General features: G+C 67.8%; 433 protein-coding genes, 1 tRNA gene and 4 pseudogenes (1 of these 438 cut by a window edge). 232 read left to right on the top strand and 206 right to left on the bottom strand.

The features are described from left to right. Positions 1-786, top strand: the 3' portion of a protein-coding gene (locus tag ACWEVR_RS11815) for an IS481 family transposase (RefSeq protein ID WP_452466896.1). It extends 216 nt beyond the left edge of the window; only the last 786 of its 1002 coding nucleotides appear in the window; its start codon lies beyond the left edge, outside the window; the stop codon is at positions 784-786. On the opposite strand, the gene ACWEVR_RS11810 is transcribed toward ACWEVR_RS11815, so the two are convergent. Genes ACWEVR_RS11810 through ACWEVR_RS11780 form a run of 7 tightly spaced genes read right to left on the bottom strand, consistent with a single transcriptional unit; the run spans position 783 to position 8850 of the window. Next, the gene (locus ACWEVR_RS11810) at positions 783-929 is read right to left on the bottom strand and encodes a hypothetical protein (protein WP_166655799.1); all 147 of its coding nucleotides are present in this window, start codon (positions 927-929) and stop codon (positions 783-785) included. The two genes, ACWEVR_RS11815 and ACWEVR_RS11810, sit on opposite strands and share 4 nt — an antisense overlap. Then, positions 922-3003 carry an MMPL family transporter gene (locus ACWEVR_RS11805; RefSeq protein ID WP_452466895.1) on the bottom strand — a complete coding sequence of 694 codons (2082 nt, stop codon included), beginning with the start codon at positions 3001-3003 and terminating at the stop codon, positions 922-924. The genes ACWEVR_RS11810 and ACWEVR_RS11805 overlap by 8 nt, the downstream gene beginning before the upstream one ends. Next, positions 3000-4166, bottom strand: coding sequence for a peptide synthetase (locus ACWEVR_RS11800; RefSeq protein WP_452466894.1), 1167 nt, complete (start codon positions 4164-4166; stop codon positions 3000-3002). The genes ACWEVR_RS11805 and ACWEVR_RS11800 overlap by 4 nt, the downstream gene beginning before the upstream one ends. 46 nt (positions 4167-4212) lie before the next feature. Next, the gene (locus tag ACWEVR_RS11795) at positions 4213-5256 is read right to left on the bottom strand and encodes an NAD-dependent epimerase/dehydratase family protein (protein WP_452466893.1); all 1044 of its coding nucleotides are present in this window, start codon (positions 5254-5256) and stop codon (positions 4213-4215) included. Further along, entirely contained in the window at positions 5253-6899 is a 1647-nt protein-coding gene (locus tag ACWEVR_RS11790) for a fatty acid CoA ligase family protein (RefSeq protein ID WP_452466892.1), read from the bottom strand. The genes ACWEVR_RS11795 and ACWEVR_RS11790 overlap by 4 nt, the downstream gene beginning before the upstream one ends. Then, positions 6896-7792 carry a hypothetical protein gene (locus tag ACWEVR_RS11785; RefSeq protein ID WP_452466891.1) on the bottom strand — a complete coding sequence of 299 codons (897 nt, stop codon included), beginning with the start codon at positions 7790-7792 and terminating at the stop codon, positions 6896-6898. Before ACWEVR_RS11785 ends, ACWEVR_RS11790 begins: the two co-directional genes overlap by 4 nt. Before the next feature lie 8 nt (positions 7793-7800). Beyond that, on the bottom strand, positions 7801-8850 hold the full coding sequence (locus tag ACWEVR_RS11780; protein ID WP_452466890.1) for a 3-oxoacyl-ACP synthase III family protein: 1050 nt from the start codon (positions 8848-8850) through the stop codon (positions 7801-7803). 614 nt (positions 8851-9464) lie between these two features. Here ACWEVR_RS11780 and ACWEVR_RS11775 point away from each other — a divergent pair. Next, positions 9465-9893 (top strand): DUF779 domain-containing protein, encoded by a 429-nt coding sequence (locus tag ACWEVR_RS11775; protein WP_452466889.1) that lies wholly within the window; start codon positions 9465-9467, stop codon positions 9891-9893. 11 nt (positions 9894-9904) lie between these two features. Here the strand turns inward: ACWEVR_RS11775 and ACWEVR_RS11770 are convergent, their stop codons facing one another. From ACWEVR_RS11770 to ACWEVR_RS11745, 6 genes are all read right to left on the bottom strand, one after another. Then, positions 9905-11284 carry a hypothetical protein gene (locus ACWEVR_RS11770; RefSeq protein ID WP_452466888.1) on the bottom strand — a complete coding sequence of 460 codons (1380 nt, stop codon included), beginning with the start codon at positions 11282-11284 and terminating at the stop codon, positions 9905-9907. 15 nt (positions 11285-11299) lie between these two features. After that, positions 11300-12118, bottom strand: coding sequence for an ABC transporter permease (locus ACWEVR_RS11765; RefSeq protein WP_067638803.1), 819 nt, complete (start codon positions 12116-12118; stop codon positions 11300-11302). 23 nt (positions 12119-12141) lie between these two features. Next, the gene (locus tag ACWEVR_RS11760; RefSeq protein ID WP_452466887.1) at positions 12142-13095 is read right to left on the bottom strand and encodes an ATP-binding cassette domain-containing protein; all 954 of its coding nucleotides are present in this window, start codon (positions 13093-13095) and stop codon (positions 12142-12144) included. Next, complete coding sequence (locus tag ACWEVR_RS11755) at positions 13092-14348, bottom strand: glycosyltransferase (protein WP_452466886.1); 1257 nt, start codon at positions 14346-14348, stop codon at positions 13092-13094. The genes ACWEVR_RS11760 and ACWEVR_RS11755 overlap by 4 nt, the downstream gene beginning before the upstream one ends. A gap of 2 nt (positions 14349-14350) precedes the next feature. Continuing rightward, on the bottom strand, positions 14351-15769 hold the full coding sequence (locus ACWEVR_RS11750; RefSeq protein WP_452466885.1) for a condensation domain-containing protein: 1419 nt from the start codon (positions 15767-15769) through the stop codon (positions 14351-14353). Positions 15770-15984: 215 nt separating this feature from the next. Beyond that, entirely contained in the window at positions 15985-16674 is a 690-nt protein-coding gene (locus ACWEVR_RS11745) for a TVP38/TMEM64 family protein (RefSeq protein WP_452466884.1), read from the bottom strand. Positions 16675-16793: 119 nt separating this feature from the next. Between ACWEVR_RS11745 and ACWEVR_RS11740 the strand changes: the two genes are divergently transcribed. The 6 genes from ACWEVR_RS11740 to ACWEVR_RS11715 all read left to right on the top strand — a co-directional run bounded on the left by ACWEVR_RS11740 (position 16794) and on the right by ACWEVR_RS11715 (position 23590). Continuing rightward, positions 16794-18665 (top strand): methylmalonyl-CoA mutase family protein, encoded by a 1872-nt coding sequence (locus ACWEVR_RS11740; RefSeq protein ID WP_452466883.1) that lies wholly within the window; start codon positions 16794-16796, stop codon positions 18663-18665. Beyond that, positions 18665-20929, top strand: coding sequence for a methylmalonyl-CoA mutase (gene scpA, locus ACWEVR_RS11735; protein WP_452466882.1), 2265 nt, complete (start codon positions 18665-18667; stop codon positions 20927-20929). The genes ACWEVR_RS11740 and scpA overlap by 1 nt, the downstream gene beginning before the upstream one ends. A gap of 175 nt (positions 20930-21104) precedes the next feature. After that, positions 21105-22154, top strand: a complete 1050-nt coding sequence (meaB, locus tag ACWEVR_RS11730; RefSeq protein ID WP_452467026.1) for a methylmalonyl Co-A mutase-associated GTPase MeaB — start codon at positions 21105-21107, stop codon at positions 22152-22154. A 189-nt stretch (positions 22155-22343) separates the two neighbouring features. Continuing rightward, the gene (locus ACWEVR_RS11725) at positions 22344-22658 is read left to right on the top strand and encodes a hypothetical protein (protein WP_357143724.1); all 315 of its coding nucleotides are present in this window, start codon (positions 22344-22346) and stop codon (positions 22656-22658) included. A 102-nt stretch (positions 22659-22760) separates the two neighbouring features. Beyond that, complete coding sequence (locus ACWEVR_RS11720) at positions 22761-23126, top strand: ArsR/SmtB family transcription factor (protein ID WP_452466881.1); 366 nt, start codon at positions 22761-22763, stop codon at positions 23124-23126. Then, positions 23123-23590 (top strand): SRPBCC domain-containing protein, encoded by a 468-nt coding sequence (locus ACWEVR_RS11715; RefSeq protein ID WP_452466880.1) that lies wholly within the window; start codon positions 23123-23125, stop codon positions 23588-23590. The genes ACWEVR_RS11720 and ACWEVR_RS11715 overlap by 4 nt, the downstream gene beginning before the upstream one ends. Before the next feature lie 4 nt (positions 23591-23594). Here the strand turns inward: ACWEVR_RS11715 and ACWEVR_RS11710 are convergent, their stop codons facing one another. After that, complete coding sequence (locus ACWEVR_RS11710) at positions 23595-25091, bottom strand: multicopper oxidase family protein (protein WP_452466879.1); 1497 nt, start codon at positions 25089-25091, stop codon at positions 23595-23597. Between the two features lie 420 nt (positions 25092-25511). On the opposite strand from ACWEVR_RS11710, the gene ACWEVR_RS11705 reads away from it, so the two are divergent. The 3 genes from ACWEVR_RS11705 (at position 25512) to ACWEVR_RS11695 (ending at position 28007) form a co-directional block, all read left to right on the top strand. Further along, positions 25512-26654: a sensor histidine kinase gene (locus tag ACWEVR_RS11705; RefSeq protein WP_452466878.1), complete on the top strand. Its 1143-nt coding sequence runs from the start codon at positions 25512-25514 to the stop codon at positions 26652-26654. Further along, complete coding sequence (locus ACWEVR_RS11700) at positions 26651-27280, top strand: response regulator (RefSeq protein ID WP_452466877.1); 630 nt, start codon at positions 26651-26653, stop codon at positions 27278-27280. Before ACWEVR_RS11705 ends, ACWEVR_RS11700 begins: the two co-directional genes overlap by 4 nt. 94 nt (positions 27281-27374) lie before the next feature. Further along, a complete protein-coding gene (locus tag ACWEVR_RS11695; RefSeq protein ID WP_452466876.1) occupies positions 27375-28007 on the top strand; it encodes an NAD(P)-dependent oxidoreductase in 633 nt (210 codons plus the stop codon). Positions 28008-28043: 36 nt separating this feature from the next. On the opposite strand, the gene ACWEVR_RS11690 is transcribed toward ACWEVR_RS11695, so the two are convergent. From ACWEVR_RS11690 to ACWEVR_RS11680, 3 genes are read right to left on the bottom strand one after another with little or no spacing between them, the layout of a single operon-like run. Continuing rightward, positions 28044-28931, bottom strand: a complete 888-nt coding sequence (locus ACWEVR_RS11690; RefSeq protein ID WP_452466875.1) for an amidohydrolase family protein — start codon at positions 28929-28931, stop codon at positions 28044-28046. Then, a complete protein-coding gene (locus tag ACWEVR_RS11685; RefSeq protein WP_452466874.1) occupies positions 28928-29968 on the bottom strand; it encodes a nucleoside hydrolase in 1041 nt (346 codons plus the stop codon). Before ACWEVR_RS11685 ends, ACWEVR_RS11690 begins: the two co-directional genes overlap by 4 nt. Positions 29969-29995: 27 nt before the next feature. Beyond that, positions 29996-31207, bottom strand: coding sequence for an FAD-dependent monooxygenase (locus tag ACWEVR_RS11680; protein WP_452466873.1), 1212 nt, complete (start codon positions 31205-31207; stop codon positions 29996-29998). A gap of 109 nt (positions 31208-31316) precedes the next feature. Between ACWEVR_RS11680 and ACWEVR_RS11675 the strand changes: the two genes are divergently transcribed. After that, a complete protein-coding gene (locus ACWEVR_RS11675; protein ID WP_452466872.1) occupies positions 31317-31886 on the top strand; it encodes a TetR family transcriptional regulator in 570 nt (189 codons plus the stop codon). Between the two features lie 21 nt (positions 31887-31907). Then, a complete protein-coding gene (locus tag ACWEVR_RS11670; protein ID WP_452466871.1) occupies positions 31908-32654 on the top strand; it encodes a thioesterase II family protein in 747 nt (248 codons plus the stop codon). On the opposite strand, the gene ACWEVR_RS11665 is transcribed toward ACWEVR_RS11670, so the two are convergent. Continuing rightward, positions 32635-33009: a DUF2784 domain-containing protein gene (locus ACWEVR_RS11665; protein WP_067638773.1), complete on the bottom strand. Its 375-nt coding sequence runs from the start codon at positions 33007-33009 to the stop codon at positions 32635-32637. The two genes, ACWEVR_RS11670 and ACWEVR_RS11665, sit on opposite strands and share 20 nt — an antisense overlap. A 71-nt stretch (positions 33010-33080) precedes the next feature. Then, positions 33081-34511, bottom strand: coding sequence for an SDR family NAD(P)-dependent oxidoreductase (locus tag ACWEVR_RS11660; RefSeq protein ID WP_452466870.1), 1431 nt, complete (start codon positions 34509-34511; stop codon positions 33081-33083). 234 nt (positions 34512-34745) lie between these two features. On the opposite strand from ACWEVR_RS11660, the gene ACWEVR_RS11655 reads away from it, so the two are divergent. After that, entirely contained in the window at positions 34746-35291 is a 546-nt protein-coding gene (locus ACWEVR_RS11655) for a TetR/AcrR family transcriptional regulator (RefSeq protein WP_452466869.1), read from the top strand. A 126-nt stretch (positions 35292-35417) separates the two neighbouring features. Beyond that, positions 35418-36116: a hypothetical protein gene (locus ACWEVR_RS11650; RefSeq protein WP_452466868.1), complete on the top strand. Its 699-nt coding sequence runs from the start codon at positions 35418-35420 to the stop codon at positions 36114-36116. A gap of 1 nt (position 36117) precedes the next feature. On the opposite strand, the gene ligD (ACWEVR_RS11645) is transcribed toward ACWEVR_RS11650, so the two are convergent. The 3 genes from ligD (ACWEVR_RS11645) to ACWEVR_RS11635 all read right to left on the bottom strand — a co-directional run bounded on the left by ligD (ACWEVR_RS11645) (position 36118) and on the right by ACWEVR_RS11635 (position 38681). Then, positions 36118-37116, bottom strand: a complete 999-nt coding sequence (gene ligD, locus ACWEVR_RS11645; protein ID WP_452466867.1) for a non-homologous end-joining DNA ligase — start codon at positions 37114-37116, stop codon at positions 36118-36120. After that, on the bottom strand, positions 37113-38192 hold the full coding sequence (locus tag ACWEVR_RS11640; RefSeq protein ID WP_208115386.1) for an ATP-dependent DNA ligase: 1080 nt from the start codon (positions 38190-38192) through the stop codon (positions 37113-37115). The genes ligD (ACWEVR_RS11645) and ACWEVR_RS11640 overlap by 4 nt, the downstream gene beginning before the upstream one ends. A 123-nt stretch (positions 38193-38315) precedes the next feature. Then, positions 38316-38681, bottom strand: coding sequence for a cold-shock protein (locus ACWEVR_RS11635; protein ID WP_378671354.1), 366 nt, complete (start codon positions 38679-38681; stop codon positions 38316-38318). 225 nt (positions 38682-38906) lie between these two features. On the opposite strand from ACWEVR_RS11635, the gene ACWEVR_RS11630 reads away from it, so the two are divergent. After that, on the top strand, positions 38907-40397 hold the full coding sequence (locus tag ACWEVR_RS11630) for a condensation domain-containing protein (protein WP_452466866.1): 1491 nt from the start codon (positions 38907-38909) through the stop codon (positions 40395-40397). Here the strand turns inward: ACWEVR_RS11630 and ACWEVR_RS11625 are convergent, their stop codons facing one another. The 5 genes from ACWEVR_RS11625 to ACWEVR_RS11605 form a co-directional block, all read right to left on the bottom strand. Then, positions 40398-41705, bottom strand: a complete 1308-nt coding sequence (locus ACWEVR_RS11625) for a pyridoxal-phosphate dependent enzyme (protein ID WP_452466865.1) — start codon at positions 41703-41705, stop codon at positions 40398-40400. It abuts the gene before it with no gap. Beyond that, positions 41702-43093, bottom strand: coding sequence for an alanine racemase (locus tag ACWEVR_RS11620; protein ID WP_452466864.1), 1392 nt, complete (start codon positions 43091-43093; stop codon positions 41702-41704). The genes ACWEVR_RS11625 and ACWEVR_RS11620 overlap by 4 nt, the downstream gene beginning before the upstream one ends. Further along, complete coding sequence (locus ACWEVR_RS11615; RefSeq protein WP_452466863.1) at positions 43090-44319, bottom strand: heavy-metal-associated domain-containing protein; 1230 nt, start codon at positions 44317-44319, stop codon at positions 43090-43092. The genes ACWEVR_RS11620 and ACWEVR_RS11615 overlap by 4 nt, the downstream gene beginning before the upstream one ends. Positions 44320-44368: 49 nt before the next feature. After that, positions 44369-44803 (bottom strand): CBS domain-containing protein, encoded by a 435-nt coding sequence (locus ACWEVR_RS11610; protein ID WP_225279725.1) that lies wholly within the window; start codon positions 44801-44803, stop codon positions 44369-44371. An 89-nt stretch (positions 44804-44892) separates the two neighbouring features. Further along, a complete protein-coding gene (locus ACWEVR_RS11605) occupies positions 44893-45126 on the bottom strand; it encodes a hypothetical protein (protein ID WP_067638762.1) in 234 nt (77 codons plus the stop codon). 352 nt (positions 45127-45478) lie between these two features. Between ACWEVR_RS11605 and ACWEVR_RS11600 the strand changes: the two genes are divergently transcribed. After that, positions 45479-45712 carry a DUF397 domain-containing protein gene (locus tag ACWEVR_RS11600; RefSeq protein ID WP_370465698.1) on the top strand — a complete coding sequence of 78 codons (234 nt, stop codon included), beginning with the start codon at positions 45479-45481 and terminating at the stop codon, positions 45710-45712. 18 nt (positions 45713-45730) lie between these two features. Beyond that, positions 45731-46615, top strand: a complete 885-nt coding sequence (locus tag ACWEVR_RS11595) for a helix-turn-helix domain-containing protein (protein WP_181697057.1) — start codon at positions 45731-45733, stop codon at positions 46613-46615. A gap of 56 nt (positions 46616-46671) precedes the next feature. On the opposite strand, the gene ACWEVR_RS11590 is transcribed toward ACWEVR_RS11595, so the two are convergent. The 4 genes from ACWEVR_RS11590 to ACWEVR_RS11575 form a co-directional block, all read right to left on the bottom strand. Further along, on the bottom strand, positions 46672-46911 hold the full coding sequence (locus tag ACWEVR_RS11590; protein ID WP_357143766.1) for a hypothetical protein: 240 nt from the start codon (positions 46909-46911) through the stop codon (positions 46672-46674). Positions 46912-47259: 348 nt separating this feature from the next. Further along, entirely contained in the window at positions 47260-47916 is a 657-nt protein-coding gene (locus tag ACWEVR_RS11585) for an SDR family oxidoreductase (protein WP_452466862.1), read from the bottom strand. A 33-nt stretch (positions 47917-47949) separates the two neighbouring features. Further along, on the bottom strand, positions 47950-48432 hold the full coding sequence (locus ACWEVR_RS11580; protein ID WP_452466861.1) for a DUF2599 domain-containing protein: 483 nt from the start codon (positions 48430-48432) through the stop codon (positions 47950-47952). A 67-nt stretch (positions 48433-48499) separates the two neighbouring features. After that, the gene (locus tag ACWEVR_RS11575; protein WP_067638753.1) at positions 48500-48751 is read right to left on the bottom strand and encodes a hypothetical protein; all 252 of its coding nucleotides are present in this window, start codon (positions 48749-48751) and stop codon (positions 48500-48502) included. A 339-nt stretch (positions 48752-49090) separates the two neighbouring features. On the opposite strand from ACWEVR_RS11575, the gene ACWEVR_RS11570 reads away from it, so the two are divergent. Both ACWEVR_RS11570 and ACWEVR_RS11565 read left to right on the top strand, forming a co-directional pair. Next, positions 49091-50434 (top strand): lipase family protein, encoded by a 1344-nt coding sequence (locus tag ACWEVR_RS11570; RefSeq protein ID WP_452466860.1) that lies wholly within the window; start codon positions 49091-49093, stop codon positions 50432-50434. Positions 50435-50741: 307 nt separating this feature from the next. After that, positions 50742-51917 carry an esterase/lipase family protein gene (locus ACWEVR_RS11565; protein ID WP_452466859.1) on the top strand — a complete coding sequence of 392 codons (1176 nt, stop codon included), beginning with the start codon at positions 50742-50744 and terminating at the stop codon, positions 51915-51917. A 59-nt stretch (positions 51918-51976) separates the two neighbouring features. Here the strand turns inward: ACWEVR_RS11565 and ACWEVR_RS11560 are convergent, their stop codons facing one another. Continuing rightward, positions 51977-53200 carry a PucR family transcriptional regulator gene (locus tag ACWEVR_RS11560; RefSeq protein ID WP_452466858.1) on the bottom strand — a complete coding sequence of 408 codons (1224 nt, stop codon included), beginning with the start codon at positions 53198-53200 and terminating at the stop codon, positions 51977-51979. Positions 53201-53412: 212 nt separating this feature from the next. On the opposite strand from ACWEVR_RS11560, the gene ACWEVR_RS11555 reads away from it, so the two are divergent. Beyond that, on the top strand, positions 53413-53889 hold the full coding sequence (locus ACWEVR_RS11555) for an HAD-IIIC family phosphatase (protein WP_452466857.1): 477 nt from the start codon (positions 53413-53415) through the stop codon (positions 53887-53889). 53 nt (positions 53890-53942) lie between these two features. Here ACWEVR_RS11555 and ACWEVR_RS11550 read toward each other — a convergent pair whose 3' ends face one another. Next, the gene (locus ACWEVR_RS11550) at positions 53943-54797 is read right to left on the bottom strand and encodes a sigma-70 family RNA polymerase sigma factor (protein WP_452466856.1); all 855 of its coding nucleotides are present in this window, start codon (positions 54795-54797) and stop codon (positions 53943-53945) included. Positions 54798-54909: 112 nt separating this feature from the next. Between ACWEVR_RS11550 and ACWEVR_RS11545 the strand changes: the two genes are divergently transcribed. After that, positions 54910-55254 (top strand): DoxX family protein, encoded by a 345-nt coding sequence (locus ACWEVR_RS11545; protein WP_067638743.1) that lies wholly within the window; start codon positions 54910-54912, stop codon positions 55252-55254. A gap of 43 nt (positions 55255-55297) precedes the next feature. Here ACWEVR_RS11545 and ACWEVR_RS11540 read toward each other — a convergent pair whose 3' ends face one another. Both ACWEVR_RS11540 and ACWEVR_RS11535 read right to left on the bottom strand, forming a co-directional pair. Then, the gene (locus ACWEVR_RS11540; RefSeq protein ID WP_452466855.1) at positions 55298-56887 is read right to left on the bottom strand and encodes a GMC family oxidoreductase; all 1590 of its coding nucleotides are present in this window, start codon (positions 56885-56887) and stop codon (positions 55298-55300) included. Positions 56888-57031: 144 nt separating this feature from the next. Then, complete coding sequence (locus ACWEVR_RS11535) at positions 57032-58519, bottom strand: FAD-dependent oxidoreductase (protein WP_452466854.1); 1488 nt, start codon at positions 58517-58519, stop codon at positions 57032-57034. A gap of 162 nt (positions 58520-58681) precedes the next feature. Here ACWEVR_RS11535 and ACWEVR_RS11530 point away from each other — a divergent pair, with 162 nt between their 5' ends. Further along, positions 58682-59173: a glutathione peroxidase gene (locus ACWEVR_RS11530; protein ID WP_245655313.1), complete on the top strand. Its 492-nt coding sequence runs from the start codon at positions 58682-58684 to the stop codon at positions 59171-59173. A 1-nt stretch (position 59174) separates the two neighbouring features. Here the strand turns inward: ACWEVR_RS11530 and ACWEVR_RS11525 are convergent, their stop codons facing one another. Then, entirely contained in the window at positions 59175-60374 is a 1200-nt protein-coding gene (locus ACWEVR_RS11525; RefSeq protein ID WP_452466853.1) for a DUF7373 family lipoprotein, read from the bottom strand. Further along, the gene (locus ACWEVR_RS11520; protein WP_452466852.1) at positions 60371-61942 is read right to left on the bottom strand and encodes a serine/threonine-protein kinase; all 1572 of its coding nucleotides are present in this window, start codon (positions 61940-61942) and stop codon (positions 60371-60373) included. The genes ACWEVR_RS11525 and ACWEVR_RS11520 overlap by 4 nt, the downstream gene beginning before the upstream one ends. A 148-nt stretch (positions 61943-62090) precedes the next feature. On the opposite strand from ACWEVR_RS11520, the gene ACWEVR_RS11515 reads away from it, so the two are divergent. Then, positions 62091-62921: an SAM-dependent methyltransferase gene (locus ACWEVR_RS11515; RefSeq protein WP_067489467.1), complete on the top strand. Its 831-nt coding sequence runs from the start codon at positions 62091-62093 to the stop codon at positions 62919-62921. Between the two features lie 173 nt (positions 62922-63094). Here the strand turns inward: ACWEVR_RS11515 and ACWEVR_RS11510 are convergent, their stop codons facing one another. Continuing rightward, entirely contained in the window at positions 63095-63331 is a 237-nt protein-coding gene (locus ACWEVR_RS11510; RefSeq protein ID WP_452466851.1) for a hypothetical protein, read from the bottom strand. A gap of 56 nt (positions 63332-63387) precedes the next feature. On the opposite strand from ACWEVR_RS11510, the gene ACWEVR_RS11505 reads away from it, so the two are divergent. Then, the gene (locus ACWEVR_RS11505; protein WP_452466850.1) at positions 63388-64392 is read left to right on the top strand and encodes a metallophosphoesterase family protein; all 1005 of its coding nucleotides are present in this window, start codon (positions 63388-63390) and stop codon (positions 64390-64392) included. Positions 64393-65529: 1137 nt separating this feature from the next. Here ACWEVR_RS11505 and ACWEVR_RS11500 read toward each other — a convergent pair. Both ACWEVR_RS11500 and ACWEVR_RS11495 read right to left on the bottom strand, forming a co-directional pair. After that, positions 65530-65997, bottom strand: coding sequence for a hypothetical protein (locus ACWEVR_RS11500; RefSeq protein WP_452466849.1), 468 nt, complete (start codon positions 65995-65997; stop codon positions 65530-65532). A 7-nt stretch (positions 65998-66004) separates the two neighbouring features. After that, positions 66005-67417 (bottom strand): hypothetical protein, encoded by a 1413-nt coding sequence (locus ACWEVR_RS11495; protein ID WP_452466848.1) that lies wholly within the window; start codon positions 67415-67417, stop codon positions 66005-66007. 423 nt (positions 67418-67840) lie between these two features. Here ACWEVR_RS11495 and ACWEVR_RS11490 point away from each other — a divergent pair, with 423 nt between their 5' ends. The 4 genes from ACWEVR_RS11490 (at position 67841) to ACWEVR_RS11475 (ending at position 71110) form a co-directional block, all read left to right on the top strand. Beyond that, complete coding sequence (locus tag ACWEVR_RS11490; protein WP_452466847.1) at positions 67841-68071, top strand: hypothetical protein; 231 nt, start codon at positions 67841-67843, stop codon at positions 68069-68071. Further along, on the top strand, positions 68068-68442 hold the full coding sequence (locus ACWEVR_RS11485) for a hypothetical protein (protein ID WP_452466846.1): 375 nt from the start codon (positions 68068-68070) through the stop codon (positions 68440-68442). The genes ACWEVR_RS11490 and ACWEVR_RS11485 overlap by 4 nt, the downstream gene beginning before the upstream one ends. A 313-nt stretch (positions 68443-68755) precedes the next feature. Continuing rightward, the gene (locus tag ACWEVR_RS11480) at positions 68756-69250 is read left to right on the top strand and encodes a hypothetical protein (RefSeq protein WP_452466845.1); all 495 of its coding nucleotides are present in this window, start codon (positions 68756-68758) and stop codon (positions 69248-69250) included. 21 nt (positions 69251-69271) lie between these two features. Continuing rightward, on the top strand, positions 69272-71110 hold the full coding sequence (locus ACWEVR_RS11475) for a hypothetical protein (protein ID WP_452466844.1): 1839 nt from the start codon (positions 69272-69274) through the stop codon (positions 71108-71110). Here the strand turns inward: ACWEVR_RS11475 and ACWEVR_RS11470 are convergent. Next, the gene (locus ACWEVR_RS11470) at positions 71048-71737 is read right to left on the bottom strand and encodes an SAM-dependent methyltransferase (protein ID WP_452466843.1); all 690 of its coding nucleotides are present in this window, start codon (positions 71735-71737) and stop codon (positions 71048-71050) included. The two genes, ACWEVR_RS11475 and ACWEVR_RS11470, sit on opposite strands and share 63 nt — an antisense overlap. A 203-nt stretch (positions 71738-71940) precedes the next feature. On the opposite strand from ACWEVR_RS11470, the gene ACWEVR_RS11465 reads away from it, so the two are divergent. The 5 genes from ACWEVR_RS11465 to ACWEVR_RS11445 all read left to right on the top strand — a co-directional run bounded on the left by ACWEVR_RS11465 (position 71941) and on the right by ACWEVR_RS11445 (position 79004). Further along, positions 71941-72306 carry a hypothetical protein gene (locus ACWEVR_RS11465; protein ID WP_452466842.1) on the top strand — a complete coding sequence of 122 codons (366 nt, stop codon included), beginning with the start codon at positions 71941-71943 and terminating at the stop codon, positions 72304-72306. A gap of 1132 nt (positions 72307-73438) precedes the next feature. Then, a complete protein-coding gene (locus ACWEVR_RS11460) occupies positions 73439-74230 on the top strand; it encodes an LppX_LprAFG lipoprotein (protein WP_439267705.1) in 792 nt (263 codons plus the stop codon). A gap of 214 nt (positions 74231-74444) precedes the next feature. Continuing rightward, positions 74445-75911, top strand: a complete 1467-nt coding sequence (locus ACWEVR_RS11455) for a fatty acid desaturase (RefSeq protein ID WP_452466841.1) — start codon at positions 74445-74447, stop codon at positions 75909-75911. 69 nt (positions 75912-75980) lie between these two features. Further along, positions 75981-77150 carry a type III polyketide synthase gene (locus tag ACWEVR_RS11450; RefSeq protein ID WP_452467025.1) on the top strand — a complete coding sequence of 390 codons (1170 nt, stop codon included), beginning with the start codon at positions 75981-75983 and terminating at the stop codon, positions 77148-77150. Between the two features lie 9 nt (positions 77151-77159). Further along, complete coding sequence (locus ACWEVR_RS11445) at positions 77160-79004, top strand: ATP-binding cassette domain-containing protein (RefSeq protein WP_452466840.1); 1845 nt, start codon at positions 77160-77162, stop codon at positions 79002-79004. 50 nt (positions 79005-79054) lie between these two features. Here the strand turns inward: ACWEVR_RS11445 and ACWEVR_RS11440 are convergent, their stop codons facing one another. Continuing rightward, on the bottom strand, positions 79055-79936 hold the full coding sequence (locus tag ACWEVR_RS11440; RefSeq protein WP_452466839.1) for a glucosyl-3-phosphoglycerate synthase: 882 nt from the start codon (positions 79934-79936) through the stop codon (positions 79055-79057). Between the two features lie 176 nt (positions 79937-80112). Here ACWEVR_RS11440 and ACWEVR_RS11435 point away from each other — a divergent pair, with 176 nt between their 5' ends. The 3 genes from ACWEVR_RS11435 (at position 80113) to ACWEVR_RS11425 (ending at position 83486) form a co-directional block, all read left to right on the top strand. Further along, a complete protein-coding gene (locus ACWEVR_RS11435; protein ID WP_452466838.1) occupies positions 80113-81423 on the top strand; it encodes a TerD family protein in 1311 nt (436 codons plus the stop codon). A 78-nt stretch (positions 81424-81501) separates the two neighbouring features. Continuing rightward, a complete protein-coding gene (gene ilvD, locus ACWEVR_RS11430; RefSeq protein ID WP_452466837.1) occupies positions 81502-83193 on the top strand; it encodes a dihydroxy-acid dehydratase in 1692 nt (563 codons plus the stop codon). Beyond that, entirely contained in the window at positions 83190-83486 is a 297-nt protein-coding gene (locus ACWEVR_RS11425; RefSeq protein WP_452466836.1) for an MmcQ/YjbR family DNA-binding protein, read from the top strand. The genes ilvD and ACWEVR_RS11425 overlap by 4 nt, the downstream gene beginning before the upstream one ends. A gap of 29 nt (positions 83487-83515) precedes the next feature. On the opposite strand, the gene ACWEVR_RS11420 is transcribed toward ACWEVR_RS11425, so the two are convergent. Next, positions 83516-84109, bottom strand: coding sequence for a TetR family transcriptional regulator (locus tag ACWEVR_RS11420; protein ID WP_452466835.1), 594 nt, complete (start codon positions 84107-84109; stop codon positions 83516-83518). Between the two features lie 184 nt (positions 84110-84293). Between ACWEVR_RS11420 and ACWEVR_RS11415 the strand changes: the two genes are divergently transcribed. The 4 genes from ACWEVR_RS11415 (at position 84294) to ACWEVR_RS11400 (ending at position 86885) form a co-directional block, all read left to right on the top strand. Continuing rightward, positions 84294-84449, top strand: a complete 156-nt coding sequence (locus ACWEVR_RS11415) for a hypothetical protein (protein ID WP_452466834.1) — start codon at positions 84294-84296, stop codon at positions 84447-84449. Positions 84450-84494: 45 nt separating this feature from the next. Then, the gene (locus tag ACWEVR_RS11410) at positions 84495-85037 is read left to right on the top strand and encodes a hypothetical protein (protein ID WP_452466833.1); all 543 of its coding nucleotides are present in this window, start codon (positions 84495-84497) and stop codon (positions 85035-85037) included. Between the two features lie 67 nt (positions 85038-85104). Further along, entirely contained in the window at positions 85105-85485 is a 381-nt protein-coding gene (locus ACWEVR_RS11405) for a DUF4440 domain-containing protein (protein WP_452467024.1), read from the top strand. A gap of 86 nt (positions 85486-85571) precedes the next feature. After that, on the top strand, positions 85572-86885 hold the full coding sequence (locus ACWEVR_RS11400; protein WP_452466832.1) for a Dyp-type peroxidase: 1314 nt from the start codon (positions 85572-85574) through the stop codon (positions 86883-86885). A 9-nt stretch (positions 86886-86894) separates the two neighbouring features. Here ACWEVR_RS11400 and ACWEVR_RS11395 read toward each other — a convergent pair whose 3' ends face one another. Beyond that, the gene (locus ACWEVR_RS11395; protein ID WP_452466831.1) at positions 86895-87632 is read right to left on the bottom strand and encodes an HD domain-containing protein; all 738 of its coding nucleotides are present in this window, start codon (positions 87630-87632) and stop codon (positions 86895-86897) included. Positions 87633-87852: 220 nt separating this feature from the next. Here ACWEVR_RS11395 and ACWEVR_RS11390 point away from each other — a divergent pair, with 220 nt between their 5' ends. Continuing rightward, on the top strand, positions 87853-88641 hold the full coding sequence (locus tag ACWEVR_RS11390; protein ID WP_452466830.1) for an SDR family NAD(P)-dependent oxidoreductase: 789 nt from the start codon (positions 87853-87855) through the stop codon (positions 88639-88641). Here ACWEVR_RS11390 and ACWEVR_RS11385 read toward each other — a convergent pair. From ACWEVR_RS11385 to ACWEVR_RS11365, 5 genes are all read right to left on the bottom strand, one after another. After that, positions 88617-89009, bottom strand: a complete 393-nt coding sequence (locus ACWEVR_RS11385; RefSeq protein WP_452466829.1) for a hypothetical protein — start codon at positions 89007-89009, stop codon at positions 88617-88619. The genes ACWEVR_RS11390 and ACWEVR_RS11385 overlap by 25 nt on opposite strands. A gap of 215 nt (positions 89010-89224) precedes the next feature. After that, positions 89225-90115: an RNA polymerase sigma-70 factor gene (locus ACWEVR_RS11380; protein ID WP_452466828.1), complete on the bottom strand. Its 891-nt coding sequence runs from the start codon at positions 90113-90115 to the stop codon at positions 89225-89227. A gap of 22 nt (positions 90116-90137) precedes the next feature. Then, complete coding sequence (locus ACWEVR_RS11375) at positions 90138-91319, bottom strand: NAD(P)/FAD-dependent oxidoreductase (RefSeq protein ID WP_452466827.1); 1182 nt, start codon at positions 91317-91319, stop codon at positions 90138-90140. Between the two features lie 87 nt (positions 91320-91406). Beyond that, entirely contained in the window at positions 91407-92345 is a 939-nt protein-coding gene (locus tag ACWEVR_RS11370) for a sigma-70 family RNA polymerase sigma factor (protein ID WP_452466826.1), read from the bottom strand. Positions 92346-92355: 10 nt separating this feature from the next. After that, positions 92356-93534: an NAD(P)/FAD-dependent oxidoreductase gene (locus tag ACWEVR_RS11365; protein WP_452466825.1), complete on the bottom strand. Its 1179-nt coding sequence runs from the start codon at positions 93532-93534 to the stop codon at positions 92356-92358. 111 nt (positions 93535-93645) lie between these two features. Here ACWEVR_RS11365 and ACWEVR_RS11360 point away from each other — a divergent pair, with 111 nt between their 5' ends. The 5 genes from ACWEVR_RS11360 to ACWEVR_RS11340 all read left to right on the top strand — a co-directional run bounded on the left by ACWEVR_RS11360 (position 93646) and on the right by ACWEVR_RS11340 (position 98310). Next, positions 93646-94731, top strand: a complete 1086-nt coding sequence (locus tag ACWEVR_RS11360; RefSeq protein ID WP_452466824.1) for a saccharopine dehydrogenase family protein — start codon at positions 93646-93648, stop codon at positions 94729-94731. Between the two features lie 60 nt (positions 94732-94791). Continuing rightward, positions 94792-95019, top strand: a complete 228-nt coding sequence (locus ACWEVR_RS11355) for a DUF6480 family protein (RefSeq protein WP_067489558.1) — start codon at positions 94792-94794, stop codon at positions 95017-95019. 75 nt (positions 95020-95094) lie between these two features. Beyond that, on the top strand, positions 95095-95991 hold the full coding sequence (locus ACWEVR_RS11350; RefSeq protein ID WP_452466823.1) for a D-alanyl-D-alanine carboxypeptidase family protein: 897 nt from the start codon (positions 95095-95097) through the stop codon (positions 95989-95991). Positions 95992-96041: 50 nt separating this feature from the next. After that, a complete protein-coding gene (locus tag ACWEVR_RS11345) occupies positions 96042-97586 on the top strand; it encodes an MFS transporter (RefSeq protein ID WP_452466822.1) in 1545 nt (514 codons plus the stop codon). 121 nt (positions 97587-97707) lie between these two features. Beyond that, the gene (locus tag ACWEVR_RS11340) at positions 97708-98310 is read left to right on the top strand and encodes a hypothetical protein (RefSeq protein ID WP_452466821.1); all 603 of its coding nucleotides are present in this window, start codon (positions 97708-97710) and stop codon (positions 98308-98310) included. A gap of 4 nt (positions 98311-98314) precedes the next feature. On the opposite strand, the gene ACWEVR_RS11335 is transcribed toward ACWEVR_RS11340, so the two are convergent. Both ACWEVR_RS11335 and ACWEVR_RS11330 read right to left on the bottom strand, forming a co-directional pair. Beyond that, the gene (locus ACWEVR_RS11335) at positions 98315-99586 is read right to left on the bottom strand and encodes a tetratricopeptide repeat protein (protein ID WP_452466820.1); all 1272 of its coding nucleotides are present in this window, start codon (positions 99584-99586) and stop codon (positions 98315-98317) included. A 47-nt stretch (positions 99587-99633) separates the two neighbouring features. Continuing rightward, positions 99634-100818 (bottom strand): glycoside hydrolase family 76 protein, encoded by a 1185-nt coding sequence (locus ACWEVR_RS11330; RefSeq protein WP_452466819.1) that lies wholly within the window; start codon positions 100816-100818, stop codon positions 99634-99636. Between the two features lie 214 nt (positions 100819-101032). Between ACWEVR_RS11330 and ACWEVR_RS11325 the strand changes: the two genes are divergently transcribed. The 3 genes from ACWEVR_RS11325 (at position 101033) to ACWEVR_RS11315 (ending at position 102448) form a co-directional block, all read left to right on the top strand. Further along, on the top strand, positions 101033-101176 hold the full coding sequence (locus ACWEVR_RS11325) for a hypothetical protein (RefSeq protein ID WP_157104663.1): 144 nt from the start codon (positions 101033-101035) through the stop codon (positions 101174-101176). Between the two features lie 170 nt (positions 101177-101346). Continuing rightward, positions 101347-101685, top strand: a complete 339-nt coding sequence (locus tag ACWEVR_RS11320; protein WP_067489573.1) for an LGFP repeat-containing protein — start codon at positions 101347-101349, stop codon at positions 101683-101685. Positions 101686-101827: 142 nt separating this feature from the next. Then, positions 101828-102448 (top strand): hypothetical protein, encoded by a 621-nt coding sequence (locus ACWEVR_RS11315; RefSeq protein ID WP_452466818.1) that lies wholly within the window; start codon positions 101828-101830, stop codon positions 102446-102448. A gap of 4 nt (positions 102449-102452) precedes the next feature. Here the strand turns inward: ACWEVR_RS11315 and ACWEVR_RS11310 are convergent, their stop codons facing one another. Beyond that, a complete protein-coding gene (locus ACWEVR_RS11310) occupies positions 102453-102713 on the bottom strand; it encodes a hypothetical protein (RefSeq protein ID WP_452466817.1) in 261 nt (86 codons plus the stop codon). Between the two features lie 209 nt (positions 102714-102922). Between ACWEVR_RS11310 and ACWEVR_RS11305 the strand changes: the two genes are divergently transcribed. The 4 genes from ACWEVR_RS11305 (at position 102923) to ACWEVR_RS11290 (ending at position 108451) form a co-directional block, all read left to right on the top strand. Then, on the top strand, positions 102923-104149 hold the full coding sequence (locus ACWEVR_RS11305) for a glycosyltransferase (RefSeq protein ID WP_452466816.1): 1227 nt from the start codon (positions 102923-102925) through the stop codon (positions 104147-104149). Beyond that, positions 104146-106170: a glycosyltransferase family 39 protein gene (locus ACWEVR_RS11300; protein ID WP_452466815.1), complete on the top strand. Its 2025-nt coding sequence runs from the start codon at positions 104146-104148 to the stop codon at positions 106168-106170. Before ACWEVR_RS11305 ends, ACWEVR_RS11300 begins: the two co-directional genes overlap by 4 nt. Positions 106171-106274: 104 nt before the next feature. Then, complete coding sequence (locus ACWEVR_RS11295; protein WP_452466814.1) at positions 106275-106976, top strand: response regulator transcription factor; 702 nt, start codon at positions 106275-106277, stop codon at positions 106974-106976. 5 nt (positions 106977-106981) lie between these two features. Further along, the gene (locus ACWEVR_RS11290) at positions 106982-108451 is read left to right on the top strand and encodes a sensor histidine kinase (protein ID WP_452466813.1); all 1470 of its coding nucleotides are present in this window, start codon (positions 106982-106984) and stop codon (positions 108449-108451) included. Here the strand turns inward: ACWEVR_RS11290 and ACWEVR_RS11285 are convergent, their stop codons facing one another. Further along, positions 108452-109336, bottom strand: a complete 885-nt coding sequence (locus ACWEVR_RS11285) for a bile acid:sodium symporter family protein (RefSeq protein ID WP_452466812.1) — start codon at positions 109334-109336, stop codon at positions 108452-108454. 124 nt (positions 109337-109460) lie between these two features. Then, on the bottom strand, positions 109461-110825 hold the full coding sequence (locus tag ACWEVR_RS11280; RefSeq protein WP_452466811.1) for an MFS transporter: 1365 nt from the start codon (positions 110823-110825) through the stop codon (positions 109461-109463). 119 nt (positions 110826-110944) lie between these two features. Between ACWEVR_RS11280 and ACWEVR_RS11275 the strand changes: the two genes are divergently transcribed. The 8 genes from ACWEVR_RS11275 to ACWEVR_RS11240 all read left to right on the top strand — a co-directional run bounded on the left by ACWEVR_RS11275 (position 110945) and on the right by ACWEVR_RS11240 (position 124949). Next, entirely contained in the window at positions 110945-111625 is a 681-nt protein-coding gene (locus tag ACWEVR_RS11275) for a PAS and ANTAR domain-containing protein (protein WP_452467023.1), read from the top strand. Between the two features lie 132 nt (positions 111626-111757). Continuing rightward, on the top strand, positions 111758-112333 hold the full coding sequence (locus tag ACWEVR_RS11270) for a TerD family protein (RefSeq protein ID WP_452466810.1): 576 nt from the start codon (positions 111758-111760) through the stop codon (positions 112331-112333). Between the two features lie 98 nt (positions 112334-112431). Then, positions 112432-113211 (top strand): M12 family metallopeptidase, encoded by a 780-nt coding sequence (locus ACWEVR_RS11265; RefSeq protein WP_452466809.1) that lies wholly within the window; start codon positions 112432-112434, stop codon positions 113209-113211. Between the two features lie 104 nt (positions 113212-113315). Continuing rightward, positions 113316-115283: a trypsin-like serine peptidase gene (locus ACWEVR_RS11260; RefSeq protein WP_452466808.1), complete on the top strand. Its 1968-nt coding sequence runs from the start codon at positions 113316-113318 to the stop codon at positions 115281-115283. Positions 115284-115305: 22 nt separating this feature from the next. Continuing rightward, positions 115306-116529 carry a peptidoglycan DD-metalloendopeptidase family protein gene (locus ACWEVR_RS11255; RefSeq protein ID WP_452466807.1) on the top strand — a complete coding sequence of 408 codons (1224 nt, stop codon included), beginning with the start codon at positions 115306-115308 and terminating at the stop codon, positions 116527-116529. Between the two features lie 26 nt (positions 116530-116555). After that, entirely contained in the window at positions 116556-119429 is a 2874-nt protein-coding gene (locus tag ACWEVR_RS11250) for a hypothetical protein (RefSeq protein WP_452466806.1), read from the top strand. Next, positions 119426-121513, top strand: a complete 2088-nt coding sequence (locus tag ACWEVR_RS11245) for a WD40 repeat domain-containing protein (protein WP_452466805.1) — start codon at positions 119426-119428, stop codon at positions 121511-121513. The genes ACWEVR_RS11250 and ACWEVR_RS11245 overlap by 4 nt, the downstream gene beginning before the upstream one ends. Next, positions 121506-124949, top strand: a complete 3444-nt coding sequence (locus ACWEVR_RS11240) for a hypothetical protein (RefSeq protein WP_452466804.1) — start codon at positions 121506-121508, stop codon at positions 124947-124949. Before ACWEVR_RS11245 ends, ACWEVR_RS11240 begins: the two co-directional genes overlap by 8 nt. A 33-nt stretch (positions 124950-124982) precedes the next feature. Here the strand turns inward: ACWEVR_RS11240 and ACWEVR_RS11235 are convergent, their stop codons facing one another. After that, the gene (locus ACWEVR_RS11235; protein ID WP_452466803.1) at positions 124983-125846 is read right to left on the bottom strand and encodes a caspase family protein; all 864 of its coding nucleotides are present in this window, start codon (positions 125844-125846) and stop codon (positions 124983-124985) included. Between the two features lie 209 nt (positions 125847-126055). On the opposite strand from ACWEVR_RS11235, the gene ACWEVR_RS11230 reads away from it, so the two are divergent. Next, entirely contained in the window at positions 126056-126460 is a 405-nt protein-coding gene (locus ACWEVR_RS11230) for a hypothetical protein (RefSeq protein ID WP_452466802.1), read from the top strand. A 137-nt stretch (positions 126461-126597) separates the two neighbouring features. On the opposite strand, the gene ACWEVR_RS11225 is transcribed toward ACWEVR_RS11230, so the two are convergent. After that, positions 126598-127341, bottom strand: coding sequence for a hypothetical protein (locus tag ACWEVR_RS11225; RefSeq protein WP_452466801.1), 744 nt, complete (start codon positions 127339-127341; stop codon positions 126598-126600). Positions 127342-127560: 219 nt separating this feature from the next. On the opposite strand from ACWEVR_RS11225, the gene ACWEVR_RS11220 reads away from it, so the two are divergent. From ACWEVR_RS11220 to ACWEVR_RS11210, 3 genes are all read left to right on the top strand, one after another. Further along, positions 127561-129372, top strand: coding sequence for a peroxidase family protein (locus ACWEVR_RS11220; protein ID WP_452466800.1), 1812 nt, complete (start codon positions 127561-127563; stop codon positions 129370-129372). Next, positions 129369-130466: a catalase family protein gene (locus tag ACWEVR_RS11215; RefSeq protein WP_452466799.1), complete on the top strand. Its 1098-nt coding sequence runs from the start codon at positions 129369-129371 to the stop codon at positions 130464-130466. Before ACWEVR_RS11220 ends, ACWEVR_RS11215 begins: the two co-directional genes overlap by 4 nt. Positions 130467-130549: 83 nt before the next feature. Continuing rightward, positions 130550-133141 carry a LuxR C-terminal-related transcriptional regulator gene (locus tag ACWEVR_RS11210; RefSeq protein ID WP_452466798.1) on the top strand — a complete coding sequence of 864 codons (2592 nt, stop codon included), beginning with the start codon at positions 130550-130552 and terminating at the stop codon, positions 133139-133141. 32 nt (positions 133142-133173) lie between these two features. Here ACWEVR_RS11210 and ACWEVR_RS11205 read toward each other — a convergent pair whose 3' ends face one another. Both ACWEVR_RS11205 and ACWEVR_RS11200 read right to left on the bottom strand, forming a co-directional pair. Further along, positions 133174-133641, bottom strand: a complete 468-nt coding sequence (locus ACWEVR_RS11205) for a hypothetical protein (RefSeq protein WP_452466797.1) — start codon at positions 133639-133641, stop codon at positions 133174-133176. 103 nt (positions 133642-133744) lie between these two features. After that, complete coding sequence (locus ACWEVR_RS11200; RefSeq protein WP_452466796.1) at positions 133745-134446, bottom strand: TetR family transcriptional regulator; 702 nt, start codon at positions 134444-134446, stop codon at positions 133745-133747. A gap of 78 nt (positions 134447-134524) precedes the next feature. On the opposite strand from ACWEVR_RS11200, the gene ACWEVR_RS11195 reads away from it, so the two are divergent. Together ACWEVR_RS11195 and ACWEVR_RS11190 are read left to right on the top strand one after the other, a co-directional pair. Next, the gene (locus ACWEVR_RS11195; protein WP_452466795.1) at positions 134525-135412 is read left to right on the top strand and encodes an alpha/beta hydrolase; all 888 of its coding nucleotides are present in this window, start codon (positions 134525-134527) and stop codon (positions 135410-135412) included. Positions 135413-135481: 69 nt separating this feature from the next. Then, positions 135482-135763, top strand: a complete 282-nt coding sequence (locus ACWEVR_RS11190; protein ID WP_370465704.1) for a hypothetical protein — start codon at positions 135482-135484, stop codon at positions 135761-135763. A gap of 5 nt (positions 135764-135768) precedes the next feature. On the opposite strand, the gene ACWEVR_RS11185 is transcribed toward ACWEVR_RS11190, so the two are convergent. Next, on the bottom strand, positions 135769-137415 hold the full coding sequence (locus ACWEVR_RS11185; protein WP_452466794.1) for a bifunctional 3'-5' exonuclease/DNA polymerase: 1647 nt from the start codon (positions 137413-137415) through the stop codon (positions 135769-135771). Between the two features lie 99 nt (positions 137416-137514). On the opposite strand from ACWEVR_RS11185, the gene ACWEVR_RS11180 reads away from it, so the two are divergent. Genes ACWEVR_RS11180 through ACWEVR_RS11165 form a run of 4 tightly spaced genes read left to right on the top strand, consistent with a single transcriptional unit; the run spans position 137515 to position 140351 of the window. Continuing rightward, positions 137515-137931, top strand: coding sequence for a phage holin family protein (locus ACWEVR_RS11180; protein ID WP_452466793.1), 417 nt, complete (start codon positions 137515-137517; stop codon positions 137929-137931). Continuing rightward, a complete protein-coding gene (locus ACWEVR_RS11175) occupies positions 137928-138299 on the top strand; it encodes a DUF3618 domain-containing protein (protein WP_452466792.1) in 372 nt (123 codons plus the stop codon). The genes ACWEVR_RS11180 and ACWEVR_RS11175 overlap by 4 nt, the downstream gene beginning before the upstream one ends. Continuing rightward, complete coding sequence (locus ACWEVR_RS11170; RefSeq protein WP_067489661.1) at positions 138296-138553, top strand: DUF4235 domain-containing protein; 258 nt, start codon at positions 138296-138298, stop codon at positions 138551-138553. Before ACWEVR_RS11175 ends, ACWEVR_RS11170 begins: the two co-directional genes overlap by 4 nt. 16 nt (positions 138554-138569) lie before the next feature. Further along, positions 138570-140351 carry a thiamine pyrophosphate-requiring protein gene (locus tag ACWEVR_RS11165; RefSeq protein WP_452466791.1) on the top strand — a complete coding sequence of 594 codons (1782 nt, stop codon included), beginning with the start codon at positions 138570-138572 and terminating at the stop codon, positions 140349-140351. Between the two features lie 39 nt (positions 140352-140390). Here ACWEVR_RS11165 and ACWEVR_RS11160 read toward each other — a convergent pair whose 3' ends face one another. After that, positions 140391-140936, bottom strand: a complete 546-nt coding sequence (locus ACWEVR_RS11160; RefSeq protein ID WP_452466790.1) for a hypothetical protein — start codon at positions 140934-140936, stop codon at positions 140391-140393. A 259-nt stretch (positions 140937-141195) separates the two neighbouring features. Here ACWEVR_RS11160 and ACWEVR_RS11155 point away from each other — a divergent pair, with 259 nt between their 5' ends. After that, positions 141196-142011 carry an SDR family oxidoreductase gene (locus ACWEVR_RS11155; RefSeq protein WP_452466789.1) on the top strand — a complete coding sequence of 272 codons (816 nt, stop codon included), beginning with the start codon at positions 141196-141198 and terminating at the stop codon, positions 142009-142011. A gap of 43 nt (positions 142012-142054) precedes the next feature. Here the strand turns inward: ACWEVR_RS11155 and pepN are convergent, their stop codons facing one another. Then, positions 142055-144529: an aminopeptidase N gene (gene pepN / locus ACWEVR_RS11150; RefSeq protein WP_452466788.1), complete on the bottom strand. Its 2475-nt coding sequence runs from the start codon at positions 144527-144529 to the stop codon at positions 142055-142057. A gap of 357 nt (positions 144530-144886) precedes the next feature. On the opposite strand from pepN, the gene ACWEVR_RS11145 reads away from it, so the two are divergent. From ACWEVR_RS11145 to ACWEVR_RS11125, 5 genes are all read left to right on the top strand, one after another. Next, a complete protein-coding gene (locus tag ACWEVR_RS11145) occupies positions 144887-145801 on the top strand; it encodes a TauD/TfdA dioxygenase family protein (protein ID WP_452466787.1) in 915 nt (304 codons plus the stop codon). Positions 145802-145900: 99 nt separating this feature from the next. Continuing rightward, on the top strand, positions 145901-146545 hold the full coding sequence (locus ACWEVR_RS11140; RefSeq protein WP_067489676.1) for an ABC transporter permease: 645 nt from the start codon (positions 145901-145903) through the stop codon (positions 146543-146545). Beyond that, on the top strand, positions 146542-147801 hold the full coding sequence (locus tag ACWEVR_RS11135; RefSeq protein ID WP_452466786.1) for an ATP-binding cassette domain-containing protein: 1260 nt from the start codon (positions 146542-146544) through the stop codon (positions 147799-147801). Before ACWEVR_RS11140 ends, ACWEVR_RS11135 begins: the two co-directional genes overlap by 4 nt. Then, positions 147798-148535: an ABC transporter permease gene (locus ACWEVR_RS11130; RefSeq protein ID WP_452466785.1), complete on the top strand. Its 738-nt coding sequence runs from the start codon at positions 147798-147800 to the stop codon at positions 148533-148535. Before ACWEVR_RS11135 ends, ACWEVR_RS11130 begins: the two co-directional genes overlap by 4 nt. Continuing rightward, the gene (locus tag ACWEVR_RS11125) at positions 148532-149497 is read left to right on the top strand and encodes a glycine betaine ABC transporter substrate-binding protein (RefSeq protein WP_452466784.1); all 966 of its coding nucleotides are present in this window, start codon (positions 148532-148534) and stop codon (positions 149495-149497) included. Before ACWEVR_RS11130 ends, ACWEVR_RS11125 begins: the two co-directional genes overlap by 4 nt. Before the next feature lie 9 nt (positions 149498-149506). On the opposite strand, the gene ACWEVR_RS11120 is transcribed toward ACWEVR_RS11125, so the two are convergent. Then, positions 149507-149695: a hypothetical protein gene (locus ACWEVR_RS11120; protein ID WP_452466783.1), complete on the bottom strand. Its 189-nt coding sequence runs from the start codon at positions 149693-149695 to the stop codon at positions 149507-149509. A gap of 116 nt (positions 149696-149811) precedes the next feature. Here ACWEVR_RS11120 and ACWEVR_RS11115 point away from each other — a divergent pair, with 116 nt between their 5' ends. Together ACWEVR_RS11115 and ACWEVR_RS11110 are read left to right on the top strand one after the other, a co-directional pair. Next, on the top strand, positions 149812-150234 hold the full coding sequence (locus ACWEVR_RS11115; protein WP_067489684.1) for a ChaB family protein: 423 nt from the start codon (positions 149812-149814) through the stop codon (positions 150232-150234). A gap of 46 nt (positions 150235-150280) precedes the next feature. Beyond that, the gene (locus ACWEVR_RS11110) at positions 150281-150586 is read left to right on the top strand and encodes a hypothetical protein (protein ID WP_452466782.1); all 306 of its coding nucleotides are present in this window, start codon (positions 150281-150283) and stop codon (positions 150584-150586) included. 50 nt (positions 150587-150636) lie between these two features. Here ACWEVR_RS11110 and ACWEVR_RS11105 read toward each other — a convergent pair whose 3' ends face one another. The 13 genes from ACWEVR_RS11105 to ACWEVR_RS11045 all read right to left on the bottom strand — a co-directional run bounded on the left by ACWEVR_RS11105 (position 150637) and on the right by ACWEVR_RS11045 (position 161073). After that, complete coding sequence (locus ACWEVR_RS11105; RefSeq protein WP_452466781.1) at positions 150637-150819, bottom strand: hypothetical protein; 183 nt, start codon at positions 150817-150819, stop codon at positions 150637-150639. A 34-nt stretch (positions 150820-150853) separates the two neighbouring features. After that, positions 150854-151339: an anti-sigma factor antagonist gene (locus tag ACWEVR_RS11100; protein WP_452466780.1), complete on the bottom strand. Its 486-nt coding sequence runs from the start codon at positions 151337-151339 to the stop codon at positions 150854-150856. Between the two features lie 440 nt (positions 151340-151779). Then, entirely contained in the window at positions 151780-152334 is a 555-nt protein-coding gene (locus ACWEVR_RS11095; RefSeq protein WP_067638597.1) for a type 1 glutamine amidotransferase domain-containing protein, read from the bottom strand. Continuing rightward, complete coding sequence (locus ACWEVR_RS11090) at positions 152316-153647, bottom strand: aldehyde dehydrogenase family protein (protein ID WP_452466779.1); 1332 nt, start codon at positions 153645-153647, stop codon at positions 152316-152318. Before ACWEVR_RS11090 ends, ACWEVR_RS11095 begins: the two co-directional genes overlap by 19 nt. 38 nt (positions 153648-153685) lie before the next feature. Then, complete coding sequence (locus tag ACWEVR_RS11085) at positions 153686-154399, bottom strand: phosphodiesterase (RefSeq protein ID WP_452466778.1); 714 nt, start codon at positions 154397-154399, stop codon at positions 153686-153688. After that, entirely contained in the window at positions 154396-154857 is a 462-nt protein-coding gene (locus ACWEVR_RS11080) for a DUF4383 domain-containing protein (protein WP_452466777.1), read from the bottom strand. The genes ACWEVR_RS11085 and ACWEVR_RS11080 overlap by 4 nt, the downstream gene beginning before the upstream one ends. Positions 154858-154969: 112 nt before the next feature. Next, complete coding sequence (locus ACWEVR_RS11075; RefSeq protein WP_452466776.1) at positions 154970-155935, bottom strand: PfkB family carbohydrate kinase; 966 nt, start codon at positions 155933-155935, stop codon at positions 154970-154972. Further along, positions 155932-156543 (bottom strand): D-sedoheptulose-7-phosphate isomerase, encoded by a 612-nt coding sequence (locus ACWEVR_RS11070; protein ID WP_452466775.1) that lies wholly within the window; start codon positions 156541-156543, stop codon positions 155932-155934. The genes ACWEVR_RS11075 and ACWEVR_RS11070 overlap by 4 nt, the downstream gene beginning before the upstream one ends. Beyond that, positions 156540-157073 (bottom strand): HAD-IIIA family hydrolase, encoded by a 534-nt coding sequence (locus ACWEVR_RS11065; protein WP_452466774.1) that lies wholly within the window; start codon positions 157071-157073, stop codon positions 156540-156542. The genes ACWEVR_RS11070 and ACWEVR_RS11065 overlap by 4 nt, the downstream gene beginning before the upstream one ends. Positions 157074-157150: 77 nt before the next feature. Then, complete coding sequence (locus tag ACWEVR_RS11060; protein ID WP_452466773.1) at positions 157151-158167, bottom strand: glycosyltransferase family 9 protein; 1017 nt, start codon at positions 158165-158167, stop codon at positions 157151-157153. Further along, a complete protein-coding gene (locus tag ACWEVR_RS11055; RefSeq protein ID WP_452466772.1) occupies positions 158164-159141 on the bottom strand; it encodes a glycosyltransferase in 978 nt (325 codons plus the stop codon). Before ACWEVR_RS11055 ends, ACWEVR_RS11060 begins: the two co-directional genes overlap by 4 nt. Further along, positions 159138-159845 carry an SDR family oxidoreductase gene (locus ACWEVR_RS11050; protein WP_452467022.1) on the bottom strand — a complete coding sequence of 236 codons (708 nt, stop codon included), beginning with the start codon at positions 159843-159845 and terminating at the stop codon, positions 159138-159140. The genes ACWEVR_RS11055 and ACWEVR_RS11050 overlap by 4 nt, the downstream gene beginning before the upstream one ends. A gap of 19 nt (positions 159846-159864) precedes the next feature. Beyond that, positions 159865-161073 carry a glycosyltransferase gene (locus ACWEVR_RS11045; RefSeq protein ID WP_452466771.1) on the bottom strand — a complete coding sequence of 403 codons (1209 nt, stop codon included), beginning with the start codon at positions 161071-161073 and terminating at the stop codon, positions 159865-159867. A gap of 204 nt (positions 161074-161277) precedes the next feature. On the opposite strand from ACWEVR_RS11045, the gene ACWEVR_RS11040 reads away from it, so the two are divergent. After that, positions 161278-162438, top strand: a complete 1161-nt coding sequence (locus ACWEVR_RS11040) for a glycosyltransferase family 9 protein (protein WP_452466770.1) — start codon at positions 161278-161280, stop codon at positions 162436-162438. Positions 162439-162483: 45 nt separating this feature from the next. Here the strand turns inward: ACWEVR_RS11040 and rfaE2 are convergent, their stop codons facing one another. Then, complete coding sequence (rfaE2, locus tag ACWEVR_RS11035; protein ID WP_452466769.1) at positions 162484-163968, bottom strand: D-glycero-beta-D-manno-heptose 1-phosphate adenylyltransferase; 1485 nt, start codon at positions 163966-163968, stop codon at positions 162484-162486. Between the two features lie 137 nt (positions 163969-164105). Here rfaE2 and ACWEVR_RS11030 point away from each other — a divergent pair, with 137 nt between their 5' ends. Both ACWEVR_RS11030 and ACWEVR_RS11025 read left to right on the top strand, forming a co-directional pair. Beyond that, on the top strand, positions 164106-164567 hold the full coding sequence (locus ACWEVR_RS11030) for an NAD-dependent epimerase/dehydratase family protein (protein ID WP_452466768.1): 462 nt from the start codon (positions 164106-164108) through the stop codon (positions 164565-164567). After that, positions 164564-164800 carry a hypothetical protein gene (locus ACWEVR_RS11025; protein WP_452466767.1) on the top strand — a complete coding sequence of 79 codons (237 nt, stop codon included), beginning with the start codon at positions 164564-164566 and terminating at the stop codon, positions 164798-164800. The genes ACWEVR_RS11030 and ACWEVR_RS11025 overlap by 4 nt, the downstream gene beginning before the upstream one ends. 3 nt (positions 164801-164803) lie before the next feature. Here ACWEVR_RS11025 and ACWEVR_RS11020 read toward each other — a convergent pair whose 3' ends face one another. The 5 genes from ACWEVR_RS11020 to ACWEVR_RS11000 all read right to left on the bottom strand — a co-directional run bounded on the left by ACWEVR_RS11020 (position 164804) and on the right by ACWEVR_RS11000 (position 168569). Then, complete coding sequence (locus ACWEVR_RS11020) at positions 164804-165973, bottom strand: zinc-dependent alcohol dehydrogenase (RefSeq protein WP_452466766.1); 1170 nt, start codon at positions 165971-165973, stop codon at positions 164804-164806. Beyond that, positions 165973-166467, bottom strand: a complete 495-nt coding sequence (locus ACWEVR_RS11015; RefSeq protein WP_452466765.1) for a hypothetical protein — start codon at positions 166465-166467, stop codon at positions 165973-165975. Before ACWEVR_RS11015 ends, ACWEVR_RS11020 begins: the two co-directional genes overlap by 1 nt. Then, on the bottom strand, positions 166464-166643 hold the full coding sequence (locus ACWEVR_RS11010) for a hypothetical protein (RefSeq protein ID WP_452467034.1): 180 nt from the start codon (positions 166641-166643) through the stop codon (positions 166464-166466). The genes ACWEVR_RS11015 and ACWEVR_RS11010 overlap by 4 nt, the downstream gene beginning before the upstream one ends. Before the next feature lie 18 nt (positions 166644-166661). Further along, on the bottom strand, positions 166662-167702 hold the full coding sequence (locus ACWEVR_RS11005) for an Rv2629 family ribosome hibernation factor (RefSeq protein WP_452466764.1): 1041 nt from the start codon (positions 167700-167702) through the stop codon (positions 166662-166664). Between the two features lie 117 nt (positions 167703-167819). After that, entirely contained in the window at positions 167820-168569 is a 750-nt protein-coding gene (locus ACWEVR_RS11000) for a uracil-DNA glycosylase (RefSeq protein WP_452466763.1), read from the bottom strand. A gap of 86 nt (positions 168570-168655) precedes the next feature. Between ACWEVR_RS11000 and ACWEVR_RS10995 the strand changes: the two are divergent. Both ACWEVR_RS10995 and car read left to right on the top strand, forming a co-directional pair. Continuing rightward, a pseudogene (locus ACWEVR_RS10995) lies at positions 168656-170187 on the top strand (carboxylesterase/lipase family protein). Then, positions 170184-173606 (top strand): carboxylic acid reductase, encoded by a 3423-nt coding sequence (car, locus tag ACWEVR_RS10990; protein WP_452466762.1) that lies wholly within the window; start codon positions 170184-170186, stop codon positions 173604-173606. The pseudogene ACWEVR_RS10995 and the gene car overlap by 4 nt, the downstream one beginning before the upstream one ends. Here car and ACWEVR_RS10985 read toward each other — a convergent pair. Next, positions 173567-174544 carry an oxygenase MpaB family protein gene (locus tag ACWEVR_RS10985; protein ID WP_452466761.1) on the bottom strand — a complete coding sequence of 326 codons (978 nt, stop codon included), beginning with the start codon at positions 174542-174544 and terminating at the stop codon, positions 173567-173569. The genes car and ACWEVR_RS10985 overlap by 40 nt on opposite strands. A 119-nt stretch (positions 174545-174663) precedes the next feature. On the opposite strand from ACWEVR_RS10985, the gene ACWEVR_RS10980 reads away from it, so the two are divergent. Beyond that, positions 174664-175305, top strand: a complete 642-nt coding sequence (locus ACWEVR_RS10980) for a TetR family transcriptional regulator (RefSeq protein WP_452466760.1) — start codon at positions 174664-174666, stop codon at positions 175303-175305. On the opposite strand, the gene ACWEVR_RS10975 is transcribed toward ACWEVR_RS10980, so the two are convergent. Beyond that, complete coding sequence (locus ACWEVR_RS10975) at positions 175302-175853, bottom strand: TetR family transcriptional regulator (RefSeq protein ID WP_067489761.1); 552 nt, start codon at positions 175851-175853, stop codon at positions 175302-175304. The genes ACWEVR_RS10980 and ACWEVR_RS10975 overlap by 4 nt on opposite strands. Before the next feature lie 93 nt (positions 175854-175946). On the opposite strand from ACWEVR_RS10975, the gene ACWEVR_RS10970 reads away from it, so the two are divergent. From ACWEVR_RS10970 to ACWEVR_RS10960, 3 genes are read left to right on the top strand one after another with little or no spacing between them, the layout of a single operon-like run. Then, entirely contained in the window at positions 175947-176414 is a 468-nt protein-coding gene (locus ACWEVR_RS10970) for a DUF4334 domain-containing protein (protein WP_067489764.1), read from the top strand. Then, positions 176414-177502, top strand: coding sequence for an NAD(P)-dependent alcohol dehydrogenase (locus ACWEVR_RS10965; protein ID WP_452466759.1), 1089 nt, complete (start codon positions 176414-176416; stop codon positions 177500-177502). The genes ACWEVR_RS10970 and ACWEVR_RS10965 overlap by 1 nt, the downstream gene beginning before the upstream one ends. A 31-nt stretch (positions 177503-177533) precedes the next feature. Continuing rightward, the gene (locus tag ACWEVR_RS10960; RefSeq protein WP_181697180.1) at positions 177534-178187 is read left to right on the top strand and encodes a TetR/AcrR family transcriptional regulator; all 654 of its coding nucleotides are present in this window, start codon (positions 177534-177536) and stop codon (positions 178185-178187) included. Here the strand turns inward: ACWEVR_RS10960 and ACWEVR_RS10955 are convergent. Beyond that, complete coding sequence (locus tag ACWEVR_RS10955) at positions 178176-178841, bottom strand: TetR/AcrR family transcriptional regulator (RefSeq protein ID WP_452466758.1); 666 nt, start codon at positions 178839-178841, stop codon at positions 178176-178178. The genes ACWEVR_RS10960 and ACWEVR_RS10955 overlap by 12 nt on opposite strands. A 152-nt stretch (positions 178842-178993) precedes the next feature. Here ACWEVR_RS10955 and ACWEVR_RS10950 point away from each other — a divergent pair, with 152 nt between their 5' ends. The 4 genes from ACWEVR_RS10950 to ACWEVR_RS10935 are packed head-to-tail and all read left to right on the top strand — an operon-like array spanning position 178994 to position 183439. After that, entirely contained in the window at positions 178994-179788 is a 795-nt protein-coding gene (locus ACWEVR_RS10950) for an alpha/beta fold hydrolase (RefSeq protein WP_452466757.1), read from the top strand. Further along, positions 179785-181233, top strand: coding sequence for a flavin-containing monooxygenase (locus tag ACWEVR_RS10945; protein WP_452466756.1), 1449 nt, complete (start codon positions 179785-179787; stop codon positions 181231-181233). The genes ACWEVR_RS10950 and ACWEVR_RS10945 overlap by 4 nt, the downstream gene beginning before the upstream one ends. Beyond that, positions 181230-182894, top strand: a complete 1665-nt coding sequence (locus ACWEVR_RS10940; protein ID WP_067638552.1) for a GMC oxidoreductase — start codon at positions 181230-181232, stop codon at positions 182892-182894. Before ACWEVR_RS10945 ends, ACWEVR_RS10940 begins: the two co-directional genes overlap by 4 nt. An 11-nt stretch (positions 182895-182905) precedes the next feature. Beyond that, entirely contained in the window at positions 182906-183439 is a 534-nt protein-coding gene (locus ACWEVR_RS10935; RefSeq protein WP_452466755.1) for a DUF4334 domain-containing protein, read from the top strand. Between the two features lie 9 nt (positions 183440-183448). On the opposite strand, the gene ACWEVR_RS10930 is transcribed toward ACWEVR_RS10935, so the two are convergent. Further along, positions 183449-184066 carry a LysE family translocator gene (locus ACWEVR_RS10930; protein WP_452466754.1) on the bottom strand — a complete coding sequence of 206 codons (618 nt, stop codon included), beginning with the start codon at positions 184064-184066 and terminating at the stop codon, positions 183449-183451. 118 nt (positions 184067-184184) lie between these two features. Here ACWEVR_RS10930 and ACWEVR_RS10925 point away from each other — a divergent pair, with 118 nt between their 5' ends. Next, positions 184185-184532 (top strand): DUF6766 family protein, encoded by a 348-nt coding sequence (locus ACWEVR_RS10925; protein ID WP_452466753.1) that lies wholly within the window; start codon positions 184185-184187, stop codon positions 184530-184532. A 43-nt stretch (positions 184533-184575) separates the two neighbouring features. Here the strand turns inward: ACWEVR_RS10925 and ACWEVR_RS10920 are convergent, their stop codons facing one another. Next, positions 184576-186726, bottom strand: a complete 2151-nt coding sequence (locus ACWEVR_RS10920; protein ID WP_452466752.1) for a catalase — start codon at positions 186724-186726, stop codon at positions 184576-184578. 155 nt (positions 186727-186881) lie between these two features. Between ACWEVR_RS10920 and ACWEVR_RS10915 the strand changes: the two genes are divergently transcribed. After that, on the top strand, positions 186882-187184 hold the full coding sequence (locus ACWEVR_RS10915) for a hypothetical protein (RefSeq protein ID WP_067638542.1): 303 nt from the start codon (positions 186882-186884) through the stop codon (positions 187182-187184). Positions 187185-187253: 69 nt separating this feature from the next. After that, positions 187254-188093 (top strand): glucose 1-dehydrogenase, encoded by an 840-nt coding sequence (locus tag ACWEVR_RS10910; protein WP_067638540.1) that lies wholly within the window; start codon positions 187254-187256, stop codon positions 188091-188093. Between the two features lie 23 nt (positions 188094-188116). Here ACWEVR_RS10910 and ACWEVR_RS10905 read toward each other — a convergent pair whose 3' ends face one another. Together ACWEVR_RS10905 and ACWEVR_RS10900 are read right to left on the bottom strand one after the other, a co-directional pair. After that, a complete protein-coding gene (locus tag ACWEVR_RS10905; protein WP_452466751.1) occupies positions 188117-188734 on the bottom strand; it encodes a flavodoxin family protein in 618 nt (205 codons plus the stop codon). Between the two features lie 25 nt (positions 188735-188759). Continuing rightward, the gene (locus tag ACWEVR_RS10900) at positions 188760-190223 is read right to left on the bottom strand and encodes an aminotransferase class I/II-fold pyridoxal phosphate-dependent enzyme (RefSeq protein ID WP_452466750.1); all 1464 of its coding nucleotides are present in this window, start codon (positions 190221-190223) and stop codon (positions 188760-188762) included. Between the two features lie 435 nt (positions 190224-190658). Here ACWEVR_RS10900 and ACWEVR_RS10895 point away from each other — a divergent pair, with 435 nt between their 5' ends. The 5 genes from ACWEVR_RS10895 to ACWEVR_RS10875 all read left to right on the top strand — a co-directional run bounded on the left by ACWEVR_RS10895 (position 190659) and on the right by ACWEVR_RS10875 (position 193843). Beyond that, complete coding sequence (locus ACWEVR_RS10895; protein ID WP_452466749.1) at positions 190659-191357, top strand: PAS and ANTAR domain-containing protein; 699 nt, start codon at positions 190659-190661, stop codon at positions 191355-191357. Between the two features lie 54 nt (positions 191358-191411). Then, a complete protein-coding gene (locus ACWEVR_RS10890; RefSeq protein WP_452466748.1) occupies positions 191412-191849 on the top strand; it encodes an anti-sigma factor in 438 nt (145 codons plus the stop codon). A 92-nt stretch (positions 191850-191941) separates the two neighbouring features. Continuing rightward, complete coding sequence (locus ACWEVR_RS10885) at positions 191942-192778, top strand: RNA polymerase sigma factor SigF (RefSeq protein WP_452466747.1); 837 nt, start codon at positions 191942-191944, stop codon at positions 192776-192778. 136 nt (positions 192779-192914) lie between these two features. Beyond that, the gene (locus tag ACWEVR_RS10880) at positions 192915-193331 is read left to right on the top strand and encodes an STAS domain-containing protein (protein ID WP_084456895.1); all 417 of its coding nucleotides are present in this window, start codon (positions 192915-192917) and stop codon (positions 193329-193331) included. 74 nt (positions 193332-193405) lie between these two features. Continuing rightward, complete coding sequence (locus ACWEVR_RS10875) at positions 193406-193843, top strand: ATP-binding protein (RefSeq protein WP_452466746.1); 438 nt, start codon at positions 193406-193408, stop codon at positions 193841-193843. Here the strand turns inward: ACWEVR_RS10875 and ACWEVR_RS10870 are convergent. From ACWEVR_RS10870 to ACWEVR_RS10850, 5 genes are all read right to left on the bottom strand, one after another. Further along, positions 193809-194816, bottom strand: coding sequence for an iron-containing redox enzyme family protein (locus ACWEVR_RS10870; RefSeq protein WP_452466745.1), 1008 nt, complete (start codon positions 194814-194816; stop codon positions 193809-193811). The two genes, ACWEVR_RS10875 and ACWEVR_RS10870, sit on opposite strands and share 35 nt — an antisense overlap. Continuing rightward, entirely contained in the window at positions 194816-194935 is a 120-nt protein-coding gene (locus tag ACWEVR_RS10865; RefSeq protein ID WP_439264816.1) for a CDGSH iron-sulfur domain-containing protein, read from the bottom strand. Before ACWEVR_RS10865 ends, ACWEVR_RS10870 begins: the two co-directional genes overlap by 1 nt. Positions 194936-195011: 76 nt before the next feature. Continuing rightward, positions 195012-195686, bottom strand: coding sequence for a HemK2/MTQ2 family protein methyltransferase (locus ACWEVR_RS10860; protein WP_452466744.1), 675 nt, complete (start codon positions 195684-195686; stop codon positions 195012-195014). Then, on the bottom strand, positions 195683-195943 hold the full coding sequence (locus tag ACWEVR_RS10855) for a hypothetical protein (RefSeq protein WP_452466743.1): 261 nt from the start codon (positions 195941-195943) through the stop codon (positions 195683-195685). Before ACWEVR_RS10855 ends, ACWEVR_RS10860 begins: the two co-directional genes overlap by 4 nt. Before the next feature lie 112 nt (positions 195944-196055). After that, positions 196056-196634, bottom strand: a complete 579-nt coding sequence (locus ACWEVR_RS10850) for a dihydrofolate reductase family protein (RefSeq protein WP_452466742.1) — start codon at positions 196632-196634, stop codon at positions 196056-196058. 141 nt (positions 196635-196775) lie between these two features. Here ACWEVR_RS10850 and ACWEVR_RS10845 point away from each other — a divergent pair, with 141 nt between their 5' ends. Further along, positions 196776-197507, top strand: a complete 732-nt coding sequence (locus ACWEVR_RS10845; protein ID WP_452466741.1) for an SCO6745 family protein — start codon at positions 196776-196778, stop codon at positions 197505-197507. Positions 197508-197590: 83 nt separating this feature from the next. Here ACWEVR_RS10845 and ACWEVR_RS10840 read toward each other — a convergent pair whose 3' ends face one another. Continuing rightward, positions 197591-198175 carry a TetR/AcrR family transcriptional regulator gene (locus tag ACWEVR_RS10840; RefSeq protein ID WP_452466740.1) on the bottom strand — a complete coding sequence of 195 codons (585 nt, stop codon included), beginning with the start codon at positions 198173-198175 and terminating at the stop codon, positions 197591-197593. 108 nt (positions 198176-198283) lie between these two features. Between ACWEVR_RS10840 and ACWEVR_RS10835 the strand changes: the two genes are divergently transcribed. Together ACWEVR_RS10835 and ACWEVR_RS10830 are read left to right on the top strand one after the other, a co-directional pair. After that, positions 198284-199303 carry an aldo/keto reductase gene (locus ACWEVR_RS10835; RefSeq protein WP_452466739.1) on the top strand — a complete coding sequence of 340 codons (1020 nt, stop codon included), beginning with the start codon at positions 198284-198286 and terminating at the stop codon, positions 199301-199303. Between the two features lie 71 nt (positions 199304-199374). Continuing rightward, positions 199375-199989, top strand: a complete 615-nt coding sequence (locus tag ACWEVR_RS10830) for a transglutaminase-like domain-containing protein (RefSeq protein ID WP_452466738.1) — start codon at positions 199375-199377, stop codon at positions 199987-199989. Between the two features lie 71 nt (positions 199990-200060). On the opposite strand, the gene ACWEVR_RS10825 is transcribed toward ACWEVR_RS10830, so the two are convergent. From ACWEVR_RS10825 to ACWEVR_RS10815, 3 genes are read right to left on the bottom strand one after another with little or no spacing between them, the layout of a single operon-like run. Then, positions 200061-200648 (bottom strand): GNAT family N-acetyltransferase, encoded by a 588-nt coding sequence (locus tag ACWEVR_RS10825; RefSeq protein WP_452466737.1) that lies wholly within the window; start codon positions 200646-200648, stop codon positions 200061-200063. A gap of 10 nt (positions 200649-200658) precedes the next feature. After that, entirely contained in the window at positions 200659-201633 is a 975-nt protein-coding gene (locus ACWEVR_RS10820; RefSeq protein WP_452466736.1) for a hypothetical protein, read from the bottom strand. 1 nt (position 201634) lies between these two features. Beyond that, positions 201635-202300 carry a hypothetical protein gene (locus tag ACWEVR_RS10815; protein ID WP_452466735.1) on the bottom strand — a complete coding sequence of 222 codons (666 nt, stop codon included), beginning with the start codon at positions 202298-202300 and terminating at the stop codon, positions 201635-201637. A 174-nt stretch (positions 202301-202474) separates the two neighbouring features. On the opposite strand from ACWEVR_RS10815, the gene ACWEVR_RS10810 reads away from it, so the two are divergent. Next, positions 202475-203038 (top strand): hemerythrin domain-containing protein, encoded by a 564-nt coding sequence (locus ACWEVR_RS10810; RefSeq protein ID WP_452466734.1) that lies wholly within the window; start codon positions 202475-202477, stop codon positions 203036-203038. A 12-nt stretch (positions 203039-203050) separates the two neighbouring features. On the opposite strand, the gene ACWEVR_RS10805 is transcribed toward ACWEVR_RS10810, so the two are convergent. The 5 genes from ACWEVR_RS10805 to ACWEVR_RS10785 all read right to left on the bottom strand — a co-directional run bounded on the left by ACWEVR_RS10805 (position 203051) and on the right by ACWEVR_RS10785 (position 206559). Beyond that, positions 203051-203920: an alpha/beta fold hydrolase gene (locus tag ACWEVR_RS10805; protein ID WP_452466733.1), complete on the bottom strand. Its 870-nt coding sequence runs from the start codon at positions 203918-203920 to the stop codon at positions 203051-203053. A 45-nt stretch (positions 203921-203965) separates the two neighbouring features. Beyond that, positions 203966-204715 carry a ferritin-like domain-containing protein gene (locus ACWEVR_RS10800; RefSeq protein ID WP_452466732.1) on the bottom strand — a complete coding sequence of 250 codons (750 nt, stop codon included), beginning with the start codon at positions 204713-204715 and terminating at the stop codon, positions 203966-203968. A 205-nt stretch (positions 204716-204920) separates the two neighbouring features. Then, positions 204921-205589: a pyridoxamine 5'-phosphate oxidase family protein gene (locus ACWEVR_RS10795; protein WP_452466731.1), complete on the bottom strand. Its 669-nt coding sequence runs from the start codon at positions 205587-205589 to the stop codon at positions 204921-204923. A 14-nt stretch (positions 205590-205603) separates the two neighbouring features. Beyond that, positions 205604-205960 carry a DoxX family protein gene (locus ACWEVR_RS10790; protein WP_452466730.1) on the bottom strand — a complete coding sequence of 119 codons (357 nt, stop codon included), beginning with the start codon at positions 205958-205960 and terminating at the stop codon, positions 205604-205606. Continuing rightward, the gene (locus tag ACWEVR_RS10785; protein ID WP_452466729.1) at positions 205957-206559 is read right to left on the bottom strand and encodes a TetR/AcrR family transcriptional regulator; all 603 of its coding nucleotides are present in this window, start codon (positions 206557-206559) and stop codon (positions 205957-205959) included. The genes ACWEVR_RS10790 and ACWEVR_RS10785 overlap by 4 nt, the downstream gene beginning before the upstream one ends. 506 nt (positions 206560-207065) lie before the next feature. Between ACWEVR_RS10785 and ACWEVR_RS10780 the strand changes: the two genes are divergently transcribed. Further along, entirely contained in the window at positions 207066-208049 is a 984-nt protein-coding gene (locus ACWEVR_RS10780) for a hypothetical protein (RefSeq protein WP_452466728.1), read from the top strand. Between the two features lie 11 nt (positions 208050-208060). After that, positions 208061-208246 carry a hypothetical protein gene (locus ACWEVR_RS10775; RefSeq protein WP_067489870.1) on the top strand — a complete coding sequence of 62 codons (186 nt, stop codon included), beginning with the start codon at positions 208061-208063 and terminating at the stop codon, positions 208244-208246. A gap of 23 nt (positions 208247-208269) precedes the next feature. Here ACWEVR_RS10775 and ACWEVR_RS10770 read toward each other — a convergent pair whose 3' ends face one another. Together ACWEVR_RS10770 and ACWEVR_RS10765 are read right to left on the bottom strand one after the other, a co-directional pair. Further along, positions 208270-209322 carry an N-acetylmuramoyl-L-alanine amidase gene (locus ACWEVR_RS10770; protein WP_452467021.1) on the bottom strand — a complete coding sequence of 351 codons (1053 nt, stop codon included), beginning with the start codon at positions 209320-209322 and terminating at the stop codon, positions 208270-208272. Between the two features lie 3 nt (positions 209323-209325). Next, positions 209326-209994: pseudogene (locus ACWEVR_RS10765) on the bottom strand (DUF1906 domain-containing protein); the annotation flags it as partial. Positions 209995-210227: 233 nt separating this feature from the next. Between ACWEVR_RS10765 and ACWEVR_RS10760 the strand changes: the two are divergent. The 7 genes from ACWEVR_RS10760 (at position 210228) to ACWEVR_RS10730 (ending at position 216581) form a co-directional block, all read left to right on the top strand. Next, positions 210228-210983, top strand: coding sequence for a prolipoprotein diacylglyceryl transferase (locus ACWEVR_RS10760; protein WP_452466727.1), 756 nt, complete (start codon positions 210228-210230; stop codon positions 210981-210983). Then, the gene (locus tag ACWEVR_RS10755) at positions 210980-211360 is read left to right on the top strand and encodes a hypothetical protein (protein ID WP_067489876.1); all 381 of its coding nucleotides are present in this window, start codon (positions 210980-210982) and stop codon (positions 211358-211360) included. The genes ACWEVR_RS10760 and ACWEVR_RS10755 overlap by 4 nt, the downstream gene beginning before the upstream one ends. A 5-nt stretch (positions 211361-211365) precedes the next feature. Further along, the gene (locus ACWEVR_RS10750; protein WP_452467020.1) at positions 211366-212907 is read left to right on the top strand and encodes a radical SAM protein; all 1542 of its coding nucleotides are present in this window, start codon (positions 211366-211368) and stop codon (positions 212905-212907) included. Continuing rightward, positions 212904-213179: a hypothetical protein gene (locus ACWEVR_RS10745; protein WP_452466726.1), complete on the top strand. Its 276-nt coding sequence runs from the start codon at positions 212904-212906 to the stop codon at positions 213177-213179. The genes ACWEVR_RS10750 and ACWEVR_RS10745 overlap by 4 nt, the downstream gene beginning before the upstream one ends. A 70-nt stretch (positions 213180-213249) precedes the next feature. Then, entirely contained in the window at positions 213250-214692 is a 1443-nt protein-coding gene (locus ACWEVR_RS10740; RefSeq protein ID WP_452466725.1) for a S8 family serine peptidase, read from the top strand. 8 nt (positions 214693-214700) lie between these two features. Then, positions 214701-215345 (top strand): maltokinase N-terminal cap-like domain-containing protein, encoded by a 645-nt coding sequence (locus tag ACWEVR_RS10735; RefSeq protein ID WP_452466724.1) that lies wholly within the window; start codon positions 214701-214703, stop codon positions 215343-215345. Positions 215346-215375: 30 nt separating this feature from the next. Next, positions 215376-216581: a GNAT family N-acetyltransferase gene (locus ACWEVR_RS10730; RefSeq protein ID WP_452466723.1), complete on the top strand. Its 1206-nt coding sequence runs from the start codon at positions 215376-215378 to the stop codon at positions 216579-216581. A gap of 5 nt (positions 216582-216586) precedes the next feature. Here the strand turns inward: ACWEVR_RS10730 and ACWEVR_RS10725 are convergent, their stop codons facing one another. Further along, positions 216587-217048 carry a DUF6640 family protein gene (locus tag ACWEVR_RS10725; RefSeq protein ID WP_452466722.1) on the bottom strand — a complete coding sequence of 154 codons (462 nt, stop codon included), beginning with the start codon at positions 217046-217048 and terminating at the stop codon, positions 216587-216589. Then, positions 217045-217638, bottom strand: a complete 594-nt coding sequence (locus tag ACWEVR_RS10720; RefSeq protein WP_452466721.1) for a TetR/AcrR family transcriptional regulator — start codon at positions 217636-217638, stop codon at positions 217045-217047. The genes ACWEVR_RS10725 and ACWEVR_RS10720 overlap by 4 nt, the downstream gene beginning before the upstream one ends. Before the next feature lie 194 nt (positions 217639-217832). Between ACWEVR_RS10720 and ACWEVR_RS10715 the strand changes: the two genes are divergently transcribed. The 3 genes and pseudogenes from ACWEVR_RS10715 to ACWEVR_RS10705 all read left to right on the top strand — a co-directional run bounded on the left by ACWEVR_RS10715 (position 217833) and on the right by ACWEVR_RS10705 (position 219626). Next, the gene (locus tag ACWEVR_RS10715; RefSeq protein ID WP_452466720.1) at positions 217833-218465 is read left to right on the top strand and encodes a TetR/AcrR family transcriptional regulator; all 633 of its coding nucleotides are present in this window, start codon (positions 217833-217835) and stop codon (positions 218463-218465) included. Between the two features lie 11 nt (positions 218466-218476). Next, positions 218477-219124 carry an enoyl-CoA hydratase-related protein gene (locus ACWEVR_RS10710; protein ID WP_452466719.1) on the top strand — a complete coding sequence of 216 codons (648 nt, stop codon included), beginning with the start codon at positions 218477-218479 and terminating at the stop codon, positions 219122-219124. 14 nt (positions 219125-219138) lie between these two features. Continuing rightward, positions 219139-219626, top strand: a pseudogene (locus ACWEVR_RS10705) (hotdog fold domain-containing protein). A 1-nt stretch (position 219627) separates the two neighbouring features. Here ACWEVR_RS10705 and ACWEVR_RS10700 read toward each other — a convergent pair. Next, positions 219628-220185, bottom strand: a complete 558-nt coding sequence (locus tag ACWEVR_RS10700; protein WP_452466718.1) for a TetR/AcrR family transcriptional regulator — start codon at positions 220183-220185, stop codon at positions 219628-219630. A gap of 95 nt (positions 220186-220280) precedes the next feature. Between ACWEVR_RS10700 and ACWEVR_RS10695 the strand changes: the two genes are divergently transcribed. The 7 genes from ACWEVR_RS10695 to ACWEVR_RS10665 all read left to right on the top strand — a co-directional run bounded on the left by ACWEVR_RS10695 (position 220281) and on the right by ACWEVR_RS10665 (position 226477). Beyond that, positions 220281-220928, top strand: coding sequence for a lysophospholipid acyltransferase family protein (locus ACWEVR_RS10695; RefSeq protein ID WP_452467019.1), 648 nt, complete (start codon positions 220281-220283; stop codon positions 220926-220928). A gap of 63 nt (positions 220929-220991) precedes the next feature. Continuing rightward, positions 220992-221585, top strand: a complete 594-nt coding sequence (locus ACWEVR_RS10690) for a DUF308 domain-containing protein (protein WP_452466717.1) — start codon at positions 220992-220994, stop codon at positions 221583-221585. A gap of 213 nt (positions 221586-221798) precedes the next feature. Then, the gene (locus ACWEVR_RS10685) at positions 221799-223220 is read left to right on the top strand and encodes a three-helix bundle dimerization domain-containing protein (protein ID WP_452466716.1); all 1422 of its coding nucleotides are present in this window, start codon (positions 221799-221801) and stop codon (positions 223218-223220) included. Positions 223221-223341: 121 nt separating this feature from the next. After that, the gene (locus ACWEVR_RS10680; protein ID WP_452466715.1) at positions 223342-224169 is read left to right on the top strand and encodes an alpha/beta fold hydrolase; all 828 of its coding nucleotides are present in this window, start codon (positions 223342-223344) and stop codon (positions 224167-224169) included. Between the two features lie 368 nt (positions 224170-224537). After that, complete coding sequence (locus ACWEVR_RS10675; protein WP_452466714.1) at positions 224538-225656, top strand: serine hydrolase domain-containing protein; 1119 nt, start codon at positions 224538-224540, stop codon at positions 225654-225656. Between the two features lie 64 nt (positions 225657-225720). Beyond that, on the top strand, positions 225721-226065 hold the full coding sequence (locus ACWEVR_RS10670) for a hypothetical protein (protein ID WP_452466713.1): 345 nt from the start codon (positions 225721-225723) through the stop codon (positions 226063-226065). A gap of 76 nt (positions 226066-226141) precedes the next feature. After that, a complete protein-coding gene (locus ACWEVR_RS10665; protein WP_452466712.1) occupies positions 226142-226477 on the top strand; it encodes a YnfA family protein in 336 nt (111 codons plus the stop codon). Positions 226478-226480: 3 nt separating this feature from the next. Here ACWEVR_RS10665 and nuoN read toward each other — a convergent pair whose 3' ends face one another. The 15 genes from nuoN to acpM form a co-directional block, all read right to left on the bottom strand. Then, positions 226481-228103: an NADH-quinone oxidoreductase subunit NuoN gene (nuoN, locus tag ACWEVR_RS10660; protein WP_452466711.1), complete on the bottom strand. Its 1623-nt coding sequence runs from the start codon at positions 228101-228103 to the stop codon at positions 226481-226483. After that, positions 228100-229704, bottom strand: coding sequence for an NADH-quinone oxidoreductase subunit M (locus tag ACWEVR_RS10655; protein WP_452466710.1), 1605 nt, complete (start codon positions 229702-229704; stop codon positions 228100-228102). Before ACWEVR_RS10655 ends, nuoN begins: the two co-directional genes overlap by 4 nt. After that, positions 229701-231587 carry an NADH-quinone oxidoreductase subunit L gene (gene nuoL / locus ACWEVR_RS10650; RefSeq protein ID WP_452466709.1) on the bottom strand — a complete coding sequence of 629 codons (1887 nt, stop codon included), beginning with the start codon at positions 231585-231587 and terminating at the stop codon, positions 229701-229703. The genes ACWEVR_RS10655 and nuoL overlap by 4 nt, the downstream gene beginning before the upstream one ends. A 1-nt stretch (position 231588) precedes the next feature. Next, a complete protein-coding gene (nuoK, locus tag ACWEVR_RS10645) occupies positions 231589-231888 on the bottom strand; it encodes an NADH-quinone oxidoreductase subunit NuoK (RefSeq protein ID WP_067489925.1) in 300 nt (99 codons plus the stop codon). Then, positions 231885-232700: an NADH-quinone oxidoreductase subunit J gene (locus ACWEVR_RS10640; protein WP_067638458.1), complete on the bottom strand. Its 816-nt coding sequence runs from the start codon at positions 232698-232700 to the stop codon at positions 231885-231887. Before ACWEVR_RS10640 ends, nuoK begins: the two co-directional genes overlap by 4 nt. Next, positions 232697-234484 (bottom strand): NADH-quinone oxidoreductase subunit NuoH, encoded by a 1788-nt coding sequence (nuoH, locus tag ACWEVR_RS10635; RefSeq protein WP_452466708.1) that lies wholly within the window; start codon positions 234482-234484, stop codon positions 232697-232699. The genes ACWEVR_RS10640 and nuoH overlap by 4 nt, the downstream gene beginning before the upstream one ends. Continuing rightward, entirely contained in the window at positions 234477-236939 is a 2463-nt protein-coding gene (locus ACWEVR_RS10630) for an NADH-quinone oxidoreductase subunit G (RefSeq protein WP_452466707.1), read from the bottom strand. The genes nuoH and ACWEVR_RS10630 overlap by 8 nt, the downstream gene beginning before the upstream one ends. Then, entirely contained in the window at positions 236936-238258 is a 1323-nt protein-coding gene (gene nuoF, locus ACWEVR_RS10625; protein WP_452466706.1) for an NADH-quinone oxidoreductase subunit NuoF, read from the bottom strand. Before nuoF ends, ACWEVR_RS10630 begins: the two co-directional genes overlap by 4 nt. Further along, a complete protein-coding gene (gene nuoE, locus ACWEVR_RS10620; protein WP_452466705.1) occupies positions 238255-239004 on the bottom strand; it encodes an NADH-quinone oxidoreductase subunit NuoE in 750 nt (249 codons plus the stop codon). Before nuoE ends, nuoF begins: the two co-directional genes overlap by 4 nt. Further along, positions 239001-240314 (bottom strand): NADH dehydrogenase (quinone) subunit D, encoded by a 1314-nt coding sequence (nuoD, locus tag ACWEVR_RS10615; protein ID WP_067489941.1) that lies wholly within the window; start codon positions 240312-240314, stop codon positions 239001-239003. Before nuoD ends, nuoE begins: the two co-directional genes overlap by 4 nt. Then, on the bottom strand, positions 240314-241069 hold the full coding sequence (locus tag ACWEVR_RS10610) for an NADH-quinone oxidoreductase subunit C (RefSeq protein ID WP_452466704.1): 756 nt from the start codon (positions 241067-241069) through the stop codon (positions 240314-240316). Before ACWEVR_RS10610 ends, nuoD begins: the two co-directional genes overlap by 1 nt. Continuing rightward, positions 241066-241620: a NuoB/complex I 20 kDa subunit family protein gene (locus ACWEVR_RS10605; RefSeq protein WP_067489943.1), complete on the bottom strand. Its 555-nt coding sequence runs from the start codon at positions 241618-241620 to the stop codon at positions 241066-241068. The genes ACWEVR_RS10610 and ACWEVR_RS10605 overlap by 4 nt, the downstream gene beginning before the upstream one ends. Positions 241621-241630: 10 nt before the next feature. Then, positions 241631-242011, bottom strand: coding sequence for an NADH-quinone oxidoreductase subunit A (locus ACWEVR_RS10600; RefSeq protein WP_067638450.1), 381 nt, complete (start codon positions 242009-242011; stop codon positions 241631-241633). 357 nt (positions 242012-242368) lie between these two features. Further along, positions 242369-242770 (bottom strand): Rv3143 family two-component system response regulator, encoded by a 402-nt coding sequence (locus ACWEVR_RS10595; protein WP_452466703.1) that lies wholly within the window; start codon positions 242768-242770, stop codon positions 242369-242371. A gap of 100 nt (positions 242771-242870) precedes the next feature. Then, positions 242871-243176, bottom strand: a complete 306-nt coding sequence (gene acpM / locus ACWEVR_RS10590; RefSeq protein WP_452466702.1) for a meromycolate extension acyl carrier protein AcpM — start codon at positions 243174-243176, stop codon at positions 242871-242873. Between the two features lie 76 nt (positions 243177-243252). Between acpM and ACWEVR_RS10585 the strand changes: the two genes are divergently transcribed. Continuing rightward, entirely contained in the window at positions 243253-244173 is a 921-nt protein-coding gene (locus ACWEVR_RS10585) for a MerR family transcriptional regulator (protein ID WP_452466701.1), read from the top strand. Between the two features lie 224 nt (positions 244174-244397). On the opposite strand, the gene ACWEVR_RS10580 is transcribed toward ACWEVR_RS10585, so the two are convergent. Together ACWEVR_RS10580 and ACWEVR_RS10575 are read right to left on the bottom strand one after the other, a co-directional pair. Beyond that, positions 244398-245339 (bottom strand): hypothetical protein, encoded by a 942-nt coding sequence (locus ACWEVR_RS10580; protein ID WP_452466700.1) that lies wholly within the window; start codon positions 245337-245339, stop codon positions 244398-244400. Positions 245340-245430: 91 nt separating this feature from the next. After that, positions 245431-246288, bottom strand: a complete 858-nt coding sequence (locus ACWEVR_RS10575) for a LysR family transcriptional regulator (protein WP_067490379.1) — start codon at positions 246286-246288, stop codon at positions 245431-245433. A gap of 146 nt (positions 246289-246434) precedes the next feature. Here ACWEVR_RS10575 and ACWEVR_RS10570 point away from each other — a divergent pair, with 146 nt between their 5' ends. The 5 genes from ACWEVR_RS10570 to ACWEVR_RS10550 are packed head-to-tail and all read left to right on the top strand — an operon-like array spanning position 246435 to position 251261. Continuing rightward, on the top strand, positions 246435-247877 hold the full coding sequence (locus ACWEVR_RS10570; RefSeq protein ID WP_067489955.1) for a form I ribulose bisphosphate carboxylase large subunit: 1443 nt from the start codon (positions 246435-246437) through the stop codon (positions 247875-247877). 11 nt (positions 247878-247888) lie between these two features. Then, on the top strand, positions 247889-248311 hold the full coding sequence (locus tag ACWEVR_RS10565) for a ribulose bisphosphate carboxylase small subunit (RefSeq protein WP_067489958.1): 423 nt from the start codon (positions 247889-247891) through the stop codon (positions 248309-248311). Continuing rightward, positions 248301-249305 (top strand): AAA family ATPase, encoded by a 1005-nt coding sequence (locus ACWEVR_RS10560; RefSeq protein ID WP_452466699.1) that lies wholly within the window; start codon positions 248301-248303, stop codon positions 249303-249305. Before ACWEVR_RS10565 ends, ACWEVR_RS10560 begins: the two co-directional genes overlap by 11 nt. Then, complete coding sequence (locus ACWEVR_RS10555; RefSeq protein WP_452466698.1) at positions 249290-250372, top strand: class 1 fructose-bisphosphatase; 1083 nt, start codon at positions 249290-249292, stop codon at positions 250370-250372. Before ACWEVR_RS10560 ends, ACWEVR_RS10555 begins: the two co-directional genes overlap by 16 nt. Before the next feature lie 10 nt (positions 250373-250382). Beyond that, entirely contained in the window at positions 250383-251261 is an 879-nt protein-coding gene (locus ACWEVR_RS10550) for a phosphoribulokinase (protein WP_452466697.1), read from the top strand. Here ACWEVR_RS10550 and ACWEVR_RS10545 read toward each other — a convergent pair whose 3' ends face one another. After that, a complete protein-coding gene (locus ACWEVR_RS10545) occupies positions 251262-251612 on the bottom strand; it encodes a PLD nuclease N-terminal domain-containing protein (protein ID WP_067489970.1) in 351 nt (116 codons plus the stop codon). A 92-nt stretch (positions 251613-251704) separates the two neighbouring features. After that, entirely contained in the window at positions 251705-252940 is a 1236-nt protein-coding gene (dinB, locus tag ACWEVR_RS10540; protein ID WP_452466696.1) for a DNA polymerase IV, read from the bottom strand. A 405-nt stretch (positions 252941-253345) separates the two neighbouring features. On the opposite strand from dinB, the gene ACWEVR_RS10535 reads away from it, so the two are divergent. The 7 genes from ACWEVR_RS10535 (at position 253346) to ACWEVR_RS10505 (ending at position 258578) form a co-directional block, all read left to right on the top strand. Further along, positions 253346-254359, top strand: coding sequence for a winged helix DNA-binding domain-containing protein (locus tag ACWEVR_RS10535; RefSeq protein ID WP_452466695.1), 1014 nt, complete (start codon positions 253346-253348; stop codon positions 254357-254359). A gap of 86 nt (positions 254360-254445) precedes the next feature. Continuing rightward, positions 254446-255525 (top strand): NAD(P)H-dependent amine dehydrogenase family protein, encoded by a 1080-nt coding sequence (locus ACWEVR_RS10530; protein ID WP_452466694.1) that lies wholly within the window; start codon positions 254446-254448, stop codon positions 255523-255525. Next, the gene (locus tag ACWEVR_RS10525) at positions 255522-256001 is read left to right on the top strand and encodes a carboxymuconolactone decarboxylase family protein (protein WP_452466693.1); all 480 of its coding nucleotides are present in this window, start codon (positions 255522-255524) and stop codon (positions 255999-256001) included. The genes ACWEVR_RS10530 and ACWEVR_RS10525 overlap by 4 nt, the downstream gene beginning before the upstream one ends. Positions 256002-256049: 48 nt before the next feature. Next, positions 256050-256460 (top strand): NUDIX hydrolase, encoded by a 411-nt coding sequence (locus ACWEVR_RS10520; protein WP_452466692.1) that lies wholly within the window; start codon positions 256050-256052, stop codon positions 256458-256460. Further along, positions 256457-256948 carry a hypothetical protein gene (locus tag ACWEVR_RS10515; protein ID WP_067489985.1) on the top strand — a complete coding sequence of 164 codons (492 nt, stop codon included), beginning with the start codon at positions 256457-256459 and terminating at the stop codon, positions 256946-256948. Before ACWEVR_RS10520 ends, ACWEVR_RS10515 begins: the two co-directional genes overlap by 4 nt. Positions 256949-257215: 267 nt before the next feature. Beyond that, a complete protein-coding gene (locus tag ACWEVR_RS10510; protein WP_452466691.1) occupies positions 257216-257734 on the top strand; it encodes an EF-hand domain-containing protein in 519 nt (172 codons plus the stop codon). 73 nt (positions 257735-257807) lie between these two features. Then, the gene (locus tag ACWEVR_RS10505) at positions 257808-258578 is read left to right on the top strand and encodes a hypothetical protein (RefSeq protein ID WP_452466690.1); all 771 of its coding nucleotides are present in this window, start codon (positions 257808-257810) and stop codon (positions 258576-258578) included. A gap of 209 nt (positions 258579-258787) precedes the next feature. On the opposite strand, the gene ACWEVR_RS10500 is transcribed toward ACWEVR_RS10505, so the two are convergent. After that, positions 258788-275248, bottom strand: coding sequence for an amino acid adenylation domain-containing protein (locus ACWEVR_RS10500; protein ID WP_452466689.1), 16461 nt, complete (start codon positions 275246-275248; stop codon positions 258788-258790). A 237-nt stretch (positions 275249-275485) separates the two neighbouring features. Between ACWEVR_RS10500 and ACWEVR_RS10495 the strand changes: the two genes are divergently transcribed. The 3 genes from ACWEVR_RS10495 (at position 275486) to ACWEVR_RS10485 (ending at position 296783) form a co-directional block, all read left to right on the top strand. Next, the gene (locus ACWEVR_RS10495) at positions 275486-276718 is read left to right on the top strand and encodes a PucR family transcriptional regulator (RefSeq protein WP_452466688.1); all 1233 of its coding nucleotides are present in this window, start codon (positions 275486-275488) and stop codon (positions 276716-276718) included. Positions 276719-277561: 843 nt separating this feature from the next. Further along, entirely contained in the window at positions 277562-295600 is an 18039-nt protein-coding gene (locus ACWEVR_RS10490; RefSeq protein WP_452466687.1) for an amino acid adenylation domain-containing protein, read from the top strand. A 25-nt stretch (positions 295601-295625) separates the two neighbouring features. Next, positions 295626-296783 (top strand): epoxide hydrolase family protein, encoded by a 1158-nt coding sequence (locus ACWEVR_RS10485; protein WP_452466686.1) that lies wholly within the window; start codon positions 295626-295628, stop codon positions 296781-296783. 20 nt (positions 296784-296803) lie between these two features. On the opposite strand, the gene ACWEVR_RS10480 is transcribed toward ACWEVR_RS10485, so the two are convergent. Next, on the bottom strand, positions 296804-297406 hold the full coding sequence (locus ACWEVR_RS10480) for a TetR/AcrR family transcriptional regulator (protein ID WP_452466685.1): 603 nt from the start codon (positions 297404-297406) through the stop codon (positions 296804-296806). A 62-nt stretch (positions 297407-297468) separates the two neighbouring features. On the opposite strand from ACWEVR_RS10480, the gene ACWEVR_RS10475 reads away from it, so the two are divergent. Both ACWEVR_RS10475 and ACWEVR_RS10470 read left to right on the top strand, forming a co-directional pair. After that, positions 297469-297705 carry a DUF1272 domain-containing protein gene (locus tag ACWEVR_RS10475; RefSeq protein WP_452466684.1) on the top strand — a complete coding sequence of 79 codons (237 nt, stop codon included), beginning with the start codon at positions 297469-297471 and terminating at the stop codon, positions 297703-297705. Beyond that, positions 297702-298526 (top strand): alpha/beta hydrolase family protein, encoded by an 825-nt coding sequence (locus ACWEVR_RS10470; RefSeq protein WP_452466683.1) that lies wholly within the window; start codon positions 297702-297704, stop codon positions 298524-298526. Before ACWEVR_RS10475 ends, ACWEVR_RS10470 begins: the two co-directional genes overlap by 4 nt. A 428-nt stretch (positions 298527-298954) precedes the next feature. On the opposite strand, the gene ACWEVR_RS10465 is transcribed toward ACWEVR_RS10470, so the two are convergent. Beyond that, entirely contained in the window at positions 298955-300733 is a 1779-nt protein-coding gene (locus ACWEVR_RS10465; protein WP_452466682.1) for an AMP-dependent synthetase/ligase, read from the bottom strand. Next, positions 300733-302046, bottom strand: coding sequence for a DUF3533 domain-containing protein (locus tag ACWEVR_RS10460; RefSeq protein WP_452466681.1), 1314 nt, complete (start codon positions 302044-302046; stop codon positions 300733-300735). The genes ACWEVR_RS10465 and ACWEVR_RS10460 overlap by 1 nt, the downstream gene beginning before the upstream one ends. Before the next feature lie 79 nt (positions 302047-302125). Between ACWEVR_RS10460 and ACWEVR_RS10455 the strand changes: the two genes are divergently transcribed. Further along, on the top strand, positions 302126-302734 hold the full coding sequence (locus tag ACWEVR_RS10455; RefSeq protein ID WP_452466680.1) for a TetR/AcrR family transcriptional regulator: 609 nt from the start codon (positions 302126-302128) through the stop codon (positions 302732-302734). 82 nt (positions 302735-302816) lie between these two features. Beyond that, a complete protein-coding gene (locus ACWEVR_RS10450; RefSeq protein WP_452466679.1) occupies positions 302817-303197 on the top strand; it encodes a DUF4234 domain-containing protein in 381 nt (126 codons plus the stop codon). A 53-nt stretch (positions 303198-303250) separates the two neighbouring features. On the opposite strand, the gene ACWEVR_RS10445 is transcribed toward ACWEVR_RS10450, so the two are convergent. From ACWEVR_RS10445 to ACWEVR_RS10420, 6 genes are read right to left on the bottom strand one after another with little or no spacing between them, the layout of a single operon-like run. Next, complete coding sequence (locus ACWEVR_RS10445; protein ID WP_452466678.1) at positions 303251-305620, bottom strand: ATP-binding cassette domain-containing protein; 2370 nt, start codon at positions 305618-305620, stop codon at positions 303251-303253. A 49-nt stretch (positions 305621-305669) separates the two neighbouring features. Further along, positions 305670-306080, bottom strand: a complete 411-nt coding sequence (locus ACWEVR_RS10440) for a VOC family protein (RefSeq protein WP_357144211.1) — start codon at positions 306078-306080, stop codon at positions 305670-305672. Between the two features lie 10 nt (positions 306081-306090). After that, complete coding sequence (locus ACWEVR_RS10435; RefSeq protein WP_357144214.1) at positions 306091-306525, bottom strand: helix-turn-helix transcriptional regulator; 435 nt, start codon at positions 306523-306525, stop codon at positions 306091-306093. A 24-nt stretch (positions 306526-306549) separates the two neighbouring features. After that, the gene (locus ACWEVR_RS10430) at positions 306550-306939 is read right to left on the bottom strand and encodes a MerR family transcriptional regulator (RefSeq protein ID WP_452466677.1); all 390 of its coding nucleotides are present in this window, start codon (positions 306937-306939) and stop codon (positions 306550-306552) included. 9 nt (positions 306940-306948) lie between these two features. Then, a complete protein-coding gene (locus tag ACWEVR_RS10425; protein ID WP_452466676.1) occupies positions 306949-307485 on the bottom strand; it encodes a class I SAM-dependent methyltransferase in 537 nt (178 codons plus the stop codon). Between the two features lie 43 nt (positions 307486-307528). Continuing rightward, a complete protein-coding gene (locus ACWEVR_RS10420; protein WP_452466675.1) occupies positions 307529-308341 on the bottom strand; it encodes an N-acetylmuramoyl-L-alanine amidase-like domain-containing protein in 813 nt (270 codons plus the stop codon). Positions 308342-308523: 182 nt separating this feature from the next. Here ACWEVR_RS10420 and ACWEVR_RS10415 point away from each other — a divergent pair, with 182 nt between their 5' ends. Next, a complete protein-coding gene (locus tag ACWEVR_RS10415) occupies positions 308524-309582 on the top strand; it encodes a glucose 1-dehydrogenase (RefSeq protein WP_452466674.1) in 1059 nt (352 codons plus the stop codon). Here ACWEVR_RS10415 and ACWEVR_RS10410 read toward each other — a convergent pair. Beyond that, positions 309579-310286: a DsbA family oxidoreductase gene (locus ACWEVR_RS10410; protein ID WP_452466673.1), complete on the bottom strand. Its 708-nt coding sequence runs from the start codon at positions 310284-310286 to the stop codon at positions 309579-309581. The two genes, ACWEVR_RS10415 and ACWEVR_RS10410, sit on opposite strands and share 4 nt — an antisense overlap. 128 nt (positions 310287-310414) lie before the next feature. Here ACWEVR_RS10410 and ACWEVR_RS10405 point away from each other — a divergent pair, with 128 nt between their 5' ends. Genes ACWEVR_RS10405 through ACWEVR_RS10390 form a run of 4 tightly spaced genes read left to right on the top strand, consistent with a single transcriptional unit; the run spans position 310415 to position 314020 of the window. Then, positions 310415-311170, top strand: coding sequence for a histidine phosphatase family protein (locus ACWEVR_RS10405; RefSeq protein ID WP_452466672.1), 756 nt, complete (start codon positions 310415-310417; stop codon positions 311168-311170). A 52-nt stretch (positions 311171-311222) separates the two neighbouring features. After that, complete coding sequence (locus ACWEVR_RS10400; protein WP_452466671.1) at positions 311223-311813, top strand: threonine/serine exporter family protein; 591 nt, start codon at positions 311223-311225, stop codon at positions 311811-311813. Beyond that, positions 311810-312148: a hypothetical protein gene (locus ACWEVR_RS10395; protein WP_452466670.1), complete on the top strand. Its 339-nt coding sequence runs from the start codon at positions 311810-311812 to the stop codon at positions 312146-312148. The genes ACWEVR_RS10400 and ACWEVR_RS10395 overlap by 4 nt, the downstream gene beginning before the upstream one ends. Positions 312149-312169: 21 nt before the next feature. After that, on the top strand, positions 312170-314020 hold the full coding sequence (locus ACWEVR_RS10390; protein ID WP_452466669.1) for a Na+/H+ antiporter: 1851 nt from the start codon (positions 312170-312172) through the stop codon (positions 314018-314020). Here the strand turns inward: ACWEVR_RS10390 and ACWEVR_RS10385 are convergent. Then, the gene (locus ACWEVR_RS10385; RefSeq protein ID WP_067490032.1) at positions 314017-314562 is read right to left on the bottom strand and encodes a TetR/AcrR family transcriptional regulator; all 546 of its coding nucleotides are present in this window, start codon (positions 314560-314562) and stop codon (positions 314017-314019) included. The two genes, ACWEVR_RS10390 and ACWEVR_RS10385, sit on opposite strands and share 4 nt — an antisense overlap. 391 nt (positions 314563-314953) lie before the next feature. Between ACWEVR_RS10385 and ACWEVR_RS10380 the strand changes: the two genes are divergently transcribed. Next, positions 314954-315604, top strand: coding sequence for an enoyl-CoA hydratase/isomerase family protein (locus tag ACWEVR_RS10380; RefSeq protein WP_452466668.1), 651 nt, complete (start codon positions 314954-314956; stop codon positions 315602-315604). On the opposite strand, the gene ACWEVR_RS10375 is transcribed toward ACWEVR_RS10380, so the two are convergent. The 4 genes from ACWEVR_RS10375 to mshC all read right to left on the bottom strand — a co-directional run bounded on the left by ACWEVR_RS10375 (position 315605) and on the right by mshC (position 320164). After that, positions 315605-316426, bottom strand: a complete 822-nt coding sequence (locus ACWEVR_RS10375; protein WP_452466667.1) for an Abi-alpha family protein — start codon at positions 316424-316426, stop codon at positions 315605-315607. It lies immediately after the preceding gene. Positions 316427-316428: 2 nt separating this feature from the next. Then, positions 316429-317847, bottom strand: a complete 1419-nt coding sequence (locus ACWEVR_RS10370) for a hypothetical protein (protein ID WP_452466666.1) — start codon at positions 317845-317847, stop codon at positions 316429-316431. A gap of 166 nt (positions 317848-318013) precedes the next feature. Then, the gene (locus ACWEVR_RS10365) at positions 318014-318838 is read right to left on the bottom strand and encodes a universal stress protein (protein ID WP_067638380.1); all 825 of its coding nucleotides are present in this window, start codon (positions 318836-318838) and stop codon (positions 318014-318016) included. Positions 318839-318925: 87 nt separating this feature from the next. Beyond that, positions 318926-320164, bottom strand: a complete 1239-nt coding sequence (gene mshC, locus ACWEVR_RS10360) for a cysteine--1-D-myo-inosityl 2-amino-2-deoxy-alpha-D-glucopyranoside ligase (RefSeq protein ID WP_452466665.1) — start codon at positions 320162-320164, stop codon at positions 318926-318928. 295 nt (positions 320165-320459) lie between these two features. Here mshC and ACWEVR_RS10355 point away from each other — a divergent pair, with 295 nt between their 5' ends. After that, positions 320460-320882 carry a helix-turn-helix domain-containing protein gene (locus tag ACWEVR_RS10355; protein WP_452466664.1) on the top strand — a complete coding sequence of 141 codons (423 nt, stop codon included), beginning with the start codon at positions 320460-320462 and terminating at the stop codon, positions 320880-320882. Then, positions 320879-321718, top strand: coding sequence for an alpha/beta fold hydrolase (locus tag ACWEVR_RS10350; protein ID WP_452466663.1), 840 nt, complete (start codon positions 320879-320881; stop codon positions 321716-321718). The genes ACWEVR_RS10355 and ACWEVR_RS10350 overlap by 4 nt, the downstream gene beginning before the upstream one ends. A 44-nt stretch (positions 321719-321762) precedes the next feature. On the opposite strand, the gene ACWEVR_RS10345 is transcribed toward ACWEVR_RS10350, so the two are convergent. Continuing rightward, positions 321763-322020: a hypothetical protein gene (locus ACWEVR_RS10345; RefSeq protein WP_067638374.1), complete on the bottom strand. Its 258-nt coding sequence runs from the start codon at positions 322018-322020 to the stop codon at positions 321763-321765. An 88-nt stretch (positions 322021-322108) separates the two neighbouring features. Then, positions 322109-322669, bottom strand: coding sequence for a helix-turn-helix domain-containing protein (locus ACWEVR_RS10340; RefSeq protein ID WP_067638372.1), 561 nt, complete (start codon positions 322667-322669; stop codon positions 322109-322111). A 67-nt stretch (positions 322670-322736) separates the two neighbouring features. On the opposite strand from ACWEVR_RS10340, the gene ACWEVR_RS10335 reads away from it, so the two are divergent. Then, positions 322737-324149 (top strand): MFS transporter, encoded by a 1413-nt coding sequence (locus ACWEVR_RS10335; RefSeq protein ID WP_452466662.1) that lies wholly within the window; start codon positions 322737-322739, stop codon positions 324147-324149. Here ACWEVR_RS10335 and ACWEVR_RS10330 read toward each other — a convergent pair. From ACWEVR_RS10330 to ACWEVR_RS10315, 4 genes are read right to left on the bottom strand one after another with little or no spacing between them, the layout of a single operon-like run. Continuing rightward, complete coding sequence (locus tag ACWEVR_RS10330; RefSeq protein WP_067490059.1) at positions 324108-324905, bottom strand: SCO1664 family protein; 798 nt, start codon at positions 324903-324905, stop codon at positions 324108-324110. The genes ACWEVR_RS10335 and ACWEVR_RS10330 overlap by 42 nt on opposite strands. A gap of 3 nt (positions 324906-324908) precedes the next feature. After that, positions 324909-325496: a DUF3090 domain-containing protein gene (locus ACWEVR_RS10325; RefSeq protein WP_067490390.1), complete on the bottom strand. Its 588-nt coding sequence runs from the start codon at positions 325494-325496 to the stop codon at positions 324909-324911. Between the two features lie 51 nt (positions 325497-325547). Further along, a complete protein-coding gene (locus tag ACWEVR_RS10320) occupies positions 325548-326264 on the bottom strand; it encodes a histidine phosphatase family protein (protein WP_452466661.1) in 717 nt (238 codons plus the stop codon). Between the two features lie 32 nt (positions 326265-326296). Further along, a complete protein-coding gene (locus ACWEVR_RS10315) occupies positions 326297-327226 on the bottom strand; it encodes an undecaprenyl-diphosphate phosphatase (RefSeq protein ID WP_067639935.1) in 930 nt (309 codons plus the stop codon). 233 nt (positions 327227-327459) lie between these two features. On the opposite strand from ACWEVR_RS10315, the gene ACWEVR_RS10310 reads away from it, so the two are divergent. The 4 genes from ACWEVR_RS10310 (at position 327460) to ACWEVR_RS10295 (ending at position 331718) form a co-directional block, all read left to right on the top strand. Then, positions 327460-328437: an aldo/keto reductase gene (locus tag ACWEVR_RS10310; RefSeq protein WP_452466660.1), complete on the top strand. Its 978-nt coding sequence runs from the start codon at positions 327460-327462 to the stop codon at positions 328435-328437. A 17-nt stretch (positions 328438-328454) separates the two neighbouring features. Further along, positions 328455-329468 (top strand): heme/hemin ABC transporter substrate-binding protein, encoded by a 1014-nt coding sequence (locus ACWEVR_RS10305; protein WP_452466659.1) that lies wholly within the window; start codon positions 328455-328457, stop codon positions 329466-329468. A 214-nt stretch (positions 329469-329682) separates the two neighbouring features. Beyond that, positions 329683-330804: a FecCD family ABC transporter permease gene (locus ACWEVR_RS10300; protein ID WP_357144268.1), complete on the top strand. Its 1122-nt coding sequence runs from the start codon at positions 329683-329685 to the stop codon at positions 330802-330804. Further along, positions 330801-331718 (top strand): heme ABC transporter ATP-binding protein, encoded by a 918-nt coding sequence (locus ACWEVR_RS10295; RefSeq protein ID WP_452466658.1) that lies wholly within the window; start codon positions 330801-330803, stop codon positions 331716-331718. The genes ACWEVR_RS10300 and ACWEVR_RS10295 overlap by 4 nt, the downstream gene beginning before the upstream one ends. A 106-nt stretch (positions 331719-331824) precedes the next feature. Here the strand turns inward: ACWEVR_RS10295 and ACWEVR_RS10290 are convergent, their stop codons facing one another. From ACWEVR_RS10290 to ACWEVR_RS10275, 4 genes are all read right to left on the bottom strand, one after another. After that, positions 331825-332739, bottom strand: a complete 915-nt coding sequence (locus ACWEVR_RS10290) for a hypothetical protein (RefSeq protein WP_452466657.1) — start codon at positions 332737-332739, stop codon at positions 331825-331827. A gap of 133 nt (positions 332740-332872) precedes the next feature. Continuing rightward, the gene (locus ACWEVR_RS10285) at positions 332873-334912 is read right to left on the bottom strand and encodes an MMPL family transporter (protein WP_452466656.1); all 2040 of its coding nucleotides are present in this window, start codon (positions 334910-334912) and stop codon (positions 332873-332875) included. Between the two features lie 58 nt (positions 334913-334970). Continuing rightward, positions 334971-335501 (bottom strand): hypothetical protein, encoded by a 531-nt coding sequence (locus tag ACWEVR_RS10280; RefSeq protein WP_452466655.1) that lies wholly within the window; start codon positions 335499-335501, stop codon positions 334971-334973. A 6-nt stretch (positions 335502-335507) separates the two neighbouring features. Next, positions 335508-335852 (bottom strand): hypothetical protein, encoded by a 345-nt coding sequence (locus ACWEVR_RS10275; RefSeq protein ID WP_067638354.1) that lies wholly within the window; start codon positions 335850-335852, stop codon positions 335508-335510. A 166-nt stretch (positions 335853-336018) separates the two neighbouring features. Between ACWEVR_RS10275 and ACWEVR_RS10270 the strand changes: the two genes are divergently transcribed. Genes ACWEVR_RS10270 through ACWEVR_RS10260 form a run of 3 tightly spaced genes read left to right on the top strand, consistent with a single transcriptional unit; the run spans position 336019 to position 338329 of the window. Beyond that, positions 336019-337014 (top strand): YncE family protein, encoded by a 996-nt coding sequence (locus tag ACWEVR_RS10270; RefSeq protein WP_452466654.1) that lies wholly within the window; start codon positions 336019-336021, stop codon positions 337012-337014. Further along, a complete protein-coding gene (locus tag ACWEVR_RS10265; RefSeq protein ID WP_067638350.1) occupies positions 337014-337241 on the top strand; it encodes a DUF5703 family protein in 228 nt (75 codons plus the stop codon). The genes ACWEVR_RS10270 and ACWEVR_RS10265 overlap by 1 nt, the downstream gene beginning before the upstream one ends. 8 nt (positions 337242-337249) lie before the next feature. Next, entirely contained in the window at positions 337250-338329 is a 1080-nt protein-coding gene (locus ACWEVR_RS10260; protein ID WP_067638349.1) for a quinone-dependent dihydroorotate dehydrogenase, read from the top strand. A gap of 3 nt (positions 338330-338332) precedes the next feature. Here ACWEVR_RS10260 and ACWEVR_RS10255 read toward each other — a convergent pair whose 3' ends face one another. Further along, the gene (locus ACWEVR_RS10255; RefSeq protein WP_439264620.1) at positions 338333-338719 is read right to left on the bottom strand and encodes a hypothetical protein; all 387 of its coding nucleotides are present in this window, start codon (positions 338717-338719) and stop codon (positions 338333-338335) included. Positions 338720-338934: 215 nt separating this feature from the next. Between ACWEVR_RS10255 and ACWEVR_RS10250 the strand changes: the two genes are divergently transcribed. The 3 genes from ACWEVR_RS10250 (at position 338935) to ACWEVR_RS10240 (ending at position 343106) form a co-directional block, all read left to right on the top strand. Then, positions 338935-340416, top strand: coding sequence for a PfkB family carbohydrate kinase (locus tag ACWEVR_RS10250; protein ID WP_452466653.1), 1482 nt, complete (start codon positions 338935-338937; stop codon positions 340414-340416). Positions 340417-340470: 54 nt separating this feature from the next. Next, positions 340471-341148: a GTP cyclohydrolase II gene (locus ACWEVR_RS10245; protein ID WP_452466652.1), complete on the top strand. Its 678-nt coding sequence runs from the start codon at positions 340471-340473 to the stop codon at positions 341146-341148. Positions 341149-341279: 131 nt separating this feature from the next. Further along, positions 341280-343106, top strand: a complete 1827-nt coding sequence (locus ACWEVR_RS10240) for an AMP-dependent synthetase/ligase (protein WP_452466651.1) — start codon at positions 341280-341282, stop codon at positions 343104-343106. 48 nt (positions 343107-343154) lie between these two features. On the opposite strand, the gene ACWEVR_RS10235 is transcribed toward ACWEVR_RS10240, so the two are convergent. Beyond that, a complete protein-coding gene (locus ACWEVR_RS10235) occupies positions 343155-343682 on the bottom strand; it encodes a YbhB/YbcL family Raf kinase inhibitor-like protein (protein WP_452466650.1) in 528 nt (175 codons plus the stop codon). Between the two features lie 39 nt (positions 343683-343721). Continuing rightward, positions 343722-345083 carry a M20/M25/M40 family metallo-hydrolase gene (locus ACWEVR_RS10230; RefSeq protein WP_452466649.1) on the bottom strand — a complete coding sequence of 454 codons (1362 nt, stop codon included), beginning with the start codon at positions 345081-345083 and terminating at the stop codon, positions 343722-343724. Positions 345084-345183: 100 nt separating this feature from the next. Here ACWEVR_RS10230 and ACWEVR_RS10225 point away from each other — a divergent pair, with 100 nt between their 5' ends. Beyond that, the gene (locus ACWEVR_RS10225) at positions 345184-345513 is read left to right on the top strand and encodes an ArsR/SmtB family transcription factor (RefSeq protein ID WP_181695986.1); all 330 of its coding nucleotides are present in this window, start codon (positions 345184-345186) and stop codon (positions 345511-345513) included. An 11-nt stretch (positions 345514-345524) separates the two neighbouring features. Continuing rightward, positions 345525-346133 carry an SRPBCC family protein gene (locus ACWEVR_RS10220; protein ID WP_452466648.1) on the top strand — a complete coding sequence of 203 codons (609 nt, stop codon included), beginning with the start codon at positions 345525-345527 and terminating at the stop codon, positions 346131-346133. A 20-nt stretch (positions 346134-346153) separates the two neighbouring features. Here ACWEVR_RS10220 and ACWEVR_RS10215 read toward each other — a convergent pair whose 3' ends face one another. After that, positions 346154-347380 (bottom strand): alpha/beta fold hydrolase, encoded by a 1227-nt coding sequence (locus ACWEVR_RS10215; protein WP_452466647.1) that lies wholly within the window; start codon positions 347378-347380, stop codon positions 346154-346156. A gap of 82 nt (positions 347381-347462) precedes the next feature. Here ACWEVR_RS10215 and ACWEVR_RS10210 point away from each other — a divergent pair, with 82 nt between their 5' ends. Then, entirely contained in the window at positions 347463-348077 is a 615-nt protein-coding gene (locus ACWEVR_RS10210) for a TetR/AcrR family transcriptional regulator (RefSeq protein WP_452466646.1), read from the top strand. On the opposite strand, the gene ACWEVR_RS10205 is transcribed toward ACWEVR_RS10210, so the two are convergent. Beyond that, a complete protein-coding gene (locus ACWEVR_RS10205; RefSeq protein ID WP_452466645.1) occupies positions 348059-348979 on the bottom strand; it encodes a zinc-binding dehydrogenase in 921 nt (306 codons plus the stop codon). The two genes, ACWEVR_RS10210 and ACWEVR_RS10205, sit on opposite strands and share 19 nt — an antisense overlap. A gap of 95 nt (positions 348980-349074) precedes the next feature. Next, a complete protein-coding gene (locus tag ACWEVR_RS10200) occupies positions 349075-352485 on the bottom strand; it encodes a BTAD domain-containing putative transcriptional regulator (protein ID WP_452466644.1) in 3411 nt (1136 codons plus the stop codon). 115 nt (positions 352486-352600) lie between these two features. On the opposite strand from ACWEVR_RS10200, the gene ACWEVR_RS10195 reads away from it, so the two are divergent. Beyond that, positions 352601-353044, top strand: a complete 444-nt coding sequence (locus ACWEVR_RS10195; protein WP_452466643.1) for a DUF4267 domain-containing protein — start codon at positions 352601-352603, stop codon at positions 353042-353044. 34 nt (positions 353045-353078) lie between these two features. Here the strand turns inward: ACWEVR_RS10195 and ACWEVR_RS10190 are convergent, their stop codons facing one another. Next, positions 353079-353600 carry a YybH family protein gene (locus ACWEVR_RS10190; RefSeq protein ID WP_452466642.1) on the bottom strand — a complete coding sequence of 174 codons (522 nt, stop codon included), beginning with the start codon at positions 353598-353600 and terminating at the stop codon, positions 353079-353081. 123 nt (positions 353601-353723) lie between these two features. Between ACWEVR_RS10190 and ACWEVR_RS10185 the strand changes: the two genes are divergently transcribed. After that, positions 353724-354677, top strand: a complete 954-nt coding sequence (locus ACWEVR_RS10185) for an endonuclease/exonuclease/phosphatase family protein (protein WP_452466641.1) — start codon at positions 353724-353726, stop codon at positions 354675-354677. Between the two features lie 3 nt (positions 354678-354680). On the opposite strand, the gene ACWEVR_RS10180 is transcribed toward ACWEVR_RS10185, so the two are convergent. Continuing rightward, the gene (locus ACWEVR_RS10180; RefSeq protein ID WP_452466640.1) at positions 354681-355265 is read right to left on the bottom strand and encodes a TetR/AcrR family transcriptional regulator; all 585 of its coding nucleotides are present in this window, start codon (positions 355263-355265) and stop codon (positions 354681-354683) included. Positions 355266-355330: 65 nt separating this feature from the next. Between ACWEVR_RS10180 and ACWEVR_RS10175 the strand changes: the two genes are divergently transcribed. Next, positions 355331-356185, top strand: a complete 855-nt coding sequence (locus ACWEVR_RS10175; RefSeq protein ID WP_452466639.1) for an alpha/beta fold hydrolase — start codon at positions 355331-355333, stop codon at positions 356183-356185. 1 nt (position 356186) lies between these two features. Here the strand turns inward: ACWEVR_RS10175 and ACWEVR_RS10170 are convergent, their stop codons facing one another. The 5 genes from ACWEVR_RS10170 to ACWEVR_RS10150 form a co-directional block, all read right to left on the bottom strand. Further along, positions 356187-356699 carry an OsmC family protein gene (locus ACWEVR_RS10170; protein ID WP_452466638.1) on the bottom strand — a complete coding sequence of 171 codons (513 nt, stop codon included), beginning with the start codon at positions 356697-356699 and terminating at the stop codon, positions 356187-356189. A gap of 66 nt (positions 356700-356765) precedes the next feature. Next, positions 356766-357377: a class I SAM-dependent methyltransferase gene (locus tag ACWEVR_RS10165; protein ID WP_452466637.1), complete on the bottom strand. Its 612-nt coding sequence runs from the start codon at positions 357375-357377 to the stop codon at positions 356766-356768. Positions 357378-357462: 85 nt separating this feature from the next. Then, a complete protein-coding gene (locus tag ACWEVR_RS10160; RefSeq protein WP_452466636.1) occupies positions 357463-358548 on the bottom strand; it encodes a metallophosphoesterase in 1086 nt (361 codons plus the stop codon). A 136-nt stretch (positions 358549-358684) separates the two neighbouring features. Further along, positions 358685-359329 (bottom strand): methyltransferase domain-containing protein, encoded by a 645-nt coding sequence (locus ACWEVR_RS10155; RefSeq protein WP_452466635.1) that lies wholly within the window; start codon positions 359327-359329, stop codon positions 358685-358687. 484 nt (positions 359330-359813) lie between these two features. Next, positions 359814-360929, bottom strand: a complete 1116-nt coding sequence (locus ACWEVR_RS10150) for an acyl-CoA dehydrogenase family protein (RefSeq protein ID WP_452466634.1) — start codon at positions 360927-360929, stop codon at positions 359814-359816. A gap of 91 nt (positions 360930-361020) precedes the next feature. Between ACWEVR_RS10150 and ACWEVR_RS10145 the strand changes: the two genes are divergently transcribed. The 3 genes from ACWEVR_RS10145 to ACWEVR_RS10135 all read left to right on the top strand — a co-directional run bounded on the left by ACWEVR_RS10145 (position 361021) and on the right by ACWEVR_RS10135 (position 363298). Beyond that, the gene (locus tag ACWEVR_RS10145; RefSeq protein WP_452466633.1) at positions 361021-361710 is read left to right on the top strand and encodes a winged helix-turn-helix transcriptional regulator; all 690 of its coding nucleotides are present in this window, start codon (positions 361021-361023) and stop codon (positions 361708-361710) included. 100 nt (positions 361711-361810) lie between these two features. Then, the gene (locus tag ACWEVR_RS10140; RefSeq protein ID WP_452466632.1) at positions 361811-362044 is read left to right on the top strand and encodes a hypothetical protein; all 234 of its coding nucleotides are present in this window, start codon (positions 361811-361813) and stop codon (positions 362042-362044) included. Positions 362045-362104: 60 nt separating this feature from the next. Then, the gene (locus ACWEVR_RS10135; RefSeq protein WP_452466631.1) at positions 362105-363298 is read left to right on the top strand and encodes a site-specific integrase; all 1194 of its coding nucleotides are present in this window, start codon (positions 362105-362107) and stop codon (positions 363296-363298) included. A 62-nt stretch (positions 363299-363360) separates the two neighbouring features. Here ACWEVR_RS10135 and ACWEVR_RS10130 read toward each other — a convergent pair whose 3' ends face one another. From ACWEVR_RS10130 to ACWEVR_RS10115, 4 genes are all read right to left on the bottom strand, one after another. After that, the gene (locus ACWEVR_RS10130; RefSeq protein ID WP_452466630.1) at positions 363361-363720 is read right to left on the bottom strand and encodes a DUF3703 domain-containing protein; all 360 of its coding nucleotides are present in this window, start codon (positions 363718-363720) and stop codon (positions 363361-363363) included. A 71-nt stretch (positions 363721-363791) separates the two neighbouring features. Continuing rightward, positions 363792-364523 carry a helix-turn-helix transcriptional regulator gene (locus ACWEVR_RS10125; RefSeq protein ID WP_452466629.1) on the bottom strand — a complete coding sequence of 244 codons (732 nt, stop codon included), beginning with the start codon at positions 364521-364523 and terminating at the stop codon, positions 363792-363794. Between the two features lie 288 nt (positions 364524-364811). Continuing rightward, positions 364812-365696: a haloalkane dehalogenase gene (locus ACWEVR_RS10120; RefSeq protein WP_452466628.1), complete on the bottom strand. Its 885-nt coding sequence runs from the start codon at positions 365694-365696 to the stop codon at positions 364812-364814. 162 nt (positions 365697-365858) lie between these two features. Next, positions 365859-367220 carry an aminotransferase-like domain-containing protein gene (locus tag ACWEVR_RS10115; protein ID WP_452466627.1) on the bottom strand — a complete coding sequence of 454 codons (1362 nt, stop codon included), beginning with the start codon at positions 367218-367220 and terminating at the stop codon, positions 365859-365861. Between the two features lie 121 nt (positions 367221-367341). Between ACWEVR_RS10115 and ACWEVR_RS10110 the strand changes: the two genes are divergently transcribed. The 6 genes from ACWEVR_RS10110 to ACWEVR_RS10085 are packed head-to-tail and all read left to right on the top strand — an operon-like array spanning position 367342 to position 374948. Further along, positions 367342-368184: a nitrilase-related carbon-nitrogen hydrolase gene (locus ACWEVR_RS10110; RefSeq protein WP_174550327.1), complete on the top strand. Its 843-nt coding sequence runs from the start codon at positions 367342-367344 to the stop codon at positions 368182-368184. A 16-nt stretch (positions 368185-368200) separates the two neighbouring features. Beyond that, positions 368201-369622, top strand: a complete 1422-nt coding sequence (gene hydA / locus ACWEVR_RS10105; RefSeq protein WP_452466626.1) for a dihydropyrimidinase — start codon at positions 368201-368203, stop codon at positions 369620-369622. Positions 369623-369631: 9 nt separating this feature from the next. Beyond that, entirely contained in the window at positions 369632-370657 is a 1026-nt protein-coding gene (locus ACWEVR_RS10100; protein WP_452466625.1) for a TIGR03842 family LLM class F420-dependent oxidoreductase, read from the top strand. Next, the gene (locus ACWEVR_RS10095) at positions 370654-371970 is read left to right on the top strand and encodes an aminotransferase class III-fold pyridoxal phosphate-dependent enzyme (protein ID WP_452466624.1); all 1317 of its coding nucleotides are present in this window, start codon (positions 370654-370656) and stop codon (positions 371968-371970) included. The genes ACWEVR_RS10100 and ACWEVR_RS10095 overlap by 4 nt, the downstream gene beginning before the upstream one ends. A 17-nt stretch (positions 371971-371987) precedes the next feature. Further along, positions 371988-373481, top strand: coding sequence for a CoA-acylating methylmalonate-semialdehyde dehydrogenase (locus ACWEVR_RS10090; protein ID WP_452466623.1), 1494 nt, complete (start codon positions 371988-371990; stop codon positions 373479-373481). A 24-nt stretch (positions 373482-373505) separates the two neighbouring features. After that, the gene (locus ACWEVR_RS10085) at positions 373506-374948 is read left to right on the top strand and encodes an NCS1 family nucleobase:cation symporter-1 (protein WP_452466622.1); all 1443 of its coding nucleotides are present in this window, start codon (positions 373506-373508) and stop codon (positions 374946-374948) included. A gap of 48 nt (positions 374949-374996) precedes the next feature. Here ACWEVR_RS10085 and ACWEVR_RS10080 read toward each other — a convergent pair whose 3' ends face one another. Continuing rightward, complete coding sequence (locus tag ACWEVR_RS10080; RefSeq protein ID WP_452466621.1) at positions 374997-375479, bottom strand: nitroreductase family deazaflavin-dependent oxidoreductase; 483 nt, start codon at positions 375477-375479, stop codon at positions 374997-374999. A 279-nt stretch (positions 375480-375758) separates the two neighbouring features. Between ACWEVR_RS10080 and ACWEVR_RS10075 the strand changes: the two genes are divergently transcribed. Beyond that, the gene (locus ACWEVR_RS10075) at positions 375759-377078 is read left to right on the top strand and encodes a family 1 glycosylhydrolase (protein WP_452466620.1); all 1320 of its coding nucleotides are present in this window, start codon (positions 375759-375761) and stop codon (positions 377076-377078) included. Between the two features lie 37 nt (positions 377079-377115). Beyond that, positions 377116-377841, top strand: coding sequence for a TetR/AcrR family transcriptional regulator (locus ACWEVR_RS10070; protein WP_452466619.1), 726 nt, complete (start codon positions 377116-377118; stop codon positions 377839-377841). A gap of 7 nt (positions 377842-377848) precedes the next feature. On the opposite strand, the gene ACWEVR_RS10065 is transcribed toward ACWEVR_RS10070, so the two are convergent. From ACWEVR_RS10065 to ACWEVR_RS10045, 5 genes are all read right to left on the bottom strand, one after another. Further along, a complete protein-coding gene (locus tag ACWEVR_RS10065) occupies positions 377849-378847 on the bottom strand; it encodes an AurF N-oxygenase family protein (RefSeq protein WP_452466618.1) in 999 nt (332 codons plus the stop codon). Between the two features lie 139 nt (positions 378848-378986). Further along, the gene (locus ACWEVR_RS10060; protein WP_452466617.1) at positions 378987-379199 is read right to left on the bottom strand and encodes a hypothetical protein; all 213 of its coding nucleotides are present in this window, start codon (positions 379197-379199) and stop codon (positions 378987-378989) included. A gap of 100 nt (positions 379200-379299) precedes the next feature. Continuing rightward, positions 379300-380394, bottom strand: coding sequence for an oxygenase MpaB family protein (locus ACWEVR_RS10055; protein WP_452466616.1), 1095 nt, complete (start codon positions 380392-380394; stop codon positions 379300-379302). A gap of 214 nt (positions 380395-380608) precedes the next feature. Further along, positions 380609-381262, bottom strand: coding sequence for an MBL fold metallo-hydrolase (locus ACWEVR_RS10050; protein WP_452466615.1), 654 nt, complete (start codon positions 381260-381262; stop codon positions 380609-380611). A 54-nt stretch (positions 381263-381316) separates the two neighbouring features. Further along, on the bottom strand, positions 381317-382003 hold the full coding sequence (locus tag ACWEVR_RS10045) for an NAD(P)-dependent oxidoreductase (protein WP_452466614.1): 687 nt from the start codon (positions 382001-382003) through the stop codon (positions 381317-381319). A gap of 282 nt (positions 382004-382285) precedes the next feature. Here ACWEVR_RS10045 and ACWEVR_RS10040 point away from each other — a divergent pair, with 282 nt between their 5' ends. Further along, complete coding sequence (locus ACWEVR_RS10040) at positions 382286-382744, top strand: Ig-like domain-containing protein (protein WP_452466613.1); 459 nt, start codon at positions 382286-382288, stop codon at positions 382742-382744. Positions 382745-382784: 40 nt separating this feature from the next. After that, complete coding sequence (locus ACWEVR_RS10035) at positions 382785-383711, top strand: trypsin-like serine peptidase (protein ID WP_452466612.1); 927 nt, start codon at positions 382785-382787, stop codon at positions 383709-383711. A 215-nt stretch (positions 383712-383926) separates the two neighbouring features. Here the strand turns inward: ACWEVR_RS10035 and ACWEVR_RS10030 are convergent, their stop codons facing one another. Both ACWEVR_RS10030 and ACWEVR_RS10025 read right to left on the bottom strand, forming a co-directional pair. After that, positions 383927-384517, bottom strand: coding sequence for a hypothetical protein (locus ACWEVR_RS10030; protein WP_452466611.1), 591 nt, complete (start codon positions 384515-384517; stop codon positions 383927-383929). A gap of 148 nt (positions 384518-384665) precedes the next feature. Continuing rightward, entirely contained in the window at positions 384666-385373 is a 708-nt protein-coding gene (locus ACWEVR_RS10025; protein WP_452466610.1) for a MerR family transcriptional regulator, read from the bottom strand. Positions 385374-385474: 101 nt separating this feature from the next. On the opposite strand from ACWEVR_RS10025, the gene ACWEVR_RS10020 reads away from it, so the two are divergent. Further along, positions 385475-387199 (top strand): GMC oxidoreductase, encoded by a 1725-nt coding sequence (locus ACWEVR_RS10020; RefSeq protein ID WP_452466609.1) that lies wholly within the window; start codon positions 385475-385477, stop codon positions 387197-387199. A 59-nt stretch (positions 387200-387258) separates the two neighbouring features. Here ACWEVR_RS10020 and ACWEVR_RS10015 read toward each other — a convergent pair whose 3' ends face one another. From ACWEVR_RS10015 to ACWEVR_RS10005, 3 genes are all read right to left on the bottom strand, one after another. Next, positions 387259-388146 (bottom strand): DUF5995 family protein, encoded by an 888-nt coding sequence (locus tag ACWEVR_RS10015; protein ID WP_452466608.1) that lies wholly within the window; start codon positions 388144-388146, stop codon positions 387259-387261. Positions 388147-388295: 149 nt separating this feature from the next. Next, positions 388296-389057, bottom strand: a complete 762-nt coding sequence (locus ACWEVR_RS10010; protein WP_452466607.1) for a hypothetical protein — start codon at positions 389055-389057, stop codon at positions 388296-388298. Between the two features lie 756 nt (positions 389058-389813). Further along, positions 389814-390737: an IclR family transcriptional regulator gene (locus ACWEVR_RS10005; RefSeq protein WP_452466606.1), complete on the bottom strand. Its 924-nt coding sequence runs from the start codon at positions 390735-390737 to the stop codon at positions 389814-389816. A 69-nt stretch (positions 390738-390806) separates the two neighbouring features. Between ACWEVR_RS10005 and cysD the strand changes: the two genes are divergently transcribed. From cysD to ACWEVR_RS09980, 5 genes are read left to right on the top strand one after another with little or no spacing between them, the layout of a single operon-like run. Continuing rightward, complete coding sequence (cysD, locus tag ACWEVR_RS10000) at positions 390807-391712, top strand: sulfate adenylyltransferase subunit CysD (RefSeq protein ID WP_174550314.1); 906 nt, start codon at positions 390807-390809, stop codon at positions 391710-391712. Continuing rightward, entirely contained in the window at positions 391712-393571 is a 1860-nt protein-coding gene (gene cysC, locus ACWEVR_RS09995; RefSeq protein WP_452466605.1) for an adenylyl-sulfate kinase, read from the top strand. Before cysD ends, cysC begins: the two co-directional genes overlap by 1 nt. Beyond that, complete coding sequence (locus ACWEVR_RS09990; RefSeq protein ID WP_452466604.1) at positions 393568-394782, top strand: hypothetical protein; 1215 nt, start codon at positions 393568-393570, stop codon at positions 394780-394782. Before cysC ends, ACWEVR_RS09990 begins: the two co-directional genes overlap by 4 nt. Beyond that, a complete protein-coding gene (locus ACWEVR_RS09985; protein WP_452466603.1) occupies positions 394779-395549 on the top strand; it encodes an SDR family oxidoreductase in 771 nt (256 codons plus the stop codon). The genes ACWEVR_RS09990 and ACWEVR_RS09985 overlap by 4 nt, the downstream gene beginning before the upstream one ends. Before the next feature lie 16 nt (positions 395550-395565). After that, on the top strand, positions 395566-396699 hold the full coding sequence (locus ACWEVR_RS09980) for a sulfotransferase family protein (protein ID WP_452466602.1): 1134 nt from the start codon (positions 395566-395568) through the stop codon (positions 396697-396699). Between the two features lie 18 nt (positions 396700-396717). Here ACWEVR_RS09980 and ACWEVR_RS09975 read toward each other — a convergent pair whose 3' ends face one another. Both ACWEVR_RS09975 and ACWEVR_RS09970 read right to left on the bottom strand, forming a co-directional pair. Further along, the gene (locus tag ACWEVR_RS09975) at positions 396718-397464 is read right to left on the bottom strand and encodes a 3-hydroxybutyrate dehydrogenase (protein ID WP_452466601.1); all 747 of its coding nucleotides are present in this window, start codon (positions 397462-397464) and stop codon (positions 396718-396720) included. Continuing rightward, a complete protein-coding gene (locus ACWEVR_RS09970) occupies positions 397461-398834 on the bottom strand; it encodes an MFS transporter (protein WP_452466600.1) in 1374 nt (457 codons plus the stop codon). Before ACWEVR_RS09970 ends, ACWEVR_RS09975 begins: the two co-directional genes overlap by 4 nt. A gap of 116 nt (positions 398835-398950) precedes the next feature. Between ACWEVR_RS09970 and ACWEVR_RS09965 the strand changes: the two genes are divergently transcribed. Beyond that, on the top strand, positions 398951-399877 hold the full coding sequence (locus ACWEVR_RS09965; protein ID WP_452466599.1) for a LysR family transcriptional regulator: 927 nt from the start codon (positions 398951-398953) through the stop codon (positions 399875-399877). A 128-nt stretch (positions 399878-400005) separates the two neighbouring features. Here ACWEVR_RS09965 and ACWEVR_RS09960 read toward each other — a convergent pair whose 3' ends face one another. Further along, positions 400006-403356: a WD40 repeat domain-containing protein gene (locus ACWEVR_RS09960; RefSeq protein WP_452466598.1), complete on the bottom strand. Its 3351-nt coding sequence runs from the start codon at positions 403354-403356 to the stop codon at positions 400006-400008. A 62-nt stretch (positions 403357-403418) separates the two neighbouring features. Between ACWEVR_RS09960 and ACWEVR_RS09955 the strand changes: the two genes are divergently transcribed. The 3 genes from ACWEVR_RS09955 to ACWEVR_RS09945 all read left to right on the top strand — a co-directional run bounded on the left by ACWEVR_RS09955 (position 403419) and on the right by ACWEVR_RS09945 (position 405539). Continuing rightward, positions 403419-403940: a hypothetical protein gene (locus ACWEVR_RS09955; RefSeq protein ID WP_452466597.1), complete on the top strand. Its 522-nt coding sequence runs from the start codon at positions 403419-403421 to the stop codon at positions 403938-403940. Positions 403941-404217: 277 nt separating this feature from the next. Next, a complete protein-coding gene (locus tag ACWEVR_RS09950; protein ID WP_452466596.1) occupies positions 404218-404874 on the top strand; it encodes a hypothetical protein in 657 nt (218 codons plus the stop codon). Then, positions 404871-405539 (top strand): hypothetical protein, encoded by a 669-nt coding sequence (locus ACWEVR_RS09945; RefSeq protein ID WP_452466595.1) that lies wholly within the window; start codon positions 404871-404873, stop codon positions 405537-405539. Before ACWEVR_RS09950 ends, ACWEVR_RS09945 begins: the two co-directional genes overlap by 4 nt. 213 nt (positions 405540-405752) lie before the next feature. On the opposite strand, the gene ACWEVR_RS09940 is transcribed toward ACWEVR_RS09945, so the two are convergent. After that, a complete protein-coding gene (locus ACWEVR_RS09940) occupies positions 405753-406046 on the bottom strand; it encodes a hypothetical protein (protein ID WP_452466594.1) in 294 nt (97 codons plus the stop codon). Between the two features lie 200 nt (positions 406047-406246). Here ACWEVR_RS09940 and ACWEVR_RS09935 point away from each other — a divergent pair, with 200 nt between their 5' ends. Together ACWEVR_RS09935 and ACWEVR_RS09930 are read left to right on the top strand one after the other, a co-directional pair. Next, positions 406247-407848: an FAD-binding protein gene (locus ACWEVR_RS09935; RefSeq protein ID WP_452467018.1), complete on the top strand. Its 1602-nt coding sequence runs from the start codon at positions 406247-406249 to the stop codon at positions 407846-407848. Between the two features lie 195 nt (positions 407849-408043). Next, positions 408044-408131 (top strand) — tRNA-Leu (locus ACWEVR_RS09930). Positions 408132-408907: 776 nt separating this feature from the next. On the opposite strand, the gene ACWEVR_RS09925 is transcribed toward ACWEVR_RS09930, so the two are convergent. Next, positions 408908-410584: a recombinase family protein gene (locus tag ACWEVR_RS09925; RefSeq protein WP_452466593.1), complete on the bottom strand. Its 1677-nt coding sequence runs from the start codon at positions 410582-410584 to the stop codon at positions 408908-408910. 1438 nt (positions 410585-412022) lie between these two features. Further along, the gene (locus tag ACWEVR_RS09920) at positions 412023-412388 is read right to left on the bottom strand and encodes a hypothetical protein (protein ID WP_452466592.1); all 366 of its coding nucleotides are present in this window, start codon (positions 412386-412388) and stop codon (positions 412023-412025) included. A gap of 525 nt (positions 412389-412913) precedes the next feature. Here ACWEVR_RS09920 and ACWEVR_RS09915 point away from each other — a divergent pair. The 11 genes from ACWEVR_RS09915 (at position 412914) to ACWEVR_RS09865 (ending at position 421957) form a co-directional block, all read left to right on the top strand. Beyond that, the gene (locus ACWEVR_RS09915; RefSeq protein ID WP_452466591.1) at positions 412914-413777 is read left to right on the top strand and encodes a DUF2637 domain-containing protein; all 864 of its coding nucleotides are present in this window, start codon (positions 412914-412916) and stop codon (positions 413775-413777) included. Between the two features lie 307 nt (positions 413778-414084). Then, positions 414085-414636, top strand: coding sequence for a hypothetical protein (locus ACWEVR_RS09910; protein WP_452466590.1), 552 nt, complete (start codon positions 414085-414087; stop codon positions 414634-414636). Between the two features lie 742 nt (positions 414637-415378). Further along, complete coding sequence (locus tag ACWEVR_RS09905) at positions 415379-415954, top strand: hypothetical protein (protein WP_452466589.1); 576 nt, start codon at positions 415379-415381, stop codon at positions 415952-415954. 227 nt (positions 415955-416181) lie between these two features. After that, positions 416182-417273: a hypothetical protein gene (locus ACWEVR_RS09900; protein WP_452466588.1), complete on the top strand. Its 1092-nt coding sequence runs from the start codon at positions 416182-416184 to the stop codon at positions 417271-417273. Further along, positions 417261-418052: a hypothetical protein gene (locus ACWEVR_RS09895; protein WP_452466587.1), complete on the top strand. Its 792-nt coding sequence runs from the start codon at positions 417261-417263 to the stop codon at positions 418050-418052. Before ACWEVR_RS09900 ends, ACWEVR_RS09895 begins: the two co-directional genes overlap by 13 nt. A 90-nt stretch (positions 418053-418142) precedes the next feature. Continuing rightward, positions 418143-419393, top strand: a complete 1251-nt coding sequence (locus ACWEVR_RS09890) for an amidoligase family protein (protein WP_452466586.1) — start codon at positions 418143-418145, stop codon at positions 419391-419393. Beyond that, positions 419381-420151: a class II glutamine amidotransferase gene (locus ACWEVR_RS09885; RefSeq protein WP_452466585.1), complete on the top strand. Its 771-nt coding sequence runs from the start codon at positions 419381-419383 to the stop codon at positions 420149-420151. The genes ACWEVR_RS09890 and ACWEVR_RS09885 overlap by 13 nt, the downstream gene beginning before the upstream one ends. A 52-nt stretch (positions 420152-420203) precedes the next feature. Continuing rightward, positions 420204-420539 (top strand): hypothetical protein, encoded by a 336-nt coding sequence (locus ACWEVR_RS09880; protein WP_452466584.1) that lies wholly within the window; start codon positions 420204-420206, stop codon positions 420537-420539. Further along, a complete protein-coding gene (locus ACWEVR_RS09875) occupies positions 420536-421015 on the top strand; it encodes a hypothetical protein (protein ID WP_452466583.1) in 480 nt (159 codons plus the stop codon). Before ACWEVR_RS09880 ends, ACWEVR_RS09875 begins: the two co-directional genes overlap by 4 nt. Continuing rightward, positions 421012-421347: a hypothetical protein gene (locus ACWEVR_RS09870; protein WP_452466582.1), complete on the top strand. Its 336-nt coding sequence runs from the start codon at positions 421012-421014 to the stop codon at positions 421345-421347. The genes ACWEVR_RS09875 and ACWEVR_RS09870 overlap by 4 nt, the downstream gene beginning before the upstream one ends. Positions 421348-421513: 166 nt before the next feature. After that, positions 421514-421957 carry a hypothetical protein gene (locus tag ACWEVR_RS09865; RefSeq protein WP_452466581.1) on the top strand — a complete coding sequence of 148 codons (444 nt, stop codon included), beginning with the start codon at positions 421514-421516 and terminating at the stop codon, positions 421955-421957. Between the two features lie 147 nt (positions 421958-422104). Here ACWEVR_RS09865 and ACWEVR_RS09860 read toward each other — a convergent pair whose 3' ends face one another. Next, positions 422105-422584, bottom strand: coding sequence for a hypothetical protein (locus ACWEVR_RS09860; RefSeq protein WP_452466580.1), 480 nt, complete (start codon positions 422582-422584; stop codon positions 422105-422107). A 332-nt stretch (positions 422585-422916) separates the two neighbouring features. On the opposite strand from ACWEVR_RS09860, the gene ACWEVR_RS09855 reads away from it, so the two are divergent. Further along, a complete protein-coding gene (locus tag ACWEVR_RS09855) occupies positions 422917-424134 on the top strand; it encodes a hypothetical protein (RefSeq protein WP_452466579.1) in 1218 nt (405 codons plus the stop codon). A gap of 105 nt (positions 424135-424239) precedes the next feature. On the opposite strand, the gene ACWEVR_RS09850 is transcribed toward ACWEVR_RS09855, so the two are convergent. Then, positions 424240-424431, bottom strand: a complete 192-nt coding sequence (locus tag ACWEVR_RS09850) for a YegP family protein (protein ID WP_452466578.1) — start codon at positions 424429-424431, stop codon at positions 424240-424242. Between the two features lie 229 nt (positions 424432-424660). On the opposite strand from ACWEVR_RS09850, the gene ACWEVR_RS09845 reads away from it, so the two are divergent. The 4 genes from ACWEVR_RS09845 to ACWEVR_RS09830 all read left to right on the top strand — a co-directional run bounded on the left by ACWEVR_RS09845 (position 424661) and on the right by ACWEVR_RS09830 (position 426329). Then, complete coding sequence (locus ACWEVR_RS09845) at positions 424661-424804, top strand: hypothetical protein (protein WP_452466577.1); 144 nt, start codon at positions 424661-424663, stop codon at positions 424802-424804. 42 nt (positions 424805-424846) lie between these two features. Then, positions 424847-425086 carry a DUF6374 family protein gene (locus ACWEVR_RS09840; protein WP_452466576.1) on the top strand — a complete coding sequence of 80 codons (240 nt, stop codon included), beginning with the start codon at positions 424847-424849 and terminating at the stop codon, positions 425084-425086. Beyond that, entirely contained in the window at positions 425083-425424 is a 342-nt protein-coding gene (locus ACWEVR_RS09835) for a hypothetical protein (RefSeq protein ID WP_452466575.1), read from the top strand. Before ACWEVR_RS09840 ends, ACWEVR_RS09835 begins: the two co-directional genes overlap by 4 nt. A gap of 131 nt (positions 425425-425555) precedes the next feature. Then, entirely contained in the window at positions 425556-426329 is a 774-nt protein-coding gene (locus tag ACWEVR_RS09830; RefSeq protein WP_452466574.1) for a DUF5984 family protein, read from the top strand. 86 nt (positions 426330-426415) lie between these two features. Here the strand turns inward: ACWEVR_RS09830 and ACWEVR_RS09825 are convergent, their stop codons facing one another. The 4 genes from ACWEVR_RS09825 to ACWEVR_RS09810 form a co-directional block, all read right to left on the bottom strand. Continuing rightward, the gene (locus ACWEVR_RS09825) at positions 426416-426772 is read right to left on the bottom strand and encodes a VOC family protein (RefSeq protein ID WP_452467017.1); all 357 of its coding nucleotides are present in this window, start codon (positions 426770-426772) and stop codon (positions 426416-426418) included. Between the two features lie 51 nt (positions 426773-426823). Then, positions 426824-427072, bottom strand: a complete 249-nt coding sequence (locus ACWEVR_RS09820; RefSeq protein WP_452466573.1) for a hypothetical protein — start codon at positions 427070-427072, stop codon at positions 426824-426826. Between the two features lie 171 nt (positions 427073-427243). Next, a complete protein-coding gene (locus tag ACWEVR_RS09815; protein ID WP_452466572.1) occupies positions 427244-428143 on the bottom strand; it encodes an SDR family oxidoreductase in 900 nt (299 codons plus the stop codon). A gap of 228 nt (positions 428144-428371) precedes the next feature. Beyond that, complete coding sequence (locus tag ACWEVR_RS09810; protein ID WP_452466571.1) at positions 428372-428623, bottom strand: hypothetical protein; 252 nt, start codon at positions 428621-428623, stop codon at positions 428372-428374. A gap of 108 nt (positions 428624-428731) precedes the next feature. On the opposite strand from ACWEVR_RS09810, the gene ACWEVR_RS09805 reads away from it, so the two are divergent. After that, positions 428732-429127 (top strand): VOC family protein, encoded by a 396-nt coding sequence (locus ACWEVR_RS09805; protein WP_452466570.1) that lies wholly within the window; start codon positions 428732-428734, stop codon positions 429125-429127. 683 nt (positions 429128-429810) lie between these two features. Here ACWEVR_RS09805 and ACWEVR_RS09800 read toward each other — a convergent pair. Next, entirely contained in the window at positions 429811-430569 is a 759-nt protein-coding gene (locus tag ACWEVR_RS09800) for an SDR family NAD(P)-dependent oxidoreductase (protein WP_452466569.1), read from the bottom strand. A gap of 148 nt (positions 430570-430717) precedes the next feature. Between ACWEVR_RS09800 and ACWEVR_RS09795 the strand changes: the two genes are divergently transcribed. Further along, positions 430718-431353, top strand: coding sequence for a TetR/AcrR family transcriptional regulator (locus ACWEVR_RS09795; protein WP_452466568.1), 636 nt, complete (start codon positions 430718-430720; stop codon positions 431351-431353). 44 nt (positions 431354-431397) lie between these two features. On the opposite strand, the gene ACWEVR_RS09790 is transcribed toward ACWEVR_RS09795, so the two are convergent. After that, a complete protein-coding gene (locus tag ACWEVR_RS09790; protein WP_452466567.1) occupies positions 431398-431997 on the bottom strand; it encodes a TetR/AcrR family transcriptional regulator in 600 nt (199 codons plus the stop codon). A gap of 65 nt (positions 431998-432062) precedes the next feature. Between ACWEVR_RS09790 and ACWEVR_RS09785 the strand changes: the two genes are divergently transcribed. From ACWEVR_RS09785 to ACWEVR_RS09770, 4 genes are all read left to right on the top strand, one after another. Continuing rightward, on the top strand, positions 432063-433127 hold the full coding sequence (locus ACWEVR_RS09785) for a zinc-binding dehydrogenase (RefSeq protein WP_452466566.1): 1065 nt from the start codon (positions 432063-432065) through the stop codon (positions 433125-433127). Continuing rightward, positions 433124-433726 carry an NADPH-dependent F420 reductase gene (locus ACWEVR_RS09780; protein ID WP_452466565.1) on the top strand — a complete coding sequence of 201 codons (603 nt, stop codon included), beginning with the start codon at positions 433124-433126 and terminating at the stop codon, positions 433724-433726. The genes ACWEVR_RS09785 and ACWEVR_RS09780 overlap by 4 nt, the downstream gene beginning before the upstream one ends. A 65-nt stretch (positions 433727-433791) precedes the next feature. After that, positions 433792-434901 carry an alkene reductase gene (locus tag ACWEVR_RS09775; RefSeq protein WP_452466564.1) on the top strand — a complete coding sequence of 370 codons (1110 nt, stop codon included), beginning with the start codon at positions 433792-433794 and terminating at the stop codon, positions 434899-434901. Positions 434902-434967: 66 nt separating this feature from the next. After that, positions 434968-435129 carry a hypothetical protein gene (locus tag ACWEVR_RS09770; protein WP_452466563.1) on the top strand — a complete coding sequence of 54 codons (162 nt, stop codon included), beginning with the start codon at positions 434968-434970 and terminating at the stop codon, positions 435127-435129. A 157-nt stretch (positions 435130-435286) separates the two neighbouring features. On the opposite strand, the gene pip is transcribed toward ACWEVR_RS09770, so the two are convergent. Further along, positions 435287-436255 (bottom strand): prolyl aminopeptidase, encoded by a 969-nt coding sequence (gene pip / locus ACWEVR_RS09765; protein ID WP_452466562.1) that lies wholly within the window; start codon positions 436253-436255, stop codon positions 435287-435289. 202 nt (positions 436256-436457) lie between these two features. On the opposite strand from pip, the pseudogene ACWEVR_RS09760 reads away from it, so the two are divergent. Beyond that, positions 436458-437207, top strand: a pseudogene (locus ACWEVR_RS09760) (ISL3 family transposase); the annotation flags it as partial. Positions 437208-437556: 349 nt separating this feature from the next. On the opposite strand, the gene ACWEVR_RS09755 reads toward ACWEVR_RS09760, so the two are convergent. From ACWEVR_RS09755 to ACWEVR_RS09740, 4 genes are all read right to left on the bottom strand, one after another. Then, positions 437557-437937 carry a hypothetical protein gene (locus ACWEVR_RS09755; RefSeq protein ID WP_452467033.1) on the bottom strand — a complete coding sequence of 127 codons (381 nt, stop codon included), beginning with the start codon at positions 437935-437937 and terminating at the stop codon, positions 437557-437559. 245 nt (positions 437938-438182) lie between these two features. Beyond that, complete coding sequence (locus tag ACWEVR_RS09750) at positions 438183-438722, bottom strand: hypothetical protein (RefSeq protein WP_452466561.1); 540 nt, start codon at positions 438720-438722, stop codon at positions 438183-438185. Positions 438723-439082: 360 nt separating this feature from the next. After that, a complete protein-coding gene (locus ACWEVR_RS09745; protein ID WP_452466560.1) occupies positions 439083-439916 on the bottom strand; it encodes a phosphotransferase family protein in 834 nt (277 codons plus the stop codon). Positions 439917-440349: 433 nt separating this feature from the next. After that, positions 440350-441036 (bottom strand): DUF6461 domain-containing protein, encoded by a 687-nt coding sequence (locus ACWEVR_RS09740; protein WP_452466559.1) that lies wholly within the window; start codon positions 441034-441036, stop codon positions 440350-440352. A gap of 428 nt (positions 441037-441464) precedes the next feature. Here ACWEVR_RS09740 and ACWEVR_RS09735 point away from each other — a divergent pair, with 428 nt between their 5' ends. Together ACWEVR_RS09735 and ACWEVR_RS09730 are read left to right on the top strand one after the other, a co-directional pair. Then, positions 441465-441998, top strand: a complete 534-nt coding sequence (locus tag ACWEVR_RS09735; RefSeq protein ID WP_452466558.1) for a contact-dependent growth inhibition system immunity protein — start codon at positions 441465-441467, stop codon at positions 441996-441998. Between the two features lie 121 nt (positions 441999-442119). Beyond that, on the top strand, positions 442120-442344 hold the full coding sequence (locus ACWEVR_RS09730) for a hypothetical protein (protein ID WP_452466557.1): 225 nt from the start codon (positions 442120-442122) through the stop codon (positions 442342-442344). Positions 442345-442520: 176 nt separating this feature from the next. Here ACWEVR_RS09730 and ACWEVR_RS09725 read toward each other — a convergent pair whose 3' ends face one another. The 5 genes from ACWEVR_RS09725 to ACWEVR_RS09705 form a co-directional block, all read right to left on the bottom strand. After that, a complete protein-coding gene (locus ACWEVR_RS09725) occupies positions 442521-442721 on the bottom strand; it encodes a hypothetical protein (RefSeq protein ID WP_181697150.1) in 201 nt (66 codons plus the stop codon). Between the two features lie 385 nt (positions 442722-443106). Beyond that, positions 443107-443697 (bottom strand): DUF6301 family protein, encoded by a 591-nt coding sequence (locus ACWEVR_RS09720; protein WP_452466556.1) that lies wholly within the window; start codon positions 443695-443697, stop codon positions 443107-443109. A gap of 23 nt (positions 443698-443720) precedes the next feature. Continuing rightward, positions 443721-444089 (bottom strand): hypothetical protein, encoded by a 369-nt coding sequence (locus ACWEVR_RS09715; RefSeq protein WP_452466555.1) that lies wholly within the window; start codon positions 444087-444089, stop codon positions 443721-443723. 235 nt (positions 444090-444324) lie between these two features. Beyond that, positions 444325-444831, bottom strand: a complete 507-nt coding sequence (locus ACWEVR_RS09710; RefSeq protein ID WP_452466554.1) for an SRPBCC family protein — start codon at positions 444829-444831, stop codon at positions 444325-444327. Beyond that, a complete protein-coding gene (locus tag ACWEVR_RS09705) occupies positions 444828-445193 on the bottom strand; it encodes a metalloregulator ArsR/SmtB family transcription factor (RefSeq protein WP_452466553.1) in 366 nt (121 codons plus the stop codon). The genes ACWEVR_RS09710 and ACWEVR_RS09705 overlap by 4 nt, the downstream gene beginning before the upstream one ends. Positions 445194-445264: 71 nt before the next feature. Here ACWEVR_RS09705 and ACWEVR_RS09700 point away from each other — a divergent pair, with 71 nt between their 5' ends. Together ACWEVR_RS09700 and ACWEVR_RS09695 are read left to right on the top strand one after the other, a co-directional pair. Continuing rightward, positions 445265-445585: a ParA family protein gene (locus tag ACWEVR_RS09700; RefSeq protein WP_452466552.1), complete on the top strand. Its 321-nt coding sequence runs from the start codon at positions 445265-445267 to the stop codon at positions 445583-445585. A 769-nt stretch (positions 445586-446354) separates the two neighbouring features. Then, entirely contained in the window at positions 446355-446810 is a 456-nt protein-coding gene (locus ACWEVR_RS09695) for a DUF3085 domain-containing protein (RefSeq protein ID WP_452466551.1), read from the top strand. 94 nt (positions 446811-446904) lie between these two features. Here the strand turns inward: ACWEVR_RS09695 and ACWEVR_RS09690 are convergent, their stop codons facing one another. Next, positions 446905-447432, bottom strand: coding sequence for a hypothetical protein (locus ACWEVR_RS09690; protein WP_452466550.1), 528 nt, complete (start codon positions 447430-447432; stop codon positions 446905-446907). Positions 447433-447873: 441 nt separating this feature from the next. Here ACWEVR_RS09690 and ACWEVR_RS09685 point away from each other — a divergent pair, with 441 nt between their 5' ends. From ACWEVR_RS09685 to ACWEVR_RS09670, 4 genes are read left to right on the top strand one after another with little or no spacing between them, the layout of a single operon-like run. Then, positions 447874-448035 (top strand): hypothetical protein, encoded by a 162-nt coding sequence (locus ACWEVR_RS09685; RefSeq protein ID WP_452466549.1) that lies wholly within the window; start codon positions 447874-447876, stop codon positions 448033-448035. Positions 448036-448086: 51 nt separating this feature from the next. After that, complete coding sequence (locus ACWEVR_RS09680; RefSeq protein WP_452466548.1) at positions 448087-448482, top strand: DUF732 domain-containing protein; 396 nt, start codon at positions 448087-448089, stop codon at positions 448480-448482. A gap of 11 nt (positions 448483-448493) precedes the next feature. Then, positions 448494-448658 (top strand): hypothetical protein, encoded by a 165-nt coding sequence (locus ACWEVR_RS09675; RefSeq protein WP_452466547.1) that lies wholly within the window; start codon positions 448494-448496, stop codon positions 448656-448658. 52 nt (positions 448659-448710) lie between these two features. Then, positions 448711-448932, top strand: a complete 222-nt coding sequence (locus tag ACWEVR_RS09670) for a hypothetical protein (protein WP_452466546.1) — start codon at positions 448711-448713, stop codon at positions 448930-448932. A gap of 176 nt (positions 448933-449108) precedes the next feature. Here the strand turns inward: ACWEVR_RS09670 and ligD (ACWEVR_RS09665) are convergent, their stop codons facing one another. Continuing rightward, complete coding sequence (ligD, locus tag ACWEVR_RS09665; RefSeq protein WP_452466545.1) at positions 449109-450062, bottom strand: non-homologous end-joining DNA ligase; 954 nt, start codon at positions 450060-450062, stop codon at positions 449109-449111. Positions 450063-450200: 138 nt separating this feature from the next. Here ligD (ACWEVR_RS09665) and ACWEVR_RS09660 point away from each other — a divergent pair, with 138 nt between their 5' ends. The 7 genes from ACWEVR_RS09660 to ACWEVR_RS09630 form a co-directional block, all read left to right on the top strand. Further along, the gene (locus ACWEVR_RS09660) at positions 450201-450449 is read left to right on the top strand and encodes a hypothetical protein (RefSeq protein WP_452466544.1); all 249 of its coding nucleotides are present in this window, start codon (positions 450201-450203) and stop codon (positions 450447-450449) included. Between the two features lie 76 nt (positions 450450-450525). Continuing rightward, positions 450526-452331 (top strand): ParB/RepB/Spo0J family partition protein, encoded by a 1806-nt coding sequence (locus ACWEVR_RS09655; RefSeq protein ID WP_452466543.1) that lies wholly within the window; start codon positions 450526-450528, stop codon positions 452329-452331. A 167-nt stretch (positions 452332-452498) separates the two neighbouring features. After that, a complete protein-coding gene (locus ACWEVR_RS09650) occupies positions 452499-453062 on the top strand; it encodes a DUF4192 family protein (protein WP_452466542.1) in 564 nt (187 codons plus the stop codon). Positions 453063-453153: 91 nt separating this feature from the next. After that, on the top strand, positions 453154-453891 hold the full coding sequence (locus ACWEVR_RS09645; protein WP_452466541.1) for a hypothetical protein: 738 nt from the start codon (positions 453154-453156) through the stop codon (positions 453889-453891). Beyond that, a complete protein-coding gene (locus ACWEVR_RS09640) occupies positions 453875-454306 on the top strand; it encodes a hypothetical protein (RefSeq protein WP_452466540.1) in 432 nt (143 codons plus the stop codon). Before ACWEVR_RS09645 ends, ACWEVR_RS09640 begins: the two co-directional genes overlap by 17 nt. Positions 454307-454415: 109 nt before the next feature. Then, positions 454416-454778 (top strand): hypothetical protein, encoded by a 363-nt coding sequence (locus ACWEVR_RS09635; RefSeq protein ID WP_452466539.1) that lies wholly within the window; start codon positions 454416-454418, stop codon positions 454776-454778. A gap of 71 nt (positions 454779-454849) precedes the next feature. After that, a partial coding sequence (locus ACWEVR_RS09630; RefSeq protein ID WP_452466538.1) for a single-stranded DNA-binding protein occupies positions 454850-455158 on the top strand: 309 nt, incomplete at its 3' end.

Below are 455158 nucleotides of genomic sequence, written 5' to 3'. Positions count from 1 at the left end.
GTGAAGCAGATCGAGTCAATGCGACGAGAACATAAGTGGCCAGCGTCCCGTATCGCATTCGAGCTCGAGCAAGCAGGAACACCGGTCAGTCTTCGCACCATCACCCGGCTCCTCGCACAGCTGGGCCTGAACCGGCGCAAGTTTATTGACCCCAACGGCGAGATGAACCGGGAACCGCAACGCATCACCACCAAACGTCCCGGCCACATGGTGCACCTGGACGTTAAGAAGGTCGGTCGCATCCCTGATGGCGGCGGGTGGCGTGTGCACGGCAAAGGCAGCGAGAAAGCCAAAGCTGTCGCACGTAAGAAGACCCGAGGAACTAAGACTGGGTACGTCTACCTGCATTCGGCCATCGACGGGCACACCCGACTCGCGTACACCGAAGCGTTGCCGGACGAGAAAGCCGTCACTGCAGTCGCGTTCCTCGGGCGTGCAAGAGCTTGGTTCGCCGAGCACGGCATCGCCGGGATCGAGCGTGTCGTGACCGACAACGGTTCCTGCTACCGATCCGCGGCTTTCCGCGACGCAGTCGGGAACAGCCGACACCAGCGCATCACCCCATACACTCCCCGACACAACGGCAAAGTCGAGCGCTACAACCGGATCCTCGCCGAGGAGTTTCTTTACGCTCGCACCTGGCGCTCAGAAGACGAACGCGCTGCCGCGCTCGAAGTGTGGAACCGGCACTACAACTATCACCGTCCCCACGGCGCTCACCTCGGGCAACCGCCCGCCTCTGCGACACCGACACGAGTCAGCAACGTCATGGCCTCATACAGCTAGTCCTCGGTCGGCTCGGCCTCGGGTGCCGTCAGACGGACGACACCGGCGTCGAGGTCGAGATCGAGGTGGGGTTCGCGGGCCTGGCCGTCGCTGTCACCGCTGCCTTCGTGCTGCAGCTTCTTGCCAGGAAACATTTCACCCATGATGCCCACGTCTCCACGATAGTCGCGGTAACCACCAGTTCGCCGGTCCCATGAGCTGGACCAGGGCGGGAACCAGCAGCATGCGCACCAGGGTGGCATCCAGGATCAGGGCGATGATCATGCCGATGCCCAGCAAGCGCATGGGCGAGAGCGGTGACAGCGCGAACGCGCCGGTGACCAGCACGAGCAACACGGCAGCGGCGGTGATGACCCGGGCCGTCCGCACGGTCCCGACGCGCACCGCCGTCGCCGTGTCCGCGCCCGCGCGGTGCGCCTCGGCCATCCGTGACAGCAGGAACACCTCGTAATCGGTGGACAACCCGAAGACCACCGCGATGATGAGCACCGTCATGCCCGCCGGCAGCGGCCCGTGACTGATGCCGAGCAGGCTCGCACCGTGACCGCCGACGAAGATCCAGGTGAGCACCCCGAAAGTGGCGGCCAAGCTGAGAAACGCCATGGCCACGGCTTTGAGCGGCAGGATCACCGAGCGGAATGCCACGGTGAGCAGCACCATCGTGACCAGCACCATCACGGCGATCATCAGCGGCAGCCGATCCAGCGTCGCGTCCACACTGTCCAGGGTGGCCGCGGTGTCACCGCCCACCGCGACCGTGGTGGCGCCCGGTGCTTGCAACTCGCGGATAGCGCGGACGGCGGCGGTGGCCTCCTCACTGCGGTCGGCGTGGGTGAGGAAGGCGTGCAGAACGACGAAGTCGTCGTCGCGTCCCACCTGGACGACATCGTCGACACCCGCGACGTCGCCGATCGCGTCGGTCGCGCCCGCCACGGCTGCCGATTGTGGTGGGCCGTCCAGACCCCGCAGCAGCACCGTCGCCCCGCTCGCCGCCGCGGGGAATTGTGCGGTCAGCTCCTCGACCGTGTGACGCATGGGGCTGTCGGCGGGCAAGGCGCGGTGGTCGATCTCGCCGAGACGGATACCGGCCAGCGGTGCGGCGAGGATGAGCAGGACCGCGCCGACGGCGATCGTCACCGTTCCCGGCCTGCGCAGCACCGCGTCGACCACCCGACCCCAGAAGTGCTCGGTGCGTGTGGTCGGTTTCGCGCGCCCGATGCGGGCGCCGAAGAGCACGAGCAACGCCGGCAGCACCGTGAGCGACAGGGCCGCCGCCAATGCGACCGCCGCTACCGCGCCGATACCGAGCGAGCGGAGCACGGCTTGCGGGAAGACGAAGGTGCCCGCGAACGCGCAGATCAGCAGCGCCGCCGACACAGCGACCGTGCGACCGGCACTGGCCATCGTCCGGCCGACCGCGGCGCCGATATCCCCGCCCGCACCGTATTCCTCGCGGAACCGGTTCACCAGGAACAGCCCGTAGTCGATGGCCATACCGAGCCCGAGGAGGGACGCGATATTGACCGCGAAAGTGGTGACCTCGGTGACTTCGGTCAGCAATCGGATGGCACCGAGCGCACCACCGACGGCGAGCATGCCGACCACCACCGGCAATGCGCCCGCCGCGATGCCGCCGAACACCAGCACCAGCACCAGCAGTGTCAACGGCAGCGAAATCGACTCGGCCACAACGAGATCACGCTGGGACCGGTCGATGATCTCGGCATTGAGCGCGCTGTAGCCCGACAGCCGGGTTTCGACACCGGGCACCCGCAGGGTCTCGGCGACAGCGGGATAGGCGGCGATGCGGGCGGTGTCGTCACCGGCGGTGTACACCACGGCCACCGCGTGCCTGCGATCCTCGGAGACCAGGAAGTTCTTGCGCGGCACCACTGCCGACCAGTAACTCTCCACGGGCCGGGCGAGTAGCGCCGGGTCGATGCGGTCGACGGCGGTGCGCACCTGCGGGCCGATCTCGTCGATCGTTCGTCCCTCGGGTGCGGTGTAGAGCGCGACCACATCGGGGCTCTGCGGGCCGAGCTGTTCGGTGACGAAGCGGTCGACCAGGGCGGATTCGCTGCCGCCGTCGATGAACCCGCCCGCACTGAGGCGTTCGGTCACCGTCGCACCGTATGCGGCGCACAACCCGATGAATACCACGACCACGGCGAGGACGGTGCGCGGCCGGGCCGTGACGAACCGGGCGAGTGTGGTCACCGCGCCGAATCCACCACGGGTAGTTCGGCTTCCAGCATCGCGACGATCCGGTCGAGCAGGGCTTCCAGCCGTGCTTCGATCCCGGCACCGTTGCGGGCCGACACGGTGAGCTCGGTGTGGCCGTCGAATTCGGTGAGGCCGAACAGCAACGGCATGGCGACGCTGTGCTGGGGGAGCACGAACAGGCCGGTGGGCCGGAAATCGGGGACCGCGAGGTCGTCGGAGGTGAATCGGCCCATGTGGGAGACGGTGGCCGAGGCCAGGTTGCGGCCCAGCCGCGCGCCGAGCCAGTTCGTCGTCCGCAGCACTCCCCGATTGACCGGGCCAGGGACCAGGGTGATGCGGGTGTTGGCCAGCTGATTCAGTTCCCGCCGCTGCGCGAGCCCGGCTTTGATGTCGTCTTTGACCTGCGCCCAGTCCTGGCCCGGTGCGATGTCGAGGAACAGTGGCAGCGCGAGATTGGCGGTCGAGCGCAGCGCCGGATCGTGACGGCGCAGGTCGACGGGCATCATGATCCGGGAAGTTCCCGGGGTCTCGGCGGCCAGCAGGGCGCAGACACGAGCCAGCGCACCGGGTCCGGCGGCCTGTACGCGCCGGTGCCGCAGCAGATGCCGGGCGGTGCCGCGCCGCTGCCTGCCGCGCCCCACAGCGCTGCGGTAGCGCGGAATCATCGGGGTCGGCTTGCCCGGGGCACCGACCCGGTCGACGAGTTGCTTATCGGCCACCGGGTCCGGTTGCGGAACAGGGTCGGCGCCACGCAGCGCGCGCAGCACATTGGTCGCCCACAGCACCATGCCCATACCGTCCATCACGCCGTGGAACACGCGAAATACCAGGGTCGGTGTGGTCGCGGTGAGCAGCAGCACCTCGACGGTGGCATCCGGGGTCGGCCCGATGTCGCTGGTCAGTACCGGATCGGATTCCAGTGCGGGATAACCGAACTCGTGGTCGTCCACCACCCGGACCGCGGGGGCGATGCCGCTGTCCACCCAGGTATCGCCCTGCCTGCGCAGCCGCGCGCCCGGTGTCACGTCCGCCGCCGCAGCAACTGCCTGGCGCAAGCGCCGCGGGTCGATCGTGCCCTCACCCGGCACGACGAGCTGCATGAGGAAGGGCGGGGCGAGGGTGCGCATGGGGAAGTACATGCGTTCGGTGGTCGTCACGGGTCGACGGAAGACGGTGTCGCCGTTCATGATTGCCTTTCGGGTGTTACCGCAGGTGCCCGGCGAGCGACTCGATGCCGCCCTGGTCGTCGAGCCAGGCCGAGAAGGTGGACAGGCCGGTGGCACGGTCGACGACCGGGCGGTAACCGAGGTCGGCACGGGCCGCGCCGGTGTCGTAGGTGGCGGTGCGGGTCATCAGGGCGACGGCGTAGCGCGACAGCGGCGGCGACCAGCGCCGCGCCACGGCCGGAATCCGCCACACCGCCTCGATGGCCGCGACAACGGCGGCGAGGACACGCGGATTCGGCCTGCGCGTCGGCCGCTGGAGGCCGAGCCCTTCAGCGACCTCACCGAGGAACCCCCACACATCGGTCTTCTCGGCATCGGCGATGAAATACGCCTTGCCACCGATGTTCTGGGCGCTCAGCGCGAGCAGGCAGGCATGAACGATATTGTCCACATGGCACAGCGACGCCTCGATCGTCCGGCCGTACGACAGGTCGGGCAGGGCACCGTCGGCGGTGCGGGCGAGCAGCCGCACGATCGGGCCCGACCGGTCTCCGGCACCCCAGATCGCGCGCGGACGCAAGGCCACGGTGCTGAATCCGGCGGTGTTCGCGGCGAGCACAGCCTGTTCGGCCGTCGCCTTCGTCTCGGAGTAGTGGTTGAGGTAGCGGCGCGGATAGGGCAGCGACTCGTCGACGTCGATCTGGTCGCCGCCGTCACGGTCCATCAGGGCACTCGGACTGGAGATGAACACGAACCGGTGCGCACCGCCGCGGCGGGCGGCGTCGAGCAACAGTTCGGTGGCGCGCACGTTCTCCACCCAGAACTGGGCTCGGGTGCCGCGTTCGTCGACGCGGGCCGCGCTGTGGATGACGGCGTCCACACCGTCGGCGGCGCGGCGCAGCGAGTCGGCGTCGGTCAGGTCGCCTTCGACGATCGTGACGGCGTCGCGGGCGGTGCCGAGGTCGTCGAGCACACTGGTGCGCCGCACCAGGATCGACACGTCGTGCGTGCCGTCGGCCACCAGGGCCCGCACGATGGCGCCGCCGAGGAATCCGGACGCGCCGGTGACGAGGATCTTCATGAGTTCAGCTTCTTCGTTGCCCAACGGGCGAGTTCTTCGCGGCCGATCTTGGCGTTGTGCCGGATGTCGACCGGGAAACCGGGGTGGATGAGGAAATCGGTGATCGGTGCGGCGGTGTCGAACGCGGCGGCACGGTCGCGCAGGCGCATATCGACGGCCACCGCATCGGCACCCGGCTCCAGTTCTACACACAGCACCGGCCGGTGCGCACCGGGTCGGCCGACACCGACCAGCGCCGTACGCGACACACCACGTACCGCGTTGAACACCTGCTCGACCTGCACGGTGAACATCGGCCCCGCGGTGGTGCTCAACCGCTGACTCTTGCGACCGCAGAACCACACGCGGCCCTGCTCGTCGATCCAGCCCAGGTCACCGGTGCGGTGCCAGACCCGGTCACCATCGGCGATCTTGCCGAGGGCGTTGGCCTCGGCGGGCCAGTAGTAGCGGGTGCTCACATTCGGTCCGGCGACGACGATCTCGCCGATCGGGCCGGCGGGTTCGGCGTCGGCGAGATTCGCGATCGGGGCGTCCGTGACGGCGACGAGGCGCACCTCGACATTGTCGGTGGGGCGTCCGATGCAGGTGCCCTCACCGTTCGCGGCCCGTTCGACCAGGCCGTCGAGCAATTCCCGCGATTCGATCGTCGTCATCGGCAGCGCCTCGGTGGAACCGTAGCCCGCGAAGATCTCGACATCGGGGCGCAAGACCTCGCGCAGCCCGGCGATGCACCACGCGGGCACCGGCGCGCCTCCGGAGAAGATGCTGACCAGGGAGTCGAGTTCGACGGGATGCGCCCGCAGGTGGGCGAGCAGCGGGATCAACACGGCCGGTGACGCGAACATCGTGCGCACCCCGAATTTGGTGATCGCGTCGACCACGTGCGCCGGATCGGTGGAACCGACCTTGCTGGGAATCAGCGGCGGCAGCACACACCGGGAACCGAGCAGCAAGTCGAGCACGCCCACCAGCGGCAGGGTGACCAGCGAGGACTCCGGGGGCATGTGCCCGCGGGCGGCGTGCACCTGCTCGACCATGGCGGCGAGATTGCCGTGGGTGAGTTCGACCGCCTTGGCCGGGCCGGTGCTTCCGGTGGTGAAACCGATGATGAGCAGGTCGTCCTCGGCGGCGGGCGCACGGTCGGGCAGCAGACCCGCCGGGGTGCGGCCCCACGATTGCAGGGTGGGTCCGCCCCAGAACCAGCGGCGTCCGACGGTCAGGGTGGTGCGCACCCGGCGGAAGCTGCGCGGGAACAGCACCCGCAGCGCGTGTGCCTGCGGGATCCCGATGAACGCCTCGGCCTCGACCGCGCGCAGGCAGTGCACCATGCGCCGCACCCCCATGCCCGGGTCGATGACCACCGGCACCGCGCCGATCTTCAACAGCGCGAACAGGATCGCGTACAGCTCCGGGCTCGGCAGTACCAGCACGATGGTGCGGGTCCCGCTACCGACACCGGAACTCGTCAGGTGTTCGGCGATGGCGTCGGACCACCGGTCGAGATCGCGGTAGGTGACCCGCCGGTAGTCGGGCATGCCGTCGGCGGTGGTGCCGTCGGGGTAGATCACCGCCGGGCGATCGGGTTCGGTGCGGGCGAATTCGCGGAAGCGGTCGATCGTGGCCCAGTAGGTCGCGGTGGTCACGCGAGGTGCTCCTCGGGCAGCCGGTAGAGGGTGGCCGCGGCCGACGGACCGGCACCGGCACCGACGAACAGAATGTGGGTGAACCCACCGAGAGAGGCATCCTCGATGGCGCGCGCGTAGGCCAGAGGCAGCGCGGCGGTGTGCGGGTCGCCGTCGGTGAGATCCGGTGTGCGCACGGCATTCTGGTCCAGGCCGAGGGCGTCGGCGAGGCGCTTGGGGAAGTGCGCGCTCGGGGTGGAGGCGATGAGCGCGACCCGAGCGTCCGGCGCCTCGACCAGCGCCGCGCGACCGGCCTCGGCCGCCACCGCCATGACCCGGTCCTCGAAGTCGGGTTCGCGTTCCACCGTCATGAGGCTGCGCCCGACGGTGCCCATCGTCGCGGTGTCGACGTAGGCCTGTCCGGCCGGCGTGCCGGGTGCGGTGACAGTGTGCACGGGTCCGAAGCCCTCCGCGCCCTCGACGTACTCGAGCAGCAACGCGGCACCGGCTGTGGCATAGGGGAATTCGGCGTCGGCGCGCGAGCGAGTGAGCGAGGGATGGGTGTCGCCCGCGACGATCAGCACGTGCTCGGTCCCCGTCGCCAGGATGGCGCCCGCGACCTGCACCGCGTTGACCACGCCGGTCGCGCCGTTCATCAGGTCGAAGGAGAAGGTGCGCGGGTCGTTCTTGCCGTAGTCCAGGCCGATCCCCGCGGCCTTCTGGATCATCGCGGCGACGGCGGGTTCCACGGTGTTGGAATCGCGGAAGATGCCGGTGTTGATGAGCACACCGACCTGGTCGGGCCGGATTCCGGCCTGTTCGAGGCAGTTACGGGCCGCGCGCCCGCTGTGCTCGATGATGCTGTGGGTGTCGGTCGACCGACTGGTACCGGTGGCTCGGATACGCACGCCCATGACGAACCTCAGACCTTCAGGGAGGAGATGGTGGTGGACAGGAAACCCGCGACGACGCCGGAGGCGGCCGGGACCATGAGAACCTTCGCGCCTGCCTCGATGCCGTCCTGGGCGAGCTGATCGTGCAGCACGATGAAATGCGAAGTGGTCGAGGTGTTTCCGTACTTCTCGATCACGTTGAGGTCCGGCGGGATGGGCGCGCCGAACTCGCGGGCGGCGACCGCGTTGAGGACAGGAACGGCCGCGGCGCCGAACTGGTGGTGGATGATGTAGTCGAATTCCTCGTCGGCGAAGGTGCGGTCCTGCGCGGCGAGGAACTCGCCCTGGGCGTCGGGCCACAGCAGGAACCTGGCCTCGTTGTGCATCTTGCGGTTGTCGGTGTAGAGCGCGACACCCGAGGACTTGTCGCTCGGCATGCCGAGGCACAGGTGGGAATGCTCTGCGGCCGTGAGCAATTCGATGTAGTGGATCTTGTCGGCATCGTCGACGGCCTGGTCGAGCACGACCGCGCATCCGGAGTCGCCGACCGAGAGCGACGCGAACTGCAGGTCGTACTTCTCGGAGATCTCGTTGACCGCGGTCTCCGCGATCGGGGTGATGGACTCCCCGCTGACCACCATGCCGTTGCGTACCACGCCCGCCCGAATCATCCGGTCGAGCAGGTAGGTGCCGGTGAGCATGCCCGCGCAGGCATTGGACACGTCGAAGGTGATGGCCCGCTCGGCGCCGAGCTTTTTGGCGATGGTCGAGGCGAAGGAGGGCTCCATGTACATGCGGGTGCCCTCGTTGCTGCGGGTGATCGAGCAGGAGATGATCACCTCGAGCTCGCCCGCCCCGTAGCGTGAGCGCTCGAGACAGTCGCGGGCCGCGTTCACGGCGAGCGTGAAGGAGTCCTCGAGGCTGTCGGGCCGGGTGTCGCGGAACCGGCGCTCCTTGATGCCGGTGATCTTTTCGAGGTCGAAAGCGGGCGGCGTGGCGAGCCGGGAAAGTAATTCCTCGGTCGAGACGATATTCGACGGAAGATACGCACCGATGGATTCGAAACGCGAATGCGACACGAAAACTCCTGACAGTCGAAAAGGGTCGCCGGTGACCGTGGTGGGGGCCGATGCGAGCGGACACTACCGGAAAGTAACCGGGTTTCGCGGGGCGGCGTCGGCGGTCGCGGAGGGTTGGCTCGCGGCGCGATCCGGGCTGGATCCCATCCAGACATCTGCCGGTGGCAATGGTGAAGTTACACAGCAAATGCACCGAGACTGCCGATATTCCTCAATCTTTCGACATCGGAGACTCTGCGCAGGTGCTCGTCGGCAAGTTTGCAGCTATCGATCGGGCGGTGTGGAAGCCCACGATCAGGGGCACCCGGACTGGCAGGTGTGGCGTGAGGGACTTCACGTCGGTGCGGGTGACGGAATGAGCCGCTGTTGTTTCGGAAGTTGTTTCTCGCGCCGAAAACATCGGAGGCGATTTGGTTTCGCGAACATCGCCCGAATATCGCTGCGCGGAATGGTCGCGGAAGAAGGGCATGCACTGATGAAATCGGCGAAATCGCGGGTGGGCGGCCGGAGGTGAGGGCAGTCGTTCGGCAAGGTTCGGGGCGTACCAACGTTGGACCAACCTCGCGCACCGATAGTGTGCACCGAACACCGTCGAGACATGCAAGGAGCGCACCATGGGTAACCGTGCCGGGTCCGTACACCGCGACCGAGATCTCCACGCCCACTGGGGAAGTCACCGTCATCGCGCGATCGAGGCCACCGGCGAAGCGAGTGACGTGCTCGCTCTGCTCACCGAGATGCACGGCCCGGTTGTCCTCTATCTGGCCCCCGGCACCGACGGCCGCAGCCCGATCTGCGTGCGCCGCACCGAATTCTGTCCCAGCGCAGACGATGTCATGGCCGGTCGCACCGCCGCGCACACCGAGTTCTGGATGGCGGGCGACTTCTACGCCGGATTCGAGGACCTCGATGTCGGCATCGAGGTGCGCAGTGCGGTGCGAACCGGACGACAATCCGGCTCGCTCGAATCCGACTGCGGTTTCCGCTTCACGCTGCGGATCAGCAAGCCCGAAGCCGCGGAACTGGTCGACGAGGCTTCCTGAACCCTTCGGGCTCACCAGAAGCGGGGTGTCAACGACCAATCGGCGAATTCGGCGGTGAGCAGCTCGCGCAGCGCGGCCCGGTTCGGGAAACGGTCCGGGTCGGCACCGGTGACCACCAGGGTGACGGTGTCGTCGTCGCAGGAGAACGCCAGGTTCACGCCGACCTCCACCTGGCGGAACAACTCCACCGGGCCGGGATTCACCACCGGGCGCATGATCACGTCGCGGGCACGATGACCGTCGAGCACCGCGATGTTCTGCGCGGTGCGACCCATGTTGGTGCACAGGCATTCCGGTGCCTTGGCGGTGCGGGCGAACTTGTGCAGCACCACCTTCGGCAGCAGCATCTGCACCGGCTGCAGGTGTTGGATCGGCGGAATCGTCGCCGGATCCCGGTAGGCGAGGGCGGCGGCCTTGAGCGACGCGCGCACCTCGGGCAGGTCTGTGCGGGTGCCTGCGCGGTAGGCGACGCTGATCGGCAGGCCGGTGGTCGCGTTGGCGCGGGGGTCGTCGGCCTCCCGCATCGAGTGCGGAATGTCCACGCGCACTTCGGCTCCGTCGGCGATGCGGCCACTGCGACCGAGCAGACCGACGGCGACGCCGATCAGCAGACCGTTGGTTGTGCCGCCGTGCGCCGCGGCGACGGCGTCCCACTCGGCCAGGTCGAGCTGCACGATCGCGTCGGCGGCCTGCCAGGTGTCGGCATGCGGCAGCCGGGGCTGGGCCGGACGCGGATTGCGGGCCGGTTCGCTCACGCCGCGCGCCCGTCGCGCCGCGCGCACACCGCGTGTCACCGCGCGCAGCTGGGCGCGTGCGTCGGCGAGGTCGGCGGCCAACCGGCCACGCCCGGCGACCGGCCCGACCAGTCTGCCCGCGCTCGCGTCGCGGTCGGGCTGCTCACCGCGCCCGAGGCGGTCGAGCGAGTCGACGATCGCGTGTATCATGCCGCCGCCGTCGCAGGCGACATGGGAGGCGACGAGGGTGACCACCGTGCCACCGGATTCGGTCGGGGCACCGGCCAGTTGCCACACCAGCCCTCGGGCCGGGTCGAATTCCACCGCGGCCTGCTCGAGGAACCAGTCGAGTACGGCGTCGTCGGGGATCGGGGTGTCCGACCATCGCAGCGGTAGCGACTCGGTGGCGGGTTCCCAGTGGGCGCGCGCGATCGGGAAACGGGTGGTGCGCACGCGGCGGGCGATGAAACCCGTGGCCAGATGAGCGTGCCAGCGCTGCAACGACTCCCGGCCGACGGCGGTGTCGAATCGGTAGGCCAGCTGGTTGACCAGGGCGTTGGGGTAGAGGCTGTGGAGTTTGAAGAACAAATCGTCGTCGGCGGTGATCCGGTTGAGGCCGGTGGTGGCGACCGGGACGACGGGCGAGGTGACGGTCATCGGGAAATCTCCTGATCAGCGGGAACGCAGGGTGCGCACGGTGAGCGGCGCGAAGACGGCGACCACGACCACCGAGGCCACCAGGGACCACCAGGCGTCGGCGCCGATCGTGCCCTCTGCGGCCAGCGTCCGCACCGCCGACACCAGGTAGGACACCGGGTTCAGGTCCGAGACGTGGCGCATCCAGGTGGGCATCGCCTCCTCGGGCACCAGCGCGTTGGACGCGAAACCGAGGAAGGTGAGCACGAGCATGCACATGCCCTGTACGGCGGCCGGGCGGGCGATGGTCGCGCCGATGAAGGCGAACAACCAGCTGATGGCGGTGGTGGCGAAGACGACGAGCACCGCGCCCGCGAGGAAACCGGCCGTGTGCTCGGGCCGGTAGCCCATGGCGAAGCCCACGACCACGACCGTCGTCGCGGCCAGCAGGTAGCGCACCATGCCCGCCAGCAATGCGCCAGCAACCGGTGCCGAGCGGGCGATCGGCATGGCGACGAACCGGTCGAACACCCCCGAATGGATGTCTTCGGACAGCTGCACACCCGTGGCCACCGAGGAGGTGAGCACGATCTGCACCAGCACACCCGGGATCATGATCGGCAGATACGCCGCCATGCTGCCCGCGATGGCGGTGCCGAAGATATTGCCGAACAGCACCGGCCCGACGATCGGCAACAGCAGTGCGTCGTAGAGCAATTGGGGGCTGTGCCGGAAGGTGAGCAGCCCACGCCACGCCATCATCAGCGAATGCTGCAGCGCGGCGAACGGACTCACCCGGGTGACGCGCGGCGCGCGCACGACCTGGGTGGTCGTCTTCTCGGTGGTGAGAGTCATTGCGGTGCTTTCACGAAGGGCGGTCATGCCGCGTCGGCGGAGGTCGTGTGGCCGGTCAACGACAGGAACACCTCGTTGAGGTCGGGACGGTCGACGGCGAATCCCCGCAGCTCGATGCCCGCGGCGCGGCAGGCGGCGACGATGTCGGCGCCCGTCCCCACCTCCGGCAGGGCGACGGTGAGCGTGCCGGCGGACGATCCCTCGGGCACCTCGCCGGTGAGCTCGCAGATCAACGCCTCGGCCCGGCGCAGGTCGGCGGTGTCGGGGATGTCGAGACGCAGTACCTGCTCGCCGATGGACGACTTCAGTTCGGCCGCAGTGCCCTCCGCGACGAGGCTGCCGCGATCGATCACCGCGATCCGGTCGGCCAGCGCGTCGGCCTCCTCCAGGTACTGGGTGGTGAGCAGGACGGTCGCGCCGCGCTCGACGAGTCCGCGCACGATGCCCCACATGCGGTCACGGGTGTGCGGGTCCAGGCCGGTGGTCGGTTCGTCGAGGAAGATCAGCGGCGGCACGGTGATGAGCGTGGCCGCCAGATCCAGGCGTCGGCGCATGCCACCGGAGAACGCGCTGACGCTGCGCCGCGCCACCGCCGACAACTCGAATTCCTCGAGCAACTCGTCGGCCCGAGCGGCGGCGGCCCGCCGCGACAATCCGAGCAGCCGGCCGAACAGACGCAGATTCTCGGTGGCGGTGAGGGTTTCGTCGACGGAGGCGTACTGGCCGGTGAGCCCGATCATCGACCGGACGGCCGTGGCATCGCGCACCACGTCGTAGCCGAACACTTCGGCGCTGCCACGATCGGGATGCAACAGGGTGGCCAGCATGCGCACCGTGGTGGTCTTGCCTGCCCCGTTGGGGCCGAGCATGGCGAACACCGAGCCGGCCGCGATGCTGAGATCGATGGCGCCCACGGCGGTGAAATCGCCGTAGGACTTGCCGAGACCGCTGGTGCGGACGGCGATGTCGGTGCTCACTGCGGCCTCCCGGCGTGGTCGAACTGGGGTATCGGAAGAGACAGGGGGACAAGGGCTTCCACCTCGTCGGCGGCGCGGGCAAGTCCGTCGTCACGGAAGCCGACGGCGTAGGCGGCGGCCCGGGCCACCACCTGAGGGTCGGCGACCGCGTCGAGGAGCGCGTCGAGGCGATCGGCGTCCAGTGCGACGGCGCGGGTCGTCGCGGCGAGGCCGAGCCGCGACAGCGCCGTGCCCCAGTACGGCTGATCGGCTTGGATCGCGCAGATGATTTGCGGCACACCGGCTCTCAGAGCGGCCGCGGTCGTCCCGGCGCCACCGTGGTGCACGGCTGCCAGGCAGCGCGGGAACACCGTCGCGTGGTCGACCTGCTCGACGACGGCAACCTCGGGCGAGAGCTCCGGCTCGATCCCGGCCCACCCCGCCGCGAGCAGCAGTCGCCGCCCGCGCCGCGCGCACACGGTGCGCAGCATCTGGACCAGAGCGGCGGGATCATCGACGGTCATCGACCCGAAACCGACATAGATCGGGGCGGGTCCCGCCACCAGCCAGGCCGCCAGCGCGGGATCGGCTGGGGCACCGAGGAATCCGTCGCTGTCCACGATGAAGCCGGTGACCGGATGCCGTTCGGGCAGCTCGACCGCCAGCCCGGGAAACAGGTCGGTGTCGTAGGCCTGGACCGACACCCGACCGGGCAGCGGATGTTCGACGAGCCCGGACTCGGACAGCGGCTCGGCCAGGGCGGCGTCACGCGCCCACCGCAGACCCGACCAGATCCGGCGGTTGAGCGCACCGGGCACCCGCCGCCCCCAGCCGGTCGGCACCACCGGTACCGACCGGCTGGGGTGAATCGGGAAGAAATGCACTGCCGCCAACGGCAATCCGACGTGTCGTGCCGCCTTCTCCGCCGCCTCCTCGCCCGCCATGCCGGTGACGAGCACGTCGTGCCCCGGGGCGAGCGCGAGCAGGTCATGCACCGCCTCCGCGACACCGCGTCGCTGCAGGTCCAGCACCGCGCGCATCCGCTGACGCGGACTGGCGCTACGGAAGCGCCGGTCGGCGTGCTGGGTGCGCAGCAGTTCGGCGCTGTCGCACCCGAACCCGACCGCCGCGATGCCGTGGCCGGTGGCGAACTCGACGAGATTGGGCGACAGCGCGAGCGTCACCGCGTGCCCGCGAGCGATGAGCTCGCGGGCGAGGAGGATGCCGGGCTGGGCATCGCCCCTGCTTCCGGTGAAGGCCAGCAGCGCACGCATGGTCAGCTCGCGCTCAATGCCGCCGGCACGTCGGCGACCGGGGCGGCCGCCGCGGCGATCGTGGTCACCGCGTACATGGCCCGGGCGAATTCGGTGAGGTAGCGGTCCATCACCTCGGCGGGCAGACCCGCCGGATACCGGGTGGAGACATAGAGGCCCTCGGGGCCGCGCACCACCCAGAAGTACACCTCCTCGGTCGAGTACGACACCGCGCGCAGGGTCCGTCCGCGTAGGTCGGCGACGAGTTCGTAGTCGGGCAGCATCCGGATGTCGAGGAACGACGCGCCGAAGGTCGGGCCTTCCATCGCACCGACCATGGCCAGCGAACGACCCCACGAGGCGTCGTTGCAGATATGGCCGCGTTTGAGCGAGGCCCGGGTGGCGGTGAGCGCGGCGGCCATGTCGGCGCCCGAGGGCAGGGTGATGTCGACGGGTACGACATTGACGAACCAGCCCATCGACTCGAGCCAGGTCAGGTCGGGCCTGGTCGCGATCGGCATCACCGTGCGGAACCGGTCCTGGCCGAACACCTCTCGCCAGGCCACGGCCAGCGCGGCGAACACCGTGACCGACAGCCGGTGCTTGAGCTGATCGAGCCGAGCCTCCACCTCCTCGAGTTCGGCGATGGTCAGCAGGGTGCGCGACACGCTCGGCTGGGCGTGCTCACCGTCGAGTTCGGCCACCATGCCCGCGCCGAAACGGGGCATCGGGGAACCGGGGGCACCGAGAAAATCCCGCCACACCGCCACGGCGGGGGAGTCGGGGGTGAGTTCCTCGGCGGCGGCGCGCTCGACGGCGGCGAAATCGGCGGGGCTGCCGAACGTCGAGGAGTCGCGGATCTCGCCGCCGGTGGTGACGGCGGTGTAGAGAGTGCGCAGTTCCAGGATCAGCACGGCCTGGGAGTAGGCGTCGAGTACGGAGTGGTCGGCGCCGACCAGCACGGTGAAGTCGTCGGTATCGTGGGCGACCGTCGCGACGAGCAGGTGCGGCCACACCAGGGCCGAGAGCCGCAATTCCAGGACATCGCAGAGGAATTCGTTGATCTGTTCACCGTCGGTGAGATCGGCGACCGGGGCCGAGGCGACGCGCACGGTGCCGGGCGCGGTGGTGATGCGGTGGTAGTCGCCGTCACCGGTGGGCGCGACCGTGGTGCGGAAACCCTCGTGACGGTCGTGCCACAACTCGAGGGTCCGTGCCCAGGCTCGCTCGTCGAGCGGGGCGTCCATCTCGAAGATGGTGCCGATCCAGCGGCCACGGCCGGGCTGCGGGTCGTCGGGGTCGAGGAAACCGAGGTACTGGGCGTGGACGCTGGCCAGCGGTCGTTCGTCGTCGTGCCAGGAGTCGGGCGAGATCAGCTCAGGGGTCCAGATCGACAGAGCGCCGGATCGGATGCGGAAATCGGAGAGATGGGTGTATTCCATGCCGGGTCACCTCATGGTGGAAGAACGTGCCGAGAACGGCGGTGAATGGAAGCGGTGAAGACGGGACGCGACACCGGGTGTTGCTCTGGATCCCGCACCGGATGTAGCTGGCGAACCCTGGGCTATCCGGAGTCTATAACTCTGTGAGAATTCTGAAAGACGGCTTAGTCACAACTTCCAGATGTGAAGAAGATCACTTTCTCAATTGTGATCGATCACCGGCGCGACACCATGCCCCTGGAGTAGGGGGCATCGGTTTCCGGGGCAACGACCGGCATCCGGGCATCGACGATCAGACCGAGCAACCCGAAGGCGAGACACACCAGCGACACCGCGATCGCGGCCGGATGCGTGCCGCCGGTCAACGCGTCGGCCAGCACGACCGTCGCGATGGTCCCCGGCGCCGAGCCGACCACCGTCGCGAGCAGGTACGGGGTGAAGCGCACCGACGACAACCCGCAGCAGTAGTTCACGACCGAGAACGGCGCGAACGCGATGAGCCGCAGCGCGGCCACCGCGAGCCAGCCGCGCTGCGCCAGCCGCAGGTCGACCGCCCGCACCGCCGGATGGGTGAGGTGCTCGGCGACTCGCGCCCGGCCGATCGCCCGCACCCCGAGCAGGGCGAGACCGGCGCTCACGCCCGTCGCCCCGAGGGCGATGACCGACCCGAGCAGCGGACCGAACAGCACCCCACTGGTGACTGTCAGGACGGTGCGCGGTACCGGCGCGACCGCGACGAGAGAGTAGAAGAGGAAGAACAGCAGGGGAAGCAGCGGTCCCACGCCGCCTGCCCAGTCCCTGACCTGCTGTGGGCCGGGAAGGGGAACCAGCATCGCCGCCACGAACAGGGCCGCCAACCCGGCCAGGGTCAGCAGCAGTCGGGGGGAGCGGATCAGCTGGAGCACCGCGACAGCGTACCGGTCGGTAGGGGATGGCCCCAGTGGGTGGACACGATGTCACAGATAGCATCGGAGGCGAACCGGACACATCCCGGTTCGCCGTGACGGAGGAGAGAACAGCAGCTATGCCGATTGGTTCAGAGGCAGGGGCAGGTCTCGCACCGGATCCGGTGCCCGAGTACGCCGCCTGGCGCAAGGGTGTGGCAGGCGTGCTGGCCAAGGCGCGACGGGTCGATATCGCCGAGCTGCCCACCGAGCCCGAGCATCTGCTCGACGAGACCACCTATGACGGGCTCACCATCGCCCCGCTCTACACCCGCCGCGACGAGCTGCCCGAGCAGCCGCTGCCCGGCACGTTCCCGTTCGTGCGCGGCAGCGACGCCGCCCGCGACCCGCAGCGCGGCTGGTTCGTCGGCGCCTTCGCCGGTTCGGCCGACGCCGCGAGCACCAACCGCGCCATCCTCACCGGGCTCGAGAACGGCGTCAGCGCGGTCTCGCTCGGGGTCGGCGCCCACGGCGTGCCGGTGACGCAGATCGCGACCGCCCTGTCCGGGGTGCTGTTCGAACTCGCGCCGCTGTCGCTGGTCGCGGGTGCCGAGGTGAGCGCGGCCGCCGAGCAGGTGTTCGAGGTGCTCGACGGCTACCAGCTCGAGGACCGCTCCCAGATCCGGGTCGGCCTGGGCGCCGCGCCGCTCACCGACGCCTTCGCCGGTCACGCCGACCTCGATGTCGAGCAGGCCGTCGCCCTGGCTCGTCGCGCGATCGCCCGTCCCGAAGCGGTGCGCGCGATCACCGTCGACGGCACCGCCTTCCACAACGCCGGTGCCGCCGACGCCCAGGAGCTCGGCGCCGCGATCGCCGCCGGCCTGGCCTATCTGCGGGCACTGACGAGTGCGGGCGTGGATATCGCCGACGCGTTCGGTCAGCTCGAATTCCGCTACGCCGCCACCGACGACCAGTTCGCCACCATCGTGAAGTTCCGCGCCGCCCGCCGTCTCTGGGCGCGCGTGGCCCAGGTGTGCGGTGCGCCCGCTTTCGGTGCCGCCCCGCAGCACGCGGTCACCTCCTCGGCCATGATGACCCAGCGCGATCCGTGGGTGAACCTGCTCCGCACAACCCTCGCCGCCTTCGGTGCCGGCGTCGGCGGGGCCGATTCGGTCACCGTGCAGCCGTTCGACTCCGCCCTGCCCGCGGGCGAACTCGGTGTGTCACAGTCGTTCTCGGAGCGCATGGCCCGCAATATCCAGCTGCTGCTGCTCGAGGAATCCCACCTGGGTCACGTGCAGGATCCCGGTGCCGGTTCGTGGTACGTCGAGTCGCTCACCGACGAACTCGCCGCCAAGGCCTGGGAATTCATGCAGGAGATCGAGGCCGCCGGTGGTTACCCCGCCGCGCTCGACACCGGCCTGATCGCGGCGCGCGTCGCCGAGACCGCCGCCGCGCGCGCTGCTGACATCGCGCATCGCAAGACCGCCGTCACCGGTGTCAACGAGTTCCCGAACCTCGCCGAGGCGCCGCTGTCGGAGCAGGCGCGCGAACAGGCGTCGCTGGTGCGCTACGGTGCCGCGTTCGAGGCCCTGCGCAACCGCTCGGACGCCTACCTCGCGGTGAACGGTGAGCGGCCCAAGGCACTGATCGTGGCACTCGGTCCGGTGGCCGAACACAACGCACGCACCATCTTCACCGCGAACGTGCTTGCCTCCGGCGGCATCGAGTCGGTGAACCCCGGGCCGCTCGCCGTCGAGGGAATCGCCGCCGCCGCAACCGGTTCCGGTGCGCGCATCGCGGTGCTGTGTGGTGCGGACAAGCGCTACGGCGAGGAAGCGGGCGCGGCGGTCGAGGCGCTGCGCGGCGCCGGGGTAGAGACGGTGTTGCTGGCCGGGCCGGAGAAGGCCGTCGAGCAGTACAGCGGGACGCAGCGTCCCGACGGATTCCTGAGTCTGCGCATCGACGCGGTCGCGGTCCTGTCGCAGCTGCTGGAGAAGGTGGGAGCCTGATGACCACATCCGATATCGAGCACCGCATCGGCAGTTTCGCCGAGGTGCCGCTCACCGAGCGGGCGCCCGAGCCCGCCGCCGTGGACGCGGATCAGGTGCGGGAGTTCGTGGCCGGGGCGGCCGCGGCCAACCACACCACCGCCGACCAGCTCACCTGGGCCACCCCGGAGGGCATCGACGTGCCGCCGGTGTTCACCAAGGCCGACCGTGATGCCGTTGTCGCAGAGGGCTATCCGCTCGACACGGTGCCCGGCGTCGCGCCGTTCCTGCGTGGCCCCTACCCGACGATGTACGTGAACCAGCCGTGGACGATCCGCCAGTACGCGGGCTTCTCCACGGCCGCGGATTCCAACGCCTTCTACCGCCGCAACCTGCAGGCGGGTCAGAAGGGTCTGTCGGTGGCCTTCGACCTGGCCACCCACCGTGGGTACGACTCCGACCACCCGCGCGTCCAAGGTGACGTCGGCATGGCCGGTGTGGCGATCGACTCGATCCTGGACATGCGCCAGCTCTTCGACCAGATCCCCCTCGACCAGGTGTCGGTGTCGATGACCATGAACGGCGCGGTGCTGCCGATCCTGGCGCTCTACGTCGTCGCCGCCGAGGAACAGGGCGTCACGCCCGAGCAGCTGGCCGGAACCATTCAGAACGACATTCTGAAAGAGTTCATGGTCCGCAACACCTACATCTACCCACCCAAGCCCTCGATGCGGATCATCTCCGATATCTTCGCCTTCACCAGCGCGAAGATGCCGAAGTTCAACTCGATCTCCATCTCCGGCTACCACATCCAAGAGGCCGGTGCGACAGCCGATCTGGAGCTGGCCTACACCCTGGCCGACGGCGTGGAGTACATCCGCGCGGGCATCGCCGCGGGCATGGACGTCGACAAGTTCGCCCCGCGCCTGTCGTTCTTCTGGGCCATCGGCATGAACTTCTTCATGGAGGTCGCCAAGCTGCGCGCAGGGCGCCTGCTGTGGAGTGAGCTGGTCTCGAAGTTCGAGCCCAAGAGCGCGAAATCGCTGTCGTTGCGCACCCATTCGCAGACCTCCGGTTGGTCGCTGACCGCCCAGGACGCCTACAACAATGTGGCGCGCACCTGCATCGAGGCGATGGCCGCGACCCAGGGCCACACCCAGTCGCTGCACACCAACGCCCTCGACGAGGCCCTGGCGCTGCCGACGGACTTCTCCGCCCGCATCGCCCGCAACACCCAGCTGCTGATCCAGCAGGAGTCCAACACCACCCGCCCGATCGACCCGTGGGGCGGCTCGTACTACGTCGAGTGGCTCACCCACCAGCTCGCCGAGCGGGCCCGCGCCCACATCGCCGAGGTGGAAGCGCACGGCGGCATGGCGCAGGCGATTTCGGAAGGCATTCCGAAGCTGCGCATCGAAGAGGCCGCCGCCCGCACCCAGGCGCGGATCGACACCGGGCAGCAGCCGGTGATCGGCGTCAACAAGTACCAGGTCGAAGAGGACCACGAGGTCGAGGTCCTCAAGGTCGAGAACTCGCGGGTGCGTGCCGAGCAGATCGAGAAGCTGGAACGTCTTCGCGCCGAACGTGACCCGGTCGCGGTCGAGCAGGCGCTGGCCGAATTGACCCGTGCGGCAGCCTCTTCCGAGGGCGGCATGGAGAACAACCTCCTGGCGCTGGCCATCGATGCGGCCCGCGCCAAGGCCACCGTCGGTGAGATCTCCGACGCGCTGGAGAAGGTGTACGGCCGCCATCAGGCCGAGATCCGTACCCTGTCCGGTGTGTACCGTGACGAAGCAGGCAAGGCATCCAACATCGGTGCCGCCATCGCGCTGGTCGAGGAGTTCGCCGAGGCCGAGGGCCGTCGCCCCCGCATCCTGGTCGCCAAGATGGGTCAGGACGGGCACGACCGCGGCCAGAAGGTGATCGCGACCGCCTTCGCCGACCTCGGCATGGACGTCGATGTGGGCCCGCTGTTCCAGACCCCCGAAGAGGTGGCGCGCCAGGCGGCCGACAACGACGTGCACATCGTCGGTGTCTCCTCGCTGGCCGCGGGTCACCTCACGCTGGTGCCCGCCCTGCGGCAGGCACTGGCCTCGGTCGGTCGCCCCGACATCATGGTCATCGTCGGCGGCGTCATCCCGCCCGGTGACTTCGACGAGCTCTACGAAGCGGGCGCGGCGGCGATCTTCCCGCCCGGCACCGTGATCGCCGACGCGGCGATCGACCTGCTGCGCAAGCTCGGCGCCTCGCTCGGCCACGAGCTCGGGGGCGACACCCCGGCATGATGTGGTCGGCCCGCTGCGCCACGGACGAATGTGCCTGCGGCGCAGCGGGTTCGGGCCTGCCTGTGGGGGTGGGTGACGGGCACACGGTGGAGGCACCGGGTCGGCGGCAGCGCGGACCGGTGCCGGTCGGAGGGACACGGACATGAACGAGGCCGCACAGGGCGGGCATCCCCGCCTGGGCACCACGGCGGGTGTCGGGGCGCCCCGCAACGGCGGACGAGCCGTGGCGCGGACACCGCGCACCATCGACGTCGACGGGCTCGCCGACGGTATCCGCGCCGGTCAGCGGGCCGCGCTGGCCCGGGCGATCACGCTGGTCGAGTCGACCAGGTCCGATCACCGCGAACTCGCCCAGCAGCTGCTGCTGCGGGTGAGCGGGGAACCCGGTGCGGTGGTGTCGAACCGGGTCGGCATCACCGGCGTTCCGGGCGTCGGCAAGTCGACGTTCATCGACGCGCTCGGCATGTACCTGCTCGGCAAGGGGCATCGGGTCGCGGTCCTGGCCGTCGACCCGTCCTCGACGCGCACCGGTGGGTCGATCCTCGGTGACAAGACCCGGATGGCGCGGCTGTCGCTGGAAGCCGACGCGTTCATCCGGCCCTCGCCCACGGCGGGCACGCTCGGCGGCGTCGCCAAGGCCACCCGCGAGACCATCGTGCTGCTCGAGGCGGCCGGATACGACGTGATCCTGGTGGAAACCGTCGGCGTCGGGCAGTCCGAGGTGACCGTCGCCAATATGGTCGACGTGTTCTGCTTCCTCACCCTGGCCCGCACCGGAGATCAGTTGCAGGGCATCAAGAAGGGTGTGCTCGAGCTGGCCGAGGTGGTCGCGGTCAACAAGGCCGACGGCAAGCACGAGATGGAAGCCAAGAGCGCCGCCCGCGAATTGTCGGGCGCGCTGCGGCTGATCCACCCGCACGATGCCCTGTGGAAACCGCCGGTGCTCACCATGAGTGGGCTGGAAGGTCTCGGCCTGGACAAGTTCTGGGACACCGTGCTCGAACATCGGCGGGTGCTCACCGAGGCGGGGGAGTTCGCCGAGAAGCGCCGCCGTCAGCAGGTCGACTGGACCTGGACCATGGTGCACGACCAGATCCTGCGCCGTCTGACCGAGAATCCGCGCGTGAAAGAGGTTCGCGCGCAGGTGGAGTCGGCTGTGCGCGCCGGGGAGCTCACCCCCGCTCTCGCCGCCGAGGAGATTCTCGCGGCATTCGACCGGAGTTGACGATCGCCCCGCAATAGCTGGCAATGGTAAGGCTTGCCTATCGGGGCGGTGTCCGCTGGGATTCATGGGGTTTCACCTCGAAGTTCGCGGATGATATTCCGTTGCCACTCCATTCGCCAGCTGTTGTCTGCGTCGATTTCCGTGGATGCTGGAAGGTAGACGCCGCAAGCGACTGCCGAGGAGGTAGTGATGGCGATCTACCGCACGAATCGGATCATGGGTAGCGACAAGACCCCCGAGCAGGCGGTTCTCGGGGGAGACGGCCGGTGGCGGCTCACCTGGTTGCCGGAATTCGGTCTCACGACTGATCAGGCGATTTCCGGACTGCGCCTTGATGAAATTCTCAGTGACCCGGACCTGGTGTACGACCGGATGGCGCTGGCAGAGGCCACCACTTGCGCCGATCGCATCGGCATCATCCTCGAGCTCGCGATGGTGCGCTTGTGGAAGCGGCTGAACAGCGCGATCGCACTCTGTGGGCTCTTCATGGCCCGACTCGCCTGACCTGGCTCGACAAGGGTCTTCCGGAACCCGCCGCGCAGACCGCGGTGGGTTTTTCTTGTCCAGGGGTTGCGCGAGGGGGTCTCCATATGAATACTTAGGTATGTGCCTAAATATTCGAGCGGTGAAGCGGACGGGAGACTCGACGATGTCTTCCGGGCGCTCATGGATCCGACTCGGCGGGCGATCGTCGAACGGCTGACGCGGGGACCCGCGTCGGTCTCAGAACTCGCGGCGCCTTTCGACGTCGCGATGCCGACGATCGTGCAGCACCTCAAAGCCCTGGAAGCGGGGCGGATCGTCGCCTCGGCCAAGGTGGGGCGCGTGCGCACCTATCAGTTGGTTCCCGGTGCCTTCGGGCCCGCGATCGACTGGCTGGGGCGCCAGCGTCCACCCGCCGAACGGCAGTTCGACCGGCTGACCGCATTGCTCACCGAAACAGCGAAATCCTCAGAAGGAGAACAACAATGAACACCGTGACCCGTTCCGTCGAGCACGCCCAGTTCACCATCGAGCGGGAGGTGCCCGTCGCGCCGTCCGTCGCCTTCCAGGCCTTCGCCGACCCCGCGATCAAGAGCCGCTGGTTCGGTGGCGAGGAAGGCTGGGAGCAGGGTGAGGTCTCCCTGGACTTCCGTGTCGGCGGCCAGGAGGTCAACGAGGGCACCTTCGAAGGGAAGATGACCTCCCGCTTCGTCGCCACCTACACCGACATCGTCGACGACGAACGCCTCGTCTACACCTACGACATGTGGATCAACGGCGACCACATCTCCACCTCGGTCGTCACCTGGGAATTCGAACCGACCAGCACCGGCACCAAGCTCACCCTCGTCGAATTCGGCGCCCACCTGGACGGATTCGACACCGGCGCCCAGCGTGAAGAGGGCACCCGCGAACTGGTCGACGCCCTGGTGCGCTACCTCAGCGCCGCGTGATCGGTCAGCCGTGACCCATGGCGCCCATGTCCATGCGCATCGGCGCCGGCCGCTGTCCCGGGGCGAGGATCAGGAATTGACCCATCATCCCCTGATCCTCGTGATGGAGCAGGTGGCAGTGGAACATGTAGGGGTAGGTGGGGTCGGTGTGGTCGGCGAAGCGCATGGCCAGGGTGTAGGTCGAGCCGGAGCTGGTGTAGACGGTGTCCTTCCAGCCGGACAGCGCTGGGGGCGGGGTGTTTCCGTCGACGGTGAGGATCTGGAACTGCACATCGTGGACGTGGAAGTTGTGCGGCCAGTTGTCCTTGTTGCGCACCGACCAGACCTCGGTGGTGTCCACGGGGATGGTCATGTCGATGCGGTTCATGTCCATGCGCTTGTTGTTGATCATGAACCACTGCAGGTCGAAAGACCGTGTCGCCGGGGTCGTCGCAGCGGCGAGTGCGGTCATAGGGATCAACGACGCGGGTAGTGGCGCGCTGGGGCGCAGTGTTTCGGCGGCCTGGAGGGTGAGGATGTCGAAGGTGTCGTCGAAGCCGAACTCGGCGGCACGGTCGATGCCCGCGCGGTCGGTGATCGGCAGCGACCGCAGCGTGGTGTTCTCGCCGGGTCGCAGCGCGATCACGATCTCGGCGCGCTCGCCGGGGCTGAGCTGGAGCTGTTCGAGCGCAACGGGTTTGGGCAGCAGGCCGCCGTCCGTGCCGATCAGGTGGAAGGCCCGGCCGTCGGCGAGGGCGAGGTTGTAGAGGCGGCCCGAGGAGCCGTTGAGGACGCGCAAACGCACCCGCTCGGTGGTGACCCGCAGGTGCGCGCCCGCGATGCCGTTGGTGACGATGGTGTCGCCCAGCAGGCCCACATCGGTGGGATCGGACTCGTCCACCGCGCCGTCGGCGGTGAACCGGCGGTCCTGGATCACCAGCGGAATATCGTCCACCCCATACTCTTTCGGTAGGGGCAGGGCATCGGCGGCATCGTCATCGATGAGGAAGAAGCCGGACAGGCCACGGTGCACATGCTTTTCCGTCGCACCGTGCGGATGTGGGTGATACCAGAGGGTCGCGGCCTGCTGCTGCACCGTCCAGCTCGGCGTCCACACCGCGCCCGGCGCGATCATCTGATGCGGTCCACCGTCGAACTTCGCGGGCAGGTGCATGCCGTGCCAATGCACCGACGTCGCCTCGGACAAGGCATTGCTGATCGCGAACTCGACCCGCTCACCCCGCCGCGCCCGCACCGTCGGGCCGAGCACCGATGCGCTGTAGCCCCAGGTAGGGGTCGAGACCCCGTGCAACATCTCGGTCGAGCCCGCCTGGGCGCGCAGGCTGAACCGCCGGACACCGTCGGCACCGACGGACGACGGCGCGAGCGGCGGGATCGGCAGCGGACGAGTGCCGTTCGCGGCCGAAACGGATGGCCGAACCGAACACCCGGCCACATACACGACCGGGGCAAGAGCCAAGCCGGCGAGGAAGCCTCGTCGCGAAACCACAGGTAACTCCATCTCTGAGGGGAACCTCCAGCTTTGCCCGGTTCCTCCGTGCCCGACTCAGCCCACCGGCCCGACTGCCGTCCGGAAATTCCGCCCGCCCGACCCTTGCGCACCTTCCTGCGGTCTGCTACGCGTGTCGAGGAAGATCCTCGCTGTTTGTAGGGGCGATGCCGCCCGCTCGAGGAGCCGCTCGCAGCCGAATCCCGGCGGCGCGAAGTCCGCGGCGTCTGACCACCGCACCGCCGAGAATGTCGCGAGCTCCCGCTGGGTCGGAATTTCGGAAAAGGCGGACGAACGTCGCAGCGCCACTCCTGGTGCTCGGCATCGACGGCCCGTCACGCCACGGTCGCGCAAGCCTGCAGCGGCGGACGCTCCGGTGTGTCGGGGTTGCGGGCGGTCGGGCCTTCCGCGGTCGACGCATACGGTGGGAGCGTGATCGATGTGCGTGCTCGCCCTGACCTGCGCCGCCTGCTGCGGTGGTTGCCGGTGGCTGTGGTCCCGGTGCTGCTGGCGGCCAGTACGTACCCGGGTCAGTTCCGGGTGCCTGTGCACTATTGGGTGCTCGCGATGAGCGCCGCGGTGGTGTTCGCTGTGGGGCGTCGGTGGCCGTTGGCGGTGTCGCTCGTGCTGTCAGCTATGGCGGTCCCCATGTTTCGGACCGAGGCGTGGGGTGTCGCCGGTCTGGTGCCGTACCTCGGGGCCGTGGCGTTGGTCGATGTCGTCGCCCGGACCGACCGGTGCCTGACGGTCGTACTCGCGACCGGCGGGTGGGCGGCAGCGGTAGTCCTCGGGTGGATCGGGCTGCACGACACCTCCATCGGTCGCGCTTCCACCCTCGTCGAAGGCGTCGCCTACGTAGGGTTGCCGCTGCTGCTGGGGTTGTACCTGCGTGGGCAACGCGAACTGGCCGACAATCTGCGCCTACGCGCCGCCGACGCCGAGGCACGCACCCGTCTCGACGAGCGAGCGGCGATGGCCAGGGAACTCCACGACGTCGTCGCCCACCACATGGCCTCGATCATCCTGCGGATCTCGGTGGCCGGTCACGTTGTCCGGCAAGCGGATCCGCGGATCACGGCGGTCCTCGACGATGTCCGGGCCACCGCGACCGACGCGTTGGGCGACATCCGCAGATTGCTCGCGGTCCTCCGTGATCCCGCGCTGGGGGAGGTGGCGCTGGTCGAGCCCGACGCCGTCGGTGCGGAGATCGACGCCGCCGTCGCACGCGTACGAGCCGCCGGATTCACTGTCGAGTCGACAGTCGGTGACCTGGATGGGCTCGACGCCATCCGCAGGCTCACCCTGCTCCGCCTGGTACAGGAATCGCTCACCAATGTGATGAAGCACGCGAATCACGCTGTACCGGTGCGGTTCACGATCGACCGCGACGACAACGGCATCATAGTGACGGTCGTCAGCGGCGCCGACGATGCCGCGACAACGCCCGGCCACGGCATCGTCGGCATGCGTGAGCGCACCGAACTCGCCGGCGGCACACTGACCGCCACCGCCGAGGACCACCGCTGGGTGGTGCGTGCCCACCTTCCGGATCGGCCTCGAGGAGGACACGAGTGATCCGCGTACTACTCGCCGACGACCAACGACTGATCCGAGCCGGGCTGCGCATGCTCATCGAGGACACCGACGACATCACCGTCGCCGGTGAGGCCGCCGACGGCGTCGAAGCGGTCCGCCTGCACACCGAACTACGTCCCGACCTGGTGATCATGGACCTGCGCATGCCAGGCCTCGACGGCATCGGTGCCACGCGGCAGATCCTCGCCACCGACGCCCGGGCGAAGGTCCTGGTACTGACCACCTTCGACGACGACGAACACCTGTTTCCCGCCCTGTCCGCGGGCGCCACAGGCTATTTCGTGAAAGACACCGACCCCACTGTCCTCCTCGACGCCATCCGCCGCACCGTCGAAGGCGACCTCCTCTTCTCACCCGCCCTGCTCCGCAGACTCGTCACCCGGGCACTGACAACCCCACCCGAAATACCGGCGCCCCCAGCCGATCTCACTCCTCGCGAACGCGACGTCCTGCGTCTGGTAGCCGAGGGCCACGGCAACCAGGAGATCGCCGACCGCCTCCACCTCGGCGTGAGCACCGTCAAGACCCACATCACCAACCTGCTCGACAAAACCGGCACCGACAACCGCGTCCGCCTCGCGGTCTACGCCTCCAAGTTGCCTTGATATCTCAATGGTGAGATACCTCATCATTGATTAGCTCAACATTGAGATATATTCCTGTGTCAGGCAGACGAGTTGTCACACAGGAGGTTTGATCATGCGTATCACGGTGTTCGGGGCGGGCGGAGCGGTCGGTGGCCGGGTGGTGTCCGAGGCGATCGCACGTGGACACGACGTCACCGCGGTCGTGCGCCGGGCCGTGGATCTGCCCGACGGTGTGCGGGTGCGTATCGGCGATGCCGCGAACGCGGACGAGGTCGAAGCGCTCAGCACCGGGCAAGACGTCGTGGTCGCCGCGACTCGTCCCGCTCCGGGGCATGAACCGGAACTGCCGGTCGTCGCCGCGGCCGTGCTCGACGGCGTCGCGCGTAGGGGTGTCCGGCTGCTTGTCGTCGGCGGCGCGGCAACGCTGCTGATCCCAGGCGCGGGCACCACGTTGCACGAGACACCGGGATTCCCCGCGGAATTGGCAGCCATCGCGCAGGCGTGCGCGGAGCAACTGGCGGCTTGCCGCGCGCACACGACTGCCGACTGGACCTATCTGAGCCCACCGGCCGAACTGAATCCGGGCGTGCGCACGGGCAACTACCGGGTCGGCGCCGACGACCTTCTGGTCGACGCCGACGGCCGATCCTGGATTTCGATGGAGGACTTCGCGGTGGCACTGCTCGACGAAGCCGAGCGTCCCGCCCACCGTCGCACTCGGTTCACAGTGGCCGCGGGTGGATAGCAGCGATCGCCTGGGCGAGTGCTCGACACGGAAGGCCTAGGACGCGTCGAGGTCGAACAGGTGGACGGCGTTGTCGTGGCACACCTTTCGGAGCCAGTCGGGGCCGAGGTCGAGGCGTTCTAGAGCGGCGACGGCCTCGGCGTAGGGGTAAGGGATGTTGGGGAAGTCGCTGCCGAAGAGGATGCGGTGGCCGAAGTCGGGGAGGCGATCTCGTTGGTCGGTGGGGAAGCGGGCGCCTGCTTCGGTGAAGTCGGTCCAGACCATGGTGGTGTCGAGGTAGAGCTGGGGGTACCGCTCGGCCAGGTCGAGGAATTCGCGGTATTCGGGAGTGCCCATGTGGGCGATGATCAGGCGCAGGGTGGGGAAGCGGCGCAGGAGTTCGGCGATGGGGGCGGGGCCGGTGAACTCGCCGGGGGCGGGGCCCGAACCACAGTGGATGAGGACGGGGACGCCGGTGTCGGCGAGGATCGCCCACACCGGGTCGAGCAGTGGGTCGAGCGGGGAGAACGCGCCGACCTGAATGTGTACCTTGAAGATTCGCGCACCGCGCTCGATCGCCTCGGCCACATACCGTGGCGCATCGGGTTCGGGGTAGAAGGTGGCAGTGTGCAGGCAGTCGGGGGTGCGGGCGGCGAACTCGGCGGTCCACTCGTTGAGCCACTCGCCCATTCGCGGTTTGTGCGGGTACACCAGCGACGTGAATGCCCGAACACCGAAGTCGCGCAACGTTTTCAGACGCACCTGCTCGTCGTCGCGATAGGTGATCGGCCAGGGGCGGCCGGTGAGGGGGCCCGCCGTGTCGAAGTAGGCCCACACCTTGCGCATCACCTGATCGGGCATGAAATGGGTGTGCACGTCGACGATCGCGGGCAACTCCAGCCTGCGGCGGAAATCGGCGAGGTAGGTGACGGTATCGATGGTCATGAGTGCTCCGGGTACAGGCGTCGCGCGAACGCTCCGACGCGGGTCACGAGACGGTCGAAGAACACGGCCGCGTCGGTGTCGATCACGATGTCGGCGTTGGGTTCCCGACCCCACATGCCCGCCCAGTCGGCCACGGTCGTGGCCCGGGTGATGGTGCCCGCCAGCTCGACGTCGACGGTCGCCGGCCGGGTGGTCGCCAGGGTGTGATCGAGCGCGACGGCGGCGGCGAACGGGTCGTGCATGTGCGCGAGGTACCCCAGGTCGTACTGGTGGTGGAAGTCGAAATAGAAACGCACCGCGTCGGTGAGGTACCGCACGATCGGATTGGTCGCGGCCGAACGCCATTCGACCGGATGGTCCGCCGCGACCAGATCCGGCGAGGTACTGCCCGCCGCCTCGGCCAGCAGGACGAGATGCTCGGGCCGCATCTCGATTCTCTCGGTGATGTCGAGCGCGCACACCAGCGGGCGACGATCCGGCGGCGCGGCGGAGAAGGCGTCGAACACCTCCTTGGCCGCTTCCGGATCGACGTGGATGTTCCACTCGTTGGTCGGCGTCGTATTGCCGGGGTGATTGAACGCCCCACCCATCACGACCAATCTGCGCAACAGTCGGGGAAGCTCGGGTTCCATCCGCAAGGCCAGCGCCAGATTGGTGAGCGGGCCGGTGCACAACCCGATCGCCGCACCCGGATTCGCGCGCGCCAGCTCCACCCACATCCGCGCCGCCGACCGCTCCGAAACCTCGCGTGGCGACAGCGGTAGTACCGCGTACCCCAGCCCTTGCGGACCGTGCGTGTCCTCGGTGGTGCGCAGCGGTATCGCCAGCGGTTCGGCCGCCCCCAGCGCCACCTCGATCTCGGGTGCCCGGCCGAGATCCAGTACGGCGAGCGTATTGGCCGCCACCTGCGCGGCAGGCACATTGCCCGCCGTGGCGGCGATCCCGAGGATCTCGGCCTCCGGTGAAGCGAGCAGATAGAGCATGGCCAGGGAGTCATCGATCCCGGTATCGACGTCGAGGATGATCGGCTGCGCCACGTCTCGAGAGTAACCAGGCGCCCATACTCAGTAGCGCGGCAGGGCGAAGTCCTCGTTGTCGGCGAAGAACAGCTTCGCGGTGATCGGCCGCATCGCCCGCGATGTCAGCAGCCGCACACTGACCCGCATCATCCGGGTCATCACGGCACTGCGCGGCACCATCATGTCGATGCCGCCACCGGGAATCTCCTTGGCCTTGGCCAGGAACGGGGTGATCGTGTCCTGGTAGCGGCGCAAGGCGGCGGGTAGATCGTGCGGAGTGGCGGCGATCTCGGCGGCCAGCACGTACCCGCCGACGATCGCCATCGCGGTACCCATGCCCGTCAGCGGAGAACCGCAATACCCCGCGTCGCCGACCAGTGTGACCCGGCCGACCGCCAGTTCGGGCACGTCGACGCGGGCGAGGTCGTCGAAGTAGAAGTCCGGCGTGGTCTCCATCGCGGCCAGGATCTCCGGGGCTCGCCAGCCCGTGTCACGGAGAGCTTCGCGGAGCAGTGAACGTTGGGCTTCGGGGTCGCGGCGCAGGGCGGGATCGATACCGGTGCGCACCATGATGATGGCTTTCGCGGTGGCCGGGTCGCCGTCGGGCCGGATGCCGACCATCGTGCCGGGCAGCAGGCGCATGGCGAACCAGCCCGGTTCGGCGTCGGCGGGTGTCGGCATCGTGAAGAACGCGCCGTAGGCGCCGAGGTTGGTGACGAACCGGTCTTCCGGGCCGAACACCAGGCGGCGGGTCGCCGAATGCACGCCGTCGGCGCCGATCACCAGATCGAAGCGACCGGTCTCACCCGAGGCGAAGGTGACGTCGACGCCGGTGTCGTCCTGCTCGACGCGTTCGATCCAGTCGCCGTAGCGGTAGTCGAGGTGACCGTTGTCGGCTGCGGTGACCGCGTCGAGCAACACCTGATTGAGATCTCCACGGGTGATCTCGATGTCGGCGACGGCGCCCTTACCGTCGAAGTCCTCCATCGCCATGCGGGCATAGACGCGACCGTCGCCGTCGACATAGGCCATACCGCGTTCGTCGAGCTGGTACTTGCGGATGCCCTCCATCAGCCCCATGCGTTCGACGGCTTCCTTGCTCGGTCCGCGCAGATCCACCGCCTGCCCGCCGGGCCTGGGGGCCGCCGCCCGCTCCACCACCGTGGTGCGAATGCCCTTGCGCAGCAACTGGAGTGCGACCGTATTGCCCGCGATGCCGCCGCCGGCGACCAGAACGTGCAGTGCAGTGGAGGTCATAGTGTGTCCCGCCTCGAAAATTTGAACGAATGTCTTAGACCAATGTCTAACAGAGGTTTGCACGAATGTCTAGTACAAATGTCTAAGACGGTCGGGTAGTCTCGCCGTCATGGGCAACCGAGAAGATCTGCTGGCCGGGGCGCGCAAAGTGATCATGGAGCGTGGGGTGGCCAAGGCGACCGCGCGCGATATCGCCGCCGCCGCCGGAGTGAGCCTGGCCGCCATCGGCTACCACTTCGGCTCCAAGGATCGCCTGGTCACCGAGGCGCTCAGTGAGGCGCTCGGCGACGCGCTGGGCGAGGGGATGCGCGAACTCATCGAGGAGGGTGCGGGCGGCTCACCGCTGTCCGGTCTCGCCCGCCTGTGGAACGGCATGCCCGCGGTCTTCGCCGACAACCACGAGGCGATGCTGGCCAGCCTCGAGAACATCGTCCGCATCGTGCGCTCCGAAGAAGCGCGCTCCCAGCTCGGTGACCAGCTCGACGAGGCCTACCGTGATCTCGCGGCCGATCTCCGGGCCGCCCATCCCGACCTGGACGAAGCGCAGGCCGAAGCCATCGGCCGCCTGTACTTCGTCCTCGCGCAGGGCCTCGGTGTGCTGTGGCTGTTGAAGCCCGGCGAAACTCTTCTCGACGGCGACCAGCTGTCGACCGCCGTGCGCGCCCTCGCGGGCAGCTGACCGGGAAAGGGAACAGTGCGAGTGAACACTGCTGCAACGCAATGGATTCGGGCGCTACGGCTCGATGCGGCCCGGCGCAGGCAATTGGTCTGCCTCCCGCCCGGTGGTGCGTCCGCCGCCTTCTACCGCGACATCGCCCGCCACCTCGGTCCCGGCATCGAGGTCCTCGCCGCGCAGTACCCGGGGCGCCAGGACCGTCTCGGCGACCCGCTCATCACCGACCTGCACGAGCTGGCCGACCGCATCGCCGCCGATCTGCTGCGGCAGCCACCGGCTCCGCGCGCCCTGTTCGGTCACAGCATGGGCGCCACCGTCGCCTACGAGGTGGCGCGGCGGCTCGCGGCAGGCGGGCAACCGGTGCGGGAACTGATCGTCTCCGGCCGTCCCGCACCGGATTTCGTCGAGACGGGACTTCTGCACAAAGCCTCCGACGCCGACCTCATCGACAACCTGGAGCGCCTGGCCGCCGATCCGGCGCCGGTGCGATTGCTGCGCACCGAGCCGGGCCTGGCCGACCTGGTTCTGCCCGCTGTCCGCGCCGACTACCAGGCGGTCGAGACCTATCGTCACCGGCCGGGCCCGGTGCTCGATTGCCCGGTGGCCGCCTTCGTCAGCACCGAGGATCCCACCACGAGCCGAACTCAGGCCGAGCAGTGGCAGACGATCACCGATGGACCGTTCAGCCTGCACACCTTCCCCGGCGGGCACTTCTACTTCGACGACGAGCCCGGGGCGGTCGCCGAGCAGATCACGCGGTGTCTGACGTGACCGAGCGGTGGTGCAGGCGCAGGTAGCCCAGCCAGGAGACCAGGACGGCGGTCGCGGCCACCGCCCGGACCAGTCCGAGGGCGCTGTCGGGATAGATCACGCCGGTGAGGTAGTGGTCGATGAAGCCGGCTTCGGGGAGGCCGGCAACGCCCGCACGAGCGCGGGCCCAGTTCTCGGCGTAGGTCAGGGGACAGTCGAAACCGATGAGGATGGTGCCGAAACCCCAGGATGCGGCGAGCAGGTGAGCCCCGATGGTGCGCGGCCACCGCCACGCCACGAAACCGCCGGCGACCACGTACGCGATGAACGCGACGTGGGTGACGGCGATCAGATCGGCCAACACCCGGAACGGCACATATCCAGATTAAGCGGCCGCCCGCCGATCGGAATCATGATCAACATTCCGGTTCGGCATCGACCAGGTGATCACCAGGGTGACGGCCGGTAGTCCTTCAGGAAGCACCCGTAGAGGTCGACGCCGTTCTCGCCCTGCACGATCGGGTCGTAGACGCGGGCGGCGCCGTCGACCAGATCGAGGGGAGCGTGGAAGCCTTCCTCGGCCAGGCGGACCTTGGTGTAGTGCGGACGTTCGTCGGTGATCCACCCGGTGTCGACCGCGGTCATCAGGATCGAATCGGACTCGAACATCTCCAGCGCGCTGGTGCGGGTGAGCATGTTCAACGCGGCCTTGGCCATATTCGTGTGCGGGTGGCCGGGGCCCTTGTAGCCGCGGCTGAACTGGCCCTCCATCGCCGACACGTTCACCACGTACTTGCGCCTGCCCGGCGCTGCCGCCATCGACGGACGCAGCCGCGACACCAGGATGAACGGCGCCACCGAATTGCACAGCTGCACCTCGAGCAGTTCGGTGGCGTCCACCTCGCCGACGGTCTGCACCCAGCTGTTGGTGTGGGCCAGATCGGGCACGAGCCCACCGGCGTCGATGGCCACGCCTGCCGCGATCCGCTCCGGCGTCGCCGAGCCCGCGACCAGGGCCAGTTCGGCCACGTCCACGGCGGACAGCGACGGCGTGAGCGAGGCGGTGAGCGCGGTCGGATGCGCCTGCATCGTCTTGCCGAACGTGACCATCTCCGGCAGCATGCCGACGGGCAGCGGCGCGGACTCGGCCTCGACGAGCGCGCTGTAGGCGCCGGCCGAACGGCGAACGGTCTGGGCGGCGTTGTTGATCAGGATGTCGAGCGGGCCCTGGGCCGCGACATCATCGGCGAGGGCGACCACCTGGGCCGGGTCACGCAGGTCGATCCCGACGATGCGCAGCCGGTGCAGCCAGTCGGCGCTGTCCTCCATCGCGGCGAAACGGCGGATCGCGTCGTTGGGGAACCGGGTGGTGATGGTGGTGTGGGCGCCGTCGCGCAGCAGTCGCAGCGCGATGTACATGCCGATCTTGGCGCGGCCACCGGTGAGCAGCGCACGCTTGCCGGACAGGTCGGTGCGGGCGTCGCGTTTGGCGTGGCTCGACGCCGCGCACTCGGGGCACAGCTGGTGATAGAAGGCGTCGACCTGGGTGTAGCGCTGCTTGCAGATGTAGCAGGGGCGTGCCCGCACGAGCGTTCCCGCGGTTTCGCCGTCGGCGGCGGACTTGATCGGGATGCCCGCGGTCTCGTCGTCGATGCGCTGCGGCGAACCGGTCGCGGTCGCGGCGATCACCGCCCGGTCGGCTTCGGCGACCTGCTGTCGTGCCTCGATCCGGCGGCGCTGCTTGAGCTTTTTGAACATGTGGCCCACCGCGCGCTGCACCGCGATCGAATCGGGGTGTTCCTTTTCCAGCTGCCCGGCTTGTTCGAGTACCCGCAGGCAGGTTGCCAACTCGTCCGGATCGATCGTCTTCTCGGTCATCGGGGAGTGCGGCATTCCTTCGTGCGGGAGCGGTGGTCGGAAATATTGTCTCATTAGCCGTGCGACGGACCCGCTGGGTATCGTTGTGCACCGCCTCCGCAACCCTGCGGCGGCCGCAGAACCCGACGGAGCACCCCGATTTCCCCGTTCGACACCGACACAGCAGACCCGCCGCGCAGGCGCCGGCTCGAACCCGACGAGCGTCGGGCGCAAATTTTGGCATGTGCCATCGAGATGTTCGGTGAACGCCCGTACGCGGCGGTGTCGACCGCGGAACTCGCCCAGCGTGCCGGGGTCGCGCGCGGGCTCATCAACCACTACTTCGGCAACAAGCGCGACCTCTACCTGGCCGTTGTCCGGCGGATGGTGACGTTGCCCCGCCTCGAGAAGGTGTCCATCCCGCAGGGCACCCCGGTCGAACGAGTCGATGCGATCGTGTCGTGGTTGCTCGACACCATCGCCGAGCACGGCAGCACCTGGGTGAAGGTGACCAGCCACGAAGGCGTGGGCGACGACCCGGAGGTCCAGCAGATCCTCGACGAGGCCGACGACGCAGCCGCCGAACGCATGCTGCTGATGATCGGCCGCTCCGATATGGCAGACGATGCACAATTGCGCGCACTGGTCGTTTCCTATGCGGGCATGGTGAAAGTGGCCGGGCGAGAATGGCTTACCCGTGGCACACTCACCCGCCCCCAGGTGCACCGACTGCTCACCGACACCCTGCTCACCCTCATCGATCGCACGATCCCCCATGTAAAGTCGTCCCCGGCCGATTAGGAGTTAGCCCACTCTTTCCCCGTTGCGCTACCCGGCGGCCCACGAGTCCCTATCCTCTTCGCGTAACCCCGCGCCGCACGCTGTTTCGTTTCCGCGGCCGGGGAGATCGAGAGGGACCCGGGGTTGATGGCACGATACGAGCAGTGGAACGACGACCCCGATGAGGAGTTCGAGGACCGGCGCTGGAACGGTCAGCGCTGGCCGCACGCCACCCCGGAGGACTCCGCGCGCGACGACCAGCCACGGGTGAATCCCTACGCGATGGTGGCGCTGGCCGCGGCCCTCGTCCTGCTGTTCCCGATCGCCATCGTCTTCGCGCTGCTGTCGTACGGGCATCCGCGTGGGCGGGGGATCGCGATGCTCGCGCTGCTGCTCGGCATCGCCGAGGTCGCCGCGGTGGCGGTGGCCGGAATGGTGCTCTTCGGCGGGCTGGAACTCGAGATGCCCGCGTTGGCGAGCAAGGCGGCAACGACACCGGTCGCGGTGACCACCACCGAGGCGGTGCCGTCGGTCGGTGCCCCGCCTTCGGTCGGATCCACCCCGGTCCTGAGCCAGCCCGCGGCGAGTGTGGTGCAAAAAGGCACACCCTGCCAGGCCGAACAAGTCGGCCTGCTCGGCGTCGCCGCCGACGGCGCCACCCTGCTGTGCCTGCGCTCCGACAACGGCCACACCTGGTCCGGCCCGCACCGCGTAGCAGGCTCCTACTACACCGAAGGCGAGCCCTGCGACCCGTCGGTCGACAAAACCGGCCGTACCACCGACAACCACGCCCTGGTCTGCGAAGGCAAAGCGGGCACCGGCAGCTGGGTCCCCTGGACCGAGTAGGTCAGTCCTTCTTCGCTCGGCTCGGCTGGACGCGGGGTGGTTCGTTGGGCATTTTCGGGTATTGAGGTGGCCAGGGGGCGTCCATCAGGCCTGCGGCCATGTCCTTGTCCGACATGGTGAGGAGCGGTTCGATCGACTGCGGGGTGCGGTCGGCCCAGGGGTCGCCGCGTTCGCTCAGTCGGGTGGGGACGGTGGCGAGGGTGAGTTCGTCGGGGACCACGGTGTCGAGTTCGTCCCAGGCGATCGGAGTGGACACCTGACCACCCACCTTGGGGCGCACGGACCAGGCGCCGAACACGGTTTTGTGTGGTGCGTTCTGGTTGTAGTCGACGAAGACCCGGCTGCCGCGTTCCTCCTTCCACCACTGGGCGGTGATCTCCTCGGGGAAGCGGCGCTCGAGTTCGCGTGCCAGGGCCACGGCCGCGGCCCGCACCTGGTAACCGTCCCAGCGGGGTTCGAGCATCGCGTAGATGTGCAGGCCGCGTGAGCCGGATGTCTTGACGAGGGCGTCGATACCGAGTTCGGCGAGCAGTTCACGGGTGCGCACGGCGGCGCCGCGCAGATCATCGAAGGTGATGCCGGGCGAGGGGTCGAGGTCGATGCGGAGTTCGTCGGCGATCCGCAGGTCGGCAACGTGGTTGGGCCAGACGTGGAACCCGAGACAGCCCTGGTTCACCGCCCACAGCACGTGCGCCAGGTCGTGGGCGACCAGCGCGTCGCTCGTGGTGCCGTTCGGTGTGGTGACCTCGACGGTCTGCAACCAGTCCGGCGCGGTCTTGGGGACCCGCTTCTGGAACCACGATTTGCCGGAGGCACCGTCGGGATAGCGTTCGAGCAGCAGCGGCCGGTCACCGATGACGCCGAGCAGGGGTTCGGCCACGGCCTGGTAGTAGCGCACCAGGTCGAGCTTCGTCTCACCGCGTTTGCTGAAGTACACCTTGTCGGGATGACTGATGGTCAGCGTGCGACCGTCGACCTCGATCTCGACTCCCGCGCTCATGACCGCACCCCGAAGATCGCGTCGAGTTCGGCCGGGGCCACCTCGTCGAGCTGGGCGTATGTGCACGATTCGGGCGTGCGGTCGGGCCGGAACCGGACCAGCCGCCCGCCGTGCCGGAACCGCCCCGACTGCACGTGTTCGTAGCGCACCTCGGCGACCAGTTCGGGCCGCAACGGTTCCCACGACAGGTCCTTGCCGCCGGTCCACCGGCTCACCCCGCCGGGCATCTTGCCGTCGGCATTGGCCTGGGCCACCGCGTCGGCCCAGTCGCGCCACGGATGGTCCACCAGCGCGTTCTCGCGTAACGGCGCCAGCTCACCGAGCAATTCGCGGCGCCGGGCGGCGGTGAAACTCGATGCGACACCCACGTGGTGCAGGTTGCCCTTGTCGTCGAAGAGTCCGAGAAGCAGCGAGCCGACCCCTTCGCCGTCCTTGTGCATCCGGTATCCGGCGACCACGCAATCGGCGGTGCGTTCGTGTTTGATCTTGAGCATCACCCGTTTGTCCTGCATGTACGCCAGGTCGTCGGCCTTGGCCATCACTCCGTCGAAACCCGCGCCCTCGAACCGGGTGAACCAGTCCTGAGCCGTGTCCGGGTCCTGGGTGATGGGGGTGAGATGAATGCGGCCGGGAGCGGCTTGCAGCAGCGTCTCCAGTTCCCGGCGGCGTTCGGAGAACGGTTCACAGGTGAGATCGCGATCGCCGTTGGCGAGCAGGTCGAAGGCGACGAAACTGGCCGGGGTCTCGACGGCGAGCTTGTTCACCCGCGACGCTGCCGGATGCAGGCGCTGCTGCAGTGTGTCGAAATCCAATCCGTTCTCGGTGACCACCACGATCTCGCCGTCGATCACACACCGTTGGGGCAGTGCCGCTTTGAGCAGATCGACCAATTCGGGGAAATATCGGGTGAGCGGACGATCATTGCGCGAACCCAGTTCGAGTTCGTCGCCGTCGCGGAAGACGATGCAGCGGAAGCCGTCCCATTTGGGTTCGTAGCTCAGCCCGGGTTCGCGGGGCAGCGACGGTGTGGACTTGGCCAGCATCGGGCGCACTGGCGGCATCACCGGTAGATCCATCCGATCCTCCTCGCGGGTTCCTGTCACCCGTATCGACGTCGCGAGCGCACGCGATTAATCGCTGCCTTGCGATCGTAGGCCGGGGGACCGACACACACGCGGAGCGTGATCAGCGCGTTCGGATCAGCTGTCGAGCCAGCCGTGTTCGTCGGCGAAGGTGGTGAACCGGTCGCGAATGGTGATGATCTCGGCGGCGGTGAGGGCGGGCGACGCCTCGAGCAGGAGTTCGGTGATCTGCCTGCGCATTTCCTCGGAACCGAGTCGTTCGCCGCCGCCCTTGCGGCTGCGGCCGGTCGGGGCACTGTGCCCGGCGGCGGTCAGGTTGACGGCTTTGGGACCGCGATCGCCCTCGGTGACCTCGAATTCGAAAAGCCTGCCCTGGCGCAGTTCGTCCTCGTCGAGACCGATGTCGTTGACGTGGACGAACACATCGGGCCCACCGTCTTCGGGGCGGATGAAACCGAAACCCCGCGAACCATCGAAAGACACCAATTTCCCGACAGACACCGACCAGCTCCTCGCTCCGCTTTCCCGTCGCCCACTCTAACGCGGCTTTTGGGTGTTTTCTCCGGAAAGTGGATAGTCGGCGACGGCCCGGTGCGGGGTGGCCCAGGCCCGGTCACGATGCGGTAACTGTTTGTTCACATCGGCTCGTTAGCGTCCCACATCTGTTTCGAGACGGGTGGAGGTTGGCGGTCTGTGGTGGATCCCGGTGTGGGGATCAGGTCGGGGGGTTTCGGTCGCGGTGTCGCGGTGGCGACGACGCGGGCCGAGGCGGTGTGTTGCCCGGCGCCGCCCGTGGTGACGCTCGAACCACGCCGCCGGCCCGCGCACGTGCCGCTGGCGCCCGCGCAGGAGCGCATGTGGCATGCGGCGGGACAGGGATGTTCGGCGGACTGGAATGTGGCGCGCGCCTTGCGCATTCGTGGCGCCGATATCGATGTGGATGCGCTGCGCGACGCCCTCGAGCTGCTGGTCGCGCGGCACGAACCGTTGCGGACCCGGTACCCGGTGACCGAGCACGGACCGGCTCAGCAGGTGCTCGACCCGGCCGAGGTCGTGCTCGACATCGCGGTGCGACACGTCGGCGAGGATGCCCTCGGTGCCGCGATCGCCGATCTGGCGGCGTGGCCGTTCGACCTGGCCCGCGATCTGCCCCTGCGGGCCCGGCTGTTCGTCCTCGCGCCCGACGACGTCGTCCTGGCCCTTGTGGTGCACCACATTTCGGTCGACGGACGGTCGATGGCCCCGCTGACCCGCGACCTCGTGAGCGCTTACCTAGCTTGTCGCACCGGCACGGCCCCGCGCTGGGAGCCGCTGCCGGTCACCTACACCGACTACACGCTGTGGAAACACGCCCAGCTCGGCGAGTTCACCGACGAGTGGAGCCGGGCCACCCACGAATTGCGATACTGGGCCAATGCTTTGGCGGGCAGGCCCGCATTGCTCGAATTCCCGGCGCGGCCACAGTCGGCGCCGGCTGGCGACCCCGCCTCCGGCGCGCTGATTCCCCTCGCCTTCGACGCCACCACCCACGCGGGTCTGTTGCGGCTGGCCCAGGATCGGCGGGCGAGCCTGTTCATGGTGCTGCAGGCGGCGTTCGCGGTGACCGTCGGGGCGTTCGCGAGGTGTGCCGATGTGACTGTCGCGACGGCGGTTTCGGGCCGCGACCACCGACTGCTCGACGACCTCGTCGGCAACTTCTCCGACGACGTGCTGATGCGGGTGCGCCTGGACCGGGCGGCCGACGTCGACGAACTCATCGACCAGGTCCGCCGGGTAGCGCTGGCCGCCTACGCCCACCCCGACACCCCGAATCCGCGACTGAAGCGATGCCTGCCGCAGGACGCCGCGCTGCCACTGTTCCAGGCGACGCTCATCCTGCAGAAGTCGACGCGAACGGAACCGGCTGCCGCGCAGTCCTTCTCGATCACGGACGTGCCGACCGGGGTGGTGCGCGCCAAGCACGATCTCGAGTTCGGCCTGACCGCGCACTACGAAGCCCATGGCGCGCCGGCCGGGATCGACGGGTCCTTTCTGTATCCCCTCGCTCGCTTCGACCCCGCCGTCGCCGCACGTTTCGTCGACCGGTTCCGCGCGGTGGTCGCGCTGCTCGCCGACGGCTACCGTGGCCCGTTGCCGCCGCTGCTGGCGACCACCGGCCGGGCACCGTCGCCACGACGGGCCACGCGGGCGCTGGTCTGATCAGCCGCGTTCGAGCGGCAGCCCCGCATCGCGCCAGGCGACCACCCCGCCCGACAGGCTGAAGGCTTCATATCCGGCCTGCCGGGTCAGGGCCGCGAAACGCAGCGACGCTTCTCCGACCGGACAGACGAACACGACCGGCCGTGAGCGTGGGAAGGGCATCCCCTGGCCGAGCATGTCGTCGAGCTGATCGTCGCGCAGGTTGATCGCGCCCGGTATGTGGCCGACCCGGTAGGCCATCGCGCCGCGAGTGTCGACGACCGTCGGGCGGCCGGTGCGGTCGAGCTCGGCCAGCTCCGCAGGCGTCAGTGTCGGTGCGGAGTCGGCGTCCGGTGGCGGTGGGGCCTCGGGCGCGCCGAACAGGTCGGGTCGGCGCTTGGCGAAATACGACAGATACGGTTCGAGCCGGTCGCAGACGATGAGCACGGCGACCAGCGGGCGGTCCACGGGGCGTGGAGCGTCGGCGAGCGTGCGCAGGGCGGCGGCATAGCCCGCACCGCTGGTCGGACCCGCGAGCACACCGTATCCGCGCACCAGATCGAGGGTGGCGTCGATGGCGGTGGCGGAGTCGACGGTGACGATGTCGTGGTAGAAATCCGGGCGGAACAGGCCGACGTCCCACATCTCGCGTTCGGAGCGGATGCCGGGGATGAAATCGAACCGGTCCGACACCACGCCGATCGTGCGCAGCGTCGGATGGGTGTCCAGCAGGGCGGTGGCGGTGCCACGGGTGGACCCGGTGGTGCCGAGCCCACCCACGAGGTAGTCGAGGTGTTCGATGCCCGTCGCGGCCAGGTCGGCGGCGATCTCGGCGCCCGTACCGTCGCGGTGGGCCTCGACATTGCGCTCGTTGGTGTACTGGGACGGGTGGAACCAGCGCTCGGGCGCCTGCCCGGTGGTGTGCTCGATGACCGCCGAAACATCGTCGGCCGCATGCGGATCCGGGCACTCGGACAGGCCGGGTAGCTCCACGATGTCGGTGCCGAGCAACTGCAGCAACTGGCGTACCTCGGTGACCCGGATGCGGTTGGTGACCGCGCGCAACGGAACCCCGTGCAGCGCGCCGAGCACCCGCAGCGCCTTGGCGGTATTGCCGCTGGATGCCTCGATGAACGACTGCCCGCCTGCCGCCACCGCCTCGATGTCGTCGCGGATCATGGACCAGGCGATGCGGTCCTTCACCGACCCGAACGGATTGTGCGACTCCAGTTTCGCGTACAGCTCGACTCCCGCCAGCCCGTGCACGCGCGGGTCGAGGCGGAGCAGGGGAGTGTTGCCGATCAGCTCGGTGATGTGGGAGTAGATCATCGCCACACCTCGTCGTCGCACAGCTCGAATCGGCTGTCACGATGCAGCACAGCCACTTTCGGTGGTGTCGGATGCATGGCGGCGTTGGCTGCCGACAGATCCATGTGGTAGGCCCCGGTATTGGGGAACACCACCGGGTCGCCGGGGTCTGGAATCCGCGTCACCCGCACCTGCCGCTGGGTCACCAGGTCACGTTCCAAGCACAGATGACCGGCGAAGAACACTCCGGCGGGCGCGGATTCGCCGGGCTCGGACAGCACGAGGGGATCGATGAGCACCTCCTGGTCGGCCGCGGTGACGGTGTCGCGGCTCAGATCCAGGTGTACCAGCGTCGCCCCGGTCCCCGCCCGCTTCACGAATTCGACCCGGGCCACGGTGATCCCCGCGCGATCGGCCAATGCCTTGCCGGGTTCGAGCCACAGATCGAGGAGATTGTCCGCCAGTACCGCGCTCAGCGCCCGGCCACCATGCTCCGGCAGGGGTGCGTCGAGGAGTTCGGTCAGGATGTCGGTGGCCGAGTCGGTATTGGCGTACTTGTGGAAGACCGGCGTGCCGTGTGCGACTCCGTCGGCGACGTGATAGCCGAAACTGCCCGTGCCCCAGTGCAGAGCGGGCTCGTGGCCGAGCAATCCGGCCCGCAGAGCCTGATCGTAGGCGTCGTAGGCGGCCGGGTCGGCCACGAAGACCTGACGTAGCCCACCGCCGATATCGAGCACCGACGGCGTGAATCCGCGCGCGTAGGCCCGCTCGATCACTGTCAGGCATTCGCCGACGGCCCGTATCCGTTCCTGCGTGGACGCGGTATCGAGGTGGAAGGCCACCCCGAGCAATGCCAGCCGATCGGGGTGCCGGGCGAGCAGATCGAACGCCTCGCCCACTTCGCCGAGATCGATGCCGAACCGGCTCGGCGCACTCCCCGGGAAACCCGAAAGACGTAGCAGCACCGGCACTTGCGCGTCGGCGAGTTCGGCGATACGCGCCAGCTCCCACAGATTGTCGACATTGATCGTCACTCCCGCCGCCACGGCCGCCCGCAACAGTGACGATCCCTTGGGTCCGGTGATCTCGACACGGTCGGGTGCGAAGCCCGCCTCCAGCGCCGACCGCAACTCCGCCCCGGACGCGACATCGATACCGATCCCCGCCCGTGCGGCCGAGCGGACGAAGGCCGCGGATCGGTTCACCTTGTGCGCGTAGTAGATCCGCGACCTACACCGTGCCCTGTCCAGCACTCCGGTGAGCGCGGCGAGGTTGTCGTCGAACACCTGCGGGAACACCAGGTGCAGCGGTGATCCGAACCGCTCCAGCGCCGCGTGCACCGCCGCCCGGTCCGCCATGAACGCCGCCACGACCGGATGCAGGGCAGCGGGAACAGCAGGCGGGGTCATTCCACCGGTGTGCCGGGCGAGGGCACCTCGTCGACCGGGTTGTACCCGCCGTCGCGCAATGCCTCGAACACCCGTAACCGATGGCGCGGGCTGCGGATCCGGGCGATCACCCGTTTGGTGGCCAGATCGATCTCGAGCACGGGAACATCCATCGACTCGAGCAGGGCGCCGATGGTCCGCACACAGTGACGGCAACTCATGTCCGGTACCGAGAACACGCTGTCGTCGGCGAGCGGTTCGCCACCGGCCGCTACCTCGGTGACGTCCTCGACGACCTCCACGAGCTCCGAGAGCGCCACGAATGTCTCGACGAACTGATTCGCGACTGCGGCGAGCACCGACGACCCGTCCGCGCCCGGTGGCGCCGCGAGACACGTCGGCCCGGTTCCGGGCGGCAGCAGCGCGTACTGCCGCGAGATCAGGTCGAGGTCGTCGTGGTACTTGGCCACCGCCTGTTCGACATTAAGACCCTCCTCGGTGGTCGCCTTGCGCATCACCGCGTGCGCGTCGGCAATGGTGGCCTCCTTCATCGCCCGCAGTACCGCCACCGACTCGGGCGTGTACCGCACGGTGCCATCGGGCGAGGTGGTGAAGCGGACCGGGATCATGCCGCGCCGATAGGTGGAGGCCTGCAACTCCCAGAACCACCGCGTCGCCACCGCCGCGAAGATCCCCGAATCGCGCATCCCGCAGGCGAATTCGGCGATACCGCGATACGGGGTGTCGGCGGCGAGGAGGCCGTGCTGGACCAGGGCCCGCCCGGTGGCTTCGATGCCGACCCGGAAGATCTCGTGCGGTTCGTGGTCGGTGGTGGTCGCCGCCAGCACCGACCGTTCGTGCTCGCTCAGATCGGCGGCCCGCTCCGGCAGACCCGATCGCGCCAATGAATCCCACAGTGCCAGTACGGTTTCCCTGGCGACCACAGCCAGCTCGGGTCCGGCGCCGTCCCGGCGGTAGTACGCAGTATTGGGAATGCCCGCGCTGTCGGTCCAGGTGATGCGATGCGTCGCGCTGGTCACCTGCTCCGGGCGGCACGGTCGCATGAAGCGCTCGAGATACATCCGCTGCGACTGGGTGAGCCGCCCGCCCGGCTCGGGCTGTAAAGCCCGCGTGCGGAAGGCGATCCGGGTCGGCGCGGTCTCGATGCCCGCGAACACGCCGGGCGCGGCGAGCCGGGCGAGGACCTGCGAAGCGACACGGCGGTCGTACTGCTGCGCGGGGTGCACCTCGTCAACGATACGCGCGGACAACGCTTTTCGGCCGCGAGCGCGACGATCAGTACCTGCCCTGCAGGTAGTCGACGAGCTGCTCGCGTTCGGTGGCCAGTTCCGTGATCTCGCTCTTGACCACGTCCCCGATGCTCACGATGCCGATCAACCGGTCCTCGCTCACCACCGGCATGTGCCGGATGCGGTGCTCGGTCATCACGTCGCGCAGCGAGGACACGTGGTCGTCGGGACCGCAGGTGCGTACCCGGGCGGTCATGATCTCGGCGACCGGACGATCGAGCAGTTCGGCGCCGTGCACGGCCAGGCGGCGAACCACGTCGCGTTCGGACACGATTCCCTCGATCGTCGCGCCGTCGGGGGAGACGACCACGGCACCGATATTGCGGTCGGCCAGCACCGTCAGCAGCGCGCGCACGGTGGTGTCCGGTGGCACCGTGGCTACCGCTGTGCCTTTGCTTCGCAGAATCTCCGCAATCCGCATACGCCGCCACCTGTGCTCGCGCCGACCGTCCGTCTCCAAGCATGCCCCGCTTTTACCGCTGTGACCAGCACGAAGACGTTACGACCGCGCTATTCGTCGTCCAGGCCCGCAGACAGATAGGCCGCCGCGGCCAGCCATTGGCGGCACTGCGGGCCGTGGATGTCGTGTTGACGCAGCATCTCGCGAGCCTGCCGATAGGTGAGCCCGTAGGGCTCGTCGCTACACGCGGAAACCGGCGCTACCTCTGCCGCGAGGCTGCGCGGGAGCTCGAGCCCGGCGGTGCCGGCCGAGACCCGGCGGGGTGGTCGATACGGAATGCTCATCGCAGGCCCCTCGTGTCCGGTGGGCCCGGGCCTGCCCCAGCTCTTGACGAGCGGGCCCCGGGGGTTGATCTTGCCCCGAGTCTATGGGTGCGGTGATTGCAGATGCAAGCACATCGGAGATCTCATTCGGGGCGTTTCGGCGGCCGATGGCTCTGTGGCCCTTGCGAATTCAGGGGACTGGACGTCACTTTGCGAACGCCACCCGCCCCCTGGGCGCGAGTACGTACCGACCGGTGCGCAACCGCGGGCTGCGTGTTAATGTCCGCATCGCGCAAAGCGGATGCAAGAACGTTTGTGCGTGCATCTGCAACTTTCACTCCGATGGACATCACACGAGAACAGGGAGTAATGCATGTCCGCAATGCACCATGATCAGCGCGAACGGCCCGCCGACCACGCCTGGCGTAAGAGCACGTACAGCAACGCCAGCGGCAATTGCGTTGAGGTTGCCGCCGTGTCCGACGGGTCGGTAGCTGTGCGCAACTCGCGCGACCCGCGCGGCGCGGTCATCTACTACACACGCCCGGAGATCGATGCATTCATCCGCGGCGCCAAGGCCGGAGAGTTCGACGACTTGACCTGCTGATCGGTAAGATCGCGAGTCATGACGGCTGAACCCCACGAGATCGGTCGTGTACAACCGATCGTCGACCGTGGTCCCACTGTGCTGCGCATCGCGCTGGGTGGGCAACTGCGTAGGTTGCGGGAGAGCAAGGGCATCACCCGCGAGGCCGCGGGGGAGGCGATCCGCGGCTCCCACGCCAAGATCAGCCGACTCGAGCTGGGCCGCACCGGTTTCAAGGAACGCGATATCCGTGATCTGCTCACGCTCTACGGAGTCACCGACCCCGTAGATCGTGAGGCGTTCTTCGATCTGGCCAGGCAGGCCAACGAACCGGGCTGGTGGCACCGCTACAGCGATCTGCTGCCGTCGTGGTTCAGCACCTATCTGGGGCTCGAACAGGCCGCGAGCCAAATCCGTACCTATGAGACCCAATTGGTGCCCGGTCTGCTGCAGACCCCGGAGTACACCCGGGCGATCGTCACCGTCGGTCTCGACGATGCCGAGACCGAGCGGCGCGTGCAGGTTCGTCAGCTGCGCCAGGACGTGCTGCGCCGCGTCGACCCGCCGGTGGTGTGGGCGGTCATCGACGAGGCCGTGCTACACCGGCCGGTGGGTGGGCGCGAGGTGCACCGGAATCAGTTGCGTCATCTGATCGAACTGTCTCTGCTGCCGAACGTCACCGTGCAGGTGCTGCCGTACTCGGCGGGCGGGCACGCGGCGGCGGGCAGTTCGTTCAGCATTCTCCGCTTCGCCGAGCCGGAGTTGCCCGACATCGTGTACCTGGAGCAACTCACCAGCGCGCTCTATCTGGAGCGCAGGCAGGATCTCGCGCTGTATCTGTCGGTGATGGACCAGCTCAGCGTGCAGGCCGCGCACCCCGACCGCTCACGCGAGATTTTGCGGGAGTACGCCGAGCGGGCCTGACCCCCGGGCGGGCCGCAGTGCCGCTTCCGTTCGCCGGAAGCGGCAGGCTGTCCGGATCAGTAGCGGATGCAGCCGGATGCGATCCGCCAGAACGTGTCCGGCGTCAGCACCTGCAGGTCCCAGTCGTCGGCCAGTTCGTGGGCCGTGGTGACGATGCGCTCGATATCGAAATCGTTGCGGGTCGCGGCGCCGGTGGATTCGACGGCGTCGATGACGAAAGCGACCGCGGTTTCCCTCGAGGGGTGGGTGACCGCCGCGCGATCAGCGAGGCCGAAACGGCCGGTGGTGTGGTTCATGTGAACGCCCCTGTGTCTAGGCAGTGGCAAACCCGAGGCAACTATAGCCCCAGGTGTGCCGCTCGCGGCCTCCCCTGACTATCCCCTGAATTGTGTTGCGGCCCTGAGTTTAGGACGGAGCCACTTTCAGATGCAAGCACATCTGCACGATCGATTAGGTCTCGATTCGGTGCTCACCCCGGCTTCTGGGCGGCGAATCCGGCTCGGCGCCACCGGATTCGCACACCGTCCGCGCCGAACAGTGGTGTGACCGGCGCTTCGGCGGCGTACCGGTGGATGTCAGCCGGTGCCCGGCACCCTGCCGGCACGCCGATCGGCCTCAAAAGTATTGGCCTGGTTAATTTTCGGCTATCGAATCGCGGCGACGGCCGACTCGATCGGGTCGTGTCCCGAGACCACCTCGAGGGTGCGTCGAAAAGTATTGTCGGCGACCAAGATCGACGCGAGCGTCGCGGCGACATCGGCGCGCGGCACATCGGCGCGCCCGACCGGCGGTGGTCCCAGCGTGATCAGACCGTTGCCCTCGGCGTCGGTGAGCCTGCCCGGCCGTACGACGGTCCAGTCCAGCGCGCGGGCCCGCAGATCGTCCTCGGCCTTGGTCTTGGCATCGATGTAGGCGGCCCACACCTCGTCGGTGCCCGGTGCGGGCGGCTGACCGGCGCCCATCGTCGAGATCTGCACGAACCGTCGTACCCCGGCCCGGTCGGCCGCGTCGGCCAGCTGGACCGAGCCGCCCAGGTCGACGGTGTACTTGCGGTCCACGCCGCTGCCCGGGCCCGCACCCGCGGCGAAGACCACCGCGTCCGACCCGGCGACCGCGGTGACGAGGTCGGCCGGGTCGTCACGTTCCATGTCGTGGATCACGGGCACACCGCCGGTCGCGGTGATGTCGGCGGCTTGGGCGGGATCGCGGATGAGGGCGTGCACCTGATGGCCGTCCCTGGTGAGCAGCCCGGCCAGTAGCAGGGCGATCTTGCCGTGTCCGCCTGCGATGACAACGCGCATAACCTGTGCTCCTTTCGCCGCGCGGCGCGGACCTCAGCGTTCCGGGCCGCCGGGATTGCAGTTCGCCGAGACCGTGGCCGAATAGCCGACGGCCGGTCGCCACGGTTCGAGGTTCCAGCTCGTCTTGTCCGGCGCAACCATCCTCGCCCACACCCAGTGGCACAGGAACTGGTCGCGCATGCCCGGCGAGTCGGCGGTGGGGTCGAGGGCGAGAACTTCCCGCCAGGCCGCCTCGTCGGTACCGGGCGCGGCGGTCTTGCGACCCGCCACGGTGGGGAACACCAGCAGGCGGGCGCCGTCGACATTGCTCGTCCAGCGGACCTCGTCGATGAGCGGCAGGCCCGCGTACGGGTCGACGGTGGTGGTCGACGGTGCCAGGGTGACGGCGGTGCGCTGAGCAGTCGTGGTCGGTGCGACGGTGGTCGGCGCGGCCTGCTCGGCCTCCTGCGAGCCGCAGCCGGCCACGGCGAGTGCCGCGAACACGGCCACGGCGACCGGGTACTGCCACCGTGTCACGCGCACCTCCTGTGTCCCCGCGATCGGGACACGACCGCCGCACCAGCCTAGTGCGGCGGTGTGAGGCTCAGTGCCACAGCGAACGGCACGGCAACCGGCGCAGGCCGGGCTCCACTCGTCCGTCGACGGTCACCAGCAGGCCCGCGTGCACGGCGGCGGTGGTGAATTCCCATGCCTCGGACTGGGTTGCGGCGTATTCGAGGACCATCGCGTCCTGTGGGGTGGGTCCGTCGAAGTAGACGGTGATCCGCCGCGTCGGTATGTCGGTGTGGTCGAGGGGGTGACCGGCGGCGGCAATGTTCGCGTCGATGGGAATCATGGCGTGCTCCTTCTGCCCCGGCGCTGGTAGGCGCCTTGCTACTCGACGGTAGGGCGCGCGACCATGAAGGAGAACATGTTCTGTACTCGGCTGGAGAATTCACAAACCGCCTGGTCCGGCGCCGGTACTTTCTCCGAAGCATCGAACATGCCTGGTTGTTGCGATCCGGACGCGGGGCGTGCACGAGTCGGGAACGACGGCCGTGCGCCGATGCGGTGGGACGTACCGTGAGAACACTGACGACGGCGCACAGGGGAGGTTTCGCCGCGGCCCTCGAGTACCGCATCGCCGGGTGTCAGGTCACGAGTCCGATGTGCCACCCGAAGGCGTGTGAGTGCCATGAGATCTGTGCGTGTCCTGCTCTGTTCGCTACTGCTGTTGTGTCCGCTCGCCGTCGGCACCGCAACCGCCGAACCCCTGCCCCCGGCCGCCCCCGGAATCCTGCCCGATCTGCAACGCTGGATCGACCAGGTGCTGCCCTCGCCGATCCCGTCCGGCGCGGACCCCGACCCCGACGCCGAGCTCGCCGCGCTGCGAGCGGCCGTAATGCCCTCTCCCGTAGGCGATCCCACCTTCGATCACTGGCCCGAGGGCCTGGCCGAGCTGGCACCGGGTGACCTCGTCGAGGTGCGCGACGTCACCGCCGTCGCGGGCCCGCTGACCCTGGTTCCGGTACGGTCCGCGCATCTGCTCAAGTTCCGCACCTCCGACGCCCACGGCGCCCCGTCGTTCGCGACCGCGACGCTGATCGTGCCCGCCACCGAGTGGACCGGTCCCGGCGACCGGCCGGTGCTGGTGAACAACCTGCCCATCGACGCGCTCGGCCTGTCCTGCACGCCCGGTTACACGTTCACACACGGGCTTTCGCCGAAATCGAGCGCCACCGAGTTCCTGCCGCCGACCACCCAGCTGGCGGTGCTACGCGGATACGCGGTCCTGATCCCCGACCATCAGGGCCCCCGAATGGCCTACGCCGAACCGTATGTCGCCGGACACGCCGTTCTCGACGCGATCCGGGCAACCAGGAATGTCGAGCCGCAGACCTACGGCGCCAGCCCGTTCGCGATGACGGGATACTCCGGCGGCGCCATCGCCACGCACGGCGCGGCGAAGCTGATCGCCTCCTACGCACCGGAATTGGCCGAGGTGATCGTCGGTGCCGCCCTCGGCGGCGTACCCGCCGACTTCGAGATCCTCGCCCGCAGCATGAACGCCAATCTGGCGTCGGGCATCTTCATGGCCGCGACCCTCGCGGTCGGGCGCGAGCGGCCCGAAATCCTGGCCGCCATGAACAATCTCGGCCGCTGGGTGGCGACCTCGGCGATGAAGGACCAGTGCGTGAGCATCTTCGCGCTGCCCGGCATCCTGCACCTGCCCATCGATGTCGGCGCCAATATCGCCGACCCCCTGCGCTCGGACCTGGCCGCCCGGATCTACGAGGTCACCCGGATGGAGGGAATGCGTTCGGCCACACCGCTCTACGTCTACAACGGGGAGCAGGAGTTCTGGATCCCGGCCGAGGGTGCGCGCAATCTCTATCAGGAACAGTGCGAACTCGGCGCGACCGCGGTGTATCGCGGGGTACTCGGCGAGCACATCGTCGGTGCGGTGACCGGATATCCGGAGGCGATGCTGTGGCTCGACGAGCGGCTACGAGGGATTCCCGCGCACAGCGAATGCTGAGCCCCCTTTTTCCGGCCGAAATGTTGATGTTTCAGTGCTTGGTCAGTGTGAACGGGCGAATGTTCTGGGAAGTATCACTATTTCTCCCGATCAGTGTCCCGACCTGCGGGATCGCCGTGGGGAAAAGTTCCTGTGTGCCGTCATGGGGCCCGTCGTCGACCGGTGGTGAACTACCCAGAACCCCACGGAGAAACGAAATGTCGTGAATTCGCGGGCTTATGTTCGGTGCGGTTTCGACAAGCCATTCGTATTCCCGATCGAAAAAGGGGACACGAATTATCGAATCGCACAGGAAGATACGCCAACGATGAAATCTCCCAGTCGCCGACGCGCGCTGCAGACAGCGATGCTCACCGGCGTCAGCGCGCTCGCCGTGGCGCTCACCGGCCCAGGGGCAGGCGCGGCCCCCAACGACGCGCCGACCGAGCAGGCTCTCGCCGAGATCATCGCCGCGGGCCGGTCGGTGGCCGGCCCCAGCGGCTCGGCCTGCAACTCCGGTAGCGGCACCGGCTCGGGCAACGGCTCCGGCGACTGCTATGGCGGCTCGGGCTCCAGCTCGGGCTCGTCGGGCGGCTACTCCAGCGACACCGTCGGCGTCGGCCCGGCCCAGACCTCGTTCCTCGCGGCCTTCGCCTACGGCCTGGCCAACGGCGACGCGGCGCCTCCCGGCGCCAACGACTGGAACTGCAAGCCCGCCGACGGCGACCGTCCGCTGGTCATGGTGCACGGCACCTGGATGAACGCTTACAACGGCTACGCGTTCATGGGCCCGGAGTTCAAGAACGCCGGGCTGTGCACCTTCACCTTCAACTACGGTCGCTCCAACCTGATCGAAGGCGGCGGTCTGGGCTCGGTGCTGCCCGGCGTGATGGGCACCGGCTACATCCAGGACTCGGCCGATCAGCTGGCCCTGTTCGTCGACCGGGTCCTCGCGGCCACGGGCGCCGACGAAGTCGACATCGTCGCCCACTCGCAGGGTGGATCGATGTCGAACTGGTACACCAAGTTCGACGGCGGCGCCGACAAGGTGAAGAACCTGATCACCTACGGCGCCACCCACCACGGCACCAGCCTCGACGGCATCGGCGCCCTGGGCCGCATGATCAACAACCTGGGCATCGACATCCTCGGCTTCATCGAGATCTTCGTCGGGCACGCCGGTATCCAGCAGACCATCGGTTCGGACTTCGTCAACCAGCTCAACGCCAACGGCGACACCGTCCCCGGCATCGACTACACCATCGTCGGCACCCGGTACGACGAGGTCACCAACCCCTACGATCTGACCTTCCTGAAGCAGGGCCCGGGCTCCACCGTCCGCAACATCACCCTGCAGGAAGGCTGTGAGCAGGACGTCTCCGACCATCTCACGATGATGTACTCGCCGCGCGCCCTGTCGATCGCGCTCAACGCCATCGATCCCGGTCAGCAGATCGTGTGCACCTTCAACCCCTGGCTGGTCGGCGGTGGCGGCAGCCTCTGACCCCGAGTGAAACGGGCGCTGCCCGGGGAATCATCCCCGGGCAGCGCCTTTTTCGTGGATCAGACGGTGGTGCGATAGCTGCGGGCGACCAATGCCGAACGCAGGTACCACAGTCCCGACGGCTGGGTGGGGTCGAAACCGGTGAGCTGACCGATGCGCTTGAGCCGGTAGTCGACGGTGTTGGTGTGCACGTGCAGCACCCGCGCGGTGCGCTGCCGGTTGAGGTTGTTGGCGATGTGGCGCTGCAGAGTTTCCAGCAGTTCGGGGAACTGGTCGAGCGGATCGAGCAGCGAGCCGAGGAATTCGCGTCCGGGTCCCGGCCGGGTGAGCTGGTACTCGAGCGCGAGTTCGTCGAAGCGGTACAGACCCGAGGTGACCTCGAGGCGCTGGACCATGTCGAGCAGCTCGTGGGCCTGATCGGCGGCGTCGGGAACGCCGGTGGTGCTCGCTTCGACCAGCGCGGCCGTGATGCCGACCTGCGCGGCCTGGGAGAGCTGGGCGACCAGGGCGGTGAGGCCGTCGCGGTCGAAGGTCTCGGCGGGGATGAGCACGGTGCCGCCGTCGACGCTGAGCAGCGACAGCGCCGTATCACCGCAGCGCTTGGCCAGCTCGGCCTGCACGCGGCGCAGCTTGCGCCGGGCCACCACCTTCTGATCGAGCGCCGGATTGGCCTCCTCGCGGTGCGGCGGAATCGACAGCGCGAGCACGGCGTACTGCTCGGCGATGGCGATGCCGCATTCGCGGGCCATGGTCGAGGTGCTGTGCCCGCCGAGCAGCGCGGAGGTGAGGGTGTGCACCGCCGTGTGATGTTCGCTGACCACGCCGCGCAATTCGCGCACATAGGCCAGCGAGACCTGGCAGGTGATGGTGTCGAGCATTTCCATCACCATCTTCACGCCGTCGACGAGGTTGTCGTAGTCCTTCACCGACGCGCTCGCGACCACCAGGTCCAAGCCCATCTTGAAGCCCTCGGCGATGGAGTGGTGGATGGTGTCGATCGGCACGCCCTCGCGGGCCCAGCCGCTGGCGGCGTCCTGCAGACGCTGCAAGGTGCTGGGGATATCGCGGCCGTCGAGCATGCTGACCGCGAATTCCAGGCAGATGCGGGTGATGGTGGTGACGTCCCCCGTGATGGCGTCGCCCGGCAGCGTGCCGCACGGCGCGACGTTCTCGACGAAATGTCCTACCATCTGCCGTGACAACGCCCGGACGTCTTTGAGGGGAGACGACATCGGCCGCCCCGAGATCGTGAGCGATTGCCGTGGTGGATTGTGTACGGACATCTGAAGTTCCCTTCGCCTGATTTCGGCTGTCCCCCCGCTGTCCAGCCTGTTCACCCTAGCCAAGGCAGGCAAGATCCGGAATGAAACGCCGGGTTCTGGGTGACGTTCGCGTGTCCACCGCCCGATCTTGGTGGGCCGTCACAAGGGTGGTCCCGGTGGCATCACAGGTTGTAGAGTTCAGCGCGCCGGAACGAACCGATAGGGGCACCACCATGCGACCTGCCGTCCGTTGTCTGGTCTGGGAACTGGACGAAACCCTGTGGGACGGTGTGGTCCACGACGGGACCAGCGCCGCGCCGCGCCCACCAGCGCTGCGCACGTTGACGATGTTGAGCGACCGCGGCGTGCTGCATGCCGTCGCGGCCCGAGGCGACCGCGCGCGCACCATGCGCACGCTCTATCGGCACGGGCTGCACGACATGTTCTCGGCGGTCGAGATCGGCTGGGGACGCAAGTCGGCCGCGATCGTGCGGATCGCGGGCACCCTCGGGCTCGGGCTCGAGGGCATGGCGTTCATCGATGCCGAACCCGTGGAGCGCGCCGAGGTCTCGTGTGCGTTGCCGATGGTGCGCTGCTACGCGGCACGCAATGTCGACATGCTGCCGCTGCTTCCCGACTTCCGCCACGACCTGCGTTCGGGTCCGATGCCGACTCCGCCACTCGGGTTCGCGCGGGTTCCGGCCTTCTGACCTGCGGTATTCCGGTCGATGCATCGACGGCGAAGTTGCATCGACTGCCGAATTCATGAGCTGAGCAGCGACAGCGTGAACCGCTCCGGAGTCGCGGACACGTCGTAGGCGGCGATCCGGCCCTCGCGCACCTGGAAGGTCAGCACGAAGATCGGCCTGCCCGCCCGGGTCAGCACCAGGCCAAGCCTGCCGTCGACGAGAACCATGACCGCCTCGCGCGAGCGTTGCCGCAGCGCGACCGCGCCCTCGGCCACCGCCCGCGCACCACGGACCACCGCGGCCATCCCCGGCGTGAGCGCCGCCGGATCGGCGGTGCGGACCACATCGGGCGCGAGAACCTCGAGCAGCGCGACGAGGTCACCGCCGCGCGCGGCCCGCAGGAACGCGGCAACGGCCGCGCGCTGCTCGACGAGGTCGGCCGTGCTCATCGTGGCCGGCGCGTTTACTCGCTGCCTGGCCCGGCTGGCGAGCTTCTTGGTCGTCGCGGGTGTGCGCCCGAGTACCGGTGCGATGTCGGCGAACGGCACAGCGAACAGGTCGTGCAGCACGAACGCCACCCGTTCCTCCGGACCCAGCGCGTCGAGCACCACCAGCACCGCACGCTCCACCGAATCAGTGTGCAGTGCTTCGGCTTCCGGACCGGCATCGGTGGTCGGGAGGTCGACCTCGTCGGCATGGGTTTCGGGGCGCCGCGCGCGGGCCCGCAACAGATCCAGGCACAGCCGGGACACGACGGTGGTGAGCCAGCCGTCCAGGTCGGCGATCACCGCGTCGGTCCTGGCCAGGCGCAACCACGCCTCCTGCACCACGTCCTCGGCCTCGGCGGTGGCACCGAGCATCCGGTGCGCGAGACGACGCAGCCGGTCCCGGCGCTGTTCGAACATCAGCGCGAGCGAATCCGCGCGCATCGGTCACCTTTCGTGGTCGCCGGTCGTCACCGGGAAAGACGGCACTCCGCCGTCGTCGCCTTGCTGTCTCCACTGTGGCAGAGGCGTTCGTCCGCCGAAAACGGAGGAATCAATGAACACCGCATACGTCGTCGTCACCGTGCTCGCCGCACTGGCCGCCCTGATCGCCTCGGGAATCGACGTGTTCCGCGCCGACTGGGTGCGCGAGAACATGCGCGAATACGGGCTGCCCACCTGGGCGCTGCCACCGCTGGCCGTCATCAAGGCCGCAGGCGGGATCGGTTTGCTCGCGGGCCTGGCGTACCGGCCGCTGGCCGTGGCCGCCGCGGCCGGATTGGTGCTGTACTTCATCGGCGCCGAGATCACCGTGCTACTCACCCGCTGCTACTCGCACGTGGCCTATCCGCTGCCTTATCTGCTGCTCGCGGGCGCCTCGCTGACGCTGGCCGTGGCGTGAGACCGGTGGTGGCGTGCCGCGTCGGCGCGCCACCACCGTCGGCTCAGGCGCTCGCCAGGATGAAGTCGGCGGCCTGCTCGCCGATGAAGATCGCCGGCGCGTTGGTGTGCCCACGGATGATCAACGGCATCACCGAGGCGTCGGCCACGCGCAGACCCTCGACACCGCGCACCTTCAGATCCGGGCCGACGACACTGGCCGCGTCGGTGCCCATCCGGCAGGTGCCGACCGGGTGGTACAGGGTGTGCGAGAACTTCTCGATGGTCAGCGCGATCGTCGCCTCGAGATCATCGGGTGCCTGCGGCGGGTAGATCAGCGGTCCGAGTGTGCTCTTGAGCGCCGGCTGGCCCGCGAGCCCGGCGCACACCCGCAGACCGGCGGTCAGCGCGGTCAGGTCGGCGCCGTCGGGGTCGGACAGGTAGCGCGGATCGATCACCGGCTTGGCGGTCGGATCGGCCGAGGCCAGACCGATCCGGCCACGGCTACGCGGACGCAACAGGATGGATCCGAGCACCACACCGTGCTCGGTCGCCTCGACCAGGCCCTCGTGATAGAAGGGCGCCGGCGCGTAGATCAGCTCGAGGTCGGGGTGCTCGAGCTCGGGTTCACTGCGCACGAAGCCGTACGCCTCACCCACATTGGAGGTGAGCATGCCCCGGTGCCGCACCAGATAGTTCAGTAGTTCCAGCGGCTTCTCCGCCGTGTACAGCGAATCGGACTCCACGCTGTAGCCGAGTGCGGCGATCAGATGGTCCTGCAGATTGGCGCCGACCTCGGGGGAGTGGGCGACCACATCGATGCCGTGTCCGGTGAGCTGTTCGCGGTCACCGATGCCCGAAAGCTGCAGCAGCTGTGGGCTGTTCACCGCGCCGCCACACAGGATGACCTCCTTGGCGGCGGTCACCACGTGGGTCTGCCCGTCGTGCAGGAACTCGACGCCGGTCGCCTTGGTTCCCTCGAACAGCACCCGGGTGGCCAGTGCCTCGGCCCGCACGGTGAGGTTGGCGCGCTTCATCGCGGGCCGCAGGTAGGCGTCGGCGGTGCTCCAGCGCCTGCCGTCGCGCTGGGTCACCATGGTCTGGGTGAAACCTTCGGGCGCCGGACGATTCGCGGCCTCGAGTTTGTGGCCCGCCTGCCGCGCCGCCTCGAGGAAGGCATGGGTGGAGGCGCGTGGGCTGCGCTGGCGCTGCACGTGCAGCGGCCCCTTCGCGCCCTCGTCGGGGAACTGCGCGTCCTGCACGTTCTCGATCTTGCGGAACTGTTCGACGGCCGAGGCGAAGTTCCACTTCTCGCCCGCCAGCAGTCCCCATTCCTCGTAGTCGGCGCGGAAACCGCGCACCCACATCATCGCGTTCATCGATGACGAGCCGCCGAAGGTCTTGCCGCGCGGCCAGTAGATCCGGCGGTCACCGAGCGCGGGCTGCGGTTCGGTGGAGTAGTCCCAATCCCGTTCGCTGCGGAACAGTTTCGAGAACGCCGCCGGAATATGGGCGAACTTGTCGTCGTCGGCGGGCCCCGCCTCCAACAGTACGACCGTGGTGCCCGCGTCGGCGCTGAGCCTGTTCGCGAGCACCGCCCCCGCTGACCCGGAGCCGACGATCACGTAATCCGCGGACGTCCCACCTGCTTGCACTGTCCAACTCCGATCCTGCACTGCATCTGTCGTAGCCAACACGGATACACCCGAGGCCCGCGTGAAAACACCGCGAGCACAGCCTGACTCGGCGTCGGGCCGGGTGCTGCAAGCAGCGTACTGACAGTCGGCGTCCGGTGGGACTCAGTAGGTCCCGGCGGCCGCGGCGCGACCCGCGCGGCGACCGTAGAAGCTGCCGTCACCGAGCGATGCCCCGCTGACATAACCGCCCGCGCACAGCCCTGAGGTGCACCGACCGGCGGCGAACAGCCCGGGAATCGGTTCCCCGCTCACGTGCAGCACCCGCGAATCCAGATCGGTGCGCAGCCCGCCGAGGGTGAATCCGGCGGTGAAACCGCGCAGATCGAACCCGGCCAGCGAGCCCTCGATCGGGCGCACCCACTCGGGCTTCTTGCCGAGCAGGGGATCGCTGCCGTTGGCGGCGTGCCGGTTGTAGGTGGCGACCGTCGTCTGCAGCGCCTGCTCGGGCAGACCCATCTCGGCCTCGAGTTCGGCGACCGTCTCGGCGACCCACTTGGGCGGGAACCGGAAGAACGGGGTCGAACTCTCGGTGGCGAGGGCCTCCTCGAGGGATCGTTCGTCGAGGATGAGGAAGGCCTGGTTCTCCTGCCGCAACAGGGTGGCCTGGCCGATCCGGCCGGGGTAGGTGTCCTCGGCGATGTAGCGCTGTCCGCGCCCGTTGACGAGGATGCCGCGCGCCATCATCTGCGGGTCACCGAAGATCGCGACCTCGCTGGCGTCCATGTGGGCCAGTTCGGCGCCCAGCGCCTGCGCCAACCGGATGCCGATGCCGTCGTGCTCTTCGATGGCCGCGCCGGGGCGGCCGCTCAGCTGCGGGGTGTAGCGATCGATCATCTCGGTGTCGTACGCGAAACTGCCCGTCGCCAGGACCACGCCGCGGGCAGCCCGAACCGTGACCGGCTTACCGAACCGGGTCGCGACCAGGCCGACCACCCGATCGTCGGCGTCGACGATCAGCCGCCGGATGCGGGTGTCGTATTCGACGGCGACACCGAGCTCGGCGACGGTGTCGGCCAGTGGCTTCATCAGCATGTATCCGCCGCTGCGTTCGCCGATCTTCTTGTCCGCCAGCTGCGGAACGTGCCCGCGCGGTGCGGGTTTGGCGATATCGAGGAACGGCGCCGCGTTCTCGCCGCCGGAATACATCAGGCCCTCGTCGTGCGGCGGCTCCCAGCCCGGCTCGCCCCAGAACTCCTCCTTGAACGGCACACCGCAGTCCACGAGCCAGTCGTAGTGTTCGACACTGCCCGCGCAGTAGTCGGCGATCTTGGCGGCATCGACACCGGGGCCGAGCGCGGCCGTCAGGAAGGTGGCCATGTTCTCGGGGGTGTCGTCGAAGCCGAGCACACGCTGCAGCGCCGTCCCGCCGCCGAGGTAGACGAAGCCGCCCGCGAGTGCGGCGGCCCCACCCCAGCCGCCGGTGCGTTCCAGGATCAGGACCTTCGCGCCCGCGCGCGCGGCTTCGATGGCGGCACACACTCCCGCGATGCCGTAGCCGGCGACGACCACGTCGACCTCGAAATCCCACTGGTCGACGGTGTTCTCGCGCAGGGGCCGGACGGTGTCGGTACGCGGGCTGTTGTCGGTCACGGCTGCCTCCGGTGGTGGGTGTGTACCGAAATGGTGCCGCGTGGAGGCCGACAAAACAAGAACGTGTTACAGAATTCCCGTCCAGCGGGACACGGATTTCGGTTCGCGGCTCCGGTACGGTGGCGATCGAACCCACGTCGAGAAGAATCTGGTGGTGCACACGTGAGCGCGAACATTCGGGACATCGCGGTAGAGACCCTGGCCGGCGAGCCGACCACGCTGGGCGAACTGGCGGGCGACAAGGCCGTGCTGCTGGTGAACGTGGCCTCGAAATGCGGGCTGACCCCGCAGTACAGCGGCCTGGTCGACCTGCAGAAGAACTACGGCGAGCGCGGTTTCACCGTGATCGGTGTGCCGTGCAACCAGTTCATGGGCCAGGAACCCGGCAGTGCCGAGGAGATCCAGGAATTCTGCTCGGTCACCTACGGTGTCGACTTCCCGCTGCTGGCGAAGACCTCGGTGAACGGCGACGACCGGCACCCGCTGTATCAGGTGCTCACCGAGACCCCCGACGCCGAGGGCGCGGCCGGTGACGTGCAGTGGAACTTCGAGAAGTTCCTCATCGCCCGCGACGGCGCGGTGGCCGCGCGGTTCCGTCCGCGCACCACCCCGGACGACCCGGAGGTCGTGCGGGCCGTCGAAGCCCAGCTCTGAGCTACTGCGCGTTGGCGAGCAGCGCGTACTGCGCTGCTGCCTGCTTGCGCACGGCCCCCGCTTCCGGCCCGCTCACGAACCCGCCGTAGTTCCGGTAACTCACGTAGCAGCGGGCCACCGCCGGTGTGTTGCCGGACGCCCGGCGTTCGGCGCAATACGCACCGGGCACCGCGTCCGGCCCCGGGATTTCGCGCGCCGCGTCGCTGAGTGTGTCGCGCCAGGTCGTGCCGAAGGCGTTCGCGCCCGCCTGGTCGCGGAAGCGGAACAGGGTGGTGGTGTAGGAGTGGGCGACGCTGTCGACACCGCCCCGATCCCATGCGGCGGCCAGTTCGGCCGGTTCGCTCGCCCGGTAGTGCCTGCTCGCGCGGCCGGTCCACGCCGCGTATTCGCGTGAGGAGATGGCGATGCGCTGGTTCGGCGGACCGGGAATCAGGGTGCGGCGCAACAGGTCGTCGGGGTCGCGGGGCAGGTCGGCGAGTTGCTCGGGGGCGGTCGGGGTGAACTGATCGAGCAGCGGCACCTGCGCGTCGAGGACCTGGGCGACCCGGCGGGCCAGCGCGTCCACATCAGGGCTCGGGTGCTGCAAAAACAGGCTGACCACGATCTCACCGTGCGCGAAGAGCGCGCCGATCGTCTTGATGCCCGGCCGCCAATGTGCGTGTGCGCCGGGGTATCCCGGAATCGGCACCGGCCGGTTGTCCGGGCTCACCCCGAAATCGGTCGCGGCCAGATCGCGTGCGGCATCGGCGGCCGTGCTCTGCCCCGGGAACCGCATCAGGACCACCCGGGTCACCTTCGCGTCGGTGTCGATGGCGGGGACGTTCTTGTCGAAGGCCCGGCTGCCCTGGGCGATGTCGAACGCGACGATCATCCGATGCCGTTCCAGCGTGGGCAGATTGACGTTCGAGGCGGCCGAGGTGTCGACGACGCGGCGCGGGGTGTCGAGCACGTCGGTGCCCCAGTTGTAGGTGAGCGCCGGATCGAGATCCTGGGGAAACACCACCGCGCCGCCCATCCGCAACCCTTCGAGGATCGGGCCGTCCGCCGCGGTGCGGCCGATCTCCACGTCGGCGGGCGCGGTCGTGTAGCTGCCCACGTCGAGGCCGCGCACGTCGAGCTCGCCGGGTGTCGCGGTGCCGGAGACGGTCGCGCAGCCGGCGAGCAGGGTGGCGAGCGCGCCGAGGGCGACGCGTGTTGTCACAGTGGTGCGGTGGCGAGCCATTGCTCGATCATCTCCTGATGGGTGTGCCCTGGCCAGTACACCTGCAACAACACGCTCGAATGGGGTGCGGCGTCGAACTGCACCAGCAACCACGGCCCGTCGGACCCGTTGAACTTCCGCACGGTCACCGGCCTGCCGTACCGCGACCGCACCTGTTCGTTCGCGCCGCTCGGCAGCGAGGCGACATACCGGTCCGCCGTCGCGGCGTCGGGGTAGGCGAGTACCTGCACCTCCAGTTTATCCCGGTCGGTGCAGTTGAACCCGTTGTCCCACAAGGCATCCGGATTCTTCGTCGCGAAACTGCACCGCAGGTCCCGATATCCGGTGCTGTCCGGACCGGCCGGGAGCAGATCGGGGAACAGGGCGATGATGGGGCGACCTGCCGCCCAGGAGTCCGTCGTGGTCGTCGTCGGCGCGGCGGTGGTGGTGCTGGGAGGTGTGGTGGTGCCGGTGGTGTCGCGGGATGACCAGAGGATTCCGGCGACGACGGCGGCGATCACTGCGAACGCGGCGGCGGACCATCCGACGAGCGCTCGCCTGGATGGGCCGGGAGACGCGCTCGAGCCGGTCGGCGGGGGGAAGTGCTGTGCGTCGACAAACGGGAAGGGTGCGGTGGGCACGGGGAGATGGGGTGCGGCATTTTCGCCGATTGGTGTACCGCTGAAACGGAAATGCTTTTGTGCACTGGGATCGGTTGACGGGGCGACACCACGGCTGAGTGCTGCTTGTGCGGCGTCGACCATCTCGGTACAGGTGGCGAACCGCTGTCCAGGATCCTTGGCCAGCGCCCTGGCGAAGACGAAATCCACCGCAGGTGGCAGGTCCGGCGCCCGTTCGGTAACCCTCGGCACCGGCTGCATGAGGTGCGCGCCGATGAGTGCGCCCGCCGTGGTCGCGGTGTAGGGCGGTTGTCCGGTGAGCAGGTGGAACATCGTGCAGGCGAGGGAATATTGGTCCGCGCGTGGACCGGCCTGTCGCCCGTCGAGGTGCTCGGGTGCGGCGTACCGCAGGGTCGCTACCACCGCACCGGTCTGGGTGAGCGCGGTGGCCTCGTCGACCGCCTTGGCGATCCCGAAGTCCGTGAGCAACACCTGCTGCGTTCCCGGAATGCCTTCGCGCAGCAGGATATTCGCCGGTTTCACATCGCGGTGCAGCAATCCCGCCGCGTGCGCGTAGTCGAGTGCCGCCGCCGTCGACCGCGCGATGTGCAGCGCGTGCTCCGGCGCCACCGGCCCCGCCCGCAACACGGTCTCGGCGTCGGACCCCGCCACGTACTGCATCGCGATCCACAACCGCCCACCGTCGCTGCCCCGATCGTGCACGGCGACGATATTCGGATGGTCGAGCCGCCCCGCGAGCTCCGCCTCCCGCTCGAACCGCCCCCGGAACACCGGATCCGCCGCGAACGAGGAATGCAGCAGCTTCAGCGCAACCAGGCGCGGCAACCGGGGATGCCCGGCCGCGTACACACTGCCCATCCCGCCCGACCCGAGCACCCGCTCGATCCGATAACCGGCGAACATGTCCCCGGCCCTGAGCTCGTGCATGCCTGCAAACCTAGCTCAGGGACTGCCGCCCTGGAGCTCGTCACCCAGCCCCCGATTGCCGCGCCGTCGAGATACGTTCCCTACCAAGCGAATAGATCATCTAGGCTGATTCCGGAAAGGCACCCGTCCGAAATCACGGAGGAATCCGATGTCGCACGCTTCTGCCGCTTACCCCAGCTCCGTGCCCGTCGGAGTCGATACGACTCGGGCGAGTATCGCTCGCGTGTACGACGCCGCCCTCAACGGCAAGGACAACTACGAGGTCGACCGCGCCGTGCTGGCCCAGGTCCGCACCGTCGCGCCGCAGGTCAACGATCTGGCCTGGGCCAACCGCGATTTCCTCATCCGCGTGTGCCGCTTCCTCGCCAGAATGGGAATCGACCAATACCTCGATCTCGGATCGGGATTACCCACGGCGGAAAACACCCATCAGGTCGTGCAGCGGGTGAATCCCGAATCGCGCGTGGTCTACGTCGACAACGACCCGTCGGTGCTGGCGCACGGGAAAGCGCTGCTGGCGAGCAACAGCCGCACCCACATCGCCGAGGCCGACATCTTCGCGCCCCTCGACGTTCTCGGCAACGAGATCGTGCGCACCGAGTTCGACTTCACCCGCCCGATCGCCCTGTTCCAGATCGGCACCCTGCACCACTACCTCGGCGAAGACGCTCCCACCCTGATGCAGACCTACATCGACGCCCTCCCAGCCGGCTCCTTCATCGCCATCGCCCACTTCCACGACCCCGAAACCCCCGACTACAGCGAACTGGCCAAGAAGATGGAAGAAAAATTCATCCACAGCCCCATGGGCAGCGGCCGCTTCCGCACCCGCACCGAAATCCAGGCCATGTTCGGCACCACCACCCTGATCGAACCCGGCCTCGTCCGCTGCGACGACTGGTGGCCCGACGGCCCCCACCTCACCCCCCTCTCCGACGTTCGCCACTGCATCCTCGGCGGGGTCGGCCAGAAGCGCTAGCGAGTGTCGCGAGTCGGACTCGCCTATCCAGGTACGAGTGTGACCTGGATCCTTGGATGCTGTTTTCCTGCAGCACTTTTGCATGTTGCTCCTCGAGCAGGAGTGTCCAGACGAACCCCTGGCACTGATCGACGATTGCCCCGTGACAGCAGGAGGCATGACATGGGAGCTGTTCATGCCTGCGCGTCGGGCTGCTCGGCAACTGCGGCCACACCGTGCAGGCGGTCGAGGAGTTGCTGCTTCATCCGGAAGTCGGGGAACCGGAGGGCGCAGCGTCTCTGTCCGACTTGCCGATCTCGGTCGGGCGGCTCGACGAGGGGATTGCGGTAGTGGAACCGAGTTTTCGTCTCGGCAGCAACGTCGATGTGGGCGTCGGCCGGCGAACGCACTCCCTGCCGAATGCCGCGCATTCACAACGGCGATATTCTCTTGCTCGCCGAACGGGTCTGCGTCTACGGTCCTCTGGGTGCAGCGCACTGTCATCATCGGCGACATCCATGGATGCTTCGAAGAACTCGTCGAGCTACTCGAAAAGATCGAACTCGCTGAGGACGACCTGCTTGTCAGCGTCGGCGATCTGGTCGATCGCGGCCCGAAGCCCTACCAAGTCGTCAACTTCTTCCGCGAACGCCCGAACTCGGTAGCGATCATGGGCAACCATGAACGCAAACACGTCCGCGGGATCTTTTCCTACGCCCAGGAAATCACGCGATTGCAGGCAGGCGATAGTTACGCCGACATGGTCGACTGGATGCGGACACTTCCCTACTACTTCGAGAACGATCATGTCCGCGTCGTCCACGCCGGTATGGTGCCCGGCATCCCGCTCGCCGACCAACGTGAGGAGATCCTCTGTGGCTCCACACGCGGTGAGCGTGAGCTCCAGGCACTGTTCCCTGGCACCTTCTGGCACGACCATTACACCGATGCCAAGCCCATCGTGTTCGGTCACCACGTCACCGGCCGCGTGCCACTTGCGCGCGGGAACCGAATTCTCGGCTTGGACACCGGGGCGTGCCACGGCGGGGCGTTGAGCGCACTCAGCCTGCCGGACTTCGTAGTTCACTTGTTGCCAGCGCGTGTCGATCACTGGTCACAAGTCAGAAACGAATGGCAGTTGGCGGTCCTGAAAACCAAGCCGTGGGCCGATTACACCTGGTCGGAACTGAGCCAGGCAATCGTACGGTTCTCCTCCACCGCCGATCCCTCGACCAGCGCTTGGCTGAGTGCGGTCGAGGGATGGGCAGCTGCGCTGCGTTCAGCGTTTCCAGCACTTGTAGCCGCTGCCTACAGAACCGCAGACGGACTCGATACCGATCAGTTGCGGCAGCATCCCGCTGCGTTGTTCCTGTTCCAAGCCCGACATAACAGACTAGACCCGCTGAGCTTGGCCAGGCAATGCGTCAATCCCCGCAGAACAATCGATCTTGCCACCGCATTGGACCTCGACGTGTCCGAATTTCCTGAGTAGCCGAGGCCTCAGGACCATCTCAACGCCCGGGGTGGTGGCAAACAAAGTTTGGACACGCCGCTGATCAGCTGCGTACGCTCCCACTCGTGACCGAGCGAGAGCCGAACACCAGATACCTCGAAGATTCGAAAGTGCTTGCCGCGATTGGAAAATGGATCGCCCCTCGGGTTCAGCTGGTCTTCCGTTCGTTTGCCCCTCGAGTTGGCCGAGGCAGCCGTGGCCGCCTGGAATCGAGACGAAACCGGCGAGATCGGCGAGGAAACCCCCGACCAATACGCCTTACGAGACCGCGCTGCGGAGCTTGCCCTGATCGGGTTGGCAGTCTCCGAACGTGGCCGCTGCGACGGCAAAGACGTGGTGGTCGATCTCCATGCCTCATCCGTCGCAGCCGCGATACGCGCAGCGCTGTCCCCAGACCATCGGTGATGGCGCACGGAGGCGCCGGGCCAAGACCGTAATCGTCGTAGGTTTGGCAGGCGCTGCACGGCGGCATGTAGCACGTCGAACATCCGCTGTCGCCGCCACCCGCGCGTTCCCGACGGTAGCGGCACCAGCCGATGAACGCGCTCAACTGCCGATGCGTGCGCTGCCTCGACGCGCGGCCGGTGGCGTTGTTTCGGACAGGACCGCGACCGCCACGACCATGCTCGCCAACAGACCGGCCTTGTCATCGGGATCGGCTCATGCCCGACACCGCTGTCCGATGATGCACGGATAGACGCGGCGCCCCACAGAACAGTTCCCGGCAATTCGGGCTGATCTCGACACACTCCGTTCGTGTCAGAGTTGGACGACCTGATCCCGCCGAATCCGAGCGTCCACTGCCCGAGCATCTACACGATATGCCGTATTGAGTCGTAGCATTCGAACATGCGTTCGATGTTGTGGCGATTGGGGCGTACCCGTCGGGCTCAATCCCGACCGGCTGTACGCGGTGCGCGGAGGTTGGGCACGCCCGGCTCCTGCCGCCTGCCCCAGCGGGCACCCCCTCGGGCCGGACCAAGTCCTCGTCGGCACCGTGGCCTGCATAGCCGTTCCCGACCAGCTGCACCGCACCTGGGCGTGCCAACAATGCGACGCCGTCATCTACTGGCCGCCGATCAGCGCAGCATGTGACCACGCCCGGACGGCGTGGCACTAGCCTCGTTCGGCACCACTCGGCCACACGATGTCCACCGGCACACCGAGCTGTCGTGCAAGGGCGACCACTGTGCCGGTCCCCGCACGCTGTGCGTCTTGCCCGTCCCATACTGCGATCATTCGATCAGCCTCCAGTAGAGCGGCATTCGCCGCCTCGTACGCTTCGTGGCCCGCAGTGTCGAAATCCATCACCCGCACGTTCGTTGCACGCGCAATCAACGCGTCGAACTGTTCGGCGTGATCGGGCTGCACCTTCGTCTGGCGATAGTCCCGCGACGGCAATATCACTTCCAGTTGCCCGCCGGCGTCGAGGACCGCAGTTGCGAACACACTGTCGGCGCCGCGCGCGATGCAGGACATGCCAACCAGATCCGGTGTGTCCGTGATCAACTCTGCGATAGCAGTGCGTACGAGCTCGCCCGTAGCTGGAGTGATGTTCATGTGTCCAGTGACGCTGATCCTCATGTCCTCATCATGCCGGGGACTGCAAGAGTGGGTGCAGCACGTCGAGCAGTTCTCTGGCAGGGCGGCTGGCGCTAGATTCCTCGGCCCGTCGGTAAACCTCAGCGACCTTTGCTTGCACGCGATGCGAGCTGGTTTTGCCGACGTCGTTGACGGCGGCCTCACCAAGGCGTTTCGCTTCTGCGTATTCGCCTTGGATAAGGCGGGCTTCAGCGATGCCGAGTCGGTCGAGCGCGCTTGAGCGCCAGCGCTCGGGGCGGCGTTGGGAGATGGCGGCGGTAATCGCTTCGGCAGCTTCGTCGGCGAAAGCGGATTCGGTTCGGGCAAGTTCGAGAAGGCGCCCGCCGAGGGTTCCAGACAGTTCGGCGGCGTCGAAGTACTGCAACCAGTAAGGGTCGTCGACGGGGCGGGCATCGGTGAACGCGGCGCGGGCGTTGTCGGCGGCTCGATGGAACGCGGTTGGGCGGCCGAGTTTGGCGTAAGCCCATGCTTCCCGGGTGTGCAGGAGCGCACGGGTAGTTGGTGTGATCGAGCCGCCCACAAGATCCTGCGCAAGACGGACCAGCTCCAGGGCGTCATTCGCGCGGGCATGCGTGTAGGTGATTCGGTCGACGCCGTGGCCTTCGGGTTCGAGCGTGAGCATTTGACGGGCGAGCCCAGCCAACCCGTTGGCGAAGAGGGCTGCATCGCCAGCTTCTCGTGCGGATCGGATTGACAGCATGTAATAGCCCTGCGCGGTGTGCTGGTCACCGGAGTCCCAGGACATGGTGGCTGCGGTTTCGGCGAGCAGTGCCCGAATGTGGCCGAGGCGTTGACGAACTGCCTGGTTGGTGGACGCGGCGATCATGTCGTTCACTTCCGAGAGCTGGCCGACGACAGCTTTGCGACGCAGCCCGCCACCGAACTTGTCGTCCCATTCCCGGAACAGGCGGGCGGCGTTTTCGAGTTCGTCGAGTTCTTGAGTTCCGCTGCCGGTGATGATCGGCGGGGGAGTGTTGGTGCCGCGTTGTCGCCCCAACCAGCGTTCGAGTGGTTCGAGCAGGTAGGTGCCGACGACGACCCCGAACAGGGTTGTCGTGGCTTCGCGGCGATCCACGAGGAGGTCCTTCCGTGCGAGGTCGTCGGCGATGTCCTCGCACGACGACTTCCAGATCGCCGGATCAGCGTCGACCTCGAGTGCGCCTGGCGCGACCGCCCGCCGGGTTTGTAGTTCGTTGAACAGTGCCCGCTCTGCTGGGGTCGCGGAGGCAAGCGCAACGTTCATCTGGTCAGCGTGTTCAGGGCTGAGCGTTATCGTTTCGCCGCGTTTGCACCACTTTTTGGCGGTATTGATGTGGATGCGCGCGCGGACAGCGAACCGTTCATGTGACAGGTCCAATGCGGTGCGTAGATCGGCCGCGTCGGCTCCGGTCCACTTCTTCATAGTCGACTCCTGCACCTGAGGAAAAGGGTTCATGTACCAGCGTGTACCGAGCGTGTACCGGAACAGGTTCCGCGTGTACTTACGTGGACTTCCGGGTGGACTCGTGTCACGCCAGGGTTGGAAGTGCAGGCGACGTCAGTTCGACCCTCATCACTGACGTCGCCCGCGTTCCAATCTGCTACCTCTCACTCTAGGTGGTCCAATGCTGGCCGACCGCATAACTTTTCGTTCAAGTTCAGATCCGTCACTGCTTATTTGCACGGTCGATCCTGGCGAGTTGACTGCCGCACAGGCTCATCGTGCGATGCAGGTGCATTTGGAATGCGATGTAGCGACGTGTCGGTGCCGTCGCCGTGCCCGCACCACCCTGGTCGAACTGAAGCGCATGGTGTTGGATGCTCGCGCCCACCAGGTCGTGACGTGATGACGTTGACCCGGTGTCAGGACTGGATATTGCAGAGCCTGTGCACGGCAGCGGGCACGAAACCGGTGACTGCCGCTGACCTCGCTGGACGGTTGGGGCACAACACGGCACGCACCGAGGAGTACCTCGGGCAGCTCGCCGACATGGGTCTCGCCTGTGCGCAACCGGGCGCCGCGGGTACGAGGTGGCGGCCGTCGAAGGCTGGGCAGGCGATCGGCACTGTGCTGTGACCAGTGAGGCCGTGCCCGACGGCATCGCGATCGGCTACCTCCGTGCTGATGTATCGGGCGACTCGTTCGACCTGCATAAGGCGGCGATCGAGCGCCTGGCCCGCCAGTGGGGGTACGCCCTGAAGGAGATCGTTCCGGCTGACGAGCACACCGCCGAACCCATCGAATACCTGAAAGCCATCGCTCGCGTCTCCAAGGCGGACGCAGTGTTCACCCTGTCCGCCCGCCATTTCGTCGGTTGCACCGTCCCGGCTGACCTGATCGCGGTTTGCGACGTCATCACGGTTGCAGACAAACAAACGTTCGCGCGACAAATCCCGTCGCCGTTCGGCGCCCGAAGCGGCACCACACTACACAAGGAGACGAAGTGACTAGGTCCCTCGCACAGTGCGGCAACTGCAATGCCAGCCGCGGTGCCCAGTTTCAGGGTTTCGAGGGTTTGTACGGCAAGAGCCCCCGTGATAGCGGGCTGCACGCCGTGAACGGCTCGGGCGACGCGCAGTAGCCCGTCCCGCAGCTCCCTCGGTGCTTCCATCACACGAATGCCGGGGTGATAGTGGCCCCCGAGACCTATCCCACCCCTGCTCTCGGGGGATGCTGCCTCTATCCCCCAAACACGATCCCGGTGGATACGATGATCCCAGCACGAACCGACCTCGCCACCACTCGCGAAAGGTTCACCCCGTGGGCGAAGACCGACCCTACTCAGAAATCGAACTACGCCGCCTGGCGAAACAACAGCGTTCGCCGGAGTTCCGGGCGTGGCTGGACCGAGAGCCGGAAGATCTCGCCCAGCTCGTCACCTTGGTCCCGGCCCTGGCCGAACTGGACGACCCGTGGACGGTGCCCGGTCTCGCCGCGATCGAAGACGCCGCGATGGCCCGCTTCCCGAACCCTGGCCCCACCGCCACCGACGAGGAGATGGCGTACCTCGCACTGTGCGCCCGCGGCATCGGGCACACCTACCTACACAGTTTCGGCCCAGGTAAGTGGGTGTGGGTCAAAATCCTCGAGGGCAACCCGATCGGGCCTGCTCTGGAACTGCCAGGCCACGAGTTCTGGTTCGATCCCGGAGAGTCCATCCGCGACATCATCTTTGACCGGCGACCCGGCTGGTTGGCTGAGCAATCGAGGATTCTCGCGGACTGGACCCGCACCCACACCGTGCTCACCGGTTAAACCTGCTCGTTGGGGTCGGTCGTGACCGGCCCCAACGCTGCGGATGACGGGCGTGACATTGTCCCCCGCACGGACCGAGGTCTGACCGAGGCTGGTGACGCGGGGCACCGCGCCTACGTCGAGGCCAAACTTGCCGAAGCCGCGACGCAGATCAGCCAGATCCGTTCGCCGCAGCATTGGCAGCGTCAAGTCGAGCAATTCGGTGACCAGAAGCTGTTGCACGACATGCTCGCCTACGGGTACCAGAAGCTTCAGGGCCGCACCACGGAAGCTGGTTGGCGGCACGAGGTTGAGCGCCCGACTCCGCTGGGGTTACGTCGACACGACGCTGCGATGGTCAGTGAGCGTGTTGGCCAGCAACTCGTTCGCACGACGACCGAGTTCAAGGCCGGTTCGGTCAACCAGAAGGACGGCCTGAAACAGCTCGCCAAAGAACGCTATCTGTTGGCGAGCGGGCGGACGAAGGACCGCAGCGAGTACGTCATTCGCGCCGAGCGGCCTCCGCACCCAGAGGTGATGAAGGAGGCGCGGCGGCTCGAGAAGGATTTTCCCGGCCGGTTTGTGGTTGTGGAGTTGTCGGAGCCGCAGTTCGAGCGGGCGGTGGAAGCTGGGCGGCCGGTTGTCGAGAAGCAGTTGACGCTCAAGCTCGGCCATTTGGTCGAGAAGCTCCGCAACGCACCGGAATTGAAGACAGCGCCGCGCGCGCTCGAGGGTTTCGTCCGGGAGATAGAGAAGGCGAAGGAGCAGGGCCGGCCGATTGACCTGGAAGTCCTCGCGGGCGCACAGATCGAGCTGGCGTCGCTGATCGAGGTCGACAAGCAGGTCACCCGTGAGCAGGACAAGATCGCCCGCGAAGCCGCCCAATTGCGCCTGAAAGAGGCGCAAATCGTTGAACGAGTTCAAGCTCAGCAACGCGCGGAGCGTGAGCAGCAGTTGTTGAAGCTCCTCGAGAAGGTCGACCGGGAAGTCGTGATCGCCGCGGTGAAGGAAGCCCGCACCTTGGCGCCGCCGGCGAAGGGGTTGGGTCTCGCTGTGGAGCCGGGGATGGATCCGGAGCTGGCGGCCATGATGCAGCAGATGCATGGTGTGATCGCGAGCCAGGGATTGGAGGCGAAACAGATTGAGATGCTGGAGTATCTGCCGATGCCAACACCCCGGCATCGTGAGCTGGCGGGGTTGGTGCTGGCTCAGCAGGCCGAGCAACCGGGGAGGTCGGTAGCGGAGGCTGTTGCGGCAGCGGAGGAGAAGCTGCAGGAACGCGAGGCGAAGGAGCTTGAGCAGGCGAAAGCGGTTGAGGCGCGGCAGGTTCGAGAGCGTGAAAACCGTGAGTTGATGGCCCGCATGGTCGAAGCCCACAACCAACGGTTGGAGCAGGTCGCGCTTGAGCAGGGGCAACGGGTCACGGGCGACCGGTTACAGGATTCGAACTACAGAGACAACGTGAAGTCGGCTGCGGAGTCGATGCGGTTGGATGCGCAGCGCCTTCTCGAGACCGGTGTGGATCCGAAAGTGGTTGACGCCATCGCCCGCGGGATGGTCCGTGCCGACGAAAAGGCTCATGCGCTCGTCGTCGAGATCGACGGAGAGCAGCGGTGGGTGGACCAGCACAGCCAAGAGGCTGCCGTCGCAAAACAGCTCCGCGGGGTGTTCGACGGCAAGGAACTGACCGCACTCCAAGCCATCCAATTGACCTTCAAGGGGCAACCTGATCTCGGCGTGCAGCGATCGAAGGAAGCGTTGCGAGAGCAGACCGAGAAACAGAAGGAGTTGGCTCGTGAGCTGGAGCTAGAACCGAAGTCACGGTCCCGGGAGAGTCCATCGAAGGGGCTCGAACGGGGCATCGAAGGCCCCGGACTGTGATCGAGCGCGATGGGCCGTTGTACGGTTCACGAGTGGTAAGCGATCCCGACTGCGCGTAGGGCCTGCGCGGCCGAGGTGATGTCGTGGCCGAAAAACATCGGCGGTGATGTGGGGGAGCACCAGCCATGTCGGGGGCGGTAGCGCGTGGGTCAACGTCGCGATCATCGACGGCGCGTGATTGATGAGTTCGGCAGTGCCGGACAGTATCAACGCTATCGGCGCCGACATGTCGAAGGTCGCGGCAACGGCCTCGGCGACGGTGTCGGTGAGGTCGACTTCGGCCGTGCGGGCGCGGTGCCCCGTCATCAGGACGCGGGCGTGGAGAACCGCGAGCTGGTCGTTGTCGATGTAGAGCGTGCGCGCGCTGCTGGTGTGCTCTTCTGCGATGTCGTGGATATTCGGGGTGTGTGGGAACCCGCACCCGAGTTCGGCGAACTGGGCGATCTGGTGGTGGTTCAGGAGATGGGAGACGGCGCGGCGGGCGAATCGCCGGGATTCGGTGATCGCGGGCGTGATCTTGTGGCCTGCAAGTCTTCCGGCGATCACGTCATCGACGGGGTAGTAGTCCTTGCCGCCGAGCAGGGCAGAGTGAATGCGAGCGCTGTTGGGGATGGACTGGTCCAACATGACGCGTGTGGAGAAAGGGAACGGAACCCGCAATTGAGTAGCTGGGAATCGCCAAACCGTTCCTGGTGCTGGGCTCGTCGTCGGTCCATTCGTGGTCCGGTATCCGCTGATCCCCTGAGCCGTTGGCCCCCGCCAGCTCGATCCAGATGGCGGGGCGTACGGCACGATGGGTCCATCACCCGACCAGATCAAGGACCCCGACCATGTCCACCACCGACAAAACCGTCCCACGGCGACCGTTGAGCGCGTGGTGGGGTGTCGGTGCAGGATTCGTGATCGCGGTGTTCGTGCTCGTCCCGGCTGTCATTTGCCTCCGGCGATACCTCGACGTCCCCGAACTTTCGGCTGTCCCGAGCCACCTACGAGAACGCCCACCGGACGTGCATCCCGCCTACTGGCTGACCTGGAAGTTCGTCTTCACCACCATGCTCGTCCCCGGACCGATGCTGGCGTTGTGGTCGACCACTCGCCGTACTGGGATCGGTTACGCGATCACCGCAGCAGTGATTGGCGGGTCGCTCATGGCAATGACCATGAGTTTCGAACTGGGCGGCTTCGCATCCAGCTGACCGGCCGTATGCAGCAGACATCCGTGCTGGGCATGTCCCGGCGTGGTCGCTTCCGTCGTGTGTGTCACCAATCGATGCCGAGCTCGGTGTCGCGTCCTGGCGTCGTCGGGAGTGGTCGGGTGTCGGCGGCGTGGGTGAGTTGGTGTTCGATGTCGAGGCCGGCGCGGGCGGCGCGTCGACGTTGGTGGCGATGATGGGTCAGGTGGGGCGAATATGTTGCTGCCGGACATCGACGGACCCTGGACTCAGGTCGTCACACCGGCGGACACGGAATCGGAGGCGAAACTGTCCGTGCTGCTGGCAACGCCGGAAGGGGAACGCGGGCGACGGCTCGACACCCGCCGGGGGAGCTGTGCGGGGTAATGCGCCGACGTGCGGAAACACGTGCCTTGTTCGAGACGCGAGCGCGAGCTTGCCATCGTGACGAGGTAGGCTCGGGGCGTCGCCGGTGAGGGATGCGGGCGATGTGCCGCGGGTGAGCGGCTGCGTCGGAAGTAGGAAGATGTGAAGGGCACCGAGGGCAACTCCGGTTCGAGCGAACGCGAGGCGGCGAAAGTTGTCCGGCTGCCCAGACGGCCGCGACACAGTCCGCAGGATGTCAACGATCCGCGCCGGCGGCCCTGGTACTCACCGCCCGTCTATGACCCGGCGCCCACCCGCCCGGTCACCCGCGCGGAGTTACAAGCCGAGACCGGAACGTGGTCGGCCGAGGTAGAGCCGCAGCATCCGAGCGACGGTAGCTCCGCGCACGAGGCCGATGTCATCGACCTCGCGGCGTCGCGGCGGAAGCGGGGCGGTGATTCGCCTCGCGGCATCCGGCCGAAGATGATGCCACGTCGCGTCGGGTCCGGCGAGCGAAAGCAAACCGTCGCCGACACCTCACCGCTGCCGAGAACTGATCGGTAACAGACCGCAGGAGTATTCGGGTTCCGCCTGGTGCTCCAGTGATGCTTCGCCGGCCCGAAATCGTTAGCACAACTAGATAACTCACGAAAATGCAATCCTCGGGTACGATCACCGCGGGGGAGCGCGAGATGTCCGATGGTCTGCTTAGTATGTCGCAGGCGACGGCAGCTTCGGCTGCCTCACCAAGCGAATTACGACCATCTCCAGGGGATGAACCTTGATCGACATCACACCGCACCGCACCCCGCGTCGCCGGTCCGCCGTGACCGCGGTCGTCGCGGCCGCCGCACTGTGCGCCGCCCTCGTCACCGGCTGCTCGACCGACGACTCGACCACCACCGCGGCTCCGCCGACCGGCGCACTGCCCGACGGCGCGCAGATCGTGAAGGAGTCGGCCAAGACCACCCAGACCCTGCGCACCGTCCACCTGAACATCGACGTGAAGAACCTGCCCGACCTGCCGGTGGAAACCGTCTCGGCCGACGTCACCAACGAGACCCAGGGCACGGGCGCCGCCATGGGTGAGGCGAAGGTCAAGATCAAGCCGGAAGACCCGTTCACCGAGGCGAAATTCCTTGTGGTGGACAAGGTTCTCTACACCGAGGTCAGCGGTCGCTACGTGCCCGCCGGTCCGGCGGAGAAGGTCTACGATCCGGGCGTCATCCTGGACAAGGACAAGGGCATCGCGAACGTGATCGCCAACATCCAGAACCCCAAGGCCGAGGCCCGCGAGGTCATCGACGGCATCAACACCGTCAAGGTCAGCGGCACCATCGACGCCGCGGTGATCGACCCGATCGTGCCCCGCATCGGCCAGAACGCCGGCACCATGCCGATCACCGTGTGGATCCAGGACGTCGCCCCGCCCGCCTCGGATTCGACCAAGCCGTCGGAGGCCGCCTCCACCGGTGATGGCCCGAATCTCGTTCGAGCCGTGGTGAAGAAGGACCAGGGCGAGGTCACCGTCGGCCTGTCCAACTGGGCCAAGCCGGTGAACATCGTCAAGCCCGCGGGCTGATCCTCACCCGCACACGCACCCGACAGCCCACACCGGTCCGGGATCGCGGAATCCGGCACATCGTGCCGCTCCGCCGACCCGGACCGGTGTGTCGTTGGGTCGGCCGATAAGAGAACTTTCAGCGAGATGCAAGGCGCCGCAAGGACTATACGTGTCGGGACGCTGGTCGGCAGGCACACGCATCGACCGCCGTTCGGACACGAAGGAAGCACTGATGACGATCGATGATCGACCTGATGAACAGGAGCGCGAGCTCCCGCCACCACCCGGCCCCGGAGGGCGACCGCCCGTCAACAACGTGTGGGTGTATAACGGCAAAGCCTACGACCTGAGCGAGTGGATCTCCAAGCATCCGGGCGGTGAATTCTTCATCGGCCGAACGAAAAACCGCGACATCACCTCGATCATCGGTTCCTACCATCGTGATCCGGAAAAAATCGCGCGGATGATCGAGCGTTACAGCCTCAGTCGTAATGCCACGCCCGAGGACATCCACCCGAAGAACAATGCCCCGGATTTCCTCTTCAAAGAGGGTTTCAACAGCTGGGACGACACCCCGAAGTACAAGTTCGACGACAAGAACGACCTGCTGCACGCGGTGAAGGCCCGGATCAAGGAACCGGAGCTGGCCGCGCGGTTGAAGCGCATGGATCGCCTGTTCGACATCGTGGTCGCGTTCCTGATCTTCGCCTACTTCGCGGTGCAGGGTCTGCGGCTCTACGACACCAGCTGGATGCCGTTGCCGGTCTTCGTGATCGCGATGGTGCTGCTGCGCAGTTCGCTGGCCGGCTTCGGCCACTACGCGATCCACCGCGCGCAGAAGGGCTGGAACAAGTACGCGGTGAACGCCTTCGACATGAACTATGTCGCACTGTCGTTCGTCACCGCCGACGGCCACGCCCTGCTGCACCACCCGCACACCCAGAGTGAAGTCGACATCAAGAAGAACGTCTTCACCATGATGATGCAGGTCCCGCGCCTGTACCGGGTGCCGATCCACACCGTGCACAAGTTCGGGCATCTGTTGACGGGCATGATCATTCGCCTACTGGATGTCTGCCGGCTCACCCGCAAGGTCGGCATCAAGGACATGTATGGCACCTGGCGTGGTGCGTTGCCGCACTTCATCGGCTCGTTCGGCATGCGGTTCCTGCTGGTCGCCGAGTTCGTGGCCTTCGCCGTCGCGGGCGACCTGCTCGCCTGGGCACTGCAATTCGTGATCACCCTGTGGATCAGCACCTTCATGGTCGTCGCGAGCCACGACTTCGAAGTGCCGACCGAGGAGCTGCACACCGAGACCGAGGACTGGGGTGTCAACCAGCTCGAGCAGGCCTACGACCTGACCGTGGTGGGCAACAAGTACGTCGACTGCTTCCTGTCGGCGGGCTTGAGCTCGCACCGCGTCCATCACGTTCTTCCGTTCCAGCGCAGCGGTTTCGCCAATATCGCCACCGAGGGCGTGGTGCGTGAGGAAGCCGCGAAGTTCGGAGTGGAATGGCTGCCCGCGAAGAGCTTCTTCGGTGATCGACTTCCCAAGCTGTGCCGGACCTACCTGCTCGCGCCCTCGGACGAGGCCAAGCAGAACCGGTGGGGACTGGTGCGTGAACACTGCGCACCCACAGCGCTGAAGACCTGCGTCACCTACACGGTGCAGGGCTTCACCGGCATCGGAACCGTCTGACCCGGCCGCTGCCACGTCTTCTCTGTCTCGAAAGGAATTGTGCCCGTGTCTGTTTCCATTGATGAAGGTGTGCGTCGACCACACGGTCCGCTGAAGACGGCCGACGTCGATCGCGGGCACGATCTGCTACCGCCGACGCCGCCCACGACCGTCGGTGTGATCGAGGCCGTGGCGACGGGCTCGCCGCAGCGAGTGGTCGAGCAGGCCGTCAACGCCGGACGCGTGGCCGAACTGTTCTCCGATCCCGTTCAGCGGCAGCGTATTCCACGAATCTACGAGAAGACCAGGATCGACACCCGACATCTGGCCATCGATCCACTCGCACCCGATTTCCTCGAATTCAGCAGGCGCCCCGGCACCATCCGGGAGCGGATGAATCTGTTCTTCGAGCACGCCGCGCCGCTCGCGGTGGACGTGGCCCGCCGGGCGGTGGCCGGTTTGGCGAACCCGGCCGAGGAGATCGGTCAGCTGATCTTCGTGACCAGCACCGGATTCATCGCCCCGGGCGTGGACGTCGCGGTCGTCAAGGAACTCGGCCTCTCGCCGACGGTCAACCGGATGATCGTGAACTTCATGGGCTGCGCCGCCGCGATGAACGGCATCCGGACCGCCGTGGACTTCGTGCGGGCGCATCCGGACAAGAAGTCGATGGTGCTGTGCCTCGAATTGAGCTCGGTGAACGCCGTTTTCGACGACGACGTCAACGACGTGATCACCCACAGCCTCTTCGGCGACGGGTGCGGTGCGGTGGTGATCGGCGCCAACCAGGTGCACCAGCCGCTGGCGCCCGGCAGTGTCGTGATCCGCGACAGCTTCAGCCACCTGTTCGACGACGCCGAGGACGGCATCGTGCTCGGCGTGAAGGACGCGGGCATCACCTGTGAGCTCGCGGCGAGCCTGCCCGACTACATCTACCGCGGTGTCGACCCGGTGGTCACGCAGGTGCTGGCGCGCAACGGTCTCGACAAGGGCGATGTCGACCTGTGGGCGATCCACCCCGGTGGCCCGCGCATCATCGAGGAATCGGCCCGGTCGCTGGGGATCGCGCCCGAGTCGGCCGCGCCGAGCTGGGCTGTGCTCGCCGAGCACGGCAACATGCTGAGTGTGTCGCTGATCTTCGTGCTCGAACGCATGATCCGCGAATCCGATTCGGCGGCACCTATTTCCACCGGGGTGGCGTTCTCGTTCGCGCCCGGTGTCACCCTCGAGGGCATCGTGTTCGATGTCATCCGCAGCTGAGAGTCCATCATGCAATTGCTCCGTTTTCTCGCCGCGCTGTCGCCGGCCAGGATCGCGGCCGTGGTGGTCGCGGGTCTGATCTGCGGCGCCGCCAACACCTATCTGGTGACGTTGATCAACGCGGCGGTCTCGCCGAAACCGCCGCCGGACGACCTGATCACCCGGTTCGTGCTGACCGGCCTGGTGATCCTGGTCAGCGGTGTGCTCTCGCAGGTGCTGCTGATCCGGTTGTCGCAGGACGCCATCTACCGGTTGCGCAGCGATCTGAGCTCCGGGATCGTCGCCGCTCCATTGGAACACCTGGAACGGCTCGGTATGCATCGCCTGATGGCGACGCTCACCGAGGACGTGCGTTCGCTGTCGCAGGCGGTCACCGCGATTCCGGCGATCTGCGTCGACGTGGCGACCATCGTGGGTTGCTTCGTGTTCCTGGCAGTGGTGTCGGGGCCGATCTTCGCGGTCACCGTGGCCGGTACGCTGGTCGGGATCGCCTGTGTCGAAATGGTTCTCAAGCGGGTGCGCGGGATCTACCGTGAGGCTCGGGAGAACGAGGACGCGCTGCTGCGCTCCTTCCAGGCCGTCACGCTCGGCATCAAGGAACTCAAACTGCACCGTGGCCGCCGGCGCGACTTCATGGACCGGCATCTGCTCGGTTCGGCGGGCACCCTGCGCGACCAGAACACCGACGCCGGGTCGAAGTTCTCCTACGCACAGGGTTTCGGTCAGGCGTTGCAGCTGGCCACCATGGCGCTGATCCTGTTCGTCCTCGCCGCAGCGCTGGACCTGCCGCGCGAGACGATGTTCGGGTACGTGCTGGTGACCACGTTCCTGGCGATGCCGATGCAGAACTTCATGCACCGTATCCCCGATCTGCTGCGCGGTGACGTGGCGCTGGCCAAGATCCGGGCGATGAACCTGTCGATGACGACGATGCACAACGAGGACGAACTGCCCTACGTCGAGCGTCCGCCGGTGGGACAGGCCAAGCTCGAACTGTCGGACGTGACCTACGTGTACCGCTCCGAGGCGCCGTCGCCGGTGCCACCGCCGCCCGGCACTCACCCGGGCGGGATGCCTGCGCATCCGCCGCGTCCCGGTGTTCCGCCGCGCGGGGGCAACGGGCATCCCGGTGGTCCGCATCCGGCGCATCCCGGCGCGCGGCCCTCGGCCGGTCCCGATGTGAACGGCAAGAACTGGGTCGACCACGGCGCAACCGATGTGCGGCCGGTGCCCTTGGGTCCGCCGCCCGAGCTCGACGAGTCCGGTGAGGGCGGGTTCCGGCTCGGGCCCATCGACCTGGTCTTCGAACCGGGCCAGATCACCTTCATCGTCGGCGGTAACGGCAGCGGGAAGTCGACGCTGGCCAAGATCATCACCGGTCTGTATGTGCCGCGCACGGGGTCGTTGTCGCTCAACGGGGAGAGGATCGACCACGACAACATCGAATGGTTCCGGCAGAACTCGTCCGCGGTGTTCACCGATTTCCATCTGTTCGAGGACTACCTGGGCTTCGACCGGCCGGGGATCGACGCCGAGGTGCGGCGGTATCTCGAGGAGCTGCAGATCGCGCACAAGGTGAGTGTGGAGGGCGGGCGCCTGTCGACCGTCGACCTGTCCCAGGGGCAGCGCAAACGCCTCGCCCTGCTCACCGCGCTGCTCGAGGACCGGCAGATCTATGTGTTCGACGAGTGGGCCGCCGATCAGGAGCCGAGGTTCCGTGAGGTGTTCTACCGGGAGATCCTCACCGATCTGAAACAGCGCGGGAAGACCGTCATCGTGATCACCCACGACGACCGGTACTTCGACTGTGCCGATCAGCTGGTGAAGCTCGACTTCGGGTCGGTCGCGGCGTAATCGCCTGTGCCCCGGTCGATTCGTCGATCGGGGCACAGGTGTGTCCGGGTTCAGGCGATCTCGCGGTGCGCGGTGACGACCCGTCGCATGGGCGGGCGGTCGACCAGGCTGACCTCCGAAGGTGTTCGGCGCCAACCGGTTTCGCAGGGCAGGAACTGGACCAGGCCGATGCCGGAATCGCGGATGCCGAGGCGGTCGAGCAAGGTGGCGACCACCTGACGGCTCATCACCGCCAGTTCGTGGGTCGGGCGGTTGCGGTGCACGCGGGTGCCGAGGTCGACCTGGGCGATGGCGGACAGACCGTGGCGTTGCCAGCAGTCGAGCAGGATCCCGATCTCGGCGCCGTATCCGCCCGCCAGGGGGACATCACCGAGGAAGGCGCGGGCGACGGCGTATTCGCCGCCCAGGGGTTGCACGATCTCGGCCAGCGCGGGTGCCAGCGCGGTGAGCAGCGGACGCGCGACCAGCTGGGTGACCCGGCCGCCGCCGTCGGCGTCCAGTTGCGCTCCCGTCGTGATCGGCCGCCGGTAGAAGCCCTTCACCAGCGTGATGCCGGGTTCGGTGAGCAGGGGAGTCAGCAGGGCAGGCACGAACAGCGGATCGGGTGCCACGAGGTCGGCGTCGAGGTACACCAGCAGGTCGCCGGTCGCCACCGCGAGCGACCGCCACACCACCTCGCCTTTACCGGGCCTGGGTGGCACTCCCGGCATCGCCTCTTCGAGGGTGTAGGCAGCCGCGCCCGCCGCCCGCGCCCGGGCGACGGTGCGGTCGGTCGAGCCGGCGTCGAGCACGATCAGTTCGTCGATCAGACCACCGAGCAGTGGTCGCACCGACGCCACGACCCCGGCCACGGTGTCCTCGTCGTCCAGGGCGGGGACAACCACCGAGACCCGGCGACCCGACTTGCGGTCGATGAGCTCACGGACGTCCATATCGATCAGTGAACGTCAGCGACCGCGCGCCTGCCAGCGATGCGGCGACATCTTGTGACCGGAGCCAACGGCGAGGTCGGAGTAGCTGGTGAAACGGACAGCACGGCGCCGCGGACCGGTACGGTTGGACTGTTCGCCGTCGACGGCGACGACCGGCGAGTGGAGGAGCGGACGTCATGAGCGCGACGGTGGTCGAAGTGGCGAAGGGATCGAAGACCGATCTCACCGACGGACGCTACACCGTCCGCCTGGATCTCGACGGTCCCGCGGGCGCGGTCGACGTGTCGGCGGTCCTGGTGACCGCCGACGGGAAGGTGCGCTCCGACGCCGACTTCGTCTTCTTCAACAACCCGTCCGCCCCCGGTGTCCAGCTCGAATCGGATGCCGTTGTCTCCGTCGACCTTTCGGCGATTCCGGCCGAGATCCACCGGGTTGTCATCGCGGGAAGTACCGAGGCACAGGGCATCCGGTTCGGTGAGGTGGCGGGGCTGCGGGTGTCGGCGACCGGCAGCGGGCAGGCGCTGAGCTTCACGCCCGCCGGGCTCGATTCCGAGACCGTCCTGCAGGCGGTCGCACTGTACCGCCGGGGGAGTGGGTGGCGGCTGGACGCGATCGGCCAGGGTTACAGCGCGGGTCTCGCGGCCTTCGCGACCGAGCACGGGATCACGGTCGACGAGGAGGTAGCGGAGGAGTCGGCGCCCGCGCTCGCCTCGCCGCAACCTGTTGCGGCGCAGCAGAACCCGACCATCGATCTGCGCAAGGTCGATGTGGTGCTCACCAAGGATTCGCCGGACAAGCGGGCCACCATCGATCTTCGCAAGGGCGGTGCGGGCCATGTTCTCACCGTCGGTCTCGAATGGGACGGTCGTGGCGCGAAATACGACAGCAACGGCAAGCCGACCGAATTCGGCACCGGCGACCTTGACGTGTACTTTTTCTGCCGCAACGAACTCACCGGCGACTATGTCGTGGTCAGCGGTGAGAAGGGGCACCAGGGCGATCTGAACGTCTGGCCGCACATCCACCACCAGGGCGACAGCCGTGGCCCCGGGGCCGGTGGCCTGCCCGCCACCGAACAGGTGGTGGTCCGGCCCACCGAGAACGGTGACCTGCTGCTCAACGTGTACCAGTCCGTCGACAACGGTGCCGGAGCCATCGATACCTTCGGCCGCCCGCGAGTCCGGGTGCGCTACGGCCGCCCCGGGCCCGACGGACTGCCCGGTCCCGACGCGGATCAGATCACCGTCGTCATCGGCAACGGCAAGAACTCCTTCTGGGCGACCGTCGCCCACATCGACGTCCGCGACGGCATCCTCACCGTCGACGGAACCACCAGGTACAGCCGGGCTTTCAGCGAACGCATGCCCGTCCTCGACACCGAGGGCACCTGGGTCCGCGCCGCCAAGAACGGCCCCGTCGGCCGCAGCAAAGCCGGCAACGGCCTGGGCCTCAGCCGCTACGAAGGTCAGTGCCCCGCACCTCGCTGAGCTGTCCGGTAGTTCCGCCGGAGACTTCCACGCGGGCGGGCCGTCGGCGTTTTCGCTGGTGAGTCGTAGGCTGGGGCCATGGCAGCCGACACCGAATCATCGTTCGATATCAAGCCCCGCTCGCGCGATGTCACCGACGGGCTCGAGAAGACCGCCGCACGCGGCATGCTCCGCGCGGTCGGCATGGGGGACGAGGACTGGGTGAAGCCCCAGATCGGGGTGGCGTCGAGCTGGAACGAGATCACCCCGTGCAACCTGTCGCTCGACCGGCTGGCCGACGCCGTGAAGGAAGGTGTGCACGCGGGCGGCGGGTACCCGCTCGAGTTCGGGACCATCTCGGTGTCCGACGGTATCTCGATGGGCCACGAGGGCATGCACTTCTCGCTGGTCAGCCGCGAGATCATCGCGGACTCCGTCGAGACGGTCATGATGGCCGAACGTCTCGACGGGTCGGTGCTGCTCGCCGGGTGCGACAAGAGCCTGCCCGGCATGCTGATGGCGGCCGCCCGGCTCGACCTGGCCAGCGTGTTCCTCTACGCGGGATCGACGCTGCCGGGCAATCTCGACGGTAAGGACGTCACCATCATCGACGCCTTCGAAGCCGTCGGCGCCTGCATCAAGGGCCTCATCAGCCGCGAAGAGGTCGACCGTATCGAGCGCGCGATCTGTCCCGGCGAAGGCGCGTGCGGCGGCATGTACACGGCCAACACGATGGCCTCGGCGGCCGAAGCGCTCGGCATGAGCCTGCCGGGGTCGGCGGCGCCGCCCGCCCCCGACCGCCGCCGCGACGTCTTCGCGCACCGGTCCGGGGAGGCGGTCGTCGAGCTGCTGCGCAAGGGGATCACCGCGCGCGACATCATGACCATGCCTGCCTTCGAGAACGCCATCACCGTGGTCATGGCACTCGGCGGGTCGACCAACGCGGTGCTGCACCTGCTGGCGATCGCGCGCGAGGCCGGGGTGGGCCTCACCCTCGCCGACTTCAACCGGGTCGGTGACAAGGTGCCGCATCTGGCCGACCTGAAACCGTTCGGCCGCTACGTGATGACCGATGTGGACCGGGTCGGCGGTATCCCCGTCGTGATGAAGGCGCTGCTCGACGCGGGTCTGCTGCACGGTGATGTCATGACCGTCACCGGCAAGACCATGGCGGAGAACCTCGCCGACATCGAACTCGGTCTCGACGGCGACGTCATCCGGCCGCTCGACCGGCCCATCCACCGATCCGGCGGGCTCACCATCCTGCACGGCACGCTGGCGCCCGAAGGGGCGGTGGTGAAGAGCGCCGGCTTCGACTCCGATGTGTTCGCCGGGACGGCACGGGTGTTCGACGGGGAACGCGCCGCGATGGACGCGCTGGAGAACGGCAGCATCGTCGCCGGTGATGTGGTGGTCATTCGCAACGAAGGTCCCAAGGGTGGTCCGGGTATGCGCGAGATGCTCGCCATCACCGGGGCGATCAAGGGCGCGGGCCTCGGCAAGGATGTCCTGTTGCTCACCGACGGCCGATTCTCCGGTGGCACAACGGGTTTGTGCGTCGGCCACGTCGCACCGGAGGCGGTCGACGGCGGTCCGATCGCGTTCGTCCGCGACGGCGACCCGATCGTCCTCGATGTCGCCAACCGGCGCCTCGACGTGGAAATCGACCCGGCAGACCTCGCCGCCCGCAAGGTCGGCTGGGAACCCGCCGCACCCAAATACACCTCCGGTGTCCTCGCCAAGTACCGCAAGCTGGTGAGCTCGGCGGCCCATGGAGCCGTCACGGGATGACGCCGGACGAGGTTCGCCTGCTGGCGCTGGGATTCGAGGGCGCAACCGAGCGAGACCACCACGGTCGGCCCTCGTTTCGCAGGCGAACCATTTTCGCGACCCTGCCCGACGACGAACACCTGCGGGTGATGCTCCCCGAGGCAGGCATTCGTGAGGCGGTCGCGGAATCACCCGCCTGGTGCGCCGAGTCGTGGTGGGGCAAAAAGCTCGCCGCGGTGCAGGTGACCCTGGCGGACGCCGCACCCGAACTCGTCGCCGAAATGCTGGGTGACGCGTGGGACGCGCACGGCTGACCTGCCCTGCGATCAGCTGATGGGGAGGTTCAGTGCGCGCCGACGATGCGCAGCGCCATGTTCGCGTAGCCCTCGGCGATGTCCTCGGGGCTCCAGTCGCCGCCGTCGCGGTACCAGCGGGCGATGTCGATGCCGAGGGAGAGCAGGGCGACCGCGGCCATGCGCGTGTCGGGCACGTCGAACGCGCCGGTGGCGACTCCGCGTTCGACGAGGTCGCGGATCTCCTGGTCGATCTGGCGGCGCAGGCCGCGGATCTCCGCGTAGTGCTCGGGGGTGAGCGCGGACAGTTCGTAGTTCACGATCCGGGCCCGGGTATGGCCGCGCACATGGTGCGCCGCGAAGTCGTGGACCACGGTGCGCAGGGCAAGCGTCGGGTCCTCGGTCGACCAGATGGCGGCGCGGACCAGCTCGAGTGACTGCTCGTGCCCCGCGCGCGAGATCACGTACAGCAGTTCCTCTTTCGACTTGTGATGCACATACACCGCCGCCGGGCTCATGCCGGCGGCGGACGCGATATCGCGCGTGGTCGTACCGTTGAAGCCTTTTTCGGCGAACGCGTCGATGGCTGCCTCTAGGAGGCGTGCACGGGTGGCATCGCCTCGGGGCTCGATGGTCTCGGTCATTTCCGCGCCATTATCTCGTCTCCCAGGATCGCGGCCGGTGTCGGGCCATGTGACATGGCCGACACCATTGAGCCTGTCGTCAGGGTCGGCGCCCGAGTCGCCGAGAGTATGGCCTGGGCTGCGGTGCCCGCCCGTTTTCCCACCCTCGCACCGGGTAGGCGGTGTACGAGGAAAGGAGGACCCCATGCATGAGCCGAAGGAACCGCCCGGTGACCGCTACGACCCCACCCAGGACCCGGATGCCGACCCGGACATGATCCAGCCACCCGACCGCCTCACCCCGCAGCCCAGTCAGGCGGAAGGAGAGGACGACGAGTCACCGTCCGAACGCGGCGGATAAGCTGTCGGCCAAGAGTATTCGCGCTCAGGTTCGCGAGGGGAGATTGTGGTCGGCCGCCCCCTGCTGTATCTCGATGTGGACGGGCCCCTCAACCCATATCTGGCGAAGCCGGAGCGTCGTCCGAGGGGGTACGAGACGCACCGGATGCTGCCGCAGTCGTGGATCGCGCGGCACCGCGACATCCCCGTGCGGCGGGTGAAGCCGTTGCGGGTGTGGCTGAACCCGGTGCACGGACGGATGCTGGTGGACCTCGCCGAGCACTTCGACCTGTGGTGGGCGACGACGTGGGAGCACGACGCGAACACGCATATCGCCCCGGTGCTCGGTTTGCCCGAGTTGCCTGTCGTCGAGTGGCGATCGCCCGGATGCGAGGGCCCGGAGGGCACGTTCTGGAAGACTGCCGAGCTGGTCGAACACGCGGCAGGCCGACCGTTCGCCTGGATCGACGACGACATCACGACACCGGATCGCCGCTATATCAACACCCGGCACGACGCCCCCGCTCTCCTGCGATTCGTCCACCCGGCGGCCGGTCTTGTCGACGACGACTTCGCCGCCCTGTCGTCCTGGGCACGCACCATAGGATGATCGGAAACACCTGTCTTGCAGGTCGATTCGTGTGTGAAGCATCGCGGCGGAAGGCGAAGAGTTGAGCGTGGATCTCGAGGGTGCGATACGGGCGCTACACGATGACCTGGCCGCCTGGCTCGGGACCGAGGCGCCGGACTCGGTTTTCGACCGTTTCGCGGCGGCGCAGGACGCCTCGTTCTCCATGGTGACCACCACCGGACAGATCCTGCACCGCGACGAATTGCTGGCCGGGCTGCGAGCGGCGCGTAACGCCCAGCCGGGGTTGCGTATCACCATCAGCGAGATCGAAGTGCTGTCAGCGGACGATGCCATGACGGTGGTGCGTTTCCTCGAATCGCACGATCACGCCGGTGTGGTTTCCCGGCGTCGTGTGCTCGCGGTTCTGCGCCCGCAGCCTGACGCGGTGCGCTGGTGGACCCTCCAGGAAACCGACGTACCCAACTGACCCGTCCAGAGGTACTGCCCTCGGGCTCATCGAAGCGGACCTTCATGTAGGTTGAAGCTGTCGATCTGTTGAGCTACGCTGCGTGCATGCGAAAAACTACTACAGAGCGTAGTAATGGCGGTGCCACCATTGGTTTCTCGCGGCGAGCCCTGATCGGGGGGGCCGTCACGGTGGCCGGTGCGGCGACGGCGGGCGCGGTGATCGGGCGGGGTGCCGCGCCGGATTCCGCCGGTGTGGCGATCGAGCCCTTCCACGGCGAACACCAGGCGGGGATCGCGACGAGTCCGCAATCGCACGCACTGTTCCTTGCCTGCGATGTGGCGCGTCCGGACCGGGGCGCGCTGCGTGAACTGCTGACCGAATGGACCGCGGTCTCGGCCGCACTCACGGCGCATCGACCGATGCCCGAACCGCCACGTGCCCAACCGGATACGACCGCCGAAACCGATTTCGCGACCGGACTCGAGCCCGCCCGCCTGACGATGACCTTCGGTCTCGGCGCCGCCGTGTTCGACGAGCGGTTCGGCCTCGCCGACCGCCGTCCTCGCCACCTCGGCGCACTACCGGCCTTCGACGGCGACGCCCTGAACCCCGCCTGGTGTGGTGGTGATCTGCTGGTGCAGATCTGCGCCGACGACTCCCAGCTGGTCAGCCACGCTTTTCGGGCCTTGCGAGCGCGCATGCCCGGCCTGGCCCGGATGCGCTGGACGCAGCACGGCTTCCTCGGTCTCCCCGGCGACGGCGGTACCCCGCGCAATGCCTTCGGCTTCAAAGACGGCACCGCGAATCCCCGAACCGGCACAACCGATTTCGATACAACGGTGTGGGTCGACTCGCCCGCCGAACCCGGCTGGTTCCATGGCGGTACGTACTTGGTCTTCCGCAAGATCCGGATGAAAACCGCCGAGTGGGACCAACTTCCGGTCGCCCAGCAGAACCAGATCATCGGACGGCGGCGTGGTGACGGTGCCCCGCTCGGTGGCGCATCGGAATTCGACACCGTCGACCTGGCCGCGCGGGACGAACGCGGTGACCTCGCGATCGCGGACAACGCGCATGTGCGGATGGTGCACGGCATCCCGATGCTGCGCCGCGGCTACAACTACGACTACGGATTGCTGGTCGCCAACGCCGGCGGCTCGCCCGATCCGACACCCGCCCAACCACATTCGCACGCACCCGGTACGCCGGAACACAGTCACGGCGGCCACGGCCAACTCGACGTCGGACTGCTTTTCGCTGCCTATCAGAACAACCCGCCCGAGCAATTCGTGAAGGCACAGCGGGCCATGGTGACCGACCGGCTCAACCCGCTCGTCCAGCACACCGGCAGTGGATTCTTCGCAATGCCGCCGGGTGCGGCGCCGGGGGAGTCCGTCGCCGCGGCCCTGCTGGCGTGAGCGCTCGGGTCAGTCCTGCCAACCGCTCGAGTTCATGAGGTCGTCCCAGTTCGGCAACGCGACCTGCGGATGATGCAGACGCACGAGCTCGGCGCCCAGGCTGGCCGGAAACGCCTTCCTGGGGTCCGCGAGGATCTGCTCCTCCATGATGGCGGTGATCGCGGGGGTTCCGCCGAGCCGCGGGTAGGCGGCATGGACGACGTCGGCGTAGCCGGGCGGCAGATCCCCCGGCCCGCCACCGATATCGATGCCGATGCCCGTAACCGCGATCCAGATCTCGGCCGGCCTGCGCCTGCGGAAGACCGGTGAGTCGCTGAAACCCGAGGTGTGCGCGGCGATCGCGTCCCACACTGTCTCGACCCGGCTGTCGGTGATGCCGTGGCGCTCGAGGAACTCGGCCGCGAAATCCGCGCCGTCGACCTCGAATCGTTGATTTCCGTTGGCGATCTCGCCCAGCCCGATGTCGTGTAGTGCGCAGATCAGGTACATGGTCTCGTCGTCGTAGTCGACATCGGCCCGCAGGCCGTTCGTCGCGGCGACGGCACGGGCGAACAGATATCCACGCAGGCTGTGATTGCGCACCGGCGCCGCCACGGCGGTGTCGATCAGCTCACGCGCTGCCTGAGCGACGGGTGTGGTCGGGAAGACCAGCGCGTCGGGCCGGGCCGATGCGATCGCGTGCGACGCGGCGAGCGCTGCCCCGGTCAACGCGGCGGCACCGAGGGCGCTACGGCGAGGGATGTCCATGATTACTCCGATCCTGATAACCTTCAATGCATTTGAAGGTTATCAGGATTCCTTCAATTAGGTTGAAGGAGTGGCCGTCTGGTTCCGCCATGGACGAGCGTGGAGGACATCGGGTGCGCGGCCCCCGCCGGACCGGCCTGCGCGCTGATCCGGGCGATAGGGTGCACACAGCGTTCGTTCTTGTCGGAGTCCGGTAGGACCGTTGTGAGGAGTGATGCGCGTGCGGATCGATCTGACCGGGAAGACGGCGTTGGTGACCGGCTCCACCCAGGGCATCGGGGCGGCCATCGTGCAGGGGCTCGCCGACGCGGGCGCGCAAGTGGTGGTGAACGGACGCTCGGCCGATCGGGTGGACGCGTCGGTCGACGCCATTCGCGGCACCGGTGGGGACGCGGTCGGTGTGGCGGCCGATGTGACCACCGACGAGGGCGTCGCCCGATTGCTGCGCGAATTGCCCGGCGTGGACGTTCTCGTGAACAATCTCGGCATCTTCGAGGCGGTGCCCGCGCGGGAGATCACCGACGCGCAGTGGCGGTCGTTCTTCGAGGTGAACGTGCTGTCGGCCGTGCGGCTCATCCGGGCGTACCTGCCTGGCATGATCGAGCGCGGGTGGGGTCGTGCCCTGCAGATCGCCAGCGATTCCGCCGTGGTCACTCCCGCCGAGATGATCCACTACGGAGTATCCAAGACGGCGCTGCTCGCCGTGACCCGCGGCTTCGCCAAAGACGCCGCGGGAACCGGGGTCACGGTGAATTCGGTGATCGCCGGACCCACGCACACCGGTGGCGTCGAGGAATTCGTGTACCAGCTGGTCGACCGGTCGTTGCCGTGGGAGCAGGCGCAGCGTGAGTTCATGCGCGTACATCGCCCGCAGTCGCTGATCCAGCGGCTGATCGAACCGTCGGAAATCGCGAACATGGTCGTCTACCTGAGTTCGCCGCTGGCGTCGGCGACCACCGGCGGAGCCCTGCGCGTGGACGGTGGCTACGTCGATTCGATCCTGCCGTAACGCCCCTGCCAGGCGGCGAGCCAGCCGATCTCCATGGCCGCGTCGAGGAGGTAGGTCTTGCGGATCGTGCCCTTCGGTACGTAGATCAGGTCGATCGCCAGCAACCAGCCCGCGGTGGTGAGACCGAGCCTGCGTGCGCTCGCCAGACCGGCGGGTGTGCGCGCTGACGTCAGCTGCACCAGGCCGTTGCCGGCGAGCAGTCCGGCGACGGTGAACTGCAACCAGCGGTCGTACTTCGAGCCGAAGATCGCCTCGAAGCTGCGCCTGCTGACGAGCGGCCATACGCCGCCCACGACATTGAAAGCGCCGTGCGCGCGGGCCAGGGTCGAGGCCCGATTCGGCCCGGTCGGACGGTCGTCGGTGGACATTGCACTCCTCACCGAGAAGGGCTTGACGTGAGTCGCTTACCCCGGCCGAGCGCGCGAAAACACCTGGTGACGACACAAAACAGGCGGGCCGGCGCCAGGGAGTGGGTGGTGCGGGTAGTGCGGTGCCGGCCCGCCTGCACACTATTCGTGCGTGGGGGAGTCGTGGATGGGTGCAGCCTCCCGCACCGACCGGCGCGGCGACGCATGCGGGCGTCTCATCGCAGGGTGAGTGGGGTCGCCGCGTCGATGTGCGTCAGCTTCTGCGGGTTGCGGACGTAGTAGATGCCGGTGATCCGGTCGTCCTCGACGCGGACGGCGAGCACACCGTCGCGCTCGCCGTCGATGGACACGGCCAGCGCGGGCCCCCCGTTGACCAGCGTCGGCTCGACGACGAGGTCGACAGCGTGTTTGGTGAGGCCGCCGACGATGAAACGCGACACCTTGTCGGCGCCGACGACCGGGCGCGGGTTGGCCTGCTTGATTCCGCCCCCGTCGCTGACGGCAACCACGTCCGGTGCGAGGACATCGAGCAATCCCTGCAGATCACGGGTCTCCAGCGCCCGCTGGAACGCTTCGATCGTGGCCTCGGCCTGCTGAGCGCTCACTGTGCGCCGCGGCCTGCGTTCCTCCACGTGCCGGCGGGCGCGACTGGCGATCTGGTGCACGGCGGCAGGCGACTTGTCGACCGCCGCGGCGATCTCGGCGTAGCTGATGCCGAACGCCTCGTGCAGCACGAACACCGCGCGTTCGGTCGGGGTCAGCGTCTCGAGCACCAGCATCAATCCCATCGACACGCTGTCGGCGAGTTCGACATCGGCGGCGACGTCCGGTGCCGTGAGCAATGGTTCCGGCAACCACGAACCGACATAGGACTCCCGTCGCCGCTTGAGCGAGCGCAACCGGTTCAGCGCCTGGCGGGTGGTGATGCGCACCAGATACGCGCGCCGGTCCGCCACCTCGTCCAGGTCGGCCTTCACCCACCGCAGCCAGGTCTCCTGCAGCACGTCCTCGGCGTCGGCCGCCGAGCCGAGCATCTCGTAGGCCACCGTGAACAGCAGATTGCGATGCCGCACAAAGGTTTCCGTCGCGTCGACCGGAGTGGTCATCGTCGGTTCTCCTGTCCGTGGCTCAGGCTGTGGTGATCGCGGCGCGGCGGTCGCGCAACACCTGCGGGCGGTGTTTGCCGTCCCTGGGCCAGGAGTGCGAACCGGGCTTGTTCGCCTCGGTGACCAGATGCTTCACGCTGGCCGCACACGAGAACTCCTTGAGCGCGCGACCGGCCGGGCCGGTGAAGTAGAGGCCCATCGCGGTGTCGTCCTTGTGGCCGAGCTGGAAGATGCCCGCTCGGCGGCCGAAGCTGATGCACATCGCCTGGAAAGCCAGGTCGATCGAGGTGGGTTCGGTCCCGTCGATGCGATGCGCGATGGTGTCCGCGGCGTGTGCGCCGAGGCAACCGGCCACATAGGCGCTCATCCGGAACGGAAGGTCCGAGGGTGCCGACGAGTCACCGGCCGCGACGATCCGGTCGTCGTCGACGCTGGTCAGGGTCTCGTCGGTGAGCAGCCGCCCGGCGGCATCGGTGCGCAGGCCACTGTGTGCCGCCAGTCGCGGTATGCCGAAACCCGCTGCCCAGATGGTGATCTCGCTGGGCAGGCTGGTTCCGGTAGCCAGGTGCACCGACGTCTTCGTCACCTCGGTGACGGCCGATTCGGGACCTTCGAGCAACCCGACGCCCAGCTTCGTCAGGTACTTACGGGCGGTTCGTCGCGCTCGTGGGTGCAGGTACGGGCCGAGCGTGCCGCCGCAGACGAGGGTGACCGAACGTCCCTGTTCGGCGAGTTCGGTCGCGGTCTCGATCCCGGTGGGGCCGCCGCCGACCACGGTCACCGGCGCCGACATCGCCCGGTCGAACAGGATCGACCGCAACCGCTGCGCCGCCTCCAAAGTGGCGACCGGATAGGCGAATTCGGCGGCACCGGGCACCTGGGGTTCCGGGGTGCCGCTACCGACGGCGTAGACAAGGTAGTCGAAGTCGAGGTCGGCGCCGTCGGCGAGGGCGACGCGGCGGGCGCCCGCGTCGATCCCGGTGACGCTGTCGACGACCAGTGAGACACCCTCGGCCAGTACGTCGCGGTAGTCCACGATCGCGTCGTGGGTTCCGCCGACCAGCTGATGCAGGCGCAGCCGGGGCACGAAGACGGGGCGCGGGTTGATCACGGTGATCCGCACGTCCTGGCGCGCGCTGAGCCGATTCGCCGCCATCACCCCGGCGTATCCGCCGCCGATCACGACCACGTGGTTGGTGTTCATGGTGTCTCCTTCGCTCCGAGGGGTTCGAGCACAAGACACCGCGCGGGCGAGAATCCTGACACGATGTGACTCAGATCACCGACGGGTCTACCAGACCTCGATGAGCGGGCTGTCGTGGTCGGTGCGCTGCCACCGCTGGGCGAAACGGGCCAACCGGGCCGGGTTGGCGATGGCGCGCAGCCCCGCGATCCGGTCGTCGCGTACCTCCATGACCGCCACGCTGAGGACCTGGTCGTCGAGCGTGAAAACGAGGGCCGGGCAACCGTTGACCAGGGCGGCGTGCAAATCGGGTAGGCGACCGTCGAGGTGCCGTCTGATCGTGTCGGGCCGGAAGCCCGCCCGCATGGCGATCGCCAGCCGCGACGGGCCGAGGAAACGAACGAGCTTGCGGGCGGTGCCGCCCAAGCCGTCGGAAGTGCCGGTGGCGTCGGCGGTGAGCAGGGCGACGAGCTGTTCGGTCCGTCCCGACGACGCGGCGGCGACGAACGCCTCCACGATGCGTCGCGCCGCCACGTGATCGGTGCCGGTTCCGTTGCGGGCGGCGGTGATCCGGCGCTTGGCACGATGCGCGTGCTGCTGACTGGCCGATTCGCTGATGCCGAGAATGTCGGCGATCTCGGCATGGCTGTAGGAGAACGCTTCGCGCAGAACATAAACCGCGCGTTCCACCGGGGTGAGCTGTTCGAGCAGCATGAGCACCGCCAGCGTCACCGACTCCCGTTGTTCGGCGGTGTCGGCGGGCCCGAGCATGGGGTCGCCGTCGAGCAGCGGCTCGGGCATCCACGCACCCACCGCCCGCTCTCGACGTACCTTCGCCGAACGCAGACGGTCCAGAGCCAGGTTGGTGACGATCTTGGTGAGCCAGGCCTCTGGCACCTCGACGTGGTCGCGATCCGCGGCCTGCCACCGCAGAAAAGCGTCCTGCACCGTGTCCTCGGCATCGGCGGCCGACCCGAGCAGGCGGTACGCGAGCGAGGCCAACCGGTTGCGGTTGGCCTCGAAACGCGCGACGGTCGCGGTGTCCATGAGCACGACTCTAGGCGGCGAGAACCCCGCGCGAAGGTGCGCCCGCGGCCGCGCGGTAGTGGTGGTCGAGCTTGCCGAATGTCGGGTGGCTGATCGCCCAGCCGCTGGTCCCCACGATGGCCGACTTCACCCAGGCGGCCGGCCTGCCACACAGCGCGCCCGGCTTGGCGCGGGCATCGCCGTCGACGAACTGGAAGACAGCGTCCTTACGTCCGAGGCTCACATGGTTGCCGACGTAGCTCAGCGAGGTGCGCTTGATCGCGCGTCCGGTGAGTTCGCCGATGATCGTCGCCGTGGCCTGCTGCCCGGTGAACCCGGCCGACGCGCACGACATCGGCAGCGGACGACCGTTCCCGCCGATGACGAACCCGCTGTCGCCCGCTACGAACACATCCGGATGCGAAACCGATCGCAGCTCGCGATCCGCGGTGATCTGCCCGTTGGGCTCCACCGCGAGTCCACTGGCGGCGGCGATCGGGTGGACCGCGAATCCGGCCGCCCACACCGTCGCGTCGGAGACGAAGGCGGTGCCGTCCGCCGCGAACACCGCGTTCTGTTCGACTCGCTCGACCGTGGTGTGTTCGTGCACGGCGATGCCGAGCCGGTCGAAGGCTCGCAGCAGGTGCCTGCGCGCTTTCGGCCCGAGCCAACCGCCCACCTCGCCGCTGGTGGCGAGGGTGACCCGCAGGCCGGGACGGGCCTCGGCGATCTCCGTCGCGGCCTCGATGGCGGTGAGATTTCCGCCGACGACCAGCACGTCGCCGTGCCGGCCCAAGTCGTCGAGGCGGGCGCGGAGCCGCAGCGCCGAGGGGCGTCCGGCCACGTTGTAGGCGTGTTCGGCGACGCCGGTGACACCGTGGTCGGCGATGGTGCTGCCGAGCGTGTAGAGCAGGGTGTCGTAGCCCAGTTGGTCGCCTTCGTCGAGGGTGACCCGACGCCGGTCGACGTCGAGGGCGGTCACCCTGGCCACCCGCAACCGGATACCGGTGCCTGCGAAGACCTCGGCCAGCGGGCGATGCGGCAGGTCGTGTCCGGCGGCGAGCTGATGCAGCCGCAGCCGCTCCACGAAGTCCGGTTCGGCATTGACGACGGTGATCTCGAAGTCGTCGCCGTGCAACTGGCGGGCGAGGAAACCGGCGCTGAAGGCCCCGGCGTATCCGGCCCCGAGAACAACGATGCGGTGCTTCATGATTCGCTCCTGTCTGGTTCGCGTGCACCCTGAACGAGACAGCCCCCGAATTCCTGACAGCGCGATCGAGTGAAATGGACCACACGCTGATCGAGCGCTTAGTGTTCCCCTATGTCACACCTGAACGGCGAGCCGACTGTGCTCATCTACGGCGCCTACGGATACACCGGTGAACTCGTTGTCGCCGAAGCACTCTCGCGCGGATTGCGGCCGCTGATCTCGGGTCGCTCGGCCGAGCGGGTCGGTGAAGTCGCCGCCCGGCACGGTCTGACGGCGCGCCCGTTCGACCTCGCCGACACCGGCAATGCCGCCGCGCAACTCGCCGATGTCGACACCGTGCTGCACTGCGCCGGACCGTTCGTCCACACCTACGAGCCGATGCTCGCGGCCTGCCTGGCCAGTGGAACCAACTACCTCGACGTGACCGGCGAGACGCAGGTGTTCGCCGCGATCTACGCCCGCCACGACGACGCGGTGCGGGCCGGGATCACCGTGATCCCCGGCGTCGGGTTCGACATCGTCCCGACCGATCATCTCGTGGCCCGCCTGGTCGGTGAGGTATCCGACGCGGTCGGTGCCGACGTGGCGATGATCAGCCGTGGTGGTTTCAGCCGGGGCACGTTGCGCACGGCGGTCGACGGCATCGCCCGCGGCAACCTCGTGCGTTCCGGCGGTGAGCTGGTGGCGGTGCCGCACGCGCACCGCGCCCTGACGATCGACGTGGGCCGAGGTCGTCCGGTCGGTGTCGCCAGTACGCCCCTGGGCGATGTGTGCAGCGCGGGCCACGGCTACGGGCTCACCGAGGTGGCCACGTTCACCGCCGTGCCGTTGTCGCCGGTGGTGCGGGCCTTGAGCACGCCGCTGCGGTTCGTCACGGCCAGCGGGGCCGGTCGTGCCGTCACCGACCTGGTGATCGACCGGATTCCGGTTCCTGATCAGGCCACCCGCGACGCCACCCGCAGCACCGGTTGGGCCCGCGTCTACCGCGCCGACGGCAGCGGCCTTTCGCTCGCCGTCGACGTGTCCAATACCTACGCCTTCACCGCGCGTTCGATGGTGCATGCGGCGATCACCCTGCACGCCCGGCCCGCTCCACCCGGCGCGCACACCCCCGCGAACGCGCTCGGCGCCGACTTCCTGCTGTCGATCCCCGGTGGGGACATCAGCTGGCCCTTCCCGGAGCCACGTCCGGCCTGAACGGCGATTGAGGACGCCGACCCAGGGTAAGCGCGCCGTGTCAGGAAGGCAGGTGACCCCATGACCTCGATGGATCCCGACCCGCGCAATACTCCCGACCTCGAGCCGGGTGGGGGCGTATCGCCCGGCTCCACCCCGCCGGAATCGCCGCAGACGTCCGGTTTGTCGGCGCCGGAACCGAGCACCCGCCACCACTTCCCGCTCACCGGGATAGGCGCCGTGGTCTTCACACTGGTGCTCGTCGCCGTGTTCGCAGCCGTGATCGTCGGGGTGATCGCCGCGATGTAGACACCGCGACGCGCGGAAATCCCGCAGGTCGCGGGATTTGTGCGCCAGACTGTGCGCATGCCGACATTTGCCAGGGTGTTGCACACAGTTGTGGCCGGGGCGCTGGTCGTCGCGGCTGGTCACGGCGTCGCGGGCGCCGCACCGTCCGGGAGCGCCGAGGCGCCGTGGGCGGGCGGACCCGAGGGCGTGCAGGCCGCGGGAGCGGCGCTCGCCGACGGATTCACCGGCACAGTGCTGTGGGGGCGCGAGGCGAACACACCGGTCCCGATCGCCAGTATCGCGAAGGTGATGACCGCCGTGGTCGCGATCAGCACCGGTGACCTCGAACGACCGGTCACCGTCCCCGCTGAGGCGGGCGCCTACTGCGCCCAGCACAACGGCAGCACCGCCGGACTCACCGCGGGTGAGGTGCTCACCGCCCGCCAGCTCCTCTACGCGCTGCTGCTGCCCTCGGGGTGCGATGCCGCCTATGCCATCGCCGAGTCCTTCGGTCCCGGCCAGGCCGGTTTCATCGGCCGCATGAACGACGCCGCCCGGGTGATGGGCTTGGGCGCCACTCAGTTCACCGATCCCAGCGGCTTGCCCAACCCCACGGACGATTCCACGCACTCCACCCCGGCCGCGCTCGTCGCGCTCGGCGTGCGCGCGATGGCACTGCCCGCGTTCCGTGAGATCGTCGCCGCACGTGACCACCACGTCCCCGCCGACCACGACAATCGTGAACACCATTGGGAGACAACGAACAAGCTGCTACACGAATACCCCGGTGCCATCGGCCTGAAGACCGGCAACACCAACGCGGCCGGGCACTGCCTGCTGTTCGAGACGGTGCGCGCGGGTATCCCGCTGATCGGGGTCGTGCTGCACAGTTCCGACACGAGCAGCGCGGTCGCCCGCGAAGACGCCACCCGAATCCTGAACTGGGCCTACGACCCCGTGCTGAGTGTGTTGGAGCCCATCGGCGTGCGCTGAGGGCCGAGCGAGGGTCGGCGCGGTCGCGCGATCGCCAGTAACCTTTGCCCGTGATCACGTTGGGCAAAGGCGCGGCTCGGCCGAAGACGGCATTGGCCGCGGTCGTGGCGGTGGTGTTCGTAACCTTCCTCGATACGACGGTGGTGAGTGTCGCGCTCGGCGCGATCCGTACCGAACTCGGCACCGATGTGACACTGCTGCAATGGGTGGTCAACTCCTACACGGTGGTCTTCGCCGGGCTGATGCTCGCCGGCGGATCACTCGGTGACCGGTTCGGGCGCAAGAAGGTGATGATCGCCGGGTTGGTGATCTTCTGTGCGGGCTCGGTGGTTTCGGCGATGGCGAGCACCGTCGGGATGCTCATCGCCGGGCGGGCGATCATGGGGCTCGGTGCGGCGGCCTCGGAGCCCGGGACCCTGTCGGTGCTGCGCCATGTCTTCCCCGACGACCGGGCCCGTGCGAAGGCGATCGGTGTGTGGGCCGCGGTATCGGGTCTCGCCTTGGCGGCCGGGCCGGTGCTCGGCGGTGTGCTCGTGCACGCGTACGGGTGGCGGTCGATCTTCTGGTTCAACCTGGTGATCGGCGCGGTGGCGCTCGTCGCGGCGCTGTGGTCGGTACCGGAGAGTTCCGACCCCAGCCCCGAACCCATCGACTGGGCGGGTGCCGTGCTCGGTGCCACCGCCTTCGGTGCGGTGATCTACGCCGCCACCGTCGGTCAGGACCGTGGGTACACATCACCGTCGGTGCTGGGCTTCTTCGCGCTCGGTGCCGTGGCGCTGGTGGCGTTCGTCTTCGTCGAAACCCGTGCTCGCGCACCGATGCTCGACCTGAAGTACCTGCGGATGCCCGTGGTGCGCAGTGCGCTCGTCGTCGCGTTCGCCGTGTACTTCGGGATCTTCTCGATCTTCTTTTTCACCGCGATGTATCTGCAGGTGACGCAGTCGTATTCGGCCGCGCGCACGGCGGGGATCTTCGCGCCGATGGCCGGGACCATCGTGATCGGGTCGCTGGCCGCCGGGTACTGGGTGTCGCGCCGGGGTGCCCGCGTGCCGATGATCCTCGGCTGTGTGGTCGGTGCCGGTGGCATTCTGCTCACCCGTCAGGCGATGAGCGGAACACTGCACGATCCGACGATCGCGGCGGCAATGGCGGTGGCTGGCATCGGGTTCGGGATCGCCGTCGTGCCGTTGACGTCGGCGGTGATGACGGGCGTGCCACCGCAGCACTCGGGAATGGCTGCGGCCGTGACGAATACGATGCGCCAGGTCGGATCCGCGTTCGGGGTGGCGATCCTCGGCGCGGTCGTGAGTTCGTTCCTGTCCGCGGACCTCAAGGCCAAGATGACGGAGCTGGGCGTGCCGACCACCCTGCAGCCCGATGCCGTGCAGGCCGTGGAACGCGGCCGCCTGCCCGAGGGCGCCAACCCGTTCAAGTACCTGCCCTACATCAGGGATGTCATGGACGCGGGCAAGGTGGCCTTCCACCAAGGCCTCGACGCGGCCCTGCTCGCCTCGGCGATCCTCATCCTCGCCGCCGCGGTCTTCACCGCCGTCGACGAACGACCCCGCAAACGACAGCCCGCCGAGGTCGGCTGAGGCACACCGTCGCGGTCGGCCTGCTCGGTTCGTCGTACCGCGCGGTGAGCGGGCTGCCGCCGCCACAGGATCTCTACCGCCTCTCTACGAATTCCGCCGTTCGGCCGGATAGGTTTCCGGTGTGCGTGAGTCGAAACGGGTGTGGGTGTGGCCAGGGGTGGGTGTCGGCGTCATGGTCGCGGCGGTGGTGGTGAGCCTGCATTCTGGGTGGGTTGTGACGGCGCTGTGGATTCTGGCGTTGCCGTTGCTCGCCGCGTTCTGGTTGGCGGTGGTGGTTGTCGCGGTGATGGCTGTGTGGCGCACGGCGAGGGGTGGACGGCGATGGACACAGGTTGTCACCGGGCTCACGGCCGTCGTCAGTATCGGTGTGCCGGTGATGTTCTACTTCTGGCCGCAAGCGCGGGTGTGGACGCGGTTTCAGCTCGAGCGTCCCGCGTTCGACGCGGCGGTGGCCAGGGATCTGAGTGTGCGGGACTACTACGGGACCGACCTGCCCACGCATCTGTGCTGGGTGTCGGCCAATTGCAAGGTGGCCGTGGTGCGGACCGTCGACAATCACACGGCGCGTTTTGTGCCCGATTATGTCGGGATTCCCGACGGCGCAGTCGGTTACGCGCATCTGGACGGTGAACCACCCGCCGAGCCGTTCGAGGTGTTCGGGGATCAACTGTGTCCGAGCATCGAATTGGGCGACGGGTGGTGGTGGCTGGACCAGTGCGGATAACGGTTCAGCCGAAGTAGGAACTGCGCACGGGGCCGGGGGAGCGGACGGGGGTGCGGGGGCCGAGGAGCCAGGTGTCGGCGGTGGCGCTGACGAAGGTGGTGAAGGTGGGGTCGAAGTCGGGTGGGGTTTCGCCGTCTCCGGAGTCGGGGGTGGGGTCGGCGGCCGCGATTTCGGCGGCGATCTCCGGCTCGGGGCGGTCGTCGGCGGGGACCGGTTCGAGGCCGTTCTCGCCGATCCGCTGGGTGGGTGCCCAGGGTGCGATGACGGTCTGGTGCAGCAGGCCGCTGATGTCGGCCGTGACCGGCGGAGGCTGAGTCCAGCAGGTGGCGTGTTCGAACAGGATCTGACCAGGAGTGCGCTCGTGCAGGGTGACGATGAGGTCGGGGTCGACGGTGCGCAGGTCGTAGGCGACGACGAGGGTGTCGGGGGTGCCGGGCTCGTACTCCTGGGTGGGGAGATCGAGGACGCGGGCCGTGGCGAGACCGATAATGCGATCGGCCCGATCGGGGAGCAGCGACACCGTACGTGGCGCACGGCCGACCGCCGACAGCGCGAGACCCACGCGGTGGATGCTGTATCGGCACAGGGCGGCGCTGTCGCCCAGATAGGCCCAGCGCCCGGTCATTCCGGCGTCGAAGCCGTACGGCGACATCGTCGCTAGGTAGCCGCCGGTCAGGGTGAACTGCCAGCCGCGCAGATCCCGATCGTCCAGGGTGCTCACGCCGGCCGCACGATCGGCGCGAATCAGCATGCGGCTCACCCGATCACGGGCGAACACCCAGTCGTCGTCGGGTTCGGGCAGGTCGGCGAACTCGGCGCGGGCAGTCGCCGGATCACCCGCCAGGATCGAGTTGTACACCAGCAGATAATGTTCCGCCCATTCGCGGGGGCTAGAGGCGTACCGCCCCAAAACCTCGACGGCTTCGGCATGACGGTGTTCGTCTTCCAGCGCGGCGACCAGCTCCGCGAGCGCCTGGCGCACAGTGGAATCCACCCGCAACGCTTCGTGCAGAACCGGAACAGCGGCGAACGACAGGCCGTACTCCACACAGTCGTAGCCGAGCATCGTGAGCGCGCGTGCATCGGTGGCGTCGGGCAGAGCCGCCCGCGCGCTGGTCGCCAGCGGCTCGAGCTCGGCGGCGTCGGCCAGCTCGATCAGGAAGGTCACGAGTTCGGGGAGCGGAAGCTGCTCGGCGACCGGCCGCAGCGAACGCACGGACCCGCCGAGATCCCCCTGGGCGAGCAACTCGCGAGCTTCGTTCAATTCGATTGTCATCGCCACCATCCTGGGTGAGAAGCGGGACGGCGGCAACTGAGGAATTCTCACAACCCAGCAGCTGTCAACCGGCAATCCGCTTCCATCAGCATCCATCCGCTCAACTGGATCGAGAGGTCCTGGGGTGGTTCGACCGCCGAGTCGCCGAGCCGGCTCAGCCCGGCAGGCAGCGCGACCGGCCGGGACCAGTCCGCACCGAACAGTGGCAACCCGTCGACCTCGGCGCGATGCTCCCACGCCGCACGCGCGGACGCATGTACGATCCCCGCCGCGGTCGAATCACCGAGCGCCAGTGCGGTTTCGGTGAAATAGCGCGCGAGGATACCCATGAACAATCCGGAGTCGTCGTCGGTGGCACCGCTGATCACGCCGTTGTCGGTGAGGAGTTCGGCGACGGCACGCACCAGCGCCCGTGCTCGCTCGCGATACACGGGTTCGCCTGTCCGCAAGAACAATTCGGTGTCGAGGCCGATCGCGACACCCTGGCAGTAGGTGTGCACCGTGCGGTCCATCGAGCCGCCCGGCTCGTGCACACCGTCGAGAACCAGCCCGCTGGCGGCATCACGCAGCCGGTTGTGCAGGAACTCCGCGAGCCGCACCGCACGGGGAAGATCGCCGAGCCGAGCCAGGGCGATACCTGTCGGCCCGATCGCAGGTGTGTTGTAGAAGTCGTCGCCGGATCGCCACGGCACCGCGCCGAGCACCGGATTCCAGCCGTCGACCACCGCGGTGCGCAGGTCGGCGAGCGCGTCGTCGAACCGCACGTCGAGCAACCGTCGCGCGCGTTCGAGCGCGATCAGCAACCACGCCATGTCGTCGTAGTACCGGTTCGTCCACCCGGTTACATTGCGGGTCCGGATGCCGCGGGCCAGCGCGACCACCCGGTCGACCCGCTCGGGTGTGCGGGCGCGATGGGCGGCGTCGACCGCACAATCGACGAGGTGGGCCTGCCACCAATAGCACCAGCGGCCGAACGACTGATCGGTGAGCGACGCGGGCCAGACCAGCGTGCCGAGCTGCCGCTGCGGCAGCCCCCACAGCGACCGCACATGCCGGACGACGATCGCCTGCTCGGCCAGACCCGCCCGCCGTCCGCACTCCCCGGGCACCGCCGCGGCACCGCGCGTGATCGCCGCGGTCCTGGTCGGCTGGGCCAGGGCGGTGAGCGCCACCGCCGCGCCCGCACCCCACAGCACCCGGCGTCGGCTGATCCCGTCGCCACGCCGTTCCACTCGACTCCCTCGCTGGACATCATCTCCGGGCCCGGCACCGTATCGCCGCTGTCCGGCGTCGGCATGGCGCGCAGCTGAACCGCGCAGGTAGCGCACGGATCGATCCGTTGAACACGGTGAAAGCCCGTCTCGGGAGGCACCGATACGCGACACGAGAAATGTTCAGCCGCAAGATGTCTCACCATTTTCCCGCCCCGGCGGTTACGGTGGTGCGGTGGCAGGGACGAGATGTCCCACCGGCCCGCTGATCGTGCGGGTGCTCGAAGGCCACGGCGTCGAAGAAACATCAAGCGGTACCGAGCTCGACCATGCGGATACACCGGCGTATTCGTGCGGTTCGGCGGCGGTGGCGCGTTGATGTCGTTGGGGTAGCCAGGATGTGACGAGCACGATGCTGACAAGTAGCCGAAGGCAGCACTTTTCGTGTCGAAGTCGTGTCTTCGCACGAGTCTTCCCCAAAAATGTCCGCGATGCGGTAACTTAGCGGCTGCTTTGCCAATGATTGTCTGTGTGAAAGGAATTGGATTCATGGGATTCGAGGCCACGGGAGCGATCGGCGACCACTACAACGAGGCCGGTGGCGCGTCGAGCCCCCTCGGTGAGCCGATCTCGGCCGAACTGGACGCCCCGGGCGGCGGCAAGTACCAGGAGTTCACCGGCGGCGTCATCTACTTCAAGCTCCCCACCGGAGCCAAGACCGTCTACGGCGCGATCCGGCAGGCGTGGGAGGCTGAGGGCGGCGCGGGTGGCCGTCTCGGCTACCCGACCTCCGACGAGCAGGACATCGAGGGTGGCAAGATCAGCCACTTCGAGAACGGTTCGATCAGCTACTCGATCGCCGACGACGCGGTGACGATCAACGCCTAGCGTGTGATCCTCACAGGTGGGCACCGATCCGACGGGTCGGTGCCCATCGGCGTATCCGGGGCACTGATTGCCCGGTGCGTGCGTATTCGGTCCGGCGCGGGGTACACGCCACCCACCTCTGTTGTCGATGATGGGAGGCGTCATGGTGAATGTCGACGAGAAAGGCGCGGCCGGGCGCGGCGGTAAGCTGCACATCCCGCGCAGTCGCGGCGCGCTGGGCGGTCTGGCGGTGCTGCTGCTCGGTATCTGGGGCGCACTCATACCGTTCATCGGTCCGTACTTCGATTTCGCCTACACCCCGGACGAACCGTGGGTCTGGACGACGGCGCGCGGCTGGCTGCAGGTGCTGCCCGGTGTGGTCGCCATCGTGGGCGGCCTGCTCATGCTGATGAGCCGCAATCGGGTGGTCGCGAGCTTCGGCGCGTGGCTCGGTGTGGCGGCGGGCGCGTGGTTCGTGATCGGACCGTTCCTGGCCGCCTGGTTCCGGCTCGGGGACATGGGTGAACCCGTGGCCGGCTCGGACGTCAAGCGCGCACTGTTGCAGCTGACGTTCTTCTACGGGCTCGGCGCGCTGATCCTGTTCTTCGCCGCGAGCTCGCTGGGCAGGCTGTCGGTGCGCAGCACCCGTGACATCGCCTTCGCCGAGCGCACCCGCGTCGTCGGTGACGATAGGGCTCGCGTGGTGGAAGAAGAAGTCGCACCCACCGAGGGAGCGCACACCCGAGGGTTCGGAACGCGCGGTATCCGGCACCGCCCGGTGTGAGCGGTCAGGCGGTCTTGACCGTGACCACCGTGTCGGCGCTGGGGTAGTCGAGGACGCGCAGGCGCCCGGTGACCAGGTCGACGGTGTCGGCGACCACGCGACCGGCGCGGCGCGCGTCGTCGGCGAAGCTGGTGCTCACCACCCGGTAGCTGCGCTTGGCGGTGAGCACGATGTCACCGGCGCGCAGGTGACCGGCGGACCTGGGTGCTCCCTCGGTGTCCTCGGCCGCGCCGGTTCCCCTGATGAGCTCGATCAACTTCAGCACTGTGTTCTCCCAGTATGTGAAAACGCCGTCTGACGCCCCGCGCGCCGGGTCGGCGAGCGGTATCCAGCTCTCTGTACCCCGAATCGTGATGGTTGAACCCTCTTATTCCGGGCACTCCTCGCCATTCGGTGGGCCCACGCGCGAGGCGTCCAGGAACCTCCCAGGTCAGACGCAGGTGTGCGCCAGCTTCGCCGGTCACTGTCGGTGTCATGACCGACACAGAGACCGCCACCTGGGCGGCAACCGTGACCGAGGTGATCACCGCCCCCGGGGTGGACGTGGTCGTCCCGGTCTACAACGAGGAAAACGACCTGGCCGACTGTGTGCGCAGGCTGCACGCCTTCCTGCGTGAGGGGTTCCCGTTCAGCGCGCGCATCACCATCGCCGACAACGCTTCCACCGACAACACGCTGTTGATCGCCGAACATCTGTCCGCCGAACTCGACGGCGTGCGGGTGGTGCACCTGGACCGGAAAGGCCGGGGGCGGGCGCTGCACTCGGTGTGGAGCAGCTCCGATGCCCAGGTGGTCGCCTACATGGACGTCGACCTGTCGACCGATCTCAATGCCCTGTTGCCGCTCGTGGCGCCGCTGATGTCGGGGCATTCCGATATCGCGATCGGCTCCCGGCTCGCCACGTCGGCCCGGGTGGTGCGCGGGCCCAAACGGGAGCTGATCTCGCGCGGCTACAACCTGCTGCTGCGCACCTGCCTGCAGGTGCGGTTCTCCGACGCTCAATGCGGCTTCAAGGCGATGCGTGCCGAGGTGGCGCGCGAGCTGCTGCCATTGGTGCGCGATCGTGAGTGGTTCTTCGACACCGAGGTGCTCGTGCTGGCCGAGCGGGCGGGGCTGCGCATCCACGAGGTGCCCGTCGACTGGATCGACGATCCCGACAGCCGCGTCGACATCGTCGACACCGCCCGCAAGGACCTGCTGGGGATGTGGCGGGTCGGCCGGGAGATGGCGAGTGGGCGCCTCCCGGTGGCAGAGCTGCGGGCCGCGATCGGGCGAGAACCACTAATCCCCGGTGTGCCGGTGGGCATGGTCGGGCAGCTGGTGCGTTTCGCCGTCGTCGGAGTGCTGTCGACGCTGGCCTACGTGGTGCTGTATCTGCTGATGCAACCGACCGTCGGCGCGCAGGCGGCGAATCTGCTCGCCCTGCTGGTGACGGCGGTGGCGAACACCGCGACCAATCGCGCCTTCACCTTCGGCATCCGGGGCCCGGAAAGACGTGCGGCGCACCATGTTCAGGGACTGCTGATCTTCTTGTTCGGTCTGCTGATCACCAGTGGGTCGTTGTTCGCGCTGCATCGGTGGGCGGCGGGCGCGTCGGTGCAGCTCGAGCTGGCTGTGCTGGTCGTCGCGAATTGCGTTGCGACGCTTGCGCGTTTCGTCGGGCTCCGCTGGGTGTTCCGTGGTGCGGGTGATCGCCGATGACCGCGCTGATGACGAAGCCGGCGGCCGAACCGGTAGCCGACACCCCGCTGACCCGACCACGGTGGGAATTTCCGGCTCTGGCCGTGCTGCTGATCGGTACCGCGGTGGCCTACCTGTGCAACCTGACCGCCAACGGCTGGGCCAACTCGTTCTACGCGGCCGCCGTGCAGGCCGGCTCCGTGTCGTGGAAGGCGTTCTTCTTCGGATCGTCGGACGCGGCGAACGCGATCACGGTCGACAAGACACCCGCCGCACTGTGGCCGATGGAATTGTCGGCGCGAATATTCGGATTCAGCAGCTGGAGCATGCTGGCACCGCAGGTGCTGCTCGGTGTCGCGTCGGTGGCGCTGTTGTGGGCGACGGTTCGCCGCTACCACGGTGCGGCGGCCGGTCTGCTCGCCGGTCTCGCTCTTGCCCTGACACCGGTGGCCGCGTTGATGTTCCGCTTCAACAACCCCGACGCACTGCTGGTGTTGCTGATGATCGCCGCGGCCTGGGCCATGTTGCGGGCCACCGAATCCGGGCGTTGGCGCTGGCTGGTGCTGTGTGGGCTGTTCATGGGATTCGGCTTCCTGGCCAAACAGCTGCAGGTGTTGCTCGTCCTGCCTGCACTAGCCCTGGTGTACCTGTTCGCGGGGCCGCCGAAGCTGGGCACCCGGCTGCTGCAACTGTTGGCCGCCGGTGCGGCGATGGTGGTTGGTGCGGGTTGGTGGGTGCTGATCGCGCAGTTGTGGCCGGTCGACTCGAGACCGTACTTCGGTGGCTCCCAGAACAATTCGATCATCGAGCTGACCCTCGGCTACAACGGCCTCGGTCGTCTCAGTGGTGACGAGACGGGCAGCGTCGGCCCCGGTGGTGAACTTCCCGCCGGTGGCAACGGAATGTGGGGCCAGACCGGCATCACCCGCTTGTTCGACTCCGCGCAGGGCGGGCAGATCGCGTGGTTGCTGCCTGCCGCACTGATTCTCACCGTCGTGGCACTGGTCTTCTACGGCCGTGTACCGCGCACCGATCTGCGACGGGCATCGGTAGTGCTCTGGGGCGGTTGGCTGCTCGTGACCGGGCTGGTCTTCAGCTTCATGAAGGGGATCTTCCACCAGTACTACACGGTCGCCCTCGCGCCTGCGGTCGCCGCGCTCACCGCGATCGGCGCTGTCCTGCTCTGGCAGCACCGCGCCCGGATGACGGCTCGCCTATGCGCCGCCGCGACGATGGGCGTGACCACGGCCACGGCCTGGGTATTGCTCTCGCGCACCAGCGATTTCGTGCCCTGGCTGCGATGGGTGATCCTGATCGGCGGCCTCGGAGCGGCGTTCGCGCTGCTGTTGCCGCCCGCACCGAAACGGTCGGCGCTCGCGGCGCTGCTCGCCGGGACCGTCGCACTGAGCGGACCCGCCGCCTACACCGCCGAGACCATCGCCTCGGTCAATACAGGATCCATTCCCAGTGCGGGACCGGAAGTCCGTGGCGGACGGGGCATGCCCGGGCCCGGTGGCGAAATGCCGGACGGTAGAGGAGGAATGGGCGGTCGCGACAGTGCGCCGATGGGCGGCACCGCGCCCGCAGGCGGAGCTCCCGGCAACGGTTCTGCTCCGGGTGCTGTCCCGGGCGCGACGGCCGAGGCAACTGCGCCCGATGGGGGTGTCGGTAATGCTGTGCCGAACGGCGGCGGCTTCCTCGGCGGAGCGAGCCAGGTGAGCGACAAGATGATCGCGCTGCTCACCGACGACGCGGCCGACTACACCTGGATCGCGGCGGCCACCGGCTCGAACTCGGCCGCCACCTACCAGCTGGCCACCGAACTGCCGGTGATGTCGCTTGGCGGGTTCAACGGCAGCGACCCGTTCCCTACGCTCGCTCAGTTCGGGCAGTACGTGGCCGACGGCCGGATCCACTACTTCATCGCGGGTGGCGGCGGTGGCCCAGGAGCGCGGGGCGACGATGCGATCACCGCCTGGGTCGCGGCGAACTTCACCGCCGTGCAGGTCGACGGCGTCACCGTCTACGACCTGACCAGCTGAACGGCGGGGTACGCGACGTCCACGAGGCCGTCGCGTACCCCGTTCACAGGAAACGCCCAGTTTCCTTCCAGGTCCGTGTGCGGTGGGCCAGCCATGCTGAATCCATGACCGTCGAACCACCCGAAGCCCGCATCCTCGTCGTCGACGACGAGCCGATGATCGTCGAGCTGCTGAGCACCAGCCTGCGATTCCAGGGTTTCGAGGTGGCGACGGCCGCCGACGGTGCGGCCGCGCTCGACGCCGCGCGCCGCTTCCGCCCCGATGCCCTGGTCGTGGACGTGATGATGCCGGGCATGGACGGCTTCACCCTGCTGCGCAGGTTGCGCGCCGACGGTGTCCAGGCACCCGTGCTGTTCCTGACCGCCCGTGACCAGACCGAGGCCAAACTGACCGGTCTCGGTCTCGGCGCCGACGACTACGTGACCAAACCGTTCAGTCTCGAGGAGGTGATCGCCCGCATCCGGGTGATTTTGCGCCGTGCGGGCGCGGTCGCTCCGCAACGGAATCCCCGGTTGCGCGTCGCCGACATCGAGCTCGACGACGAGAGTCACGAAGTGTGGAAGGCGGGGGAGCCGGTGAGCTTGTCGCCGACCGAATTCACGCTCCTGCGCTATTTCATGGTGAACGCGGGCAAGGTGCTGAGCAAGCCGATGATCCTGGATCACGTGTGGCACTACGACTTCGGCGGTGACGCGAATATCGTCGAGTCGTATGTGTCGTATCTGCGGCGCAAGATCGACACCACCGACCCCAAACTCATCCATACGCTGCGCAGCGTCGGGTACGTGCTGCGGGAACCGAGGTGAGCCTTATGGCTCGGGTCGCACGGCGTTTCGCCGCTGTGCCACTGCGTGTCGGGCTGGTGCTCATGCTGCTCGCGCTCGCTACGGTGGTGCTCACCGCGGTGGGAGTGGTGGTCACCTCGGTGATGTCGAACTCACTCACCGACCGGGTCGACGAACAGCTGATCGATGCCGCGCGAACCTGGGCGCAACCGAGAGCGATGAAGCAGGTCACCGACTCGGCGGGCAACACTCACTGGGTGCCCGCCGACGCACCGGACGTCGTGCCGATGGAAGGGGAGCAGCCGCGCCGGTTCGCCGAGATCCGCACCGGGCCCGATGGTGAGGTCTATCTCGAGTCGCCCGGCGCCACCGACGGCTCGTCCGGACTGCCGGACGTCACCGGTGACGCGCGTGGCCCGCGCACGGTCGGCTCCCGCAGCGGCCCCGACACCGACTGGCGGGTGCTGACCACCACGAACGGCCATGGCTCGGTCACCGTCGGGCTGTCGCTGTCGGAAACCCGGCAGACGATCACAGGCCTGCTTCTGGTGCAGCTCGTCGCGGGCGTCGCCGCGTTGCTGCTGCTCGGCGTCGTCGGGTATCTGGTGGTGCAGTGGAGCCTTCGCCCGTTGCGCGCGGTGGAGGAGACAGCGGCCGCCATCGCCGACGGCGATCTGCACCGCCGTGTTCCGGTGCGCGGTGTCGACACCGAGGTCGACCATCTCGCCCGCTCACTGAATGTGATGCTCACCCGGATCCAGGACGGCGTCGCCGCGACCGAGGCCTCCGAGGCGGCGGCGCGGCGTTCCGAGGCGAGGATGCGTGAGTTCGTCGCCGACGCCAGCCACGAATTGCGCACCCCGCTCACCACCATCCGGGGTTTCGCCGAGCTGTACCGGCACGGGCACCGCACCGACCCCGAGACCCTGTTCGGCCGGATCGAGGCCGAGTCCATCCGGATGGGTGGCCTGGTCGGTGACCTGCTGATGCTGGCCGATCTCGACGCCAACCGGCCCCTCGAGCGGGCGCCCGTCGACCTGCTCGCCCTGGCGCGCGACGCGGTGGACGACGCCCACGCCCGCGACGCCGGACAGCCCGTCGCCCGCGCGATCGAACTGGAAGTCGCCGGTGACGGGGCCATGGTCGTGATCGGGGACGAGGCAAGACTGCGACAGGTCATGGCGAATCTGCTGGGCAATGCGCTCACGCATACTCCGCCAGGAACCCCGGTCACCGTGCGTCTGCGCCCCGGTGACGACGAGGTCGCCATCGATGTCGTCGACGAGGGGCCCGGTCTGCCGGCCGAGGCCGCGTCACGCGTGTTCGAACGGTTCTATCGCACCGACGACTCGCGCACACGGTCCAGCGGAGGCTCAGGTCTCGGGCTGTCGATCGTCGCGGCGCTGGTCGCGGCCCACGGTGGGCGCGTCGGTGTCGAGAGCACGCCCGGTCGGGGCGCCACGTTCACCGTGGTGCTGCCCCGCGACATGCGCTGACTACGCCGCGACCGGCGCAGGCTCCCGGTGCACCGCCCGGCGGCTGACGAGCGCGCCGAACAGCGTGGCCAGCGGCGTCATCAGCACGGCGTACACGGCGGCGGGCACCGCGATGCGCGCACTGTCGAGGACGGTGATCGCCAGGGTGATGGCGATCGCGCTGTTGTGCACGCCGACCTCCATCGCTGACGCGATCGCCTGCGGCGGGCTGACCCCGAACGCGAGCGGCACCAGGTAACCCGTGGTGAGGCTGACTACACAGAACACCATGGTGATCGCGCCGACATCGAGGAAGTAGCCGCCGATCGCCGCCCGGTCCGCGATCATCGTGACCGCCACGATCACCGCGAGGATCAGCACCGACGCGATGCGCACCGGCAGGTCCATCCGGGCCGCGAACCCCGGCGCCCGCCGCCGCACCTGCATGCCGATCAGGACCGGGATCAGCACGATCGCGATCACCTGCACGGTCTTGCCGAATTGCAGCCCCAACTGGCCCGTCTCGTTCTCGGCGAACTGGTGGACGGCCAGATTCGTGACCACCGGGACGGTCACCACACACAGCATCGAATTGACCGCGGTGAGCGTCACATTCAGTGCCACGTCACCACGGAACAGGTGACTGAACAGATTCGCGGTCGCCCCGCCCGGCGAGGCGGCGAGCAGCATCATCCCCACCGCGAGCAACGGCTCGAGGTCGAACAGCATCACCAACCCGAATGCCACCGCGGGCAACACGATCACCTGACACACCAGGGCCACCGCGACGGCCTTCGGCGCGCGGGCGACCCGCGTGAAATCGGCCCCGGTCAGCGACAGGCCGAGCCCGAACATGATGACTGCCAGCGCCGGCGGCAGAGCCGTGGAAAGAAACGAGGAGTTCATGCACCACCGATCGTCGCGGAAACCCCTACCTTAGGCGGCAACAGCTTTCGCCACACCGCTGTTCGAACGAACCCGGGTCCGGGCAGCGTCGGACAGCGATGTGGCGACAGTCCATGAGCAGGTCTCAGGCGGCGAGGGCGTGCGAGTCGCGCGGCCACCGTCGATGTGCTGCGTCTATGACGTAGGGATGGGTGTGCTGGTAGAGCCGGTCGGTGATGCGAACGGCATCGGCCAGGCGAGCGGGGTCGATGGTTCCGATCTCGTGCAGGTGGGTGATCTCGGCCGGGTCGTGACGGGGCCAGGACCGCAGCGCGACCGTGGTACCGATGGCGGCCAGCCCGAGCAGCACCAGCCAGGTAGTCGTGAAACCGGCTGCGGTGGTGAGCCATCCGGCGATCGGATAGGTGAGCAACCACGCCAGGTGCGACAGCGAGAACTGCGCGGCGAACAACGCGGCCCGGTCGGCGGGTTGCGAGGACCGCCGCAGAATCTGCCCGGTCGGGGTCAGGACGGCGGCAGTGCCTGCCCCGATCACGGCCCACACGGCGCCTGCCGCGATCCAGCGCCACTGTCCCGCCGCGGCGTTCGACAGCGCGACGGCCCCGCCGAGCCCGGTCATCAGGGTGGCCGCACCGCCCAGCATCACCGGCCGGGGACCGACCCGATCGAGCAACCGCGGCAACGACAGCGCAACCACCATGGTGCCGAAACCGTTGGCGGCCAGCAGGATCGCGACACCGGTCTGCGAACCGCCGAGCGTGTCACGCACATAGTTGACGGTGTTGACCATGATGACCGACCCCGCCGCCGCGACCACCAGGTTCAGCCCGAGCAGCCCACGCAGTCGAGGCGTCGCGGCGAAGATCCGCATTCCCACCGCGATCCGCTGCCGGAAACTGCCACCGGTGGTCGCCCCCGCGTCGGGGATCCTGGTGGACACCACCAGGACGGCCGAGACCACGAAGCCGATGGCGGTGCCGACGAACAGCCAGTGGAAGCTGATCAGGGTGAGCGCCGCCGCCGCGAGCATCGGGCTGAGCAGCGTCTCCATGGTCGCGGCCAGCTGGGCCGCCGACAGCGCCCGGGTGTAGTCGCGTTCGTCGGGCAGGATGTCGGGGATCACCGCCTGATACGTGGGCGTGAAGGCCGCCGAGGCGGTCTGCAGCACGGCGATGAGTACGTAGATGTGCCAGATCTGATCGATGAACGGCAACGCGAGCACCACGGCACCGCGCACCGCATTGAGCGAGACGAGGAAGAGCCTGCGCGGGAACCGATCGGCATAGGCGGCGACGATCGGGGCGACGGTCACGTACACCAGCATCTTGATGGTGAGCGCGGTGCCGAGCACGGCGCCTGCGTCGGCGCCCGCCAGTTCGTAGGCGAGCAGACCGAGTGCGACCGTGGTCAATCCGGTGCCGAACAGCGCCGTCATCTGGGCGGTGAAGAGCCGCAGATAGTCGCGGTTGGCGAACAGCGAGGTGATCATGCTCTGAAGGTACGACTTCGCGGCCGGAAAGTAAACCCCTAGGGGGTATAGGTATCGAATCCGGGGATTCGAGCCCGATAGCTCCCTGACCGGGTGCGATAGGGGATACTTCGTAGGTGATGTTGAGTGAAGAATCAGTACCGGACGCGGTCACCGCGATCAGCCAGGTGATCGGCGCCGAGGCCTGCTCGGGCATCGGTTCGTTCCAGTTCTGGTTCGCCGACGGACGCTGGGAATGGTCCGACGAGCTCGCCGAGATCTACGGCTACGGCCCCGGTGAGGTCGAGCCGACCACCGAGCTGCTGCTGTCGCACAAGCACCCCGACGACCAGCAGGATCTCGGCACCGCGATCACCTGCGCCCTCGACGCGGGCGAGCCGGTCTGCGGCAGGCACCGCATCATCGACACCCGAGGCGCCGAGCACGAGGTGATCATCGTCGGCGACCACCTCATCGACGACGACGGCACCGTGATCGGCACCACCGGCTACTACATCGACGTCACCCAGCGTCTGGAAGAGGAACGCAAGGAGACCCTCGACGAGACACTGCCCGAACTGATCGAGGCGCGCGCCGCCATCGAACAGGCCAAGGGTGTACTCGTCCTCATGTACGGCGTCGGCCCCGACCAGGCGTTCAAAGTGCTGCGCTGGCGCTCCCAGGAGACGAACACCAAACTCCGCGACCTCGCTGCCCAGTTGGTCGCGGACGCCCGCGGCCTCGAACCCCAGGTGCCGGGTTGCCGGACCCGCTTCGACCACCTGCTGCTGACCGCGCACGAGCGGGTCGGTCAGGCCTGATCCGGGAGCGGAATCCGGCTGTATACCAGACTTTTTCGGGTTCCCGGCGAGCCGTCGCCGCGTCGCCACGCAGTGCTAGTGTGCGAATCGTCGGCGCCCTCTGTGCCGCGTTGATCGATGGGAGTAATCGGTATGGGTGTCAGTTTGTCCAAGGGTGGCAACGTCTCGCTGACCAAGGCGGCGCCGAACCTCACCGCCGTGGCGGTCGGTCTCGGCTGGGATCTGCGGACCACCACCGGCACGGACTTCGACCTCGACGCCAGCGCCATCGCGCTCGGCGCCGACAAGAAGGTCGTCTCCGACAAGCACTTCGTGTTCTTCAACAACCTGAAGTCTCCCGAAGGCTCCATCGAGCACATCGGTGACAACCGCACCGGCGAGGGCGCGGGCGACGACGAGGTCGTCAACGTCGACCTGGCCAACACCCCGCCGACCATCGACTCCATCGTGTTCCCCGTCTCGATCTACGACGGCCTCACCCGCAACCAGTCCTTCGGCCAGGTCCGCAACGCCTACATCCGCGTGGTCGACCAGGCCAACGGCGAGGAACTGGCCCGCTACGACCTGTCCGAGGACGCCTCGACCGAAACCGCCATGGTCTTCGGTGAGCTGTACCGCAACGGCGCCGAATGGAAGTTCCGTGCCATCGGCCAGGGCTACGCCTCCGGTCTCGAGGGCATCGCCCGCGATTTCGGCGTCAACCTCTGATTCCGCCCGCACCGGGGCCGCGCGCCGCGGCCCCGGGCGGTTGATCGGGTAGTGCGCTACGCGCGCGAAGGCGGTGTCGCCGCCGCACGCTGAAGCGCATGACCATCGAGAACTCTTTCACCCATACCGAGGCCACCGGCGAATTCCGCTCGGGCCCCGAAGCAGGCGCCACCCCGATCGGCAGCGTCGGACACGGTGTGCGCGAACTGCGCTACGCCGCGGTCGACGAGCTGGCCGTGTTCGAGGGCGACATCGTGCTCGGCACGCTCGCCGAGATCGACGACCGCCGCAGACTCGAAGGCATCGTTGTCACCGGCGAATTCTTCCGCTGGCCGGGCGCGGTGGTGCCGTTCGAGATCGATCCGGGTCTGCCCGCCCCGCACCGCGTGCACGACGCGGTCGCGCAGTGGCACGAGCGAACCAGGATCCGCTTCGTCCCACGCACCGCCCAGCACCCGGACTTCGTACGATTCGTTCCGAGCACCGCGAGCCGGTCCGCGGTGGGCAGGCAGGGCGGTCCGCAAACGATCGAGCTCGCCGATTCCGCCCCGGTGGGCACCGTCGTGCACGAGATGGCCCACGCGCTCGGGCTCTGGCACGAACAGAGCCGACAGGACCGCGACGCCTTCGTCGAGGTGCGCCTCGCGCATGTCGACCCCGCGCACCGCCACAATTTCGCCCAGCACATCACCGACGGTGACGATGTCGGCGGCTACGACTTCGGCTCCATCATGCATTACCCCCCAACGGCTTTCAGCATAGACGGCAGCCCGACCATCGTCGCGCGCGTGCCGTTGCCACCCGGCACCGGCATGGGCCAGCGCACCGCGCTCTCATCCGGTGACGTAGCCGCCGTCCACGCCATCTATCCCGGCTGAACGGCGGGCGCGCGGAATTCGAGTGGTGCACTACTCGTGCCCGCCACCAGCTCAGGCGCCCACGCTGACAACACCAGCACACACTCCCCGGGCGAGGTGACCCCATGGATACCGAGAGCGAAGTACGTACGGACGCATGGCGCGAACAGATGGACGCCGCATCGCGGCGGTTCGCCGACACGGCCGAGCAACGCGAAGAGGTGGAACGCAGACGTGCCGCCACCGAGTCGGTTGTCGTCGACACGAAAGAGCAGATCGTCGCTCGCGCCGACCGATTGCTCGTCACCGGGGAGGTGCCCGCCACCGCGGTGATCGAGCTGGGCAGGCACGACCCGGTCGACAGCATCGGCTCCCTGGAGCGGGTGATCGGCTTCGCCAACGAGTTGCAGGCGGTGAACTTCCTGACCCGTGGTGCCCGAGCGGCGCAGGCCGTCGCCCGGATCTCGCTGAACGACAACGGCCGTCATATCCCCATCGGCACCGGGTCGATGGTGTCGCCGCAGCTGTTGCTCACCAACAACCACGTGCTGCCCACGGTGGCGGATGCCGCGTCGGTGGTGGTCGAGTTCGGGGCCGAGGTGGCGGCGAACAACGTCCCCGGCCCGACGGTGCACTACCGGCTGGCGCCCGAGGATCTGTTCGTCACGAGCGAGCACCTCGACTACACCCTGGTGCGGGTCGCGCCGAACGCCGACGGTTCGTTCCCGGGTGGGGAGTTCGGGTGGAACAAGCTGATCGCCGAGCCGGGCAAGATCGTCATCGGCGAGGCGATGAACGTGGTCGGGCATCCCTCGGGCAGGCTCAAGGAGATCTCGATCCGGGACAACCGGCTCGACCTGCAGCTCGAGCATTTCCTGCACTACCACTCCGACACCGAACCGGGCAACTCCGGTTCGCCGGTCTTCAACGACCAGTGGGAGATCGTCGCCCTGCATCACGCCGGGGTGCCGAAGAAGGACGACAAGGGCCGGGTGCTGCGCAAGGACGGCAAACTGTGGCAGCGCGGCGACGGTGACGACGCCATCGAGTGGATCGCCAACGAGGGCACCCGGGTGAGCGTGCTGCTGCGCGACCTGGGCTCGCGCAGCTTCGATCCCGCCCAGCGCGCACTCCTCGACGAGCTCGGTCCCACTGCGGCGCTGCCCGTCGTCGAGACCACGACAAGAGCTGTGCCACAGCCTGTTCCGGTACGGGAGAGCACCGTGCGTGGGCTGCGCGGACGACCGTTCGGGGCGGCCGGCCGCAGCGTGCTGTTCCTGCACGGCCGCGGTCAGCAGGGGCGTGACCCGGCCGAACTGCGCCGCACCTGGACCGCCGGGCTGAACAAGGGACTCACCCTGGCCGGTCTCGGCCCGGTCGACCCCGCCGACGTCTACTTCCCGTTCTACGGTGACCGCCTCGTCGAGAGCATGGATACCCGCGAAGCCGTCGACACCGGCCCCGCCCTCTACGAAGACCTGGTGGCCGAGGCCGCCCACCGCGCGGGAATGCCGACCGACCTGCCCGCCGACCCGCAGACGCGCGAACTGTTCGGCGGTTTCGGTGCGGTACTACTCGATCGCTTGCACGACCAGCTCGGCTGGATCGCCGCCCGCAGCGGACTCGATTCGGCTCTCATCGGCGCCATCTTCAAGGACGTCGCGGCCTACCTCGACGACGAACGGGTCCGCAAGGGCGTGCTCGACGCGGTGCTGGCCGACGTGCCGAGCGGCGGCGAGCTGGTTCTGGTGAGCCACAGCCTCGGCACCGTGGTCGCCCTCGATCTGCTCACCCAGCTGCCGCAGGAAGTGACCGTGCGCATGCTGGTCACCGCGGGCAGCCCGCTCGGTCTCGACGGGGTCTACCGCAAACTGCTCACCGGTGGGGCGAACCGGCCCGAGCGCGTCGGTGAGTGGCTCAACACCTGGTACGCGGGTGACCCCATCGCCATCGGCTGCCCGCTGAGCCAGGCGTGGGGTGCCGGGCTGCGTGAGGTCCCGGTGGAGAACCCGAAGGAACGCGCGCACGACATCGCCGAATATCTCGCGCACGCCGCCGTCGCCGCCACCATCGGTGGCGCGCTGTCCGCATAACTCTCACGAAGGCAGGTGCACCATGACACTCGAACTCGGCGACCACGTCTGGTACTGGAACGGCCGGACGTCGACGGACAAGAACATTCCGAGGGCGCAATGGTTTCCCGGCACGAACCCGCACGATCCCACCGACTACGGCGGGCACGGCAAGGAGATCTTCCACTACGTGATCCATGCCGACGAAATCGCCCGTGGCCGACCGCACATGCGCAATCACGAGGGCAGTTTCGCCTGGCTGAACAACAATCCCGGCAATATCACCGGTGTGCCGGGCGGCCCGGACTACGGTCAGTATCCCGGCAAGTTCAACTGGCACAATTTCCTGGTCTTCCCCTCGTGGGGCGCCGGCTATTTCGCGATCGCGCAGCTGCTGCGCTCGGCGTCGTATCGAGATCTGTCCATCCTCGACGGATTCGCCCGCTACGCTCCGGCCTCCGACGGCAACGACCCCGCCACCTACGCCCATGCGGTGGCGAACGCGCTCGGCATCTCCGTCGACACCCGCCTCGGCGATCTCGACGACGACCAGATGCGGGTGGTGCAGGACAAGATCCAGGAGATCGAGGGGGCGGTGCCCGGTGCCGGCCTGGCCTGGGATTCGGAAGAGGTGCCACCCGAGATCGCCGCTCAGCTGCCGGCGTTTCGCAGGGTGCGGCGTCCGCGTGCGCTCCCGCGCGGGGCGTTCACCGTCGACATCTCCGCCCCTGTGGACCCGTCCGGCTACACCCAGGCGCACGGCGGACCCCATCAGGGTGGGCATCAGGGACCGAACTGGTACATCGAGTACGGCATGGACCTCGGCGGCGTGGCAGGCACACCGGTGTTCGCCGCCTTCGACGGTCACATCACCCGCTTCACCCCGCACAACCCGGCCGCCGACAGCGGGAAGGTCTACGGCGCACAGATTTTCATGCGCGCGCTCAACGACATGATGGGTGGTTTCTACACCCACCTCACCGATGTGCCCGTGGGGCTCGGACCGGGTTCGACGGTCTCGCGCGGCGACTTCCTCGGCACGGTGCTCGGATTCGGCGGTATTCCGCCGCATCTGCATCTCGCGTTGGTGGAGATCATCGGTGGTGCGCCCGGCGGCCAGTATGTCGGCGTCGACCTGTACCAGACGTTTCTCGCGCTCGAGACTTCCGAGCCGGGGTCGGTGGTGACGGTGACCTTCGCCCAGGACGGATCGGCGCCGGGTGAGGGTATGAGGGCCGGGCCCGCCGAGTCCGTGCCGGTCGGCTAGCGCACGGGTCTGCGGAGGGACGACCGATGCGATACGTGCTGCTGATCCGTCCCGAGGATCACCTGGTGCTCGGGGTGAGCTGGACCGGATGCGTCCCCGAGGGCACCGGCATGCTCACCGCCGAGGACAACGCCCGGCTCACCGTGCTGTTCCCGCCGCAACATGTGGGGGAGGAGTGCTCGCCGCCGTTCTCGGACGCGCCGGTGACCCTGGCGGCGGGGACGACCGGAGCCCTGGTTCCCGGATGGCGGGCGGTGCTCGCCGGGCCCAGCCGGATCGTCGTGGCGGTGCCATCGGGGCAGCGAATCCCTCTGACTGTCCAGGGAATTCTGGATGCCGTGATGAACGTGCCACTGGTAGTCGACTCGGGCGCAACCGCCATCGAGATTCCCTGGCGCACGATCCTGGTGCCGGGTAGCAGGGTGGTGCGAGGGGATTCCCGCAGCCGTGCGGGCCGAATCGATGGGGCGCTACCCGGTGCGGGGCCACTGCCGGAAGCATCCGTGACCGCCTCCGACCGAGGGCCCGGCGGGCCCGACGGGCGTGGCACGCGCAGGTCCGGCGACGGATCGGTCGTCTGCCGACATACCGGTGCCACCACGCCGGACGGGGTGCGTGGGCTCTGGCGCACCAGGCTGGTCGACGCGGAAACAGCCGAGGCAGTGGCTCTTTCGGATGCGCGGCTGGCGGTGCGCGTTGTCGACCACGACATTGCGAACACCATCGACCCCGAATTCGGGCCCGACAACACCCTCGGCACTCCGCGCGCGGTACGCACCCGCCTCGTGGCCGAGACCGCGACCAGCCCGGCGACCGTGTCCCGTCTCGAATTGAGCACCCTCGGGGGCACCCTGCACGCGAAGGGCGCCTGGACGTCGTTCGAATGGGAGCAACGCGCCGTTCTCGGCCGGGACATGCTGGTGCGCTCGCGACTCGAGGGTGTGCTGTACCCGCTGGGACATCGAGCGGAATACCTCGAGGTCGTCACCAGAGAGTTCGACCCGTCGGCGGGCGGAGCGGCGGTGCTGCGGCGGATCGGGGTACTCACTGTTCTCGAACCGGTGCGCCACCCACCCGAGGACGCCGCGCTGCGCCGCCGGTTCCCACTCGGCACCGTAGAGATCGAACAGACGACGTTCACCGACCTCGATTCGCCCAACGCCGGTCCGGGTTGGCAGTTCACCGGCCTGCCCGGAGTGGGCGAGCAGGCCACGCATTTCCAGCCGACCACCACGGCCGGGGCGCCGGTGCGGTTCCCGATCCGGTGCGTCACCTCGACCGGTGTGCTGACCTTCGGGATGCCGCTGCTATTCGTCGCCGAGATCGACCTCGGCGCTGGCACCTCGCTCACCGACCCCGGTCTCGCGCAACGGCTTCGAGACGATTACGGCAGCGTCGCGGTGTCGGTCGCACCGACACCCCTGGATCTGGCGGGGGCAGGTGGCCGTGGCCGCGGCGACATCCACGAGGTCCACGGCCTGACCATCACCGGCTCGGCGCAACATGCCCTGGCCGACGGGTACCGCGCCGGACTCACCCAGCTCGACATCGCTCTACCCGCACTGCGCGTGCTGCGCGGCGACCATCGCCTCACCTCGGTTCGCCTGGCGGAGAACTACTTACGCGACGGCGCGGCCGACATACTGCTGGAAATGCTGCCCGATCAGGCCCGCGATATCGACTTCGCCGGCGACGCCGCACGCTCGGGTGGTCTGCTCGCCCCCAAGTATGTCGCCGACGCCATCTCCCGCACGCTCGGCCCGGTGAATCTGCGGGCACTGCCCAACCCGGCGACCGGATTCATCGACCCGGCCGCCCTATTCCCCTCGGATCAGGCCCAGCTGCTCGGCTTTCCGTTACGCACCCTGGTGACCCAGTTGCGACTACCACCCGAGATCACCGCTGTACCACGGGTGGGCGCACCACCGGAAGTCCACATGAACTGGCGCGATATCGCCCTGCGGTCGGTCGGCACGTTCGTCGCAGGACCGGGCACCCGGCTCGACCTGAGCATCGTCGTGGCACCCGACCGCAACGAAAACCAGTGCACGGTCAAGGAATTCACCCTCGAACTACCGCCGGGTCCCAAGCGGGTGCTGCGCCTGAGTTTCGCGGCACTGACCTTCACCCAGCGCGGCGCCGCCGCACCCGAGGTCGCCGTCGACGGCCTCCGGGTCGAGTTCGTCGGCGCCCTGAATCTGCTGAAGGAACTCCAGGATCTGGTTCAGCTCGGTGAAACCGGCAAGATGCTCGACGTCAGCGCTCGTGGCATCACCGTCCGCTACGCCATGCCGTTGCCACCGGTCACCGCCGGGGCGTTCGTGATGCGCAATATCGCCCTCACCTCTGCCGTCGACATCCCGTTCGACGGCAGACCGGTCGGGTTCACCTTCGGTTTCGCCAGCCGGGCGAACCCCTTCCAGCTCGCGGTGATGATGTTCGGTGGCGGCGGCTACCTCGAGATGCAGCTCGATCGCGACGGTCTGCGCCGCTTCGAGGCGGCGCTGGAATTCGGCGCGTTCGTCGCCGTCGACTTCGTCGTCGCCTCGGGTGAGGTGCACGCGCTCGGCGGCGTGCGGTTCACCCTCGAATCCGACGGCGCGGTGACTCTGTGCGGGTACCTGCGCATCGGCGGCTGTGTCGAGGTGCTCGGGCTGATCAGCGTCTCGATCGAACTGTGCCTGTCGCTGACCTACCGATCCGAACGTAACGCCCTCGTCGGCCGAGCGACCCTGGTGATCGAGGTCGACCTCACCCTCTGGTCGGACAGCGTGGAAATCGACAGCGGCGAATGGGTGCTCGCGGGCGGAGCCGCCCGCAGACCGGCGCTGCGCGACCGTGACACCGCACTGGCTCAGTGGCTCGAATACCGGGCCGCGTTCGCAGGAGTAGGGCAATGAACGAAGCCGAACACTTCCGGATCGTCGCCGATGTGGCACTGACCCACTCGGTGAGCCGGGTCGCGGTGAGTCACGACGGCAGGCGGGTGTTCGCGGGCACCGGGTGGTCGCTGTTCGGAAACGACGGCGGCGGCACACCGGGATCGAGCATGCTCGACGGAACCACGGGTCAGGTGCTCTGGAGCGAGACGGGCGCGAGGTGCTTCGATGTGGTCTTCACCACCGACGGCGAGTCCTTCGTGTTCACGGGCGTGAACGACGCCGAGGAGCGGTGGGTGTCACTGTTGCGCACCGCGAGCGGCGAGGAGGTGTGGTCGCACCGGGGCGGCGGGTTTCTCGAACTCAGTCCGGACGGCACCCGGCTCGCCCTCATCGGGATACTCGACGACGGTGCGGGCGGCGAGTTCGCGCAGAACATCGTGTTCGACGTGGCGAGCGGCGCGGTGCTCTACCGGCAGGGAAACTCCATGACCCGGCCCCGATTCCGGTCCGACTCGACGCTGCTGTGCACGGGCTGCCCGTCGCTGGTCGACCTGACGACGGCAACGCCGCGCTGGCAGCTGGGGGACCACACGAACATCCCGTCGGCCGCCGAATTCACCCCCGGCGGCGACGGCGTGATCTTCGCGAGCGCCACCTGGGGCACCATCACCACCTACGAACTCGAGGTCGACGCGACCGGTGCGGCTGTCGCGCGCGGCGCCGTCGACGCACCGGAACTGGCGAACATCAACACCTGGTTCGAGAGCCTGTTCTACAGCCCCGGTCGCGAAACCCTTGTGCGCGTGGGCAACAACGACATCGCTCTGCTGTCGGTCGTCGACGGGGGCGTGCGCAGGACACTGCCGGTTCCGGGGAACGGTCCGTTCGCCGGTGCCTTCCTGCCGCGCGGCGAGCGGCTCGCGGTGAACGTCGCGATCCCGCCCGCGACGGACCCGGCCGGGGTGAGCGTCATCGAGACCACCGGCGAGTCGGTCGTCTGGTCGGATCCGGGGCACACCGTATGGCACCTCGCGGTCACCGGGGACGGCGCCGGGCTCGTCACCGGCGGTGAAAGCGCCGTCCGGGTCTACGAATTGGGCACCCCGGCGCGGTCACGACGTGATTGCGGCGCCCGAATCGGCGCGGTGGCAGCCAGTGCGGGCGCGGCCGGAATCGTCGCCGCCGCGGCCGAAGCGAAACTCGTCGTCTTCCGCGCCGCGACCGGTGAGCTGATGCTCGAACGGGTGCACCCCGGTCCGATCGGTGCCGTGGCGGTGAGCCCCGACGGACACGGCGTGGTCACCGGCAGCAGTGACGGCCGGTGCAGGCACTTCGACACGCTGACCGGTGCCCGGTGGACCGCGCGCCACAACGGGGCGGTGAACGCGGTGGCCTTCAGCGACAACGGAACCCGGATCGCCACCGCGAGCGCCGACCGCACCGCCCGCTTGTTCGATCGGATACCGGGTGCCGATCCGGAGAATGTCACCGAGCTGTGGTCGCATCAGCATCCACTCGCCGTCACCCACGTGGTGATCGGTCCGGCGGCCGCCTGGGTCGCCACGGCGGCATTGGATCGCAAAGCGCGCATCCTGGCCGGGACGACCGGCACCGAAGCGCATCCACCGTTCGAACACGACGCCAAGATCCGGGGACTGTGTGCCCGCGCGAACACGCTCGTCACCGCGAGCGAGGACGGCAGCACCCTGGTGATCGATGCGTCGACCGGGGTGCGGCGCCTGCGGATCGAGCATCCGGGCCCGGTGACGGTGCTCGCGCTCGCACCCGATGCCGGGCTGCTCGCCACGGCACGCGGGCAAGTCGTCGACCTGTGGCGTATCGACGGCGAACGGGAGGTCCTCGTGCACCGGCTCACCGCGCGGGCCACCGTCAACGACCTGGTGTTCGCGGCGAACGGCACCCTGATCGTCTCCGCCGACGACCCGGTCGTCGCGGTGCTCGACCCGGCCACCGGACGGGAGATCGACCGGTTCCTGCAGCCCATGCCGATGAGCCGGCTGGCCGCGGGCGCCGACGGCCGGGTGGTCGTCGGCGCCTGTACCGACAACATCGCACGCGTGTACGAGGTGGACGATGAGTGAAATGCTCTGGGTGGCAGTGCCGTCCGGTCGTGACGGCGCCGAACTGTCGTTGCGGGTGCTGGTCGTCCCGAGGTTCGCCGAAGGCACCCTTGTCGATTTCGGGCTCGCGGACTGGCCGTCGCTGCTGAACGACCAGACGGGTTTCGAACTGCGCGTGCGCACCGACGCGGGGGAGCGGGTCGTCGCCACGGCGCCGCGCCTGGTCGCGCGGGCGCGTTCGGAGCTGTGGCACGAATTCTTCGGCGGCGAAGCGGGTTTCGTGCGCCAGTGGGAGGACCGCACGGTGCGCCCGCCCCAGGTGTCCGATACGGCGGCGACCGCGACGAAGGTCGCCGCGACCTTGCGCACCGTCACCCGCACCGGCGCCGAACGCCCACCCGAGGAGACCGAGGCGGCGGTGCGCGAGCAACTCGCCACCTGGGACGGCACCGCCACCCCACCCGTCTCCGACGACAACGAACCACCCCCGCCGGTGGTCGCCGACTTCCACCGCACGGTCGCCAACCTGCGCGAACATCCGGCGGTGCTGCTCGAACTCGGCCTCGTCTTCGAACTCCGATGTTCCGCGACCGACCTGGCCGAGGGCACCGCGCTGCTGAGTGTGCGCTGCATCGATCCGCCGTTCCTGCGCAACCTGGTCACCGCACCGTGGACCCGTTACGAACTCACCACGACCGGCTTCCGGCCCGCACCCGATCCCGCGGCGTCCTCCGGCATCCGCGCGGGCATGCTCGACCTGTCGGACTCGGTCTCGCTCACCGACCCCGCCGCTCCCGCCGCGCCGCGTCGCTGGGCCGTCGCGACGTTCGACATCGACGGTGGCGCCGACGGTTTCCGCCAGGCCGCCCACGATTTCGCCGTCAACGCCCCGGCGCATCCGGTGCTGCCACCGGTCCGTTCCAGCGGCATCACCCTGTTGCAGCCGGGTCGCGGCCGTGAGTACCGCGCGCGCAGCGGCGCCGGTGCGCGACGATCCCGCGACCTCGGTGACGCCGTGTTCACCGCCGAGGACCTCGTGCTCGGCTATCGCGTCGACATCCGGCGCGAGGGCGCCCCGTGGCTGTCGGTGTGCGCCCGCGACGCCGGCTACCGCGTGAACGGTGTCGACATCGTCGCGGGCCGGGAAGAGGGGCATGTGAAGCCGTTCGCCGCCGTTCGCGGCGCCGACGGGCAGCTGCGTGCCGACGAGGTGGTGTTGCGCTGGGACGGATGGAGCCTCGCGCTTCCGTCGCCCAACCTGCGCGGCGACACGAGCGGCCCTGCGCGTAACCCCGCGCAGCCCTTGCCTTTCGACTTCACCTGGAACTACTCGGTGCCGCCGCGCAGCATGCCCGCGCTGCGTTTCGCCGACCTGTATCAGGTGCGGGTGCGTATCGCCGATATGGCCGGTGGCGGGCTCACTGCCGCCGAACTCGACGACGCAACCGTGGCGAGTACGGCGGTGAGCTATCTGCGGCACGACCCGGTGCCGCCGCCACAGGTGCACGGTCCCGCCGCGCTCGCGCCTGGTGCGGCGGTCACCCGGCTGGTCATCCGCAGCGATGTGGACCGCGGCGTCGCCGACCTGCATGCCGAGAACCCGGACTACCCGGTTCGCGATACGCGGGTCCTGCGCGCACCCACCGCCGCGCTGTCGCTGATCGAACAGCACCGCATGCTCGACGAACGCACCGACGAGGAGTCCTTCCAGCTCGCCCAGCGGGCCATGGACACCGACGGCAGCGGCGCCGGCCTGCCCGATCCGGTCGCCAGCGGGGTGCGCGCCCAGGTGCGGGCAGGCGAGGCGGGGCTCGTCGCGCCCATCGGCGACCACAGCGCCTGGTCACCCGTATGGCCGCAGCACGCGCCCAAAGCGGTGGAACTGCACGATAATCCGGGTGTCGAACCGATCGCGGTCCGCTGGAACGGTGACGTGCTGAGTGTGGGGCTCGCGAAGGGCAAACAGGCCAGGATCGAGCTGAGCTCCACCCTGGACGGTGAACTGTCGAACCACCTGGCCATCAGCGACGCGCTCGCCGGCGGTGCGGGCGAACCGACGATCTCACCCGACAGCACCAAGCTCGGGCGCAATCCCGCCGTCACGCCACCGGTGCGGGTCGACGTGGTGCACGCGGTGAAACATCCACTGCGCGAACCTGTCTGGGAGTTACCGGAAGGCGCCGCCCATCGGGAACCCAACGACCCGACCGCGTTGCTCACCCCGCTGTTCACCGACGCGGGTCTCGATCCGCACAGCACCGGCCGGCTCGGGTTCTCCGCCGCCTGGACCGATGTCACCGACACCGGCGCCCTCGCCACCGCCGCGCACACCTCGAGGACACACTCCGACCTGCACAGTCAGGTCGTCGAGCCCGGCGAGATGCCGTCGGTGCGGTTCAGGCACGAATTCGGCGACACCCGCCACCGCACCATCACCTACACACTCGAGGCGGCGAGCCGCTACCGGCAGTACTTCGCGGCAACCGATCCCGAATCCGACTTCGCCGTCGCCCGCACGCAAGCCCCGGTCGTCATCGTCTCCAGCGCCCGGCCCACGGCACCGACGGTACTCGGGGTCGTACCCGCCCTCGCGACGCACGTCGCGAGGGCCGGAGCGGACCGACTCGAATTCAGCCGGGACAGTGGCCGCATTCGGGTCGAGGTCGCACGCCCCTGGTACGAAACGGGCGAGGGGGAGCAGTTGGCGGTGGTGCTCGCGCCGACCGCCAATCCGACCCCGACGGTGGCCGCCACCGTGAGCCGGGCCGGACGCGACCCGCTGTTCGGGACACCGGATCTGCCGTCGTTCCCGCAGGCCTCGTGGTTCCCGTCGGCCGTCGAGCCGGAGGAGGTGATCGTCCCCGAGCTCGGTGAGTTCGTCACTGTCGCACCGCATTCGGTGTCGCCGGGAGGTGACCGGTGGTTCGCCGATGTGGCGATCGCCGTGCCGGAGGAACATCAGTCCTATCACCCGTTCGTCCGGCTCGCGGTGGCCCGCTACCAGCGGCACAGCCTCGACGGCATGAGCTTGTCGCCGATCGTGGTCACCGACGCGGTGCCGTTGCTGCCCGACCGGCATGTGGTCGTCGATCGGTCGGGGAACGAATTGCGCGTCGGTGTCACGGGTACGTCACCGAATCCGCTGAACCGGCTGGAGCTGCGCCTGGAGTCCTGCCCGGCGGGCCTCACACCCGAGTCCGTCGACCTCGTCGTCGATGATCCGGCCGAACAGCAGGGCCTCGCGGTATGGCGGCCGGTCGGCGCGACGGTCGAGCGGGCCGAGGACGGCGGTATCGCGCCGCTGACGCTGCCCACGACCGCCGATCACCTGCGCCTTCGCCTGTGGGAAACCGAGAACCTCGTGGGACCGGAGTCTGCGGAACTACCCGGTGAATTGCGGATGCGCACGGTCTTCGTCGCCACGATGACGATCCCCCCGGAGTGGTACCGAGCGTGAGAGAGGTGCGGGCGTTACCCGCACCCCCACTTCTCACGGTGTGAACGGACGCTGTTCGAGGAAATCGGCACCTGCGTTGAGCGGGTACAGATTCGGCACCTGATCCGGCGGCATGATGTTCATGATCTGCCGATGGAACTGGGTGTACCCGCCCGTGAAAGCACCGTTGGCCCACACCTCGAGCAGCGACCCGGTGAACTGGCCGTTGACCGGCCCGTCGTAGGACAGCTGCGAATCCTGGCAGCCCGACAACAGCACCACACTCGCGCGCAGGTCCGAACGCGACTGCGGGCCGCTCAAGCGCTGCACGAACGAGTACAGCTGCCTGCGCCGCTTGTTGTCCTCGGACTGCACCTCACGCGGCATCGCCTTCGGGCTGCCCTGCACCACCGTCGGCGCGGCCGGTGCGTCGGCGTAGGCGCGCTCGGCCACGTTCGCGATGGCCGCGCGGCTGTCGCGCGTGAAGGCGTCGCGCACCACGGTGCCGCTGTGACAGCTGTCCGAGCACACCACCACCCGCACGCCCGCCGCGAACTGACGCCACATCTGGAACAGTTCGTCATCGACGATCTGACGGTCGAACGCCACCCAGGTCTCGTCCTGATTGTCGTCCTCCTCGCCGTCGACGTCCCACGCCTGACCGCCGTGCCCGGAATAGGTGACGAGCACGAGATCGCCCGCCTGCGCGTTGGTCGCGAGCTGACCGATCTCGCCGATGATCGCGAACGAGGTGGCCGCGCTGTCGAGCAAGGTCACCGAGGTGGCGAAGCCTTGCGCGGCGGCCAGCGCCGCCATGGAATTGGCGTCGTTCACGCAACCCGCGAGTGCGCCGTCCCAACCGCCGTAGGCGCCGGGATCGACCCGATTCAAACCGATGTGCAACGAATATCCGCTCACTGCCGTTCCTCCATCCGAGCCGGAATTATCGAAAGTCGCCGAATTGTTCGGCACTTCTCATCCTCGGGGTATGGCGCCGACGCCGATAGCGTGGCGGACTACCCGAATACGGCGGTGCGCAATGGGGTAGTGGATTACGCATTCGGTGGACCGGGTCCGCGCGCAACCATTGGAGGACAGAGATTCTCCCGCCGAGAAAGGGCAGAGAAATGTTGCAGGCAGACAGCAGTGACGCGGTCGTCGCGGCGAGCGCGGACACCGTGGAAGAAGCGGATTTCGAGTCGACCAAAGCGGGATACTCCGCCGTCGAGGCGATGGGCACCCGCGCCATCGGGGAAACGAATATCACTTCGATCTTCTGGGCGCAGAAGGGTTTGCTCACCCACGGCACCGGCGCCTGGGTATTCGGTTTCCCGAATGCGACGGTCCGCGCCGACAGCCAGGTCGCGGTGAGCCTGACCGAGCGGGACAACAACGGCACCCCGATTCTCGGCCTGGCGACCACACAGGTGCTCAATGTGGTCCCGCACGCCGACGGCACCATTTCGGTGCGATATCACGTCGGCTGGAGCAGCAATATCAGGGTGCTGTTCAACTTCATCATCGTGAATTGAACGCCCGGCAGTGTCGCGGTACGCCGGGCCGGCCCGACAGCGTGGTCGGTTCCGGTCGCCGGTGTTCTGCGGCAGTCGCGACAGCGCTCGTCGACGACAACGAGGTCGATCGCGAGCGGGCCACGACGTCCTGCCGGCTAGGAACCCGGTCGTGTTGTTCGAGCCGATGCGGCGAGAACCTGCTCGGTCTTGGTGGCGCCGGTCGCGATCTCCAGGCCGAGCCCGTGCACGGTGTCCTCGAGGGCCTGTTGCGCGGCGGCGGCGCGCAGATGCAGGTCGACGGGTGAATCCCCGGGTGCCGCAGTGATTTTCATCGCGAGCTCGAGCAGGTCGAGCTCGCTCGTCTGCCAACGTTCGACATCGGCGCACAACGCGCCAAGCGCGACACCGGTCCACCGCAGGGCGGTCACCGGGCCCCGCGCGCGCAGCCGGTCGACCGCGACACCCGGTGGCGTGCAACTGACCAGGAACTGTCGCTGCGCGGAGGCGAGGGCTTCGGTGACATCGCCCCCGCGGTCGACGAACGCACCGAGGGAACCGGCGGGCCACCCACTGATCGCCGATGCCGACAACATGCGCCGGGTACCGCACCAATCGCGTTCGATGCGGTACCGCACCCCGTCGTCGAGGAACGGGCGTGCCCAGCGGCCGGTCAACTGGGCGAGCGTACACGGTCGCAGCTTCACGGTGAGGTCGTCGTCGGCGCCGCTGCGCAACCGGATGACCATCCGGCCCGCCAGCAGGTCCGGTGAGCCGGCCAGGGTGGGTTCGGCGAACCAGATGTCGCGGACAGCGGCCGCCGCCGGATCGCAGCCGAGGTGCCGCAGCGCGACCGCGACATCGGTGTCGAGGTTGACCTTGATTTCGATCGGCGTGATCACCCGGAGCCCCTTCGGTCGCTGGTAGCGGACACGGCGCGATGTCCACGGATCAGCGTCGCCCACCCCGGCCCGGCCGCGCGCGCGTAGTCCGCTACCCCATCGCGGCGCGCTCGGCTCACCCGTGGCGCTGAAGTAGTCGACTACTCGTGACAGCCGGGGACGCGCGGCGGAAACTGGGTCGATCCGGTCCCGTACGCGTGGAGTTCGTGGAGGTTCCCGATGATCGACGCCACTCATCAGACCAGCGCGCGTGACACCGCGCCCGGCCGATCTCGCATCACGAATGCCCTGGTCACTGCGGCGGAGGTCCTCGACCGCCGGATCGGTTGGTTCCGTTTGCCGACGCCACTGGGCCTGGCCGTGCTCGTCGGGTTGCGGGCGAGACTGCGGGCTCGGAACCTCTTCGACACCGGCCCGCACCCCGACGGCCCGCTCTCACCCGGTCGGCCCGGCGAGCACCGCACGCGCACCCTGGACGGCACCTACAACACTCCTGGCGACCCGCGTGCGGGTTCGATCGGCTGCCGATTCGGCCGCAACATCCCCCTCGACCACACCCGCCCCGAGGACAGCGCCCGAATTCTCGACCCCAATCCACGCACCGTCAGCACTACGCTGCTCGCCCGCGACGAGTTCCGGCCGGCGACAACCTTGAATCTGCTTGCCGCGGCGTGGATCCAGTTCGAGGTACACGACTGGTTCAGTCACCGGCCTGCCGATGCCGAACCGTTCACGGTCACGGTGGCCGACGGCGCGTGGCCCGAACCCACGATGACGATCCCGCGCACGGCAACCGTGCCCGCACCCGATCCCGCCGACCCGCCGACCTTCGTCACCGGCGAATCGCACTGGTGGGACGCCTCACAGATCTACGGCGGCACTGCCGAAGCAGCGGGCCGTCTGCGCTCGGGCAAACTCGGTCAGGTCGTTATCGACGATCTCGGACTGCCACCGCTGGATGCGGAGAACCTGGTCGCCAGGTCGCCTGCCGCCGCCAACGCCTGGGTGGGGCTCGCGCTGCTGCATTCGCTGTTCCTGCGCGAGCACAACGCGATCTGCGAGCGCCTGGTCGCCCGTTATCCGGACCGCCGCGACGACCAGTGGCTCTACGACACCGCCCGCCTGATCAATGCCGCCCTGATCGCCAAGATCCACACCGTCGACTGGACACCGGCCGTGATCGCCCACCCCACCACCGTCGCCGCCCTGCGCGCCAACTGGTTCGGATTGCTCGGCGAACGGATAGCGCGCCGCTTCGGCAGGCTCGTAGACAACGAAGTCCTCTGCGGCATACCGGGTTCCGCGCGCGAGGACCACGGCGTCCCGTACTCGCTGACCGAGGAATTCGTCGCCGTGTACCGCATGCATCCGCTGATCCCCGACGAACTCGCCGTGCGCAGCCTCACCGACGACAGAGTGCTCGCCCGTTTTCCCTTCCCGGAGCTCGGGGTGCGCCACATCCGCCGGCGTCTGGCGGAAAACCCGATGGACACGCTGCTGTATTCCTTCGGCCGGGCCAACCCGGGCGCGCTCACCCTGCACAACTACCCCGAACACCTGCGCCGCCTCGACCGGGGCGAGGACCAGCCCCTGGACCTGGCGACCATCGACATCCTCCGCGTGCGGGAACGAGGTGTGCCGCGCTACAACGAGTTCCGCCGGCAACTGCGCCTGACGCCCGCGCGTTCGTTCGACGATCTCACCGACGACCCGCGCTGGGCGCGTGAACTCGCGCAGGTGTACGACACCGTCGAGGACGTCGACCTGCTGATCGGCCTCTACGCCGAGCCCAAACCACCCGGTTTCGGCTTCGGCGACACCGCTTTCCGGATCTTCGTGCTGATGGCCTCGCGCAGGCTTTCGGCGGACCGGTTCTTCACCACCGACTTCCGGCCCGAGATCTACACCGAGGCGGGCATGGCCTGGGTGCGCGACAACACGATGCGCACCGTGCTGCTCCGCCATTTCCCCACCCTCGCCCCGGCCCTGACCGGCGTCGCGAACCCCTTCGCCCCGTGGAGGTCCCGATGACGACCTACCTGCGCTACCGCGACGATCTCGAACAACCACGTGCCGACGAGGAGCGCGATATCGACCGGATCATCGCGGTACTGCGCACCAACAACGAACGTGCCTTCCGCAAGTACAAGCGGGGCCTGCGCGACGCGCATGCAAAAAGCCACGGCATCCTGCGCGGCGAACTCACCGTCCACGCCGGCCTGCGACCCGAACTTGCCCAGGGCATGTTCGCCCGGCCCGCGACCTATCCGGTGATCGCCCGGTTGTCGAGCACCTCCGGGGCCATCCGCAGCGACCAGTTGCGCGGCGTGCGCGGGCTGGGCATCAAGGTGCTCGGTGTGCACGGCCCGCGCGCCCTGCCCGACGACGACGCGACCACCCAGGACTTCATCATGGTCACCCATCGGGAGTTCCTCTTCGCCGACGCGCATGCCTACCTCACCAAGGGGATGCCGACGGCCTGGGCACTCGCCCGGCTGCCCGATACCGCTCTGCGGGTGGGTAGCGACCTGATGGCTGCGCTCGACACCCACGTGCTGCGCCGCGTCGGCAAGGGCGTGCCACCCAATCTCGCCGTCTTCGTCGCCCCGAACACCCATATCCTCGGCGAGACGTTCTACACCTCGGCGCCGCTGCGTCACGGCGACTACGTCGCCAAACTGCTCTATGCTCCGGTGTCGCCGGAAGTCGTTGCGCTGCAAGGCCGACCGATCGCGACGTCGGCGGGCGTGAATGCCCACCAGAACTCGGTGATCGACTTCTTCGCCAACCACGGCGCCACCTACGAACTACGCGCCCAGCTGTGCACGAACCTCACCAGCATGCCCATCGAAGACGCCACCGTCGACTGGCCCGAAACCGAATCCGCGCACGAAACTGTGGCGACCCTGCGCTTCGACCGGCAGGATCCCTACACTCCGCAACGCCGCGCCTACGGCGACGAGGTGCTCTCGTTCAACTCCTGGCGCGGCCTCGACGAACACCGGCCACTCGGCTCGATCAACCGGCTCAAGAAGCGGGTGTACGAGGCGTCGAGCAACTACCGCCACGACGTGGGCAACGCGCCACGCATCGAACCACGCGACGCCACCGAGCTGCCGCCGTGACCAGCACCGCACCCACCCGTCCAGCGCCCGCGTCCGGCGCGTTTCGTTGTGGCGTCGTCGCAGGACAACTACACTTTTCGCCCATGGGCGGACTGTGGCAGCTGCTCGATCGCCCCACCGAGTACGAAGCTGTCCACCGCGCGCTGACGAGCGGCGAAACCGGTGGCGTGGTTCTCGTCGGCGCGGCAGGCGTCGGCAAGACCACACTCGCGCGGCTCGTCACCGCAGCCCTCCCCGATCCCGTGCGCTGGGCGGCGTGCACCGCCTCCTCCCAAGCCATCCCGCTCGGTGCCTTCGCGCCCTGGATCGCCGCCTCGGCGTCGCGCGACCCGCTCGCGCTCCTGCATTCCGCACGCGAGAACCTGCTGACCGGGCCCGGCACCGTGCTCGGCGTGGACGACGCCCACCTGCTCGACACCTTGTCGGCCACCCTTGTGCACCAGATCGCCGTCGACCGGGCTGCCCGCGTTGTGGCCACGGTCCGCAGCGGCGAACCGGTACCCGACGCGGTCACCTCGCTGTGGAAGGACGGCTACCTCGAACGAATCGAGCTGGCGCCGTTCACCAAACAGCAGTGCACCGCCCTGGTGCAGTCCGTACTCGGCGGAACACTCGAAGGGCTCAGCGCCGATGTGATGTGGGAGTCCTCCGGCGGTAACCCGCTGTTCCTGCGCAATATGGTCGAGGGCGCGGTGGAGGCGAGCACCCTCACCGATGTCAACGGGGTCTGGCAGCTGCGCGGGCCGACCGCGGTGCCCTCCGGGCTCGTCGCGTTGCTCGACGAACGGCTCACCAGGGCGGGCAAACCGGTGCTCGACGTGCTGGAGATGCTGGCCGTCTACGAGCCGCTCGATATCGACATCCTCAGCGAACTGGTGGGTGTGGAGGCGGTCGACGCGGCCGAATCGACCGCGTTGATCCGGGTGTGCAGGCACAACGGGGCCGTCGATGTGCGGTTCAGCCACCCGCTGCTCGGCGAGGTGGTGCGCCGCCGCGTCGGCACCGCCGCCGCACGCGCCCGGCGCGGACGCCTCGTCGATACGCTGCGCGACCGGGATCTGACCACGCCCGCACATCGCATCCGGTTGGCCACGTTGTGTGTCGACAGCGACCGGCCCGTCGACGTCGACCTGCTCATCGACGCAGCCAAAGACGCTGTGGCACTGGCGAATCTGCCGCTCGGCGAGCAGCTCGCCCGAGCCGCCTGCGAACGCGGAGGCGGGCTGCGTGCCGCCGAACTGCACTCGCGTGCGCTGCTGTGGGAGGGCAGGCCACGCGAGGCCGACCGGATCCTGGCCCGCTTCGACCCCGACCGGCTCGACCCTCTGCAACTGGTCCAGTGGGGAGTGGTGCGGGCGAGCCTGCGCTTCTGGTCGCTCGGCGACGTCGAACACGCCCGCGAACTCGTCGACCTGCTGCGCGCCCGGGTCGAGTACCCCGCACTGCGATCGACCGTCGATGCCGCGGCGGCGGCGATGGCCGTCCACCAGAACCACATCGCCGAAGGCATCGATGCCGCGCAGCGGGTCATCGCCGATCCCGAATCACCCCGCCAGGCGGTCGATTTCGCTGCCTTCGCGCTCGGTCTCGCCTTGCCGGTCGCCGGTCGTGGCGCCGACTTCGCGCCCATCGCGGCGCGCAGCCGTGCTCAGCAGAAGGCGACCGACGGGCTCATCCGGGTGATGGTCCGCTACGGCGACGTTCTCGCCCTCACCACCATCGGCGACCTCGACCTCGCCGAACAGCGGGCCACCGAGTACCGCGAGTTCTCCTCGGCCGGGCAGTTCGCCGGCTGGGCGGTGGCCCGCATCGCCGCCGGGGTGGTCGCCACCTACCGCGGGCGGTTCCGCGACGCGATCACCGCCTTCGAACAGGCACTGGCCGCCCTCAATGCCGAGGCTTCTTTGCCGTGGAAACTACCCGCGCGATTGCTGTTGGCCCGCGCCTACGCGGCACTGGGGGAGGTGGAGAACGCCGAGCGCGTCCTCGGCGACGCCGAAGAGCACAGGGGGCCGCATATGGCCCTGCACGAACCGCAGCGGGTCATCGCCCGCGCCTGGCTCGCGGCGGCCGAACACCGACCCCACGCGGCGGTCGAGCTGGCCCGTACGGCAGCCGATATCGCCCATCGCGCAGGCCAATTCGCGTTGGAGGCCGAGGCACTGCACCACGCCGCGCGGTTCGGTGACCGGACCGTGGCGACCCGGCTCACGGCTCTCGCCGCCCGCGTCCAGGGCCCGATCGCCGGGCTCTACGCCCGGCACGCGGCGGCGCTGGCCAAGTCCGACCCCGTTGCCCTCACCGAGGTGAGCGCGGATTTCGAGGCCGCCGGCTTGTTGTTGTCGGCCGCCGACGCCGCCGCCCAAGCCGTCCCCGTCTACGATCACGCCGGACGACGCCACCCCAGCGCCGAGGCCGCCGCCCGCGCCTCGGCCCTCGCCGCCCGCTGCGACGACGCGGGAACCCCTGCCGTCACCGCCGCCGCCCGCCCACTTCCCATCACCGAACGCGAACGTGAAATCGCCGCCCTGATCGCCCGAGGCCTGTCCAACCGGGCCATCGCCGAACGCCTGTGCGTCTCCATCCGCACTGTCGAAGGCCACATCTACCGCGCCTGCATCAAACTCGACGTAGCCGACCGAGACCAACTCGCCCGCCTGATCCGCAGCCGCTGAAGGCGCGACGCATCGACCAGAGTAACTGGGGCTCAGGGCATTTCGATGGTCTCGGCGCGGGCTACCTCGTTGATGGCGCGGGTGATGCCGGCTTCGGTGGGAATCCGGGTTGCTTCGGAGAGGTGGGCGATCAGGAGGATGGCGGCGGGGTGGGGGTTCGTCGGTGGGCGGTCGGGGTGTTCGTCGATGCCGAGGGCGCCGGTGAGGGCGGTGGCTACGGCGGTCGGGTCGAGAGTGGGGAGCCAGGGGAGCGAGTCGCGCAGGACGTCGGTGAGGACGGCGCGGATGTCGTCGGCGGCGAGGCCGTCGGGATGGGCGGCCTCGAGGAGGTCACGGATGACGGCAGACAAGACGATGGTCACCTGGTCGACGGGCAAGTCGGCCAGATCGGCGGTGTGTTCGAGGAAGGCTGATTCGTCGCGGGTGCGTGCGGCGGCGACGGACGCCGCGACGGTGGTCGCGATGGCGCGGGCAGGCATCGGCCAATCGGACGGCCACATGGTGCTCCTCAGGGTGGATCGCGCACGGGTTTCGCGCGGGGCGCCGCCAGCCTAGCGAGCGGGGCACCAGCTTCTCACAGTCTCAGAATCGAGTCTCAGAATATTAGTTTTTGAGAACGCGATAGACAGTCGCTCGCGACACCCCGAAACGCCGGGCGAGTTCCTCGGCGCCGACTCCGGAATCATGCGCCGTCCGCACCTGCTCGGCCTGTTCCGCCGTGAGTGCCGCCGGTCGTCCACCGTTGCGCCCACGGGCCGGACCACGTGCCGCCGGAATGCCCGTGTCGCCGAGCAGCGCTCGCGCGCCGTCCAGGATCAGGGCACGCAGCCGTTCGATCGGTGCGTCGCGGAACAGCACCACCGGATCGGCCAGCCCGGCCACCACCTGACACGCCCGCACGCGCTGTTCCAGTCCGGCTCCCGGCCCCGCGACGAGGTCGTTGGCCAGCGCGATCGCCGCCCGGAAACGGTCGGCGATCGGCGCCTGGACCAGCAGGCTCATGTCTTTGACGAGCATGGTGAGCGTCTGCCGGTGGCGCAGATGCACATCGACATACCCCTCGATGGTCCGCCACCGCACGTCCTCGGCGTCGGTGCCGGTCTCCGCCTCGGCCAGGGTCGCTTCCAGCTCGTCCAGCAGGGGGACGGTGAGCTGGTGCAGGATCGCCTCTTTGGAGTCGAAGTGGTAGTAGAGGGCGGCCTTGGTGATGCCGACCTCGTCGGCGATGGCCTGCATCGAGGTCGCCCGGTAGCCGCGCGCGGCGAACAGGGAACGCGCGGCCGCAAGAATTCGCTCCGATGTCATCGCACCACTTACCTCGGGTCAGTTCGGACGCTACGATCACTTACCAAGAGTCAGTCTAGTGAGGCGGGAGCAAGTCCTGTGCGAACCCGAGTGTCCTTCCCATCCGGAAACAGCCGGTGCGTCGGCTACCTGGATCTCCCCGAGGGTGGGAGATCGCTGCCCTGTGTCGTCCTGTGCCACGGATTCAGTGGAACGATGGACCGCCTGTTCGACCACGCGCGACAATTCGCCGAAGCAGGCTGGGCCACACTGGTATTCGACTACCGAAGCTTCGGCGAGAGCGAGGGTGAACCGCGGCAGGTCCCCGACATCGCCGGGCAACTCGACGATCTGCGCGCCGCGGTCGCCTTCGCCCGCGCGCACGACCGCATCGACCCCGAGCGCATCCTGCTGTGGGGCAACTCGCTCGGCGGCGCCCACGCGATCACCGTCGCCGCCACCGACCCGCGCATCGCCGCGGTCGTCGCACAGATCCCGTTCAACGGATTCCCCGAGAAGGTCGAGGGCCGCTCGGCCGCCGACAACCTGGCACTGCTGGCTGCCATCATCTGGGACACTGTGCGCGGCAAACTCCGCATGCGGCCTTACTACATCCGGATGGTCGGCGCACCGGGCGAACTCGCCGTCACCGCCTCCGCCGACGCCGAGCGGCACATCGCCACCCTCACCGGCGGCGGCGAAACACTCTGGCGCAACAGCATCGCCCCGCGCGCCCTGCTGTCGATGATGCGATACCGCCCGGCCGAATCCGCCGCGCGCCTCACCTGCCCAATGCTGGTGTGCGCCGCCGCCGACGACCGGGAGACACCCCTCGACACCAGCCGCGAGCTGGCAGAACGAGCACCCGACGGCCGATTGCGCGTCTACCCTGGTACTCACTTCACCTTCTACACCGAACCGGCGCTGCGCACCCGCGTCGTCGCCGATCAGATCGAGTTCTTCCGCCACGCCTGCGATCGGGTGTGACGTGCAGGGTTGGCGCTGATCACACGGGGTATCCGCGTGGTACCCCTGAGTGGGAAGGATGCGATGACGATGCGCGGACGACGTAACCGACGTGATCGAGAAGTACGCGAAGTACGAGAAATCCAGGCCCGACCACCTCATCAAACCGTCAAGTCACTGTTCTCGCTGCTGGTTCTCGCCTGGCTGCTGGCCGGGCTGGTCGCGGCGTTCCAGCGGGACTACTTCACCGACACCCCGACCAACTGCGGCGACTGGGGAACCATCGCGCTCACCGTGGCGGCGGGTCCGCTGAACTATCTCGGCATGAACCCCAAGGTCGGCGAATGCCAACTGCCCGAACCGAGCCAATGACCTGACTATTTGGCATCCCCGTAGCACTGCACCACCGCCGTGGTGAAGGGGAACCGCACCGGTGTCTCCCCGAATGTGAGCCTGCCCGCCAGGTCGGCCGCCGCCGCGATCGCCTCGGCGACCACCGGCGCCTCCTCGGCCGGGCAGTGCACGATCACCTCGTCGTGCTGGAAGAACACCAGCTCGGCGCGCATTTGCGCGATCGCCTGCCGTAACGCCGCCAGCACAAGCAGGGCCCAGTCGGCCGCACTGCCCTGCACCACGAAATTGCGGGTGAAACGGCCCCTGGCGCGCGCCGCCGAACCGCTGCGCTCGGCAGGTGGCACATCGACCTCTTCCGGAGTGGCCGACACCGGCGGGCAGGTCCGGCCCAACCAGGTGCGTACCAGCCGACCCTCCTCGCCGGCGTAGGCCGCGTCGTCCACATAGGCCACTGCGGCCGGATATCGGCGCCGCAGACCGGCGAGATGGGTGAGCGCGTCGCCGGAGGTCTGGCCATAGATGGCGCCGAGCAGCGCGAGCTTGGCCTGGGCCCGGTCGCCACCGAAACCACGCGCCGCCAGATCCGCGTACAGGTCCTCGCCGCGACCGGCCACTTCCATCAGACCGCGATCACGGGAGATGGCGGCCAGCACGCGCGGCTCCATCTGATCGGCATCGGCCACGACCAGACACCAACCGGGATCGGCGCGGATCGCCTGCCGGATCACCTTCGGAATCTGCAGGGCGCCACCACCATTGGTCGTCCACCGCCCCGACACCGTTCCACCCGGCAGATACTCGGGCCGGAACCGGCCACCGTGCACCCACTGCTCGAGCCAGGCCCAACCGTGCGCGGTGTGCAAGCGGTAGAGCGTCTTGTACGCCAACAGAGGCGCGACGGCCGGATGATCGACGCGCTGCAATTCCCATTTGCGTGTGGACGACAGCGCGACTCCCGCCCGCGCGAACGCCCGGATGATGTCCTGGGGGAGATCGGGCCGCACACGGGTGCCGAAGGCGCGGGACACCTCGTCGGCGAGTTCTGCCATCCGCCGGGGCTCCGCCCCGCCGGGAAAACGTTCTCCGAGCATGGTGTCGAGCAGTTCTCGGTGCACATCGGCCCGCCAGGGAATGCCCGCACGCGACATCTCGGTGGCCACCAGCATGCCCGCCGATTCGGCCGCGATCAGCAAGCGCATCCGATCAGGATGTTCGGTCCGCTCGGTCCTCGCGAGCTGCCCCGCGTACACCTCGACCAGCGCGGTGAGCTCATCGGTGCCGGGCGGCAACGGCATCGGACCCGAATCGAACAGCGAGGGTTGCGTCTCGGCGCTGCGCGCGGGCGCGTCCGGTGGGACGGGCAGGTTCCGCAGCCGCGCCCAAGCCGCCGCCAACGACCGAGGCTGACCGGATTGCCCCTGCTCGTACCCGATCAGCAACGCCTCGGCCGCCTGCACGTCGTAGCAGCGTTCCACGCGCACACCCGCCGCGAGCAGCGGCCGGTAGATCTCGGCGGTGGACCGCCACACCCACCGCCCCACGTGCGGGCGTGCGCGGATCGCCTCGACCAGCGACGGCTCCGTGACAACCGGACCGGCCGGACGCCCGTCCTGGTCGAGCGGGCACAGGCGAGCGCCACCGTCACCCGTCTCCGCCACCGCCCACCGCATGCGCAGAGTCTGTCAGCAGGGTCCGACAACCACTGTTTACCGGCCCGGGTGCCGGGTAAGCGGCCCACGATCGGGAGAACCCGGACAGGAGGTAACGCGATGGCGCACACGCAGACCGGCCCGCCCACACAGCACACCCGGTCGGTCACCGAACTCGTCGACGACGCCACCAAACAGATCACCCGCCTGGTGCGCGACGAACTGCAGCTGGCACGCGTCGAAATGCAGGACCGCACAAAAGGAATCGCCCGCGGAGCCGGCATCGCCGGAGCGGGCGGACTCGTCGCGTTCTACGGCGGCATCGCGCTGACCGTCGCGGCGATCTTCGCCCTGGCGCTGGTCCTGCCCGAATGGGCGGCCGCGCTGATCGTCGGCGCCGCCTTGCTCGTGATCGGCGCGATCCTGGCGCTCGTCGGGAAGAAGAACGTCAGTTCGGCCGCACCGCCCGTACCGCGGGAAGCCGTGCACGGCATCAAGGACGACATCGACACCATCAAGGACGGGAGCAGACGATGACCGACGACCCGGAGGCCCTGCGCCGGGACCGTGACCAGGCCCGCCGGGAACTCGGCGAGACCGTCGCCGAGCTGACCGACAAATTCGACGTCCCCGCCCGCACCAAGGACAAGGTCCACGAGACCACCGAAGCGGCCAAGCACCGCGTCACCGACGCCAAATACCAGGCGCTCTACACCGCCGACAAGGCACGGGACAAAGCCGGACAGGTGGTCGGCAAGGTCGAGTCCACGGTCCCCGACCCCGTGGTCGACCGCGGCAGGCAGGCCGCGGACCTGGCCGCCCGCAAACCCCAGGTTCCGGTCGCGGCGGCCGCGGTGTTCGCCGCGCTGCTGGCCTGGTTCCTCGCCCGGCGGCGGCGCGCATGAAGACGCTGTACAAGCCGCTCGGCATGGTCGTCGGCGTGCTCGGCGGGATCGCCGCGAGCGCGGTGTTCAACCGGGTCTGGGGCGCGGTAGCCGACGGCGGCGACCCGCCGACCTCGACCACCCGCAACGCGACCTGGCGGGAAGTGCTGCTGGCCGCCGCTCTCCAGGGCGCCATCTTCGGGCTCGTGAAAGCCGCCGTCGACCGGGCGGGCGCCACGGGCTACAAGTCGCTCACCGGAACGTGGCCCGACTGACGAGGACAGGAGAACCATGTCGGAACAGGTAGGCGATTACGTGCTGCGCCGGTTGCGGGAATGGGGTGTCGAACAGGTCTTCGGATACCCCGGCGACGGCATCAACGGCCTGATCGCCGCCTTCGGACGGGCCGACAACACACCGCGTTTCGTGCAGAGCAGGCACGAGGAGATGTCGGCGTTCCAGGCGGTGGGTTATGCCAAGTTCAGCGGCCGGGTCGGCGTGTGCGCGGCGACGTCGGGCCCCGGCGCCATTCACCTGCTCAACGGTCTCTACGACGCCAAGCTCGACCACGTGCCGGTGGTGGCGATCGTCGGGCAGACCGCACGCAGTGCCATGGGCGGCAACTATCAGCAGGAAGTGGATCTGCAGGCGCTGTTCAAGGACGTGGCATCCGAATACCTGGTCGAGGTCAATGTCGCCGACCAGCTACCCAATGCCTTGGATCGAGCATTTCGCACTGCCCTCGCCCGCCGCGCGCCGACAGCGGTCATCATTCCGGCCGATCTGCAGGAGGAACCCTACGAGCCGCCCGCGCATGCCTTCAAGGAGGTGCCGTCCAGCCCGCCGAGCGCACCGCTGACCACCTCGGTGCCGGTGCGATCCGAGCTGGAACGGGCGGCGGCGGTGCTCGACGCGGGAACCAAGGTGGCCATGCTGATCGGGCAGGGTGCGCGCGACGCGGCGGACGAGGTGCTCGAGATCGCGGAACTGACCGGTGCGGGCATCGCCAAAGCCCTGCTCGGCAAAGACGTACTCAGCGACGAATTACCGTTCGTCACCGGCTCGATCGGCTTGCTCGGCACCCGCCCCAGCTACGAGCTGATGCGCGACTGCGACACCCTGCTCATCGTCGGCTCCAACTTCCCCTACAGCCAGTTCCTGCCCGAATACGAGCAGGCCCGTGCGGTGCAGATCGACCTCGACGGTGCCCTGATCGGCATGCGGTACCCGACCGAGGTGAACCTGGTCGGCGACGCGAAGGCCACACTGCGCCAACTCATTCCACTGCTCCATCGCAAGGACGACCGCTCTTGGCGCGAGACGGTCGAAGCGAATGTGGCGCAGTGGTGGCAGACCGTCGAGAACCAGTCCATGCTCGATGCCGAACCGGCCAATCCCATGCGGATCGTGTGGGAACTCTCGCAGCGCATCCCCGACGACGCGATCGTCACCGCCGACTCGGGTTCCTCCACTACCTGGTACGCCCGTTGCCTTCGCATGCGCGGCACCATGCGGGGATCGCTGTCGGGCACACTGGCGAGCATGGGCGCCGGTGTGCCGTACGCGATCGGCGCCAAATTCGCGCACCCGGACCGGCCGGTGATCGCCATCGTCGGTGACGGCGCCATGCAGATGAACGGGCTGAACGAACTGCTCACCATCCAGCGCTACCAGGACCTGTGGCCCGATCAGCGGCTGGTCGTGTGCGTGTTCCACAACAACGACCTCAATATGGTCACCTGGGAACTGCGCGCCATGGGTGGTGCGCCGAAATTCGAGGAATCGCAAACACTTCCGGACGTCTCCTACGCCGATATGGCGCGCTGCGCGGGCATGGTCGGCATCAGCGTGGACAGGTCCGAGGACATCGGCCCGGCCTGGGACCGTGCGCTGGCGGCGGATCGCCCGGTGCTGCTCGATATCCGCTGCGATCCCGAGGTGCCACCCCTGCCGCCGCACGCGACCGTCGACCAGGTCAAGGACCTGGGACGGGCTGTGCTGCAAGGTGACCCGGGCGCATGGCGGCTGCTCGTGCAGGGAGTGAAGTCGAAGGCGCAGGAATTGCGCCGCTGAGCGTGGTGGCCGGCCCGACGGCCGGCCACCACCGCCTCGCTACGGTGTCGAGTAGCCGATCAGCGCGCCGATGCCCGCACCGATCGGGATGGTCACCAGCGCACCGACGCCGCCGAGGAAGAAGCCGAGAACAGCACCGATTCCGGCGCCGATGAGCGCGCCGATCCCCGCATTGTGCTGCTTACGGGCCTGGGTCTCGGCGGCCTCGTCGACGAACTCGGCAGTATGGGCCGTGACGGCGGCCGGTGCGCCCACCGGAGTCAGGGTGAGCGAGCGGCCGTCGGCCGCGATCGCCGCTGCCAGGTCGAAGGTGCCCGCCGTCGAGGCGATTCGGGTCGGAATGGACGCGACCGCACGGCCCTCGCGATCGGTGAGGGTCACGGTGCCGCCCGTGAGGGTGAAGGTGCCGTCGACCACCGAGGTGGTGAGCCCTGCACCGTCGGCCGAGGGGCCCGCGGTGAACGCCACCCCGTTCTCGGTGCCCTGGACAACCGGGGCCGCCGACGGTGCGGCGTGAGCGTTGGTGGTGGCGGTGAGGCCGACAGCCCCGACCGCGAGGACAGCGACCGCGCAGAATTTCTTCATCTTGCCCCTCCAGTCTGCCCGCCGGAGTCCGGCGGAACATCCTCTGCCGGACCGGATCTCGGCCCGAGATCATCTTCACACTGTCCCCGCCGGATGTGAACCCACCAGCGGTCATACCGGAAAAACATCACCGAATGGACGCATTCACCGAATGAGATTGCGACACCGTAGGTTTCGCTATGCCGTCGAAATTCCTCTGTGCCGGATCCGGATTTTCTCGGCAGGATGAGTATTCAGGGAATCGAGCGGAAGGAACGTCATGACGATCCTGGTGACAGGAGCAACGGGCAGTGTCGGACGCAAGGTCGTGGACCAACTGGTCGCGCGAGGGGTCTCCGATATCCGGGCGTTGACGGTGAATCCGGACCGGGCGGCGCTGCCCGCCGGGGTGGTGCCGGTGCGCGGCAATCTGCGTAAGCCGGACAGCCTGGACGGGGTATTCGACGGCGTGGACCGGATCTATCTCGCCCCGGCACCCGAAGTCGTCGGTGCGGTGCTCGAGCGAGCGGCAGCGTCCGGCGTCCGCCACGTCGTCGATCTGTCCGGCGAACCCGACAGCTGGTGGGGGACCGTGAGCAACGCCGTCGAGGACAGTGGGCTGGCGTGGACGCACCTGTGGCCCGCCGACTTCATGGAGAACAGCGTCAGCTGGTCACAGCAGATCCGCGCTACGGGTACGGTTCGCGAACCGCGCCCCGAGACGGCCACCGCACCCGTAGCGATGGACGATATCGCCGCGGTAGCCGCTACCGCTCTGCTCGACGACGACCATTTCGGGCGTGCCTACCCGCTGGCAGGACCGGAAGTCCTCACCCGCGCCGAGCAACTCGCCCAGATCGCCGATGCCATCGGCCGCGAGCTCACCTTCCTCCGATCCGATCGGGCCGAAACCATTGCCGCCCTGGCGCCGAGCATGGGCGACAACACCGAGTGGTACGTCGACAACGTCCTGCTCGGCTACAGCCCGCCGACCGACACGCTGCCGATCACCAGCGTCCAGGACATCACCGGCCGCCCGGCGACCACCTTCCGCGACTGGGCGAAAGCCAATGCCGACCAGTTCCTCGACGGCTGATCCACATGCCTACGGCACCTCAGGGGCTCGTGGCGGTCGAGCTTCATCCGAGCGCGCGGACCCGCAGCGCGCGGGCGAGATGATCGCGTTGCTCGACCACTAGGCGGCGCAGGGCAGCGGGGGCGTCGGTGTTCGTCGCGAGCCAGTTGTCCACGACTGCCAGGGAGTCGGCGGCGGGAAAGAGGCCGATGACGATGCGGCGGGCGATCTCGATGCTGCGCTGCTCCCAGGTCGGACGCAGTCGGGTGAAGTACTCGTCGTCGTAGGAGCCGATCAGGTCGCGGCGGTCGCCTGCGCGGAAACCGTCGATCACGGCGTCGAGGTGGTCGTTGGTGAGCGCGGTGTCGTCGAAGATGCGCGTCCACGCGGCGGCTTTCACGTCCCGGTCCGGGCGGGCGGCAAGGGCATGCAGGTGAGCGGTGTGGCCCGAGGCGGTGTCGTCGCGGGTGAGTTCGGTGTCCAGCTCATCGGTGGTCGCGGCGCCGGTGGCGGCCAGTGCCGTCCAGAGGGCCCACCGTAGGTCGGGGTCAAGGGCCAGACCCTTCGGAGCCGGAGTTTCACCGAGCAACATGTCGCGGATATCGGCGGCCCGCCCCGCGTCGATGGTGGCGGCAGCAGCGGTCGCGCGGGCGAACGCCAGCTGCTCGCCGGAACCGGGCGCAGCGGAGTGCAGTGCCGTCCAGCATGATTCGAGCCATTCCTGGCGCCACCTGTCGCGCTCGGTGGTCGGCAGGTAGTGGCCGATGGCGAAGGAGGCGTTCGAGAGTACCGCCGTGAGCAGGGCCGTATTGGATTCGGCGGGAGCGAAGTCGCGGGCCATCGTCAGGTAGCGGCCGACGGCGAGTTCGCCGTCGCGCGTGGCGTTCCACAGCGCCGACCAGATCAGCCCACGGGCCAGCTGGTCGACCACGCGGTCGAGTGAGCGCTCCACGGTCGCCAGGGAATCGGCGTCGAGACGAACCTTCGCGTAGGTGAGATCGCCGTCGTTGAGCAGCCGCAGGGGAGCGGGGGAGAGGGTGATCGGGGTGCGCTCCTCGACGATGTCGACCTCCACGCGGTCACGGCGGACGAGGTCGCCGTCGGCGTCGAAGTCGTAGAGACCGACCGCGAGCCGGTGCGGGCGCGGATCGGTCTGCACGATGTGGTCGTCGTCGAGGGTTACGGTGGAGACGCCGGTGGTCTGCAACCAGGCGCGCGCCCACGCGTCGAGGTCGCGGCCGGACTCGGCGGACAACTCCGTCAGCAGGTCGCCGAGGGTCGTGTTGCCGAACGCGTGGGCCCGGAAATAGCGGCGGGCGCCCGCGAAAAACGCCTCCCGGCCGACATAGGCGACGAGCTGCTTGAGTACGCTCGCGCCCTTGGCGTAGGTGATGCCGTCGAAATTGAGCTTGGCCGCCTCGAGATCGGTGATGTCGGCGACGATCGGATGCGTCGTCGGCAACTGGTCCTGCAGGTACGCCCACGCCTTACGGCGGTTGGCGAACGCCACCCAGGCGTCGGTCCACTCGGTTGCCTCCGCACTGGCCAGCGCGCCCATGTAGTCGGCGAAGGACTCCTTGAGCCACAGGTCGTCCCACCACACCATGGTGACGAGATCGCCGAACCACATGTGCGCCATCTCGTGCAGAATCGTGTTCGCACGGCCCTCGTATTGCGCCGCCGTCGCCGCACCACGGAACACGTAGGCCTCGGTGAAGGTGACCAAGCCCGGGTTCTCCATGGCGCCGAGGTTGTATTCGGGCACGAACACCTGGTCGTACTTGCCCCAGGGGTACGGGTAGGCGAAATGCTCGGCGAAGAAGTCGAGCCCTTGGCGGGTCACCTCGAGAATCGTGTCCGCGTCCAGATGGCCGGCCAGCGAGGCGCGGCACAGGACGCCGAGCGGGATCGTCAGTTCCCCACGGCTCCAAGAGGATTCGACGCGGTGATACGGACCGGCCGCGACCGCGGTGATGTAGGTGGAAATCGGCAGGGTCGGTGAGAACTCCACCGTCTGATCCGGGCCGTCGACGGTCACGGTATCGGCGGGCCGATTCGACACCACCTCCCAGCCGTCGGGCGCCGTGACGACAAAGGTGAACGGTGCCTTCATATCGGGCTGCTCGAAGCAGGCGAATACCCGGCGCGCGTCCGCCGGCTCGTATTGGGTGTAGAGGTAGGTGCTGCCGTCGACCGGATCGAGGAACCGGTGCAGGCCCTCACCCGAGCGGCTGTACTCGCCGATCGCCCGTACAACGACGACGTTCGATGCCGACAGGCCGGTCACGGTAATCCGTGCGCCGTCGTAGTCGACCGCCACTTCCCGTCCGTTCACGCTGACCGATTCGACTGCGAGACCGAGGAAATCGAGCCACGTCTCGGTCGCCGTGGCGTCGAAGGCGACCGTCGTCGTGGTGGTGAATCCCGGGCGAGTGTGGTCGGCTGCGCCGGACAGGTCGAGTTCGACGCGGTAGTCACGCACGGTGACCGTGGCGGACCGCGCAGTGGTCTCGGAGCGGGTCAGGTTGGCGGTAGTCACGTCCCGATCCTGCCAGTCATGTGGTGGGGGAGGGGAGTGGTTATCGCGGCCCCGGATCTATTCGTCTGAAAGGCAAGGTAATTCGAGTGGCCGGGACCGACGGTCGATGTGCTTACCTGGCGCGGTGCACGCCTCGGACCAGGCTTAGGTCAGTAAATAACATGCCGATAGCGCGATATGCGCATCTACTTATGAATCCCTCTTATTCTTAAACAAAACAACCGGCTACGCCGGCCTTCATGGGACCGCAGGGGGGCAAAACCGCCTTCGGCTCAGCGTGAACAGAATGCTGTTCGCTGTATCCGCCGCCTGGTTTCGTAGGTCCTGTTCGCGCAGGTTCGATCGAAAGGCCCTCGAATGTCCGTTCCAGCCGACGCCGTGCGTGTGGTGAAGCTCGGCGCCCACATCGGTGCCCGCATCGAGGGCATCCGCCTCGGTGGTGACCTCGATGTGCGTTCGGTCGACATCATTCGCGCCGCGCTCGCCGAACACAAGGTGGTCTTCTTCCGCGGTCAGGAGCACCTGAGCGAGGACGGGCAGTACGAATTCGCCGAGCTCCTCGGTGCACCGACCACCCCGCACCCCACGGTGACCTCGGCCGGGGCGAAGAGTCTGGCGATCGACTCGCATCAGACCAGGTCGAATGTGTGGCACACCGATGTCACGTTCGTCGACCGGGTGCCGAAGGCCTCGATCCTGCGGGCGGTGACGCTGCCCGAGTACGGCGGTACGACCACCTGGGCGTCCACCGTCGCGGCGTACGACTCGCTGCCTGCCCCGCTGAAATTGCTCGCGGAGAATCTGCGCGCCAGGCACACCAATCGGTACGACTACGCGGCCGACGTGGTGGACCGAACCGATGATTTCGAACGGGCGTATCGGCGCGAATTCGAGTCGACGTATTTCGAGACCGAGCATCCGGTGGTGGAAGTGCACCCGGAAACCGGTGAGCGTGCCCTGCTGCTCGGTTGCTTCGTGAAGGAGATCGTCGGCGTCTCCAGTAGCGAATCGCGGGCGTTGTTCAGGCTTTTCCAGGATCGGGTGACGCGCCTCGAGCACACGACCCGCTGGAATTGGTCGCTCGGCGATGTCGCGATCTGGGACAACCGGGCCACCCAGCACTACGCCGTGGACGATTACGACGGCGCGCATCGCAGGCTCACCCGGATCACGCTCGGCGGACCGGTCCCGGTCGGTGTCGACGGGCGGCCGAGCACCGTGATCGCGGGCGATGCGCGCGACTATGTCACCGCGCCCCACCGTGCGGCCTGACGCGAATCCGCCGTCGAGCGAGCGGTATCGGTTAGTCTGCGACCGCAGGTATATCCGGCGATCGCGCGCGAATCGGTCCAGCCCGACGATGGGAATGCCGTGAATTTGTGGAGCTATATCCAGGGTCGGGGCGAGGTGCTGACCTTTCTCACCTATCAGCACGCGTCGCTGGCTTTCCAGACCGTGCTGGTGGGAACCGTTGTCGCGGTGCTGATCGCGGTGGCGGTGTACCGGCTGCCGCTGGCGTCGGCATTGACGCTCACGTCGAGCCGGGTGGCGTTGACGATTCCGTCGCTGGCGCTGTTGGCCCTGCTGCTCGTGCCGTTCGGGCTCGGTGTCGTTCCGTCGTTTCTGATGCTGGCGTTCTTCGCGGCGCTGCCGGTGATCGGTAATGCGATCGTCGGCCTGCGCTCGGTACCTGCCTCGGTGGTGGAGTCGGCGCGGGGGATCGGGTTGTCGCGGTGGCGGATTCTGCTCACCGTCGAGCTGCCGATCGCCTGGCCGGTGATCCTCACCGGCATCAGGGTGTCCACGCAGATGATCGTCGGCGTCGCCGCCATCGTCGCCTACGTGCTCGGTCCGGGGCTCGGGTCCCTCATCTTCAACGGGCTCTCGCGGCTCGGTGGCGCGAACGCGCTCGAAATGGCGCTCACCGGAACCATTCTCATCGTTGTCGTCGCGTTGGTGTTCGACGCGCTCCTCGTCCTGCTCGGACGACTCACCATTGCCAAGGGGCTCTCATGACCACGGTGACCACCCCGTCCGAACGCGACGTGACCGGCGCGTCCATCGTCCTCGACTCGGTCGTGAAGCGGTACAAGGGGCAGGACAAGCCGGCCGTCGAGCGGCTGGACCTCGAGATCGAGGCGGGTGAGATCGTCGCCTTCGTCGGGCCGTCGGGGTGCGGGAAGACGACGACCCTGAAGATGATCAACCGGTTGATCGAGCCGACGGAGGGCCGGATCTTCATCGGTGGACGTGATGTGACCAGGGAGGATCCGGACAAGCTCCGTCAGTCCATCGGTTACGTCATCCAGTCGGGTGGGTTGTTCCCGCACTGGTCGGTGGCCAAGAACATCGGGGCGATTCCCCGGGTGCTCGGCTGGGACAAGAAGCGCATCGCCGAGCGCACCGAATATCTGCTCGATCTGGTGGGTCTGGACTCGGCGACCTTCGCCGACCGGCTGCCCAAGGACATGTCCGGCGGCCAGCAGCAGCGCGTGGGTGTGGCGCGGGCACTCGCCGCGGATCCGCCGGTGCTGCTGATGGACGAACCGTTCGGCGCCGTCGATCCGATCACGCGGGTTCGCCTGCAGGACAGCCTGATCGCGATCCAGCACGAGCTGGGTAAGACCATCGTCGTCGTCACCCACGATTTCGAGGAGGCGACCAAGCTCGGCGACCGGGTGCTGATCCTGTCCGAGGGTGGGCATGTGGAGCAGTACGCGCGGCCCGAGGAGATCCTCACCGATCCGGCGACACCGTTCGTGGAGGAATTCGTGGGATCGGGCGCGAAACTGGCATATCTGACGGTGTCCCGGGTGGGTGATGTGGAGGTCGATCCGGTGACGACCGCGCGGATCGGTGAGCCAGCCAAAGAGGTGATCGCCCGGGCGACCCGCGCCGGCCACACCTGGGTGGTCGTGGTCGATTCGGCGGGGCGGCCCCGTTCGTGGCCGTCGCTGCGTGAGGTGTCGAGCAAGCCGGAGGTGTCGGACTATCTGGATCGGCGGCTGCCGGTGGTCGCGCAGTCCTCCACGCTCAACGACGCCCTCGATGCGATGCTCGCGGCGAGCCAGGGCGCCACGCTGGTCACCGACGGGCGGGGCAGGGTGGTCGGTTCGCTCAGTATCGGTGCGGTGACCGACGTGATCCAGACCAAGCTGGCCGAGGCGCACAACGCCGAGGGCGAGACGTCCTACGAGACCTATGTCGATGGTTCGGATCCGACGCCGACCCCGGTGGTCGCCGCGGAGCCGGGGCCGGGTGATCCGGCGTGAAGCGGCTGCGCGCGTTGCCGATCGACGTGTGGTTCGAACCGTTGATCATCGCGGTGATCGGTATCGGGTACGTGCTGTGGTACCGGGCGTCGACGTTCACCGCGACCGAGCAGGCGTCGCTGGGCTGGGCGAATCTGCAGACCACGATCGTCGAGCACGTGCGGCTCACCGTGGTGGCGACGCTGATCGTGGTCGTGGTTGCGATTCCGCTCGGCATCGCGCTGACCAGGCCCGCGTTGCGCAGGCTCGAGCCGCTGGCGGTGAACATCGCCAATATCGGGCAGGCCGCCCCGGCGGTGGGTCTGCTCGTGCTCTTCACGTTCTGGTTGGGGACCGGGTTCCGCACGGCGGTGGTCGGTTTGGTGGTCTATGCGATCCTGCCGATTTTGCAGAACACGATCGTCGGGTTGCGGCAGGTGGATCAGCGCACGATCGAGGCGTCGCGGGGGATCGGGTTCTCCGGGGTGCGAACGCTGGTGCAGGTGGAGTTGCCACTCGCGGTGCCGGTGATCCTTAACGGTGTGCGCACGGCGCTGGTGATCCTGGTCGGTACCGCGACCTTGAGCACGTTCATCGGTGCGACCAGTCTCGGGACGCTCATCACGACCGGCGTCACGTTGTTCTTGCCGAAGTTGCTCATCTCCGGTGCGGTACTCGTCGGGCTGCTCGCGTTGATCATCGACTGGCTCGGCCGGCTCGTGGAGCTGGCCGCGACCCCGCGAGGTATCTCATGAGACGGCTGGTGTGCGCGCTGGTGGCGAGTGTTTCGCTGCTCGCCGGGTGTGGGCTGGTGAGCTCGTCGGGGACATTCCACGACGCGAGCCTGCCCGGTGGCGATCGACCGCTCGAGGGCGCGAAGCTGACGGTGACGTCGAAGAGTTTCACCGAGGGCGTGCTGCTGGGCAAGATCACCGCCACGTATCTGGCCGCGGCGGGCGCGTCGATCACGGATCTGACGGGTGCGCCGGGGTCGGCGTCGTCGCGGCAGGCGCAGCTCAACGGCGACGCGGATGTGCTGTGGGAGTACACGGGTACGGGGTGGGTGAACTACCACAACGAGACCGAGACGATCGTCGACCCGCAGGAGTTGTGGCAGCGGGTGCACGATGTGGAGAAGCGTGATCACGATCTGGAGTGGTTGGCGCCCGCGAATTTCAACGACACCTACGCTTTCGCCGCCTCGACGCCGACGGCCGAACGGTTGGGGGTGCGATCGTTGTCGGAGGTCGCGCAGCTGCCGGTAGCGGAGCGCACGTTCTGTGTCGACGACGAATTCTTCAGTCGCTCGGACGGTTTCATTCCGATGCTGGCGAAGTACGGCATTCCCTACAACGATCCCAACGGGGTGCCCGCGGGCAATGTCACCAGGATGGACGCGGGGGTCGTCTACACCGCGACCGCCAAGGGTGAGCCGTGCCGGTTCGGCATGGTCTACACCACCGACGGTCGGGTGAAGAACCTGAATCTGGTTGTGCTGGAAGACGACAAGAAGTTCTTTCTGCCCTACAGCGGGACCGCTGTGGTGCGTGGTGCGGTGATCGAGGCGCATCCGCAGCTGCGTCCGCTGCTCGGCGCCATCTCCGAGCGGCTCACCGACGATCTGATGCGTGAGCTCAACGGTCGCGTGGACATCGACGGGGAGGACCCGGCCGATGTCGCCTACGAGTGGTTGAAGAGCGCGAACTTGATCGAGTAGGCGCGCGGGTCAGAGGTGGTCGAGGCCGACCATCTTGGTCGCGGCGGCCAGACCGAGCGCGCCGAGAACGGCGACGGCCAGGGATCCGGTGAGGGTCGTGAGACCGAACAAGAAGAACACGCAGGTGGCCAACATGATGCCGGTGCTGGTCAGATCCGTACTCGTCGTATTCGGTGTCCGATTACGTGAGTGGGTCATATCTTCATAGTTGCCAGGAACCGGGGTTACTAAACCGTTATTTTCGGTTCGATCTGCGGGTTTCAGCTGCTCCGGCCCGGGTAGCGCCACAGTGACCGCGAGAGAAAGGCTGTGAGATGCCGAAGACCACGAGCTCGGGCCGGGCGCGGACATCGGAGCTGCCGAGTACGTTGCAGCGTTCCAGCGCGAAGGCACAGCGGACGTTCGCCAAGGCCCACGACGCGGCGCTGGACGAATACGGCACGGAGGAACGCGCCAACCGGGTCGCCTACAGCGCTTTGAAGCACAGTTTCGAGAAGGTGGGGGATCACTGGGAGCCGAAAGGTACCAGGGGGCCGTCGGATTCGCGGGCTGCTTCCGGCGGTCGGACGCCGCGCGGTGAGAGCGCCGAAGGGGTGAACGCGAATGCGACCAAGAGTCACCTCATCGATGTCGCCGGGCGGTTGTCGATCACCGGAAGGTGGCGGATGACCAAGGAGGAACTGGTCGAGGCGATCGAGAAGGCCAACCGGCGCGCGACCGCGCGGGCGCGGTCCTGAGATGACCGCCCGCGGCGGTGGTGACGACCAGACATATGGTCGCGCCGTGCTCTACGGCGTGTGTGTGATCGGCTTCTCGGCGATCGTCTTCGCCGCAGTGAACTTCTGGGCAGCGACGCGCAAGAATTGTGCGGGCGCGCAGACTCACGTGTGCGATACCCCGGCGCAGGCTGCCATGATGATCGGTCCGTCGCTGGTGTTGCTGGCCGGTGGGATCGGTGCTTTTGTGCACACCTATCAGCGTTATCGCGACGGGCGGTCGTGGCGGGTGTGGCAGGGGGCAGGATGGTTCCTGTTCATCCTGATGACCGCGTATCTGATGATTTCCGCTGGTACCACGGTGACCGGGTGACCAGTCCGGACGGCACCGCAGGGCGGACGGGCCCTGCGGTGCCGATCGGGCTAGTTCTGCGGCAGAGGTGAGGATTTCTGGCCGCCGGTTCGGGTGCGCGGTGGCTTCACGCCCTGCATGATGTCGTTCCACCACGACTGCAGTGGGCTCGGTTCGGGCCAGCTGACAACGGTGGCGTCGGGCTCGGTGGCCGGTTCGGTGGTGTCGAAGACAGGATGATCGGAATAGCGCATTGCACAACTTCCTCGAGAGAACTGAACTGCTTCTTCACTGATGTGTTGGGGTGCCCCGGTCGGGTTCGCGGTGTGTCCACACACGCAGGCTCGGTCGGGGCGGATCGGTCGACGTCGAGATGACGTCGGCCAGGTCTGTGTGCAGGGTCAGCCACTGGGCGAGTCCGGCGGCGGTGATGATGCGGTCGACGACCGAAGGCGCGGCTTTGACCACGCTCACCCGGATGGTGTCGTGTTGCTGGGCGCGACAGGCCAGATCGATGATCGATCGGCACGACATGAAGGTGACCTCGTCGAGGTCGACGACCAACTGCCTGCAATCCGATGCTCGCTGGAAGGCGTCGTCGAGGACGCGGCGCCAGCGGGTGATGGTGTAGGCGTCGATGTCGCCGCGCACGTACAGGACGATCGCGTTCGACCGGGTCTCGAGGTCGGCACTCACGCGCGCCGACACATCCGGTGGTTCGCCGTCGAAGGCGGGTAGTTCGTATCGTCGTACGTGGCTGGAATGGGTGTTCACGAGTACTCGATTTCCTCGGCACCGGCAGGCCTCGCGCGCTGCGCCGACCGGTCCTGGATCCTCAAGATCGGCTGGTACTACCCATTTGAGCACGCCGGTACGCCGCTGTCATGGACTGTGACCGACTCGATGCCGAAATTCGGGATCCAGCCGTGACCTGCGAGGCGACGACGCGTTCGGGCGGGCGGTGAATACGGAGGGCTAGGACCGATCGGGAGGAAATGTCGGCCGACGAGCGTTTTCTTGTCGAACGGGTCGTCGGCTTGGCATAACAGTACGCACGCAGGCGGGCCAGGGCTTCGTCTGCCGACGTCGTGCCGGTCGGGGTTGTACTGGTCCCTGGGATGGTCCGGGGGTGCACCCTCCACCGAGCCCCCCGATCTCCTGATGTCTGCGCTACCGCGTTAAAGGCCCCGGCCCGGGTTCACCCTTGGTGTCGGTCAGTGTCGGCCTTCCGCGAATTCCTCGACGATCTTCGCGCAGAAGGCCGGCAAATCGTCGGGGTTGCGGCTCGAGACGAGCCCGTTGTCGGTGACGACCTCCTCGTCGACGACGGTGCCGCCCGCGTTGCGGATGTCGGTGCGCACACTGGGGTAGCCGGTGAGGGTGCGGCCGCGTACCGCGTCGGCCTCGACGAGGGTCCAGGGGCCGTGGCAGATGACGCCGATGGGTTTGCCGGTCGCCGCGAACTGCTTCACGAAGCCGACCGCCGAGGAGTCCTGGCGGAGTTTGTCGGGGTTGGTGGTGCCGCCGGGCAGGATGAGGGCGTCGTAGTCGTCGGGGCTGGCCTGGCTGACGACCTGGTCCACGGTGAAGGTGTCGCCCTTCTCGACGTCGTGGTTCATCGCCTGGATGCTGCCCGATTCCAGGGAGAGCAGGGTGGTGGTCGCGCCCGCGTCTTCGACGGCGGCGCGGGGTTGCACGAGTTCGACCTGTTCGACGCCGTCGGTGGCCAGGATGGCGACGCGCTTACCGGTCAGTGGCTGCTGGGGCATGGTGCACTCCTCACGTGGACGACTTTCACGGTGGTCATTTCGTCGAGCAGTTCGGGGCCGTAGCCGAAGCCGTTGCCGGAACGGCCGCGGGGTTGGGCGGCTCCGCCGGGGGCGCCACCGAAGACGGCGTTGATCTTCACGGTTGCGACAGGCAAAGTGCGCCAGGCTCTTTGGGCGTGGTCCATGGAACCTGTCAGGACGGTGGCGGCGAGGCCGTATTCACCGGTGGCGGCTTCGTCGAGCCCGGTGTCGAAGTCGGGGACCACCCGGACCGGGGCGACCGGGCCGAAGGTTTCCTCGCGCAGCACCCGCATCTGGGGCAGGCAGTCGGTGAGGACGGTGGCCGGGTAGGTCGCGTCGGGCCCGTCGGGGATGTGGCCGCCGACGAGGACGCGGGCGCCGTGGTCGACGGCGTCGGCGACGTGATCGTGGACGTGGGCGCGTTGGCGGGCGTCGACGAGTGGTTGCGGGTGTTCGTTCCATGCGGCGGCGCGGGCGCACAGTGCTTCGAGGAAGCGGGGGGCGACGGCGGTGTGGACGTAGATGCGTTCGACCGAGGTGCAGATCTGGCCCGCGTTGGCGAACGCGCCGAGCGCGGCCTGTTCGGCGGCCCATTCGGGGTCGACGTCGGCGTCGATGAGCAGTGGGTCGTTGCCGCCGTTCTCGAGCAGCACCTTGGCGCCGGTGCGGGCGGCCGCGGCGGCGATGCGCTGTCCGGTCTCGCTGCTGCCGACATGGGCGATGACGTCGACCTCGGGGGAGGACGCGAGCAGGGCGCCGATGTCGCCACCACCGGTGACGGTGGCGAGGACCGCGTCGGGGAAGTGGGGCGACATGATCTGTCCGAGGAGTTCGCCGGTGCGGGGACACCGTTCGCTCGGCTTGTGCAGCACCGTGTTTCCGGTGACGACGGCGGCGCCGAGCAGCCCGCAGGCGATGGCGACCGGGTCGTTCCACGGGGTGAGAGCGACGACCACACCGCGTGGTTCCGGGATCATGAAGTCGGTGGCCTCGGGGGAGCCCTGCAGCGATTTGCCGCGATGCAGGGGGCCGAGTTCGGCGTACTGGTCGAGGGTGGACGCACCCGCGAGGACGCCCTCGCGTCCGGAGGCGGCGGGGCGTCCGGTTTCGGATTCGAGGGTGGTTGCGAGGTCGTCGGCGTGGGCGCGCACGGCCGCTGCGGCGGCGCGGAGCATCCCGGCGCGGTCGGCGGGTGGGACGCTTGCCCAGCCGAGTTGGGCGGCGCGCGCGCAGCGCACCGCGTCGGCGATCTCCTCGGGGGAGGTGGTGGGGGGTGCGGCGGTTGTGGTCATGTGGTCGGCATACCCGGTGGGCGGCGGGGAAACAGGAATCATGTTGGGGGATGGTCGGTTTCGTCTGTTCGGCCGCGCCTGCTTCCGGTGTAGGCGCTTTCGCGGAACCGGTCGAGCGCGTGCGGGACCAGGGCGACACCGGACGGGCGGTTGAGGATCGGGTCGAAGAAGTCGGTGCGGTATTCGCCGGGTTCGGCGCGGCGCAGGTCGAGTTCGCCGACGGGGATCGGGTCTCCGCCGAGCGATTCGGCGGTGAGGGAGAACCGCAGGAGGTGATCGTTGTCGAGGTGGTCGCGCAGTGCTTGCAGGGAGGCGGTGCCGGGCAGGTCGTCGAGGGGTTCGGCGAACAACCAGACCGGTGCGTCGTCGCCGAAGCGGTAGGGCATCAGCGAACCGAAGCAGGCGCGGTCCCAGCCGCGTGCGGCGGTGATGACGAACCGGCCGAGGGTGCCGCGTCCGGTGGTGGCCAGGGCGAAGTCCCAGGGGTGGTCGTCGCGGTCGAGGACACGGAAGGCCAGGCCGAGTACGTCGGGGATGCCGGTCGGGGTGCCGATGCCTTTGGACAGTCTGCCGATGACGGCGCGTTCGCCCGGCCCGAACCAGGGCACGAAGTCGGCGGCGGCGTGGAAGCGTCCGGCCAGGCGCAGGCCGCGCGGATGGAACACCCGCGCGTGCCTGACCTTGGCACCGGCCTGGAAAGCGGTGCGTACCAAGGTGTTCGGAAGGTCGGTGAGGGTCGCTTTGTCGATCATCGGCGGCGGTCCACGGTAGTCGCGACGGTGCGGGGCAGCAGGGCGCCCAGGGCGATCATGCCGAGCCCGAGGCCCAGGTGCAGCCAGTTGTCGGCGTCGTTGAGCGGGACGAAGTTGGCGTCGCTGTGCTCGTCGATCAGCAATCCGTAGAGCCACAGGACGAGGTAGACGACACCGCCGCCGATCAGGAACGTCCGCGCGGTCGCGGCGCTCGCGGCGGCGAGCAGGCCGAGGATGCCGAAGACGAGGTGCACGATGTTGTGCAGCACCGACACGGCGAACACGCCGAACAGCTTCGCGTGCGATTCGTGTCCTGCCCACTGCAGGTGGTCGTAGTCGGTGGTGATGCCGGGGATGAATCCGAGGACACCGACCAGCAGGAAGACCGCGCCGACGGCCAGCGAGGCCAGCTGGATCGGTGAGCGGGCCGAACCCGTTCTGCCTACACGTGTGGACACGGCGTGCTCCTTTCGGATGGGCCGGGTGTGCCCGGCCCGCTTGCCTGGACGACGGGCGCATGCCCGCTGAGCTGGGTGGTAAACGCGCGTTCAGTGGCGCGCAGCGCCGGGATCACCGCCACCCGACCACCTCCGCCATCGCGTCGGTCACGGCTGGTTCGGGCTCGGCGAGCGAGGACGCCGCACCGTTGCACACGAATTCGGCGGCCGCGCTCACCGCGTGGCGGACCGCGGGTTCGGTCGACTCGCCTTCGGCCAGCACCACGGTGACGGCCGCGGCGAATCGGTCACCGGCCCCGCAGATATCGACGCCCTCGGGGGCACGGCGCCCCGGTGGCACCTGTATACGCATCCCGGCCGGGAATTCCGCACCGCACAGATAGGCGCCCTCGGCCCCGAGGGTGACTCCGACCGCCCGCGCCGACCACAGGCGGGCCAGGGTGCTCGTGTCGCGGATCGAGGAGGCCGAATCGAGCAATCGCAATGCCTCGCTGCGGTTGGGGGTGACGATGGCGGTGTCGGGGATCGGTAGCGAGCCCAGCGGGTGCGGGTCCCACACCACCGGGATGCGTGGGGCGAGGGTGCGCAGCAGACCACGGATCTGCGGGTGCGAGGTCATGCCGCGGCCGTAGTCGGACACCAGCACACCCGAGGCGCGGGCCAGGACGCTGTCGATATCGGTGGGGATCGGCCCCGGCGCCACCTTGCCGGTACCCGAATCGCAGCGGGCGATCACCACGGGATCCTCACCGTCGGTGCAGCGTCCGTCGGCGCGCACCCGCTGCTTGCACACCGTCGAACCGTGCAGAGGCACACCGATGACCTGCACGTACGGTTCGAGCAGTGCGCGCAACTGGTGTCCGGCGTGGTCGTTGGCGAAACCGCCCACGAGGACCACCTCGTCGGCGTCGCCCGCGGCGAGGCGGGCGGCCAGACCCGCCCCGCCGGGGCGGTAGCGGGTGGTGGTGACGTCGACGATCGGGGCGTCGTCCTGGCTGTAGCGTTCGCAGTGACCGTCGACGTCGATGTCGAGGAAGACGTCACCGAGCACGACGATCGGTCCTGGATGGGCGGTCACAGTGCCTCCAATGCGGCATCGAGGGCGGTGCACAGGGCGTGGACGAGCACGAGGTGCATTTCCTGCACGGTGGCGGTGCTGTCGGCTTCGACGGCGATCGCGTCGTCGCAGACCGAGGCGAGGGTGTTCGGTGGTGGGCCGGTCAGCGCCCAGGTGGTGATGCCCATTTCGTGGGCGGCTTTGGCGGTGGCGACGACGTTGGGGCTGCTGCCGCTGGTGGAGAGCACGACGAGGGCGTCGCCGGGGCGGCCGTGGGCGCGCAGCTGGCGGGCGAACATCTCCTCGATGCCGTAGTCGTTGACGATGGCGGTGGTCGCGGAGGTGTCGCAGTGCAGGGCGATCGCGGCCAACGGCCGGCGTTCGGTGCGGAACCGGCCGGTGAGTTCGGCGCTGAGGTGCTGGGCTTCGGCGGCGCTGCCACCGTTTCCGCAGGTGAACAGTCGCCCGTTGCGTTGGTAGATGTCGGCGAGTTGTTCGCCCCAGGACCAGATGCGGCGGATCGAGGCGGTCCGGTTGCGTTCCAGGGCGGCGCCGAGCGCACCGAAGTGGTGTTCGAGGTTCGCACCGGTCTCGGCGACCAGGTGGCGGGTGCCGGGTGGATTGTTCATGGCGCGGGCTCCTTTCGTGCGGCGCCCGTCATGGCGAGGGCGACGGCGGTCGGCAGGTCCTGGGCGACGAGGGCGGTGGCGCGCGCGTGGTCGATCTCCGCACGCCGGGTGATGGGGGTCGGCACCAGGATCGCGGCGCATCCGGCGGCCTGAGCGGCCTCGATATCGGCGCCGATATCACCGATCAGGACACAGTCGGCGGGCGCGACCCCGAGTTCTTCGGTGGCACGAAAGACCATGCCCGGGGCGGGTTTGCGGCATGTGCAGCCGTCGTCGGGACCGTGCGGGCAGATCTGCCAGGTGCCGAACGGGCCGAGTAGCTGTTCGACGGCGGCGTTGACCGCACGGACCTGGGCGTGGGTGATGAGGCCACGGGCGATGCCGGACTGGTTGCTCACCACACCGATCGGGATCCCTTCGGCGCGCAACCGGGCCAATGCGTCGGCGGCACCGGGCACGGGGCGCACCAGTGCCGGGTCGCCGAGGTAGGGGACATCGTCGATGAGCGTCGCATCACGATCGAAGAGCACGGCTGCAGGAGGGGCGGAACGCGATCGACCGTTTCGATCGAGTTTGTTCGTTCGTGTGGTGGGGAGTGAGCGAGTGTTCATGCGGGCCGCCTCGTGTCGGCGGGTCGGGCGCACAGTGTGTCCACCGCGTCGACGATCTCCTCGGAGGTGATGGTGTCGAGGCACGGGTGTCCCGGGACCGGGCAGGTGCGGGCTCTGGTGCCTTCGCACGCCGCGGGCCGGCCGAGCACCACGACCGGCACACCGTAGGGCGCCCACCGCGCGGCCGGGACGACCGGTGCGAACAGCGAGACCACGGGTGTGCCGACCGCGACGGCCAGGTGGGCGGGTCCGGTGTTGGGGGCGACGACGACGTCGGCGTCGCGCAGTATCGCAGCCAGCGTGGCGAGGTCGGTGCGGCCGCCGAGGTCGGTGGCCAGCCCGTCGGCGACGAAGGCGGTGTGCTCGTCGGGACCACCGGTGACCAGTACCCGGTACCCGGCCCGGACCAGGGCTGCCACATGGGTTCTCATCCGTTCCGATGTAGGCCGGCGGGCCGGTACGGCGGCACCGGGATGGACGACGATGTAGCCGGGTCCGCCGGTGCGGGTACCGACGTCGGGCAGCAGGTCCTCGCGGATCCGGAGCTGCTCGGAGTCACCGGGGAACCCGGCGGCTTCGGCCAGGGCAAGATCGCGGATCTGTTCGGGCCGGTCCTCGTCGCGGGTGTCGCGCAGATCGAGCAGTGAGCCCGGGTAGTCGACGCTGATGCCCGCGATACGACCGACCCCTGCCATGCGCAGCACCAGCGCCAACGGCAGGGGTGACTGGTGGAACGAGGTGAAGATGACGGCCTCGGTCGGTGCGACGGCGCGCAGGGTGTCGAGCAGTGCGTCGATGACATCTGCGGTGACCGGTGGCGCGTCGAAATCGACCCACCCGGCGTGGAATTCGACGACCTCGTCCACCCCCGGCAGCAGGCGGGCCGCTGCCGCACCGCGTGGCCCGGCGAGGAAGGTGACCTTGTCGGACCCCGCCGCGACCGCCCGGACGGCGGGCCCGGTGAGCAGCACGTCGCCCGCGCTGTCGAGCCGGGCCACCAGCACATGCCTCATCGCCGCGCACCCTCGACGGTGTCGGCGAGTAGTTCGTTCCAGCGTTCGACGAACTGTTCGATGCCGAAATTGGTCTGCGCCCACTGGCGTGCGGCTTTGCCGGCGAGCTGGGCCAGATCGGGTTCGGCCACGAAACGCTGCAGTGCTCGGCCCAGGACCGACACATCGGTGGACACCACTCCGGCCTCGGGCGGGACCGCGGCCGCCGCCTCCGTGGTGGCGACGGCGACGACCGGCATCCCGATATGCATGGCCTCGAGCACCGACAAGCCCAGCGAGGTCCAGCGCGGGGTATGCACGAACACGCGGCGGCGCGCGACTTCGGCGTGCAGGCGGTCCTGGCGCAGGTCGCCGTGCCCGCACACACGCTCTTTCGGCCGGTCGACCGCGGTGTGCACGTGGTCGGTCTCCATCCCGAACACATCGATCGGGGTGGTGTCGGAGAGTTCGGCGAGCAGATCGGTGCCGGTCACGCGCCAGCGGCGCACCGGTTCGTTGACGATGGTGGCGGCCCGCTCGAGTTCGCCGGTGTAGAGGGGGCCGGGATCGAGGACCCCGTGGGGGACGACGCGCACCCTGGTGTGCCCGTTGTCCCACATCAACCGATTGAACTCGGTGACATGAACCAGGGTGAGGTCGTCGCGGTCGGCCATGGGGTGCCGGGTGGTCGCGGCGTGCCCGGACGGGGTGTTGTGTTCGACATAGATCAGGGGGACCTCGACACCGGGGATGCGGCCGAGCCAGCGTTGGGCCAGTTCCAGTTCGCGGGGGCGTTGGGCCACAACGACATCCACGTGTTCGTCGGCGAGCGCCTCGGGGGCGATCTCCTCGGCGCCGACCGGCCACGGTCGCCCGCACCGGCCGAGCGCCCACCCGCCCCAGCGTGGGTCGTGCGGGATCAGGTAGCGGTGCGGTCCCTGGACGAACGAACTCATCCAGGACCCGTGCACATGCCAGGCGAGAATCGTCGTCATGGCCACGACGGCTCCGTCGACGGGCACACCATCAGTTCGCGCACCTGACAGCCCGGTGGTTGGGAGAGCGCGAAAACGACCGCGGCGGCGACGTCTTCGGGCCGGTTGAGTTTCGCGTCGGCCGGGGGCTGGTACTGCGGGGTGCGGTCGTCGAAGAACGCGGTGTCCATACCGCCGGGCACCAACAGGGTCACGCCGACCTCGCCCGCGGTCTCGGCGGCCAGGGCGCGGGTGAAGCCGACGACGCCGAATTTCGACGCGCAGTAGGCGGTGGCGTCGGGCAGCGCGCGCATGCCGAGGGTGGAGGCGCAGGTCACGACGGTGCCTTTGCTCGCGCGCAGGGCGGGCAGCGCCGCACGGACGACGGCGGCGGTGCCGAACAGATTCACCTTGACCACGTTTTCCCACTTCTCGGCAGACACGCTGTCGAGCGGGCCGCACGCGTCGGTGCCCGCGGCGGTGAACACCGCGTCGAGGCGACCACCGGTGCGGTCGAGTACCCGTTCGACTGCGGCCGTCGCGGCAGCGGTGTCGGCGAGATCTGTTTGTTCCCAGTCGATTCCGTCGGCGGGGGCGTTGCGGTCGAGCACCACGGGTGTGCCGCCTCCGGCGCGGATCGCGGCGACGGTCGCGGCGCCGAGACCTGAGGATCCGCCGGTGACGAGGACGGTGCCGAGCGGGCGTGTTGACGGGTTCACGAGGATGGAACTCCTTTCAGCGGGGTCATGCCGACATCGCGGCCCGGTCGACGCGGCGCGCGGATACTTTGCGGTAGGCGGTGAGGGTTCGGGTTCCGACTCGCTCCCAGGAGTAGGAGTTCTCGGCTCGACGTCGCCCGGCCGCGCCTCGGGAGGCGGCCAGGTGCGGGTTGTCGAGCAGCGGACGGATCGCGGCGGCCAGGGCCTCGGGGGAGTTCGGTGCCACCAGGGCGCCGGTGACACCGTCGACGACGGTGTCGAGCATGCCGCCGACAGCGGTGGCGACCACGGGTCGCGCGCAGCCCATCGCCTCGAGCGGCACGATGCCGAACGGCTCGTACCAGGGTGTGCAGGCCACGACATCGGCGGAGCGGATCAATTCCGGCATGGCGGTGTGCTCGACCGACCCGAGCAGGTGCACCCGGTCGCCGACGCCGATGCGTTGCGCACAATCGCGCAGCCGTCGCGCCTCGGCGTGGGTCTTGCCCTTGTCGTCGGCGCCGCCCGCGATGACGAGTTCGGTGTCGGGTAACTCGCGCAGCGCGGCGATGGCCAGGTCGTAGCCTTTGCGTGGCACCATCCGCCCGACCGACAGGATGCGGTGCGGTGCGCCGCGTTCGGCGACCGGGCCGTCGGGGGTGAACAGGTCGAGGTCCACGCCGCACGGAACCACCGACACGTGATGCGGTGGCACCCCCATCTTGGTGAGTTCGCCGACCTCGTCGGAGCAGGTGGCGACGACCCGCGCCGACCGCGACGCGACGAGGCGTTCGATGCGGATACGCGCGGGTGGGCTGGTGTCGGCGCGGCCCTGGTACCGGTGTTTGACGGTGCCGAGCGCGTGGAAGGTGACCAGGACGGGGATGCCGGTGCCGTGGGCGGCGAGTTCGGCGGCCATGCCCGACATCCAGAAGTGCGCGTGCACCACGTCCGGATGCTCGCGGGCCCAGTCGTCGCGCAGGAACGCGGCGAATTCACCCAGGTGAGGCAGGATTTCGTCCTTGGGGATGGGGCGCGGCGGGCCGGCGGGGACATGCACGACGCGGTAGCCGTCGTCGGTGTCGACCGTGCGTTCGCGGTGGGTTCCGTCGTGTCTGGTATAGACGATCACCTGGTGCCCGCGCTGGGCGAGGGTGGCCGAGAGGGCGGCGACGTGGACGTTCTGACCCCCGGCATCGGTGCCGCCGAGCGGCGCCAGCGGACTCGCGTGTTCGGAAACCATGGCGATCTTCAACGCGGACTCCGTTCGTCGGGCGAGCGGCGGCCGGGGAACACACCGCTTGCGGGGTGACCGGTTCTCGCTGGGCGCTATGCCCGGGGAGAAGTGGGTCAAACAGCGGCGTGCCGGTTTCGCCCGACTGTTTCGGGACGCGCCGGTGGGGTACTGCGGCCGGTGCCGATCACCGCCACCACAGAACATCGGGTAAGGAGTGCCGAGATGACGACCGCGTCCGGCGACAGCGTTCTCGGGCCCATCTCGCGGCCGCTCCCGGATGTCGAACGCATCGTGGTGTTGCGCGGTGGTGGTCTGGGCGACTTGCTGCTCGCCCTGCCCGCGATCGAGGCGCTGGCCGCGACCTACCCGTCGGCGCGGATCACCCTGTTCGGTTCGGCCCTGCATGCCGCGCTGCTGCGATCACGGCCGGGACCGGTGCACGACGTGCGGGTGCTCCCACCGCAGGGCTCACCCGCCGAGGACGCGCTGCTCTACGAAACCGCAAGGGAGCGGTTCGATCTGGGGGTTCAGCTGCACGGCGGTGGTGCCTGGTCGAACCGGTTCCTGCGCCGCACGGGAGCTCGGTGGACGGTCGGTTCCCGCGCCGACGGCGCCATCGAACTGACCAGGACCACCCCGTTCCGGTACTACCAGCACGAGATGATCCGTGCGCTCGAGGTGGTCGGGCTGGCCGGGGCCGCACCGGTCACTCTCGAACCGAGGATCAGCGTCACCCCCGACGACGAGGCGGCCGCCGAACGGCTCGTCGGGCAGACGACGGGCCCCGTTGTCACAGTTCACCCCTCGGCGACCGACCCCCGAAGACGCTGGCCCGTGCGCAAATTCGCGGAAGTCATCGAGCATTGTGTGCACGGTGGGGCCACCGTTCATGTGATCGGCACCCACGACGACCGTCCGCTGCTGCGCGAAATCCTGGACCGGGTCGGCGGCTGCGACACCCGCCACGTGCACTGCCTCGTCGATGCCGACATGACCGAGCTGTGCGGGTTGCTTACGCGGACAACGGTTTTCGTCGGCAACGACAGCGGGCCACGGCATCTGGCCAAAGCGCTCGGCATCCCGACGGTCGGGATCTTCTGGATCGGCAACCTCGTCAACGCCGGACCACTCAGCCGCGCCAACGACCGGGTGCTGACCGCGTGGACCACGCGCTGCCAGGTCTGCGGTGCCACCCTCACAGACGAGGGCGCCCCACGCTGCGAACACGACGACTCGATCGTCGCCTCGGTCACCGTCGAGGAGGTGTGCCGTGAGATCGACGAATTCCTCGGCTCCGCAGGCGTTGTCACCGCACTGCGGCCGGAACCGCGGTGGCACGACACCCTAGGCCTCGACGCCACGGTCGGGGACCGTCGTCGGTGACGCCAGGTGTGCCCCGCGCCGGGTGCGGATCCGTACCGGCATCGCTCATCGTTCTCCCACGCGGCCGCGGATGCGGTCGATCATCGTCGTCGTGGAGTGGTCGGCGAGGTAGTTCAGGACCCGGACCTGCCCGCCGTATCCGGTGACGACGGCGGTCTCGGGCAGCATGTCGGGGCTGTAGTCGCCGCCTTTGACATACAGCTGGGGCTCGGTGGCGCGCAGCAGCTCGGCGGGGGTGTCCTCGTCGAAGACGGTCACATGATCCACACAGCTCAGGGCGGCCAGCACGGCGCACCGGTCGCCCGCGGTGTTCACGGGCCGCTCGGGGCCCTTGAGGCGGCGCACACTGCTGTCGGAGTTCACGGCGACCACCAGGATGTCGCCCAGGCTCTTTGCCTCGTTGAGGCAGGCGATGTGACCGGCGTGCAGCACGTCGAAGCAGCCGTTGGTGAACACCACCCGTGCGCCCTCGGCGCGCTCGCGGCGCACGGTCGCGATGAACTGGTCGCGCGAGAGGACCCCGGAGCCCTCGCCGCCGAGGCGGGCACGCAGATCGGGACACCGGCACACCGAGGTACCCGGGCTGCGCAACACCACATCGGCAGCCGCCTGGGCGAATTCGACCGCGCCGGTCAGCGGCATCGCGTCGAGCACGGCGGCGGTGAGGGCGGCGACGAAGGTGTCACCGGCACCGGCCGACCGGTTCTCCGGCACGGCCACCGCCCAGGTCCGGTGCGCGGGCTTGCCGTCCACGAGCAGGACGGTGCCGTCCTTGTCGAGGGTGACCACCACCGCGGCCGCTCCGGTGCGGGCCATCAGTTCGTCGCGGTGGTCGATGAACAGTTGCGCGTGATCGGTGTGCGCCGTCGTGTCGAGCAGGGTTGCGGCCTCCTCGGCGTTGGGTGTCACCAGGTCGGGCCGCAGCGCCTGCCAGCGGGCCGGTGCGTGCGCGTCGAGTACCAGCAGCGGGAGGCTGTCGCGGCGCGCGCACAGGGCGTCGCGGATCGTGTCGTCGAGGGTGACGCCGTAATCGCAGATCAGCAGCGCGTCGGCATCGGCGAGGGCGGTGTCGAGCGCGGCGAGCAGGGCGGTGGTGTCGGTGGGCACCGGGGCACAGTCCTCGTCGTAGCGCAGCAGGATCTGCTCGTCGGCCATCACCCGCACCTTCACCTCGGTGGGTCGGGCCGGATCGGCGACCACGGTGTCGGTTCCCACTCCCGCGCGGCGCAACGCGTCGCGAAGGTCGTGGCCTGCGTCGTCGTCGCCTACCGCGGCGACCATTTGCACCCGCGCGCCGAGCGCGGCGAGGTTGACCGCTGTATTCGCCGCCGCCCCAGGCACTTTCGCGGTCTCGGCGACATCGACCACCGGCACCGGGCCCTCCCGGCACAGCCGGTGGCAGCGTCCCCATTTCCACACGTCGAGCACGGCATCACCCAGGACGACGACACGCGGGCGGCGCGCGGCGACGTGATCGACGGATTCGGGGCCTGGTCCGCGAAAGCCTGGATCGGTCTGGTCGAACGGCATGGGCGTCCTCCCTCGGGCGGTGGTCGTCGTCGAAGCGATTCCACCTGCGCGGCGGGTCAAACAGATCCGGGCGGATCGGTGTCGGCGGCACCGGCGCGGGTATGGCGAGGGTGCGAACCGAGCCGAGGAGGTGTGCGATGCGTGTGGTCGTGACGGGAGCGACAGGCAATGTCGGCACGGCGGTGGTCGACGCACTGACCACCACACCGGCGGTGACGTCGGTGCAGGGAGTGGCGCGGCGCAAACCCGACCGTGGGCTCGCGGGGGTGGACTGGGTCGGCGCCGACGTGCGTGACGCCGATCTGGTCTCGTTGTTCAGTGGCGCGGATGCGGTGGTGCACCTGGCCTGGGTGTTCCAGCCGACGCACCGACCGCTCGACACCTGGCACACCAATGTCGACGGCACCGAACGGGTACTGGCCGCCGTCGCCGAGGCAGAGGTGCCCGCGCTGATCCACGCGTCCTCGGTCGGGGCGTACGCACCGCGCGGGGACGACGAACCCGTCACCGAGAGCTGGCCGACCGAAGGCTGGCCCGCCGCCGCCTACATGGGTGGTTGCGGCTGGTCCCGGCCACGCCGGAACTGTTCGACGCGATGATGCATCTACCGCTGCTCGACACCACCCGCGCCCGCACCGAACTCGGCTGGACGCCGAGGATCAGCGCCGCCGACGCGCTCACCGAGGTGCTGCACGGATTCGGCGACGGCGCGGGCGGTGACACCCCACCGCTGGCCGCCGACGCCGGTGGCACATTGCGCTACCGCGAATTCGCCTCCGGCGTCGGCGGACACGACCCGGTCGACCAGCTCACCCGCCACGCCCACCGCTGAACGTCACGGCCGGAAGACCGCGCGCACGCAGTCGCTCTTGTCGTTCTTGAAGATGTCGTAGCCGGCGACCGCGTCCGACAGCGGCAGATCATGGGTGATCAGATACGACGGGTCGAGCTGACCGCTGGTGATGAACTCGAACATGCGGGAGACGTCGCGCTGCCCGGACTGCTGGGCGGTGCGCAGCGTCAGCCCCTTGTTGGTGAGCACACCCATCGGGAATTTGTCGGTCACGCCGTAGACCCCGAGCACCGACACCACGCCGGTCTTGCGGCACGACATGATCGCCTCGCGCAACGCGGTGGCCCGGTCGGTTTCCAGTCGCAGCAACTGTTTGGCCCGGTCGTAGAGGTGCTGCACGCCGGTGCCGTGCGCTTCCATCCCGACCGCGTCGATGCAGGCGTCGGGCCCACGCCCGCCGGTCATCTCGCGCAGGGTCGCTGGGACGCTGTCGACACTGGTGTAGTCGATGGTGTCGGCGCCCGCGTGCCTGCGCGCCAGCTCGAGGCGTTCGGGGACGCGGTCGATCACGATCACCCGGCCCGCGCCGAGCAGACGGCTGGTGTGGGCGGCCATCAATCCGACGCCGCCGCTGCCCCAGACCGCGACGGTGTCGCCGGGGGAGATGTCGCAGAAGTCGGCGCCCATGAGCCCGGTCGGCAGTGCGTCGGAACAGAACAGGGCCTGCTCGTCGGTGATCGACTCCGGAATCGGGAAACAGTTCACATCACCGAAAGGCACCCGGATGTATTCGGCGTGCGAGCCCTGATAGCCGCCGAAGGGATGGGTGTAGCCGTAGATCCCGCCGGACGGGAAACCCAGGATCGGTTGTTGCACCGCGGCATTCGGGTTGGTGGTGTCACAGGCCGAATACCGCTGCGCCCCGCAGTACCAGCACGCGCCGCACCCGATGAACGACGGCACGACCACCCGGTCGCCGACGGCGATCCGCTCCACCGCGCCGCCGACCTCGAGCACCTCGCCCATGAATTCGTGCCCGATCACGTCACCTTCGCGCATACCGGGCAGGTAGCCGTCGATGAAATGCAGATCCGAACCGCAGGTGGTACTCAACCGGACCGCCACGATCACATCGTGCGGGTTGACCAGGCGGGGATCGGGCACCGTCTCCACGGCCAGATCGTTCACGCCGTTCCAGCACAGTGCTCGCATCAGTCCTCCTGCTCGCGTCCGCTCGGATTGTGGGTCAGTGTCGGTGCCTCCCCGGTCTGCAGAATTGCGCGCGCCCGGTAGAGGGCGGTGAACGCGGCATGCCCGGTGAGCTGTTCGGGCAGCGGGCTGGTGACCCGGATGGTCACCTCTGTACCCAGGTCACCGGGGGCGTCGGCGAAGGTCAGCCGGATCTGGGACCGGCCGGCCGGGTCACGGCCGCCGACGAAGCGGATCTCGCCGGGGGCGCGCACGGTGCGGCTCACCCACTGCGCGGCGGCGGCGGTGTTTTCGACGAACGACCACGTCAACCGGTCCGGGGCGGTCGATTCCACGTGGGCGATGCCGTCCAACGCGGCGGACAGGTTCATCGGATCGAGCCAGAACTGTTCGACGTCCGCGCGGGGGCGCGCGATCGTCACCGCGTGCACGCCGGCCCTCGCCGTTGGCGCGACCTTGTGCAGCAGCTGCCCGATCCGGTCCTCGACCCAGGTCACTGTGTACGGGTGTCGGGGCGGATGCCGGTTTCGGGGTCGTCGTCGGCGGGTGGCTCCGGATCGCGCCACTCCTCGGCCCGGCTCGACCGGTTGCCCTTGATCGTGCCGTCCAGCTCGTGCGCGAGTTCCTCGTCGTGGACCGGACCGTGCTTGGTGTTGCCTCGTTCGATGACCATCGTGCCTCCTTGTGAATTTCAGCGGTGCCGGACCAGGGCGGCGACACCGTCCTCGGACGGCACACCGCCGGTGACGATGACCTCGGCACCGGTCAGGATCGCCGCGACGGGCAGTGCCTCGTCGGCGCGGCAGGACTGTCGTGGGGCGGTGCTGCCGGTCCAGCCGGCCGGGGCGTGCAGGTCGACGCTCACCTGTGCCCGGTCGGCGCCGACCAGCACGGTGCGGTCACCGAGCCGGTCCGGGTCGATGAGCAACCGGTCCACGCGCGCCATCCGCAACGCCTCGGCGGTCGCGTCGAGACCGGACACCGCCAGGCCTTCGGGGCGGGCGATCTCGGCGGCGACGGTGTCGAGGACCTCCTCGATGTCGTGGCGGGCCTGTTCGGCGACCACGCGGTGGACGGCGGCGTCGAGCTCGCCCGGGTCGCCGCCCGCGGCGCGCGCTCCCGCCTCGACCTCGACCACCGTCGGCCCGTGGTCGGGCAGTGCGTGGTGCAGGGCGTTGCGGGCGCTGACCTCACCGGCGACCACGATCACCTCGGCATGCACCTGCTCGGCCTCGGTGCGCACCTGCTCGGCGAGTTCGTCGATGGTCCGCCGGGTCGTTTCCTCGACGCGTTGCTGCATGGAACGGTGCGCCCATGCCCCGCCGCCGGTTTTGTGCACCGGATACGGGTTCTGGTCGACGCTGCGTTCGGTGACCGACCCGTTCTCGTCCACGACGGTCAGGTCGCAGCCGACCTTGTCCACCACCGCGACCACATGCGGGATCAGCTCCTCGTGGTGGCGCAGCAACGGCAGCAGATAGGGCAGCGGCGACACCCGCACCACCTCCCGAGCCGGTGGTTCGGGCAGCAGCTCGTCGGCATGGACGGTGTGATCGTCGATGATCAACACCCGTCCGGCCCGCCCACGCCCGGGCGGACCCTCGGCGACGGCCCGGTCGAACAGCGCGATCATCTCCGCGCTCGCTCCCGCTTTCCGCAGCCGACCGCTGATGGACCGTCGTCGCAGCTCCAGTTGATGCGCGGCGTCCTCGGTGTCGTGTGAGGCATCCATGTACACGACAGCGAAGGGCCCGCGCCTTTCCGCGATCTCTCGAATGCTGTTCACACCGCGCGCATACCCGACCTTCCCCACCCGAACCACCCCGACCGGATTTCGCGTCGTGGCCGGTCAGGAGCAAGCGATCGCCTTGGCCTGCCGCAGCACATCGCGCACCATGGCGGGGGTCAGCATGCCGGTGAAGGTGTTGCGCTGGCTCACGTGATAGCAGCCGAGTACCGTCACCGTTCGCCCGTCCGGGTGGGTGAGGACCACCTGGGCGCCGTGGCCGAAGCGGGGGCGCGGGCGGGGTATGGTCCAGCCGCCTTCGGCGAGAACGGTGAACAACGCCTGCCAGCCGAAGGCACCGAGGACGACGATCACCTTCAAGGTGGTGGCGAGCAGTCCCATCTCCCGGCTCAGATACGGTGCGCAGCGCAGGGTTTCGTCGCGGGTGGGTTTGTTCTGTGGCGGTGCGCAGTGCACGGGAGCGGTGACGCGCAGGTCGATCAGTTCGATGCCGTCGTCGGCGCGGACCGGGTGCGAACCGGTCGACAGGCCCACCGCGTGCAGGGCCGCGAACAGGACATTGCCGCTCTCGTCGCCGGTGAACATGCGCCCGGTCCGGTTGCCGCCGTGCGCGGCCGGTGCCAACCCGACCACCAGGATTCGGGCATCGGCGGGCCCGAAACCGGGCACCGGCCTGCCCCAGTAGTCCTCGTCGCGGAACGCGGCCCGTTTCTCCCGCGCCACCTGCTCGCGCCAGGCGACCAGACGGGGACAGGCCCGGCACGAGGACACCAGCGCATCGAGTTCGGCGAGGGTGCCCGCCTCGCCCGCCGCGAGCGGCGCCTGCTCCGGGTCGCTCGGTTCGGCGGCCATCGTCCCATCCTAGGTCGTGGGAAATCCGGTAACCCGTCGTACCGAACCACCCACGCGGTACCGGCGGTACCACGTACTGTGAAGGGATGATGCCCATCGAGATCGTGACCGCCGACGGAGTCGTGCGCGGTCGAGCGGGCCGCAGTGTCGTGCGCTGGCGCGCCCTACCGTACGCGGCTCCTCCTGTCGGCGACCTGCGCCTGCGCGCACCCCAGCCGGTGCGCCCCTGGACCGGCGTGCGCGAGGCCGACCGCTTCCGTTTCGCGGCGACCCAGCACCCCAGCGGTGCCCGGATCGGCCCGCGCACCTGGCAGCCGGTGGGCGAGGACTGCCTCACCTTGAACGTCACCGCCCCGGCGGCATCGTCGGATACACCGCGTCCGGTGATGGTGTTCATCCACGGCGGCGGATATGTCATCGGCACCTCGAGCATGTACTCCGGTGCCCGCCTCGCGGTCCGTGGCGACGTGATCGTGGTGTCGGTGAACTACCGGCTCGGCGGTCTCGGCTATGTCGACTACAGCGAATTCTCCACGCCGGAGCGCCCTTTCGACGCGAACCTCGGACTCCGCGACCAGGTGGCCGCACTGGAGTGGGTGCAGCGCAATATCGCCGCCTTCGGTGGCACCCCGGCAATGTGACGATCTTCGGCGAATCGGCGGGCGCGCACGCCGTGGTGAGCTTGATGGCCACCCCCGCCGCACGCGGCCTGTTCCACCGCGCCATCGCCCAGAGCGCCCCCGCCGACTGGACGATGACCCGCCAGGACGCGCACCGTTTCGCCCGTCGCTGCCTCGAGCGACTGGGTGCCGACCCGGCCGACGCCGTCGCCGCCCTCACCACCACCTCGGCGAGCGCGCTGTGCCGGGCCACCGACCGCGCCCTCGGCCGGGCCATGCGCGAGGAACCCGGCAGCTTCGCCTACGCCCCCGTCGCCGACGGCGAGTTCCTGCCCGAGGCGCCGCTGGACGCGATCGTCGCGGGCCGCGCCCACCGGGTACCGCTGATCGTCGGCACCAACCGCGACGAGGCGACCCTGTTCCAGCGTTTCGTGAAAGCGGTACCGCACACCGAGGACCAGCTCACCACGACCTTCGCCCGCTGCGAAGCCGGTGCCCTCGAACGTGTCGCCGCCTGCTACCCCGGCTACCCGAGCCCGGCGACCGCCGTGCGCATCGGCGGCGACTTCATGTTCCTGCGCCCCACCCTCGAGGTCCTCGAAGGACACAGCCCCCATGCGCCCACCTACGCCTACCGTTTCGACTTCGCCCCGCGCGCACTGCGACTGGCCGGTTTCGGTGCCACCCACGCCCTCGACCTGATCCCCGTCTTCGGCTGGGTGAACACTCCGGTCGGGCGCATGATGACCGCGGCGGGCGGGTACCGGGCGTTCCTCGCCGTCCAGCGCGCCATGCAGGACAACTGGCTCAGCTTCGCCCGCACCGGCAGCCCCCTGCCCGCCTGGCCCGCCTACACCACCGACCACCGCGCCACCCAGATCTTCGACCACCCGACCCGCGTCCTCATCGATCCCGACCCGGCCATCCGCCGTGCGTGGCAAGGCGTACGCATCGCCGGCCCGGCCGACGGGCAGACCAGGACGGAGAACGCCGGATGAGCCTCGACCAGGACACCGGTGCGCGGCGACTCACCGCCCTGCTCACCGAGGACCCGCAGGTCAGGGCCGCGCGCCCCTCGGACGAGGTGCACGCCACCGTCACCACACCCGGCTTGCCGCTCGGTGAGATCGTCGAGGCGGCGATGACCGGGTACGCCGACCGGCCCGCGCTCGGGTTCCGGCGCACCGAACTCGTGCCCGACGCCGGGGGAGCGGTGCGGCGGATCGTCCCCGACTTCGAGACGATCACCTATCGCACACTGTGGGACCGGGCGCGGGCGGTGGCGGCGGCCTGGTACGCCGACGGGGTGCGCGCCGGGGACTTCGTGGCGATGCTCGGATTCACCGGGGTCGATTACACGGTGCTCGACCTGGCCGTGATCCACCTCGGAGCGGTGGCCGTGCCGCTGCAGTCGGGCGCGAGCTCGACCCAGCTGCGTTCGATTCTCGACGAGACCACACCGAAGGTCCTCGCGGTCGACATCGCGTATCTCGGGACAGCTGTCGAGGTGGTTTCCCCGGGTGCCACGACACTCGTGGTCTTCGACTTCTTCGCCGACGACCACCGGCATCGCGAGCTACTCGACGAAGCGCGCCACGACTTCCCCGGAATACGCACTCTCGCCGACACTGTCGAACAGGGACTGACCGTCGAGCCCGCCCCCCGTGTGGAACCCGACGACGACGCGCTGGCCCTGCTGATCTACACCTCCGGCAGCACCGGAACACCCAAGGGTGCGATGTACACCCGCCGCCTCGTCGCCGCGGGGTGGCAGCCGGTGCGTCCGTACGCGGTCATCAACCTGAATTTCCTGCCGATGAGCCACATCGCGGCCAGGCTCACCCTCAACGCCGCCCTCGCCCGGGGTGGTACCGCCTACTTCACCGCCGCACCGGACACTTCGACACTCTTCGACGACATCGCCCTGGTGCGGCCCACCGAGATCTTCCTCGTCCCGCGCGTGTGCGAGATGATCCAGCAGCACTACCGCCGCACCCGCGAACATCACCCAGAACTCACCGACGGCCAGGTGAAAACGTCACTGCGCGAACAACTCCTGGGTGGTCGCCTGCTGACGGTGTCGTGCGGCAGCGCCCCGATCGCACCGGAGCTGCGCGCGTTCGTCGAATCGGTGCTCGAGCTGCGTCTGCACGACGGCTACGGGTCGACCGAGACCGGTGGTGGCGTCATCTTCGACACCCGGGTCATGCGCCCGCCGGTGCTGGACTACAAGCTCGTCGACGTCCCCGAACTCGGCTACTTCGGCACCGACAAGCCGTACCCGCGTGGCGAACTGCTGCTCAAGACCACCACCATGATCGCCGGCTACTACCGGCGCCCCGAGGTCACCGCCGAGGTGTTCGACGCCGACGGTTTCTGCCGCACCGGCGACATCGTCGCCGAACTTGCACCCGACCGGCTGACCTATGTCGACCGGCGCAACAACGTCATCAAGCTGTCGCAGGGTGAATTCGTGACGGTCTCGCGCCTGGAATCCGTTTTCGCCGGCGAGGACCCGATCCATCAGATCTATGTCTACGGCAGCAGCGACCGCGCGTTCCTGCTCGCCGTCGTCGTCCCGGCCCGCCCGCTACCCGCCGAACAGGCCCATGCCACGATCAGCGACGCACTGTACCGGGCTGCGGTGCGGGCACAGCTGGAACCGTACGAGATCCCGCGCGCGTTCCTCGTCGAACCCGAACCGTTCACCGTCGACAACGGCCTGCTCTCCGGAGTGGGAAAGCTGTTGCGCCCCAAGCTGAAAGAGCGCTACGGACAGCACCTGGAACAGCTCTACGACGAGCTGGCCGAACGACAGGACGACGAACTGCGCCGGCTACGTGCCGACGCCCCCGGCCTCGCCGTGTCCGAGGTCGTCGCCCGGGCCGCGGGCGCGATACTCGGCTGCGATCCCGCCGCCCTGCGCGCCGACACCCGATTCTCCGACCTGGGCGGTGATTCGCTTGCGGCGCTGTCGTATTCGACACTGCTGCGCGAACTCCTCGACGTCGACGTCCCCGTCAACGTCCTGCTCGGCCCCGACAGCACGCTGGCCGCACTCACCCGCTACATCACCGCGGGTACCGCGACCCTCGATGCCGAGACGATCCACGGTCGCGGCGCCACCGAGATCCGGGCAGCAGACCTGACCCTGGACAAATTCCTCGACACCGGCACCATCACCGCCGCCTCCGACCTGCCGAGGGCCGCGACGCCCGCGCGGACCGTGCTGCTCACCGGCGCCAACGGCTACCTCGGCCGATTCCTGCTGCTGGAACTGCTCGAACGCCTCGCCCCGCTCGGTGGCACCGTGATCTGTGTAGTGCGCGGCGTCGACGCCGATTCGGCGCGCGCCCGCCTCGACGCGGCCTACGACAGCGACCCCACCTTGACCGAGCACTTCCGGGCCCTCGCCGACCGCGCCCTCGAGGTACTGCCCGGCGACATCGGCGCACCGGAACTCGGTCTGCCCCAGCAGGTATGGCAGCGGCTGGCCCGCGACGTGGACCTGATCGTGCACTCGGCGGCGTTGGTCAACCACATGCTGCCCTACCACCAGCTGTTCGGACCCAACGTGGTCGGCACCGCCGAGATCATCCGGTTGGCCGCGACCACCTCCCGCAAGCCGGTCAGCTACCTGTCGACGGTGGCCGTCGCCGCCCAGATCCCCGACTTCACCGAGGACGGTGACGTACGGACAATGAGCCCCGTGCGCCGCCTCGACACCGGCTACGCCAACGGTTACGGCAACAGCAAATGGGCCGGTGAGGTACTGCTGCGCGAAGCCGCCGACCGGTTCGGGCTTGCTGTCGCGGTGTTCCGGTCGGACATGATCCTGGCCCACCGCCGCTACCGTGGTCAGCTCAACGTGCCCGACGTCTTCACCCGATTGCTGCTCAGTGTGCTCGTCACCGGATTGGCACCGAAGTCGTTCTACCGCACCGCCTCCGAGGGCAGGCGCCGTCGTGCGCACTACGACGGGCTGCCCGCCGACTTCGTCGCCGCCGCGATCACCGCACTGGCCCCGACCGCCGGGTACCGCACCTACGATGTCGTGAACCCCCACGACGACGGCATCTGCCTCGACGACTTCGTCGACTGGCTGATCGAGGCCGGCCACCACATCGACCGCATCGACGACTACGACGAATGGTTCGACCGCTTCACCACCGCCCTGAAAGCCCTACCCGAACCGCGACGCAAACACACCCTGCTGCCGTTGCTGCACGCCTACCGGCATCCGGCCCGCCCGCTGGCCGGCTCGGCGCTGCCCGCCGACGGCTTCCGGGCCGCCGTGCGGGCCGCCGACATCGGTGGCGCCCAGGACATTCCCCAGCTGGGACGCGACCTGATCGACAAGTACGTGCGCGACCTGGCTCAGCTCGGACTGCTCGACACCGACTCGGTCTCGGCGTAGCCGCCGGGCCGCAACGCCGGGTCGGGGGCGAACGAGGTGAGCCCGACCCGGCGGTACTTGCCTGCCAGCCGTTCGTAGCGGCGGCGGTTGCGAGCCATCGGTGAATCGGTGACGGTGGCGGGCAGCCGGTCGAACGCGGTCCGCAGCAGCGCGGTGAGTACCCGGAACTCGGTGTCGTGGCGGGCTGTCCAGGTGATCGGCATGCGGGCCCGCACCTGCGGGTGCATGATGCCGCACCCGAGCAGCATCACCACATGGCTCAGCACCGGCGAACCCACCCGCCACAGCGGACCGGTGAGCGCGGGCAGGAAATCCGGGCGCGGTGCCCGGCGCACCGACGCGGTGGCCGCCTCGAGGGCCGGGGTCACCCGCAATTCCTCGGCGGCCATCCGTTTGTAGTGGGCGACCAGTTCGCGGTAGTCCTCGATCGGGGCGTTGCGGCCGCGCAGGTGCAGTCCGATTGTCTTGCGCCGGTAGTGATCCCAGATGGCCTGGTTCTGCGCGGCCGTCGGCTCGGTGCCGGTCAGTGCGATAAAGGCGCCGCGCTGAACGAAGAATGTCGAGTACAGAATCCAGTTCCAGGCCTGCGGCTCGAGCGCCGAATAGCGTTGCCCGTCGGGACCGACACCCTTGACCGCACGGTGCAGCAGCATCAGGCGCTCGGCCTCGGCGGCCGCGTCGGCCTCGGTGCCGTGGTAGATGAGCTGGTCGGCGGCGGCGGTGCGCACCGCGCGCGCCCACGGCTCATACCTGGACCGCCCCGTCGCCTCGAGCGCCGCCGACACCGGCGGCAGCATCGGCTGGTCGAACAGCCCGACGGCGAACAGCCCGAACAGGACCGAACCGCCGACCCGCTCGAATCTCTCGACGGCAGCCGAAACATCGTGCGGCACACCATCCTCGGTAGAGGCGGGCTGATGAGACACGGGACAGGTCATCGGTGAACTCCTTTGTTCCGGCGCCGCGACCGCATGGGCACGGTCGGCACCCCTCCGCAATTCTGGTGCCAGGCGACACCAGAAACTCGTGTGGTGTCAGCGTGCACCACAATGGGGTCATGGTCAAGAGCGAGGACACCGCGACGTCCCCCCGCGCCTACGGGGGAGTGGCGGCCGACGAACGCCGCGCACGCCGGCGCGCGGCCCTGCTCGACGCCGCCCTCGACCTGCTCGCCGCCGACGGTGCCGCCGCCGTCACCAAACGCGCGGTCTGTGCTCGGGCCAAGCTCAACGACCGCTACTTCTACGAACAGTTCGCCGATCGCGACGCCGTGCTCACCACTCTCGTCGAAGAGCTCACCGCCGAGGGCATCGCCGCCGTCGTCGCTGCCACCCACGCGGCCGAACCCGACGTCCGCAGCCAGGTCCATGCCGCCGCCGATGCCGCGCTGGGCTTCCTGCTCGACGACCCACGCCGCCACGCGCTGCTGCTCAACGCCCACAGCACCGAAGCCCTCCAGCGGGCCCGGCTCGCCACCCAGCACGCCATCGCCCGCGCCATGGCCGCGGTCAGCCGCGAACTGCACCCCTCGCCGATGTCGACGCCGCTGGACACCGACATGGCCGCCTACACGGTGGTCAGCGGCACGCTCGAGCTCGTCGCGGCCTGGTTGCGCGGGGAATTCGAGACCACCCGAGCTCATCTCACCGACCTGATCGCCCGGCAATTGCTGCAGGTCGAAACCGTCCCCGGCGGCTAGGGGGCGACCATGCGCGCGGCCGCGAGCACGGTCGCCGCGCGCTGGGTCGCGACATGCTCACCACCGGCCTGAGCGGCATGGACGGCGGTGGTGCGGGCCAGGTCGGTGAGCATGCGCAGCAGCAACGCCGCCGGGATATCGGGGGTCACCAGCCCCTCGCGCTGCCCGCGCCGCAACTCGGCCAGCTTGCTCGCCACCATCTCGCGCAACGCGCGCGCCACCTCCTCCTCGGCCGGTTCCAGATCGGCCCAGGCCTGCAGGCGGGCATCGTCGGGATTGGCGAGGAAATGATCGAAGAGGCGTCCGACGTACCCGGGCAGATCCTCGGCGCGCATGGCCGTGCGGGCGGAGGCTTCGCTGGCCCAGCGTTCGGTGACGGCGGCGTAGAGATCCTTCTTGCCGGGGAAATAGGCGTAGAGGCGGTCCTTGCTGGCATGCGCGGCCTCGGCGATCCGATTGATCCGCGCCCCCGCGATGCCGAACTCGGCGAATTCCGCCTTGGCCGCGGCGAGAATTCGCTCCCTGGTTGCCTCACCTGCCGCTCGCATGCGCTGGATGTTACCCCTTGCCGAACCATCTGGTTCGGAACTATGGTCAATCCCGAACCACCTGGTTCGGGTAACCGCGAGACGAGGACACCCATGGCCGAACAGCCACGCTGGCAACAACTCCGGGCACAGAACGAGGGTGTGTCCACCGCCGAACTCGACGAGATCTGGACGCGGCTACGCCCGGCGCGCGCCGAGGACATCCTCGGGCAGTGGCGCGGCGACGCCTTCCAGACCGGTCACCGGCTGTGCAAAGCTCTGCCCGCCAGCCGCTGGTACGGCAAGACCTTCCTGGCCCTCGACGACGCCAAGCCACTGATCTGCCGCGCCGAGGACGGCACCCTGTTCTCCAATGTCGAGATGGGGCAGGGTGAGGCGACGCTGTGGAACATCGAGTTCCGCGGTGAGGTCACCGCCACGATGGTCTACGACGGGCGTCCGGTGTTCGACCACTTCAAATGGCTCGACGACAACACTCTGATGGGCATCATGAACGGCCGCCCCGAACTGGTCCTGGCGGGCGGGCAGTACTTCTACTTCCTGCTGGAACGGGACAGCTGATGCGCACCACGGCGGTGCTGTCGCGTGATCCGGCGGCGGACTTCTCCGTCGAGACGGTCGAGATCGATGAGCCGCGCGCCGGGGAGATCCTGGTCCGGATGGCCGCCACCGGCATCTGCCACACCGACCTGGCCACCCGCCGCGCCGGTGCGGCGGACCGGCCGATCCTGCTCGGGCACGAAGGTGCCGGGGTGGTGGAGGCCGTCGGGCCGGGAGTGCGCGCCGCCCGGCCGGGAGACCACGTCGTGCTCACTTTTCGCCACTGCGGCGACTGCGCCAACTGCGGCGCGGGCCGACCCGCCTACTGCCTGCACGCGACCACGCTGAACAACTTCGGGCGCCGCGCCGACGACACCCCTCGGGTACTGGTCGACGGGGCACCGGTGCTGTCCGGGTTCTTCGGGCAGTCCAGTCTGGCCGGCTACGCGCTGAGCAGCGAGGACAACACCGTGGTCGTCGACCCGGCGATCGACCCGGCGCTGGCCGCACCGTTCGGATGTGGATTCCAGACCGGAGCCGGCGCGGTCCTCAATGTGCTTCGCCCCGAACCCGGCGCCCGCCTCGTCGTCTACGGCGCGGGCGCGGTCGGCATGGCCGCCCTGCTCGCCGCACGCACGGTGCCCGACGTCGAGGTGGTCGTCGTCGAAACATCCTCCTCGCGCAGGGAACTCGCCCTCGAGCTCGGTGCCCGCGCCGCCGTCGACCCGGCCGGGGAAGCGACGGCGGCACGGGTGCGTGAGCTCACCGGCGGCGGCGCGACCCACGCGGTGGACACCACGGGAATACCGGCCGTGCTCGGCGACGCGGTCGCCGCCCTCGGCATCGGCGCCACCGTGGTCGCCGTCGGTCTCGGCCGCGGTGCCCCGCCCATCGATGTCGGCGAGATCGTCTTGCAGGGCAAGACGATTCGCGGCTGCCTCGAAGGCGACAGCGTCGCCGCCACCTTCATTCCCCACCTGCTGGACCTGCACGCGCAGGGCCGCTTCCCGGTCGATCGGCTCGTCAGCCGCTACCCCGCTTCCGACATTGCCGCCGCTGTGCACGATCAGCGCACCGGTAAGGTCATCAAGCCGGTGCTGACATGGTGAACGGCCCGACCCGCGAGACCGAGGACAACGCATGACGATTCTCCACAGCGAAGACCTCGCGACCGAACCCGCAGCGAGTGTGGACGCCGCCCGTGCCCAACGGCGCCAGGTGGTGCTCGACGCCGCCCGTGACGTGTTCGTCGCCTACGGTTACCACGGCACGAGCATGGAAGACATCGGCAGCCGCGCGGGCATGAGCAAACCGGTCCTCTACACCCACTACGCGAGCAAACTCGACCTCTACCTGGCGGTCCTGCAGCGCTACCTCGACCGCATGGTCGAAGGTGTGCGCAACGCGCTGGCAGGCACCAAGGGCGAACAGAAGGTGCGCCGCGCGGTCGGCGCCTACTTCGATTTCGTCGACGAGGACGCGGGCGGGCACACGCTGGTCTTCGAATCACCGGTGCCGAGCGAACCGTGCGTGCAGTGGCGGGTGCGTGACGCCATGAACACCTGTGCGGTCCTGGTCAGCGCCGAGCTGCGCGCCGCGGGCATGGACGACGTGCGCGCCTTCGCCTGCGCGTTCAGCCTCGTGGGCGCCAGTCACTCCACCGCACGGCACTGGCTCGACGCGGGCCGCCCGATCCCCAAGCACGAGGCCGTCGAGATGACCGTGACGCTGTGCTGGCACGGGCTGTCGTCGGTGGGTGTCGTCAACCGCGACACCAAGGGCTCAGCCCGCTGACGCGGTGAGCGGCAACGGGCTCCCGTCGAGCAGTTCCTCGCTTGGCAGCTGACCGACCAGCACCGCGAGTGCGCGTTTCCAGCGACGGACCACGGCCTCGCGTTCGCCGAGGGTGCCGGTGAGCATGGCCGTCATCGACAGGCCGGTGAGCAGGTCGATGGTGAACTCCACCAGCAGCTCCGCGCGCGGGTCGGCGGCATAGGGCTCGCCGAGCACCTCCAGGTAGAGCCTGCGCATCTCGGTGAACACCCGCTGTTCCTCGTGCACGAGCCGGTCGCGCAGTTCGGCGTCGGTGCGCGCGGCCACCCACAGGTCGAGGGCGGTGAAGAAGGCCGGGCTGTTCAGGTCGCGCCAGGCCAGATCGACCACCGACTGCAGCCGGTCGCGTCCCGGCGGGAGCAGCTCGGCCTCGCGGCGGAACTGCTCGAGCCGCTGGTCGACCACCTGGGTGGTGGCCGCGACGAGCAGCTCGGCACGGGTGGGGAAGTGGTGCTGCACGGTGCCGCGCGCCAATCCGGCGCGTTCCTGCACGGCGCTCACCGTCGTTGCCGCGTAGCCGCTTTCGAGCAGGCACTCGGCGGTACAGGCCAGAATGCGGGCCCGGGTCGAGGCGCGGCGCTGCGCCTGGGTGCGGCGGGGGCGTTGCTCGGTCACGCAAGAAATCGTACGCCCTGCCGAATAGTTGCGCGATACTGTGAGCGCGGTCTCCGGCACACCCGGCCATAACTCGCTATTGACGAGGGAGCCCCGGGCTGGTGAAATCAAGAAACCGTACGCAGTAACTGTTTCCTGCACGAAGGGCTGCGATGACGCAGATCTCCCACCACCGCCGCGGAACCGGCGCACCGATCGTGCTGGTTCACGGTCTCGGCAGCCGATGGCAGGTATTCGCCCCGATCATCGACGCGCTGGCCGCCGACCACGAGGTGATCGCGCTCGACCTGCCCGGCTTCGGCGAGTCCCCACTCGTTCGCGGGGTGGAACCTGGACCACGCGGGTACGCGACGTGGCTCGCGCAGTGGTTGTCCGACAACGAGATCGAGCGCCCCCACCTGGTGGGCAGTTCGATGGGTGGCGGGATCGCGCTGGAACTCGGTCGCACCGGTATCGCCTCGGCGGTCACCGCGTTCTCCCCGATCGGTTTCTACGACCGCGCCGGACTGCGATGGACCAAGACGCTGCTCACCGGCATGCGCGGCGCCGCGCGGGCAGCGGGCCCGGTCCTGGCTCGATCGATGGACAACCGGGCGGGACGGGTGCTGCTGCTCTCGGCCATGTTCGGCCGCCCGGCCCTGGTCACCCCGGCCGCCGCGCGCCTCGACCTGGCCGGAATCGCCGGGGCGAGCGCGTTCACCGCCGCCCGCGACGACTTCGACAACTACGTGCTGACACCGGACCAGGACTTCGGCGCGCTCACCGACATCCCGGTGACGATCGCCTGGGGCACCCGCGACGTCGTCCTCGTGCACCGCACCCAGAGCGCCCGCGCCCGCACCGTGCTGCCGTTCGCCCGGCACGTCGACCTGCCCGGCTGCGGGCACCTGCCGTTCAGCGACGCGCCGCGTGACTGCGCGCGTCTGATCCTCGAGAGGAACGCATGACACCGTCCATCGCGGTCATCGGCAGCGGTTTCGGCGGCCTGGCCGCCGTCATCGAACTGAAGAAGCGGGGCTTCGACGACATCGTCGTGTTCGAGAAGGCCGACGAGGTGGGTGGGGTCTGGCGCGACAACACCTATCCCGGTGCTGCCTGTGACGTGCCCTCGCCGTTCTACTCGTTCTCCTTCGCACCCAATCCGCGCTGGCCGCACCGGTTCTCGCGGCAACCAGCGATCCTCGACTACATCCGCGGGATCGTGGACACCTACGATGTGCGCCGCCACCTGCGCCTGGGCACCGAGGTGCTCGGCGCCGTCTACGACGACGCGACCGGCAAGTGGACGGTGTCACTGGCCGGCGGCGAGACCGTGGTCGTCGACGTCGTGGTCTCCGCTGTCGGGCAGCTCTCGCGCCCGGCCCTGCCCGACATTCCGGGACGGGAAACCTTCGCGGGCAGCAGTTTCCACTCCGCGCAGTGGAACCACGACGTGGACCTCACCGGCAAACGGGTCGCGGTGATCGGTACCGGTGCCAGTGCGATCCAATTCGTCCCCGAGATCCAGCCGCGGGTGGGCAATCTGACTGTCTTCCAGCGCACCGCGCCCTACATCATTCCGCGTCCGGACCGTGAATTCGGGCGCCTGCACCACCGGATGTTCGAGAAGGTGCCCGCCACCGAGCTGGCCGAACGCGGCACCTGGTACGGCGTCGTCGAAGGGCTCAGCCTGGCCTGGGTCTACGCCCGGCCCCTGGCCCGTGCCATCCGGGCCTGGTCGAAGTGGCACATGCGCCGCCAGACCAAGGCGGTCCCGGGACTGTTCGAGAAGGTATGGCCCGACTACGACGTCGGCTGTAAACGAATCCTGTTCTCCGACAACTACCTTCCCGCGCTCGCCGAGCCGAACGTGGAACTGTGCACCCAGACGATCAGCGAGATCACGCCCACCGGTGTCCGCACCGTCGACGGACGTGAGCACGCGGTGGACGTCATCATCTGGGGGACCGGTTTCAAGACCACCGAGTTCCTGGCGCCCATGACGATCACCGGAGCGGGCGGCCGCACGCTCGGCCAGGAATGGCAGGCGGGAGCGCGCGCCTACTACGGCGTCACCGTGCCCCGATTCCCGAATCTGTTCATCATGTACGGGCCCAACACCAACACCGGTGGCGGCTCGATCATCTACTTCCTCGAGGCACAGGCCGAATACCTCGGCCGCTACGTCGCCCATCTCGCGGCGACCGGTCGGCCCCTCGCCGTGCGTCCCGAGGTGGAGAAGGCCTACGACGCCCGCATTCAGGAACTCCTGGCAGACAGTGTGTGGAGCCGGTGTTCGTCCTGGTACCGCCAGGCCGACGGCCGCATCACCACCAACTGGCCCCTGCTGGGAGTCCAATACCGCAAACAGGCGCGGTTCGATCCCGCCGACTACGAGGTGATGGTTCCATGACCAGCTACGACTACGACGTGATCGTCGTCGGCTCCGGATTCGGCGGCAGCGTGACCGCCCTTCGCCTGACCGAGAAGGGCTACCGGGTGGGTGTGCTCGAATCCGGGCGCCGCTGGAACGCCGAGGACTACCCGAAGACGAACTGGAATGTGCCCAAAGCGATTTGGGCACCGCGTCTCGGGCTGACCGGGCCGCAGCGCATCAGCGCGCTCGGCAAGTGCCTGGTGTTCAGCGGTTCCGGTGTGGGCGGTGGTTCGCTCATCTACGGCAACACCCTCTACGAGCCGCTGCCCGAGTTCTACCGCGACCGCGCCTGGTCACACATCACCGACTGGAAATCCGAACTCGCCCCCTACTACGACCAGGCCAAACGGATGCTCGGCGTGGTCGAGAACCCGAAGCTGGGGCCCAAGGACGACGTGCTGCTGCAAGTCGCCACCGACCTCGGTGTGGCCGACACCTTCCACCGCACCCACGTGGGCGTGTTCTTCAACGAAGGCGCCGAAGGGGTCGAGGTGGAGGACCCCTACTTCGGTGGCGCCGGACCGCGCCGCGCGGGCTGCATCCACTGCTCGGAATGCTTCACCGGCTGCAAACACAACGCCAAGAACACCACCACCCTGAACTACCTGCACCTGGCCGAAAGCCAGGGCGCGCAGGTGCATCCGCTGACGACGGTCACCTCGGTGACCCCCGACGGCGCAGGCGGATACCGGGTGGAGACCGTGCGCTCCAACGGCCTGCTGCGCAAGGACCGCCGCACCTTCACCGCCGAACAGGTGGTGTTCGCGGCCGCCGCGCTCGGCACCCAGAAGCTGCTGCACACCCTGCGCCGTAACGGCACCCTGCCCGAATTGTCTTCGCGTGTCGGCGAATTGACGCGCAGCAATTCCGAGGCGATCATCGGCGTCACCAGCAAGACCCGCCGCGACTTCGCCCAGGGCGTGGCCATCACGTCCTCGATCCACCCCGAACCACAGACCCACGTGGAGGTCTGCACCTACGGCAAGGGGCAGAACGCGCTGTTCGTGCAGACGGTGCCGATGGTCGACGGCGGGGCGTTCCGGTTCCTGCGACTGCTGCTGACCATGCTGCTGCATCCGGTGCAGTTCCTGCGCTCGCAGAACGCGCGCGGCGCGTCGGAGCGATCGGTGATCCTGCTGGTGATGCAATCGCTGGACAATTCGCTCACCTCTTATCTGAAGGGGCGACGACTGGTCACCAAACAGGGTGCGGGAGAACCCAATCCGGAGTGGATCCCGCTCGCCCACGACATCGCCCGCCGTTACGCCGACAAATCCGACGCCATCACGGGCAATATCGCCACCGACATCTTCAACATCCCCGCCACCGCCCACTACATCGGCGGCTGCACCATCGGCGATTCCCGCGACACCGGTGTCATCGACCCCTACCAGCGTGTGTACGGGTACCCGGGGCTGCACATCGCCGACGGCAGCGCCATCACCGCCAACCTCGGTGTGAACCCGTCACTGACCATCACCGCCCAGGCCGAACGCGCCATGGCGTTCTGGCCCAACAAAGGTGAGCCCGACCCACGCCCCGAACTCGGGGCCGCCTACCGGCGCATCACCCCCGTCGCGCCACGCCGCCCGGCCGTCCCCGCGGACGCCCCCGGCGCCCTGCGCCTGCCCGTCTGAGAGGAGCCCCCATGTCCGCCGCCGACCGTCTGGCAGCACTCGAACCCGCCTGCCGCCGCGACGACGCGCTCGCCCTGTTCGACAGCCTCCCACCCGTCGCGCCCACCGAGCTCACCGGCCGTTGGCACGGCCGCGAACTGGCCACCGGCCACCGGCTCGACGGCCTGCTCGCTGCCTCCGGTTGGTACGGCAAACAATTCGACGGCCCAGACGACGTTCACCCGCTGCTGTTCGCGACCCCCAAGGGCGACATCTTCCCGGTCGACCCGAAACGCATCCCCCTGGGACTGGTCGACAAGATCCCCACCGCCCTCGTGGAGCAGACCCGCCGACGCCTGGACCTGCTGGCACCGACGCTGCGCACCGCCCGGCCTCGGGCCCGCCTGCGGGAGATCAACCATCGGGGCACCGTCACCACCGCGATGGTCTACGACCATCTGCCGATCATCGACACCTTCCGCCGCGTCGACCCCACCACGGTCCTGGGCATCATGGACTACCGCCGCCTCCCGGACCCGTACTTCTTCATCCTCACCCGCGACTGACCGCACAGGTCAGCGCGCGAGCGCGACACCGGCCCCGACACCGACGACCATCGCTCCACCGACACCGCCCACCGCCTCGAGCCGGCGCGGCGACCGCGCGAACCATCCCCGCGCGGTCGCCGCGACGACGGCCCACACGCCGTCGCAGGTCAGCTGGATGAGGAGGAAGATCGCGCCGAGAATCAGCATCTGCACCGGCAGCGGTCCGGCGTCGGTGGCGGTGAACTGCGGCAGGACCGCGCCGAAGAACACCGCTGTCTTCGGGTTGGTGGCGCCGACGATGAAACCTTGCCGCATCGACCGGCCACCGCCGTCGGTGCTCGCGGTGAGCACCAGCTTCTTGCGGTCACGGATCGCCGTGATACCCAGGTAGATCAGATAGAGCGCGCCGATCACCTTGACCGCCGTGAACAGGATCGTCGAGGTCATCAGCACAGCGCCGAGTCCGAGAGCGACCACGGCCAAGGGGATGACCGAACCGGCGACCGAGCCGAGGACCGACAGCAGTGCCTGCCTGCGCCCCAGCGTCAGCGCGCGCCCGATCGCGAACAGCACATTCGGGCCGGGGATCACGATGATGAGCAACGCCGCACCGGCGAAGGCGATCGCGTGGGGGATCGGCACCATCATCCGAACCTAACAGCGCGCCCTCCGCGACGGCACAGATCGGCGTGCATCGGGAACCACGCCCTGCGGGCGGACGGCCCGGTTGTGTCGCCACCGGTTTGCCGGGTATCTGCCGTTCATGGCACATTTTCGTCGCTGGGGAGCTGTCTACCTGCTGATGTTGCTGTTCATCGGCTCGTGGGGCGCGCAGTTCGTGTTCCAGCTCATCGAGTATCGCAACACTCAGCAACAGCAGGGCCAACCCTTCCAGTGGTCGGGGTATTGGCCGGAGTTCCTGGCCAGCACCTTCGAGAACTGGCAGAGCGAATGGTTCCAGCTGGTCTTCCAGGCCGTACTGCTGCTCGGGGCCAAGCACTGGATTTTCCGGGTCGATGCCGAGAACGCCGAACGGATCGAATCCAAGATCGACGATCTGCGCGCCTATCTGGTCCCGCCCGAGCGGCAGAGCGAGGTGCCAGGAGACTGACACCGGCGCGCCCGGCCCGTGGTGCGGACCGGGCGCGACAGGCTCATCCGCGCGGTTCGATCCGATCCCACGCGCGGTGCTCAGCCAGGTCGGTGACCACCTGTGTCACGGTCTGCGGCGCCTCGGCCACGGTCACACCCGGCGCGTCGGCATCGACACCGTTGCGCTGCAGCAGACTCGCCGCCGCACCGACCGCCGCGATCGCCTTCCCGTGCCGCCACATCTCGTTGACCAGCACATCCACCCGCGGATCGATCGGCGCGCCCAACGCGAGCAACGCGTCGAACTCGATCGAGCGCATCGTGGCGAACGTGCGGTCGACCTTGCGGCCCTCCACTTCGCCACCGTGCGCGGCGACCAGCAACGGCCGCACCTTGGCCTGTTCCAGATCGGCGCACACCTGCTGCACCGCTCCACCGGAACTGGTCTCGTCCACCAGTACCGCCACGGTTCGTCCGTCGACAGGGAACGCACCGCGCTTCTGCGACAGCGCCGGACTCGGCGCCAGCTCGACGGTGTTCGCCGTCGGCGCGGGCACATCGACACCGAGCTGATTGGCCACATACCCGGCCAGCTGTTCGTCCACGTTGACCAGCATCTGCACCGCGCGTTCGCGAATCGTCACCGATGTGCACTTACCCAGTTCGAACGCGAAGGCATCGGCCAGGCGGTGCTGCTCACCGTGGGTGAGGCTGCGATAGAACATGCGCGGCTGCGAGAAGTGATCGGCAAACGACACCTGCGCTTTGTCGGTGTTCGCCGAGGTGCGCAGCTTCGCCTGCGGCGGCGGAATCGGAGTCGGCGATTCGACATAGGCCTCACCGGCGAAACTCGCCGCGTACGGGCACCCGCCGTCGAGCGAATTCGGTTTGTAGGGTGCCAGGCCGGTGTGCACGGCGGTCTGGTGCATGCCGTCGCGGAACATGTCGTTGACCGCGGTGTGAGGCGTATTGATCGGCAGCTGCGCGAAATTCGGTCCGCCGAGCCGGCTGAGCTGGGTGTCGAGGTAGGAGAACAACCGGCCCTGCAACAGCGGGTCGTCGGTCACCTCGATACCGGGAACCAGATGACTCGGGCAGAACGCCACCTGTTCGGTCTCGGCGAAGAAATTCACCGGATTCGCCGTCAGCCGCAAGGTGCCGATCACCTGCACCGGAACCAATTCCTCCGGCACGAGCTTGGTCGGATCGAGCAGATCGATGTCTTCGAACACCTGCTCGGGGGTGTCGGGAAAGACCTGAACACCCAGATCCCACTCCGGGAAATACCCCGCCTCGATCGCATCCGCCAGATCGCGGCGATGGAAATCGGGATCGAATCCCGCGGTGAGCTGCGTTTCCTCCCACAGCATCGAATGCACACCCAGGCGCGGCTTCCAATGGAACTTCACCAGGCTCGTGGCACCGTCGGCGGCGACCAACCGGAAGGTGTGGACACCGAATCCCTCCATCATCCGCAGCGACCGCGGCAACGCACGGTCGGACATATTCCAGAAGGTGTGCGCGGTGGCCTCGGTATGCAGGGAGACGAAATCCCAGAACGTGTCGTGCGCGGACTGCGCCTGCGGGATCTCCCGGTCCGGATGCGGTTTGGCCGCGTGCACCACATCGGGAAACTTGATCGCCTCCTGGATGAAGAACACCGGAATGTTGTTGCCGACGAGGTCGTACACGCCTTCCTCGGTGTAGAACTTCGTCGCGAAACCGCGCGTATCGCGCACGGTGTCGGCCGAACCACGCGAACCGAGCACCGTGGAGAATCGTACGAACACCGGTGTGCGAGCGCCGGCAGCGAGGAATTTGGCCCGAGTCAGCGAGGCGGCGGCACCATTGGACTCGAAGACACCGTGCGCACCGACACCACGCGCGTGCACCGCCCGCTCCGGAATGCGTTCGTGATCGAAATGGGTGATCTTCTCGCGCAGGTGGAAATCCTGCAGCAACACCGGACCACGGGGTCCGGCTTTGAGCTGATGATCGGTATCGGCTTGACGCAACCCTTGCGGAGTGGTGAGCGCGTCGCCCTGCTGAGCCCGGATATTCGCCTCACCCGGAATGGGTGCACCGGTGGGACTGCGCAGCTCGGGGCCCTGTTGATCCGGATTCGGGCCGGGCGGCTCGCACTGCCCGCCGTCTTCGTCCGGCGGCACCGGCGGGCGCGTGAACTCCGGGGGAATGTGCTGCTGCTCTGTCATCTATGCGCAACCCTTCTGTCCTGGATCGACGTGCTCGCATCGGGAGAACACCTACTGGCGGATACCGCCTCGAGGAGTCGGCAAACCACACGATTGGGCTGTCGGATCAGGGGTACGCGCAGACCAGCGGATCCCATCGAAAGGACGGCCCGGCCATGAACGATGCCGCTCTCCCTCATCATCACAAATTTCCCGACACCGAACGCACTACCCGCTCGCATGTCGGCGAATCCATCGAAGACGCTTGGAACTGGCCCGGGCTGATCTTGATCGGCCTCGGCGTCGTGTTGCTGGCACTCACCCTCACCGCGGCCGGATACGGATTCGAAGGTTGGGCGGTGATCGCCGGAATTCTGTGCGTAGTGTGTCTGCTCGGCGGCGTGGGTATCGTGCTCGCCGAACACCGCCGGATCAAAGCCCGCGAAGGGCTGCGATTACGCGACCCGTGCGGGCACTGACCTGTTTGCCTTTGCTGGTGGGAGGTAGTCCGATCGGAGACCCCGTTCCCGGCGAGGAGGACTTCGATCATGGGATTTCCCGAACAGCAGCAGCAGGTTCCCGGCATCCAATCGAAAATGGACCCCGTGCCCGATTGCGGGGAGAACAGTTACCAGGGATCGGGCAAATTGACGGGCAAAGCCGCTGTCGTCACCGGTGCCGACAGCGGGATCGGACGCGCGGTCGCCATCGCCTACGCCCGTGAAGGCGCCGATGTCCTCATTTCCTATCTCGACGAACACGACGACGCGAAAGAAGTGGCCGACCTGGTGACCCAGGCCGGCCGCCGTGCCGTGCTGATGGCCGGTGACCTTTCCGACGCCGCGCACTGCCGTGCGGTCATCGACAAGGCCGTGGAGGAATTCGGTCGAGTCGACGTGCTGGTGAGCAATGCCGCCTTCCAGATGTCGCACGACGACATCACCGAGATCAGCGACGAGGAATTCGCCTACACCTTCGCCCTCAATGTCGGTGCCTACTTCCACCTGGTGAAGGCGGCGCTGCCCCATATGCGCCCCGGTTCGTCGATCATCGGCAGTTCGTCGGTGAACTCCGACATGCCCTCCCCGACGCTGGCGCCGTATGCGGCCACCAAGGCCGCCATCGCCAATTTCTCGGCCAGCCTGGCGCAGATGCTGGGGGAGAAGGGAATCCGGGTCAACAGCGTGGCCCCCGGCCCGATCTGGACACCGCTGATCCCGTCGACGTTCCCGACGGAGAAGGTGAGCAAGTTCGGTGACGACACCCCGCTCGGGCGGGCCGGTCAGCCCGCCGAACTGGCTCCCGCCTATGTGCTGCTCGCCGCCGACGACGGCAGCTACATCTCCGGTGCCCGTATCGCCGTCACCGGTGGACGCCCGATTCTCTGACCTCGACCCGGCCTACCGGTGGCTCACTGGTAGGCCGGGTACTGGTTCGCCCGCAACAACCGCGCCAGATGCGCGGCATTACGCGCCATCGCGGCCGTGGTCTTGCGCACCGCCTCCGGGGTGTCGGGCAGATCCTTGAAGTCGGTGCCGCCCATCGCCTCCCCGTTCCAGTAGGTGCAGCCCTGGGCCGGAATGGTGAATCCGATGTCGTCGAGAGCCTGGAAGGTGTCGGCCACGATCTTGTGCGCACCGTCCTCGTTCCCGACAACGGCCGCGATCCCGACCTTGCCCAGCATGACGGGCCTGCCCGCGTCGTCGGTATCGGACAGTTCGGCATCCAGACGTTCCAGCGCGCGCTGGGCCACCGAGGACAGATGACCCAACCAGGTGGGCGTCGCGAGCAGGACGATGTCGGCGTCGATGATGCGGCGCCGGATCTGCGGCCACTCGTCGCCCTCGCCCTCGTCGGCACTCACCCCCGGCCGCACCTCGAAATCGGCGATACGCACCGTCGACCCGGCCACATCGTGGGCGGCCAGCTCGGCCAGCACTTGGTCGGCCATGAGCTGACTGCTGGATTCGGCGGGCGACGGCTTCAATGTGCAGACCAGCGCCACTGCGCGCAACTGTTCGGCGGCCACGACAACACTTCCTCTCGCTCGACGATCAGGACTGGCGGACAACCCGGATGTTGTGCAACTGCGGATCACTGGCATCGGGCACATTCATCCCCGCCTCGACACCGGAACGCAGGTACTCCACGACCGTGTCACCGATCCGTTCACCCGGCACGATCGCGGGAATGCCCGGCGGGTACGGCGTGAGCTGTTCGGCGGCGATCCGGCCCGGCGCCTTGTCGATGGGCACCATCTCGGTGGGCGCGAAGAAGGCGTCACGCGGCAGCATCACCGAGTCGAGCTGCAGATCCCGCGGGGACGGCAGCGTGATGTGGTGTGGTGTGGGGTCCAGACCGGCTCGGCGCCACAGCGCGAGCGCGTCGATGAGGGCCTCGGCGGAGGTGTCGTCGTCGGCCGTCGACATCGTCGCCAGGACCCGCCGGTGATCGCTGAGGCCCACATCGAGATGGTGGTGTTCGCGCAGCCAGTCGGCCACCTCGTACCCGGTGGCACCCGTCTCGGAGACATCGACGAGGATTTGCAGCAGATCCAGGTCGTGGGAGGCCTCCACCCCGAGCAGCTCGTCGTGCATCACCGTCAGGCCGCTGATCCGATCGATCTCGGCGCGGGTGCGTTTGGCCAGATCGAGTGCCTGCCCGAGCAGGTCGTGCCCGAATTCGACCATCTGCCTTCGCCATCCGTCCAGCGCGGCGTAGATCAGCACGTTCGGGCTGGTCGTCATCAGCAGATCGGCGCACCGTCGCAACCGGCCCGGATCCACGAGGTCGCCCTGCAGATGGAACACCGAACCCTGTTCGAATCCCATGCCCATCTTGTGCACGCTCACCACGCACACGTCGGCACCCACATCCATTGCCCACGTGGGCAATTCGGGATGAAAGGGCAGATGCGCGCCCCACGCTTCGTCGACGATGACCGGTTTGCCGCGGGCGTGGCAGACCTCGGTGATGCCACGCAGATCCGCACAGGTGCCGTACGGGCTCGGGCACACGATCACCGCGCCCGCCGCGTCCGGGTGCTCCTGCCAGGCTTGTTCCACCTGCTCCGGTGACGGCGGATGGGAGAAGTGGCGTTCGGCGTCCCAGCGCGGGCTGATCCAATGCGGCTCGACACCGGAGAAGACCAGGCCGGCGACGATCGACTTGTGGCTGTCGCGTGCCACCAGCAAGCCGCCGTCCTTGCCACCGGCCACCGCCATCATCGCCGCCTTGACCGACAGCGAACTGCCGCAGGTGGAGAAGAACGCGGTCTCGGCGCCGACGGCGTCGGCCATCAGATCCTCGGCCTCGGTGAGGTAACCGTTGCGCGAAAGCCGGTCGTCGAGGCCGCCGTTGGCCAGCAGGTCGGCGGAGAAGGCGTCCGCACCGAGCGCCGCGAGCACCCGGTCGTCCACACCGCGACCCTGCCGGTGCCCGGGCGGGGTGAACCCGTACCGGTGTTTGTTGCGGTAGTCGGCGACCGCGGCGACGAGCGGGGCTGTGCTGTGGTCCATGCCGAGGTAATAGCCGATCGGTTGCGGACGAAACGACGGTGTGTAGCTGCTCCCACACGGGGTACCTGCCCGACGACCGCCGTTTCCGACCTGTGAGGAGGCTGCGATGACCACCCCGAGGTGGACCAGCCCGCCGATTCCCGAACCGCGAGACCCGATTCCGCCCACCCCGGACCCGGCGCCGCCGCCGGATCCCGGTCGGCCACCACCGCCACCGGAGCCGGGCCATCCGCTGCCTGGAGACCCACCACCCGGACCGGGCCCAGGGCAACCACCACCGCCGGATGTTCCCGACCCGTTTCCCCCGATTCCCACACCGGGCGAACCACTGCCCGAACCGGGCGCGGCGGCATCGTGTTGAGCGCCGCGCCGGGTGAGCGGACGCGATCGGGCACTGAGCGCGTCCACGTGTCCCGGTCGCGAGATACTTCAGTGATGAAGCAGAGTGAGGGTCTTCCGACCGGCGGCGCGCAGTCACTGCGGCGCGTGCTCGGCGAGGGCAGGGCGCAGGACGCGGGCGGATTCAAGTTCTGGTTCGCCGACCAGCGCTGGGAATGGTCCGACGAGGTCGCCCGCATCCACGGATATGAGCCGGGCACCGTCCACCCCACGACCGCACTGTTGTTGTCGCACAAGCACCCCGACGACCGCGCCCACGTCGCCACCATGATCGAGAAGTCGGTCACCGAGGGCGAACCGTTCTGCAGCACCCACCGCATCCTCGACACCACCGGCGTCGTGCACGACGTGATCGTCGTGGCCGATCAGATGGTCGACGACCACGGAACCGTCATCGGCACCACCGGCTACTACATCGATGTCACCGACACCCTCGAGCGGCGGCGCAAGGAAACCCTCGACGACGAACTGCCGAGCCTCTACGCGTCGCGCGCCGTGATCGAACAGGCCAAGGGCGCGGTGATGCTCGTCTACGGAATCAGCGCCGAGAAAGCGTTCGACGTACTCACCTGGCGCTCACAGGAAACCAACACCAAGCTCCGTGCGCTGGCCGGGCGCCTGGTCGCCGAACTCGGTTCGCTCACCGATGTGTCCGGCGCTCTGCGCACCCGCTTCGATCATCTGCTGCTCACCGTCCACGAACGGGCCGAGCAGCACGAGAAGGGCACGGACTAGACGACGTCACGGTCGGGTAACCTGCGACCACGACAGGCAACACAGGGAGGCGGCATGCGAGCGGAGGATCGCGAGACCGCGCCCCGGTCGACAACGGTCGGGTTTCAGGTACCGGCGGAGCTCGAGCAGCTCACCATGGTCCACGCGCTGGCCGAAACAGTCCTGCTGGTAGGCGGTTTCGCGCTCGACGAGGTCACTGATCTGCTGCTGGCGCTCGACGAGGTGGTGACCGCCCTCGTCCTAGCCGCCGCACCGGAGGCCTTGATCGATTGCGCGTTCACCGGTGGCGGCGGGGCACTCGGAGCACGGGTCTCGACCGTGGCGCGCACCGACGAAGCGATCGATGAGGACGCCTTCGGCTGGCATGTCGTCGCCACCCTCACCGACGCGCTGCGCACCGAATACGGCCCGTTCGACGCGGCCCGCAACGGCTATCCGACCACCGTGGAATTCGGCTGGATCCGCCGTTCGCACGGGCCGAACGGTGGATGATGCGGAGACAGGGACCGAAAGCGTAGGCTTAATCCGCATACAGATCGGGTAATCCAGAAGCATCCGACCCCACGGAATCGGAGGCACATGTGATGACGACTGCTCAAGCGACTACAGCCAACGACTCGACTGTCCGACGCTCCCACTCGAAAGGTGACAGCTACGACAACATCGAGCCATGGTTCGAGAAGCTGCAGGCACTTTCCGCGAACGACCCCCAGCGTGAACCTCTCCGCGAAGAGGTGATCAGGCTGTGCCTTCCCTTGGCAGACCACATCGCCCGCAAATTCGCCGGGCGCGGTGAACTCTTCGACGACCTCGAACAGACCGCACGCGTAGGGCTCGTGCTCGCTGTCGACCGGTACGACGTCAGCCGCGGCTCCTCGTTCCTCTCCTTCGCGATCCCGACCATCATGGGCGAGGTGCGCAGGCATTTCCGCGACCACACCTGGGCTGTGCGCGTCCCGCGCAGGCTCAAGGAGATCCAGCTGCGGATCGGTCCGGCCACCGAGGAACTGTCGCAGCGACTCGGCCGCGTGCCCAACGCCCGCGAACTCGCCGACGAACTCGAGGTCGACCTGGTCGAGGTCACCCGCGCGCTGGTCGCGGGCAACGGCTACCAGACCAACTCCATCGACGGGGTCACCCAGGACGACCGCGACAACTCCTCGCAGCCGATCACCGAGACCCTCGGCGCCGAGGAACACTGCTACGAGCTCACCGAGGATGCGATGGCGGTGCGCCCGCTGATCGCGGCCCTGCCCGAAGAAGAGCGCGACGTGCTGATCATGCGGTTCTTCGAGTGCAAGACCCAGAACCAGATCGCCGAACACCTCGGTGTGTCCCAGATGCAGGTCTCGCGCATCCTGTCGCGCACCTTGACCTCGCTGCGCGAGCAGGCACTCACGGAGCCGACACCTCTGCCGTGACACCAGCGGCCCCGCGTGCCAGAATTGCCTTAGGTTGAGACTTCCAGCCGACCCCGGTATTCGTGCTATCCACATCCGGAACGTCGGTTGGGCGGTGGCATGAAAATCCGGAATCCCCTGTCGTCCAGGAGGTTCTATGTCTGTCGTCACGGACCCGCGACGCTCGAGCAGGTTGCGTTGGTACCGCGGCTCCGCGGCGCACGACGAAGCCCTGCTCCGCGTCGATCCCGGCAGACAAGGCTGCTGGGTGTTGCGGGCGGGAAGTGAACTGGACGCGGCAAGGCAGCCGCAATTCTGTGCCCTGCTCGACCGTGCGGTGCGTTCTGGCGCCCAAGTGGTGGTGCTCGACCTGCGTGGCACCGATTTCCTCAGTATCCGGCTGGCCGCATTGCTCGGACCCGCCAAAGCCAACGCCTGGCAGCATGGGGTCGAGCTGCGGCTGCTCATCGGTAGCCTGGAGGTGGAACGCGCCTTGGAGCTGGCGGGCGTGCGCCCCCTGTTCCGTCACTACAGCTGCGTCGACGACGCCTCCGAACACCCCGTGGATGTTTGATCGGCCGACCGGCGGGTAGGCGCAGTGGGATCGACCCACCCGGAACCACCCGATATCGGTGAGGAGGCTACGTCGTGGCTTCGAGCGAGCGGACCGTCGCGGATTCGGCCCACGCGACCTCGACCCACCTGCGGATCGACGCCGACCTCGGACAACTGGTCATGGTGCGGGCGGTCGCCGAAACGGCCGCCCACCTGGCCGGCTTCACGCCCGACGAAATCGCCGATATCCGGGTCGCGGTCGACGAGGCGGCGACCAGCCTGATCTTCGCCGCCGTACCCGGCACCCGCCTGCACTGCGATGTCAACGCCGACGGTTTCCGCCTGCGGATCGCCGTGCAGGCACTGTGCGTGGAGCCCGACCCGGTCGACGAGAACGCCTTCGGCTGGAACGTGCTACACAGCATCACCGATCATCTGAGCACCGGTTCGGACCGTGATCGCGGTGAGCTCGACGGGTTCCCGGTGACGATCACCTTCACCCGGGTACGGCGGGTCCCTGCAGTTCACTGAGCAGTGAACCGCGCCCGGCGCGCCAGCACTCGAGCACCTGATCGGCGAACCGGTCCTCGAGCAGGTCGGTGGCCTGGATCCCGAAAACGATGCTCGCGGCCGAATCGGGTTCGGTGCGCAGCAATTCGGCGATGACGTCGCGCCGCATCACCTGTTCGTGCACGGCGTCGGCTTCGACGTGCTCGGTGTAGAAGCCGATACAGGCGGGGTGGGGGAGCAGGGTGCGGGCCAGCTCCGCCAGGCGAGCCGACGCCGGTGAGGAGGTGATCTCGTTGGCCGCGAAATGGCCGACCGACGCGGCGCGCAGACCACGGTGCAGACCGAATAGCGACATCATGTTCACCAGAACCAGCATGGGAGCGGGCACCTCGTCGAGATAGTGCAGGTAGCCGGGTTCCAGACCGGCACCCGCGAGCAGATCCGCGTAGAGGCGCGCGTGTACACGGTCGCCGTGGCCGCTGCCGTATTCGTCGAATTCGACAGCGACCAGCGCGGCTTTCGCCTGCCCACGCAGGCGGGGGATCACCCAGGCGTAGGGGTCGGCCTCGATGTGGTGGTAGATCGAGCGGTGCACGAAGTACTCGCGCAACTGCTCGCGCGTGCCCTGCTCGGCGAGGTAAGCCGCGATCCCGCCGGGCGCCGACGGCTCGAGCAACCGGTCGAGTTCGGCGTCCACGTCGTCACCGCCGGGCACCTCGGCCCGCATGGCGGCGAGGAAGCGCTGTTCGAGACCTCGGCGCAGGCCCAACAGCCCCGGATCCCACTCCCAGTCCTCGTCTACTCCGGCGAAGCCCTGGTAGTGAAGTTCGTAGCACGTGTGCAACGCCAGTGCGGCGTCCTCACCGTAGGGGTCGGTGCCGGGGTCGGCCGGAACAGCCGAACCCGGTGCGCGCGTGAGTGTTTCGACCAGGGCGGCCGACAGTTCGCCTCGGGGGGCGGGCAGGACGCGCCCGAGGGTGACAGTGCTGGTCATCAGGTGCTGCTTTCGTTGGTACGCCGGCGTCGGCGCCGGTGGCTGGTATCGCACAGCGGGTAGGTGGCCGAGCGCTTGCACAGGCACAACGCGACCTGGAAACGGTCACAGTGCAGCACCGTTCCCTCACGGGTCACCAGGTCGACCGGGCCTTCGATCAGGGCAGGCCCGTCGGTGAGGACAACCCGCCTGCGGTCAGGCGGGTTCCCCGACGGCGGGGCAGCAGTTTCGTTCGACACGGATCACCACCAATTCCTCGTCACGCTGGTCCTTCGTGATCAGTCCACGTGCCGCCAACCGCCGCGCCCGCGACCGCAGCACCGGTCCGAACGGCACCTTGTCCACCGCTACCACCTGTGCCTCGGCACCGCCCGCCCGCAACTGGTCCAGGCTGCGGTCGGGGTCGCTGATCGCCGAGTGCACGATCAGGCCGACCCCGTTGTCGGTGAGCAGATCGGGCAGGGTCGCACACAACCGGTCGAGCACGCTGCGTCCGGTGGGGCCCGCGTCCCAGGCCAGCGCCCGGCCGCGTCCCACCTCGCGTTCGGCGGGCACGTACGGCGGGTTCGCCAGCACCACGTCGAAGCGCGGCAATCGCGCCGCGGCGGAGAAGTCACCGTGCAGCAACTGCACGGCCACACCGCGCAAACGGCAGTTCAGCCAGGTCGAGGCCAACGCACGTCGCGACAGATCGACGGCCGTCACGCTCGCGGCCCCCGCTTTCGCCGCGGCCAACGTGACGGCACCGGTGCCCGCGCACAGTTCGAGAACCCGACCGTTGCGCAGGTGGGGCACCGCGCGCAGCGCATCGGCAAGCATCCATGTATCGGCCTGGGGTCGGTACACACCCGGCGCCCGGAGAATCATCATTTCTGCGCCTTCACCCGCCGGTGCTCGGCCACGACCAGCGCAGTCCCCGCGAGCAGGCACGCCACGCAGGCCAGGCCGCCGATGACCGCCCAACCGCCGAATCCGTAGCCGGCGGCGGTGAGGGTGATGCCGAGCAACGCCAACCCGACCCCGATCAAGATCAGGCCGGGCCAGTTCCTCGTGTCCTCGATAGATTCGCCCGCGTGCGGCCTGATCGTGCGTGATTCATCCGGGAAATCGCGGTCTGGCTGGTTCATCGAGCGCATCCTTTCGCAGGGACAACACAGTCCTGAGAGCGGAATGCCCCGTCGACGGGGAACCAATCAGCAACCGTTGAGGGCCTGCTCACACCCTGGGAAACTCTAACGTTCAGGAGTGCAGCGTCGGCGCGTAGACAAGTTCCTGGGTGTTGCCGTCGAGGGTGCGGCTCTCGAGCAGTTCGAGGTCGAAGTCGGCGGCGTTGCGGAAGATGGGTTGCTGCCCGGTCTTGCCGGTGATCACCGGGAACACTGTCACCTGCACCCGGTCGACCAAGCCCGCTGCCATCAGCGTCCGGTTCAGCGACAGGCTGCCGTGCGAGCGCAGTGGGATGTCGGATTCGGCTTTGAGCCGGGCGACGATGTCCACCGCGTCGCCCGCGACGACGTGCGCGTCGTGCCAGTCGAGAGGTTCGCGCAGCGTGCTCGACACCACGGTCAGCGGCATGTTCATCATCCGGACGACCCACGGGTCGAAGATCTCCGGGTTTTCCGACGCCCCGGCCACCAGTTCGGTGAACTCACGATAGGTGTTGGCGCCGAAGATCATCCGCTGCTCGTCGCGGTAGAGGTCGAGGCGGTGGTCGAGCAGTTCGGGGCCCTGTTTGCCCCAGTATCCGCCCCAGTCGCCGCTGGTGGAGGCGAAGCCGTCCAGGGTGGAGAACACGTCGAAGGTATAGGTGGCGCTCACGGTGGGCTCCTCGGGTCGCGTCGGCTTTATCAGTGCAGACGGCAGCCGGACGCCGAACTCATCGCGCGAAACCCCTTCCCTCTCTGACTATTGTCAACTAAAGTCTGCTGCGATCGCAGAAACAGCGGAAGGTGTCAGATCATGTCGGCAGTCAAACAACAGGTCCTCGAACTCGGTGGGGCGTTCATGATGTCGCGCGAAGCGCGGCAGTTCGGGACCGACGTCGGGGTGCCCGGATTCCACGGCCCCTACACGCGCGGCCGAGGGGGAGTGCTCGGCGAGGTCGACGCCGACGTCGTGGTCGGCGCGTTCGGCTTCTTCGAACCCGAATGTATCCGTGCCGCATGGAAATCCGTTCCCCTGCCCGCCGCCGAAGCGGCCACCGGCTATCTCGCCGCGTGCCACGAATTCGGCCGCCGGAAACTCGCCGGCTTCGATCGACCCGAACGCCTCGCGGAACTGCTCGGCAAGGTCGCCGACGCGGCCGAGCCCACCGCCGTTCCCCTGTTCGCGGGCTGGCGGGCCATGTCACTGCCCGACGACAGTCGCGCGGCGGTCCTGCAGCTCACCCACATCCTGCGTGAGCTGCGGGGCGGTCTGCATCTGGTCGCCGTCCTCGCCCAGGGCCTCACTCCGCTGCAGGCCGTGCTCATCGCCGGTTCCCCGATCGCCGACGGTCCCACCCATGCGCAGCGGCTCGGCTGGACCGAACCCTTCGAACCGATCACCGAGGACATGCGGCAGCGCTGGGCGGCGGCCGAGAAACTCACCGACGAACTGGTTTCCCCGTTCTTCGCAGTCCTCACCGAGGCCGAGAGTGCCGAACTGGCCACCCTGATGGGTATGGCGCACCGAGTCGCGTTGTCGCGCTAGTTTTTTCGAAGCCTGTGTGGGGCGCCGAATCCGGCGGCCCACACGGGCTTTGTCGTGTCTCGCGGCCGCCCGTAAATCGGGGTTCACCGGTGCAGGCGTAATCCGGCGACGAGGAGTTCGACGACGCGCCGCGCGTCATAGCGCTGGTCGCTCTCCGCACCGATGCACACATTGCCGATGCCACGCAGCAACAGGTAGGGGTCGATGTCGGTGCGGATCTCACCGGCCGCCGCGGCGGCATCGAGCAACTCGCCGCACGCGGGCAGCAGCCGGTCGAGGAAGTTGGCGTGCAGGGCCTGGAAGGTCGGGTCGTCGGACTGCAGTGCCGCGGCGAGACCGTGCTTGGTGACCAGGAAGTCGGTGAACAGGTCGATCCACCTGGTCAGCGCCTCATAGGGTTCGGTGCTGGCCAGCAGCTGCGGTGCGGCCTGTGCGCAGGCCTCGACCTGATGTCGATAGACCGCGACGATGAGGTCGGCTCGGGTCGGGAAATGCCGATAGATCGTGCCGACGCCGACACCGGCCGCCGCGGCGATCTCGCGAACCGGGGCGTCTACTCCGGAGGCGACGAAGGTCGCGGCGGCCGCGTCGAGGAGGGTTCTTTCGTTCCGCTCGGCATCGGCGCGTTTGCGCGGCGTCTTCGCCGTTCCGGGGTCCCTGGCTGCCACGTGGCGTTCCCTCCATCGGATCGCTTGAAAAACGGAACACTGTTCCGTATGTTGGTTATCGGAACAACGTTCCGTTTCATGCAGGATACCTCCGGGAGAGGAAAACCTATGCAGTACCGCACCTTGGGCCGCACCGGCGTGCAGGTCAGCACCCTGGCGCTCGGCGCAATGAACTTCGGCCGGATCGGCAACACCGGCCAGGACGAGGCCACCGCGATCGTCGATGCCGCGATCGAGGCCGGGATCAATCTGATCGACACCGCCGACGCCTACAGCGACGGCCAATCCGAGGAAATGGTCGGTAAGGCCATCGCCGGTCGCCGCGACGACCTGGTCATCGCCACCAAGGCCTATCTACCGATGGGCGAGGACCCCAACCGGCGGGGAAGCTCACGCCGCTGGCTGGTGACCGCGCTGGAAGACAGCCTGCGCCGCCTCGACGTCGATCACGTGGACCTCTATCAAATCCACCGCTGGGATCCGAACACCAGTGACGAGGAGACGCTCTCGGCACTCACCGACCTGCAGCGGGCCGGGAAGATCCGCTATTTCGGTTCATCGACCTTCCCCGCCTACCGCATCGTGCAGGCGCAATGGTCGGCCCGTGAGCATCACCTGAGCCGCTACGTCACCGAACAACCCTGCTATTCGATCCTGCAACGCGGCATCGAATCCCATGTGCTTCCGGTGACCGAGGAATACGGCCTCGGTGTGCTCGCCTGGAGCCCGCTGGCCTCGGGCTGGTTGTCGGGCGCCATCCGCGCGGGCCGCGAGATCACCACCAGCCGTTCCGGATTCATGCCCCATCGTTTCGATCTCGATGTGCCCGCCAACCGGGCCAAACTCGAGGCTGTCGAGCGGCTGGCGACGGTCGCCGACGAGGCCGGGTTGACGATGATTCAACTGGCGCTCGGATTCGTCACCGCCCACCGTGCCGTGACCAGCGCGATCATCGGCCCGCGAACCATGGCGCATCTGCATTCGCAGCTCGCCGCCGCCGATACCGTCCTGTCGGCCGAAGTCCTCGACGAGATCGACGAAATCGTTTCTCCGGGAGTCGATCTCGCGGCCGAGGAGAAGTACGACACGCCACCGTCGATCCTCGACGCCACTCTGCGGCGTCGATGACTACCCGCTCGGCGTCGCCCGGTCGCGAAATGGAGGTTCCGACAGACAGCGGCGGACAGTAGATTTCCGCTGTGACACAACAATCCTGGGTTCCTGAGGCGCAGAACCCGCAGGCGTACCTCGAGGGCGACTCCATCATCCAACTCGACGACGACGCGGTGACCGCCATCGTGCGCGACCTGCGACGAAATGCCCCCGACGAGGTGGACTTCGCCCGCGCGGCCTTCGACTGGGTCCGCGACGAAGTCGACCACTCCTACGACGTCCAGGACCCCAGGGTCACCCTGACCGCCGGGGAGGTGGCCCGTGAACGAGTCGGCCTCTGCTACGCGAAATCCCACCTCCTCACCGCCCTCCTGCGCAGCGCGGGCATTCCCACCGGGCTGTGCTACCAGAAGCTCGCGGACGACGACGGCCACGTTCTCCACGGCCTGGTCGCCGTCTATCTCGAGGGTGGTTGGCACCGTCAGGACCCGCGCGGCAACAAGGAGGGCATCACCGTCGAGTTCTCCCTCACCGAGGAACGACTGGCCTGGGCCGTCGATCCCGCAATCGGCGAGATCGACTACCCACAGGTGTTCGTCAGTCCCGCGGCATCCGTGGTGAAAACCCTCGGCGAGGCGAAGCAGGAGTCGATCCTCGACGTCACCCTGCCGACCTCTTTGGAGGATCAGCTCATTCGCTGATCCGGTGGCGGCTAGCACTGTGCGCATCGATGCATTCAGTGCAAGAAAGCCGCCACCGTCCCGGGTTGCTCTCAGAGAAGCACAATGCCGGTGTTCGTCAGCCCTGGCGGATCTACTCGGATTCGCTTCTCGAACCAGTGGTCGGCCAGGGGATCGTCGCCATAAGCCGCGATTTCGGCGTATCCGCGCCGGGCATACAGCCTGCGGGCCTCGACCAGATCTTTACGAGTGTTGAGCCGGATCCTGTGCGCGCCCAAACGGCGCGCGGAGTCCTCGGCAGCGTCGAGCAGCACCGCGGCACCACCCTCGCCGCGCGCGTCCGGCCGAACGAACATCCGCGTGAGCTCCATCGTGCGGGTATCGAGGCGCCGCAGACCGACACAACCCGCGGACTCACCACGTCGGCGTGCGAGAAGCAGCAATCCGGTCGGTGGTCGCAGGTCGTCACTGCCGTGACCCTGCGCGAGGTGCCTGTCGATCTCCCCGTCGTCGGTGGGGCGCTGGTAGTACCGCGTGATCATTTCGGCCAGAAACAGGCGAAGCAGGGCAGCCGCCTCGGGTGATCGCGGTTCGGCGGTTCCGACGGTCCACCCACCTCGGCCTGCGCGGTAGTGCTCTCGTCCGAGGAATTTCGGCTCGTCAGCGCGTTCCGCCGTCATACTGACGAGCCTAGGCGTCGTCCTGACAATCGCCTTCCCCGCAATCGCCGGGTGTGGCGTCGGTACGCCACCGTGCGCGTAGGACGCCGTCGCTGTCGGGCAGGACGGCGGCGAACAAGGGGCGTCGCCCGTCCATGTCCACGGACAGTGCGGTCGCCGCCCGTGCACGGGCGACCATGGCTGCGAGCTCGTCGAACTCGGTGTCGTCCGCGATCGTGCTGCTGATTCGTCCGTGTTCGTCCTCCCAGATCAGTTCGATCAGACCTTCTACAGGGAGGCGGGCGAGGACTTCCTCGACATTGCCGGACAGGTCCGGCCAGACGATGAGTCGAGAACGCGGGGTGAGTTCGGCGCGCACCGCATCCATCGTGTCATCGGTGAGGCGGTGCCAACGGGACGCGCCAACGACGTATCCCTCTTCGAGGATGAGAGCCTTATGCGTGGCGAGGTGCCGACCAAGCTGGGCCCAGAAAGTGTCGTCGGCCGGTCGTTGCTCGCGGGGTTGGTCGTCGAGAACCGCATCGTAGGGGGACGCCGTGAGCCGCTCGGCGAACAACCCGAGTGCGTGTGTGCGTGACAACGCCCTTTCGCATGCGTGATCGGCTCCGATATACACGTACTGGTCCCACCCGACGTGGACCGTGAACACGTCTTCCACTTCCAAGCGGCACCAGGCGCCGTTGTCGCGAAGCATGGCGCGAACCAACTCCAGGCCGACTGCTATCGGTATCTCCGCTCCATCGTGGAATCCGGCGAGGTCGGGTGGGAAGAGCCCGGCTAGACAATGGGCGTCGACAGCGCCGATCTGCGGTTCCCGGATCGCCAGCCGGTCGACGCCTGCATCGTCGGCGAAGGCGGCCACTGCCCGCAAATAGGCGGATTCGACCGCGCCGTGGTCGCTGTCGGTGTCCTCGGCGCCGAGATAGCGGCCGTGCTCGTCTCGATCGTCGGGGTCGTACTTGGTGACCCGGTAGGTGTAGAGCATGTCACCGCCCGGTCCGAATCGGCGCGGGCCCGCCGATGCCCCGACTGTCGGCAGCCGCCCTGCCGACCAGGACCAACTCGGTACCGGTCAGTGCCGCGATCATGATCGCCTCACCGACGTTGCCCAGCGGGGGACATGCCGCCCCCGCGCCGGAAGCCACGACTAGCAAGACGATGCCGATCAGAGGAAAACGCAACCGCTCGTTGCGCCACAACAGCACTGTCGCGGCGAACAGCACGGCGGAGACCACCAGCGCGGGGATCGGTATCGCCGGGTGTTCCGAGCCGTAGCGCAGGGTGTCGGCGAATGTTCGTGGCACGAGTCGCACATGGGCCAACTCACCGAGTACACCCCACACCACCAGCAATGCGGTGAGAACAAACGCGGCACGTCGCCACCACAGCCCGGCATCCACCCGGTCGACGGCCCACAACACCAGCAGCGGCGTGAGCAGCGCGTGACCGATGAACCGGCCGATACTCAGCCCATACAGCACCGCTCCTTCACCGATCAGGGCACCGAGCCCGAAAATGGCTGAGTCATAAGCGATTCCGACGCCGACCAGGCCCAGCACGAGCACGCGCATCCGTCGCGCTGCACGCATCCACAGCAGCCCGACACACAACAATTCGATACCCGCGACCACGAGCAAGGCAAAGGACACCACAGCACAGCTCTCCAGAAAACGCGCACGTCCGCGCCGGACGGTCGCTGCCACGCTATCCGACACCGAACGCAGGCAACCTGGCTATTGTTGGCGACAGCGGCGGTCGGTGACCGCCTCCGCGTTCGATAGCCCAGTGACCTGCGATGACTGCCTGATTCGAGCCAGGAGGAATGCGTGGACATCACCGAATTGATCCTCGACGACCATCGTGAACAACGGCGGTTGTTCGCGATACTCGAGCAGATAGACCCGAAGGACGTCGATGTTCTCGCGGCGATCTGGGAACGGCTCGCGGCCTTTCTCGAACTACATGCCCAGGCCGAGGAGGAGATCTTCTACCCGGAACTGCTTCGGGTCGGAATCTCCGCACGCCGCACCCGCCGGGTGGAGGACGAAACGCTCGACGCGATCGGTGACCACAACGACATCCGCGATGCGGTAGGAGAGGTGGCACGTCACAAGGTCGGATCGCCCGACTGGTTCGCCGCCGTGGCTGCCGCGAACACCGCGAACGGCGATCACATGGCCGAGGAGGAACGCGAGGGACTCACCGATTTCCGCCGCCTCGCCGGCCTCGGCGAACGTCACCGGCTCGCCGTCGAATTCGCCGCGTACGAGGCGCGCCATTACGCGGGCGTGCGCCCCGTCGACAAGGATCCCGAAGGTTATGTGGAGGCGGTGGAGGAGCAGTCGGCGACCTGGTCGAAGGGGTCGTTGGGTATCGGCCCGATGCGGTGAACGAGGTCGTCGCTAGCCGAGCGGGTCGATGACTTCCCGGAGAACGTGGGCGAACGCCTCCGGCTGTCCCGGATAGCCGGCCTCGGGGCCGGTGAAACCACCGTGATGGCTGGGGAAGACAACCGGTTGCACGCCGAGTTGGTCGGCCAGCGCCGACGAGGTGCGTTCGGTGACAGTGCCCGACGATTCCTCGCCGTAGCCGACGACGATGCGGGTCGGTGCCGCGGTGAGTGCGGCGATATCGGCGCGGTAGGCGAGGGCTGGCAGGGAACGCTCCGACAACAGCGGGTGATCGCGGGCGCCGTCGTCTTCGACCGGCAGGCCGAACATCGCGGGATCGGCGTCTGGCGCGGCGAAATAGCCGTCGGTGAATTCGCCCTCCCACGAGGTCATGGCGATGAAGGTCGCCATGCCCGCACCGAACCCCTTGGCCGCATACGCGGCGCGATACCCGTCGGCCGCACGCTCGGCAGCCGCGGCATCGGGAAGCACGGTCAGCAGCGGCGGTTCGTGCGCAACCAAAGTGGTCACGTCCTCGGGATGCGCGGTCACCAGCGCCAACGCGACGATCGCGCCGCCACTGCTGGCGAACAGCTCCACCGGCCCGGCACCGAGCGCCTCGATCACGGCGTGCACGTCTTCGGCATGTACGGTCGGCACATTGTCGACCTCACCGTCGGACCGCACACTGCGTCCCAGCCCGCGCGGGTCGTAGGTGACGACCGTGCGATCGGGGAAGTGCGCGGCGAGCGCGGCGAAACCGTCGGCGGCCATCGGGAGACCGGTCATCAGCAGCGGCGGCCGCCCATCGGTGGTGGGCAGTGGACCCTGGACGTCGTAGGTGAGTGTTGCGTCGGGGAGTTCGAGCTTGTGTGTCGTCATGTCGGTATTGACGACCCGGGAGCCGCATACTCATCGGTGACAGGTTTACGACCGAGTCTTCGCAGGCCATGTGTAGTGCTCGGGATCCATGCGCTGCCAGGCGCGGTTCATTCTGGCGTAGGCGGCCTTGCGGTAGTGGTTCCAGGTGAATCCACCGGCGCGCAGCGCGCGATGATGACCGGCCCAGACCAGCGCCATGACGACGGCGAACAGGATGCGGTGGCCGATCATGGTGAGGTGGAACCGGGTGCGTGAGTGCGTGACCAGCAAGATGGCCAGGCGTTCGCATTGCAGCTGGACGTGGGGGACCTCGTCGGCCAGGATCTGGGCGCACACCGCGCGGATAACCGGTGACGTGGTAGCCCGCCGGATCGCGTTGTAGTAGATCATCGCGAGGGTTTCGACCATGACGACCGGTGTCGTCCATACCTCGATGTCGGTGATGCTGTACCGCAGGCGGCGAAACAGGCTGTCGCCCCAGTCGGCCTGTCGGCGAGGAATTCCCGCGTCGTCGAGGATGCGCCCGAGCAGAGCGCCGTGGCGTTGCTCCTCACGGATGAACAGCGCGATGACCTCGCGATAGGCAGGGTCGTCGGTCTCGGTGGCGAATCGATCGGCTGCCGCGGCCAGATGCCGACCGTCGGAAGTCTCGCCGAGCTGCCAGCCCTGTAATGAGCGGCGAATCGGCGCGAGCTCGGCAGCATCGGCACCGATCCCGTTCTCCTGCCACGGAATCGTCCGCTGCCTGGCGGCATTGTCACGGAAGTGGTCCAACCACTCCCGACTTGTTCGCACCCGTCGCGTTCCCTCCCGCGAGCGCGCCTCCGACGACGAACTGATCCGTTCCCCCACAGCTTCCCCCTCTGTTCACCTCCACTCCTACCCCAAGGGCGGCGAGGATGCCACCGATCTCGACTATCCGCGACTAGCCCGCCACGCCCGATGCGGTGACACCGGCGCGCGTCCGAAGGTGGCGGCGCGGCTCCTGTTCTGGATCCCGTTATTGCTCGCGCAGGCGTGCGATCTCGTCCTCGAGTTCCTGGTTTCGCCGACGTAGCTGTTCGATCTCCTCGGTCAGTGGTGCGCGGGCGAGGCGAAGAGATTCGGCCATGCGTTCACTGCTGTATTTCACCGGGATGTTCTTGATGCAATTGCGGTCGAGGGCTTCGACGCGGATCCGGAACGCCCGGTCACAGCGTGTGCGGATGACACCCTGATCGGTGGTGAGCATCTGTTCGACGAACCCGGGATCGTCGGCCCGCTCGATGATTTCGGCACGGCCGAAGACCTTCACCCGGGTGCGGGTCGGGTAGTCGATGAAGAACAGCGCCACCCGGTCGTCGTGGTCGAGATTGCCGAGGGTGACGAACTGTTGATTACCGGAGTAGTCGCCCAAGGCGATCGTCCACGAATCGAGAACCTTGACGAAACCCGGCGGACCACCACGGTGCTGCAGGTAAGGCCAGCCCGACGGTGTGACGGTCGCGATGAACAGCGAGTCGGTGGACCGGATCAGCGCTGCGGTGGGCCCGTCCAGTTCCTCGGGCTCGCCGATGTCGTCACCGACGGCCATCTGGTCCTGGTACCAATTGATGCTGCCGGTAACACTTTGGCGTTGCGCACTGGCCTCCGAGAACGCGATGGCGCCGTAGCGGCTGGGGTTGTTCATCCCTCGATTTCACCTCACACCACGTATGTGACCGCCGCCGCCACCGACAGAGCCAACATGCCGAGGCAGTTGATCCAGAACTCCGATCCGAGGAACCGGGCGCGGTAGTGGGCGATTGCGGCGCACACGAAATAGCCGACCGCGGCGACCGCGGTGGCGAACCCGGCACCGGGATACTTCAATCCGACCAGGAGCCCGGCTGTGGCCGCGAGCTTGATGGTGATCAGCGTCCACCACCAGTCGCGAGGAAAGCGGACGCCGTCGAGGCATCGCTGAATGAACATCGGTGGACGCACGGACATGAGTGCGTCCGAGAACAGTGAAAGCGCGAGTAGCGCTGGTAGCCACCATGGTTGGGGAGCGTGGATCATCGGTTTCCTTGCGGGTGTGTGATGACGAATTCAATGGTCTGTCGTAGTTGCTCGGCCGCCTCCGGCATCGCGATGGCACCGCTGGACGCGGTCATCAGTAAGCCGAGGTAGGCGAGATAGATGGTCCGAGCGCCGTGACCGATCTGGCTGCTGGGCAGCGCCGATCGAGCGAGCACGGTTTCGAGTTCGCCCAGCAGAGCCAGCGCGAGGTCCCGAAAGATCACCGACTCGTGGGTTCCGCGGACGAGGATCGCCAGGTACTCGCGTGAGAGCTCGGAATCGAGCGCGAAGTATCCGACGAAGGGCTCGAAGAGCTTCAGCACGTCCTCGGCGGTCGCGGTCGTCGGGGAGGGGGCGAGTTCGGTTTGTCTGCTGTTGTGCACCGAGGTGATCCAGTTTTCGAAGATCGAGACGAGTAGCGCGTCCTTTTCGCCGGCCGCCATGACGGTCCCGGTGCTGACGTTCGCTTCGGCGGCGATCTGTCGGATCGTGGTCGCCTTGAAGCCTTGGGCGCGGAAGAGCCGTTCGGCTGCCGCCAAGACCTTCTGTCGCGTCGCTGCTTGTTGTTGCGACCGTGACTGAACATGTTCACTGAACATGTTCAGAAGCGTATACCGACGTTGATCTTGGGCGCAACCTCAATTCGTCCGTCGATCGGTGGGTGCACAAAGAGATTCGTCGGCAGCGATTGGTACGAGCGTCCAGCCGAGCACAGTTTTTCGATCACTTTCGTTTGATTCCGTAGCGTCACGTGCGACCAAACGCAAACAGAATATCGTCTAGCTTGTGAGCAGCGGGCGGGATGGTTGACCGCCGATAATGTTCACTTATCGGCGGTCAGAACCACACCCTGAAGAGTCGAGACTTCCAGGGACGACACGTAATTCGTTTCGTGCAATATGTAACGCAACAACGAAACAAACGCTACGATTCAGTCGTGTCGAGCGTCTGCAACTACCCAGGATGTGCCCGCCCCATCACCCGCAACGGTGGCCCCGGCCGACCGTCGGAATACTGCGACCACCCCGACCACACCCGATGGCGCGCGTGGCGGGAAAGGCAACGACAGCAACAAGAGTCGGCGGGTGGGGGAGAAACCGTCACTGTGACGGCTGCGCAAGGGCCGGTGACCGTCGCGCGGCTGCGAGCCGACGAGCTGCTCGGGCAATTCCGTGGGTTGGCCGAACAACTGGGAACCACGCTGAACGCCGCGGTCGCGGAACTCGCGACTATCGGTGACCCGTCGGTCGCCGAGGCACAGGTCCAGGCAGTGCAGGCGGATGCCGCGCAGCGGATCGCCGAAGCGGACGTGAAAGTGGTTGCCGCCGAACAGGCACGGCGGGACGCGGAGGAAGCGCGGGCGTACGCGGAATCGGCCGCCGAGGACGCGGCAAGTGTGGCCGAACAAGCCGAACAGCTCATCACCGCCGCGCAGACCGCTCGCGACGAAGCGCTGGCCGAGTTGGAGCGCCTCACCAAGCAAGCCGCCGACGACGTGTTCGCCGCCCGAAGCGCCGCCGAAGCACAGGTGCGTCAGGCCGAACGCGACGCCGCCGAAAGAATCGAACGCATCCGCGAGGAAGCCGCCGAGGAGGTGGCGCGCGCCGAGCAACGCGCCGACACCGAGATCACCCAGGTGCGCCGCGACGCCGAAGCCCGCATCAACGCCGCCCATGCCGAACGCGACCTCGCCGTGCAGCGGGCCGCCGATGCCGACCGGGCGACCCAGCGGGCCGAACTCGCCGCCGCCGAACGGGTCGAAGCCGCCAACGAGGCCCGCGAGGAGTGGCGCCGTGCCCGCGCGGAATTGGAGACGACCCGCACCGAACTCGACCGCACCCGAAGCGAATTGGCGGAGCTGCGGCGCACCACCGCCACCGAGGCCGAGGCCCGCCGCGTCGAATCCGAAGCGGCACTCGAGCGGGTCAGAGCCGAAACCGCCGAACGCCTCGCCGCCCTCGACGACGCCCGCGCACAAACCCTGGCCCGCGCCGAACGCGCCGAACGCCAACTCGACGAACTCCTCGCCGCCACCCGGTCCACGGATACGGCCGGGGTATCGGCAGCGGCGATCAGCACACTCGACTAGCGTCAGCGCACATGACCGAGCAGCCCGGACCCTTGGAGACGACCCGCGAATTCGCGGCCGTCGACCTCGCCGACATGTTGAACGACGACGACACCTACACCGGACCGTCGTCCCGCACCAGAATCATCGCGATCGTGGTGGTCGCGGCCCTACTGCTCGGCGCCGCGGCCACCACCCTCGCCCTACTTCTGGCCTGACCCCGCCGACACCTCGGCCCGCGCTACGCGGGCCGGTCCAGCGGCGTGTCCGGATCCCCCGAGTGCCGCAGCGCGATGATCTGCTGCGGTGCCCAATAGATCCGCCCGAACTCGAACTCCTGATACCGGCCGTCGTCGTGGGCGACCTCGTCGGAGGCCGGCCAGCCGAGCTCGCCGTTCTCGAAACCCGATGCCCGCCAACGTTCACCGATCGCGCCGTGCACCCGGTAGGCGGGCTGCCCGGCGCGCCGGTAGATCGCGCCGCCCTGAAACGCCTGCGCCACAGCGGGTCCGGTGCCACGCGGGTCGGGCAGCTGTGCGTGTTCGGCGATCGGGTAGCCGAGCGGCCCGGCCTCCCAGCCCGATTCGGCGTATTTGGCCATGATCGCGGTCGGGATGGCATAGGCGCCGGTGGACGGGTGCCAGTACACGTAGCCGTGTTCGAACTCGGCGAAGCGGCCGAGCCCGTCCGGTGTGGCGATCTCGCCGTCGGTGCGCCGGACACCCAGCCACGGCGAGGCGGCCGCTCGGTCGTCGATGGCGTTGGGGCGCGACCCCGCGAAACCCGCCACGTGCGAGGCGAAGACGTCCCAGGGAAAGTTCGGCCCCACATCGGTGTGCGAGCCGATGCCGAGTGCCCTCGTCACATAGTTGTGGTCGCTGATCCCCTCGGCCACGTGGTACGGGGGTGCGATCACCTGGGTGGAGTACCCGTGCCGGTGGGCGCTGCGAACAGCGAGGTAGGCCGCGATCCGCAGGTCACCGTCGATGGCCAGCCACTGCTCGCGTGACCACGCGACACGGCTCCCCGCGAAACACAAATTCACCGTGAACGGATTGGCCGACAACACCGACCACGCGGCCAGTTCCTCGGGCACCACCCGCGCCACCACACCGTCGCGCAGCGTGTAGTGGTAGGACACCCCGTTGGACGGGTTGTTGAGGTAGGCGGCAAGGGATTCGGCGGTGCCGTTGCCTTCCTGGGTGTGCAGCAGGAAGTTGGTGATGCGGGCGCCCTCGCGCGGTGAGTGCGACGGGCCGAGGCGGTCGAGCTCGGTGAACTGCGGAATCGTCACGGAACGGTCCTTACTCCACTGGCCGAAATCGGGGGCGAGAATGTCGTTGACGTCGACGTGGGTGCCGTCGATGAGCGGCCCGGGATTGCTGGGGGTGTCGATCACCCGCTGGTACAGCACCGCGCGTGGTTCGCGTTCGGTTCCCGACCACGCCCGCGTCTGCCAGGCCCAGCTGAATTCGCCGCGGGTGCCGATCACCCCGTCCTCGATGGCCCACGCGCACACCCGCGAGTGCCCGTAGATCCCGGTCCACGCCACGCCGAGCACCGCGTTGACCCCGCGGAAGAATTCGACGGCGGTGTTGTTCCACTGCGCCAGCGAGATGTCCTCGTCGACGGCGAAGAAGATCGGCGCCTCGCGTGGTGCGCCGAGGCTCAGATGGGTGGCGAGGGCCTGTTCGGCCATGCGCCTGCCACCGTCGAACCCGGTGGTCCAGTCCGAGGGGGTCGGGTCACCCGGCTTGCCGTACTGCCAGATCGACACGATGTCGAGCCCCGCCGCCGCGAGAGCTCGGGCGTAGTCGGCGGTGATCGGTTTGGCCCCGAAATTCGCACCGGGTCTGCTCGGCGACACGTAGGCGAGCACAGCCGAATGACCTGCTTCGGCGATGGCCGCCGGGTTGATGAGCCGCGCCGCGAAATCGACAGCGGTAGACATGATGACCCCCTGCATGACTGCGTATCCGATGGAATTCCGGGAAATGGTGGAACTACCGAGATGATTCACGCTTGTACCGACAATCGGCACGGGGTGACCGAGGAACTCACCCTGGAATGATTCTAATCGAAACACTCACTGCGGCATCCTCATTCACCGATGCCGGAGGAGTACCCAGATCCGGGTCCGATCAGACGCGCGTAGTTTCACTCATCCGCGCGGCGCTACCGGACGGCTAACCTTTCGCCATGGTGCCAGAGCTGTACTGGGGGATCCCGACGCACGGGTTCTTCGTCGCGCTCGGCGTCGCTGTCGCAGCCGTGGTCTTCGTCGCCGAATGCCGACGCCGTGACGCGCTGCGCGAGGAGTCGCTGGTCGCGGTGACCGGTGCGCTCGTCGGTGGGGCGCTCGGCATGCGGTTGTCGAGCCTGGCCGAAACCCTCGATCCACTCGAGAGCTGGCTCTTCGGTGCGCGCAGTGTGCTCGGTGGCCTGCTCGGCGCCTATGTGGGTGTGCTCGTCGCCAAACGGATTATCGGCTACCGCGAACGCACCGGAGACCTGTTCGCCCCCGCTGTCGCGCTCGGGATGGCTGTCGGACGCGTGGGCTGTCTGCTCACCGAGGCACCCGGTCGCCCGACCCGATTACCGTGGGGCATCCACGCTCCGGGGACCGTGGCCCAATGTCCCGGCTGTGCGGCCGGCGTGGCGATGCATCCGAGCTTCGTCTACGAAATCCTGTTCCAGCTCACCGCGTTCGTGACGCTGTGGTGGCTACGTGACCGCATCACCACGCCCGGTGAGCTGTTCACGCTCTATGTCGGCGCGTATGCCGTCTTCCGGTTCCTCGTCGAGTTCACCCGCGCCAACGACACGGTATGGCTGGATCTGACTCGCCCGCAATGGTTTCTGCTCCCTGGACTCGTCCTGGTCGCGGTGCGTCTGAGCATCGGCTGGCGGCGCGGGTACTACGAGGGCGTTCTCCGACGAAAGGTCGCGGTATGAACTATCCGCCCGCACCACCACCGCCACCGCCCGGGGCGAATCCGCCGGGGCAGGGTGGCCAGGTCGCAGCGATGGCGGTCGCCGGTGCGCTGTCGTTCATCGGTGTCAACGCCATGGCGGGCTTCGTCGTGCTGATGCTGGCCGCCTCGACCGCCGACGCCACCGCCGCACGCGTGCTGTTCGGGCTCGCCGCCCTGGTGAGTGCCGGGGCGGCGTTCGGCGGTGGGTGGGCGCTGATCCGGTTGCGTAAGCCCGTGTGGAAGGGCTTCGGGCTCGGCCTGATGATCGGCTGGGCGTTGACGACAGTGTGCACCGCCGGGTTCTGCACCGCGGTCAATCCCTACCTGTACACCGACACGTTCGGAATGGCGCCGTGACCGGGATGCCGCTGCGCGGCGACCGCATCCTGCGCTACGTCACCGCGTTCTGCCCGCGCTGCCACGACGACCGTCCGCTGCCGGAGGTCGCACGGTTGTCGGGGTGGTTGGCCGAGCGCGACGGTCAGGTGTGGCTCGAACGCGGCTGCCCGCGTCATGGCATGGTGCGCACCCTCTACGACGAGGATCCCGAGATCCTGGCCTATCTCGAGGAGTGGACCGCACCGACCAAGGCCCACCGTCCCGATGTGCCGGGCAATTTCGACCCGGTGCCCGCGGCGTATCTGCGCGGTCTGCCCGAGATGCAGACCCAGCACACCTGCATCCTGCTCGAGGACATCATCGACAGCTGCAACCTGCGCTGCCCGACCTGTTTCGCCGATTCGTCGCCGGAACTGCGCGGCGTCGTCGCGGTCGAGGACGTGCTCGCCAACGTCGATCAGCGGTTGGCCAGGGAAGACGGGCGCCTGGACGTGCTGATGCTCAGCGGCGGTGAACCCACCCTGCATCCCGAGCTGCCCCGGTTGTTCGCCGAGCTGACCGCCCGGCCGATCACCCGGATCCTGCTCAACACCAACGGTGTTCGCCTGGCCGTGGACGACGAGCTGCTGGCCCTGGTCGGTGCGCATCGCGACCGGGTCGAGGTGTACCTGCAGTACGACGGCGAATCGGCTCAGGCCTCACGCCATCATCGCGGTGGCGATCTGCGGATGCGTAAACAGCAAGCACTGCAACGCCTTTCGCAAGCGGGTGTGTTCACCACCCTGGTCATGACCGTGGCGCTCGACGTGAACGACGACGAGATCGGGGCGGTGCTGCGCACGGCGATGGACACCCCGTTCGTCGGTGGCGTGTCGATCCAGCCTCAATTCGGTTCCGGTCGTTCCGGAGTCATCGACCCGATGCGCCGCCTCACCCATACCGGTGTGCTGCGCAGGCTCGGTCCGCAAACCGGTGGTCAGGTCACCTGGCGCGACCTCACCGCCCTGCCGTGCTCGCACCCGCACTGCTGCTCGGTCGGTTACCTGCTGCGCGACGACGCCGGGCGATGGCGCTCACTGGTGTCGCTGATCGGCCACGACCGGTTGAAGTCGCAACTGGGACTGGTGTCGAACCGCATCGCCGATACGGATCTGCCCGCCGAGCTGCGGGTAGCGGTGCGCGAGTCGCTGCTCGGGCTCTTGTCGGAGCAGTCCTCGCTGTCGCATCCGGAGATCGGGAAGGTGTGGGAGAACATCTGCCAGCACTGTGACCTTGGCATGTCCACGTTGCTGACGCTGGCGTCCTCGGCGCTGCCGGGCAGGCGCGCACGGCTGCGGAAGCTGCTGGGGGAGCGGGTCGTGCGGGTGACGGTGAAACCGTTCATGGACATCTCGACGATGATCGAGGAACGGCTCACCCAGTGCTGTGTGCACGTCGGCACCCGTTCCGACGCCGACCAATGTGCCCCGTTCTGCGCGGTGCAGGCCTGGCCGGCACTGTCCCGGCAGCGGTTGCCGGTGGCGGCCCCGGCCGGGCGGAACCTGCTGCCGATGGAGGTGCGGTGAGTTCGGAGCGTGGCGTCTACTACGAGGAAGCGGTGCGCGCGCGTCCACCGCACGACCCGCTGACCCTGTGTGTGGTGGCGACCGCCGCACTGCTCACCTGGTTGTTCGGTCCGTGGGCGGTCGCCGCGTTCGGTGCGCTGGCGTTCGCCGGTTACTGGCGGGCGTGGCGGGCCGGACTGCGGCGCAGCCGGTGCTGGTTGCGCGATACCCGCCTGGTGCTGCTGTATGTGGGTGCGATCGCGGTGGCCGGAGCGGTGGCCGTGGTCAAATGATCGGCGTGTCGCGAAAGCTGATGCGGCACAACGGTGGCGGTGTGCGCGCAAGCCCTGTTCACTGGTAGCCATGGCCTCCACCCGATCCAGCAGGCAGCGCAACTCGGGGACGCCCGCGCCAGCCGTGTCGCCTGCGGAACTGATCGTCGTCACCGCCCCGACCGGGCCCGATCTGACACCGGCCGCCCTGCGTGAGACCAGTGCGGTGCGCGGTCGGGTAGACGGTCTGCTGCCCGGCGACGCGCACCTGGTGCCGATCTTCGGACCAGGCAACCGGCTCGCGGGCAAACTCGCCGACACACCGCAGGCCGCGCAGGCCGGTTCCTACCTCGGCTATCACCGAGTCGTCGGCGCGGTCGGGGACTTGACCGAGGTGGCCGACCGGTTGCGCGCCGAAGACACTGTCAGCGCGGCATACGTGAAACCCGCCGCCGAGCCGCCGCTCGCGCCGGGCACGACCGTCGCCCGTGCCCCGGAGGCACCATCGGTGACGCCGGATTTCCGCAGCAGGCAGGCGTACCTGGATGCCGCACCGAACGGGATCGACGCGACCTGGGCGCATACCCGGCCCGGTGGTCTCGGCACCGGCGTGCGGGTCATCGACATCGAGGGCGCGTGGCGATTCACCCACGAGGATCTGCGCCACAACCAGGGCGGGATGATCGGTGGAACGGCGTCGACGGATCGGGGTTGGCGCGACCACGGCACGGCGGTGGCAGGGGAGATCAGCGGCGATCTGAATCCGTTCGGCATCACCGGTATCGCGCCCGAGGCGCACATCCGGGCGATCTCGATCTTCGGGATCGGTTCGGCGACGGCCATCCGTTCCGCCGCCGACGCACTCGACCCCGGCGACGTCCTGCTCATCGAACTGCACCGGCCCGGACCCCGATTCGACTACCGGGCGACCCCGGATCAGCGCGGCTACATCGCCGTCGAGTGGTGGCCCGACGATTTCGCCGCCGTTCGCTACGCGCTCGGGCGCGGCGTGATCGTGGTGGAAGCCGCGGGCAACGGTGCGGAGGACCTGGACGCACCGATCTACGACACCCGACCGGCCGACTTTCCCGCCGATTGGCGAAACCCGTTCCGTAACAACGACTCCGGGGCGATCATCGTCGGTGCCGGCGCACCACCGCCCGGACTGCACGGCCGTGACCACGGCCCGGCGCGCGCCCGCCTGGACTTCTCCAACTACGGTGCCCGCCTCGACGTGCAGGGCTGGGGGCGCGAGGTGACCACCACCGGTTACGGGGACCTGCAGGGTGGTGACGACGAAGACCTCTGGTACACCGACGAATTCAGCGGCACCTCGAGCGCGTCACCGATCGTCGTGGGCGCGATCGCCGCCTATCAGGGCATCCGGTCCACCGGCCCCGGCCGAGCGACCCCCGAATCGGTTCGCACCTTGCTGCGCACGACCGGCTCACCCCAGGCCGCGGCCCCCGGCCGCCCGGTCACCCAGCGCATCGGCTCGCTGCCGGACCTGCGCGCGATGACGGCTCGGATGTAGCCTGCGCTATGGCGATCGTTCACCAGACCACTCTGACCCCGAGCAAGCTCGAGCTGCTGGAAGCATGGTTGCCGACACGGCGGTGGTATCGCGGCACCACCCCGCGCCTGAGCAAAGCGGGCGGTTTCCGGCTCGACGATCCCGACGGCGTAGTCGGCATCGAATTCATGCTCCTGATCGACGACTCGGCCACCGGCCCGCAGCTCTACCATGTCCCGCTGACATACCGAGGTGCGCCACTGCACGGCGCCGACGAAGGCTTGGTCGGCACCATGGAACACGGTGTCCTCGGACGGCGATGGGCCTATGATGCCACCCGGGATCCGGTGGCGGTGAACGCCGTCGTCGACCTCCTCGCCGGCCGGGCGACCGCCCAGGCCCAGAACTACAGCGACACCCTCGACTCCTCCGTGGCGGTGCGTCGGGTCGACGTACCGGACAACTCGGTACAGCCGCTCGACACCGACACCCACACCGACCTCCCGGTGTCATCGGAGCTGACGCTACGCATCCACCGCCTCCCCGTGGACCCGCTCCCCGATGCGGTGGGCGCGGTCGCGGCACCGTATGTGCTTGCCGGAGTGCGTCGTTCGGTGGTGGAGGTCGTCAGCGTGCGGACGCGCGCAACGGCGCCGGAGGAAAATCAGGTGTGATCGGCGGCCCCGCGTGGGAGGGTGCGGTGCATGACTTCGGTGCAGACGATTCGGGTACGGGAAGCTACTCGCGCGGACGCGGAAGCGATCGTGCTGTTGCAGGAGACCGGGTTCGGGATGCGGTACGAGGAGGCCGAGCTCGAGCACAAGCTGCGGATCTTTCCGGTGGAAAGGTCATTGGTGGCGGTCGACGGAGATCGGGTCGTCGGGCACACGGTCGACATCACCATGAGCGTCACGGTGCCGGGGGAGCGCAGCGTGGCGGCTTGCGGCGTGTCGGGCGTTGCGGTGGCGCCGACGCACCGGCGACGCGGCATCCTGCGCGCCCTGTACTCGGCGCAACACGAGCGCACCGAGGCGGACGGACTGCCGTTGACGATCTTCACGGCCAGTGAAGGGTCGATCTACGGCCGGTTCGGGTACGAGACGGCGATCTTCGACAACACGGTGGTCGTGGATCGGCGCAAGGCGGAATTCCGCGCCGATACACCGGATCCCGGTGGTGTCGTCCTCAGCACCCTCGACGAGGCCGCCGACCACATCCGCGCCGTCTACGACCGATGGCAAGCCCGCACGCCCGGTGCCCAGCGGCGTCCCGATGCGAAATGGGACCTCGTCTTCACCGATCCGCAACGCCATCGCGGGAACGCCACCTCCCTGTTCGTGCTACTCCACGCCGACGGTTACGCCCTGTATCGCCGCCGCTACGACGACGGAAAATCGACCACCGTCGTCGCCGAATGGCGCGCCGTCACTACGGAAGCCCACATCGCCCTGTGGCGGGTTCTGCTCGGCATGGACCTCGTCGACACCGTCGAAGCCGAGGTCGCCGACGACGACCCGCTGCCCTACTTCCTGACGAACCCGCGCGCCGTTCAGCTGACCCACCGTGGCGATTCCCTGTGGGCCCGCCTCATGGACGTCCCCGCAGCCCTCACCGCCCGCACCTACCGGCACGACCTCGACACGGTCATCGCGGTCCACGACCCATTCCGCGACGCGGGCGGCACCTTCGCCCTCCGCATCCGCGACGGCCACGCCGAATGCACCCCGACCACTCGTCGCCCCGCCCTGACGTGTGACATCAACGTCCTCGCGGGCCTCTACTTCGGCGCCCACCGAGCCACCGCCTACGCCACCGCCCACCGGCTCCACTCCGAGAGCCCCGCCACCCTCGCCGCTTTCACCGAAGCCTTCACGACATCGCGCGCTCCCGAACTGGGCTGGTTCTTCTGAACCCCTTACGCTCCGAATCCACTTCGAGCCGTGCCCGGCTGCTTCCTGGCGGCGAGCAGTACGGCAGCGAGCAGGAGGGCCAGCAGGATCAGCGACAGGAGTACCTGGGGGTGCAGGCCGAGGGGCGACGGGTTGTCGAACTCAGGGTCCTGGATGGCGGTTCCGGGGAAGAGCAGCGCGCCCAGGAGTGCGAGCCATGGAACGGCAAGGATCGCGCAGGCCGAGCCGAGCGTAGGGAAGCGGTCGCCTCCCCGTCGCACGAGCAGGATCAGGGCGATGACGCCGAGCAGGAGCGACATGACGATGTATTGGGCGTCGTGGAACTTCGCGTGTGGCGGCCAGGCGTCGTTGCGCAGGTGTTGTGCCGCGCCGGCCGGGATCAGGAAGTCGGCGAGTAGCGCCCCGAATATGGTGGCGAGCGCGACGATTCCGGCGAGCAGGCGGGAGACGTTTCCGAGCGTGATCATGTGTGTCCTTGCGGGTGTTGGCTTTCGGGCTGGTGAGAGCGCAGGAATTGGTCGATGACACGGCGGACGTAATCGAGATCGAACGTTCGATGGGCCACGAGTCGACGGAAGAACAACGGGCCGTGCAATTGATCGACCGCGAGCTCGATGTCCAGTCCCGCCGGTAGTTCGGCGCGAGCGATGGCCTCGGCCAGGATCGCGCGAGCCGCTCCGGTTCCGGACCGGTGCAGGCTCACCTTCACCTCCGCGAAACGCGGATCGACTCCGGCTCTTTCGATGATGACGCGCATGGCCTGTTCCATCACCGGTTCGTGGAGCATCGCGCGCGTCGCGGAAAGCACGGCGAGCAGGTCGGCGCGTAGGTCGCCGGTCGGTTCGGGTCGCACCGCCTCGATATGCCAGGCGACGGCATCGCAGACGAGATCGGCGGGTTCGGGCCAGTGCCGGTACAGCGTGGCGCGGCTGACCCCGCTGCGGGCCGCGACGGCACCGTGAGTGAGCCCTGCCAGGCCCTGTTCGACCAGCAGTTCGCGGGCTGACGCGAGAGCGGAACTCCGGGTGCGCTCGGCGCGCGGATCCGGTGGTCTCATGGGACTCCTACTTATGAGACAAATTGTTTCACAACTATGAAACGGAATGTATCTGAACTTTTTTGACCCGTCGAGATCGAAATATCGGAGCGGGTGCTCTCTATTGGCCTCGATCCGCTCCGGTTGTCGGCGCCTGTCAGCCGTCTTGTCCCGCGTGGATTGTTACAGAGCGGACGCTCTGTTAATCTCGGTCCATGCCCCGCCCCCGGATACACGATCTAGACCACCTGTTGGATGCCGCCGAGACAATGGCCGTCGACTCCGGTCCCGCCGCTGTCACCGTGCGGGCGCTGTCGGAGGCGACCGGTGTGTCGAACGGGGCGATCTATCACGCCTTCGGGTCACGCGCCGGGCTGTTGGGGCGCACCTGGCTGCGCGCCGCGCAACGGTTCCTCGAGCTGCAACGTCGAGCTGTCGACCGGGCGCTGGCGACCAGCTCCGCGCCGGAACATGCGATCGAAGCGGTGGTGGCGGCCGCCGATACACCGGCGGAATTCCTGCTGGAGCACCCCGTATCGGGGCGTTTCCTGTTGACCGTGTCCCGGCAGGAACTGCTCGGATCGAGCGAGATCCCCGGCGACATCGCCGAAGAACTGCAACGGCTCGACGACCTGCTCACCGGACTGCTTGTCGACCTGGCGCGCGGCGTCTACGGGCGGGGCGATCGGGAAGCGGTGACCGTCGTCCGCGATTGCGTGGTCGAACTGCCGACCGCCCTGCTGCTGCGTGGCCGCCGCGACCCCGAAACCGCGGTGCGCCAGCGGCTTGCCGCCGCCGTCCGCGCCGTTCTCGCCCTGCCCCTTGACGACTCCACCCCCAAGAAATGAGAGGCAACACCATGACCGTGACAGTGCATTACGAGGACAAGATCGCCGTGCTCACCCTCGGCGACAACGAAAACCGGTTCTCCCCGGACTGGATCGACAGCGTGAACGCCCAGCTCGACACCATCGAGCAGGAAGCGCAGGGCCTGATCACCGTCGGCAGCGGCAAGTTCTATTCCAACGGGCTCGACCTGGAATGGCTGATGGCCAACGGCGACCGAGGCGAATGGTACGTCGGCCGGGTGCAGGAACTGTTCGCCCGCATCCTCACTTTCCCGCTGCCGACCGTCGCCGCCGTCAACGGCCACGCCTTCGGCGCGGGCGCCATGCTGGCCATCGCCCACGACTTCCGGATCATGCGTGCGGACCGCGGCTACTATTGCTTCCCCGAGGTCGACATCGACATCCCCTTCACCCCCGGCATGGCCGCCCTCATCCAAGCCAAACTCGGCCCGCAGGCCGCGGTCACCGCCATGACCACCGGCCACCGCTTCGGCGGTCCCGATGCCCTCGCCGCCGGCCTCGTCGACGCCACGGCCACCGAAGCCGAACTCGTCGCCGACGCAGCCACCAAGCTCACCCCGATCCTCGGCAAGAACCCCGCCACCCTCGCCGCCATCAAGAACACCATGTACGCCGCCGTCGCCGCGGCCCTGCGCTGAGACGAGACCGGAGTATGTCGACCATGACCACCGAGGCGGCCAGTACCAACCTCGCGCTCTGGAACACGCTGCAACGCCTGCCTTTCGGCAACTGGCTGTTCGCGCAGGCGCTGTGTTTCAAAGCGCCCTATTTCCGCAGCGTGCACCCCCTGATCCAGGAGTTGCGTCCGGGACTGTGCCGCGTCACCGCACCCAATCGTCGCAGCGTCCACAATCACCTGGGCACCTACCATGCCATCGCGTCCTGCAATATGGCCGAACTCGCCGGCGGCATGATGACCGACGCGACCATCCCCGCCACCCACCGGTGGATCCCGGTCGGGATGACCGTGAATACAAATCCAAGGCCACCACAGCCGTCACCGCCGTAGCCCACCTCGACCCGATCCCCGAATTCGGCGACGACCCCACCGAACTCGTCGTCCCGGTCGACGTCCTCGACGCCGACGGCAACGCCTTCGTCACCGCGAGGATCACCATGCACGTGTCGAAGAAGCGATAGGTCAGGACGCCGGTCCGAGGTGACGGGCCACGGATCCGAGGACCAGTGCGCGCGGTTGCGCCTCCGGCGCGATCAATTCCAGGCTCCGATTCGCGGCGAGCACCGCGATTCCGTGGACGCTGGTCCACAACCCCAGCGCCCGGGAAGTGTCACCGGGACAACACCTATCGACCAGTTCGGCCCATTCCCGGTAGATCGGCACGGTCTGCTGCCGGAGGTTCTGCCCGGAACCCTCGAGCAGATCGTGCCGGAACATCAGCGTGAACATCTCGGGCCGCTCGACGGCGAAACTCACATACTCCGTCGACATCCGCTCGATCCGCACTCGCGGCGTGTCGTGCGCGCAGGAGGAGAAACTGGCCAGCAGGTCGGCGAATCCGCGTGCCGCTACGGCGCTGAGCAGGGCGGCGTGTGTCGGAAAGTATCGGCGGGGCGCACCGTGCGACACGCCCGCTCGGCGCGCGATCGCCCGCAATCCGAGGTTTGCCGCACCGACCTGTTCCAGCAGTTCGGCACCGGCGGTGACCAGCCGATCACGCAACGAATCCTCGTCAACCATGCCCGACATTGTCGCCCCTGTGTCCACCCGCGATGAGTAGACACTGTCTACGACATGCGGTAGACAGTGTCTACCTTCGTCGGATGGGGATGTCCATGTGGTTCTGGTTGCTGAAGTACGTACTGCTCGGACCGGTGCTCCGAGTGCTGGGAAGGCCGAAAGTCGAAGGACTGCATCATGTGCCGCCGACGGGGCCGGTGATCGTCGCCGCGAATCACCTGGCGGCAGTCGATTCGCTGTACCTGGCACTGGTCCTGCCGCGACGCATCACCTTCATCGCCAAACAGGAGTACTTCACGGGCACCGGTACGCGTGGACGGATCGAACGGTGGGTGATGACCGCGACCGGGCAGGTGGCAGTCGACAGGTCCGGCGGATCAGCGTCGAGCGCCGCACTCGAGGCGGCCGTGGGGATCCTGTCGGACGGGGGCGTGTGGGGGATACATCCGGAGGGGACACGTTCGCCCGACGGTCGCGTCTATCGCGGACGAACCGGCGTGATCCGGGTCGCGATGCAAACCGGGGCGCCGGTGGTGCCGGTGTCGCTGTCGGGGACGGATTTCGTCAATCCTCGTGGACGGCGGATGTTGCGGCCGGCTCGGGTTCGCGTCGTTTTCGGTGCGCCGCGCTACTTTCCGCCGCTGGATCGTGCGCAGGTCAGGGTCGCGACCGACGATTTGATGGCCGAGCTCGCCGCGCGTTCGCATCGGCCCTACGTGGATCAGTACGCACGACGACCGTAGGCGCTGCCGCCACGCCACGGTGGTTGAGGCGCACCGGGGCTCATCGGGCATAGGGTGGGCGGCATGTCCTTGACCGACGGGGAGGGGCAGCACAGCGGGGGGACCCGGCAGGCGATGGTGATCGCGGGCGGGGCGTCGTTCGTGCTCGGGGTGGTGACGTTGCTGTGGCCCGGGCGCGACGAATCGACGCTGGCCTTGATCTTCGGGATCGCCCTGGTGATCAGCGCGCTCCTGCAGGGGTTCCTGGCGTTGTGGGCGCGGATCGGGTTCCTGCTTCGGGTGCTGGTGCTGGTGAGTGCCGCGCTCACGTCCGTGCTGGCCGTGCTGGCGTTCAGTGGTGGGAACATCGAACTGCTCGCCCTGTGGATCGGGCTCGGGTGGACGGTGCGGGGGATCGTGCTCGCACTCGTCGCGGTGTGGGACGACGATCGCGCCGACAGCTGGACCGCCGAGCTCTGCGGGCTCGGCACCCTCGCGATCGGGATCACGATCATCGCCATGACCTTCAAGACCGTCACCGGCCTGGCGACGATGACCGGCGCCGGACTGATCGTGATCGGCGTGCTCGACCTGCTCGCCGCCGGTATCGTGCGGGCCACACACACCGCCACCGCGCCCGCCCCCACGGTGAACACCCAGGCCGTCGCCGACCGCTGAGACCCAATCCCACACCCGCAGTGCACTTTTCGCGGCGGTGGACGAACATCGGGACAACATGACGTTGCCGGAAACGGAGCGGGTGCTGAACTCTGCGTGCCGGGCCGTTCACAGCTGGGGTAACTGTGCTGCGCGCCGGTAGCGTGGCCCGCGGCGTGCGCAGGTCGCCGCGCGCCGCGTCCGCAGCCCCGAAGTATGACCAGGAGAATTGTGGTGTCGCGCGTAATCCCCGGCGTAGCTGCCGATGCCGTCGAACGTGAGAAGCAGGCCATGCGGCGCATGACCGAAAGCCTGGTCGAAGATCTGTCGGACAATGTTCCCGTCGAGCAGGTGACCTCGGCCGTCGGTGCCGCGCACACCCGCTTCGAGGGCAAGCCCATCCGTGAGTTCGTGCCGATCCTGGTGGAGCGGATCGTGCGCAACGAACTCGCCGATTCCGACCCGACCGTGCGAGTGCCCGCGCCGACCGCGCGCCCTGCCGCCGCCGAACAGCCGGCCGAACCGGTCGCCGCCGAGGAGGAGCCTGTCGCGCCGTTGGTGAGCAGGCGGAAGCTCGTTTCGCTGTCGGTCGGTGCGGTCGGGGCGGTGGCGATCGTGGCCGCCGGGATGACGCTGTGGCCGAGCAGCGCCGAAAGCCCGGCCGCCGCACCGGTCGGCGCGGTCACCGTGGTGCGCGGTGTGGTCGGGTCGGAGAAGATGTCGTTCTTCGCCGATGAGCGGGTTGTCAAGGTGCTCACCGACAACGGGATCCGGGTGGAGGTGCAGCCTGCGGGATCGCGGCAGATCGCCACCGAGGTGAACCTCGACAGCTTCGATTTCGCGTTTCCGTCGAGCAAGCCGGCCGCCGAACGCATTCAGCGATTGCGCAATGTCACCGCCGGGTATACGCCTTTCTCCTCGCCGATCGCGATCGCCACCTACCGGCCGATCGCCGACCTGCTCACCGCGGCGGGCGTCATCAAGCCCGGCCCGGTCGCGACCTTCGACATGCAGCGCTACCTCGAACTCACCGCCCAGGGCGTGCAGTGGGACGACCTGCCCGGAAACACGACCTACCCGGTGGCCAAGAACATCTTGGTCTCCACCACCGACCCGCGTACGTCGAACTCCGCCGCGATGTACATGGCCATCGCCGGCTATGTGGCCAACGATCACACCATCGTGCGCGGCGGCACCGCCGAACAGCACGTACTTCCGACGCTGTCGAAACTGTTCCTCGCCCAGGGCTACACCGACAACAGCAGCGAAGGGCCCTTCACCCAGTACCTGACCAACGGGATGGGCCCGACGCCGATGGTGTGCATCTACGAGGCCCAGTTCGTCGAGGCGGCGGGGCAGGGACGCATCACCGATGACATGGTTCTCACCTATCCGACACCCACCGTGCTGTCGAGCCACACGCTGGTCCCGTTCACCGATACCGGCGACCGGATCGGCAAGCTGCTCACCGAGAACGCCGAACTGCGTCGTCTCGCCGCCGAACACGGTTTCCGAACGGGTGACAACGCGCAGTTCACCGCCGTGGCCGCCGAGCGCAAGGTGCCGGTTCCCGCCGACCTGATCGACGTGGTCGACGTACCCGCGTACGAGACGCTGGAAAACCTGCTCGACGGGGTCGCCAAGTCCTACAACTGAGTTCGGTCCGCTGACCTGCGGAAATCCCGGGGCGAAAAAACTTTCGCGGGCAGCGATGAGTTCTGGCGGTGGGCACCGTCTTTATGGGTGCTACCTGTAGGCCGAGATCCGGGAGAGGCTCATGACCGCCAGTTCCGCCGTCACCACCGGCACCCTCGTGGTGCCTGATGCCCGTCTGTACTACGAGGTCAGGGGGTCGGGACCGCTGATGGTGCTCGTCGGCGCACCGATGAACGCCGCTGCGTTCGCCCCGCTGGCCGAGCAGCTCGCCACCACCAACACGATCCTCACCACCGACCCGCGCGGTCACAACGCCAGCTCCCTGAACGACCCGGATCAGGACTCCACCGTCGCGGCCCGCGCCGACGACCTGGCCCGGCTCGTCACCCATCTCGACGCGGGCCCGGCGGTGGTGTTCGGTTCCAGCGGCGGCGCCGTGTCCGCGCTCGCCCTGGCCCAGAATCACCCCGACCTGGTCACCACGGTCGTCGCCCACGAACCTCCGCTGCGCGAACTGCTCCCCGACGCCGACGCTCAGCGGGCCCGCACCGACGACATCATCGCCACCTACACCGACGGCGATGTACTCGGCGCGTGGCGGAAGTTCTTCGCCCAAGCCGATATTCCGATTCCCGACCCGGTCCTCGAGCAGATGTTCGGCGCCGATCGCGACCCACGCCAGGTGGCGAGCGAACGCTACTGGCTCACCCACGAACTGCGCCACACCACCGCATGGGTGCCCGATCCGCCCCTGCTCCGCACGATCCCCACCCGCGTCATCGTAGGCATCGGCACCGACTACGCCGGCCAGCTCTGCGACCGCACCTCCCGCCAACTGGCCTCGGCGCTCGGCGTCGACCCGGTCCTGTTCCCCGGCGACCACACCGGATTCGTCAACGAACCAGCCACTTTCGCCGCCCGCCTGCAAGAAGCGCTCGACGAGCCGTGAGCCCGGTTGCTCGCCGCACAGCCCTTTGAATGTTCCCATGACGCTGAATGTTCCCATGACGCCCCCCGCGCATCTGTGGCTCGCCGCCTGTCTGTCCCGGTGAGCCTTGGGGGCCTGCTCCTCCCAGAGGGAGGATCTGGGCCATCTATCCGCGTGCGCGAAGGTCACCCCTCGATGGCGTGTTCGTTGCCGCGCCAGTACGACTTCGCGACCCGCGGCGCTACGTTGTCGTTCACGACGGCGGCCGGGACGTGCGAAGGGTCTCGTCTATTTCGCCTGCTGACACCTCCCTAGGGGTACGGCGGTCTGACAGCAGGTAGTACCGCAGTTCAATGTGCCTGTGTACCAGAGCTTTCTACTGTCTGCTCATGCTGACACGTACGTTGATCCTGCCGATCTGCACCATCGCCTTGTTGCTGACGAGCTGTACTACGAGCTCCGCTGAGGCGCCCGCCGTGGCGCCCGCGCGGCTGGACGCGGTGCGGGCCGACCTTGCCGGGTTGGTCGAGTCCGGAGCTGTCGGCGCTGTCGCCACCCTGACCGACAACGGTGCGACGGCGGTGATGAGCGCCGGGGTCGCCGATCTCGTCGAGGGCGCATCGATCCCTGATGATCGACCGCACTACGTGCGGGTCGGCAGCATCACCAAGACGTTCACGGCGGCGGTGGTGTTGCAGTTGGTCGCCGAGGGGCGGATGGCGTTGGACGCTCCGGTGGAGAAGTACCTGCCGGGTTTGCTTCGGGGTGACGGCGTGGACGGGCAGGCGATCACGGTTCGTCAGCTCCTCGGTCACCGCAGCGGATTGCCGGTTCCGCGCTCGTTCGAACTGACGGAGCATCAGGCGGCCGTCGTCGGCCGCACCTTCACACCCGAGGAGGAGATGGCGATCATCCTGCAGTCACCCGCCGAGTCGGCTCCCGGCACCCGCTTCCAGTACAACAACACCAACTACCTGGTGGCGGGAATGCTGATCGAAGCTGTCACCGGGCGCTCGTACGCCACCGAGCTCGCCGACCGCATCATCACCCCGCTCGGCCTGACACACACCTATCTGCCCGCCACCGGCGAAACCGGTCTGCGCCGACCCCATCTGTCCGGTTACACCACGGTCGACGGAAACGTCACCGACGAAACCCTCATGGAGCCGTCTCTGCCCTGGGCCTCGGGCGCCCTGGTCAGTACCGGCGCCGACCTCAATCGTTTCTACCTCGCACTGGTGGCGGGCCAGGTGGTTCCGCCTGCCCAGTTGCGCGACATGCTCGACGGCGTCGACATGGGCGACGGCAACGGCATGTCCTACGGGCTCGGCATCGGCTACACCCAACTCCCTTGCGGCACACGTTTCATCGGCCATAACGGCAACGTCCGCGGCTTCAGCGCCCTCGCGGGCGCCACCACCGCGGGCCGCGCCTTCACCTACTCCTACACCGGCACCCCGACCGCCACGAACATGGGCACCTGGATCACCAGCGGGCTCTGCGGCTGATCGCCACTCGCGGCGCCCGGCGAAGGGTGTATCCGATGCCGAGGGACAGGGTTACCGTCGAAGAATGCAGCTTCAACCAGATCAGGGCGATTGGGTGTCTCCGGCGTGCACCCTGCCCACGGCGGAGCAACCGATCCGGGTCGCCGAGTTCGACCAGCTTTTCCGCAGCTCTGCACGCACAACCAGGCGTCCCGATCGGACGCGGCTCGAAGTGATCCTCGATCCGGGTGCCGAGGCGATGGTGCGCGAGCTCTCCGAGCGTGAGAGTCGCTGCTGCTCGTTCTTCACCTTCGACTTCGCTGTCGAGGAGGAGGGCTTGATGATGCGAGTCGGTGTTCCGGCGAACCACGTCGATGTACTCGACGCCTTCGCCTCACGCGCCTCGGCCGCAATCGAGGCAGCCGGGTGAGCCCTTCACCGATAGGCCGGCTCGCATTCACTGCAACCTCGCCACCGTCGCCGATCAGAATTCGGGATGTACGCCCGTGACCGTGTTGCGTTCCATCCTGCTGTTCGCGCTGGCCGCCGTTGCCGAGATCGGCGGCGCCTGGCTGGTCTGGCAGGGCGTGCGCGAACACAAGGGCGTGGCGTGGATCGGCGCCGGAGTCATCGCCCTCGGCCTCTACGGTTTCGTCGCCACGTTGCAGCCCGACGCCGATTTCGGGCGGATCCTGGCCGCCTACGGCGGGGTGTTCGTCGCGGGATCCCTGCTGTGGGGCATGGCACTGGACGGCTTCCGCCCCGACCGCTGGGACGTGATCGGGACGGCCGTCTGCCTGCTCGGCGTCGCGATCATCATGTACGCGCAGCGTCCTAGCTGATCGCTACTGGATGAAGTGAGCCGCCCGTTCTGCCAGGTCGAGAACGGGCTGCGGGAACAGGCCGAGGAGCACGGTCGCGCCCGCGGTGAAGGCGACGACGAGGACGGTCGCGAACGGCGATGTCGCGGTCGGGGCGTCGACGGGCGGATCGGTGAAGAACATCAGCACGATGACGCGGACGTAGAAGAACGCCGCGATGGCGCTGCACACGACACCGATGACGACCAGGAAGATGTAGTCGGCACCGGATGCGGCGGCGAATACCGCGAACTTGCTGACGAATCCGCTGGTCAACGGAAGCCCGGCGAACGACAGCAGCAACAGCGCGAAAACCGAGGCCAGCCAGGGGGACCGCTTACCGAGACCGGCCCACTGCGGCATGGCGGTCGCCTCGTCGCCGGAACCGTCGCGCACCAGACTGACCACCGCGAACGCACCGACGGTGCCGAGACCGTAGGCCAGCAGATAGAACATCACCGCAGCCAGCCCTGCGGAATCGGCGGCGGTCATGCCGACGAGCAGGAACCCGGCGTGCGCGATGGAGGAGTAGGCGAGCATCCGTTTCACATCGGTCTGGGTGACCGCCATGACCGCGCCGACCACCATCGTCGCCACCGCGACGGCGGCGAGCACGGGCCGCCAATCGTCGCTGAGCGCACCGGTTCCCACCATCAGCACCCGCAAGGTCGCCCCGACCGCGGCGATCTTGGTCGCGGCCGCCATGAACGCGGTGATCGGGGTCGGTGCGCCCTGATACACGTCGGGCACCCACGCCTGGAACGGCACGGCACCGATCTTGAACAGCAGTCCCACCGCGAGCATCGCGATACCGAGCAGGGCGAGAGTGGCGTCGTCGCCCTGCTTGTCCAGTGCCGCACCGATTTCCGGCAACGAGACGGTGCCGGTCTGCCCGTAGAGCAGGGCGACACCGTAGAGGAAGAACGCCGAGGAGAACGCACCGAGCAGGAAGTACTTCAGTGCCGCTTCCTGTGACAGCAACCGCCTGCGCCGGGCGAGTCCGCACAGCAGATACAGCGGCAGCGACAGCACCTCCAGCGCGACGAACATGGTGAGCAGATCGTTGGACGCCGGAAACAGCAGCAACCCGCCCAGAGCCAGCATGGTCAGCGGGAAGACCTCGGTGGTCGACACGCCCGCCCGCACAGCGGCGAGTTCGTTGGCACTGCCCGGGACCGACGATGCCTGCGGGGTGAAGGCGTCGACACCGCGTTCGAGGACGGCAGCGGTCCGGCTCCAGGTGCCCGGCCCGCTGCGCACGCGCCGTACCGCACCGCGTTCGGCGATCAGCAGCAGTCCGAGCAGCCCGATCACGAGAATGGTGCCCTGCAGAAACAAGGTGACACCGTCGATCGCGACGGCGCCGACCACGGCGGTGGCCTCGGTGCCGGCGAGCAGCACCACGGCGACCAGCGCGGCGAGCACACCGGCGATGCCGAGCACCACATGGGTGCCGTACCGGTAGGCGCGGGGCGCGAACGCCTCGACCAGCACACCGACGACGCCGACGGTGAACACGATCAGCATCGGTGCGAGCAGGTGGTATTCGATGCTCGGCGCGGTCAGCGGGGCCGCGAGCTCGTTGATGGTCACGGAGTCCGTCCTCATTTGTGTCCGCCGGTGGGGGCTGCTTCGGGAGCGGGGACCTTCGGCGCCGGATCCTGCTTACCGATGGTCGACAAGGTCTGTCCCACCGCGGGATTCACCAGATCGAGCATCGGCTTCGGGTACAGGCCGAGCACCAGCAGGGCGACGAGCAACGGGACGACCACGGCGAGTTCACGCGGCACCAGATCGCGCAGGTTCTCGTTGCCCTCACGCAGCGGGCCGGTCATCAGTCGCTGGTAGAGCCACAGCACGTAGATCGCGGCAAGGACCAGCGCGCCGGTCGCCACCACCGCGGCCACCTCGTACCGGCTGAACGTGCCGACCAGTACCAGGAATTCGCTGACGAACGGAGCGAGTCCGGGCAGCGACAGGGTGGCCAATCCGGCGATGAAGAACGTGCCCGCCAGCACGGGGGCCACCTTCTGCACGCCGCCGAAATCGGCGATCATCCGGCTGCCGCGCCTGCTGACGAGGAATCCGGCAATGAGAAACAGTGCGGCCGTGGACAATCCGTGGTTCACCATGTACAGCGTGGCACCGGACTGTGCCTGGGAGGTCATGGCGAAGATGCCGAGGATGATGAACCCGAAGTGCGAGATGGAGGTGTAGGCGATCAGGCGCATCACGTCGGTCTGCCCGATCGCGAGCAGCGCGCCGTAGAGCACACCGATCACCGCGAGGGTGATGACGAGCGGAGCGAAGGTGTCGGAGGCCAGCGGAAACAGCAGCAGGCAGTAGCGCAGCATGCCGAAGGTGCCGACCTTGTCGACCACCGCCATCATCAGCACCGCGCTCGACGGGGTGGCCGACACGGCGGCATCGGGCAGCCAGGTGTGCAGCGGCCACAGGGGAGCCTTCACCGCGAAGGCGAACATGAAACCGAGGAACAGGGCGTTCAAGACCGCCGTACTACCGCCGAGCTCACCGTTGTTGGCCGCCTCGACCACCACCCGCAGATCGAAGGTGCCCGCCGAGCCCTGACCGAGACCGGCGCGGGCGGTGAGCACGTACAACCCGATCACCGCGGCCAGCATGATCAACCCACCGAACAGGTTGTACAGCAGGAACTTCACCGCCGCGCGCGAGCGTTGCGCGCGCACGGCGGCGTCGGTGGTGCGGGCGCCGAAGCCGCCGATGAGGAAGTACATCGGGATCAGCATGGCTTCGAAGAAGATGTAGAACAGCAAGATGTCGAGGGCGAGGAACGAGATCAGCACCATCGACTCGACCAGCAGCATCAACGCCATGTACAGGTGGGTGTTCTTGCGGCCGTCGCCGCTGTCGTCGTTCCAGCCCGCCAGGACCAGCAGCGGAACGAGCAGCGCGGTGAGCAAAACCAGGACGGTGGCGATGCCGTCGAGGCCGAGGGTGTAACCCACCCCGAACGCCGGGATCCACTCGTGGGATTCGACGAATTGGTACTGCTCACCGCCGGGCCGGAAATTCACCGCGAGCACGACGGCGAGGACGAGCACACCGAACGACACCGTGAACGCGAGCGCGCGAGCCAGGGTGCGCTGGGCGGCGGGTACCGCGAGCACCGCGACAGCACCGATCGCGGGGGCGAGCCAGAGCGTCGTCAGCCAGGGAAACGAGTTCACCAGAACCTCACCGCGAGCAGGGCAGCGGCCACCAGGGCCGCGCCGGTGAACATGGACAGGGCATACGAGCGGACGAAACCTGTTTGCACGCGCCGGGTTCGGGCCGACAGCCCGCCGATGGCGGCAGCCGTCCCGTTGACGATCCCGTCGACACCCTTGGCATCGACGAATACCAGCGCCCGGGTGAGGTAGCGGCCGGGACGTTCGAACGCCGCCTCGTTCACGGCATCACCGTAGAGATCCTTGCGTGCGGCGCGGGTGAGCACGGTGACCGGCTCCGGCGCGACCTCGGGAACGGCCGACTCGGCGTACTTGCGGTAGGCCACGGCGACACCGATCGCGACCACCGTCAACGCGAGTCCGGTGACGACGATGGGCGGGACGACGGGTTCGGCGTGGTGCGAACCGACGACGGGTTCGAGCCAGTGCACCAGCGACGAGCCCCATACGAACAGTCCACCGGCGAACACGGACCCGAGGGCGAGCAGGATCATCGGCCCGGTCATCACCGCGGGTGATTCGTGCGGGTGGGTGTCGGGTTTCCAACGGCGCTCACCGAAGAACGTCATCAACATGACCCGGGTCATGTAGAACGCGGTGAGCCCGGCGCCGAGCAGGGTGACCACCCCGAGCAGGACACCGATGGTTCCGCCGTGGTCGAAGGCGGCCTCGATGATCTTGTCCTTGGAGAAGAAGCCCGACAGCGGTGGCACGCCGATGATCGCCAGGTAGCCGAGCCCGAAGGTGACGAAGGTGATCGGCATCAGGGTACGAAGGCCGCCGTAGCGGCGCATATCGGTTTCGTCGTTCATCGCGTGCATCACCGATCCGGCACCGAGGAACAGCCCGGCTTTGAAGAAGCCGTGGGTGAGCAGGTGCATGATCGCGAAGGCGTAGCCGGCGGGACCGAGACCGACCGCGAGGATCATGTAGCCGATCTGGCTCATCGTCGAGGCGGCCAGCGCCTTTTTGATGTCGTCCTTGGCGCAGCCGATGATCGCGCCGAACAGCAACGTCACCGCGCCGACGGCAAGCACAGCGGCCTGGGCGCCGGGGGCCAGATCGTAGATCGGGTTGGCGCGCGCGATCAGGTACACACCGGCGGTGACCATGGTGGCGGCGTGGATGAGCGCCGACACCGGCGTCGGGCCTTCCATGGCGTCACCGAGCCAGGACTGCAGCGGCACCTGCGCGGATTTACCGCACGCCGCGAGCAGCAGCATCAACCCGATGAATGTGAGCGTGCCTTCGCTCGCACCCGGCGCCGCCGCGAACACGGTGCGGAAGTCGAAGGAGCCGAAGGTCGCGAACATGACCATCATGGCGATGGCAAGACCCATGTCACCGACCCGGTTCACCACGAATGCCTTCTTGGCAGCCGTTGCGGCGGAAGGCTTCTCGTACCAGAACCCGATCAGCAGGTACGACGCCAGACCCACACCTTCCCAGCCGAGGTACAGCACGAGGAAGTTGTCGGCCAGGACGAGCACCAGCATGGCGGCCAGGAACAGGTTGAGGTAGCCGAAGAAGCGGCGCCTGCCCGGATCATGGCTCATGTAGCCGATCGAATAAACGTGGATCAGGGAGCCGACGCCGGTGATGAGCAGCGCGAAGCAGATCGACAGCTGATCGAGTTGCAGGCCGAACGCGACCTGCATCTGCGCCACCGGCACCCAGGTGAACAGCTCCAGATGCTGGGCCCGGTCGGCGTCGGCGCGACCGAGCATGCCGACGAACGCGACGATCGCGACGACGAACGAACCGAGCGCGGCGGCCGTACCGAGGTAGTGCCCCCAGCCGTCGGCGCGGCGCCCGAGCAACAGCAGAACGATCGCGCCGAGGAGTGGGATCGCGGGCAGCAGCCACAACGTTGCGGTACCCATGTCAGAACTTCAGCAGGTTGGCGGCGTCGACCGAGGTCGACCGGCGGGCACGGAAGATCGTCATGATGATCGCCAGACCGACGACGACCTCGGCGGCGGCCACGACCATGGTGAAGAAGGCGATCACCTGACCGTCGAGGTCGCTGTGCAGCCGGGCGAAGGTGACGAAGGCCAGGTTCACCGCGTTGAGCATGAGCTCCACACACATGAACACCACGATCGCGTTGCGCCGCAACAGCACTCCGGCGGCGCCGATGGTGAACAACAGCGCGGACAGGAACAGGTAGTTCTGGGGGTTCACCGCTTGCCTTCCTCGTCGGCCGTCGGGTTGTCGCCGCGTGCCGCGCCCGCCGCCAGGAACAGCGCTTCTTCGTGGGCGCGGGTGCGGCGGTGGCGCAGAATGGTGCTCACCGAGTGTTCGGCGTAGGAACCGTCGGGCAGCAGGGCCGGGCTGTCGACGGCGTTGTGCCGGGCGAAGACGCCCGGTGTCGGCTGCGGGGTGGCGCGTTCACCGCCGGTACGGAAACGGTCACGTGACATCTCGCGCTGACCGCGGCGCGGCGTGAAGTGTTCGCGGTGAGCCAGCACCATGGCGCCGATGGTCGCGGTGATGAGCAGGGCGCCGGTGAGTTCGAACGCCCAGACGTAGCGCAGGAAGATCAGTTCGGCGAGTTCGGCGATCACATCGCGTTCACCGAAACCGTTGCCCGCGAAGCGGGTTCCGTCGCCACCCAAAGCCGACCCGATGCCGCCGATGAGCAGGAAGCCGAATCCGAGGCCGACGATCGCGGCCGCGATGCGTTGCCCGCGCAGGGTTTCGCGCAGTGATTCGGCCGAGTCGACACCGACGAGCATCAGCACGAACAGGAACAGCATCATCACCGCGCCCGTGTACACCACGATTTGCACCACACCGAGGAACAGGGCGTCCTGGGCGATGTAGAACACGGCGAGCGCGATCATGGTCGCGGCCAGGCACAGTGCCGAGTGCACGGCCTTGGCCGCGGTCACCATGCCGAGCGCGCCGAGCACGGCGATGGGGGCGAGCACCCAGAACAGCACGGCCTCCCCGGTGGAGGTGGCGGCGATGTCGGCGGCCAGCAGGGTGTTCATCGCAGGACCTCCTCTTCGGACGCCGCTGGTCCGACGCGACCGAGGTAGTAGTCGGCGGCGTCGGTGCCAGGCGCCATCGCGTGCGGCGGAGCGACCATGCCGGGCTCCATCGGCGCCAGCAGCCGGTCCTTCTCGTAGATCAGGTCCGCGCGGTTGTCGTCGGTGAGTTCGTATTCGTTGGTCATGGTGAGCGCCCGGGTGGGGCAGGCCTCGATGCACAGGCCGCAGCCGATGCAGCGCAGGTAGTTGATCTGGTACACGCGCCCGTAGCGTTCACCGGGGGAGAAACGTTCGTCCTCGGTGTTGTCGCCGCCTTCGACGTAGATGGCGTCGGCCGGGCACGCCCAGGCGCACAGCTCGCAGCCGATGCACTTCTCGAGGCCGTCGGCGTAGCGGTTGAGCTGGTGGCGACCGTGATAGCGCGGGGCGGTCGGCACCTTCTGTTCCGGGTAGAACTCGGTGTTGGGCTTCTTGAACATGGTCGCCCCGGTGACGGCGAACCCGGCGAAGGGATCGAGCAGCCCGATCCGCGGTTCGGCGTCGGCGGTGCGCGGTGGGATCGGCGGCACCGGGAAGCCGAGGAATACCGGCGAGCCGGCGGGTTCCTCCGGCAGCGGCGGCAAGCCCTTCGTGCGGCCTGCCCGCACGAACATGCCGATCAGTCCGAGGGTGACGACGATGCCGGTGCCGACCAGGATGGGTGTCTGCCCGGGAATGCCCTCGATGTCGAGCACCCGTGCACCGGCCACGACCATGACCCACACCAGCGAGGTGGGGATGAGCAGTTTCCAGCCGAGGTTCATGAACTGGTCGTAGCGCAGGCGGGGCAGGGTGCCGCGCAGCCAGACGAATACGAACAAGAACGTCCACACCTTGGCGGTGAACCACAGCACCGGCCACCACCCGGAGTTGGCGCCCTCCCACAGGCTGATCGGGAACGGTGCGCGCCACCCGCCGAGGAACAGGGTGGTGGCGAGCGCCGAAACCGTTGCCATGTTGACGTATTCGGCGAGCATGAACATCGCGAACTTCAGCGAGGAGTACTCGGTGTGGAAGCCACCGACGAGCTCACCCTCGGCTTCGGGCAGGTCGAACGGTGCCCGGTTGGTCTCACCGACCATCGCCACGCAGTAGATCAGGAACGACGGCAGCAACAGGAAGACGTACCAGGTGCCCTCCTGGGCGGTGACGATGCCGGAGGTCGCCATGGTGCCCGAGAGCAGGAACACCGTGGCGAAGGTCAGGGCCATCGCGATCTCGTAGGAGATCACCTGTGCGGTCGAACGCAGCCCGCCGAGCAGCGGATACGTCGAGTTCGACGACCAGCCGGCCAGCACGATGCCGTACACGCCGATGGAGGTGATGGCCAGGATGTAGAGCACGCCGACGGGCATGTCGGTGAGTTGCAGCGCGGTGCGAGTGCCGAAGATCGACACCTCCGGGCCGAACGGGATCACCGCGAACGCCATGAACGCCGGGATCACCGAGATGATCGGTGCGAGCACGTAGATCGGCTTGTCGACGATGGCGGGGATGATGTCTTCCTTGAGCGCCATCTTCACGCCGTCGGCGATCGACTGGAACATGCCGCCCGGGCCGACCCGGTTGGGGCCGACCCGCATCTGCATCCAGGCGACGACCTTGCGTTCGGCGTACACCGCGACCAACGGGACGAGCATCAGGTAGACGAACACCGCCAGCGCCTTGACCACGACCAGCCACAGCGGGTCGGTGCCGAACACCGGCCCGGCGTCGGCCGCGAGGAGTAGCACACGATCACTCATGGCGGTGTTCCTTCATCCTGTCGTCGGCGCGGCGCAGGCGCACCACGGCGCCGGGCGTCACGCCGAGGGTGGTACCGACCGTGCAACCGGCCGAGTGCAGCGGCAGCCACACCACCCGGTCGGGCAGATCGGTGATCATCAGCGGCACGGTGATCTCGCCGCGGTCGGTGGCGACGATGATGTGGTCGGCGTCGTCGGCTTCGATCTCGGCGGCGGTGGCGGCCGAGAGCCGGGCGACCGGTGGTCGCGCGACACCGGCGAGGTTGGGTTCGCCGTCCTGCAGGCGACCGGCGTCGAGCAGCATCCGCCACCCGGCCAGCACCGCCGTACCGGGACCGGGTGTGGGTCTGGGGTGGCTCGAGAATTCGGGTGCGTCGATCGGCTCACCGTCGCTCCAACCCCCGAGAGCGTCGAGTTCGGCGCGGGCCGCGGCGGCATCGGGCAGCGCGATCGGGACACCCATTTCGACGGACAGGGAATTCAATACGCGCAGGTCCGACAGGGGTGCGGCGACGCGGCGTGTGGTATCCAGGGGTGCGGCGGCGAACGGACGCGGTCTGCCTTCCCAAGTGCGGAAGGTGCCCGCCTTCTCGACGACGGTGGCAACGGGGAACACGACGTCGGCGCGTTCGGTGACGCTGCTGTGGCGTTGTTCGAGGCTCACCACGAACCGGGCGGCATCGATCGCGGCCAGGGCGGCGGCGGGGTCGGGCAGGTCGGCGGGATCCACGCCGCCGATCACCAGTGCGCCGAACTGGGCGGCGCCCGCGAGGATCGCCGAGGTGTCGCGTCCGGGACCGTCGGGCAGTTCGCCACTCTGCCAGCGGTGACGAACCTGCTGGCGCGCGGTCGGATCGACGACGGGCCTGCCACCGGGCAGCAGACTGGGCAATGCGCCTGCTTCGAGTGCTCCGCGCTCACCGGCCCGGCGTGGCACCCAGGCGAGCGCGGCGCCGGTGGCCTCGGCCAACCGCAGCACCGCCGACAAGGCGCCCGGGCTGCCTGCGAGCCGTTCGCCCGCCATGACGACCGCGCCGGGCGTGCGCAGCAGGTTCATGAGTTCGGCCGCGTCCGGCGAGGTTTCGCCCAGCACGGCGTCGAGGACCTCGGCCTCGGCGCACGGAGGGGTCTGGATGAGGGCACCGGAGAGACGTTCGAGCCCTCGAGAAGCGAACGGCGCCAACGACACCACCCGCAGACCTCGAGTGCGTACGGCTTTGCGCAGGCGCAGGTAGACGATCGGTGATTCCTCTTCGGGTTCGAAACCGACCAGCAGCACCGCGGGCGCTTTGCTCAGCGCCGTGTAATCCACATCGATGCCGCGTCCGGCGACGCACGCGGCGAGGAACTGTTCCTCCTCCTCGGAGTGCACGCGGGCGCGGAAGTCGATGTCGTTGGTTGACAGCACCATTCGCGCGAACTTGCTGTACGCGTAGGCCTCTTCCTCGGTGACGCGCCCACCGACCAGCACACCGGCGTTGCCGATGGCGGCCTGCAACCCGGTCGCGGCGGCGGCGAGGGCCTGGGGCCAGGAGGCGGGGGCGAGCACGCCGTCCCAGCCACGCACCAGTGGGGTGGTGAGGCGGTCGCGTTCGGTGGCGTAGGCGAAGGCCCAGCGGCCCTTGTCGCAGTTCCATTCCTCGTTGACCTGCGGGTCGTCGCCGGCCAAGCGTCGCAACACCTTCCCGCGCCGGTGATCGGTGCGTTGCGCGCAGCCCGACGCGCAGTGCTCGCACACACTGGGTGTGGAGACCAGGTCGAAGGGGCGGGCGCGGAACCGGTAGGAGGTGCCGGTGAGCGCGCCGACCGGGCAGATCTGCACGGTGTTGCCGGAGAAGTACGAGTCGAGCGGTTCGGCCTGGGCGATACCGACCTGTTGCAGCGCACCACGATCCATCAGTTCGATGAACGGGTCACCGGCCACCTGCTGGGAGAACCGGGTGCACCGCGCGCACAGGACGCACCGTTCCCGGTCGAGCAGCACCGCCGACGACAACGGTATGGGCTTCGGGTAGGTGCGTTTCTCACCTTCGAAGCGGGATTCGGCGCTGCCGGTGGACATGGCCTGGTTCTGCAACGGGCATTCGCCGCCCTTGTCGCATACCGGGCAATCCAGGGGGTGGTTGATGAGCAGCAGTTCCATCACCCCGCGCTGAGCCTTCTCGGCGACCGGGGAGCTGAGCTGGGTGCGCACCACCATGCCGTCGGTGACGGGAATCGTGCAGGAGGCCACCGGTTTCCGCTGGCCTTCGACCTCGACGATGCACTGACGACACGCACCGACGGGGTCGAGCAGTGGGTGGTCGCAGAAGCGGGGGATCTGCACGCCGATCAGTTCGGCCGCGCGGATCACCAGGGTGCCTGCGGGGACCTGGATGGTGGTGTCGTCGATGGTGACGTTCACCAGATCGGCGGGCACTACGCCGGAGTTGTTGCCGGGCGCGATCGCTGTCATCGGGTCGCCTTTCCTGAGGCCCACGCCGTGGCGCGGGCCGGGTCGAACGGGCAGCCGCCGCGACGCTGATGCTCGAGGTATTCCTCACGGAAGTACTTCAGCGAGGAGAAGATCGGGCTGGCCGCGCCGTCACCGAGCGCGCAGAACGATTTGCCGTTGATGTTGTCGGCGATGTCGGCGAGCTTGTCGAGGTCGGCCTCGGTGCCCTGGCCCGCCTCGAGCCGGTGCAGCAGTTGCACCAGCCAGTAGGTGCCTTCGCGGCACGGTGTGCATTTGCCGCAGGACTCGTGGGCGTAGAACTCGGTCCAGCGCAGCACCGCCCGCACCACGCAGGTGGTGTCGTCGAAGATCTGCAATGCCTTGGTGCCCAGCATGGAACCGGCGGCGGCGACACCTTCGTAGTCGAGGGCGACATCGAGGTGCTCGGCGGTGAACAGCGGTGTCGAGGAACCACCGGGTGTCCAGAACTTCAGGGTGTGCCCGGCACGCACACCGCCGGCATAGTCGAGCAGTTCGCGCAGGGTGATGCCGAGCGGCGCCTCGTACTGGCCGGGCCGGGCGACGTGGCCCGAGAGCGAGTAGAGGGTGAAGCCGGGCGACTTCTCGCTGCCCATCGAGCGGAACCAATCGGTGCCGTTGCGCAGGATCGAGGGCACCGACGCGATGGATTCCACATTGTTGACCACCGTCGGGCAGGCGTAGAGACCGGCGACGGCGGGGAACGGTGGCCGTAGCCGTGGCTGGCCGCGGCGTCCCTCGAGCGAATCGAGCAGAGCGGTTTCCTCGCCGCAGATGTAGGCGCCCGCGCCGGCGTGCACGATCAGTTCCAGGTCGAAACCCGAGCCGAGAACGTCGTTGCCGAGGAATCCGGCGGCGTACGCCTCGGCGACGGCGGCCTGCAGGCGGCGCAGCACCGGGACCACTTCACCACGCACGTAGATGAAGGCGGTGTTCGCGCGAATGGCGTAGGCCGCGATCACCACCCCCTCGATCAGAGTGTGCGGAGTGGCCAGCATGAGCGGGATGTCTTTGCAGGTGCCCGGTTCGGACTCGTCCGCGTTGACGACGAGGTAGTGCGGTTTGATCGTGCCGTCGGGGCCCGGGCCCTGCGGGATGAACGACCACTTCATCCCGGTGGGGAAACCGGCGCCGCCGCGTCCGCGCAGGCCCGCGTCCTTGACCGTTTGGATGACGTCGTCGGGCTGCATCCGCAGCGCGGCCCGCAGACCTTCGTAACCGCCTGTGCTGGAATAGGTGTCGAGCGTCCAGGACTGCGGACGATCCCAGTCGCGGCTCAGTACAGGGGTGAGCGTCGTCATCGCGCGCCCTCGCCGTCTCCGGAATCCATTGCCGGGAAGCCTGTTTCAGGGGCTGAGGCCGCACCGTCGGCGATGCGCAATCCCGCCAGCGTGGGCTCGCCGGGAGCGCCATCGAGGGCACCCGGTCGTTTGTCGGGGAAACCGGCGAGGATTCGGGCGGTCTCGCGGAACGTGCAGAGCGGGGCGCCACGGCTGGGCCGCACCTGATGCCCGGCACGCAGCGCGTCGGTGACCTCGATGGCCGATTCGGGGGTCTGGTTGTCGAAGAACTCCCAGTTCACCATCATCACCGGCGCGTAGTCGCAGGCGGCGTTGCACTCGATGTGTTCGAGGGTGACGGCGCCGTCTGGAGTGGTCTGGCCGTGGCCGATGCCCAGGTGCTGTTGCAGCGCTTCGTAGATCGCGTCGCCGCCGAGTACCGCGCACAGCGTGTTGGTGCACACGCCCACGTGATAGTCGCCGGTAGGGGTGCGGCGGTACATCGAATAGAAGGTGGCGACGGCGGTGACCTCGGCACCGGTGAGCCCCAATTGCTCGGCACAGAAGTCGATCCCGGTGCCGGTAACATATCCGTCCTCGGCTTGCACCAGATGCAACAGTGGCAGCAGGGCCGAACGCGGATGCGGGTAGCGGGTGATGATGTCCTTGGCGTCGAGCTCGAGACGCTGGCGAATATGCGGCGGATACGGTTCGGGCCGGACGGTGAGATTCAGCAGAACCGTTGGGCTCGCGGGCTTTTCGGTCATCGGTCTACCCCTCCCATGACGGGGTCGATGCTGGCGACGGAGGCGATGACGTCGGCGACCATGCCGCCCTCGCACATCGCGGCGACCGCCTGCAGGTTGGTGAACGAGGGGTCGCGGTAGTGCACCCGATACGGGCGGGTGCTGCCGTCGCTGACCATGTGCACGCCCAGTTCGCCGCGTGGTGACTCGACAGCCGAATACACCTGCCCGGCAGGCACTCTGATGCCCTCGGTGACGATCTTGAAGTGGTGGATCAGCGACTCCATGGAGGTGCCCATGATCTTGCCGATGTGTTCGGGGGAGTTGCCGAGCCCGTCGGGGCCCAGTTTCAGGTCGGCGGGCCAGGCGATCTTCTTGTCGTCGATCATCACCGGGCCGGGGCGCAACCGGTCGAGGCATTGTTCGACGATCTTGAGCGACTCGCGCATCTCGGCCACCCGGATGAGGTAGCGGCCGTAGCAGTCGCAGCCGGTGGTGGTGGGGATGTCGAATTCGTAGTTCTCGTACCCGCAGTACGGATCGGACTTGCGCAGGTCGTGGGGCAGACCGGTGGCTCGCAGTACCGGCCCCGTGATGCCGAGGGCCATGCAGCCGGTGAGGTCGAGGTAGCCGATGTCCTGGGTGCGCTTCTTCCAGATCGGGTTGGCGCTGAGCAGGTGCTCCATGTCGCGCAACCGGCCCGGCATGATGTCGAGGAGTTCGCGCACCTTGGTGACACCGTCGTCGGGCAGGTCCTGGGCGAGGCCGCCGGGACGGATGAAGGCATGGTTCATCCGCAGACCGGTGATGGTTTCGAAGACGTCGAGGATGAGTTCGCGTTCACGGAAGCCGAACAGCATCGGGGTGAGCGCGCCCAGTTCCATGCCGCCGGTCGCGAGGGCCACCAGGTGCGAGGAGATGCGGTTGAGCTCCATCAGCAGCACGCGAACCACGGTGGCGCGTTCGGGGATCTGCTCGGTGATGTCGAGCAGTTTCTCCACGCCGAGGCAGTAGGCGGTCTCGTTGAAGAACGGGGACAGGTAGTCCATGCGGGTCACGAACGTGACGCCCTGGGTCCAGTTGCGGAATTCCAGGTTCTTCTCGATGCCGGTGTGCAGGTAGCCGATGCCGCAGCGGGCCTCGGTGACGGTTTCGCCCTCGATCTCGAGGATCAGGCGCAGCACCCCGTGCGTGGAGGGGTGCTGGGGGCCCATGTTGACGACGATGCGTTCCTCACCGGCACCGTCGAGCACCTCGCCGACCTGGTCCCAGTCCTGGCCCGCCACGGTGACGACCCGCGGTTCGTCACGGCGGAAATCGGTGTCGGTCATCAGCTGTAGGTCCTCCGCTCGTCGGGCGGCGGTATGCGCGCGCCCTTGTACTCCACCGGGATCCCGCCGAGCGGGTAGTCCTTGCGCTGCGGGTGGCCCCGCCAGTCGTCGGGCATGGTGATGCGGGTGAGCGAGGGGTGCCCGTCGAAGAGGATGCCGAAGAAGTCGTAGGTTTCGCGTTCGTGCCAGTCGACGGTCGGATACACCGAGAACAGCGACGGGATGTGTGGGTCGGCATCGGGGACCGAGACCTCGATGCGGACCCGACGGCTGTGGGTGATCGACATCAAGTGGTACACGGCGTGCAGTTCACGCCCGGTTTCGTCGGGGTAGTGCACCCCGCTCACGCCGAGGCACAGTTCGAAGCGCAGCGAGCTGTCGTCGCGCAGGGCACTCGCCACGTCGACGAGATGTTCGCGGCGCACGTGCAGGGTGAGTTCGCCGCGGAAGACGACGATCTTCTCGATGACGGTGTCGAAGGCGATGACGCGGTGGGTGAGGGCGGCGCGCAGCGTGCCGACGAAGGCGTCGAACCAGCCGCCGTACGGGGGCGGTGTGCCGCCGGGCAGCACGACCGGGGTGACCAGGCCGCCGTAGCCGGACGTGTCGCCGGTGCCGTGCACGCCGAACATGCCGTGGCGGGTGCCGATCACCTCGTCCTCGGCCGGTTTGCGATGCTTGGGCGCTTCCGGGGTTTCCTCCGGAATGCCCTGCCCCGCAGTGTTGTCGGTGTTGTCGGGGGAGTCGAAGGTCATCGCAGCAGACCCTCCATGCGGATGGTCGGGGTGCTGGCGAGCGCGGCCTGTTCGGCGGCGCGGATCGCTTCCTCGCGGTTGACGCCCATCGGCATCTCGGCGATCTTGGCGTGCAACGCGAGGATGGCGTTGAGCAGCATCTCGGGGCGGGGTGGGCAGCCGGGCAGGTAGATGTCGACCGGGACCACGTGGTCGACGCCCTGCACGATGGCGTAGTTGTTGAACATTCCGCCCGAGGACGCGCAGACACCCATGGCCAGCACCCATTTGGGTTCGGTCATCTGGTCGTAGACCTGGCGCAGTACCGGTGCCATCTTCTGGCTCACCCGGCCTGCGACGATCATCAGATCGGCCTGGCGGGGCGAGGCGCGGAAGGCTTCCATGCCGAAGCGGGCGATGTCGAATCGTCCGGCGCCGGTGGCCATCATCTCGATCGCGCAGCAGGCCAGGCCGAAGGTGGCCGGCCACAGCGACCCTTTACGCAGGTATCCGGCGAAATCCTCGACGGTGCTCAGCAGGAACCCGCTGGGCAGTTTCTCTTCGAGACCCATTATTTCCCACTCATTCCCAGCTGAGGCCGCCGCGGCGCCATTCGTAGGCGTAGGCGACCGACACATTGACGATGAACAGCGCCATCGCGGCGAACCCGAACAACCCGAGGGCGTCGAAATGGACGGCCCACGGGTAGAGGAACACGATCTCGATGTCGAAGATGATGAACAGCATCGCGGTGAGGTAGTACTTCACCGGGAAGCGTTGTCCCCCAACGTCTCCCGGCCCACCGGCGACGGCGTGTGGCGTGGGTTCGATGCCGCATTCGTAGGGTTCGAGCTTGGCCCGGTTGTATCGCCTCGGGCCGACGAGCGCCGCCATGATGACGGAGAACACCGCGAACGCCGCGGCGATGGCGCCGAGTACGAGTGCGGGCACTTCGATGTTCACGACTGCACTTCCCCTCCTCGCTGGAGCAGGCCGTGCCGTGTGGCGCGGCCGCGGACGGCAGCTTTCGGCGAGACGGGGCCGACAACGTTGTCCGCCGAACCGGGGCCTCGCCCGCTGTGCAGCGATGGCGGAGCGTTATACAGAACCCGCGCTCGTGTGAGCTAGAGCACAGACTATCGCGGTTTCAGGGGTGCGCCGCGCGTTTCCAGGGGACCGTTTGATCGAATTCAGTACCGAGATTCATGAGCGAAACGGTGGTAATCCGCTCGGTGCACACACAACAGAACCACTGGGGTTACCAGTGGTTCTGTGGGGATGGGGGTGACGTCGACTATCCGACGGAACGGGACACTGCGCTCAGCGCGCGTTGAGCACGCCCGCGACCGCGCGGGTGAGCTGCATGGCGTCGATCGGGTGCGACACCGAGGCCTCGGCCCGCGACCAGTTGGCCAGCCAGGCATCGTCGGGCCGCCCGGTGAGCACGACAACCGGCGGGCACTGCTCGATCTCGTCCTTGAGCTGCTTGGCGATCCCGAGACCGCCCGCGGGCACGGACTCCCCGTCGAGAATCGCGAGATCGATCCCACCGGCATCCATCTGCTCGATGACGACCGGCGCGGTCGCGACCTCGAGGTAGTCGAGCTCCGGTAGATCCGGCCGGGGGCGTGGCCCCAGCGCAAGAATCACCTGTTGACGGGTATCGGCGTCATTGCTGTAGACCAGCACACGCAGCGGGGTGGAACGATCTGATTCGGCCACAGACGGATCGTACGTCGGGTCGGCGGGCGTGGTGGCGGGTTCGGCCGAACAGCCGATATCCGAATCTCCCACCACCGCCCGCCTATTCGCCGGTGTGCTCCTAGCGGGCCGGCTCGTCTTTGAGCTTGGCGGCCATTTCGGCGGCGAGCCCGGGTTGTTCGGCCTCCATCTTCTGGACGTAGGTGACGGCGTCACCGACGGTGCGCAGGCTCGACAGGTCCTCGTCTGGGATCTTCACGGCGTACTTGTCCTCGAGTTGGACGGCGATCTCCACGAGGGACAGGGAATCGATCTCGAGGTCTTCGATGAAGGACTTCTCCGGAGTCACCTCGGCGGCTTCGATGCCGGTCACCTCCTCGATGATGTCGGCGATGCCCGCGATGATCTCCTGCTGCGTGGTTGCCACGAATTGTCCTTCGTTCGAGGTGATTACGTACGTGCAGTACCGTAAGAGCTCCACCGGGGTGGAGGTTCAACTGGTTGTGACCGACAACACACAGGCAACGTTGGTGAGTATCGGGGAGTTGGCGCGCAGCACCGGGCTCGCGGTCCGGACCATTCGGTTCTACTGCGACGAGGGCATTCTGGATGCTCGGCGCAGTGTCGGTGGGCATCGGCTGTTCGACGCGGAGCCGGCCGTCGAACGGGTGTTGCTGATCAAGCGGTTGCGGGCGCTCGGGCTCGGGTTGGGGTCGATTACCGAGGTGTTGCGGGGTGAGCGGTCGATCGCCGAGGTGACTGCTGCCGAAAGTTCCCGCCTCGATGTCGAGATGCGAACTCTGGCCTGGCGGCGCGCCTGCCTGCGGGCAGTCGAAGACGCGTCCCCTGCGAGCCGGGCCGAGCGGCTGGCTCTGCTGGCGGCCGCGCAGAACGGCGGGGCGGCGCACGACTGTCTGATGCGGTTCTGGTTGCGGGCACTCGCGCCGATACCGCCGGGCGATGTCGAAGGGTGGATCTACTGGAATGTGCCGGAGCCGCCCGGTGATCCGTCCGTCGAGGAGGTCGTCGCCTATGCCGAGCTGGTCGCGATGGTCTCCGACCCGGAACTGAACCGCGTTGTGCGCCGGCAGTACTGGCGTGGATCTGCCGATCGGATTCGTGAACCTCGCAGCCTCTACGGACAGATCGGTGACGTGATGGCCGACGTGGTGCCCCTGGTTACCGACGGTGTGCGGCCACGCGGCGGTGACGAACTCGATCGGTTCGTCGACGCGCATGCCGGCGCGCGCGGTGAACGAGATACGCCAAGTTTCCGTGCACAACTACTGAACGACGCGACCGACAGCGATCAGCGAATCCACCGGTATTGGACTTTGACAGAACAGCTTCTCGGTGCGCGTATCACCGTGGGACGCGCCCACAATTGGGTGTACCGGGCGCTGGTCGACTCCGTCGAGCACTGACTGTGGGGCCTAGGGGAATCGAACCCCTAGGCCCGCCTTGACGTGAGGTGGCTGAATTGCGGCCGTATGCCCGTCGATATTGCCCTCGCCCACCGGCAGCGATGCCTTCGCCGAGTTGCTAGCCGAGGAACTGGCGGCCCAGGATCGGCTGCCGGAGAACTCCGATCTTCGACTCGGCGCCGATGAGAAGCTGCGGGCGCAGCCCTGCCGACCGCGACCGTGCGCTACCAGTTCCCGTCTTCAACTGTCTTGTCGCCCAATGGAATCACCGGAAGATCGTCTTCGATCGGCGGGTTCGGCTGTTCGTCGGCCAGCCAGTTGCCGGTGGGTTCGACGGCGGCGAGCTCGGCGGCCGGGGCGAGGTCTTCTGTGTCGGCGGCGTAATACTCGAACCAGGGAAGGCCGTGTTCGGCGTAGGACTGCGCGGTGACGGGGGTGGAGGGGGCCGGTTCGCCGGTGATCTGTTCCCACTCGGCGGCGGAAGCGAGGTGGACGAAGATCCGGGCGTCGGCTTCGCGGCGGTAGTCGTCGACGGGGCGGTGGTCGGCGTAGATCTCCTGGCGCATCGTGCCGCCGGCGCCGAGCCCCATCGATCTGGCTTGCGGGCGCGCGTGGCCCCGGGCTTTTCCGGCGGGGGCGCCGCGTGGTGCACCGGACGGCCTGGGTGCGGCGGACGGGGTGGGCGCACTGCCGGGCGCTACGGGAGGGGGAGCGCCGACCGGACTTCCCGCAGGCGCACCTGCGACCGCGGCACCGTACGGCGGGGCACTCACCGGCATCGGAGCGCTGTAAGCAGTTGTCGCCCAGGGTGGATTACCGCCCGGTGGAGGAGTCGGCAAATGCCGCGGGCGTGCCTGCTCCTGCTGCCTGCGCCAGATCGCCAGCGCCGTTTCGGTGAGCCCGTGCACCGCCAGTTGCACCCCACCCCACTGCTCGGCACCGGTGACCTGCCCTTCGACGGTCGCGCCGAGCCCCATCGGCACCGCGACGAACTGGCGCACGACGCCGTCACCGGAGTTGATGCCGTCGAGCCACGGTTGATCGGGCAGGGCGAGGTAGTTCTGCGGGTCCTTGCCGAGCACGTCACTCCACGGCTTACCCGACACCGCGCACACCTTGCCGACCGCCACCTTCAAGGCGGCCGGGGTGATTGCGCTGAATTTCAACCACAGCGCCTCGCGCTGATCGACCGGCAGCAGTCGACCACCTGTCCGAGCACCACGGCTCCGATCGCGGACCGCCTCGGCGAGGCGGTGATCACGGGCCGATGGCGGCGTGGAAGGCGTCGGCGGGGCCTGTTTCGGCGGGGTCGATGAGGTGGGCGAGGAACAGGCGGGTGGTGAGGGTGGGGGTGGGGGTGGTGACGGCGTGCCAGGGGCGGTCGAGCGGGGTGCCGGGGACGTCGATGGTGTGCAGGGCGCCGGAGCGGAGGTGTTCGCCGACGGCGTCGGAGTGGATCAGGGTGATGCCGAGGCCTTCGCGGGCGGCGGCGATGACGGCACCGTGGGAGCCGAGCGTGAGGGTGGGCGGGTCGATCTGGAGGCGGTCGAGCAGGGCGAGGGTGGCTTCGCGGGTGCCCGAACCGGTGCCGCGCAGCAGCCAGGTGGTGTGGCGCGGGTCGGGGTTGTCGGTGCCGACGACAACCAGGGTGCTGGGGCGGCGTGCCTGGATGACCAAGCCCGCGTCGTGGGGTGGTCGGCCGGCGATGACGAGATCGGTTTCGTGGTGCTGCAATTCGAGGAACAGCACGTCGCGCGGCTGGATCGACAGGCTCAGTTCCACATCGGGGTAGCGGCGGCGAAACGAGGCGAGCGGCCGCAGCACCACGGATTCGCCCGCGGTGGCCACGACGCCGATGCGTAATCGCCCGGCGTCGGCCTGACGGACGGCGGCGTGCGCCTCCTTCATCAAACCGAGGATCCCCCGGCAGTATTCGGCGTACACGCGGCCCGCTTCGCTGAGCGCGATACCCCGTCCTGAACGAACGATCAGTTTGGCGCCGAGCTGCTTTTCGACATGGGTGACAGCGGCCGAGACGGCGGCTTCGGTGACGTGGAGTTGTGCCGCGGCACGGCGGATGGATCCCAGGCGGGCGACAGCGAGGAAAGTTTCCATCCGACCCGAACTGACCCTGCCCATACCCGACGGTAGCAAACTCAACGTTTCGGTTGAGCGTTGTCGGAAACATTCTGATTGTTTCCCCGGCCGACGCCCCCCATCCTGGAATTCGCTACGGGACAGCGGATTCCACAGGAGGAACCATGGCGGAAGAAACCGAACGGGATCGTTGGGATCCGGGTGTACAGTCCTATGCCTCGATGGGCTATTACTCGCCCGACTACGTGCCCGCCGACACCGACGTGCTCGCCGTGTTCCGGGTGACCCCGCAGCCCGGTGTCGACCCGATCGAGGCGGCGGCCGCGGTGGCGGGTGAATCCTCCACTGCCACTTGGACTGTCGTGTGGACCGACCGGCTCACCGCGCATTCGAAGTATCAGGCCAAGTGCTACCGGGTCGACCCGGTGCCGGGGCGCGAGGGCGAGTACTTCGCCTATATCGCCTACGATCTGGACCTTTTCGAAGAAGGGTCGATCACCAACCTCACCTCCTCGGTGATCGGCAATGTGTTCGGGTTCAAACCATTGCTGGCATTGCGCCTCGAGGACATGCGCATTCCGGTGGCGTATGTGAAAACCTTCCAGGGCCCGCCGCACGGCACGGTGATGGAACGCGAATACCTCAACAAATACGGCAGACCACTGCTCGGTGCCACGGTGAAACCGAAGCTCGGTTTGTCGGCCCGCAATTACGGGCGCGTGATCTACGAGGCCTGTAAGGGTGGCCTCGATTTCACCAAGGACGACGAGAACATCAATTCGCAGCCTTTCATGCGCTGGCGCGACCGGTACCTGTTCGCGATGGAGGGGGTGAACCGGGCGATGGCCGAAACGGGCGAGATCAAAGGCCATTACCTCAATGTCACCGCCGCGACCATGGAGGACATGTACGAGCGGGCCGAGTTCGCCAAGGAAATCGGGTCGGTCGTCATCATGATGGACCTGACCGTGGGTTATACGGCGATGCAGTCGATGTCGAAGTGGGCGCGCCGCAACGGCGTGCTGCTGCATCTGCACCGGGCCGGGCATTCGACGTTCACCCGGCAGAAGACGCACGGGGTGAGTTTCCGGGTGCTGGCCAAATGGTGCCGGCTGATCGGGGTGGATCATCTGCACGCGGGAACCGTGGTGGGCAAATTGGAAGGCGATCCAGCGACGACCCGCGGTTTCTACGACACCTTGCGCGAGAACCACATTCCGGCGCAGCTGAGCAACGGGATCTTCTTCGATCAGGAGTGGGCCAGCCTGCCCGGTGTGATGCCGGTGGCCTCCGGCGGTATCCACGCGGGTCAGATGCATCAGCTGCTCGACCTGTTCGGCGACGATGTGATCCTGCAGTTCGGTGGCGGAACGATCGGTCATCCGCTCGGTATCGCGGCGGGCGCCGAAGCCAACCGGGTGGCGCTCGAGGCAGTGGTCAAGGCCCGCAACGAGGGCCGTGACCTGCTCAAAGAAGGTCCCGATGTGCTGCGGACGGCGGCCTCGACGTGCCGCCCGCTCGAGGTCGCGCTGTCGACCTGGGGTGATGTCACCTTCGATTACACGTCCACCGACGCACCCGACGCGGTGCCGACGCCGAGCCTGTAGGGAGACCGGTCATGTATTTGCGACACGGGACGTTCTCGTACCTGCCCGAACTCACCGACACCGAGATCGCCGCCCAGGTGCGGTATGCGCTGCTCAACAACTGGCCGGTGTCGATCGAGTACACCGACGATCCGCATCCGCGCAACACCTACTGGGAGATGTGGGGTCTGCCGCTGTTCGATCTGGACGAACCCGACGGGGTGCTCGCCGAGATCAATGCCTGCCGGTCGACGTTTCCGCGGCACTATGTGCGGGTCAACGCCTATGACGCCACCTACACCAAGCAGACGACGGCGCTGAGTTTCCTGGTGCAGCGTCCGGCCGAGGAGCCTGGTTTCGAACTGGCTCGCGCCGAGGGCGCCGACCGCCGCCAGGTTTACAGCGTGCGCTCCTACGCCACCGAACGTCCGCAGGGACAGCGGTATGGGGGCTGAGGGAACCGCCAACGGTTTCCGGCTGCAGCGGCCGGGCGTCACCGACGTCCGGCCGTCTCGTCCGGCCGAGGACGTGGCGCAGACCGAGGAACTGCTCGATGCCGATGCGCTGCTGGATCTTTCGCAGGATCTGGCCGGTCACGATGTGGCCGAGACCCTGACCGCGCTGGATGCCGAACTGATCGGGCTGGCGAATGTGAAGCTGCGGGTGCGTGAGATCGCGGCGCTGTTGATGATCGATCGCGCGCGCCGCCGGTTCGGTCTCGAATCGTCGCGCCCGACGATGCACATGAGTTTCACCGGCCCACCGGGCACCGGCAAGACGACGGTGGCGTTGCGGATGGCGCAGATGCTGCACGCGCTGGGCTATATCCGTAAACCGAAGGTGCACACGGTGACCCGCGACGATCTCGTCGGTCAGTTCATCGGCCACACCGCCCCGAAGACCAAGGAGGCGATCGCCAAGGCCGCCGGTGGCGTGTTGTTCATCGATGAGGCCTATTACCTGTTCCGTCCGGAGAACGAACGCGATTACGGGCAGGAGGTGATCGAGATCCTGCTGCAGGAGATGGAGAACGAGCGGGCGAATCTGGTGGTGATCTTCGCCGGCTACCCGGATCGGATGGACAAGTTCTTCTCGGCCAATCCGGGGTTGTCGTCGCGGGTGGCGCATCATCTGGAGTTCGTCGATTACACCCAGGAGGAATTGCTCGCCATCGCGGAACTCATGGTGGCGGCGGAGAATTTCGTTTTCGACGCCGCGGCGCGCGAGGCGTTCTCCCGGTATCTGACGGTGCGGATGACGCGACCCCGGTTCTCCAACGCGCGCAGTGTGCGCAATGCGATCGATCGGTGCCGATTGCGCCAGGCCAAGCGACTGGTGGAAGCGGGGCGGCCGTTGTCGCGCGAGGATCTGGTCACGTTGTGCGCCGAGGACGTGTTGGGCAGCAGCGTTTTCGAGGAGGTGGGTGCCTCGCCATGCCGACCAGTTTGAAAACGCTGACCCGCTACACGATCGAGGAGGAACACCGTCATCCTGGGTCGTCGGGGGAATTCTCCGCGCTGGTGAATGTGGTCGCCACCGCCACCAAGATCATCGCCAATCAGGTGACGCGCGGGGCGATTCCGGGACGCGAGGACGGGCCGCTGTCGGCGAGCGACCGTCTCGACGCGTTGACCGACGAGATCATGGTGGCTCAGACCCAGTGGACCGGTCACCTGTCGGGGTTGCTGTCCGAGCAGCGTGCCACCGCGTTGGCGGTGCCGGCCACCCAGCGGCGCGGCAAGTACCTGCTGGCGTTCGACGCTCTGGACGGGTCGAGCAATATCGACGTGAATCTGCCGGTGGGTTCGATCTTCAGCATTCTGCGCGCGCCGCAGGAGGTGCTCGAGGGCACTGCCGAACCGTGCGACGCCGACTTCCTGCAGCCCGGTGTGCGGCAGGTGTGCGCGGGGTTCACCCTGTACGGGCCTGCAACGATGCTGGTGCTCACCACCGGCAGCGGCGTCGACGGGTTCACCCTCGACCGGGAGATCGGCGCGTTCGTGCTCACCCACCCGCGCATGCGGATCCCGCAGGACACTTCGGGTTTCGCCATCAACGCCGCCAACGAAAGGTTCTGGGAGCGGCCGGTGCGCCGGTATGTGCAGGAGTGCCTGGAAGGGGTGGACGGGCCGAGGGGCCGTGATTTCAACATGCGCTGGGTGGCGTCGCTGGTTGCCGACACCTTCCACATCCTGACCAGGGGCGGCATGTATCTGTACCCGCGTGATACCCGCAATCCGGCACGGCCGGGGCGGGTTTCGCTGCTGTACGGCGCCAATCCGATCGCGTTCATCGTCGAGCAGGCGGGTGGGGCCGCCACCACCGGGCACGACCGGGTGATGCTGGTGCCGCCGACGCAGGTGCATCAGCGGGTGCCGTTCATCTTCGGGTCCCGTAACGAGGTGTTGCGGGTCGAGCGGTATCACACCGAGCCCGACGAGGGCCCCAGCTTCGACAGTTCGCTGTTCGGGACGCGTTCGCTGTTCCGGCCGGCCAAGCACGACCAGCGCACCTAGGAGCCGCCCTATGTCGGTCAAACATCCTGTCGTCGCGATCACCGGGTCCTCCGGTGCGGGAACGACCAGTGTGACACGCACTTTCGAGGAGATCTTCCGCCGCGAGGGGATCAGTGCGGTGGTGGTGGAGGGCGATTCGTTCCATCGCTACGACCGGGCGGAGATGAAACTGGCGATGGCCGAGGCCGAAGCGCGGGCCAACACCACGTTCTCTCATTTCGGGGAGGACGCGAATCTGCTGCCCGAGCTCGAGGCGCTGTTCCGGGAGTACGGCGAAAGCGGTGTCGGGCAGGTGCGCAAGTACCTGCACGACGACGAGGAGGCCAAACCCTACGGGCAGCCGGCGGGCACGTTCACCCCGTGGGAGGAACTCGCGCCAGGAAGCGATCTGCTGTTCTACGAGGGCCTGCACGGTGCGGCCGTGACCGATTCGGTGAACATCGCCCAGCACACCGACCTGCTGGTGGGGGTGGTGCCGATCATCAACCTCGAGTGGATCCAGAAGGTGTATCGCGACAAGACCCACCGCGGGTATTCCAGTGAGGCGGTGATCGATACGATCCTGCGCCGCATGCCCGACTACGTGAAATACATCTGCCCGCAGTTCTCCCGGACCTACGTGAATTTCCAGCGGGTGCCGACGGTCGACACGTCCAATCCGTTCATCGCGCGCAGCATCCCGACCGCCGACGAGAGTTTCGTGGTGATCCGGTTCGCCGATCCGAAGGTGATCGACTTCCCGTATCTGCTATCGATGCTGCACGATTCGTTCATGTCGCGGCCCAACTGCATCGTGGTGCCGGGCGGGAAGATGGAGCTGGCGATGCAGCTGATCTTCACACCGTTGATCCTGCGGTTGATGGACAAACGGCCCAAACGCAATCTGTGATCAGACCTCGTCGTTGTCCTGCTGCTGTTGCCTGCGGGCCTCGCGGCGCTGCTGTTCGGCGCGCTCGCGCAGGCCACGCAGGAAGGCCTCGTCGTCGTCGGGGTTGGTGGCGATGTGGCGGCCGGGCCGGTCGTACTCGCTGAAGCGGGTGTTGGACGCCGGGCGCGACGGGCCGATCGGGCGTCCGGCGAACAACCACAGCAGTGCGCCGATGGTCGGCAGCAGAACGACGACGATCAGCCACCCCATCTTCGGCAGGTGGCGGATGCCGTCGTCGGGGCTGGTGACGATGTCGACGAGGCAGTACACCCACAGGGCAAGGGTCAGGAACCCGATGATCGCGTAGTGCATTGCGGCAGTCCTCTTCATGGTGGATGGACGGAGGACCCTGACGCCCCCGGCAGCAAGGATGCCGTATGTACGGGTGGGATGTCGTGCCGGGGTCAATCGGGCAACAGCGGCACCGACAGGCCCTCGCCGCGATCGAGCAGGGCCGCGCGGGTGACGGCGGCGGAGCCGAAGCGGCGGCGCAGGTCGTCGAGGGTGGCGTCGAGAGTGTTGTCGGCGCGGGGTTCCAGCGGGAGGGTCAGCTGCATGGTGTCGGCGTCGTCGAGGTTGGTCAGCGACAGGCCGATGAGGGTGATGCCACGTTCGGCGATCAGTGGTGTGGCGGTGTCGAGTAGGCGGTGGGCAGCCTGGCGGATGGCGGTGGTGGCATCTGTGGCCTCGACCAGGGTGTGCGAGCGGGTGGCGCGGGTGAAATCGTCGAAACGTAAGCGCAGCACCACCGTTCGGCAAACCCGGTCGGCGGCGCGCAGGCGGCGGCCGAGGCGGTCGGTGAGTCCGTCGAGGTAGGCGGCGATCTCGTCGGGTTCGCGGTGGCGGCGGCCCAGCGCCCGTTGGGCACCGATGGAGCGGCGGCGTTTGCCGGTTTCCACGCGGCGTGGGTCGCGGGCCCACGACAGGGCGAACAGGTGGCGGGCGGCGGCAGGGCCGAGGATGGCGCGCAGGTGGGCTTCGCCGAGTTCGGCGAGTTGACCGACGCGGGTGATGTTGTTGGCGTGCAGGGTGGCGGCGGTGACTTTGCCTACGCCCCATAATCGTTCGACCGGCAGCGGGTGCAGGAAGTCGAGTTCTCCGCCGGGGTCGACCAGGCGTAAACCGTCGGGTTTGGCGACGGCGGAAGCGACTTTGGCCAGGAATTTGTTGCGGGCGATGCCGACGGAGATGGGCAACCCCACCTCCGTGCGGATGCGTTCACGCAACCTTCGGGCGATGTCGACCGGTTCCCCGCTGATCCGCCGCAATCCACCGACGTCGAGGAACGCCTCGTCGATGGAGATGCCCTCCACGATCGGAGTGGTGTCGTGGAAGATCGCGAACACCGCCTTGCTCGCCTCGGCATAGGCCGACATCCGCGGCGGCACCACCACCGCCTGCGGACACACCCGCAACGCCTGACTCGCGTTCATCGGCGTCCGCACCCCGAACGCCTTGGCCTCATAACTGGCGGCCAGCACCACCCCACCGCCGACGAGCACCGGCTTACCCCGCAACCACGGCTGATCCCGCTGCTCGACCGAGGCATAGAACGAATCCAGATCGGCATGCAGGATCGAGGCTTCGTCGCGGGACTGGATGCGTAGGCGGCGCGGGGCAGCGGAGTCGGACACGAACATATGTTCGCATCGATGTCCGACAAGAACGAGACCCTCCAGGAGCCGTCCGCAAATGCTCGGCGAACACTAACCCTCGTGAAGTTTCCGGATACTCACGACCACTCCCGAACCTCGAAGCGGGCGCGCGACAGCTTCGATCTCAGCCCGCGTGCCCTCCAGCCCTGACCCGCGCAATTCTTCGGCCATCGCCCGCGCCTGCACCAGCGAGAGTGAACGCACGACACGCAATGTCCGCATCGCACTCGCGAGGGGTAGGTTGTCGGACCCCTCTGCTGAGATGGGGATCGGGACCGTCGGTGAAAGAGGTTGGTGCGCATGGTGAGTGTCGGGTGGGAACAGGTCTTTGCGTGGCGGTTGAGGCGACAGTTCGTGGCGCCACGGGGTGGTGGGGGTGTCGAGGAGATCGTGGGGCGACTGGTGGGGGTGCAGGCGCAGGTGGGGTCGGCGGCCGAGACTGCTGTTGCGGTGCGGGGTGGGGCGGGCAACGCTGTGGGGGAAGCGCTTTCGGCGGGTGGGTTGGTGAAGACGTGGGCGATGCGGGGGACATTGCATGCGATGGTGCCGGGGCAGGCCGCGGCGGCGTTGGCGTTGATGGGGTCGGCTCGGACGTGGGAGAAGGCCTCGTGGGTGAAGACGTTCGGTGCCACTCCGGAGCAGGTTGCGGCGTTGGTGGAGGTGGTGTCGGGGGTGCTGGCGGAGCAGGTGCTCACGCGCGAGGAGTTGGTGGAGGCGGTGCTTGCCGAGCCGGGGTTCGGGCATCTGGGGGAGCAGTTGCGGTCGGGGTGGGGTGCGGTGCTCAAGCCGCTGGCGTGGCAGGGGGCGTTGTGTCACGGTCCGATGCGTGGCACCAAGATCACCTTCACTTCGCCGGGGAACTTGGTGGCCGGCTGGTCCGGCCTGCCCGAGCCCGACGTGGCGGCGCCCGGGCTGATCCGGGCGTACCTGGGCGCCTACGGTCCGGCGACGCCGGAGTCCTTCGATGCATGGCTCAGCCGCAACAGCTTGCGTAAGACGGTGGTGCGTGGATGGTTCGCGGCACTGGGCGACGAGTTGACCGAGATCGAGGTGGAAGGTCGAAAAGGGTGGCTGCCCACCGAATTCGTCGACGAACTCACGGCCGCGACCTCGGATGATGCGATCCATCTGCTCGGGCCGTTCGACCAGTACGTTCTGGGCCCCGGCACCGGCGACACCGCGCTCCTGGCGGCCGAGTATCGGGCGAAGGTCAGCAGGACGGCCGGTTGGATCTCACCGCTGGTGCTGGTGGGCGGCCGGATCGCGGGTACCTGGGAACAGCAGGGTGAGCAGGTGGTGGTCACGCCGTTCGACGGCGCGCGGTTGCCGAAGCGGGCGTTGGGTGCGGCGGTGGAGCGGCTCGCCACCGCGATCGGCAGCGACCTCACCGTGCGCATCGCGTAATCGGCACGCCGTCACATCGGGGCGGTGGCTCGAATCCGGTTTCGCGATCCGCCACGGGCGAACCAAGCGCTTGCTACGGTGAGGTGATGATCCCCACGATCGTCTGGGGCACCGGCAATGTCGGTCGCGCGGCCATCCGTTGCGTCACCGCTCATCCGGCGCTGGAACTGTCCGCGGTGCTCGTCCACGACGCCGCGAAGGTCGGCCGCGATGCCGGTGAACTCGCCGGTCTCGACACCGAGCTCGGCGTGCGCGCGACCGATGACATCGACGCCGTGCTCGCGAACAGCCCCCGCGCGGTGGTGTACGCGGCCTCCGGCGATATCCGCCCCGACGACGCGCTCGCCGACATCGTGCGCGCGATCCGGGCCGGTGCCGTGGTCGTGACGCCCGCGCTCTACGCCCTCTACGACCCCCGTAACGCGCCGGCCGAGATCCGTGACCCGGTGCTGGCGGCGATCGAGGACGGCGGTGGTTCGCTGTTCGTGTCCGGCGTCGACCCCGGTTGGGGCAACGACGTGCTGCCGGTGCTGATCAGCGGGCTCGCGGGCACCTTGGACGTGGTGCGCTGCCAGGAGATCTTCGACTACTCCACCTACGACCAACCCGACTCGGTGCGATACCTGGTGGGGATGGGGCAGCCGATGGACTATCAGCCACCGATGCTGTTGCCCTCGGTGCCGACGATGGTGTGGGGCGGGCAGATCCGGTTGCTGGCCAGGGCACTGGACGTGGAACTGGACGATGTCCGCGAGACCGTCGAGCGGCGTGCACTCGATGCCACTGTGCAGACGGTGCGGATGGGTGAATTCGCGGCGGGCACGCAGGGGGCGGTGCGTTTCGAGGTGCAGGGCATCGTCGAGGGCGAGGCACGCATCGTCATCGAACATGTCACCCGTATCCACCCGGCCTGCGCCCCGGACTGGCCCTCGCCACCCGACGGGGAGGGTGCGCACCGGGTGATCATCGAGGGCAGCCCGCGCATCGAGGTGAATGTGGCCGCCACCGACGAGGGCGGCAACCGGGCGGCGGGCGGAAATGCCACGGCGGTGGGCAGATTGGTCAACGCGATCGACTGGCTGGTCGCCGCCGAACCAGGTCTCTACGACGCGCTCGAGGTTCCGTTGCGCGCCGCGGTCGGCAAACTCGGAAGGAAGATCCCATGATCATCGACGTGCCGCAGGGCAAGGATCCCATCGGGTATGTGTGGGGCGAGATGGTGCCCGGTATCGGTGTCGCGGCCGCGGCGTTCTCGCTGTCGGTGTACGAGCACTCCACGCTCGGGCTGCGGGAGTTCGAGGCGGCGCGGTTGCGCATCGCCCAGATCAACGGGTGCCTGTTCTGTCAGGACTGGCGCACCGAACGCGACGGGGTGAAGGTCGAACCGGAGTTCGCCGCCGCGGTCACCGACTGGCGCGACACCGACCTGTTCGACGAGCGGACCCGTTTGGCGGCCGAATACGCCGAGCGCTATGCCACCGATCATCACGGCCTCGACGACGACTTCTGGGCCCGCATGTTCGCCCATTACACCCAGCCCGAGGTGGTCGAGTTGAGTATGAGTATCGGTTCGTGGCTGGCTTTCGGCCGCCTCAACCGGGTCCTCGGCTTGGACACGGCCTGCGTGCTGCCCGGGCATTGAGCCGCGCGGCCGTGCCCGGTTGGCGCGGGTGGGGTTAGGCTGCGGGCCGTGGAGTCTCCCATTCGGCAGCTGATCGACACCGTGGCCTGGGTCCTGATCGACAACGGGCGCATCCTGTGTGCCCGCCCGCGCGGCAAGGATGTCTTCTACATTCCCGGCGGCAAACGCGAGGGCGCGGAAACGGATCTCGAGACGCTGGTGCGTGAGGTGGCCGAGGAACTGACCGTGGAGTTGTCGACCGAGACCGCGGTCCATGTGGGCACCTATGAGGCACCTGTTTCCCACGACGAGGACACCGTGGTGCGGATGGCCTGTTACACCGCCGAGTACCGGGGCGTGTTGACGGCGAGCAGCGAGATCGAGGCATTGGCGTGGTTCGGATTCGGCGACCGGGATCTGGTTCCGCCGGTCGACCAGTTGCTCTTCGACGACCTCGCCGCCTCGGGGGCTCTGCGGTGATCGCCGCGGCGGCCCGCTCGGCGAGCTTCGAGCTGGTCGCGGTGCCGCTGGCTTTCACCCGGGTCCGTACCCGGGTGCGGGTCGCGCGGCGGATGCTGCGGGAACCGGTGGGTGCTCATGGTGTGTCGCTGCCCCGGTGCCTGGTGCATTCGGTGCTGTCGGCGGGGGTGGGTGTCGTCGGCTGGTTCCTGGTGCTGTTGAGCGTGCTGGTGCTCGTTCGCGGTCTGGCCTACCCGCTGCTGGTGGGCGACGGGTACCGGAATGCCTGGGGCGGGCCGACTCTGGCCGGTGCGTGGGCGGTGCACGCGCTGCTCGCGGTACTCCTCGCACCACTGTTCCTCGCGGTTGTCGCGGCGCTGGGGCGGTTGCAGGTCCGGTTGATCCACACCGTGCTGGGCGGTCACCGGTCGTGGTGGCCGGTCCCGCTCGCCGTGCTGCTCACGGCGGCGGGCACGCTGTTCTTCATCGCCTGGTCACACCAGATCTGACGACTCAGTCCAGATCTCGGCACACTGGCGTGCCTTGATGTCGTGGGTCCCAGCGTTCGGCGTCGAACGCGGTGAGACGGCCCGGTAGCGGCCGTTTCGGCTTTCGATGGAGGAAGCTCCGTAGTTCGGGTGCCCGTGGTGACCAGCAGATGACGGCAGTGGACCGGCGGTGAAGCAACCCTCCAGCACCGCTGTCCTACTGGTGTGCAAAGATTTTCGCGCACAACGCTGTCTATCGGACCAAGGATCGATGAGCAGGGGTATGTGATGACAATTCCAGAGGATGCGCTAGCTTCCGACCTCGACGCCGATAACGACCCGGCGTGGCGTCGTTCGGACGGGGATTATCTGTTCGTCGCGTGTGACAGCGACTTCGACGGCTTGATCTCGGCGGCCGATCTGCTCCGCACGCTCAACAGTTGGGGATTGACGCTCGCCGAGGCCGAGGCCGCGGAGTTCGTCGCGGCGGGTGACACCGACGGCGACGGGCTGATCTCGCTGACGGAGTTCGACGCCGTGCGTACCCAGGTGCGGGTCGAGGACGGCAACAGTCCGGTCGAGGATGCCTTCTACGCTCTCGACACCGATGGTGATCAGGCCGTTTCAGTCGAAGAGCTGACCGGGATCGCGTCCCGGCTCGGCGAGTTCTACACCACCGGGCAGGCCCGGGACCTGATCGCGCCGGTCGACGTCGATGGCGACGGCAAGCTGACCCTCGACGAGTTCGTGACGCTGTTCACGTGCCTGCTGGGTGAACTCGAGCCCGACGCGGAATCCGCCGCCTGACTGTTCGCGATCATCTTTGCTCTCACGAGCCGCTCGACCATCGAACGTACCTTTTTCATGGAAAGGATCTGAGATGTTGTCGCAACAGACCCTACGCACGATCAACGCCGCCGCCACCTTGTCGACCGCTCTCGCCGGTAGTGCGCCCGCCGCTCGGCTCGAGGTGATCGCGACACCCGACGTGATCGTTCATGTGCCCGAGATCCAGAAGTTGAAGCGCCTGCTGAACGTCGATTCCACCGTCTGGCAACTGGTCTCCCAAGGTGCGACGACGGCCGAGTCGAAACGGTGGGCGAGCTTGGGCGCGATCTTCGATGACCGCTACGAGGAGACTCACGGCGAACTGGGTGGCGAGTCGCGCCAGTACCCCTGTTATCGATTCAAGGTCGGGTCGACGGCCGTGCTGGTGGCCACCACGCGGCCCGGCCAGTGGTTGCTGTTCTCCGGTGACGACGGTCGGACCTTCTTCTGGGTCGATCGCGCCCCGACGCCGCCGGTGACCGTCGCCATCGATGGCAGGCCGTGGTACGAGATCGAGCGCGAGAAGCGTAACAAGATCGTCGACGCACGCCCGGCGACCGGCGAGCTGATCGGCTATGCCGCCCTGTGCGAACACTTCTTCGATGCCAGGGAGATGAAGTTCAGCGAATGGAGCTGGTACGGCGGCAAAAAGCTGCCGATCAGTAAGGATCCGGCGACACAGATCGGTGGCACCTGGGATTTCATCCTCGGCGCGACCGGCGCCGGTGGCTACCGACGAACCTCATGGGGCACCGACACGACCTGGTATCTGGTCGAGGGCACCGATCGCTACGTCAAAGAAGGCTGGTTCCGCTGGCTGTAGGGCTTCCGCTTGGCCAGATCTTTCATCTCGAGGACGAGTGGGGGGCGCCCTCTGGCCGGACGGAACAGCAACTCGCGTATGAGATAAGCAGGCTTGCAGAGCTCAACTTGCCCCTGGTGGCGAGACCAGCGATCACCGATCGGACCGCTGCGTCGGCCGACGACCATGGCATCCTCGACGCGATTTTCGCTGGCCCAGGTCAAGCAACATCAGCCGCCGAGACCGCGCAGGATTCGGGCGATTTCGGCGAGGGCGGCGGGTTCGGTCATTCGCCAGTGGGTGGCTGCGATCGGGTGGTTGTGCACTGCGTCGGTGATCGCGTCCGCCCACGATGTCGCACCGGTGGAGCCGGTGGGGTCGTCGGTGGCGGTGAAGTAGGTGAGGGGGCCGTGGAAGGGGCGGGGCCGGTAGGCGGCGTCGAGTGTGATGGAGGTGGTCGCACCGTCGATGATCCTGTCGATGCGTGCTTCGTCGACGGGCACGTCGGGTGCCGACAACGCGCACAGTCGGCGGACCAGGGCCCGCGCGTCGGTTTCGTCGCCCTCGCCGGCGAACCCGCCGAGGAGGTCGGCGGCGGTGGCTTCGGTGGCCGTCGCGGGTGAGGCGCTGGTGAGGCGGCTGTCGAGCATGCCGAGCAGCGCGACCTGTTCCCCGTCTTCCTGCAATTGCACCGCCATGGCGTGGGCGATCACGCCACCCAGCGACCAGCCGAGCAGGTGGTAGGGCCCCTCGGGTTGCACGGCGCGTAGGTGCTTGAGGTAGAGCAGTGCCCATTGTTCGATCGAATCCGGCAGCGGCTCGGTGGAACTCAGTGCCGGTGATTGCAGACCGTAGACGGGGCGGTCCAGGTGTGCGGTGAGACCACTGAACGACCAGGCCAGGCCGCTGATGGGGTGTACGCAGAACAGGGGTTCGCCGGTGCCGGTGGTGCGCAAGGGGAGCAGGATGTCGAAGGCGGTGTCGGGGCCGGTGGAGTCCGTACCGGCCGCCCGTAGCGCGGTGAGGATCCCGGCGGGGGCGGGGGCGGTGAAGATCCAGGTGACGGGGACGGTCGCGGCGAGCGCGTCGCCGAGCTGGGTGGCCAGGCGGGTGGCGAGCAGTGAGGTGCCGCCGAGTTCGAAGAAGTGGTCGTCCATGCCGACCCGGTCCAGGCGGAGTACGTCGGCGAAGACCGCGCACACCGTCTGCTCCACCGCACCGGCCGGAGCACGGTAGGTGCGGGCGGTGAACGTCGGCGCGGGCAAGGCGTCGCGGTCGAGTTTGCCGTGCGCGGTGAGCGGAATCCGGTCCAGGACCACGATCGACTCGGGCATCATGTGGGTGGGCAGCTGGTGGGCGGCCCACTCGGTGAGCCGTTCGACGGTGACCGACTTGCCTTGTCCGGCGACGACATAGGACACCAGCACGGTCTCGCCGGTCTGATTGGCGCGGCCGAGGGTGACGGCGGACGCCACATCGGGATGTTCGGTGAGGACCGAGTCGATCTCGGTGAGCTCGATGCGGAAGCCGCGGATCTTGGTCTGGAAGTCGGTGCGGCCTCGGTAGTCGAGTTCGCCGTCGGCGGTCCAGGCCGCGAGGTCGCCGGTGCGGTACATGCGTTCGCCCGGAGTGAAGGGGTCGGCGACGAACCTTTCGGCGGTGAGATCGGGGCGGGCCAGGTACCCGGTGGCCAATTGTGTTCCGCCGAGGTACAACTCGCCGGTGACCCCGGCGGGAACGGGGTTCAGGTGTGCGTCGAGAACGTAGACCCGGCTGTTGTGGACGGGCCGGCCGATCGGCACGGTGACGGTGTCGCGCGATGTCACCCGGTGACTGGTGATCGATACGGCGGCCTCGGTGGGTCCGTACACGTTGAACAGCGCGGCCTGTGGCGCCGCGGTCTGGATGCGCCGCGCCAGGGACACCGGCAGTGCCTCACCGATGGCGAGGACGCGGCGCAGCGAGCTGGGCAGTTCCTCGGTGAGCAGGGCATCGAGCATCGAGGGCACGGCGTGCAGGGTGGTGACGTTCTCGGTGCGCATCAGCTCCGCCAGGTAGGCGGGGTCGCGGTGTCCGCCCGCGGACGCGAGCACGATGCGCCCACCGCTCACCGCGGTGGACCAGAACTCCCACACCGACAGGTCGAAGGTCGCGGCGGTCTTCAGTAGCACGGCATCGTCGGCGCCGAGACCGAATTCGATGGTCTTCCAGCGCAACTGGTTGACGATCGCGGCGTGCGGCACCGCGACCCCCTTGGGGCGTCCGGTCGATCCCGACGTGAAGATCACGTAGGCGGTGTCCGTCGCCCGGACGGGGGCTACCCGTTCGGCATCCACGAGCGGTCGCGGCGAGTAGCCGCCAAGATCCAGCTGCTCGACCGACACGGCATCGTGCGAACCGGTCGCGGCGAGCCAGGTGTCGGCGTGGGTGAGGGTCAGCAGCGGGGCCGCGGTGTCGAGGATGTAGCGGGTGCGTGCCTGCGGTTGGTCCGGGTCGACGGGCACGTACGCACCACCGGCGGCCGTGACCGCGTACATCGCGACGACCAGGTCCACCGACCGCCGCATAGCGAGCGCGACCCGTGTTCCCGGCCCGACGCCGGCGGCGACCAGGTGGCGGGCCAACCGGTTGACGCGCGCGTCGAGTTCGGCGAAGGTCAAGCGCACACCGTCGGCGACCAGCGCGACCGCGTCCGGGGTGGACCGGACGGTGGCCGCACGCAGCGAGGCCAGCGTGGCGGCCGGATCACCGTGTCGCACAGTGTGATTCCAGGTGTGCAGGACACGGGTGCGTTCGTCGGGGTCGAGCAGGTCGACGGTGTGCAGGGGCCGGTTCGGGTCGGTGAGTACCGCGGAGAGCAGCCGGGTGAGCCGGTCGAGGAATCCCGCGACGGTGGCCGCGTCGAACAGGTCGGTGGCGTAGGTGCAGTACCCGCCGATACCGGCCGGGGCACCGTCGCCGCTGTAGCGGTCGGCGACGATCAGATGCAGATCGAACTGGGACAGTTCGCGATCCAGCTCCACCGAACTGACGCCGACCTCGGGCAGATCCATGCTGACCTGTCCGAGGTTCTGGAACGACAACCCGACCTGGAACAGCGGATGCCGGGCGGTGGATCGGGCGGGGTTGAGGACCTCGACGAGCCGTTCGAAGGGGATGTCGGCGTGGGCGAAGGCCTGCAGGTCGATGTCGCGTTGCCGGGTGAGCAGGTCGGTGAAGCTCGCGCGGTGGTCGACGCGGGTGCGGAAGACGAGGGTGTTGACGAACATGCCGATCAGGTCGTCGAGCACCGCGTCGCCACGACCGGCGACGGGTGTGCCGATGGCGATGTCGGTGCTGCCCGACAGGCGCGACAGCACCACGGCGAAGGCGGTGTGCACGGCCATGAACAGGGTCGCGCCGTGGGTGCGCGACAGTTCGGTCAGGGCGGTGTGGGTGGCGGCGTCGAGGGTGAACGGCACCCGGCCACCGGCATACGTCTGGACCGCGGGGCGCGGGCGGTCGCGGGGCAGCTCGAGCTGGTCGGGCAGATCCGCCAGCTCGCGCTGCCAGTAGGCGAGTTGGGTGGCGGCGGTGGAGGTGGGGTCGGTTTCGTCGCCGAGCAGGTTCTGCTGCCAGATGGCGTAGTCGGCGTACTGCACGGGCAGTGGCGTCCAGGTGGGGGCGTGACCGTCGACGCGGGCACCGTAGGCCGAGACCAGGTCGCGGGTGAGCGGGCCACCGGAGAAACCGTCACCGGCGATGTGGTGCACGGCGACGACCAGGATGTGTTCGTCGCCGGTTTCGAACAGGGCGGCGCGCAACGGCACCTCGATGGTCACGTCGAACGGCGCCGAAACAAGTTCCGCGACAGCGGCATTCGGGTCCGCGGGGGCGGGTGCGAGCACCAACCGTGGCACGTCGGGATGGTCGGCGGGCAGCACGACCTGCGCCGGTGTCTGATCGAGCATCGGGTACACGGTGCGCAGGATCTCGTGGCGGGCGACGACATCGGTGAACGCGGCAACCAGCGCGGCGGTATCGAGCGCACCGGTCAGGCGCAAGACGACGGGAATGGTGTACGCGGCGGTCGCGGTGTCGAACCGGTTCAAGAACCACATGCGCTGCTGGGCGGGTGAGAGCGGAATGCGTTCCGGCCGTGGCCGGGCGCACAGCGCGGGCCGGGTCTGTGCCTGCGCCGAGGCGCTGATCGCGGCGGCGCATCCGGCGACAGTCGGTGCGGCGAACAGCGACCGCACCGGCACCCGGGTACCGACCGCGGCGCTCAGGCGTGCCGCCAGCCGGGTGGCGAGCAGGGAGTTGCCACCGAGGTCGAAGAAGTTGTCGTCGGCACCGACCCGTTCGACGCCGAGGACGTCGGCGAAGATCGCGGCGACCGTGCGCTCGGGCCCGGTGGACGGCTCACGGTAGCGGCGGCTGACGAATTCGGGTGCGGGCAGCGCTGTCCGGTCGATCTTGCCGGTGGCCGACACCGGGACACGATCGAGCACGACCACCGCCGCGGGCACCATGTGCGCGGGCAACAGCGTCGCCGCCCATCGGGTCAGGGCACCGGCATCGGGGGCGCGACCGGTCACGTACGACACCAGCACCGTCTCGCCTGCCGGGTTCTCGGTGCCGAGGGTGAGCGCGAAACTCACCTGGGGGTGGCGCACCAGCACGGCATCGACCTCGCCGGGTTCGATGCGGAAGCCGCGGATCTTGATCTGGAAGTCGCCGCGACCCAGGTATTCCAGCTCGTAACGGTCCTTGCGTACCCAGCGCACCAGGTCACCAGTGCGGTACATGCGCGCACCGGTCTCGCTCCACGGGCAGGCCACGAAACGTTCGGCGGTGGTCGCGCCGCGACCGCCGTAACCACGCGCCAGGCCGGGCCCGGTCAGGTACAGCTCGCCGGTGACGCCGACGGGCACCGGCCGCAGCCGGGCGTCGAGGACGAGTGCCCGCATGTTGGGTACGGGGGTGCCGATGGTGATGTGTTCACCGGCACGCAGAACGGTGTAGGTGGCACCGATGGTGGCCTCGGTCGGGCCGTATCCGTTGAGGAAGGTGCGACCGGATGCCCACTCGGACAACAGTTCCGGCGCTACGGCCTCACCGCCGGCCGACACACAACGCAGGTCGGGCAGTCCGGCGGGATCGAGGGTGCTCAGCAGTGCGGGGGTGATGATCGTGTGGGTGACGCGTTCGGTGCGCAGCAGCTCGTCGAGTTCGGCGCCGCCGAAGCTGTCCGGTGGTGCGATGACGAGGGTGGCGCCCCGGTGGAAGGCGGTGGTGATCTCCTCGATCGACTGGTCGAAGCTGGGTGAGCACACGTGCAGCATGCGGTCGTCGTGACGTAGACGCATCAGGTTCGCCGAGTGTGCGACGAGAGCGGCCAGGCCGGTGTGGGTGACACACACACCCTTCGGGGTGCCGGTGGAGCCGGAGGTGTAGATCAGATAGGCGGCGTTGTCGCGACGCAGCGGCCTGCGACGGTGCCGGTCACGCACCGGGGTCGACGCGGATGCCGCCACCCGGACCCGCGCGGCCGGGTCATCGAGGATCAACGGGCGCACCGTTTCCGGGAGGACGTGGGCGTGGGCGGCGATGGTCAGGCCCACCGGGGCGCCGGAATCGGCGAGCATATGCCGGATGCGGTCGTCGGGGTAGTTCGGATCGACGGGCAGGTACACCCCGCCCGCTTTCGCGACCGCCCACAGCGCGAGGATCGCCGCGTAGGAGCGGGGGATCGCGCAAGCGACGACGGTTTCGGGGCCGACGCCCTCGGCGATCAGCACCCGCGCCAACCTGGACGAGTCGGCGTCGAGGGTGCCGTAGCTGTAGTCGGTTCCGTTGTCGCGCACCGCGATTCGGCGTTGACCGAAACCGGTGCCGCGGACCAGGAGCTGGGCCAGGGTGCGGGCGCAGCGGTGCCGGGGTCCGGTGCCGATGCGTTCGAGGAGCCGGTCCTCGCCCGGTACCTGCACCGACAGATCACCTACCGGGGTGCTCGGGCGGCGGGTGACATCGCCGAGCAGACCGATCAGGCGGTGGGCGAGCGCCCTCGCCGCATCCACATCGATACCCGGGCCGCCGACGTCGACCGACATTCCGGTGGCCGACTCGGCCACCACCACCGTGAGATCATGTGCCGGGCAGGACGACACCGCCGAATCATCGTGCGGGTACGCGGAGTTGCGCAGTTCGAGACGGATCCGCCCCAGCGAGCCGCTTTCCACGCCGAGTATCGAGGTCAGGTCCTCGACCGGGATTCCGGCATGCGCGTAGGCGCGGTCCGCGGCTCGGTGTACGCGGCCGAGCAGCATGCGGAACGGTTCGGTGGGGTCGATGTGGGTGCGCAGCAGCAGATCCGACGCGTGGAGCACGATGTCGTCGGAGCCGGTGAGTCGTGCGATGAGCACCGATACGGCGGCGCCGATCGCACTGGACCAGCTGACGTCGGCGCCGGCGGCCAGTCGGCGCAGGTCCTGATACGTTGTCGTCGGGACCGCGAAGTCGGTGTGCCGGTGGGCAGGCCCCGGGCAGTCGGTCCGGCCACCTGGTTCGCGGGGGAAGGTCTCGAACTCCCGGCCGTCCGGTTGCCGTCCGGTCTCGTGGTGCTGGGCTCCGGTCGTAGCCGGTCGTGGCCCGATCGCTCGGTCGCTCCTGCGATGCGGGTGCATGGTCCGCACCGCCGCATCCGCGGGTCGGGTCGGGTCGGGATCGGCGAAGACGTCGACGAATGCTTCGGTGGGGAGGGCGAGGTGACCGGGAAGATCGGCAAGGGTGGTTCGCCAGAACCGGGACCGGGTGATCGGGTCGGTCGGGTCTGCGCCGAGCGTTGTCACGATGTCGATCGCATGCACCGGTCGCATGCGTCGCGCGGATTCGTCGGTGACGATCAGTTCGGACAGGGCGGTGCGCAGCCGGTCGGTGACGGCGCGCGCCACCTCGTCCGACACCAGATCACGCCGGTATTTGACCTGAACCTGGGTGCGGGCGCCGAGGAAGACCAGGACGGTGATCGGATAGTGGGTGTGGTCGGCGCCTTGCAGGTCATCGATGCGCAGACCGTCGAGCGCCCCACCGGCCTGCTGCAGACCCTCGACATCGACGGGGTAGGACTCGAACGCCAGCATGGTGTCGAACAATTCGCCACGACCGGCGACCCTTTGGATGGCGCCGAGCCCGAGGTGATGGTGGTCGAGCAGGGTGGCCTGCTCGGTCTGCACCGCGCGGATCAGCTCGCCGACCGCACCGTCGATGCGCACGCGCACCGGAACGGCGTCGACGAACAGGCCGATCATGTCGCCGACACCGTCGAGCTGCGGTGGGCGCCCGGATACGGTGGCGCCGAACACGATGTCGTCGCGACCGGTACTCGCGGCGAGAACCAGCGCCCACGCGGTCTGGAATACCGTATTGGCGGTGACCTCGACCGACGCGGCGAAGGTGGTGAGCGCGGCGGTGGCGGTGGCGTCGAGCTCGAATTCGCACAGCCCGTAACCGGTTCCGGTGGGGCGTGGCCAGGTCAGTTCGGGGGCGAGCATGGTCGGTTCGACCCCGTGCAGCAGGTCCGACCACGCCTGCTCGGCGACGGTCCGGTCCTGGCGGCTGAGCCAGTCGAGGTAGTCGCGGTAGGGACGCACCTCGGGCAGGACGCTCGCGTCTCCACCGGTGGTGTAGAGGACGAGCAGTTCCTTCATCAGCAACGGCATGGACCAGCCGTCGAGCAGGATGTGATGCCCGGTCAGCACCAGGCGGTTGCGTCCGGAACCGGTGCGGTACACCGTGAAGCGCAGCAGCGGCGCGACCGCCGGATCGAATCCGGCCGCCTGGTCGGTGGCGAGCAGACCGGCCAGCTCGGCCTCGGTCGTGTCGACCACCCGCACCGGTGCCTCGACATTGTCGGCGACGACCTGCACGGGCGTGCCGTCGGGAGTGGTGACGAATGCCGAACGCAGGTTCGCGTGCCGGGTGAGGACAGCGGCCGCGGCGCGACGCAACCGGTCGATGTCGAGCTCGCCGGTGAGGTCGACCATGAGCTGGATGACGTAGGCGTGTACCGATTCCTCGAGCATGTCGCCCAGCGCGAGCAGCGAATGCTGGAGCGGTGAGAGCGGTAGCACGTCCGACAGTCCGGGGTGGTCGCGCCGCCAGGTGTCGAGTTCGGTTTGCGACACCTGGACCAGCGGCACATCGGACGGTGTCGGTCCACCCGCCTGCGGGTAGTCGGTGTGATCGGCGAGTGCGGCCAGCCAGTCCGACCAGATGTCGGCCAGCTCCCGAACCTCGGATTCGTCGAGAATGCCGGTGGCGTAGCGGAAGTCGGCTTGCAGTCGCAGCCCGGTTTCGGTGGCGACCGCGATGGTGTTGATGTCGAGGACAGCGTTCGCGGGCAGGGTGGGGTCGTGGTCGACGTCGATGTCGCCGAGGTCGTCGGTGGGCAGCCAGTCGCCGTCGGCGGGGCCGGTGGTCACCGCGCGACCGAGGTAGTTGAATCCGATCTGGGCCACCGATTCGGTCGCGAGGTGCCCGGCGCTGCGCAGCAGCCCGAAACCGATGCCGTTGTCGGGCACGGCGAGCAGTTGTTCCTTGATCGTGCGCATGGTCGCGGCGAGCGCTTCGTCGTCGAAACTCGCCGGTCGCAGCTCCGTCAGGTCGAGCACGACGGGGTAGACGGTGGTGAACCAGCCGACCGTGCGGGTGAGGTCGGCGCCGGGGACGACGTCTTCCTGTCTGCCGTGGCCCTCGAGCCGCAGCCGCAGTGCGGGCGCGTCGACACCGCGACGGGCACGCCACACCCGCACCGCGAGCGCGAGTGCGGCGAGCAGCCCGTGGTCGGCGCCGGCCCGGTACAGGGCGGGCAAGGTCGTGAGCAGGGGGTCGGTCACCTCGGGCGGGATCTGCACGGTGATCGAGCGCGTGGTCGCCTCGGTGTCGACCGTGCGATCGAGGGCACGGGCACCCAGCAGCGGGTCGATGGTCGCGAGAGTGCGCCGCCAGTAGGGCAGTTCGGCGGTGCGGTCCACGGTGGTCAGTGCGTGGGCCCAGCGCCGGAACGAGGTGCCGATCGGCGGCAGCGCGATCGGCTGTCCGGCACTGTGTTGCGCCCAGGCCAGGATCAGGTCGGGCAGCAGGATGCGCCACGAGACACCGTCGATGACGTAGTGGTGCGCGGCGACCGCGAGCACGTCACCGCCGCCGTTGCCACGAACCCAGGTGAACGCGATCATGCGGGCCGCCGCCGGATCCAGCGTTGTCAGCGCGGCATTCATCGCCCGGGTACCGATGCCGGTGAGGTCGTCGCCCGCTTCGATCTCGCCGATCAGGTCGTCGACCGGCACCGCGTGTGGTTCCAGGACCTCGAGCTGCCATCCGCCGTCGAGATCACGCAGCCTGGCACGCAACATGTCGTGGCGCGCCACGACGGCGGCGATGGTGGCGACCAAACCGGCACGGTCGATGCCGTCGGGCAGGGCCAGCACCATCGTCTGGGCGAAGCGGTCACTGGATCCGGTGGACAGGGATTCGGTGAGCACGGGTGTCAGCGGAACATCGCCGACACCGCCGCCGGGGAGTTCGGCCAGGGTGATCGTGGCCGGGCCGTCGGTGGTCGCGACCCGGGCCAGGGCGGCGACGGTGCGGTGCTCGAAAACGTCTCGGGTGGAGAAGGTGATGCCCGCGGTGCGGGCCAGCGACACCAGTTGGATCGACAGGATGCTGTCGCCACCGATCGCGAAGAACGATTCGTCCGCCCCGACCGACGACAGCCCGAGTACGCGGGCGAACAGGTCGGCCAGGCGGGTTTGCATCGCACCTCTCGGCGCGGTGGTCGTCTCGGTGACGGTCATCGGGTCGGGCAGGGCTTTGCGGTCGAGTTTGCCGTTGGAGGTCAACGGCCAGGCATCCATGATCACGATCGCCGACGGCACCGCATGGGCGGGCAGATGGCCTGCCGCGTAGTCGATCAGGCTCGCTGGATCGGGCGTGGCATCGTGTGCCGCAAGCACATACGACACCAGGGCGGTCGAGCCGGCGGGCGTGCGTCTGCCGACGGTGACGGCGCACTCGACGTCGGTGTGCCCGGTCAGCACGGCATCGATCTCGCCCGGTTCGATGCGGAAACCACGCACCTTCAGCTGGGTGTCGGCGCGGCTCATGTACTCGAGGTCACCGGTCGCGCGCAGACGAACCAGGTCACCGGTCCGGTACATGCGGCTGCCGGGGGGACCCCACGGGTCGGCGACGAAACGGGCCGAGGTGGTGACGGGCTGGTTGCGGTATCCGCGGGCCAGGGCCGGGCCCGCCAGATACAGCTCACCCGTGACCCCCGGTGCGACCGGCTTCAGCCGTGCGTCGAGGATCACGGCATGTGTGCCCCGCACCGGGGTGCCGATCGTGATCGGTTGTCCCGCAATCAGTTCGGCGTAGGTGGAGATGATGGTGGTCTCGGTGGGTCCGTACCCGTTGAGGTAGCGGCGGTGCGGGCCCTGCCATTTCGACAGCAGTTCCGGTGTGGTCACGTCACCACCGACCGACAGGGACACGAGGGCGTCCAGACCGGCCGGGTCGAGGGTGCCGAGCACGGCCGGGGTGATGATCGCGTGCGTCACCGCCTCGGCCGCGAGCAGATCGGCCAGTTCGACCCCACCCACGATGTCGGACCCCACGATCACCAAGGTCGCGCCGGTCGAGAAGGCACACAGCCACTCGAGCACCGACGGGTCGAACCAGGGCGAGCAGATATGCAGGAAGCGGTGATTCGGCCCGAGGCGGTAGCGCTCGACCGCCTCGGCCACCAGCGGACCCAGGCCGGCATGCGTCACTGTGACGCCCTTGGGCAGGCCCGTGGAACCGGAGGTGTAGATGATGTAGGCCGGGTGGTCGGCGCGCAGCGGGGTGCGGCGGTGACGGTCGGTGATCGGGGTACTCGACCGGGCAGTGCAGGACTCGGCGAAAGCGGGGTCGTCGAGGACCAACCAGGTGATGTCGGTGGGCAGATGATCGAGGTGGGCGCCGACGGTGATGCCGATCGTGGCGCCCGAATCGGTGACGAGGTGGTGCAGGCGCTGGACGGGATTGGCCGGGTCCATCGGCACGAACACACCGCCTGCCGTGGTGATCGCGACGGCGGCGGCGACCATCTCGTAGGAGCGTGGAAGTGCCACGGCGACAGGGACTTCCGGGCCTACGCCGTGCGCGATGAGTTCGCGGGCCAGGCGTGCGGTGTGCTCGGTCAGCTCGGCGTAGGTGGTCGAGTGCCCGTTGTAGCGGATCGCGACGCGGTCCGGTCCGAGAGTCGCGCCCGTGGTCACCAGGTCGGGGAACAGCGATGTCGGTGTCTCGGCGCTGGGGCGGGTGAGCAGTGCCGTGTGTTCGGCGGTGCTGAGGATCGGCAAGTCACCGACAGGGGTTTTCGGGTTCTCGACGGCGGCCGCCAGGAGGCGAACCAGGCGCTCGGCGAAGGACTCGATCGTCTGCTGATCGAACAATGCTGTGTCGTAGGTGAATTCGGCGCCGATTTCGGTGGGTTCGGTGTGGTTGTCCATCACGTCGGTGTCGACCGACAACGTCAGGTCGAAGGACGTCTCGTCACTGTGACGTGTGGTGGCCGGACGGAGCATGACGCGAAGCAGCGGGTGTGGTGCCGCCGCGTGGTGGCTTTCCGTCGACTCGGGTTCGCTGAGGTGCGGGGCGCAGTGGTCCGCGTGGGCGGAGTGCCGCGCCACCATCTCATCGATAGTCATCCCTGGTCGCGCCACGGCTTCGTCGACGACCATTGATGCGTCGGTGAGCAGGCGCTCGAACTCGGCGGCGCCGAGGACGCGCAGACGCAGTACGCGGTGTTCGGCAGAAGAATACGGGGCTGCGATGACGATGTCGTCGGTGCCCGACAGTCGTGCCAGCAGTGTCGCGAAGGCCGCATACACAACGCTGAACGCCGTGGTGTCGTAGGCGCGGGCGGTGTCGCGTACCCCTCGGCACACTTCGGCGGGAACAGCGACGTCCACCCGTCCGGGCCGCTTCGTGAGGTGCCCGGCACTGCGGTCCGACGAAACCCAGTGGGGACGCTCCGTCGGCAGCGGCAACTCCAATGGCAGGTCGGTGAGCACCGCACGCCAGTACGTCACGTCGGAGATCGGATCACGGTGGCGGGCAAGGGTTCCCAGCAGCTCACCGGCGGTGCGTTCGGGGGAGTGCACGATGACGTCGAGGACTGTGCGCAACCGGTTCGCCAGTGCCTCGGCGATATCCGCGCCGATCGCCTCGAGCCGGTACTGCAACCCGACCCGGATTCCCGCACCGACCTCGACGCCGACCGCCACGGGGTAATGGGTGGCGTTGGCGGCCTGCACGTCGACGATCTCGAGACCGTCGATCGAGCCGTGTGCCTGTCGCATCCCTTCGGTATCCACCGGGTACGACTCGTATGCCATGAGTGTGTCGAACAGTTCCCCGGCGCCCGCGACCCGCTGGATATCGGTCAGCCCCAGATGGTGACCGCCCAGCAGCGCGATCTGTTCGGACTGCACCCGCGACAACAACTCCCGCAACGACGCGTTCTCGCCGATTCGTACCCGGACGGGAATGGTGTTGGCGAACAGGCCGACCATGCCGTCCACACCGTCGAGCTGTGGTGGGCGTCCGGACACCACCGCGCCGAACAGCACATCGTCACGACCCAGCGCCCCGGCCAGGACCAGTCCCCATGCGGTCTGGAACACCGTGTTGACGGTGACCTCGGTGGCGGCGGCGAAACCGGCGAGTTCCTGGGCGGCGTCGCGCGACAACTCCACGACCGACATCCCGTGGCCGGGTGCGGCATTGGTGGGTGGGACGGTGGCGGTGAGCAGGCTCGGCTCGTGCCCGTCCAGGGCAGCGCGCCAGCTCTCGAGGGCGGCGGTGCGGTCCTGGTCGGCGAGCCAGGCGAGGTAGTCGCGGTAGGGGCGCACGTGCGGAAGCAGTGTGGGCGCACCGTCGGCGGCGTAGCAGACGAGCAGTTCGCGCATGAGCAACGGCATGGACCAGCCGTCGACCAGCAGGTGATGTGCGGTCACCACCAGGTGCAGGCTCGCCGGCCCGCGATAGACGGTGAACCGGAGCAGGGGTGGGGCGGTCAGGTCGAACCCGATGCGGGATTCGGCGGCGAGCAGTGCGTGCGGGTCGGGGCGGTCGGTGTCGACGACGCGCCAGGGCACCGTCACGTCCTCGACCACGAAACCGACCGGGGTACCGGCCGTTGTCGTCGTGAAGGCGGTGCGCAGGATGCCGTGCCGGTCCAGCACCGCCCCCGCCGCCCGGCGCAGCCGCTCGAGGTCGACCGCACCGGTCATCTCGACCGCCAGCTGCACCAGGTACGGGTCGGTCGGCGACACCTGCGCCAGGAACAGCAACCCGAGCTGCAAGGGCGCCAACGGCACCACATCGCTGAGGCCGGGCCGGGTGCGCTGCCAGTCGTCGAGTTCGGCCTGGGTGACGTCGACCAACGGCACATCGGCGGGCGACAGGCCACCGGCGGCCGGATGGTCCAGGTGTTCGGCGAGCACCGTCAACGCCGAGGTCCAGCAGTCGGCCAGCTCCCGCACGTCCGCCTCGTCCAGGATCAGCGACGCGTAGGAGAACGAAGCACGAAGCAGCACACCGTCTTCCGTGCCGACCGCTACCGCGTTGATGTCGACAACGGCGGCCGCGGGCAGCTGCGGATCCTGGTCGGCGGCCGGTTCACCCCAGTCCGCGGTCGGCAACCAGCTGTGGTCGGTGGCGTCGCCGGTGGAGATGCGGCCGAGGTAGTTGAACCCGACCTGGCCCAGCGAACCCGGTAGCTCGGTCGCGGGGTCCAGGTGGCGCAGCATGCCGAAACCGATGCCGCGGTGTGGCACCGCGCGCAACTGCTCCTTGACGGCCTTGACCACCGACGCGGTCTGCGCGCCCGGTCGCCATGCCCGGTCGGCGTCGACCTCGCCCAGGTCGAGCGCCACCGGATACATGCTGGTGAACCAGCCGACGGTCCGCGTCAGGTCGGCGCCGTCGACGGCGGATTCCTCACGCCCGTGGCCTTCCAGGCGCACCCGGGTGGTGGACGCGTGCACGCCTCGACGGGCCCGCCAGCTCCGCACCGCCATGGCCAGCGCGGCGAGCAGGCCGTCTTCGGCGCCTGCCCGGTAGCGGGCGGGCAGGTCGGTGAGCACGGCACGGGTGATGTCGGCGGGGATCTCGACGCTGAACGTGCGCACAGTCGATGCGGTGTCGATAACCGGATCCAGCCCACGTTTTCCCAGCAGCGGGTCGGCAGCCCCCATGGTTCGCTGCCAGTGGTCGAGTTCGTTGCGGTGCTGTGGTGCGGACTCGACCAATCCGTGCGCCCATCGACGGAACGACGTACCGACCGCGGGTAGCGCGATCGGTTGACCTGCCGCGTGCTGCGCCCATGCGGTCACCAGGTCCGACAGCAGGATTCGCCACGAGACGCCGTCGATCACGAGGTGGTTGGCTGCCACGATCAGACCGTCGGGGCCGTCGTCGCGGGTCAGCCACGCGAAACCGATCATCCGGTGGTCGCACGGATCCAGTGACGCGAGGACGGAATCCATCGCCACGTCGGCGATGTCCTCGGACCCTTCGAAACGCCGCAGCAGGTCGTCAACCGGGACCCCGCCCGGCGGCAGCACATCGAGCGACCACTGCCCGTCGCTCTCGCGCACCCCGGCGCGCAGCATGTCGTGATGATCGACGACAGCGGTCAGGATGCGAACCAGCGTCGGCCGATCGATGCCCTCGGGGAGGGCGAGCACCATCTGCTGGGTGAATCTGGCGAACACGCGGCCGTCGGCGAGGGTGGCGGCGAGCACCGGTGTCAGCGCGACCTCACCCACCCCGCCACCGGGCAATTCGGGAAGCGCCGGAGCGGCGTCGGCGCCGAGCGCGGCGACCCGCGCCAACCCGGCCACGGTGCGGTGCTCGAACACCTGCTGCGGGGTGAACGAGATGCCCGCGTGGCGTGCGCGGGTCACCAGCTGGATCGACAGGATGCTGTCGCCACCGGCGGCGAAGAACGAATCCTCGGCACCGACCCGCTCCACGCCGAGGATCTGGGCGAACAGTTCGGCGATCGCCGTTTCCACCGGCCCCTCGGGTGCGCGGGAAGTCGCGGCGGCGAAAACCGGTGCGGGTAGGGCGTTGCGGTCCAGTTTGCCGTTCGGGGTCAGCGGGATCTCGTCGAGCGCCACCACGAGTGTGGGCACCATATGCCCCGGCAGGGAGGACCCGACGAAATGGATCAATTCCTCGGGGTCGATCGCGGCACCCTGCTCGGCGAGCACATACGAGACGAGCGCGGTCGCCCCGGAGTCGGCTTTCGCGCCGATGGTGACGGCGTAGTCGACATCCGGGTGCGCGGTGAGGGCCGCGTCGATCTCGCCCAGTTCCACCCGGAAACCGCGGATCTTCACCTGGAAATCCGACCGGCCCAGGTATTCGAAGTCGCCGGTTTCCGTGCGCCGAACGAGGTCACCCGTGCGATACATCCGCGCTCCGGGCGCTGCGAACGGTGCGGCGACGAACCGTTCGGCCGTGAGCCCCGGCCTGCCGCGGTAATTCTGCGCCAGCGCCGGACCCGACAGATACAGCTCACCGGCCACCCCGACGGGGACGGGACGCAATCGCGCGTCGAGCACCACCGCACCGATCGCGGGGAAGGCGGACCCGATCGTCACCGGCTCACCGGGTGCCAGCGCGGCGCTGCCGGTGGCCAGCACGGTCGCCTCGGTGGGGCCGTACCCGTTGAAGAACGCGCGGCCTTGCGCCCAGCGCCGCACCAGTGTCGGCCCGAAGGCATCACCGGCGACCACCACGACCCGTAACTCGTCGAGCCCGCGCGGGTCCACCGATTCCAGGGCTGCCGGGGTGATGAGCATGTGCGTCACCCGTTCCCGGGCGATCAGCTCGGCCAGCTCCGGGCCCGCGTAGACCTGTGGCGGCGCGACAACGAGTGTGGCACCGGAGTTGAACGCCACCAGCAGTTCCAGCACGGATACGTCGAAATTCGGGGAACACACGTGCAGCACTCGTGCCGAGGCATCGACCGCATATCGTTCGCGGGCCGCCGCGACCAGACCGGCCAGGCCGGTATGTGTGACGACCACGCCCTTGGGTCTGCCGGTGGATCCGGAGGTGTAGATGACGTAGGCGGGGTGCTGGTCGGTCAGCGGGCGCACCCGGTCCAGATACGAGATCGGATGCGCCGGTTGGGCGGCGATCCGTTCGGCGTCGGAATCGAGCTCGAGCCAGACGATCGACTCACCGAGGGTCGGCCGGTGTGCCGCGCAGGTGAGGCCGAGGACCGCGCCGGAGTCGGCCAGCAGGTAGGCGATGCGCTCGGCGGGTAACGACGGATCGGCGGGCACGTAGGCGGCACCGGTCTTGGCGACCGCCCAGACCGCGGCCACCGATTCGATCGAGCGGGTGAAGCCGAGCGCCACCACGTCGCCCGGGCCGACACCACGGGCGAGCAGCTCTCGCGCCAGCCGGGCGGAGTACTCGTCGAGTTCGGTGTAGGTGAGCTCGCGGCGGGCACCGTCGGCGGGGGAGAAGGACAGGGCGATCGCGTCGGCGGCGGTGTCCACCGCGGCGGTCAGCAGCTGTGCGAAGAGGGGAGCGCCCGGCTTCCGATTGCCTCGACCACGCGGCGACCGACGAACTTCACCCATCCGAGTACAACATCCTCACCTGTCCGGCCCACCACTGCCTGAACGACCCACGAACCCTGCGCGGATTCTGGATCTACCGGGGGTGGACCAGGGTGTTCGGCGACCATGACACCACACGACACGCGGCTATGACACATCTCCGGTCTGTTTGCCAGCCCAAAAAGCTACCTGGAGCCCGAATTTGTGCGGATGGCACAATACGGTCGGCGGAATTTGGGCAGCGAACGGAGCAGGCACGTGGCGACATACGGAACCCTCACCTGGGTCGGGCACGCACTGGCGCCGCTGACCGCCGGCATCACCGAGGACCTCATCCACGTCACCGAGCAGATGATTCCCGTCGACGACATCGCCGCGGACCTGGGAGACATGCGTGCGGCGAGCATCGCCGAGAACATCGCCGCCGTGCAGCACGTACTCGCCAACAACATCGACCCCGCGGCCGTCGGCCCACCCCCGGGCGCGGCCGCCTACGCGCAGCGACTCGCCCGGCGCGGCGTGCCGCTGACCGTGCTGCTGCGTGCCTACGGCCTCGGCCAGTACCGGCTGCTCGACGCCGCCATCGGACTCATCCTGGCCACGCCGGGTACCGACCACAACGCCCGCATCGCCGAACTCCTGCGCTTCGCCAGCATCTACCTCGACCGCCTGAACTCGTCCATGGGCCGGATCTACGAGGCCGAACGCGATCGCTGGCTCAGCAGCAGGCAGGCCGCGCGCCAGCAGTGGATCGCCCGGCTCCTCGACAGCGACGACGTGGATGTGCCCGCGGCCGAGGAAGCGCTCGAATACCGCCTCGACCGAAGTCATCTCGCCGTGGAGATCTGGACACCGCCCACCGTCGCGGGGGCCGAGGCGACACGAGCACTGGAACAGGCACGTCAGGTGGTGGCGGCCGCGTTGCGGACCGTCGGGCGTGGCCTGGTGGCCTCGACGGGAGATCGGGCGCTGCGGATCTGGTTCCCGGTCGACGAGGGGCAGGCGATCGATGAACTGGCCGCGCAGGTCGTCGCATCCGGGCTGCCGGTGCGTGTCGCGCTCGGTTCGCTCGGCGAAGGCCTGCCGGGCTTTCGCCGTTCCACCCGCAACGCCGCCCGCGCGAAGGATCTCGCCGTCTCGGCGGGTCTCACCGCGCCGCCGGTCGTGGCCTACGACGCCGTCGCCCCCTTCGCCCTGCTCACCGACGATCCCGACGAGCTCTCCGCCCTGGTCCGCCGCACCCTCGGCGCCCTGGCGGGTGCCGGCGCCAAGAAGGAACTCCTACGCCACACCCTCGATGTCTTCCTGACCGAGGGCGCCAGCTACTCGCGCACCGCCCGCACTCTCGACGTGCATCGCAACACCATCCAATACCGCATCCAACAGATCACCACCCGCTACGGAATCACCGTGGACACCAACAGCTTCGACCTCCGCTTCGCTCTCGGCATCTGCCGCTGGCACCCTCACGTACTGACTCGGACATTCTGAGTCCAGCCGGTTTGTGCTGGCCGCACAGCCCAAGCGAGACCGGGGACACAAATCCGCGATCGCCGCTCTGGGTGGTGGGGCGGCGCAGCGGGGAGGCGGGATCGGTACCGGCCGGATCCCACCGCTCGTTCATCGTCATCGGACGAGGCGAATATTCATGAGTTCTCGGCACGGCCTTGCGTTTTCAACTACCGCCACAGCGGCGTGCAACAGAGCAGGCTCGATACCCATTGCGCCGCGTGTCTAAACTTGCTTATTATGGGTTTCTGAGCTGGTTGCCAGGATGCGAGAATATCCCGGCAACTGCCGGTCCGAAAATGCCGTAACCGGCATATCGGGCGTAACGGTTGAGTCCTCCAATTGTCGGGGTTGTGGGGAATACATAGCGCGCATTCGGCGACAGTGTGGTCGTCGAATCATGCTGGAACACGCTGGGACCGGCCACACCATGTCCCAGGAGGCGATCCGGTGCTGCCGATGACTTCCACCCCCGTTCACTTCCTGCTTGTCAAGGGTAGTGACACTGCTGTGACCTGCGCGTGTCTGTCGCGCCGGCGGGTCGGCCGCGCGTTTCACGCCCGCGACCCGGGACATGAATCTTCGCGACAGCCGCTTTTGCGTGAACGGTTAACGATTATTCGAAGGTGATCTATTACAGGTACGCCAGACAATTCACCACTGCCGAAAGCCGAAGTAATCGCGCACCGCATTCCCTGCGGTCGGTGCGCCATGCCATTTTGCTGAATCCGCTTTCATCTCCGGTGGTGCCGCATGTTTTGCGGGAGCAGAAACTGTCCGATTTATCGGCCTGCTCCTGGAATGACGCAATACACGGAGGTCCACATGACCCAGTCGAAGCACCATTTGGACAGCAGCTGGGAGCAGTCCGTTTCCGCGCCGGGTAACGGCGCGCACCCACACATCGGCAATGGCAATGGTTCCGGTCCGCGACCTCACGATGTCCTGCCGCTGTCCGCGGCGCAGCGTGGGATCTGGTTCGCGCAGCACCTGGCCCGCGAATCCCCGATTTCGGTGGCACAGTATGTCGAGATCGACGGGCCCGTCGACATCGATGGGCTCGTCGCCGCCTGTAAAACCGCCGGGCGCGAGTTCGGGTGCGCGCACGTGCGGCTGGTCGAGGTCGACGGTGAGCCGTATCAGGTCGTCGACGAAGACCTGCCCTCACCGGTGTCGGTGCTCGATCTACGCGGGGACGACGACCCGGTGGCCACCGCACACGACCTCATGGTCCGCGACTATTCCGCGCCACTGGATCTGCGCAACGACCGGCTGATGAAATGCGTTGTCTTCCAAACCGGTAACGACCACTACCTGTGGTATCAGCGCGCTCACCATATCGTGCTCGACGGTTTCGCCGCGGTCACGATGATGCAGCGGATCGTCGAGCTGTACAACGCGTGGGTGTCGGGGGAGCAGGCCCCGGCGTCCACTGCGAAGGACCTGAGCGAAATCGTGGACCAGGACCTGGCGTACCGGGGTTCGACCCGGTTCGACAACGACCGTGACTACTGGACCGAACACCTCGACGGCGCCCCACCTGTCGTCGGCCTCGCGGGTCACGGCGGCACACCGACCATTCACCCGACGCTCGTCAGCGCGACCCTGCCCGACCACACCGCTCGACAGCTCGACCGGGTCGTCGCCGACCGCGGCACCAGCGTCACGCCGGTGATCGTCGCCGCGTTCGCCGCCTACCTGGCTCGGATGACCGGCAGCGACGAAGTGTTGCTGAGTCTGCCGGTCTCGGGTCGCCATTCCGCGGTGCTGCGACGGTCCGGCGGGATGGTCGCCAATGTGGTGCCGCTGCGGGTGCCCGTCGCCGGGAACCGGACGGGTGCGGTGATCACCGCCGTGCAGAGCGAGCTGACCAGCGCGCTGCGGCGGCAGCGGTACCGGCAGGAGGACATCTTCCGCGATATGGGGATCGCCCGTGACGAAACCGCGTCGTTCGGGCCGGCGATCAACCTGATGATGGTGAGCAACGAGATCGTGCTCGGCGCCACCGTCGGCCGGCTGCATGTGCTGACCTCGGGGCCCACGTCGGACCTGTTCGTCAATATCTATCCCGGCGCGGGCCGCGACAGCACCCACATAGATTTCCAGGGCAACCCGAGCGTGTACAGCGGCGACGAGCTGACCGCTCATCACGCCCGGTTCCTGCGGTTCCTGGACGAATTCCTCGCCGGCGGGCCGGAACGCCCCGTCAGCACCCTGCCGCTGCTGGAACCGGCGGAACAGGCCGCGCTGCTGCCTGTGCGAGGACCGGAACCCGTCGGTGACCGGCTGCTCCCGGATATCCTCACCGCCGGGGCACACCACGACCCGGCCGCTACCGCCGTCGCCGCGGCCACCACCACACTGACCTATCGCGAGCTGCACACCCGCTCCACCCGGCTCGCCCGGTACCTGATCGGGCGCGGTTGCGGGCCGGGGACAGCGGTGGCGATCGCCATGCGCCGTTCGGCAGAGTCGGTCGTCGCGGCGTGGGCGGTCGCGAAATCCGGGGCCGCGATCGTGCAGGTCGACCCGGACTATCCGGCGAAGCGCATCGAGCACATCATCGCCGACAGCGGTGCCCGGATGGTCGTCACGCTCGACGCCGTCCGGGACCGGCTCCCACGCACCGCGCCCGCGCTGGTCCTCGACGATCCCGCGATCCGCGACGCCTGCGCCGACAGCGGTGACGAACCGGTCACCGACGCCGACCGCCTCCGCCCGTTGCACGTCGGCGACCTCGCCTACATCACCTACACCTCCGGTTCCACCGGTGTGCCCAAGGGTGTGCAGGTGACCCACCGTGGCCTGGCGAATCTGGTCGCCGACCGCAGCGACGCCTACGCTCTGAGCCCACGATCACGGGTGTCCTATGCCCTCTCACCCGCTTTCGATGCCTCCTTCGAACAGTTCCTGACCTGTTTCGCCAACGCGGCCACGCTGGTGGTCGTGCCGCCGGAGGTGATCGGTGGTGACCGGCTCACCCGACTGCTGGCCGATGAGCACGTCACCCATCTGACGTTGACGCCGGCGATGCTGGCGACCGTCGACCCGCATCCGCTGACCGAGCTGCGGGTGGTGGTGGTCGGGGGTGACGTATGCCCGCCGCATGTGATCGACCGCTGGTCGCGGCACTGCGCGATGGTCAACGAATACGGGCCGACCGAGGCCACGGTGACCGCCGCGGGCGCGCGGATCCGGCCCGGCCGCGGCCTCACCGTCGGCGGCCCCGTCCGTGGTGTGGCGGCGATGGTGCTGGACCGTGGCCTGCAGCCGGTGCCGGTCGGCACGGCGGGCGAACTGTATCTGGCCGGGCCGGGCCTGGCCCGCGGCTACAACCGGCGCTTCGCCGACACCGCTGCCCGTTTCGTCGCCGACCCCTACGGCGATCCGGGGCAGCGGATGTATCGCACCGGCGATCTGGCTCGCTGGGTCGCGGAGGATTCGGGGGTTTCGCTGGAACTGTTGGGCCGCAGCGATTTTCAGGTGAAGATCCGTGGCTACCGGATCGAACCGGCCGAGATCGACGCCGCCCTCACCGCCCATCCGGATGTCGACCTGTCGGTCACCGTCCCCGTGCACAACAATGCCGGTACCACCGTCCTGGCTTCCTATGTCGTCGCCGTCGAGGATCACCGCGTGGATCCCGCGCAGCTGCAACTGTTCGCCCGCGAATCGCTGCCGCCGCACATGGTTCCGGCGGTGATCGTGCCGCTGGACCGGCTCCCGGTGAACGCGTTCGGCAAACTCGATCGCGCCGCGTTGCCGGAACCGGAATTCGGGGCGGTTCCGGCCGGTCGCGACCCGGAAACGGATCGTGAGATCCTGATGGCCGGCCTGTTCAGCGAGATCCTCGGTGTCCCCCAGGTCGGCGCCGACGACAGCTTCTTCGCCCTGGGCGGTGACAGCATCCTCTCGATCCAGCTGGTGGCGCGTGCGAAAGCCGTCGGGCTGGGTTTCTCCACCCAGGACGTGTTCGAGCACAAGACCGTCGCGGGCCTGGCCGCCATGGCCGCCGAGGCCGGTGGCGCCCCGCAGCTGCGCGAACTCCCCGGCGGCGGTGTCGGACCGATCCCGCTGTCGCCGATCGTGCACGCCATGCTCGGCCGCGGGCATTACGACCGGTTCGCGCAGGCCACTCTCGTCGAACTACCCGACCGGCGCGACCCGGCACATCTGGCACGCGCCCTGCAGGCCCTGCTGGATCGTCACGACATGCTGCGCGCCGTCCTGCACGTCGATGACTCCGACGAGCACCGGCTCGAAGTGCCTGCCCCGGGAACCATCGATGCCGACTCCGTCATCACCGATGTGACACTGCGTCACCGCGACGCCGCCGAAGTCGACCGGCACCTACAGCACGCCGCCGACCGCCTCGACCCCGCCGCTGGTGTCCTCGTGCAGGCTGTCCGGCTCCAGGACGGCACCGGCGCGGGACCGGACCTGCTGTGGCTGGTGGTTCATCACCTCGCCGTCGACGCCGTGTCATGGCGGATCCTGCTCACCGACCTGGCCCGCACCTGGCTACAGGTATCCACCGGCGAGGACCCGCAGCCCGGCACAGGAACAACCTCGGTGCGGAGCTGGGTCCACGGCCTGACCGAACAGGCCGCCGCCCGACGCCCGGCGGAACTGGAACGCTGGAAAACCGTTCTCGCCCAGGGAAACCGGTTGCTCGGGTCACGGCCGCTCGACCCCGAACGCGACGTCATGGCCACCGCCGACCGGATCCGGTTGCGTCTTCCCGCGGACATCACCGACGCCGTCCTCACCGGCATCCCGGCCCGGTTCCACGGCAGCGCCAACGACCCGCTGTTGGCGGCGCTGGCCCTGGCCACGGCGCAGTGGCGGACCCGCCGCGGTGACACCGCGGGGACGGAACTGATTTCGCTGGAAGGGCACGGCCGTGAGGAGCAGGCGGTGCCGGGTGCGGATCTGAGCGCTACCGTCGGCTGGTTCACCACCCGATTCCCGGTCCGGCTCGACCTGTCCGGCGTCGATCTCGATGATGCCTTCACCGGCGGCCCCGCAGCGGGGGCGGCGATCAAACAGGTGAAGGAACAATTACGCGCGGTCCCGGACAACGGGATCGGTTACGGCATGCTGCGTTATCTCGACCCCGTGGGCAGTGCCGAGCTCGGGACCGCGTCGGAGCCCCAGATCAGTTTCAATTATCTGGGGCGGGTGGGTGTCGGCGACCACTCGGGGGCGTGGACACCCACCACCGAATTCACCTCCCTCACCGCGACCACCGATCCTCGGATGTCGTTGCCCGCGATCGTGGATGTGAACGCGATCGCGGTGCCCGGTCCCGACGGGCTCGAGCTCGAGGCCACCTGGGAGTACGCGACCGGCGTCATGGACGCCGACGAGGTGTCGGAACTGGCCGATCTGTGGGTGCGGGCGCTGCACAGTCTGGCAGCGCATCTGCGCACCGACGGCGCAGGCGGTTTCACCCCGTCCGATTTCCCGCTGGTCGCGGTCTCGCAGACCGATATCGATGGTTGGGCGCGGGAGTTCCCGGCGATGACCGATGTGTGGCCGCTGACCGCGCTGCAAACCGGGCTGCTGTTCCACACCCTCTACGACCGCGACGGCGACGACAGCTACATCGTGCAGGCATCACTGACCCTCGCCGGCGAGGTCGACGCCCAGCGCATGCGCCAGGCCGCCCAAACCCTGATCGACCGCCACGACAGCCTGCGCACCGCCTTCGTCGAGACCGCCGACGGTCCCCGCCAGATCGTGCTGCACAGTGTCCGCGCCGATTGGCGCGAAGCCGATCTCAGCACCCACGATCCCGCCGGACGTGACCGCGAGATCCATCGCCTCACCACCGAAGCGACCGCACCGTTCGATCCCGCCTGCCCGCCGCTGCTGCGCTTCCAGCTGTTGCGCACCGGTGTCGGCGAGTATCGACTGCTGATCACCGACCATCATCTCGTGCTGGACGGCTGGTCGATGCCGTTGCTGATCCACCAGCTCCTCGTGTTTTACACCGGTGGCGAGGCCGGTGAGCTCCCGGCCCCGCGATCGTTCCGGGACTACCTGCAGTGGTTGCACTCCCAGGACGATGCCGCCGCAACGGCCGCCTGGCAGCGAATGCTGGACGGGGTGGACAACCCCACCCGGGTCTCGGGCCGCCCGGACCGTACGGGTGGTGCGGCCAGCGGTGAGGTCGGGCTCGACCTCGATGCCGCTACCGCCGCCGCGGTCCTCGATCTCGGTCGCTCCCACGGTGTCACCGCGGGCACCACCGTCGAGGTGGCGTGGGCGCTGCTGCTCACGGCTCTCACCGGACGTTCCGATGTGGTGTTCGGCAATACGGTGTCGCACCGTCCGCCGCAGCTTCTCGGCGTGGAACACATGGTCGGCCTGTTCATCAACACCCTGCCGGTGCGGGTGCGCCTCGATCCCCATGAAAGCGTCGGCGATCTGCTGATCCGGGTGCAATCCGAGCAGGCCGCGATGCTCGAGCACCGCCATATCGGTTTGGCGGAACTGCAGCGCGCCACCGGGGTCGCGGACATGTTCGACACCGTCACGGTGCTCGAGTCCTATCCGCTGGACCGGGAAGGGCTGGCCCGCGATCTCGATGCGGCCGGGCTCCGGTTGATCGATCTCGACGCCCAGGACGCCACGCCGTTCCCGCTGAGCCTGCAGGTGACTCCGCCACGTCCTACCGGCGACGACGCGGGCACCTACACGCTCACCCTGCGCTACGCCACCGACCGGTTCGACACCGATCAGGCCGCCACCCTGCTCGCACGATTCGAACGGATCCTGACCCAGCTGGTCACCGAGCCCGCCACCCGCACAGCCGCTGTCACCCCGGGACCCGGCGAACCGGTGCCTGCCACGGGTGCTCCCGCCGTCCCCGAACGAACCCTGCACGAGATTCTCACCGCCACCGCTCACCGGTATCCCGATGCCGCCGCCGTCAGGTCCGGCGACATCACTGTCACCTACCGTGAGCTGCGGCAGCGGGCGGGTGAACTCGCGAGCGTGCTCGTCGCTCGCGGTGCGCGTCCCGAAACGTTCGTCGCCCTGGCGCTGCCTCGGTCGATCGACCTGGTCGTCGCGATCTGGGCGGTCGCGGAAACCGGTGCCGCGTTCATACCGCTCGATCCGGCCAACCCCGGCGAGCGCATCGCCGGGATGCTGGCCGATTCGGGCACGGGGCTGGGTATTACGACCGCTCCGGTCGCCGCGCATCTGCCCGGCACCGTGGACTGGCTGACTCTCGAGGACACGCCTCACGCTGCTCCCGTACCTTCCAGGCCGGTAGCGCCCGACAGCACCGCCTACCTGATCTTCACTTCCGGTTCGACCGGGACCCCGAAAGCGGTGCAGGTGACCCACCGCGGTCTGGCCGACCTCGTCGCCGCCCACACCGCGGCCTTCGGCGCGGACTCCACCTCCACGGTTTTGCAGGTCGCCTCACCGGGTTTCGATGCCAGCGTCTCGGAACTGCTGCTGGCCCACGGCAACGGCGCCTGCCTGCTGATCGCACCACCGGATGTGTACGGCGGCGCGGACCTCACCGAACTGCTGCGTACCGCACAGGTCACCCACGCCATCATCACCCCGTCGGTGCTGAACACCCTCGACCCGGCGCGAGTACCGGACCTCACCGCGATCGCGGTGGTCGGTGAAGCCACCGGTGCGGACACTGTGAAGCGGTGGGCGCCCGGCCGACGGTTGATGAATCATTACGGACCGACCGAAACCACGATCTGGGCAACCGGTTCCGCGGCTCTGCACCCTGGTGAGCCGGTGACGATCGGTGGACCCGTGCACGGCGTCTCCGTCGCGGTCCTCGATATGTGGTTGCGGCCGGTTCCGGTCGGGGTCGCGGGGGAGCTGTATGTCGGTGGGGCGGGGCTGGCGCGCGGCTATTTCGGCAGGCCCGCGACCACCGCCTCCCGTTTCATCGCCACCGGCAGTGGCGAACGCCTCTATCGCACAGGCGATTCCGTGCGCTGGATTCGCGGACGCACCGGGCTGGAACTGGAATACCTGGGCCGAAACGATCAACAGGTCAAGATCCACGGCCTGCGCATCGAACCGGGGGAGATCGACACCCAGCTCGCCCGCCATCCCGCGGTGGCGAGCGCCGCCACCGTCACCCGCACCGGCCCCACCGGTGAACCGGTCCTGGTGTCCTTCGTCGTCGGCGCACCCGGCCGACACCTGGACACGACGCAACTACACGACCACCTCGACCGCACCCTCGCCCACTACATGCACCCCACAGCGATTGTCGAACTCGACGAAATGCCGGTCACTCCCACCGGCAAGATCGACCGTAAAGCGCTGCGACAACACGAACTCAGCGCACCCGACACCGCCGGCCGCGCCCCTGCGACCCCCGCCGAACACACCATGGCGGAGCTGTTCGCGCAGGTCCTGAACCTGGACGGGGTGTCCGCCGACAGCAACTTCTTCACCCTCGGCGGCGACAGCATCGTCTCCATGCGCCTGGTCGCGCTCGCCCGGGCCGCCGGGCTCGTCCTCACCCCACGCGAGGTGTTCGAAGGGAAGACGGTGGCCGCGCTCGCCGCCACCGCCCGCCGCGGCACCTCGACAACCGGCACCGACGACACCCCGGCATCACCGCTGGTCACCCTCGACGATGACGCCATCACCGCACTGCGGCAACAGTATCCGGGGCTGGCCGACGTCTGGCCGCTGTCGCCGATGCAGTCGGGTATCCACTTCCACTCCACCTTCACCGCCGACGCGGACAACTACACCGTCCAGACCACCATCGGCTTCACCGGTGAGATCGACGCCGACCGCCTGCGCCGCGCCACCCAGGCACTGATCGACCGACACGACATCCTGCGCGCCGGATTCGCTGAAACCGCCGCCGGACCACACCAGATCGTGCTCGGCCACGCCGACACCGACTTCCGCGACATCGACCTGACCGGCGGACAGGACCCACGCACCGCCACCGACATCGCCGCCGATGACGCCGCAGCCGGTTTCGACCTGTCCGCACCGCCGCTGATCCGGTTCACCCTGATCCGACTCGAACCCGGTGTGCACCGGCTGCTGGTCACCAATCACCATGTGATCCTCGACGGCTGGTCGATGCCGCTGCTCATGGGCGAACTGCTCGAAAACTACGGTGCTCCTGAGCAAATCGGCACCATCGGACCCGCGCCTTCCTACCGTGACTACCTGACCTGGCTACAGCACCAGGACCCCGCCGCGTCCAAAGCCGCTTGGGCACGGGAATTCGTGGACGTGGATTCCCCGACCCGCGTCGCCCGCGGCGCAGGCATCTCGGGCAACGCCGCCGAGGTGATCACCGACCTGCCCGCCGACCTGTACCGCGAGCTGCGTGATGTCGCCGCCGACGCGGCCGTCACCGTCAGCACCACGGTCGCTGCGGCCTGGGCGCTGAACCTGCGCGTCCTCACCGGCGAAACCGATGTCGTCTTCGGCTCGGCGGTGTCGGGCCGGCCACCGGAACTGCCCCAGGTGGAGCGCACTTTGGGCATGTTCCTCAACACCATCCCGGTCCGGGTCCGGCTCGAGCCCGCACAGACCCTGCGCGACCTGCTCGTGCGGGTCCAGGAGCAGCACGCCCGCATGCTCGACCACCACTACATCGGACTCCCCGAAATCCAGCGCAGCGTCGGCGTCGCCGAGATGTTCGACACCGCGGTCACATTCCAGTCGTTCCCCGTCGACCGCACCGCGCTGCAACGACTCGTCGATTCCGCAGACCTGCGTGTCGACGAGATCTCCGGCGTCGACGCCACCCCGTTCCCCTTGAGCCTGGTCGTCGCTCCCACCCCCGAAGGTGCATCGGGCCTACGGATCACGCTCCGCTTCCTGACCGACGAATTCGACAGCACCCACGCCGACCACATCCTCACCCGGTTCGTGGACGTTCTCACCCGCATCGCCCGCGACCCGGCCACCCGGCTCGGTGCACTCACGCTCCCCGGTGTTCCGGCTCCCGCCCACCCGGACACCGTCCACCACACGCCGAACACCCTCGCGGGCATCCTCACCGCCACCGCCTCCCGCACCCCAGGTGCCGTCGCCGCGCAGTGCGGTGCGGCCTCCCTGACCTACCGCGAACTCGACGAGCAATCCAACCGCCTCGCCCGCGCCCTGCTGCGTCGCGGCGCCCGGCCCGGCCGGATCACCGCCCTCGCGCTCCCACGCTCACTCACCGGCGTCGTGGCCCTGTGGGCCGCCGCCAAAGCGGGGACGGCGTTCCTTCCGATCGACCCGAACCTGCCCGCCGGACGGATCGAATTCCTGCTGTCGGACTCCGGGGCACCGCTCGGCATCACCGATTCCGCCACCGCACCGAAACTGCCCGACGGCACCGACTGGCTGATCGTCGACGACGAACACACCCGCCGCAGCGTGGCCGCCGAATCGCCGGAACCGCTCACCGCCCCCGGTGTGCCACCCGATCACAGTGCCTACGTCATCTACACCTCCGGTTCCACCGGCACCCCCAAGGGCGTCCTGGTCTGCCACCGTGCCCTCACCGACCTGGTCGCGGCACAACACCGGACACTGCATGTCGACGACCAGGCCACGGTCCTGCAGGTCGCGTCCCCCAGTTTCGACGCCAACCTGTTCGAACTGCTCATGGCACACGGATCGGGTGCACGGCTCGTCATCGCACCACCGGACGTGTACGGCGGCCGTGAGCTGGCCGATCTCGTTCGCCGCGAACGCATTTCGCACGCGGTGATCACCCCGTCCGCGCTGGCCACCGTCCCCGCGGACGACCTCACCACGTTGCGGGTCCTGGCGACGGCCGGGGAACCGGTCGGACGGGAACTGGTCCAACGGTGGGCACCGGGTCGCACCATGCTCAATCTCTACGGCCCCAGCGAAACCACCATCTGGGCAACGGCATCCGAACTGTCCGCCGACGCGCCCATCGGTATCGGCCGCCCCGTCGGTCCGGTCGCCGCCACCGTCCTCGACAGCTGGCTGCGACCAGTCCCGCAGGGCGTGGCAGGCGAGCTGTACCTGTTCGGTCCTGGCCTGGCCGAAGGCTATATCGACCGGCCAGGACTGACCGCCGCCCGGTTCATCGCCTGCCCGTTCGGCAACGGCGGCACCCGCATGTACCGCACCGGCGACCTCGTCCGCCGCAATGCCGACGGCGACCTGGAATTCGTGGGCCGCAACGACTTTCAAGTGAAGGTCCGCGGCTCACGTGTCGAACTCGGCGAAATCGACACCGCGCTCACGGCCCGCCCCGACATCACCTTCGCGACCACCCTCGCCCACACCGACCACGGGGGACCGGCACGCCTGGTGTCCTATGTCGTGCCCGCACCGGGAGCAGACGTCTCGGTCGAGTCCCTCACCGCCGCCCTCGCCGACGCGCTGCCCACCTACATGGTGCCCGCCGCCGTCATGATCCTGGACGACGTACCACTCACCGCCCACGGCAAACTCGACCGCGACCGCCTCCCCGAACCCGTATTCGCCGCACGCGAATACCGGGCTCCCACCTCCTGGCCGGAAGAACTCGTCGCCGCCGCATACGCCCAAGTTCTCGGTGTGCACCGGGTCGGCGCCGACGACGACTTCTTCGCCCTCGGTGGCGATTCCCTCAGCGCCTCGCTGGTGGTCGCCCGGGTCGGTGCCGCACTCGGTGTGCGGGTACCGGTGCGTGCCCTGTTCGAGGCACCAACCGTCGCCGCCCTCGCCCGCCACACCACCACTCTGCGCACCGGCGAACGGATCCCGCTCACCGCCCGCCCGCACCCCGAACCCCTGCCGCTGTCACTGGCCCAGCAGCGCATGTGGTTCCTCAACCGGTTCGAACCGGAATCCGCCGCGTACAACATTCCCGTCATGCTGCGCCTCACCGGCGAACTCGACACCGACGCCCTGCGCCGCGCCCTAACCGACGTCATCGCCCGCCACGAAGTACTGCGCACCGTCTATCCCGAGACCGCGGGTGAACCTCGTCAGCTGGTGCTGGCCGAACCCGACCCTGCTCTGCACACCATCCCCGTCGACACCGCAACCCTCACCGATACCGTGAATACGTTTGTGCGCGACGGATTCGACGTCACCTCCGAGGTCCCGCTCCGCATCGGACTGTTCGACCTGGGCACCGGCGAATACCTGCTCGCCCTCGTCGTCCACCACATCGCGGGCGACGGGCAATCCATGGGCCCGCTGGCCCGCGATGTCGTCACCGCCTATGCGGCCCGGGTCGGCGGGCACGCACCCCACTGGCGGCCCCTACCCGTCCAATACGCCGACTACGCACTGTGGCAGCGGGAAGTGCTCGGCGCCGCCGACGACCCCGAATCGCTGCTGTCCACCCAGCTGCGGTTCTGGCGGGAAACCCTCGCCGACGCCCCCGACCGGCTCGATCTCCCCACCGACCGCCCCCGCCCACCCGTCGCCTCACTGGCCGGTGGCCGCATCCCCGTCGACATCGGCGCCGGCCTGCACACCCGGCTGCGCGAACTCGCCCACAGTCGCGGTTCCTCACTGTTCATGGTGATGCACGCGGCCATCGCCGCCGTCCTGGGGCGCCTCAGCGGCAGCGACGACGTCGTGATCGGCACCCCTGTCGCCGGCCGGGGTGAACCCGGCCTCGAGGATCTGGTCGGCATGTTCGTCAACACCCTCGCCCTGCGCACCGCTGTCGACACCGGCGAACCGTTCACCGAACTGCTCACCCGCACCCGCGACACCGACCTGGCCGCCTTCGAACACGGCGATGTGCCGTTCGAACGGGTCGTGGAGGAACTCAATCCGCAACGCGCCGCCGACCGGCACCCGCTGTTCCAGGTGATGCTCGCCTTCCAGAGCCTGTCCGGCACCGACGTCGAGCTACCCGGCGTCACCGTCTCCCGCGCCGATATCGATACCGGCCTGTCCCAATTCGACCTGCAACTGATCCTCGCCGACTCCTACGACGGGGGAGCAGCGCGCGGGCTCTCCGGAACACTCACCTTCGCCCGCGACCTGTTCGACGAAGCCACCGCCCACGCCTTCCGCACCCGACTGCTCCGGGTCCTGGAAGCCGTCACCACCGACCCCACCGAAGCCGTCGGCGATCTGAAATGGCTCGACGACACCGAGCACCACGACCTCGCAACCCGTGTGGGCCCGCGTCCGTCCGGTACCCGGCCTCCCGCCCTGCTACCGGAGGTTTTCGCCGCTGCCGTCCACGACAATCCCACCGGCATCGCCGTCATTTCCGGCGACACCGAACTCACCTACCGCGAACTCGACAGCCGTTCCAACCAGCTGGCACGGCTGTTGATCCGCCACGGCGCCGGGCCCGAAAATCCCGTGCTCGTCGCCACCGGCCGCACCGCCGACGAAGTCGTCGCCTGGTGGGCGGTGGTCAAATCCGGCGCTGCCTACGTCCCGGTGGATCCCCGCTACCCAGCCGGCCGCATCGAACAGATGGTCACCGACTCGCGCGCCACCCTCGGCATCACCCTGACCGGCACACGGCCCCAACTGCCCGGCACCGTCGACTGGATCCTGCTCGACTCCGAAACCCCCGAACCGGCCGGCGAATCCGACGCACCCGTCACCGACACCGACCGGCTCCGGCCACTACACGCCACCCACGTCGCCTACATCGTGTTCACCTCCGGATCCACCGGCCGCCCCAAGGGCGTCGCGATCACCCACACCGGAATCGCCGACTTCCTCGCCGGACAACGCCTCGGCGCCCCGCCCCGCAACAGCGATCGCGTCCTGCACTTCGCCTCACCGTCCTTCGACGCCTCGCTCCTGGAAATCCTGCTCGCCACCGGCCGCGCCGGCACCCTCGTCATCGCCCCCACCGATATCTACGGCGGCGACGAACTGGCCGAATTCCTGCGCACCCACCGCATCACCCACGTCTTCATCACCCCCGCCGCGCTCGCCTCCGTCGACCCCACCGGACTCGACGACCTCCAGCACATCGTGTCCGGCGGCGACGAGGTCCCCGCCGACCTCATCAACCGCTGGGCGGGCAGCGACCGTGCGGGCACCCGCGAATTCCGGGTCCTCTACGGGCCGACCGAAACCACCATGCTCGCCACCTCCACCGAATCCATCCGACCCGGCGAACGACCCACCATCGGCACCCCGCTGCCCGGCATCCAGGCGTTGGTCCTCGACGACCGGCTCCGGCCCGCACCGGTCGGTGTCAGCGGCGAACTGTATCTGGCCGGACCAGCCCTGGCCCGCGGCTACCTCAACCGCGCCGCGACCAACGCCGACCGATTCACCGCCTGCCCCTACGCCGAACCCGGCAGCCGCATGTACCGCACCGGCGACCTCGTCCGCTGGAACACCCGTGGCGACCTGGAATTCCTGGGACGCAACGACTTCCAGGTGAAGGTGCGCGGCTTCCGCGTCGAACTCGGCGAGATCGACACCGCCCTCGGCGCCCGCCCCGACATCGCCTACGCCGTCACCATCCCACGCCGCGAAGGTACCGGCCCCGTCACGCTGGTGTCCTATGTGGTCGCGGCACCCGGTGCCGAAATCTCCGTCGACACCCTCACCACCGCACTCACCGACACCCTGCCTGCCTACATGGTGCCCGCCGCGATCATGGTCCTCGACCGGATCCCGCTCTCACCCAACGGCAAACTCGACCGCAAGGCCCTCCCCGAACCCGTCCAGCAGACCAGACAGTTCCGTGCCCCGGCCTCGCCGGTCGAGGAAATCGTGGCGGGTGTCTTCACCGACGTACTCGGCCTCGACCGTGCCGTCGGCGCCGACGACGACTTCTTCGAACTCGGCGGCAACAGTCTCGTCGCCACCCGCGTCGCCGCCCGTATCGGCGCCGCCCTCGACGCCACCGTGCCGGTCGCGATGATCTTCGACGCACCGACCGTCGCCAAACTCGCCGCCCGCGCCGAATCCCACGCCGACACCGGACGAGTGGCGCTCACCCCACAACCCCGACCGCCGCACATCCCGCTGTCCTACGCACAGCAGCGCATGTGGTTCCTCAACCGGTTCGAACCCGATTCGGCCGCCTACAGCATCCCCATCGTCATCCGCCTCACCGGCCACCTCGACACCGACGCCCTGCACCGCGCCCTCACCGACGTCGTCGACCGGCACGAAGTCCTGCGCACCCGCTACCCACACATCGACGGTGAACCCGCACAAGTCGTCCTCCCGGCCTACTTCGCCACGCCACCCCTGCACCCCGTCCCGATCGACGACAGCGCTTTGCCCGCCGCGCTCGCCGCACTTTTGGGCACCGCATTCGACGTCACGACCGAAATCCCGCTGCGTGCCAGGCTCTACGAGACCGGTCCCGACACCTGGGTGCTTGCCGTAGTCCTGCACCACATCTGCGGCGACGGATCCTCCCTCGCCCCACTGGCCCGCGACATGATGACCGCCTACCAGGCCCGAGTCGACGGCCACCCACCCACCTGGACACCGTTACCGGTCCAGTACGCCGACTACGCCATCTGGCAGCACACCGTCCTGGGCGCCGCACACGACCCCGACTCGCTGCTACGCGCGCAAATCGACTACTGGACTACGCAACTCGCCGAACTACCGCCACTGCTCGAACTTCCCACCGACCGTCCGCGGCCACCGATCCAGACCTACACCGGTGGCAACGTCGAACTCACCGTCGACGCCGACCTGCACACCGCCTTGGAAAAGGTCGCGCGCGCCCACAACAGCACCCTGTTCATGGTGTTCCACGCCGCCCTGGCCGCCACCCTCGGCCGCCTCGCCGCCACCGACGACATCGCCATCGGTACGCCCTACGCCGGTCGCGGCGAACCCGAACTCGACGACCTCGTCGGCATGTTCGTCAACACCCTCGTCCTGCGCACCCACCTCACCGACCACATGACCTTCACCGAACTCCTCGAGCACGTGCGCGGCGACGACCTCGCCGCATTCGGGCACGCCGACGTCCCGTTCGAACGCCTCGTCCAAGAACTCAACCCCGTCCGCTCCCACGCCCACCACCCCCTGTTCCAGGTGATGCTCGCCTTCCAGAACCACACCACCACCGACTTCCAGCTCCCCGGACTCAGTGCCTCCGCCGTCGAAGCCGACACCGCGACCTCCCTGTTCGACCTCCAGATCACCGTCTCCGACACCCACGACAGCACCGGCGCACCCACCGGAATGAACGGCACCATCACCTACGCCACCGACCTGTTCGACGAGGCCACCGCCACCACCATCGCCGAGCGCCTGCAACGGATCCTGCGCGCACTCGCCACCGACCCCACCCGCCAGATCCACGACATCGACCTCCTCGACACCGGTGAACGCGAAGCGCTCCTGCACCGGTGGAACCACACCGAACACCCCCTCGACCCCCACGAAACCCTCGCAAGCCTGTTCACCCACGCAGCCCGCACTTACGCCGACCGCCCCGCCGTCGAGTACGGCTCCGAAGCCCTGACCTATGCCGAATTCGCCGCACGCGTCAACCGGCTCGCCCGCTGGCTCATCGCCCGCGGCGTCGGCCCCGACACCCTCGTCGCACTGCGCATGCCCCGATCCCTCGACCAGGTCACCGCCATGTACGCCGTCCACGCCGCCGGCGGGGGATACGTCCCCGTCGACCCCACCCACCCCGCCGACCGCATCGACTACATGCTCACCACCGCGGCACCCGTCCTCGAACTCACCTCCCTCGACGGAATCGACCTCACGGGCTACGACGACATCCCCGTCACCGACATCGACCGCCGCGCCCCACTACGACCCGACAACATCGCGTACGTCCTGTTCACCTCCGGCTCCACCGGGCGGCCCAAAGGTGTTGCCGTGCCGCACAGGGCGGTCCTCAACCAGCTCCACTGGATCATCGACACCTACCGGCTCAGCACCGCCGACACCGTCCTGCAGAAGACCCCGGCCACCTTCGACGTGTCGGTCTGGGAACTGTTCGCCACCCTCGCCGTCGGCGCCCGCCTGGTGATCGCCCGACCCGACGGACACACCGACCCCGCCTACCTGGCCGACACCATCGCCGACCGGCAGGTCACCGTCACCTCCTTCGTCCCGTCGATGCTCGCGGCCTTCGCCGACGCCGCCCCCGCGAGCTCCCTGGAGTCGTTGCGCGCCTTGCTCGTCGGCGGCGAAGCGTTCGGCGCCGACGTGGTGTCGGCCGCACGCCGCGCCATGCCCCACACCGAACTACACAATCTCTACGGCCCCACCGAATTCACCGTGCACGCCACCGCCCACCACGTCACCCACGGCGACACCGGCAGCATCCCCATGGGCACACCGGTGTGGAACGTCCGCGCGCACGTCCTCGACACCCGCATGCGCCCGGTCCCGCCCGGGGTAGCGGGGGACCTGTACCTGGCCGGGAACCAGATCGCCCGCGGTTACCACGCCCGCCCCGGCCTCACCGCGGAACGATTTGTCCCCGACCCGTTCACCGCGGGCCGGCGCATGTACCGCACAGGTGACCGCGCCCGCCGCCTGCGCAGCGGCGAACTGGAATACCTGGGGCGCACCGACTTCCAGGTGAAACTGCGCGGCCTGCGCATCGAACTCGGCGAGATCGAAGCCGTCCTCGCCGAGCACCCCACCGTCGCCCGCGCCATCGCCGCCGTCCACACCGCAGGCACCGGGGACCGGCTCGTCGCCTACCTGATGCCGACGGCAGGCCTCGACGTCGACACCGACGCCGTGCTAGACCACGCCGCCACCGAACTGCCCGACTACATGGTGCCGACCACGGTCATGGTGCTCGACACCGTGCCGCTGACCGACTCCGGCAAACTCGACCGCAAACACCTACCGGAACCGGTATTCGACGTGGGGGAGTTCCGGGAACCGGAATCCTGGCTCGAAGGCGAGGTCGCCCGGGTCTACGAGCACGTTCTCGGCATGGCCCGCGTCGGTGCCGACGACGACTTCTACGCCCTCGGCGGCAACTCCCTCAAGTCGGTGCAGGTGGTCAGCGAACTCCGCAAGGAACTCGACTACGAGGTCCCCGTCAGCTGGATCCTGTCCGACCCGCGCCCCACCGACCTCGCCAGACGCATCGAAACCGGAATGCGCACCGGCCACACCACCACCGAACCCACCGCACCCGGATTCGATGTCGTGCTACCGATCCGCACCACCGGAACACAACCCCCGCTGTTCTGCGTCCACCCCGCGTCCGGCCTGGCCTGGTGCTACCGCCCGCTCGGCGAATACCTGACCGAGGACCGACCCATCTACGGAATCCAGGCACCACAACTGAGCGGCGAACCAGGGTCCGCGACCATCGAAGACACCGCCCGCCGCTACCTCGACGAAATCCGCGCCATCCAGCCGCACGGCCCCTACCACCTGCTCGGCTGGTCACTGGGCGGCCAGATCGCCCACGCCATCGCCGCCGAAATACGCGCCGCCGGAGAACACGTCGCGCTACTGGCCCTGCTCGACGCCGAAGCCGACGGATTCGATCCCACCGCCGTCACCACCGTGACAGCCGGTGAACTGGTCGCCAACCTCGGCCCGGTCATGGGTATCGATTTCGTCCCCACCGACGCCACCGCCGAGGAAGCCGCCGCCCTGATCGAACAGCGACTGGGGGAGCGGCTCGGTATCGACGCCGCCCTCATCCAGCACATGACCGACGCCTACAACGAGTCGATCCGGGCCGCCGCCGACTGGCACCCACCGGTAATCGACTGCGGCATGCTGTATTTCACCGCCACCGGCGAACGCCGCGACGACGCGACCGGACATCGGGGATGGGCACCGAGTGTGCGCGGGCACATCACCGATATCGACATCGACGCCACACACCTGGCGATGACCGAACCCGCGGCCCTGGCCCGCATCGCCCGCGTCCTCAACGAACAACTCGATCGGGAGGTCGCAGGGCAGAGCGGCTGAGCGGAATTCGGGTAACCCGGTCCGCATGGACGTACAAGCATTCGAATCCCGCGCGACCGACGCCGAACTCGACGACCTGCGCGCACGATTGACCGCGGCGCGGTTGCCGGAAGCGGAGACGGTCTACCGGCCGGGACCCGACCCGCGCCGGTGGGATCAGGGCGTTCCGCGCGCCGACCTCGTCGAGGTGGTGCGTTACTGGCAGAGCGGATACGACTGGCGCTCGTTCGAAGCGCGCCTCCACCAGATCGGCCAGTTCCGCACGAACATCGACGGTCTCGGCATCCACTTCCTGCACCGCAGGTCCCCGCGCACGGACGCCACACCGCTGATCATGACGCACGGCTGGCCCGGCAGCGTCGCCGAATTCACCCACGTCGTCGAGGAACTGGCCGACCCGAAAGATGGCGCCGCACCGGCATTCCACGTCGTCGCGCCCTCGCTGCCGGGCTTCGGCTACAGCGACAAGCCGACCACCACCGGGTGGGGCACCGAAAAGATCGCCGCCGCATGGGTGGAACTGATGGGCAGGCTCGGCTACCGCCGCTTCCTGGCACACGGTGGCGACTGGGGCGGCAATATCACCACCGTCCTCGCCGGCAGGTTCCCGGACCGTGTTCTCGGCATCCACACCCTGTTCGCCGAAGCGCCGCCCGGCCTCACCACAGACGGGCTGACGCCGACCGAACGCAAGTGGACCGAGGAAACCCGCGACTTCTGGCGCTACCGCGCCGCCTACGCCAAACAGCAGGCGACCCGACCGCAGACCATCGGCTACTCCCTCGTCGACTCCCCGGTCGGGCTGCTGGCCTGGATCCTCGACAAGTTCGCCGAGTGGTCCGACACCGACGACAGCCCGTTCGAAGCGATACCCATGGACCGCGTCCTCGACGACGTCACCCTCTACTGGCTGACCCGAACCGGTGCCTCGGCAGCCCGCATCTACTACGAAAGCCACGCCTCCCTCGACCCCGACCTTCGCGTGGATGTCCCGTCGGCGATCACGATGTACCCGGCCGACATCGAGAAGTGCCCGCGACCGTGGGCAGAGCAACGCTACCGGCAGATCGTTCGCTGGACGACGCCCGAGACCGGGGGACATTTCCCCTCGCTCGAGGTCCCGGAGTACTTCGTCGAGGACCTACGGGAAGGGCTTGCGGCAGTGCTGGCTTCCGATCGATGACCATGAGAGCGTCTCCGCGGTCACGTGAACATGCCGTCGAGCACCGCGCTCAGCTCGGTGTGTGCGGCGGCCAGCGCCTTATCGCGCGAGCGTGACGCGGCAACGAACATCGCGAGCTCGTTGAGACCGCCCAACAGCAAGTGCGCCAGCACTTTCGGGTTGTGCCGGGGGAGTAGTCCGCCCTCTTCGTGGGCCGCGACGAGTAGGTCTTTCACCAGACCGAGGGAGCGTCCGCCGTCGATTTCGCGCCAACGGGCCCAGCCGAGGGCGGCGGGCGCTTCCACGAACAGGATCTGACGAACGGTCGCGTCGGCCAGCTGATCGACGAATGCGTGGCTGACCGCGCGCACACGCTCAACCGGAAGCCCGGTGCGTGCATGCTCGGACAAGGTGGCGACAACGCCGTGATCGACCGCGGCGAAACAGGCCTCCATCAGCCCGATCATGCTGCCGAAGTGGTGATACAGCGCGCCCCGGGTGACGCCTGCGGCCTCGCACACTCGCGCGGTCGTCACCTCGGCGAAGCCGTGCTCGGCGAACAGCGCGGTGCCGACGTCGATCAACCTCGCCCGTGTGCGTGCGGCGTTCTCCTCGCGAACCGTTGCCATCTTGCCTTCTCCCATCCAGTGACATACAAATTGTAAGTGACATACAATTTGTATGTGAAAACGAGGGAGTGGCCGCGATGCTGAAGATGAAATCCACCTGCGAGACATGTCCGGCGCCGTTGCGCGACGACGCCGAAGCATTCATCTGCAGCTACGAGTGCACCTACTGTCCGGCCTGCGCGGCGGATCACGGGGTGTGCCCGAACTGCGCGGGGGAGTTGGTTGGGCGGCCGAAGCGCACCACTGGAGTCGCCGAGATCGCGCGGCGCGCACCGGCTCGGCTGCGCCGCAAGATCCGGGGGACGGGGCGATGAACACGTCAGAGTTGCCCAGTGGTGCTGTCGCGCACTGGTTCCCGGGCGTCGCCGGTGCGCCGTCCCTGCTGGTCCTGCCCGCACTGGGTGTGATCGCACGCCACTACCAGCGCTTCGCCGAAACCGCGCAAGCACAGGGATTCCACGTGCTCACGCTGGACTACCGAGGGCAGGGCGAGAGCAACCTGGCCCTTTCCCGAGGTGTGCGGTTCGGGTACGCCGACCTCGTCACAGGCGACGTCGCCGAGGCCATCGCATGGATTCGCGAACGAGAGACCGGCCCGTTGCTCCTGGTCGGCCACAGCCTCGGCGGGCAATTGAGCGTCGCCCTGGAGTCGATATCGCCGGGGGAGTTCGACGGGCTCGCACTCGTCGCCGCCGGCACACCCCACTGGCGCGCCTTTACCGGGCGAGCCCGTCCGGTACCGCTGGTCTTGCCAACCGTCTTTGCCGCAATGGCCCGCGTACAGGGCGTTTTCGACGGCCGCAGATTCGGTTTCGGTCTCCAGTCGGCGCAGCTCATAGGGGACTGGGCACGCATGGCCCGAACCGGTTCATGGTCCAAGACCCCACCTGAAATGCCGAACCGCGACTTCCCGCTTCTCGCAGTGTCGTTCGGCAACGATCAGCTCGCCCCGGAATCCGCGGTAGACGCTCTGTTGCGACAGTTCCCGGGCGCCACGACAACGCGCGACCATTTCGCTGAACCGTCGGGCCACGTCGGGTGGTTGAAACGCCCCGAGGTCGTTGTCGAGGCACTGACTCGGTGGGTAGCGGAGAGCTTCGCGCGAGAACGGCAGGATTCCCAGCGGCGTCAGTGAACCTGCGATCAGCCGTCCGTGGGTTTCGTCGATGGACCGGGGGTGACCACATTCCGTTTAGTTGACATAATGTGCATTATCGGCGTTTCAACCGGGCCGGTCGGTAGGGGTTTCGAGAACATTTGTGGCAACGTATGCAACTTGGCAACGCGTGCCCATGACCCCATTCAGCGGCCGACCAGCTCCGCCCGGAACAGCTTGTCGTCACGAAATCGCCCGTACAGACGGATTGCTCGCGCCGAGCCGTTTCGGTCGATTTCGAGCCTCCGGCCATTCATGACCATTCAGGATGAATGCCGCCGCCCAGGGCTTGATCTGCGGGCAAGCACGAAGAAGGCCGATCGGTGGTTGCCCGGCGCACTCCCCCTCCACTTCCCCAACCTCCTTATTTCGTCACTGTGACGAAATAAGGAGGTTGGGGGAAGGACTCAGCTGTACAGCGCTTCTACTTCGGACGCGTACTTCTTCATGACCTCGGCTCGGCGGAGGGACATTTTCGGGGTCAGTTCGCCGGTGGCTTCGGTCCAGTCGGTGGGCAGGATCCGGACCTTCTTGATGCCCTCGGCCTTGGAGACCAACTTGTTGGTGTCGGCGACAGCTTGGTCGATGTCCGCGCGGAGGGCCGGATTGTCGAGAAGGTCTTCGACAGGGGTATCGGCAGGGATGTTGTTGCGCTGCTTCCAAGCTGGAAGGGCTTCGGGGTCGAGTGTGACGAGGGCGCCGACGAAGGGCCGGCCGTCGCCGACAACCATCGCCTGACCGACCACGGGGTGGGCACGCAGGGCGTCTTCCATCAGGCCGGGGGAAACGTTCTTTCCACCTGCCGTGACCAGGATTTCCTTCTTGCGGCCGGTGATCCTGAGGAAGCCGTCTGCATCGATGGCGCCCAGGTCGCCGGTACGGAACCAGCCGTCGACGAAGGCGTCCGCGGTGGCGTCGGGGTTGCCCCAGTACTCGCCGAAGACCACGGGTCCGCGCAACAGCAGTTCACCGTCGTCGGCGATCTTGATGCCATGGCCCTCGATGGGCCGGCCGACGGTGCCGACGCGGGTGTTGCGCGGGGTGTTCACCGTGATGGCAGCCGTGGTCTCGGTGAGCCCGTAGCCTTCGTACACCGGGATGCCCGCACCACGGAAGAAATGCCCGAGCCGTGCGCCGAGTGGGCCGCCGCCGGAGACTGCCGCACCGCATCGGTCGCCGAGCGCGCGACGCAACTGCGCGTACACGAGCTTGTCGAACAGGGCGTGCTCGAGCTTGCGCAGCAAGCCCGGCCCGCCGGTGTCGAGCGTCTCGCTCCACACGATGGCGGTCTCGGTGGCCCGGTCGAAAATGCGGCCCTTGCCGTCGGCGTGTGCCTTCTGTTTCGCGGCGTTGAACACCTTCTCGAACACGCGCGGCACGGCGAGGATGAAATCGGGGCGGAACTCGGCGAATTGGTCGACGAGGGTCGCCCAATCGGAGCTGAAGGAAACGATCACCTTCGCGTCGAGCGCGGCGAGTGTGACCGCCCGGGCGAACACGTGCGCCAACGGCAGGAACATCAGGGTGCGGTTGCCCTCGGTGACGAACTTTCCCAGCGCGAGCCGGTCGGATTTGGATTCGGCGTAGAGGTTGGCGTGGGTGAGCAGCACGCCTTTGGGGCGGCCGGTGGTGCCGGAGGTGTAGATCAGGGTCGCGGGCGAGTCCGCGCCGACACCGGCGCGCCGGGTGTGGACGGCCTGGTCGTCGAGGTCGGCGCCGCGGGCGGTGAGTTCGGCGACGACGTCCTTGTCGATCTGCAGGATCTCACGCAGGTCGGGCAGTGCGTCGGCGGCGATCTCGTCGACGACGCGGCGGTGCTTGTCGCTGTCGACGATCAGCAGCCCGGTGCCGGAGTCCTGCAGGATCCATTTGGCCTGTTCGGCGGCGGAGCTGTCGTAGATGGCCACCGTGCAGCCGCCGACCGCCCAGATGGCGTGGTCGAGCACCACCCATTCGTAGCGGGTCGGCGCCATGATGGCGACCCGGTCGCCAGGTTCGATACCGGTGGCGATGAGGCCTTTGGCCACGGCGGTCACCGTTTTCGCGAATTGGGCGGCCGTGATGTCGGCGCCCGCGACGCTGAACAGCACCGTGTCGGGCGATTCTTCGCCGTACCGGAACACGCTGTCGGAGTTGTTGGCGTTGTCCGGAATCACGTACGACGCCGGGGTTTCGAACTCTCGCATCAGTGCCCTTCCACGGTTGCCGGTTCCTGGCGGTGATCGAGGCCGAGGCGGTGCAGGCCACGCAGATCATAGGCGTGGGTGGCCGCGAAACCGAGGACCAACCCGATGGTCAGGCCTGCGATGGTCATCCAGAGGCCGCGGCTCAGGCCTGCCTCGAGGTTTCCGTCGAAGAACATGATGGCGCGCACGGCGAGGTAGATCTGGTGCATCGGTTCGAACGAAGCCAGGTCGGCGATCCAGCGCGGTGTCGCTTCGAGCGGGATGGTGCCCGAGGACGACGGGATGCCGAGGACGACGAAGACGATGAGGTTGATCATCAGGCCCGCGGTGCCGAAGGCGGCCATCACCGACAGGCCGGTGACCGCGATGGCGATGATGGCAAGGGTGCCGTAGAGGAACAGCATGAGCGGGCGTTCGATGCTCATGTCGAGCAGGGCGCCGACGGCGAGGAACGCGGCGGAGGCGAGTGGCGCACTGATGACGGCGATGGCCCATTTGATGAGCAGGGTGCGCCAGCGGCTGATGCGGGCGGGGGTGGTCGGCTTGTGCCACGGCCCGTATTCGGCGGGGACGAATCCGAGGGACCCGTCGACGAGAGAGTTGATCATCATGGCGCCGCTGAAGCCGACGATCAGCAGGACCAGGGTGTAGAAGAAGGCGGCGAGGCCTTGGCCGGTGCCTTCGGGCAGTGGGTGGTAGGCGCTGACGACGACGTCGATGGGCTCGGCGAGTTGCAACTGGGCGGCACCGCTGAGCGGTGTGCTGCCGATCGCCGCGCGGACCTGGTCGGCGAGCTGGGTGCCGACGGTGGTGTTGACCTCGGTCATCGCCTTGTCGGCGATGGTCTGCATGATCTGGGCGGCAAGGGTGCCCGCGCGGGGGTTGGTGAGTACGGAGATCATCGGCTGTTCGACGTCGCCGGTGACGACGGAGGCGGCGCCGAGGATGGCGACGCGTTTGGTGAAGTCGCCGGGAATGATGATGGCGCCGTACACCTCACCGTTGCGCAGTTGCCGGTGTGCCTCGTTGATGCCGACGGTGCGCAGGTCGATCTTCTCGGCCGGGACCTGCTCCCCCAGCGCGGTGGAGATCTGCGCGCCGAGGTTGGTGGGTCTGCCCGCGAGGGTGTCGCCGACGTCCTGGTTGACCAGGGCGATCGGGAAGTCGTGCAGGTGTTTCTCGGGGTCGGCGGTGTAGCCGAGGTACATGGTTCCCAGGAGCGCGGCCAGCACGGTGACCAGCGTGATCGGCGCTAACCAGTCACGGATCGGCATGCTGCGCGGTCGGCGCGTCGGCGCGGTGTTGTCAGTCATGGCATGCGCAAATGTAGTCACCGACTACAAAGTAGTCAATGCAAACATTCCGAGGGATGTCGGATATCCTGCTGGCACCATGTCTTTGCATTCGCGCTACCACCACGGCGACCTCCGCGCCGCCCTGCTGCAGCATGCCGAGGCGGCGCTGCGTACGGTCGGCGCCGACGGGCTGTCGTTGCGTCAGCTCGCCCGTGACACCGGCGTCAGCCACGCGGCGCCCAGCAGGCATTTCCGCGACAAGCAGGCCTTGCTCGACGCCCTGGCGGTCACCGGTCTGCGACGACTCGGCGCCTGTTTCGAAGAGGTCGCGACCGAGGGCCCGATCACGACGCGACTGCGAACCATGGCCCACACCTACCTGCGTTTCGCCGTCGACAACCCGGAGCTGTTGCCGCTGATGTTCGCGCGCAGGCACAGTTCGACCGAGACCGAGATCCAGGACGCGGCCGAGCGAGCTTTCGCCGTCCCCATCGCACTCATCGCCGAAGGCCAGGCCGCGGGCGAGATCGTCCCCGGCGATCCGAAACGCATCGGGGTCACCGCGCTGGCGGCGCTCCAAGGGCTCGCGACCTTCGTCGGTTCCGGCTACACCGCCGACTACGACGCCGAGCTGCTTCTCGACGACCTCGTCAGCCACCTGACGCTCGGGCTGCTTCCCCGCTCCTCGAGTGGCGCGAGTGCGTGATGTGCAGTACGTTGCACGGTTGCGGTGGCGCCGAAAAGCCCTGCTGTGACATTCCATTCGCATTCAGATAGGTGTCACCCACATGACTACAGCCCTCGCCCCATCACCGGTGCAGCGTCGCAACCCGGTATTGGTGTGGCTGGTCTTCCCGATCATCACGTTCGGGATCTACTTCTTCGTCTGGTACTACAAGATCCACAAGGAGATGGCCGAGCAGCGGCGCGACCCGGAGGCGCCCGTCACGGGCCCGCTGCTGGTGATGCTGTTCCTGTCCTGGACCGGGATCGGCTTCATCGTCAGCTACTGGCGGACCGGCAATCGAATCAGGGCCACCCAGGAGAGCGCCGGGCTCGAGCCGTCGTGCAGCCCGACGATCGGATTCCTGCTGAATCTTGTTCTCGGGCTGGGGATTCTGTACTACCAGATCGAACTGAACAAGGTCGCCGCGCCCGAACGCGACTAGGCAGACCCTGAAGGCCCTCCCCCATGACGAAAGCCGAAGGGGGAGGGACTTTTTCATGCTCCGACGTATTCGGCGAGGTGCTCACCGGTGAGAGTGGAACGGGCGGCGACGAGATCGGCCGGCGTTCCCTCGAAGACGATCTGACCGCCGTCGTGACCCGCACCGGGGCCGAGGTCGATGATCCAGTCCGCGTGGGCCATCACAGCTTGGTGGTGTTCGACGACGATGACGGACTTGCCGGAGTCGACGAGACGATCGAGCAGCCCGAGCAGCTGTTCGACGTCGGCCAGGTGCAGACCGGTCGTCGGTTCGTCGAGGATGTAGACCCCGCCCTTGTCGGACATGTGGGTGGCCAGCTTGAGGCGCTGGCGTTCACCGCCGGACAGGGTGGTCAGCGGCTGACCGATGGTGAGGTAGCCGAGGCCGACCTCGGTGAGGTGGGTGAGGATCTTGTGCGCGGCCGGGGTGCGTGCCTCCCCTTCGCCGAAGAACTCGCGTGCTTCGTCGACGGGCATCGACAGCACGTCGCTGATGTTCTTGCCCGCGAAGGTGTATTCGAGGACTTCGGCCATGAACCGCTTGCCCTCGCATACCTCGCAGACCGTCGACACTCCGGCCATCATGGCCAGGTCGGTGTAGACGACGCCCGCGCCGTTGCAGTTCGGGCACGCCCCTTCGGAATTGGCGCTGAACAGGGCGGGTTTGGCGCCGGTGGCCTTGGCGAAGGCCTTACGGATGTGGTCGAGCAGGCCGGTGTAGGTGGCGGGATTGCTGCGGCGCGAACCCTTGATGGGGGCCTGGTCGATGGAGATGACACCTTCGTCGACGGGGATGGAGCCGTGCACGAGCGAGCTCTTGCCCGACCCGGCCACACCGGTGACGGCGACGAGCACACCGAGCGGGATGTCGACGTCGACCTTGCGCAGGTTGTTGGCGGTGGCGCCACGGATCTGCAAAGCGCCGTTCGGCTTTCGCACCGTGTCCTTGACCTTGGCCCGATCGTCGAAGTGGCGGCCGGTGACGGTGTCGCTGGTGCGCAACCCGTCGACGGTGCCCTCGAAGCAGATCGTTCCGCCCTTGGAGCCCGCGGCGGGACCGAGGTCGACGATGTGGTCGGCGATGACGATCGTCTCGGGCTTGTGTTCGACGACGAGCACCGTGTTGCCCTTGTCGCGCAGGCGAAGCAGCAGGTCGTTCATGCGCTGGATGTCGTGCGGGTGCAGGCCGGCGGTCGGTTCGTCGAAGACGTAGGTGACGTCGGTGAGCGAGGACCCGAGGTGGCGGATCATCTTGACGCGCTGCGCCTCACCACCGGACAGGGTGCCCGACGGGCGCGACAGCGACAGGTAGCCGAGGCCGATCTCGACGAACGAGTCGAGGGTGCCGCGCAGTGATTCCAGCAGCGGCGCCACGGACGGGTCGTCGATGGTCTTGACCCATTCGGCGAGGTCGGTGATCTGCATGGCGCAGGCGTCGGCGATGCTCTTGCCCTTGATCTTCGACGAGCGGGCTTCGGCCGAGAGGCGGGTGCCGTCGCAGTCGGGACAGGTGCCGAAGGTGACGGCGCGCTCGACGAAGGCGCGGACGTGCGGCTGCAGTGATTCGACGTCCTTGGACAGCATCGACTTGCGGATCTTGGGGATCAGACCCTCGTAGGTGAGGTTGATGCCGTCGACCTTGATCTTGGTCGGCTCCTTGTACAGCAGGTCGGCGAGCTGCTTCTTGGTGTACTTCTTGATCGGCTTGGCGGGGTCGAAGAAGCCGCTGCCCTTGTAGATGCGGCCCATCCAGCCGTCCATGCTGTAGCCGGGGATGGTGAACGGGCCTTCGTCGAGGGATTTGTTCTCGTCGTAGAGCTGGGTGAGGTCGATGTCGTTGACCTTGCCCTTGCCCTCGCAGGTGGGGCACATGCCGCCGGTGATGTTGAAGCTGCGGCGCTCCTTGACGGTGACCCCGTTCTTCTCCACCGCGACGGCACCGGAACCGCTGATCGAGGCCACGTTGAACGAGAACGCCTGCGAGGAACCGATGTGCGGGTCGCCGAGGCGGCTGAACAGGATGCGCAGCATGGCATTGGCGTCGGTGACGGTGCCGACCGTGGAGCGCGGGTCGGCACCCAGACGCGACTGGTCGACGAGGATGGCGGTGGTGAGTCCGTCGAGGACGTCGACGTCGGGGCGGGCCTGGGTGGGCATGAAGCCCTGGACGAACGCGCTGTAGGTCTCGTTGATGAGACGCTGGGATTCGGCGGCGATGGTGCCGAAGACCAAAGAGCTCTTCCCGGAGCCGGAGACGCCGGTGAACACGGTCAGTCGGCGCTTGGGGATTTCGACGCTGACATCGCGCAGGTTGTTCACCCGGGCACCGGTGACCCGGATCAGGTCGTGGCTGTCGGCCGGCGCAGGCGCTGCGGTCTTGCTCATGGGTCTCCTCGGTCGTTCGGCGTCCACCGAATCTAGCGGTCGGGTCCGACTATTTCGTCTGCTGGATGCGAATCATGTTGCCCGCCGGGTCGCGGAAGGCGCAGTCACGGATGCCGTAGGGGTGGTCGGTGGGTTCCTGCACCACTTCCACGTCGTCTGCCTGCAGTTTCTCGAACAGGCCGTCGAGGTCGTCGGTGGCGAGGTTGACGGCCGCGTAGGTGCCCTTGGCCATCATTTCGGTGATGACGCGCTTCTCCTCGTCGGTGATGCCGGGGTCGGCGGCCGGTGGGTGCAGCACGATCGAGGTGTCGGGCTGGCCCTTCGGTCCGACGGTGATCCAGCGCATGCCGTTGTAGCCGACGTCGTTGCGGACCTCGAAGCCGAGGGCGTCGCGGTAGAAGGCCAGCGCGGCGTCGGGGTCGTCCTGGGGCAGGTAGCTCTGGTGAATGGTGATGTTCATGGGATCGACGCTAACGGTCGCCGGAACCGGTTGCTTCTCGATTCCTGATCGGTCTGGTCACCGCCTTGGCCACGCACGACGGGATGCCCTCGGTCGGTGCGTACTGCTGGCGGTACACGCTCGGTGGGACACCGACGAGTTCGGTGAATCGCGTGCTGAAGGTGCCGAGGGAGGAGGAGCCGACGGCGAAGCACACCTCGGTGACACTCATCTGGCCCAGTCTCAGCAACGCCATGGCCCGTTCGATGCGCCGGGTCATCAGGTACGAGTAGGGCGATTCGCCGTAGGCGAGGCGGAATTGGCGGCTCAGGTGCCCGGCGGACATGTGCACGCCCCGGGCCAGGGCTTCCACGTCGAGGGGTTTGGCGTATTCGCGGTCGATGCGGTCGCGCACGCGGCGCAGCCGGGCGAGGTCGCTCAGTTGCTGGGGGCGTGGACCGGTCATGGAAACGATCGTCGCACGTGCGGGCTATGGGGCGTCCAGCACGGTTGCCAGGTGTGCGCGGAAGTGTGGGCAGGTGCGGAAGTCCTCGGCGTCGCAGTCGAGGACGTGGGTGACCGCGTCGAGGGCGCTGCGGGTGCGGTCGAGTTGTTCGGTGAGCCGTGCGCGTTGTGTTTCCAGGACGCGGCGGCGGGTGGCGCGGTCGGGGTTGTGGGTGAACAGGGTGGCCAGGTCGTCGAGGGAGAGTCCGGCCTTCTTGCCGAGGACGACCATGGCGACCGTGGCGATGTCGGTGTCGCGGTAGATGCGCCTGCCCGCCGAGTCACGTTCGGGGGTGAGCAGGCCTTGGTCTTCCCAGTGCCGCAGTACGTGGGTCGCGAGTCCGAAGCGGGCCGCGACCTCACCGATGGTCGCCATGGTCGAACTCTAGATGGTGTGCAGGTGGTAGCGGGTGACGACTGCGACGGGATGCCATGGCAGGCGGATGTTCTCGAGTTCGATGTCGCCCGCGGCGTGGCGGATCTCGCGGGCACGGGCGAAGCGGAAGTCGTAGAGGACGGCGGTCGCGCCGGGGCGCAGGACGCGACGGATCTCGCGGAACGCGGCGGGCAGGTCGGGCCATTCGTGCATGCTGAGGCTGGACACGATCAGGGGTACGCTCGCGTCGGGGTAGGGCAGGTCGGTGACGTCGCCGACGGTGAGATCCGCCCGGTGACCGGCGAGGTTGCGGCGGGCGATGTCGATCATGTGCGGGGACAGGTCGAGGCCGTGCAGCGTGAGGTCGGGGCGCCGGGTCGCGATGTGCGCCAGGAGTTTTCCGGGGCCGGTGCCGAGGTCGACAACGGTGGCGCCGGCGGTCGCCAGGGCGTCGACGTCGGTGCTGATGCGGCGGTAGAGGCCGGTGAGCAGGCGGGTGGCGCGGCGGTCGTAGTCCAGGCTCTGGCGGTGTCCGAAGGTGGTCATGGCACCACTGTCGGTGTTCAGGTCGACCTGAAGTCAAGGGTGTCTAGCGCGGGCGCAGGACCAGGATTCCGGGGACGGTGCGCACGAACTCGAGCAGCGGGGTGTCGACGACCTGGTTGTGCTCGGCCAGCGAGGAGGCGTTGCGGAACACGGGGCCGTCGGTGGTGTGGACGAGGATGCCGACATGGGTGACGTCCAGGCCCGCGGTCGGGGTGTAGGCGCCGATGAAGTCACCGGTGCGCAGTCCGGCGACCACTCCCCCGTCGACGGCGCCGGACGGGATGTGGGTGACGGCCCGGTCGACGACGGGGATGCCGGGCAGGAAGGTGGTGCCGTCGGCTTTGGCGTTCAGGTGTTTGGTGGTGGTGACCGCGGCCGGGCTCAGGTCGGCGGTGATGTCGGTGGCCGAGATCCGTGGTGTGCCCGCCCAGTCGGTGAAGAAGTGTTTGCGCTGGGTGAATTCGACCCGGCTGTCGACGTAGCGGGCGGCGATCAGGTTGTCGAAGAACTGCTCGGCGGTGCTCGAGCGTGATGCGGCGTCGACGTAGTCGAGGAAGGTGAAGCAGTCGACGCGGCGCAGGTCGACGACGAGTTGCTCGGGGGTGTTCGCGGACCCGATCAGCATGTTCGCCCCGTAGGGGGTGCCGAGCAGGCGCGCGGAGATCCGTTCGATCTGCACGGCGCGGTCGGTGGTGCCCGCGCGGGTGCGGGTGTCGAGCAGTTCGTCGACCTTGCGGGCGGTGGCGTCGTCGAGCACGACCGGCGGTGTGGCCTGGGCCGGTGGGGCGAGGCAGACGAGCGCGACGAGCAGGCACAGAACCTGGACAATGGTGCGCAAGACGCCTCCGGTGGGCATGGTCGGTCGGGGTGAGCGGTTCCACGGTAGCCGACGGGGGCGGCGACCCGGATTGCAAACAATTCGCGACCTGAACGGTTCTTCGCCTCGGCTCGCGTGTCCCGTACCGTTGTCCCAGGTAGTGCGTGTTTCACCAGGTTCGCGAATGGATAGCCAGGGAAGTTCGTCGGAAGGGAAACGACATGCGCGCTTTGACCGTAGTGCCGAACCAGCCCGGATCGTTGCGGATAGACGATGTCCCGGATCCGGTGCCCGGCCCCAACGAGCTTCTCGTGGACGGGATTTCGCTCGGCATCTGCGGTACCGACCGCGAGATCGCCTCGGGCATCTACGGGTGGGCACCGCCGGGACGTGAACGCCTCGTCCTCGGGCACGAATCGCTGGGACGGGTGCGCACCGCGCCCGACGGCAGCGGCTTCGCCCCCGGTGACCTCGTCGTCGGGATCGTGCGCAGGCCCGATCCGGTGCCGTGCGGTGCGTGTGCGCACGGTGAGTTCGACATGTGCCGCAACGGCGAGTACGTCGAGCGTGGGATCAAGCAGATCGACGGGTACGGGTCGACGTCGTGGGTGGTGGACGCCGACTACACGGTGAAGCTGGACCCCGCGCTCACCGAGGTGGGTGTGCTGATGGAACCGACGACGGTGCTGGCCAAGGCGTGGGACCAGATCGAGAAGATCAACACCAGGGCCTGGTTCGAACCGAAGTCGGTGCTGGTCACCGGTGCGGGCCCGATCGGTCTGCTCGCCGCGATGCTCGGTGTGCAGCGCGGCCTGGACGTGCACGTGCTCGACCGCTCCACCGAGGGCCCCAAACCGAAGTTGGTCGAAGACCTCGGCGCCACGTTCCACACCGGTTCGGCGCTCGACATCGGTGAGAAGATCAACGCGGACATCGTGATCGAGGCGACGGCGGCCACCGCGATCGCCCAGCAGTTGCTCCAGCTGAACAATCCGGGCGTGATCATCTGCTTGACCGGTGTCTCCTCCCCCGGCAAGGACACCGAGGTCGATGTCGGCGCGGTCAACCGCAATATGGTGCTCGACAACGCGGTCGTGTTCGGGTCGGTCAACGCCAACCGCCACCACTACGAGCTGGCGGCCCAGGCCCTGGCCAAGGCGGACCCGGCGTGGCTGGGCCGGTTGATCACCCGGCGGTTGCCGTTGGAGCGGGCCCTCGAGGCGTTCGATCCGGGCGATCACTCCGATATCAAGGTCGTCATCGACATCGGCGCGAGTTAGACCGCGCAGCCGTCCGGCCCGCAGGACTCGCCCTCGGCAACGGTGACCAGCGGTGCCGGACGGTCGTTGTAGGCGGTGGTGAGCGCCTGGGTGAACACCTCGGTGGGCTGGGCGCCCGACACGGCGTACTTGTTGTCGAACACGAAGAACGGGACACCGGTGACGCCGAGCTGGGCGGCGGTGCGTTCGTCCTCGCGGACGGCGTCGGCGTAGGCGGTGGTGTCGGCCAGGACGGCACGGACCTCGGTTTCGTCGAGGCCGGCGCGCACGGCGAGGTCGACGAGGCGTTCGGTGTCGGCGAAGACCGGTTCGGTTTCGGCGAAGTTGCCCGCGTACAGGGCGTCGAGCAGTGCCTCCTGGCGGCCCTGTTCGAGGGCGAAATGCAGGAGCCGGTGCATGTCGAAGCTGCTGCCGTAGTCGCGGCCGCTGCTCTGGTAGGGCAGGCCGAGCTCGGCGGCCTGCGCGGCGATGGCGCGTTCGTTGGCGGCGGCCTGGTCGACGGTGATGCCGTATTTGGCGGCGATGCGTGGGATCACCGGACCGCTCTCGTCGGCGGGAAGGGTGGGGTCGAGTTCGAAGGAACGGTGCACGACTTCGACGTCGTCCCGGTGCTCGAAGCTGTGCAGGGCCTGCTCGAAGCGAGCTTTGCCCAGGTAGCAGAACGGGCAGTTGATGTCGGTCCAGATCTCTACTCTTGTGGTCAAGCGGGCCTCCTGCGCCACATCGCGGATGGGTGCGCCGGCCCGGCGGAAAATTCTGGACAGGCGTACAAGTTCGTTCGGTGCAACGCGAGCGACATTGCCGCTATTCCGGCGGAACGGGGAGGAACAGGATGGCGGTCGAGCGCGGCGACAGGGGGTGGGTGCAGGTGCCCGACGGTCTGCCACGGCCACGGGCACTCGGCGGACTGTGGGCGGTCCGCCATGCCCAGAGCGCAGCCAATGTCTGGTACGCCGATCCCGCTACACAGACCCGGCCGATGCGCGGCACCGACGCCGGAATGGACCTCACCGAATACGGCCGCACCCAGTGTCAGCGGTTGGGTGGGTGGCTGGCCGGGTTGTCGAGCTCGCAGCGCCCGGGCCTCGTGGTGTGTTCCCCCTACCTACGCACGCGGCTGACGTGGGCGTTGATGGCCGACTCGGCCGTGCGCGAACGCCGCTTCCCCCCGATCCGCACCCTCGTCGACGAACGGCTGCGCGACCGGGAGATGGGTGTGTTCGAACTGCACCCCTATCGGTCGATCCGTCGACGCGCCCCCGAGGAGGCATCGCGTCGCGAGCAGGTCGGCAACTGGGTGTACCGCCCACCCGGCGGTGAGTCGCTGGCCGACGTGGCGGTGCGGGTGCGCGGTTTCCTCGACGAACTCGACGCCGTCGCCGCCGGGGAACAGGTCCTGCTGGTCACCCACGACGCGGTGGTCGTGTCGTTGCGCTACATCCTCGACGGCCTCGGCGCGCCCGTCCCGGATTCGCTGGAACCGGTGCCCAACGCCTCGGTGTCGCAGTGGCGGCGCGAGGGCGACCGGTTGGCGTTGCGGGTGTGGGGTTCCGTCGACCACCTGACCGTGAGTGAGCGGGACGGCTGAGCCCCGTGCGTGTCGGCGTGGAAGGCGGTCGCCCCGCCCCTAGATTGTCGCTATGCCGAACCAGGACACCGGCCGCACCGGCGCTGCCCACCTCGATGCGGCCCTCGAGTTCCTGACCAGGCTGGGAACCGACGCGCTCGGGTGCGGGTACGCCACCGCGGCCGCCGAGGACATGGTGCGGGCGTGCGCTGCGGCGTGGGGCGTGTCGCGGCTGACGGTGACGGGGATGGGCCGGGTGCTCATCGTGCAGTGCGAGGACGGGCAGGGGCATCTGGTCTCCCGGGTGGGTGAGTCCGCCGGCCTGGACAGCTTCGACTGCGACCGGATGCGTCGCGTCAAAGCGGTGGCGCGAGCGACGGTGACCGAACGGCTCGACCCGGAAACCGGGTGCCGCCGGTTGACCGACGCCGATTCCGGTCCGCCGGTTTTTCCGTGGTGGTGGGCGCAGGCGGGTGGGATGTTGCTGGCGTTCTGCATCTGTGTGCAGATCGGTGGCGGGATGCTCGCGGCGGCGGCGGCCGCGGTCATCCAGTTGGTGGTGAACGTGACCGGTCGGGGCTTCGGCGCCGGCGGGGTGCCGAAACTGTTCGGTGTGGCGGTGGCAAGGATCTGCTGCTGCCCGCCGCGGTGGCGGGTCTGGTGACCGCGTCGGTGAACCAGACGCTGATCCATCTGGGAAACATGCCCTCGGGATGGGCGGGACCGATCGCCGCGGTGGTGCTCGGTTTCCTCGCGGCGGCGTGTGCGGACCGGTTGCGGTTGCCGATGTCGGCGCTGGCCCTGGTCGGTATCACCGGCGCGTTGCTGCCCGGTCTGATCGTGTGCCAGGGCTTGATGCTGTCGGTGTATCAGGTGTCGGGGGTCGAGTATTTCGTGCAGGCGGGGGCGGTGTGTGTGGCGTTGGGGGTCGGGGCCAGTCTCGGGGTGTACCTGTGGTCGGTGGTGGCGCGGCGCGGTTGGGCGGGCACCGCGCGGTAGCGGGGGTGGAACAATGCCGGGGTGGATATCGCGATCGGTTTGGTGGTGCTCATCGGGTCCGCGGCGGCTCTTGCCGCGACCGCGCGGCGTTTCGGGGTGTCCGAACCGCTCGTGCTGACGGTGGCGGGTGTGCTCGCCTCGTATGTCCCGATGGTTCCGCAGGTGCATCTGGAACCGGAAATGGTGCTGCTCGGTCTGCTGCCGCCGCTGCTGTACACGGCGGCGCTGAAGACTTCGCTGGTCGATTTCCGGCGGAATCTGCGCACGATCGCGTCGCTGTCGGTGGGGTTGGTGTTGTTCTCCACGTTCGCTGTCGCGCTGGTGGTGTGGTGGTTGTTGCCGGTGCCGTTCGCGGCGGCGGTCGCGCTCGGTGCGGTGGTGGCTCCCCCGGATGCCGTGGCGGCCACCGCGATCGCGCGCCGTACCGGGATGCCACGCAGCATCGTGACGGTGCTCGAGGACGAGTCGCTGTTCAACGACGCGACGGCGCTGGTGTCGTTGCGTGGGGCGATCGCGGCGATGGCCGGTGCGGTGACGGTGTGGCAGATCGGTGGCGACTTCCTGCTCGCCTCGGTCGGTGGCGCGGTGATCGGTGCGCTGGTCGCCTCGGTGCTGGTGGTGTTGCGCAGGCGGATCCAGGACCCGGTGCTCGATACCACGGTGTCGCTGCTCGCCCCGTTCGTGGCGTACCTGCCCGCCGAGCACGTGCACGCCTCCGGGGTGATCGCGGTGGTGACGTGCGGGATGATCCTCGGCCACGGCGCGCACCGCTGGCAGGGTGCGGCCTCACGGGTCGCCGAGACAACCAATTGGCGCACGGTGCAGTTCATTCTGGAGAGCGCGGTGTTCCTCGTGATCGGGTTGCAGGTGCGCTGGATCGTGGAGGGCGCCTGGCATTCCGGCCTCGACCACACCACGTTGGTGATCGCGGCGGTGGCGGTGCTGGCGGCGGTGATGCTGGCGCGTCCGGTGTGGGTGTTCACCCCGGTGCTGGCCGCCCGGCTGTTCGGGCGTGAGACCGAACCGCTGAGTCATGCGGCGGTGGTGTCGTGGGCGGGGATGCGCGGGGTGGTGACGTTGGCCGCGGTGCTGTTGCTGCCGGATTCGACGCCGCAGCTGCCGGTGCTCGAATTGCTGGCGCTGGTGGTGGTCGGTGGCACGCTGCTGGTGCAGGGCACCTCGTTGCCGTGGCTGGTGCGGTTGCTGCGGTTGCGTGGCCCCAGCCGCGCCGAGGACGCGCTCACCAAAGCCGATCTGCTGCACCAGGCTTCGGTGGCCGGGCTCGCCGAACTGGACCGCCGGATCGGCCCGCACACCCCGGAACCGGTGATCGAATCGCTGCGCCAACGCCTCACCTGGCGCAGCAATGCCGCGTGGGAGCGGCTCGGTCGTCCGGAGGCCGAATGGGTGACACCGACCGCGGAGTACCGGCGGCTACGGCTGGCGATGCTGGCCGCCGAACGCGACGCCGTGCTCGCCGTGCGAGACGTGGGTGCGGTGGATTACGAAGTGCTCCAGCATGTGCTGGCCCGCCTCGATCTCGAGGAGTCGATGATCGACCGGTTCGACGAGGACGACGACGACACCTCGACCGAACCCCTCGGCAACGCCACCGCCGGCTGCGCGCATCTGGAACAGGCACCCGACACCGCGCCGCCTGTGGGCGAACCGGTGTGCCGTGCGTGCCTGGACGCCGGCATGCGGTGGGTGCATCTGCGGATGTGCCTGGAGTGTGGGCACATCGGCTGCTGTGAGTCCTCGGTGGGCAACCACGCGACAGCACACTTCCATGCCACCGCGCACCCGGTGATGCGCAGCGTCGAACCGGGCGAGCAGTGGCGCTGGTGCTATCTCGACGAACTGCTCGGTTAGCGGCGGTGGGAGTAGATCAGGCGCGCGTACTGCGACAGGAGGCGGTCGAGTTCGGTCGGTTCGCCGGTGGCGGCGAGCTGCTGGTAGCCGATGAGCATGGCCATGCCGACTTCGGTGACCACGGCCGCGGTGTCGTCGTCGCCGATGACGCTGTCGATCACCCGGTGCACGGTGCGCCTGCGTGATTCGTCGATCCGTTTGACGGTGACGTGGACCGATTCGTCGTTGGCGGCCCAGGCGCGCAGGGCCGCTTCGGCGCCGTGTTCGAGGCCGCCGGTGAGTTCGGACATGGCGCGTACGTCGGCGTCGGGGTCGCCGTGACCGACGTCGAGGGCGCGTAGCTCGACCATCTGCCGGTTCTCCCAGTGTTCGAGCAGCGCGTCGACGAAGCCCTGCCAGGAGCCGAAGTGGTGGTAGAACGAGCCGCTGGTGACCCCGAGACGACGGCAGAGCACGCCGATGTTGAGACCTTTGAAGCCGAACTCGGCGAGCACCGCCACAGCGGTGTCGAAGTACTGCTCCTTGGTAACCACTCGGGACATCGCGATGCCGTTCTGTTCGTGCGGGCAGGGCCGAAGAATGCGAACAGTACCCCATCGTATCGAGGGCCCAGAGCACCGTAACGAAATCTATTCTGTGGCCCGAACGCCGTCGCATCTCCCGAAATGCCAAGGGCTGGAACATAATCGGTGCTCCATGCCGCTAAGGGAGGTCCCGGATGGAATAACGGAGCAATAGCTCTGTAAAGTATTGTTCAGTAGGGGCCCCTGTTTCACGGCCCCGCGGACCGTGCTCGACGCCATCGAAACCCTGTTGCCCGAACAGGTTCCGCCGCCTTCGCGGAACCGTCGTTTGCGGGTGAACGGTAGGCACCGCCCCGGCGCATGCCGGGAAGTGCTGGCGCACATCTGGTTACGCACCGAAAGGAACCGCATGCCCACCCTGCGCCGTCACGGCACCGTCGCCGTCCTCGACCTCGGCGACGGCGAGAACCGCTTCTCCCCCGACTTCCTCACCGAGATGAACACCCACCTCGACACCGTCGTCACCACCGGGGCGCAGGCCATGGTGACGACCGCGACCGGCCCGGTCTACTCCCACGGCCTCGACCTGGAGTGGTTGGCCGCCAACGGGGACCAGGCCGCCGGCTACGTGGCTGCCGTGCACACCCTGCTCGCCCGGGTGCTCACCCTGCCGATGCCCACGGCCGCCGCGATCGACGGAGACGCGTTCGGGGCGGGCGCGATGCTGGCGCTGGCCCACGACTACCGCGTGATGCGCCCCGATCACGGATTCTTCTGTTTTCCCGAGGCCGAGCTGCGGATCCCGTTCACCAACGGGATGGCCGCCCTGATCCAGGCGAAAGTGCCCCCGAAGACGGCGATCGCGGCCATGACCACCGCACGCCGCTTCGACGGCACCGCGGCCGCCGCCTTCGACCTGGTCGACACCACCGCCGCCGAGGTCCTCGACGCCGCCCTCGCCTCGGTCGCCCCACTGGGCGGCAAGGATCAGCCGACGATGACGGCCATCAAGTCGGTGATGTTCGAGGGAGTGCTCACCGCCTTGCGCGGCAAGAACTGATCACGGCAGCCGCGGGCCCTTGCCCAGGTACACATCGCCGCGGTCGTCGGTGGCCCAGCCACCGCCGGTATACCCGTCGAGGACGAAACAGGCGTCGCAGAACTGTTTCCCGAAGACCGACAGGAAGATGCTGCGGTACTGACTGATCGCCCGCATCTTCACCGACTTGTAGGCGGCCTGGGCGGCGGGCTGGGCCTCGAGGAAGGCGTAGCGGCGGAAGTCGGCGACCGGTTCGCTCGAGAACCGGACCAGCCCGAGCCGGTTGAGGTTGCCCAGGTAGTGATGGTCGCGTTCGGGCATGGCGCAGCCGGCCATATTGGCGATCATGCTGATCCCGTCGGCGAGGCGTTGGGACCCGATCCCGAAGGGCGTCTTGGTACGGATGTCGATGGCGGGCTGTGGTCCGGCGACGGCGAGGAACCGCAGGATCCTTGCCTCGTCGGGAGTCAGATCGTGCAGGATCGGCACGAACGAGGGGTGCACGTCGCGGGGCTGCTGCGCCGAGTCCCAGCCCTCGTTGATCATGGCGTCGCCGATGGTCTTGAGATCTTCGGCGTCGACATCGGAATCGATGGCGCGCAGGGCACCGGAAGCGGTGGGCGCCAAGCCGAGCGCGCTCAGCGCCGCCCGCCGCAGCACATCGACGCGTTCGTCGATGATGCGCGACATCGGTTCGCCCGCCCGGATGTCGTCGACCAGTTCGGTGGCCGTGTGCACAGCGCCCTTGGTGACGGCACCGACGAATTGCCGCATCGTGAGCCCGGCGATGCGGGCCAGACCCGCCAGGTCGGTGGGGATGCCGGAATCGCGGTCGTCGTTCATGTTCACGCTCCGAAGACCAGTAGGTGCACGCCGCCGACGAGGGCGCCGAGGATGCCGCCGTGCAGATACAGCAGCCAGGCGTCCTGTTCGATGGCGGTGTACAGCATTTCGACGAATTCCTCGGGCGGTAGTTCGCGCAGTTTCTCGGTGGCGAGCTCGTCGACGCTGGCCGCTGTCGACTGGGAGAACTCCACGTCCTCGACCAACCAGGGCTTCATCTCGGTGGCCAGGCTCGCGCCCGCGGTGGCCTGGATGGCGTCGAAATGCCGTGGGCCGACAGCCAATCGGGTCACCGACCGCAGCGGGCCCAGGATGCGGTCGATCTCGAGCTGCAGGAAGTGGGCGATCACCGCGCGGGTCTTGTCTCCGCTCGGCCCGTCGAGCAGTTGCTCGGTGACCACGTCGAGGGTGACGATCTGATACCCGATCGCGTGCCCCAGATCGGCCGCCGCTTGGTACTGGCGTTTGGCGAATTTCGCGACACCCCATGGGTATTTGTATCTCGGCTGCGGCGTCGCGGGCTCGAACACCACTTTGATCGCGATGATGTTGACCAGCACACCCACCACCGCGCCGCCCAGCACGACGACCAGCCACGCGGGGAACAGATGCACCAGGGTGTGCAACCAGCCGGGCAGCTCGATCATCGCGGGTGTGTCACCGTGCGGGGAGCTGTAGTGCAGCAGCGACAACCACAGCGCAACGACCACACCGAAGGGGAAACCCAGCACCCCACTGCGCGTCATGAACCGCAGTTCGGGAGCACCGAGTCCATAGATCACGTCCTTGAGCAATTCCGGGCGGCGCCGCAGATATCCGACGACCATCAGCTTCACATCGAGCAGCTGGTCGATATTGGCGCCGATGAAGTCGAAAGCACGGTCGGTGATCGCGGGCAGTTCGGCTTCGACCCGCGCGTAGATCGCCTCACGCGCGCGCGGCGGCATGTCCGCCCACAGCTGCGGGTGTTCGGTGGTCATGATCGAATCGACCATCGAGCGCACATTCGGTAACGCCACGTGCGCGACCTGGGCGGAGATCTTGCGCGGATCCATCTGGTCGAAGAAGTCCTTGGCCGTGCCGATCTTGGCGACGGCGTTGTCGACCATCAGGCTGGCCATCTTCTCCGCGCGCGCCGGGATGAACCCCTGGAAGCCGAGAATGCCGCCCGGCGCGAACGTCGGCAGGATCTGAACTTTGCGCGGCAGCAACGGGAACAGCGTTTTGAGGCCCGGCACATAGAAGCCGGTGAATCGCACCGGCGCGAACAGCATGATGACGCCGGTCCAGTTGGTGATCAGACCCGCGATGGCGCTGAAGATCGGAATGCTGATCATGTCGACCCAGAACTTGCTGAGTCCGGTCATCTCTTCCCAGTTCAGCAGGCCGAAGAAGCCCGCCGCCTCGATCTCAGCATTCATCCGGCGTCCACTCCGTCGTGTTCCGAACATCGCGCGTTTCGGCCATCTTAGGGGACAGATCGGGAGGTTCCGGGCAAGTTCGGCACTTACCCGCAATATCGGAGCAAACCTGCGATCATGTCCGGACCCGGCGTTGGTTCGACCCTGCGCAGGTACGTATTCCAGGCTAACGCGGCGGGTCCGGCTCCGGGTCGGGATCGTCGGACCCATGGGTGGTGGCGACCAGCAGCAGGTTGGTGTCGATGTCGTGGGTGACCTTGTTGGCCACCGATCCGAGCAACCGCGCGGGTCCACTCATCCCCCGGTTGCCGATCACCACGAGGTCGTATTTCCAGGCGGCGTTGCACAGCGCTTCGGCGGGCGGCACGCCGGTGAGCACGTCGTGGCCGAGCAGTTCGGGATCGTCGAGGTTCAGGGCCGCGTGCACCTGGGCCAGGGTTTCCGCGCCGTCGGCGTCGGTTTTCGTCGCGGTAACCAGGAACGGGCGCGCACCGAGTTCCAGGGCCAGGTCGTAGCCGCGGCGCACCGCGAGCATCGAACTGGGTGAGCCGTCGGTGGCCAGGCCGACGGTGGTCCAGCGTTTGGGCACCTTGTGGGTGAACAAGACGTCGGTGGGGCTGTGGTGGGAGACGTGGTTGGCGGTGGAGCTGGTGAGCCGGTCCTTGGAGCGGCCGAGCCCACGCGCCCCGATCACCAGCAGCGTGCCCGGGTCCTGCGCACCGACTTCGAGCAGCGCCGCGCTCGGTGTCCCCGGCATGTCGAGGGCCGTCACCTGCGACAGACCCGCCTCGACGAGCGCGGCGACGGCGGCGGCGCTGATCCGCACGGCCGATTCGGGATCGAGGGCGGACTTGCGCGCCTTTTCCTTCCAGACGGTCAGCGCGGTGATCGGGACTCCGAGCCGGAGCGCGACCTCACCGGCGACGGTGACCGCCAGTTGCGCGGCCTCCGACCCGTCGGTTCCCACCACGATGCGCTGGTAGCGGTCCATGGGACCCTCTCCGATCCGACGACGGCGGTTCGCCACAGTATAAACACCGCACGCTCCGGCAATCTGGCCGCAAATGCCGGCGCCGGGTCAGAGGGCGATACCGAGGAGTCCGTCGACGGCGTTGCGCACCAGGGCCGGGGCGGCGGTGTCGGTGCCACCGTAGGCGATCGCCTGCTCGGCCCAGTTGTCCACCGCGACAAGAGCTTTGGGGGTGTCGAGGTCGTCGGCCAGGTGCTGACGCAGGCGGGCGACGGTGTCGGTCGCCGACGGCCCCGAGGCGAGCGACACCGCTTCGCGCCAGCGGGCGAGCCGCGCCTGGGCCTGGTCGAGAACCGCGTCGGTCCACATGCGGTCCTGCCGGTAGTGCCCGGCGAACAGGCCGAGGCGGATCGCGGCGGGATCGACTCCGGAGCGGCGCAGTTTCGAGACGAGCACCAGGTTGCCCTTGGACTTCGACATCTTCTCGCCGTCGAGCCCGATCAGCCCGGCGTGCACGTAGTGGCGGGCGAAGCGGCGGGTGCCGGTGATGGCTTCGGCGTGCGCGGCGGAGTACTCGTGGTGGGGGTAGATCAGGTCCGAGCCGCCGCCCTGCACGTCGAATTCGGTGCCGATGCGGTTGAGCGCGATCGCGGCACACTCGATGTGCCAGCCGGGGCGCCCGGCGCCGAACGGTGCCTGCCACGACGGTTCGCCGGGGCGTTCGGCGCGCCACAGCAGGGCGTCGATGGTGTCGCGCTTGCCGGGCCGGTCGGGGTCGCCGCCACGTTCGGCGAAGAACTTCTCCATGGTGGCGCGGTCGTAGCCCGACTCGTAGCCGAACTGTTCGGTGGCGTCGGTGCGGAAGTAGATGTCGGGATGTTCGGCGTCGTCGACGATGTAGGCGGCGCCGGAGGCCAGCAGTTTCTGCACCACCTCGACGACTTCTTCGACCGATTCGATGGCGCCGATGTACTGGCGGGGCGGCAGCACCCGAAGGGCGGACATGTCCTCGCGGAACAGGTCGATCTCGGAGCTGCCGAGGTCGCGCCAGTCGATGCCGTCGCGGGCGGCGCGTTCGAACAGCGGGTCGTCGACGTCGGTGACGTTCTGCACGTAGTGCACGTCGTGTCCGGCGTCGCGCCACAACCGGTTGACCAGGTCGAAGGTCAGGTAGGTCGCGGCGTGGCCGAGGTGGGTGGCGTCGTAGGGGGTGATTCCGCAGACGTACATCTTCGCGGTCGCGCCGGGGGTGACCGGGCGGACCTGGCGGTCGGCGGTGTCGTACAACCGCAACGGCGGCCCTGCTCCGGGGACGGTCGGAAGGGCGTTATCGGACCAGGACTGCATGATTCGAGGGTAGAGCCCCGGCCGGAGTGCTCGCCTCGCGGGCCGGTCCACCCGGTTGCCCGGCCGGATTCGGCGCGGCCCGCAACCTGCACACAAACGTGTTCGACCGGCGCTGTCAAGGGTTGCGCTCACGAGGATTCCCAGGCCGCAGGGGGTGCGCCTGTGCGGTGGGCCGTTGTGTCGCGGTCTCGGTCGCCGAATCCGCGAACGGTAGCTGTAGTCGTCGGCACGCCGCGCGCCTGCTCCCTATCATTACCTATTTGCACCTATTCGAACGTACCTATACGGTTGTTTCATGCCAGAAGGTTTCTATTCGGTGGAACAGGTCGCGGAATTGCTCGGACTGCATGTCCGCACCGTGCGCGGATATGTCCGCGACGGCAAACTGCCCGCCGCCCGCATCGGCAAGCAGTACCGCATCACCCACGACGACCTCGAGACCTTCACCGGCCTCCCGATCAGCGCACCGAAACCCGCGACCGCCGGGCACGCGGAGGCCTCCTGCATCGTCGAGATCGACGACATCGACCGCGCCACCGTCGACCGAGTCGCGACCCTGCTCACCGCCACCGCCGCCACACGCGGTCTTGGCGGGCGGGCATTACGGGTCGAGACCAGCTACGACCCGGCACGCGGACGCCTGAAAGTGATCCTGCTCGGCGGGCTCGCCGACACCGCACGCCTGCTCGACTACCTGGACGGAGTCCTCGCCCCATGACCACCATCTACACCTCCGAGCACGGCCGCGAACGCATCGCGCAGCGCTACCGCGAACATCTGGCCGGCTGGCCGGTGCCGTGGGAGCAGCGGCTCGTCCCGACCGCCGCCGGTGAGACGTTCGTGCTGGTCTGCGGACCGGCCGACGCGCCACCACTGGTACTGCTGCACGGTTCCGGGTCCAATGCGAGCGCCTGGCGCGGCGATATCAGCGAGTGGGCGGCCCACTTCCGGGTGTACGCGGTCGACCTACCCGGCGAGCCCGGTTTCAGCGCGCCCACCAGGCTGGCGCTGGACACCGACGCCTGCGCGCACTGGCTCGACGAGGTTCTCGACGGGCTGGGGCTGGACACGGTGTCGATGACCGGGATGTCTCTGGGTGGCTGGACCGCGTTGGACTACGTGACCCGCAGACCGGGCCGGGTCGGGGCGCTGGCGCTGCTGTGCCCCGGCGGCCTGGGCAGGCATCGTTACGGGTGGCTGGTGAAAGCCGTGGGTCTACGGCTGCTCGGCCGTCACAGTGTGCGTGACATGGCACGAACCGGTCTGGGGCTCACAGGTCCGGCGGCGGAGGAAATCCTCGACGACGTGGAACTGGTCTTCACCCATTTCTCGGCCCGCTCGGGAAATCTACCGAGGTTCTCCGACACGCAGTTGCGGTCGGTGGGTATTCCGGTACTTGTGATCGTCGGCGAGCGTGACGCACTGTTCGATTCGGCGGGCACGGCTCGACGCGCTCGGGCATTGGCCGATGCGCAGGTGCGTCTCCTGCCCGGTGTCGGACATGCCGTGCTGGGGCAAAGCGAAGCCGTACGGCACTTCCTGCTCGCCCACTGACCCCTTGTCGCCGCGCCCCGACTCGCGGCAACTCAGGGGGTCGGTCAGGCCGGGCGGCAGTGCAGGTTGAGGTTGTCGGCGTTGGGACCGAGCAGGGGCAGCGCGTAGAAACCGGCACCCACCTGGTCGGGAGCCTCGACGACGACCTCGGGCAGCCAGGCGCCGGTGGTGCGGTCGGTGGCGGTGCAGACGTAGGTCTGGTCGTCGAACCAGCCGGCGGGGAAGGCCTGGGCGGGAGCGGCGACGACCGCGCCGAGCAGCAGAGCGGCGGCGGATCCGGTGACGATCGAACGAGTCGACATGGTGTTCCTCTGATGATGCGGGGACAGCGAAAGTGCTTGGAGCACACTAGCACCGGCATCGTCGTACACCCAGGAAAATCCGTGCCGGTCAGAAGGGTGTACGCACCCGCGCTTTCCCGCCCTGCGGACCGAACATGTGCAGGATCTCGACGCTTCGATCGCCTGCGGGCCCGAACCAGTGGGGCTGGTCGGTGTCGAACTCGGCGACCTCCCCGGGGCGCAACAGCAGTTCCTGTTCGCCGAGGATCAGCCGCAGGTCCCCGGCAAGCACATACAGCCACTCGTAGCCGGCGTGGGTGACCAGTCTCGGAGTGTTCGGGCCGAGGACCTGTTTGAAGACCTGCATGCGTCCCGGATAGTCGGTGAGCGGCACCACCATGCTGCCGTTGCGGCTGCGGCGTGGGATGAGGTGCACGCGTGGGTCACCGGTGGCAGGCGCGGCGATCAACTGATCGAGCGAGACCCGGTGTGCCCGCGCCAACGGCAGCAGCAGATCGAGGGTGGGGCGCCGTTTGCCGGTCTCGAGCCGCGACAGCGCGCTCACCGAGATACCGGTCTCGCCCGACAACTCGTGCAGGGTCAGGCCACGACCGCGGCGCAAGGCCAGCAGGCGCGGACCGATCTCGTCGATGATCTGTGCGTCGTCCACACCCCCATTTTGCGGTCTTCGCAAAATCCCTACCTGTTCGCCCGACCGCGCCTCGACGATTCTCGCCATGATCGACACAGCGAAAGACCGAGCCCTCGGCTCGCGACGACGATGGGCGGTGCTGGCCGTGTGCAGCACAGGCCTGTTCCTGGTGGGGCTGGACACGACCATCGTCAACGCCGCCGTGCCCTCCATCGCCCGCGACCTGCACACCGGAGTCCGTGGCATCGCCTGGATCGTCGACGCCTACACCTTGGTGATGGCGAGCCTGCTCATCTCCGCGGGCGCTGTCGCCGACCGGGTCGGGCGGCGACGGGTGTTCCGGGTGGGGCTGGTGCTGTTCGGTGCGTCGTCGGTGCTGTGCGCGGTGGCCCCGACGGTCGGTGTGCTGCTCGCCGCGCGGATCGCGCAGGGCGCGGGCGCGGCGATGTTGAGCCCGGTGGCGCTGGCGATCGTCGTCGGGGTGTTCACCGACCCGGGGCAGCGGGCACGCGCGATCGGGGTGTGGGCGGCGGTGTTCGGGGTGGCGATGGCGGCGGGCCCGGTCGTCGGCGGTGCGCTGGTGCAGAGTCTGGGGTGGCGTGGGGTGTTCTGGGTGAATCTGCCGGTGATCGCGGTGGTGCTCGTGCTGACCGCGCTGGTGGTTCCCGAGTCGAGAGCGGTGCGGGTGCGACGGCTCGACGGACTCGGGCAGGTGCTGCTGGTGATCGTGGTCGGCGGGTCGGTCGGTGTGCTTCTCGAGGGCCCGCGTCTCGGCTGGGCTTCGCCGGCGACGATCCTCGGATCGGCGGTGGTGTGCGCGGCGATCATCGCCTTCGTCCGGCTCGAAGGCCACAGGCCCGAACCGTTGATCGACCCCGGTCTGTTCCGTCGCGCACCGTTCACCGCCGCTGTGTTCAGCGCGGTCGCGGTGTTCGTCGCCCTGGGCGCCACCTTGCTGCTGACGACGCTGTATCTGCAGGACGCGCGCGGGATGTCACCGGCGGCGGCCGGTGCGGTGATGCTGCCACTTGCGGTGCCCGCGATCGTGTTCGCCCCGCTCTCGGGTGTGCTCGTGAGCCGCCACGGTGCGCGGCGACCGCTACAGCTCGCGGGCGGATTCACCGCGCTCGGTGGTGGGCTGCTGTTCGTCGCGGTCGGCGAGCATCGCCCGCTGCCCCTGCTGCTGACGGCGTTGCTGCTGGTCGGAATCGGGTTCGGCTTCGCCAACCCGCCCATCACCACCACCGCCGTGAGCGGGTTGCCCGCCGACCGGGCCGGCGTGGCAGGCGGAATCACCTCCACCGCACGCCAATTCGGTGCCGCCCTCGGCGTCGCCGTCGCGGGCGGGTTCATCGGCGGCTCCGCGCACACGGAACTGGCTCAGGCCGCGCGCCCGGGCTGGGTTCTCGTCGGCTGCTGCGGGCTGCTCGTCATGCTCGCGGCCGGGTTCGCACCCTCAGAACGCGGGCCAGGGGATCGGGCGGGCCGAATTCGGTAGGGGCATGACCGGGCGTTCCAGCAGGGCTTTGGTGCGTTCGGTCAGTGCGGTGATCTCGGCGTCGGTGATGTGCTCGGCGAGCGAATCCGCTATCGGGCCGGTCAGATTCGTGGCGAACGCGGTGACATCGGCGATCAGTGCCTCGTCGATGGGCTGACCGGCCCACCCCCACAGCACCGTGCGCAGTTTCGGTTCGCTGTGCAGGCAGATGCCGTGATCGACGCCGTAGACCTGCCCGTCGACACCTTCCAGGGCGTGCCCACCCTTGCGGTCGGCGTTGTTGAGCAGCAGGTCGAGCACCGCCATGCGTTGCAGGCGTGGATCGTCGGCGTGCACGAGCGAGATCTCGTTGCCGGTGTCGTCGAGGGCGCGCAGCACCTCGCAGAACCCCTCGGGCACCGTGCCCGGTGAACACAGATCGACCAGGTCGAGGCGTTGGCGTGCGTCGGTGCGGTTGTCGACCGAGGTCACCCACCGCTGCACCATGCCAGGCCCGAACGGACCGTCGCGCAACACCGTTTCCGGGATGACACCCCATCCCAGCTGTTCGGAGATCAGGTACGAGGCCACCTCGCGCCCGGCGAGGGTGCCGTCGGGGAAGTCCCACAGCGGTCGTTCCCCGCGCACCGGCTTGTACACCACCCGCAGCGGCGCACCATCGGGCTCGGGTGCGGCGATCTCGCACACCAGCGTCAGGTTGCTGGCGACGCCGACCCGTCCGATGATCTCGAGCTCACCGTCGGTGATGCCGGACACGTCTCACTCCTCGTCGAGTTCGGCCGCACCGAAGATCTCGCCGCGCTTGTACCCGTTGGTGCGCACACACATGTGCCCGCGCGCCGACAGCGGTTCCCCGCACAGCGGGCACGGTGGGCGTCCGGCCGCGATCACCCGGGTGGAGCGCAACGCGAACTCACGCGCCTGCATGGGGGTGAGGAACACGCGCACCGCGTCGGGGCCTTCGTCGGTGTCGTCGAGCACCACCGATTCGTCGACCTCGGTCTCGGTGATCGCCAGCAGTTCCACCACCACGGCGTTCGCGTCGGCGTCCCAGCCCAGACCCATGGTGCCGACCCGGAATTCGGTGTCGATGGGAGTCATCAGCGGCGCCACATCGGTGACGTCCTCACCTTCGGGCGGTACCTCGGCCCCGAAACGGCGCGCCACCTCGTCGAGCAGCAACCCCATCCGGTCGGCGAGCACCTTCACCTGTTGCTTTTCCAGCAGCACGCTGACCACGCGCGGTTCCTGCACGGCCTGCAGGTAGAACGAACGATCGCCCGGCTCGCCCACGGTCCCGGCGACGAAACGATCGGGGGTGCGGAATACATGGATTGCGCGTGACACATGCACCTCCTGATACGTGACCCTCAACGACACTCACGAACAACTCTTGGTTCAAAGAGAATCGCGGTGTCTCACATTCCCATTATCCGCACTCGCGGTCCCGGGTACTTCCCCACCGGGCAGCGGTGGCGGTGGTGTGCCCCCGGACAGGGCCGACAGGTCGGCACCGGTGTCGTTGAACTTCCACACCGACGGCCCGTGCGGGCTGTACCGGACCACACTGATCGAGGCCGGTTCCACCGCGATCCGCTGAAAACTGTCCAGATGCAGGCCGAGCGCGTCGGCCAGGATCGACTTGATGACATCACCGTGCGCGCACGCCACCCACAGCACGTCACGCCCGGCCTTGTCGGCGAGGCGGCGTTCGGTGTCGCGGATCGCGGCCACCGCGCGCTGCTGCACCTGCGCCAGACCTTCACCACCGGGGAACACGGCGCCGGAAGCGTGTCCCTGCACCACTTTCCACAGCGGTTCGGTGAGCAGTTCGGCGATCGGGCGCCCGGTCCACTCGCCGTAGTCGACCTCGATGAGTCGTTCGTCGTGCTCGGGTTCGAGGCCGAGTTTGTCGGCCAGCGGGGCGACGGTGCGCTGACAGCGCAGCAGCGGTGAGCTGGCGATGTGTTCGATCGGCAGGGTGGCGAGCCGGTCGGCGACCGCGGCGGCCTGTTCGGTTCCACGGTCGGTGAGCTCCACACCGGGTGCGCGCCCAGCGAGGGTGCGCGCGGTGTTGGAGGTGGACACTCCGTGCCGGAGCAGGATCACCGTCATGGGACCAGCCTAACCATCAGCGGGCCGCGGGCTCAGGTGGCGGAGACGACACCCGCGGCGAGCAGGCCCATCACCGTCAGGCCGAGGATGATCCGGTAGCCGACGAACCAGTAGAAGGAATGCTTGCCGACGAACTTGAGCAGCCACGCCACCGAGGCATAGCCGACGACGAAGGCGAGGACGGTCGCGACCAGCAGTTGTGGGCCGCTGGCGTTGAGTCCCTCACCGGCCGGTTCGAAGGCGTCGGGCAGGCTGAACAGGCCCGACGCGGTGACGGCGGGAATGGCGAGCAGGAAGGAGAACCGCACGGCCGCTTCCCGTTTCAGGCCGAGGAACAGGCCTGCGGTCGAAGTGGCACCCGAACGCGACACGCCCGGGATCAGGGCGAGGCACTGGGCCAGGCCCATGATGATGCCGTCGCGGGTGGTGAGCTGTTCGATCGGGCGGGCCTTCTTGCCGTAGTACTCACCGGCGGCGATCACCAGCGCGAACGCCACCAGCATGAACGACACCAGCCACAGGTTGCGTGCCCCGGTACGGATCTCGTCTTTGAACAGGTAGCCGAGCACCCCGATCGGGATGGTCGCGATGATGACGTACCAGCCGATGCGGTAGTCCAGCTCGCGCTGGGTGTCGCGTTCGTGGGCTTCGCGGGCGCTGCGGTCCATCACCGGCAGTTTGGTCGTCACCCGGTCACCGACGGCCACCGCACGCTGCGAGCGTTCGCGCCATCGCATACCGAGGGTGGTGAACCAGGCGATCAGGATGCGCCAGATGTCCTTGGCGAAGTACACCAGGACCGCGGCCTCGGTGCCGAGCTGGGTGACGGCGGTGAACGACGCGCCCGCGTCGTCCCCGAAGAACACACCCGAGACGATGCGCAGGTGTCCGGAGGAGGAGATCGGCAGGAACTCCGTGAGCCCCTGCACCAGTCCGAGTACCAATGCCTGGAACCAGGTCATCGACTCGCCCACCACATCCTCCTACCACTTCTCGCGCCCGAAAGATCGCGTCCTCCTGGGCTTTTGCTTGCTCGCCCGGCCGTGTGGGCCCGCGATCCCGCAGCGACCCTACCCGTCGGGCCGGATCGGTGTCGTCGGCCCACCGGTGAACCCGACTCGCACCGGGTCGGCGCGGCGGTGACGGCCACGCCGCGCATTAGGCTGGGCGCCGTGACGAAAGCACGGGCGCGGTGATGGAACAGCGAACGGTGGGACGAAGCGGACTGCGGGTGTCGCGGATCGGGTTGGCGACCCACACCTGGGGCACCCATACCGACGCCGAGGAGGCCTCGGTGCAGCTGGCGGCTTTCGCCGATGCCGGGGGAACACTGATCGACCTCTCCCCCGTCTACGGTGACGGCGCCGCGCATCAGATCCTGGCCGGTTTGCTCGGTGAGGTGGTCTCGCGTGAGGACGTGGTGCTCAGCGGGTGCGCGGGTGTGGTGACCCACAAGCCGGGCGCGGGAGTGGGCGACACGGTTCCCGCGCCTGCCGCGGTCGGCCCGGTCGTCGACGCCTCCCGGCGCACCCTGCTCCGCCAGCTCGACCGCACACTCGCCGACCTCGGCACCGACCATCTCGACATCTTCAGCATCGCCGCCTGGGACCCCTACACACCTCTCGAGGAGGTCTCGACCACCCTCGAGACGGTGATCGCCACCGGACGGGCCAGGTACGCGGGCGTGCGTGGGCTCAGCGCGTGGCAGCTGGCGAGCCTGGCCGCGATCGGCCCGGTCACGGCCGCGCAGACACCGTATTCGCTGCTGGCGCGCGCCCCCGAGAACGACGTGATTCCGGCCGCACGCCATCACGGGGTGGGGATCATCGCTTCGGCGCCGCTGGCCGGTGGCATCCTCACCGGCAAATACAGCGACGGTGTGCCCGCCGATTCGCGCGGTGCCGACGAGTCGACGGCCGCCGAGATCCGCCGCCGCCTCGACGACGACCGCGCGACCCGGGTGGTCGACGCGCTGGTCACCGCCGCCGACGGGCTCGGTACTTCGCCACTGGCGGTGGCGCTGGCCTGGATCCGGGACCGGCCGGGTATCGCGAGCATGATCGTCGGTGCGCGCGATATCGGTCAGCTCACGGGGGTGCTGGCAGCCGAGACCCTGGAATTGCCGCGCGCGATCGCGGCCGCCCTCGACGATGTGAGCGCCCGTTCGGAATGATGGCTAGCCTTACCTGCATGAAACTGCGTGGTGTGCTGACGGCGATGCTGGCGGCGACGGTCCTGACCGGCGCCGTCGCCTGCACCGGAAGCAATCCTGCATCGACTGCACAAACCCGTGGGCCGGTGACCGCCCAGTTCGCCGACCTCGACCCTGTCCCGATCGGGCCCGCCCCCACGCCGAAGATGCCCGCGACCGCGCGGTCGTTCGACGGCACCGAGGTGACGGTCACCGATGCCTCGCGCATCATCGCCGTCGACCGGTACGGCACGCTGGCCCAGACTGTCTGGGCGCTCGGTCTCGGTGACAACCTCGTCGGGCGCAGCACCTCCGCCTCGTTCCCCGCCGTCGCCGACGTACCGAATGTGGCGGGCGGCAACGGCAGCCTCAGCGTCGAAGCGGTGCTCGCCCTTCGCCCGTCGGTGTTCCTCACCGACACCACCAGCGCCGCGCCCGCCGTGCGCGATCAGCTGCGCGCCGCCGGTGTGACGGTCGTGTACTTCGACCCCGACCGCAGCATGGACGGTGTCGTCCCGCAGATCGAGGCCGTCGCGACCGCCCTCGGCGTGCCCGACGCGGGCCGCGCGCTTGGTCAGCGCACCCGCGACGAGATCGCCGCCGCCACCGCCCGCGTGCCCTCCGCCGACCCGAGACCCAAGATCGCGTTCCTGTACCTGCGCAGCGCCGCGATCACCATGATGGCCGGTCCGGGTTCCGGTGCCGATTCGCTGATCACCGCGGTGGGCGGAGTCGACGCGGGGACCTCGGCCGGGCTGAGCGAACCGTTCACCGCGATCACCAGTGAGGCGATGATCGCCGCGTCGCCCGATGTGCTGCTGGTGATGACGGACGGCCTGAAGTCGGTGGGTGGGGTCGACGGTTTGGTGAAGGTCCCCGGCATCGCCCAGACGCCTGCCGGGCGTGATCGGCGCGTGGTCGACATGTCCGACGCGGTGGTCCTGAGCTTCGGCCCCAACACCGGCCGGGTGATCTCGGCGCTGTCCGATGCCATCTACGGGAAGACGTCATGACCGCGCGAGCAGCAGGTGTGACCTGCCGGGCGCGCGTCCTCCAGCCGGTCGACCCGGTCGTTCGGCGCAGCCGGCGATGTCCGGAGTTCGAACCTCTGGCGCCGGTTACCGGCGAAGCGCCGGGCGGTGGCGACAGCTCTCGCCCTCGACAGCCAGCTCGGCGTCGCCGCCCGATGACGACTGAGCCTTCCCGCTACGAGCTCCGAGACGTCGCATGAGTGACGCCCCGGAGCTGATCAAGTCCGCCGACCCGGCGCGGATCACCGATGCGACGCCTGACCCGCTGCCGCGTCCGCGACACCGCGCTACCCGGGTGACGGTGGTGTTCGTGGTCGCCCTGGCCGCATTGGTGATCCTGGCCGTCGTGTCGGCGGTGCTCGGACAGGTACCGACCACTGCCGCGGAGGTGGTGGGCAGCGTCGCGCACCGGATCGGACTGGATTTCGGGCCGATGCCCGCGCACCCGGCCGGCGAGGTGACGCTGTGGGAGGTGCGGTTTCCCCGCGTAGTGCTGGCGATCCTGGTCGGGGCAGTCCTCGCGACAGCGGGTGCGTTGTTGCAGGGCGTGTTCGCCAACCCCCTGGCCGAACCGGGCGTGATCGGGGTGTCCGCCGGTGCGGCGGTCGGTGCGGGCACGGTGATCGTGATCGGTGGCGCGTTCGTCGCCGCCTGGTCGATCGCGGCGGCCGCGTTCGTCGCCGGGCTCGTCACGACGGCGCTGGTCTATGTGCTGTCCCGTTCGGGTGGGCGCACCGAAGTGGTGACATTGATCCTCACCGGCGTGGCGATCAACGCGTTCGCCGGTGGTCTCATCGCGCTGCTGCTGTTCATCGCCACCCCCGCCGCCCGCGATCAGATCGTGTTCTGGCAGCTGGGCAGCCTCAACGGCGCCACCTGGCCCTCGGTCGCCGTCGTCGCCACCCTCGCCGCGAGCGGCATCCTGGCCGCCGTGCTCATCGCGCCGCGCCTTGATCTGCTGGCGCTGGGGGATTCCGCCGCCCGCCACCTCGGCGTCGACGTGGAGCGGCTGCGCAGGCAGGTGATCGTGGTGGTCGCCGTGCTCACCGCCGCGGGTGTCGCGTTCAGCGGCATCATCCTGTTCGTCGGCTTGATCGTGCCGCATGTGGTGCGCATGCTCGTCGGGCCGGGGCACCGGGTGCTCGTGCCGCTCAGCGCCGTCGTCGGGGCGGTGGTGTTGCTCGGTGCCGACGTCGCCGCGCGCACCCTGGTCCGCAATGCCGACCTGCCCCTCGGCATGCTGACCTCACTGATCGGCGGCCCGTTCTTCTTCTGGCTGCTGCGCCGCACCAGGGCCAAGGCCGGAGGTTGGGGATGAGCACACCGAGCCCGTCCTCTTCGCGCCCGGTACTCGACCGAACGACCGCGAGTACCCCGGTTCAGCGGCGGAAGGCGACGTCGTGGCGGTCGCTGTTCGCCCGTACTCCCGATGTTCCAGCGCGCCCGGAACCGGGCACCGTCACGCTGCGGGCGACGGATCTCACCGTGCGCCGTGGTGAGCGCACGGTTTTGGAGGACGTCGACTTCCGGGTGGCGGCCGGTGAGATCGTCGCGCTGGTCGGACCCAACGGCGCGGGCAAGTCGAGCCTGCTCGCCGCCCTGGCCGGTGAGCTGGAGCCCACCTCGGGCACGGTGAAACTCGAAGGCCACGCCCTGTCGCACTGGACCCACGCCGACATGGCCCGCCGCCGCGCGGTCCTGCCGCAATCGCACACCGTCGGCTTCCCGTTCACGGCCCGCGAGGTCGTCGCCATGGGTCGCGCGCCGTGGCTGCACACCCCCGCCGCCGACCGCGACGACGAACTGATCGCCGCCGCCCTGGCCGCCACCGACGTCACCCACCTCGCCGCCCGCACCTTTCCCGCCCTGTCCGGCGGTGAACGCGCCCGCGTCGCCCTGGCCCGGGTCCTCGCCCAGGACACCGCAACCCTGCTCCTGGACGAACCCACCGCCGCCCTCGACATCGGCCACCAGGAAGCGGTACTGCGACTCGCCGCCGACCGTGCCGCCGAAGGCGCGGCGGTGGTCGTGGTGGTGCACGATCTAGGGGTGGCCGCGGCCTACGCCGACCGCGTCACCGTCCTCGACGAGGGCCGGGTCGCCGCCGACGGCCCACCGCGAGAAGTCCTCACCCGTGACCTGCTGACCAAGATCTACCGACACCCGGTCGACGTCTTCGACCACCCCGTCACCGGCCTGCAATTGGTCCTCCCCGACCGCACCCGCCCCTGAACCACCACTCGCACCACGCTGCGACGAACGCGCCTGCCGTCACCGAGCTCCGCAGCGGCCCGCCCCCGCTACCACGGCCGGCAGGTGTAACCGGCGGGGGCTGGCCCTACCGGAAACCGCCGCCGAATCCACCGGAGAAACCCCCACCGGAGCAGCCGGAGTACCCACCGCCTCCGTCGCCCCCATAGTTGCTGGAGGGGCCGTAATACTTCCCGGACCGTCGTGGCCTGCTCGGATCGTGTGGATGCGGATCGATCAGCTCACCGGTCAGCGCCTGCCAGCCGTTGGCCTCACTCGAATACCTGTCCGTCAGGGCCCGTCGGGTTTCGGCACCCCACAACACCTGCGTATACGGATGGTGTTCGCGCTCGGCACGCAAGGCTTCCTGCACTTCGGCCACGGTCAGTTCGCCCTGGGCCCCGAGAATGGCGTCCAGTGTGGACATGTAGATCCGAAAAGTGCGCGCATTCGAGTAGTCGGTGATCTCGTAGGCCCACTGTGCCCCGGTGGCCGCGTCCAGCGCCGCGGCACGACGCGAACGGATGCGCTCTCGCTCGCGCTCTCGTTCTTCCTCGCGCCGCCGCTGTTCCTCTTCGATGCGTTGCCGTTTGCGTCGGTGCTCTTCTTCGAGGAATTCGGTCAGGTCGCCGGTACGTTGCTTGTACTCCGCGATCACCCGGTGGAACTCGGCGCGCAGTTCGGCCGCGTGCGTGTCGTAGTTCGCGCGCAGCCGCCGGTTTCTTCTCGTGTACCGCAGCGACCACAACAGGGTCCCGCCGAGTGGCGGCTCGAGGTGCGCACCCACTTCCCGTGCGCGGGCCTGTAATTCGCTGATGGCGCCGAGCAGGTCCTCGGTCGCCGAACGCCACCGGTCGTAGTCGCTGTCGGAGACCGCGGTGTCCGGGTACGCATCCGATCGGAAGCCCGGATCGCTCACGCACGCGAGATAGTCGTGGTCCCGGATCAGTACACCGATCACATCGAGACGCCGATTCTCGACCAGGTTCGCCAGTGTGTTCACGTGTACCGTGCGGCCCATACCTCATTGTGACAGAACTACGTTGTCCGACACGGCCTTTCACACGGGCCGATCCACATGATGACCCCGTGGTCGACCGCGCCCTCCGCTCCGGGGCCGACCGCCGGGTTCTCCCTCACCGCCAGATGATCTTGAGCAGGGCGGGGGTGAGCACCATGCGGATGATCGTGGCGTCGATGATGAGCGCGACGATCATCCCGTAGGCGATGTACTTCATCAGCACCAGATCGGAGAACCCGAACGCACCGGTCACCACGATGAGGATCGCGGCGGCCGAGGTGATGACGCCACCGGTGTGGGCGACGCCGTAGCGGATCGACTCGGTCGCATCGGCACCGGAGGCGCGTTTCTCCGCGATGCGTGAGAGCAGAAATACCTCGTAGTCGGTGGACAACCCGAAGATCACCGTCACGATCAACGCGACCACCGCGAACATCAACGGCCCCGGCGTGAACTGGAAGACGCCCGCCCCGTGCCCTTCCACGAAGATCCAGGTCAGCACACCCAATGTGGACACCAGGCTGAGCGCGCTCATCGCCACGGCCTTCACCGCGAGAATCACCGACCGGAACGCCACGATCATCAAGGCCAGGGCGGCGGCGACGAGAATCGCCAGCAGCAGTGGCAGCCCGTCGATCAACCCGTTGATGCTGTCGCGTTCCAGCGCCGGAATGCCGGCGACCATGATCTCGACGCCCGGTGGTGCGGGCAGTGCGCGCAAGGTGTCGATCACCCGGTCGGCGTCGCGTTTGTCCCCGAGCCCGGCCGAGAGCACGTTCACATCGTTCTTCGTCGGCGCGGCCGGTTCGAACCGCCCGGTCAGACCCGGAACCTGGTTGGCCTCGAACCGGATGTCGCTCAGTTGCTGCGGGGAGGCGCCGACCACCACCAGTTTCAGCGGTTCGGTGCGGAACCCCGGGAACAGCCGGTCGAAATCCTCCTGCGCCACCCGGGCGGGGTTGTCGGCGGCCAGGTACTTCTCGCTGATCCCGCCGAACTCGATGTGGCGCAAGGGGATACTCAACGCCAGCAACCCCAGCACGATCGGGATCACCACCGCCCACGGCCTGCGCATCGCCCAGATCGCCAGGCGGGAGAAGAACCCGGCGTCGATCTGGGCCTCGGTCTTGGTGCGGGAGAACCGTTTCCACCCGAGCCAGTCGATGCGCCGCCCAGCGATGCTCAGGGCGGCGGGCAGCGCGGTCACCGACAGCACCGCCGCCAGCATCACCGCCGAGATGCCACCGTAGGGCACCGAGCGCAACACCCCGTTGGGAAAGATGAACAAGGCGCCCAGGCTGAGCGCGATGATGCCGGCCGAGAACTGCACGGTGCGCCCGGCGGTCGCCACCGTTCGCGCGGTCGCTTCCTCCACGCTGCGTCCGGCGGCCAACTCCTCCCGGAATCTGGTCACCGTGAACAGCCCGTAGTCGATCGCCAATCCGAGGCTGACCAGCGTCATCACGGCGCTGGCGAACACATTCACCTCGATGTGGTCGGTGAGCACCCGCAGAATTCCCGAGGTGCCGAGGATGGTGAGCCCACCGATCAGCACCGGCAGCAACGCACCGATCACCCCACCGAACACGAAGTACAGCAGGATCGCCACGATCGGCAGCGCGATGATCTCCGCGCGCCGGATGTCGTGCTGCATCCCGATGTTGATGCCTTCGACCACCGGCTGCAACCCGGCCAGCTGCACCGTCGTCCCACCGGGTCCGCCGCCGGGCACTCCGGCGTTCAGGTGCGGTTTGAGTGCCAGGTAGTTGTTGACCGTTGCCGTGCCGCCGCCACCGGCCAGCCCGATGCTGGCGAAGGCGTGCTGTTTGGTGGGGTCGGAGGCGTTCGCCGAGAACGGGCTGTCCCAGTAGCTGTCGATCTTGTGGATGCGCTCGCCGTGCTCGGCACGTAAACCGTTGAGGGCGGCCAGGACAGGGCCGCGCACCGCCGGATCGTCGACGGTGGCGCCTGCCGGGGCGGTGTAGATGACGATGAGGTCGCCGTCGGTGTCGCGCCCGAAGGTGTCGTCGGCCAGTTTCGACGCGGCGACCGATTGGCTGTCCTCGTCGAACCAGCCCTCCTGGGTGTAGCGACCGGCCAGGTCACGGCCGTACCACCCGGAGATCGCCACCGCGAGAACGAACAACCCGAGCACGAGAAAACGATGCCGGTGGACGAACCGCCCCCACCGCATCGACCGCGATTCCCGCATCTCAGCCGCAGGCGGCGGTGCGGTAGTCGGCCGAGCGCAGGATGCCGCACAGATCGGTGCGCGAGATCTTCCACTTCCCGTCGATCAGCACGAAATGCACGATGGTGGTGCGGACATTGGTGCCCGACCCGTCCTTGTCCAGGCGCATGGTCGCGGTGAGCGTGCCGTCGCGGTTGTCGAACACCGGGTCCACGACCCCGTACACGGCGTGCGGGTTGTCGCGCAGCGCCTTGTACATGTCGGGGATCGCGTCCTTGAACGCGGCACCGTCCTCGATGAGAGCGGTGCGTTCGTCGTCGGGCAGGTTGGGGTCGAGCGCGCGTTTGATCTGCGCGTCGAGTTCGGCGGCGGTCGGCAGCGGCACGTTGGCCTTGCTCGACGAGATCGCGACCGAGGAGGACAGGGAGGCGTTGGCCGAGGACCGTGCGGCGTCGACCGAGGCCTCGTCGGTCCCACCGCAGGCGGCGAGGACGGCGAGGGCCGTGAGGCAGGCGGTGGCCGCAGCGGCCCTGGCGAAAAGTGTGGAAGACATCACCATCTACATACCATCAATGACGGCACCGATCCGGCCGAGGATGCCGCGAACACTGGTTTCGGGTCGATGCACGGGCTGCGCGTGCTCGATCAGGTCGCGCACGAACGCGACGACGCTTCGCTCGTCGTCGAGGTCGATATCGGTGACCTGCGCGCCGGCCTGGGCCACCACATCGGCCGAGCCTGGCACGGTTTCGCCCAGGTCGGGACGGTATATCTGAACGGTCAGGGTGGCGCGCCGGGTGCGGAAGGCGAAGGGCCGTCCGTCGTCGGTGGTGCCGAAACCGTGGGCGAACGGGCCGAGTGAGAGGTCATCGATACCGAAACCCGACGCGGTGGGCTCGGTCATCGTGTGTTCTCCTGCCGCTGCGAGGGGCGATCAGTTGTCGACACGTCAACAGTAACGCGCGTCACCGACGTCGCGGCGCGGGCCACCCGGTCGGAGCTACTGGTGAGTCATCATGGTCAGATGGTGATCTGTGGTCATCTCGTGCGGAATTGAAGGAGTTCGGTGCATGCGCCTTCGTGGCTCGGTCGCCTCGACGTTGCTGGCGGCACTTGTGGTGGCCACCGGTTGCGCGGGTGAGGACAGCGGTCCCTCTGTGCCGACCCGGGAACCGGCGACCGCCGCGGTCTCGCCCGTCGTGGCAGGTGTCCCGGCCGGGAGTGTCACGCCGCTGCCGGCAACGAAAGCGCTACTGGCCGAACGGGCGACCGGTCGGCTCGCCGCGCTCGACACCGCGGGCACGACGCTGGCCCTGATCGACTCGGCGGGCACCCAGCGGGTCACCCTGCCCGTCGCGGGCGCCGCCCTGGCGCAGGGGACGGCCGGAGAGGTGCTCGTCGCCGCCGACCGCCGGGTGCTGCGGGTGCGTGCCGATTCGGGCGCGATCACCGAACTGCCCGTCGAGGGTGACGTGCGCAGTGTGCAGATCCGGCCCGACGCGACCCTGGTCGTCGGCACCGCCGACGGCACCGTCCGCGTCCTCGACCCCACCGGCGTCGTCACCCGCACCGTCACCGGTCTGGTCTCGGCCGACGCGCTCGCGGTCACCGGCGACGCCATCACCGTCCTCGACCGCAAACAGACCGCCGTCGTCGGTGTCGGCACCGACGCGCTCGGCCTGATGCTGCGCGCGGGCGACGGCGCGACCAATGCCCTGGCCGACCCGCACGGCCGCATCCTCGTCGCCGATACCGACGGGGGTGAACTGCTCGTCTACTCGGCCGGTCCGCTCGTGCTGCGTCAGCGGTTCCCGGTAGCATCGGCGCCTTACGCCCTGGCCTACGATCCGCGCTCGGACACGGTCTGGGTGTCGTGCACAGAGAGCAACGAGGTCGTCGGGTACGACCTGTCGACCGGCATCGGTGTCGAGGTCGACCGCTTGACCACCGTGCGCCAGCCCGACGCGATCGCCGTCGACGAACGCACCGGCGACCTGTTCGTCGCCTCGGCCGCGGGCGAGGGCCTGCAGCGGATCGGGGCCGGACAGCGGAAGAGAGGGCTGTGATGGCGACTCCCCCGAGCTGGGAGACCAGCAACGACGACTACGAATACGTGCCGCTTCGCCTGCCACCGGAGGTCACCCGGGTCTCCGCCTCCATGCGGTTGGCCATCCAGGCCGAATTCGGTGGCTGGGAACTGTCGCGAGTGCGCGCCTACACCGACGGCAGCCGCCGGGTGTTGTTGCGCCGCCGCAAGACCGCCGTCCTCCCTGTGCCCGAACCCGGATTGTGAGCCGACCCATGTACGCCCTGCTATTACGTTTGATGTTCCTGATCCCGCCGGAGCGGGTGCACCACCTGGTGTTCGCGGCCCTGCGGTTCGCGACCTGGTTCCCGCCCACGCGGTGGCTGGCGCGCAAGCTCACCGTCGTCGAGGACCCGATCCTGGCGACCACCGCGTTCGGTGTCGATTTCCCCGCGCCGCTCGGGCTGGCCGCCGGTTTCGACAAGAACGCCGACGGCGCGAACACCTGGGGGTCGCTCGGCTTCGGGTTCGCCGAGATCGGCACCGTCACCGCCCAGGCCCAGCCCGGCAATCCCGCCCCGCGGCTGTTCCGGGTGTCGGCCGATCGCGGCCTCATCAACCGCATGGGTTTCAACAATCACGGCGCGGCCGCCGCGGCCGCCCGCCTGCACGGCGCGCACCCCACGGTGCCGATCGGCGCGAACATCGGTAAGACCAAAGTCGTCGAACCCGATGCGGCCGCAGCCGATTACGCCACCAGCGCGCGCCTGCTCGGTCCGCTGGCCGACTTCGTCGTGGTCAACGTGTCCTCCCCCAACACCCCCGGCCTGCGCGATCTGCAGGCGGTCGAATCGTTGCGCCCGATCCTGGCGGCGGTCCTCGAGGTGGTGTCGGTGCCGGTGCTGGTGAAGATCGCCCCCGACCTGTCCGACGACGACATCGACGCCGTCGCCGACCTCGCCGTCGAGCTGGGTCTGGCCGGCATCGTCGCCACCAACACCACCATCCGCCGCGACGGCCTGAAGACTCCCGCCGCCGAGGTCGAGGCGATGGGCGCGGGCGGGCTGTCCGGTGCCCCGGTGGCCGAGCGTTCCCTGCAGGTCCTGCGCCGCCTCTACGCCCGCGTGGGCGACAAGCTCGTCCTGATCTCGGTGGGCGGAATCGAAACCCCCGAGCAGGCCTGGGAGCGCATCCTCGCCGGTGCCACCCTGCTGCAGGGCTACACCGGTTTCATCTACGGCGGCCCCTTCTGGACCACCCGCATCCATCGCGGCATCGCCGCCAACCTGCGCGCGGGCGGTTTCACCTCCCTGGCCCAAGCCGTCGGCGCCGAACACCGCACCGCGAAGGCCTGAACCTCACCCGTAGTACACATTCCGCGCACGGTCGCCGTGCGGCAATTTCGGCGGCCCCCACCCGACCCGGCGGTCGGGCGGATCGTGGAACGATTCGCCCGCGGGTTCGCGACCGGCGCGCGCGTCGAGTCGTTTGGCCAGTTTGATCAGCGCCTGCTGCCACATCATGCCGAGGATGTCGGCGCGGGCGCTGATCTCGGCGTGGGCGATGCGGTCGTAGGCCATGCCGAGATCGCTGACGAGTTCGTCCAGTTCCATGCCCGCGCGCGCCTGTTCCGTGGTGAGCAGATAGCCGGGCAACCAGCTCAGGGTCCAGGAATCGGGGCCGACGCGTTCGGCGTATTCCGGTGTGCGGTCGCTGCGCATGGTGTCGTCGGTGCGGAAAATCATCGCGGACCTGCCTTCCCCGGCGGGCGCTTCACCTGTCCGGGTGTCCGGCGGGGCGGGCGCTCCCCCGTAACCCAGTGTGGCATTTGCCTTTTGTCCGGGTCAATTGCCATTGTAGAGAGGTAATTGCCGCAAACCGGGCGTGGCAAACCCGGCATTGTGGCGATCGCAGTCCGGCGCCCGCGTGGTCGCGGGTCGTCAGGTGACGGGAGGCAGACATGTCGATGGTTCCCCAGGACGCCCGTGTCGCCGCTATCCGCAGCATTCTCACGCGCCTCGGCAAATACTCCGGCCTGAGCGCGGAACGCTTGCGCCACACCGAAATCGACGCCGCGCCGCTGCTCGAGCTGCTGTCGGTGCGCAGGCACGCCAGGCGAACCGGTGACAGTGTCGAAGCCGCGATCCTGCCGGTGGTGCGCGAGGTCGCCCAGTGGCTCTCCCCGACCGATCGGCTCATCGTCGATGCCGCCCTGTGTCTGGGGCTGTGGCGGGACCGGCCGGGCGTCGGTGTCGATGTCGATCGCCTGTATGCGGACAACCTCGGCGAACGTCGAGAGGCCTTGACCGAACAGTGGGTCGCGTTGCACACCCTGCTCGATGTCGACCCGATCCCCGAGACTCCCACCGTCAAACGCCTGCGCACCGTCGCCGAACACGCCGCGTTCACTGCCTTGGCCGGGCTGCTCGCCGCCGACTCCGGCTATCCGATGGCTCAGCCCGCCGCGCCCGCGCCGACCGCGCCGCCGCCCGCCCAGCGCGGGGTGGTGACGGTGTTCGGTGACGCGGTGATCGACCACCTGTACCGGGTGGACGACTTTCCCACCGCCACCAGCGCGGCCAGCGGCAGCTTCACCGGCCATCCCGGCGGCAAAGGCCTCAACCGGGCGGTGGCGGCGGCCCGGCTCGGCATCGACGTGCACCTGGTGTGCGCGGTCGGCGACGACGAGTACGGCCGCCGCATCCGTGAGTTCCTCGAAGCCGAGCGCGTGCACCTGGATCTGGTGAAGGTGGTCCTGTTCGCGCCGTCGCTGGTGACCGCCGTCGTGTTGGCCCCCAACGGCGAATCGCGGATGATCGGGTGCCGCGACACCCGCGTGCAGTTGCAGGACGAGGACCTGCACCGCCCCGAACTGCGTGCCGCCCTCGAGTCCTCGGATGTGGTGATCCTGAGTTTCGAGCAGCCCCCGGCGGTGATCGAACAGGTGCTGGCCACGGTCTCGCAGCTGCAACCCAAACCACCCGTGATCGTGTGTCCCACCCCGTCGATGCCGGTTCCCCAGGGGCTGTACCAGCATTTCGGCGCCGTCGACTACCTCGTCGGTACGGCCGCCGAACTCGCCGCGCTGCTACCCGACGTGCCCGCCGAGTCCGGCGACGACATCGCCCGGTTACTGCGCGGGCTCGGCGTCGGCACCGTGTGCACAGTCGAGAACTTCCAGTGCGTGGTTGCCTCCGACGCGGTGAACACCGTCATCGATCACTTCCCGCAGGTGCTCAAGGCCTCCGTCGGTGCGGCGGCGGCGTTCACCGGGGCGCTGGCGCATCGGCTGGTGAACAGCCGAACCGCGCTCACCGCAGCCGATTTCACCTGGGCCACCGCCGCGATGATTCCGACCCAGAAGCTGGGCGCGGTCGCGGTGACCATGCCCGGTGTCGACGACATCGATCGCATCGTGCGCCTGTACGCGCCGCGCGCCTGATCCGGGGGTAAAGTCGCGGCGTCGCACCGCACCCCGTCCCACCTCGGAGGATCGTTGACCATCCTGTCGTTCGGCAGTGCCGCGAGCACACGCGCCGGGTCCGACACCGCCCACCGGTTGGGCCGTGCGGGCGGGCAGCTTCCGGTGCGGGTCGTCGAGATCCCCGACCCCGACGACGGCGGGCATCTACTGGTTTTCGGTGATCCCGGCGACGGGTGCCTGGTGCGGCTGCATTCACGCTGCCTCTACGGCGAAAGCCTGGGCTCCGACGACTGCGACTGCGGCGCCGAACTGCGCACCGCGATGGACCGTATCCAAGCCGAGGGCTGCGGTGTGCTGGTCTACCTGGAGCAGGAGGGGCGCGGCGCCGGCCTGATCTGGAAGGCCAGGGGGTACCGGGAAAGCGAATTGTCGGGCGCCGACACGTTCCAGGCTTATGAGCGCCTCGGCCTGCCCGCCGACACCCGCCGTTTCGCACCCGCCGCCGACGCGCTCGCCGAGCTGGGCTTGCGCCGGGTACGCCTGCTGACCAACAACCCCGACAAATGCCGGGCCCTGACCGACGCGGGCATCGAAGTGGACCCGGTACCGCTGACGATCACCCTTTCCTCGACCCGCGGCAGACGGTATCTGCAGGCCAAACGCGTGCACCGTCACCACACCATCCCTGTCGACGATCTGGTCGCCGGCACCCGCCGCCGGACGTGGTGGTGGCCCGGTCGCCGCAGGTAAACGCCCCGGGATTCCCGGCATCCGGCTACGATATGTGAGCCGTGCCACTTTTGACGCCTTCGCCTCGAGATGATGCGAGGAAGGTCGTCTCATTGGTTCGGCACTTCAGCTCGGCCTATGGGAACAGGGATATGACAGAGATCGGTTTCGCGCACGCTTCCGGGGTCACGGTGCACACCGTACCCGCCGCCTTCCAGCAGACCGCCGCCTTGCGGCCCGGCCAGATCGCGCTGCGCACCGTCGGCGGCACCCAGGAGATCACCTGGTCCGAATACGCCACCCGGGTGCGCGCCCTGGCCGCCGGCCTGGCGAAACTCGGTGTCGGACACGGCGATTCGGTGGGCATCATGCTCACCAACCGGCCCGAGTTCAACCTGGTCGACACCGCCGCCCTGCACCTGGGCGCCACCCCGTTCTCGGTGTACAACACCAGCTCGCCGGAGCAGATCGCGCACGTGTTCGCCAACGCGGGTAACCAGGTCGTCGTCACCGAGCAGGCCTTCCTCGATGTGATCCGGGAATCCGGCGCCGAGATCGCGCACACGGTCCTCGTCGACGGCACCGCCGAGAACACCGTGTCCCTCACCCAGCTCGAGTCGGACCCGCTGCCGGACTTCGATTTCGACGCCGCCTGGCAGGCCGTGGAGCCCGGCGACCTGGCCACCCTCATCTACACCTCGGGCACCACCGGCCCGTCCAAGGGCGTGGAGCTCACCCACAGCAATGTGATCGCCCAGGTCGTCGGCCTGGTTTCCGGCCCGCTGCCGGTCGGTTTCGACGACCGCGCGGTGTCGTATCTGCCCGCCGCCCATGTCGCCGACCGCATTTCCGCGCACGCGATCAGCCTGCTCACCGGTGTGCAGATCACCACCGTCCCCGATCCGCGTGAGATCGCCGCCGCCTTGCCCGACGCCCGCCCGACGGTGTTCTTCGGCGTGCCACGGGTGTGGCAGAAGATCAAGACCGGAATCGAGAACAAGCTCGCCGTGGAACCGAGCCCGGTGAAGAAGGCGCTGGCCAACTGGGCGATCGGTGTCGGCGTCGCCGATGCGCGCGCCAAGCTGGCGGGCGAGGGCTCGTCGCTGCTGCTCGGTGTGCAGCACAAGATCGCCGACGCGCTGGTGCTGTCGAAGTTGCGTGACACGCTCGGTTTCGCCGAACTGAAGGTCGCCGCCTCCGGTGCCGCCCCGGTGCCGCCGGAAACTCTCGAGTACTTCCTCGGCCTCGGCTTCTCGGTGAGCGAGGTGTGGGGCATGTCGGAGACCTCGGGTGTCGGCACGTTCACCGAGATCGACAAACCGCGCCCCGGTTCGGTCGGTCGCGTCATGGACGGGGTCGAGTTGCGGTTGGACGCCGACGGCGAGGTCCTCATCCGTGGCCCGATCATCACCCGCGGTTACCGCAATATGCCCGACAAGACCGCCGAAGCCATCGACGACGCGGGCTGGCTGCACACCGGCGATGTGGGCACGCTCGACGCGGACGGCTACCTGCGCATCGTCGACCGCAAGAAGGAGCTCATCATCAGCGAGGCGGGCAAGAACATCGCCCCCTCCAATATCGAGAACGCTATGAAGGCGGCCTCGTCGATGATCGGTCAGGCCGTCGCGATCGGCGACGCCCGCCCCTACATCACCGCCCTGGTCATGCTCGATCCCGATGTCGCCGCCCTGCGCGCCAAGGAGTTCGGTGCCACCGACGCCACCCTGGCCGAGCTGTCGCGTCGCCCCGAGATCATCGAGGAGGTCAAGGAGGCGGTGCTCGCGGGCAACCGCAAGCTGTCGCGGGTGGAGCAGGTGAAGCGGTTCCACATCGTGGAGACGCTGTGGGAGCCCGGTGGTGACGAGCTGACCCCGAAGATGTCGCTCAAGCGCACCCCCATCGCGAACAAATACGCCGACCGGATCGCCGAGCTCTACGCGGCCGAACCGCCCGCGGGCGTCGTGAACGTGAAGTAGGTCCGAAAGAACCGGTGGCTCCGCATCCGTGCGGGGCCACCGGTGTTTTCAGTGCTGTTCGTAGGTGCCGACGAGGGTGGCACGACCCAGGGTGTGGAAGAACAGGTTGAACCCGAGGTAGGCCGGGGTGGCATCGGGGCCGACTTCGAGTTCGGGCACGTCGACGGCGTGCACGACCACGAAATACCGGTGCGGCCCATGGCCTTTCGGCGGACCCGCACCGACGAACCCGGGGAACCCGCCGTCGTTGCGCAACGACACCGCACCGGCGGGCAGGGTGCCGCCCTCGCTGCCCGCACCGGTGTCGAGCGAGGTCACCGAGGCGGGGATGTTGGCGACCGCCCAGTGCCAGAATCCCGACGCGGTCGGGGCGTCCGGGTCGTACACGGTGACCGCGAAACTCTGTGTGCCCTCGGGGAATCCGGACCAGCTCAGCTGTGGGGAGATGTCCTTGCCACCCGCGCCGAACACCCCGGAGACCTGATCGTTGGCCAGCGGCTGACCGTCGGTGATGTCGGTGGAGGTGAGGGTGAACGACGGTACCTTCGGCAGCGCGTCGTACGGGTTGTAGGTCATAGCGGCCTCTCTGTGTTGTTGGCGGCTGGGCCCGCGGGTTCAGCTGTTCAGCAGGAAGTGTTCCAGCACCCGGGTGCCGAATTCCAGGGACTGCACCGGTACCCGTTCGTCGACGCCGTGGAACAGGGCGGTGAAGTCGAGGTCCGGCGGCAGCTGCAGCGGCGCGAAACCGAAGCAGCGAATTCCCAAGCGGGCGAACGCTTTCGCGTCGGTGCCGCCGGAGAGCATGTAGGGCACGGTTCGCCCGTTGGGGTCGTTGGCCAGCACCGCGTCGTTCATGGCGTCGACGAGGTGGCCGTCGAAGGTGGTTTCGTAGGAGTCGAGTTTGGTGATCCACTCGCGTTCCACGTCGGGGCCGATCAGTTCGTCGACCTCGCGTTCGAACGCGGCCTGACGCCCTGGCACCACCCGGCAGTCGACCACGGCCTCGGCGGTCTGCGGAATCACGTTGGCCTTGTACCCGGCCGAGAGCATCGTCGGGTTGGCGGTGTCGCGCAGGGTGGCACCGATGATGCGGGAGATGGTGCCCAGCTTGGCGAGCTGACCTTCGATGTCGGGACTGTTCGGGTCGAACTGCAGGCCGGTTTCCTCGGTGACGGCGGCCAGGAATTCGGCCACCGAGTCCGAGAGCACCACGGGGAAGGTGTGTTTCCCGAGCCGGGCCACCGCGTCGGCCAGGATGGTGACCGCGTTGTCCTCGTGCAGGAACGACCCGTGACCCGCCCGAGCCTTGGCCCGCAACCGCATCCAACCGAGACCCTTCTCGGCTGTCTCCACCAGGTACAGCCTGCGTTCGGTGCCGTCCGGGCGCGGCACGGTCAGCGAGAACCCGCCGACCTCACCGACGGCCTCGGTGACGCCGTCGAACAGGTCGGGCCGGTTGTCGACCAGCCACTGCGAACCCCATTTGCCGCCGTTCTCCTCGTCGGCGAGGAACGCGAAGACCAGGTCTCGCGGCGGCACGGTGCCCTCGGCCTTGAACTGGCGCGCCAGCGCCAGGGTCATCCCGACCATGTCCTTCATGTCGATAGCGCCGCGCCCCCACACGTATCCGTCCTGCACGGCCCCTGAGAACGGGTGCACGCTCCAGTCGGCCGCTTCGGCGGGAACCACGTCGAGATGTCCGTGGATCATCAGCGCACCCCGGCTCGGGTCGGCCCCGCGCAGGCGGGCGAACACATTGCCGCGCCCCGGCGCTCCCGATTCGACGTACTCGGTCTCGTACCCCACCTCCTGCAGTTGCGCCGCGACCCACTCGGCACACTCTCGTTCGCCCTTGGTGGTCGCGAGCTCACCGGTATTGGAGGTGTCGAACCGGATCAGCGTACTGACCAGCCCCACCACCTCGTCTTCCGCGCGAGACCGTCGATCGACTCCAGAACTTTCACCAGATGCCACCACGCCCCTTTCCTACCACTGTTCGTCGTCTGGACGCGCCCCGTGTAGGCCTCACCCCGATATTTAGATGTTGGCTTAATTAAATCTGTGCTTAAATAAGGGGGTGCACGCTTTGGACATCCTCGGGGATCCGGTTCGCCGCCGGATTCTGGAACTGCTCGCCGCCGGGGAATGCGGTGCGGGCGCGATCAGTGACGCTGTGCGACAGGAATACCCGATCTCCCACCCCGCGGTGTCGCATCACCTGCGGGTACTGCGGGAGAACGGGTTCGCGACCGTTCGCGCGGAAGGCACCCGGCGCCTCTACGCGGTCGACAGCGCCGGTATGCGGCAGGCCGACGAATGGCTCGACCGGTTCCGCCACCTGTGGCAGACCCGGCTCGACGCCCTCGATACCGAGATCGCCCGCGGCAAACGCGAGCGACGCAGCTGAAGGAGACGGCAATGCTCGACATCATCGATCAGATCAACCGCACCATGACAGATCTCGGGCCGTCGAAACAGGTGCGGCTCGCGCGGACCTACGACACGACCACCGAGGACCTGTGGGAAGCGTGCACCGACCCGCGGCGCCTGTCACGGTGGTTCGAGCCGGTCGGTGGTGAGCTGCGGGAGGGCGGCCGCTACCGCCTCGACGGCAGCGGAACGACCGGCACCATCGAAGAGTGCGTCGCGCCGACACGGCTGCGCATCACCTGGGAGTACGGCGACGACACGAGCGTGGTCGAGGTGACGATCACCGGCACCGAGGATGGGGCGACCCTCGAGCTCACCCACACCGTGCCGGACAACGAACACTGGCGAACCTACGGCCCCGGCGCCACCGGCGTCGGCTGGGAAATCTCGTTCCTGGCAGTGGGTTTTTTCCTGTCCGGTGACGACAGGGCGACCCCGGCGGAGCTGGAAAAGCTGCTGGCCACACCGGAAGGCGCCGAGTACATCCGGCGCGCCGCGAGCGCCTGGGGCGACGCGCACACTACCGCCGGGACCGATCCGGCGACTGCCCGCACGGTCGCCGACCGCGTGGCCGACTTCTACACCAGCGCCGAGTAGCGACGAGCGGAGGCAAGCCCTCAGGAGCCTCGCACAGTCGCGGCCAACGCCTCGTCTGCGAGCGCTTTCGCCGCCTCTCGCGGTGCGTGGTGGGCGAGGGCGTTGACGAGATCGCGGATTCCTCGCCGCATGTCCGGCGTGAAGCGGGCGTGACGCGCCACGTCGAGTTCGTTGGCGATGGTGAGGACGGCGAAGTCGTGCAGGTCGGCCCCGGTGATCGTGATCGCCCCGCCGGTGAAGCGGTCGGTGACCCGCAGTGACGGTTTCCCGAGTTCACGGTAGGTCGGTGTGCGCGCGCAGGCGCCGTAGCGGTAGACCAATTCCTCGGCAGGACAACCGATCACCTCGGTCAATCGGTGTCGCCGCGTGGTCGGCAAGAGTGCCGTGGCGAACCCGTCCGTGCCGTAGCTGGCGTGGCAGATCGCGGCGAGCCGGGTGCGTCGTGGGGCGTTCCACTCGGCGGTGATGGTGTGCACGCGCCGCAGGTGAGCGAGCAGGTTCCCGCCCGGGTGCTCGACGCGTTCGGCGCCGAGTGCTCGCTGGAATTCGAATGCCACGCGCACGGTGTCCTCGTCGAGACAGGTATCGGCGTGCACCGCGATGAGATCCGCGAGTTCTTCCGGCGCGTCGCGGGCAACCAGGTGCCCTGCTTCGGCGATCACGGCGGTGGTGACGCGCCGGTTCGCCCGGCGCAGACGGTGCACATCGTCGTCGGCGAGGAAGGAGCGGGCGCCGCGCACGAGCAGGATGGGCTGGTCCACTGTGCCGATGATGGTGAGCAATGCGGGCCCGGATCCGAGGATGTCGTCGGTGAGGTCCTCGAGACTCGCGCCGAAGCCCTGGTCGCGCAACCAGGTTCGTGTCGGCTCCGGGTCCGGATCGGGAACGACGTCCACGAGGACCAGTCCGGCGACCCTGGACCGGACGGCAGGTTCGGCCAGCGCCGCCATGGCGGCGAAGCCACCGAGGGAGGCTCCGGCGACCACCACGGGTCCGGATTCACGGCCGATCAGCGCGGCCACGTCGTCGGCGAGCGGCCGAAGCGTGGTGACCTGCCCGGAACTCTCGCCGTGGCCGCGCAGGTCGACCGCAACGGTGCGGTAGCCACGCGCCCCGAGCCGTGCCGCGATCGGCGACCACACGCCGCGACGCTCTCCCCCGGCATGCAGCAGCAGGACCGTGGGTCCGTGGCCACGGACCGTGGCGCGCAGTGTGACGTCGCCGAGGACGATATCGGTATGGATCATCGCGGTATCCCAAACCTTGACATGTCCAGGTAACGGTAGGCCTTGCTGCCTTGGTGGGTCAAGGTAGTGTGACGATGTGAGCATGCCGAGAGTGCGGAGGCGTCCTGCGGAGGCGCGTCAGGCGATCCTCGACGCCGCCGCGACGCTTCTGGCCGAGGGCGGTCCCGCGGCCGTGCAGGTTCGTGCGGTCGCCGCCCGTGTCGGCATGACCGACGCGGGCGTCACCCATCACTTCCGGAACCGGCAGACCCTGCTCACCGAACTTCTGCGGCACGGCGGCCGCCGGCTTCGAGCGGGCCTCGCGAACATCGTCGCGGCGTGGCTGGACGACAACGCCGACCTGCCCGCACTCATCACTGCACTCCACGACTTCTACCGCGGCGGCTACGCCGATCTGGCCGTCGCCCTGCACGCCGCGGGTTGGCGTGACCGGGGCAGCGGCATGCTCGACCCCGTCGTCGAGGCCCTGCACCGTGCCCGCCCACCGGACAGTTCCCTCGACGACACCCGCCACGCGGTCGCGGCTCTGCATCAGGCTGTGGCGATGGATGTCCGCTACGGCAACGCTTTCCGGCGCAGCGCCGGGCTCACCGACGCCGCCGCGACCTTCGACGCGCACGCACAGTGGTGGGCACACCACCTCGAAACCACCCTCGGCCTGTCCGCGCCCGGCCGAGCTCAGGGTTCGAGCACGTAACGACCGCGCGCCCCACCTTCGGCCATGGCGCGGTGGGCCTCGGCAGCCCGGTCCAGCGGCAGGACCGCGTGCACCCGCGTGGGCAATCGGCCTGCCGCGGCGAGGGCGAGCAGCTGCCCCAAGCGTGGTCCGTCCGATCGCACCATCAGCACGTTCACGGTGATCCCCCGCTCCACCGCGGGCACGATATTGGGCCGGACACCGACGAACACGCCACTGTCGCGGACCGGTTTCAGGCCCCACGTCTGTTGCGGGGTGGCGTCGACGACCGCGTCCCACCCGGGTTCGACCGCGGTGACGAAGTCGGCGCCGAGTCCACGCACGAACTGTTCGTCGGCCGCTCTGGCCAGACCGGTGACCCGCCAGCCGCGGTCGGGTGCGAGCGCGGCGACACCGGCCCCGATGGCACCGGCGGCTCCGATCACCAGCAGCCGGTCACCGTCGGTGGGTGCGTCGCCGAGCATGTCGACGATCTGTGCGGCGCTCAGACCACTGAGTGGCACCGTGGCCGCCGGGACCAGGTCGAGCCCGTCCGGCACGACGGCGAGGTCGGTGGCGGGCACGACGAGTTGTTCGGCGTAGGTGCCGAAGTCGCGGTCGAAGCCGAGCACGACACCGGCGACTCGGGTCCCGACGGCCAGGTCCACACCGGGTCCGGTGGCCAGGACGGTGCCGGCGAAGTCCCAGCCCAGTCCGGTGTGTACGGGTTGGTCGATCATCCCGAGACCGTGGAAGAAGCCGCTGACGACACCGAGGTCGGTGGGGTTGACGGGTGCGGCCGCGACAGCCACCCGAACCTCACCGGGTCCGGGCTCGACGACGGGGACGTCGATGATCTCGATCGAGTCTGGTCCGGCGGGTGCGCGGACGACGGCGGCCCGGAAAGTGCCTGCTGTGTTCATGATTCGCTCCTCCATCAGTGCTGGTGGATTCCAGCCTGCTCGCACGACTTGGAAGGGAGTTGGAACCGACTCGGACGTCGCCGTGACCTGCTGTGTCAGCTACGGATCGCCGCGGCGGCGCGGGCCCTGGCCGTGGTTGACCAGTGCGGGGCATTCCACATTTCCGCGATGTCGGCTGCCCGAGCGAAATGCGCGGCCGCCTCGTCGCTACGACCGAGGAACACCGCGAGTTCGCCCAGTACGTGCGCGACCGGGCGCACGGCGAGCGACACGCTCTCCGCGCCCGCGGGCGGACCGTCGCGGTGTGGCAGCAGGTCCGTGTAGACCCGTTCGGCGCCGTCGCGGTCGTTCACGGCGATCAGGGCCAGCGCGCGCAGGCTCGTCAGGAAGGTGAAGAAGAAGTCGGCTCGGATCGGGGCCGGTGGTGTGGGCACTACTTCGTTGCCGCGACCCGCGGCGTGCAGGGCCAGTGTCAGCAGGTCGGTGACCATCGGGCCGAGCGCGGCGTGGAAGGCGCGGACCTCGTCCAGGTGGGCGCCGAGGGTGCCGTCGTTGATCCAGATCGCCGCGCGGGCGATGCGGAGAAACCCGGCGGCGTGCACCGACCCGGCGCGTTCCATGCGCTGGGTGGCTGTGATGTAGCGGCGTTCGGCGTCGGCGAACCGTCCCTCGATCAGTACCAGTGTCGCCAGGGCGATCTCGGCTGCGCCGACCGCTTCGGGCATCCGGTAGGCGCGGGCCAGGTCGCGCGCTTGTTCACTGACGCGACGCATGGTCGTCGGATCGTTGGCGGCGGCAGCGCCGGCGGCCAGGTTGAGCAGGGCGGTGATGCGGTACACGGGCAGGTCGTGTTCGGTGCCGATCGCCAGGAGTTCCCGCGAGTACTCCTGGCGGCCCGAGGCGCGCGCCAGGATCAGCAGGGCGGCGGCACGCAGACGCGGGGAGGTCGCCGACTCGAGTGCTTCCAGGGCCGCGGGCATGACCGTCGGACCGTCTTCGCCGACCAGTTCGTGGGTGTAGGCGATGAGCAGATGGGCGCGCACGTCGCGGTCGAGGTCGGTGCGGGTGAGCAACCGGGCGAGCCGTTCGACGATCGGGCGGTCGATCGTGCCGTACATCCGGGACTGCCACGGCGTCGGTTCGGTCCAGGCGGTGAACGCGGCGATCATCAGATCCTCACGTCCCAGCGACTCGGCGAACGCCACGGCCTCCTCGCGCGTGCGCCTTGCGCCCGCGATGGACCCGGCCCTGACCTGTGCTCGCAGCAGTCTGCCGAGCAGGTCCATCCGTTCGTCGGGTTCGCGGGCAGCGGCGACGGCGTCGGTGAGGAGCACGACCGCCACATCGTGGGCGTAGCGCGCCTCGGCCAGTTCCGCGGCTTGCACGCAGTATCCGACGGCATTCGGCGATCCGGCCCGCGCCCAGTGGTGTGCCAGGGCGACGATGTCGCCGGAGCCTTCGAGAGCCTCGGCGATCCGCGCATGCATCCTCGTCGTGCGCGCCCGGCTGACACCGGTGACCAGGGTGTCTCTGACCAGGGCGTGCACGAACCGGACCCGACCGGGCCCCGGTTCGTCGAGCAGCCCGGCGATGACGCCCGCGTCCACGGCGTCGAGCACGCCGTCCTCGTCGGTGTCGGCGGCGCGCACGAGCACGTCGACCGAGCATTCCCGACCGGCCACCGCCGCCAACCGCAGCACCGATACACCGCTGTCGGGCAACCGTGCGAGCCGTCGCCGCAGCACGTCGCGGACACCCTCGGGAACCTCCGAGAGCGCGACCAAAGCACCTTCACCGTTGAGCAGGCGGGCGGTCTCGCGCACGTAGAAGGGATTGCCGCCGGTTCTTTCGGCGATTCCGGCCACGGTCGAGTCGTCGGTGTCGCATTCGGCCCGCACGAGTTCGGCGACGGCATCGCGGTCGAGTCCGGGCAGGTCGAGCCGCAGCGGGGCGGTGCGGGCCAGGGTGGCGAGTGTTTCGGTGAGGCGCTCGCTTTCGTCAGAACGGTAGGCGGCCACGATCAGGATCGGGGCCTTGGTGTCGATGCCGCCGGTGAGCAGTTCCAGGGTGGCGGCATCCGCCCAGTGCAAGTCGTCCAGGACGACGGCAACCGGTCGGTCGGCGGCGGCCGCCGCGAGCCAGGTCCACACGGCCCGGCGGAGCCGGAATCGGCCGGCTGCCGCGTCACCGTGCGCGGGCACGGAGTCCGCCAGCAGCGGCGCCAGGTCGTCGGAGAACGCTTGTGGCGCAGCGCTTTCGGCGATCGCTCGCAGGACTTCGACCCATGCCCAGGCCGGTGGTGCGCTGTCGACGTCGGGGCAGCGCCCGGCGGCTACGAGCCATCCGTCGCGGGTGAGTGTCATGGCGAGGTGCTCGAGCAGGGTCGACTTGCCCTGTCCCGCTTCGCCGGTGATCAGGGCGGTTCTCGCGCCGTCGGTGATCGCTTGCTCGGCGGTTCTGGTCAGGGCTGCGAGTTCGTGGTCGCGTCCGACAAACGGGGTGGGCGACCGGCGGTTGTCGAATGCCGTTGACGCTGAGTGTGATCCGGCGCTCCCGGAGTGATTCTTCCCCGGGTCGACCGCACCTGGTCCGGCCGCGCCGGGGCGGACTTCGCCGGCGTCGACCGCGCCGGGGCCGACTTTGCCCACCTCTACCTCACGGCTGCCGACCGCACCTGCTGAATCTTCGGGCGCATTCCGGCTCCTGGGCAGTACCGTCCGCTGGGAGGGTGCCACCGGAACCGCCGCACGCAGGAAGTCCGTGCGCTGAGCCAGGATCGCCTCTTCCAGTTCCACCAGGTCCGGGCCCGGGTCGAGGCCGAGCTCGTCGGCGAACAGGGTTCGGGCGCGACGCAGCGCGCTCAGCGCATCGGCCTGACGCCCACTGCCCCACAGCGCCAGGGTGTGCAGCCGCCACCCTTCCTCGCGTAGGGGTTCGTCGCGGGTGAGGGTCTCGGTGTCGGGGACGACCGTCGCGGCCCTGCCCAGGCGCAGACCTGCATCGATGTGTAGTTCGCGCGCGACCAGGCGCAACTCGTGCAGCCGTGCTGTTTCGGCGGCCACCCACGGCTCGTCGGCGACCTCGGCGAACGCGGGACCGCGCCACAGCGCCAATGCCTCGTCCAGCCGGGCGCGCGTGTCCTCGGGATCGGTGAGTGTGCGGGCTTGTTCGAGTAGTTCCTCGAAACGCCAGGCGTCCACCGCGTGCTCGGGCAGGTGCAGCGCGTAACCAGGTGCGGCGCTCACCAGCAGACGGGCCGGCGCCCGTGGTGGTCGGTCCGGTTCCAGCAGGCGGCGCAAGTTCGACACATACGCCTGCAACGACGCCAATGCCCGCGACGGTGCTTCCCCACGCCAGAGATCTTCGACCAGCCGGTCCACCGGCACCACCTGCCCGCGCGCGGCCACCAGCAGTGCGAGCACACCGCGTTGACGCGGGCCACCGAGGGGAAGCGGTTCGCCGCCGACCTCGGCCGCGAACGAGCCCAACACCCGGATCAAGACCATGACCAGCCATATCGTACGCGCGCCGACCCGCACGCCTCCAAGTCGGCTCCAACTGCCTTCCAAAGCTCGGCGAGCAGTCTCGTTCACATCGAAACCCGTTGAAAGGCAGGACAGTATGAGCATCAGCACCCAGGGCATGCGGATCGGCACAGTGGGACGAAAGGTGGTCACGAGGTATCGGGTCACCACCGTGATGGCCGTGATCTGCGCGGCGGCACCGTTGTATTTCGGGTTGAGCTTCCTGCTCGCTCCCGAGAGTTCGCCCGCCGGTTTCGGTATCACGCCGTGGCCCACCGGCAATGCCGACGGCTATTTCGTCGTCAAGGGCGTACGCGACATCTCCACCGCCGCGGTGGCGTTCCTGGTGCTCGCCCTCGGCCACCGTCGCGTTCTCGGCTGGATCGTGTTGATCAATGCCGTGATCCCGTTCGGTGACGCGCTGGCCGTGGTGACGCACGGCGGAACGGTGACAACAGCGCTGACCGTGCACATTTCGGCAATGCTGTTCGTCGTTCTGACAGCCGCGCTACTGCTCACGGAACGCCCCGCGCGCGCCTAACCGAAACCGGAGCGGGTCGGTGTGGTCGTCTCGATCACACCGACCCGCCGGTTGTCCTGCGCACACCGAATCGCGCCAGCAGCGCCCTCGCCGCGAGACCGAAGACGGTCCTGCCCGCATCGGCGGGCGCGTCTTTGCTCGGCGCGCACCAGACTTGAAAGGATTTGGGGCTCATCGGAATCGAGATGTGCTCGTGCGTGATCACCCATCGGCCGTCCACCCGCCGGAGGCAGACGGTTTCGCGCACCCAGATCGACAATTCGATGCCGCCTTTGTGCTTGCCGGAATCCAGATGGAGCATGTTGGCGAAGGCCACGTCTCCGTCGACGGCGATCGCCAGCTCATGTGTTTGCAGATCGATCGGCCCGTCGTACCCGTCGAACCACCGCAGAAAGTTGGCCCGCACCTCCTCGGTTCCCGTAAACCGCAGCGGCGCGACAGCATCGTAGTAGACGATGTCCTCCGCATAGAACGACATCGCCGCGTCGATATCCTTCGATTCGTGCGCCCGGGTACGACTTTCCAAAAACTCCCTGATCTCGCTCTCACCCGACATCCCACATCTCCTTCCGCGCCCTTCGGACCGTTTCGGTAGTCCGACGAGACAGCGGGAACGAATGTGAGGTCCCACCGAGCCCCTGAGTTCGGAAAGTCTCGCTGCACGTGTTTGGCTGGCGTGGTGAGCGCGCGGATTGTTCGGATCGGGGTCGGGGTGGGTGCCGGGGTGGCGACGCTGGCCGGAATCGCCGGTGTGGCGTTGCATTTTTCGCGGTGGGATGCGGAGCCGGTCGTGTTGGCGGCGTCGGCGGCACCGTATCTGATGTGCGGTGCGGTGGTGGGGGCCGTTGGTTTCGCGGGCCTCAAGCAGTGGGTGGCTGCCGGGGTGGCGGGGATTTCGGTCGCCGCCGGTCTGGCGACACAGGCACCGCTGTACTTCGCCGATGGTGGTGGCGAGGGGCCGGCGATCATGGCGATGCAGGCCAATCTGCTGTTCGACGGTGCCGATCCGGTGGTGCTCGTGAACGAGGTGCGAGCGCGGGATATCGCTGTGCTCACCGTCAACGAGCTCACCCGCCCGGCGGTCGATGACCTGGGTCGTGCGGGTCTGGATGCCCTGCTCCCGTACCGCTACCTGGCACCCGGCCGGACCGCGAGCGGGACCGGGATCTGGAGCCGATACCCGTTGTCCGACGCCGTCGAATACGACGGGTACGTCCTCAACCAGATCTCGGCGACTGCCACCGTTCCCGAGGTCGGTCCGGTCTCGGTGTATGCCTTCCACCCGGTGCCCCCGATCTACGACACGCGCGTCTGGGCCGATGAACTGTCCCGGCTCCGGCAGGTGCTGGACGGCGCGCCCGCCGATCGTCCGGTGCTCGTCGGCGGCGATTTCAATGCCACCCACGACCATGCCCGGTTCCGCGCTATCGCCTCGGGTCGCTACGCCGACGCGGCCGCCCAGGCGGGCGCGGGTCATCTGGTCACCTATCCGACAGACAAATCGATACCCCCGTTGGTCGGCATCGACCATTTCCTGCTCGCCGACGCGCACGCCACGAACGTGGAAACCGTCGATCTACCCGGCGCCGACCATCGAGCCCTGGTAGCGCGCATCGTCTTTCGCGCTCGGTAAGAACTACGACTCGACCCGAAGCAGCACTGCCTCGACCCGGGCCCGCATCGCCTTCCCGGCCGCCAGCAGCGGTTCGGCCGAACGCAATGTCCGGCCGAGCACGAACGCCCCTTCCAGTGCGGACAGAATCGCCAGCACAAGATCGCGTGCTTCGTCCTCGACCAATCCACGACGCACGAAATACGTGGTGCCCTGGTCGATCCAGTCCGCGACGACCTCGGCCACCACCTCCCGCAGGTCCGGTTCGGAGTCGGCGATCTCGCCCGCCACGGTCCCCACGGGACACATATTGATCCACCCGGATTCCTCGAGCGTGCGGGCGGCGTCGGCGAACGCGGACGACACCGCGACGGCGAGGTCCTCGTGCGGGTCCATCAGCAGCGGCAGCAACTGGATGTAGGCGGCACCGGAATCGCGCAGGGCCACTGCGGCGATCTGCGGTTTGCCCTGCGGGAAGTGGTGGTAGAGCGAGCCCATCGGCGCGTCGGCGGCGGCGGTGATCTGCTTGACCGTGATCGCGCTGTACCCGTGCGTGCGCATCAGTTCGGCGACGGCGGTGACCAGGCGTTCCCGGGTGGGCGTTGACATCTTCTCCCTCACCGCTCCAGACTAGAGCAAACGCACTAGAGTGTTCGCTCTAACTGGAGGTTCTCATGCCGTCCGTCGAACTGCCCGCCGGCCGCGTCCACTACACAGAGCGTGGGGAGGGACCGCCGGTCGTGCTGCTGCACGGCTTGTTGATGAACCACCGGGTCTGGGATTCGGTCATCGATCTGCTGCCCGCCGGGTTCCGCTATGTGCTGCCGGATCTGCCGTTGGGAGCGCACCCCGAGCCACTGCGACCGGGCACCGACCTGAGTCTGCGCGGGCTGAATCAGCTGATCGCGGACTTCCTCACCGCTCTCGACCTACACGACGTCACCCTCGTGCACTCGGACTGGGGTGGTGGCCTGTTCCTGACCGCCTACGGTCTCGACGACCGGGTGGGTCGGCTGATCGTCTTCCCCAGCGAGGCATTCGACAACTTCCCGCCCGGCCTGCCCGGCAAATCCGCGATCCTCGCCTCCTACCTGCCGGGCGGTATCACCTTGGCTCTGCGCCAGTTGCGCGTGCGCTGGTTGCGCGAGACTCCACTGCTGTTCGGCTGGATGGCGAAATTCCCTCTGTCGGACGAGCTCGTGCGCGCCTGGACCGACCCCGGTCTGCGCGATGCCGGTATCCGCCGCGACCTGCTCGCCTACACCCGCTCCGGTTTCGCCAAGGCCGAATTGATCACCGCAACCGAAGCGCTGCGACACTTCCGGGGTGAGGCATTGATCCTGTGGTCGTCGGCGGGCAAGGTGATGCCCCGCGAGCACGGCCGTCGCCTTGCCGACCTGATCCCCCGCGCCCGCCTGGTCGAGATCGATGACGCCTACGTGTTGTCGATGCTCGACCAGCCGAACGCGGTCGCCGCCGCTGTCACCGAGTTCCTCACCAGTACGGCGGTTCGCCCGACGGAACGGTGAGTCAGCCGACCTCGAGGGTGGTCTTCACCGGGGTGGCGCCGGTCGTCGAATCCAGCACGGGGCAGTGTGCGTCGACGGCTTCTCGCAGTTCCGCGTAGCGCTGCGGTGTCTCGGGGCCGTTGATCCGCACGGTGACCCGCACCGCCTGGAACCCCGCACGCACCGTGTCGTCGATGCCGAAGAACCCGCGCACATCCAGGTCGCCTTCGGCGGTGATCGCGAGATCCTCGACGCTGATCCCGAGTCGCTCCGCCCAGAATCGGTAGGTCACCACCTGGCAGGAAACGAGTGCCGCCAGATACACCTCCACCGGATTGGCGGCGGTGTCGGCGCCGCCGAGCGCGGGCGGTTCGTCGACGCGCACTGTGTGGGTGCGCGCGGTGACCACGCTGCCCACCGTGCCCTCGGGCGTCGCCGCCGCACGGAACACCACGTGCGCATCGGTCGGATCGAGGGCCACCGCTTTCGCTGTCGCTTCGGAAATGCTGTTCAAGGCCGCGAGCTGACTGGTCATGCTCGCACGCTATCGATGGCGCTGTCCCTGGCCAACCGATGATTTCCGGGTGATTTCAACCCCTGCTCAACGGGCGACACCCAGCGACAATGCGGCGAAGGCTTTCGGGGCACCGGGTTGGTAGAACCGGTCGAGTTCCACTATTTCGAATCCGGCATCGGCGATCAGTGCCGGGATGTCGCGCGCCAGATGGCATCCACCGGCGACCCGTTGCTGGATCGGATCGAGCCGGTGCTGCCACACCCGAACCGACTCGTCGGGCGCCAACCCGTGCTCGACGAAATGCAAGGTGCCGCCAGGCTCGAGCACCCGCCGGATCTCGGCGAGCGCCGCCGCGACATCGGGAATCGTGCACAACGTGAACGTCGACAACGCGGTGTCGAAACTGCCGTCCACGAACGGCAGCGCCTGCCCGTCCAACCCGGCTCGCTCGATCGGAACCCGGCTGGCCGCAACCTTTTTCGCCGCGATCTTCCACCCCACATCAGCGGGCTCCACCCCACTGACCCGCTCCACCGTCTCGGGATAGAACCCCACATTGTTCCCGGACCCGAACCCCACCTCCACCACATTCCCCCGCAACCCGGAACACACCCGCCGCCGCAGCGAGTCGTTCACCCGCGCCCCACACACCTTGTCGGTGAGGTGCGGAAGAACTCGATCGGTATAGAAGCCCATTCTCCGATCATCCTCGTCGACCAGCCACCAGGAAAGGCCCGGTAGGCGTCAGCCGCACAACCGGCGAAGCTCAGTCGGAGTCGGTTCAGGCGAGGCGGCGGTCGAAGACCTGGGTGCCGATTGCGGTGGCCGGGTCGACGGTGACGACGCGGGCGCGCATCGAGTCGGGGTGCAGGTCCAGAACCATGAAGCCCAGTTCGTGGTGGGTTTGGTAGAGGGCGTTGTGGCGGCCGGCGGGTTCGCCGGGCTGGCCGGTGGAGGTTTTGGCCGAGGCGCCGGAGACGATCTGGCGGGTGCCCTTGGTGGCGGGGGTGGGTTCGAGGATCTGCATGGTGTGGTCGTGGCCGGACAGCAGCAGCGAGACCTTGCCCAGGACGTGGTCTTCGAAGAAGCGTTTGGCGTGGATGCCGTTGAGCGGTTCGATCGGCAGGCCCTCGTAGTTGCCCGCGTCGCCGTGGGAGCCGTTGCTCAGGTAGGGGTGATGGGTGCAGGCGATCTTCCATTGCGCGGTCGACTCGGCCAGGGCCCGGTCGAGCCAGGCGCGCTGTTCGTTCATGTAGGGGCCGTCGACCGCCCAGTACGGGTCGAACACGGGCGGGATGTAGGCGGCCAGGGGGTTCACGTCGAGAACGAAGAACTCCACGACGGGGTTCTGCTCGGGTACCCGCAGCGAGTAGTAGCGGCTCGGCATCCACCAGCGCGGCGAATGGGCGTGGTAGGCCACCTCGTGGTTGCCGCGCGGCAACCAGCCGCCGTCGCCGGGAAACACCGAACTGGTGTCGTGGTTGCCGAGCACCATCGCCCACGGGAAGTCCAGGCCGGTGTTGGGGTCCTCGAATTTCGTCGCGAACTGGATGTCGTCGGGCCCGTTCGGACCGGAGTCGTAGATGTTGTCCCCGAGCCCGACGGCAAGTGAAAACGGTTCGCGCGCATGGAATTCTCGTGCTGCGTCGGCCACGGCCCACTGGGTGCGCGTCCCGGTCCCGGCATCACCGGTGACCAGCACCCGCACCCCGCGCCCCGCCGTCGGCGGGAATTTCGCCACCGCGGCGGGCACCGCACCGGCCGGGGTGAGCCCGACCAACGTCAGACCCGCGACGACACCGGCCGCGCCCGCGAGAACCTCGCGCCTGCCCAGACCGTTCGACCGCACGTTGAGCTGCTCGTCCATGCTCACCTTTCCGAGTTCACCCGTCGACCGCTCGATCGAAGCACAACACCCCGGCCGCTACGGCACCGCATCCAGCGCGTTTCGATGAACATTAGAACAACATGGACGCTCGCCCAGTTAGCGTCGTGGAATTTTGCTAGCTGCGGGTCGCACTCTCTCTCGCCCGACGGCACATCAGCATCTGAGCGGCCCCGACCTGGAATTCGTAGTCGACATCGACAACCCGGCAGTCGACACCGTCCTCGGCCAGTTCGGAAATCAACGCACGCAGGTGGGGGTACGGACTGCGCGAACCGATCGGGACGAGCGGGAACACCCTGAGCTCGGTACCGATCCGCAGCAGTTCGATGATGGCTCGACGATGGAACTCGGGATCGAGATCGTCGGCGTAGCAGAAGAGAAGGTGCGAACTCAGCACGAGGTCGACACTGTTGTCCGCGAACGGCAGCTGGGGCAACCGTCCGGGAACGTAGCGTTGCGGATGCGTACCGCTGTGGGTGGCGAACTGCCGGGCCGACTCGGAGCGCGCCCGGCGATGCGCGTCGGGATCGGCGAAGAACTCCCACCGATAGTCCTGCGCGTGTGCGCGAACGAAGTCGTTGCCGCGTTCGGCCTCGGCAACAGCGGTCGCCGCCACCTTCGCCAACCCGTCCCCGAAATAGGCGACATCGCATGCGGTCACGTCCCCACCCCGAGCACACACCTCGGCGGTGAAACCCGCAGCACCACCGGGACAATCGAGAATCCGGCGCCGCAGATCCTCCTCGCTGAGCGCGAACATCGCCCGATACTCGTCCAGCGAACGAGAACTGACCAGAATCTCCCCGAACCCACCGGTTCCTGACCTTGAAGTGCTGTCGCCCATCTGTTGACCTCTCTATCCAGGACCGCCGCCCGGACCCGTCCAGATGTCGTCACGACAAGCACCCGACCGCCCGCGAGGCGGCCACGCAACAACAACGCCGACCGCTACCGGACCGGCCACCACTGCTGCGCAAACATCATCACGGCCCGAGTACACCAGCCGCTCCCTCCGCCCGCAACCACATTTGCCCCCGCCCACGCGATCTCTCCCAGCACCGGGAGCCCGCTCATTGTGCGGGCTGCCAGCCGGAAGGGGGAGGAGTGCAACACGGGGCGGGGTCATTGCGGACCCGGATGGGCCGGCATCGCGCCCGCGGCCGCAATTTCACTGAGGCGAACAGGCCGATGCGGAGCGGGCACCGAGGAACTGCTCAGCTCGCTGCGCCGCAAGCGCGATCGCATTACCCGATCGGGTTGTGCCCCAGCAGGACTCGCCCCGTGAAGCGGATCTGTTTGGGGCGGGGCAGGGGATGGAATTGGCAGCCGAGGACATCTCGGTAGAGGCGTTCGAGGTCGCAGGTGCGGGAGTAGCCTGCGCCGCCGGTGGTTTCGATGGCCAGGCGGACTGTCGTGATGAGAGCCTCGGCGGCGACGGTTTTGCGGCTGAGGGCGCGGGCGGCGTAGGCGTCGGTGTTGGGGAAGGTGAGGTCGGCGGCGTCGGTGAACATGGCGGTGACGACGTCGTCGGCGGTGGTGTGGGCGTTGAGCATCTCGCCCGCGGTTTGCAGGGTGTGGTCGTCGGCGCGCCCGCGCAGCAGGTGGGCGGTGAGGGCGACCGCCGCGTCGGCGATACCGAGGTAGGCGGCCAGGATCAAGGGAAGAGCGGCGCCCATCACGACATTCAGTACGGTGGGCCACGCACCGGTGGGCCGGATCAGCGACACCGCCGCCTCGGGCACGAACACGTCGTCGAGCACCACGGTGTGCGATCCGCTGGCACGCAAACCCAGTGTGTCCCAGGTCTTCTCGATCCGAACACCGTCGGCCGACATCGGAATAGCGCAGTGCAGCACCTGGTTGTCCGCCAGCCGGACGCTGGTGACGAGCACGTCACCGACCTCGCACCCACTCGCGGGCGCTTTGCGCGCACTCACCCGGTACCCGCCGTCCACCGGCACGGCCATTCCGTTGGAATCCACCCAGTCCGAGGCGCCGGTGCTGACGAGAATCGCACCACCGACAACCTTCGCGAACACCCCGGAGGCGTCGATACCGTGCTTGTGCCGCCACACCTGCGCGGCGACCAGATGCGAATGCATCGCGAACGCCACCGCCGTCGACGGATCGTGGGCGCCGAGCTCACGCAGCACCGCCCCCATTTCGGTATGCGTGGCCCCGCCGCCCCCGAATTCGGCCGGAACGAGCGCGGCCGAGAGGCCGGAAGAGCGCAGCAGGTCGAAGGCGGCGACGGAGATCTCGCCGGTGCGGTCGCGCTCGGCGACCTCGGAACGCAGCGTTTCACCGATCGTGCGGGCCAGGGCGACCCGGTCGGTTGCGGAAGTAATCGTGGAAGTCATGTTTCGAAAGGTAGGGACCGGCGCGATAACCGGATAGTCCAGAAAGTGGACTCCCCCGGTCCAGTATCTGGACCCCGTCGGTGAGGTGATGATGACGAGCACAACCCCCAGCTACGCCCAGTACTGCCCCATTTCGCGTGCCCTCGACGTGCTCGGTGAACGCTGGTCGCTGCTCATCGCCCGCGACCTGTTCCTGGGCACCACCCGATTCAACGATCTGGCCCGCGGCCTGCCCGGCCTGTCGCGCAGCCTGCTGGCCAAACGGCTGCGCCAGTTCGAACGCGCGGGTCTGGTCGACAAGCTCGGCACCGAGTACGTGCTCACCGAGGCGGGTCGGGACCTGGAACCGATCCTGTTCGGCCTCGGCGAGTGGGGTGCGCGGTGGACCTTCGGCGAACCACGCCCCGATGAACGCGACGCGGCCCTGCTCGTGTGGTGGATGCACAACCGCCTCGACACCACACAACTTCCCGGCCGCCGCCAGGTGCTCGCGGTCCGGTTCACCGACGATCCGCGCCGGTTCTGGATCGTGGTCGAGGCCGGCGCGGCGTCGGTCTGCGAGACGGATCCGGGATATCCGGTCGATGTCACCATCAGCGCCGACGTGGCTGGTTTGTACGAGGTGTGGCTCGGCCGGTTGCCGCTGGCACACGCCCAGCACACCGGACGGGTGCGGTTCCTCGGCCCGCACGCGGTAACCCGCCGGATGCCGGATGTGCTGCGGTTGAGCCCGGTCGCCGGGTACGTGCGCGCGACCGACCAGCAGGCCCGAGCCTCCTGAAACCGGACTTATTACGCAAATCCGAACAAAACGTGTCTGTTATCACTCCGTGGCCTATCGTGTTGGCAGCGGCCGTGACCACAACGTTATTGTTCGAGTCATGGTACGTACCGGAGCAGAGCAGACAGAACCGGACGAACCGAATGTTCCTCTCCCCCAGCAGCATCCGGCACGTCTCGAACTAGTCGGCGAAACCGACACCCCCGAACCCGCGGCATCGGCGGACGACGGGTTCCCCCGCCTCGGCGACACCAGCTTCCTCACCGGCGCGGCCAAGCACCGCCTCGCCGCGTTCATCCACACCAAGCTCGCCGAACTCGAGGAACTGCCCTGACCCGGATTAAGCTGGGCGCGCCGTAGATCAGCGGCGACGACGCGGGCGAGGAGGGCTGCGGTGAGTGAGGCGGTCGTGCTACCCGAACGGGTCCGCACCGAACTACGCCGCGGGGTGCGCAGCGTCCTGATCGACACCGCCGCACTACGGCTCGTCGGTGAACGCTTCGACGACGACCAAGCGGGTGCGCTACGCCGCTATCTGGAGGCGTCACAGTCGGCCAACACCTTGCGCGCCTACCGCACCGACTGGATCGCGTGGGCGGGCTGGTGCGCGAGCGAACACCGCCAAGCGCTGCCCGCCGACCCGCTCGACGTGGCGGTGTATCTGGCCGCGGCCGCCGACGCCCGCCGCGAGAACGGCACGTGGGCCTTCAGCCCCGCCACCCTCGACCGCAGATCCGCCGCTATCGCCGCCGTGCACGCGGCCAACGGTTTGCCCTCCCCGACCAGGTCCGACGTCGTGCGCCTCACCCTGCGTGGCATCCGGCGCACCCGCCGCACCCCACCGACCCGCAAACGCCCGGTCCTACTGCACACCCTCGAACAGCTTCTCGCCGAACTCCCCGCCCCCGGCTGGCCCACCGAACCGGCCCGCCGACGCGACGCTCTCGCCCTGCTGGTCGGTTTCGCCGGTGCGCTGCGACGCAGCGAACTGGCCGCCCTGCGCATCGGCGATGTCCAGGTGCGCACCGATCACCACACCGGTGAACCATTGCTGATCGTGCACCTGCCGACCACCAAAACCGACCCCACCGGTGCGAGCGAACAGCGCGTCGCCCTACCACGCGGCAAACACCCGCACACCTGCCCCGTCTGCGCCTTCGCCGACTGGGTGCAGCTCCTCGAAACCCATTCCAGCACAGTTGATCTACGCGCTTGGGTCACCGCGAACCCGATCACCGACACCACCATCCACCGCTGCCACGGCTTCACCGGAACCAACCTGAGCGGCGACCCCCACCGCCCCTTGTTCCCCACTGTCAACCGGCACGGCACCATCGCCCCCACCGCCCTGTCCGGCCGCGCCGTCGCCGAACTGGTCAAACGCTACGCCGCCCGCGCAGGCCTCGATCCCGCCCTGTTCTCCGGCCACTCCCTGCGGGCCGGTTTCGCCACCCAAGCCGCCCTCGGCGGCGCCAGCGACCGCGAAATCATGCGCCAGGGCCGCTGGTCCAACCCCCGAACCGTCCACGGCTACATCCGCACCGCCAACCCCCTCGAAGACAACGCCGTCACCAAACTCGGCCTCTGACACGCTGACCGACGCGCACCGGGTGCCTCGCGGAGCCGCGCACCCGAACGGCCGTACCTGCGTCATCGGGCTGTGGTCGCACCCGCGGAGAGTATGGCCATGAGATCTTCCGGGATGGGCATCGGCGTGAACGGGCCGACATCGGATCGACCGTTGTTGCCCAGTGGTGCCCGACCGGTTGCGGATGCGATGCCGCCGAAGGCGAGTCGAAGTACCTGGCCGACGACTTCGCGGCGGTCGCGGGATCGGATCGCGAGCCGGAGCATCGCCCAGTGGGCGCGAGTGTGCGGCCACGCCCACTCCTGCGACAGGATGTGGGCCCGTTCGAGGGCGTGCCACATCTCGTCGATATCAGTGGTCAGGCGAGCGCGGTTCAGTTCGGCTTCGAACGCGGATCGGACGCCGGCAGGCATGCGGGACATGGGGACCTCCTGAGTTGGATTGCCTCCCAACAGCGTTGCTGTCCACCTCGGCGCCTGCTTGAACAAACCTGCTACGGGCCGTCGAGTTCGTCCACCAACCGCAACTGCCCGAAGTGCGACGGGGCTGCGCCGAACATGCTGTGGCAGACGCGGTTCAGATGGGCGCTGTCGGCGAATCCGGCACCATGAGCGGCCTCGGTGAGGGTCCGACCTGCGGCGAACAGCCGAATTGCGTGCTGCATCCGCAGCCAACGCACGTACGCCCGGAACGGAAGCCCCACTTCGGCCGAGAACAGGTGCGCCAGTCGGCTCTCCGACAGCCCCGCCCGCTGGGCGAGTTCGCCGAGCCGCACCGGGCCGTCGGCGAGGAGCCCGGGCAAATCAGCCAAGGAACGGCGCACCGCCGGATGCCAGGCGCTACGGTCGGGCTCGCCCGCGCGGGTGACAAGGGCAGCCATTCCGATCGGGCCGCAGCTGAACATCGCCCCGTGACGCACCCAGACATCGACCGCATCCGCGGGATCGGGACACAGCACGGCCGCCACCGCCGCTTCGGGCGCCAAGTGGATCAATGTCGCCGAGGCGGTGCCCTCGACCACGCGGTGGCTGGTGTTCGGCGGAATCACCGCGGCCCGGCAGCGCGCGGTCGATCCGTGTGCGTCACCGATACGGAACGCGGACGCGCTCTGCATGATCTGCACCGTGTGGTGCGCATGCAGCGCCGTGGTTCCGACCTCACCCGTCAGCACCATCAACCCGGGCCGCAACAGCATCGTCCCGATCCATCCGGTCGCGCCGGTCATGTGCTCTGCCCAGGAGCGGCCCGACACGCTGGGCCACCGACCGCGCGGTGCGAAGACTGCATGGTCGAAGTATGGCAATGCCACCTGCCTCCACCCGGGAACCTCGAGTGCGATTCAGGGGTGGTGCGCTCGCCTTCGACTGGCCGATGTGGGTGCGGCCATCTTCTTCGAAGCGGCACCGAACGGGCAGTCGGCTGCCGTGGGCGGCGCATTCCAGCCGATGGCCGAGGGGCGCGCACCCTTACTGCGGATAGCCGAGGTGGCTGACAGGCGCCGCAGCACGCAGGGTCAGACCAGCGCCTCGGCATGGAGTACCAGCCGGCGCAGATCGTTGCGGTCGAGCCACTCGGAGATGGCGGCCGCCAGCAGATCCGGCTGATCCTCGGGAGTGTGGTGGCCGGCGACCTCGTCGTACTGCTGAATATGCAGGGCGGAAATGGTTTTCGCACACCAGTCGATGACGGCGGGTTCGGTCATCGCACCGTAGGCGGGGGTGAAGTTCACCAACAGCTTCGGTACGTCCGGGCTGGACGCGAGCCATTCGTCGTACGCTTCGGCGCGCGCGACGACATCGGTCGGCGTTCCGTCCAGCGGCATCGACCGGGCGAAGCGCAGCACGGGAATTCTGCTCTCCCGCGTCGGGAACGGGCGCTGGTACACCGCCAGGTCGGCGGGCTCGAGCCGATCCGAGATGGTGGCGAGCCCGTCTCGGACGAACGAATCTTCGAGGAAGATGGACTCGCCCACACCGTCGGTCCGGATCGCGCGCCACAGATCGCGACCGGCTTCGGGAAACTCCTCCCAGCTCATGGGTTTGATGATGGTCTCGGTGAACGCGACCCCGCGCACCCGATCCGGATGCCGTGCCGCCCAGTCGAAGGCGAGCGCGCCACCCCAGTCGTGGCCGACGAGCACCACACTGTCCAACCCCATCGCCTCGATCCAGGCATCCAGGTAGCGCGCATGGTCGTCGAAGCTGTAGTCGATCGCCGGCTTCCCCGACTCGCCCATGCCGATCAGGTCGGGAGCGAGCAGGCGACCGGCGCCGACGCCGGGCAGAACATTGCGCCACAGGTACGACGAGGTCGGGTTGCCGTGCAGGAACACGATCGGTGCGCCGGTGCCGGTTTCACGGTGGTAGATGGTCGAGTCGAGTACACGGGTGACAGGCATGGTGGTTCCTTTTCAGCGGTGGAGACAGGAGGCGATCCCGATCGACAGAGTCGAGCGGCATCCTTGTCAGTTAGTTGACTAACTGACAGAGACATTAGCGAGCACCACACTGTTTTGTCCAGAGTTAGTTGGACAACTCACCTAGAAGGGTGAGCAAGTCCGTCAACGCCCTGTATGCAACGAGAAGTACTCCGACTGCCGCGGCGGCTGGGCTGCAGTGGCCAGGATTCGTGCCACGTCGTCGATGCCGTCGCGCAACGGCGCGACGGTCACCCGCACCGCCTGCGGCTGACCCGCCTCCTCGCCCACCAGGAAAGGACCGCCCGGAGCCACCCGAATGCCGTTGGCCGTCAGATGAACCAGCGCCGAGCGTTCATCCGTCACCGGCACCCAGGCATTGAGCCCGTCCCCGTCGGCGACCGCCACACCGTGCCGGCTCAAAGCGCCGGTGAGTGCGCGTCGCCGATCGGCGTAGTCCGTACGTGCTTGCGAGACAGTGCCGTTCGCGGTGTCGTCGCGCAGGAGTTCGTACAGCAGGCGTTGCAGGATGCGCGGTGTCCACCCGGGGCCGAGCATGCGGGTGGCGACGATGCGGTCGATCACCTCCTCGGGGCCCGAGAGGGCGGCGATGCGCAGGTCGGGGCCGTGGGATTTGGAGAAACTCCGCACGTGCAGCACCTGGTCGGGTAGCCAGCGGCCGAGGCTGATGTCGGGGGCGGCGACGATCGCACCGGAATGGTCGTCCTCGACGACCATGCACCGATGCTCGCTCCGACCGAGGATCCTGGCGAGCATTTCGGCCCGCTCGGCGGTCATGGACGCACCGGTCGGATTCTGGGCGCGCGGTTGCAGGACGGCGGCGGCGGGCGCGAGTGTGAGGGCGCGCGCCAATTCGTCCGGCAGCACACCGTTTTCATCCATCGCCACCGGGACGGCCTGCACACCGATGGTGTCGAGGTAGTCGAGGAAATGCGGGAAGGTCGGGTTCTCGACGATCACCCGATCACCGAAGCGCACCACCGCCGCCAGGCTGCGCGCCACCGCGTCCATCGCCCCGTCGACGACGGTCAACCCACCCGACCCCGTCGGCCAGTCGGCCTGCAGCAGCCGACCGAGCTCGGGAACCACCGGTGGCTGGTGATAGTCGGTGCTCTCCGCACGCGAAGCCACCTGCGCGAGAAGCGATCCGATCTCGGGGAGCAGGGCGGGATCGGGCGTGCCGAGAGACAGATCCAGGCGCGCGGACTCGGCCCCACCGGTCATCCCACCCGCGCGCGTGGGGGCCGCGCGAGGCACCCCGGTGACGAAGGTTCCGCTGCGCCCCTTGGAGACAACCAGCCCGGCCTGGGCCAGCGCCCGCCACCCGTGGCTCACGGTCGCCGGACTCACTCCCAGCTGCGCGGACAGTTCGCGCACTGTGGGGAGCCGATCGCCCGGGCGCAGTTCGCCACTGGTGATGAGCCGGGCGATCGCACCGGCGATCCCGGCGGGCGTCGGATCATCGATCCGGATCTTCTTGTCCACTTTTCCCTCGCCGTCGGCCCCTCGAGATTTACACTTCCCGGCATTGGGTGAAACATTCAAGAAATGTTTAGTACTGACGATAACATAACCCAAATCCTAGGCAGGAGATCGACCGGTGACGATCATCAAAGCAGCCATCACACAGGCCACCTGGACCGGCGACAAAGAATCGATGCTCGCCAAACATGAGAAGTTCGTCGAGCAGGCAGCCGCCGAAGGCGTTCAGGTGATCTGCTTCCAGGAGCTGTTCTACGGGCCGTACTTCGGCAATGTGCAGGACAAGAAGTACTACGAATACGCCGAATCGGTGCCCGGCCCGACCACCGAACGGTTCGCCGCCCTGGCGCGGGAGCACAACATCGTGATCGTGCTGCCGGTGTACGAGGAAGACCAGCCCGGTGTCCTCTACAACACCGCCGCCGTGATCGACGCCGACGGCACCTACCTGGGCAAATACCGCAAGCACCACATCCCCCACCTGCCCAGTTTCTGGGAGAAGTTCTACTTCCGCCCCGGCAACCTCGGGTACCCGGTGTTCGACACCGCCGTCGGCAAGATCGGCGTCTACATCTGCTACGACCGCCACTTCCCCGAAGGCTGGCGCGCCCTCGGCCTTGCAGGCGCAGAACTCGTCTTCAACCCCTCGGCCACCAAACCCGGCCTGTCCAACCGGCTCTGGGAACTCGAACAGCCGGCCGCGGCGGCCGCCAACCAGTACTTCATCGCCGCCAACAACCGGATCGGCACCGAGAGCGACGAATTCGGCGACGACGCGGTGACCTTCTACGGCAGCTCCTACTTCGTCGACCCGCGCGGAAATTTCGTCGGCGAGGTCGCTTCCACCGGCACCGAGGAACTGGTGATCCGCGAGATCGACCTCGACGTGGTGCGCGAGGTGCGTGGCGACTGGCAGTTCTACCGCGACCGCCGTCCCGACTCCTACTCCTCGATCGTGGCGCCCTGAGACGGAAAGGATCACCGTGGCAACAACATTGATCACCGGCGGCACCGTCGTCTCGGCGACCGGGCGCGGCGCGGCCGATGTGCTCATCGACGGTGAACGCATCGTCGCCCTCCTCGAACCCGGCAGCACCGTCCTCGGCGCGACTCTGACGGAAACGGTCGACCGCGTGATCGACGCGACCGGCAAGTACGTCATCCCCGGCGGCATCGACGCCCACACCCACATGTCGATGCCCTTCGGCGGCACCACCGCCGCCGACACCTTCGAAACCGGCACCCGCGCCGCCGCCTGGGGCGGGACGACCACCATCATCGACTTCGCCGTCCAGAAATTCGGTGAGCGAGTCCAGGACAGCCTGCAGACCTGGCACGACATGGCCGCGGGCGAATGCGCGATCGACTACTCGTTCCACCAGATCATCGGCGACGTCAACGACGAATCCCTGCGCGCCATGCGCGAACTGCCCGGCGAAGGCATCAGCAGCTTCAAACTGTTCATGGCCTACCCCGGCGTGTTCTACAGCGACGACGCCCAGATCCTGCGCGCCATGCAGACCGGCGCCGACACCGGCCTACTCACCATGATGCACGCCGAGAACGGGCCCGCGATCGACGTCCTCGTCGGCCAGCTGCTCGCCCAGGGCAAGACCGACCCCTACTACCACGGCATCGCGCGCGCCTGGGAACTCGAGGAAGAGGCCACCCACCGGGCGATCATGCTCGCCAAACTCACCGGCGCGCCGCTGTACGTGGTGCACGTGTCGGCCAAGCAGGCCGTCGCCCAGCTCGCCGCCGCCCGCGATCGCGGCCAGAACGTCTTCGGCGAGACCTGCCCGCAGTACCTGTACCTGTCGCTGGAGGACCAGCTGGGCGCGCCGGGCTTCGAGGGCGCCAAATGGGTGTGCTCCACGCCGCTGCGTTCCAAGCACGACCACCACCAGGACGAAGCGTGGCAGGCGTTGCGCACCAACGACCTGCAGATGGTGTCCACCGATCACTGCCCCTTCTGCATGAAGGGGCAGAAGGACATGGGCATCGGCGACTTCTCCAAGATCCCCAACGGCATCGGCTCCGTCGAACACCGCATGGATCTCATGTACCAGGGTGTGGTCGACGGCAAGATCAGCCTCGAACGCTGGGTGGAGATCACCGCGACCACCCCCGCCCGCATGTTCGGCCTCTACGGCCGCAAGGGCGTGCTCGCCCCCGGTGCCGATGCCGATGTGGTGATCTACGACCCCGACGGCCACACCTCCATCGGCGTCGACGCGACCCACCACATGAACATGGACCACTCCGCCTGGGAGGGCTACGAGATCGACGGCCACGTCGACACCGTGCTCTCGCGCGGCAAGGTCGTCGTCGACGACAACACCTACCTCGGCCGCAAAGGCGACGGACGATTCGTCCGCCGCGACCCCTGCCAATACCTCATCTAGGGAGCCACCATGCAATTCGGAGCGGTCCTGCAGTGCGACCCGCCTGCGGCGCGCACGGTGCACCTGGCCAAACTCGCCGAAGCACACGGCTTCAGCCACCTGTGGACGTTCGACTCCCACATCCTGTGGCAGGAACCGTACGTGCTCTACAGCCGGATCCTCAACGAGACCAAACGCATCACCGTCGGCCCCATGGTCACCAACCCCGCCACCCGCGACTGGACGGTCACCGCCTCCACCTACGCCACCCTCAACGAGGCCTACGGCAACCGCACCATCTGCGGCATCGGCCGCGGCGACTCCGCGGTCCGGGTGGGTGGCGGCAAACCGACCACCCTGGCGACCCTGCGCGAATCCATCCGCGTAATCAAGGAACTCGCCAACTCTCGCCCGGTCGAGGTCGACGGACGCGTGCTGCAGTTCCCGTGGAGCACGGGCTCGACCCTCGATGTGTGGGTCGCCGCCTACGGGCCCAAAGCCCTCCAGCTCACCGGTGAGGTCGCCGACGGGTTCATCCTCCAGCTCGCCGACCTCGACATCGCCGAATGGATGATCCGCACCGTCAAGGACGCGGCCGCCGCCGCGGGGCGCGACCCCGACGCGGTCAAGATCTGTGTGGCCGCACCCATGTACATCGGCACCGACCGGTCCCACATGCGTGACCAGTGCCGCTGGTTCGGCGGCATGGTCGGCAACCACGTCGCCGACATCGTCACTCGCTACGGCGAAACCGGTTCCGTCCCACCGGCATTGACCGACTACATCGCCGGTCGCGAAGGCTACGACTACAACCAGCACGGCCGCGCGGGCAACACCCACGCCGCCTTCGTCACCGACGACATCGTCGACCGGTTCTGTGTCCTCGGCACCGCCGAAGAACACCTGAAGAAGCTGCAGCGCCTCGCCGAACTCGGAGTCGATCAGTTCGCGGGCTATCTCCAACACGACAACAAGGAGGAGACCATGCGCGTCTACGGCGAGACCGTCATCCCCGGCATGACCAAACACATCACCGCGATGAAGGCGGCATCATGACCGCCGCCGACACCGCGACCGACCTCGACGCCCTGGCCTACCAGCTCGACCGCGACCACGTCTTCCACTCCTGGTCCGCCCAGGCCGCACTGCAACCACTCGTCATCGCGGGCGGACGCGGCTGCACCGTGTGGGACCACGCCGGCCGCGAATACCTCGACCTGTCCAGCCAACTCGTCAACGTCAATATCGGCCACCAGCACCCGGCCGTCACCCGCGCCATCGCCGAGCAGGCCGCCCAGCTCACCACCATCTCCCCCGCCACCGCCAACCTCGCCAGAGGGCAAGCGGCACAGCGCATCTCAGCGCTGGCCCCGGACGGCTTCGACAAGGTGTTCTTCACCAACGGCGGCGCCGACGCCATCGAGAACGCCATCCGGATGGCCCGCCTGCACACCGGCCGCGACAAGGTGCTCTCCACCTACCGCTCCTACCACGGCAACACCGGCGCCGCCGTGGTCGCCACCGGCGACTGGCGGCGCATACCCAACGAATTCGCCCGCGGGCACGTCCACTTCTTCGGCCCCTACCTGTACCGCAGCGAATTCTGGTCCGAGACCGCCGAACAGGAATGCGAACGTGCCCTGCACCACCTGGAACGGGTCATCCAGTGCGAAGGCCCCGCCTCCATCGCGGCCATCCTGCTCGAAAGCGTGCCCGGAACCGCCGGTGTGCTCGTCCCACCGCCGGGATACCTCGCCGGTGTGCGTGAGATCGCCGACCGCTACGGCATCCTGCTCATCCTCGACGAGGTGATGGCAGGATTCGGGCGCACCGGCGCCTGGTTCGCGTTCTCCCGCCACGATGTCGTCCCCGACCTGATCACCTTCGCCAAGGGCGTGAACTCCGGTTACGTCCCGGTCGGCGGCGTCATCATCTCCGACCCCGTGGCACACACTTTCGACGACACCGTGTTCCCCGGCGGCCTCACCTACAGCGGTCACCCCCTGGCCGCCGCCTCCATCGTCGCCGCACTCGACGCCATGGCATCCGAGGGCATCGTCGCCAACGCCGAGCGCGTCGGCCGCGAAACCCTCGGCCCCGCACTACGAGCCCTCGCCGAGGACTTCCCCGTCATCGGCGAGGTACGCGGCGAAGGCGTGTTCTGGGCACTCGAACTCGTCGCCGACCCGCACACCCGAACCCCCGTTCCCGCCGCGACCATGGGCAAGCTCAAAACCGGCCTGCTCGAACGCGGCGTGCTCCCGTTCATCGCCGACAACCGCCTGCACGTGGTGCCACCCTGCGTCATCACCGACGCCCAGGCCACCGCGGGCGTCGCCGCGATTCGTGACGTACTCGCCGGACTCTGAAGACAAGGAAACGACCCATGACACAGATTCTCGAGCACTGGATCGACGGCAAGGCCTGGGCGGGCGAATCCACCCGCACCGCACCGGTTTTCGACCCCGCCCTCGGCACTCCACAACGTGAGGTGCGCATGGCGACCGCCACCGACGTCAGCACCGCCGTCGCCGCGGCCGCCGCCGCCCTGCCCCAGTGGCGCGACAGTTCGATCGCCACCCGCAGCAGGTTCCTGCTCACCTTCCGCGAACTGCTCAACGCCCGCAAAGACGACCTCGCCCAGATCCTCACCGCCGAACACGGCAAAGTCCTCAGCGACGCGGGCGGCGAGATCGCCCGGGGACTCGAAGTCGTCGAATTCGCCCTCGCCATGCCACAACTGCTCAAAGGCGAATTCAGCCAGAACGTCTCCACCGACGTCGACGTGTACTCGGTACGCGAACCGGTCGGGGTGGTCGGGATCATCAGCCCGTTCAACTTCCCCGCCATGGTTCCGCTCTGGTTCTTCCCGATCGCCATCGCCGCGGGCAACACCGTCGTCCTCAAACCGAGCGAGAAGGACCCCTCCGCCGCGAACTGGCTCGCCGAACTCGCCGCCGAAGCGGGGCTGCCCGCAGGTGTGCTCAATGTGATCCACGGTGACAAGGAAGCCGTCGACGCGCTGCTCGTCCACCCGGACGTCGCCGCGATCTCCTTCGTCGGCTCCACCCCGATCGCGCGCTACGTCTATCAGACCGCCGCCGCCAACGACAAACGGGTCCAGGCGCTCGGCGGGGCCAAGAACCACATGCTCGTGCTGCCCGACGCCGACCTCGACCTCGCCGCCGACGCCGCCGTCAACGCCGGCTTCGGCTCGGCGGGCGAACGATGCATGGCGGTGAGCGCCCTGCTCGCCGTCGACAGCATCGCCGACGAACTCGTCGCCAAGATCGCCGAACGCATGGGCGAACTGCGCACCGGCGACGGTCGCCGAGGCTGCGACATGGGACCGCTCATCACCCGCGAACACCGCGACAAGGTGGCCGGCTACCTCGACGTGGCCGCCACCGACGGCGCCACCATCGTCGTCGACGGTCGCGAAACCAGCATCGACGGTGCGGCCGACGGGTTCTGGCTCGGCCCGACCCTCATCGACAACGTCCCGACCAGCTCCGCCGTGTACCAGGACGAGATCTTCGGCCCGGTCCTCTCCGTCGTCCGGGTGAGCGGCTTCGAGGAGGGCATCGAACTCATCAACAGCTCCCCCTACGGCAACGGGGTCGCGATCTTCACCAACGACGGTGGGGCCGCACGGCAATTCCAGCGCCGCGTCACCGTCGGCATGATCGGCATCAACGTCCCCATCCCGGTGCCCGTCGCCTACCACAGCTTCGGCGGCCACAAAGCGTCGATCTTCGGTGACGCGAAAGCCTACGGACCGCAGGGCTTCTCGTTCTTCACCCAGGAGAAGGCGATCACGTCACGCTGGCTCGACCCGAGCCACGGCGGCATCAACCTCGGGTTCCCCCAGCACAGTTAGCAGTAGTAGTAGAGAGATAATGCGATGACAGAAACACAGGTCCACGCGCCCGAGGGCGCGGGACGACACTCGCAGCTGGTCAACGACGACTTGGCGCCCACTACCAAGGAGACGGCGACCTGGCGCACCTGGGACCTGTTCTGTCTCTGGATGACCTCGGCCCACAGCATCGCCAGCTACGGCTTCGCCGTCGGCATGCTCGCCCTCGGCATGACCGGCTGGCAGACCATGCTCGCCCTGTTCGCCGGTGTGCTGATGCTCTGGCTCGGGAGCAACCTCGTCGGTGTCGCGGGTCAGAAGGTCGGGGTCCCGTTCCCGGTCTTCGCCCGCGCCACCTTCGGCGTGTTCGGCGCCAACATTCCCGCCCTGCTCCGCGCGCTCGTCGCGATCTTCTGGTACGGCATCCAGACCTATCTCGCCTCCACCGCCGTGATCGTGCTGATCCTGCGGGTGTCGCCAGGTCTCGAGTCGTGGACGAAACCCAGCTTCCTCGGACTGTCCGCGCTCGGCTGGATCGCGTTCCTGGTGCTGTGGACCGTGCAGCTCATGATCATCAGCTACGGCATGGAGATCGTGCGCAAGGCCTCCGACTTCGCCGGACCGGTCGTGTGGATCGGGATGATCGCCCTCGCCGTGTGGATCATGAGCGAGGCCGACTGGAGCATCGATCTCAATGCCCGTGCGGGTGAGGCACTGTCGAGTGGGCAGACGGTGTCGGCGTTCGTCGGCGTCGCGTTCCTGATGGTCGCGTTCATGGCCGGGCCGCTCGTGAACTATGCCGACTTCGCCCGGTTCTCACCCAGTCAGAAGGCCATCCGGCGCGGCAACGCCTGGGGCATCCCCTTCAACGAGACCGCGTTCGTCGTCATCTCGATCATCATCTCCCTCGCCACCTTGAAGGTGTACGGGGAAGTGCTGTCGGACCCGGTGGAACTCGTCGCCCACATCGACAACGACGCGATCGTCATCATCTCGGCCGTGCTGTTCGCCATCGCGACGGTCGGCATCAACGTGGTGCTGAACTTCGTCTCCCCCGCCTACGACATCTCCAATGCCGCACCGAAGTACATCTCGTTCCGCACCGGCGGCATCATCACCGCCGTCCTGTCGATCGTCGTGCTGCCCTGGAAGCTGTGGGCCAACCAGGACTTCATCGTCTACTTCCTCGGCGGTGTCGGCGCCCTCATGGGGCCCGTGTTCGGCATCCTGGTCGTCGACTACTACCTGGTTCGCAAACAGCGCACCGAGGTGCCCGAGCTCTATTCCGGCGCGACCGACGGCGCCTACTTCTACACCCGGGGCTTCAACCCGCGAGCGCTCATCGCGCTGCTCATCGCGGGTGCGGTCAGCGTCGTGGTGGCCCTTGTTCCCGATTCCGCCTCGGTCACGGCGCTGTCGTGGCCGGTCGGCGCGGCACTCGGTGCGGCCGTCATGTACGGCCTGAGTCGCAAGCCCGCGCAGGTCTGAACCCGCGGCGGTGCCCCGGCGACAACGATTGTCGCCGGGGCACAGTCGTCAGACGATCCGGTCGAGCCGGAAGATCCGGAACTCGCGCCCGCCGGCGAGCTGATACTCCATCTCGTAACCAGGCCAGAACTCCACGACCTGATCCCACACCCGCTTACGCTCCACGCCGGTGATCTCCGCGACCGACACCGGAAACGCCGCACTACCGTTGAACCGCACCGACGCCGTGCGCGCGGCACGCAGGTTCGCCGACCACGCCGGATGCTCGGGCTTGCCCCAGTTGGAACCGACGAGGAAGAAGCCGTCGCCGTCGGGCACACACAGCAGCGAGGTCGTACGCGGCACACCGGACTTGCGGCCGACCACGGTCACCTCGATCGACGGCAGACCGGCCAGATCCAGGACACCCCAACGCCCACCGGAGAACCGGCGAAGCAACCGCTCGGCGGGCAACACGACACTCGCCCCCCGCATCACCCAGGCTTGTGCTCCGAACACGCGCGCCACACGGGGCAAGGGATTCCACACCATCTCCGAATCCTGGCTCGAGCTCACCGGATTGACGAACCCACAGGGTGCGCTTGAGAGGCATTTCACTCCCCCGTCCTTGCTGGTGGTTTATTCGTGGGCACATGTGTCGGAGGTGAGTCGAGGGTTGAGGAGGATGGCGTTGCATAGTTGGATGCGCATATCTGAGTAACCGAATGTAATAAATGGACGTTCGCCTTACTGCCGCAATTCCCGGACTACCGCTCGTCGATGCCGCACACTGGACTCCCCTCCCCTCCCATTCCAGCCGCCAGGAGTGCCATGCCCTCCCCCAGTCGCCGCAGGATCCTCGCCACGATCGCCGTTGTCTTCGCCGTGCTCGCGGGAAGCACCTCCCCCACTATCGCCCGACCACCGGCACCCGATCAGTTGGCACCGATGAGCCCCGACTTCCTCTGGGGCGTGGCCGCTTCCGGGTTCCAGGCCGAAGGCGACGCACCGGACAGCAACTGGCGCCGCTACGCGGAGTCCGGCAGCACCGAGCATCCGTACCTGAACTCGGTCGACTTCCGCCAGCGGTTCCGATCGGATATCGCACTCGCGGCCGACCTCGGCGTGCGCGTGTACCGCATCGGCATCGAGTGGGCGCGGGTGCAGCCTCGGCCCGGCGTCTGGGAGGAGGCAGGTCTCCGGTTCTACGACGAGGTCGTCGGCGCGATCGTCGCGGCGGGCATGCGACCGATGCTCACCCTCGATCATTGGGTCTATCCCGGCTGGGTAGCGGATCGCGGCGGCTGGCGCGATCCGCGCATCGTGGCCGACTGGCTGACGAACGCGCGAAGCATGGTCGACCGCTTCGCCCACACGGACCCGCTGTGGGTGACATTCAACGAGCCGATGGTGTACCTGGCCAACGAAGTACGCCACGGCGGGCTCGCCCCCGCCGACGCACCGAGCATGGTCGACCGAATCGCACAGGCCCACAACGGCATCCACGAGTACATCCACTCCGTACAGCCGGGCGCCATGGTCACGAGCAACGTCGCCCACCTGCCCGCCGTCGACGACGCGGTGAACGGCCCGCTGCTGGACCGCATCTCGGCGCGCCTGGACTACATCGGGATCGACTACTACTACAGCTTCTCCCCCGCCGACCCGCGCATCCCCGACCCCGGCAAGCTCTGGACCATGCCGTTGCACCCCGAGGGCATCTACTACGTCCTCGAGCACTACGCCCGCAAGTTCCCCGGCCGTCCGCTCTATATCGTCGAGAACGGGATGCCCACCGAGAACGGGCTACCACGCCCCGACGGCTACACCCGCGCCGATTCGCTGCGCGACACCGTCTACTGGCTGCAGCGGGCCGTGGCCGACGGCATCCCACTGCTCGGCTACAACTACTGGAGCCTCACCGACAACTACGAATGGGGTTCCTACACACCACGATTCGGCCTCTACACCGTCGACGTACTGACCGACCCCACACTCACCCGCAAGCCCACCGACGCCGTCGCGGCCTACCGGGAGATCACCGCCGCGGGCGGCGTCGGCGACGACTATCGCCCGACGCGAGCGCCTGTGCCCTGCTCGGTGGTGAACGGGGTGGCGAGTTGCACCGATCCGGTGACAGTCCCTCGGTAACAGTTCGATACCGGATCGTGTGCTTTACACTCAGGCGGTGTCGAGCGCAACGTCACGACCAGCCCGCGCCGTGAGCGGCAGACAAGCCCGGTGGCAGCCGCACAACGACAGCCGCCGGGAGCGGATCGTGCAGGCGGCGATCGAACTGATCGAGCAGGCGCCGCCGGGTGTCGAGGTGCCGATCGTCCAGATCGCCGAACACGCCGGGCTCGCGAAATCCGTTGTGTACCGGCAGTTCGCGGGCCGCGACGAACTCGACCGGCGCATCCGCAGCGATATCACCGACCGGTTCGTCGGCGATATCGAAGACGCGCTCGACATCGGCGACGGTTCCATCCACCAGATCCTCGTTCGCACGGTCGATGCCGTCGTCACGTGGGTCACCGAGCATCCACGACTGCACGAATTCCTGCGCACCGGGCCGTCGGAGGCCGATCCCGACGTCGACGCGATGAGCTCGCTCATCGCGACACTCGCCGCGTCGACCCGCGCGCTGGTCACCGGACTGGCCGGGGTGGTCGGCGTGGCCGATGACGGCTCGGCCGACGCGATGACCTTCGCGATCGTCTCGATGACCGAGGCGACGGTCACCCGCTGGGCCAACGACCCCGCCCCGGTCCTGTCGAGACAGCAGCTGATCGAGGAGGTCGCCTCCTACGCCTGGCACGTGGTCGACGGCGTCGCCCGGCGCCACGGACTCACCCTCGACGCCGAACAACCCCTCACCACAGTCATCACCCAGCTGATGACCCACGGGGACTGAGAGCCGCTCACGCAGCCCTGCGCGCACTCCGCTCCGGCTCGCTGCGGTAGCGCGACAGCGGCCCGTCGATACCGAGCGCCTTCCACACCTGCTTGGCCACGGGGTTCATCATGCCCAGGTCGTCGGCCAGCTTCCGGACGTCGGCGAAGTAGCCCGCCAGGACGTGCTGCGAGTGCTCCGACTTCCAGAAGGCCTCATGGATGACCTCACGCGGGATATCGAACTGCTTGGCGAACGAACGCGGCGGAGCCATGATCTCGCCGGCCAGCCAGCGCATCGCGATCGGGAACGCCACCGAGCACACGCCGCGGTTGAACTTGCCCATCCGCCCGATGTGCGCGGCGAGGAAGTCGTGGGCGAAGGAGATGTGGCGCGCTTCCTCGGCGATGTGGATCTCCATGGTGCGCACCACCATCGGCGGCAGGTTCGCGCCCGCGCGGAGCATGGCCTTCTGATAGTGGTCGATCGGTTCCTCGCCGCCGAGGATGCCGATGAACAGGATCGTGTGCGCGTAGCCGCCCGCTACGCCGATGAACGGCGAGAGCGCCTTGAACAAGGGGCGCATACCGGGTACATCCACACCGATGCGGTTCACCAGTTCCTGGAACATCTGGATGTGGTTGCACTCTTCGGTCATCTCGTGCAAGCAGTACCGGAACTCGGGTGAGCCGTTCGGCAACTTCATGATGTACTGCATCATCCCGCGGATCAGGATGCTCTCGAACGCCGCGCCGACCCTGATCGCGTTCGCGGTGCGCCACTTGCCGATCTCGATCTGCCGCTCCAGCGGCTGCTCGCGGTACCACTGCGTGGCACCGAGCGGATCGTATTCGGACGACAACACCCAGCGCGGGTCGTTCGGGTCGAGAGCCAGCTCCGGCGAATCCCAGTCGATGTCGAGGTAGGGATCGAAATGCCGGTCGACGGACCCTTGAGACAGGGTCGCCAGGGCATCGCGGTATTCCTCGCTGATGAGTCCGCCACGGCTCGATTCGGTCAGCGTCATCGGTGCCTCCTCGGTTCGCGTCGATGCGCACGGAAGTGTCAACCGTCACATCGTCGTACTCAGAGTAACTGAGACTCGAGGTCCCACACAACCCCCGTATGCGGCGCGGAGCACTCGCATCTTTGCACCGCAACCACGGTCAGGGCTGGTGCGAGCCTTCGGCCTCGCCCAGCGTCTGCGCGACAGCTTCCAGGCGCAGCTGGTTCTGCGTCGAGAGCCGGGCAGCGATGATGAGCAGGGCGCGTAAACGGTGGTTGTGCAGGCCCGCGACCAGCTGGGCGTCGGTCGCGGGCGGCGCGAGCACGGCGGCATCGAGGGAGTCGGTGGTGGCGGTGCGGAAGTGGTGCTCCATGGCGGTCTCCGAATCGAGGTGGCCGACAGGGGACATTCGGACGGCCGAGGGCGCTCTGTGCAGCGCTGGGGTGTGGGCGCTCACGTACGGCGGACGAAGATCAGCTCCGCCGGGCGGGGATCATGCCGCCGATGTGCTCCTCGGACTCGAGCAGGCCCTCGTCCGACGGCTTGTCGCCCGCCTCGAAGACCCGCTTGAACTGCTTGGCGCGCAGGTCCGGGTGCGCCTCGGACGGAATGTCGTAGCCGTAGCGGGTCTGAGCCTCGCGCGGGGTCATGGTGATCTGCTCGAGGGCCGGGATCCCGAGTGCGACAGGGGCGAGCACCGCGGTGGTGGTCGGAGCCATGAGGCCGACGAACCAGAACTTCAGCGCCGGGACCCGGTCCAGCACGGTGTGCATCACCCGCAGCGGCACCTGCACCGCGAGGTCGGTGAGCGGGCCTTGGTTCAGGCCGAACATCTTGCGCATGTACTTCGGATATGTCGCGATGACACCCTTGCGCAGTAACCAGATGGCCGGGGCCAGCGCGACCCGCGTGCGCTGGGGCAGCTCGGGCGGGAGCGCGATGTCGAGGCCGAGGATGAAGTCGACCATGCCCTGCGCGTCCTCGGAGACGGCCAGATGCGGACGCCACCGCTCGAAGAACTCGAGCACCTCGGCGCGCGAACGCGGCACGGTGGCCGGGTCGATGGTCTGCAGCTCGGCGGCGGTTGCGCAGTCGGCCCAGAACTGGTTTTCCTCGGCCGTACTCAGCCGGCCGGGGCCGAATTTCTCGTAGGAGTAGAGGATCGAATGCCAGGCGGTGACGTGGATCCACAGCTGGGAATCGGGCCGGTTGGCGTCGTAGGTACCGCCGGTGACCGGATCGTTGCCGATGGCCTTGCTGTGGACCTTGACGAGTACGTCGGCCGCCTTGGCGGTCGGCTCGGTGGCACCGAAGGCCACCAGCGCGAAGTAGTGGACGGTCCGCGCGTACCTCGTGTGCGGGCGGTAGCGCACACCGCCGGACTGCACGACCGCGGCGGCCAGGTTGGGATCGAGATGCTCGATGGTGACAGCCCGGGCGAAGCCGAGCACATACGAGGTGGGATGGCTCCAGACCTTCCAGGTCACCGACCCCGGCCCGAAGAACCCGTTGTCCGCCGGAGCGTCGAACTGCACGGCGAGCTGCTCGCGAGATTTGATGCCGAACATAGTCGGCTCCTTCCTACAACTGTGTAGCTTCCATACTAAGCGTAACGTCAAGTTGCAGAAACATTTGCCGCTCGCCGCCGACCCGCCGAGGCAAGCCGGTCTCGCAGATTGGTACGACACGAGTCCCTGTGGGCAGGCACGACGAGACCGCCGGGGCGCGGGCCGGCAAGCTTTCGCGCAGGGTCAGTTCAGCGGGGGTGCCGATTCCACCACTTCAGACCGTGACGGTTTCGCCGGCATCGAGGCGCTGGTAGCGGAGGGTCTCGGGCAGCAAGCCGGCGAGCTGGTCGGTCAGGGTGCGGCCCATGTCGTTGAGATCGCCGTCGTGGATCGGAACGACCAGGTCCGGTCGGATCGCGACGACATAGTCGACGGCGTCGGCGTAACGCATCCACGGCCCGCTCACGGGCAGGAACAGCACATCGAGGTCGGTGCCGTCGGGCAGGCTCGGATAGGCGTCACCGGGGTGCAGGACTCGGCCGTCGATCAGGTAGGCGACGTTGGGTGAGTCGGGCAGGCTCGGATAAATCGCGGCGTGGGAGCCCACGATCGCCTGCACGGCGAAGCCCGCGACATCGAAGCTGGTCTCAGCTTCGGCTTCGACCAGTCGCCCATGGTCTGCTCCGGCGGCGGCCAGCTTGTCGATCACCAGTCGCGGAGCCAGGACGACAGTCTCCGGTTGTGCGGCCAGGGCCGAGACGACCCGATCGATGTCGACATGGTCTTCATGGTCGTGGGTGACCAGGAAGGCCGCCGCGTTCTCGAAGGCCGCCTGCGGCGCCAGAACTCCGGGATCGATCACCACCGCGCCGTCATCGTCCGCCAGTCGCACCGTCGAGTGTCCGAGTGCGGTTACTGCAATGCTCATCTGGATCTCCCATCGTGACGAAAGTTGCTGGGGTATCGAGTCGCGCCGGTCTGTTCAGTCCACTGCGGTAGCCGGTGGTGTACCCATGACGGGGTCCCGGGATATCACCACCGGCCCGAAGCGGGCGCGGGTATCGAGGTGGCGGAGCCGGTCGGGCCGACAGATTTCATCGGCGACCATCGCCGCGCATTCACGAGCCGAGAGCATCGTCATCAGCGGAACAGCCGCCGCATCGGCCGACCGAGCGGGTCGCCCGCGTGGGGGAACGGACGGCAGCTGAACAAATGTCCAGTTCAGCGATTCGGGAGCAGCGCGGAGGGTGGCCAGGATGGCGCGTTGTGCACGTAGTTCGCCGCGATAGAGCTCGGGGAACTCGTCGAGGCTACGGCCGGGGCTCGATGCGAGGTCGTCACCGGCGCCGCCGATGAGCACCAATCGTGCGCCCTCTCCGTATTCGATGACGTTCCGCATGTCGGCCAGCCAGTTCTGCGGTGTATCGCCGGCCCGGGTGGGGGCGGTGGCGCAGATGATGACTCCGTGGTCGGCGGCGACCTGGGTCACGAACAGAGAATCGCCCATGTCACCGGAGCGTGCGACGACACCGTCGACGGTGACCGCGCTGTTCCTCGTCACGCCGGTGACCTCATAGCCGCGGCTCGCGCATTCCCCGACCACGGCCGAACCGATCGTCCCACCGGCGCCGAAGACAGCGATCCTGGGACCTGTCGCTCTTTTACCCATCTCGGTCTCCTCATGTGTTGTGGTCGCCAAGCCTGGCCCTACCTGGAAATACCGAGAGTCGTACGTGCCGAAAGTACCCGTGCACGTAGAGTTGCACATAGACCAGAATACGGCGTGTCGGAGCATCTGCCCCGGCGCCTGCTGTGCGATCTCTCACCGTCCCGAGGTTGCCGACACCCAGCGGTGTTAAACATCATTGTTTCACATAACCGAGACGGCGCAGCCTGAGCCAGCTACTGTTTCGCCCACCCACTTACGTGGGGACCGTGACAGGAGCGAACAATGAGCAACTTTCAAGCACGACATGCCGGTGTCGGGTTGGCTGTGGCGGCGGTGGCGGCCGGTGGGATCCTCGGCGCGCCCCGGGCATCGGCTCTGGTGCAGGACATCGCAGTGACGGGGTCCACTCATTATGTCGGCACCGCCTATACCTTGACCGCCGACGTGACCGCGACATCATTCCTGTTCAGGGTGACTTTCAGCGACAACGGTGTGCAGATCGGTGAACCGGTGCCGGTACGCAACGGCAAAGCCACCATCACCTGGACCCCGACCAGCGCTGGTCGGCACACCCTCGAGGCCGTTCAGGAAACGATCAGCTCCGAAACCATCACCGTCGACGTGCTCGAAGTCCCCAAGCCGACGCCCACGCCGACCCCGCTCCCGCCCCCGACGACCGCGCCCCCGACTCCTGGCGGCACCGGTTCGGCCGGCTTGCTTCCTTCGGGCTCGGCCAGCTGACATCACCGGCCCTCCGATCAGCAACTCAGAAAGGCAACAGATGAACAAGTACAGGTCGATGCGCGCAGCGCGGCTGACTTCGGTGGTCGCGGTGACGGTCGCCCTCGGTACAGGCACAGTTCTCGGCACCTCGATCGCCACGGCGGACAGCTCCGTGCAGCCTGATCCGAAGGGGTCTCTCCTGTACGACCGGCTGGAGAAGAACAGCGACGGATCATTGAAGACCAACGGGACGGGAGGGTATTTCGTCACCGCGCCCTACACCGACAACGCGATCACGCGTAAGGTCGGGCAGCTGTCGGTCGGCGGGTTGTGCACCGCGACCGTACTCGACAGCCCCACCGGGTCGCTGGCCATCACCGCCCGCCATTGCGTCGACGGCGGCGATGCCACGATCGAATCGGGCAAGGCCACGTTCACCCCGGCCTGGCACGACGGATCCCGCCCGTATGGCACATGGATCGTGGACAAGGCGTTCGTCTCCGATACGCCGGTCGACGGCAGCGTCCCCGATGTCGCCGTGCTGGCGATCCGGCCTTCGGCCGAGAAGAAGACCGTCGCATCAGCGACCGGTGGCGGGCTCGGTATCCATCCAGCCCTGTCGAGCACCCAGTCGGTCCAGGCCACACTGCTCGGCTACCCCGGACCGGCGCCGTACCACCTGAAGCTGATGTCGGCGTGCGTCGGCGACTACACCTACTACCCGGGAGCGGGACGCAGCGCGGTACGGCGAGTGAGCACACAGGACGAATGCCACGTCGGTGGCGGGTCCAGCGGCGGCCCGTATGTCACTCGAACCGCTGCGGGCGCGAAGATCATCACGGTGCTCAACAGCAGCGGCGGATCGGTGATCTCGGGGGTCGCACCGCGATTGATCGACGACGCCGAGCAGTGGATCAAGGCGAAATACCCCGATCTCGGAACCGGCGGCGGAAACTTGCCGTCAACCGGGTCGGCAGGGTTGTGAACCAAGCCGATCAGACTGCGGCAGTAACCCATTCGCTGCCACACTAGCGCGGCACCTCCCAGATACGCCGGATCCGGGCCGCGGCCTACCTACGGTCACTCGCCGGGGAATCGGTCGGCCCGGTTCCTGCGGGCGCGCTCGCAACTGGCGTGGCACTGCTCGTCGGTGAGGTCGGCGGCGAACTGCGGCACGGTGGAGCTGTTGCCGATCGATGACTATTCGACCAGTAGGACAACCAGTTGGCGGGCCAGTTCCGCGTCCGCGGGGCCGCCGCGCCAGATCAGCGGACGACGGGGATCGAGGCGGTCCAGCGCATCGGGCAGGGAGCTGAACACCCGCTCGGCGCGGACCACACACACCTGGGGCATGTCCTCCGACACGGCGGGACCGCCGTCCACTTCCAGGGCGAGCGAACCGGTCGAGGCATCGCCGGCGACAGCGTCGCGGACCACCGCGTCGCCACTGCTCGCCGCGCCGGAGCCGTGCACCACGGCATGACCCGGCGCACCGGCCCAATGGTCGAGCCACGCCGGACCGGGTTCGACAGCGGCGAGTACGGTGCGCACGCTCATGCCGTAGAGCACATCGGCCACTGCGGCGGGCAAGCCGGTGGTGTCGACCAGCCTTACCAGCGAGCCCTGCTCGCGCAGCCGTTCGACGAAGCGGGCGAGCACGGCGGCGCGTTCGGCCGGGTCGGCGTCGGCCGGGCGACCCGACGAGCGACGAACCGTCACCCGTCGCGCGTCGTCGGGTAGGTCGAGCAGCCCGTCGCGGACGCGGCGCAAGATCTCCTCGCGAGAATTCACTCGGGCACTCCCCGTTCGGCGGCGGTACCGGTGGGCCCGCCGTTCACACATCTCTCACCCCACATACCGCAGGAATCACCTCCTTCGCTACCGTACCGACCGGTCCCTCGGGAGTAGCGACGGCGCCACGTGGGGAAAGTCATGTCGATCAGCCGACCGGGGGTGAGCCCGCCGTCTCGCGGCGCGCCTCGGCAGCCTCCTCGGCGGCCCGGTTCACCTCGGCGGCCAGCGTGGTGCCACCGACCTCCCAGGCCATGGCGAGCAGCCGTTCGCGGAAGCGGGTCAGGTCGACACCGAGGTCCTCGCCGGCGTAGCCGCCCGACGCGTCGCGGACCGCGCGGACCACCTCGTCGGCCAGCGCGGCCATCCGCGAGCGGATCATGGTGCGCAGTTCGCCGCTGAGCGGGATGTCGATTCCGACGTCGTAGAGCACGAGGGCGCCCTTGAGCATCGGGCGATCCGGCACGTACCACTGTTCGCCGCGCCGCTCCAGATAGCCGACGGAGATCAGTTCGGTCAGCACGTCCGAGCCGCGGTCGCCGAGCAGGGCGGCGAGTTCGGCGTCGTCGATCTCCGCGCTGCGTTGCGCGGCCTGGGCCGAACGCGGGTCGAACAGCGTGCGCCAGTCGCCGCTGGTCGGTTCGGCGTCGAAGACCTCACGGATGGCGTCGAGCCGAAGCCCGCGGCCCTGCATGGCGACGATGTCGCGCAATCGGTCCAGATGCTCGTCGGAATACACCACTTCCTTGCCTGCGCGCCCAGGCTTGGGCAGGACGCCGAGCGAGTGGTAGTAGCGGATCGTGCGCGCCGCGACGCCGCTGGCGTCGGCGAGTTCCGCGCGGGTGTATCGAGGCACGCGACCAGCATAGGGGCCGGGCCCCGGGCGGACTTTGACAGTGCTGGCTGTCGGCGTTAGCGTTACCGGCGTCACTGTCGACACCATCGAGGAGCTCTTCTATGTCCGAGCGAACCACCGACTTCGACGTCTTGATCGTCGGTTCCGGATTCGGCGGCAGTGTCACCGCGCTGCGACTGGTGGAGAAGGGCTACAAGGTCGGCGTGCTGGAGGCGGGCCGCCGCTTCGCCGACGACGAACTGCCGAAAACCAGCTGGGACCTGCGTAAATTCGTGTGGGCACCCAAGCTCGGCTGCTACGGCATCCAGCGCATCCACCCGCTGCGCGACGTGCTCATCCTCGGCGGCGCCGGTGTCGGCGGTGGTTCGCTGAACTACGCCAACACCCTCTACGTTCCGCCGGAGCCGTTCTTCCAGGACGCGCAGTGGCGCGACATCACCGACTGGCGAGCCGAGCTCACCCCGTACTACGAGCGGGCCAAGAAGATGCTCGGCGTGGTGCAGAACCCGCACATGACCCCCGCCGACGAGATCTTCAAGGCCGTCGCCGAGGACATGGGCGTGGGCGACACCTTCGTCCAGACGCCGGTCGGTGTCTTCTTCGGTGAGCCGGGCAAGACCGTCGCCGATCCGTACTTCGGCGGGGCGGGCCCCGAGCGCACCGGCTGCATCGAATGCGGTGACTGCATGGTGGGCTGCAAGTTCGGCGCCAAGAACACGCTGGTGAAGAACTACCTCTACCTCGCGGAAAAGGCGGGCGCGCAGGTCATTCCGATGACCACCGTGTCGGCGCTGCGTCCGCTGCCCGACGGCACGTGGGACGTCGCCACCGAGCGCACCGGCGCCTGGGTGCGCAAGGACCCCAAGACCTACACCGCCAAGCAGGTGGTGCTCGCCGCGGGCACGCTCGGCACCCAGAAGCTGCTGCACGCGATGCGCGACGAGGGCGCGCTGCCCAAGATCTCCGACCGGCTCGGCCTGCTCACCCGCACCAACTCCGAGTCCATCGTCGGCGCGGCGACCAAGACGCTCGCGACCGGCCAGGACTTCACCAAGGGTGTCGCGATCACGTCCTCGATCCACCCCACCCCCGACACCCATGTCGAACCGGTCCGCTACGGCAAGGGCTCCAACTCGATGGGCATGTTGCAGACCCTGATGGTCGACGGCGGCGGGCGCGTGCCGAGGTGGCTGCGATTCCTGTGGCTGGTTCTCACCCACCCGCTCACCTTCTTCGGCTTCATGAGCGTGCGGAACTGGAGCGAGCGCACCATCATCTCGCTGGTCATGCAGCACCTGGACAACTCCATCACCACCTACACCAAGCGCGGGCTGTTCGGGCGCAAGCTCACGTCCAAACAGGGTCATGGGCAACCGAATCCGACGTGGATCCCGGCGGGCAACGAGGTGACGCGCCGGGTGGCGGACAAGATCGGCGGCGTCGCGGGCGGTACCTGGGGTGATGTGTTCAATGTGCCGATGACGGCGCACTTCCTCGGTGGTGCGGCTATCGGCGCCGATCCGGAACACGGTGTGATCGACGCCTACCACCGCGTGTTCGGCTACCCGACGCTCAGCGTTGTCGACGGTGCGGCCGTCTCGGCCAATCTCGGGGTGAACCCGTCGCTGACGATCACCGCGCAGGCCGAGCGTGCGGCCGCCTACTGGCCCAACAAGGGTGAGGTCGACACCCGTCCCGCACAGGAGGCGGGCTACCGCCGGATCGAGCCGGTCGCGCCGAAGCAGCCGGTGGTCCCCGCGGGTGCGCCCGCCGCGCTGGTCTTGCCGATCGTCGAGATCCGCAACCCGGAGAAAACCGCAGGCTGACGACCGAAACAAGGCCCCGGACAAGCGGTTTCGCACCGCCGGTCCGGGGCTTTGTTCGTTCAGAGGGCGTTGATGCGCGCCAGCGCCTCGAACGCCAGATCGGCGGCCTGCCACAGCGCGGCGACCTCGGCCCGGATCGTCGGCGCCAGCGCGGGATCCTGCAGCGCGAGTCCGTTGCTGAAGATCACCACGTTCGCGCCGAGGTCGGCGGCGATCAGCATCTGCTCGGTGGCCACGCCCGCTCCGAACAGCTGATCGAGCCCCTCCCCCACGAAATAGAACCGCCACAGCGGCCCGAGGTCGGCACCGTAGACGGCTTTGGTCCGGTCGACGATCACCTCACCGACCGAGGCGATGCCTGCGACGATCTTGAAATAGTCCGGTGCGTGCTCGGGACGACTCCCGACGGCGGCCACCGAATACGTCAGGTCGACGGTCAGGTGCGCGTTGTAGCCGGCCATCGCCGTGCGTGCCCGCGAGGCGCCGCAGTCTTTGGCGAGGGCGAAATAGTGCGCCCACTGCGGTTCGACGACGCCGCCGGAGAATTCGGCGTGCAGATTGTCGAGGAAACGGCGCAGCAGCTCGAGACTGATCGAGTGCGCGTATTCGCGGTCGAGGAAGGCCGCCGGATCTCGTTGCATCGGCATCACCGCGGTGGATTCCACGCCGTCGAGGCCGATCGCGAACAGCCCACGCAGATCCCGGTGCTCGACGAGGATCTCGGTGATCCGGTGATGCCTGTCGACGGCGTCCTCCAGCCGGGCCAGGGTATCGCCGCCCGCTATCTCGGAAGTGTCCGAGAGCCGGGCGATCTCGCCGATATCGGCCTGCGAGAGGGTCGATCCGCACGCGGTGTCGGTCACCGCGCCCGCCGGTCCCGCGACCAACCCGGGCAGAGCCATGATCCCGACCGCGACAGCCGCGACTATTCCACTCCCGATACGCATCCTCCGATTCCACCATCTCCCGCCCCGATCCGGTGTGCGACGCACCCGGACCGACAAGTTCGCCGAGGCGTGCGGGTGCCACGGAAACTGCTGACCAGCAGGCCCGTTCAGTAGCGGGCCTGCTGCGGCAGCCCAAGCGTTCGCGGCCGTCAGATCAGGCGAATGCTCCCGATCATCTTCTTGGCGTCGTCGGCGGACAGTTCGCCGGTGGTGCCCCGGTCGACCAGGATCGCCATGACCATCGGCAGACCCGCCGACCTCTCGAAGGCGAAGGTGTACACGGAGTACGTGGTCGTGGTGCAACCCGGTCGCGCCGGTGTCCACGAGCCCGAGCCCTCGACGAACTGCCCGGTCAAGCCACTCTTGGTGGTGAGCGACGTGGGGGCGGTGATTTTGCCACCTGTCGAATCGGAGTAGCCGCCCTCGGCCGCGATCCTGGCCGCGGTGGTCGCGGCCTCAGGCAGTGTGTTCTCCGTACTGAGGGCGATCCCCGCCAGTCCTCGGTAGGCCGAACCGGGACAGTAGTTCTCGCCTTCGGAGGCCTTTCCGGTACCCGCGAACATTCCGCTCAGACCGAGGATCACCACCGAGTCCGACTCCGAGGCGATCTGCCAACTCGACGGCACGTCGTAAGCGACTCGCTCGTCGGCGAGCAGCACACCCTTCCAACCCGGTGTCACCGGTGCGGTGCTGGTGCCGGTGGGCGGGACCGTCTGCGTGGTCGTCGTCGGCGCGGCAACAGCCTGCTCGTCGTTGCTGCCACCGGTTCCGATCACCACGGCGGTCACGAGCACCACCGCGAGCACGACGACGACCGCCCCGATCCCGATCAGCAGACCGGCATTGCCTTTTCGCGGCGACTGCGGCCCATACCCATATGTCTGCCCGTGGTGCGGAAACGGCAAGGACATGCTCGGTCCGAGCCCCTGCTGCGGAATTCCTTGCTGCGAGTCGGGAATTCCGTATCCACCCGGCTGCCCATAACCCTGTGGCGCCCCCGGGTAGCCCCCCGACCCCGGCTGCGGGCCCGGCATTGCCCGGTAGAGCACGGGCTGCTGGAATGCCCCGGACCCCTGCTGTCCGGATGTCTGCGGGAAGGCCTCCGGTCCCTGCGGCGTACCGGGCTGCGGAAACGCACTCGACCCCTGCGGCACACTCGATCGAGGGAAGACCCCCAAGCCGTGCGGTTGCTGAAACGGACCAGGCCCCTGTGGAGCGAGGATCGTCGGATCCCCGTGCGGTGGTTGCGGTATCGCGGGCTGAGAAGTAGACCCGGACGACGCCGGATACTCGCCCGGCGGCGGCGCGAACGCACCCGGCTGTCCACCCACACCGTCCGGCGGATCCACGGGTGCCCCCTCGGACGCACCCGGCGCCCCCGCCGACTCCCACCAGCGATCGACGTTGTCTGCCACGTCCCAGTCCTTCCTCACACCCGCCTCGCCGATCTCCCTCGAGCAGGCGTCCCGCTCAGCGTAACGGCGCAACCCCGCCGACGAGAGCCGCGCGTGCCTCTGCAGGCACCTGCCATCCCACTTATGGACAGCCGATCACCACGCTCCTATGGCGCGAAATCGGCCGAAATCCCGCCATGAGATCGTGGTGATCTTGGTCTGGGCGCATACCCGTCCCGACGTGTGGGGAGGCGGGGTGGGGCCGATCGGCGACTAGCGCGTGGACGACGTGATCTGGTCGGCCGCAGCGGTGGTGGCGGCTCCGAGGGCGGTGACCTGGGCAGCGGTGAGGCGGGAGTCGGGGCAGGCTACTACCGAGGCGATGACGGTCCCGGTGGTGTCGCGGATGGGGGCGGCGACGGTGAGGACGGCGTTGTCGGGCCCGAGCTCGCCGGGCAGGTAGTCGATCGTGATGAGTTCGGTGATCACGGAGCCGAGCTGGGCGCGTAGGGCGGCGGTGATCGGTGTGTCACGCAGGGCCGCAAGGGCTTCCAGCATCGGTGTCGAATCGTCGACCAGGCGTTCGACGGAATAGCCGCGGGCGCGGATCTCGGTGAGGACGTGTGCGAGGCGCTCACGGTGTGTGGGGTCGGCGCCGGCGAGCCAGGCGCGTTGTTCGGATTCCGGTGCCCAAGCGACGAATTCGCGGCAGACGGGTGGGGCGAGCGGTAGCCGGCGACCGGGCCGGATCCAGGTCGCCGACGGGTCGCCGACGAGTTCGGTGACAACGATGTTCGCCCCGTCTCGTTCGGCGAGGAAGACCGGTGCCGACACCTGGTCCGACAGCGCGCGCAGCACGGGGGCGGCGGTGCGGCGCAGCGGGAACGCGGCTTCGGCGCGACGGGCGACGGTGAGCAGCCGCAGACCGATGCCGTAGCAGCCGTCGCCGTCGCGCACGGTCCACCCGTCGGCGGTGAGCTGGGTGAGCACGGCGTGGGCGGTGGCGCGGGAGATCCCCGCTTCGCGCACGATGCGGGCCAGCGTGAGCCGCTCGGTGGCGTGGCGCGAGAGCAGCTCGAGCACCTTCACCACCCGCTGGGTCGGGGCCGAGACAACGCTCGAATCCGGTTCGGCCGACGCCGGATCCGACGTCACCTCTTGACCGGCGCTCTCGGCCCGGCTTATCGTCGGTGTCACAATACCGAACGATAGCGTCGATTATTCGACATCGCAACCCCGGGCGTGAGCCCGCCGGGAAGGTGGACAGTGCAGACGGGATACGAGTTGACGCACCTGGCGGCCCTGGAGGCCGAAGCGGTGCACATCCTGCGCGAGGTGGCGGCCACCTTCGAACGACCGGTGCTGCTGTTCTCCGGCGGGAAGGATTCGGCGGTGCTGCTGCATCTGGCGCGGCGCGCGTTCTGGCCCGCGCCGCTGCCGTTCCCGCTGCTGCACGTGGACACCGGCCACAATTTCGACGAGGTGCTCGCGTTCCGCGACCGCACCGCCGAGCGCACCGGCGCCCGCCTGCTCGTCGCGAAGGTCCAGGACGACATCGACGCGGGTCGCGTGGTCGAACGACCCGGCGGCACCCGCAACCCCTTGCAGACCACCACCCTGCTGCGCGCCATCGGCGAGCACCGTTTCGACGCCGTGTTCGGTGGCGCACGCCGCGACGAGGAGAAGGCACGCGCCAAGGAACGGGTGTTCAGCTTTCGCAACCGTTTCGGCGAGTGGGAGCCGCGCGCCCAGCGTCCCGAGGTGTGGAACCTCTACAACGGCAGGCACCAGCCGGGCGAGCACATTCGGGTGTTCCCGCTGTCGAACTGGACCGAGCTCGACGTGTGGGAATACATCGACCAGGCGGCCGTCGAGCTGCCCTCGCTGTACTACGCGCACCGCAGGCGGGTGATCGAGCGCGACGGAATGCTGCTGTCCGCGACCCGTTTCGTCACGGAGGCACCCGGCGAGCGCGCCTTCGAGGCCACTGTGCGTTTCCGCACCGTCGGCGATGCCACGTGTACCGGCTGTGTCGAGAGCACCGCCACCACCCCGACGCAGGTGATCGCGGAGATTGCGGCCACCCGGCTCACCGAGCGCGGCGCCACCCGCGCCGACGACCGGATCTCCGAGACCGGGATGGAAGACCGCAAGCGAGAGGGCTATTTCTGATGCGCCGCAACCTGTTACGCCTGGCCACCGCGGGCAGCGTGGACGACGGGAAGTCCACCCTCATCGGCCGCCTGCTCTACGACTCGAAGTCCCTGTTCGACGACCAGCTCGCCAACATCGAGCGGCTCAGCACCGAAAGGGGCAGTGCCACCACCGATCTCGCGCTGCTCACCGACGGTTTGCGGGCCGAACGCGAGCAGGGCATCACCATCGACGTCGCCTACCGCTACGTGACCACCCCGCGCCGCAAGTTCGTCATCGCCGACACTCCGGGGCATGTGCAGTACACGCGCAATATGGTGACCGGGGCTTCCACCGCCGATCTCGCCCTGATCCTGGTCGACGCCCGCACCGGCGTCAGCGAGCAGACCCGCCGTCATGCCTTCCTCGCCACCCTGCTCGGCGTCCCGCACCTGGTGGTGTGCGTGAACAAGATGGACCTGGTCGACTGGTCGGAGGAACGTTTCACCGAGATCAGGGAGGAATTCTCCGCGTTCGCCGCGAAATTGACCGTCGGAGACCTCAGTTTCGTACCCGTCTCGGCCCTGCACGGCGACAACGTGGTCGACAGCTCACCGCACCTGGGTTGGTATCCGGGTCCGCCGCTGCTGCGCCACCTCGAGGACGTGCACATCGCCTCGGACCGCAACCTCATCGACGCACGGCTCCCCATCCAGTACGTGATCCGCGCCGAGCAGGGATCGGCGCAACGCAGTTACGCGGGCACCGTGGCGGGCGGCATCTTCAAACCGGGCGACGAGGTGGTGGTCCTGCCCGCCGGCCACGCCTCGCATGTGCGGGAGATCTGGGGACCGGGCGGCACCAAGGTCGAGGAGGCGTTCACCGGGATGGCGATCTCACTGACCCTCGACGACGACATCGACATCGGCCGGGGCGACCTGCTCGCCCGCCCGGGCAACTCCCCGCACCAGAGCACCGAACTCGACGCCATGCTGTGCTGGTTCTCCGAGACCGCCCGGCTGCGCGCCGGCGACAGCCTGCTCGTCCGCACGGCCGCGCAGACCGCGCAGGCCGAGGTCGTCGCCATCGACTACCGGCTCGACGTGAACACCCTGCACCGCGTGTCGGAGGTGGAGGCGTTGTCGCTCAACGACATCGCCCGGGTGCGGTTGCGTGCCCGGCGCCCGCTGCTGTCGGACCCGTACCGGGAGAACCGGCGCACGGGCAGCTTCATCCTCATCGATCCGCGCACCGACGAGACGGTCGCGGCGGGGATGGTCACCGGTCGCGAAACGGTCGAGGTGTCGGGCACGCGCACCGGTCCGGTGACGTGGCATCGCTCGGCGGTGACGCGTGCCGAACGCACACACCTCGGGGCGACGATCTGGCTGACCGGCCTGTCGGGTTCGGGCAAGTCGACCGTCGCCGTGGAACTCGAACGCCTGCTCGTCGAAGCCGGGCGCCCTGCCTACCTGCTCGACGGTGACAATCTGCGCCACGGCCTGAACTCCGGACTCGGCTTCTCCCCCGCCGACCGGGACGAGAACGTGCGCCGGGTCGCCGAGGTCGCCGCCCTGTTCGCCGACTCCGGAACCGTCGCGGTCGTGTCGGTCATCAGCCCGTTCGCCGCGCAACGCGACCACGCCCGCACCGTGCACACCGACCGGGACCTGCCCTTCCACGAGGTGTTCGTCGACACCCCGCTGGCCGAATGCGAACGCCGCGACCCGAAGGGCCTCTACGCCAAGGCCCGTGCGGGCGAGCTGCCCGGTTTCACCGGCATCGGTTCCCCCTACGAGCGGCCCGCGCAACCCGACTTGGTCATCACCCCCGACCTCGGCTCCCCCGCCGAGATCGCCGCCCATATCCTCCGAGAGCTAGGGATCACAGTCCGTTGAACCAACCGAGTACCACCACCGCCGACACGGGCGCACCGCCCGATTCGCTCACCGCCCCGTTTCTCGCCGCGGTCGCGCAGGCCGAAACGCTCATCGCCGGTGCGGAGTTCGTACGCAGCGACGCCGACCGCGCCGAAGGCTACGACTATCTGGCCGCCGGCATCGCCGCCTGCCTTCGCCTCTCGGGTGCCCACGGCACCTCGCACCCCTACTTCGTGTCTTCCACCGGCCCGTACGCCAAGATGGGCCTGGACAACCCGGACACCCTCTACTACCACGCGAATATCGAGCCGACGGCCGAGTATGTGGTGAGCGGGGTGCGTGGCAGCACCGTCGACCTGAGTTTCCAGGTACTCAAGGGTGACTACACGGCCACCGACGTGCCCGGTGGGGCCGATGCCTTCGACGACCGACGAATCCCGATCGCCCCGGACGGCAGCTTCTCGATCCGGTTCGGTCCGGCGAAAGCCGATGCGGGCGAGGACTATTTCCCGCTCGGCGAGGGCGCCTCGATGCTCGCGGTCCGCGAGGTCTACAGCGACTGGACCGAACGCAAGGGCTCCATCCGCATCGAACGGGTCGACACCGTCGGCACCGCGCCGGACGAACCGGATCTGGCCCGGTTGCGCAAGCGCTACCGGGCCGCCGGGAACATGCTGCTCACCAGGGTGCACACCTGGTTCAACTTCCCCAAGTGGTTCTATCTCGACCTGCCGGTGAACACCCTCACCGCACCGCGGCTCACCCCGGGCGGTCTCAGCACCCAGTACTCCTCGGTGGGGCATTTCGACCTCGCCGACGATCAAGCCCTGGTGATCACGGTGCCGAAATCCGACGCGCCCTATCAGGGGTTCCAGCTGGGCAGCCTCTGGTACATCTCGCTGGATTACGTGAACCATCAGACGAGCCTCAATCATGCCCAGGCACAGGTGGATCCGGACGGCATGATCCGCATGGTGGTGAGCCACCGCGATCCCGGCATCACGAATTGGATCGAGACCACCGGCCGCACGCGGGGCATCCTGCAGTTCCGATGGCAGCGCACCGACCGGCCGATGACCGAAGCCGACGGCCCGGGTGTGGAACTCGTCGACATCGCCGATGTTCCCGCGCACCTGCCGTACTACGACAACAACCGGATCGACGCTGCCGCGTGGCGTGACCGGATCGCCGCCCGGCAGCGGGCTTTCGCCGAGAGGATGCTGGGATGAGGCTGCTGGACGGGAAGGTTGTCGTCGTCTCCGGTGTGGGACCGGGGCTCGGCCGGTCGATCTGCACGGAAGCCGCGGCGGCGGGTGCGAAGGTGGTCCTCGCGGCTCGCACCGAATCGCGGCTGCAGGAGGTGGCCGCCGAGATCGATGGCGAAACGCTCTGTGTGCCTACCGATATCACCGACGACACCGCGGTGCAGCACCTCGTGTCGCGCACGGTCGAGAAGTTCGGCCGGGTCGACGCGCTGGTGAACAACGCCTTCTCGGTGCCATCGATGAAGCCGCTCGAGCGCACGGACTACGACCAGATCCGCGACAGCCTCGATCTCACCGTGCTCGGTGGTCTGCGGATGACGCAGGCGTTCACACCCGCCCTGTCGGAGTCCAACGGCGCCGTGGTGATGATCAATTCGGCGGTGGTGCGCCACAGCGAACCCCGCTACGGCAGCTACAAGCTCACCAAGGCCGCGCTGCTGGCGATGTCGCAGACCCTCGCCACCGAACTGGGCGGCAAGGGCATCCGGGTGAACAGTGTGCTGCCCGGCTACATCTGGAGCGACCAGTTGAAGTGGTATTTCGGCCAGATCGCCGAGAAGTACGGCATCACCGTCGAGCAGGTCTACGAACAGACGGCTGCCCGGTCCGATTTGAAGCGGCTGCCCGAGCCGGCCGAGATCGCCCGTGCCGTGGTGTTCCTCGCCTCGGACTGGGCGAACGCGATCACCGGCCAGACCCTCGACGTCAACTGCGGCGAATACCACAACTGATCAGGAGTTTCCCTCGATGACTGTGCGCACCGATGTCGGCACCGTGGCCGACCTGCACGCCTCGGCAACCAAACTCACCGGCCTCACCGATTTCGGCCCCGACGATTACACCGAAGCCCTCGGGGTGCTGCTCGATTCCTATCGCGACGAGGCCGGGCTCACCGAGCTCGGGTCCAAGATGTCGCGGTTCTTTCTGCGCGGCACCTTGGTCGCTCGTGCGCTGAGCGAGGCCGCGTGGGCAGCGAACCCGGACTTTGCCGAAACACCGGTCACCCGGCCGATTTTCGTCACCGGGTTGCCGCGCACCGGCACCACGGCACTGCACCGGCTGCTGGCGGCCGACCCTGCCAACCAGGGGCTGGAGATGTGGCTGACGGACTTTCCGCAGCCCCGCCCGCCGCGGGAGAGTTGGGCGGACAATCCCGCCTATCAGCAGATCGATGCGGGGCTGCGTCAGCATCAAGTGCAGAACCCGGAGTTCATGGGCCTGCACTACATGAGCGCCGCCGACGTCGAGGAATGCTGGCAGTTGCTCCGCCAGTCCGTGATGTCGCACTCCTACGAGTGTCTGGCGTACCTGCCGAGCTATTCGCAGTGGCTCACCACTCAGGACTGGACGCCCGCCTATGCCCGGCACCGGCGCAACCTGCAGCTCATCGGGATGAACGATTCCCGTCGCTGGGTGCTGAAGAATCCCAGTCACCTGTTCTGTCTGGACGCCTTGCTCGCCGTCTACCCCGACGCGGTCGTCATCCAGACCCATCGCGATCCCGCGACCGTGATCCCCTCGGTCTGCAGCCTCAACGAGCACGCCACCCGTGGCTGGTCGACCGTCTTCACCCCGGAGGTGATCGGCCGCACCCAACTCGACCTGTGGTCACGCGGGTTGCGCGAGTTCACCGCCGCGCGCGCCCGCCACCCCGAGGCCCACTTCATCGATATCGACTTCGACGACCTGCGCTCCGACCCGGTCGGGACCGTCGAGACGATCTACCGGTCGATCGGCACCGACCTCACCCCGCAGGCCCGCGCGGCCGTCCTCGCCTTGGACGCCGAAAGCCGCACGGGCGCACGCAAACCCACCCACCACTACTCGCTCGCCGACTACGGACTTACCGAGGACATGGTCGCCGAGCGCTTCTCCGGCTGATCGTGGGGGGCGGCGGGTCTAGCGGGCGCTCCACCCGCCGTCCATCACATACGACGACCCGGTCACCATGCCCGCCGCATCCGAGGCCAACCACGCCACCAGCTGGGCCACCTCCTCGGGCTCGATCAGGCGTTTGATCGCGCTCTCGGTGAGCAGCACCTGTTCGACCACCTGCTGTTCGGGGATGCCGTGGACGAGGGCTTGGTCGGTGATCTGCTTGTCCACCAACGGTGTTCGCACATATCCGGGGTTCACGCAGTTGCAGGTGACGCCGTGCGGGCCGCCCTCGAGCGCCGTCACCTTCGACAGGCCCTCGAGCCCGTGCTTGGCCGTGACGTAGGCGACCTTGAACCGGGAGGCGCGCAGTCCGTGCACCGAGGAGATGTTGACGATGCGGCCGAACCCGTTGCGGTACATGTGCGGCAGTGCCGCGCGGATCAACAGGAACGGCGCCTCCACCATCAGCGTTTGCATGGTCCGGAACCGTTCGGGCTCGAATTCCTCGATGGGGCTGACGGTTTGGATACCGGCGTTGTTGACGAGGATGTCGGTGTCCAGGCGCAGCTCGGCGAGTGCGTCGACATCACGCAGATCGACACACCATGCCTGGCCGCCGATCTCGTGGGCGACGGCTTTCGCGCCGTCACCGTCGAGATCGGCGACGGTCACCTCAGCGCCGCGGGCGGCGAGGACCCGCGCGCACGCGGCGCCGATCCCGCTCGCGGCGCCGGTGACCAGCGCGGTACGACCGGTGAGGTCACTCATGCCGCAAGCCTTTTCGGGGCGGCATCGTCGGCCAGATCGATGGTTTCCAGGTCGATCCCGCGCGTCTCCCGCGCACACAGCACCGCGATCACCGTGACCGTCGCCGCCACCGCGAGATAGACCGCGATCGGCACCGACGAACCGTAGGAGTCGAGCAGGCGCACCGCGATGATCGGCGCCAGCGAACCGGCCACGATCGAGGTCACCTGATATCCCAGCGACACACCGGAATACCGCATTCGGGTGGGGAACATCTCGGCCATCATGGCGGGCTGACCAGCGTACATGAACCCGTGGAAGACGAGGCCGACGATGATGGCGGACAGGATCACCACACTGTGCCCGCTGTCCATCATCGGGAACGCGAAGAACCCCCACGTTCCGCCCGCGACGGCACCGGCCAGGTACACCGGCCGACGCCCGACCCGGTCACCGAGGTATCCGGCGAGCGGGATCACCGCGATGTGCACGGCGTGGGCGATGAGCAACCACCACAGGATCGTGGTCGTATCGGCGTGGACCTGCACCTTGAGGTAGGTGATCGAGAAAGTGACCACCAGGTAGTACATGATGTTCTCCCCGAAGCGCAGCCCCATGGCGGTGAAAACCCCACGCGGGTAACGGCGCAACACCTCGAACGGGCTGAACGAGGTGGCCTTGGTGTGCTCGAGCGCCTGCTGGGCGGCCAGGAAGATCGGCGCGTCGGTCACCTTCGTGCGCACGTAGTAGCCGACGAGCACCACCACCGCCGACAGCCAGAACGCGACCCGCCACCCCCAGCTCAGGAACGCCGCGTCCGACAGCGTCGAGGTGAGCACCAGCAGCACGATGGTGGCGAGCAGATTGCCCGCGGGCACTCCCGCCTGCGGCCAGCTCGACCAGAAGGCGCGGCTGCGGCTGGGGCTGTGCTCGGCGACCAACAGCACCGCGCCACCCCATTCACCACCGACCGCGAAGCCCTGCACGAAACGCAGCGTCACAAGCAGAGCCGGTGCCCAGTAACCGATTTGGGCGAAGGTAGGCAGACAGCCCATCAGGAACGTCGCCGCGCCGACGAGCACGAGACTCGTCTGCAGCAGCTTCTTGCGCCCGTATCGGTCACCGAAATAGCCGAAGACGATGCCGCCGAGCGGGCGCGCCGCGAAACCGACGGCATAGGTGACGAACGCGGCGAGGATCGCGTCCAGGTCGCTGGTCCCCTTGGCGAAGAACACCTTGCTGAACACCAGGGTGGCGGCGGTGCCGTAGAGGAAGAATTCGTACCACTCGACGACGGTGCCCGCCATCGAGGCGGTCACCACCCGCCGTAGCCCGGACGGTGTCTCCTCCGGTGTGTCACCGGTCGGCCGGGTCGTGCTGCTGACGCTCATCGCACTACTCCTTCACGCGCTGTGAGCTGACTCACATTCCATGTGAGGAGTATTCGTGCAGAAGTCTTTGGGTCGCAATGCCCAGTTTCGCAGCGGCAATCTGCGAATATGCAGATATGAGCCGTTCCGTCGCGTCGTCCGGGCGCAGGCCGAGTGCCGATGATTTGCTCGTGCTGCTGGCCGTCGGCCGGTCGGGGCGGTTCGTCACGGCCGCAGCCGAACTCGGGATCAACCACACCACCATCTCCCGGCGCATCGCCGCCCTCGAGGCGGCCGTGGGCGGACGGGTTCTCACGAAAGTGGCGGGCGGTTGGGAGCTCACCGATCTCGGTCGCGAGGCCCTCGTAGCTGCCGAGACGGTCGAAGCCGCCGTGCGTTCACTCGGTTCCCCGGCCGGTGAACGCACGCTCGAAGGAGTGGTGCGGCTCTCGGCGACCGACGGGTTCAGCGCCTACCTGGCCGCACCGTCGGCGGCACGGGTGCAGCGCCGCCACCCCGGCATCGCGGTGGAGATCGTCGCCGCCACCCGCCGCGCATCCACCCAGCGAACCGGCCTCGATCTCGAGGTGGTCGTCGGCAGACCCCAGGTACACCGCGCCGAGGCCATCGAACTCGGCGACTACTGTCTCGGCCTCTACGCCGCCCGCGACTATCTCGACGCCCACGGCGCCCCCACCACCATCGACGACCTCGCCCGCTATCCGCTGGTCTATTTCATCGAGTCGATCCTGCAGGTCGACGACCTCGACGTGGCAACCAGTTTCGCGCCGACCATGCGCCAATCCGTCTCCTCCACCAACGTTTTCGTCCACGTGGAGGCCACCCGCGCGGCCGCCGGTATCGGCCTGCTCCCCTGCTTCATGGCCGATCGCCACCCCGACCTCGTCCGGATCCTGGCCGACGAAGTGCGGGTCCAGCTCACCTATTGGCTGGTCACCCGGCCCGAGACCCTGCGCCGCCCCGAGGTCGCCGCCGTGGTCGATGCCCTGCGCACCACCGTCCGCGAATGCCGAGCCACCCTCCTCGGCATCCCCGAAGGGTGAAGGTCGCGATCCTTTCGATCGATCGGCTGACTGCCCGTGTTCTGGATGATGTAGCGCAGGACGGTGCCGCGCCGCAGCAGATTTGTCCGCGGTCGGTCAGTGCCAAGGCCCTGACGCGCAACCTGTTGTCACCCTGTGGGGCAGGGGTTTACGAATGTACGGCCGGGGAGGGTGTTCGACCACTCTTGTCGGGTGATGGGTGCGGTGCCGGTGGCGCAGATGCGCGCGGCTTCGGTGGTGGCGTCGGTGTGCCAACGGCGCAGGGTGCCGTCGGTGGCGGATTCGACGAGGACGGTTCCACCGGCAGCGAAAGCGAGCATTGTTTTCTGCCAGTGTCTTTCGCCGTGATGCAGGGCGGCGTAGACGGTCGGCGCGCCAGGGTCGGTGTAGTCCCAGATTGCGATGCGGTCCTCGGCGAGATCGTCGACGGCGAGGCGGGTACCGGTGTGGTCGAAGGCGACCGAACCGGCGGGGCCACGTGCGGCGACGGGTATCGGCAGGTGTCGGGGCCCACCTGGTTCGCCGAGGTGGTAGACGAAGGCTCCGGCGCGGGTGCCGACGGCGAGAATGTTGTCTGATGTGACGGCCAGAGACATGTCCTGACCAACCGTGGGCAGGCCGGACAGTTCCGCCACAGGTCGAGCGCCGGGACCGGCGCTCAGGTCGTAGACCGCGATGTGCCCGGTGCGGTGACTGCCGACGGCCAGCCTCGATCCGTCGGGACTCACGGTGAGGGCGGTCGGATAGCCGTGCCCGAATCGCAGTGTGGACCGCAGCTCGGGGCCGCCTGGCCGGGTCAGGTCCCACATTTCCACCGACGACGTCAGCCCCCGCCCGACGGCCAGGGTGCCGTCCGGGCCGAAGACGACACCTCGCGTGTCGACCAAGCCGTTGTCGATCGGTCGACCGAACGGCTTCGGGGTCGGATCGGTGATGTCCCAGACCTGGATGGCGCGTTCGTTCAGGGTGGCGGCTCGTGTCCCGTCGGGGCTGAGCACCACGGTGTCGAAGAAGCCCGAGGGATCGCCGTCCACGGAGTCTCGTCCTGCGCCCGCGGGGGTTCGCGACAGACCGCGCAAGCGCGGCAGCAATGCGTCGGGCAGCACGCCGGGAGGCGGTGCGGAGACATCTTGGGGAAGCCTGAACAGCGTCCGCGGCCCGAGTTCGGCGGCCTGTCCCGCGAGGTCGAAAACGTGCACGGCACGGTCGAATCCGGTGGTCACCAGCGCACGCCCGCCACGGAACACTTCGGCGCGCGCCACGGATCCGCCGGGGAATCGGGCGAGCACCGCACCGGTGTCGAGATCGAGGAGGCGAGCACGGGAATCGCCACCGACAACCACTGCCGTGCGGCCGACCCCGGTCGGCGCCACGTCGAAGTACTCGTTGGCACCTCGCGACATCGCGCGCAGCGGTTCGGGCCGGGTGGTGTCGGCGCCGAGACGCCATCTGGCGATCTCGCCGGGGTTGAGTCCCACCGCGAGCACGTCACCGTCGACATCGACCGACCTGATCTCGGCGCCGTTCGGTCGCTCGACCGACAGCTCGAAAGCGGGACGGGACGGATCCGGAGCTGTTGCGTCCCAGCCCCGTACGGTCGTCGTCCACGTGGCGTCGGCGATCCGGGAACCGGCCGCGATGAGGACCCGGTCGTCGGCCGCGACGAAGGCGTGGTTACCGGGAACAGTCAGCGCGGGCTGCGGCACGGGGCGTGCGGGATCGGCGCCGAACCGCCAGGACAGTACCGTTCCACCGTGGGTGCCGATCGCCAACAGATCGTTGCCCGGGCCGAAGGCCAGTGACCAGGGCAGATGATCCGCCAACGCGAATTCGGTTGTCCGCCGGGGATTCTCCGCGATGCTCCACAACACCGCCGAGCGTTCACCAGCCACAGCAAGCCACCGCTGGTCGGTGCTGACGGCCAGGGCCCGCACCGGACCGGCCACCGCTGCGAACGGCGGCATTCGGGTCACCCCGGCATCATCGACCCGCACGAGCTGCACGGTGCCGTCGCCGTTGCCGATCGCGATCATGTCGCCACCGATGCTGGTGGCGAGCCGTGGCGGGTCGATACCGGCCGAGCCCGCGTCACCGGAGACCCCGGGCAGGATTCGGATCGGCGTGCCGAGAGCCGAGAACTCCAGCAGGGCCGATCGGGCATCCGTTGTGCCGCTCGTGCGCACCGCCGCGAGGGCGACGAGTTGGGACAGCGCGGGGTCGAAGTCGGCACCACCCCGGGCCACGCCCGCGAACAGCCGCGAATTCGATTCGGCTCTGGCAGCGGCATTCTCGGCCCGGACCCGGGCCAGACCGGTCACCGAGAGCACCGCGAGCAGGACGGCGAGCACACCGGCGACAGAGATCAGCCACAGCGCCAGATTCGGTCTGCTGCGCGTGCGCGACACAGCTTCGGTGACCGTCGCGGCCGCCGCGATGCGGTCGAGGAAGTTCTCCGGCGCCTGCCGCCGCGCCTCCTCGTACCCGGTGGCGGCGACCACCACCCGAAGCGAAGCACGCTGCGCCGCAGCGAGTTTGCCCGCATATCCGCCGACCGGGGTCAGTTCCGTCTCCGACAGGCCCGCCGTCACCGCGCAGGCCGGGTCGAGCCGGCGCACCCGCAGCCACCGGACCAACTGGTGGCGCGGGGCCAGGTCGTCGAGCGCGACGGCCATCGCCGCCGCCATCGACGCACCGTTGATGTCGTTCTCGGGCACGCGACCCGCCCCGGTCACCGACCACAGCACGCACGCGCCGGTGGCGGCAGGCCGGCTCACCTCCCACGCCCGCGCGAGGCTGTCGGTGAACTCGCGATCCGCCTGCAGGAACGACATGGCGGCCGGGTCCGGGTGCAACCCGCTCGGTCCTTCGCGCACCTGCTCCAATCGCAGCACGCCGACTCGTCCGGCGCCCCCGATGTCGACGAACAGCACACTGACCCGGGTGGTCCGCACCGTCGGTGGTCGCCGACCGGCCAGTTCCAGCGCGGTCACGATGCCGTAGCCGCGCGAGGGCCTGCCACCCTGGCCGAGCAGGTGCAGCACCACCTCGGCCAGCGGGTCGTCGCCACCGGTGATCGGTCCGGCCGGGAGCAATTGAGTACCGGCCGAATGCAATCCGGCCCGTTCGGTGTGCCGCAGGAAGACCGCACACGCCTCGGCGATGTCGCGCGCGCCGGTCAGGGCTTGGGCGAGGGCGGCCACCGCGTGGGCCGCCGACACATCGGCGGTGACCCGATCACCCTCCAGATCGGAGTTCTCCGATTCCTCTTCCAGCGGGTCGTCACCGGCCTCGAGGTGCTTCCACCGCGCCAGCGAATGCCGTGCCAGCACACCGGTTTCGCGGCGCCGGTCGAGCAGCCCACGAGCCGCCTCCGGCCCCTCGGCGACCGCTTCCCGGCACAGCGCCAACCACCGCTGCGGCGCTCCGGTGAGCTCGGACAACAGCGCGTCGTCGCGCTGGAACTCCGACTGCCCGGTCATCGTCGGCCCTCGACCACAGCGGGGCGAGTCGTGTTCACCACAGACGGATAAGCTCGACACCGATGCGCATCAACGACCTTCCCGGGGGAACCATCTTGTCGAGATCACTCCTTGTCGGTGCTGCGCTGTCCGGTGCGGTGATCACCGCCCTGCTCGGCACCGGTTGCTCCACCGGGGACAGTTCGGCCATGCCCGTGGCCGGTGCCAACACTCCCACATCGACACCGCCGCCACCACTGCTGTCGGCCGACGACGTCGAGCGGCTGTTCGCGCGGATGCTCGACCCACGGGTCCCGAACTCCGAGAAGCTCGATCACGTGCAGGGCATCGCCGACGATCCGGGCCTGCCCAACCGCATCGCCGAAGCACCGGGCCGGAACAACGCCACGGTCACCGTCACCATCAGCGGAACCAGGCTCGGTGCGCCGGGCATGCTCGCCGACGGCACCGGGAGGATGAACACCGCGACCAGCCCGTTGATCGTGCCGTTCGTCGCCGAGGACGGGAAGTGGAAGATCGAGAAGGCCTGGTATTGCCAGATCGCGTTCTCGATGATGGTGTCCTCCCCCACCTGCCCGTCCTAGCTCACATTCGTCGTGCGAACCGGTAGCGCGGGCAACGGCATCTGTGTAGGAGCCCGTTTCCCATCAGCAGGAGGCTCCCGCTGTGACCCGTGTCGTCCGGTCGTTTCCCGGTCCGCCGACCGGCGCGCGAGCGGCGCAACACCGTGCGGGTTCGGCATCGAGCTGCCCGGCCCCGCTCATACGATCGGTGCCGACGGCAGAGCACCGCATTCGTCGCGCGAATTCTTCTCGGACAGTGCGGCATTCGACACTGTCGCCGACGAAGTGGGGGCACGGGTTGACTTCTGACTCCTTGGACACCTGGCTCGGCGCCACCTGGAGCGCGGTCCCCTCATCGCTGCGCCTCGCGGTGGTGGAACACATCTTCGGCGCCGATCTGGTCACCATGTCGACTTATGCGGTGGCCAAGGCGCGGTATGTCGTCGAGCGGGTCGACCCCGACATGCGTTCGGACTTCGAGGACGTCGCCCAGGACACCATGGTCGCGTTGACGGCGACCTTGCCTACCGAACGTATCCGGTACTGGAAAACCCATGTCCTGCAGCAACTCCAGTGGCAGGTGCTACAGAACAGGCGGCGCCGCACAGCGGAGAAGCGTCACCCGGGCCTGCGCGTCGATTACGAATCCACCGCGCTCGTCGTCGAAGACCACACACTCGTCGGCGGTGAGGACCGGCTGGCCGACCGCACCGTCCTCCGGGACGCGCTCGACGCGATCCCGCACCCCGAGACCGCCGCCGTGCTACGCGCGACCTTCGTACTCGCCCCCGACGGCACCTACACCGACGTACAGACGACCAAAGAGGTCGCCGCGGACCTGAACTTCAGCCAGGAGAAGGTCAAACGGCTGCGCGCGGCGGGAACGAAGATGCTGCGCGAAGCCCTGCGCGCCCAGCTCGACGCCCGCGACCAGGACACCGAGGAGGCATCGTGACGGCGCGAGATGATCGACCCACACGGCTGCACCTGCCCGTCGACCTCGACGTGCTGCTCGCGCTCGCCGACGACTCCGAACCCGATGCCGAGGCAGCAGCCGCGGGCGCCCGCATCGCGCAACGCCTGCTGGCAGCAGCCGACGCGACACCGGAACCCCATTCCTTGTCCGCGCGACGCATCGTGATGCGGGTGCCCGGGTGGACGGTGCGGCCGCTGGCCGCCTCCTCACGCGACGGAGCGTCATCGAGCCGGGTCGTCCAGAAACAGATCGACCAGGAGCTCGGCATCGAATTCACACGTACTCCCGCCGGTGCCGAGCAGACCCGGATCTCGGTGCAATCGTTCGGTCCCGGCACCGCGGCAGGCGACGTGGTCCGCGTCGCGGTGCATGCGGGCGAGGAACGAACCGAAGTTCTCGTCGTCCTGTATCCGGACGCCGACGGGTCGCTCACCGGTCAGATCGTCACCCGCGCACTGACTTTGGCGGAGCACCTGGAGATCTCCATCGTGCCGGGCACGGCCCTGGGCGACACGCATGCGGCGGCGATCACCGACGCGGTGCGGTGCTCGTTGACGGCGGGACGCAACGCGTGGCGGCGGGTCGCCAAGGGGCTGCCGGTCGGAGACCCGGTTCGGTCGGCGATCGTCGCCGGATTGAGCTGAGGGCCTCGAATGGCCCCGGTGTGGCGGATAGGTCGTGGGTGAGGAGACCCCCCAGCGATCTCCTCACCCACGACACGAGACGCGTCGGGGGCAGTGCCGACGACTGGTCTCGTCATCAGTGATGCGATCCGGCCCCGGATCGGTTCGCTGCCGGGTGGCATTCGGCAAAATGACCTATTCGCAGTCTTCGCATCGCGCGGTGCCGCAGGCGGTCTAATTGCCCGTCCTTCCGACGGACTCGGCATCGGCGCTCATCGCGGCCAAGTCCTCGGCCACGGCATTCCACAGCGCGCCGTACTCGGGCACGAGGGTGCGGACGTGCGTCAGGGTCGGATAGTCGTTCGGGTCGAATGCCAGATGCCCCGGACGACCGCCCGGCATGGCGGTGTCGGGCCAGCGACGGGCCGGTGCGTTCGACGCGGAGTCGTCGACGAACAGGATCTGCGCCTGTCCCTGTGCGCCGATCTTCCACACAGCGCGGGTCGACGCGGAAATGGTCACGGGCATGAAGTCCTCCGATGGCCATGGATAGCGACAACGGGATCGTAAGACAGCCAAGGCGTTTCACGGAGTGTCGCGCCACAGGATGACGTCCCCCGCGCAGCGAAGAGCCCTCACCGGCGGAACGACGTCCGACCATTTCTAGAACACGTTATAGTTTCCGAATGCGGCCAGGACAACCCGCCGCACGAAAGGTGGTACAGGTGCTGACCTGGGACGATGAAGCCGATGTCGTCGTTGTCGGATACGGCGGCGCAGGGGTTACGACCGCGCTCGCCGCTCGCGAACGCGGGGCCGATGTCCTCGCGATCGACCGATACCTCGGCGGCGGCGCGACAGAGCTGTCCGGCGGAATCATCTACGCCGGGGCGGGCACCTGGGTGCAGCACGCCGCCGGCATCGACGACGACGCCGACAACATGTTCGCTTACCTGCAAGCCGAGGTCGGCGACGCGGTGAGCCCCGCGACGCTACGCCGCTTCTGCGAGGAGTCCCCCGCCCTCATCGACTGGCTCACCGAACACGGCGTGCCGTTCGAGGCGTCAGTGTGCCCGTACAAGACCTCCTACCCCACCGACGACTACTACCTCTACTACTCCGGCAGCGAAAACGCCGGCGGTTACCGGGAACTCGCGAAACCACGTCAGCGCGGACACCGCGCCCACGGACCCGGCGTCTCGGGCAAGGCGGTGTTCCGTCCGCTGGCACGATCGGCCGCCGCCCGCGGCGTCCGGGTCCGAACCGGAACCACGGCGACCCGGCTCGTGGTCGAGGACGGCCGTGTGACCGGCATCGAAGCGGTCACCCTCGACGGCGCACCCGCCGCCGTGCGACGCCGTTTCGCGGCACTGGCACGGATCTCGTCGAAACCCGGGGTGTACCACCAGGGCCTGCGCCGGGCCGTGCAAGCGCTCATCGCACGCATCGAACGCAAGCACGGTGTGCCGGTGCGGATCCGGGCCCGCTCCGGCGTGGTACTCACCACCGGTGGATTCATCGCCAACGCGGCGATGGTCGCCCGGCACAACCCCCACTATCCCTGGGCGCAGGGCCTGCCGCTCGGGTCGGCCGGGGACGACGGCAGCGGCATCACGATGGCCGAGGAGATCGGCGCGGCCACCGGCAAGATGGACGCGATGTCGGCATGGCGTTTCATCGGCCCACCCAGCGCCTTCTACGGCGCGATCGCGGTGAACACCGAAGGCAGTCGCATGGTCGACGAATCGCGCTACGGCGCGGCACTTGGCGCCGCCATCGCCACCGCCCCCGGCCACCGCGCCTGGCTGCTCGTCGACGCCGAACTCGCCGCCGAAGCACGCACCCAGATCGCCGGCCAGTCGGTGTGGTTCCAGCGCATGCAGACCGAACGACTCCTCCGCTTCGGACGCACCACCGGCCGCACCATCGAAGAAGCCGCCACCCGCGCGGGCGTCGACCCCGCAGGCCTGCGCGCCACCGTCGACGCCCACAACCAGGCCATCGAGCAGGGCACCCCCGACCCACTGGGCAAACCCGACGACATCCGCCGCCCCATCCGTACCGGCCCCTACGCCCTACTCGACATCTCCTTCGCCGCCCGCCTCACCTACCCCATGCCGATGCTCACCCTCGGCGGCCTCCTCGTCGACGAACAAACCGGCGCCGTCCGCACCGAAACCGGCGACACCATCCCCGGCCTCTACGCCGCAGGCCGCGCAGCAGTCGGCATCTGCTCCAACGGCTACGTCAGTGGACTGTCCCTCGCGGACTGCGTCTTCGCCGGTCGACGTGCGGGAACTCACAGCGTCCAGCACGTCGACCAGAACTGACTTTTCGGGCATTCCCGAGCGCTGGGCGCCGTGGTCGGTCTCCCTGGTTCGCTCCGAGACAGGGGGACCTGAGGCATTCCAGGATTCGGAGCCTGACCGCACCGTCAAGATCATCCGAACCCCACCAAAACCGCAGTTCAAATAGGCGATTTGGTTTACGACAATCAGTCGGATAATCTTTTGGCACACCAGCAAGTCCGGGTGGCGGAATGGCAGACGCGCTAGCTTGAGGTGCTAGTGCCCGTATTAGGGCGTGGGGGTTCAAGTCCCCCTCCGGACACCAGTGCTAAACACAACTATGTGTTTGCATATATCTACTCGATGCTCCAGGTGCGACCTCGCACCTGGAGCATCGGCATTTGTAGGCAACATGCAGCAGCTGCCGCTATGAGTCGGCGAACTTCGCCGCTCGTCCAACTGTTCGGTCCAGGTCAGATTTCGTCTCGACCCACGGGTGACCGTCTGATCCGTGGCGTTAAGAGACCGACTCGGTCCCTTCCGCCATCGAGCCAGTGTGATTCGAATCACTCGATTGCCCACCGCTCGGGCAGCTCGATACACAGCCGCGCTACCACAAACACGAAACGCGCCTGACCCTGCTACACCCGAAACCGTGACGAGGGCAAGGAGCACAACGCCGCCCTCGTCTGCCCGGCCTGCCGTGGCCGCGACGCCAGGCTCGAAAACTGAGAAGCCCAACGGGCAAGTGGTGATCGAGGCGCGCGGCGATCAGGAGAATCCCGTTAGATGCCCTCAGTCTGACCGCGGATGGATCAGGTAGGGCGACTCGACCTGACCGAGTGCGCTCACGCCCACCCCGGCGTTTCGAGGACGGTGACGCCAGTAAATCCACCCCCGCCCTTCGGCCCATACCGCAATCCGATCGGCGACGATCACCCCGGCAACCACCCCCGCCACCCAGAACATCCCGTCCACGCAGCGACCTCCCGACTATTGCCTCACCGCAATCCGACGTATCGGGATCACGCTGCGAGCGCGGCATCCGAGGAGTTGACCAAACCTATGGGTAGTCTCCGAGTACGCCGGTGCTAACCCAAGCTAGGAGGTGCTGACAGTTGCTCGATGCTCGGAGTACGCAAAACGCACCCGGAGCTCGAACGCGTCATAGAGCTCGACCTTACGATCCGGCGCACTCGCCGCGAGGATCGCACGGATGTCGCCTAAAGACTCGATGAGCCTGCGTAGTTCGGTGTGGGTGAGCCTCTCTTCCCTCGGAAGGTTGTTCAGCTCTCCCTCTGCGGCCGTCTTCTCTGCCTGAGCCGAATTGAGCGGCCCGATGACGGCCTGGGGATCTACGCCCGCTTCGATCGCCGCGAGATGACGCCCGATCTTCGTTTGCGCTTGTTCGATCCGTCGGTGCAACGCCTGACGACGAGAATCGCTGCCGTCGTCGCCCTGGGCCTCTATCAATGCCGCAACAGTGCTGTCCAGGTTGCTCTCATCGAACAGGGTCGCCAGCCAGCCGTCGACAGGTTCGATGAGGTGCGACTCACGCAGATTCACCGTTCGGGGATGCTCCTGCTCAGCCGTGCTATCCGAAGCCAAACTCCTGGCTCGACAACGATAGTAGACAGCTCCGCCCACCATTTCGCCCTGCATCTTGCGGCCGCAGGCAGTGCAGTACACCCTGCCGCGCAACAGATAGATCCCACCGGAACGAATTGGCCTAGTCCGTTCGAGCCGGCTGCGGGCACGGTTACTCATTCCTGCCCGCTCGCGACGCAGAAGCGTTGCCTGAGTGAAGGTTTCGACCGAGACGATCGCCGGGTGCGCCGGACGTCGCGACCGGACAATGCGTTGTGCAGGTGAACGTTTGAACTTTACGATGTGGCCGGCAGCGACGTCATCGGGATCCAACAGCACGTCGTGTTTGCTCCAACGCCCGAAGACCGCATAGCCCGTGTAGCGCGGATTCTGCAGAATCGCTGCCACCGTAGAGGCCTGCCAACTGTCGCCGGCACGATGCTTGTTCTGCTCGGGGCGATGCGCGGACGGGCACGGAATCATCAACCGGTTCAGTTCATTAGCGATGGCCCGGTCGCCGTAGCCGGCGAGATAGGAGCGAAAGATCTGCTGAACGACCGGAGCGGTCGCAGCGTCGACCGATAGGACCCGAAGTTTCAGGTTGTCCGCCGCGCGGTTCGGATTGGGATGTGGTGGGCCGTCCACGACGAGATAGCCGTAGGGCGGCCTGCCGCCTTGGTGGCGGCCTTCGTTGAGGACCTGGGCATCCATGCTGGCCCGAGTTCGCTGCTGAACATGCTGACGTTCGGATTCGCTGAGCCCGCCGAGCATGCTCATCATCATCGAGTGCGTGACGTTGTTCGGATCGAACCGGCCACCCAACTCGGGCACCCAGATCTCGGCTCCGTAGGCATGGATGCGGGGTGCAACAAGACTGAACTGGTTACCGAACCAGCATCGGGTGCCTTCTCCGACAACGATCCCGGTCCAACCTCGCTGAGGATCTCGAAGGTCTTCCAGAAGTCGAGCGGCGTGAGTACGTCGATGCCAGGGCACCGAACGCGATTGCCCGACATCGAAGTAGCTCTTCACGATCTGCCCGCTGACGAATTTCTCGGCGTTGCCGAGTTGCCACCGATAGGAAGTTTCGGGGTCTTGATTGTCCTCGGTGGAGCAACGCCCGTAGAAGCACAGATCTGTTTCCGCCACGTCTACTCGGGCAGTCTCCAACCCCAGGAGATCATCGAGCACAGCCCATTCATTGCCCGTCGCTGACATCAGCGCTCTCCGGCGTCAGACTGGGCTCGACGTTCCTCACCCCGGGCGGCATCCCGCAGCAATCGAAGCAAAGCGCGTGCTGCACGACCGGAGACCCGCGGAGGTTCGACGGGACAATCGACTTCAATACTTGGGGATCCGTCGCGTCGCGACCCTTCGCGTCGGCTATCGCTCGCCATCGCGATTGCAGGAAACAAGAATTGCCGCTGCGCGAGCATTCGCTGGGGCCGACTGGTGAGCCAAAGCACGGTGACCCGAATGCTCGACGAGGCATGATCGCACGAGCGGTTGACCGACACGGGATCCCGCACAGGAAAGACGGATCCACAGACGGACTCGCCGGTGATGTACCGCGGCACCGAAGTTGGTTTCCAAGCGTAAGACATAAGGCACCTTGTCAGTGATGCCCCGGTCAGTGGCTCTTCCAGGATCGAGTGTACCCGCCACCGATGCGGCGTTAGGCCCGCATCGGGCAGCTTGTGTAAATGCCGAATTTGACGGCGGCCTACAGCGGGCTCGGCCCGATTCCCACTGTCCCGCGCGTTCGAGCAGTCCTTCGACGCTTGGGCTGCGAATACCGCCTGAGCTGGTATTTCGGGCGAAAGCCAGCTCACCGAATCCAGGCCCCACGGACATGAGCCGACGCATCGTCGGAGTGGGAATCTGGATCCGGGAACGTGCCCGGCTCACGCCGGTGCCGGTAAGAGTCGGTGGGGCGGGACAGTATCGCAAGGTCACTCCGTGCGAGCTCACAGCCAGGCCTGCCCCACCGATCTCTTCGGGAGACGAGAGTGCGGAGACACACGGTGGATGACGGCGAGCGGACGACCGAAGCCGTGGGCGTGGACGCCACGGTTGTGACCCAGACCTGGACAGAGTGGGTCTGACCGGAAAGACAACACGCGCAGGCTCGGCGGTTCTTGGCCTCGGCGGCCGCGTTGACAGACTCCCATATATCCAGGGGACGAAGACGCCCCACAGTTGCGGCAACTTGATGCGCACTGTGCCCGCGTGTTCCCAGATATGCCGACGGCGATGGCGGCCGCGAACACCGAAGTCGCCGATCAGTGCATCTGTCTGATCGGGGTCCTGTTCATCGGGTTCGCGGGAGCACGGTGGAGCCGTACCAGTGGCGGGACTGCTCGTTCTACGACGAGATCATCCCGCTGCTGGAATACCCGTTCACCGACGAGGATGACGCCGCATAGGGGCTGATGGAATTCCTTGTCGAATACGGCTTTCGAGCATCGCCGAGCTGCTCCGCGAATACACAGACCAACAAGACTTCGACATCTGACCCAGTACGATCCGGAAGGCACGCCTGCGACCGCACCGGACGATCATCGCCAAATAGTCCGACCAAAATACGGTATCGCCCCTGCGTGGATCGGTCGCGAATCCGGACACCCCGCTAGCTGGGTGCGAAGCCGCCCAGCTCGAAACTGATGGTCAGCGCCATAAGCGATCCACCCAGCACCGCTGCGGTGATCACGTAACCGAGCGCGGCGCGGCGCGTACTCGACCACAATGCCAGGACCACTGAGGGTGCGAGCAGGGTGATGAAGGTGAGGATCCAGGTCAGCCAGTAGGCGGGATGGACGACTGGTGGGCGAGCTCGGAGGTGGCTTGGGGTAGCCGAGATTTCGGGAACCTCGAGTTGCCTCTGGAGGAAGTAGACAGCGGGGACGAACACGAACACCGCGAGTACGCAGCCTGCACCGACACCCCACAACGCACTCAAAGCTCGCCGTGTGGCGGGCTGGTCAATGGTGGCCATAGCCGGTGAATTCCTTTGATCCGGTCGCGTTATCGGCTCATTGTGCCGTACGGTCCCTCCGCCGGTTGCGAGGCGCACGGGACCCACGCGCGTCATGGGGTGGCGGATCGGGACCAGAAATGGACCGACGACGATCCAGCGCCGGGCGCGGTTTGGCGTATCCAAGCTTCTCACCTTTGACCGTGGTCACGCCCGCTTCCTGTGCTCGGTGGTCGTAGTCGTCGCCCGGCCTTCTGGAACGGTCCACCCTCCGGCGACGGGTTCCCCGAAGTAGGCGTAGCCAGTTGGATCGACTGAGCGTGCCGGCACTCCACGCGACGCAGTCACGATCTTGCGCCACCACAGCGAGCACTGTGCGGCAGCGGAGAACATGCACCCGCGTCGCCGGCGCGGCTCGTCATGTACCGCCGACGACCCAAGCCCCACACCGGACGTCTGAATACCAACCCCCGAAGCAAGTGGATTCAACCCATGCCGCCTTTGTCACCACCATCTGCCCGAAACCAGGACCCTACGAGCAAGAACGTGCGCACGGACCGTGCGCACGTCTTCTTCTGGACCGAGCTGTGCATCGCCGCTGGGGTCAGCGTCATCGGCAACGCAACCCAAGCCGTCCTGCACACCACGGCCCTGCCCGCGGTCGCCGCTACCGTCGCGGTCATTCCGCCCCTGGCGTTGCTGGCCGCAGTACACGGTGTTGCGCTGCTCGCACGTGCCGACACCGTCTCGCCCACCGCGCGGCGCGCTGCGACGGCCTTGACCGTGGTCATCGCCGCCGGGGCGTTCTGGTTGTCGTTCACCGCGCTCCGCGCTCTGGCGATCACCGCAGGCGTGCCCGCGGGCGAAGCATGGCTGTGGCCGCTCATTGTGGAGGGCAGTATGACTCAGAGTTCGCTGGCCCTGCTGATTCTGGCTCACGCGCGTCAACCCAGCCCTGCCATGGAGCGACGACCTCAGTCCCTAGCACCCCTCCCCGTGCCCGACCAACGCCCCAGTGACGGTGCCTGCGGCGCACTTTCCGCCTCGCGGGCGGATCCTCCCGCACTGGTCGAGGAGACCCTCGATGATCAGACGAGTTCAGACATGGATGTGGAGGAACTGGCGACCAGGATCTGCGACCAGGATCCTGGCGGGCGCCGCGATCACGCGACCGTCGCCATGGTTCTGACGCATCGCTACGTTCACGGGTGGAGCGCCAGCCGTATCTCACGCGAACTCGGACGCAGCCGGTCGGCCATCAGTCGGATCCTGCGCGACGCCGAGCGGCTACGCGCGAGAACTGGCACCGACCGTGCGCACGCAGAAAACGACCAGCCTGCCAACCGTGCGCACGCAGAAAACGACCAGCCTGCCGACGATGCGCACACCGGTCCTGCCGTGCGCACGTAGCGCCCGACTGCCCGGCAGGGTGTGCGCACGCTGCGTTCGAACGTGCGCACGCCCACTACCTGTGACCGGTTGGGCCAGACACTGTTTCGACCTGCGCGCAGGCTGGCTGAACATTTGCCGGATGTGGTTCACACCACATCGACAGTGGCACCGGTCGCCGTGTTTGATCGATGCGCGGTTCGTTGCCAGGTATCACATTTTTCGTGCTCGTCTCCAGCGAAACCATGTCCTTGGGGGACTTGTGAATTTCGATATGTCCTGTCCGCAGTGCGGCCGTGTCGACTGGGTTCAGAACGTTCCCGCTGTCATGTCCGATGGCACGCTCAGTGGTTACAGCACCGGCGTGCATACCGGGTTCGGTGTAGCCCAGGGCGGTGTTGTCCCCGTGATCGGGACCTCCACCCGCGAGTTCAGCCACAGCTCAGCCCTGGCAAGAAGCCTGGCGTGGCAACCGATTCTGCCTTCGGTGGGCCCGTTGTCGTTCCTCGGCTCGGTCTTGATGTTGTTCGTCCTATTCGTGTTCGGCTTGTGCAGTATCGGATTGACCATGGAGCCGTTGCCCTCGCATCCGCTCCGAATGATGGCGTCGCTGCTGGGCCTGTACCTGTTCCCGATCGTGCTGTCCATCCCTGTTGTCGCGATCTTCACGACCGCGTTCAAGCGCGCACGCCGCAACAGCAAGGTCGATTCCGGGCGGCACCGTGCACGTCATGTGTGGAGCCACGGGTACTACTGCCACCGATGCGGTGTCGCCTACTGGCCCTACCCCACAGAACCCGGTATCCCCTACCGAGTGCCGCTCGCACCCAGCCATTTCCGTTGGTACGTCTGGAACACCGGCGGTTACGCCAAACTTTGACCGACCTGTTCCCCGGTGTTCAACACGGCCCTGGATTGGCTGTGAGCGCCTGCCTGTTCAGGTTCCTGGACAGGGTCGGGACGTAGAGCACGACCCGATGGATCCGGTTCGTTTGCCGGCCTCTCCGATGCCCGCGCCACACTGATCAGTTGTCGCACCTGTTTGGTGGTCAATTCGAGGAGCTTCCCGATGTCGTCATCGGATTCCTCTAAGGTGCGCATCGCCGCCACCGCCCCAGCTTGCTGGCCGCGCCATCGCGTGACTTCGGCCTCGTACTCGCGTTCCAACTGTTCGATCCGCTTACGGAGCTCGCCGACGCGCTGATCGTGTCCCGGTGCACTGCCGGATCGCTCCCGCAGCGTGTAGGTAGGTTTGGACCGCGTCGATCGTCGCCGTCTCGCGGCGTCTGGCTGCCTCACGCCGCGTCTTCATCACGTTCTGGACTTCGTCCAAACGCCGACTCGATTCGAGATCACGCTTGGACCGTCGTTGCTTGCCAGTAGGCATCTCAATCTCCTGAGAATGGCCCGACCAGCGGCTCTTCCGCTGCCAGCCTACGCCGCACCCTCAACCTCTCGCCAGCCCCGCAAAGGCAACCGCCCAGCGCTACATCATCTTTCGCACAGTCGCCATGGGCGCTTCCTCACGCTGCGATCTTGCGAGCGCGGCGTCTGACGGTCGTCGACTTCGCGCGCTCCATCCCAAATGTTTCCCCCGCTCAGTTTCCGCAGAAGGGACACCGATGACGGCCGAGCTCACCAGGTTCGAACCGATTCTCCGCGAGCTAGCCGGATCGCAGTTCACCAAGACCCTCCTTACGACGCTCAGGCAGCAGGATTGGGCCGAGGACGAGATCCGTCGCGCCCAGCAGGCTCACCCCGATGTGGCTGACGTGTTGCATCACAGCTTTTCGCTGTTGACCGCGACCGAGGAACGCATGGCCACCGAGTTCGTCTATCGGGCACATGCCCGAGAGCTGCTCGAGCGGGTCGCGACCGGTGTGTCGACCAAGCCAGGGACCTCGGTCGAGGTCGCGCTGTCACTGATGCGCGCGAGCTTGGTGACCCCGTTGAACACCACCGCCTTCGGCCTGTACGTGCGGATGTGGCGGCGCGCCGGACTGCCCGACGTCGATGGTCTGGGCAAGGACGTGGGCGAGCACTATGAGGCGCTCAATGCCAGCCGGATCGATGAATTCGAGGCGATCGCCCGGCGCCAGCTCGCCCAGCCCTCTCGCGTGCTGAGGCTGGTTACCTGCGAGGGCCGCCATCTCGGCGAACCGGTCGACTGCCGCCTAGCCACTGCACGCGCCGCCTGACCCGTCGGTTGTCCCTCGGTCACTTTTCTTCCTGTCTTTCACGCCGCATCCCGGTTTTCGGGTGCGGCGTTCGTTGTTTTCGGAAGGGGTTTGCTGTGCCCGATCTCGATCTTCCTGACCCGTGCGGGGTCTGCCGATCCCGCGAACCCGGTACTCGTCTGTCGATCGACGGCGGAATCGTCTGCCACGCATGCGCCCGGACGTGCACGCAGTGTTACCGCTGCGGCGTGCGTTCGCTCGCCCTCACCGACACCGCCGTCGGGCGACGGCTGTGTTCGGACTGTGCGACCGGATTGAACCCGTGTGCGTCGTGTACGGAGGTGTCGTTCACCGGTCTGCGCACCGATACCGATGGTTTCGTCTGCGGGATCTGCGCGCACCAGTTGTTCGACCAGTGCTTCCGGTGTGAAAGGTTCACCCGCCACAGCCGCTACGTCGTCGGCAACCACCGCACCTGCCCGGAGTGCGCCCGGCAGCTGCGGGCGTGCCAGGACTGCGGCACCCTGCTGGCGGGGCGGTGCGGGTGTGATCGGTGCGCTGACCGGCACACGTTGTGGAACTACACCTACCGGCCCGACCCGATCTTCCACGGCACCGGCCCGCTGTTCCTCGGGCTGGAACTGGAAGTCGTTGTACCCGAACGCCGTTTCGACGACGCGATCGCGACCGCAACAGACGCACTCGGGTCGCTCGGCTATCTCAAGCGGGATTCCTCGATCCGGCCCATGGGTTTCGAGATCGTGTGCCACCCGATGACCTACCAGTACGCCCTCACCGGGTTCCCCTGGCAGGTCCTGCACCAGCTCGCCCGGTTGGGCTGCGAGACCGGCGCCGGTGTCGGGCTGCACGTGCACGCTTCCCGCGCCGGGTTCACCGGGCCCGCACACATTTTCCGGTGGATGAAGCTGGTCTACCGCAACTCCGACCAGGTCTCGCGGTTGGCGCGACGCACCAGCCGCTACGCCCCGTTCGAGCCCGACACCCGCTCGCGGGTCAAGGACCTGGCCAAAGGCGCCCGCCACGCGGTGGGTTTACCTCGATACCAGGCGATCAACCCCCACCCACGCGACACCCTCGAGCTGCGGGTCTTCGCCAGCACTCTCGATCCCGGCCAGGTGCAGGCGGCGTTGGCGTTCACCGAGGCCTCCATCGCCTACACCGCCGACCTCACCGTCGCCCAGATCCACGCAGGCGGCTGGAACTGGGAGCAGTTCACCGACTGGCTGACCCACCGCCTCGAATACGCGCCGCTGGTCGCTGAACTCGCCCACCTTGCCGAACAGATCGACGAACAGGAGGGCGTGCTGTGTGCCTCTTGACCTTCATCCCCGCCTCCGTCGCCCCGGACCCGGCCGCGTTGCGTCACGGCGCCGACGCGAATCCGCACGGGCACGGGTTCGCCGTCATCGCCGGGCCCACGATTGTGACCGGGCACGGCATGAACGCCGAGGAAGTGATCGACCTGTTCGCCCGGGTCCGTGCCCAGCATCCGCGGGGTCCGGCGTTGTTTCATTCCCGCTACGCCACCCACGGCATCCGCACCGTCGACAACTGCCACCCCTTCCCCCTCGGTCGCGACAAACGAACCGTGTTGGCGCACAACGGTGTCCTGCCCAAACGGGTGCACCCGGGCCCGTATGACTGGCGATCCGACACCCGCATCGCCGCCGAGGACTACCTCCCACGCCAGCCGTTCGGGTCGATCGACACCCACAAGGGATTTCGTGGGCTCGAATCCTGGCTGGGGTCATCCAAGCTGCTCATCCTCACCGTCGACCCCGCCTTCGACCAGCAGGTGTATCTGCTCAACGAGTCGAAAGGGTTGTGGGACAACGGGCTCTGGTACTCCAACCGCAGCTATCTGCCCTGGTCGCTGCGGTACGTCACGCGGCGCCGTTCGGTGTGCCGCAGCTGTGAGACCGTCGACGAGTACCGGGTCGGCCGCTACTGCACCACGTGCGGGTGGTGCTTCGCCTGCGGAAACCGGTTCCCGCACTGTGAATGCCGCCGACCCCGCCCCAGCGGCCCTCAACACCGTGCCTCCAAGTGGCCACTCGCGTTGCCAGCGGCGAAACCGCCGAGGGCCCCGAGTCCCTGACGAGTCGGCTGCGCCCGCAATTCACCAGCGCTTTCTCCTGAGCCTGCACCCGTTGGTGCGGGCTTTCGTCGTCTTCAGAGAAGGAGTTCCATGCCCACCGATGTCCTGGTGGACCTCGCCGAATGCGAAGCCTGTTCAGCCCGCCGCCCGACTGCGGAGTTGGTCGAGACTGCCGAGAACGAGCAACTCTGCTCCGGCTGTGTCGCTTTCCTCGATCTGTGCGAGAGGTGCGATCTCCCCGCCCGCGATACCGCGCTGACCACCGCGGACGACTACTGGTGTGCTGGTTGCCGAGCCCCCTGCACCGTGTGTGAGGACTGCGAGCGCTACGCGCCCTACATCGTGGCGGTCCTCTCCGGCAGTGACGTATGCGAGTCCTGCGCCGAGTCCTACACCGCCTGCGACGACTGCGATCTGCGCACCGCCGACTCCTACACCGTCGACGGTGATCGTTCGGTGTGTGAGGACTGCCGCGACGACTACACCCAGTGCCGCAGCTGTCGCACCCTGGTCCGCGGTCGTGACTACTACTGCCACGACTGCGCCCAGCCCGACGATTCCCGTGTCCACGACTCCGACTTCACTCCGCACCCGGTCTTTCACGGGCAAGGGCCGCTGTTTCTGGGCATGGAACTCGAACTCCGCACCACCGTGCACGGCTATGAGGACTCGGTCGTGACCGCGAACAACCAGCTCGACGGGTTGGGATACCTCAAACACGACGGATCGATCAGCTGCGGATTCGAACTGGTCACCCACCCGATGAGCTTCGACTACGCGATCAGCGAGTTCCCCTGGGCGCTGTTGACGCGGCTGCGGTTGCTGGGTTGCCACACCGACGACGAGGTCGGCATCCACGTCCATGTGTCGCGGGCCGGGTTCGACTCGCCCGCCCACATCTACCGGTGGCTCAAACTCGTTTACCGCAACGAAGACGACGTCACCGCCCTGGCGCGGCGCCAGTATTCGCAATGGGCCAGTTTCGACCCCGAGATCCGCGCCATGGCCAAGGACCTCGCGCACGGCGGACAAGGGTGGGGCCGCTATCACGCCATCAACGCCCGACCCGCGCACACCTTCGAGCTGCGGGTCTTCGCCAGCTCACTGAAGCGTCGCGAGGTGCAAGCCGCACTCGGTTTCGCCCACGCCTCAGTCGAATACACGCGCACCTTGCGCGCTCACGACGTCGTCGTCGGCCAGGGCTGGGACTGGGCCACCTTCACCGACTGGGTGGCAGCGCGACCGCAATACGCCGCGCTCACCGCAGAACTCGCCGCGCTGACCGGAACCCCGCAGGGCGCGTCCACCGGAATCCAGGAGGACCTTGCATGTGCATCCTGACCGTCATCAAACCCGGCATCGTCGCCGACTACGAAGCCCTCGCCGCCGGCGCGGTCGCGAACCCGCACGGGCACGGGTGGGCCGTGCACGCCGGGGACCGGCTCATCGTCGGCCACGGCCTGGACCCCCAGACCACGATCACCGAATTCGCCCAAGCCCGAACATCATTCCCGGACGGGCCGGCGTTGTTCCATTCCCGCTTCGCCACCCACGGTGACCACACCACCGCCAACTGTCACCCGTTCGCCATCGGCGGGGACAAACGCAGCGTGCTGGCCCACAACGGGATCCTGCCCGAACACGTCCACCCCCTCAAAGGCGACGACCGCTCCGATACCCGCATCGCCGCCGAGGACTTCCTGCCCCACAACCCGTTCGGGTCGCTGGATTCCTGGGCCGGACGCGAGCGGTTCGAACGGTGGCTGGGTACCGACAAGGCCGCCATCCTCACCGTCGACCCCGCCTACAAACACCCCGCCTACATCTTCAACGAACACCGCGGGCACTGGCGCGAGGGCTCGTGGTATTCGAACCACAACTACGAGCTGGGCCGATACCCGGCCGGCGCCTTCTACGACTACGAGTTCGGCGACGGGTTCTGCGACAACTGCGGGGCAGAGTACGACAACCCCGACGGCCCGCACTGCCCGTACTGCGGCTTCTGCGAAGCGTGCCTGAAACCCTACCCACGCTGCCGCTGCACCTGCCCTGACGAGGCCGACCGCTACGCCGACCTCATGGCGCTCGAAACCGCCTGACACCCATCTCTTTCCTGCTCCGTCTGGAGCCCTCTTGGAGAGGACACACCCGATGACCTATCCACTGACCGTTCCGCCCTTGCGCCACAGGATGCGCGCCGCCCTGAACCAGTTGCGTGGCCTCAGCCCTGTCGCCGACCCGGTGACCGGTTCGACCGAGTCGACCATGGTGGTGGCCGCACTCCACCAGGCCCTCCACAACAACCTGCCCGTCACCCTCCGCACCCGCGGTGGGCACCTGATGCCGCAGTTGAGCGTAGACACCGTCGGCGCCCGCCACGCCAACCTGACCACCGATGCCGGTGAACAGGTAATCGTGCCGTTGCGGTTCATCGAATCCGTACAACACCAGCGACCCACCACCGACGGCGACCAGGGGCTACTGTGAACACCACCATGCTCGGAGCGGCCGAGCCATCACGCTGGACCGCGCGCCTACACCCGATCCCGCGCCCTGCTCGGGAGGTGTTGGTCATCGGCTGGCACGCCGCATTCGCCGACACCCCCGCCGCGGGAACCCCGATTGCAGTGTTCCCCCACACCGAGATCATCGCCGATCACTTGCCGGTGATGGCGTTGGTGCGCATCGAACACGCCACCGCGATCGACACCATCACCACTGACGGCACCCGCGAAACCCGCTGGGGTGCCGACCCGTTCGGCATCGCCAAGACCGGGATCAGTTGGCGGCTGGTGCCCGCCCACCTCACCGAGGACCGGTGGGTGATCGCACCCGGCTGGTGGGCCGCCAGCGGTGAAGAAGCCGTGCTGCCGACCTCGGTCACCAAGCACGCCCTCGGCGCACCCACCGTGGTGCCCGTCTACGACCACGACCCACACACCGGCAAACGCTGGACATCGTGATCACCCACGTCGGAGAACTCACCGACTGGCTGCAAGCCCAGATCCCCGACCCCGACGAGAACCTCTACGAGCCCTGGAACACCGGCACCCCGACCACCACCTCCCTGGTGTCGCTGATCCACCTGCACGTGCAGACACCCTTCGCCCCCGACCAAACGATTACCGTCGTCCTCGTCGCCCCCCGATGCCCGGCCGAGGACACCGCACCCGATATCGAACCACCAGATCCGAGGCCTCCTTGCCCGACTCCCCCACCTCCCGACCACCCACGCCCGAGCGTGTTCCGATCCCCGCGCGCCTGGCGAAAGCACCGATCTCGTCAGGGCTCGTAGTCCCTTACATCACACTCGCCCACCGCGACCGCGCTCGCCCGGTGTGGGGGCGGATCGATCCCCATCGTCTCGCAGACGTGTTGCACAACAGGCGATGCCAGGTCTGCGGCGAATCCCTCGATGCGAGCCTGGTGTTGATGATCCCCCCGCCGACTACCTGCGCGGCGTGGCCGTCGAGCCCGGACTGCACCCCGAATGCAGCTGGTACAGCCGACAAGCCTGCGTCATGCTCGCCGGCACCATGCAACGCTACAACCCCACCGGCAACAACCCACTCACCCGCTGCGGTGACCCGTTGTGCCGGTGCCGATACTGGGCGCCCTCCGAGGACCCGGCTCCGGGCCGGGAGGGCAAACCTGCCGAAGCCTGGTACGAAGCATGGACCCGGTCCAAGGACTACCGCATCATCACCGTCCCAGCAGATGAATCCGGGCCCGAAGCCACCGGCATCGCGCTGCGCGGAGTACCGATCCGGCGCCTACGCAAAGTCCGCGACCCTGCCCCCGGTTCCGACGACACGCAACCGATGGACCTGCTCGCCGCGAGCATCGCCGCCCGAACGCTGTGGCAGGCAACGGTTCTCGGCGAACGTAACGGTACGAACACATAAGCCGTCAACTGGGCGGAGTCGCGCTGAATGCCACATTCGACGCAACTCCGAACTGGCGTAACAGCCAGTTCGTGGACGCCTTCCGAGGATCCCCCTCATTCATCATTTCCCGCGCCGTGCCAATCCAGCTGTTGGCGCCGTTGGTCGTCAGGAACTCGGCTCTGACCACAGGTGAAGCAGGAGGTGCTCGTTGACCGGAACCATCTGTGACTCATATCCCGGTGCGCTCGCGTGGTACGGCTTGTGTGGACCTGGGATTTGGTAGAGCCGCACGTGTATCCGAGCGGGGCCCGCAGGGGTGAGCGTGCCGCTGAGTTCGCCGCGGCACTCTGCGAAATAGCAGTCGCCGATACGCTCGCCGCCGAGCTCGGTGAGGTAGCTGGTCTCTTCAACGAACTCGGCATCCGTCGGCTCGGACGGGAATTGCCCATCGCCCACTTCGACGGTGACTCGCGCAAGGTTCCCTCGGCTGCGGTCCTGGATTGTCTTGATCGCTAGTGCACCGATGCCGGGACGAAGTCGACCGTCCGCGATCGCGGGGATCGTGTCGGTCTGGTCGCTCAATTGATCGTCGAGCAGGTAGAAGGCGCCACCGTCGTAATCGATGATGTCAGTCGACCTCGTCACAGCTACTTCCTCCGTTCACATGCGGGACCGGCCCTGACGTAGAACTCCTCCCCGTCTCGGAGGCGATACTGCCCAGTTCGAATAACTGCGGTCCGCCGGTCTTCTCGGCGGCCCACGGCACCCCGGACGGCGGTCCGTTCGCGCAGCGACCAACGCGGGCAGCACCGACCACCTTTCCACATGTTGTGGATAGGCCTGTGGATACCCACAACACCTTCCACTTCGGCCCCGACTCGAGGGGCCGTCCTCACCACCTGCTTCCTCACCGGCACCGAGCCCGCACCCACCACGGGTGCGGGCTCGGTGCCGTTTCCACGGAAGGAAACACCCCCATGCCCACCCTGGTTCTCGCCGAAACCGTCTGCGACCAGTGCCGTGCACCGACACTGCACGCCGACCGCATCAACAGCGCCGAGGGCGACCGCTGGTGTTCTTCCTGCGGTGCCGAGCTGTCGGCATGCGACGAATGCGGCTCCCCGAGCAGCGACCTCATCAGCACCGAGGACGGGGATCAACTCTGTGCCGACTGCAGGGCCGGGTGGTCTCGTTGCCCGGACTGCCACGGTTTGTTCCGCGACCTCGACCAGATCGCCGGCGGTCACGACGTCTGCGCGAGCTGTGCCCAGGACTACCTGCGATGCGGTGATTGCCTCGAGCGCGCCGCGCACTCCTACACCGTCGACGGCGGCGCCGAAGTCTGCGAGCGATGCGAAAACGACTACCGCGAATGCGACGACTGCGTCACCCTCGTCCCCATCGGCAACGATCGGTGCTCGGAATGCCGAACAGAACACCCCGCGATCCACGACTACTTCTACAAACCCACCCCCGTCTTCCACGGCGACGGACCCCTCTACCTGGGTCTGGAACTCGAAATCAGGGCCACCTCAGACGGTTTCACCGATGCCGTCGACACCGCCGTCACCGCGATCGGCGATCTGGCCTACTTGAAACAGGACGGGTCGATCACATGCGGGTTCGAACTGGTCACCCACCCCATGACCTACCACTACGCGATCACCGAGTTCCCCTGGTCGATGCTGCCCCGGTTACGGCTGCTCGGATGCCACACCGACGACGAGGTCGGCATCCACATCCACCTATCCCGCGACGGGTTCGACTCCCCCGCCCACATCTACCGGTGGATGAAATTCATCCACCGCAACCAACCCGAGGTCATCGCCCTGGCCCGCCGAAACTCCACCTGGGCGCAGTTCACTCCCGCCGCCCGCCGACGATGCCGAGAATTCGCCCACGGCAGTCACCACGGGTTCGGCCGACAGCAAGCGATCAACGTCTTCCCCGAAGACACCTTCGAACTGCGGGTCTTCGCCAGTTCTCTGAAACCACAACAGGTCCAAGCGGCCCTCGGCTTCGCCCATGCCTCGGTCGAATACACCCGCACCCTCCGATCCCGCGACATCGCCCGCTACCGCGGCTGGGAATGGCCGACCTTCACCACCTGGCTCGTCGCCCGCCCCGACTACGCCCCGCTCGTCGCCGAACTCGCCCGGCTCGGCATCGACGGACACCTCGCCCGCGCGTCCTGACGGCACCACGGCCGCTTCCCAACCCAGCCGCCGAACCACCTCGCCTATCCCCGGAAACGACTGAGCCCTGACCGACATCCGGTCAGGGCTCAGTCCTTGCGCAGACTACGTCGCGGCCTCGGTGAGGTCGACGATCGTGGCCCCGGCCGCGTTGCTCTGCACCGAGGCGACCCCCTTCTTCGCCGCGTCTTTGCTCGCATAGCCCTGACTTTGGGCGATCACTTCGCCGTTGCCTGCCTTGAGCCTCCACCGGACTTTGCCCGCAGCGTCGGTGAACAGTTCGAACTTGCCTGCCATGACTACCTCGTTCCACACCTCGAGAACGTGCCTGACAACTCCCGAGCGTAAACGCCTACCTGCGCCTGACCTGCACGGACACGCACCCCAACCGCACCCGAACCCCGCCGAGGGCGAACGTGGTCCGCAAACTCCGATACGCGCCGCGCAGGCAGACACCGACCGGACACCAGCGGACACCTCCGTCACCGGTGGAACCACACACCGGCCTGGTGCGTCGATGCTGAGTATGGGAAGAGACTCGATCGATCGACAGGCCTTGCTCGACGCCGAGCTCGATCCCGACGATCCAGCCGTGTGGGAAACCCAGTACCGCATCAGCGACCTGCTGGTTTGCCTCGGCATCGCCCGCCGCACCGTCACACCCGAATAACGGGAGTCGAATATATGTTCGAATAGCTGTAGGGTGCCTGACATGGCACAGACGTCGCGACTGGACCGGACCGCGGCCGCGTTGGCCGCGCTCCGCCGACAAGTGCTCGACGCGACCGCGTTCGGTGTGGTGGTGCATCCCGCCCAGGTCGAGGCCATCACCGCGCGCCTGGATGCCCAACTGCGGGCCCGATTGCGCCACGAGGTTGTGTCCGGTTGCTCTCGCCGGTTGCATCCTCGGTCGCCGATGGGTTGCCAGAACTACCGACCGGAGCAGCGATGACGTCGTCGGTGTTCGATTCCTGGCCCGAGCAGTTCACCCCACCGATGCGGATGGTGGTGGATCCACCGCAACCGGTCACCGTGGACCTCGCCGCGGCCATCACCACCCGACCGACCCATTTCCGGGTCGACGCGGTACCCCTTCGGGTGCGCCAGGGCGGTCTGCGCTTGACCGACACCACCGCAGGGCTCCTGCACGCGTGGGCGCGGGTTTCGGACGGGACATGGCTCGCGCTGGTGACTTTCACGCTCCGCACCGGCAACGGGCAGGGACTGCTCCACCTCGAGCAATGGTGTCCACAGCATGCGGTCACCCACCAACACCGCCCACACCGATGACAACGCGTGGTGTTCGATCCCCACGCAGCGCAAGTGGTCAGTAAACATCCAGTACGCCGTGCGGGGCGATCGACCCGCCCACCCAACGAATATGTGTCGACAGCGCGCGGGGTGGCCAGTTGAATCGGGGCATGATGTGTGTCCGGTTCGAGTTGGCGCCCCTCGAGGAGGTTGTTCCGTGGGGAGAGCATCGCCGCCTGCATTGGTTCGGGCTCACCCAGGGGAGGTACTGCCTCGAGGTTGATGGTGTCGAGCTGCTGAGATATGCAGAGCCGACCACGGACTCGATCGGCGATGGTCGCGCTGCCGTCACGTCGTGGGTGGACTATTACCTGGTGCGGCTGTGGGAGGACCTGCTCGCCGTTCTGCCCTCGGCCCTCGAGCCGGTGCCCGATGATTTGGCGAGGTTCTTCGCCGCTGGCGCCGAGGAATGGGTTCACACCGGCGATCCAGATCTCCTCGAAGATCCAGCGATCGAAGCCGCCTCCGAGGCGTACAGCCTGCGCTGGATCGACACCTCGTACCTGCGATTCGGGCCCGCCTTTCGGTGGTGGCGCACTCTGCGCCCCGAAGACACGGTCACCGTGGCGTGGCAGTTCACACCCGACCCCGACGGTGAGATCACCTTCTCCGCACCGCTATCGGGCGTGAGGACCATCAGCACAAAGGAATTCCTCGCCGCTGTCACCGATTTCGACCACCGACTGCTGCAAGCCATGCAGGAGCGTGTGGACCACCTGGCCCTCGCCGCCCCCGTCCCGGGGATAGAGCTCGATATCTCTGCGCTGATTCGGGAACAGGCTCAGCGCCGGGCGTGGTTGCCGCGGGCATTGGCCCGACAAGGCGACACCGACTGGGCCGCTGTACGTGCAGGCGCGGCAATCCTGACTCCGCATCTGGCGTAAACGCACGGAAATGCCGCCTATCGCGCGGTCACAAACGCGCGCTGCTGTCGATGAGCAGGGCGATAGGGCAGGGGCCGTGCGAGACCTCAGTCGAGAGTCAGGCAGAACGGGTGCCCACTAGGGTCGATAACCACACGAGCCCTTGCGCCCGCTGGCTGGTATTCCGGCACAGTTGCTCCCAGCGCCTGCAGATGGGACGCCGCGCGGTCGAGATCGTCGACTTTGAAGTCCAGGTGGAGCTGCTGAGGCACACTCTGTGCAGGCCACTGTGGTGCCCGGTAATCGTCGACTCGTTGAAAGCCTAGGAACAGCCCGTCAGCACGAGTGAGGCCGGCGAAGTCACTACCGGATTCGGGGTGCAGTTCGAAACCGGTAGCAAGGCGATAGAATTCGGCCAGTGCCAGCGGTTCGGCGCAGTCCAACGTGATCGCTACGAGCTCCATGTTCACTGATCGTCCCCTCCGTCATCACGGCTCGGCCAGCGCGAGCCTGTCTCACCATAAGAGCCGTCTGCCTGCGGCGCCCAACATCCGCACAGGGGTGTTGAGATCGATGGCGATAGCGTTCGTAGCGGTGAGAAGACGCCGCGCCAGATGCGCCGATTCCCGTAGCACCTGTTCACGCTCGGCCGACCGCCACGGCAGCGGGACTGCCGCCGGGTCTTCAGCTGCCTTGGTGATGGTCAGTTCGGTGAGGAACGCGAGGATCTGGGTTGTGCCGAATGGTCCAACCAGATTGTTCATAGCCGGATCACCCCGACCCGCCTGGCTCACAGCACAGTTCGACGACGGCGCATTCCAACCGAGGCAGCTCCAGGCGGTGCGAGCGACCGCGACTGCATCACAAACCGCCGTTTACGGCAGTACCTGTCCCTGACTTCACCGGGAAAGCCGCCATGACCCGGGCCGATAACGTCAGTGGGCGGCGGCTACCGTCGCAGCTACCCACTCCGCGAAGGACGGACCGGCCAGTGTCGCGTGCGGGGACGGCAACAGCGTGCCGTTTTCGAATTGCTCGCGGTCGGGGTTGGCATCATCGGAGGTCTCGATGATCTGCAGGGCCTCGCCACGAGCAGCTACCAACGCCGCAGCGGCAGAAGCCATCGTTTCCGGCTGCGGACCCGCGATCTCGGGGAACGGAATATCCTCGGCGGCAATCGGATTCGTGGCCAAGTCGACCAACGCTTCGGCAACAGTCCGCGCGGCAACCAACTGGGTGCGCATGCCCTGGACGTAAGCAACATCGCCCTGGGTGCCCCACCCGACCATCACCTCGACGAGTTCATGGAACTGCGCCGCACGCAGAGTCCGCACCGGCAGCGCTCCTTTGAGCAATTCCTGCTCGTGCGCGAGCTTGGCGGCGTTGTACCCGGCGAGCGAACCGTCGATCCCGATGATGGACACCACGACCAGCCGCTCGACCCCGGCACGTTCTCCCGCCGCGTGCAGGTTCCGCGCGGAAGCGGTGAAGAACTCCGTAGCCACCCGTTGATCGGCCGAAGGGGTACTCGACGCGTCGATAACGATGTCGACCCCGGACAAACCCTCATCGAGGCCAGCACCACTCTCGATGTCGACACCGTTGGCCCGGGAGAACGCGACAACCTCATGCCCACGCTCGACCAGCACATCCACCACGTGCCGCCCCAGCCGACCGGTCGCCCCCGCAACCGCAACCTTCTTTCGCTCCACCATGATCCACTCCTTCATCGCGATCTCGGCGTTCACAGAGGCGACGGAGCAGCCAACCGAAGTGTGACATCGCCTGGCCAGGAGGTTGCCAGACTCCCTCCGGTCTATCTCTTGACACGCCAATCCTGCCCGGCTGCTCGCACACGCTCTGCCTCGGCGAACTGCGATCGGCATCGTTCCGATGGGCCGATGACAGTGCCTCGGTTCCCGGGGGGGCCAACCCCCGCAATGCCGTCCTTCGCATCGAAGGTGCGTTCGGGGTCGCCAAGGCAGGTCGGCCATGCACCGAACGTCCGCCCATCTCGATGAGCGTGCCTGATCGAGGCGAGCGTTCGACGGCGTCGCAGACAACTAGAAGAGAAAAATCAAGAACCCGAACCAGGCCACTCCTACACACAGGAGGACCAGCAACAAAGCAGCGATGAACAGCGAGGAGCAGACGAGCACCCGGACAAGCCGAGACTTGGGATGCGCTGCTGGTCGAACCCCATTCCCTTGGCCGGGGGGAACCTCTGTTCCGACGGCATCCACCGTGCTGATCGCAATCCTCTCGAGGATCGCATCGGTTCCCCCACCATGCCCGACCTGTTCACGCTCGCCCACGCCACCAGAGTGCCACAGAGCAAAGATCCTGGCGCCTGACGTAGAGGTGGGCTATTGCCACGCCACCACTGGATCAGCATGCTGATGGGTCGGGCTTCCTATGCCCAGATGGTGCATCTGGAGCTGGTAGCGATCGTGGTCGAGGAGTATGACCCGGCGATCGAGTTCTTCGTCTCGGTGTTGGGGTTCGAACTGATCGAGGACGTGCCGTCGCTGACCGACGACGGCAGACCCAAACGGTGGGTGGTGGTTCGCCCGCCGGGTGCGCAAACCGGGATTCTGCTGGCGCGGGCGGATGGTGAACGGCAGGCAGCTGTAATCGGTAGCCAGGTTGCCGGTCGCGTGGGATTCTTCCTGCGGGTCGATGACTTTCAGTCAGAATATGCCCGGTTGGTCGCAGCGGGCGTCGAATTCATGACGCAACCGCGGTCCGAGCCGTATGGCTGTGTCGCGGTCTTTTTGGACATTGCCGGCAACCGGTGGGATCTACTGGGTCCTGCCTAGCGAGGCGTATGCGTGACGAGCACATCAAGGTTGCGGTAGCGCAGCCGCGAAATCAGCATACGGTGATCGCTTGCGAGGTCGCGGCGCGATCCCGCGATACAGGGCCCGCAAATCTCAGTTTTCACCAGATACGACTTGCCCGCACCGGAGCACCAGAACGACGCGGTTGTGGTCGTGGGCCTCAGAACCAAGCCGGTCCACGAACACAACCCGGAGGCGGCGTCGCGGCCGTACAGGCGCCCTGGGGCCGGTTGGCCTGGGCGGGATCGGCGGCAGGGAGCTGCGGTGGGTCGAAAGGGAATGCCGTGGCGAGGGCAGTGGTGTCGAAGGTCCGCTGCACCCGGGCCAAGTCCAACCCGAGCGGCAGAGTCGTCACCCATGCCTGGGCCGCGCGATGGGACAGGGTGCAGGTGTCCACGAGCAGACTCGCCGCCAGCGCGACAGCGACGTCATCCTGCGGGGCGGCGTTCGCGGAGTACGGCCGGATCGCGAAGACCGAGCACCTGCTGCGAGTCGTCGACCCGGTGGACCGTCGGCAGATGAACCGGCAGCTCACTGTAGAGGAGTCCCGCCACAAGCCGGCGCCCGGCGCCCACTGCGCGACCCGGGTGCCCCAGAGCTGGACAAGGACGAGACCGGGCGGAATGAATCCGGCGCGACCCGGGACAGGCTCGCCGGGTCGATCAGAGGAGGGCGCCGCCGGAGACCTCGATGCGCTGGGCGGTCATCCAGCGCAGGCCCTCCGACGCCAACGTGGCGATGGCGTCGCCGATCTCCTCGGGTTCGCCGACGCGGCCGAGGGCGGTCTGCCCGGCGAGACCCTGGCGCATCTGGGCGTCATCACGCATGGCACCGCCGTTGAAGTCGGTGGCGGTCGGCCCCGGGGCAATGGAGTTGACTCGGATGCCGCGGGGGCCGAGTTCTGCGGCCAGAGTGCGGCTCAGGGCCTCAACGGCGGCCTTCGAGGCGGAGTAGACCGAGGTCGCGGGACTGGTGTGGCGAGTCAACGACGACGAGACGTTGATGACGCGGGCACCCTGCGCTAGCAACGGCACAAGCGACTGAATGAGGAAGAACGTGCCCCGCACGTTCGTGCCGAACACCGTGTCGAAGTCGTCGGCCGTGACCGCTTCCAGCGGGCCGAAGACACCCACCCCCGCGTTGTTGACCACGATATCGAGCCGCGAAACCCCCCACCGCTCGAGCAGTCCGCTCAACTCGGAAGTGAAGGCCCCGAAAGAGGAGACGTCGCTGATGTCGAGACGCATGACAGCGGCAGTCCCGCCCGCAGCGTGCACTTGCTGCGTCGTCTCCTCGGCCCCGGCCGCATCACCGCGATGGGTGACCACGACCCGCACTCCGCGAGCCGCCAGGGCAAGAGCCGTACTCCGACCCAGGCCACGATTCGCACCGGTCACCAAAGCGATCCTGTCGACTGTCATCAGCTGCTGCTCCCTCATTGCACGGCACCCGAGAGACGCGGGCGCCACAATCAGATGCGAGTCGAGTGACTCGTCTTTCATCGCACTGTAGGCAGACCAAAGGAGGCGAGTCAAGTGACTCGCCTCGGGGTTAGGGCATACTGCACGCATGGCAGCAGAGCTCTCCACACATCACCGCCGCCTCGCCCAGCAAAAGCGTGAGGCGATCATCTCCGCAGCCACGGACCTTTTCCTCAACCGCGGTTACGACGGCACTTCCCTCGCCCGCATTGCCGAAGGGGCGGCAGTCTCGAAGTCCACCCTGTTCAAGCAGTTCCCCACCAAGGCAGCCCTTTTCGAGGCCATCGTCACCGAGTCCTGGCAGCGCGACGCCGGAGGCGCCGTCGCACCGCCTCGGGCCGGAGACCTGCGTTCCGGCCTGACCTCCATCGGCCATCGCTACGCCGACCTGATCGGCCGGCCCGGCATGACAGCCCTGTTCCGCATCGTCATCGCCGAGCTGCCCCGCTTCCCCGAACTGGGGCGGATGCAGTTCCAGCTCGGCAAGCTGCCCTACTTCACCTCGGTCCAGCACTACCTCGAGTCGGAGCACGAGGCCGGTAACGCCGACGTCCCGGACGCCGAGAGCGCCGCCAACCAGTTCCTCGGGATGATCGCCAACTACGTCCTGTGGCCCCGCATGCTGCTGACCGACTGGGACCCCTCAGCCTCTGACATCCGCTACGCCGTCGAGCAGGCGGTTGAGACCGCGCTCGCCCGGTACGCCTCCGATCAACCAGGCTGACCCAAAGCTGGAATTCGTACGCAGGGCTGGACGACGCGAAGCCGTCAGTCGAGAGCGTGGGCGCGACAGGTCCGCAGAATCTCGTCGGACAGTTCGGGCTGGACGTGGCTCACTGCGCGGGCGAGAGCCATCGCCCCTACGAGTCGGCTGAGCAGCAGCACCGCGCGCTCCCGCGCCTCCTGTGAGGTGATCTCCCCTTCGTGCTCGCGGGCGAACTCCTCGGCGAAGCCGGTGAGATACCCCTCCACGCCGGCTGCGTAGGCGCCCTGAACCGTGTCGCTGTGCCGTCCAGCGTCGGCGACCAGGGACGCGGAGGGACAGCCGCCGTCCAGGGCGTCGCGGTGGGCAGCCGAAAGATAGCTGTCCACCACTCGCTTCAGCGGTGGGCCGGTGAGATCGGTGCCTTCCCCGAGGATGTGGTCCAGGGAGCCCAAAGAGGCCTGGAACGAGGCACTGCATGCCTCGGCGGCCAGATCACCTTTGGACGCGAAATGGTTGTAGAAGCCGCCGTGGGTCAGGCCCGCTTCCTTCATCAGTTCAGCGATCCCTACGGCATCGACACCCTGCGAGCGGAACATGCGCCCGGCCGCCTCGACGATGTTCTGCCGGTTCCTGGCCTTGTCTTCCCTGGTGATCCGCGGCATGGCCGCCCTCCTGTGTCGGCAGTGTTTGACGTTTTCAAGGTTACCCCTCATCATTATTTTTAATGATGACCATCATCAAAGAAGAGATGGAGGCACCTATGCGCACCGTGGAGCACACGCGGCAAGGGGACGCCGCACAGGTACTGACGCTGAGGGAGGAACGCCACCGGCCGAGTCCCGGCGTCGGAGAGGTTCTGGTCCGCATGCTGGTCCGGCCCATCCATCCAGGGGACCTGATCGACGTGGAGGGTCTACCGGGGCAGCCGGAACAGCAGTGGGGGGCTCGGACTCCCGGAGTGGAGGGGATGGGCGTCGTCAAGAGCGTCGGAGCAAACGTCCGCGCACCGCTCCTGGGGCAGCGGGTGGCGGTTTTCCCGGCGCCGGGAACGTGGAGCGACTTCGTCGTGGTCCCAGCCGATCTGGCGGTGCCGGTGCCGGACGGAGTCAGCGACGAGACCGCAGCCCTGATGCTGGTCAACCCGCTGACGGTTCGCATGCTGTACCGCGCGGTGGAGAAGGCCCTGCGCGGGCAGACGGGTCCGGTCCTTCAGACTGCCGCCGGTTCGTCGATCGGCAGGTTGGTCAGCGCGGCCGCGGCCAGGCACGACCTGCGGTTGATCAACCTCGTGCGCAGCACCTCCGGTGCCGAGAAGGTGGGAACCTCATACCCCTCCCAGCCCGTGATCGCGACATGCGATGACGACTGGCAGCAACAAGTCCGCCGCCATGCCGGCGAGCGGGGCGTCGATGTGGTCCTCGACTGTGTCGGCGGTGCCATGACACAGCACCTCGCCGAACTACTCGCCGACGGTGGCACTCTGATCTCCTACGGACATCTGAGTTCCGGCACGACACCGCTCGAGGCGCTGCCTCTCATCGCGCGGGAGCTGACGGTGCGGGGAGTGTCGATACTGCACTGGATGAGCCGCACCCCCAGGGAGCGGGCTGAGGATGTCGCCTTCGCCCAAGATCTGGCGCAGCGCAGGCCGGACCTGCTCGAAGTCGCGGCCAGCTACGATCTCGCCGACTTCAACGCGGCCGTCGAGCACGCCCGTCGCCCCGCCAAGAGCGGGACCGTCCTGCTCACCACACTGCGGGCGGCCGGCTCCGCACAGGGGGCGGGGCGATGAAGATCGGAATGCTCGGAGCTGGAGAAGTCGCGCAGGCCATCGCCCGGCATGCGATCCGTCACGGCCACGAGGTCGTGCTCAGCAACAGCCGAGGACCTGTCTCCCTGGCCCCGCTGGTCAAGGACCTCGGCGCGCTCGCGACGGCCGCAACCCCTGCGGAGGCCGCCGTCGCGGACCTCGTCGTGCTCGCGGTTCCCTGGCCGCAGATCCCTGGCGCCGTCGCCGGGCTCCCCCGCCTGGACAAGACCGTCGTCATCGACACCACCAACCAGTTCGCCTCCCTGTACCCGACCCCGGAGATCGCCGATCTGGGCGACCTCACCGGGAGCGAATACGTAACCTCCCTGCTTCCCGGCGCACGCGTGGTCAAGGCGTTCAACGCCCTCTACGCGCAGTTCATCGCACCCGATCCCCGCCACGAGGCAGGGCGGCAAGTGCTGTTCCTCGCCGGCGACGACGCCGATGCCAAGAACACCGTGACAAACCTGACCTCCGAGTTCGGCTTCGCCCCCGTCGACCTCGGAACGCTGCGCGAGGGAGGACGCCTAATCCAGCTCGGCGGCCCCCTGTCCGCCCTCCACGCCCTCAAGCAGGACTGATCCCACCAACCCGCTGATGCTCCTCGAGCCCACGAGGAGCACCTTCCATCACGAAAGAGATCCTCATGTCCGACCTGACCTCAGTACCCACCCAGCCCCTCCTGCAGCCTGTTCAACTGGGCGCGCTCGAGCTGCCCAACCGCGTCGTCATGGCTCCCATGACACGCGCTCGGGCCAGCAACGAGGAACTGGCCCCTACCGCCCTGCACGCCACCTACTACGCGCAGCGCGCCGGCGCCGGCCTGATCATCAGCGAAGGGACCTGGGTCAGCACGGACGCGATCGGCTTCATCAACGTCCCAGGCATCTACACCGACGCCCAGACCGCCGGCTGGGCCGAGGTCACCGAAGCCGTGCACGCCGCGGGAGGCAGGATCGTCTCGCAACTCGGTCACGCCGGCGCCGCCTCCCACCCGGATCACCACGGTGGCAGGCTCCCCGCCGGCCCGTCGGCAATCAATCCCCACGAGATGTCCTTCACCCCCGACGGTCCGAAGGACTCACTCACCCCACGCGCTCTGAGCGCCGCAGAGATCGCCACCACGATCGGCACCTACCGGCAGGCAGCCGCCAACGCCCTGCGCGCCGGATTCGACGGCCTGGAGATCCACGCGCAGGTGTCCCACCTAGTGGCCCAGTTCCTCAACCCACGGCTCAACCAGCGCACCGACGCCTACGGCGGCAGCAGCGAGAAGCGGGCCCAATTCCTCCTCGACATCGTCGACGCCGTCACCAGCGTGTGGGACAGCGACCGCATCGGAATCAAACTCTCGCCCTACTGGAAACACGGGCCCGCCTTCACAGCGGACGCCGAGACGCTGGACGAGTACGACCAGCTCCTCGAGCACCTCAACGACAGCAACCTGGCCTACCTCCACCTCCTCGGCCCGGAACCCGACACAGGAACCGACACCCTCACCGCATTCACCCGCTACCGCGCCCACTACCGCGGCGCCGTCATCGCCAACCTCGGCTTTACGCAAGCGAGCGGCAACGCGCTGCTCGAACGGCAGCTGGCCGAGGCGGTTTCCTTCGGAGCCCCCTTCATCGCCAACCCAGACCTCGTCGATCGATTCACGCACGGCCACCCTCTCGCCGCCGGCAACCGCGACACGTACTTCGCGGGTGACGCCGCGGGATATACGGACTACCCCGCGGTGACCGGCTCCTACTAGGTCCGTCGTTTGGATCATGCGGCAGGCCGCGGGGTATGGCACGCACAATTGCGGCGTTGTCGTCGATTGCCGACGCCCCCAGCCTTCGGCCGGGGTGCCCCCAGCGCGTTGGATGCCGACCCGGTGCGCGACATCGCGGTCCTCACCGCACCGGATCGGCACTTACGTCACGTGATCCACGGCGAGACCGTCACCGATATCGCGACGGCCGTGCCGTCAGTCTACTGAGAGCAGGTCCTTGACCAGCTTGCCGTCCTTTATGATGACGACCAGGTTCTTCTCTGGATCGGCGAGCACTGGCTTCGGTCGTGAAATCTGGGTTCTGGCCCACTTTCCGTGATCAGGTCTGGAGCCGCGGCGGATACTCGTCGCCTCCGATCGCCGTCTAGCTGATCCGATTGGTATCGGGCTGCGCGAAGCGGGTGATGGCGCGGGCAACCGCCTCGCCCATGGCGGGGCTGCCGGTGTGGCCAGAGTCGTCGATGACGTGCAGGCGGGCGGTCGGCCAGACTTTCGCGAGCTCCCACGCAGTTTCGAGTGGGGCGCTGAGATCGAGGCGGCCGTGGATCAGTTCGCCGGGGATTCCGGCCAGCCGCCCGGCCTCGCGCAGCAGCACGCCTTCCTCGAGCCACGCCGCGTGCGCGAAGTAGTGCGTGCAGATCCGGACGAAGGCGAGCATGGCGGTGTCCGGCTTGGCGCTGTACTGCCCAGGGCTTCCCGTGGATTCGTGCGCTATCACCGCGTCCTCCCAGCGACACCACTCGATCGCGGCGCTGCGGCGCACTCCCGGGTCCGGGTGTTCCAGTAGCTGCCGGTAGCCTTCGACCAGATCACCGTCACCGGGCAGCGCGGCCCGGAATCGCTCCCACTCGGCGGGTAGCAGCCGTGCGACACCCCGGTACAGCCAGTCGATTTCGCGGCGGCGGGTACTGGTGACGCCGACCAGCACGATTCCGGTGACCCGCTGCGGGTACCGCTGGGCGTAGGCGAGGATGAGCGTGGAACCCCAGGACCCGCCATACAGCAGCCATCGGTCGATGCTGAGGTGGATGCGCAGCCGTTCCATATCGGTGATCAGGTGTTCGGTGGTGTTCACCGCCATGTCGGTGCCCGGGTCGGCGGCGCTCGGAATGCTCCGTCCGCAACCGCGCTGATCGAACTGCACGATCCGAAAGACGTTCGGATCGAACGACTTCCGCGATCGCGGGCTGCTCCCGCTGCCCGGCCCGCCGTGCACCACCAGCGTCGGCCGCCCCGCAGGGTTGCCGCTGGCACACCAGTACACCTGGTTTCCGTCGCCGACCTCGAGCATGCCGTCGGCATACGGCTCGATCGGGGGAAAGGATGTCGCCACGGTTGCCGAGGTTAGCGGAGGGGCGTGGAGTCGAGGACCACGCAGGCGTTGACCCGGCTGTGGCTGGACCACGGGCTATGACCTGGTGCCGCGGTATCCGCACATCGGCATTGTCGGGCGCCGTCGGAAAGGCACGAGCGGTTCCAAATGCGGACTGCTGCCTGAGGTTTGATCATTGTTCGGGTGCTCTGATCTTGGTTTGGTGGCTGTTCTGTTCCCGCACCTGGCAGGTGTGGCCGTTGAGGAAGTCGCAGAGACCAGCGGGGTGGTGTGTATCCGGGCATCCGCGCAGGCTGCGACTGCAGCCTGCGTGCGCTGCGGGCACGCCGCGACCAGGGTGCACAGCCGGTGCGGACGCTACCTGGCCGACGCACCGGTGTGTCGACGTCGGCTGGTGCTCCGGCTACGGGTGAGGCGCTGGTTTTGCGATCAACCATATTGCGGGGTAAAGACTTTCGTGGAGCAGATCGCGGGGCTGACGGTGCGGCACGGGCGCCGAACGCCACTGCTGCGGGCGATGCTGGAGGATATCGCGGTCGCGTTGGCAGGTCGGGCAGGTGCGCGACTGGCCACCGCGCTGCATGCCTCGGCAAGTCGGTCGACTCTGCTGCGACTGCTTGCTGCGTTGCCCGATCCCGCAGCGCAAACCCCTCGGGTGTTGGGAGTGGACGACTTCGCGTTGCTACGCGGCCAGAACTACGGCACCGTGCTGATCGACTGTGAGACAGGCGCACCACTGGAGTTGTTGCCAGGCAGAAACGCTCAGCCCCTGGCGAATTGGCTGATCGCACACCCCGGGGTGGAGGTGGTTTGCCGAGACCGCTCCGGGTCGTACGCGGAGGGAGTTCGTGTCGGCGCCCCCAGCGCGATGCAGGTCGCGGACCGGTTTCACCTCTGGCAGAACCTGGGCAAGGCCGTCGAGCGCTGTGTGGCTCGCCACCGTGAGTGCCTTCGCGCCACCGAGCCTGCGCCGGCCGAGCGGTCAACCCCTTGGCCTCAGGACGAGGAGCCCGTCGGGAAGTTCGCGCAGCGCGCTCAACGACACCACGCGAAGGTCCAAATCTGCTCGCTCAGGGACATAGCATCCGCGGCATCGCTCGCGGCCTGGGCTGGGGCCAGCGCACTGTGCAGCGCTACGCCCACGCCGCCACATGGCAGGAGCTGGTCGATGGCAAATGGAAAGGTCCGCGTCCCAGCAAGCTCGACCCGTTCAAACCCTACCTGCGTCAACGCTGGGAATCAGGCTGTTCCAACGCCTTACAGCTCCACCGCGAGATCACAGAACTCGGATACCCCGGCAGCTACGCACTGGTGGCGTCTACCTGGAACAGCGCCGCACCAGGCCAGGCCCCATCGCAGCGCCGCCACCGGCCGTCCGACAGGTCACCAGATGGCTCACCCGCCACCCCGACGAGCTCACCGAGGACGATCAGCCCCGCTTGAAAGCCGTGCTGGAGCGATGCCCAGAGCTTCGAGCCGCTGCCGAGCACGTGCGTGTCTTCGGCGAAATGCTCACCACGTTGCAAGGCCAACATGTACCCGGATGAATCGCCGCCGTCCGGGCCGATGACCTGCCCGGCCTGACTTCCTTCGCCATTGGGCTCGAGTCCGACCTGGACGCGGTCACCGCTGGGCTGACCATGCACTGGAACTCGGGGCCAGTCGAGGGACGGGTAAACCACATCAAGATGATCAAGAGACAGATGGTCGGCAGAGCTGGGCTTCCGCTGCTACGCAAACGCGTGCTTCTCACGGCCGCGCGACGATGACGCCAGATCTGTGGTGTTGCGGCACACCATCACCTTCGTCACGAAAAGTGGGCCAGAACCCAACTGTGACGTCACTCATCGGTGAATGTTGACGTCGCCCGGGATCGAGAGATTCTTGGATCGGCGAATTCCGACGACATGGTTCCGGTCTTCGCGAGTCAGTGGCCGCGGAAGCCCCACGCGTCGAGTCCGTCGTAGATATGGGCCTCCCGGCAGTGAGGCGCGGCCAGCCCGACGGCTTCCCCGCGATAGATGGCGATCAGCGAGTCCTTGCCCCGCCACCAGGTGTCGGTGACTCCCTGAACCTCAGGTACCGGCTCGAATCCGTCGAGATCCACCTCTTCGACGGCGTCGCCGGTGATTCTCGTGACGGTCCGGGCCCAGCGGCGGGCGTGGTGAGCCAGCGCCAGGGCTTCCACCCATCCCTGCGTGCTGGCGTGCAGAGGTATCCAACGGTCAGCGTCGATACCGAATTCGCCTCCCGGCCCGATCATGAATCCGTAGGCCATGGATACGCGGCAGTCGCCGGCCGGAAAGTGCCACCCGTCCGTGGACACGACCTCGGGTACGTCGGCTTCGAGAACACGCGGGCCACCCTCGTACGCGGGGGCAGGGGGAAGGGCGAGGCCGCCCCAGACTTCCTGGAAGGCCACGGCCCGGTCGATCTCCGCAGCGGGTATCCCGTGGTCGAGCCACACGTTGCGACAGGGGCGGATATCCCGGCAGGGAAGACGCATCCCGGCCGATTCGACGAAGTACCGTGCACGGCGGCTCAGACTTTCAGGCGTTCGAGGCGGCAGTGGCACTCGCGCGGCACTCATGAGCAGACAGCGAAGGTCGAACAGCACGACCAGAAGAAGCCGAGATCACCGATCATGATGCGGAGTTTAGATCGTGGCTCGCGGCGATCTGCGGCAGTCCGTAACCAGGTGCCGGTGACGTCAAATTTCACCGTCACAACTCACCTCGCATGGACCCGACGCGGTGTCGGTATTCGCCGACGAACGACGTCGGAATTCGCTGGCACAACCACCTGGTTCTATCGGTGACCTCTGACGTCACCGATCGATGGACCCTGACGTCGCCCCAGATCCGACGATGTTTGTATCGGCGAATTTTGACGTCGCAATCTTGGTCGTGAGTGGCCAGCCCCGCAAGGCCTGGGTTCTCAGCACGTCGACCTCGCAGCCTGGCGAGGTCGGATCGAAACCGTGCTCCACCAGCCAGCGGACTCCCCGCAGGCTACGCAACGACCACCAGGCGCTGATCACGTCAAGGTCGACGTCGGAGCCGTACCCGGCAACGACGTCACCGAGGTGTTCCTGGTGTCCGAGCGTCAGGGTGGCGAGGTCATACAAGGGATCACCCTGTGCCGCCTCCGACCAGTCGATAATGCCCGTGACCTCGTCACCGTCGACGAACACGTGAGAGATCTGGAGGTCGCCATGTGTGAATACCGGCGTCCACGGCCGGAGCGCGATCTCGGCTATCCGACGGTTGTATGCAACAACGTCGGCAGGAACCACCCCGCTCCTGACAATCCACGCACATTCGCGGTCGAGCTCCGATGCCAGCGCGTCGAGGCTGCGGCCGGGCCATGGCGGTAGCGCCGCGTCGTGCAGCTTCCGTATGGCGGCGCCCGCCGCCGCCCACGCCGCTGGTGGTGCAGTCGACGGCTCACCGAGACGGCCGAGTGTCGTCCCTGGCAGAGCGGCGAGCGCGAGCACGGGCGGGTTGCGCCACAGAACCTCGGGAGTCGGGATCGGTGCCCTGGCCATCGCCTCAACCTCGACATCGGTGTTCGACTGGTCAGCGTCAATCTTCAGGAACACTGCGCCGACGCGCAGAGTCGCGCGCTCGTGATGGGCGACGACGACCTCGACTTCTTTCACGTCGGAGATTATGGCTGGGATGACCATCGACGTCGCCGGGACTATCGCGGGCCAGTGGCCCGTCGCTGGCTTGCCGAGCGTTGCCTCAACGGGTCTTCCCAGAACCTCTGCTGGTCCCCGCTGCCACCGTTGCGTGCTGCCGACTGGTCCCGCCCCTGCCACACCCGGTGACGTCAAATTCACCGATCGGATCGGTCGGATCCAACACTGAGCAACGGCCGGATTCACCGTTACACGACGTGGAAAATCACCAGCACAACCAACCACCGCGGTAGCCATGTCGCGCGCCGTCGGAAGTACTCCACCTCGTACCTATCTTCGAGGTACGGCAAGGCTCGGCTCAGCCACTCGATGCAGCTGACCGAGATGCGTTCTACAACTTCACCGGTCGTACCAGCACGCGCACCGCGTCAAGGGTGGTGAGGTCGGGAGGTCACCATCGGTAGGAGATAGGTCCGATGAGTATGGGCTGATCCAGCATGTCTGCCGTGAACGACACTCCGGTGACCTTCGCCGCCAAGGCGAAGGCTCCCGGCACGAGGCTGCTGTAGCTGATATCCCAGGCGTCGAAGTCGCTGTCGTCATCGGGGTCAGGAATATAGTCATGGTCGGTCATGTCCGGCTCCAGCTCAATGCCCAGCTCGCGCATGTAGTCGTTGAACCGGTCGGGGTCGCTACCCCAACGGTCATGCGGGCACTGCAGTCGGTGGCCGGTCACGATCGTCCCGTCGATCGCGTACTCGAGGCTGTGCTCAGCGTAGCCGTGGATGGTGATCGCCAGGACCTCACACTCTCGCGACAGTTCCGCCAGCGCCGTGGGGATGGTCATCGACCACCCGTGTGGTTCGATGGCCACGCTCCATGCACCGGCTCGAAACACGCCCACATGACCGCCGCCGTCCGGGCTGACAGTCTTGTCGAGGTACTCGACCATCCTGTCGTTGAGCGCTGCGAAGTCCGACTCGTGGCCGGAGTCGGCGCCTTTGCTGAAGCGGCGCACCACCTCCGACGGGTCCTGGTTTCGGAAGAAGCCGACGCTGTAGATCTCGTCCAGCGGGTCCGCTTGGCTCTCGGCTGCGTTGAGCCACTGAAATGGTGCCAGGGGATCGGTAGTCGCCATATGGGTCATGGTGGCGGAGCCCACCGACAACCATTCGATCGTCTGGAACGCCTGATCGACCCACCATCCTCAGCGCGGACTTCCTCTGGCTCCCTTGACATCCGAGCGGCTCGCCGAACTGATCCGCGAGGGTCAGCAGATCAACGGACTTGCTACCACTGGCGACCATGCTTGCCACGCGGCGAGGTAGCCCTCGACACCGAGCACGTCGGACCGACATCCGGGACCGCCCGAAAGCACTGGAATGCCGCATATCGCGCGTTGCCCGGGACAGGCATCCTGATCAAGTGACCCCCCAGCTGGTGAGACGCGGCGTGTCGATCACGCTATCTGTCACCAGATTTCCATCACTGTTGTCACCGAGTTGCGCACACAAGCACGCCCGCTCATGCCTATGAGCGTGTCGACGACGGCGTCGGACCAGACCGGTGACCATTACTGTGGGGCAGGCCCTGATAGCGCCGATGCTTCACATGAACGAGCAGTGCCATCGAGATGAGAGCGGTGAAAGCGTGGCCGACAGCGACGAGTTCCCACAATCGGTGCAGGACATCGAGGGTGACGTTTGGCCGGCAGCCGCCCCGGAGGACACCTATCTGATTCGGACAGTCCACCGGATGCGGCAGGTTCCGATCGGGGAACTGGATATCGAGGGCCTGCGAATCATGTTGTCGCAGAATGTTGGAACCACGGCAATACTGCCTCGAGCGCTTGATCAGCTGGAGGCGAATCCGCTTGCCGCCGGTCACTTTTATCCGGGTGATCTGTTGTGTGCGGTGCTCCGGCTGCCTGAGGAGCGATGGTCGGACTCGGCCGAGGTCTTGGCAAAAGTGCGGGGCGTTGCCCAGCGAGCGGGTGTGATGATCGCCGAGATGGACGGCGCGCAAGTTCCAGAGCTGCGCGCCTTAGTGTTCAAATTCCTGTCAGACCAGTCCGAGGTCGATCCCGGTCGAACGCGCTGAAATGCCGCATATCGCGCGTTGGCGGTGACAGGCGTCCTGATCAAGTGACAGATATGGTGGTCAGCCACACCGATCCGGACTAAGTCTCCCACCTCCATGATCGACTACTATAATCGAACACATGTTCCCATCGGTGTGTGAGTCGGCGCGACCCTACCTGCGGCTCGGGATCTGGACGGAGCCCTCCCCACGGTTCTGCCCGAACGGCCACCGCCTCGGCGCCGGACGCGCGATCGTCGCGGCCATGCCGTGCCGCCGCGTCGGCGGGCACCACCGCGCCCACACCTGCCTCGCGTGCGGTGTCACCACCTACAGCCCGCCCGTGCACAACGACTGCGAGCACTGACCGCCGGGCAACCCAGCCCGCGCACGGGATACCCAGAGCGGCAGCAGGATCGAGCTCCCAAGAACAGAATCTGTGCGACGATCGGATACATGGGGTGGGTGCGCGATTTCTTCCGCGAATTCGGTGTCGCCTACGAGTGGTTGAAGAGTGCGAACCTGATCGAGTAGGTGCGCGGGTCAGAGGTGGTTGAGGCCGACCATCTTGGTCGCGGTGGCCATGGCGGCGGCCAGGCCGAGCGCGCCGAGAACGGCGATGGCTAGGGATCCGGTGAGGGTCGTGAGACCGAACAAGAAGAACACGCAGGTGGCCAACATGATGGCGGTGCTGGTCAGATCCGTACTCGTCGTATTCGGTGTCCGATTACGTGAGTGGGTCATATCTTCATAGTTGCCAGGAACCGCGGTTACTAAACCGTTATTTTCGGTTCGATCTGCGGGTTTCGGCTGCTCCGGCCTGGGTAGCGCCACAGTGACGTGGGCCGGCTTCCTGTCCTCGGACGACCGCTTTGTCATCACGCGGTCGCGGCGTGGATCATCGGTGCGGGGCCTCGGGGGCCCTGCCTCGCAGCTGTTCACCCCCCGACGAGCTCACCCAGCTGCACGCTCGGTTGGAGCTGTAGGCCCCGGGAGACCGCCAAGCGCGGCCGCTTCGGCTTCTGAGAAGGTCACCGAACACACGCAAATGCCGAATACCGTTCATGCGCACTGCCATTGACATGGCCGACATCTGAGGTCAGATGTCACCAAGTGCAGCGGTAGGGGGTCAGCCGTTCCTGCGAAACGTCCGACTGATCTGAGTCAGCAATCTTCGTAGAAGTCCGAAACCTGTGTCCTCGTTGTGGCCGTACATCTCTTCGTAGGCTCGATCCTCATCCATCCATCGTTGATATCTGGGATTGACGAACGTCATGTGGATGGAATCGTCGTGCGAAGCTACGGAGACAACGACATCAGGACGGCGCCAGTAGTCGGTATCGAAGTCTTCGCCGGTGATGTATGGAGATGTCGGCCCCAACGCCTCGATCAGACGATCTCGAAGTTGGCGGTGAGCTGCGACAAGTTGTGCTCTATCTGTGTTCGACCGCTCGGAAACCGCGACGTAGACAGACATTTCGAGCATGACCTCGTTACCCCCGTCATGTCGTCCCATGAACTCTCTGTCGAAGGTGACGTGACATTGAGGCAGGTGGATCTCGAGGTTGGTTCGTAGGATGGGACCGTAGTCCCGATCCTCGTGCAGGATGCTCCACCGCGCGGCTCGGCAAAAGCGTGTCACATCCTGTTCGGTCCACGTCCAGCCGAATCCGCGTGCGATGCGGGCAATACGGACTGTGCCATCGATATCTGCTCTCACAGGGTCATTTCTACCCAGGGATGTCACTGTCTCCAGAAGGGGTCGAGCTGGACGCTTATCTCTTCATGGCTACGGGCCGAGTTGTAGCCGGTGATCCCCGGCAACTGTTCCAGGACTGCATCCTGCGACCTGTAGACAGCCTGTCGGTTTTCTGCCGTGGCGTCGTCCGGATACCAGCTGATGTAGCTGATCTTGCTGCCATCGGTGTAGATGACATGCGCGGCCATTGTCGATTGCAGGAAGGCGCAGAGACTGGAACTGCCGCCGCTCCCGTTTCGGTCGAGCGCGACCAGCCCGCTCGTGCGGTCCGGACGAAGGAGAAGGTACCTCCCCTCCTCCTTGGCCTTGACCAACAGATCGAACGCTATCCTGGCCTCCACACTGACGGTCATTCCTACATCCCGCACGCCAACTCCTCCATGTATCCGAACCCGTCCAGCCCGCCGATCGAAGGCTCCGCCACATTTCAAACCAACTGTCCGGCAACCTCGAATCGCACTGTATTGCCGCATACCGCGCGTTCCCCGACCCCCCTATCGGTCCGGGAACCCGTGGTCGTGATCATCGGCGGAATTGTCGGCCTCCCGAGCTGGGCGTTCCAGCACTGTCGGACTGTCCACTCCGTGTCTACTGCGCGGTGAGCGCCTCGTAGTACGGCTTCATGGAGGGGTAGTAGTCGTTGAAATCAGGTTGTGGCGAACCGGTTCGGGCTGCGCTGAAGTTGTCCAGGTAGTACTCCCATCCCGGGCCGACCTGGGGGATCAGGGCGATCTCATTCGCGCCGGTGAGGTGATGGGTGAAGTGCAGTTCGGTCGTTCCGGACGATTCGGACAGCCGGACTTCGAGGTGCCAGGAGCCCTCGTCGTCCACCGCGGAGATCTGCAACCGGCGCGGTGGCTCGCACGCGCCGACGCGCATCTCGGTCCAGGGCTGCCCTTCCTCGAACGCCATCTGTACCGAGATCATGCGGTCGGGTCCGGCCTCGCCCTTCCAGGTGCCGTACCAGCGAGCGGTCCGGTCGGGTTCGGTGAGACTCGCCCACACATCCTCGATCGGTGCGCGGTATGTCCTGGTCAAGATCAGATCCGCACCGATGTCAGTGCGGAGCAATCGTCCGAGCGGGGTGGTGATCATGCCGTGTGCTCCTTTGGTGTCTGCTGGTCCGCCGGGCGGGCGCGGTGTTCGCGGCGAGTCCGGTAGACCTCGGTTTCCAGTGCGTCGAGGCGTTGTGTCCAGCCGGTGGAGGTGTCGAAGCGGGCGATCCAGGCGGCGAGTTCGGTGAGTTGTCCGGGATGGAGCACGTAGAACCGCTGTCTGCCCACCAGTTCGTCATGCACGAGTCCGCTTTCGCGCAACACCCGCAGGTGTCGGCTGATCGCGGGCCTGGTGATAGTGAAATGCGCGGCGATATCACCGGCGGTGCGGTGGGAATGTCGCAGCAGCTCCAGAATTTCGCGCCGCACCGGATCGGCGATCGCACTTGCCACCTCGTCCACACGGAAAGAGTAACTGATCAGTTACATGTTTGTCCATTGGACGACTACCACCGCGTGCTCGCCTACGAGCGATGGCCTGCGCGTCACCGCACACCGCAGCCGACACCCAGGCCGCCGCGATCCAGTGGAGCCGCGAGCTGCGGCTGCGCGACATCCTCGCCCCGGTCCTACCCGACTACGACCTGGTCCTCATCGACAACGCCTCCTACTTGGGCCCTTCCGAACCGATGACCTCAGCACGCGGCACCTGTATCGCGATCATCCACCGGCTCCACGACGACGACAAACTCATCGTCGTTCCCGATCACGCCAGAACACTCGATGACGCGGCAATCGCCGCGGCCGTCGACTTCCAAGAGACCACGGGGCAATACTTCATCATCAGGAACTGACCCGGCCGTCGCCCTTGACGAAACCTATAGCGACGCCCCCGACTACATCCTCCCCGCCCCCGCGACCGCGGGCATGTGAGAGTTCAACGCGCACACACTAGCCCTGGCCTCGGCCGATCACAGCGGAAGACGAAAGTGCAACGCAATGCCCTCGACCGAGGCGAACCCGCGCCTTTCGAAGAAAACTCTCCGGCCCCACCGGTTCGCCGGGTCCGAATCCACGACGACCGTCACCGCGTCCGCACCCGCCGTGCGGGCAAGCGCGACGAATTCCCCGACCAACACCGCACCGACTCCCTGGCCCGGTTCCCGCACACCGACCAGGGCCAAATGCCCGCGTGTGGGATTGCCGGACAAGACCTTCCAAGCGCCCAGCCCGTACCGCGAGCAACCGGACCGAATAACGGTCACCGACTGCGGCCAACCGATGCGGTGCCGCGAAGACGCTATCGCGCAACCGATGACGACGATCGAGGTCGACGAGGAGATTCTTCAGCTGCGGATGTGAGCCCTCGAGCTTTTCGACCACGATCCCATCCACGCGTTTCAGAGTGCCAGAACCCCGGTCCGGCAGCTTCTCGGAATGAGCCCACGTGTGAAGCCCGCATCGCCGTACCCCGCTGGTGCCGCGACTCAACGGCTTGGAGAACCACACCTCCATCCCGACGCGAGCTCGCTCGTCCCTCACCGACCCACGCCCGGCACATCCTCGGCTGATCATTCGACGCCACGTGCACGCCCATCCTGTTCGACGAAAGGCATTGCATCCATGCGTAGATCGAGTTCGTTCGAGTTCTGGTTCCCGCTGCGCCAGGTCCTGCTCATTGCCGAGCACGCGATGGCCACCAGTGAGCATTCCTGGCCCAAAGGGGACACCAACAAACCCGATCCCGTGCCGCCGGCACTGGTATGGGCCAAGGACGACGGCATCCATCTGCGGTCCAACGGTCTGCCGTGGCTACTCGCCGACCCCACCGAACCCGACGGACCGCCGCTGGTGGTCCACGCGGTCGGCTACGACAACCACAGCTACTTCGACTTCTCCGGTACCGCCGTCGGCGGCGACGACTTCGTCGAATACATCGACCTCACAGAATCTTTCGACGGGGTGACACTGATCGAGATGATCCGCTACCACGCCGCCCACAGCGGAATACTCATTCTCACCGCCCACTTCGGCAGCTTCACCATCAGCTTCAGCTCCGCAGCGACCGACAACCTCTGACGCCGCTTCCCTTCCCGCGTTGAGCGTTCGACTGAACGTCCGACGTCCGCTCATGCCGAATATCGAGCAGTCACCTCCGATGCGATCGAGTGCCTCATTCACGAGCGCGAGGCGGAGCCAGCGATGTTCTGATGCCGTCACGGAGGTATCCGATCAGGGCGTCGGACAGAGCCATGGCAGCGTCGTGGTGCTGGTAACGCGGGTCCAGAAGGTATTCCACAGAGCCGTCATTACGCAATCTGACCAGAGCGGAGAACCAGTTGACATCGTCGAGGCGCGCGTCATCGCTCGGATGCGCGAGCGGATTTCGGACAGCGCGCAAGTTGGGCAGCGCCGCGTCGAAGGCAGACAAGGCATCTTTGACGATCTGAGGCTTGCCGAATACTTTAAGCATCTCGCGACCAGCATCTTGGAGGCGGACAAGCTCGAACGCGTAATAGTCGAGATCACTATCCGGCGTTCCGGTCAAGTTGATTACTTCTTCGGGCGTGCCCTCCAGAAGGCGGGGCGCAGACGCAGCGTGACCTAACACGCGAGACCGCTGCCGTTCAATACCGGTCTGGATCCGGGTGATTGCAGTGAGAAATCGAGATCGTGCGCGATCAACGTCTTGGGTCGGCATTCGCCTACCTCCAGCTGTCGGACGTGTCTAATCAAGCTCCGGTCAGCGAATCCTACGGATTGAAGTGAGTCGGCCGCATCTGATTTCCATGCTTCCAACGGGTGTCGGTCAACGCATGCTCACGCACATTGACATGAGTGCAAGTCGTTCTGGTTGGCTGACTTCAGCCAGGGAGAGTGAGCGGTAATGCCGCATACCGCGCGGTCACCAACGTCCGCATCTCCCGACGGCAGATCTCACTGCTTGGGAAGCAAGCGAACAGGCAGGAAAAGCGGTCCGACCTGGGCTACCGGTTGCACCTGAGGTACCCGGATTTACCCCCTTTGCCCCTGGCCCAGGCCACGAATGGGGCACGGCCGGTAGGCGTCTCCAGGCGAGTTGCCCGCGCGGTCGAACGTCCGCTCATTCCGATTACACGATGTCTGATCCAGCGCCTATCGGGTGGGTGGCGCCGCAGACCATCTACGCGAGCATCCCGCCACCAAGTTGGTCGAGTTCCTCGAGGATGAGGATATCGCCCAGGCCTACAACCGCGACGACAGCGACAGCATGGTGGATCACTTCGATGTCCACTTCTACACCCACGTCAGCTACAGCTACTAAAAACCGACCCCCGGACGATATACCGAGACCAACCCACAAAGGAGTTTCGCCATGAAGAAGATCATCGTCGCAGTCCTGGTCGCCATCGGTGCGATCGGGCTCGGCGCATGCTCATCCAGCGAAGAACGTACCACCAAGCCCGACCACAGCTACGTAGAACCCGCGGAACCCGAGCCCGTGTCGTCGTCGAGCGCCGCCGAGCGGGTCTATCTGGCCACCCTGGCCGACGAGGGAATCACGCACCCGAAGGGAGACGATCACCTGGTCTCGATGGGCTACGTGATCTGCCAGTTCCTCGACGAGGAGCCGAACCCCACCGCCATGACCCTGATCGGGATGGGGATGGCCACCGCCGACGAACTGGGGTCGACCAACTCCGACGGCGGGTATGTGGTCGGTGCCGCGATCGGTTCGTTCTGCACCGAGTACCTCTACCTCATCCCGTAAGGAACAAGATCATGAAGTACTACGTGGACTGGTCGGATCGGGCCTTCCCCGAGATCGCGGTCTGGGAGGAAGGTACCTACTACGCTGACCCCATCACCTTCGCCGAGGCAAGCAGGAGATCCGGAGGCACTTCCAGCACCAGATCGAGCATGCACGGGAGCGCCTGGCCGAGTTGAGCAAACTTCGCGCCTCCGATATCAAGTCCCCCGAAGCATAAGGAGCCCAACGATGAAAACGCTTGAGGCAGTACACATCGGCGGCATCACCGGGATTCAGCTGACAGCGCTGGACGAGGTAGTCGGCCGGGTGACCTGGTCAACTCTGGATCACCCGGCCGGATTCCTCGCCCAGCACATTCCCGCCCCGCGGATCGGCGTCGACCAGGATCGCCCCGCCCGGTCCCTCCACCGCGCCCGAATGCCCCGGCCAGGTCGTTCGTCGCGGCGGTAGCCGTGCGAAGCACCGCTGGCTGACTGCTCGTCCACCGATTTCCTGTTGCCCTCGATCCATACTGATCGAAACCGACGATAGCCCGACCCGAGCCGTCGTGAGCGGAACCGGATGCAAACACGATCGCCCGGAGCCGACATGACCGGCCGTCACCGATCCGTCGCTACATCGGTCGGTCACGGTCTTCCGGCGGGGGTTTCGACGTCATCGAGGTCTTTGTCCAGGCGTAGCCCTCTCCAGGACGGGTGGCGTAGGCGGCCGTCGCCGGTCCATTCAGTGAACGCGACTTCCCCGACTACGTGCGGTTCGAGCCACACCACCCCGGCCGGGGTCGATCTGGCTCCGGGGACCGGTGGATCCGGGCGTTGCAGCGGTGCCAAACGCTCGTGCAGGTCCGTGAGCATTCCTGCGGTGAATCCGGTACCGACACTGCCCGCGTACTCGAGGTTGCCTCGGTCGTCGGGGACCGCGACCAGCAGCGATCCGATCGTCCCGGCCCGTCGACCCGTCCCGGTCTTCCAGCCGATGACCACCACCTCCTGGTGGGCCACGTTCTTGACTTTCGTCCAGGCGGGACTGCGTTGCCCGGACAGGTACCAGCTGTCGCGGCGCTTGCAGATGATTCCCTCGGCCCCGAGGGCCTGCGAAGCGGCCAGGGCGTGCGCGGCCGGGCCGGGAAGCAGGCCGGGTACTCGCCAGTGTGGTCCGGTCAGCCCGGTGAGTTCGAGTAGTTCGCGGCGTTGGGTGTAGGGCAGCCCGGTCAGGGATCGGTCGCCGATGTGGAGCAGGTCGAAGATCATGAACGTCGCCGGTGAGGTCTGGGCCAGGGTTGCGATGGTGGCCGGGTTGCGTTGGTGCATGCGGGGGGCCAATGCCCGGAACGAGGAGCGGCCCGCGACTTCGACGACGATCTCACCGTCGACGACGAAACCGGGTTCGGCGAGCCCGGCCAGTTCCGGCCAGGCCGCGGTGATGTCGTTGCCGTTGCGCGATTCCAACCGCAACCACTCATCGACATAGGCCAGGGCCCGGATCCCGTCGTGCTTGAGCTCGAATGCCCACCGCCCGTCGTCCACCGGCAACGCCCCCGCGGCGGCCAGCATCGGCGCGTACCGCGGTAACCCACTCACCGGTTCCTCGCCATCACCACACCCCTTCCACACCACCCGACACCAGCAAACATCCAGCGTAACCCTGACCTGGGTGGTCGTCGGCCACCGCGCCGCGCATGCCACGCGATCACCCCTTCGACCGAACAGGAGTCCCGAATGAGCACAACCCCACCCGCGATCGACGTCACCGCCGTGGAGTCGATCTCACGGACCGAGTTCGCCGGACGCGAGCACCTCGGAACCGCCGGACCCGTCACCGCGCTCGCCGACCACCCCGTCATCGAGCGGTGGCGTGAACAGGTGCGGGGGTGGCGGGGCCGGTTCTGGACCTACCGGCCCGACGAGACCGGGGTGCTGCGGCTGTATCCGCTCAACGTCAGCCGCCGCTCCCGCACCGCCCGCTGACCTTCGTCCACTCTCGGTGCGCCACTGGCTTCAGCTGGTGGTCGCGCCGTTGTCGTCTTCTACGCAAGGAGCTTTCGTGTCCACCACCACCATCGAGCCCGACACATCCGCCGACCTGGATCAGGAGTCCTCGCCAGGAACCGACGCCACCGTCACCGTGCTCGCCCCGCTGCCCGCGCCCGCCGAGGCCGTGAGCATGGACCCCGCTGATCTGGTCATCGGCCACAACGTGCGACCCGAAGACCAGATCGATCTCGACGCCCACCCGAAAGAGGTCGAGTCGATCCGGCGGTTCGGGGTGCGCGATCCGATCCTGGCCCAGCGCGGCCCCGACGGACACGTCGTGGTCGTCGACGGCCAGGTCCGCGCGTTGATCGCCCGCACCCTCGGACTAACGCGGGTCCCGGTTTATATCGAGGCCACCGACCGGGCGATCGATGATCCGGAACGGTTGATCGATCGGGCCTTGGATCAGATCAACCTCAACGACCGACGCATCGAGTTGACCGACTCGGCGCGCGCGGCCGGGGTGGCCTACATGCTCGACCTCGGTGCCACCGCCACCCGCATCGCCGAAGGCCTGCAAACCGACACCGCACAGATCCGTAAGGCCGGAAAGATCGGCCGATCGAACACGGCCCGAAACCTGTTGGATTCCAGCGAGCTCAGTCTCGACCAGCTCGAGGTGATCGCCGGATACGAACAGCTCGGCGACCACGCCGCGGTGGAGAAGCTGTCGTCGGTGCGGTGGAACTTCGACTACCACGCCGAGATGATCGCCGCCGACCGTGCCCGACGCCGCGACCGTCTCACCGCCGCCCTGCCCTACGCCTCGGCCGGGCACCCGATCCTGCACGTGGAATCCGTCGAGGTCGACCTCGACACCTACGTTCCGGTCGACGACCTCGTCGACACCACCACCGAACCGGTCTCCCCTGAGGCGATCGACGCCGAACCAGGACGGTGGGCGGTGGCGATGGACCTGATCGAGGACGCCGAACTGTTCGACCCCACCACCGATGAGGTCATCGACCCCGACACCGTCGATTTCGACGCCGACCACCCCGACACCGAACCCGCCGACGGGCTGCGCAGCGCCGCCGGGTTGGTGTACCGGGACGTGTGGATGCCGAGTTACTACCTGCCCGTCGACCAGCTCGACGCCGCCGGGCTGCACCGCCGAGACCCCGACACCAGCGGGGACCGTCCCGAAGACGGCGAGGGTGGCGGTGAGGGTGATGGTGGTGATCTTGCCCAGGTCGCTGCCGACCAGGCGGCAGCGGACAGCGCCCGTAAACGTGAGGAACGGCGCCGGGTGATCGAGTTGAACAAACGCGGCGCCGCCGCGAAGAAGCGGCGACTGGAATTCCTGGCACGGGTGCTCACGTTGCGGACCCCACCGCCGGGCAGCGCCGAGCTCGTCGCGACCTCACTGGCTCGCGACACCACCCTGCTCGGCGGAACCCGCGCCCGCACACTCGCATTGACCCTGTTCAACGCGAACAACAGCACCGGTCTCACCGACACCGCAGCATCAGCCGTCGCGGGCAGGGCGTGGGTGATCACCCTCGGGCTCGTGCTCGCCGCCCACGAATCAACCCTCGACAAGGACTGCTGGCGCACCAACTCATGGCAGGCCACCACCGTCTCCGCCTACCTGCATTTCCTCGCTGCGGTCGGTGAATACCTGGCCAGCCGGGGATGTGCCAGCGACCGCAACGAACAGTTCCGGCTCGTCGACGTCGAACTGGCCGCCGCCGGCGATCTCGACTACCGCACCATCCCCCTCGACCAGGACTCCACGACGGCCACCGGCATCGACGAGCGCTCGGCCGTCGACCACGACGCCCCGGAGAGGGAGCAGCTCCCGCACGCCGCGTGAGGACAACGGCGGTCCGAATCCACGGAATCGATTCGGACCGCCTCACCCCCACCCTTCGACAGCGGCGCTCCCACTACCCCACCGGAATGAGGCCCGTGATGTTCACCCGGTTCCGAGACCGTCGGCGTTCCGAGTTCGATTCTGTGGCAACCGATCATGCATCACCAGTGCGGCAGCTCCGCAGCATTCCCGACGCCCCGAACCCCGACCTGGTCGACGAGGTTCGCTCCCACCTCGCTGACGCTATTGCCCGCGACCGCGACGACCTCGCTGCCGCGCGTTCTCCTGACCGCGTTCTCGATCTGCAACGTGAGCGCACCGTGTGGCTGCTGTTTCAGATAAGCACAGCGCAAGAAGAACCTGTCAGCGCACAGGATCTTGCCTGGGCCGTCGCGCTGCTGCGCGACCGAACTATCCGCGACATCATGTACGGCCTGTCCCGCAGCGAGTACCACGGAGCGGCCGAGACACTGTGGCTCCAGATCGCGGCGGCGACCCACGGTCACGACCGCGCCGAGGCCGTCACCTTGTTCGCCTACAGCGCCTACCACCACGACAACACCGCGCTCGCCAGGACCGCCCTTGCCACAGCCCTCGATGCCGACCCGACCCACCCCATCGCGGTGCTGTTGGCAACCGCGCTCGACGACCGCTTGCCACCCCAACAGATCCGGGCACTCGCCGAGGCCGCAGCGGTGATCGCGGCCGACCTCGGCATCGACATCACCTGACCCGCAGCGGTCAGAACCCGGTCGTTCTTCACACCCTCCACCGCATCCGGGCCAGCCCCGAGCACCCGGCGACATCGACAAGGACCAGCTGATGCCCCGACTACACATCGATGACCGATTCCACATCCTGGACGAACACGCGCGCACGATCGTCGTCGCCGACGTGTCCGTCCACGACGCGCACGCCAAACTCGAGGAAATCCTCACCGAACAAAAGAACACCGATCCGAGCATGCCTCTGCATGAGTACTGGGACCGGGCCCACGCCAAATCCATCTCCCAGACTCCTGGGCGAAGCACGGTGTACACGTGGTACCGGATCATCCCTGTCGTGCCGGGCGATGCCGACGCCAACACCCAACTGCTCGCCGCGGCGCTGCGGCGCCGCTGGCCCGGCGCCGCGTTCACCGTGATGCCGACCGGTGACTGCTCGGTGTCTATTCGTTGGATCGACGGCCCTTCCAACCTTGGCGTGTACGAGTACTGCATGCACGTCGCAGGCTCACGCGGCAGGTTCGACTCCGCCAGATACACACGGATCCTCACCCATCACGGGTGGCAGTCCGTCGCCGGACTGGTCGAGGCCTGGTTGCCGGTCACGGTGCCGCGTACCGACAGCGGCGAGATCGACTGGTTGGCAGCAGAAGCGATCGATCTCGACGGTGCCACTTTGGTCGCCGGTCACCGTGTGTGCCCTAGACCCGGACTGATATCGGTCACCCTCGGCGAAATCCTGCGATACCTGCCCGATGCATGCGACCTGACTGATCAGCGCGGTCCGACCATCAAGCCCAGATACAGCGAGGAGTCCGATGTCGAACCATCCTGACGACTTCACCACCAGCACCCGGCTCAACGACGGCATGGTGATTGTCGGTCACGTACTCACCTGCCACCGCTGGGTTCCGGCCGGCGCGGTGGTCACCCCATTTCCCGAAATCGACTTCCACCATTGGGACGGCTCCGGCTACACCCCTGTTGCGTTGGTGTTGTCCTATCAAGATCATTCGGTCCCGGTGGCCAGCCCTCAAGAAGTGCTGCGAGCCCCTGATGCCTCGAACACGAAGTTCCTCGGCAGCCTCGTCCCGGTCTGGTTTCACCGCCCCCGCGGCCAGCTCGTGCTCGCACCCCACTACTGGCCACAGCGCAACCCGGAGACTGCCCCGATACCCCCGGGTGTCCGCGCACATCTGCACCAGGCCCCCGACACCGTCACCGAAATCTACAGCCTCGCCGTCAGGTAGCACCGGCTCATCCCGGAGCCATCGGTGTATCCGCACACCCATCAGGTCATGCCGGCATCCCGGCACTCGACGGTGTCCCCTTCCACGCCCAGCCGGAACGAGGTTCGCGATGTTCACCTGTTTGCGAGATCGTCTGCGGTACGAGTACCGCTTGTACTTCGTGCGGCGCAAAGCGCCGCTGAATTCGATTCTGTGGCAACGGATCATGCGCCGCCGCTATGGCAGTTCCGGGTTGTTCGCGATGCAGCTCGCGTGGACCCACTGCGACGCCGGACTCGAGGTCAGCTTCGGCGCACCCGGCGACAACCACCTCACCATCCACATCGACAAACCGACCGACCCCACCCTCGCCACGATCGTCGCCCCGACGATCGTCATCCCACTGACCTACCGCCAAGCCCGCGCCATCGACGCCGGATTGTCGCGAGCCAATCGAATCAGCCGCAGACTCGGCCGCCTCGCGCAGGACTGAACAACCCACCCGGACCGGCCGCCGCTGACCTCAGCGGTGAACACCCCCAACGTTGAACGAAGGAGCATGTCATGGCTGGAGACACGGTCATCACAGTCATCGGGAATCTCACCTCCGATATCGAACTGACTTTCATCCCAGCAGGTGATGCGGTCGCGCATTTCACCGTCGCCTCGACCTCGCGAGTGTTCGACCGCAATACCAATCAGTGGCGTGACGGGGATGCACTGTTCTTGCGCTGCAACATCTGGCGCGAGGCCGCGGAGAACGTCGCGGAATCGCTGATTATGTGGATCTCAAGATTGAAATATACTACCTACCAGGCTTTTTCCGGCGTGGACATGTCCATATCGAGCGAGCGTGATGCCGTAGCCGTCCCC

Source organism: Nocardia sp. NPDC003979 (assembly GCF_053605015.1).
Note: the sequence above shows the minus strand (reverse complement) of the source record. Positions and strands in the feature narration are given on the sequence as shown.

Bases quoted from the DNA above. Each gene is read 5' to 3' on its own strand.
- ACWEVR_RS11810 (WP_166655799.1), bottom strand. From the start codon at position 929: ATGGGTGAAATGTTTCCTGGCAAGAAGCTGCAGCACGAAGGCAGCGGT.
- ACWEVR_RS11795 (WP_452466893.1), bottom strand. From the start codon at position 5,256: ATGAAGATCCTCGTCACCGGCGCGTCCGGATTCCTCGGCGGCGCCATC.
- ACWEVR_RS11785 (WP_452466891.1), bottom strand. From the start codon at position 7,792: ATGGGCGTGCGTATCCGAGCCACCGGTACCAGTCGGTCGACCGACACC.
- ACWEVR_RS11775 (WP_452466889.1), top strand. From the start codon at position 9,465: ATGGGTAACCGTGCCGGGTCCGTACACCGCGACCGAGATCTCCACGCC.
- ACWEVR_RS11770 (WP_452466888.1), bottom strand. From the start codon at position 11,284: ATGACCGTCACCTCGCCCGTCGTCCCGGTCGCCACCACCGGCCTCAAC.
- ACWEVR_RS11765 (WP_067638803.1), bottom strand. From the start codon at position 12,118: ATGACTCTCACCACCGAGAAGACGACCACCCAGGTCGTGCGCGCGCCG.
- ACWEVR_RS11755 (WP_452466886.1), bottom strand. From the start codon at position 14,348: ATGCGTGCGCTGCTGGCCTTCACCGGAAGCAGGGGCGATGCCCAGCCC.
- ACWEVR_RS11750 (WP_452466885.1), bottom strand. From the start codon at position 15,769: ATGGAATACACCCATCTCTCCGATTTCCGCATCCGATCCGGCGCTCTG.
- ACWEVR_RS11740 (WP_452466883.1), top strand. From the start codon at position 16,794: ATGCCGATTGGTTCAGAGGCAGGGGCAGGTCTCGCACCGGATCCGGTG.
- scpA (WP_452466882.1), top strand. From the start codon at position 18,665: ATGACCACATCCGATATCGAGCACCGCATCGGCAGTTTCGCCGAGGTG.
- ACWEVR_RS11725 (WP_357143724.1), top strand. From the start codon at position 22,344: ATGGCGATCTACCGCACGAATCGGATCATGGGTAGCGACAAGACCCCC.
- ACWEVR_RS11715 (WP_452466880.1), top strand. From the start codon at position 23,123: ATGAACACCGTGACCCGTTCCGTCGAGCACGCCCAGTTCACCATCGAG.
- ACWEVR_RS11710 (WP_452466879.1), bottom strand. From the start codon at position 25,091: ATGGAGTTACCTGTGGTTTCGCGACGAGGCTTCCTCGCCGGCTTGGCT.
- ACWEVR_RS11695 (WP_452466876.1), top strand. From the start codon at position 27,375: ATGCGTATCACGGTGTTCGGGGCGGGCGGAGCGGTCGGTGGCCGGGTG.
- ACWEVR_RS11690 (WP_452466875.1), bottom strand. From the start codon at position 28,931: ATGACCATCGATACCGTCACCTACCTCGCCGATTTCCGCCGCAGGCTG.
- ACWEVR_RS11680 (WP_452466873.1), bottom strand. From the start codon at position 31,207: ATGACCTCCACTGCACTGCACGTTCTGGTCGCCGGCGGCGGCATCGCG.
- ACWEVR_RS11675 (WP_452466872.1), top strand. From the start codon at position 31,317: ATGGGCAACCGAGAAGATCTGCTGGCCGGGGCGCGCAAAGTGATCATG.
- ACWEVR_RS11660 (WP_452466870.1), bottom strand. From the start codon at position 34,511: ATGACCGAGAAGACGATCGATCCGGACGAGTTGGCAACCTGCCTGCGG.
- ACWEVR_RS11655 (WP_452466869.1), top strand. From the start codon at position 34,746: ATGTTCGGTGAACGCCCGTACGCGGCGGTGTCGACCGCGGAACTCGCC.
- ACWEVR_RS11650 (WP_452466868.1), top strand. From the start codon at position 35,418: ATGGCACGATACGAGCAGTGGAACGACGACCCCGATGAGGAGTTCGAG.
- ligD (WP_452466867.1), bottom strand. From the start codon at position 37,116: ATGAGCGCGGGAGTCGAGATCGAGGTCGACGGTCGCACGCTGACCATC.
- ACWEVR_RS11640 (WP_208115386.1), bottom strand. From the start codon at position 38,192: ATGGATCTACCGGTGATGCCGCCAGTGCGCCCGATGCTGGCCAAGTCC.
- ACWEVR_RS11625 (WP_452466865.1), bottom strand. From the start codon at position 41,705: ATGATCTACTCCCACATCACCGAGCTGATCGGCAACACTCCCCTGCTC.
- ACWEVR_RS11620 (WP_452466864.1), bottom strand. From the start codon at position 43,093: ATGACCCCGCCTGCTGTTCCCGCTGCCCTGCATCCGGTCGTGGCGGCG.
- ACWEVR_RS11610 (WP_225279725.1), bottom strand. From the start codon at position 44,803: ATGCGGATTGCGGAGATTCTGCGAAGCAAAGGCACAGCGGTAGCCACG.
- ACWEVR_RS11605 (WP_067638762.1), bottom strand. From the start codon at position 45,126: ATGAGCATTCCGTATCGACCACCCCGCCGGGTCTCGGCCGGCACCGCC.
- ACWEVR_RS11600 (WP_370465698.1), top strand. From the start codon at position 45,479: ATGTCCGCAATGCACCATGATCAGCGCGAACGGCCCGCCGACCACGCC.
- ACWEVR_RS11595 (WP_181697057.1), top strand. From the start codon at position 45,731: ATGACGGCTGAACCCCACGAGATCGGTCGTGTACAACCGATCGTCGAC.
- ACWEVR_RS11590 (WP_357143766.1), bottom strand. From the start codon at position 46,911: ATGAACCACACCACCGGCCGTTTCGGCCTCGCTGATCGCGCGGCGGTC.
- ACWEVR_RS11585 (WP_452466862.1), bottom strand. From the start codon at position 47,916: ATGCGCGTTGTCATCGCAGGCGGACACGGCAAGATCGCCCTGCTACTG.
- ACWEVR_RS11575 (WP_067638753.1), bottom strand. From the start codon at position 48,751: ATGATTCCCATCGACGCGAACATTGCCGCCGCCGGTCACCCCCTCGAC.
- ACWEVR_RS11570 (WP_452466860.1), top strand. From the start codon at position 49,091: ATGAGATCTGTGCGTGTCCTGCTCTGTTCGCTACTGCTGTTGTGTCCG.
- ACWEVR_RS11565 (WP_452466859.1), top strand. From the start codon at position 50,742: ATGAAATCTCCCAGTCGCCGACGCGCGCTGCAGACAGCGATGCTCACC.
- ACWEVR_RS11560 (WP_452466858.1), bottom strand. From the start codon at position 53,200: ATGTCCGTACACAATCCACCACGGCAATCGCTCACGATCTCGGGGCGG.
- ACWEVR_RS11555 (WP_452466857.1), top strand. From the start codon at position 53,413: ATGCGACCTGCCGTCCGTTGTCTGGTCTGGGAACTGGACGAAACCCTG.
- ACWEVR_RS11550 (WP_452466856.1), bottom strand. From the start codon at position 54,797: ATGCGCGCGGATTCGCTCGCGCTGATGTTCGAACAGCGCCGGGACCGG.
- ACWEVR_RS11545 (WP_067638743.1), top strand. From the start codon at position 54,910: ATGAACACCGCATACGTCGTCGTCACCGTGCTCGCCGCACTGGCCGCC.
- ACWEVR_RS11520 (WP_452466852.1), bottom strand. From the start codon at position 61,942: ATGCACGAGCTCAGGGCCGGGGACATGTTCGCCGGTTATCGGATCGAG.
- ACWEVR_RS11515 (WP_067489467.1), top strand. From the start codon at position 62,091: ATGTCGCACGCTTCTGCCGCTTACCCCAGCTCCGTGCCCGTCGGAGTC.
- ACWEVR_RS11510 (WP_452466851.1), bottom strand. From the start codon at position 63,331: ATGCGCGGCATTCGGCAGGGAGTGCGTTCGCCGGCCGACGCCCACATC.
- ACWEVR_RS11500 (WP_452466849.1), bottom strand. From the start codon at position 65,997: ATGAGGATCAGCGTCACTGGACACATGAACATCACTCCAGCTACGGGC.
- ACWEVR_RS11495 (WP_452466848.1), bottom strand. From the start codon at position 67,417: ATGAAGAAGTGGACCGGAGCCGACGCGGCCGATCTACGCACCGCATTG.
- ACWEVR_RS11490 (WP_452466847.1), top strand. From the start codon at position 67,841: ATGACGTTGACCCGGTGTCAGGACTGGATATTGCAGAGCCTGTGCACG.
- ACWEVR_RS11470 (WP_452466843.1), bottom strand. From the start codon at position 71,737: ATGTTGGACCAGTCCATCCCCAACAGCGCTCGCATTCACTCTGCCCTG.
- ACWEVR_RS11465 (WP_452466842.1), top strand. From the start codon at position 71,941: ATGTCCACCACCGACAAAACCGTCCCACGGCGACCGTTGAGCGCGTGG.
- ACWEVR_RS11455 (WP_452466841.1), top strand. From the start codon at position 74,445: ATGACGATCGATGATCGACCTGATGAACAGGAGCGCGAGCTCCCGCCA.
- ACWEVR_RS11445 (WP_452466840.1), top strand. From the start codon at position 77,160: ATGCAATTGCTCCGTTTTCTCGCCGCGCTGTCGCCGGCCAGGATCGCG.
- ACWEVR_RS11440 (WP_452466839.1), bottom strand. From the start codon at position 79,936: ATGGACGTCCGTGAGCTCATCGACCGCAAGTCGGGTCGCCGGGTCTCG.
- ACWEVR_RS11435 (WP_452466838.1), top strand. From the start codon at position 80,113: ATGAGCGCGACGGTGGTCGAAGTGGCGAAGGGATCGAAGACCGATCTC.
- ilvD (WP_452466837.1), top strand. From the start codon at position 81,502: ATGGCAGCCGACACCGAATCATCGTTCGATATCAAGCCCCGCTCGCGC.
- ACWEVR_RS11425 (WP_452466836.1), top strand. From the start codon at position 83,190: ATGACGCCGGACGAGGTTCGCCTGCTGGCGCTGGGATTCGAGGGCGCA.
- ACWEVR_RS11420 (WP_452466835.1), bottom strand. From the start codon at position 84,109: ATGACCGAGACCATCGAGCCCCGAGGCGATGCCACCCGTGCACGCCTC.
- ACWEVR_RS11415 (WP_452466834.1), top strand. From the start codon at position 84,294: ATGCATGAGCCGAAGGAACCGCCCGGTGACCGCTACGACCCCACCCAG.
- ACWEVR_RS11400 (WP_452466832.1), top strand. From the start codon at position 85,572: ATGCGAAAAACTACTACAGAGCGTAGTAATGGCGGTGCCACCATTGGT.
- ACWEVR_RS11395 (WP_452466831.1), bottom strand. From the start codon at position 87,632: ATGGACATCCCTCGCCGTAGCGCCCTCGGTGCCGCCGCGTTGACCGGG.
- ACWEVR_RS11385 (WP_452466829.1), bottom strand. From the start codon at position 89,009: ATGTCCACCGACGACCGTCCGACCGGGCCGAATCGGGCCTCGACCCTG.
- ACWEVR_RS11380 (WP_452466828.1), bottom strand. From the start codon at position 90,115: ATGACCACTCCGGTCGACGCGACGGAAACCTTTGTGCGGCATCGCAAT.
- ACWEVR_RS11375 (WP_452466827.1), bottom strand. From the start codon at position 91,319: ATGAACACCAACCACGTGGTCGTGATCGGCGGCGGATACGCCGGGGTG.
- ACWEVR_RS11370 (WP_452466826.1), bottom strand. From the start codon at position 92,345: ATGGACACCGCGACCGTCGCGCGTTTCGAGGCCAACCGCAACCGGTTG.
- ACWEVR_RS11365 (WP_452466825.1), bottom strand. From the start codon at position 93,534: ATGAAGCACCGCATCGTTGTTCTCGGGGCCGGATACGCCGGGGCCTTC.
- ACWEVR_RS11360 (WP_452466824.1), top strand. From the start codon at position 93,646: ATGTCACACCTGAACGGCGAGCCGACTGTGCTCATCTACGGCGCCTAC.
- ACWEVR_RS11355 (WP_067489558.1), top strand. From the start codon at position 94,792: ATGACCTCGATGGATCCCGACCCGCGCAATACTCCCGACCTCGAGCCG.
- ACWEVR_RS11335 (WP_452466820.1), bottom strand. From the start codon at position 99,586: ATGACAATCGAATTGAACGAAGCTCGCGAGTTGCTCGCCCAGGGGGAT.
- ACWEVR_RS11320 (WP_067489573.1), top strand. From the start codon at position 101,347: ATGGGATTCGAGGCCACGGGAGCGATCGGCGACCACTACAACGAGGCC.
- ACWEVR_RS11315 (WP_452466818.1), top strand. From the start codon at position 101,828: ATGGTGAATGTCGACGAGAAAGGCGCGGCCGGGCGCGGCGGTAAGCTG.
- ACWEVR_RS11305 (WP_452466816.1), top strand. From the start codon at position 102,923: ATGACCGACACAGAGACCGCCACCTGGGCGGCAACCGTGACCGAGGTG.
- ACWEVR_RS11300 (WP_452466815.1), top strand. From the start codon at position 104,146: ATGACCGCGCTGATGACGAAGCCGGCGGCCGAACCGGTAGCCGACACC.
- ACWEVR_RS11295 (WP_452466814.1), top strand. From the start codon at position 106,275: ATGACCGTCGAACCACCCGAAGCCCGCATCCTCGTCGTCGACGACGAG.
- ACWEVR_RS11290 (WP_452466813.1), top strand. From the start codon at position 106,982: ATGGCTCGGGTCGCACGGCGTTTCGCCGCTGTGCCACTGCGTGTCGGG.
- ACWEVR_RS11285 (WP_452466812.1), bottom strand. From the start codon at position 109,336: ATGAACTCCTCGTTTCTTTCCACGGCTCTGCCGCCGGCGCTGGCAGTC.
- ACWEVR_RS11280 (WP_452466811.1), bottom strand. From the start codon at position 110,825: ATGATCACCTCGCTGTTCGCCAACCGCGACTATCTGCGGCTCTTCACC.
- ACWEVR_RS11275 (WP_452467023.1), top strand. From the start codon at position 110,945: ATGTTGAGTGAAGAATCAGTACCGGACGCGGTCACCGCGATCAGCCAG.
- ACWEVR_RS11270 (WP_452466810.1), top strand. From the start codon at position 111,758: ATGGGTGTCAGTTTGTCCAAGGGTGGCAACGTCTCGCTGACCAAGGCG.
- ACWEVR_RS11265 (WP_452466809.1), top strand. From the start codon at position 112,432: ATGACCATCGAGAACTCTTTCACCCATACCGAGGCCACCGGCGAATTC.
- ACWEVR_RS11260 (WP_452466808.1), top strand. From the start codon at position 113,316: ATGGATACCGAGAGCGAAGTACGTACGGACGCATGGCGCGAACAGATG.
- ACWEVR_RS11255 (WP_452466807.1), top strand. From the start codon at position 115,306: ATGACACTCGAACTCGGCGACCACGTCTGGTACTGGAACGGCCGGACG.
- ACWEVR_RS11250 (WP_452466806.1), top strand. From the start codon at position 116,556: ATGCGATACGTGCTGCTGATCCGTCCCGAGGATCACCTGGTGCTCGGG.
- ACWEVR_RS11245 (WP_452466805.1), top strand. From the start codon at position 119,426: ATGAACGAAGCCGAACACTTCCGGATCGTCGCCGATGTGGCACTGACC.
- ACWEVR_RS11240 (WP_452466804.1), top strand. From the start codon at position 121,506: ATGAGTGAAATGCTCTGGGTGGCAGTGCCGTCCGGTCGTGACGGCGCC.
- ACWEVR_RS11230 (WP_452466802.1), top strand. From the start codon at position 126,056: ATGTTGCAGGCAGACAGCAGTGACGCGGTCGTCGCGGCGAGCGCGGAC.
- ACWEVR_RS11220 (WP_452466800.1), top strand. From the start codon at position 127,561: ATGATCGACGCCACTCATCAGACCAGCGCGCGTGACACCGCGCCCGGC.
- ACWEVR_RS11215 (WP_452466799.1), top strand. From the start codon at position 129,369: ATGACGACCTACCTGCGCTACCGCGACGATCTCGAACAACCACGTGCC.
- ACWEVR_RS11210 (WP_452466798.1), top strand. From the start codon at position 130,550: ATGGGCGGACTGTGGCAGCTGCTCGATCGCCCCACCGAGTACGAAGCT.
- ACWEVR_RS11205 (WP_452466797.1), bottom strand. From the start codon at position 133,641: ATGTGGCCGTCCGATTGGCCGATGCCTGCCCGCGCCATCGCGACCACC.
- ACWEVR_RS11200 (WP_452466796.1), bottom strand. From the start codon at position 134,446: ATGACATCGGAGCGAATTCTTGCGGCCGCGCGTTCCCTGTTCGCCGCG.
- ACWEVR_RS11190 (WP_370465704.1), top strand. From the start codon at position 135,482: ATGCGCGGACGACGTAACCGACGTGATCGAGAAGTACGCGAAGTACGA.
- ACWEVR_RS11185 (WP_452466794.1), bottom strand. From the start codon at position 137,415: ATGCGGTGGGCGGTGGCGGAGACGGGTGACGGTGGCGCTCGCCTGTGC.
- ACWEVR_RS11180 (WP_452466793.1), top strand. From the start codon at position 137,515: ATGGCGCACACGCAGACCGGCCCGCCCACACAGCACACCCGGTCGGTC.
- ACWEVR_RS11175 (WP_452466792.1), top strand. From the start codon at position 137,928: ATGACCGACGACCCGGAGGCCCTGCGCCGGGACCGTGACCAGGCCCGC.
- ACWEVR_RS11170 (WP_067489661.1), top strand. From the start codon at position 138,296: ATGAAGACGCTGTACAAGCCGCTCGGCATGGTCGTCGGCGTGCTCGGC.
- ACWEVR_RS11165 (WP_452466791.1), top strand. From the start codon at position 138,570: ATGTCGGAACAGGTAGGCGATTACGTGCTGCGCCGGTTGCGGGAATGG.
- ACWEVR_RS11160 (WP_452466790.1), bottom strand. From the start codon at position 140,936: ATGAAGAAATTCTGCGCGGTCGCTGTCCTCGCGGTCGGGGCTGTCGGC.
- ACWEVR_RS11155 (WP_452466789.1), top strand. From the start codon at position 141,196: ATGACGATCCTGGTGACAGGAGCAACGGGCAGTGTCGGACGCAAGGTC.
- ACWEVR_RS11145 (WP_452466787.1), top strand. From the start codon at position 144,887: ATGTCCGTTCCAGCCGACGCCGTGCGTGTGGTGAAGCTCGGCGCCCAC.
- ACWEVR_RS11135 (WP_452466786.1), top strand. From the start codon at position 146,542: ATGACCACGGTGACCACCCCGTCCGAACGCGACGTGACCGGCGCGTCC.
- ACWEVR_RS11125 (WP_452466784.1), top strand. From the start codon at position 148,532: ATGAGACGGCTGGTGTGCGCGCTGGTGGCGAGTGTTTCGCTGCTCGCC.
- ACWEVR_RS11120 (WP_452466783.1), bottom strand. From the start codon at position 149,695: ATGACCCACTCACGTAATCGGACACCGAATACGACGAGTACGGATCTG.
- ACWEVR_RS11115 (WP_067489684.1), top strand. From the start codon at position 149,812: ATGCCGAAGACCACGAGCTCGGGCCGGGCGCGGACATCGGAGCTGCCG.
- ACWEVR_RS11105 (WP_452466781.1), bottom strand. From the start codon at position 150,819: ATGCGCTATTCCGATCATCCTGTCTTCGACACCACCGAACCGGCCACC.
- ACWEVR_RS11095 (WP_067638597.1), bottom strand. From the start codon at position 152,334: ATGCCCCAGCAGCCACTGACCGGTAAGCGCGTCGCCATCCTGGCCACC.
- ACWEVR_RS11090 (WP_452466779.1), bottom strand. From the start codon at position 153,647: ATGACCACAACCGCCGCACCCCCCACCACCTCCCCCGAGGAGATCGCC.
- ACWEVR_RS11085 (WP_452466778.1), bottom strand. From the start codon at position 154,399: ATGATCGACAAAGCGACCCTCACCGACCTTCCGAACACCTTGGTACGC.
- ACWEVR_RS11070 (WP_452466775.1), bottom strand. From the start codon at position 156,543: ATGAACAATCCACCCGGCACCCGCCACCTGGTCGCCGAGACCGGTGCG.
- ACWEVR_RS11060 (WP_452466773.1), bottom strand. From the start codon at position 158,167: ATGAGGCATGTGCTGGTGGCCCGGCTCGACAGCGCGGGCGACGTGCTG.
- ACWEVR_RS11055 (WP_452466772.1), bottom strand. From the start codon at position 159,141: ATGACGACGATTCTCGCCTGGCATGTGCACGGGTCCTGGATGAGTTCG.
- ACWEVR_RS11040 (WP_452466770.1), top strand. From the start codon at position 161,278: ATGACGACCGCGTCCGGCGACAGCGTTCTCGGGCCCATCTCGCGGCCG.
- rfaE2 (WP_452466769.1), bottom strand. From the start codon at position 163,968: ATGCCGTTCGACCAGACCGATCCAGGCTTTCGCGGACCAGGCCCCGAA.
- ACWEVR_RS11030 (WP_452466768.1), top strand. From the start codon at position 164,106: ATGCGTGTGGTCGTGACGGGAGCGACAGGCAATGTCGGCACGGCGGTG.
- ACWEVR_RS11025 (WP_452466767.1), top strand. From the start codon at position 164,564: ATGATGCATCTACCGCTGCTCGACACCACCCGCGCCCGCACCGAACTC.
- ACWEVR_RS11020 (WP_452466766.1), bottom strand. From the start codon at position 165,973: ATGCGAGCACTGTGCTGGAACGGCGTGAACGATCTGGCCGTGGAGACG.
- ACWEVR_RS11010 (WP_452467034.1), bottom strand. From the start codon at position 166,643: ATGGTCATCGAACGAGGCAACACCAAGCACGGTCCGGTCCACGACGAG.
- ACWEVR_RS11005 (WP_452466764.1), bottom strand. From the start codon at position 167,702: ATGGATGCCTCACACGACACCGAGGACGCCGCGCATCAACTGGAGCTG.
- ACWEVR_RS11000 (WP_452466763.1), bottom strand. From the start codon at position 168,569: ATGGCCGCCGAACCGAGCGACCCGGAGCAGGCGCCGCTCGCGGCGGGC.
- car (WP_452466762.1), top strand. From the start codon at position 170,184: ATGAGCCTCGACCAGGACACCGGTGCGCGGCGACTCACCGCCCTGCTC.
- ACWEVR_RS10985 (WP_452466761.1), bottom strand. From the start codon at position 174,544: ATGACCTGTCCCGTGTCTCATCAGCCCGCCTCTACCGAGGATGGTGTG.
- ACWEVR_RS10980 (WP_452466760.1), top strand. From the start codon at position 174,664: ATGGTCAAGAGCGAGGACACCGCGACGTCCCCCCGCGCCTACGGGGGA.
- ACWEVR_RS10975 (WP_067489761.1), bottom strand. From the start codon at position 175,853: ATGCGAGCGGCAGGTGAGGCAACCAGGGAGCGAATTCTCGCCGCGGCC.
- ACWEVR_RS10970 (WP_067489764.1), top strand. From the start codon at position 175,947: ATGGCCGAACAGCCACGCTGGCAACAACTCCGGGCACAGAACGAGGGT.
- ACWEVR_RS10965 (WP_452466759.1), top strand. From the start codon at position 176,414: ATGCGCACCACGGCGGTGCTGTCGCGTGATCCGGCGGCGGACTTCTCC.
- ACWEVR_RS10960 (WP_181697180.1), top strand. From the start codon at position 177,534: ATGACGATTCTCCACAGCGAAGACCTCGCGACCGAACCCGCAGCGAGT.
- ACWEVR_RS10950 (WP_452466757.1), top strand. From the start codon at position 178,994: ATGACGCAGATCTCCCACCACCGCCGCGGAACCGGCGCACCGATCGTG.
- ACWEVR_RS10945 (WP_452466756.1), top strand. From the start codon at position 179,785: ATGACACCGTCCATCGCGGTCATCGGCAGCGGTTTCGGCGGCCTGGCC.
- ACWEVR_RS10940 (WP_067638552.1), top strand. From the start codon at position 181,230: ATGACCAGCTACGACTACGACGTGATCGTCGTCGGCTCCGGATTCGGC.
- ACWEVR_RS10935 (WP_452466755.1), top strand. From the start codon at position 182,906: ATGTCCGCCGCCGACCGTCTGGCAGCACTCGAACCCGCCTGCCGCCGC.
- ACWEVR_RS10930 (WP_452466754.1), bottom strand. From the start codon at position 184,066: ATGGTGCCGATCCCCCACGCGATCGCCTTCGCCGGTGCGGCGTTGCTC.
- ACWEVR_RS10925 (WP_452466753.1), top strand. From the start codon at position 184,185: ATGGCACATTTTCGTCGCTGGGGAGCTGTCTACCTGCTGATGTTGCTG.
- ACWEVR_RS10920 (WP_452466752.1), bottom strand. From the start codon at position 186,726: ATGACAGAGCAGCAGCACATTCCCCCGGAGTTCACGCGCCCGCCGGTG.
- ACWEVR_RS10915 (WP_067638542.1), top strand. From the start codon at position 186,882: ATGAACGATGCCGCTCTCCCTCATCATCACAAATTTCCCGACACCGAA.
- ACWEVR_RS10910 (WP_067638540.1), top strand. From the start codon at position 187,254: ATGGGATTTCCCGAACAGCAGCAGCAGGTTCCCGGCATCCAATCGAAA.
- ACWEVR_RS10900 (WP_452466750.1), bottom strand. From the start codon at position 190,223: ATGGACCACAGCACAGCCCCGCTCGTCGCCGCGGTCGCCGACTACCGC.
- ACWEVR_RS10895 (WP_452466749.1), top strand. From the start codon at position 190,659: ATGAAGCAGAGTGAGGGTCTTCCGACCGGCGGCGCGCAGTCACTGCGG.
- ACWEVR_RS10890 (WP_452466748.1), top strand. From the start codon at position 191,412: ATGCGAGCGGAGGATCGCGAGACCGCGCCCCGGTCGACAACGGTCGGG.
- ACWEVR_RS10885 (WP_452466747.1), top strand. From the start codon at position 191,942: ATGACGACTGCTCAAGCGACTACAGCCAACGACTCGACTGTCCGACGC.
- ACWEVR_RS10880 (WP_084456895.1), top strand. From the start codon at position 192,915: ATGTCTGTCGTCACGGACCCGCGACGCTCGAGCAGGTTGCGTTGGTAC.
- ACWEVR_RS10870 (WP_452466745.1), bottom strand. From the start codon at position 194,816: ATGACCAGCACTGTCACCCTCGGGCGCGTCCTGCCCGCCCCCCGAGGC.
- ACWEVR_RS10860 (WP_452466744.1), bottom strand. From the start codon at position 195,686: ATGATGATTCTCCGGGCGCCGGGTGTGTACCGACCCCAGGCCGATACA.
- ACWEVR_RS10855 (WP_452466743.1), bottom strand. From the start codon at position 195,943: ATGAACCAGCCAGACCGCGATTTCCCGGATGAATCACGCACGATCAGG.
- ACWEVR_RS10845 (WP_452466741.1), top strand. From the start codon at position 196,776: ATGTCGGCAGTCAAACAACAGGTCCTCGAACTCGGTGGGGCGTTCATG.
- ACWEVR_RS10835 (WP_452466739.1), top strand. From the start codon at position 198,284: ATGCAGTACCGCACCTTGGGCCGCACCGGCGTGCAGGTCAGCACCCTG.
- ACWEVR_RS10825 (WP_452466737.1), bottom strand. From the start codon at position 200,648: ATGACGGCGGAACGCGCTGACGAGCCGAAATTCCTCGGACGAGAGCAC.
- ACWEVR_RS10820 (WP_452466736.1), bottom strand. From the start codon at position 201,633: ATGCTCTACACCTACCGGGTCACCAAGTACGACCCCGACGATCGAGAC.
- ACWEVR_RS10805 (WP_452466733.1), bottom strand. From the start codon at position 203,920: ATGACGACACACAAGCTCGAACTCCCCGACGCAACACTCACCTACGAC.
- ACWEVR_RS10795 (WP_452466731.1), bottom strand. From the start codon at position 205,589: ATGAACAACCCCAGCCGCTACGGCGCCATCGCGTTCTCGGAGGCCAGT.
- ACWEVR_RS10790 (WP_452466730.1), bottom strand. From the start codon at position 205,960: ATGATCCACGCTCCCCAACCATGGTGGCTACCAGCGCTACTCGCGCTT.
- ACWEVR_RS10785 (WP_452466729.1), bottom strand. From the start codon at position 206,559: ATGTTCAGTGAACATGTTCAGTCACGGTCGCAACAACAAGCAGCGACG.
- ACWEVR_RS10775 (WP_067489870.1), top strand. From the start codon at position 208,061: ATGACCGAGCAGCCCGGACCCTTGGAGACGACCCGCGAATTCGCGGCC.
- ACWEVR_RS10760 (WP_452466727.1), top strand. From the start codon at position 210,228: ATGGTGCCAGAGCTGTACTGGGGGATCCCGACGCACGGGTTCTTCGTC.
- ACWEVR_RS10755 (WP_067489876.1), top strand. From the start codon at position 210,980: ATGAACTATCCGCCCGCACCACCACCGCCACCGCCCGGGGCGAATCCG.
- ACWEVR_RS10750 (WP_452467020.1), top strand. From the start codon at position 211,366: ATGCCGCTGCGCGGCGACCGCATCCTGCGCTACGTCACCGCGTTCTGC.
- ACWEVR_RS10740 (WP_452466725.1), top strand. From the start codon at position 213,250: ATGGCCTCCACCCGATCCAGCAGGCAGCGCAACTCGGGGACGCCCGCG.
- ACWEVR_RS10735 (WP_452466724.1), top strand. From the start codon at position 214,701: ATGGCGATCGTTCACCAGACCACTCTGACCCCGAGCAAGCTCGAGCTG.
- ACWEVR_RS10730 (WP_452466723.1), top strand. From the start codon at position 215,376: ATGACTTCGGTGCAGACGATTCGGGTACGGGAAGCTACTCGCGCGGAC.
- ACWEVR_RS10725 (WP_452466722.1), bottom strand. From the start codon at position 217,048: ATGATCACGCTCGGAAACGTCTCCCGCCTGCTCGCCGGAATCGTCGCG.
- ACWEVR_RS10720 (WP_452466721.1), bottom strand. From the start codon at position 217,638: ATGAGACCACCGGATCCGCGCGCCGAGCGCACCCGGAGTTCCGCTCTC.
- ACWEVR_RS10715 (WP_452466720.1), top strand. From the start codon at position 217,833: ATGCCCCGCCCCCGGATACACGATCTAGACCACCTGTTGGATGCCGCC.
- ACWEVR_RS10710 (WP_452466719.1), top strand. From the start codon at position 218,477: ATGACCGTGACAGTGCATTACGAGGACAAGATCGCCGTGCTCACCCTC.
- ACWEVR_RS10700 (WP_452466718.1), bottom strand. From the start codon at position 220,185: ATGGTTGACGAGGATTCGTTGCGTGATCGGCTGGTCACCGCCGGTGCC.
- ACWEVR_RS10695 (WP_452467019.1), top strand. From the start codon at position 220,281: ATGTGGTTCTGGTTGCTGAAGTACGTACTGCTCGGACCGGTGCTCCGA.
- ACWEVR_RS10690 (WP_452466717.1), top strand. From the start codon at position 220,992: ATGTCCTTGACCGACGGGGAGGGGCAGCACAGCGGGGGGACCCGGCAG.
- ACWEVR_RS10680 (WP_452466715.1), top strand. From the start codon at position 223,342: ATGACCGCCAGTTCCGCCGTCACCACCGGCACCCTCGTGGTGCCTGAT.
- ACWEVR_RS10675 (WP_452466714.1), top strand. From the start codon at position 224,538: ATGCTGACACGTACGTTGATCCTGCCGATCTGCACCATCGCCTTGTTG.
- ACWEVR_RS10670 (WP_452466713.1), top strand. From the start codon at position 225,721: ATGCAGCTTCAACCAGATCAGGGCGATTGGGTGTCTCCGGCGTGCACC.
- nuoN (WP_452466711.1), bottom strand. From the start codon at position 228,103: ATGAGGACGGACTCCGTGACCATCAACGAGCTCGCGGCCCCGCTGACC.
- nuoL (WP_452466709.1), bottom strand. From the start codon at position 231,587: ATGGGTACCGCAACGTTGTGGCTGCTGCCCGCGATCCCACTCCTCGGC.
- ACWEVR_RS10640 (WP_067638458.1), bottom strand. From the start codon at position 232,700: ATGAACACCCTGCTGGCCGCCGACATCGCCGCCACCTCCACCGGGGAG.
- nuoH (WP_452466708.1), bottom strand. From the start codon at position 234,484: ATGAGTGATCGTGTGCTACTCCTCGCGGCCGACGCCGGGCCGGTGTTC.
- ACWEVR_RS10630 (WP_452466707.1), bottom strand. From the start codon at position 236,939: ATGACAGCGATCGCGCCCGGCAACAACTCCGGCGTAGTGCCCGCCGAT.
- nuoF (WP_452466706.1), bottom strand. From the start codon at position 238,258: ATGACGACGCTCACCCCTGTACTGAGCCGCGACTGGGATCGTCCGCAG.
- nuoE (WP_452466705.1), bottom strand. From the start codon at position 239,004: ATGACCGAAAAGCCCGCGAGCCCAACGGTTCTGCTGAATCTCACCGTC.
- nuoD (WP_067489941.1), bottom strand. From the start codon at position 240,314: ATGACCGACACCGATTTCCGCCGTGACGAACCGCGGGTCGTCACCGTG.
- ACWEVR_RS10610 (WP_452466704.1), bottom strand. From the start codon at position 241,069: ATGACCTTCGACTCCCCCGACAACACCGACAACACTGCGGGGCAGGGC.
- ACWEVR_RS10605 (WP_067489943.1), bottom strand. From the start codon at position 241,620: ATGGGTCTCGAAGAGAAACTGCCCAGCGGGTTCCTGCTGAGCACCGTC.
- ACWEVR_RS10575 (WP_067490379.1), bottom strand. From the start codon at position 246,288: ATGGAAACTTTCCTCGCTGTCGCCCGCCTGGGATCCATCCGCCGTGCC.
- ACWEVR_RS10570 (WP_067489955.1), top strand. From the start codon at position 246,435: ATGGCGGAAGAAACCGAACGGGATCGTTGGGATCCGGGTGTACAGTCC.
- ACWEVR_RS10565 (WP_067489958.1), top strand. From the start codon at position 247,889: ATGTATTTGCGACACGGGACGTTCTCGTACCTGCCCGAACTCACCGAC.
- ACWEVR_RS10560 (WP_452466699.1), top strand. From the start codon at position 248,301: ATGGGGGCTGAGGGAACCGCCAACGGTTTCCGGCTGCAGCGGCCGGGC.
- ACWEVR_RS10555 (WP_452466698.1), top strand. From the start codon at position 249,290: ATGCCGACCAGTTTGAAAACGCTGACCCGCTACACGATCGAGGAGGAA.
- ACWEVR_RS10550 (WP_452466697.1), top strand. From the start codon at position 250,383: ATGTCGGTCAAACATCCTGTCGTCGCGATCACCGGGTCCTCCGGTGCG.
- ACWEVR_RS10545 (WP_067489970.1), bottom strand. From the start codon at position 251,612: ATGCACTACGCGATCATCGGGTTCCTGACCCTTGCCCTGTGGGTGTAC.
- dinB (WP_452466696.1), bottom strand. From the start codon at position 252,940: ATGTTCGTGTCCGACTCCGCTGCCCCGCGCCGCCTACGCATCCAGTCC.
- ACWEVR_RS10530 (WP_452466694.1), top strand. From the start codon at position 254,446: ATGATCCCCACGATCGTCTGGGGCACCGGCAATGTCGGTCGCGCGGCC.
- ACWEVR_RS10525 (WP_452466693.1), top strand. From the start codon at position 255,522: ATGATCATCGACGTGCCGCAGGGCAAGGATCCCATCGGGTATGTGTGG.
- ACWEVR_RS10510 (WP_452466691.1), top strand. From the start codon at position 257,216: ATGACAATTCCAGAGGATGCGCTAGCTTCCGACCTCGACGCCGATAAC.
- ACWEVR_RS10505 (WP_452466690.1), top strand. From the start codon at position 257,808: ATGTTGTCGCAACAGACCCTACGCACGATCAACGCCGCCGCCACCTTG.
- ACWEVR_RS10500 (WP_452466689.1), bottom strand. From the start codon at position 275,248: ATGGGTGAAGTTCGTCGGTCGCCGCGTGGTCGAGGCAATCGGAAGCCG.
- ACWEVR_RS10490 (WP_452466687.1), top strand. From the start codon at position 277,562: ATGACCCAGTCGAAGCACCATTTGGACAGCAGCTGGGAGCAGTCCGTT.
- ACWEVR_RS10485 (WP_452466686.1), top strand. From the start codon at position 295,626: ATGGACGTACAAGCATTCGAATCCCGCGCGACCGACGCCGAACTCGAC.
- ACWEVR_RS10480 (WP_452466685.1), bottom strand. From the start codon at position 297,406: ATGGGAGAAGGCAAGATGGCAACGGTTCGCGAGGAGAACGCCGCACGC.
- ACWEVR_RS10475 (WP_452466684.1), top strand. From the start codon at position 297,469: ATGCTGAAGATGAAATCCACCTGCGAGACATGTCCGGCGCCGTTGCGC.
- ACWEVR_RS10470 (WP_452466683.1), top strand. From the start codon at position 297,702: ATGAACACGTCAGAGTTGCCCAGTGGTGCTGTCGCGCACTGGTTCCCG.
- ACWEVR_RS10465 (WP_452466682.1), bottom strand. From the start codon at position 300,733: ATGCGAGAGTTCGAAACCCCGGCGTCGTACGTGATTCCGGACAACGCC.
- ACWEVR_RS10460 (WP_452466681.1), bottom strand. From the start codon at position 302,046: ATGACTGACAACACCGCGCCGACGCGCCGACCGCGCAGCATGCCGATC.
- ACWEVR_RS10455 (WP_452466680.1), top strand. From the start codon at position 302,126: ATGTCTTTGCATTCGCGCTACCACCACGGCGACCTCCGCGCCGCCCTG.
- ACWEVR_RS10450 (WP_452466679.1), top strand. From the start codon at position 302,817: ATGACTACAGCCCTCGCCCCATCACCGGTGCAGCGTCGCAACCCGGTA.
- ACWEVR_RS10445 (WP_452466678.1), bottom strand. From the start codon at position 305,620: ATGAGCAAGACCGCAGCGCCTGCGCCGGCCGACAGCCACGACCTGATC.
- ACWEVR_RS10440 (WP_357144211.1), bottom strand. From the start codon at position 306,080: ATGAACATCACCATTCACCAGAGCTACCTGCCCCAGGACGACCCCGAC.
- ACWEVR_RS10435 (WP_357144214.1), bottom strand. From the start codon at position 306,525: ATGACCGGTCCACGCCCCCAGCAACTGAGCGACCTCGCCCGGCTGCGC.
- ACWEVR_RS10430 (WP_452466677.1), bottom strand. From the start codon at position 306,939: ATGGCGACCATCGGTGAGGTCGCGGCCCGCTTCGGACTCGCGACCCAC.
- ACWEVR_RS10425 (WP_452466676.1), bottom strand. From the start codon at position 307,485: ATGACCACCTTCGGACACCGCCAGAGCCTGGACTACGACCGCCGCGCC.
- ACWEVR_RS10420 (WP_452466675.1), bottom strand. From the start codon at position 308,341: ATGCCCACCGGAGGCGTCTTGCGCACCATTGTCCAGGTTCTGTGCCTG.
- ACWEVR_RS10415 (WP_452466674.1), top strand. From the start codon at position 308,524: ATGCGCGCTTTGACCGTAGTGCCGAACCAGCCCGGATCGTTGCGGATA.
- ACWEVR_RS10405 (WP_452466672.1), top strand. From the start codon at position 310,415: ATGGCGGTCGAGCGCGGCGACAGGGGGTGGGTGCAGGTGCCCGACGGT.
- ACWEVR_RS10400 (WP_452466671.1), top strand. From the start codon at position 311,223: ATGCCGAACCAGGACACCGGCCGCACCGGCGCTGCCCACCTCGATGCG.
- ACWEVR_RS10385 (WP_067490032.1), bottom strand. From the start codon at position 314,562: ATGTCCCGAGTGGTTACCAAGGAGCAGTACTTCGACACCGCTGTGGCG.
- ACWEVR_RS10380 (WP_452466668.1), top strand. From the start codon at position 314,954: ATGCCCACCCTGCGCCGTCACGGCACCGTCGCCGTCCTCGACCTCGGC.
- ACWEVR_RS10375 (WP_452466667.1), bottom strand. From the start codon at position 316,426: ATGAACGACGACCGCGATTCCGGCATCCCCACCGACCTGGCGGGTCTG.
- ACWEVR_RS10370 (WP_452466666.1), bottom strand. From the start codon at position 317,847: ATGAATGCTGAGATCGAGGCGGCGGGCTTCTTCGGCCTGCTGAACTGG.
- ACWEVR_RS10365 (WP_067638380.1), bottom strand. From the start codon at position 318,838: ATGGACCGCTACCAGCGCATCGTGGTGGGAACCGACGGGTCGGAGGCC.
- mshC (WP_452466665.1), bottom strand. From the start codon at position 320,164: ATGCAGTCCTGGTCCGATAACGCCCTTCCGACCGTCCCCGGAGCAGGG.
- ACWEVR_RS10355 (WP_452466664.1), top strand. From the start codon at position 320,460: ATGCCAGAAGGTTTCTATTCGGTGGAACAGGTCGCGGAATTGCTCGGA.
- ACWEVR_RS10350 (WP_452466663.1), top strand. From the start codon at position 320,879: ATGACCACCATCTACACCTCCGAGCACGGCCGCGAACGCATCGCGCAG.
- ACWEVR_RS10345 (WP_067638374.1), bottom strand. From the start codon at position 322,020: ATGTCGACTCGTTCGATCGTCACCGGATCCGCCGCCGCTCTGCTGCTC.
- ACWEVR_RS10335 (WP_452466662.1), top strand. From the start codon at position 322,737: ATGATCGACACAGCGAAAGACCGAGCCCTCGGCTCGCGACGACGATGG.
- ACWEVR_RS10320 (WP_452466661.1), bottom strand. From the start codon at position 326,264: ATGACGGTGATCCTGCTCCGGCACGGAGTGTCCACCTCCAACACCGCG.
- ACWEVR_RS10315 (WP_067639935.1), bottom strand. From the start codon at position 327,226: ATGACCTGGTTCCAGGCATTGGTACTCGGACTGGTGCAGGGGCTCACG.
- ACWEVR_RS10310 (WP_452466660.1), top strand. From the start codon at position 327,460: ATGGAACAGCGAACGGTGGGACGAAGCGGACTGCGGGTGTCGCGGATC.
- ACWEVR_RS10305 (WP_452466659.1), top strand. From the start codon at position 328,455: ATGAAACTGCGTGGTGTGCTGACGGCGATGCTGGCGGCGACGGTCCTG.
- ACWEVR_RS10300 (WP_357144268.1), top strand. From the start codon at position 329,683: ATGAGTGACGCCCCGGAGCTGATCAAGTCCGCCGACCCGGCGCGGATC.
- ACWEVR_RS10295 (WP_452466658.1), top strand. From the start codon at position 330,801: ATGAGCACACCGAGCCCGTCCTCTTCGCGCCCGGTACTCGACCGAACG.
- ACWEVR_RS10280 (WP_452466655.1), bottom strand. From the start codon at position 335,501: ATGTCTTCCACACTTTTCGCCAGGGCCGCTGCGGCCACCGCCTGCCTC.
- ACWEVR_RS10275 (WP_067638354.1), bottom strand. From the start codon at position 335,852: ATGACCGAGCCCACCGCGTCGGGTTTCGGTATCGATGACCTCTCACTC.
- ACWEVR_RS10270 (WP_452466654.1), top strand. From the start codon at position 336,019: ATGCGCCTTCGTGGCTCGGTCGCCTCGACGTTGCTGGCGGCACTTGTG.
- ACWEVR_RS10265 (WP_067638350.1), top strand. From the start codon at position 337,014: ATGGCGACTCCCCCGAGCTGGGAGACCAGCAACGACGACTACGAATAC.
- ACWEVR_RS10260 (WP_067638349.1), top strand. From the start codon at position 337,250: ATGTACGCCCTGCTATTACGTTTGATGTTCCTGATCCCGCCGGAGCGG.
- ACWEVR_RS10255 (WP_439264620.1), bottom strand. From the start codon at position 338,719: ATGATTTTCCGCACCGACGACACCATGCGCAGCGACCGCACACCGGAA.
- ACWEVR_RS10250 (WP_452466653.1), top strand. From the start codon at position 338,935: ATGTCGATGGTTCCCCAGGACGCCCGTGTCGCCGCTATCCGCAGCATT.
- ACWEVR_RS10240 (WP_452466651.1), top strand. From the start codon at position 341,280: ATGACAGAGATCGGTTTCGCGCACGCTTCCGGGGTCACGGTGCACACC.
- ACWEVR_RS10235 (WP_452466650.1), bottom strand. From the start codon at position 343,682: ATGACCTACAACCCGTACGACGCGCTGCCGAAGGTACCGTCGTTCACC.
- ACWEVR_RS10220 (WP_452466648.1), top strand. From the start codon at position 345,525: ATGCTCGACATCATCGATCAGATCAACCGCACCATGACAGATCTCGGG.
- ACWEVR_RS10215 (WP_452466647.1), bottom strand. From the start codon at position 347,380: ATGATCCATACCGATATCGTCCTCGGCGACGTCACACTGCGCGCCACG.
- ACWEVR_RS10210 (WP_452466646.1), top strand. From the start codon at position 347,463: ATGCCGAGAGTGCGGAGGCGTCCTGCGGAGGCGCGTCAGGCGATCCTC.
- ACWEVR_RS10205 (WP_452466645.1), bottom strand. From the start codon at position 348,979: ATGAACACAGCAGGCACTTTCCGGGCCGCCGTCGTCCGCGCACCCGCC.
- ACWEVR_RS10200 (WP_452466644.1), bottom strand. From the start codon at position 352,485: ATGGTCTTGATCCGGGTGTTGGGCTCGTTCGCGGCCGAGGTCGGCGGC.
- ACWEVR_RS10195 (WP_452466643.1), top strand. From the start codon at position 352,601: ATGAGCATCAGCACCCAGGGCATGCGGATCGGCACAGTGGGACGAAAG.
- ACWEVR_RS10190 (WP_452466642.1), bottom strand. From the start codon at position 353,600: ATGTCGGGTGAGAGCGAGATCAGGGAGTTTTTGGAAAGTCGTACCCGG.
- ACWEVR_RS10180 (WP_452466640.1), bottom strand. From the start codon at position 355,265: ATGTCAACGCCCACCCGGGAACGCCTGGTCACCGCCGTCGCCGAACTG.
- ACWEVR_RS10175 (WP_452466639.1), top strand. From the start codon at position 355,331: ATGCCGTCCGTCGAACTGCCCGCCGGCCGCGTCCACTACACAGAGCGT.
- ACWEVR_RS10170 (WP_452466638.1), bottom strand. From the start codon at position 356,699: ATGACCAGTCAGCTCGCGGCCTTGAACAGCATTTCCGAAGCGACAGCG.
- ACWEVR_RS10165 (WP_452466637.1), bottom strand. From the start codon at position 357,377: ATGGGCTTCTATACCGATCGAGTTCTTCCGCACCTCACCGACAAGGTG.
- ACWEVR_RS10160 (WP_452466636.1), bottom strand. From the start codon at position 358,548: ATGGACGAGCAGCTCAACGTGCGGTCGAACGGTCTGGGCAGGCGCGAG.
- ACWEVR_RS10155 (WP_452466635.1), bottom strand. From the start codon at position 359,329: ATGTTCGCGCTCAGCGAGGAGGATCTGCGGCGCCGGATTCTCGATTGT.
- ACWEVR_RS10150 (WP_452466634.1), bottom strand. From the start codon at position 360,929: ATGACTTCCACGATTACTTCCGCAACCGACCGGGTCGCCCTGGCCCGC.
- ACWEVR_RS10145 (WP_452466633.1), top strand. From the start codon at position 361,021: ATGACGAGCACAACCCCCAGCTACGCCCAGTACTGCCCCATTTCGCGT.
- ACWEVR_RS10140 (WP_452466632.1), top strand. From the start codon at position 361,811: ATGGTACGTACCGGAGCAGAGCAGACAGAACCGGACGAACCGAATGTT.
- ACWEVR_RS10130 (WP_452466630.1), bottom strand. From the start codon at position 363,720: ATGTCCCGCATGCCTGCCGGCGTCCGATCCGCGTTCGAAGCCGAACTG.
- ACWEVR_RS10125 (WP_452466629.1), bottom strand. From the start codon at position 364,523: ATGACCGGCGCGACCGGATGGATCGGGACGATGCTGTTGCGGCCCGGG.
- ACWEVR_RS10120 (WP_452466628.1), bottom strand. From the start codon at position 365,696: ATGCCTGTCACCCGTGTACTCGACTCGACCATCTACCACCGTGAAACC.
- ACWEVR_RS10100 (WP_452466625.1), top strand. From the start codon at position 369,632: ATGCAATTCGGAGCGGTCCTGCAGTGCGACCCGCCTGCGGCGCGCACG.
- ACWEVR_RS10095 (WP_452466624.1), top strand. From the start codon at position 370,654: ATGACCGCCGCCGACACCGCGACCGACCTCGACGCCCTGGCCTACCAG.
- ACWEVR_RS10090 (WP_452466623.1), top strand. From the start codon at position 371,988: ATGACACAGATTCTCGAGCACTGGATCGACGGCAAGGCCTGGGCGGGC.
- ACWEVR_RS10085 (WP_452466622.1), top strand. From the start codon at position 373,506: ATGACAGAAACACAGGTCCACGCGCCCGAGGGCGCGGGACGACACTCG.
- ACWEVR_RS10080 (WP_452466621.1), bottom strand. From the start codon at position 375,479: ATGGTGTGGAATCCCTTGCCCCGTGTGGCGCGCGTGTTCGGAGCACAA.
- ACWEVR_RS10075 (WP_452466620.1), top strand. From the start codon at position 375,759: ATGCCCTCCCCCAGTCGCCGCAGGATCCTCGCCACGATCGCCGTTGTC.
- ACWEVR_RS10065 (WP_452466618.1), bottom strand. From the start codon at position 378,847: ATGACGCTGACCGAATCGAGCCGTGGCGGACTCATCAGCGAGGAATAC.
- ACWEVR_RS10060 (WP_452466617.1), bottom strand. From the start codon at position 379,199: ATGGAGCACCACTTCCGCACCGCCACCACCGACTCCCTCGATGCCGCC.
- ACWEVR_RS10055 (WP_452466616.1), bottom strand. From the start codon at position 380,394: ATGTTCGGCATCAAATCTCGCGAGCAGCTCGCCGTGCAGTTCGACGCT.
- ACWEVR_RS10050 (WP_452466615.1), bottom strand. From the start codon at position 381,262: ATGAGCATTGCAGTAACCGCACTCGGACACTCGACGGTGCGACTGGCG.
- ACWEVR_RS10045 (WP_452466614.1), bottom strand. From the start codon at position 382,003: ATGGGTAAAAGAGCGACAGGTCCCAGGATCGCTGTCTTCGGCGCCGGT.
- ACWEVR_RS10040 (WP_452466613.1), top strand. From the start codon at position 382,286: ATGAGCAACTTTCAAGCACGACATGCCGGTGTCGGGTTGGCTGTGGCG.
- ACWEVR_RS10035 (WP_452466612.1), top strand. From the start codon at position 382,785: ATGAACAAGTACAGGTCGATGCGCGCAGCGCGGCTGACTTCGGTGGTC.
- ACWEVR_RS10020 (WP_452466609.1), top strand. From the start codon at position 385,475: ATGTCCGAGCGAACCACCGACTTCGACGTCTTGATCGTCGGTTCCGGA.
- ACWEVR_RS10015 (WP_452466608.1), bottom strand. From the start codon at position 388,146: ATGCGTATCGGGAGTGGAATAGTCGCGGCTGTCGCGGTCGGGATCATG.
- ACWEVR_RS10010 (WP_452466607.1), bottom strand. From the start codon at position 389,057: ATGTCCTTGCCGTTTCCGCACCACGGGCAGACATATGGGTATGGGCCG.
- cysC (WP_452466605.1), top strand. From the start codon at position 391,712: ATGCGCCGCAACCTGTTACGCCTGGCCACCGCGGGCAGCGTGGACGAC.
- ACWEVR_RS09985 (WP_452466603.1), top strand. From the start codon at position 394,779: ATGAGGCTGCTGGACGGGAAGGTTGTCGTCGTCTCCGGTGTGGGACCG.
- ACWEVR_RS09980 (WP_452466602.1), top strand. From the start codon at position 395,566: ATGACTGTGCGCACCGATGTCGGCACCGTGGCCGACCTGCACGCCTCG.
- ACWEVR_RS09975 (WP_452466601.1), bottom strand. From the start codon at position 397,464: ATGAGTGACCTCACCGGTCGTACCGCGCTGGTCACCGGCGCCGCGAGC.
- ACWEVR_RS09970 (WP_452466600.1), bottom strand. From the start codon at position 398,834: ATGAGCGTCAGCAGCACGACCCGGCCGACCGGTGACACACCGGAGGAG.
- ACWEVR_RS09965 (WP_452466599.1), top strand. From the start codon at position 398,951: ATGAGCCGTTCCGTCGCGTCGTCCGGGCGCAGGCCGAGTGCCGATGAT.
- ACWEVR_RS09960 (WP_452466598.1), bottom strand. From the start codon at position 403,356: ATGACCGGGCAGTCGGAGTTCCAGCGCGACGACGCGCTGTTGTCCGAG.
- ACWEVR_RS09955 (WP_452466597.1), top strand. From the start codon at position 403,419: ATGCGCATCAACGACCTTCCCGGGGGAACCATCTTGTCGAGATCACTC.
- ACWEVR_RS09940 (WP_452466594.1), bottom strand. From the start codon at position 406,046: ATGCCCGTGACCATTTCCGCGTCGACCCGCGCTGTGTGGAAGATCGGC.
- ACWEVR_RS09920 (WP_452466592.1), bottom strand. From the start codon at position 412,388: ATGGCCACCATTGACCAGCCCGCCACACGGCGAGCTTTGAGTGCGTTG.
- ACWEVR_RS09910 (WP_452466590.1), top strand. From the start codon at position 414,085: ATGTCCGATGGCACGCTCAGTGGTTACAGCACCGGCGTGCATACCGGG.
- ACWEVR_RS09905 (WP_452466589.1), top strand. From the start codon at position 415,379: ATGACGGCCGAGCTCACCAGGTTCGAACCGATTCTCCGCGAGCTAGCC.
- ACWEVR_RS09890 (WP_452466586.1), top strand. From the start codon at position 418,143: ATGCCCACCGATGTCCTGGTGGACCTCGCCGAATGCGAAGCCTGTTCA.
- ACWEVR_RS09885 (WP_452466585.1), top strand. From the start codon at position 419,381: ATGTGCATCCTGACCGTCATCAAACCCGGCATCGTCGCCGACTACGAA.
- ACWEVR_RS09880 (WP_452466584.1), top strand. From the start codon at position 420,204: ATGACCTATCCACTGACCGTTCCGCCCTTGCGCCACAGGATGCGCGCC.
- ACWEVR_RS09855 (WP_452466579.1), top strand. From the start codon at position 422,917: ATGCCCACCCTGGTTCTCGCCGAAACCGTCTGCGACCAGTGCCGTGCA.
- ACWEVR_RS09850 (WP_452466578.1), bottom strand. From the start codon at position 424,431: ATGGCAGGCAAGTTCGAACTGTTCACCGACGCTGCGGGCAAAGTCCGG.
- ACWEVR_RS09845 (WP_452466577.1), top strand. From the start codon at position 424,661: ATGGGAAGAGACTCGATCGATCGACAGGCCTTGCTCGACGCCGAGCTC.
- ACWEVR_RS09840 (WP_452466576.1), top strand. From the start codon at position 424,847: ATGGCACAGACGTCGCGACTGGACCGGACCGCGGCCGCGTTGGCCGCG.
- ACWEVR_RS09835 (WP_452466575.1), top strand. From the start codon at position 425,083: ATGACGTCGTCGGTGTTCGATTCCTGGCCCGAGCAGTTCACCCCACCG.
- ACWEVR_RS09830 (WP_452466574.1), top strand. From the start codon at position 425,556: ATGATGTGTGTCCGGTTCGAGTTGGCGCCCCTCGAGGAGGTTGTTCCG.
- ACWEVR_RS09825 (WP_452467017.1), bottom strand. From the start codon at position 426,772: ATGGAGCTCGTAGCGATCACGTTGGACTGCGCCGAACCGCTGGCACTG.
- ACWEVR_RS09820 (WP_452466573.1), bottom strand. From the start codon at position 427,072: ATGAACAATCTGGTTGGACCATTCGGCACAACCCAGATCCTCGCGTTC.
- ACWEVR_RS09805 (WP_452466570.1), top strand. From the start codon at position 428,732: ATGGTGCATCTGGAGCTGGTAGCGATCGTGGTCGAGGAGTATGACCCG.
- ACWEVR_RS09800 (WP_452466569.1), bottom strand. From the start codon at position 430,569: ATGACAGTCGACAGGATCGCTTTGGTGACCGGTGCGAATCGTGGCCTG.
- ACWEVR_RS09795 (WP_452466568.1), top strand. From the start codon at position 430,718: ATGGCAGCAGAGCTCTCCACACATCACCGCCGCCTCGCCCAGCAAAAG.
- ACWEVR_RS09790 (WP_452466567.1), bottom strand. From the start codon at position 431,997: ATGCCGCGGATCACCAGGGAAGACAAGGCCAGGAACCGGCAGAACATC.
- ACWEVR_RS09785 (WP_452466566.1), top strand. From the start codon at position 432,063: ATGACCATCATCAAAGAAGAGATGGAGGCACCTATGCGCACCGTGGAG.
- ACWEVR_RS09780 (WP_452466565.1), top strand. From the start codon at position 433,124: ATGAAGATCGGAATGCTCGGAGCTGGAGAAGTCGCGCAGGCCATCGCC.
- ACWEVR_RS09775 (WP_452466564.1), top strand. From the start codon at position 433,792: ATGTCCGACCTGACCTCAGTACCCACCCAGCCCCTCCTGCAGCCTGTT.
- ACWEVR_RS09740 (WP_452466559.1), bottom strand. From the start codon at position 441,036: ATGGCGACTACCGATCCCCTGGCACCATTTCAGTGGCTCAACGCAGCC.
- ACWEVR_RS09730 (WP_452466557.1), top strand. From the start codon at position 442,120: ATGTTCCCATCGGTGTGTGAGTCGGCGCGACCCTACCTGCGGCTCGGG.
- ACWEVR_RS09725 (WP_181697150.1), bottom strand. From the start codon at position 442,721: ATGACCCACTCACGTAATCGGACACCGAATACGACGAGTACGGATCTG.
- ACWEVR_RS09715 (WP_452466555.1), bottom strand. From the start codon at position 444,089: ATGACCGTCAGTGTGGAGGCCAGGATAGCGTTCGATCTGTTGGTCAAG.
- ACWEVR_RS09710 (WP_452466554.1), bottom strand. From the start codon at position 444,831: ATGATCACCACCCCGCTCGGACGATTGCTCCGCACTGACATCGGTGCG.
- ACWEVR_RS09700 (WP_452466552.1), top strand. From the start codon at position 445,265: ATGGCCTGCGCGTCACCGCACACCGCAGCCGACACCCAGGCCGCCGCG.
- ACWEVR_RS09695 (WP_452466551.1), top strand. From the start codon at position 446,355: ATGCGTAGATCGAGTTCGTTCGAGTTCTGGTTCCCGCTGCGCCAGGTC.
- ACWEVR_RS09690 (WP_452466550.1), bottom strand. From the start codon at position 447,432: ATGCCGACCCAAGACGTTGATCGCGCACGATCTCGATTTCTCACTGCA.
- ACWEVR_RS09680 (WP_452466548.1), top strand. From the start codon at position 448,087: ATGAAGAAGATCATCGTCGCAGTCCTGGTCGCCATCGGTGCGATCGGG.
- ACWEVR_RS09675 (WP_452466547.1), top strand. From the start codon at position 448,494: ATGAAGTACTACGTGGACTGGTCGGATCGGGCCTTCCCCGAGATCGCG.
- ACWEVR_RS09670 (WP_452466546.1), top strand. From the start codon at position 448,711: ATGAAAACGCTTGAGGCAGTACACATCGGCGGCATCACCGGGATTCAG.
- ACWEVR_RS09660 (WP_452466544.1), top strand. From the start codon at position 450,201: ATGAGCACAACCCCACCCGCGATCGACGTCACCGCCGTGGAGTCGATC.
- ACWEVR_RS09645 (WP_452466541.1), top strand. From the start codon at position 453,154: ATGCCCCGACTACACATCGATGACCGATTCCACATCCTGGACGAACAC.
- ACWEVR_RS09640 (WP_452466540.1), top strand. From the start codon at position 453,875: ATGTCGAACCATCCTGACGACTTCACCACCAGCACCCGGCTCAACGAC.
- ACWEVR_RS09635 (WP_452466539.1), top strand. From the start codon at position 454,416: ATGTTCACCTGTTTGCGAGATCGTCTGCGGTACGAGTACCGCTTGTAC.